This is a genomic window from Martelella endophytica (assembly GCF_000960975.1).
GTDB lineage: Bacteria > Pseudomonadota > Alphaproteobacteria > Rhizobiales > Rhizobiaceae > Martelella > Martelella endophytica.
Window position 1 is genome coordinate 2,233,480 of sequence record NZ_CP010803.1, and the last position, 453,636, is coordinate 2,687,115.

Below are 453,636 nucleotides of genomic sequence, written 5' to 3' on the forward strand. Positions count from 1 at the left end.
GCGGGATCGCGGCGATCGCGTCGCAGCCGGCAATCATGCCGTCTTCCGCCCTCAGCATCCAGCTCGCCATCATCACCGCGAGATGGGTATTGTCCCGGTATTTCAGCGCGTGGACGAGATTGCGTACGGTGCCGTTGAAATAGGCGGCCGAGCGCAGCCGGTCAAAGTCTGGGGGATGGGCGATCGCCTCGGCACTCATGATACCATCGCCGAGATCGTGAGAAAATGGCGTGCCGAGCACGGCGCAGAACGGGCGTTCGATGAAGCGGATGTCGCTCCAGCAGGCGGTGCAGAGCGCGTTGTGGCTGCCGGTCGTGCGGCCGCAGGCGGCGCAGATCGGCGGAAAAAGCAGTTCGCCGGCAAAGGTGAGGGCCCCGCGGGCAAGGGCCGCAGGCCGGGCAAGCCTTGAATGCGCCGGGCCGGTGTCTTCCATGTCCTTGACACTAACCTCTTGCCGGGTGCATTTCACCTGCGAAAAATGCGGGTGGCGCGGGCGCGCAAACAAGGAAAGGCGAAACCGATGGAACAGGTTTTCGATACCGGGCTTGTCGAGCGCAACCGGCTGAAGGCGCTTGCCGGCGCCCGGCCCGGCGTGGATTTCCTGCTGAAGCTCGCGGCCGAGGAGATGGCCGACCGGCTCGCCGTGGTCGAGCGCGAATTCCCGCAGGCGGTCGAGCTCTATGGCGCAACCGGCGTGGTGGCGGACTCGGTCATGGCGACCGGCAAGGTCGGCGCAATGTTGCGCGTCGACACCGATGCCGCCTTTGCCCGTAACGGCGAGGCGTTTGAACAGGCGCCATTTGAATTCCCCGACCTTGAAGCGCAATCCGCCAATCTGGTACTTGCGCCGCTCTCCGCGCATCTGACCAACGACACGCCGGGATTTTTCATCCAGGCGCGCCGGGCGCTGAAGCCGGATGGGCTGTTTCTGGCCGCGATCCCCGGCAGCGGCACGCTCGGCGAACTGCGCGAATGTCTGCTTGCTGCCGAAGCCGAAATCTATGGCGGCGCCAGCCCGCGTGTCATTCCCTTCGCCGATGTCCGCGATATTGGCGGGCTCTTGCAGCGGGCAGGCTTTGCGCTACCGGTGGTCGACCAGGAAAACTACACCGTGCGCTACGACACGCTGTTTAACCTGATGGCCGACCTCAAGGCGATGGGCATGGCCAACCCGCTCGCCGACCGACCGAAGCGGCCGGTGAGCCGCGCTTTCTTCCTGCGTGCCGCCGAACTCTACGCCGAGCGCTTCAGCGATCCCGACGGCCGCATCCGCGCCACCTTCTCGATCATCCACGTCTCCGGCTGGGCGCCCCATGAGAGCCAGCAGCAACCGCTGAAGCCCGGCTCCGCCAAGGCGCGGCTCGCCGATGCGCTGAATACGGAAGAGATCAAGCTGAAGCGGTGAGGGTAATGCTGGTGTGCCTTGCGGCTTTGGTGAAGGGGGCAACGGACACGCGCCGATTACGGCCCAGCCGGGCCGGTCGTCTGAACTGGACTCACAGCACAGCCCCCAAAACATCTCGCCCCGGAGGGGAGAGATGCCCCGAAAGGGGCAGTGAGGGTCGAGTCTTTGCACGCGAACGCCCTCACGGATCGAAATGCTGCATCACCCTCACTGTCGCTTTCGCGACATCTCTCCCGCAGGCGGGAGAGAGGAACCCGAGCAAGCGGAAAGGCTCTTATGCAATTCTCTGCTCAAGGGGATGGTTACGGGCTAGAAGCCTTTGTGGCGCAGAAGCTGACAGCATTTTGGCGCCTCACGCTCGGTCGCCTCACTCAGCCCATTCGCCGCCGCGCATCACCGGGGTGGCGTTGCCTGCGGCATCAAGGCCGTCGATGTCGATCTTGTCGGAGCCGATCATCCAGTCGATGTGGATCAACGAGGAATTGCCGCCCTTGGCCGCGATTTCGTCGGGTGTCAGTTTGTCGCCGTCGATGAAGCACTTCGAATAGCACTGGCCGAGTGCGATGTGGCAGGAAGCGTTTTCATCAAAGAGGGTGTTGTAGAACAGGATGCCGCTTGCCGAGATCGGCGAGGAATGCGGCACCAGCGCCACTTCGCCGAGCCGGCGGGCGCCCTCGTCGGTATCAAGCACGCGGTTCAGCACATCCTCACCCTTTGACGCATTGGCCCTGACGATCCGGCCCTCGCTGAATTCGACGCGGATATCGTCGATGAGCGTACCCTGATGCGACAGCGGCTTGGTGGAGGAGACGTGACCCTCGACGCGCAGCCGATGCGGTGTCGTGAAGACTTCCTCGGTCGGGATGTTCGGATTGCAGACGATGCCGTTCTTCGCCTTCGAGGCGCCGCCGCTCCATTCGTGGTCGTCGGCAAGTCCGATGGTGAGGTCGGTGCCGGGGCCGGTGTAACGCAGGGCCGAGAAGCGCTTCTCGTTCAGCCAGGTATAGCGGGCGCGCAGATTGGCATTGTGCTCCTGCCATGCGGCGATGGGGTCGGTCTCGTCGACGCGGGAGGCGGCGAAGATGGCCTTGGCGAGCTTCGCGACCGCCATCGCGTCCGGATCGTCCGGAAAAACAGTCTTCGCCCAGGCCAGCGAGGGGTAGGAAACGATGTTCCAGTTGATGTCGAAACCGGCGATCTTTTCCAGTGCCGGCTTGTAGGCCGTGGAATTGGCGCGATTGGCGCGGGCAACCTTGTTCGGGTCCTGCGCCGACAGCAGCATCGGGTTGTCGCCGGCAATCGCAAGGCGTGCGGCACCCTGTTCATAGGCCTTGCCCATCCCCTCGTAGAGCCAGCCGGCGGCCTTGTCGAAGCTTGCCTCAGAGCCGTTCTCGAAACGCTCCAGCGTGGTTTCCGGGTCGGAATAGATCGTGGTGACAATGCCGGCGCCGGCGCGGTAGGCATGGCGGGCAATCAGGCGGGCCAGCGGCTGCGCCTCGATCGGCGCGGTCATGACGAGATCCTGCCCGTCTGCAAGGTTGAGCCCGACGCGAACGGCGACCTCCGCCAGTTTCTCGAGCTTTTCCATGTCGATGGGGTGGGGAAGCCGGGGTTGAGCGTTCATGGGCGCCTCGCTAGCTGATTGGTGTGTCGTGACACTATCTAGTTTGTTTTCTGGCGAAATTGAAGCGCCCCGGCCTTCCCGAACCCCTCTAGTATGAAAATACGCAGTTCAGGTCGCGCATGATCGCTGCATTCTCTGCAAGCTTGTCGTTCCAGAAGCGCTGCTTTTCCTTGGCGTCTTCCATATCACGCTTGATCTTCATGCTGTCGCCATCAATGGCCCGTAGTTTCTCCTCAGCGCGCGTCAGCGCGATTTCCAAGCCTATTTCTGCGATGCCGGCTCCACCTCGAACGATCGGATTTGGAGCCTGTCCGGCTGCCGTCGCGGCCGCTTGTGCTGCCTGCAATTTATAGACCTCGTTCTGGGTTCTGGCGCTTTCGGCCTTGGCTTGTTCGAAGCGTTGAGCGGCGAGGTGTAAGCATCTGCTGCCTTTTTGATTTCATCGTTGATCCTTACCTCCGTTTGCCACCGTTGACGGCACAGGGCGGGATCTTTTTCCGGTTCACGCATGTTGATTGCTCCGTTAGGTTGTAAAAACCTATCGTGGAGCCTATTACTGGTGCGGGGATTTACGGGGAGAAGACCGATGCGTTCTTTGCAAGCCGCTTGTCTGTTTCTGTTCGCGGCATCTTTGCCGGCACAGGCAACAGGAAATTGGTCTTTCGCGGACCACCCTCACCCGGATTTTACCAATGAATACAGCGCGGAAGAGGATGCTGTGATCGCTGACTTTGAGGCGATGGGGGCGGGATTCGACGATTGCCCAGCCCAAATCGTTTTTGAGTACCTGATCTACAACCGGCGCTATCCCGAATTCGCTTTCACCCACGACTTCAACGAAGGACTGGAAGCCTGGAAGCTGCATGTCCTCAAGACCGACCGCGCATCATCGTCTTTCTGCATCGTCCTCGAGGTCACCGAAGAACTCCGCGAACTCTATTCCTACGATTTTGCAACACCGACCGAAGGTCTGTTCTGCGGCAAACCTGGCCGGCCGCCCCGCAACGCGGCCGAAGACCGGATCATGGCGCTTCTCGACAGGCTCGTCAGCTATGCCTCAACCGACAACTCCTTCGCCCTTCCTGCTTTGAGCGAGGTCGAAGGATGGTCCGATATCCGGCTTAATCCGGATATCCGCTACTATGTCGAAGCCCGGGATGCGCGCCGCTACGGCAATGAGCCGGCGCCGATCCTGCGTGATACCGTAATCGCCCTACAGGGTAAGGAGCGGCTCGCCTTCGTGGAAGACGCCATTGCCCGAAACGATCTTGCCGGCGTGATCGCAACCAGCCCGGATTGTTCGGCCTTCACGCCGGAGGCGCGCGCCGCCAAGCGCGAGGCGGCGCGCGGCGAACCGATCTGAGGTTTACGCGATTACGCTTGCCGTTGCCGCGCCAAGCGCTTTCACCGCATCCGCCGGCGCAAGCTTGACCTGCAAACCGCGCTGGCCGCCGTTCATGATCACATAGGGCTCGGCAAGCGCCTTTTCCTCGAAGACAACGGGCACGCGCTTGCGCTGGCCGAAGGGCGAGATGCCGCCGACATGATAGCCGGAAAGCCGCTCGGCGGCGGGAACATCGAGCATATGGGCATGCTTGCCGTGAACGGCGGCGGCCAGTTTCTTCATCGACACTTCGGCATTCGACGGCACGACGGCGCAGACCGGCTTGCCATCGACCTCGGCCATCAGCGTCTTCAGCACGCGGTCGGCCGGCTCGCCGATCGCCGCGGCTGCCTGCAGGCCGACCTTGAAGGCATTGGGGTCGTAGTCATATTGCTGGATGGTGTAGGCAATGCCGGCCTTGTCGAGAAAGCGGGTCGCCTGCGTGGTCTTTGCCATCGTCTCAGTCCTCGCCGAAAATCTCGGCATAGACCTCCGGCTTGAAGCCGATGAAGACGGCTTCGTCCTTCTCCAGCACCGGACGCTTGATCATCGATGGCTGATCCAGCATCAGGGCGATCGCCTTCTCGCGGTCGAGCCCGTCCTTGGTGGCATCGGGCAGTTTGCGGAAGGTCATGCCGGCGCGGTTCAGCACCTTTTCCCAGCCGGCCTCGTCGCACCAGCGTTCAAGGTGCGCCTTGTCGATCCCCGCCTTCTTGTAGTCGTGGAAGTCATAGGCGATCGAATGGCCATCGAGCCAGGTCCAGGCCTTCTTCATCGTGTCGCAGTTCTTGATCCCGTAAAGCGTAACCGGCATGGCATGTCTCCTGTTCGACACTCGCTTTAGCAAGGTGGCGGGCATGAGAAAAGCCCGGCGACAGGGCCGGGCTTTTCTTGGGATGCGAGCAGTGGTCAGCCCTGGTCGGGCAGGGCCCAGGCGATCACGTCGTCCCCGACCTTGGTCTTCATGAAGTGGTGGCCACCGGGGGCGAGCACCACGAACTGCCGGCCATTCTCCTCGTAGGTCATCGGATTGGCCTGGCCACCGGCAGGAAGGTCGGTTTCCCAGACCACCTTGCCGGTCTTCAGGTCGATGGCGCGGAACTTGTTGTCCGTGGTGGCAGCGATGAAGATCAGGCCGCCCGCGGTGACCAGCGGTCCGCCATTGTTCGGCGTGCCGATGGTGAGTGGCAGATGCGTCGGGATGCCGAACGGGCCGTTGTTGACGGCGCTGCCGAAGGGCTCGTCCCAGAGTGTCTTGCCGGTGTCGAGGTCGATGGCGCGGATATGGCCATAGGGCGGCGCCGAGCACAGCATTCCGGTCGGCATCTGCCAGCCGGCATTGACATTGATGGCATAGGGGGAGCCGGTCTGCGGATCGCCCTTGCCTTCGGCGCTCTTGCGTTCGCCACCCTCGTTGATCGGCTTCAGGCCCATTTCATCGGCCTTTTCGCGCGGGATCAACTGGTTGAAGTTCGGCATGTCGTTGTAATTGGCAACGAGAATGCGATCCTTCGGATCGATGGCGACGCTGCCCCAGTCCGAACCGCCATTATAGCCGGGATATTCGATATAGGGCTTGTCGGCTGTCGGCGCCGTGTACTCGCCATCGTAATGCGCACGACGGAACTGGATCCGGCACCATAACTGGTCGATCGGGCTCATTCCCCACATGTCGCGCGCCGTCAGCTTCGGTTGGTCGAGATGGGCATAGCCGGAATAGGGCTGGGTCTTGGCCAGATTGTCCGGCTCGACGCCGCCCGAAGGCACCGGGCGCTCTTCCACGGGAAACAGCGACTCGCCGGTCTTGCGGTTCAGCACGTAGATCTGGCCCTGCTTGCTCGGCAGCACCAGCGCCGGGACGGTGCCATTGTCGGTTTTCATGTCGACCAGAGAAACCTGTGAACCGAGGTCATAATCCCAGAGGTCGTAATGCACGGTCTGGAAATGCCAGCCGGGCTTGCCGGTGGTCACATCGATGGCAACCAGCGAAGAATTGTACTCGTTCTCGTAGGGCTTTCGGTTGCCGCCGTAATAATCGACGGAGGAGTTACCGAGCGGCAGATAGACATAACCGAGCTCGGGGTCGGCGGTGGCGGCGGTCCACATATTGGGCGTGCCGCGCGTATAGGTCTCGCCGTCCGTTGGAGCGCCGGTGCGATCCGGTGCGCCCATATCCCAGGCCCAGGCGAGCTTGCCGTTTTCGGCGCTGTAGCCGCGGATGACGCCGGAGGGCGCATTCTCGGCCTGACCATCCTTCACCTGCGCGCCAACGACGATGACGCCGCGCACGATGGTCGGCGGCGCGGTGATCGCGTACCAGCCGGGAACGGTCTTGCCGAGGCCCTTTTCCAGGTAGACCATGCCCTTGTCGCCGAAATCCTCGCACAGGCGACCGTGTTCGGCGTCGATGGCAATCAACCGGGCATCGAGCGTGCCGATGATGATGCGTTCGGCGCAGGGCGCGTCGGCCGACATTGTCGGCACCTGGTAATAGGCGACGCCGCGGCAAGTCGCGCCGTAGGGAACGGCGTCGTCCGGCACCTTCGGGTCATAGCGCCACTCTTCCTTGCCGGTGCCGGCATCGAGCGAGATCAACTCATCCTTGGCCGAACAGACATAGACGTGGCTGCCAACCTTCAGCGGCGTGTTTTCCGGCGAATAGGAGCCCTTGGCGTCCTTGTCGGGCATATCGCCGGTGTGGAAGTGCCAGACCTCCTTCAGGTTCTTGACGTTGTCGACATTGATCTGGTCGAGCGGCGAATAGCGGGTCGCATCGCGTGAACCACCATAATACGGCCAATCCGCGCCGCTCCGGCGAACGTTGACGCCTTCGGCGGAGGTGCTCACCATCGTGCCGGTACCCTTGACCGCAGACTTGTCAGGGGAGGCGACCGCGGTGTCACCGGTTGCCGCGTGCGCCATGCCCTGCATCAGGAACAGCGCCAGTCCGGCCATCGCGAAGGCGCCGACGAGCGACATGGCCGGCGTCATTTCACTGTGGGGTTCGGGCGTACGGCTCAACGCCGGCAGCGTGAACAGGCTGCCGATCAGCAGCACGGTCGGTGCGACGACGCGGGGAACGAGGTCCCATCCCGAAAACCCGACCTCCCAGAAAGCCCAGACGAGGGTGAGGGCCCAGGTGGCGAGATAGACATAGAAGCCCTTCATCCTGATCTGCCAGAAGCCGAAGCCGCTGTAGAGGAGGGCGATGCCGGCGACGGCGTAATACCATGAGCCGCCAAGCGCGATCAGCCAGACTCCGCCGGCTGTCAGGACGATACCGATAAGAATGAGGATCAGGGCGAAGATGCGGCTCCACCACCCGGCTGCTCCGAGTGAAGTCGTCCGCCGTGCCCTTCCGGGTTGATCTGTCATGACGGTCTCCGATCAAATTCGTGTTACCTGATGGAACAACGAGACCGCCGGAACCATTGTTCCGGCGGCCTTCAGTCATGACAAATTATTAATCTTGCCGGGCGCGGTGCCCTATTCGTTGATCAGCCTCTTCAGCAGCTCGACCTCCTGCGAAAGCTTCTGGTCCTTCTCGAGAAGGTCCTCGATCTTTCGCACGGCATGCAGCACGGTCGTGTGGTCGCGGCCGCCGAACCGGCGCCCGATCTCGGGGAAGGAGCGCGGCGTCATCGTCTTGGCGAGGAACATCGCGATCTGGCGCGGCTTGACGATCACCCGGGTCCGCCGGTTGGAGACGAGCTCCTGCCGGGTCACGCAATAATGGCGCGCGACAACGCGTTGGATATCCTCGATGCGCACCCGCTTGGGTTCGCCGGTGCCGACGAGATGCACGAGAAGTTCGTCGACGCGGTCGATCGACAGGTCCGGCTCGAAGGAGCGGCGGAAGAGGAGCTGGTTGAAGGCGCCCTCGAGCTCGCGCCCGCTCGCCGTCACCTTGCGGGCGACATGTTCAAGCACGGGCGCCGGAATGTCGATGGACGGGTCTTCCTGCTGGGCAAGCCACAGGCGGCGCTTCAGCATTTCAAGCCGCATCGCATAGTCCGGTCCCTCGATTTCCAGCGACACGCCACCGGTCAGGCGCGAGCGCACGCGCGGATCGAGCGATTCCAGCTCCCAAGGCGCCCGGTCGGCTGCGACCACGACCTGCTTGGCGCTGTCGAGCAGCGTGTTGAGGAGGTGGCAGAATTCGTGCTGGATCATCTTGCCCTGCAGGAACTGCATGTCGTCGATGACCAGAAGGTCGATATTGCGCAGCGAGTCCTTCAGCGTCAGGGCGTCATTGTCGCGGATCGCGGTCGCAAACTTCCACATGAAGTATTCGGCCGTCAGATAGACCACGCGCGGCTTGTCCGGAGCGACGAGCGCCGCATTGGCGATCGCCTGCAAAAGGTGGGTCTTGCCGAGGCCGACCGATGAATGAATGAACAGCGGATTGAAGCGAACGGCGGCCGAGCCCGATTCCGCGATCGTGCGGGCAGCGGCCAGTGCCACACGGTTCGACGAGCCCTCGACGAAGCTGTCAAAGGTGAAGAAGGGATCAAGCGGCGAGCCGAAAACGGTGGCCGCGGTCGAGGAGGCGGGGCGCACGGCTTCTGGTTCGGGCATCAGCGGCTGGTTGGCGGCGCTGCGCGCCATCGGCCGGGTCGGCGCAGGCTGCGCGGCAATCACGGGCTTTTCCTGCTCGGGCGCTGGCTGCGGGCGCGGAGCGCGGGTCGCGGAGCGGACCAGGATCTCGATCTTCAGCACCTGCGGCCGCTCGCCCTGCACCAGCTCGGTCATCAGCGCCAGATAGTGGTTGTTGATCCAGGACTTCAGGAAAGCCGTCGGGACCGAGAAGCGCATCACGCTCTTGTCCGCCGAATGCAGCTTCAGCCGCCCGAACCAGCTCGCATAGACATCGCCGCCGACATGGGCCTTGAGAGCGATGCAGAAGCGTTCGAAAAACAGATCATCAGAGGTATCGTTCACGACGGCCGGCGCCCCTGCATGGACTTCCCCCCTTGCTTCAGCGTCATCTGCCTTCTCGCCGATACGCGAAGCCACCACTCTCATTTTCATCTTGCCGCCTTTCAACAGTCATCACCCTGGCGCAAGCCTTCTTGCCGGCTTGCTGCCTGATTTCGCCCGTGCCGGTCATTGCCGGCTTTTTATTGTGAATTGTCCGGAACGTCGCCGGATTGGTGGGAGCCCTGGCAATCGAACCTCGTATTCGATCGCGTCATTCAGGACTTCAAAAACATTCAATCGCGCCTTGTCGAAACCCTCCCCTTCAAGTCCAAAAAAAGCGCGCAACAATACAGAACCGGATTCGTACTAAATCCGGTGCGCAACCAAAGATTGTCGGAAAAACGACGTCATGCGACATCGCTTTTGGCGAAGGAAGGACAGCAAGTTCGTGGGTGAACCCGCCCCTCCCGGAAAATCCGGAAGCTCAATCCGTCCGCCGTTGTGGGAGCATTTAGGCAAGTTCGGTCATCAATTTCAACAAGGAATTTTCGCCAAATCCCAGCCTCCGGCATTGACTCTGCGGGGGGCGTCAGGGCCCGATGACGGAGGCAAAAAGAATCGCTTTTGAATCAATTAGATTCAGCAGCCGTTTTTAAAGTCGCGCCGAATCGTCACCGAAAAAATAAATTCGCTTGACTCGTTTTTTGGCCCTTCGGAAGCGATCAGATTTCGTCCATGTCGCAAGCTTCTCTTGTAAGCCCTTGAATTGGAGAGAAAAAATCCGTCATTTTTGTGACACAAGAGTGCAACGAAGTCGTCACAATCAGCAAGTGTATGAAGCCAAATAAAAAACCCGGCTCGGGGCCGGGTCTTTTAATCACATGATTTTGATCGGGCTTCAGGCCGACAGCGTCTTCACACGCTGTGCCAGACGCGAAACCTTGCGCGAGGCGGTATTGCGGTGAACCACGCCCTTGCTGGCAGCGCGAGCCAGTTCCGGTTCTGCGACCTTCAGAGCGGCCTTGGCCTGCTCGAGATCACCGGCGGCGAGCGCCTCTTCTACCTTACGGACGTAACCGCGAACGCGCGAACGGCGCGACTTGTTGATGGCGGTACGGCGGGCCATCTTGCGCGTCGCCTTTTTCGCCGAAGTTGTATTGGCCATATAAGTCTCTCTTCGAGTTCTGTCGCGAGCTCCGGCATGTTCGGCGTACCGAATGTTCGAACGCTTATCTGCCAGGAGCAATTGATGAAGCTTCAGTCAGCTTTCAAATACTGTGGGCGGGCATATAAAGGCAAAAGCGGCTTCCGTCAATGTGCATTCCGGCGTTTTTACCCCGAAAAGGCCGGAGTGCGGGGCAAGCGCCGCGACAAACCGTCCACGCCGCCGCTTGCGGCCGTCTTGCCATTGTCATTGTCCGAAACCACCCTAAACTCTCGGCGTACCCGGCCCCACTTGCAATAAACAGGAAACCCCATGCGTGTCACAGTCTTTTCCGCCAAGCCCTATGACGAGGAATTCCTGAAATCGGCCAATGAGGGCCGGCACGACCTGGTCTTCACCGAGGCCGCGCTGCATGCGCCGACCGCGCGGCTCGCCGCCGGTTCCAAAGCCGTCTGTGCCTTCGTCAACGACGATCTCGGTGCCTCGACGCTGTCAGTGCTGCACGAGGCGGGCGTGAAGCTGGTGGCGCTGCGCTGCGCCGGCTTCAACCGGCTCGATCTGTCAGCCGCCGACCGCCTTGCGATTGCCACGGCCCGCGTGCCGTCCTATTCGCCCTATGCCATCGCCGAGCACACGCTGGCGCTGGTAATGACGCTGAACCGCAAGATCCACCGCGCCTATAACCGGGTGCGCGAGGGCAATTTCGCGCTCAATGGGCTGCTCGGTTTCGATCTCCACGGCAAGACCGTCGGTGTGGTCGGTACCGGCGGGATCGGCCGCAACGTGATGCGGGCCTTTGCCGGCTTCGGCTGCGAGCTTCTCGCATTCGATCCGTATCCGAACGACGAGGCGATCGCGCTCGGAGCCCGCTATGTCGACAAGGCCGAGCTGCTCGACAAGGCGGAGATCATTTCGCTGCACTGCCCGCTGACACCGGAAACGCGGCATTTCATAGACGAGGAGGCGATTGCCGCGATGAAGAATTGCCGCATGCTGGTGAACACCAGCCGTGGCGGCGTCATCGACACGCTGGCCGTGATCGAGGGACTGAAGTCCGGCAAGATCGGCGCTCTGGCGCTCGACGTCTATGAGGAAGAAGAGGATCTGTTCTTCCGCGACCTCTCCTCAACGGTGATCCGCGACGACATCTTCGCCCGGCTGCTGACCTTCCCCAACGTGCTGATCACCGGCCACCAGGGCTTCTTCACCCAGGAGGCGCTGTTCAACATCGCCAAGACCACGATCGGCAACATCACCGCCTTCGAGGACAAGGGAGAGGCTCTGTTCCCGATCGACCGGCGATAGACCCTATTCGAAGACAATCCGCGGGAAATAGAAGGACACGACCCAGTTGGGGGCGTCGACGATTTCGCTGATCTTCAGGTCACCGCAGACCGAGCAGAGCATGTAGGCATCCTCGGCGTTGAGATTGCGCGTGCGGGCGAGGAGATCGATCATGTGGGAGACCGCGTCTCGAGCGGCCTGCATCAGATCCGGGCCGATGCCGGTGGTCACATCGTAGCCGGCGCTGTCCAGATGCCGCGAGATTGGACCGGGCGTGATGAAATGCGGGGTCCTGGGGGCGGCATCCTTGATCACCTCGACGGTGAGCGACACGTCCATCGCGGTTTCGATCGCTGTTCCGCAGACCTCGCCATCGCCTTGCGCGGCGTGGCAGTCGCCGACCGAAAGCAGCGCGCCCTCGACCTCGACCGGAAGATAGAGCACCGTTCCGGCAGCGATGTCGCGGATATCCATGTTGCCGCCGATCCGGCGCGGCGGGATGACGGAGTGGTTGCCGGGCTCCATCGGTGCCACGCCGATGGTGCCGATGAAGGGCCGCAGCGGCACGCGTGCGAGCGAATTGAAGACCGCAGGCGTCGCCACATCGGTCTCGTAATTCCAGAGCTTCAGCTTCGGCATGACGAACTGGTCGGAAAGCAGGCCGAAACCGGGGATGATCGCCGTCCAGCCGAAACCCGACGGTGCAAATTCATTGACCGTGACCTTCAGCGCATCGCCCGGCATCGCGCCCTCGACGAAGAGCGGTCCGGTCAGCGGATTGGCATCGGCAGGATCGGACGTCGTGACATCGTGGCTGGTGCTGGCATGGTGATAGTGGCCATTGCCGGCATCGCGACAGCAGAAGGTGACAGTGTCGCCGGAGCTGGCGCGCAGGACGGGACGGAGCGCCCGGTTCCAGCCGAGATGGCCGTCATGGGCGTGGATCGTGTGTGCATGCGGGAGCTTCATTCCCGTCCTCTCCCTTTCGCAACCTGTTCGCGCCCCTCAGTCGGCGCCGCGGTTGAGCCGTGCCCGCGCCAGCATGTAGGCTTCCGCCTCGATCATGTGCTCGGTCATGATGTCGCGCGCCCGGGTCCGGTCGCGCGCGCCAATCGCCTTGATGAGTTCGATTTGATAGAAAACGCCGCTTTCGCGCAAGCCCGGATTGCGGGTCTGGTAAATGGCGCGGCACTCGGCGAGGTCGCGCAGCAGATTGAGCAGCAGGCCGCAGGTGAAGCCGAGGACCGGGTTGGTCGCATGCCGGGCGAGCTCGGCGTGGAAATCGAGCTCGGCGAGGCGCTGGACATATTCCTCCTCCGTGGTCTCGGGCTTCTTCTGGTAGAGGCGGATGGTTTCCTGCAGGCCCTGCAAAGCGTCGAACGGCAGGTCGCGGGCGGCATCGGCGGCAAGCTCCGGCTCCAGCTTTTTGCGCAGGGCATAGATATTCGCAATGGATGGCGGCTCCTGCAGAAACAGGTTGGTGACCATCTGGATAGCCTCGGAGGGCTTGACAGAGCGCACGAAAACACCGCCACCGGGGCCGGTCTTGCTGGCGATCATGCCTTGGAATTCAAGGATCTTCAGCGCCTCGCGCACCGTACCCCGCGAGGCGCCAAGCGACGCCGGATCGAGCCATTCGGACGGAATCCGGTCGCCCGGATGCATGTTCGCCTCGATCATACGCTCACGCAGCGTGTCGGCGATGATGTCCGGCCGTTTGCGTTTCCTCTCCGAAAAGGGCGGGCCAAAGGCCTGCCGGCTTTCAATACTGGTCATGATGCTGTGTCGGGCTCCACCGGATGATAACATGCGGCCCTGTGACCGCCGTCCCCGTCCAGTGGTGGCACGGCGGACTGGCAGACATCAGTGCCGCGCGGACAGCGGGCGAAGAAGGCGCAGCCTTTCGGTGGATTGTAAGGATCGGGCAATTCGGCCTCGCGGTCTCCGCCGGACACGGCCTTGCGGCCCGGCGCCGGCGCGGATTTCAGCAGCAGATGTGTATAGGGGTGACGCGCGGCGGTAAAGACGGCATCGCGGCTGCCGAGTTCGACGATCCGCCCGAAATACATCACCGCCACCCGGTCGGAGATCGTCTCCACCACGGAGAGGTCGTGGCTGATGAACAGATAAGTGAGGCCGAAACGGCTCTTCAGGTCGTCGAGGATGTTCAGCACCTGCGCCTGCACCGAGACATCGAGCGCCGAAACCGGCTCATCGAGCACGATCACCTCCGGGTTGGCGGCGAGCGCGCGGGCGATGCCGATGCGCTGCGCCTGGCCGCCGGAGAATTCATGCGGATAGCGCTCGAGGAATTCCGGCGCCAGATGCACCGCATGCATCAGTTCCTCCAGTCGCTTTTCCCGCTCGGCCTTTTTCATGCCGAGCAGGTGGATCAGCGGCGCTTCGAGAATGGTGCGGATCTTCTTGCGCGGATTGAGCGAGGAGACCGGATCCTGGAAGACATACTGCACCTGCCGCGCCAGTTCGCGCGGGTTCTTCCGGGCCTCTTCGGCAAGGTCGCGCCCTTCGAAGGTGATGCTGCCGCCCGTCGGCCGGTCGAGCCCGGAGAGAAGTCTTGCAAGTGTCGACTTGCCGCAGCCCGACTCGCCGACAATCCCGAGGGTCTCGCCCTTCTTTACATTGATGGTGACGTCCTGAACGGCGTGAACAGCGGGGAGCGCCTTGCCGAACAAGGTCTTGCCGCCGCCGAAGATCCGTTCGGCGCTCTTGATTTCGATAAGCTCAGACATCGGCGTTCTCCCGGTTCAGCGGATGCAGGCAGCGCACGCCGCGTTCCTCGCCAAGCGGCGTCATCGGGATCTCGCCGTGGCGACAGTCCTCCTGCACATAGGGACAGCGGTCGGCGAATGCGCAGCCATCCGGCAGTGCGTTGACGACCGGCGGACGACCCTCGATGGCATCGAGCCGGCGTTCCGGCTCGCCCAGGACCGGCACGCAGTCGATCAGCTTCGACGTATAGGGATGGGCCGGGTTGTCGAGGATTTCGGCAGTGGTACCGGTCTCGACGATACGCCCCGCATACATCACGGCCACCCGGTCGCAGATCGCGGAGACGACGCCGAAATCATGGGTGATGAACAGGATGGCCGTCTGGCGCTCACGGCGGAGATTGGCCATCAGTTCGAGGATCTGCGCCTGCACGGTCACGTCGAGTGCCGTGGTCGGCTCGTCGGCGATGATCAGCCTGGCGTCGTTGGCAAGCGCCATGGCAATCGAGATGCGTTGCCGCATGCCGCCGGACAGTTCGTGCGGATAGGAATTCAGCCGCCCTTCGGCATTCGGAATGCGGACCGACTGCAACAGGTCGGCTGCTTTCTTGCGGGCCTCGCTGCCGGAAAGCGGCTGGTGTGCCTGGATCGCCTCGATGAGCTGGTCGCCGACGGTAAACAGCGGATGCAGAGTCGACAGCGGGTCCTGAAACACATGGCTGACGGCGCCGCCGCGCAGCTGGCGAATGCGTTCGTCGCTTGCGGCAAACAGGTCCTCGCCGGAAAACCAGGCGGCGCCGCCGGCAATGCGGCCGGGCGGCGTCGGCACGAGGCCCATCAGCGACATGGCGGTCACCGACTTGCCCGAGCCCGATTCGCCCACAAGGCCGAGGCATTCGCCTTCGCGCAGGTGAAGATCGACACCGCCGACGGCCTTGTAGATGCTGCCGCCAACATGGAATTCGGTGCGCATCTGCTGCACATCGAGAACAGCACCGTCGCGCGGCTTTTCCGCCGGCGCCTTGTCGCGCTTGACGGCTGTGCGGGCGCCGGGACGGGCGAGCGCCCCGGATTTCAGCCGCGGATCGAGCACGTCGCGGATCCCGTCGCCGAGGAGATTGATGCTCATCACCAGCGCGAAGATCATCAGGCCGGGCACCATGGAAACGAAGGCATCGGTGAACAGCACCTTGCGGCCATCGCCGAGCATCGAGCCGAGGTCCGCCTGCGGCGGCTGGGCGCCGAGGCCGAGGAAGGAGAGGCCGGCGGTCTCAAGGATCATCCAGCCGATCGTGGTCGACATGGTGATGATGATCACCGGCAGCACATTGGGCAGAACCTCGCCGAAGAGGATGGCGGGATGCGATTTGCCCGAGAGTCGTGCGGCATCCACGAACTCACGTCGTGAAAGTCCGAGCGTCATGCCACGGATGTTACGGGCGAAGAACGGGATGTTGACGACGGCGATGGCGTAAAGCGCGTTCAGCAGGCCTGGGCCGAGGACGGCGACGATCGCGAGCGCCAGCAGGATATACGGGAAGGCCATGACCATATCGATGCCGCGCATCAGAATATTGTCGGTGCGCCCGCCCGCATAGCCGGCGACAAGGCCGATCAGCGAGCCGAAGAAGGCGGCGATCAGCGTCGCCGAGATGCCGACGGCAAGACTGACCCGCGTGCCCCAGATCAGCCGCGAAAGCAGGTCGCGGCCAAGGGCGTCGGTGCCCAGCAGATGGCCTTCCGAGAAGGGCGGTGTCAGCCGGACGGACGGATCGGTTACATTCGGTGGCTGCAGCGGCAGGATGGGGGCGGCAAGCGCGACGATGACGATCAGGGCAAAGACGATGAGGCCCGCTGTCGCAAGCGTATTGTTGAGCAGAAGCCGGATCGCGCTCGGGCGGCCGCTTTTCTTCTTCTTTGCCGGTGTGGAAATCGCAGCATCGGTCATCAGCGCAACCTCGGATCAAGTATGGTCTGAACGACATCGGCGGCGAGGTTGAACAGCACATAGGCTGCCGCCACAACCAGAACGCCGCCCTGGACGGTGAGCAGGTCGCGGGTGGAGATCGCGGTTACCAGCATCGAGCCGATACCCGGCCACTGGAACACGGTCTCGATATAGACCGCGCCGCCGAGCACGAAGCCGGCCTGAATGCCGAGCACGGGAATGACGGAAACGAGCGCCGCCTTGAACGCATGGCGCATGATCACGCGCCGCTCCTTCAGTCCCTTGGCGCGGGCGGTGCGGATGTAATCCTGTCTGAGCACTTCCAGCATTGCCGTGCGCGTCAGCCGGGCGATCACGCCGGTGGCGACGACGGCAAGGGTGAAGGCGGGCAATATCAGATGTTTCAGAAGATCGAGCGGGCCGCCGCCGCCATAGATGGCGAACATCCCCGATGCCGGGAACCAGTGCAGCTTGACGGCGAACACCAGAATGAGCAGCAGGCCGAGCCAGAACGAAGGCACCGAGATGCCGATCAGCACGAACAGCGTCACCAGCTTGTCGGTGAGGCCGTATTGCCGCACCGCCGAGACGATGCCGGCAATCAGGCCGAGGATGGAACAGAGCACCATCGAAGTGCCGGCCAGGATCAGCGTATTGCCGAAGCGCTCCGAGATGATGTCGATTACCGGTCGGTTCTGGGTATAGGAGCGGCCGAAATCGCCGTGGAGAATGTTGCCGAGCCAGATGAAATATTGCTGCACCAGCGGCTTGTCGAGCCCGAGCGCCCTGTTGATGCGTTCGACGTTTTCCGGCGTCGCATAGGAGCCGAGAATGGCCGTTGCCGGATCGCCCGGGATCATCGCCATGATGGCGAAGACGATGATGGTCAGGCCAAACAGCACCGGAATGACGGTCAGAAGCCGCCGGAGGATATAATGTGCCATGGCGTATTCTCCGTGGTGGCCATGAATCCTGGAGGCGATGCGGCCCCGCTACTGGACCCACCCCGCCCTCTGTCGTCACCCTCGGGCTTGTCCCGAGGGTCTAAGCACGTATCAGCCCGACCGGCGTTTCGGGTCAGAAAAGGTCAGAAAGAAGTCTCTTGCCAACTGACCAGGGACTCCGCTCGCATGGAGAGGGGATTAGATCCTCGGGACAAGCCCGAGGATGACGCCCGTTCAGAGGACAGGTTTGCGCCCGAACATTGGACAGGTTTGTCGCCAATCCGGGCGCTTGGGCACCCGCTCGTCAGTTCGGCTTCGAAACCTTCTGCAGCTGCAGGAAGAACGAGGGCTGCAGCTTGAAGTTTTCGACGGTCGCCTTGGTCACGGCGTTCTGCTTCCAGTTGGCGACGAAGACCCACGGGGCATCGTCGTGGACGATATCCTGCATCTGCTTGTAGAGATCCGCGCGCTTGTCCTGATCGGTGGCGGTGCGGGCTTCCTCAAGCAGCTTGTCGACCTCCGGATTGGAATAGTAGCCGGAGTTGAAACCGCCCTTGTCGGGGAAGGCCTCGGTCCTCAGCGTCAGGAAGGGCAGGGTGTCCGGGTCGTTGGTCATCCAGGCCATTTCGGCCATGTCGGCATTGCCTTCGAGACCGGGGTTCACCTTGCCGAGGAAGGTGTTCCATTCATAGGTCTCGATCTTGACCGGAATGCCGACGGCTTCGAGATCAGCCTGGATCTGGGTGGCCATCGCCTGCGGCTCCAGCATGCCCGAGCCACCCTCGGTGACGTAGAAGGTCAGGTCCGAACCGTCATAGCCGGCTTCCTCGAGCAGCGACTTCGCCTTTTCGGGATCGTAGGGGTAGGGCGACAGGCTGTCGTCATAGGCCCAGGCGAAGGCCGGAGCGATCGGGCCGGCGGCAACGCTTGCCGTGCCCTGCAGGATGTCGTCGACGATCGCCTTCTTGTTGATCGCGTAATTGACTGCCTGACGCACCTTCTTGTCCTGGAACGGGCCGTCCTTGAGGTTCAGGATCAGGAACCAGACATGCGGACCTGCCTGTTCATAGACGGTGTAATTCGGGTCGTCGGAAAACTGCGACAGCGAATCCGGCGGCACCTCGACCATGACGTCGAGTCCGCCCGACATCATCTCGGCAACGCGGGTGTTGGCATCGGTGACCGGGCGGAAGACCACGGCCTCAAGCGGCGGCGCGCCATCCCAGTAGTCTTCGTTCTTCGAGACCACGACCTTGGCGTTCGGATCCCATTCCTCGAACTTGAAGGCACCGGTGCCCGACGGATGGCGGCCATAGTCCTTGCCGTATTCCTTCACCGCTTCCGGCGAGACGATCAGGCCGGTCGGGTAGGCGAGGTTCGACAGGAACGGCGCGTAGGCTTCCGAAAGCGTGAACTTCACCGTCAGGTCGTCAACGACCTCGACATTGTCGATGGCGGAGAAGTTGAAGGAGAGCGGGAACGGGCCGGTATCGTGGAACGGATGGTTCTCGTCGAGCATGCGATCGAAGTTGAACTTCACCGCCTCGGCGTTGAAAGGCGAGCCGTCATGGAACTTGACGCCGTCTCTGAGGTTAAAGGTGTAGGTCTTGCCGTCGTCCGAAATCGTCCAGTCGGTGGCAAGCGCCGGCTCGACCTCAAGCGTCCCGTCCTTGTAGCGCACCAGGCCGTCATACATGTTGACCAGGATACGGAAGTCGTTGACGGCGGTGTCGGTCGCGGGATCGAGCGATTTGGGCTCGGCGATCTGGCCGACGATCAGCACATTCGGCGGCGTCTGTGCCACGGCCGCGCCGGAAAAGGCGAGCGAAACAGCGGCAAACGCAGCTGCGAGAAGGCGTTTCATCAATCGGTTCTCCTCTGTTGTTGTTCCCTCAATTAATTATGAATATTTTTTAATATTCAAGCATTGATTATGATAAATTGTTTGAGTTCGGTTGTATAAGTCAACTTATGATGCAATTTCAGACTGTTGTGTCATTGGATGACAATGCTGGCATGGACTTGCTGCGCTGAATTAGTTTTTCCTCATAGGTTGTATTGCCTTAAAATTGCCTCTTAACGAGCATTTCTGCTGCTGGCCAAGGGTGGGCTGACGCCCGCCCGCACATCTGAAAGAGAAGGCGTTTGAAATGAGCAATATCGATATGAGCCGGCGCAGGATCATGATTGGTGGCGCCATGGCGGGGGCTCTGGCCGCGCTTGTCCCAGCGGCAGCGATGGCTTCCGCTCCGAAGGAGAACTATGCCGAAAGAACCCTGACGATCGGTCTCTTTTCCGGCGATATCAGTGCGCTTGCCGCCATCAAGGCGGCCCATCCCGTGGTGCAGCGATTTGCAAAACTTGAGCATGACGAGGCAAGCGCCGTTGGCGGCCTGCTGCTCGGCGCCGGCGCCGCGACACCGCAGCGGCCGCGCGACTTCGCCGACACGGTCGCGAAGCTGAAACAGATGGACCGGGGAACCGCCTTCGATCTGCTCTACGTCGATACCGAGATCGAGGGCCACAAGGCACTGCTCGGCATCCAGGCGGGTCAGGTCAAGGTTGGCGGCAGCGGCCTTGATGTCACCGTCGCCACCATCCTCGTGCCCTTTATCGAAAGCCACCTCGACATGCTGCACGCGGTGCGCACGGATCTCTCCGCCTGACTGAGCTGTAGCGACATCATCCCCTCGGGAAGAGGAGCGGCCTCATCCGCTGCGGTTCGGGATCTGGTACCGGACTGCGGCGGGTGAGGTCGAATTTTATCATCATAATTTGTTATTTAGCGAAAATTATCATAATAAATATCCCCTCATCCATCATTGGAAAGGGGAGACATGGCGACCGCACCGACAATCAATTCCGGACGGCTGAGGCAGCTTCTCGACGGCATCAATCGCTTCGGCGCCAGCGCTGGAGGCTTCAATCGTCCCGGTTTTTCTGATGCCGACATGGCCGTGCGCGATTTCTTTGCCGCGGAGATGGAGCGGGATGGCCTGGTCGTCTTTCGCGATGGAGCGAACTCGGTGTTCGGCCGTTTCGGTCCCGCGGACGGCCCCTGCATCATGGCTGGTTCCCATCTCGATACCGTCGTTGATGGCGGCGCTTTTGACGGCGCGCTCGGCGTTGCCGTCGCGCTCGAATGCGTGCGGGCGATGAAGGAGGTCGGTATCGTGCCGGCCACGCCGATCGAGGTTGCCGCAACCAGTGAGGAGGAGGGCCGTTTCGGCGGCATGCTCGGCTCGCAGGCGATGGCCGGGCTGGTGACGCGGGAATGGCTTGATACGGCGGTTGATGCCGATGGTTTGCGGCTCACGGATGCGATGGCGGGGCAGGGGCTGAACCCTGAGTCGGTTCTCACCTCGGTGCGCCCGAGGGGAAGCGTCAAAAGTTTCCTTGAACTGCATATCGAGCAGGGACCGGTGCTCGAGCGTGAAGGCATTGCCATCGGCCTGCCGACAGGTGCCACGGGCATCATCAATCTGCAGGTCACCCTCTCAGGCGTTGCCAACCATTCCGGCACAACGCCGATGGAAATGCGCGCCGATGCCTTTGCTGGGCTTGCCGAAATCGCCGTCAACATTCCGGCGCTGATCGAGGAGGCGGGTTCGGGCCGTATCACCATCGGCAAGGTCGAGCTTCAGCCGAACCATCCCCACACAGTGCCGGGGGAAGCGGTCTTCTCCGTGATCATCCGCGATGGTGATGAGGCTGTAATGGATACCCTCAACCGGCGCTTCGCCGAAGTCGCGGCCGTGGTCGCCAAGCGCCACAGGCTTGGCCTCTCCATCGAGCAGATGAGCGTCATCCCGCCCGTCGGCTTTGATCCGGGCCTTGTCGCGCTGCTGGAAGAGGAGGCGGCGCGGTTTGAACTGCCGGCGATGCGGATGATTTCCGGCGCCGGCCATGATGCCCAGACGATGATGTCGCTCTGCCCCTCGGCGATGATCTTCGTGCCGAGCCGCGATGGCATATCGCATGCGCCACAGGAGTTTTCGGAGTGGTCGGATATCGAAAAGGGCGCCGAGCTGATGCTTGCGGCGCTCGTCAGGCTTTCGGCTCAGCCGACAATATAGAGCTGGGTCGCGGCGAAAAGCACGGCCGCGATCGCGGCGAGAATGACGGCAGCGATCAGCGCAAGTTCGGCACTTGCTGTATTCGTCTGTGCTTTCCGGCTGGTTCTTTCTGGCATGACCGTCCTGACTGCATTCATGACTGCCACCATGGTGGATTTACCTTCCCGGTCTCTTAAGAAACATGGTTATCATTCTCTAAACACTTGAAACTTCGGAAGTGTTCCCGGCGTTTGCCAAGTGGGGTTCGCCGCGATAGAAGAAACGACCCGCGGCTAGAGCGCCGTGCATCCGTTCGGATGCACAAAGGACGCTCTAACCTATTGAATCTACGCATCGTGCTTTCCGAAAATCGATTCCGATTTTCGGGCCGATGCTGTAGACCAACGAAAGAGCGCCCAGATGGCCCGTGCCTTCCTTTATGTTCTTGATTCCTTCGGCATTGGCGGCGCGCCCGATGCCCGCGAATATGGCGATCTCGGCGCCGATACGCTCGGCCACATCGCCGAGTTCTGCGCCGCCGGCCTCGGCGATCGCGCCGGTCTGAGGGAAGGCCCGCTGGAATTGCCGAACATGGCATCGCTCGGCCTGCTGGAAGCGGCGAAGCTTGCCTCGGGCGCCTATCCGGCCGGCATGGAGCAGCCGGCGAGGATCTTCGGCCGCCACGGTGCGGCCACCGAGGTCTCGCGCGGCAAGGATACCCCCTCCGGCCACTGGGAAATCGCCGGCACGCCGGTGATGTTCGACTGGGGCTATTTTCCCGACGATGAGGTCTGCTTCCCGCAGCAACTGCTCGACACCATCTACTGGGAGGCCGATATCGCCGGCAGTCTCGGCAATTGCCACGCCTCCGGCACGGAGGTCATCAAGCGTTTCGGTCAGGAGCATATCTGGACCGGCAAGCCGATCTTCTACACCTCGGCCGACAGCGTCTTCCAGATTGCCGCCCATGAGTACCACTTCGGTCTCGACCGGCTGATGGCGCTTTGCGAGACGGTGCGCAAGCTGACCTATGACTATAATATCGGCCGCGTCATCGCCCGGCCCTTCGTCGGCGAAACCGAGGAGAGCTTCGAGCGCACGGGCAATCGCCGCGATATCTCCATCGAGCCGCCCGAAGCGACGCTGCTCGACCGGGTGGCAGCGGCAGGGCGCACGGTTCATGCCGTCGGAAAGATCTCCGATATCTTCGCGGGCAAGGGTGTGACGCGACACGTCAAGGCGAACGGCAACAAGGCGCTTGTCGATGCCAGCCTGAAGGCCATGGAGGTCGCCGAGGATGGCGATCTCGTCTTCACCAACCTTGTCGATTTCGACATGGTCTATGGTCATCGTCGCGATGTGCCGGGCTATGCGGCGGCGCTTGAAGCCTTCGACCGGCGCATCGGCGATATCGTCATGCGCATGCAGCCCGGCGACATCACCGTGCTAACCGCCGACCACGGCTGCGACCCGACCTGGCGCGGCACGGACCACACCCGCGAACGGGTTCCGGTGATCGCCTTCGGGCCCGGCATCAAACCCGGCTCCGTCGGTATCCGCGACACCTATGCCGATATCGGCGAGACGATTGCAGCCCATCTCGGCCTGGCACCCGGCGAGCACGGGAGGTCATTCCTGTGAAAAAGGCCGAACTCCACTGCCATCTCGAAGGCGCGACGCCGCCTGCGCTCGCCGCCAGGCTCGCCGACAAATACGGTATAGACCTGTCGCGCTATCTGGCCGACGGGCGCTATCTCTGGACCGATTTCTCGAGCTTCATCGATTGCTATGCCGCTGTCGCCGCGACCTTCCGTTCCGAGGAGGATTTCGCCGATCTCGCGGAAACCTATCTGACGGAACTGGCGGAAGCCGACACGATCTACAGCGAGCTTTTCATCTCGCCCGAGCAGGGCCTTGCCGCCGGTCTTTCCAGAGATGCCTACATGCGCGCGGTTTCCGAAGGCATCGAGCGGGCGAAGGCGAAGACCGGCATTGAATGCCGGATGGTGATGATCGGCGAGCGCCACATGGGGCCGGAGCAGGTGGAAGGCGCCGCGCGCTATGCCGTCGAAGGCCGGTTCCCGCTTCTGACGGGCTTCAACATGGCCGGCGACGAGCGCATGGGGCGTGTCGCCGATTACGCCCGCGCCTTCGATATCGCCCGTGAGGGCGGGCTGAAGCTCACGATCCATGCCGGCGAGGTCTGCGGACCGTTTTCGGTGCGCGATGCGCTGGATCTGGTGAAGCCGGACCGCATCGGCCATGGCGTGCGCGCCATCGAGGAGCCGGCACTGGTCGAGCGTCTGGCGGAGGAAGGTGTGGTGCTGGAGGTCTGCCCCGGTTCCAATGTTGCCCTTTCCGTCTTTGCCGACTTCGACAGCCATCCGTTGCGACGACTTTATGATGCGGGCGTCGGGGTGACGCTCAATTCCGACGATCCGCCTTTCTTTCACACCTCGCTTGCCCGCGAATATGCCATCGCCGCCGAGATGGGGTTTTCCGAAGCGGAAATTGCCGGAATGACGCGAACGGCGATCGAGGCGGCCTTTGTCGATGAGGCGACCCGCGCCCGGCTTCTGGCCCGGCTTTCGGATTGAAGTTGGTGGAAAAGCGCTGATGCGGCGCCTTGGCCGTCGGCAATGCTTGCCGTCGACCGCCGTTTTGCGCCATAAGCGGGAAACACTCGAAAAGACGGGACAGAAATCATGGACGGCGTCACGGTCATCTCTCACCCCCTGGTCCAGCACAAGCTGACGAAGATGCGGCAGAAGGATACCTCGACGGCGGGGTTCCGGCGGCTCCTGCGCGAAATCTCGACGCTGCTTTGCTACGAGGTCACGCGCGATCTTGAACTGACGATGGAAACCATCGAAACGCCGCTCACCGAAATGCAGGCGCCGGTCCTGGAAGGCAAGAAGCTGGTCTTTGCCTCGATCCTGCGCGCCGGCAACGGTCTCCTGGAGGGGATGCTCGATCTCGTGCCCTCGGCTCGCGTCTCCCATATCGGCGTCTACCGCGATCACGAAACGCTGGAAGCGATCGAATATTTCTTCAAGGCGCCGGAAGATATTGCCGAGCGTCTCGTCATCGTCGTCGATCCGATGCTCGCCACCGGCAATTCGTCGATCGCGGCCATCGATCGGCTGAAGGAACGCGGCGTCAAGAACATCCGCTTCCTCTGCCTGCTGGCAGCGCCGGAAGGCATCAAGCACTTCAGCGAAACCCACCCGGACGTGCCGATCTTCACCGCCTCGATCGACAGCCACCTGAACGAGCAGGGCTATATCGTCCCCGGTCTCGGCGATGCTGGCGACCGCATGTACGGAACTAAGTAAACCTTCCCGCGAAGGCGGAGCGTTCAGGCTGCAGGCAGACCACGAACACAAAAAAAGGCCGGCCCGGTAAATCCGGACCGGCCTTTTTCATTCTTTCGGCGTCTACTGCTTCTGCTGCAGCTGCTCGTTGACTGCGTCGTACTGCGCCTTCAGGTCTTCGTCATTGATGACGACGGTGTCGTCATCGCGCAGGCCCGACAGGATCTCGTTGTACTTTTCGGTCGCAAGCGCCTGCTGGAGCTGCGGCTTGACCTGATCGAAGGCAACCGGCGGCTTTTCGCGGACGTCCTCGACTTCGATGACATGGAAGCCGAACTGGGTCTGTACCGGCGTTTCGGTGTGTTCGCCGGGCTTCAGCGCGAAGGCGGCTTCTTCGAATTCAGGCACCATCTGGCCCTTGGAGAAATAGCCGAGGTCGCCGCCATTCGGGCCGGACGGGCCGGTCGAATGTTCCTTGGCGAGGTCTTCGAAGCTGGCGCCGTCATCAAGCTGCTTGATGATGTCCTTGGCTTCGTCTTCGGTCTTAACCAGAATGTGACGGGCGTGGACTTCTTCCTGCTTCGGCGCCTTGGCGACTTCCTCGTCGTAGCGGGCCTTCAGCATGTCGTCGGTGATCTGGTCATCGATGATCGAGGCCAGATATTCATTATAGAGTTCCTGCTGACGGAGGTCTTCCATGCGCGCCTTGAACGCGTCGGTCTGGTCGATGCCTTCCTTTTCGGCGGCGTCGGTGACGACCTTCATGTCGATCAGGCTCGAAAGGGCGACGCCGCGGAGCTGCTCGTCGGTCATCTGGCCGAACTGGCCCTTGAAGCGATCGAAGGTCTGCTGCAGTTCGGACTGGTGGATGGGCTCGCCACCCACCGTCGCGACCACCGGATCGTCGGTTGCTGCGTCCTGGGCGAAAGCCGGCGCGGCGAAACCAACCGCTGTTGCGAGCAGCGCGGCGGCTGCGAAATGTCTTTTCTGCATGAAATCACCTTTTGAATTGCGGGCGAATGCCTCCTGCTTCGCCCTGTCCGCCGAAAGCGGGAACACAGGAATGTGGCCATTGTGGAGCGGCCTTTGACGTTGACATCCCTTGACCCCCCTCTTATCTGTCTGCCTAGCCCGCGTCCAGAGAAGTTCCGGGCGACAGTAAGGTAAGACCCGCCTGCCGGAAAGCGGCAGGCCTGTCGCCGCGCAGAAGATGAACGATGAAAACTTTCGGAAAGAGCAATTGAAATGGTCTCACTCGGTGGCGTAGCCCGCAAATTGTTCGGTTCGGCCAATGACCGCCGGATCCGCTCCTACAAGCCGCGTGTGGCCGCGATCAATGCCCTCGAGGAGGAGATTTCAGCCCTTTCCAACGATGCGCTGAAGGCAAAAACCGACGAATTCAAGCAGCAGATTGCCGACGGCAAGACCCTCGACGATATCCTGATCGAAGCCTTCGCCGTGGTGCGCGAGGCTTCCAAGCGCGTTCTCGGCCTCAGGCCCTTCGATGTCCAGCTCATCGGCGGCATGATCCTGCACGAAAATGCCATTGCCGAGATGAAGACCGGTGAAGGTAAGACGCTTGTATCGACGCTTCCCGTCTATCTGAATGCGCTCGCCGGCAAGGGTGTCCACGTCGTTACCGTTAACGACTATCTGGCCCGCCGCGACAGCGAGACCATGGGCCGGCTTCATGCCTTCCTCGGCCTGACCACCGGCGTCATCCATCACGGTCTCGACGACCAGCAGCGCAAGGCTGCCTATGCATGCGACATCACCTACGCGACCAATAACGAACTCGGCTTCGACTATCTGCGCGACAACATGAAGATGCAGCGCTCCGAGATGGTCCAGCGCGGCCACAACTATGCGATCGTCGACGAGGTCGACTCGATCCTGGTTGACGAAGCGCGCACGCCGCTGATCATCTCCGGCCCGCTCGACGACCGCTCCGATCTCTATGTCGCGATCGACAAGGTCATCCCGATGCTGGAGGAGAGCGATTACGAGATCGACGAGAAGCAGCGCTCCGCCAACTTCTCCGAAGACGGCATGGAGAAGCTCGAAAAGCTTCTGACCGAGATGGGCCTGATGAAGGGCGCCTCGCTCTACGACATCGAGAATGTCGCGATCGTCCACCACCTCAACAATGCGCTGAAGGCGCACAAGCTGTTTTCGCGTGACAAGGACTACATCGTCCGCGACGACGAGGTCGTGATCATCGACGAATTCACCGGCCGCATGATGCCGGGCCGGCGTTATTCCGAAGGCCAGCACCAGGCGCTGGAAGCCAAGGAAAACGTCAAGATCCAGCCGGAAAACCAGACGCTCGCCTCGATCACCTTCCAGAACTATTTCCGCATGTACGACAAGCTCGCCGGCATGACCGGCACGGCGGCGACGGAAGCGGAAGAATTCGGCAACATCTACGGCCTCGACGTCGTTGAAGTGCCGACCAACCTGCCGATTGCGCGTCTCGACGAAGACGACGAAGTCTATCTGACGGTTCAGGAAAAATACCAGGCGATCGTCTCCGAGATCAAGGAAGCCAAGGAAAAGGGCCAGCCGGTTCTCGTCGGCACCACCTCGATCGAAAAGTCCGAGCTTCTGGCCGCCGCCCTTCGCCGCGACGGCATTTCCGATTTCAGCGTGCTGAACGCCCGCTACCACGAGCAGGAAGCCTTCATCATTTCGCAGGCCGGTGTGCCGGGCGCGCTGACGATCGCCACCAACATGGCCGGTCGCGGTACCGACATCCAGCTCGGCGGCAACCTCGAAATGCGTATCGAAGCCGAACTTGGTGGCACCGAACCCGGCATCGACATCGTCACCAACGAGCAGGGCCAGAAGGTCGAGGTCGAGCGCAAGTTCACGCCGGCCGGTCCTGAGCGTGAGGAAAAGGAAAAGGCGATCCGCGCCGATGTTGCCCGGCTGAAGGAGCAGGCGCTTGCCGCCGGCGGTCTTTACGTGATCGCCACCGAGCGCCACGAAAGCCGCCGCATCGACAACCAGTTACGCGGCCGTTCCGGTCGTCAGGGTGACCCTGGTCGCTCGAAATTCTATCTGTCGCTGCAGGACGACCTGATGCGCATCTTCGGTTCCGACCGGATGGAAAGCATGCTGACCAAGCTTGGCCTGAAGGAAGGCGAGGCGATTGTCCATCCCTGGATCAACAAGGCTCTGGAGCGCGCGCAGAAGAAGGTCGAAGCCCGCAACTTCGACATCCGCAAGAACCTTCTGAAGTACGACGACGTGCTGAACGACCAGCGCAAGGTCGTCTTCGACCAGCGCAAGGAACTGATGGATTCGGAGGACATCTCCGACATCGTCGTCGACATGCGCCACGAAGTCATCGAAAACGCCGTCAAGCGCCGAATCCCCGAACGGGCCTATGCCGAACAGTGGGATGTTGCCGGCCTGAAGGAAGACTGTGTCCGCCTGCTCAACCTTGATCTGCCGATAGAGGAATGGGCGCAGGAGGATGGCATCGCCGAGCCGGAGATCGAGCAGCGCATCATCGACGCAGCCGAGAAGGCCGCTGCTGTCCGGGCCGAGCAGGCAGCGCAGTTCGGTCCCGACGTGCAGAAATATGTCGAGCGGCAGGTGACCATGCAGGCGCTCGACCATCTCTGGCGCGAGCATATCGTCAACCTCGATCATCTGCGCTCGGTCATCGGCTTCCGCGGCTATGCTCAGCGCGATCCGTTGCAGGAATACAAGGCCGAGGCCTTCGAACTGTTCCAGGCGCTGCTGACCAATATGCGCGAAGTCGCGGTTTCGCAGATTTCGCGCGTCCAGCTCGTGCGCCAGGCACCGCCGCCGGAAGCCGAGCCGGCCGTCGATCCGGCGCAGATGCGTGCAAGCCACATCGATCCGGATACTGGTAATGACGAGATGGCTGAGGCCGATGCGGTTGGCGAGACCGACGTGATGCCGGCGGAATGGGCCAATACCGGTCGCAACGATCCTTGCCCGTGCGGCTCCGGCAAGAAGTTCAAGCATTGCCACGGCCGGCTGCTCGCCTGAGCAGCCGTCTTGGTGCTTGAAAGCGGCGGCCATCCGGGTTACAAAGCGAGCATGATGAACACGATGAACAACATTGCTAACTGGTGGTGGGCTCGCTAATAGGCGGCCACGATCACGCATGTTCATCTGAACTGACGAAGCCGCCCCACGATCGAGGCGGCTTTTTTGCTTCTTGCCGCCTTGTGCGGGGTGAAATTTGGCGGCGCCTGCGACGGCGCCAAGCAAGGTGGAGCACGGGACTATGAGCCTTCAGGAACGGCCGGATGGCGGTGAGAGCTATCAGACCAAAGGTGGCGTGAACATCACCCGCACGCGGCGCGAAGTCGGTTACGACGATGCGATTTCGAGCTATATCGAGCGGCTCGACGAGCGGCGCGGTGCGGTTTTCTCTTCGAATTACGAATATCCGGGGCGCTACACCCGCTGGGATACGGCGATCATCGATCCGCCGGCTGCCATCTCCTGCAATGGCCGCGCCGTGTGGCTCGAAGCCTTCAATGGCCGCGGCGAAGCGCTGCTGACACTCATCCTGCCGGTGCTGGAAAACCTCGATGCCGTCACGGTCACCGGCAAGACCAACCGGCGCATCGACCTCACCGTTGCCGCGCCTGACCGCCAGTTTACCGAGGAAGAGCGGTCCAAGGCGCCGACGGTCTTCACCGTGCTGCGCGCGATTGTCGACCTGTTCTATTCCGACGAGGATGCGAGCCTCGGCTTCTATGGCGCCTTCGGCTACGATCTCGCCTTCCAGTTCGATGCCGTCGACCTGAAGTTGGTTCGCCCGGACGATCAGCGCGACATGGTGCTGTTCATCCCAGACGAGGTGCTGATGGTCGACAACCACGCCGCCAAGGCCTGGATCGATCGCTATGATTTCGAAAAGGACGGTGTCACGACCGAGGGCAAGGCCGGCGATATCGCCTCCGAGCCTTTCGCGCCCTCCGATCGCGTGCCGCCGAAGAGCGATCATCGCCCCGGCGAATATGCCGAACTCGTGGTCAAGGCCAAGGAAAGCTTCGTGCGCGGCGACCTGTTCGAGGTCGTTCCCGGCCAGAAGTTCATGGAGCGCTGCGCCAGCAAGCCGTCGGCGATCTCCAAGCGGCTGAAGGCCACCAACCCGTCGCCTTATTCCTTCTTCATCAATCTCGGCAATCAGGAATATCTGATCGGCGCGTCGCCGGAAATGTTCGTCCGGGTCACCGGACGTCGTGTCGAGACCTGCCCGATTTCCGGCACGATCAAACGTGGCGAGGATCCGATAGCCGACAGCCAGCAGATCCTCAAACTCCTGAATTCGCAGAAGGACGAATCAGAGCTTACCATGTGCTCCGACGTCGATCGCAACGACAAGAGCCGGGTCTGCGAGCCGGGCTCGGTCAAGGTCATCGGCCGTCGCCAGATCGAGATGTATTCGCGTCTGATCCACACTGTGGACCATATCGAGGGCCGGCTGCGTCGCGGCATGGATGCCTTTGACGCCTTCCTCAGCCATGCCTGGGCGGTGACGGTCACCGGTGCGCCGAAGCTCTGGGCGATGCGCTTCATCGAGCGCCACGAGAAGAGCCCGCGCGCCTGGTATGGTGGTGCCATCGGCATGGTCGGTTTCAACGGCGACATGAACACGGGCCTGACGCTCCGGACCATCCGGGTCAAGGACGGTATCGCCGAGGTCCGTGCCGGCGCGACCCTGCTCTATGATTCCGTGCCCGAAGACGAAGAGGCGGAGACCGAATTGAAAGCTTCAGCCATGCTCGCCGCCATCCGCGAGGCGGAGGCCGCCAAACTTGCGCCTGCAACCCGTTCGGTCTCGAAAGCCGGGGCAGGGCTCAAGATCCTGCTGGTCGATCACGAGGACAGTTTCGTCCACACGCTCGCCAACTACTTCCGCCAGACCGGCGCCGAAGTGGCAACGGTGCGCTCGCCGGTGGCCGACGAGACCTTTGATCGCGTCAATCCGGATCTGGTCGTGCTGTCGCCCGGACCGGGCAGCCCGAAGGATTTCGACTGCAAGACAACGATCAAGAAGGCGCGCAGTCGCAACCTGCCGATCTTCGGCGTCTGCCTCGGCCTGCAGGCGCTTGCGGAAGCCTATGGCGGCACGCTGCGCCAGCTCGCCGTGCCGATGCACGGCAAGCCGTCGCGCATCCGCATCCTCGAGCATGGCCGCATGTTCGACGGGCTGCCGGGCGAGATCACCGTCGGCCGCTATCACTCGATCTTCGCCGATGCCGTACAGCTTCCCGCCGAGTTCGCGATTTCGGCGGAAACCGATGATGGCATCGTCATGGGCATCGAGCATCAGAGCGAGCCGGTGGCAGCGGTCCAGTTCCACCCCGAATCGATCATGACGCTCGGCGGCGATGCCGGCATGCGGATCATCGAGAATGTTGTGGGCAAGCTTGTTGGCCGCGCCGACGAAGCGCCCGTCGGGCGAAAGGCCGCAGGCTGACGCCAGCGACGCTGTCTTGCCATTGTCGTGGCGATCGACTAGCAAGCGCTCAAGCCGAACGGGCAGACAGATCAGAACAGGCGGGCCTCGCGCCCGCGCGCAGTGCCGTGACGGGGGGCGTATATGAGTGGTGGGCAGAAAAAAAGCGGTGGCCTTCAGCCCCGCCAATTGGCACTCGCCACGATTCCGCTTTCCGTCCTGGTGCTCGCGATAAAGCTCGGCGCCTGGCGCCTCACGGGCTCTGTCGCGTTGCTTTCAGACGCGCTCGAATCAATCGTCAATGTCGTCGCCTCCATCGCCGCCTATGTCGCCATCGTCTATGCGGCGAAGCCTGCGGACCACGATCACCAGTTCGGTCATCACAAGGCCGAGTATATCTCCGCGGTGATCGAGGGGGTCGCGATCGTCGTTGCGGCGCTGTTGATCTTCAAGGAAGCGGCGGTGGAGCTGTTCCATCCGTCGATGCCAGACGACATCTATCTCGGTCTGGGCGTCAACATCGTCGCAAGCGTCATCAACGGCATATGGGCCTATGTGCTGATCCGGGCCGGCCGGTCGCTCCGGTCTCCGGCGCTGGTGGCCGATGGCCTGCATATCCGAACGGATGTCGTGACCTCTGTCGGCGTCGTGATCGGCCTCGGCGTCGCGCTTGCGACCGGCTACGCCATCTTCGACCCGCTGATCGCGCTTCTCGTTGCCGCCCACATTCTCTACGCTGGCTATCGGCTGATCGTCGAATCGGTCGGCGGGCTGATGGATGTGGCGCTGACCCAGGAGGAGGAGGACGCCATCCGCACGGCGATCCTCGAAAATGCCGATGGCTCCTCCGGCGTTCACGATCTGCGCACGCGCCGCGCCGGCTCGGCGGCCTTCATCGATTTTCACCTGGTGGTCAGCGAGGCCATGCCGGTGGGCGAAGCGCACGACATCTGCGATCGACTCGAGGCTGCGATCAAGAAGGCCATTCCCGGCGCATCGCTGGCCATCCATGTCGAGCCCGAAGGCGTCAAGGCGCACGGCGTCCGGGTTCGCATCCACTAGAACTTCGAAGGTGATCCATGGTCAAGACAGATGTTTCAGGGCTCTCCCAGCTCGGGCATGCCGTCGACGCTCCGTCCTCTCCTGAAGAGGCGGTGATGGAAAAGGTTCCGTTTTCGCAAGCGGGGACGGATTTCGTCGTGCGTTTCACCGCGCCGGAATTCACCTCGCTCTGCCCGATGACCGGCCAGCCGGATTTCGCCCATATCGTGATCGACTACATTCCCGGCGAATGGCTGGTTGAATCGAAATCGCTGAAGCTCTTCCTGCATTCCTTCCGCAATCACGGCGCCTTCCACGAGGATTGCTCGATCTACATCGCCAAGCGTATCGTGGAGCTGACCGAGCCGAAATGGCTGAGGATCGGTGCCTACTGGTATCCGCGCGGGGGAATTCCGATCGACGTGTTCTGGCAGACCGGCGCGCCGCCGGAAGGCGTGTGGCTGCCCGACCAGGGTGTGGCCCCCTATCGCGGGCGCGGATAAACAAAAAGGCGGCACCTTGCGGGGCCGCCTTTTTGCGTTGGATGGGACGGCGCTCTTAGCCGGCCATCATGGCGATGCCGGCAAGGGCGGTCAGGCCGCCGAGGATGCGCGACAACGTCATGCCGCCAAAGCGGTTGAGGCCAATGCCGAGGCCGACGCCGGCGGCATGCAGAAGCGCTGTTCCGGCCATGAAGCCGAGGCCGAAGGTAAGAGCGCCCGCGCCGCCAAGCTCGGTGCCGTGCGCATAGCCATGGAAGAGGGCAAACACCGCGACGACAGCTGCAGAAACCGTGGCGGGAACCCTTACCGCAAGGGCCACCAGCAGGCCGAGGCCGACGACGGAGGCGAGGATGGCAGGCTCGACAAAAGGCAGGGACATGCCCGACAGCGCCAGCGCGAAGCCGATCCCCATGGTGATGACGAAGGAAGCCGGCACGATCAGCATCGCACGGCCGCCGATCATCGCAGCCCAGATGCCGACGGCAACCATTGCCAGGATATGGTCCGCACCGAACAGAGGGTGCGAAAGCCCGGCCATGAATGAGCCATGCTCGGCCGGATTGAGATGGGCGAAGGCCGGTGCGGCGGCGGCAAGGAGAATGCCAGCGGAAAGGATGGCAGGCCGGGCGGTGCGTGCGAACATTGTTCCCTCGTTCGTGTCAATGAAATCAAGGTGTTCAGACTATCGCCCCGCCGGCGCTCCTGTCCATGGGGAATTTCGCGTAGCCAGCGACGCTGCCCGCTGAAAAGCCGCCCGGCGTTGGTCCGGGCGGCTTCGTACATGGAGGTTGCCGTTTACTTCAAAACCCGCGGCTCGGCTTTCGTCTCGCCACCCGACTGACGTTCGAACATCCAGCCCGGATATTCGCGTGGCAGGGCGGAGACGGCGTTGAGGCGCTCCATCTCCTCGGCGGTGAACTCCACCGCCGTCGAGGCGATGTTGTCGTGGAGCTGCTCGACCCGCTTGGCGCCGACGATGACGCTGGTGACGACGGGCTGGTAGAGCAGCCAGGCAAGCGCGATCTGGGCGACAGAAACACCCTTGGCATTCGCGATCTCGCGCATCACGTCGATGACGGCAAAGCCGCGATCCTTGTCGACGGGCGGAAAGTCGAAATTGACGCGGCGACCGTTGTCGTCCGACTGGCTGTCGCGGTCATATTTGCCCGACAGGAAGCCGCCGGCCAGCGGCGACCAGACCATCAGCCCGACGCCCTCCGATTTCAGCATCGGCACGATCTCGCGCTCGAGGTCGCGGCCGGCAATGGTGTAATAGGCCTGCAGCGACTGGAACGAGGCAAGGCCCTTGCGTTCGGAAATACCGAGCGCCTTGGCGATCTGCCATGCCGCCCAGTTGGAGACGCCGACATAGCGGACGTGGCCATGGCGGACGAGGGTGTCGAGGGCTTCCAGCGTCTCTTCGATCGGCGTCTGGTTGTCGAAGCCGTGAAGCTGGTAGAGGTCGATATGGTCGGTCTGCAGCCGGGTGAGGCTCTTCTTGACCTGTTCCATGATGTGATAACGCGACGAACCGCGCGCATTCGGCCCGTCACCGACGCCGCCGAAGACCTTGGTGGCGATGACGATTTCGTCGCGGGGAACGTTGAGGTTCTTCAGCGCCTGGCCGGTGATTTCCTCCGACAGGCCGTCTGAATAGACATTGGCGGTGTCGATGAAATTGATGCCGGCATCGAGCGCGGAAGAGACGAGTTCATCGGAGGCTTTCTGGTCGAGTTCGCCGATGGCGGTCCAGAAGCCTTTGCCGCCGAAGGTCATGGTGCCGAGGCAGAGTTCAGAGACCTTGAGGCCGGAATTTCCAAGTCGATTGTAACGCAAGGGATGTTCCTTTCGCGTCTGCAGAATGCCGCAAATGAAGATGCGGATGCTCGTCATGCGGCAAAATGGATCAATGATGATTGGATTATAAATACTGGTTGGGTGTCCGATACCGAACACCACTTTTACGTGGGGTGTCGCGGGCACGCTTTCAAGAGTGGGCGCCGAATATGCGCTTCATCGCGGCCTTTGCAGTTCGGGACATTGTATTGCCGGTTCATTGGCATTAAGTCGGGAGGGAAGAACCCTGATTCCGGAGTTGCAGATGAACGACGAAGAAGACGACAAGAAGACCGAACTGCCCTTGGGCAAGGAAGCTGAAGCCAATCTGTTCAAGTCGCGGTCGATCTTCATCTACGGGCCGATCACCCAGGACCTGGCGCAGCGGGTGTGCTCGCAGCTCGTCGCGATGGCGGCGGTTTCCGATGAGGATATCCGCGTTTACGTCAACTCGCCGGGCGGGCACGTCGAATCCGGCGATTCCATCCATGACATGATCAAGTTCATCAAGCCGAAGGTGATCATCATCGGCTCCGGCTGGGTCGCCTCTGCCGGCGCGCTGATCTATGTGGCGGTTCCGAAGGAACAGCGCATCTGCCTGCCGAACACGCGCTTCCTGCTGCACCAGCCCTCCGGCGGCACCCGCGGCATGGCATCGGATATCGAGATCCAGGCCCGCGAGATCATCAAGATGAACCAGCGCCTGATCAAGATCTTCTCCGAGGCCACAGGCCAGCCGGAAGACAAGATCGCCAAGGATATCGATCGCGATTACTGGCTTTCCGCACAGGAGGCCATCGACTACGGCCTCGTTTCGCGGATCGTCACCAGCCAGGCTGACATCTGAGCGCATCTGACGTAACAAGGACGCCGGGCCAACTGCCCGGCGTTTTTGTTTTGACGGAGGGGATATGCTGAGGGCGTTTTCGGCACAGAGCCTGTTCATGGGTCTGCTGGTGGCCTTTGTCGGCTTTGCCAGCTCGTTTTCGGTCGTGCTGCAGGGACTTGAGGGCGTCGGCGCCAGTCATGCGCAGTCGGCATCGGGCCTGATGGCGCTTTCGATCGTCATGGGCCTTTCCGGCATCGCGATCTCCGCCGTGACCCGCATGCCGGTTTCCATCGCTTGGTCGACGCCAGGTGCGGCGCTCTTGGCGACGGCCGGTCCGCTTGGCGGCGGCTTTGCCGAAGCGGTCGGTGCCTTCATCCTCGCCAATGTGCTGATCGTGCTGGCTGGCATGCTGCGCCCGGTCGGGCGTGCCATCTCAGCCATTCCCTCACCGCTGGCGAACGCCATGCTCGCCGGCGTGCTGATCGGTCTCTGCTTCGCCCCGGTCGAGGCCGTGGCCTTCAACCCGCTGCTCGGCCTGCCGATCGTGCTGGCCTGGCTCGTTGTCGGTGCCTTCAACCGCTTGCTGGCTGTGCCGGCGGCACTCCTGGCCTTTCTCATCGTGCTGTTTTTCGGTGTCGATATCCCACCGGATGCCTGGCAGGGGCTTGGCGCGAGCGCTGTGCCGCGGCTGATCTGGGTGACGCCCGAGTTCAGCCTGCAGGCGGCGATCTCGATCGCGCTGCCGCTCTTCATCGTCACCATGGCCTCGCAGAACATTCCCGGCGTCGCGATCCTCAACATCAATGACTACCGGCCTTCCGCCGGTCGGATGTTCACGGTCACCGGCCTGTTCTCGCTTGCAGCCGCGCCCTTCGGCGGACACGGCGTCAATCTCGCCGCCATTACCGCTGCGATGTGCGCCGGGCCGGATGCGCATCCCGACCCGAAGCGGCGCTATTGGGCGGCAATCGTCGCCGGTGTGTTCTACATCGTCTTCGGGCTGCTGAGCGGCCTTATCGTGCTGCTCGTGTCGCTGGCACCGCCGGTGCTGATCGAGGCGGTGGCGGGGCTGGCGCTGATCGGGGCCTTTTCGGGCGCCGCCCTTGCCGCCTTCAAGGATGCGGATGCGCGCGAGGCCTCTGCGGCGACCTTCCTCGTTGCAGCCTCCGGCGTCGGCTTCTTCGGCATCTCCGGTGCCTTCTGGGGGCTTGCGACCGGACTGGCGATCTACGGCCTGAAGCGCGCCGTCGACGCCCGCCGCGCGAAGGCGCCATGAGGGGCGGATGTTTTCCGATTGCAATTTTCCGGGCAAGCGGCTATCAAACCGCCATGACCACGATTGCTGCACAGAACCCGGTTTCGATTTCGCGCGCTCCCGCGCCAGCCGTTCTGCGCGCCTCGCTCCTTCTTCTCGGCCTTATCCGCGGTTGCCGGGTCCTGTAAGGAGCGCCCGGCGGCCGGAAAGCCGCTCGGCACCAAGCGCTCCTTCATCCCACATATCGACGAAAACATGAGGACGGCAACGCCCGGATTGCGCTTTGAGAGCGACCGGCAGCCGAGGACAAGATGGACGTGAGAAACACCACCCCGAAGGGCATGCCGGCAGCGGCGAACAAGTATCAGCCCTATTCGCAGATCAACCTGACCGACCGGCAGTGGCCGTCGAAACGCATCGAGAAGGCACCGATCTGGTGTTCTGTCGATCTGCGCGATGGCAATCAGGCGCTGGTCGATCCGATGGGGCAGGACCGCAAGGCCCGCATGTTCCAGCTGCTGCTGGACATGGGCTTCAAGGAAATCGAGATCGGCTTTCCGTCGGCCTCGCAGACCGATTTCGACTTTGCCCGCTGGTGCGTCGAAAACGATCAGGTTGGCGACGATGTTTCCCTGCAGGTGCTGGTGCAGTGCCGGCCGGAACTGATCACCCGCACCTTTCAGTCGCTGGAAGGCGCGCGCCGCCCGATCGTGCATTTCTACAATTCCACCAGCGAACTGCAGCGTCGTGTCGTGTTCGGCAAGGACGTTGCCGGCATCAAGCAGATCGCCGTCGACGCGGCGAAGATGATCACCGACATGGCCGCCAAGGCCGGCGGCGGCTATCGCTTCGAATACTCGCCGGAGAGCTTTACCGGCACGGAGCTGGACGTGGCGCTCGAAGTCTGCAACGCCGTCATCGAAGAGGTGAAGCCGACCGCCGATAACAAGCTGATCATCAACCTGCCGTCGACCGTCGAGATGTCGACGCCGAACATCTATGCCGACCAGATCGAGTGGATGTGCCGCAATCTCGACAATCGCGAGAACCTGATCATCTCCGTCCATCCGCACAATGACCGTGGTACGGGCATCGCAGCGGCCGAACTCGGCGTCATGGCGGGCGCTGACCGCGTCGAAGGCACGCTGTTCGGCAATGGCGAGCGCACCGGCAATGTCGATATTGTCACGCTGGCGCTGAACATGTTCACGCAAGGGGTCGATCCGGAGCTGGATTGCTCCGACATCGAGCGCATGAAGGCCGTCTACGAATATTCGAACCAGATGGTGATCCCTGAACGTCATCCTTACGTCGGCGAACTGGTCTACACGGCGTTCTCCGGCTCCCACCAGGATGCGATCAACAAGGGCATGAAGGCGATCCGGATGGCCAACAAGCCGATCTGGGAAGTGCCCTATCTGCCGATCGATCCGCAGGATGTCGGGCGCACCTACGAGGCGATCATCCGCATCAACTCGCAGTCCGGCAAGGGCGGCATCGCCTATATCCTGCAGAGCGACCACGGCATCCATATGCCGCGCGGCCTGCAGGTCGCCTTCCGCGAACTGATCCAGAAGATCACCGACGAGGAGGGCCGCGAACTGCCTTCCAAACGGATCTACGACACCTTCATGGAGCATTATGTCGACCAGCCCGATGGCCGCATCAAGTTCATCGACCACCACACCTATCCGCAGGGGGAGGCTAAGGGCGTGCGCGTCGTCACCGCCGAGATCACGGACAGGGGCGAGAAAAAGCGGATCGACGCCAAGGGCAATGGCCCGGTCGACGGCTTCATCAACGCGCTGTCGGCCTATCTCGGCACCAAGCTCTCGGTTGCCGATTATTCCGAGCATTCGCTGAACCAGGGCTCGGATGCCAAGGCGATTGCCTATGTCGAGGTCGAGTATGATGGCGGCAGGATGTTCGGCGTCGGCATCAACACCAATATCGTCGCGGCATCCCTCGAGGCCATCGTCTCGGCCGCAAACCTGGTGCTGGCGGCGAAGGCGGGCTGAGGTCGTCAGTTCTGCATCATGTCGAAGCCGGGAGCGATGCGCTTCCGGCTTTTTTGCAGGGCCTAGAGTTTCAGATAGGCAGCCTGAGCGAGCTCCGGCATGTCGGCCTCGGAAGAGGGGCCGACGAGGGCGAACAGCGCGCGCTCACCCTGCCACCACGCGACAGTGAGGTTGTCGCGGATCGTTTCCTGGACTTCGCTCAACTGATGCTCTTCGGACACCGGCCGGGCCAGGATGAACACCGAAAGCAGGTCGCCGGAGGTGTTGCGATAGAAGAGTTCGACGCCAGGCAGGCGGTTGATGGCGACGATACGCGCGCCCTCGAAGATCTGGGTGGTACCCTCGAAGGATGGGACGGTCATTTCGAGGCCTGTCATGCGGCGCACAAGCTCCGCCACGGCGCCCTCGTCCTCGGGGCCGACATCGGTCATCGGCTGGAAGCTTTTGCCAAAGATCCGGTAATTGGAACAGATGTCGTCAATCCAGTCGTCGTTCTGGTCGACGCTAAGGGCGAGCGTGTTGAGCCCGCCCGGATCGCCGCTGCGCGAGAAGCTCATGCCGGCGGCGACGCCAATGCCGAGCAGGGTCAAACCAAGCAGGAACGGCAGCAGCGGCCGCCGGCGCAGTGAGGACAACCAGCCCGTCTTTCTGTTCTTGCTCTTGACCGCGATATCCATCTTGATCCTGAAAGGCATCCAATTCCGGCGGGATCGTTCCACGCCTGTGATCGCCTGGCGTCCCGCATTCCTGATGTGGCATGCCCCGTCGATCTGAAAGCCTGTCCGAATTCCGGGCCGGCAGGGATACCGCGCGCGATATTGCCTTCTCGAACCCTCGGAAACAAGGGGGCACAAGAACAGTTGCCCGGCTTTCAGCGTTTTATGCGCCTGGTTTTCCCGAAGGCTGCCCGTTGCTAGGTTTCCGTCAACTCTGGAACCGCTATCGCCAAAAAATGTGACCGATTGTTGCAAAATGTTGCGGCATGACTTGCGAAGAGGAACAGACCGAGGAAGAATGTGCGCCGGGGATTTAAAATGACCTGTTTTAGGTTTATAGGCGTGGGGGCTTAATCAGTTGAATGATCGTCTGCAAAATACGGGAACGTCATGACCGAGACCCTGCAAGGTGCCGCGGCGACAAGACAGGCTATCATCGATACCGCGCTCCGCCTGTTTGGCGAATACGGTTACAATGCTGTTTCGACCCGCAAGATCGCTGAACATGCGAATGCCAATATCGGCAGCATCGCCTATCACTTCGGTGGCAAGCCCGGACTGCTGCGCGCCTGCGCGCTCTATGTCATCGAGGCGGCGGAGGAAAGCCTCGGCAAGGGGATTCTCGATGCCATTCCTGACGACATGTTGCCCGAGGAGGCCCGCACCGACCTCATCCACACCGTGCTGTTGATGGTGACGCCCATCACCGGGCGCGACGACGCCGAGGCGATCTCGACCTTCATGATGCGGCATCTTGCTCAGCCGAGCGATGCCTTTGACCTGATCTATGATCAGTATCTGGCGCCGCTGCACAAGCACCTGCAGCAATTGCTGGCGCGAGCCGCCCATCGCGATCCGGAAAGCGAAGAGACGCGGGTGCTGACCTTCACGCTGCTCGGCCAGTCGATGTATTTCCGGCTGTGTCGCCATATCGTCCGGCGGTCGATGCATTGGGAGAGCTTCGGGCCGGCCGAGTGCTCGCAGGTGCGCGCCGCGCTGGAAATCAGCATCAATTCGCTGATCGATGCCTATGCGCTGGAGCCGGCAGCGTAGGAAAAGCGGAATTCGCTTTCCGGCTCGATGGCGCCGCTTTCGGCGCTGAGCGCATGGCGCCGGCAGTGCATTTCCCACTGACCGGGCTTGCCGGATACCGAAATCATGTTGAAGGCCGATGGCGGCTTCTTGCCGCCGGTGCCCTGGCCTGCCGCGGCAATGCCGATGACCGGTGTCTTGCCCTGCGGCGTCTCGATGAAATTCACCGTGTTGAGATGGGTGTGGCCGTGCAGGACGAGCTCGCAGCCGCCGGTAGAGATTGCCGCGCGGAAGCGGCGAATGCCGATCAGCCGCTTGTGGCGTGCGGCGGCATTTCTGACCGGCGGATGGTGGATCATCACGATGCGGAACAGCCCTTCTTCGCCGGCCTGTTTCAGGAGCTCGGCCGTTTTGCGCGCCTGCTTCCGCTCGAAGGTGCCGATGGCAAGAAATGGCGGGGAGGGCACAGCCGAAGAGCAGCCGATGATTGCGACCGGGCCGCGCCGGCGCAAATAGGGGAAGGCGATCGGCGCTTCGTCTTGCCCGGCGGCATCGTCGCCCAGCATGTAGTCATGCCAGGCCCGACAGACGCGGGCGTAGGCACCGCCGACATAGGCGTCATGATTGCCGGGAATGAGGGAAACCTCATGCGCCGGCCCCACGCTCTTCAGCCATTCCCCGGCGTTCTCGATCTCGGTCTTGGTCGCCAGGTTGACGAGGTCACCGGTGATCGCGAGGTGGTCGGGCGCCTCATCGGCAAGCGCCAGCAGCAGGTTCTCAAGCGTGTCCTTGCCGAGCTGCTTCTTGCGATTGCGTTGCCAGTTGAAGAAGCCGGTAATGCGCTTGGAGAAGAGCTCGCGTGGCGAGAGCTGCGGCAGTGGTCCGAGGTGAACGTCTGAAATATGCGCCAGTGTGAACATGAGCCACTCATAAACGGGCCGGCTTTCGGCCGCAAGCGACGTTTGTCCGTCGCCGCGGCCGAAGCGCGTTCAGATGCTCTCGCGCCCGTGGGGGGCGTCAAGATCGAGAAGCGGTCCCTTGGGCACGATGCCGGTCGGGTTGATGGTCTTGTGAGAGCTGTAATAATGGCGCTTGATGTGGTCGATATTGACCGTCTCGCTGACGCCCGGAACCTGGTACAGGTCGCGCAGATAACCCGAGAGATTGGGATAGTCGGCGATGCGGCGCAGATTGCACTTGAAGTGGCCGACATAGACCGGGTCGAAGCGCACCAATGTGGTGAAGAGCCGCCAGTCGGCTTCCGTCAGTTGGTCACCCATCAGGTAACGATTGCCCGCCAGCCGGTCTTCCAGCATATCGAGCGTCCCGAAGAGCTTGGTCACATGCTCCTCATAGGCGGCCTGCGTGGTCGCGAAGCCGGCCTTGTAGACGCCGTTGTTGACGTTGCTGTAAACGGTGGCGTTGATCTCGTCGATGCCTGCTCTCAGTGTCTCGGGATAGAAGTCCAGCGTATTGCCGGTGATCCCGTCGAAGGCGCTGTTGAACATGCGGATGATTTCGGCGGATTCGTTCGAAACGATCGTCTTCTGCTTCTTGTCCCAGAGCACCGGAACGGTCACGCGGCCGGTGTAATCGGGGTCCGCCTTCAGATAGACCTGCCAAAGGTAATCGGCGCCGTTGATCGGGTCGTTGGTGCCGCCGTCGCGGTTCTTGAATTCCCAGCCGTTTTCCAGCATCAGCGGGTCGACGATCGAAAGGCCGATCACGTCCTCAAGCCCCTTGAGCTTGCGGAAGATCAGCGTCCGGTGTGCCCAGGGGCAGGCCAGCGCGACATAGAGGTGGTAGCGGTCCTTCTCGGCGGCAAAGCCGCCTTCGCCGGTGGGGCCGGCACTGCCGTCAGCGGTCACCCAGTTCCTGAACTGCGAGCTTTCGCGTTTGAAGTGTCCGCCTGATTTCTTGGTGTCGTACCAGACGTCTTTCCAGACGCCGTCCACAAGCATGCCCATGGAACGCTCCTTTCAACTCCGTGTTTTCCCGTAAATACGGCGCTGGTCTGCTTTTGCCAGACCTCATTTGCTTGACAGTGTGTTGCGGATGCGCCGAAAGCTGCGCCTTTGTGGTGCTATCGTGCTGGACGGGCAGGATTTTTCCTGCTAGTGGCGATCGGGCATTGAAAACTGGAATTTGTCATGCGGGACCTGCGACGACGCTGAAGATCATCAAACCCGGAAGGATCACCCTCCGGCTGCTTTGTTTTCCTGCGTTTTCGATACAGGCATAAGACCATGACATCCGAACTGTGCTACTGCCCCGAGGCCCCCTCCCACGACAGCGAGATTGAGGACATCAACGCCGAGGCCTTCGGTCCCGGACGTTTTGCGCGTACGGCAAGCCGCATCCGCGAGCAGGGGCCGCACGACATGAACCTCTCCTTCGTCTGTCTGGATGCCGACCAGGTGATCGCTTCAGTGCGGATGACGCCGGTCTTTGCCGGCAAGGCGGAAGGCCACATGCTCGGCCCTCTGGCGGTGCGGCCTTCCTTCAAGAACCGGGGCATCGGCCGGCAACTGGTGCGCATCGCCGTCGACGCCGCGGAAAAGGCGGGCTCGGAGGTTGTGGTGCTTGTCGGCGACGCGCCCTATTACGGCCCTCTCGGTTTCAGGCCCATCATCCCGCCGACCCTTGAACTGCCGGGCCCGGTCGATCCGCGCCGGCTGCTCGCCGTGCCGCTCGTCGAAGGCGTCGAGGCAAATATGGTCGGCATGATGCGGTTCCGGGACTGTTTTTGAGCCATTCAGCGCGGCAAGCCGGTTTCTCTTCTGCCGGGAACCGCTTTAGCTCCGCCCTTCGCGCCACCAGGTGGCCGAAATCAGCGCCAGCAGAGCCGCAAGGCCGACGAGGCCGTTGAACAACGGCAGCGAGCGGATGCTTTCGAGCCTGGTGTCCGAGGTGGCGACGATCGGCATAGCCGCGCCGCCGCTGCGGCGCTGGGCTTCATCGATCACGCGGATCTGCGGTAGCCCGCCGCCTGCGACCCGGGCCACCACGCCGTCGGTTTCTTCGGCTAGCGGAGCCAGGGTTTCGGTCGTCGAGATCATCGCGCGGAATTCCGGAGCGTTCGGGTCGCCGATATTGACGAGGCGGCGCAGGTCGCCGTTCTCGACCGTGAACAGACCCATTTCGTCAACCGGCACTTCGGCGCGGAACAGTCCGGGCTCGACCTCCTGCAGCGTGACGCTGCGGCTTTTGCCGGACGGGAAGAGAACGGTTGCGGGGGTGGGGGCGTCCGCCATGGTCTGTCGGGTGATTTCCAGCGTTTCGCCGTCGGCCCGTGCCGTCAGCGCCTCTTCTTCCAGCGCCGGCTCCTTCATCAGCCAGTGGGCGATGCGGCGATAGAGCGGCACATAGGGACCGCCGCCTTCGAAGCCGCGAGCCCAGAGCCAGCCCTGGTCAGAGAGAAACTCCGCGACCCGCCCTTCGCCTTCACGCGAAAGCACCAGAAGCGGCGCGCCGTCCGCCGTCATCACGGTCTCGCCATTGGTGCTGCCGACGGGGATGGACCGGAACCAGCGGCCCCAGGCCGGCGGTGTCTGTCCGCCGCCCGGCAGATCGCGGGTGACGGGATGCTTTTCGCCTGTCTCTGATATCTCAGGATAGAAAGCGCCCTCGGCAAGGTCACCGGTCGGAATAGCGGGCAGCACGGCCGAGAGCGGCGTATCCGCGATCGATTCGGCACTGGCGATCTCCGGACCGGCCGCGACCAGAAGCGCGCCGCCATTCCTCACATATTGCGCGATGTTGTCGTAGTAGAGCAGCGGCAGCACGCCGCGGTTCTGGTAACGGTCGAAGATGATGAGGTCGAAGTCCTTGATCTTGTCGACGAACAGTTCGCGGGTTGGAAAGGCGATCAGCGAGAGTTCGTTGATCGGCGTGCCGTCCTGCTTTTCCGGCGGTCGCAGGATGGTGAAGTGCACAAGGTCCACCGAGGCGTCGGATTTCAGCAGGTTGCGCCAGGTCCGCTCGCCATTGTGCGGCGAACCCGAGACCAGCAGCACCCGCAGGTTCTCGCGGATGCCCTCGATCTCCTGTACGGCGCGGTTGTTCACCGTGGTCAGTTCGCCGTCGACCGGCGGCACGGAGAGTTCGATGATGTTCTCCCCACCGTTCGGGATATCGAAGACGTAGCGGGTCGGAAGACCGGGCTCGACCCGCATCTCGGCGACGACGGAGCCGTTCAGCCGCGCGGTGACCGTCACCGGCTGGTCGCTCGCCGGCATGTCGGCGCCCTCGTTGATGACGGTGAACTCGACGGGAAGGCTCTCGCCGACGAGGCCGAAACGCGGCGCCTCGTCGATCTCGATCCGGCGGTCATATTCATCGGGATCGCCGGTGATGAGGGCGTTGACGGGCACATTCGCCGGCAGGCCGGAGGCATCGTCCGGAATATCGTGGATCTCGCCATCGGTGATCAGGAAGGCAGCGCCAAGCCGGCTCGGCGGAACGTCGCGCACAGCCTCCGTCAAGGCAGCGAAGGCTCGGGTTTCGGCACTGCCGTTCTCGTTCGATGTCGTGATGTCGACCACGCGCGGCTCGATGCCCGGTTCCTCTGAAAGCCTGTCGGTCAGCGCAGCGAGCGCCGCATCGGTCTGGCCCTCGCGGTCGCCGGTGCGCTGGCTCTGGCTGCGGTCGACGATGATCGGAACAACCGTCGAAAGCGCCGAACGCTCCTCGCGGCTGACCGTCGGGTTGGCGATGGCGGCGACCAGAAGCAGGCCGGCAGCGGCGCGAAGCGTCGTCGCCCGCATCCGCGTCGCATAACCGAGGATCGCCGCCACGACGACGGCGGCGAGCGCGGCATAGACGAGAAAGTACGGCAGCAGCGGTGCGAAGGTCAGTTCCATTACTGGCCGAGCCTTTCCAGCAATGCCGGGATATGCACCTGGTCGGCCTTGTAGTTACCGGTGAGCATGTACATCACGATGTTGACGCCGGTGCGATAGGCAAGCTGGCGCTGGCGCTGGTTCTCCGGCACGGTCGGCAGCATCGGCGTGCTGTCCGGGTTGATCGCCCAGGCGCCGGCGAAGTCGTTGCCGGTGATCAGGATCGGCGAAACGCCGTCGCCGCCGCTGGTGATCGCGTCACCCGCCGCATCGCCCCGCGCCTCGACCCAGAGCGGCGAGCCATCATAGCGGCCGGGAAAATCGGAAAGCAGGTAGAACGACCGCGTCAGCACATGGCCCTCCGGCACCGGCTCGAGCGGCGGCACGTCTATCGTGTCGAGGATGGCGCGCAGGCGCTCGGTATTCGCGCTGACGGCGCCCTGGCCGAGCGGCGAATACTGGTCGCGGGTGTCGAACAGCACGGTGCCGCCATTGCGCATATAGGCCTCGATATTGGCAATCGCCGTTTCCGACGGCATCGGCGCCGAGGCCGAGATCGGCCAGTAGACCAGCGGATAGAAGGCAAGCTCGTCATTGGCTGGATCGACACCGATCGGATCGCCGGGTTCGAGTGCCGTGCGATAGGAGATGAAATCTGAAAGCCCCTTCAGCCCGCGTTCCGAAATCCGGTCGACATCTGCCTCGCCGGTGACGACATAGGCGAGATGGGTCTCGTAGAGCAGTTCGGTGATCTCGGCATCGGTCATGGCCGCCCGCGCCTCGCCGGGCATCGTTCCAAGCGGCAGGGCGAGTGCTGCGGCGAGAATGAAGGGCACGGCCACCCGGCGGGGTTGCAGGCGCGTAAAGGCCCCGTTGATCGCCAGAATGATGATCCCGTCGATGAGCAGCAGCACCAGTGCCGCTGCCAGCAGGAATGGCTTCAGGCTGAAGGGCTTCTCCCCGCCCACAGGCAGTGACCGGGCCGAAAGCGCGCTGGCGTCGAGCGCTGCGAGGGTATCGCCCGGACGAAACAGATTGAGCGCGACGAAGCCATCGGCCGAGCCGTAGAGGCCGGGCGGATTCTCGTGCGTGGCAGCGGGGTGGTCTCCCGATGCAAGCGGCTTTGCCCCTGCGGTCTCACCGGTGAGAACGCCATTGGCGGTGAGCAGCCGGTAGGGTGGCAGCAGCGAGCCCGCGCCATCGCCTCCGTCCACCGCGCTCGCCCGCGACAGGTTGACGACCCGGCGCAGCATCTCGACGAAATAGCCCGAGATCGGCAGGTTCGACCAGTCGGGGTCGGCTGAGGTGTGGAACAGAACGATGCGGCCTTCGCCGAGCGTGCCTTCCGTGACCAGCGGCGTGCCGTCGGCAAGGCTTGCCCAGGTATGGTCGGCCAGTGTCGGTGCGGGCTCGGCCAGCACCTGCCGGGTCACGGTGATATCGTCGGGAACGGGCAGGCCGTAGAACGGACTGTCGGGCGTGAACGGGGCCAGGGGCTGCGGCTCGCTCCAGCTCATCGCGCCACCGAAGGCACGGGCGCCGGAACGCAGCCGGACCGGCAGCAGGCTGTCCTCGCCATCGGCGGCGGCAAGCCGGGGGCCGGCGAAACGGATGAGCGTGCCGCCATCCTCGACGAAGGTCTGCAGCGCGGCATGCGCCTCGTCCGGGAGCGTTCCGACATCGCTCAGGATCACGACGGAGGGCTTCTGCTCCAGGACCGCTGCGATTTCCTCAGGGATTGTCGCGGCGTTGCTGGCGGTGAGGTCGGCGTAGGGCGCGAGTGCCTGTCTCAGGTAATAGTCGCCATTCAGCAGCGGCTGGGCGTCGTTGCCGGCATCTCCCGCGACGAGAGCGACCCGGCGCCGGCGAAAGGCGTCGTCGACGAGATGGACGGCGCCAGCATTGGCCTCGCCATCGATCGCAAGCCGGGCGAAATCGTTACGCACCTCGAAGGGGGCGCGGAGTTCCGCGGCGGCAGCGTCGCTTCCGGCGGCGAAGATGAGCGGTGTCGTGGCGATCAGGCGCCCCTCCATGTCGTAGGCGTCAATGGTCAGCGTCTGTTCCGCCGTGCTCGATGCGCGCGTCGCCGATATCCGGGTGGCATCCGCATCGTTTTCCGCGCCGGTCAGGGCGGCCGGCCGGTCGTCGGCAGCACTCAGCAGAGCGACATCGCGGGCGCCCGAGGTTCCGAGCAGGTCGAATGCCGCCTCGTCGTCCGGCCCGGCGAGATCATCGGTGATGTAGGCAAGCGTGCCGGGCGCATTATCGGCAAAGCCCTGCGAAAGCGCCTCCGCGGCCGCCAGCCGGTCGGGCTTCAGCGGAAGGGGCGTGGCGGCGGCAAGCTGCTCGGCTGCCTCGCTCGCCGAAAGCGGCGTCGCGTCATTGGTGGCGTCAGCCGTGAAGGCGAGCATCACCGGCAGGTCGGCGCGGCCGGCGGCATCGATCAGCGCTTCGGCGGCGCGGGTGCGTTCGTCCCAGTCCTCGGCGCTTGCCCAGCCATTGTCGATGAGAAGCGCCAGTGGACCATCGGTGGAGATCGTCGTGCGCTCCGGGTTCAGCACCGGATTGGCAATCGCGAGGATGACCAGGGCGGCGAGCGTCATTCGGAGCAGCGTCAGCCACCACGGGCTGCGCGCCGGCGTCTCGTCGCGCCGGGCAAGCCGGAGCAGGATCGCAAGCGGCGGAAAGACCTCGCGCTTCGGCCGTGGCGGAGTCAGTTTCAGAAGCCACCAGATTGCCGGCAGGGCGACGAGGGCGGCGAGCACCCAGGGGCTGAGGAAGGCGAAGGCGCCGATCATGCGCGTCCTCCCGCATCACCGGAAAGCCGCATGTGGATGGCGGTCAGCGCCTCCGACGCAGGTCTGTCGGTATGGTGGGTAAAGAAGGTCCAGCCCGAGGTGCGGGCGCGTTCGGCAAGGATCCGCCGCCGCTCGGCATATTGCGAAAGGTAGGCTTCCTTCAGGCTCTCGGCCCGGCCAAGCGTGAGCTCCTGTCCGGTTTCGGGGTCAAAAAAGGCTGTGCGGCCGCTATAGGGAAAGCTTTCCTCGGCAGGGTCGGCGATCTCGACGAGGTGAGCGCGCAGACCGCGTTCGGCAAGCGGTGCCAGCCGTTCGAAGATCGCGTCCGGCGCATCGAGGAAGTCGCCCATGACGATGAGCTCGGACGGGCCGCGCATCATCCGCGTTTCCGGCAGCGGTGCTTCGGTGACGCCCGCCAGCGCATGGGCGAGCCTCTCGGCACCATTGCGGTTCGACACCGGCTCCATCAGGCCCGGAAAGCCGACGCGCTCGCCGGAGCGTAGCAGCGTCTCGGCCAGTGCGAGCGTCAGCACCAGCGCCCGCTGTTCCTTTGAAACCGGCGCGAGCTCGGAGCGGAAATGCATCGAAGGCGTCAGGTCGGCAAACAGCCACACGGTGTGGGCAGCTTCCCACTCCATGTCGCGGACATAGGTATGGTCGTCGCGGGCCGAACGGCGCCAGTCGATGCGCAGCATGGATTCGCCCTGGGCATAGGGCCGGAACTGCCAGAAATTCTCACCCGGCCCGCGCCGACGCCTGCCGTGCCAGCCGGCAATCACCGTGTTGGCGATGCGCCGTGCCTCGATCAGGCAATCGGGCAGCAGGGCGGCGCGCCGCTTGGCTTCGGTGAGCGCCGAAGTCCGGGCGGTTGGCGGTGTACTCTGACCAATGGAAGCCAATGGCGATCCTGCCCCTCGGCTATCAGTTGAAATCGCGGGCGGCGATGGAGGCGATGACGTCGCTGACCGTCATGCCCTCGGCGCGGGCGGCGAACGTCAGCGCCATGCGATGCTGCAGAACCGGGTTTGCCAGCGCCCGGATGTCGTCGACGGAGGGCGCGAGCCGTCCCTCGTAGAGCGCGCGGGCGCGGGCCGTCAGCATCAGGGCCTGGCCGGCGCGCGGACCGGGGCCCCAGGCGACATTGCGGTCTGTGTCCTCATGTCCTTCGCCGGGGCGGGCGGCGCGCACCAGATCGAGGATGGCTTCCAGCACGGTCTCGCTGACCGGCATCTTCCGGATGAGCTGCTGGATTTCCATCAGCCGTTCGGCGGTGATGACCGGGCTCGCGTGCTCTTCGGCGGCGCCCGTCGTCTCCAGAAGGATGCGGCGTTCGGCGGCCTTGTCGGGATAACCCACATTGACCTGCAGCAGGAAGCGGTCGAGCTGGGCTTCTGGAAGCGGATAGGTGCCCTCCTGTTCCAGCGGGTTCTGGGTTGCGAGCACATGGAAGGGGCGCGGCAGTTCGTAGTGCTGGCCGGCAATGGTGACCGCATATTCCTGCATCGATTGCAGCAGCGCCGACTGCGTGCGCGGCGAGGCGCGGTTGATCTCGTCGGCCATCAGAAGCTGGGCGAAGACCGGGCCCTTGATGAAGCGGAACGAGCGGCGGCCCGCCTCGCTTTCCTCCAGAACTTCGGAGCCCAGAATGTCGGAGGGCATCAGATCCGGCGTGAACTGGATGCGATTGGCATCAAGCCCGAGCACGGTGCCGAGCGTGGTGACAAGCTTGGTCTTCGCCAGGCCCGGCACACCGACCAGCAGCGCGTGGCCGCCGGAGAGGATGGCGAGCAGCACATTCTCGACGACGCTCTCCTGGCCATAGATGACCTTGGAGACTTCCTCGCGCACCCGGCCGATATCCTCGAGCGCCTTTTCGGCCTCGGCGACGATATCTGTGGCGGTGTTTGGCTCCATCAGACCCATTCGACTGTCTCCACGGCTTTGGAAAGTGATGCTGTGAAAAGGATAATCACCTGCTGGCGGCTGACAAGCCGCTTTCAAATGACTATTTCGAGAGCAATGGATAATCGACCGGAAACTGGGACGGAAAAATGACGGATGCCGGGAAAATGGCAACGACGGACGCGGCAGGACTGGCCGCCGCCATCGCGCGCCAATTCGACGGCGGCGATGCCGGCGCCCGCGGGCCAGCGCCGGTGGAACGCTGGAATCCGCCGTTTTGCGGGGATATCGACATGGAAATCCGCCGCGACGGATCGTGGTTTTATGGCGGCACGCCGATCGGCAGGCCGGCGCTGGTGCGGCTGTTCTCGACCGTGCTGCGCCGCGACGAAGACGGCCGCACCTATCTCGTCACACCGGTGGAAAAGGTCGGTATCCGGGTCGAGGATGCGCCGTTTCTGGCTGTCGGCATGGAAAAGAGTGGCCCTGAAGAGGCGCCGGTCATCACCGTGCGCACGAATCTCGGCGATGTGGCGACCATCGATTCCAGTCATCTGCTGCGATTCGATACCGATGATGGGCTGAAGCCCTATGTGCTGATCCGCGGCCGGCTGGAGGCACTGTTTTCCCGTGCGCTCACCTATGATCTGATGGCGCTCGGCGAGACGGCGGAGATTGCCGGCGAGGACATGTTCGTCATCCGCTCTTCCGGCGAAACCTTCCCGGTCATGCCGATGGCGAAGCTGGAGGCGTTGTCTTGAACGCGCCGCTTTCACCTTATGCCGCCGGCGCCTTCCGTGACCGCGCGCTCAGTCAGCGCGGCCGGCCGGAGGCGGAAGCCTGGCGCGACCATGGCGATCATGCGCTGAACCCGGACCTTTTCGCCTATTATGAAGATCTCGACATGCGGGCGGCGGCGGTGCTGGTGCCGGTGGTCGACTATGGCAGCGAGGCACGGGTGATCTTCACCCGGCGTGCGACAAAGCTCCGCAAGCATTCGGGGCAGATCGCCTTTCCGGGTGGTTCCATCGACCCCGATGACCGCTCGCCCGAAGATGCCGCGTTGCGCGAGAGCGAGGAAGAGATCGGCCTCGACCGTGGCTTTGTCGAACCGGTGGCGCGGCTGCCGGTCTATCTCGCCGGCACGGGGTTTCGCATCACCCCGGTGCTTTCGGTGGTGCGCCCCGGCTTTTCGCTGACGCTCAATGCCGACGAGGTCGATGTCGCCTTCGAAGTGCCGCTGGCTTACCTCATGAACCCGAACAATCACGTGCGCAAAAGCGCCATGCTCGGCGAGAGGCTCAGGAACTACTACGAAATTAACTATGGCGAATACCGGATCTGGGGGATTACCGCCGGCATCGTCAGAACGATATACGAAAGGCTTTACGCGTGAAGACGGTTGCGGAACAGGATTGGTTCAAGGACGCCCGGCTCGCCAAGGTTCTGGCTGTCCTCAACGGCGATGGCGGCGAGACGCGCGTGGTCGGCGGCGCCGTGCGCAATTCCCTGATGGGCATGGCCGTCGGCGATATCGACATGGCCTCGACCCTCCTGCCGGAGGCTGTTTCCGCGCGGGCCAAGGCCGCCGGCATGAAGCCGGTTCCGACCGGCATCGAGCACGGTACGGTGACGGTCGTCTGCGATGGCAAGCCGTTCGAGGTGACGACGCTTCGGGCCGATGTCGAGACCTTCGGCCGACATGCGACGGTGCGTTTCGGCACGGACTGGGCGGAAGACGCCGCCCGGCGCGACCTTACGATCAACGCACTCTATGCCGATGCCGAGGGCAATGTCATCGACCTTGTCGACGGGCTGCCGGATGTCGAGACCAAGACCGTGCGCTTCATCGGCGAGGCCGAGACCCGCATTGCGGAAGACTATCTCCGCATTCTCCGTTTCTTCCGCTTCTTCGCCTGGTATGGCAGCGGACGGCCGGATGCGGCAGGATTGAAGGCGGCAACACGGCTGCGCGACGGGCTGAAGACGCTTTCCGCCGAACGCGTCTGGAGCGAACTCAAGAAGCTGCTGTCGGCCCCCGATCCGTCGCGGGCGCTGCTCTGGATGCGCCAGACCGGGATCTTGACCATCATCGTCCCGGAAACGGAAAAATGGGGCATCGATGCCGCTCCGGGCCTGATCGACGCCGAAAGGGCGCTTGGCTGGCCGGCCGATCCGATGCTGCGGCTTGCCGCGATCGTGCCGCCGGACGAAAGGCGGCTTTCGGAGCTCGCACGCCGCCTGAAACTTTCCAATGCCGAACGCGACCAGATGCTGGCCTTTGCTGCAGCGCCGGCCATTCCGGCGAGCGGCCGGGCGCTGTCGCGCCTTCTCTATCGTCACGGACGGACGGGCCTTTCGATGCGGTTGAAACTGGCGCTTGCGACCGCTCGCGCCAAGGCATCCGCAGGCGATCTCGAAGCAGCGGCCGAGGCCGGGCGGCTCTCCAAACTCGTGGCTCTCGCGGAAGACTGGACAAGGCCCGAAATGCCCCTCGGCGGCGGCGACATCGTCGCTTCTGGCGTGCCCGCTGGTCCGGAGGTCGGAACGTTGCTGGCAGCACTGGAAGACTGGTGGATCGCCGGCGATTTCGCGGCAGATCGCGCCGCGCTCGAAGCAAGGCTTGCTGCGATCAGGGCGGACAGGTGAGGCAGATATGAAAATGCCCGGACATGGTCCGGGCACTGCTTGGCTTTCAAGATCGACTTAACGATCATGGGCGGCGTCAGACGTTTTCCTCGTCCTTGACGCGTTCCTTGATGTTGTCGACCATGTTTTCCCGAATGATGGTCTCGCCATGGGCGGTACGCATATGCTCCACCGCGCGGCGGACGACTTCCGCCTGGTCTTCGGCACGGGCATGCCAGGTGCATCCGGGAACGAGTGTGCCGCAATCAAAACGTTTCATGGTTTCCTCCTTTGTTGTCGTCGTTCCCTGTAAAACGCCTGGTACCGCGATTTGTTCGCGCAAAAGGCTTGGGAACGGATTTTGCGGAGGCCGCCGGAGGGGGAATGCTAGGCCGGCGGCATCCGCTTCATGCCGGGCTCATGCGCACCGATTTCAGTGCTGAGCCCAGGCCTCGAAAACCGCCGAAGATTCGCATGGGCGGCCATGCTGGCTTGCCATGTGGGCGGCATAATCGCTGTCATCGGTCACCGCGACCTTCTGCGGTCTCGGTTTCTGCTGTTTTGCCGATTCAGCTTTGTGTTCGGTAGTCTTGATCTTGTCTGCCATGGTCCTGCTCCTCCCGAGCAAGTTTGCGTTACAAGTCTACATTCCGACATGGTCAGTAGACCCCTTTCCTGCAAGGCGAACAAGGCATTTCTTTGATAAAAAATTAACTGTAACGATGTAGTTTAAGGCCATCTTGCGACAGGCGGCATCGAGGACAGGATTGCCTCTATATTTCCGCCGGTCTTGAGCCCGAAAACAGTGCCGCGGTCATACAGCAGATTGAATTCGACATAGCGGCCGCGACGCACCAATTGCTCGTCGCGTTCTTCCGAAGACCACTCGTGATTGAAGTTGCTGCGCACCAGCCGCGGGTAGATCAGGTTGAAGGCGCGACCGACATCCTGAACGAAGGCGAAGTCCGCGTCCGGCCCGCCCTTTTCGTCCGGCGAATGCTGCCAGTCGAAGAAGATGCCACCAATGCCGCGCGCCTCCTTGCGGTGCGGCAGGTAGAAATATTCGTCGCACCACTTTTTCAGCTTCTGATAGTCGACGACGGCCTGATGGCGGTTGCAGGCGATTTCCATGGCGCGGTGGAACAGGATCGTGTCCGGGTCCTCCTGCCGGCGCCTGCGGTTCAGAACCGGCGTCAGATCGGCGCCGCCGCCGAACCACCAGCTCTTGGTGACGATCATGCGGGTGTTCATGTGCACGGCCGGCACGTTCGGGTTCACCGGATGGGCAATCAGGGAAATACCGCTCGCCCAGTAGCGTGTGCCGGTTTCGGTCCCGGGCATCGACTTCGCGAATTCCTCGGAGAACTCGCCCTCGACCGTCGATGTGTGCACGCCGACCTTTTCGAAGACGCGGCCGTGCATCACCGACATGCGTCCGCCGCCTTCGCCATTCTCGCGGCTCCAGTCCTTTGCCTCGAACCGGCCGGGTTCGAGATCGCTGAGCGGGCCGGTCAGTTCCTTCTCCAGCGTTTCGAAGCCGCTGCAGATCGTGTCGCGCAGGCTTTCGAACCAGGCGCGCGCGGCGCTCTTGCGGGCCTCGATATCGTCGGGAAGCCCTTCGGGCAATTGCGGCCGTTCCATTGTCGCTCCGTAAGCAGTTTCTTTTTGGCGCCAGCGGTTCTGCCGCGAAGCACCTGATTTGACTCGCAAACCTTGAAGGGGAATCTTATCTTCTTTGGAAACTGAAGGATAGCGCAATGGCCAATGTTCCAAAGCCACCTTCGATGGAAGGGCTGAAGCGGCGCATCAGGAACCATCGCCTGGAACAAGCGCGCGGTGACGGTTTCGTGCGCGAACGCTTTTGTCTGACGCGTGAGGATGCTAGGGCCAAGGCGCGCGAATGGTTCGACAGCTATCCGAAGGCGGCCTACTGGACCGAGGTGGAGAGCTGGCGGGTTGTCGATGACGGCCGGATCGAATTCACCATGCGCAGGCTGTCCACCGCCGACTGAGCCTATTCGAGGCCGGTAAAACCGCCGGTCTGGCGCAGCGCCTCGCCGGCGATCATCCCCACAGAAATTGCAAGGTTCAGCGAGCGCGTTTCCGGCCGCATCGGAATGCGGACGCGGTGGTTCGCCGTCTCGTGGACGTGATCCGGCACGCCGGCGCTTTCGCGGCCGAACAACAGGACATCGTTTTCGGCGAAGGCAAAGCCTGTATAGGCGACACTGGCCTTGGTCGAGGCGAGCACCAGACGCCGTCCGCTGTCCGCCCGCCAGCGCTCGAAGGCTTCCCAGTCGACATGGCGGGTCATGGTGGTCTTGGCGATATAGTCCATGCCGGCGCGTCGGAGATTGCTGTCCGACAGCGCAAAGCCTGCCGGCTCGATGATGTCGACGGAAAGGCCGAGGCAGGCGGCGAGCCGGAGGATGGTTCCGGTATTGCCGGCAATGTCGGGCTGGTAAAGGGCGATGCGGAGGTTCATCCGGCTTCCTTAACGGGTGCACGGCAGCGCCTCAAGTCAAAGCACACCCAGAAGCCTCCACCACAGGAAATCGAGCGGCAGCAGCACGAGGAAGGTGATGACGGTCAGCGGTACGGTGATTTTCAGCAGTGCCGAGACGGGCTGCCGCGCCACCTGCATGCCCACCATCAGCGGCGCCGACTGGTAGGGGAAGAACACGGTCGAGAAGCCGATCACCTGCGTCATCAGCACGGCGAACAGGCTGAGGCCGGTGAGGTCGGAAAGTTCGCCCGCCATCGGCGTCAGCACCGCCGGCACGCCGGGCAGGGTGGTGAAGATGCCGGTGATGAAGGCCATGGCCGACAGCGACACGAAATTGAGGAAATCGGCACCAGGGCTGAGCGGCAGGATATGCTCCATGCCGTGGGCGATGACCGCACCAAGGCCGGTGGCATTGACGAGCGCGCCGACGGCGAGGATGCCGGCCATGAACAGCAGCACGCCGAAATTCACCGTCTTGTCGAATTCGGCCTGTCCGACCGGGCCGATACCCGGCCAGATCAGCGCGATCGAGGCGCAGATGCCGACCCAGGCCGGATTGACGCCGTGAAACGTATCCGTCATCCAGAAACCGAGCGTGATGACCAACACGGCGATCACATACCATTGCCGCCAGCCGAGTCGCGGCGTCGTTTCATCCGTTCCGTCGCTTTCCGCAGGGCGCGGTGCATCGGGAAACAGCCACACAATCAGCGCGACCATGATGATGCTCTTGAGCAGGCCCAGGATCGGGAAATGCAGCAGTGTGTATTCCGCGTAGGTCAGGTCGAAATTGTAGATGGTCTGGGCGGCGCCGGTCAGCACGAGGTTCGGCACGTTCGAGGGCAGGATGGTGAAGCCCGGGACGTGGCAGGCGAGTGTTGTGGCGATCGCAACGGCGGTCCGTCCCTTCGTGCCTTCGCCGTAGCCGATCCGGTCTGCGAGCGCCATGGCAAGCGGCGACAGCAGGAAGAACCGGCCGAGAGATGACGGCATCACGAAGGTCAGGACCATGGCAATGGCGAACAGGCCGGAGATGACGAGGGCGTGGCTGTGCGCAATGTGGATACCGAGGCCGGCGAGGCGGGTGCTGAGACCCGATCCGCGCACCGCTGCCGCAATCACGAAGCCCGAAAACACCAGCCACATCGCCGAGGAATAAAAGCCCGAAAACACCACCATCGGCGGCGCCAGCTTCAGCACCAGCGTCACCGCCATGAAGATCAGGCTGGCGAGATAGGCGGGCACGAGGCCGGTCGCCCAGAGGCTGAGCGTGACGAGCACGATGCCGAGGGTCCGCGCCTGCTCGGGCGTCATCACAGACTGGGGAATGACGGCGAGCGCCACAGCGACGACGACGAGGACAGCGACAAGCAGTTTTTTGAAGGACATGCAGGATACGTTCGGTTGTTTCTGGCTGAAATACATCCTAAGGGAGGATTCGTCGATACGGAATTGCTACATCATGTCAAACGATATCGTTTTTCTGTCACAAGTGCCGGATGACGAGGGGCCGGGGTCCGTTCTCGATCCGACCCGTCCTTTGACAGTGCGTGCGCAAAGCTGGCGGGCAGGTGACAAGGCCCGGCCAGCCCACAGCCATCCCCGCGGCCAGCTTCTCTGGCCCGTATCGGGCATCCTGCTGGTGCGCTCGGGCGAGAGCCGCTGGCTGGTGCCGCCGAGCCACGCCGTCTGGATTCCCGGCGATATCGTCCACGAGGTGCTGATCGAGACGGACGTGACCGCAAGCTTCATCTATGTCGATCCGTCCGTCCCGCAGGTGAGGGGCGCAGGTTGCGAAGTGCTGCACATGACGCCGCTGATGCGCCAGCTCATCCTGCGCTTCCGGGCGCTTGCGGATGACGGCATTGCAGACGATCGCCTGCAGCGTCTCGCCTTCGTCATCATCGATGAACTGTCGACCCTGCCGACGGCACCCCTCAGCCTGCCGGCCGGCGAGGATGCGCGGCTGAAGCGGGTGACGGCGCTGCTTCTGGCCCGGCCGGAAGACCGCTCGGGGCTTGAGGCGCTGGCGCGGTTTGCCGGCGCTGGCCCGCGCACGCTGGAGCGTCTGTTCCTGCGCGAGACCGGCCTCAGCTTTTCCGAATGGCGCAACCGGCTGCGGTTGATGGAGGCGGTCAATCACCTGAGCCGCGGCAAGAGCAGCGCCGAAATTGCCGGCCTGCTGGGCTACAGCAGCCCGAGCGCTTTCGTCGCCGCCTTCCGCCGCTCATTGGGCATGCCGCCGCAATCTTATCTGCGTGACGGTGTCAGCGCGGTGGACCGCCCGAACGACGATTGAGATAGGTGGCAAGCCAGACGATCTCGGCCTCGACCTCGCCGAACCTGTCATCCTTTTCGCGGCCCTCGGGTTTTGGCGCCGCTCCGCCATTCCTGACAAAGTCGGAAATGGCTGCGACCGCGGCGATCGCACGGTTGGCGCGCGCCTCGTTGGGCGGCGGATCGCCCAGGCGGCGACCCTCGGCATAGGCGGCAGTGGACCCGCAAAGCCGTTCGGCGCTGGCGACGGCCGGGAACCAGGATGCCGCCTCGCGACCCGCCGGCGGCGGCTCGGCGATCAGGCGCTCGAGCGTTGTCCTTAGGTCCGACAGCGACCGGAACGCGGCGAACTCGCGCTCGGCAAGGTTCTTCCGCAGTGGTATCAGCGCTTCCTTGTCGGTGGGCAGGGGTGCCGTCGCCGCCCGTAGGAACGTCGCCACATGTTCGAGCGCTGCCGTAAAGGCGGTGGTGATGCCGGCTTCCTGCGATCGTGGCCAGATCAGATAGCCGAAGACGAGCGCGATGCCGGAACCGAGCAGGGTGTCGTAAAGCCGCTGCAGGCCATAATCAGAGACCGCGCCCGGCGCCACGAGATCGATCATCAGCAGGATCACCGGCGTCAGCAGGGTCACCATTGCCGCATAGCTGCGCAGGCCAAGGAAGGGCAGGGTGGCGGCCAGCGCCATGATGATCGGAATGTAGGCGATCCCCTTCGGCACCACCGCGGCAATGGCGATCGCGACCAGCACGCCGGCAACCGTTCCGATGCTGCGATGGATCGCGCGCAGGAACACCGAGCCGAAATCCGGTTTCAGCACCAGCGCCACCGTCAGGGGCAGCCAGTAATTGTGATCGCCGGTGACCCACTGTGTCACCGCCACGCCGATGCCGACGCTGAGCGACAGCCTGAGCGCGGCAATGATGACCGCACGGCCAAGCGTCAGCCTGCGCGCGAGGTGGGTGAAGAGACCGGCAGAGAAGATGCCTTGGCCCTCGGGTGGCTCCGCCGTCGCCGTTGCGGCGGGCGCCGTTCTCCAGAGCGTCGCGACGAGACGTTCGGTGAGGTAGAGTGCTTCGCCCTCGGCGCCCTCAGGCGCGGGCGGCGGCGGGGCATGCCTCTGATAGGCATCGGCGATGGTATCGAGCCGGGCGGCTGCCGCCTCCAGCGCTTCGCCACGCCGCGAGATCAGCGTCACTTGCAGCTGGTTGATGAGCGAGAGCGCCTCGGCGCTGCGCTGCGTGGCGCGGGTGCGGGCGCGCCCGTGGCTGCGCTTCTCGATCAGGGCGGCATAGGCGCCCTTGGTCGCGTCGGTCACCTTGCGGCGAGCGACGATCATCAACGCCCGGGTTTCCGGCGTCACGTCGCGGCCGACGGCGTCGGAGGCGCGGGCGAGTTCGGCAAGCCCGGTGATGAGATCGGCGATCATGCGCCGCTCCGGCCTGTCCTTGTCGAAGAGCGCGCCGACGCCGAGCATGACGGCGACGAAGCCGGCGCCGATCAGAACATTGGTGAACACCAGCCAGACGGGCAGCCCGTGAGGCGCGTGGCTGGTGACGATCGCCAGCACCAGCATGTGCATGGCGCCGAGCGAGAAGGCGGCGCCATAGCCGGAAATGAGCCCCGAGACCAGCGCCACCGCCATCAGCATGGCGAGCGTCGCGACACCGTGGCCACCCACGAGCGGGCCGATGAGCGTGCCGGTCGCGCCAATGGTGGCGGAGATGGCAAGCTGGCGAAAGCGTTCCGGATAGGGATCGAGGCGCACGGACACGGCAGATAGGAACGCGCCAAGCGCAACGAACAGCATCGCGTCCTTGTGTCCCGTCATCTCGCCGATGAGAAGCGGCAGGCCGGTGCCGAGCGAGAGGCGGATCGCGTGCCGCCACGGCCTGTAGGGCGAGGCCTTGAGCAGCGCCAGATTGTGAAACCACCGGGTTGCCGGATTCATGCCGTCTCCACCTTGTCGCGCTTTTCTGCCACGCCTGACGTGCGCCTTTTACCCGTTCCCGCGGGGGCTCGGCAAGCCGGGGTCGCGATAGTGGCGCGGCGGCAACAGTTCGGGCCAAACGCAATGAACCGCAATTCACTACTGGTCAAACACGCGTGGTGCGGGTATAAGGGCCGCGTTTCTCTAGCCGGCGAAAGGAGCATGCATGATGGATATCACTGACATTGTAATGCTCTGCGCAGCACCAGCCCAGGCAACCCGCCCGGCCGCGCCTCGCCTCGTGTGACCATTCACACGAATTCTCTGTTTTCCTCTTAGTCAAATTGTACTGCGGCAGACTTATGCCGCCCTCAGTCCCTGATTTCAGGTCGCGCCGGGATACGTGCCGATCTGGCATCGTCGTCACAAGACGGGGACGGTCTGGAGCCTGATCATGTTTAGCTGGTTTGAAAACCGCGTGAATCCCTATCCCCGTGAGGAGCCGACCACGCCGCCCAAGGGGTTGTTGCCGTTCCTGTGGCACTACTCGAAGCCGGCAGCACCGTGGCTGGTGCTGATGTCGCTGGTTGCGGGAACGATCGCGTTTGCGGAAGTCTACCTGTTCCAGTTCCTCGGCGATATCGTCAACTGGCTGTCCACGGCCGACCGCGAGACCTTTCTTGCCGATGAAGGCTGGCACCTTGCGCTCATGGGCGGACTGGTGCTGGTCGGTCTGCCGCTGCTCACGACCTTCGGCTCGCTGCTGATCCATCAGGTGCTGCTTGGCAACCTGCCGATGATCGGTCGCTGGCAGATGCACCGTTATGTGCTGCGCCACTCGATGACCTTCTTCGCCAACGAGTTCGCGGGCCGCGTGTCGCAGAAGGTGATGCAGACGTCGCTTGCCGTGCGCGAAACGGTGATGAAGACGCTCGACATGTTCGTCTATGTGGCGACCTATTTCGCCTCGATGATCTTCATCGTCGCCGCGGCCGACTGGCGGCTGGTGATTCCACTGATCGTCTGGCTCGTGGTCTATGGTGCGCTGCTTTGGTACTTCATCCCGCGTCTGAGGAAAATTTCGGCCGATCAGGCCGATGCCCGTTCGCTGATGACCGGGCGCGTGGTCGACAGCTACACCAATATCGGCACGGTGAAGCTGTTCTCGCACGCGGGCCGTGAGGAGCAGTTCTCGAAAGAGGGCATGGACGGGTTCCTGCATACGGTCTACCGGCAGATGCGCCGGGTGACCGAGTTCCAGATCCTGGTCTACCTCAACAACGCCATCGCTCTCTTTTCCGTTGGCGCGCTGGCGATCCATTTCTGGTTGCTGGATTCGATCAGCGTCGGAACGATCGCGCTGACCCTCGGCCTCGTCATGCGGATCGGCGGCATGTCGCAGTGGATCATGTGGGAAGTGACGGCGCTGTTCGAAAACATCGGCACGGTCTATGACGGCATGGCGATGATGGCACGCAAGCACGACCTGGTCGACGCGGAGGACGCGAAGGCGCTGACCGTGACCAGGGGCGAGATCGTTTATGACGACATCTCGTTCCACTACGGCAAGAAGGACGGCATCATCGAGCACCTGTCGCTCACGATCAAGCCCGGCGAGAAGGTCGGCCTTGTCGGACGCTCGGGTGCCGGCAAGACCACGATGATGAACCTGCTGCTGCGCTTCTTCGATCTGGAGAGCGGCCGTATTCTCATCGACGGACAGGATGTGTCGAAGGTCACGCAGGACAGCCTGCGCGAAAACATCGGCGTGGTGACGCAGGATACCTCCCTGTTGCACCGCTCGATCCGCGACAACATTGCCTATAGCCGCCCGGAAGCGACCGACGAGGAGGTGATTTCGGCCGCCAAGCGCGCCAATGCCTGGGAGTTCATCCAGGGGCTTTCCGACATGCAGGGGCGTACTGGCCTTGAGGCTCATGTCGGCGAGCGTGGGGTGAAGCTCTCCGGCGGTCAGCGCCAGCGCATCGCGATCGCCCGTGTGTTCCTGAAGGACGCGCCGATCCTGGTGCTGGACGAGGCGACCTCGGCGCTCGATTCCGAAGTCGAGGCGGCCATTCAGGAAAGCCTGTTCGGCCTGATGGAAGGCAAGACGGTGATCGCGATCGCCCACCGCCTTTCGACGCTGACCGAGATGGACCGGCTCGTCGTCCTCGACAAGGGCGAGATCGTCGAGGTGGGAACTCATTCGGAGCTCGCCAGTGGCGAGGGCATCTATGCCGATCTCTGGCGCCGCCAGTCCGGCGGTTTCCTCGCGGATGATCATACGGCAGCCGGCGAGGCCGCCGAGTAAGACGTTAAGCTGACCGGGCCCGCTTTTTGCGGGCCCGGTTCAGTTTGCTGACAAACGTCTCCCCATTCCGGGTCATCCTCGGGCTTGACCCGAGGATCCAGGCCGCCCGGCAAAGGTTCTTTATATATCTTTGCAAATTCGGAGACTTCAATCGCCTGGATGCTCGGATCGAGTCCGAGCATGACACAAGAACAAAAGGCGATGACACATGATGGTCAAAGCTTGCTGCTCGGTCAGCAGTCTGTAGCGGGCCCGTTTGATGCGGGCCCGGTTTTTGCGACCGTTTCCGCCATAGCCAGAAAACAGCCGCTGTCCATCTATTTGACAAGGGCACATTCCTGCTAGCCGCGAATCCCTGTATGGCTCCTCCATGATCTTTCGCTCGATTGCCCGCATCTTCGAAAACTGGATCGATCCGCTTGCCGATCGCGCGCCGGAACAGCCGCCGCGCTCGCTCATGGCGTTCTGCTGGTTTTACCTCAGGCAGGCAAAGCTACCCTTCTTTGCCATGCTCGTGCTCGGTGGTGGCGGCGCGCTCATGGAGACGGCGTCGTTCTGGTTCATGGGCGTGCTGATCGATATTCTCGACGCCACCCCGCGCGAGGCCGGTTGGTCGGGCTTGATCGCAAGCCATGGAAGCGTGCTCCTCGCCATGGCCTTCGTCATGGTCGTCGTACGCGTTTTGCTGCTTTCGCTGTCCATGCTGGTCGAAGAGCAGACGATCACGCCCGGCTTCACCAATCTGGTCCGCTGGCAGTCCTATCGCTATGTCGCGCGCCAATCGCTGAATTTCTTCCAGAACGATTTCGCTGGCCGTATCGTCACCAAGGTGAGTGCGGCGGGACAGTCGATCGGCGATCTGATGTCTTCGCTACTGCAAGTCGTCTGGTTCATGGCGATCTACGCGATCTCGACCATGGCGCTGGTGGCCGCGCTCGACTGGCGGCTTGCGGCGATGATCGCGCTCTGGATCGCGATCTTTCTGCTGCTGGCACGCTATTTCGTGCCGCGCATCCGCGAGAACGCCCGCGAACTGGCCGAGGCCAATTCGATGATGTCCGGCCGCATGGTCGATTCCTTTTCCAACATCCTCACGCTCAAGCTCTTCGGCAATGACGTGGGCAATGACGGCTACATGCGCCAGGGCTTCGAGCGGCTGATCGAGCGCGTGCAGCGCTTCACCCGGCTGATCACCGGCGTGCGCGCGGCGCTCAACCTGCTTTCGGGCGTGATGATCACGGCGATCGCGGCCGTGTCGATCGACCTCTGGTTTTCGAGCAACATTTCTTCCGGCGATGTCGCGTTCACCCTCGGGTTGGCGCTTCGGCTTTCGATGATGCTCGGCCGGTTGATGATGCAGCTGAACGGCATCATGCGCGCGATCGGCACAATCCAGAACTCGGCCGAACTGATCGCCGAGCCCATCGGCCTCGTCGACAAGCCGGATGCGACAGAGCTTGCGATCCGCCGCCCCGAGGTTCGCTTCGAGCATGTCGATTTCGGTTACGAGGGCGGCGGGCCGGTAATTCGTGATCTCTCGCTTGTCATCGGCGCCGGCGAAAAGGTCGGCATTGTCGGCCGCTCGGGCGCCGGCAAGTCGACGCTCGTCAATCTGCTGCTGCGGTTTTACGATGTCAGCGACGGCCGGATCCTGATCGACGGCCAGAACATCGCCGATGTCACCCAGGAAAGCCTCAGGGCGCAGATCGGCATGGTAACGCAGGATACCGGCCTGCTGCACCGCGCCATTCGTGACAATATCCGTTTCGGCAAGGAGGGCGCCGGCGACGACATGCTCTGGGAAGCCGTCGAGCGCGCCGAGGCCGATAGCTTTATTGCCGATCTCTCCGACATGCGCGGCCGCAAGGGGCTTGATGCCCATGTCGGCGAGCGCGGCGTGAAGCTTTCCGGCGGCCAGCGCCAGCGCATCGCGATCTCGCGGGTGATGCTGAAGGACGCGCCGATCCTGGTGCTGGACGAAGCGACTTCGGCGCTGGATTCGGAAGTCGAAGCGGCAATCCAGGCCAACCTGATGAAGTTGATGGAGGGCAAGACCGTGCTCGCCATTGCCCATCGCCTCTCCACCATCGCCGCCCTCGACCGGCTGATCGTCATGGACAAGGGCCGCATCGTCGAGTCGGGCACGCATCAGGAACTGCTGGAGCAGGGCGGTATCTATGCCGCACTCTGGGCCCGCCAGTCCGGCGGTTTCCTGCCGGTGGATGGCGCTGAAACCGAGGCCTAACGGGCCGTCTCTCTCAGGGAAATATCGGCGATCAGGCCGAAGTGATTGGACCCGAGCGCATCCGGCATCCGCTTCAGGCTGTCGATATGCGCCGGCGCGCGCACCAGGATATGGTCGATGGGCAGGCCGATCGCGGGTATATTGACCGGCCATGTGCGCGGTTCGTGGGCATGGGCCCTGAGGCCCGAGGCTTTCATGAAGGCGATGATATCCGGCGACAGCAGAGACGAATTGAAATCGCCGCCGAGTACGACCGGTCCCTCGATCCGCCGCAACCTTCGTTGCGCGACCCTGAGTTCATCCTGCTGGATCGCGTCGAAGAAGGGTTTGGTGAAGTGGGCGGCGACGAGATTGACCTGTCTGCCGTCAAGCTCGATCGAGGCCCTGATGAAGCGCTCTGAGCGGAGAGATCCCATTGACAGGAGCTTGCCGTCCTCCAGGGGATGGCGCGACAGCATCATCAGGTCGCATCTCGTCGTCATCTCGCCGCAGCCAATGCGATAGGGATAGACCTTCTCAAGCTCGGGCAGATGCGCCCGGAGCGGTCCCGATTCCAGCGCATAGATCACATCCGCCTTTTCGGCGATCAGCCATGCGGCGATATCGCCGCCGCGATCATTGTCGCCGAGCATGTTGAACTCGATAAGCCTGAAGGAGGCACCGGGCGTGCCTGCTGCAGCGCGCTGGACCACGGTTTCATGCAGATATCCGACATAGAGCAGCAGCGCTGCGGCAATGAACAGGGGAGGGGCATGCCAGGCGGTCCTGCCGATGCAGATAAAAGCCAGGGAAAACAGAAATGCCGCGATCGCGATGTGCAATCGCATGCCGCCGATGAAGGCGGAAAACCAGTCTCGCGAAAGCGAAGGCAGCAGGCAAAGCAAAATGGCAAGAATGGCAAAGGTACCGGCGATGGTCTTCACATGGCTCACAATAGAATTCCGGAAATGAAAATTGTTAAAAGGCAATAGCCGGCGTCAGGCTAGCACTCGCCGCAATCCCCAGCAACGGGATCGGCCAATGCTGCACTGCCGCAAGCGATCTACTGTGGCTGAAATTTCTCAGACACTGGACATCGTAAGTGATCGCGCATAAAACTTGGCGATCATAAGACGCTGTCATGGTACTTTCGCGACGAGAGGCGAGGGAGGTAGGGTATCGGCGGCAGCGGCATCAGCTGATGGAGGGATAGCGGTGCAAGACGAGACTGTTTCGACGGACCATTCCGGCGAACCGACCCGGCGTGATTTTCTGTATCTGTCAACCGGCATGGCGGCCGCCGTGGGAGCGGCAGCAGTGGCTTGGCCGTTCATTGACCAGATGCGGCCGGATGCCTCGACGCTGGCGCTTTCGACCGTCGAAGTCGACGTCTCGAGCCTCGAGCCGGGCATGTCGCTGACCGTCAAGTGGCGCGGCAAGCCCGTGTTCATCCGCAACCGCACCGAGGCGGAGATCGATGAGGCGAAGGAAGTGCCGCTCTCCGATCTCAAGGATCCGATCGCCCGCAATGAGAATCTCCCGGCCGACGCCCAGGCGACCGACGTTGATCGCTCGGCAGGCGAGGCCAAGGAGAACTGGATCGTGATGATCGGCTCCTGCACTCATCTCGGTTGCATTCCGCTCGGCCAGTCCGGCGATTTCGGCGGATGGTTCTGTCCCTGTCATGGCTCGCACTACGATACGGCGGGCCGTATCCGCAAAGGCCCTGCGCCGCAGAACCTTGCCATTCCGCTATACGCATTTACGTCCGACACTGTGATCAGGATCGGTTGAGGGGGAGAGACTGAATCATGAGTGGACACTCGACTTATGAGCCGAGCAATGGCGTGTCGAAATGGGTGGATGCGCGCCTGCCCTTGCCGCGGATGCTCTACGACAGCTTCGTTTCCTATCCGGTGCCGCGCAATCTGAATTATGCCTACACCTTCGGCGCCATGCTTTCGGTAATGTTGCTGGTGCAGATCGCGACGGGCGTCGTGCTGGCCATGCACTACACGGCCTCGACCGGGGCAGCCTTTCTGTCGGTCGAGAAGATCATGCGCGACGTCAATCATGGCTGGCTGCTGCGCTACATGCATGCCAACGGCGCCTCGTTCTTCTTCATCGCCGTCTATCTGCACATCGCCCGAGGCCTTTACTACGGCTCCTACAAGGCGCCGCGCGAGATCCTCTGGATGCTTGGCGTTGTGATCTATCTCCTGATGATGGCAACCGGCTTCATGGGCTATGTGCTGCCCTGGGGGCAGATGTCGTTCTGGGGCGCCACCGTCATCACCGGCTTCTTCACGGCATTCCCGCTAATCGGCGACTGGGTGCAGCAGCTCCTCCTTGGCGGCTTTGCCGTCGGCGAGCCGACGCTGCAGCGCTTCTTCGCGTTGCACTATCTGTTGCCCTTCATGATTGCCGGCGTGGTGATCCTGCATATCTGGGCGCTGCACGTGACCGGGCAGACCAATCCGACCGGTGTCGAGGTCAAGCAGAAGAGCGACACCGTCGCCTTCACGCCCTATGCGACCATCAAGGATGCGCTCGGCGTTACCGTCTTCCTCATCGTCTATGCCTGGTTCATCTTCTACCTGCCGAACTATCTCGGCCATCCGGACAACTACATCCCGGCTGATTCGATGAAGACGCCGTCGCACATCGTTCCGGAATGGTACTACCTGCCGTTCTACGCGATGCTGCGCGCCATCACCTTCAACATCGGCCCGATCGACTCCAAGCTCGGTGGCGTGCTGGTGATGTTCGGCTCGATCCTGATCCTGTTCTTCCTGCCCTGGCTCGATACGTCGAAGGTCCGCTCCGCCGTTTATCGGCCGTGGTACAAGATGTTCTTCTGGCTGTTCGTGGCCAACGCCCTGATGCTCGGCTGGCTGGGATCGCAGCCGGCGGAAGGCGTGTTCGTTGTGCTGTCGCAGCTCGGAACGCTATATTATTTCGGATTTTTCCTCGTCATCATGCCCGTCCTTGGGCTCATCGAAAAACCGCTGCGGATACCGAATTCGATAACCGAAGCGGTGCTCGAGAAAGAGGCCGCCCGGCGTCAGCCGGCCGCGGCCGGCGAATGACGGCGGGCGAGGAGGGGAAATTCTCATGAAAAAACTTATCGCACATCTCCTGTTCGCGGCACTTCTGTTGCCGGCCGGCGCGGCCCTGGCGGCGGATGAAGAAGCCCACGAGGGCGGCACGCCGCACTATCCGATCGAGCACCCGCACCACACCGACTGGAGCTTTCACGGGCCGTTCGGCACCTATGATCGCGGCCAGCTCCAGCGCGGGCTGAAGGTCTACAAGGAAGTCTGTTCCGCCTGTCACTCGCTGGACCTGGTCGCCTTCCGCACGCTGACCGATCTTGGCTATTCGGAAGACCAGGTGAAGACGCTCGCCGCCGAATACGATATCGAGGCCGGGCCGGATAATGACGGCAACATGTACGACCGGCCGGGCATCCCGTCGGACTATTTCCCGGCGCCGTTTGCCAATGCCGAACAGGCGGCAGCATCCAATAACGGTGCGGCGCCGCCGGACCTGTCGCTGATGGCCAAGGCACGCGGCATCACCCGCGGCTTCCCCTACTTCATCTTCGACATGTTCACCCAGTATCAGGAGGGTGGGCCGGATTATATCCACTCGCTGCTGACGGGCTATCAGGAACCGCCGGAAGGCGTCGAAATCCCGACGGGTACGCACTACAATCCGTATTTCGCCAATGCCGCCTCGTTGGCAATGGCGCCGCCGCTGTCGGATGGCATTGTTTCCTATGATGACGGTGCGCCTGAGACCGTCGACCAGTACGCGACCGATGTTGCGGCCTTCCTGATGTGGACGGCAGAGCCGAAGCTCGAGGACCGCAAGCAGACCGGACTTGTCGTCATGGTTTTCCTGGTGGTGCTGACGGTGCTTGTCTATCTGACGAAAAAATCACTGTACGCGCGCAAGCACGATTGATTTTTCGAACGTGACGTTGAACAAAGGGGCGGCTCCGGCCGCCCTTTTGATGTCTTGATGAATTTGCCGCCCCGGTGGGGCTGCCGAAATGAGGATGCTAGAAGATGACGACAGACCTTGTCGCTGCCATTCGTTCGATACCGGATTACCCGAAGCCTGGCATCATCTTTCGTGACATCACCACGCTGCTTGGCGATGCGCGCGCCTTCCGCCGCGCCGTTGATGAGCTCGTCCAGCCCTATGTCGGCATGAAGATCGACAAGATCGCCGGTATCGAGGCGCGCGGCTTCATTCTCGGTGGCGCGCTGGCACACCAGCTTTCCGCCGGTTTCGTGCCGATCCGCAAGAAGGGCAAGCTGCCGAACAAGACCGTTTCAATGGCCTATCAGCTCGAATACGGCGAAGACACGATGGAGATGCATGTCGATGCGATCAAGCCCGGCGAGAAGGTCATCCTCGTCGACGACCTGATCGCTACCGGTGGCACCGCCGAGGGCGCCGTCAAGCTTCTGCGCCAGATGGGTGCCGAGATCGTCTCCGCCTGCTTCATCATCGACCTCAAGGACCTGCCCGGCCGCAAGAAGCTCGAAGCCATGGACGTCGAGGTGCGCTCGCTGGTCGAATTCGAGGGCCACTGAGCATTTCAGGCCGCAAGCGCCTTTTCTATGTCGTCGGTGATTTCCTCGGGCTTGGTGGTCGGCGCGAAGCGTGCCACGGGTTCGCCATCGCGCCCGATCAGGAACTTGGTGAAGTTCCACTTGATGATGCCGGAACCGAGGATACCGGCCTTTTCCTTCTTCAGATATCTGAACAGCGGGTGCGCATGCTCGCCGTTGACGTCGATTTTCGAGAACATTGGAAAGTCGACGTCGAACTGCGTCTTGCAGAAAGTGGCAATCTCCGCTTCGGCCCCCGGCTCCTGCCCGCCGAACTGGTTGCAGGGAAAGCCGAGCACGACAAACCCCTTGTCGCGATAGCGCCGATAAAGCGCTTCCAGCCCTTCATATTGCGGCGTGAACCCGCAACCGCTCGCCGTGTTGACGATGAGCAGCACTTGGCCGCGATACCTGTCGAGGCTGATCTCCTCGCCGGTGATACCTCTGACTGAGAACTGGTAGATGGTCATGTCATTCCTCACATTGCCTCGTGGCCGGACTGTGTGCCGAGAAAGGGTGCCATTCAAGCAAAACTTGAAAATTGTACACTATTCGTGTATACATAACCTTCAAGCTGCAGGGGAGAGCGGTTTGGAATTTCAGTGGGACGAAGTCAAACGACAGCGGATTCTCGCAGAACGCGGGGTCGATATCCTCTACGCCGCTCTGATCTTCGAAGGGGTAGTGCTGACGCGCGAAGATGACCGTCGGGACTATGGCGAGCGGCGGGAGATTTCACTCGGCATGGTCGACGACGAGTGTTTCGTCGTTGTCCACACCGACCGGGGCGGCATACGCCGATTGATTACAGCCTGGAAAGGAGGCCGTGATGAGCGAAGGATCTACGAAGCACGGGTCGCTGGCGCAGCTCAGAAAGATGAAGGATGACGGTAAGCTTGTCGACGGTCGCGACGCCGCGGCCGGAGAGAGCCTCGGTCCGGCATTCTGGGCAAAGGCCGAACTCAAGCCGCCGGCACCAAAGCGTTCGGTTCACCTGAAGCTCGACCCGGAGGTGTTCGAATTCTTCTATGAACAGGCGCAGGGCAAAGGCCATCTGACGCAGATGCAGGCGGTGCTGAAAGCCTATGCGGATGCCCATCGGCGCTGAGGCCGGTGGGCATCCTCCCGATCACGTATTGAACCGGAAATGGATCACGTCGCCGTCGGCGACGACATATTCCTTGCCTTCGTCGCGGGCCTTGCCCGCTTCCTTGGCTCCGGTCTCGCCCTTGAAAGCGATGAAGTCGTCATAGGCGATGGTGTGGGCGCGGATGAAACCGCGTTCGAAATCGGTATGGATCACGCCGGCGGCCTGCGGTGCCTTGGTGCCGCGGCGGATGGTCCATGCGCGGGTTTCCTTCGGACCGACCGTGAAATAGGTGATCAGGTCGAGCAGCTTGTAGCCGGCGCGGATCAGGCGGTCGAGGCCGGGCTCCTCGAGGCCCATTTCGGAGAGGAACATTTCAGCCTCTTCGGCCTCGAGCTGGGCGACCTCGGCTTCAATCGCGGCCGAGATGATGACGGTTTCGGCGGATTGCTGGGCAGCCATTTCGGCAACGGCCTTGGTGTGGGCATTGCCCTCTGCGGCATCGCTTTCGGCGACATTGCAGACATAGAGAACCGGTTTCGAGGTCAGCAGGTTGAGGCCCTTCAGGATCTTCTGCTCTTCGACGTCGAGCGTGGCATTCAGCCCACGCACCGGCTTGCCGTCCTGCAGTAGCGCGAGCGAGGCTTCCATCACGGGGAGCATCGCAAGCGATTCCTTGTCCTTGCCGGTGGCACGCTTGCGCGTCTGGTCGACGCGGCGTTCGAGGCTTTCGAGGTCGGCGAGCATCAGCTCGGTCTCGATCGTCTCGGCATCGGCAACCGGGTTGATGCGGCCCTCGACATGGGTGATGTCGTCGTCCTCGAAGCAGCGCAGCACATGCACCACGGCGTCGACCTCGCGGATGTTGGCGAGGAACTGGTTGCCGAGGCCTTCGCCCTTCGAAGCGCCGCGCACGAGGCCGGCGATGTCGACGAAGGAGATGCGGGTCGGGATGATTTCCTTCGAGCCGGCGATCGCGGCGAGTGCATCCATGCGCGCATCGGGAACGGCGACCTCGCCGGTATTGGGCTCGATCGTGCAGAAGGGATAATTTGCGGCCTGCGCTGCGGCGGTCTTGGTCAGCGCGTTGAAAAGGGTCGACTTGCCGACGTTGGGCAGGCCGACAATTCCGCATTTGAAGCCCATGGGGATATCCTGCGTTTTTAAATGGCGTTACTGGCCGTTGGCTATGGGCGATGTAGGTGGCCCGGGTCAAGGCTTGATCGCCGAAACCGCGCTTTTCTGGCTTCTGCACTTGCGAAAGCGGGACCTGAGAGGCTAGAATGCCGCCATTGCTGAATGTCAATTTACGGCATGGTGGCGGGCCACGGTGATGGCCGCAATTCTCTTCAATCTTACGGGAAAGCGAGCGGGTCGGTCATGAGCGACACGGGCTCCGATACAAGGCGCAAGACCAAAACGCGGGTGAAGGTCGAAAAGCCGCGCCTCTACAAGGTCATTCTGGTCAATGACGACTACACGCCGCGCGAATTCGTGCTGATGGTGCTGCAGGCGGTTTTCCGCATGGGCGAGGATGCCGGTTACAAGGTGATGATCACCGCCCATCAGAAGGGCACCTGTCTCGTCGCGGTCTATAGCCGCGATATCGCCGAGACCAAGGCGAAGGAGGCGGTCGATCTTGCCAAGCAGGCTGGCTTCCCGCTGATGTTCACCACAGAACCCGAGGAATAAGCGCGCGCTTCCTTAATCCTTCTTCTGGCCGAACATCTTCTTCAGCATGTCGGCCATCGGCCCGCTCTCGGGCATCTTCTTCTGGCCGCGGTCGCGCGCCTTGTGGATATGGGACTTGGCCTTGGGCGCCGGTTTGGCCGCTGGGGCAGGCTGAGGCGCAGAGCCACCGCCCGTTGAAAGCGCAAGCTTGTTCATCAGCTGCGAATCCTCGCCGCGCACCAGCAGCGCTGCGTTTTCTGCAAGCGCCGCAAGCATCGGCTCCAGCCATTCCGCATCCACCTTGGCGAAATCGCCGAGCACGTGGCTGTGGACCCGTTCCTTGGTGCCGGGGTGGCCAATGCCGAGGCGCAGGCGCCGGTAGTCCTTGCCGCAATGGGCGTCGATCGACTTGATGCCATTGTGGCCGCCGGAGCCGCCGCCGGTCTTGATCCGCGCCTTGCCGGGCATGAGGTCGAGCTCGTCGTAGATGACCACCAGATCATCGGTGGAGAGCTTGTAGAAACGCATCGCCTCGCCAACGCTTTCGCCTGAAAGGTTCATGAAGGTCTGCGGTTTGATCAGCAGCACCTTTTCCCCGGCGAGGCTGCCTTCGGCGATCAGCCCCTTGAATTTGGCAGACCAGGATGAAAACCCGTTGCGCTCGGCAATCGCGTCGACGGCCATGAAGCCGATATTGTGGCGGTTGCCGCTGTACTGGCTGCCGGGATTGCCGAGGCCGGCGATGATCATCATGACGCTTAGTCCTTCGTGGAAGTTCGGCCCTGTTCCAGCGCTTTGGGCTCCACCTGTCAATAGGGCGCCTGATGCGCCGCGGCAAGGCACGTCAGCGTTCGAAGTCGAGGCCTTCGACGATGTCGGGCGCATTGATGAGGGCGCCGGCGGCTAGGTCGCGGAGCGCGCAGGTCGCGTCGGCGAGCGCGAGCGGGCGCCCGAAGAGGTAGCCCTGGCCCTTGTCCGCACCGATGGCGCGCACCTGCCGGGCCTGCTCGATTGCCTCGACGCCCTCGGCAATCATCTCGCAGTCCATGTTCTTTGAAATCGCGGCAATGCCTTCAATCAGCCGGCGGGCGCGGTTTGCGACGGTCGGATCGCAATCGGTCAGGCCCTTGGTGAAGCTCTGGTCGATCTTGATCTTGTCGACCTGAAAGCGGGCGAGATAGGAAAGCGACGAGAAGCCGGTTCCGAAGTCGTCGAGCGCGACCTGACAGCCGATCTGTCGCAGTTTCGCCAGGCTTTCGCGGATATCCGGCGTATCCTCAAGAAATACGGCCTCGGTGATCTCGATGACGAGGCGGGCCGGGGCGACACCATGCTTTGCCAGCTTTTCCGCTATGAAGTCGATCATTGCGGGTGTCATCTGCACCGGCGAGAGGTTGACGGCGATTTCGAAGTTGGATTCGGGCGCTTCCGCATCGAGTGCATTCAGCCCTTGCAGCACCTTGACGAAGAATTGCCGGCCTATGCTTGTGAGAAGCCCGGTCTCCTCCGCCACCGGGATGAAGGCGTCCGGGGTCACCAGCCCCTTGTCGGGATGGCGCAGCCGCATCAGGCTTTCGAAACCCGAGATCGCGCCGGTTTTCAGGCAGACGATCGGCTGGAAAAACGGTTCGAACCAGCCGTTTTCCAGTCCGCGCATGATATCGGCTTCCGTCTCTGCGCGCATGCGTGTGTGCGCCAGCATTTCCTGACGGAAATACTGCGTACCGTTGCGGCCCATGCGCTTCTGGCGCGACATCGCGATATTGGCAAATCGCACCAGTTCCTCAGGCCCTACCGCATCGTTCGGATAGGCGGCGATGCCGATGCTGACCGTGGTGGCGACGGTGACGCCGTTGACGAAGAAGTTCAGTTCCGAGGTGGCATGCAGCCTCTCGGCCAGACTGCGGACAAGCCGGTCATCGCCGTCATCGAGGACGACGAAGGCGAATTCGTCGCCGCCGAGCCTTGCCGCCAGGGCAACACTATCAAGCGTCGACCGCAGTCGTCGCACGAAAGCCCTGAGCAGTTCGTCGCCGGCGCTGTGGCCATGGTTGTCGTTGACGGCCTCGAAACGGTCGATATCGACGACGAGACAGGTGATGCGCATGTCGGGCGGAGCATTGTCGATAAGCCGCTCCAGCGCCTTCTCGAAACCGACACGGTTCAAGAGACCTGTCAGATAGTCGGAGATCGCCGGTGCATTGGTCTTGGTCTCCAGATCGATGAGCTCGGAAATGTCCTTCATCACGGCAAGCGTCGCGGTGCCGCCATTGGGAAGGGGGACCGGCGCTGCCGAAAACCATATATCGGCGAAGTGGCCGTCGGCTCTCGCCATTTGCAAGACCCAGTTCTGTGGCAGACGATCCTGCTGCATGCGCCTGAGCCTGTCCTCGAAGGCCGACCGGTCACTTTCCTGCAGGAAACGGGAGAACGGCTTGCCGATGACCCTGCCGCGGCCATAGCCGCCATATTTCAGCCAGCCATCGCTGACGTCGATGATCTTGCCGACTTCGGTCATCAGCCAGGCCATTTCGGTAACGCTATCCAGCGGGCCGCCCGAAGGCTCTCCGGCGGGAACAGGCAAGCCAAGGGGCATGACAACGCCGCGGCGTCGAAAGGCGGCACGCTTGCGTTTATCCCGTGCCTTTCGCCGCGCTCTCAGCCGCGCCCGACGCTGGCTCACGCTTGGCGCGGACGGCTGATAGCGCCCGACGCCCTTGCGGGTGCCGGCGATCACGATCATCAATGTGAAGAGGATGGTCAGATTGCCCGGGTCCAGCAATATGGGCGTCGGCGGCGTCTGGAAGTAGAGCGTCAGCCTGCCGATTTCGGCAAGGCCGGTCTCGGCACCGGAGACGATCGGCTTGGTGACTGATTTCAATGCGCTTTCGGTGCCGCCCGCTGGCTCCGAAACAGCAACGCGGCTGCGTCCGTCCCTGTCATCGATCTCAAGGCGGGCGACATTGGGATCACCGGCAATGGCGCGCGCAATGGCAAGAATCGTCTTGTCATCGCCAGTGGCCAGCGCCGTCGAAATGGCCGGCGCGCCGAATTCCGCAAGCAGCGCGATGTGCCGTTCCAATCGTCCGGTGGCACGAATTTCCGCTGTGACGAAGTCATAGCTTGCGATCAGCACGAGGGCGACGCTCAGCCCGGCAAGGCATATCAGAGCAGGAATCGTCTTGAGGCCGCCTCGCATTCTGTCCATGCGTTCAGGTTATCCCGGCATTCGAAAGGGCGAAAATAGGCATCTATTAATTAGTAAACTCTAATGTAAGTGGGTTCTTTCTAAAAGGATGCAGCTTTTTCGCGGATCGCGCAATAGCATTCATGACAAGTGGAGAGCGGTCAAGCGCTGGCGGACAGTGCTTTTTTCAGGTCGCGTTCCACCGGATCGGACTGCGGAATGCGCCGGCTGCCTGGCATTCATGGTGAGAGCAGCCACAAAAAAACCGCCGGCGCAGAACGCCGGCGGCCGAATTTCCGTAGATCGGAAAATCTTATTCTTCGGTTTCGCCTTCGGCTTCTTCGACGGTTTCTTCCGTCTCTTCGGCATCGGACTTCAGGCCAGCAGGAGCGGCGATCGTCGCGATGGTGAAGTCGCGGTCGGTGATGACCGGCGTGACGTTTTCCGGCAGCTTGACAGCCGAGATGTGGAGCGAGTCGCCGAGGTTGGCCGAAATCAGGTCAACGGTGATGCTCTCCGGGATCGCATTGGCCGGGCAATGGAACTCGACTTCATGGCGCACGATGTTGAGGACGCCGCCGCGCTTGATGCCGGGGCACTTGTCTTCATTGGCGAAGTGAACCGGAATGGCAACCGTGACGGTGCTCTTCTCGGAAATCCGCAGGAAGTCGACGTGCATGACGAAATCACGGACCGGATCGAGCTGGTAGTCCTTCGGCAGGACCATGTACTTGTCCTTGCCGACCTCGACGGTGAACGTCGTCGTCATGAAGCCACCACCGAAGATGCGCTTGGTGATTTCATTGCGATCGATAGCGATCGAAACCGGGGCTTCTTTGTTGCCGTAAATGACGGCGGGAATCTTGCCGGTGCGGCGCAGTTCTCGGGCGGACCCCTTACCGACCCGTTCGCGCGCTTCGGCCGTGAGCGTGCTCTGATTCTTGCTCATGGCATATCCTTTCAGGTGTTGTGGAGTGTTCCTGCGGGCACATCGAGCGCCGTTCGGAACGGGAGAACGCATTCTCCCATCCGCGCTGCCTCCAAGGGTGTCTGCACGGACTGGGTGCCTATAGAGTAGACCGGCAAAAAACGCAAGCAAAAGCCCGCGAATGCACGCATCACACTTCACTTTTCCGGCTTTTGCTTTATGGAAGCGTCGGCTGTTTGCTTGCGAGGATGCTCATAAGAAGGCACCATATCGCATCCCTTAGCTGTCGGAGCCCGTTTTTTTTGAACAACCTCGTCACGTGTCTTGCGGTCGAACATTCCCATAGCGCCATAGCCGCCGCACTCTTCGTTTCCCTGATCGGCGGCGCGCTGACCATCAGCCTGACGACGCGCGTGCGTCAGGCGCCGCGTAGCCAGTCATGGCTCTGGCTCTTGCTGGCCGGGCTCGTCGGCGGCATGACGGCATGGTGCACGCATTTCATCGCGATGCTCGGCTATGATGTCGGCCTGCCGCACAATTACGATCCGCTGCTGACCTTTCTCTCGCTGGGTTCGGTGATCGTCACGACGACGGTCGGTATCTTCATCATCGGCAATGCAGGTCGCTCGCTTCTGGTGGAAGCGGGTGGCGCTGTGGTCAGCCTCGGCGTGGTGCTGATGCATTTCATCGGCATGTCGGGTTACGACGTGCCTGGCTATCTGGTGTGGTCGACGCCCTATATCATCGCCTGCCTGATCTCCGGAATGGTGTTCGGCATGCTCGCCTTTTCCACCCTGGTCCGGATGCGGTTTCGCTATCACGGCCTGGCAGCGGCGCTGCTGCTGACCGTTTCGATCGTCTGCGTCCATTTCGTCTCGATCGCCGGACTCACCTTCGTGCCGGATGGTTCGATCATCCTGCCGAACAGCGGTCTGCAGACGCAGACCATGGTGTTCTTCACCATCCAGGGCTCGGGCATGGTGGTGGTGCTCGGTCTGTCGCTGCTGCTGCTCGACATCAAGAACCGCGAAAACGTCCGTTCCGAAGTGCGTCGCGCCAGCGTCCATGATGCGCTCACCGGTCTGCCGAACCGCACGGCGATGGGTGAAGAGCTGGCACGCCTCATCAGCGAGAAGGGCGCTGGCGGGATACAGTTCGCACTGGCTTTTCTCGATGTCCGCGGTTTCAAGGGGTTGAACGATGTCCGCGGCCATGCCGCTGGTGACTTCGTGCTGTCGTCGGTGGCGGCGCGCCTGCGTGGCTCGCTTCCGGCTGGTGTGTTCGCGGCGCGGACCGGAAACGACGAATTCGCGATCCTGATCCCGGACCTCCAGCATCGCGGCGATGTCCAGCGGCTGCTGCGCCGCGTGATCCAGGAGGTTGCCCGGCCGGCGAGCTGGAGCGGGCAGCAGTTCGTGGTGCGCCTCGATGCGGGAATTGCCGTTTTCCCCGATGACGGTCAGGTGAGCGACGAACTGGTAGCCCGAGCAGACGCCGCGCTGCTGCGCGCCAAGCGAACACGTGACGTCACCTTCTATGACGCCGGCGTCGATCACGGCGAAAGACGGCTCAATGCGCTTGCGCTTGACCTCAGGCGCGCCTTCGAGGACGGCGAGTTTCAGCTCTACTATCAGCAGCAGCACCTGACCGGTGACCGATCCATCTTCGGCTTCGAGGTTCTGCTGCGGTGGTTCCACAGGGATTACGGTTTCATTCCGCCGGACGAGTTCATCCCACTTGCCGAACGCACCGGCTTCATCCACGTCCTTGGCGAATGGGTGCTCCGGCAGGCCGCGGCCGACGCCGTGACCTGGAAGAACCCCTTCCAGGTCGGCGTCAACGTCGCGCCCGAGCAGCTCGCCGACCCGAATCTGGCGCAGATCGTCGGCGCCGTGCTCAAGGAGACCGGATTGCCGCCAGAGCGGCTTGAGCTCGAAATCACCGAAAGCGGCATCGTCGATGACTTCCATAGGGCCCTTGCTTCCATCGAAGCCGTCAAGGCGCTCGGGGTGAAAGTGGCGATGGATGATTTCGGCACAGGTTATTCGTCGCTGACGACGCTACAGCAGTTTCCGTTCGACAAGATCAAGATCGACCGAAGCTTTGTCGCCGGTCTGCCGCATGACGAACTATCGGCGGCCATATGCCGCTCGACCGTGATCATCAGCAAGAGCCTCGGCATCCGCGTGCTGGCGGAAGGGGTCGAAACCGAGGAACAGCTTGCCTTCCTGCAGCGCGAGGGATGCCCGCGCGCGCAAGGCTACTATTTCGGGCGCCCGAAACCGCGCTCCGAAATCGAGGACCTGGTGAACGGTTAGCCGGCGGCGCACGCTGGCGCAAAAGCTGGAAAAAAAGTGGCGTCGGATCAGTCGAAGAGGCTCGAAACCGAGCTTTCGTGGCTGGTGCGGTTGATGGCCTCACCGATCAGCGGCGCGGTGGAGATCACCCGGATGTTCGGCGCGGTCACCATATCGCTGCGCGGCTGGATCGAGTCGGTGATCACCAGTTCCTGAAGCTTGGAATTGGTGATGCGTTCCACCGCATTGCCCGAAAGCACACCGTGGGTAATGTAGGCGGTGACATTGATGGCGCCGTTGTTCAGAAGTGCTTCGGCGGCGTTGCAGAGCGTACCGCCGGAATCGATGATGTCATCAATCAGGATGCATTCCTTGCCCTCGACGTCACCGATGATGTTCATCACTTCGGACTCGCCCGGACGCTCGCGACGCTTGTCGACGATGGCGAGCAGACAGTCGAGGCGCTTGGCCAGAGCGCGGGCGCGCACGACGCCGCCGACGTCAGGTGAAACGACCATGACGTTTTCAAGGTTGCGGCGCGCCTTGACGTCGCGTGCAAGGACCGGTGCCGCAAACAGGTTGTCGGTCGGAATATCGAAAAAGCCCTGGATCTGGCCGGCATGCAGGTCGAGGGTCAGAACCCTGTCTGCGCCAGCGCGGGTGATCAGGTTGGCAACGAGCTTTGCCGAGATCGGTGTGCGGCCCGAGGCGCGCCGATCCTGCCGGGCGTAGCCGAAATAGGGAAGAACCGCCGTGATGCGCCTTGCCGACGAGCGCCGGAAGGCGTCGATCATGATCAGCAGTTCCATCAGGTGGTCGTTGGTCGGATAGGACGTCGACTGGACGACGAAGATATCTTCGCCGCGGACGTTTTCCTGGATCTCAACGAAGATTTCCTGGTCGGCGAACCGCCGGACACTGGCCTTGCCCATCGGGACGTTGAGGTAGTTGCAAATCGCTTCGGCAAGTTGACGATTGGAATTGCCTGCGAAAACTTTCATGTGATGTCGCCCGTTCGCTCGCTCTGCCCGCCTTTTAATACCCCTGCCGGTGAATGCAAGGCGGTAATTGTTGACGAAGGCACGTTTTATCGGGGTTTTACACGGAGTTTTCAGGCGCGCAAACCAGTCGGCCGCACGCCGAGCCGGTTTTCACTGCGACAATACCCGCTTTCGCACGAAAAGCTTCCTTCGCTTCCCGGACGCATCCGGTGCTCATCCCTGACTGTCGAGCCAGGCGAGCAACTCGCCGACGGTTTTCTGTCCGATCGATGCCATCATCTCGTCGGTAACGCCGGCCCACGGGTCGGCTCCGGTGAAGCCGCCACTGGCTGCGGCCTCGTTGCCCTGGATACGATGCAGCCGGGTGCCATCGGTTCCGAGCACATCCCAGACATAGACCACCGAGACGACGCCATCCTGGTTGACGGCCGAGAAATAGCCCTTGAGGCTGATTTCGGCGCTGTCGTTATCCATCGGCATGATGGTGAGGCCGGCGGCACGGGCGGTATCGCCGAGCCGGGTGGAGAGCGCTTCGAGTTTGTCGGACGGGGCGCCGATGATCGGCAGAAAGCGGATCGTATCGGCACTCGCCAGGGATTGCGCAGTTGTCTGTGTAGCCGGCGCACTCGCAGGTGCGGTGGTGGTCGCTGCAGGCGCCACGGCGGCGGGGGCGGCGACGGCGGCAGGTGGCGCGGCGACGGCGGCAGCCGGCGGTTGCTGAACGGCCACCGGCCGCGACTGCGCAGGCATGCTGGCGGCCTGGGCGCCGAAGGTGCTCGGGGCCCGTCCCGTTCCCGGTGTATCGTCGTAGACGGTTGTCGCGGGCGCCGTCGCCGCCGATGGCGTCGGCGCGCTATATGTCGGCGCAGTGCCGTAGGTGGCGGGTGCCGATTGCGGCGGGGCGAGCGCCTGTCGCGAGACGCTTGCCTGCGGGGCTGCCGCGATCGGTTCGGCGGGCTGAAGCGTGGCGCCCTGCGTGCCGATGCTCTCTGGCGGCGTCGCGCTGCTGTCCACCGTCAGCACATCGCTGGTCGTGCAGCCCGAAACGAGGGTCGCACAGAGGATGATGGCCGTAACCCGTCGCACGTCGTTTCGCCCTTTGCTTTGAAATCGTTCGCGATTTTCGGAGCGCCGGGATGGCTTGTCAATCGACGGGCACGATCATCGTTTATTTTGTGTAAAGGTCGAGCCCGAGCCGCGAGAGCGGTCGTGGTTCGTCCTCGCCGGTCAGGTAGGTCCGGCCGAGAGTCATCGCCGTGCCGCTGTCGGAATCCATGATGATGATGTGCACGAACAGCGACATCGATGGCAGGATCGGGTTCTGATTGCCCGCATGGAACATCTGGTGTTCCATCCACGAGGGCGCAAACCGGGCGCCGAGCGAATAGCCGCACGCATTCAGCCGGTGACGCGACAGGCCGCGCGCATCCATGATCTCGGCATGCTTGTCGAACACCTCGCCGAAGGTGTGGCCGGGTCGCAGCAGTTCCTCGATCGCCTGGAGTGCTGCGCGGGCGGCGCCGTGGAGCGCAACATGCCGGTCGGTCGGCTCGCCGATAACGACCGTGCGCATGGCCGCAGCGTGATAACGAGCCCAGACTCCGGCCCATTCGAGGGTGAGCTGGTCATTGTCATCAAGCCGCCGACGCCCGGATTTGGAACGGCAGAGCAGGGCGCTTTCGCCCGAACCGATGATGAATTCGTTGGCCGGATAATCGCCGCCGCCGGAAAGCACGGCGCCCTGCATGGCCGCAAGGATCTCGGCCTCGTCGCCGCCCGGCACGATCAGCGGCAACGCGGCATCGAAGGCGTCGTCGCAGAGTTCGGAAGCGCGTTCGATGTAGCGGATTTCGGCAGGGCTCTTGATCAGGCGAAGATTGGAAACGAGGTAGGACGCATCCTCGAGCTGGCCGAAGGTCTGCAGCTGGCTGTCGAGCAGATGCGCCGCGCGGCCGGTCATGCCGTGGGTGTCGTATTCGACACCGATGCGGCAGCCGAGCAGATCAAGATCCGCCAGCATCTCCTTCAGGTCTCGGCTGGGGTCGGTCTGGCCGCGGTCGACCCAGATGCGGATGTCGCTGATATTGGAGGTCTGGCGGGCCTGGCGCACATCCGCCGAGCGCGTCAGAAGCGTCATCTTGCCGTCTGCCGTGACGGCGAGGCACTGGAAGAAGACAAAGCCGAACGTGTCGTAACCCGTCAGCCAATAGAGGCTTTCCTGCGCGAACAGCAGGAGCGCATCGAGCTTTTTCTCGGCCATTGCCGCCTTCAGCCGTTCCAGCCGTGCTGCATATTCTTCGCTATCAAAGGCAAGTGCCATAGTCGTCTCCCCTGGCGCAGATGCGCCCTACAATGCGATGGCCGAGAGCTGGCGTCCATAATCCTTCTCGCCGTGATGGGTGGTGCGGCGATAGGAAAACAATCCGTCCTCGTCCTCATAGGTGCAGTGATCGATGATGTCGTGCGCGATGCCGGCGCGCTCAAGCCTGAGGCCGATGAAAGCAGGCAGGTCGAACATCGCGTGGCCGTCCGCCGAGGACGGTGTGAAGAAGCGTGCGAAGGCCTGGTCCGTTTCGACGAAACGGTCGACGAATTCCGGCCCGACCTCATAGGCCCGGCGGCTGATGGTGGGGCCAAGGCAGGCCACGATCGACTGGCGTTCCGCGCCGACCGCGATCATCGCCTCCGCTGTCGCCTCGAGGATGCCGCTGAAGGCGCCGCGCCAGCCGGCATGGGCGGCGCCGATGACGCCGTTCTTCGGATCGGCGAACAGAACCGGGCCGCAATCGGCCGTCAGGATGCCGAGCACGAGACCGGGCGTGCGCGTCACCATGCCGTCTGCCTCAGGCCTCTTTCCGGCAAATGGGGCATCGATGCGGATCGCTTCGGCGGAGTGGCACTGGTGCAGGCTCGCAAGCCGCTCCGCGCCATGGCCGAACCAGCGTGCAACCCGCGCCCGGTTTTCCGCCACATCCTCCGGCCGGTCAGCGGAGCCGGCGCCGCAATTGAGGCTTTCGTAGATGCCGGTGGAGACACCGCCGCGGCGGGTGAAGAAGCCGTGGCGAATGCCGGCCGGGGCGAGCCGTTCGGTCATGAACACGCTCGTCATCGGGGCGATCGCGCCGCTTTCCGCCATCTCGAATCTGTCGTCTAGCATCGGTGTTTCCGTCATTGATTGCAGGAATGGTGGAGCGCGGGAGCCGGTCTTGTCAATCCGGCCGGGTCAGGGGGCTGCTGCTTCCGGCTGCTCGAAGGGAATAAGCGCAAGCTTTCGGCTTGAGACCGCGAGCACCTTGAAAAGGTCGCCCATCTCGCCTTCGCCGTTTCCCGCGAGCCTGCGGGCGGCCGTGACGATAGAGGCTTGCGTGGCGGCATCCTTGCCGCGTCCAAGCGCCGAGGCGCGGGGCCCGAGGCCGAGGTCGGCGAGAAACGCGCCCTGCGGCATCATCGGGTGGACATGCAGCCCTTCCGCGCGGCCAATCGCCGCAAGGGCGGCAAAATCGACATGGCTGGTGAGGTCGGCCTCGCCGGGGTGGTCCAGCACCGGATCGAAGGAATGATCGCGCACGGCTTGCAGCGTGTCGCCGAACCCGCTCTCAAGATGGCCGTAATCGATGATCAGGGCGGTGCCGCCACCGGCCCTCAGCCGGGCGCAAAGCTCGGCCATCAGCGCTTCGCGAGCCGGCGCCGTCTCGAAGATCGCCCCTTCGGGCGCCGTGCCGTCGGGCAGGGCCTTGGGGTCAAGCCGGGCCGGGGCCGTCGAAAAGGTGAAGTTGCCGTTGTCGTCGAGCGTCACCACTCGCTCGAAGAAGCCGCCTCCCGCTTTGACGAACTGGCGCGTCGGGATGGCGTCGAACAGTTCGTTGGCGACGAACAGGCAGAGACCCTCGGGCGCCTCGCCAAGGGCGTCGATCCAGCTGAGCCTTTCGGCATGGCGCTTCAGGGTTTCAGCCTGTCGCGCGCGCAGTGTCGGGCTCGTCTCCAGCAGGCGGACGGAAAGGGTGGCATAAAGCGGCGGCGCCAGCGTCTCGATCACCTTCAGGATATCGGCCATCATCGTGCCGCGTCCCGGGCCGCCTTCGATCAGCACCGTGTTTGCCGGGGCGCCATGAGCCTGCCAGGCCTGCACGAGGAAGATGCCGACGAGTTCGCCGAAAAGCTGGGAGATCTCCGGCGCGGTGGTGAAATCGCCCCCGCGTCCCAGCGGGTCGCGGGTTCGATAATAGCCGTATTCTGGGTCGGCAAGGCAGAGCTGGAAGTAGGTCGAGACCGGCATCGGCCCGTCCGCCGCGATCAGGCGGCGGATTTTTGCGGCGAGCGGCGTGGTCACGGCGCCTCCCGGCGCGCCATGCGGCCGGAGTTCCAGATGCCCCAAAGGCCGATCGCAAGCATCGGCAGCGACAGCAGCATGCCCATGGTCAGCCAGCCGCCAAGGAGATAGCCGAGTTGTGGATCCGGCTCGCGGAAGAATTCGACGAAGATGCGCGAAAGGGCGTAAAGGCAGACGAACAGGCTGGCGGTGAAACCGCGGCGCTTCAGCGTGCCGAAGACGAAGACGCAGACGAACAGGATGACGAGGGTCAGGATGCCCTCGAGCCCGGCTTCGTAAAGCTGGCTCGGATGGCGCGGCAGGTCGCCGGCGCCGGGAAACACCATGGCCCATGGCACGTCCGATGTCCGGCCCCAGAGCTCGCCGTTGATGAAGTTGGCGATCCGGCCGAAGAACAGGCCGATCGGCGTCACGGTGGCGATCAGGTCGAACAGCGACCAGACGCGAATGCCGTTCCTTCGGGAAAACAGCAGCATCACCACGATCATGCCGATGAGGCCGCCATGGAAGGACATGCCGCCATCCCAGATCTTGAAGATCGAGAGCGGGTTGGCGAACAGCATGTCGGAGGCATAGAACAGCATGTAGCCGAGCCGGCCGCCGATGACGATGCCGAGCACCGACCAGGTGATGAAGTCATCGAGCTTCGCCGTGGTCATCGGTGCCGTATTCGCCGGCCAGAGGCTTTCCCGCTTCAGGAGAAGCCGCGCATAGAGCCAGCCGAGCAGGATGCCGGCGACATAGGCAAGCCCATACCAGTGAACCTGAAGCGGGCCGAGCCGGAAGGCGATCGGATCGATGGCCGGGTAGGTCATCGAGGCAAGAACGATATTGTCTGGCAGCAAGGGGCGGTTTCCTCTATGGTCGGCGCGAAGATGGCGGCTTAAACCTGTCCGGTCAAGCCGCCTGAGCTCGGCTATGGTCTTGCCTTTCGATGCCAGCATGACTACGTCAAAGGCAAGCACTGGACGCCCTCATACCGGCCGTAGAAGGAGACATCGACCATGAGTTCCGGCACCACGCGTATCCTCGACGATCTCGCCAAGCTGATGACCGACGCCGCCGGCTCGATGCAGAGTGCCGGCAAGGACCTGGAGACGGCCGTCAAGGCGCAGGTCGAGCGCTGGCTGAACAGCATGGATGTGGTCAAGCGCGAGGAGTTCGACGCCGTTCGCGATATGGCGATCAAGGCGCGCGACGAAAACGATGCCCTGCGGGCCCGGATCGATGCGCTTGAGGCCAAACTCGGGGGCAAGACCGGCGAATAGCCGATCCTTTCAAGCGGCGAGACTTGCGAAGCGGACCCCACAGGCGGTCCGCTTTTTTGTTGGCCGGATGAGGGCGCTGTCATCCTGGGTGGCGCTCAGGCCATGACTTGCAAGCGAGTGCCCCGGTTTTTCCATCTATCACCAAAAAAAATCCGGCCTGTGGACATGGTTAAAAAATTCAATCCGCAGAGTCGTTTAGGGCACCGGTCTGAATCATTTTAGGAGCGCGAAATCTAGTGCGCGACGGAAACGGGCCGGGGAGGGGCTGGTGTTCGCTCCGGCGCATTATACACTGATTTTAATAGATGATTCGAAATGGTGACTGGCCGGCGCCTCCCGTTTCGACGGGCCCGGCGGGAGTGCGGGCGGCTGGTGTCGGCTGAAGAAGGTGGTTTATGAGCCTCATCGAGTGGGAAGCTGAACGGCTGAGCAATCCGGTGGACATGATTGAGTTCGTGGCCGCCACGAACGACTGGACGTTCGAGCGTTCCGGGGAGGACGAGATCGCGATGACGGTCGGTGGCCGCTGGGCCGATTACCACGTCTCGTTTTCATGGATGAGCCATCATGAGGCGCTGCATCTCGCCTGCGCCTTCGATCTGCGCGTGCCGGAGCACAAGGCCAACGAGATCGTTCGGCTGCTGTCCAAGGTCAACGGCCAGGTGCTGATGGGGCATTTCGATTTCTGGCCGCAGGAAAACGTCATCGTCTATCGTCATTCGCTGCTGCTTGCCGGCGGTGCCGAGCCGACCAATCAGCAGGTCGAGGGCACGCTTTCCAACGGGCTCGATGCGTGCGAAAATTATTTCCAGGCTTTCCAGTTCGTCGTCTGGTCCGGCATGACGGCAGATGATGCGATGAAGGCCGTTCTGTTCGAAACGGTCGGGGAGGCGTGACATGCCGGATATCAGCGGGCCGGATATCAGCGGGTCAGGCCTCGGCGGGATAGACGGGCTCGTTCTCGTCGGCGCCGGCAATATGGGCGGGGCAATGCTCGCCGGCTGGATCTCCGGCGGGTTGAAGCGCGACGACGTGACCGTTATCGATCCCAATCCCTCCAATCGGGTGAAGAGCCTGCTCGACAGTTCGGGCATCCGCCACGCCGTGGCGCCGCCGGATAACGTCAAGGCCAGGATCCTCATCCTCGCGGTCAAGCCGCAGGTCATGTATGCCGTGCTCGACACGCTGGCGCCGATTATCGACGAGAACACGCTGGTAATCTCGGTTGCGGCCGGAAAGACGCTGTCCTATTTCGAGGAACGGCTCGGGCCGCTCGCCATGGTCCGCACCATCCCCAATACACCGGCCATGGTCGGCCGCGGCGTCATCGGCGCCTTCGCCAATGGCCGCGTCAGCGAGGACGCGCGCACCAAGGCCGACGCGTTGCTTTCCGCTGTCGGACAAGTTGAGTGGGTCGAGAAGGAAGCCGATATCGATGCCGTGACCGCGATCTCCGGCAGCGGCCCGGCCTATGCCTTCTATCTCGTCGAATGCATGGCGGAGGCGGGGCGCAAGCTCGGTCTCGATGCCGATCTTGCCATGCGGCTTGCGCGCGGGACCGTCATCGGCGCCGGCGCGCTTCTCGACAAAACCGGTGACGATGCGCCATCGCTGCGCAAGAACGTGACCTCTCCCGGCGGTACGACCGCTGCTGCCCTCGAACATCTGATGGCCGAAGACGGGCTGCAGCCGGTCTTCGACCGTGCCCTGGAGGCGGCCTGCAAGCGTTCGCAGGAACTTGCCGGCTGACCGCCTGAAATGATATGTCCCGATGAAGCACGTCGTCTGACACGCCGGAAGCATTCGGCGTCGCAGGCCAAAAAAGGCAGGGTCATATGGTCGGGGATGAAATCAATTTCGACGATTTTCTGAAGGTCGATATCCGGGTCGGAACTGTCGTCGAGGCAGAACCTTTTCCCGAAGCGCGCAAGCCGGCCATCAAGATGGTCATCGACTTCGGTCCCGAGATCGGCCTGAAGAAATCCTCCGCCCAGATCACCGTCCACTATACACCGGAAACATTGCTCGGCCGCCAGGTGATGGCGGTGGTGAATTTCCCGCCGCGGCAGATCGGGCCCGTTCGCTCGGAGGTGCTGACGCTCGGCTTTGCCGATGCCGACGGCGCGATCGTGCTCGCTTCGCTCGACCGCAAGGTGCCGGACGGCGAACGGCTGCAGTAGTCACTCAGCAGGGAATCTTGATCGTCGCCCTGAGGCCACCGAGCGGGCTTTCGGAAAGTTCGACGTTGCCGCCATGCGAGCGCGCGATATCGCGCGCGATGGCGAGCCCCAGGCCGGTGCCGGACGAATCGAGATTGCGGGCGTTATCGAGCCGCAGGAACGGCTTGAACACGTCCTCCCGCAGTTCCGGCGCGATCCCCGGGCCATCGTCGTCAAAGGTGACCGTCAGCCATTTCTCGCCGTGGTTGGCGCGGATTTCGAGCCGTTCGGCATGGCGTTTGGCATTCGAGGCGAGATTGGCGACGAGGCGGCCAAAGGCGTTTGGTCGCACGGTGACGGCATCGCGGCCGGTGACCGTGTAGGTCAGCGTCTTGCCGCTCAGCTCGAAATCGTCCTGCTGGCGGCGGAACAGTGCGGCGAGGCTCGCCGTCCCGGTCGTTTCCTCGGCATCGCCGCGGGCGAAATCGATATAGCCCTGCAGCATCTTCTGCATCTCCTCGACATCCTCATTAAGCGCATCCGTTTCCGGACCGTCACCGATCAGGGCGAGTTGCAGCTTGAAGCGGGTGAGGATGGTGCGCAGGTCGTGGCTGACACCGTTCAGCATGGTGGTGCGCTGCTCGATCTGGCGCTCGATACGCTCGCGCATCAGAATGAAGGCAAGGCCGGCGCGCCGGACCTCGCTTGCGCCGCGCGGCGAGAACGGCTCGGCCGAGCGCTGGCCCTTGCCAAAGTCCTCCGCCGCCTGGGTGAGCCTGAGAATCGGCCGGATCTGGCCGCGCAGGAACAGTGTGGCGATGCCGATCAGCACCAGCGACGTGCCGACCATCCAGAGAATGAAGATATGGGTGTTCGACGCATAGGTCATCGAGCGCCTCGCATAGATGCGCAGAACGCCGTCGTCGAGCTTGATGCGGATTTCGACGAAACGCGAGTCGCCCAGCGTGTCGATCCAGAAGGGGCGACCGATCTTTTGCGAGATCTGCTCGGCGAGCACCTGGTCGAGCAGGCCGAAGAACGGCTTCGGCAGCGGTGGCGGCAACTGGCCGCCGGGCTCGATCGAAGCGCGCAGGCCCATGTCGCGCGCCGCAATCCTGAGGATGTCGCGCTGGTAGCGGTCGTCTGTCGCGTCCAGCAGGTCGATGACGGCGGTGATGTCGCCGGTGACGGCATCGGCCAGCCTGCGTGTCACCATCTGCCAGTGCCGTTCCATGAACACGGTCGCAACGACGGCCTGCAGCAGCAGCATCGGCACGATGATGATCAGTAGTGATCGCGCGAACAGGCCGCGCGGCAGGCGGTGATGCGTCCAGCGGGCGATGTTCTTGTAGACGAAGAGGGTGTGACTGATGCCGGGCAGGCGCGCCACGATCCGCATCGTGCGCCGAAAGCTGCGGCAGCTGCGCCGGACCACTCTTGCCGTATCTCGCTTCAGTGTCTTCAGCACTCTAGTCTCGCGTCAGCCGGTAGCCGATGCCGCGCACGGTCTGCAGGTAGATCGGATTGGCGGGGTCGGTCTCGATCTTGCGGCGGAGCCTGTTGATCTGCACGTCGATGGTGCGCTCGTTGATGTCGGCGGCGTTGGAAACGAGGTCGTAGCGCGCCACCGTCTCGCCGGCGTTTTCGGCAAGCATCGTCATGATGTCCTGTTCGCGCTCCGTCAGGCGGATTGCGGTCGCGCCGCGCTTCAGCTCCTTGCGCGCAAGCGAGAAGGTGTAGGGTCCGAACATCACCTGCTCGATGGCCGGCGTCTTCGGCTGCTGGGCACGGCGCAGGATGTTGGAGATGCGCAACAGCAACTCGCGCGGCTCGAAGGGCTTGGCGAGATAGTCGTCGGCGCCGGCCTCAAGGCCAAGAATGCGCGATTCGGCCTCCGCCTTCGCCGTCAGCAGCAGCACGGGTACGGGGCGGATGTCGGCGAGGCTGCGGGTCAGTTCGATCCCGTCCTCGCCCGGCATCATCACGTCGAGCACCAGGAGGTCGAAGTCGAGGCCTTCCAGCTTACGCCGGGCCTCGGCCGCATCGCCGGCGGTCGAGACACGATAGCCGTGCTCGCCGAGGTAGCGCTTCAGCAGGGTGCGGATGCGGGTATCATCGTCGACGATCAGCAGATGGGGGGCGTCGTCGCCGGGGCGTTCGCTCATTGCATGCTCCATCATCCGTCGTGCGGTCGCGTCGCCGAGAGCGCACCCTTCATCGCTTCCGGGTCGCCGTCGCACATCTCGGTCAGGAATGTCTTCACCGTGGCACGCTCATCCGCGGAAAGATGATCGAATGCCTTGCTGATGCGGCAAAGCTGCGGCGAAATCAGCTCCTGACGCAGGGTTTCGCCCTTTTGCGTGAGGAAAAGCCGCCGCTGGCGCCGGTCCTCGGGGCCGGCGGCCTGGCGAACATAGCCGCCATCGATGAGCTGCTTCAGGACGCGGGCGAGCGACTGCTTGGTGATCCTGAGCGTATCCAGCAGGTCGGCGACGCTCATCCCCGGGCGGCTGCCGACGAAATGGACGACGCGGTGATGGGCGCGGCCGAAACCGATCTTGTCGAGAATGGCGTCCGGATCCGCAATGAAATCGCGATAGGCGAAGAACAGCAATTCGACAATCTCAAATCCCTCCACCGCCTCCCTGGGCAGGGGCGTGGAAAAAAAGTCGGTCCTCAGTGCCTCGTTCTTGGCCACCGTCATGGTTCCTTTGCCGCCCATCCGTCGCTGTCCTGCCGTCTCGCCTCGACCCGAATGCGTCTCCGCCACGCGATAGGATTTGAAACGGGGTCATGTCTGCCATAGGTTTAAGGTCAAACATCTAGAAATGGAAGTCGTTCGGACAGCGGGCTCTCCTGCGGCGGACGCAATCAAGGAGTGATTTGCACAACATGGGACAGCTTCAGGCCGGGATTATCCCCGTCACGCCGCTACAGCAGAACTGCACGGTGATGTTCGATCTCGAGATCCGGCGCGGCGTGGTGGTCGATCCTGGCGGCGATGCCGACGTCATCATCCAGACGATCGAGGAGAACGGCATCACGCTCGAGGCAATCTGGCTGACCCATGGCCATCTCGACCATGCTGGCGGGGCGATGGAGCTGAAGGAACGGCTGAACATCGACATTCTCGGCCCGCACGAGGACGACCGGTTCATTCTGGACAGCATCGAAGACAGCGCCGAGCGGTTCGGCATGGCGGGAATGGTGCGCAACTGCACGCCCGACCGTTTCCTGACCGAAGGCGAGACGCTGAGCTTCGGTGATCATCACTTCGACGTCTTCCATTGCCCTGGCCACTCGCCGGGCCACGTCATATTCTTCAATCGCCTGCAGAAGTTCGCCCATGTCGGCGACGTGCTCTTCCACGGGTCGGTCGGGCGCACCGATCTGCCGGGCGGCGACCACGACACTCTGATGGCCTCCATCCACGACAAGCTCTTCCCGCTCGGTGACGATGTCGGCTTCATCTGCGGGCATGGTCCGGGCGGCCGAATCGGCGAGGAGCGCCGCACCAATCCGTTTCTGAGAGGACTTTAGGACGGAATCTGGTGGTTGAGTCCTGAAGCCGTGACGATTCGGGAGAGAGGGGCGGTGCGCCCGACACTTCCTCTCAAATGACGAATGCCAGAACGGCAGCGTCCGGGCGAAAGGGTCTCTGCGGCAAGTGATCTTCTTCCAATGGTTAAATCAGTAGAGGTGAGGACACGTTTTCCGGGTTGTTTTCTGCCTATAAAATAGGCGATAGCGGCGCTAGATCAAATTAAAGGCAAAATTGTCGGCAAATTTCGCTCTCCGCATGGCAGCCATGCACAAAGATGCATTGTCTTCTGCCTAATCAAAGAGCATATCGCACGCAGCTGATGCAGTTGGTGCCCAACTTCTCCCTGGTGCACCGCAACAGCTGTTCCCCTCTGGAGGTTTTGAGAAGCCTTCTAACTCAAAAGGGCCCCGTTTCACGGTGGCCCTCTTTTTTTGCCCGCAAATATCTGTTGTTTTTTTTCGCAGCCGGCGATGAAAACTATTGCAATGCGCACAAAAAAGAACCATATCGTAATCAGCTGATGCGTTGGGCAGTGATTCTTCACTGCTGCAGCAGCTGTTCCCCTCTGGAGGTTTTACCTTCACACCTATAAAGGGCCCCTTTTGGAGGCCCTTCTTTTTTTGCCTGTCGTCAAATGGGCACTGCGGCAATTTTCTTGTCCTGGCCGTATACCTTTTCTTCTCTTTTTGCGTTCATCTCTCATAGTCGCGGAATCGCGCCGTTTCGGTGGGACTTTCGATGCCGCCGGCCTGCGCGCAAATTGCGCCTCGGGTTACCTTGAGCTAGTAAGGGACGAACGCGGTCTTTTCAGGACCGCCACGGGAAAGAATTATGGCCAATCTCTTCGACCCCATTACCATTGGCGACGTCACGCTCGAAAACCGCATTGTCATGGGCCCCCTGATGCGCAATCGCACGCCGGATGCCGTGCCGAATGCTCTCAACGTCGAATATTACCGGCAGCGGGCGACGGCGGGGTTGATCATTTCCGAGGCGACGGCGATCACCGAGCAGGGGCAGGGTTATTCGCATACCCCGGGCATCTATAACGATGCCTGCGTCGAGGGCTGGCGTCAGGTGACGACCGCCGTGCACGAGGCGGGCGGCAAGATCTTCTGCCAGCTGCTGCATGTCGGCCGCATTTCGCACAAGTCGCTGCAGCCCTTCGGCGACCCGCCCGTTGCCCCCTCCGCCATTCAGGCCAAGGCCAAGACCTTCGTCATCTATCCCGATGGCACGAGCGATTTCATCGAGACCTCGATGCCGCGGGCGCTGAAGCCATTCGAGATTTCCGGGATCATCGACGATTTCCGCCGCGCCGCGTCGCGCGCCATGGATGCCGGATTCGACGGCGTCGAAATTCATGCGGCCAATGGCTATCTCATCGACCAGTTCATGCGCTCCGGCCCGAACCAGCGCACCGACCTTTACGGCGGTCCACTTGAAAACCGGGCGCGCTTCATGTTCGACATCGTCGGCTCGATCTCGCGCGAGATCGGCCCCGGCCGCACCGCGATCCGACTGTCGCCGGTGGCGCCGTCCAACGATATCCAGGGCGACAAGCCACAGGCGCTGTTCAACTATGTCGCCAGCCAGCTTTCCGCCTACGATCTCGCCTATGTGCACGTCATCGAGGGCGCGACCGGCGGCGAACGCAATTACGTGCAGGGTCCCGTACCGTTCGATTACGAGCAGATGCGCGAGACCTATTATCGCACCGATGGCACCGGCGCGTGGATGGTGAACAACGGCTACGATCGGCAACTGGCGATTGACGCGCTCGAAAAGGAACGTGCTGACCTGATCTGCTTCGGCCGTTCCTTCATCGCCAACCCCGATCTCGTGCGGCGCCTGCGGATCAATGCGGAACTCAATCCTGTCGACCAGCGGACCCTGTTCGGTGGCGGGGCGGAGGGGTATGTCGACTACCCCGTGCTCGGCGGCTGACGGCGCGATTTCAGATGCTTAAATTTCTCAAGGGTGAACTCCTGCTGATCCAGGCCGCGGTGGTCGGGCTCGTAGCGTGGCAGCTTGAGCACGGCCTGCTCGAAGGCAGCCAGCTTGTCGCCAACATCGCAGCCGCCGCACTGGTCATCTCGATCGCCTGCGCTTCGATGCGGGTCGCCCATCATGCCGAAGTGCTGGCCGCCAAGGCCGGCGACCCCTATGGCACAATGATCCTGACACTGTCGGCAGTCGCCGTCGAAGTGCTCATACTGGTCATCATGATGACCGGGGCCGAGCAGCCGACGCTGGTGCGCGACACTATCTATTCGGCCGTGATGCTCGACATCAACGGCATTCTCGGCATTGCCGCGCTGATCGGCGGGCTGAAGCACGGCGAGCAGCCCTATAATGACGATTCCGGTCGAACCTATTCGGTGATGATCCTGACGGCCATGGGCATTTCCATGGTGGTACCGGATTTCGTCCCGGAGGCGAGCTGGCACTACTATTCGGGCTTCACCATCATCGCCATGCTGGCGCTTTATGCGCTGTTCCTGCGTATGCAGGTGGGCCAGCACAGCTATTTCTTCGCCTATCGCTATCCGAACCGGAAAAAGTCGGAAGTGCCGGCTGAAGCCCATGGCGAGGACGAGGAGGAGGGCTCGGTTGCCGTCTCGATCGTTGTCATCCTCGTCGGCGTTGTGCTGATCGGCCTGCTCGCCGAGTTCATGTCGGCCTTCCTCAACCACGGCCTTGAAGGCTCGGGCGCACCGCCGGCGCTCACCGCCATCCTGGTTGCCGCCATTGCCGCTGGCCCGGAAATCCTTACCGCCATGCGTGCCGCGCTGAAGAACCGGATGCAGGCTGTCGTCAACATCGCGCTCGGCGCGTCGCTTTCGACCGTGATCCTGACCGTGCCGGTGGTCGAGGCGATCGCGCTGTTTTCCGGTCAGCCCTTCACCATGGCGATGACGCCGGTGCAGATCACCATGGTGACGATCACGCTGATCGCCGCCGCCATCAACGTCAATGACGGCGAGACCAACGCGATCGAGGGCATGACCCACTTCGTCCTGTTCGCGACCTTCATCATGCTTTCTGTGCTGGGATTGTGAGGCGCCGGGCCTAGGTCGGACGGGGCGCCTCGAGATTATGGCGCTGTATCACTGAAGCGCGTTTTGCATGAACTGCTCGACGATATTGGACATGTCGAACGAGGCGCCGCCCTGGACAGGCGGATATTCCGCAAGCGTTGCCAGATGCTCTTGCATCAGGGCGTTCATCGGCTGCACCAGCCACGACACTTTCTGCATAAGATGGCCGTAGGAATCCGTCGAATCATAGCTCTCGAAGGGATCCATTCTCAGGTTGAAGACCATCGGCGCCGTTCTCGGAACGAGGTTGTCGTAATAGTCCTCCTTGGTGGAAAAATGGAATTTCCAGGGCCCCATCCGCACGGCCGTCAACTTGCTTTCATAGTAATGGAAGATGTGGTCGCGCGCCGAGAACTCGCTCTCTCCCGTCCAGTAGGGGACGTTGTTGAGCCCGTCGATATATTGCTGCTTTTCTTCCATCACCAGCGCTTGGACATCCTCAACACCGGCGGCTGCCGCGAGCGACGTGAACATGTCCTGATGCGCCTGAATGCCGTTCAGCACCTTGCCTTCCTCGACGACGCCCGGCCAGCGCAACATTGAAAGCACGCGCACGCCGCCTTCATAGGTGGTCATCTTCTCGCCCCGGAATGGCGTCGTTCCGCCATGCGGCCAGGCGGAATGTTCGGGACCGTTGTCCGTCGAGTACCAGACGATGGTGTTTTCGGCGAGGCCCTGTTCATCCAGCCAGTCGAGGATCACGCCGACATCGTGGTCGGCTGAAGCATGCCCGATCCGTGCATGTCGGCCTCCGATGTGTAGGCTTCGGCGGCATAGCGCCAATCCTCGTTGAGGCGGGTATAGAGATGCATGCGGCTCGGATTGACCCAGACGAAAAAGGGTTCGTTGGCCTCGGCTGCTGCCCCCATGAACTCGATTGCGCGCGGGACGATCTCGGCGCCGTCGAAATTCTTCATCCGCTCCTGGGTCAGAGGGCCAGTGTCCTCGATCGTTTGCATGCCGACTTTGCCGAAACGCGGATCCTCGGACGGATCATCAACGGTCGTAGCCTTGGTGTGAAGCACGCCGCGGGTACCGAATTTCGCTTCGTAGTCCTCGAGACTGCCGGAGAAGGCCTTCCCGAAGCGCTGATAGTCGCGTTGTTCGGCCTCTTCCTGCGTGTTCAGGTGATAGAGATTGCCAAAGAACTCGTCGAAGCCGTGAACGGTGGGCAGGTGCTCGTTGCGGTCACCAAGGTGGTTCTTGCCGAACTGTGCTGTCCGGTAACCCGCTTCCTTCATCACCTCGGCAAGGCTCGGCGATGCCGCCTGCAGTCCAAGCGCCGAACCGGGCTGGCCGACGGTCGTCATGCCCGAGCGTATCGGATACTGGCCTGTGATGAAGGCGGCGCGACCTGCCGTGCAACTCGGCTGGGCGTAGTGGTCAGTGAAGCGCACACCTTCCTTGCCGATACGGTCGATGTTCGGGGTCAGGTACCCCATGGTGCCCATGCCGTAGGCCGACACGTTCTGCCAACCTATATCGTCCCCCCAGATCACCAGAATATTCGGCCGCGGCTTCGCGCCCATAGTCTGTGCTCTTGCGTTCCGTGGAGCGTTTGTGACCGAAATTGCAGAAAGCGCGCCCAGCACGCTCGAACTCAGAAGAAGATTTCGCCGTGTTAATCCCCTCGGTGCGGCGGGGGTCCCCCCATCCTCACGATTCATCTCGTCACTCATGTCCGTCTCCCTGAATTTGCCCCGTTAATTCGGAAGAGGGTCGATCGGATACCTTTTCAAAACATACATACTAAGCAGCAAGTTTTCTTCTAAACTGCGTTTAAGTTCCGGTGTGAGTTTTGTTCTGTAAAAAAAAAGGAGAATCCGCACCAATTCCTCTTCACACTCAAGTTAACATTTTATTAACCTTTGAAACAGCCCGAAAATCAGAGGCGCCGCCGCCATCCGTCTCGTCTATATCCAGCGAAGGATCATTCACGGCTCGGGGCAGCCGGATGGGGAATGTGCCGCACGTTTTGAACATCCGGTAGCGTGACACCGATCTCGGCCATGGCGGTGCGGATCGCGGCGTCGATCGGTGTGCGCGGCTCTTCGCCGAGGAAGGCGGCGAGCCTGTCGTTATGCATGTGCAGCGGCACGCGCCAGAGATAGCGGACTTCGAGGAGTTCGCGCATCAGCGTCATGAACGGCGCCAGCAGCGGCACGATGAACCAGGGGAAGGGGCGGATTTTCAGGTTGGGATTGCCGGCGACCCGGCGGATCGCCTCGGCCATCTGCATCCCGTCCTCATCGTAGAAGCCCTCGAAATGGAAGCGTGCGAAGGTCGGCAGCTCATCGGCCCGTTCGTTGAGCCGTGCGAAGGTCTCGGCAAGATCCGGCAGGTATGCCCACTGGTGGCCGACACCGGGCGTGGCTGGGCGGATGATGGCGCGAAGCGGCTGGCCGGGCTTCACCACCTGTCCGAACCAGCTGTTGCCAGCTGCCGCGCCGCCGAAGAAATCGCCGGCACGCACCATGATGACCTGGATGCCTTCCCAGGCGGCCTCGCGCAGCCGTTCTTCCATTGCAACACGGATCCGGCCCTTGCGGGTGGTGGCGTTCTGCGGGCTGTCCTCGCTCGGCTCCGGCAGCACGTCGCGACCGAAATTGTAGATCGTCGCCGGAAACAGGATGCGGGCATTGCGTTGTTTGGCGGCGGCGATCGTGTTTTCCAGCATCGGCATCGCCAGCGTCTTCCAGTTCCTGTAGCCGGGCGGATTGACGCCATGAAAAATGAGGCTCGCGTCGGCAGAGGCGGCGATGATGTCTTCGCGGTTCATCGCATCGCCCTTCACCCATTCAAATTGCGGCGTCTCGCGGGCGTGGGGCGCGGGATTGCGATGCATCGCCCTGACGCGATAGCCGCGGGCATGAAGCGCGCTGGCAACAGCGCCACCGATGCCGCCGGTGGCGCCAAGGACGAGTGCGATGGGTTTATCGATGCGGGTCAGGTCTGGCATGACTGTCTCCTTGCGACGGATTTGCTGCACGCAAGATGGGGGAGACGGTTAATAAACGGAATTGTATAAATCTGTATCTCAGCTATACATAAATTATGCTTCAACCGAACGCGAACTGGGATCTCTACCGCACATTGCTCGCCGTGATCGACACTGGCTCGCTGTCAGCGGCCGCGCGCCAGCTGGGGCTGACGCAGCCGACCGTCGGGCGGCATATCGAGGCGCTTGAAGCGAGCGCCGGGCGCCAGCTCTTCACGCGTTCTCAACGTGGCCTGGAGCCGACGGACACCGCGGTCGCGATGAAGCCGCTTGCTGCGGCCATGGCGGCCACCGCCGACGCATTGCGGCGTACGGCATCGGGAACCGGGGACAGCGTGTCCGGCTCGGTGCGCATCAGCGCCAGCGATGTCATCGCCATCGAAGTGCTGCCCTCCATCCTGGCGCCGTTGATGGCTGAGCATCCGCGCCTCGAGATCGAGATATCGGTCTCCGACCAGGTCGAGGATCTCCTGCATCGCAAGGCCGACCTTGCGGTGCGCATGGTCGAGCCGGTGCAGGACGCGCTGATTGCGCGGTCTGTCGGCCAGATCGCCATTGGCTGCTTTGCAAGGCGGGACGTCATCGAGCGCCACGGCACGCCGCAGTCGCTCGGCGACCTTGCGGGCTTCCCCACCATTGGCTTCGACAATCCGCTGGCCTATGTGCGCGAGACGCTGAAGGCGTTTCCTGATGTGCCTCTGCCCCGTTTCAACTTGCGTTCCGACAGCAATCTTGCCCAGCTTGCCGGCATTCGTGCCGGCTGCGGCTTCGGCCTCTGCCAACTGGCGCTCGGTCGGCGGGACGCGAACCTGGTGGAGGTGCTCGCCGGCCAGATCCCCTTCAGCCTGCCGACCTGGGTCGCGATGCATGAGGACCTGCGTCACTCGCCGCGCTGCCGGGTCGTCTTCGACGCTTTGGTCGGCGGCATGAAGCGCTATTGCAGCGGTGATCAATCGCCGTCCGAAGGCAGGTAGCGCTCGACGATCAGGTGCCACTGTTGCGTCTGCAGCGTATCGAGAATGGCGATGTTGATGCGGTCGCGGTCGGGGCTGTCCTGGGGCATGATCAGGCCGTAGCTCTGCTGCGAGAACTGCAGATTTGTAAGATAGAGGTCGCGATAGCGCCGCAGCGCCCATTGCAGCGCCGCCCGATCATAAACGAAGGCGTCGATCTCGCGGCGCTCCAGCGCGGTCAGGCCATCGGCGATGGTGTCGTAGTGTGTGGCCGGAATGTTGAGCACCTTCAGTTCCGTCGCGGCAGATGACTGGCCGATGGTACCGACGTCGAGGCCCGACAGGTCGCCGATGCTGTCGATGAAATTGGTATTCAGCGAGGAAGTGAGCCCGGCGGCGAGCTGGGCCGTGGTAATGCTCGCCAGGATCAGGGCGGATATCATCCAGCCCATGGCGAGCAGACGGCCGATGAAGGTCACCGGCGACTTGTCGCCGTAGCCGACCGTGGTCATCGTCACCGCCGCCCACCAGAAGCCTGAAAACAGGCCCCGCGCGGGCCGCGGCTCGAACTGTTCGGGATTGGCGCGGCGCTCGACGAACCAGACCAGCGCGCCGATGACGAAGACCGGACCGGTAAGCAGGCCGAGCATGTAGAGGAAGGCTGGCGAGGCAAGGATGCGGAAGATGAATTGCGGCCCGAGCCTGTCGACCAGCCTCAAGGCCACGCCGATATCGCCGCTGTAATAGGGCAGTGAGAAATCGATGATCGCTTCGTCGGCGGCGTTGATCGGCACGGCGCCGATCGCGGCGTCGAGCGTGCCATCCCGGACAGCGCCGACCATCGCCTCGGGCGCGGTTTCCACCATATGGTAGCCGATCCCCAGATTGTCGGTCATAGATTTCATCAGATCGATGCCGAGCCCGTACCAGCTGCCGTCCTGGTCCTGCATCATGAATGGCGGAACGGGGTTGACGCCGATCGCCCAATCCTCGTCGTTCTGCTGGGCATGCGAAACGGAGGGTGGGCAAAGGCCGGACAAAAGCGCGGCGACAAAAAGCCCGATCAGCCACAGCAATGGGCCGGAGCGTTGGAAATTCGACTTCATCAGGGCGTCCAAGCGTTACAACCTGTCGTCTATAGCCCCTTTGCCGCGGGCTGTTAAGCGCGAGCCGGTTGCTCGACAAAAAAAGCGCGCCATGATGGCGCGCCTCTTATGCAGCAGTGCCTGTCGTGCTCAGCGGCAGGCGGCGCAGAAGCGCTGAATGCGGTTGCAGGCCTCTTCCAGCTGCTCTTCCGACGTCGCGTAGGAAATCCGGAAGTTCGGGCCAAGGCCGAAGGCCGAGCCGTGGACGACGGCAACGCCTTCCGATTCCAGGAGCTCGGTGACGAAATCCTCGTCGGTCTCCATCACCTTGCCGGTGGGCGCAGTCTTGCCCATCAGGCCGGCGCAGGACGGATAGACGTAGAACGCGCCTTCCGGCGTCGGGCAATCAAGGCCGGTGGCCTGGTTCAGCATCGAAACCACAAGGTCGCGGCGCTTTTCGAAAGCCTTCTTGCGCTCCGGAATGAAATCCTGCGTGCCGTTCAGCGCCTCGACCGAGGCCCACTGCGCGATCGAGCAGGCGCCCGAGGTCTGCTGGCTCTGGATGGTCGTCATCGCGGTGATCAGCTCGGCTGGGCCGGCGGCATAGCCGATACGCCAGCCGGTCATCGCATACGCCTTCGAAACGCCGTTCATCGTCAGCGTGCGGTTGTAGAGGCCGGGCTCGACTTCGACCGGGGTGACAAACTTGAAGTCACCATAGGTCAGGTGCTCGTACATGTCGTCGGTGAGCACCCAGACATTCTCGTGCTTCATCAGCACGTCGGTGAGCGCCTTCAGCTCGTCATGCGAATAGGCTGCGCCCGACGGGTTCGAGGGCGAGTTGAAGATGAACCACTTGGTCTTCGGCGTGATCGCCTTTTCGAGGTCCTCCGGCTGGAGCTTGAAGTTATGCTCCTGGCTGGCGGATACGAAAACCGGCGTGCCGCCGCACAGCGACACCATTTCCGGATAGGACACCCAGTAGGGTGCCGGGATCACGACTTCGTCGCCGGGGTTCAGCGTCGCCATGAAGGCGTTGAACAGGATCTGCTTGCCGCCGGTGCCGACGATCGTCTGAGAAGCCTTGTAGTCGAGGTTGTTCTCGCGCTTGAACTTGGCGGCAATCGCCTCGCGCAGCGGCTGGATGCCGGGAACCGGCGTGTACTTGGTCTCGCCGCGATTGATCGCCTCGATCGCCGCCGCCTTGATATTGTCCGGCGTGTCGAAATCGGGCTCGCCTGCGCCAAGGCTGATGACATCACGGCCTTTCGCTTTCAGATCGCGCGCTTTCTGTGCCACCGCGATGGTGGCCGAGGGCTTTACACGAGAAAGGGCGTCAGCAAGGAGTGCCATGATGTAGGTCCTGATAGCTTGATTGATCGATGAAAGGGCGGCCATCGCCTTTTCAACTGCATGGTCTAAGCGCAATTCGCCCATCGTTTCAAGCGCTATCGTCACCGCAGGGGCAATTCCGGCGCGCAGGGATCGCAAACCATCCGGCGACCCGTCGGAACCCGTGACAATGGCAACTATCTGTGATTGCATCGTTACAGGATGCAATTGTCACTTTGTCGCCCCAAAAAGGGTCTGTTTCGACCGCCTTCGGTCCGAATGACGTCGCAATTTGATGGCCTTATCGAGATCAGCAGAGAAAGAACTGCAGAAGGAATGGCCAGATGAAGACAATCAAGCAGATGTTGGCAGGGTTTTTGAAGCCTTCCCTGAAGCGCTGGGCGGCTGCGGGCATGGTTGTGTTTCTGCCGGGCGCCGCATCGGCGCAGCAGATCATCCCCGCCATTCCCACCGGCGGGCCGGACAGCTCGGTCCTGATCTTCGGCGACTATCTGCGGCTTCCCGTTACCGCACCGTCATCGCAGACGCTGCAGGGCATCTTCACCGAGGCGCTCTCGCGCGATTTGCTGATCGGGCTGATGCTGGCAATCTGCGTCGCCATGGTGATCGGCGCCTCCTATCTCTGGCGCGAGAATGTCGACCACCTGCGCGCCGACGCCGAGCGCCAGAAGCAGCGCGAGACGCTCGATCTGCTGTAAGTCTTGAGAAGCCCGGATTTCCCGGGCCTTGCCGCGGCAAGATCGGCCCAACGCGGGCCGCATCGACCCTTAACCTGCTCGGCCGAAGGAGGCGCGTGTGGGATCAATCATCGTCGTTGCCTTCCTCTGCCTTAATCCGGATTTCCGAGCGCCAGCTGATCGGCCAGTGCTCCGCGCCGACATCGGTCCCGTCGCAGGCATTCTTCGCGCGTTCATGCGTCAGGACCAGGGGGTTGCCGGACAACTGGCTTTCGATCTTCCAGTAGTGCGCCAGCCCGCAGTCGCCGAGACCCCTGCCGAGAAAGACTGAGGTTAGCTTGAGGTTCTTGAGATCGAAGTTGACGTTGTAGACCGTGTCGAGAACGGTGATGCCGGCATCGCTGACATTCGGAAACTCGGCGCGGTGGAAATCCTCGTCCTTGCCGACATACATCTGATAGGGCTGGTTATAGGCCCCGCTCGGCCCGCAGGGCAGCAGCACCATCGTTCCCCAATTCCCCTTGAATGCGAAGGCATCGGATTGCTGCAGGTGCTGCTCGTCGGTATAGCAGGCGCTGTTCTTGTCGGAGAGATTGCGCAGGATCGAATCCGGAAGCTGGTCGTAGCGGCTGATCGCCCAGACGGCGGGATCGGCCGGCGGTTCCACCAGGCCGGTCTCCACCAGGGCATCGGTATGCCCGTCGCGGCTCTGCAGCGTGTCGACGAAGCGGGCGCTGGTTGCAAGTCCGGTGAGCGCGATGTCAGCCGAGAACGCGCCGAGGCCGCCGGAATAGCTGATCGTTGCGGAATGGCCATCGCTCATCCGGCGAAACAGTACCATCAGTGTGTCGGGATCGCTGATGCCGAAGGCGCCGAGGGCGTCATCCTCGGCCAGCCCGGCGATGCCGGTCGAGAAGGCTTCGACGCCGTCGACAACGATCCGGTACTGACCCTTGGGGTCGCCTTTCTGGAAGAAGCCCGGCGGAAACGGCAGGCTCAGCGTCAGCGGGGCGTTGGGGGCGGAGGTGCGGTGCCACTGGATTGCCGCGAGTTCGGAGCCGTTTGCGCCGCCGCCGGCGGACGGAGTGAGGGAGATGGTGCAGCCATAGGCATTGTTGCAGCTCACCGCCCAGCCTTCGATCTGGCGGTATTCGAAGGCTGACGCCGCTGGAACGGCGCCCCCCATGAAAAGGGCGACCGTCGCCATGAACCGAAATGGCTGCCGCATGATTGTCTCCCGGCCTGTTTTACCGAAGCGCGCAACCACCGCGCGCCGCCGATTGCGGGGTGGTTCCGCCCGGTCCTACACCAGCTTGCCGGAGTAAGGCTAGGGGCGGCGGCATCGGCGCGGGCTATAACCACAGTTTCGCACCGCCCCTCGGTCAAAACATATCGACAAGTGGTATCAGTATATCCGATCCCGCTCTTCTTGGAAGGCGGGGCGATAATCGCTGGCCGCGATAGAAACAAAGGCGGCTTGCATCAATCATGAAAGCACCACGAAAGTTTCGCTTGCCAAACCACCACAAACACCGCATTCTGTCCGTGTTCGGGCATTTTGCGAGCACGGGAAGACCATATAATCTCCATGCGCGACGGGAACGCTAATTTTCCGGGCGGTTTGAATGATCTGGCCTGCGTGCGCACCCAGGCGAACCGCGTTAATAAAGGTACCTTTCCTCCAAATTCGAGAAACGCCTGCACTGCCTCTCCGGGGCACTCACGCATTGGAATATCCGCCTTCACTGGAAAAGAGGCGGTGAGCAAAGGACCTTGAAGCATGGCCGAGACTGGCACAGTAAAATTTTTCAACACTGACAAGGGGTATGGCTTCATCAAGCCAGACAATGGCGGCGCGGACATTTTCGTCCATATTTCCGCCGTTCAGTCCTCCGGCCTGACCGGGCTGACGGAGAACCAGAAAGTCAGCTTTGATACGGAGCCGGACCGCCGCGGCAAAGGCCCCAAGGCGGTCAACCTCCAGGTCACGGACTAAAAGTCCCGCGCCCATCGGGCGCTGGCGCCGGGCGCCTTGAATATGCGCATCGCTTCCGAGAGGAGGCGGGGCTCTCAAGGCTAGCGGCGCGGCAAGGTCTCTTTCAAGAGAGGCTGCGCTTTCGTCACCGTTACCAGCCGCGCGCGCTCGCCTGTCTCAGCGCGCGGCTGACGACCTTTCCTTGGCATGAAAGCATGTCTGGTGCGCCCATGCGCAGGATGAGCGGCACTCTGTCCCCGAGTGCTGGACGCGTTTTCTTTAAGCATTCCGCGCCCGCGCGAAGACGCGCGTTTCCTCAGAAGCTCCAGTTGCGCGATTTCGCGACGATGAAGTCGCGGAAGACCTTCAGCTTTGCCGAGTTCTTCATCTCGTCCGGATAGCAGAAATAGGTGTCGAAGGTCGGCACGTCGGCGTGGGTGACGAGCTGCAGCAGGCCCGGATCGCGCCCGACGATATAATCCGGCAGGATGGCGATGCCGATGCCGAGAAGGGCGGCGCGCTTGATCGAGGTCAGCGAGTTGATCTGCAGGTGGGCTGGACGCGGATTGTCCGGCGAGCGGCCGGCGATCTCGAGCCAGTTCACGTCGAGCAGATAGTTCGGCGCTGGTTCACCGAACGAGATGATCCGGTGGTTGTCGAGATCCTCGATCGACTGCGGCTCGCCATGGCGGTTGATATAGGACGGCGAGGCGTAGACATGCATGTGCACGGTGAACAGCTTGCGCTGGATCAGGTCCGGCTGCTGCGGCTGGCGCAGGCGGATGGCGCAATCGGCATGGCGCATGTTCACATCCAGCTCCTCGTTGTCGAGGATGAGCTGGATCTGCATGTCTGGATAAAGCTGCAGGAATTCCTGCACCTTGTCTGTCAGCCAGCCCTGTCCAAGGCCGACCGTGGTGGTGACGCGCAGCTTGCCGGAGGGCTTTTCCTTGGTTTCCGTCAGCCGGGTGCGCACGCCCTCGAGCTTCAGCAGCACGTCGTGCGCCGTCCGGTAGAGCAGTTCGCCCTGCTCGGTGAGGATCAGGCCGCGGGCGTGGCGGTGAAACAGCTTGACGCCGACATCCTGTTCCAGCGCCGAGACCTGGCGACTGATGGCGGACTGGGAGAGGTGGAGCTTGTCGGCCGCGTGGGTGAACGAGCCCGCCTCCGCTGCGGCATGGAATATCCGCAGCTTGTCCCAGTCCAGAGGCATGCTCGTACTTTTCATTGTCCCTACTCCGCGGCGGCCAGCGTACCAGTCTTTTGCCCGGTGATATAGCGTTCCGCTTCAAGTGCCGCCATGCAGCCCATCCCGGCTGCCGTCACGGCTTGTCTGTAATTGTCATCTGTCACATCGCCGGCGCCGAAGACGCCGTCAATGCTGGTTTTCGTCGTGCCCGGCTCGGTCCAGAGATAGCCGTTCGGCTTCAGCCGCAGCTGGTCGCGGATGAGGTCGACCTGCGGCGTGTGGCCGATGGCGATGAACACGCCGTCGGCGTCGACCGTCTGCGTTTCGCCGGTCTTCACATTCTTCAGGCGCACGCCGGTCACAGACGGAGGAAGCGGCGGCACGGCACTGGTGCCTACTATTTCCTCAACAGCGTGATTCCAAATGACTTTGACATTTTCGAGGGCGAAAAGCCGTTCCTGCAGAATTCTTTCGGCGCGGAAGGAGTCGCGCCGATGCACGATCGTCACGCTCTTGGCGATGTTGGCGAGGTAGAGGGCTTCCTCGACGGCCGAATTGCCGCCGCCCACCACGACCACGTCCCTGTTGCGATAGAAGAAACCATCGCAGGTGGCGCATGCGGAAACGCCGCCGCCGTTGAAGGCCTGTTCGCTGTCGAGCCCGAGCCACTTCGCCTTGGCGCCGGTGGCGAGAATCACCGTGTCGGCGGTCCAGACCTCGCCCGAATCAGTGGTCGCGACAAAGGGTCGCGCGGAGAGATCGAGCCTGGTGACGAGGTCGTTGACGATTTCGGTACCGACATTTTCAGCCTGAGCAAGCATCTGCTCCATCAGCCACGGTCCCTGGATAGGATCGGCGAAGCCCGGATAGTTCTCGACATCCGTCGTGATGGTCAGCTGGCCGCCCTGTTCCAGGCCGGCGATCAGCACCGGTTTCATCATCGCCCGCGCCGCATAGATTGCGGCGGTGTAGCCGGCCGGGCCGGACCCGATGATGAGCACCTGCGTGTGGTGGTCTGCCATGTCTAATCCTTCTGGCCGGCGCAGCGCCGACCGCATTCATCTGTCTGGCCCCCATTTATGGACGGAAGCACGTGTGTTTCAAGGCCATTGCGCCTCATACCAACAGGGCAGTTTGATACTGTTGAAAGAATCCTGCGGACTGTTGTAATAATATTGCGCGCGACGCGGTTCGCGCGGGCACGATCAGGAGACATGAATGCGCGCCGATCTCGATTCCGTCGATATCAAGATTTTGCGGGAACTGCAGCGTGATGGCCGCATGACCAATGTCGAGCTTGCAGAGCGCGTCGGCATTTCCGCGCCACCTTGCCTGCGCCGGGTGCGCCGGCTGGAAGAGGCCGGGATCATCGAGGGCTATAACGCAATGTTGAACGCGCCGAAGCTCGGTTATGACCTCGTCGCCTTCTGCATGGTCGGCCTCAAGCATCAGTCGGAGACCGAACTGAAGGCTTTTTCGAAAGCGACGGAAGACTGGCCGATGGTGCGTCAGGCCTGGATGACCTCCGGCGAGACCGATTTCCTGCTGCATTGCGTTTGCGAAAACCTGATGCAGTTCCAGGATTTCGTCATCGAGGTGCTGACCACGAACACCCATGTCCATACAGTGCGCACCATGCTCACCATCCGGCAGGTGAAAAAGGCGGGACTGGTGTCTCTCTGAAATGGGTCAGTCGCGTTTCATCAGTCGCTGATAGGCCGCGTATTCCTTTTCCAGCATCGTTTCGACGGTGAAGTTTTCGAGCACGTGCCGTCGGGCGGCGGCGCCGATTTCGGCAAGCGCAACAGGCTCGGCGAGCGCCCTGTCGATGGCATCCGCCATCGCCTGCGGATCTGCAGGAGGCACCAGAAAGCCGGTCTTGCCGTCGATGACCGTCTCCAGGCTGCCACCATGGGCGGTCGCGACCACCGGCGTGCCCATCACCTGCGCCTCGATCGCGACCCGGCCGAAGGCCTCAGGGCGCACCGAGGAAGAGATGGCGAGGTCGGCCGCGGCCATCACCGCCGGGATGTCACGGCGGCTGCCGGTGATCCTCACGCGGTCGCCAAGGCCCTTATCGGCGATCTGCGTCTGCAGGGCGGCGATCACCGTGTCATTGCCGCTGCCGACGATCGCGAGGTGGAAGTCGCGGTTCTTCGCCAGCGCCATGGCCTCGATCAGATAGCGGTGACCCTTCCACTCGGTGATCCGTCCGACAATGGCGACGAGCGGACTGCCGCCAAGCTCCGCCCGGGTCGCATCGAGCGTGGCCGGCGCGATCAGCTGCGGGTTGAAGAGATTGGTATCGACGCCGCGCGGCGCGACGATGATGCGATCGTCCTCGACACCATAGACGGAGATGATGTGATCGCGGATGAAGGCGGAGTTGGCGACGATGATCGGCGCCTTCACCATCACGCCGTTATAGGCGCGCTTGAAGCGATTGCCGTGGCCATAGACGCCATGGAAGGTCGTCAGAAAGCGCGGATGGCAGCGTGCCCGCATGCAGGCGAGATATCCCGCCCAGGCTGGCGCGCGGCTTCGGGCATGGACGATGTCGATCTGGTGGTCGTCTATCAGACGTGCGAGCTTCACGGCGTTGGCGAGGATCGATGCCGGCGATTTGGCACCGACCTTCATCTCGATATGATGTGTTCCGGTTCCGATGAGGGCATCGACCAGCGGCCCTCCGGCGCTCACGACCCAGTTTTCGACGCCCTTGGCGGCCAGATACTCGGCCATTTCGAGCGTGCCGCGTTCAACGCCGCCATCGCCCATGGCGGGCAGCAATTGCATGATGCGTGCGGTCTTCATGGCCTTCTCCGGCTTGGTTTCGGGCGATCGGTAGCAAGCAGTTGTGCACCGCGCAAGCATAGCGAAGGCGAAATGGGTTCGAAAGCACCTTGCGCTCTTCTGCCGATCGGCTATGAACGGCCGGCAGTCGAATTCGCCGATGGGAGCCGAAGTTTGCAGACGGTCGTATGCATGAAGTGGGGCACGCGCTATCCGGCGGACTATGTCAATCGGCTCTGGTCGTCCATTCAGCGGAACACAGAGCGTCCGACGCGTCTCGTCTGCTTCACGGATGATCCGAACGGTGTCGATCCGGCCGTCGTCACGCATCCCCTGCCGGAGATCCGGATTCTCCCCGAACTCTCCTGGTTGCCCTGGCGCAAGCTGTCGCTGTGGCAGGCGCCGCTCGCCGATCTTTCCGGCGACGTTTTGTTCCTCGATCTCGATGTCGTCATCACCGGCAACATCGATGTGATGTTCGACTACGAGCCCGGAAAATACTGCGCCTGCGAAAACTGGACGCAGCCCGGCCAGGGGATCGGCAACACCTCGGTCTTCCGCTGGCATGTCGGCCGCAACACCCACATCTTTTCCGATTTCGAGGAGAATGGCGAGGCCATTCGGAAGAAATACGGGATCGAGCAGGTCTATATCTCGCGTGAGATCGACGAGATGGTGTACTGGCCGCGGGAATGGTGCCTGAGCTTCAAGCATTCGCTGATGCCGATCTGGCCGCTGAATTTCTTCAAGGTGCCGAAGCTGCCAGCTGATACCCGCGTCGTCGCCTTCACCGGCAAGCCCGATCCGGACGAGGCGGCGGTCGGAGAGTGGCCGGTCGATATTTTCTGGAAGAAACTCTACAAGTTCGTCCTGCCGACGCCGTGGATCGCCGAAAACTGGCGCTGAGCGCCTCAGTCTGCTGACCGATCCTTTCTACGGGCGTCCCTCGGGGCGCTAGAGTTCGGTCTTTTCGTCGGCGGGCGGCCGTTCCAGGCGGTTGTGATGGAACAGGCCGGGATAGATCATGCCCATCGCGAAGCGGTTGCCGCGCCACCAGTGGCGGTTGGCGGGGCAGTTCACCGGGTGTTCGAGATCGGGCATGCCGTTGACGCGCTTCGTCCCAGGGTTCTTCCGGGCAAAAGCCACCAGCTCGCCGAGAAAGAAGGATTTGGTCGTCAGAAACGGCCTGTTGGACCAGTTCAGGCAATCCGAATGGGTGCAGTAGAGGCGGTCGGCGAGCTTTTCGATTTGCGCATTGCCGTTTGCAGCGATCTCCGGAAAGGCGAGCGCCTCGTTCATGCGGGCGAGCGCCGGGCCTGGCCGCATCCGGCCAATAAGTGTCGGCCGCAGCGGTAGTCCGGCCTTCCAGTAGCGGCGGAAGCGGGAGGAGGGGGGCGTCAGGCGTTCCTGGAGCTGGAAGGCCGCGATCGCGTGCCTGTCCATCTGCCGCACGGCTTCCGCGAGCAGCAGAGGCGCGTCCGGGTCCTGCGTCAGCATGTTGTCGCCTTCGACCACCATGATGTGCTCGGCTGTCGGTACCTCGCCGCAGCGGGCCAGACCTTCCTGGATGCCGAGATTTTCCGTCGTCGCGACCGGCTCGAAGCCGAATCCGGTCGCGATGCGCATCTCGTCCGGGGCGCCTTCCTGGCAGATCACATAGCGTTCGCTGAACAGGTGCGCGATCGGCGTGAGCGCCGCGAGCGTGTTCTCAAGCGTCTTCGGCGCTTTCCATGTCAGCACCGAAAGCGACAGCGGCGGCAATGGGGCCGCCGATGCGTCGGCGGCTTGGTCTTGAAAGGTCATCGCGTCATGCCGGTTGCGGCGGGCTGCCCTAGCGCCAGTTGATTTCGAGGATTTCGTAGGCGCGGGCGCCGCCGGGCGCGTTCACCTCGATGCCATCGCCGACTTCCTTGCCGATCAGCGCGCGGGCGATGGGCGAGGAGATCGAGATCTTGCCAGCCTTAACATCGGCCTCGAGATCGCCGACGATCTGGTAGGTCTTCTCTTCTTCCGTATCCTCGTCGACGAGCTTGACGGTCGCGCCGAACTTGATCTTCGGGCCCTTCATCTGTGCCGGGTCGACGATCTCGGCGCGTGTGGTCACGTCTTCCAGTTCGCCGATGCGGCCCTCGTTATAGCTCTGGGCTTCCTTGGCGGCGTGGTATTCTGCGTTTTCGGAAAGATCACCGTGGGCGCGCGCTTCGGCGATCGCCTGGATGATGCGCGGACGCTCCTCCTGCTGGCGCCAGCGCAGTTCCTCCCGGAGCTGGTCGGCGCCGGTCTTCGTCATCGGTACTTTTTCGACCATATTCTATTCCTCTGGTCCTTCCGGGCACGGCAAACCCGACCCGCCCTCGAGCGAGCCTTCGGATGCGCCGTGCACCCTCAAATTCTTCTGTGCGGAGCAACCGAAGCCTGCAGATAGGAACCCGGCTCCGGTTTTGCCACACAAAAAGAAACAGGTTCCGAAGCGTGACCCCGGAACCAGTTTCATACGACTGATGCTTTTATAGCAGAACAGGCGCGCCGATTTCCAGACAAATCGACCGGCGGCCTTTTGCCACGGCGTTAGCCGTGGGCGCCGTGATCGTGGTCGTGATGGCCGGCGTGCTCGTGGTCGCCTTGATGTCCGCCACCTTTCAGCGCCTTCCAGAAAAGCCATGCGGCCGGAACGGCAAACACCAGGTTCAGCCAGAAGGTATAGTCGAGACTGAACTGGGTGAGATCGCGCTGGATGTCGGGTGCCTCCTCGGGAATGAGGGAGAGCGCCGAGAACAGAAGCTCCATGATGATCCCCGAGATCACCATGGTGACGAACAGCACGCCGCCAATATACGCTGCAAGCTTCCAGCCGAAATAGCGGCGATAGGCATCAAGCAGCGGCAGGATGATCAGGTCGGCATAAAGGAAGGCCAGCACGCCGCCGAACGAAGCGCCGCTCGAAAACAGGACGGCCGCGAGTGGCACGTTGCCGATCGAGCAGACGAAGGTGAAGATTGCGATGATCGGGCCGATGACCGCGTTCAGCGGCACGCGCAGCCACGCCGGCGCATCGACGAGGAAAAGCGCCTGCCAGACCGCGTCGGGCACGAACACCGAGAGAATGCCGCCGATCAGAAACCCGGCGAGCAGGTCCTTCCAAAGCATCGACCACTCCATGACGAAATTCTGGGCGATACGGCCCGGAGCGGCCGGATCCTTCAGTCGATCGCGCCAGGTATCGCCCTCAAGCGGCATGCTGTGATGCTGGTGGCCACCGCCTTCTTCCTCGTGCGTGCGCGCCTCTTCGGCGATCTTCTTCGGATAGGTAAGCTTGACGACGAGGCTCATGATCGCAATCAGCACCAGTCCGCCGATCCATTCCGCAGCCATGAACTGCCAGCCGAGGATGAGCAGCAGGATGATGCCGAGTTCGATGACGAGATTGGTGGAGGCAAACAGGAAGGCAAGCGAGGTGACCAGCGCTGCACCCTTCTTGAACAGGGTGCGCATGATCGCGGCTGAGGCATAGGAGCAGGAGGAACTGGCCGCACCGGCCGCCGAGGCAAAGGCAATTTCCTTCGCCGTGCCCTTTCCGAGCCGGGCGGAAATGCTGTCGGCGGAAACCAGAGCCTGCAGGACGGCCGAAATGGAGAAGCCGAGCACGAGCGTCCAGCCGGTTTTCCAGGCCATGCCGAAGGCCATCAGCAGCGCCTGGCCGATATCGGAAAGAAAAGTCTGCATGGTGTCCCCTTTCTTCGGGCGAACGTCCGCCGCCGGGTTTGGTTCCACGATGCCGGCTTTTCAGTGGATGTCGGCCACCACACGCGGCATTGTTGCTGCAAAGATGCGGCGGGCTGTCAGTGCAAGCATGAGCAGGCTTACCGCAGCGACGACGGCACAGATTGTAAAACTCGCGCAAAAAGCATCGCGGGCCTGTGCGAGCCAGGCGGGTGTGCCGCCCAGCATGGATGCGCTGTCGACGGCGCCGGCCAGTGTTTGTCGGGTCGCTTCGGCCATCGCAGGCGGCAGGTCCGAGAGGTCGACGGGGCGCATCGCCAGACGGTAGACGACCGTGGCAAGACTGCCAAGCACGGCAATGCCGAGCGCGCCGCCGAACTCGGCGCAGGTTTCCGACATCGCCGAGGCGACGCCGGCGCGCTCCGGTGGTGCCGAGCCGACGATCAGCGCCGTTGTGGTCAGCACCACCGGCACGAAGCCGAGGCCGAGCACTGCGGTTGCGAGCAGCATGCCGGCGAGGCTCTGGTAATGGGCGGCCGCCGCCATCGACAGCGCGCCGACGGCATTGATCGAGAGGCCGCCGAGCACCGTAGTCACCGGGCCGAACCGGTCCGTGACCCGCCAGGCCTGCAGCGACATCACCGCGAAGAAGACGCCCGGCAACGCCGCCCAGAGCGCGGCATCAAGGGGCGAGAGACCGAGCACGAGCTGGAAGAACTGTGTCTGGAACAAAAACAGGGCAAACAGGAAGAACAGTGCTGCCATGTTGACCAGCATGGAGACGGTAAAGGCCGGGCGGCGGAACAGCGCGAGGTCGACAAGGGGATGATGGAGCCGGCCCTGGCGGCGGACGAACAGCATGCCGAAGACGATGCCGATCGCGATCGGTGCGAGGTGCAGCGGTTCGAACCCATAGGCCGCCAGATGCTTGAACCCGTAGATGATCGGCAGAACGGTTGCGAGCGATAGCACCACGCTCGGCAGATCGATCGGGTCGCTGTCGCCGGAACGGTATTCGGGGAGCAGAAACGGGGCGCTGGCCAGGAGGGCCAGCATGACTGGGATATTGATCAGGAAAACCGAGCCCCAGTGGAAGAAATGCAGCAGCACCCCGCCTGTCACCGGGCCGACCACGCCGCCGACGGCGAAGGCCGTGCCCCAGACGCCGATCGCCCGGTTGCGCTCGTTTTCGTCGCGGAACATGTTCATGATCAGCGACAGCGTCGACGGTGCGACGGTCGCGCCTGCAATGCCGAGAAGGGCGCGGGCGAGAACCAGCATGCCGGCGCTCGGCGCCAGCGCCGCAAACAGCGAGGCGAGCGCAAAGGCGGCGCTGCCGATGAGCAGCACCCTGCGCCGGCCATAACGGTCGCCAAGACTGCCCATGGTGATCAGCAGGCCGGCGACCATGAAGCCATAGATATCGTTCATCCCCAGAAGCTCGGTCGCCGACGGTTCCAGCTCGCGCACGATCGATGGAATGGCGAGGAACATCACCGAGAGGTCCATGGAATAGACCAGACAGGCGACAGACAGGACCACAAGGCCGATCCATTCGCGGCGGGTTGCCCGTGCGGGCGCGGCGTCAGTCATGCGGTCTTCTCCGGAAGGTGGCCCGTTGAGGCAGAAAACGGAATTTGCGCCGGGGTGGTCCCCGGCGCAACCTGCGTTTCATCAATTTTTTCGAAGGGGTGTTGGTTCAGGGCGTGTTCGAAACGAGGCAGAAAAACGCGCCCTGCGGATCGAGGCACTGCGCGACCACGGCGCCACCGGGGACATCCATCGGTCCGTTGAGCAGTTGCCCGCCGCCCGCCTTGACGCGCTCGATTGCGGCGTTGAGGCCATCGACAGCGATATAGTAGCCCCAGGCCGACATCGGCATTTCGTCCGGCTTCTTCATGATGCCGCCCATATCGTCTTCGCCAAGGCCGAAAAGGTGGTATTTGCCCATCGGTCCCATGTCCATCGCCGCGCTTTCCTTCCAGCCGAACACCTTTTCGTAAAAGGCGACCGCGGCCGGGGCGTCCGTGGCATAAAGCTCGCGCCAGGCAAAGGTGCCGGGTGAGCCCGCGGGCGGTGCCTCCGGCATGCCGCCTTCCGGCGGGATCGGGTTCATCAGGCAGATCACCGCCCCTTGCGGGTCGGCCACGACGGCGAAGCGGCCGACCGACGGAATGTCCATCGGCGGCACATTGATGCTGCCGCCCTCGGCGACGAACTCGGCGGCCTTGGCATCGACCTCCTCGGCATAGACATAGCCGGACCAGTTCGGCGGAACCTTGCGCGCCAGCATGTCCTCGTTGAGTGCCATCATGCCAGCGGCGTAAGTGTCGTATCCGGAAACGGAGAAAAGCGTGTAGCTGACATCGGCCACGCCGCTGTCCTTCGCCTCCCAGCCGATGACGCTCTTGTAGAAGGTTTCGGCAGCAGCCGTGTCAGGTGTCAGAAGTTCATACCAGATGAAGTCGCTGCTCATGTCGTTCTCCTCGTTGATGGCAAATGCAACGCCTGTCGTTATTTAAGTTGATATCAACCTAAGTGACGATCGTCAATCCTCATCACGTCCATTGTAGACCGGATTGATGACAGCATTTCGTTGCCACGATCGTCGTTGCCAGCGTCGAGGCTTGCGGCTATTCTCGTTCCGTGACCTGCCGCTGCGATGGCGTCGTCAGCATTGGGGAGGCCGCAATCACCATGATGATGGTCCTGCACGCCCGGACGTTTGAGCGCTTCTGACGAAGCGTTTCGAACCGGGCAGGGGTAATCCGTCCGGTTCAGCGGATGAGGATTGACCCATGAACGGACTGGCCACGCGCCCCGAGAATTTCGTCTGCGAGAACGGCACAAAGGCGCCGCTGCCCTTCAGCCAGGCGGAGTATGACCGCCGACTTGCGCACTTGCGCGCGCGGATGGAGGCGCGCGGCATCACCGCCGTGCTGCTCACCTCCATGCACAACATCGCCTATTATTCTGGCTTTCTCCATTGCTCTTTCGGCCGCCCGTTCGGCTGCGTGGTGACGGCAACGCGCTGCACTACGATCTCGGCCAATATCGATGCCGGCCAGCCGTGGCGTCGCAGCCATGGCGACAACATCATTTATACCGACTGGAAGCGCGACAATTTCTGGCGCACGGCGGCCGGACTTCTTGCGGGCCATGCCCGGATCGGGATCGAGGGCGATCAGATGACGCTTGCCGCCCGTGCCGCGCTTGAAACCGCAGTCGGCGCCCGCGAAGTCATCGACCTTGCGCCGGATGTGATGACGCTGCGGATGGTGAAGTCGGCGGAGGAAATCGCACTGATCCGCGCGGGCGCGCGGGTCGCCGATATCGGCGGCGCGGCGATCCGGGAGGTGATCGGCGAAGGCATGCGCGAGATCGATGTGGCGATGGCCGGGCGCGATGCGATGGAGCTTGCCATCGCAGAGACCTTTCCGCACGCCGAATACCGCGACACCTGGGTCTGGTTCCAGTCGGGGCTTAATACCGACGGAGCGCATAATCCGGTAACGGCGCGGCGGCTCGCGAAGGGCGATATCCTCAGCCTCAACACCTTCCCGATGATTTCCGGCTATTACACGGCGCTGGAGCGAACGCTGTTTCTCGGCGCGCCGGATGCCGCTTCACTGAAGCTTTGGGAAACGAATGTCGCCGCTCATGAACTCGGCATTTCGCTGATCCGCCCCGGCATCTCGTGTGCCGCGATCTGCGAGGAGGTGAACCGTTTCTTCGCCGATGCCGGCGTGCTGCAATACCGCTCCTTCGGCTACGGCCATTCCTTCGGCATCCTCAGCCATTATTACGGCCGCGAGGCCGGGCTGGAGCTGCGCGAGGATATCGAGACCGTGCTCGAGCCCGGCATGGTGATTTCCATGGAGCCGATGCTGTTCGTGCCGGAGGGCACCCCCGGCGCCGGCGGTTACCGCGAGCACGACATTCTGGTCGTGGGCGAAGACGGCGCCGAAGACATCACCGGCTTTCCCTATGGACCGGCGCACAACATCATTGCTGGCTAGAGCAAACGCACCGATTTAGCCGTGCAGGCGGCTGGCATAGGCATCGAGCTTTGCCAGCGTCTGCCGGCCGCCTTCGACGGCGCCGAACTCGACGGTCGCATCGCGAGCTTCAACAGTCTCGAAGATCAGGATCAGCGAAACGCGGGTCTTTCCGCCTTCGTCCTCGAGCAGGATCATGCCGCGGAAATGGGCGGGCTCGCCGAGTTCGGCGCCGTGGTCGTAGGCAATGCGGGCCGGAGGGGTGATCTCCGTATAACGGATCCAGTTGGGCCAGTGCTTTCCGTCGGGGCCGTGCATCGTGTAGTGCCACAGCCCGCCGACTGAAAAGTCCATGGCATGGGTCTCGTTGACGAACCCCTCCGGCCCCCACCACTGGTCGAGGTGTTTTTCATCGGAAAGCGCTTTGAACACCAGTTCGCGCGGGGCGTTCATTACACGCTCCAGACGGATGATTCTTGCGGGATCGAGGTCTGCGGTCATCGGTCTTCTCCTTCAAGAAACTGTTCAAGACGTTCGAGATTCTGGTCGTTGGCGGCCTTGAGGAAGCGGGCCATCGCCTGGTTTTCCTCGGTCGGCTCGAATTCCATGATCCAGACAATGCGGCTTCCCCCTGCATGGTCCTCGAACCGCATCTCCAGCACGAAATCATGCACCGGCAGATGATGGCGGGTGCGGATAAGCTGCCCTTCTTCAATCTCCAGAAACGTCCAGTGATTGTCGAATGCGTTGCCGTCCGAGGTGGTCATGACGATCCGCCAATGGCCGCCCGGGCGGAAATCGAAGGCGGTGATCTCGTTTTCGAAACCGTGCGGCCCCCACCAGAGGGCAAGTTTTGAGGGATCGGAGGCTGCGGCGAACAGCGTGGCGCGGTCCTGCGGAAAGCTTCTTTCGTTCTCGATCTTGAGGCTTGCGTTCTTCTCGCTCATGGCTTTTCCTCCTTTTGAATTTTAGCAAGATGGGCTTCCAGCCGGTCGAGCCGCCGCTCCCAGAGTGCCCGGTAGTCTGAAAGCCAGCCATCGACCGCCTTCAGAGTTTCGGGCTCTATCCGGCAGGGGCGGGTCTGCGCCGCACGCCCGCGGGAGATCAGTCCGGCGCGCTCCAGCACCTTAAGGTGCTTGGACACCGCCGGCAGCGACATGTTGAATGGCTCGGCCAGTTCGTTGACCGTTGCCTCGCCCACCGACAGCCGGGCAAGGATCGCGCGTCGGGTCGGATCGGCGAGGGCAGCGAGTGTCTGGCTCAGTGGATCGGACATTCGGTATTTATCCCATCGGTTAATTAACCTAATGGGTAAATAAGGAAGATAAACCTTTGCGTCAAGCCCAAAGAAAAGGGCAGGCGCTGGGCCTGCCCTTGGTTCGTCGATAAATCTGTCCTCACACTCCGCGTCATCCTCGGGCTCGACCCGAGGATCCAGGCCGTTCAGCAGAGTCTTTGTTATAAAACTTGCAAATTCAGTGACTTAATCCGCCTGGATGCTCGGATCAAGTCCGAGCATGACACAAGAACGAAGAGCCGATGACACACGAAGGTCAAAGCCTGGCGCTTTGTCAGCAGTTGAAGGCGGGGTCTGGCCCGCCTTGTTGCCTTTCCCTGTCCGGCTGGTTTACGCGTAGCTCTGCAGCGGCCGCACTTCGAGCTGGCCCTCGCGCAGGGCCTTGATCGCCTGTGCGGCGGCCATGGCGCCGGCCATGGTGGTGTAATAGGGCACCTTCTGGGTCAGCGCGGCGCGACGGAGAGACTTCGAATCCGAGATCGTCTTGTCGTTGCTGGTGGTGTTGAACACCAGCTGGACCTGACGGTTGCGGATTGCGTCCTCGATATGCGGACGGCCCTCGCGCACCTTGTTGATCTTGGTCGCGGCGATGCCGTTCTCTTCCAGGAAGTCGCGGGTGCCGCCGGTCGCCATGACGGTGAAGCCCTGTTCGACCAGAAGCTTGACGGCGGGGAGCACGCGCTCCTTGTCTTCCGGCTTGACCGAAACGAACACGCAACCCTCGCGCGGCAGGTCGACGCTGGCGCCGAGCTGCGACTTGGCAAACGCAATGGCAAAATCCGTGTCGAGGCCGATCACTTCGCCGGTCGAGCGCATTTCCGGCCCGAGCAGCGTATCGACGCCGGGGAAGCGAGCGAACGGGAAGACGGCTTCCTTCACCGCGATATGGTTCAGCTTGCGCGGGTTCGGCCGCTCGCCATAGGAGTCGATCACGTCGAACAGCTTCTCGCCGGCCATCACGCGGGCGGCGATCTTGGCGATCGGTGCGCCGATGGTCTTGGCCACGAAGGGCACAGTACGGGATGCGCGCGGGTTCACTTCGAGGATATAGACGGTGCCGTCCTTGATCGCGAACTGCACGTTCATCAGGCCCTTGACGTTGAGCGCCAACGCCAGCGCGCGGGACTGTTCTTCCAGTTCATCCAGCGTTTCCGGCGAAAGCGAGTGCGGCGGAAGCGAGCAGGCGCTGTCGCCCGAGTGGATGCCGGCCTCCTCGATATGCTCCATGATGCCGGCGATGAATACGTCCGTGCCATCGCAAAGGCAGTCGACGTCGACCTCGGTCGCATTCGTCAGGTAGCTGTCGAACAGAAGCGGGTTCTTGCCGAGCATGGTGTTGATCTGCCCGGTCTTGTCGTTCGGATAGCGCTGCTTGATGTCCTCGGTGACGAGTTCCGGCACGACTTCCAGCAGATAATGCGAAAGCCCGGCATCGTTGTGAACGATCTCCATGGCGCGGCCGCCGAGAACGTAGGACGGGCGCACGACCAGCGGGAAACCGATCTCGCCAGCCACCAGACGGGCCTGCTCGACCGAATAGGCGATGCCGTTGTTTGGCTGGTTGAGGTCGAGCTTGACCAGCAGCTTCTGGAACCGGTCGCGGTCTTCGGCAAGGTCGATCATGTCGGGCGCGGTGCCGAGGATCGGGATGCCGTTCTTTTCCAGCGCTTCGGCGAGCTTCAGCGGCGTCTGGCCGCCGAACTGGACGATGACGCCGACAAGCGTGCCCTTTTCCTGTTCCGCGCGCATGATCTCGATCACGTCTTCCGCCGTCAGCGGCTCGAAATAGAGCCGGTCGGAGGTGTCGTAGTCGGTCGAGACCGTTTCCGGGTTGCAGTTGACCATGATCGACTCGTAACCCGCATCCTTCAGCGCAAAGGCGGCATGGCAGCAGCAATAGTCGAACTCGATGCCCTGGCCGATACGGTTCGGACCGCCGCCGAGGATAACAACCTTCTTGGCATCCGAAATGCCGGCCTCGGAGCGCGTCGCGCCATCAAACGGCGTTTCGTAGGTCGAGTACATGTAGGCGGTCGGCGAGGCGAATTCTGCAGCACAGGTGTCGATGCGCTTGTAGACCGGGCGCACGCCGAGCTTGTTGCGAAGCTGGGCGACTTCCTTCGGGCGGCCATGGGTGAGGCTTGCCAGACGCTGGTCGGAAAAGCCCATGGCCTTCAGCATGCGCAGGTTTTCGGCATCTTCCGGAAGGCCGTGTTCACGCACGCGCTCTTCCATGTCTACGATGGCCTTCAGCTGTTCCAGGAACCACGGATCAATCTTGGAATGCTCGTGAACCTCTTCCAGCGAAACGCCGAGACGCATCGCCTGGGCGACCATGCGCAGGCGGTCCGGCGTGCCGGTGCCGATGGCGGCACGAATGGCATTGCTAGGCTCGCCGTTCTCGATGCCCGGAATTTCGATCTCGTCGAGGCCGGTCAACCCGCGTTCCAGACCGCGCAGCGCCTTCTGCAGCGATTCCGGGAAGGTGCGGCCGATGGCCATGACTTCACCAACGGATTTCATCGCCGTCGTCAGCGTGTTTTCGGCACCTGGGAATTTCTCGAAGGCAAAGCGCGGGATCTTGGTGACGACATAGTCGATCGAGGGTTCGAACGAGGCGGGCGTCGCGCCGCCGGTAATGTCGTTTTCGAGTTCGTCGAGCGTGTAGCCGATGGCGAGCTTGGCGGCGACCTTGGCGATCGGGAAGCCGGTCGCCTTCGATGCCAGCGCCGAGGAGCGCGAGACGCGCGGGTTCATCTCGATGACGACAAGGCGGCCGTCGGCCGGGTTGACGGCGAACTGCACGTTCGAGCCGCCGGTCTCCACACCGATCTCGCGCAGAACCGCCAGCGAGGCGTTGCGCATGATCTGGTATTCCTTGTCGGTCAAGGTGAGGGCAGGGGCGACGGTGATCGAATCGCCGGTGTGCACGCCCATCGGATCAATGTTCTCGATCGAGCAGATGATGATGCAGTTGTCCGCCTTGTCGCGGACCACTTCCATCTCGTATTCCTTCCAGCCGAGCACGGATTCCTCGATCAGCACCTCGGTGGTCGGCGAGGCATCAAGCCCGCGCTCGACGATCTCGAAGAATTCGGAGCGGTTATAGGCAATGCCGCCGCCCGTGCCGCCGAGGGTGAAGGACGGGCGGATGATCGCCGGCAGGCCGATCGTGTCGAGCGCCTGCGCGGCAATTGCCATGGCATGCGACATGTAGCGCTGCTTGCGGTCGGTATTGCCGAGGTTCCACTGGTTTTCGAGCTCGTCCAGCGCCTTGTCGAGCGCATCGCCGGAAAGCGTCTTCTTCAGCTCGGCGCGCTTGGCCTCATGCTCCTGGCGATGCTGATCCTTGATCTCGGTGGCATTTGCCAGCATCGAACGCGGCGTTTCGAGCCCGATCTTTGCCATGGCCTCGCGGAACAGGGCGCGGTCTTCCGCCTTGTCGATCGCATCGGGCTTGGCGCCGATCATCTCGACATTGTAGCGCTCCAGCACGCCCATGCGGCGCAGCGACAGCGCGGTGTTGAGCGCGGTCTGTCCGCCCATGGTCGGCAGCAGCGCGTCGGGGCGTTCCTTGGCGATGATCTTGGCGACGACTTCCGGGGTGATCGGCTCGACGTAGGTGGCGTCGGCCAGTTCCGGGTCGGTCATGATCGTGGCCGGGTTGGAGTTCACCAGAATGACCCGGTAACCTTCTTCCCTCAGTGCCTTGCAGGCCTGTGCGCCGGAATAGTCGAACTCGCATGCCTGGCCGATGACGATCGGCCCCGCGCCGATGATGAGGATGGACTTGAGGTCTTGGCGCTTGGGCATGGTGGCTTCCGTCGTTCTTGTTCTGCGTCAAAAACCGGCGCGGTGGGGACCGGGCCGGGTGCGGGACGTCAAAAGGTTAGGCTAGGAGGGCCTTATAGGGAAAATGGCACAGGAACGGAACCCCGAAAATGCACCACGATTTTGCCTCTCACAGAAGAATTTCCGGCAAAAATCGGGCAGCGGGTGAACCTTTTCGCGATTCGTAACGTTTACAGACCAAACAGAGGAGTTAACAATGTTTGAATATCTGCCTCTTATCGCGTTTCAGATCGTTTTCGCCGCTGCGGGTCTCGCCATTCTCTATCGCATGATCGGCGGCAAGCTGTTCGCATCGACCGAGCCGTCCAGCGAGACGCTGCGTCGTGAAATGTTTCGCCGTTCGGCTCAGAACAGCAATCACGGTTCGTCGCAGGCGGCCTGATTTCGCCGGACCGGCGCGTCAACCGCCGCTGGTCAGCCTTTCCGCATCCGCGCCAGACAGCGCGGAGCGGTGATACTCAAAAGTCCCGTGTGTCATGATTTCCTCAGCGGCCTGTTTCAGGGCCCCAAGGGCGGCGCGGGCAAGTGAGCCGCCGGTGCTGATGCGCGTGACGCCGCATTCAGCCAGCTCCGCAACCGAGAAGCTTGGTTCCTTCAGTCCCGATAGCACGTTGACGGGCTTTCCGACTGACATGCAGACCTTCTCGATCGCCTTCAGATCAGGCAGGCCCGGCGCATACAGCACGTCCGCGCCAGCCGCCTCGAAGGCCTGCAGGCGCCGGATCGTGTCATCAAGATCGGGCTTGCCCCAGAGGAAATTTTCGCAACGTGCCGTCAGCATGAAAGGCCGATCCGCCTTGGCCGCTGCTGCGGCGCGCACTCGCTCCACCGCCAGTTCAAAAGCGTAGATCGGGTTTGCGGGGTTGCCCGTTGCATCCTCGATAGATCCCCCGACAAGACCTGTATCGGCCGCTAGCCGGATCGTCTCGGCGCAGTCTTCCGGGGCATCGCCAAAGCCGTTCTCAAGGTCTGCCGAAACCGGCAGGTCCGTTGCGTTAACGATCGAGCGCGCATTCTCGAGGATTTCCGCGCGCGACAATGCCGCCGCCGAATCGCGTGTTCCCAATGCAAATGCAAGTCCGGCGCTCGTTGTTGCCAGCGCCTCGAAGCCGAGGGCGGCAAGCAGTCTTGCCGTTCCGGCGTCCCATGGGTTCGGCATGACGAAGGGTCGATTGCCAGCGTGCAGGGCTTTGAACGTCTCGAATTTCTCTGTCGTGGTCCGCATCTATCCCCTCCGCAAAGCGTGTTCTCGACCCAGCATATGCGGCAGACGAAGCCCGGTAAACGGTTCGGGCGATAGGCAGATTGAACAATCGCGGCTCCCCGGCGTTGGCCTTCAAAACCGGAGTAAAAGATGAACCTTGAGAATCTCGGCCTGGTCTGGCTCATCGCGTTGTTTGCGTTATCGGGCGCCGTTATCCTCGCCTGTGGTGTCAGGATTACCGGTGTCGCCGATCGCATTGCCGACCGGACCGGTTTGGGCGAAGCGCTGATCGGTGGCCTGCTGCTCGGCGCCGCCACGTCGCTGTCGGGGACGGTGGTTTCGGTCACGACGGCGCTTGAGGGGCGGGCATCGTTGAGCTTTTCCAATGCTGTCGGCGGTATCGCGGCGCAAACGGCCTTTCTGGCGCTCGCCGACACGATCTACCGCCGCGTCAATCTCGAACATGCGGCGGCCGATCTCTCCAACCTGTTCCAGGGTGCCCTGCTCATCCTGCTTTTGAGCCTGCCGCTGCTCGGCTTCGTCGGGCCGGATTATGCGCTCTACGGGGTCAGCCCGGTCTCGATCGCGCTCTTCTGCGTCTATATCGCCGGTGTCGTTGCCTCGAAACGGGTCAAGGACGAGCCGATGTGGCTGCCGGTGGGGACGCACGAGACCCGGCTCGATGCGCCCGAGGAGGATGTTCAGGATGCCCGCGGCAATCTGCGGATTTTCCTCGTCTTCGGCGGTCTGATGGTGCTGATGGGCCTGTCCGGCTACGTGATCTCGCAGATTGCCGGCGTGGCGACAGACCGCTACGGGCTGTCGGCCTCGGTGGTGGGGGCGTTGATGACGGCCGTCGTCACCTCGCTGCCGGAACTGGTCACCACCCTTGCCGCCGTCCGGCGCGGTGCGCTGCAGCTCGCCGTTGGCGGCATCATCGGCGGCAATACCTTCGACACGCTGTTCCTGACGCTTTCGGATGTCGCCTATCGCGACGGTTCGCTCTACCACGCCATCACCAAGGACGATCTGCTCTGGTTGGCCGTCGGGCTCTGCGTCACGGCGGTGCTGCTGCTGGGGCTGATCGTGCGGCAGAAATCGGGACCGGGGCGGATCGGCTTCGAAAGCGCCGCCATTCTGGCGCTCTATGCCGGTGCGGTGGGCATTTCGGCATTTTAGCGGTTTGCGGATAAGGTTTTCCTTGAAAACGCGGTCGATCCCGCCCATCTTCGCGTCGAACCATATGGTTCGATAGCTGGAGTGCCCGATGCTGATTGTCCATTACCTCGAAGATTCCCGTGCCCACCGCATCCTCTGGCTTCTGGAGGAGCTCGGCGTCGATTACGAGGTCCGCCGCTACAAGCGCGGCCCGGACATGAGCGCTCCCGCAAGCCTGAAAGAGGTCCATCCGCTCGGCAAGTCGCCGGTGATCGAGGACAACGGGCGGGTTGTTGCCGAAAGCGGAGCCATCTTCGAATATCTCATTGATCGCTATGGCGCGATGAGCGGCCTGCGCCCGGAACCCGGCACGGAGGAGGCGCTGCGCTATCGCTACTGGCTGCATTATGCGGAAGGCTCCGCCATGCCGCTGCTGGTGACGAAGCTGATCTTCCAGAAGGTACCCGAGCAATCGCCGCGTCTCCTGAGGCCGATCATGAGGGCGATCTCGAAGGGCGTCACCGGCCGCCTCACCGATCCCCAGCTCAAGGATCACGGCAACTTCTGGAACGCCGAGCTTTCGCGCGACGGCTGGTTTGCCGGCAAGAACTTTACAGCGGCGGACATCATGATGAGCTTTCCGATCGAGACCGGCATGGAACGGATCGGCTTCGACGAACGGCCGCTTGCCCTTCTGGACTATCTCGTCCGGATCCACGCCCGTCCAGCCTACAGGCACGCGCTCCAGCGCGGCGGCGCCTATCGCTATGGCGGCAATCCGTTGTCGTGATCACGCTAGTGTAAAATACTTAAGGGTGACCTAGCCGACATCACGCATCATCTTTTTTCTCGATTTTCTCGGGACCATAATCGCCATTCGGTTCGAGGAAAAAGCAGATCACAGGGTTCCTTTCCATACGGGAATGCATGGAAGAACCTTTTGAGTTTCTGTACATGAAGCCGCAACTGGATGCGAAAAATAATATAAAAATAGTGCTTAAGGATCCGTATATTGTCAATGTTCCAAATATAAAACTCGTAATGTAGTTATGATATGCGATTGGCAATTTTGTCATAATATAAACGATTGAAAAGCTTGCTATCACTGTTAGTGATACAAGCTTTTTGTTTCGTAGAAATTTTAGGAGCATTTTATGTGATCCGCTGAAATATGCGTCTTGCCGTATGACGTATTGTGATGATTTGCCGCGGTGCCAACCGCTACAGAGCTAATCTGATTGCTCGTTTGGGTGCTTTTGCTGGCGGCCCGGCTCCCCCCGTCATTTACTCTGAGGTTCTTGTTCTTGCCAATGCGCCATCTGGTGTCAATGGCACAAGCGCTTGCGCGTGATCGTCCGCAGTCGTCCGTTTGCTATCCGTTGTGCGCTCATCACACTGGCAAATGCCCAAAAAACAGGCTACAGGAACCTGCCGCCGCGGCCCCGCTATTGTCTGGCTTCGGCGTGTCAGCTTCTGGTGAAAATCATGTCTGTCACAATGCCAACTGCGCAAGCAGCCGGTCATTCGTGGTCCTCCCATATCAGGGAGACGCTCCTTCTCGGAATTCCGCTCATCGGCGCACAGCTTGCCCAGCAGGGCATCAATGCCACGGATATCGTCATCCTCGGCCAGTTGAGCGCCGTCGATCTCGCGGCGGCCGTGCTCGCGACGCAGTATTTCTTCACGATCTTCATCTTCGGCTCCGGTCTTGCGATTGCCGTCATGCCGATGGTTGCGGATGCCTATGGGCGCGGCGACGAGGTGGCCGTACGCCGGTCGATGCGGATGGGCATGTGGGCCTCGCTGATCTATGGCGTTCTTGTGCTGCCGCTGTTCATCTGGTCTGAGACGATCCTGCTGGCCATGGGGCAGGAGGTGGATGTCGCCGAACACGCGGCGCACTATCTCCACATCGTCGGCTTCGCCATGTTTCCGGCGCAGCTCTTCTTCGTGCTCAGATCGCTCGTCAGCGCCACCGGCCGGGCGGGCATCGTTCTCTGGGCAACAGTGGCCATGCTGGCGTTGAATGCCGTACTGGCCTATGTGCTGGTGCTCGGTCATCTCGGCCTGCCGCAGCTCGGCATTCGCGGCGCGGCCATTGCCGCGCTCGCCATCCAGTGCACCGGCTTCCTCATCCTTGCCGTCTATATCGAGCGCGATGCGGAGCTTTGCCGCTACCGGCTCTTTACTCGCTTCTGGCGGCCGGACTGGCCGGCACTCCGGGAGGTCGTCGCGCTCGGCTTGCCGATCGGCGTCTCGGTGCTTGCGGAAGTGTCGATGTTTACCGTTTCGTCGGTGCTGATGGGCCAGTTCGGCGCCGTGCCGCTCGCCGCCCACGGCATTGCCATCCAGCTGAGCTCGATCACCTTCATGGTGCCGCTCGGACTGTCGCAGGCCGGCACGGTCCGGGTTGGCCGGTTTCACGGTGCGGGCGACCGGGTCAACCTCAAGCGCGCCTCCATCGTGGTGATGATCGTCGCCTTCCTGTTCGCGCTTGCGAGCGGGCTGAGCTTTGCCCTGTTCCCGATGGCGCTCGCGAGCCTGTTCATCGATACCGGCCTGCCGGAAGCGCCGGCCGTGCTCGCCTATGCCATGCCGCTGATGCTGGTTGCTGCGCTGTTCCAGTTGATGGATGGCGGGCAGGTGACGCTGAACGGGCTTTTGCGAGGGCTGAAGGACGCGCGCATCCCCATGGTCCTGGTGCTGATCGCCTACTGGGTCGTCGGCCTGCCGCTCGCCTGGCTGCTTGCCTTTCCGCTTGGGCTGGAAGGCATCGGCATATGGATCGGCTTCCTGCTCGGCCTCGGATCGGCAGCCGTGATGCTGGGCTTCCGACTGGCGCATTTGCTGCGTGCGGAACACGCGGCCGGCTGATAAGGTTAGCTGACGCAATCGGGTGGAGGGGACCTTGCGCAATGACATCATCTTTGGCGCGGTGTTGCCTTACATCGCCTTTCTCGCCGCGCGCCATTTCGGCCTGTCGAACGTTCATGCGCTGGCGATCGGCTCGCTGTTTCCGATCACCACAATCGCGGTTACCTATGCCGCGAGCCGGCGGCTCGCCGCCGTCAGCATCATCACGCTGACGGCGACGCTCGCATCGCTCGCCGCCAGCCTCTGGTTCAACAGCACGTACCTGGCGCTGTTGAAGAACTCGCTGATTACCGGCTGCGTCGGGCTGATCTTTCTCGCCTCGCTGCTCGCTCCGCGCCCGCTGGTCTTCTTCCTGGCCTCGGAAGGCGGAACCGGGAAGCGGGCGGAACATGAGGGGTTCTGGCAGAACCGGCCGGGCTATCGCCGCACGATCCGCGAGATGACGCTTATCTGGGCGGTCGTGCTGATCGCGGAGGCCGCCACGCGGGCGGTGCTGATCCCGCTTCTGCCCATCGACATATTCCTCGTCGTCAGCGAGGTCATGTGGATCGTCGTCTTCGCCGGCATGATCGCCTGGAGCATCCGCTACGGCAAGCGCCGCTCGCAAGCACTGGATGCGGTGAATTCGCAATAAAAAAAGGGCGCCGCAGCGGGCGCCCTTTTCTATTCTTGTATGCCCTCAGGCTCAGGCGCGCTCTTCCAGCAGCGCCTCGCCCTTCTTCTCGCGCACGAGATTGATGAAGCGGCGGAAGAGATAGTGGCTGTCCTGCGGGCCGGGCGAGGCTTCCGGGTGGTGCTGCACCGAGAACACCGGCTTGCCGGCCAGCGAAATGCCGCAGTTCGAACCGTCGAACAGCGAGACATGGGTTTCGGTGACACCCTCCGGCAGAGAGGCCGAATCGACCGCGAAGCCGTGGTTCATCGAGACGATCTCGACCTTGCCGGTCGTATAGTCCTTCACCGGATGGTTGGCGCCGTGGTGGCCCTGATGCATCTTCACGGTCTTGCCGCCGAGGGCAAGTGCCAGCATCTGGTGACCAAGGCAGATGCCGAAGACCGGCAGGCCACTGTCGATCAGCGCGCGGATCACTGGAACCGCATATTCGCCGGTCGCAGCCGGGTCGCCCGGGCCGTTCGACAGGAACACGCCATCGGGCGAGAGCGCCAGAATGTCTTCGGCCGACGTCTTCGCCGGCACCACCGTCACCTTGCAGGAAAGGCCGGTGAACAGGCGCAGGATGTTGCGCTTCACGCCGTAGTCGATGCAGACGACATGATATTTCTGGTCGGCTTCGGCGAGCGTCTCGTAGCCCTCGTTCCAGACCCAGGGCTTTTCGTCCCACTTCGACGACTGGCCGGAGGTCGCCTCGACGGCGAGATCGAGCCCTTCAAGTCCGCCCCAGGCCTTGGCTTTCGCCTTCAGGGCTTCGAGATCGAAATTGCCGGAAGGCTCGTGGGCGATGACGGCATTCGGCGCGCCATGTTCGCGGATCCAGGCGGTGAGCGCGCGGGTATCGATGCCGGAGAGGCCGATGATGCCGCGCGACTTCAGCCAGGCGTCAAGGTTCTCGCGCGAGCGGTAGTTCGACGGGTTGGTGATCTCGGCCTTGAAGATCGTGCCGACAGCGCCGCGGCGGGCGGCGGGCGTCAGGTCCTCGATATCCTCGCCATTGGCACCGATATTGCCGATATGGGGAAAGGTGAAGGTGACGATCTGGCCGAGATAGGACGGATCTGTCAGGATTTCCTGATAGCCGGTCAGTGCCGTATTGAAGCAGACTTCGGCCTGCACGTCGCCGGTGGCGCCAATGCCCTTGCCGAAGATTGCCGTGCCGTCGGCGAGTACCAGTACCGCCGTCGGCTTTTCGTTCGTCCATGGGGTGGTCATCATTATCCCTTGTTCTTTTCGCCGGTTTGACACCGATTGAACGCCGCAGCGCGAAATCTTATATAGTGGGCAACTCGAACGGGTTCCAACTTCCGGGAAAGCTAAGTTCGGGCAGGCCATTTTTGTGCGCGGTCGCGGGAAAATAGTGAAACGCGGCTTGCGGGTCAATTGCACTTGACGCACAGTTATGGCATCTGCTGAAAAATATACCGAACCCGTTTTTTGAATTGATTGCTGTCCCGGTATTCGGTAAACGCCGCGGCCGTCCGCTATTGGAGCGGCAGCTCTGACATAACGGCGTTGCCAGGAGTAGGTTTATATGTTGCGCGACAAGCTCGCACTCGCACTCAAGGATGCTTCCAAATCGGAAGAACCTGTTCGTTTTTGCACGCTCCGGCTGGTGCAGGCGGCCATCAAGGACCGCGATATCGCCCACCGCGCAAGCGGCAAGGACCCTGTCAGTGACGATGACATTACCGGAATCCTGATCAAGATGGTCAAGCAGCGCAAGGAATCCTCGCGCCTCTATGACGAGAAAGGCCGTCCGGACCTCGCCGCCCAGGAACGCCAGGAAATCGCGGTGATCCGCGAATTCCTCCCCGCCCAGCTCACCGAAGACAAGATTCGTGAGGCCTGTGCCTCCGTTGTCGAGGAAACCGGCGCGCAGGGCCTGCGTGACGTCGGCAGGTGTATCGAGAAGCTGAAGGACCGCTATTCCGGCCAGATGGATTTCTCGAAGGCTTCGGGTGTCGTCAAGGACATGCTGAAGTAGCTGAATTCAATCTCTCCCCTTGAGGGAGAGAGGTCGCAAAAGCGACAAAGAGGGGGGAACCCTTCCAACGCGCTCAGAGCGCGCGTTTTGCGGCGCACCCTTCTGCCACTGTCGGCGCATATCGCCTCCAAATGGGACTCGATTGGAGGTTCGCCGGCTCTTACCCGTGTGGATATCTGGGAAAAGCAGAAATCCGCGCCGCTTTTCGCACAACACGTCCTATAGTGCCACTTCTGGCCAGATGAGGCATCCATGCGTTTCCCGCCGTCCTTTCTCGATGAAATTCGCGATCGCGTGCCGATCTCGAACGTCATCGCCCAGCGGGTGACGTGGGATCGCAAGAAGACCAATGTCGGGCGCGGCGATTTCTGGGCTTGCTGCCCGTTTCATGGCGAGAAGACCCCGAGCTTTCACTGCGAGGACCGCAAAGGCCGCTATCACTGCTTCGGCTGCGGCGTCACCGGCGATCATTTCCGCTTCCTCACCGATCTGGAAGGGATGAGCTTCCCCGAGGCCGTGGAGCGCATTGCCGACATGGCCGGCGTGCCGATGCCCGCGCGCGATCCGGAAGCCGAACGGCGCGAAGAGAAGCGGCGCACGCTGACCGATGTCATGGAACTCGCGGCCGCATTCTTCCAGGACCAGCTCCAGACCAGCGCCGGCGCGAAGGCGCGCGCTTACCTGCGCGAGCGCGGCCTCTCGGCACGCACCATCGACACGTTCCGTCTCGGTTTTGCGCCGGATAGCCGCAACGCGCTGAAGGAATATCTTGCCGGAAAGGGCGTCGACAAGCAGGAGATGGAAGCCTGCGGCCTGCTCGTCCACGGTCCGGATATTCCGGTCTCCTATGACCGCTTCCGCGACCGCATCATGTTTCCGATCCTCTCCTCCCGCGATGCCGTGATTGCCTTCGGTGGGCGGGCGATGCGGCCGGATGCGATGGCGAAATACCTGAACTCCAACGAGACCGAGCTTTTCCACAAGAGCAACGTCCTGTTCAATTTCACCCGCGCCCGGCGATCGCTCTCCGGTGCCGGCGGCGCCTCCACCGTGATTGCCGTCGAAGGCTATATGGACGTCATCGCCCTCCACCAGGCGGGCGTCGAAAATGCCGTCGCCCCGCTCGGCACGGCGCTGACCGAAAATCAGCTCCAGCTGCTCTGGCGGATGGTGGACGAGCCGGTCCTGTGTTTTGACGGCGATGGTGCCGGCCAGCGCGCTGCAGCGCGGGCGGCAGGTGTCGCCATGCCGCTGCTGAAGCCGGGAAAATCGCTGAAATTTGCCTATATGCCGGATGGCAAGGACCCTGACGATCTCGTGCGGGAAGGCGGGCGGCAGGCCTTTGACGAGGTGCTGCGGCAGGCCCGTCCGCTCGCCGATACCGTGTTCGAACGGGAGATGGGCGACGGCGACAACGCGACGCCGGAGCATCGTGCGGCGATCGAGGCGCGCGTCAACGCGCTGGTTCAGACGATCGCTGACGAAAGCGTGCGCCGCCACTATCAGCAGGAATTCCGCAACCGGCTGTTCCAGCGGTTCCGCGGTGGCGGCAGACCCCGCGGCGAGCGTGGGAATTTTTCCGGCAGGCAGGGGCGAGGCGGCGGTTTCCAGCCGGCCCAGCCCGTCTTCACCGCGTCCGAGCGCCTGTCGCGGGCCCTTTCGGGAACGGTGGCGGGGGCAGGGGGACGACCGAGCTTTCGCGAATGCCTCATCGCCGTCTGCCTGATCAGCCAGCCGGCCCTGGTGCGAGAGGATTTCGATTCGATAGCGGCACTCGCCTTCGGCAATGTCGAATTGCGGGCCTTCTGGCCAAGCTTCCTTGCTCTAGCCTCACAGCCCGGCATCGACCGGGAGAAAATGCGCCACAGGCTCGCCGAGGCGGGCTTCGGTGATCTGGTCGCAAGGCTCCACGCGCAGGTGAACCGCAATCTGGGCTGGATCGCCGGGCCGGATGCAGCGCTTGAGGATGTACGCGAAGTTTATGGCCAGGCGCTGTCGCTCCACAATCGGGTCCGTTCGCTCGAGCAGCAGCGTGTCGAGCTCGAACGCGAGATCGCGGAAGCGACGGAGGCCGGCAATCTCGAAGCTTATGAGGAACTGATGGCGGCGATGGTCTCGGTGCAGAACGAGATCAGCCGGATCGCCAACCAGGAAGCGGAAATCGATGGTTTCGGACTGATGTCCGGACGGGGCGGCCGCGCCGGCATGGGTTAGGCCCGAAGGAGGGAATCAGTGACCAGCCACTTGTTTTTGTCTCTCATCGTTCTAAATAGGAGTCTCGCGGGTCGGGAAAGAAGCTGCATCGGCCCGGACAGCGTCACAAGTGTCGACAAAGGCGGATTTTCGGGATGAAAACGCTGAAACCGCGAATTCGTGCTTGACCTGTGGCGAAAATCTGGGAATCACCAGTGCGGATGGCAAAGCGCAGCACAATTTCATGAACGGGACAATGTTCACCTGGAGTTCAGGCTCCACAGGGTGAGTTTTGTCCTGTTCATGTTTGAGTTTATTCAGGCCGGCCAGAGGGTCCTACAAAGGGCTTCTTAAACATTTGCCGGTAAGCCGCCCCCATCAATGCGGCAGAAGCGTCAGGGAAGCGAAATCTATGGCAACGAAAGTCAAGGAAAACGAAGAAGCCGAAACCGAACGCGAAGGCGGACACGACGGCCCTCTTCTGGACCTTTCGGACGATGCCGTCAAGAAAATGATCAAGGCCGCCAAGAAGCGCGGCTACGTGACCATGGACGAGCTGAATTCCGTGCTCCCGTCCTCGGAGGTGACCTCCGAGCAGATCGAGGACACGATGGCCATGCTTTCAGACATGGGCATCAACGTCATCGAGGACGAGGACGAGGTCGACCACGATAACGACAGCGATAACAGCGCCGACGACAGTTCGGACGACAATGACGGCGAAAGCGACAGCACCGAAGTCGCCACCACGACCGGCACGGCTGTTGCTGCCACCAAGAAGAAAGAACCGACCGACCGGACCGACGATCCCGTGCGCATGTATCTGCGCGAGATGGGGTCCGTCGAGCTGCTGTCGCGCGAAGGTGAAATCGCGATCGCGAAGCGGATCGAATCCGGCCGCGAAACGATGATTGCCGGGCTCTGCGAGAGCCCGCTGACCTTCCAGGCGCTGATCATCTGGCGCGACGAGCTGAACGAAGGCACCACGCTTCTGCGCGAGATCATCGATCTCGAGACCACCTATTCCGGTCCCGAGGCGAAGGCCGCACCGCAGTTCCAGAGCCCGGAAAAGATCGAGGCCGATCGCAAGAAGGCCGAAGAGAAGGAGCAGGCCCGACGCAAGCGCTCCAGCGACGACGTCACCGATGTCGGCGGCGAGGGCGTGCAGCCGGAAGAGGACGAGGAGGACGAAGACGAGTCCAACCTGTCGCTCGCCGCGATGGAGGCCGAGCTGCGTCCGCAGGTCATGGACACGCTCGACACCATTGCCGAGACCTATGTGAAACTCCGCAAGCTGCAGGATCAGCAGGTGGAGGCCCGGCTCGCGGCCACCGGGACGCTGACGAATGCCCAGGAGCGGCGCTACAAGGAGCTCAAGGAAGGGCTGATCACGGCTGTGAAGTCGCTGTCGCTCAACCAGAACCGCATCGACCTTCTGGTCGAGCAGCTCTACGACATCAACAAGCGTCTCGTTGAAAACGAGGGCAAGTTGCTGCGCATGGCCGTCAACCGCGGCGTCAAGCGCGACGACTTCCTCGAGCACTATCACGGCGCCGAGCTTGATCCGAACTGGATGAAGTCGATCGGCAATCTTTCCGCCAAGGGCTGGAAGGAATTTGCGAGCCGCGACGGCGCCGACATCAAGGCGCTTCGCACCGAGATCCAGAGCCTTGCGACCGAAACCGGCATTTCGATTGCCGAGTTCCGTCGCATCGTGCACATGGTCAAGAAGGGTGAGCGCGAAGCGCGTATCGCCAAGAAGGAGATGGTGGAAGCCAACCTCCGTCTGGTGATCTCGATCGCGAAGAAATACACCAATCGTGGCCTGCAGTTCCTCGACCTCATTCAGGAAGGCAATATCGGCCTGATGAAGGCGGTCGACAAGTTCGAGTATCGCCGCGGCTACAAGTTCTCGACCTATGCGACATGGTGGATCCGGCAGGCAATCACCCGTTCGATTGCCGACCAGGCCCGCACGATCCGTATTCCGGTGCACATGATCGAGACGATCAACAAGATCGTCCGTACATCGCGCCAGATGCTGCACGAGATCGGCCGCGAGCCGACGCCTGAGGAGCTTTCCGAAAAGCTCAACATGCCGCTCGAAAAGGTCCGCAAGGTGCTGAAGATCGCCAAGGAGCCGATCTCGCTCGAAACCCCTGTGGGTGACGAGGAAGATTCGCATCTCGGCGACTTCATCGAGGACAAGAACGCGCTGCTGCCGATCGATGCCGCGATCCAGGCCAACCTGCGGGAAACCACCACCCGTGTTCTCGCCTCGCTGACGCCGCGTGAGGAACGCGTGCTGCGCATGCGCTTCGGCATCGGCATGAACACCGACCATACGCTCGAAGAGGTCGGTCAGCAGTTCTCGGTCACCCGCGAACGTATCCGCCAGATCGAGGCCAAGGCGCTCCGCAAGCTGAAGCACCCGAGCCGGTCAAGGAAGCTCAGGAGCTTCCTGGATAGCTGAGGCGGATTTCAGAGACAGATAGATAAAAACCCGGTCGAAAGGCCGGGTTTTTCGTATTCGGGTTGGTTGTCAGCGTTTGAGCTCACTTGTGTGGAACGGAGCGCCACCGCCTTCAATCTCTCCCCTTGAGGGCGAGATGTCGCGAAAGCGACAGAGAGGGGTGCCCCCTGTCCGATCAGCTCAGAATTTGCGATTTGCGCTGTACCCCTCTCTGCCCCTGTCGGGGCATCTCCCCCTCAAGGGGGGAGATTGAATGGGGGCTTTGCGGCTCAGCCGGCAATCATCCGCGCGTCTTCGTCCATGGAGACCCCTTCCGCAAACACAGCTGTGCCGCCTTCCATCCGTACGTCCCCCGCCGTAAGCCGCTTCAGCGCCTGCGGGTAGAGCTGGTGTTCCACGGTCAGGATGCGGGCGGCGAGCGTCGCGGCGTCGTCACCCGGCAACACCGGCACGGCGGCCTGGGCGATGATCGGGCCTTCGTCCATGCCTTCGGTGACGAAATGCACGGTGCAGCCGGCGATGCGCATGCCGGCGTCGATGGCGCGCTGATGGGTGTCGAGGCCGGGGAAGAGCGGCAGCAGCGAGGGGTGGATGTTGATGATCCGGCCGTGATAGGCGCGGATGAAATCGGCCGAAAGCAGGCGCATGAAGCCGGCGAGGCAGAGGTAGTCCGGGCGCAATTCGGCAAGCGCGTCGAGGATCGCCACCTCGTGCGCGGCCTTGGAGGCGTAGTCCTTGCGGGGCAGCGCATAGGCCGGAATGCCGAGCGCGCTCGCCTTTTGGAGACCCCCTGCATCAGGCTTGTCGGAGATCACGGCGACGATCTTGGCCGGAAAGTCCTCGCTGGCGGCAGCCTCGGCGAGTTTCACCATGTTCGAGCCGCTCCCGGAGATGAGGACGGCGACGCGCTTCTTCGTCACAGGCTGATCATCCCGTTGTAGACTGTGCCGGCCATGCCGTCCTCTCGGGCGACGATGCGGCCAAGCGCGAAGGCGGTCTCGCCTTCACGGGCAAGAACGCCGAGAACCTCTTCCAGCCTGTCTGCCGGGCAGACGCCGATCATGCCGACGCCGCAATTGAAGGTGCGCATCATCTCGGCGGGTGCGACGCCGCCGGCGCGGGCAAGCCAGGAGAAGACGGGCGGCACGGTGATCGTCTCAAGGTCGATCTCGGCGGAAAGATGCTTCGGCAGCACACGCGGAATGTTCTCGGGAAAGCCGCCGCCGGTAATGTGGGCGAGCGCCTTGACCGCGCCGGTCTCGCGGATCGCGGCGAGCAGCGGCTTCACATAGATGCGGGTCGGCTCCAGCAGCGCTTCGCCGAGCGTCTTGCCCGGGGCGAAGGGCGCAGCCGCCTGCCAGCCGAGCCCGGCAAGTTCGGCGACGCGGCGCACCAGCGAGAAACCGTTGGAATGGACGCCGGAGGAGGCAAGGCCGAAAATCACGTCGCCCTCGGCGAGGTCTTCGGCGGGCAGCAGCTGGCCGCGTTCGGCAGCACCCACGGCAAAGCCCGCAAGGTCGTAGTCGCCCTTCGAATACATGCCCGGCATCTCGGCGGTCTCGCCGCCGATCAGCGCGCAGCCGGCCTGGCGGCAGCCCTCGGCGATGCCCTCGACGATGGTGGCACCCTCGTCGGGATCGAGCGCGCCGGTGGCGAAATAATCGAGAAAGAACAACGGCTCGGCGCCCTGGACGACGAGGTCGTTGACGCACATGGCGACGAGGTCGATACCGACCGTGTCGTGCTTGCCGGCCTCGATCGCGATCTTCAGCTTGGTGCCGACGCCGTCATTGGCGGCGACGAGAACCGGATCGGTGAAGCCCGCAGCCTTCAGGTCGAAGAGGCCGCCAAATCCGCCAAGCTCGCTGTCGGCGCCGGGGCGGCGGGTCGACTTCACGGCCGGCTTGATTTTTTCGACCAGCAGGTTGCCCGCATCGATGTCGACGCCGGCATCGCGATAGGACAATCCGTTTCTCTTCGTCTCGTTCACGGGCCTGTTCCTCATGAATAAAGTCAAGCGTCGGCATTGCATGGGTTTTGGCGCGATGCAAGGGCGAAGGCCCTTTGGCCCGGCAATATCGACAACAAGCGCTGCGGCGCAAAACGGCGAGCTTGCTGCCAGTGGAAAACGGGGAGGGCGGCATGGCGCCGGTTCTTCGCACTTGACGGGTCCCGCCATATGCCCAACAAACGGGTGAAGGCGGGCCGGAGCTTGGCCATTGACGGGAGACAAGGAACATGGCGGCACGCATCAGCCACGCGAGGCTCAGGAAGCAGGCCATTTTCTGGCTGCTTTTCATCCTGTTCGTCGCACTCTTCCTCTATGTCTTCCGGTCGATCCTGCTGCCCTTTGTCGCCGGCATGGCGCTCGCCTACTTTCTCGACCCGGTCGCCGACCGGCTGGAAAAGTTCGGCTTCAACCGGCTGTGGGCAACGACCACGATCATGCTCGTCTTCCTTCTGGCGGTGATCGCCGTTCTGCTGCTGATCATCCCGCTGCTGGTATCGCAGGCCTATGAGGTCGCCCAGCAATTTCCGACCTACATGACCCAGCTCGAGCACTATATCCAGTCGACCCAGCTTTCCAAGCTCGTCGACTGGGGCAACAGCCAGCTCACCGACCTGAGCGAAAACATCGGCAAGATGCTTTCGAGCGGCGCCTCGATCGCGGGCACGCTGTTCGGCAGCATCTGGAGCTCGTCGATGGCTGTCGTCAACGTCGTCTCCTTTGTCGTACTGGCGCCGGTGATCGCCTTCTATCTCCTGCTCGACTGGGACAGGATGATCACCAAGGTCGACCAGTGGGTGCCGCGTGCTCAGGTGGATGATGTTCGCTACCTGGCCCGCGAGATCAACCACGTGATCTCCGGCTTCGTGCGCGGCCAGGGCTCGCTCTGCCTCATCCTCGGCATTTATTATGCGGTGACGCTCAGCCTGGCCGGGCTGAATTTCGGTGCCCTCATCGGCCTCTTCGCCGGCTTCGTCTCCTTCATTCCCTATCTCGGCTCGACCTCCGGCCTGCTGCTTTCCATGGGCGTGGCGATGTTCCAGTTCTGGCCGGACTACTGGATGATCGCGCTGGTCTTCGGCATCTACCTGTTCGGCCAGTTCCTCGAGGGCAACGTGCTGCAGCCGAAGCTTGTCGGTGGCAGTGTCCGGCTGCATCCGGTGTGGCTGATGTTTGCCCTGTTTGCCTTCGGCGTGCTGTTCGGCTTCGTCGGGCTGCTGGTTGCCGTGCCGGTTTCGGCGGCGGTGGGCGTGCTGGTGCGCTTCGCCATCGACCGCTACCTGACGAGCGATCTCTACTGGGATGGCACAGAAGAACACGTCGAGGAACAGACCCGGCTTGCGGAGAAACTCGATTGACGGGCCAGGCGCTGACAAGGAAGCAGGGCGAACAACTGCCATTGGAGCTTGCCTATGGCGAGGCGACTGGCCGTGAAGACCTGCTTGTCTCCCCCGCGATCCTGCCGGCCGTCGACCTTATCGACCGCTGGCCGGACTGGCGCGCGCCGGTCGTGGTGCTTGTCGGTCCGCCGGGCTCGGGCAAAAGCCACCTCGGCAATGTCTGGCGGGCGGCGAGCGGGGCGCGGGACTTCACTACCGATATTCGGGCCGGTCGGGGCGCCGAGCCGGAAGGCCGCGTCTTCCTGTTCGAGGACGCTGATCGCCATCCCTTCGACGAGACCGAGCTCTTCCACCTGATCAACGCCGTGCGCCAGCATCGGGGTAGCCTGCTGATCACGGCGCGTTCGCTGCCGGCGCTCTGGCATGTCGCATTGCCGGACCTGCGCTCCCGCCTTGCCGCCGCAACGGTTGTCGAGATCGGTGCGCCGGATGACCTGCTGCTCCGCCAGATCATCGTGAAGCTTTTCTCCGACCGCCAGCTCGAGGTTGATGAGCGCGTGGTGAATTACATCATCACCCGCATGGATCGTTCGCTCGATGCCGCCGGCGGCATCGTTGATGCCATGGACAAGCGCGCCCTTGCGCGCGGACGGCGGATCACCCGCGCCCTTGCGGCCGAGGTGCTCGCGGAGCGCGAGGCCGGTTGAACCGGCGTGTAATCAAAGTCCCGCCTGCATCACTTGAAAGCGGCCTCGATCTGCGCGATTCTTCGTGCAATGTCATAGTTTCGTTGCCAAACTGGGATAGTCGGACGGAGGGTCTCCGGCTGATGTCGGAGAACGTGCAACAGGTCGCGAGAGGGAAAGACTGCTTATGGAAAATCTGTCTTCGGATGCACTGTCGATGAGCGAGCCTGCCGGAGAGGACGACATCATCAACAGTCCGCAGCGGTTCATCAACCGCGAGTTTTCCTGGCTGCAGTTCAATCGTCGGGTGCTGGAGGAGACCCTCAATCCGGTGCATCCGCTTCTGGAGCGTGTTCGCTTCCTGTCGATTTCGGCGGCGAATCTCGACGAGTTCTTCATGGTGCGCGTTGCCGGTCTCGAGGGCCAGGTGCGCCAGGGCGTCAGCATGCTTTCCGCCGATGGCAAGACGCCCGCCGAGCAGCTTTCCGAAATCCTGCGCGAAATCGACAACCTGCAGATGGAGCAGCAGGCGGCACTTGCCGTGCTGCAGCAGTATCTCGCAAACGAAGGCATCCTGATCGTCCGCCCCTCGGTCATCACCGACGAGGATCGCGCCTGGCTCACCCATGAGTTCGAGCAGGGCATTTTCCCGGTGCTGACGCCGTTGTCGATCGACCCGGCGCATCCCTTTCCCTTTATTCCCAATCTCGGCTTCTCCATGGGCCTGCAGCTTGTCAGCCGCCATGGCCGCGAGCCGATGAATGCGCTTTTGCGCATGCCGCCCTCGCTCAACCGTTTCGTCCGCATGCCGGATGCCGAAGGCACGATCCGCTACATGACGATGGAAGACGTGATCGGCATGTTCATCCACCGTCTCTATCCGGGCTATGAAGTTCAGGGATACGGTACCTTCCGCCTCATCCGCGACAGCGATATCGAGCTCGAGGAAGAAGCCGAGGATCTGGTGCGCTACTTCGAAAGCGCGCTGAAGCGCCGCCGCCGTGGCTCGGTGATCCGGATCGAGACCGACAGCGAAATGCCGGCCTCGCTGCGCCATTTCGTCATCCGCGAGCTTGGCGTTCCGGAAGACCGGGTGGCTGTTCTGCCGGGCCTGCTCGCTCTCAATACGCTTTCGGAAATCACCAAGGCGCCGCGGCCGGATCTGCTGTTCCGCTCCTTCAACCCGCGCTTTCCCGAGCGCGTGCGCGAGCATGTTGGCGACAGTTTTGCCGCGATCCGCGAGAAGGATTTCGTGGTCCACCATCCTTACGAATCCTTCGATGTCGTCGTCCAGTTCCTGATCCAGGCGGCGCGCGACCCGAATGTGCTGGCGATCAAGCAGACGCTCTACCGCACCTCCAACGACAGCCCGATCGTGCGCGCTTTGATCGATGCGGCCGAGTCCGGCAAGTCGGTGACGGCGCTGGTGGAGCTGAAGGCGCGGTTCGACGAGGAAGCCAATATCCGCTGGGCGCGCGACCTCGAGCGCGCCGGCGTGCAGGTTGTCTTCGGCTTCATCGAACTCAAGACCCACTCGAAGCTTTCCATGGTGGTGCGTCGCGAGGACGGCAATCTCAGGACCTACTGCCATATCGGCACGGGCAATTATCACCCGATCACCGCCAAGATCTATACCGACCTTTCCTATTTCACCTGCGATCCGAAGATCGGCCATGACGTGGCGGAAGTGTTCAACTTCATCACCGGCTATGGCGAGCTCGAGGAGAACATGCGCCTCGCCGTCTCGCCGAAGACCATGCGTCCGCGCATCCTCCAGCATATCGAGGAGGAGATCGAGCATGTGCGGAACGGTCTGCCCGGCGCGATCTGGATGAAGATGAATTCGCTGGTCGATCCGAAGATCATCGATGCGCTTTATCGCGCCAGCCGCGAGGGCGTGCAGATCGAACTCGTCGTGCGCGGCATCTGCTGCCTGCGCCCGCAGGTGCCGGGGCTTTCGGAAAACATCCGGGTGAAGTCGATCGTCGGGCGGTTCCTGGAACACTCCCGCATCTACTGCTTCGGCAACGGTCACGGCCTGCCTTCGGAGAACGCGCATGTCTATCTCGGCTCTGCCGACCTGATGCCGCGCAACCTCGACCGACGCGTCGAAACCATCGTGCCGTTGACCAATCCGACTGTGCACGAGCAGGTTCTTTCCCAGATCATGCTGGGCAATATCATTGACAACCAGCAGAGCTACGAGATACTGCCCGACGGAACCTCGCGCCGGGTGGAGCCGCGCGAGGGCGAGGAACCGTTCAACGCGCAGGAGTATTTCATGACCAATCCGAGCCTTTCCGGCCGCGGTGAAGCCCTGAAGTCAAGTGCGCCGAAGCTCATCGCCGGCCTGCTTTCGGGTCGCAATAAATAAGCCGGGAATACATGGTCGAATCAGAAGCGCAGGGGCGTCTTCCGGGAATTTCCCCTGTCTCCGTGGTCGATATCGGGTCGAACTCGGTTCGTATCGTCATCTATGAGGGCCTGTCGCGTGCGCCGACCGTGCTCTTCAACGAAAAGGTCCTCTGCGGGCTGGGACGCGGCATTGCTGCGACCGGCAAGATGAACGAGGAGGGCGTGGAGCGTGCGCTTCAGGCGCTGAAGCGCTTCAAGGCGCTCTCCGTTCAGGCTCGCGCCGGCACGATGCACGTGCTGGCGACGGCTGCCGCCCGCGAAGCCGCCAATGGCCCCGCCTTCATCGATGCGGCGACCGAAATCCTCGGAACCGAGGTGCGGGTTTTGACCGGCAAGGAAGAGGCCCGCTATTCCGCCTATGGCGTCATCAGCGGCTTCTTCGAGCCGGATGGCATTGCCGGCGACCTTGGCGGCGGTTCGCTCGAACTCATCGACATCAAGGACAAGACCTATGGCGACGGCATCACGCTGCCGCTCGGCGGTATCCGCCTGTCGGAACTCTCCGAAGGCTCGCTCGCCAAGGCCCGCAATTTCGTCAAGAAGCAGGTCAAGAAGGTCGCCTTTCTCGAAAAGGGCAGGGACCGGACCTTCTATGCGGTCGGCGGCACGTGGCGAAACATCGCCCGCCTGCACATGGAGTTCAACAACTATCCGCTGACCATGATGCAGGGCTACGAGATCGGCTTTCAGGACATGATGGCCTTTCTCGACAAGATCGGCGAGGACGAGGAACAGAAGGACCCGGCCTGGCAGGCGATCTCCAAGAACCGCCGCATGCTTCTCCCCTATGGCGCGATCGCCATGCGCGAGGTGTTGAGCATCATGCAGCCGAAGTCGATCTGCTTTTCGGCGCAGGGCGTGCGCGAGGGCTTGCTCTATTCGCTGCTCTCGACGGAAGACCAGCAGCAGGATGCGCTGCTCGTCGCCTCGCAGCAACTCGCCATTCTCAGGGCCCGTTCGCCCAAGCATGCAAACGAGATTGCCAATTGGACCGGGCTGATGATGCGCCGTTTCGGCGTGGAGGAAACCCCGGAAGAGGCGCGCTACCGACAGGCCGCCTGCCTTCTGGCCGATATCAGCTGGCGGGCGCATCCCGATTTCCGCGGCTCGCAGTCGCTGAACGTCATCGCCCATTCGTCGCTGATCGGCATCACCCATCCGGGTCGCGTCTTTATCGCGCTCTCCAACTATTATCGTTTCGAGGGACTTCGCGACGACCACCATACCGACGGCCTTGGCTCGATCGCCACGCCGGAGGTTCTGGAACGGGCCAAGCTGCTCGGCGGCCTGTTGCGGGTCGCCTACCTGTTCTCGGCTTCGATGCCCGGCGTCGTCGGTGCGCTCGATTTCCTGCCGAGCCAGGAGAAGGGCGTCGACCTGGAGCTCGTCGTGCCGGAAATGTATGGCGACTTCATCGGCGAGCGGGTCGAGGGGCGTCTGGATCAGCTTGCCAAGCTGACCGGCAAGACGCTGGCGATCGCGCGGGTCTGACCGCGGAAAGCCTCAGGCAAGCGCGGCAAAAAGGCCGTCGGCGTCATCGGTGGTGATCTGGTCGGCGGAAAGCGTCAAGAGCCGCTCGGCCCAGCCGACGGCTTTTGGACTGCTGTCCCTCAGGGTCCATACGTCGACCGTCTTGCCCGCCTTGTGGAAGGCGCCGATCATGTCACAGCCGGAATCGGCTGCCGTCAGCACGATGGCAATGTGCAGGTAGAACATGCTGGCCCAGGGCGCGATCTTCAGCGCCCGGGCGGTGAAGCTCTCGAAATCGCCGCTTTCCATCGCCGTTTCCATTGCGCCGTCAAGACAGGGATCGTAGCCGACCGCAAGGTCCGGCACGAGCCGCGCCAGATGGCGCACGGCCTTGGCATCGCCGCCCGACAGGATCATGTGCCGGGAGACCGGTGCGATGGTTTCGGCAAAAAGCGTCGCCGTGTTCGGATGGAAGGCGGCGAGCTCGTCCTTGAAGTCGAGCTGCAGCAGCGCACCTGCGGCGGGCTCCGTGTCGGCGACGATGCGCGCGAGGTCTTCAAGAAGCATCACCGGCTCGCCGCTGTCATTGCCGTGGACATCCAGCAGGCAGGCCCTTTTCAAGGCGTCGGCCATCGCCTCGGCCACCGGTCCGCTGCCGGTCGTCGACTGCTCCAGCAATTCATCATGCAGCACGGCGAGATTGCCGTCGCCGGTGATCTGAAGGTCGATCTCGATGCTGGCGCCAGCGGCCATGCCCTCGGCAATCCGTCGCGCCGTAAACGGCGTATCGCCCGGATGGCGCTTGCCGCGATGCCATTTGAGCAGCGTGCGGTGACCGTTTCGGACGATGGCGACGGGCGGTGTCATGGGTCAGTTCTCGCGTGTGGCGACGAAGAGGGCGGCTTCGACGAGGATTTCGGCCTTGTCGCCGAAAGGGGAAAGCAGGGCTTCAGCCTCGGCCACGAGCTGGCCAAGCCGGGCCTCGGCCCATTGCGGACCGTGCAGTGACACCAGCGTACCCTTGCCGCGCCCGACATCCTTGCCGGTGGCCTTGCCCATGGTGGCGGCATCGGCAGTGAGGTCGAGCAGGTCGTCTGCGAGCTGGAAGGCAAGGCCGACGACGGTGCCGAACTGCGAAAGCCGGGCGCGGTTGTCGTCGCTGGCGCCGGAAATGATGGCGCCGGCCTCCGCCGCAAAGCGGATCAGCGCTCCGGTCTTCATCGCCTGCAGTGTAACGATACCCGCTTCGTTCGGCGCAATCTTCTCCGCCTGCAGGTCGAGTGCCTGGCCGCCCGCCATGCCGCCGATACCGGCTGCCCGCGACAGCGCCGAGATCAGCATCAGTCGCGCCTTCGCGTCGAGTTCGGTGGCATCGTCGGCGATGATGTCGAAGGCGAGCGTCAGCAGGCTGTCGCCGGCGAGAATGGCGCTCGCCTCGTCATAGGCCTTGTGCACGGTCGGCCGGCCGCGACGCAGGTCGTCGTCGTCCATGGCCGGCAGGTCGTCGTGGACAAGCGAATAGCAGTGGATGCATTCGAGCGCGGCGGCGACGCGCAGCGCCGCATCTTCGGGGCCCGCAAAAAGCCGGGTGCTTTCGAGAACCAGGAAAGGGCGGAAGCGCTTGCCGCCGTTCAGCACGCCATGGCGCATGGCCGAAAGCAGGGTTTCCGGCCGTTCGCATTCGCCTGCAAGCGGTTCGGGGCCGAGCAGGCCATCGAGGCAGGCTTCGGTCAAGGCGCGGGCATGGGAGAGGCGGTCGGCAAAGGATTGGGCGGTCATGCGCTTCTCTTGGCATGCCGGCCGGCAGCATTCAAGCGGCTTCAAGCGACGTTCCGGCAATTGTCGTGTCCGGCTTTCCAAGCTGTTGCTTTTCGGGCTATGGAGGATGTGGTTTCAAGAAGGGCGCGTGCCGTATGGCCGACGACGAGACGCTGGATTTCGATGAGGACGCGGAGCCAAGGCGAGGCCTGTTCCGGCGGATTGTCCGCTATGGCCTGATCGTCATCGCCGCTTTCGTGCTGCTGCCCTACCTGCTGCTGCCACTCTATCGGCCTTCCTTCGTTCATCCGGTCTCGACGCTGATGCTGGGCAAGCTTTTCAGTGGCTACGACCGGCAGTGGGTGGCCTTCGATGACATTGCGCCGGTGCTGGTCCAGTCGGTGATGATGTCGGAGGACGGTCAGTTCTGCAATCACCACGGCGTCGACTGGCGCGAATATCAGGCCGTCATCCAGGATGCGCTTGCCGGCGAAAAGGCGCGCGGCGCGAGCACCATTCCGATGCAGACGGTGAAGAACCTCTATCTCTGGGGCGACCGCTCCTATATCCGCAAGTTCCTGGAATTGCCGCTGGCAATCGCCGCCGATGTCGTCTGGCCGAAAAAGCGGACGATGGAGATTTATCTCAACATCGCGCAGTGGGGGCCGGAAACCTTCGGCATCGAGGCGGCGGCTCGGGAGCAGTTCGGCGTTTCGGCGTCAGAGCTTTCCAGGCGGCAGGCAGCGCTCCTGGCGGTGTCGCTGCCAAATCCGGAAGGGCGGCAGGCCGCAGCGCCGAGCGCCCACATGAACCAGTTGGCCGATCGCGTCGAGCGGCTCGCCGCGCGTTCGGGCTCCTACATCACCTGCCTTTATGACTGACATTCGCCGATTTCATTGGCCGGGCAGGCGGCGTTGCGCTTAACTGCGCCTGCTTTCAACCGCGAGGGACAAGAGGCATGAGCGATCTGACGCTTTATATCGGTAACAAGAACTACTCCTCCTGGTCGTTCCGGCCCTGGCTGGCGATGGAGGCGACCGGCATTCCCTTCAAGGAAGTGCTGATTCCCTTCGATATGCCGGCCGGCAATCCGCGCTTTCGCGAACTCTCGCCTGCCGGCATGGTGCCGGTGCTGCATCACGGCCTGTTCCGGGTGTGGGAATCACTTGCAATCATCGAATATGTCGCCGAGCTTTATCCGGAAGCAGGCCTGTGGCCGGCGGATCGCGCCGAGCGGGCGAGCGCCCGCGTGGCCGCCGCCGAGATGCATGCCGGCTTCACGGCGCTGCGCAACGCCTGCCCGATGAACTTTCGCCGCGATCCGGCCCCGCTTGCGGTCAGCGATGCAGTGAAGGCCAATGTCCGGCGGATCGAATCGCTCTGGCGGGACGCGCTGGAAGCCTCCGGAGGCCCTTTCCTGTTCGGCTCTTTCACGGCTGCCGATGCGATGTACGCGCCGGTCGTCAACCGGTTCGAGATCTACGAACTGGTGGACAATCCGGTGACCCTTGCCTACATGAAGGCGATGAAGGGTCTACCGGCCTTCCAGCGCTGGCGGGATGGCGCCCTTGCAGAAAGCTGGGTGGTGCCCGAAGACGAGGTCTGAGCTTCTTTCCACCGGCCACTAAAAATTTGGCCGGGGGACTGGTCAAATGGCTGCAGGACCTGTATAAGCGCGCCAAATTTCAAGAATTGGAAGACGGGTCCGCGGTGGTTTCTTCCGCCGGCGACTGGGTCTTGCCCTAAGTGGAGTAGTCCGATGGCTGTACCGAAAAGAAAAACGACCCCGTCCAAGCGCGGTATGCGCCGCTCTGCCGATGCCCTGAAGGCTCCGGCTTATGTCGAGGACAAGAATTCCGGCGAACTGCGCCGTCCGCACCACATCGACCTGAAGACCGGCATGTACCGTGGTCGTCAGGTTCTGACGCCGAAGGAAAACGCCTGAGGCCGATGACAACGCATGATGCGTTGGTGTGACTGACAGGAAGCCGTCCTTCGAGGCGGCTTTTTTGTTGCCCGCACGACGGCAGAAGAGGGAGTGCCTGCGATGGAAGATCTTTCCCGTTTCACGCCGCGGCTGAGACCGCAGCCGGTGCATCAGCGCGGCATCAGCGTCACGGTGGAGCCCTACGACGTCCATGATCACGGGGCGGGCCTCTGGCAGGCGCTCGGGAGGGAGCCGGCGGCCGTCAACGCGCTGTTGCAGTATTTCCCCAATCAGGACTTCACCGGGCGCCGCGATTTCGATGCCTGGCTCGATGAGCAAAATGCCTCAGGCCAGTATGTGACGCGCGTCTTCCGCAGGGCGGGCGGCGGCGAAATCGTCGGCATGGCGAGCTATATGCGCATCGACGAGAGGAACGGCGTGATCGAGGTCGGGGCGGTCGCCCACGGTCCGGCGATGCAGCGCTCGGTGATGGCGACAGAGGTCCATTACCTGATGGCCAGGCACGCCTTTGATGACCTGCATTATCGCCGCTACGAGTGGAAGTGCCATAACGAGAATGCGAAGAGCAAGGCTTCAGCCGCCCGTCTCGGCTTCACCTTCGAAGGCGTTTTCCGCAAGCATATGGTCGCCAAGGGCCGCAACCGCGACACCGCCTGGTTCTCGATGATCGATGAGGAATGGCCGGTGATCCGCGCCGCCTTCGAGGCCTGGCTGTCGCCGGAGAACTTCGATGGCGAGGGCCGGCAGCGCCGCGAGCTTGCCGAAATCCGCGCGGAGCTTGCCCAATGAGCAGCAATCGTTCAGCCGCCATCGCCGCCGCCATCATTCTCCTCTGCCTGCTGGCCGGCGGTTATTATCTCCCCGAGGCCGTCAATTACGTGGCGCAGTTCTCGCGCTGGCTGGCGCTCGCGATCGGCGTTGCCTTCGTGCTTGCCGTGTTCGTGGTGCTGTGGCTCCGCGCCCGCTACCAGCGACGCCATGAGGATGACTGAGCCTCAAAGCCCAAGCGTCTGCCACAGCCGATCGACCTTCTCCGTCACCTCGGGTGACATCTTCAGCACCGCGCCCCATTCGCGCTCCGTTTCCGGGCCGAGCTTTGTCGTCGCATCGAGGCCGAGCTTGCCGCCGAGGCCTGCTTTCGGAGAGGCGAAGTCGAGGTAGTCGATTGGGGTGTTGTCGATGACGAGCGTGTCGCGGGCGGCATCGAAGCGGGTCGAAAGCGCCCACATCACATCCTCCCAATTGCGCACATCGATATCCGGGTCGACGACGATGATCAGCTTGGTCATCGAGAATTGCGGTAGCATCGACCACAGCCCCATCATTACCCGGCGCGCCTGTCCCGGATAGCGCTTGTCGATCGAGACAACGATGGCGCGGTAGGAGCAGGCTTCCGGCGGCAGGTGGATATCGGCGATTTCCGGAAACTGCTGTTTGACCAGCGGCACGAACAGCGCGTTCATTGCCTCGCCGAGCACCGAGGGTTCGTCCGGTGGACGGCCGGTATAGGTGGAAAGATAGACCGGGTTTTTCCGCGTCGTGATCGCCGAAAGCGTCATCACCGGGAAGCGTTCGATGGCGTTGAAGTAACCGGTGTGGTCGCCATAGGGGCCTTCATCGGCTTCTTCCGTCACCGAGACCGTGCCTTCGAGGACGATTTCGGCGGTCGCGGGAACTGGCAGCGGCTGGGTCAGCGCGTGGGCGATGCGCTCGCGCTGGCCCTTCAGCACTCCGGCGAAGGCGAGCTCGCTCATGCCTTCCGGCAGCGGCATCACAGCCGACAGGATCGTTGCCGGGTCGGAGCCGATCGCGACCGTGACCGGCATATCCTTTCCGTGGCGCTGCCATGAACGGAAATGCGCCGCCCCGCCGCGCTGCGACAGCCAGCGCATGATCAGGCGATCCTTTCCCAGCACCTGCATGCGGTAGACGCCGACATTGATATCGTCCGGATTGTCGTGGTGACGGGTGATGACCAGCGGCCAGGTGACGAGCGGGGCCGGTTCACCCGGCCAGCACCATTGTATCGGCAGGCGGGCGAGATCGATCTCCGCCCCCTTCCACACGATCGCCTGGCAGGGCGCCCGGCCGCTCTCCTTCGTGCCGAGCGACAGCGCCGAGCGCAGCAGCGTCAGGCTGCCCATCGCCTCCCTGAGGCTCGCAGGCGGTTGCGGGGAGCGCAATGCACCCAGTAGGTCGGCGAGCTTGCCGATCTCGCCGCTGGCGAGCCCGAAGCCCCATTCGATCCGTTCGCGGGTACCGAAGAGATTGGCGACGAGCGGGATCGGGCTTGTCCGGCCATCCGCATCGACAGGGTGCTCAAATAGGAGGGCAGGCCCGCTCTGTTCCAGCACCCGGCGGTGGATTTCGGTGATTTCGTGCCTCAGCGAGACGGGTGCCGATATCCGCTTCAGCCGACCCCGCTTTTCGAGCGTTGCGAGAAAATCCTGAAGGCCGTCGAAGCGGCGCGGGGGCTGATTTTTTTCCATGAAATTTTCATGGCGGTCCGAAAAGCGCCGGTCTTTGCGCTAGCTCAAATCGAAGCGGTGCGCATGTCGATAGGTTCGGCGCATGAAATCTAGCGAAAGGCAAAAACGATGAGACTCCCGCCCGCGCTTGCCATACCTTTCGACCTCGTGCCGATTGCCCTTGCGGAGCGCACCGCCAACCTTCTCCTGCAAAAGCTGATGCGCAAGCATCCGGCCCTGTTCGAGCGGCTCGGCGAGCACAAGTCCAAGCACTATGCCTTCCGTCCCGTCGATCTGCCCTTCGTGTTCCTGATCGCACCGGCGGAGGAAGAGGTTACGGTGCTGCGCAGCGACTGCTCCGTCGAGGCGGATGCGACCGTGGAGGGGCCGTTCTTCATCCTGCTGGCGCTGATGGAGGGCCGGCTTGACGGCGATGCCCTGTTCTTCTCGCGCGATCTCGCCGTCAGCGGCGACATGGAGGCGATGCTGGCGCTTCGCAATGCGCTTGACGATTGCGACATCGATCTGCCGAGCGACCTCTCCTCGCTCGCCGGCCCGTTCGCGCCGATGGTGGCGCACACGGCGGCGCGTATCCGCGGCAAGGTGCTGTTCGAGGAGCCGCGTGCATGGAACTGATCTGCCCGGCAGGTACACCCTCCGCCTTCCGCGCTGCCGTCGAGGCGGGAGCAGACGCCGTCTATTGCGGGTTTTCGGATGAAACCAATGCTCGCAATTTCCCCGGGCTCAATTTTTCCCGCGACGAGCTGCGCGACGCGATCGACCATGCCCACAAGCACGGCACGAAGGTGCTGGTCGCGCTCAACACCTTCATGCGCGCCGGCGACGAGGCGATCTGGTACAAGGGGGCGGAGGATGCCTCGCGGCTCGGCGCAGATGCGCTGATCCTTGCCGATTTCGGGCTGATGGCGCATGTGGCGAAGAACCTGCCCGAGCAGCGCCTGCACGTCTCCGTTCAGGCCTCCGCATCCAATCCCGATGCGATCAATTTCCTGGTCGAGGCCTTCAATGCCAAGCGCGTAGTGCTGCCGCGCACGCTGACGATCGCCGACATTGCGCGCATCGGCAAGGCGGTGAAATGCGAGATCGAGGTCTTCGTCTTCGGCGGTCTTTGCGTGATGGCGGAGGGGCGGTGCTCGCTCTCCTCCTATGCCACCGGCAAGTCTCCGAACATGAACGGCGTCTGCTCGCCGGCAAGCCATGTGCGCTATCGCCGCGAGGGACGCGAGATGATTTCGGAGCTCGGGGGTTACACCATCAATCGCTTCGGCGACGGCGAGGCCGCAGGGTATCCGACGCTCTGCAAGGGCCGGTTCAACATCGGCGACGCTGCGGGCTATGCCTTCGAAGACCCGGTTTCGCTCGATGTGATGAGCGAGATCGATGCACTGCGGGCGGCCGGTGTCTCGGCGCTGAAGATCGAGGGACGCCAGCGCGGCAAGGCCTATGTCGCCGAGGTGGTGTCGACGCTGAAGAAGGCACTCGATGCGCCGCCCGACGTGCGCACCGGGCTGCTCTCGCGGCTCGCCGGGCTGTCGGAGGGGCAGAAGACCACCTCCGGCGCTTATGACAAGAAGTGGCGGTAGAGGGAGGCCAGAACATGCAAACCGAACTCACGCTCGGACCGGTCTATTATCTCTGGGAGGGCGACAAGTGGCGCGATTTCTACTATCGCATCGCCGACGAGGCGCCGGTTTCCCGCGTCGTCGTTGGCGAGACGATCTGTTCCAAGCGCCAGCATCTGATCGACCCGCACATGGAAGATGTCGTCGCCCGGCTTCAGGCGGCCGGCAAGGAGGTGGTCGTTTCCAGCTACGCGCTGGTGACCCTGCCGCGCGAGACGAAGACGCTGAAGGCGCTTGCGGACGATTCCGACAAACTGATCGAGGTCAACGACCTTTCCGCCTTCATGTATCTGAAGAGCCGACCGCATACGGTCGGGCCGCTGGTCAATGTCTACAACGCCCCGACGGCCCGTTTGCTGCAGGCGCGCGGTGCGACGACGCTATGCCTGCCGCCGGAACTGCCGCTGTCCTCGATCGAGGCGATTGCGGCCGCGGGCCCAGGGGTGGAACTCGAGGTCTTCGCCTTCGGGCGGCTGCCGCTGGCGATCTCCGCGCGGTGTGCGCATGCGCGCTCGAAGGGCAAGATCAAGGACAACTGCCAGTTCATCTGCGGCAAGGATCCGGACGGGCTGACGGTCAACACGCTCGCTCGCCAGCCGTTCCTGTCGCTGAACGGGGTTCAGACCATGTCCTACACCTGCCAGTCTTTGCTCGCCGAGCTGCCGCAACTGATGGCGGCCGGAATCGGGCGCTTCCGCCTGTCGCCGCAGGACTGCGACATGGTGGCGGTGGCGGAAGTCTTCCGGAATGTGCTGGATGGGCGGGCTGATGCCGACGAGGGCATGGCGCGGCTCGCCGCGGTCTATCCCGGCGTGCCGCTTTCCAACGGCTTCCTCTACGGGCGGGAAGGGGCCGCGCTGGTGCGTCAGCCGGCCTGACGCGTCAGGTGAGGCCTCAGGCGGCCATCGAGGCGGCAAACAGCGTCAGGCCCATCAGCATGACGCAGAAGGCGGCGGCGATCTCGATCGAGCGGCCTATGGTGTTGGCACGCGACCTGCCACCGCCGGAAAGCCGGACCGCAAGTCCCTTGGCGGTGACCGCGATGGTCGCCAGCACCGAAACCGTGATGGCGGTGCCGATGGCCATGGCGAAGACCGAGGCGATGCCGCCGAGGATCAGACCGTTCAGAAGTGCGAAGGTCAGCACGATCAGCGCGCCCGAGCAGGGGCGCATGCCGATCGCGAGGATGGCGGAACCGGCGCCTTTCCAGTCGAAGCGCTGGCCGCCAAGGGCTGACGGATCGGGCATGTGGGCGTGGCCGCAGCCGCAATCCGGCCCGTGGACATGATGGTCTTCGTGGCCGTGATGATGCTCGTGATGATCATTATGGCTGTGATGATGCGCGTGGTGCTCGTCGTCATGGCTATGCGCAAGCGCCGGACCGCCCGCGAGCGCCGGCCTCGGCCCCAGAAACAGGCCACGAGTCTTGCTCAGGAACAGCCAGGCGCCGAAGGCTGCGATCAGAAGAAAGCTTGCCTGCTCCATGTAGAGCGTCGCGTCCCGCATCGATACGGCGGTGCCGCGCAGGAAGAGATAGGCTGTGCCCACGAGAAGGACAGCGGAGACGCCCTGCGCGATCGAGGCCAGAAGCGAGATCAGCACGCCGCGCTTCAGTTCCGTCTCATTGGCAATCAGATAGGAAGAGATGACGGCCTTGCCGTGGCCGGGGCCGGCGGCATGAAAGACGCCATAGGCGAAGGAGAGGCCGACCAGGCCGAGCACCTTCATCGGATCATCCTTCATCGCCTTCAGGGCGGCTGTCAGCGCATGGTAGAACTGCTGCTGGTAGCGGTTGATCGCAAGGAGAACATGCTGGAGCGGGCCGAAGGAGGACGAGAAGGACGGCTCTGCGGTGCCGATGCCGAGCGGCGAGGTTTGGGCGCGCGCGCTGGTGACCACGATCAGGAGCGTCATCAGCGTTAGCAAAATGGCGGTCGGGCGGGTCAGTCGCATGTTACATCCAGTTTCGTCGCGAAGAGCTTGCTCATGTCTGTCGGGTCGTTGAAGAAGGCCGCCGTCAGCGCATCCTTGTTCTGCGAGATCACCTCGTCCGGATTCGGTCGCAGCACGAGCGTCTGACAGGCTTCGAAGGCCTTGCCGATGGTGACGAGATCGGTGTCCTGATGGAAGTCGATCGCCGTGTACATGGTCGAATCGTAGACACCGAAGGTCAAGTGGCCCTTGAGCTTGATCGGCTTCTCGGGCTTGGCTTCGAAGAAGAGCAGAAGCTGGCCGTCGCGCATATCGGCATGAATCACATCGGGCCGGGCGAGCTTGATGTCTTCGCCGTTGTCGGTGATCTGGGTGTAGAAGTCGTATTCCTCGAGCGAATCGCGCACCGTATCGCCGATGTCCGTCAGCTCTTCGCCGGTCAGCTGATTGTCCATGTTGGCATCGTAATCGAGGATGACCGAGGACGAGAAGAACTCGTCGAAACGCCAGACATTATGAAGCGCGGTGATGTTGCCGTCGTCATCGGCAACGACCTCCAGCCGGGCATCGACGAAGACATGCGGATGCGCGCTTGCGCTGCCGGCGCCAAGGGCACCGAAAAGCAAGGATGCCGCCGCTATTGTTCGTCTCATCTGAAGCCTCGGTTCGGGACATGCGCGTCAGAGGCTTGATGGGTCACAATTGAGTCGGAAACAAGAAGTCTGAGGCAAATTCTTGCCTCAGATGGTGGATATCCGGTTGGCGGAACCTCAAACGATGCGCCAGCCCTTCTCGTCGAAGCGGTGGACCTTGTCCGGCTTGGGGCGCACCACGATCTCCGTGCCGGGCGAAAACTCGATGTCGCCGTCGGTGCGGATGTTGAGGCGGCCGGCCTCCTCGGTCTCGACGCTCATGAAGGTGTCGCTGCCGAGATATTCGGCCGACACGACCTTGCCCTTCCAGCCTGCTCCATCTGTCGCGACATCGAGATGTTCGGGCCGGACGCCGATCTCGGCGGCGTCGTAGGCGCGGGCGGCAGCGCCGGAGATGATGTTCATCTGCGGTGAGCCGATAAAGGTGGCGACGAACAGGTTGACGGGATGCCGGTATAGCTCCAGCGGCGGGCCGACCTGTTCGATGCGCCCGCCGTTCAGCACCACCACCTTGTCGGCCATGGTCATCGCTTCGGTCTGGTCGTGGGTGACGTAGATCGTGGTGGTACCAAGCCGCTGCTGCAGTTCGCGGATTTCCGAGCGCATCTGCACCCGAAGCTTGGCGTCGAGGTTCGACAGAGGCTCGTCGAACAGGAACACCTTCGGCGCACGCACGATCGAGCGGCCCATGGCGACGCGCTGGCGCTGGCCGCCGGAAAGGGCCGCGGGCTTGCGGTCGAGCAGTGGTTCGAGATTAAGGATCGCCGCGGCCTTTCCGACGCGCTCCTTGATCTCCGCCTTGTCGTGGCCATTGAGCTTCAGCGAGAAGCCCATATTGGTGGCCACGTCCATATGCGGATAGAGCGCGTAATCCTGAAACACCATGGCGATGTCGCGATCGCGCGGGGCGAGATCGTTGACCACCGTGCCGTCGATCGAGACCTCGCCGGCGGAGATGCCCTCCAGCCCGGCAATCATCCGGAGCATCGTGGATTTGCCGCAACCCGAAGGTCCGATCAGGATGACGAATTCGCCGTCATCGATATCGAACGAGGTGCCGTGGATAACCTCTAAAGAGCCGAAACTCTTATGTAAATCGGCAACTTCTACCCTTGCCATGCTTCCTCCCAGATTGTCGCTTGACACAAAACAAAGGTGACTTAATCTAACTCATGACGGATTTCAGACCGTTTGCCAACCCGGCACCTGAAATCCGCCGGAGGAAATTTTGGGAGGAATTTCATATGAAACGCAGCACCCGTCTGGGGCTTCTTGTCGTGTCCACAGTTCTCGCTGGCGCGCCGCTGGCGCATGCCGCCGGCGAAATCATCACCGGTGATACGGTCGGCCCTGCCGATGCGGAGAATACGCTGATCTTCCGCATGACCGGAGATGGGCCTCGCAACAATGATCCTAATGTGGCTGCCGGCTATGGCGATCTGTTTCGGGCCTATGTGGAAAACCATCCGGGCTGGAAGGTCGAGCTGCAGATGATGTCCGGCGACATCAACCAGGAGCAGGCGCGCATCCTCGAACAGGCCCAGTCCGGCAACGCACCCGATTGCGCGGCTGTCGACAGCTTCGTGCTGGCGCAGTTCATGGGCGCGGGTGTGCTGCAGTCGTTCTCGCCGTATTTCAGCGAAGAGGAAATTGGTCAGCTCTTCCCGTTCGTCCGCGAGGGCATTACCGGCGACGATGGTGATATCTACGCCTGGTGGTGGTCGACCGACCTTCGGGTTCTTTACCGCGACAAGTCGGTGATCGCCGATGCGCCGGAAACCTGGGAGGCGACGAAGGCCGCGGCCATCGCGTCCACCGACGAAGGCAAGGAAGGCCTCCTGTTCAACGGTTCGCGCTATGAAGGCACGACCTTTGACTGGCTTGCCAATTTCTGGGGGCAGGGCGGCAGCCTCGTCGATGACAGCGGAAAGCCGATCTTCGCCGAGGGCGAGAACCGGCAGAAGTTCATCGATGCGGTCAACTACTATCGTGATCTCGTCGAAAGCGGCGCCGCACCGAAGCGTGTGGCGAGCATCGGCAATTACGACGACTTCAACGCCGCAGCCGCGGCCGGAACGACGGCGCTCTTCGTTGGCGGCAACTGGCAGCTGAAGCAGCTCAAGGACACGCTGGACGAGGAGACGTTTGAAAACTGGACCTTCTCGGCACTGCCCGGCCCGACGGCCGACCAGCGCTCGACAGGTACCGGCGGCTGGACCGTAGCGGCCCTCAGCGATGACCCGGCCAAGATCGAGATGTGCGCCGATCTCGCCCGCGAGATCTACATGGGGCCGGCGAACGAGTTGCAGGAGCAGCTTCCGACCCGTGCCGACCTCTATTCAAAATACGAGGTCTTCGGCTCGCCGGCCAACAAGGCCTTCGCCGAGGCTCTGAAGACGGGCCATGCCCGCCCGGGCGTTCCGGTCTATCCGGAAATCTCGAACCAGATCCAGATCATGTTCGGCAAGGTGCTGACCGGATCGCAGGAAACCGAAGCAGCCGTTGACGAAGCCTTCCAGGCCTCGATGGACGCCTACAACCGGCTTTGAGCCAGCGGCGCGGCGTCCAGGCGCCGCGCCCGCCACGTCTTTGAAGCCGCGCGGGGAGACCTGCGCGGCGTTTCTGGATCGGCGCCGGGCGGATGCCCGCGCCGCAGGAATGAGGAACGGCTCATGACCGATTTACCCTCGACGCCGGGGGCTGCAGCGAAGATCAGGCCGACGGCCAGAGGCGGGCGCCACACCATGGTTGCGCCCTGGCTGATGCCGCTAATCTTCATTCTCGGCGCCTTCTATCTCTATCCGGTGATGGAGGTCTTCCGCCTTGCCTTCACCAATGCGACGCTGCTGAAGGTCGGCGACAGCTACGGGCTCTCGACCTTCATCGACACGCTCGGCCGTCCGGAACTGCTGCAGATCCTGTTTGTCACCTTCGTCTTCACCGGCGCAAGCGTTGTCGGTCAGCAAATCCTAGGGCTCGCGGTCGCCCTCGTCGTCGTGCGCGGTGAACAGCGCCGACTGATCGGCACGACCATCCTGAGGACCACGGCGCTGGTTGCCTGGGTGGTGCCCGGCATTGCCGGTGGCATCATCTGGAAGATGCTGTTCAACGAGGCGCCCTTCGGCGGCCTCAACAGCCTGCTGCGGCTGTTCAGCATGGGTCCGGTGCAGTGGCTATCCGATCCGCATATCGCGATCTGGTCGGCGGTGCTTTCCAATGTCTGGCGCGGCACGGCGTTTTCGATGGTGGTGATGTATGCCGCGCTGAAGGCGATCAATCCGGTACTCTACGAGGCTTCGGCCATCGACGGCGCCCGCTCGTGGCAGCGCTTCTTCTACGTCACCCTGCCGCAGCTTCGCGCCGCGATCCTGATCAACATGATCCTGATCACCATCCAGACGCTCAACACCTTTGACGCGATCATCTCGCTGACCGGCGGCGGGCCGGGACGGGCGACGGAAGTACTGTCGCTCTACACCTTCAACGTCATCTTCCGGAACTATGATCTGTCGGTCGGCGCGGTGCTGTCGATCATCATGCTGGTGATCTCGCTCGGCCTTGCGATCATCTATGCGCGCTTCCTGCCGAAAGGAGAGGGACGATGAGAGCCTCGACCCAGAACCGCATCGGCGATGCCTTCAGCTACCTGTTCATGATCGTTGCCTTCGTCTTCTTCGCGTGGCCGCTGGTGTGGCTTCTGTCGCTGGCGCTCAGAACCCGCAAGGAGATCTATCTCGGCGTCAGCCGGCTTATTCCGCATGATCCGACGCTGGACAATTTCATGGCGATCCTGTCTTCGCCAAAATTCGCGCTCTATCTCTGGAACGCGCTGAAGCTTTCGACCATGAGCGGCATCGTCTGCCTGATCGTGGCGCTGCCGGCGGCCTATGCCTTCTCGCGCCTGCCGATGAAGGGCAAGGGACCATGGCTGATGGGCATTCTTGCCTTCCAGATGATCTCGCCGCTGGTGATCATGATCCCGCTCTACCGCTACATGGCCTCGCTCAACCTGCTGGACAATCAGCCGGCGGCGACGCTCGTCTATACAGCGCTGGTGGTGCCGATGGTGACATGGATCCTGAAGGGTTTCATGGACGGCATTCCGAAAAGTCTCGACGAGGCGGCGCTGATTGATGGTGCCACCCATTTCGGCGTGTTCTTCCGCGTCATCCTGCCGCTGTCGAAGCCGGGCATCGCGTCTGCCTTCATCATCGCGGTGATCACCGGATGGTCTCAGTTCCTGGTGCCCTTCCTGCTGTTCACCAAGGAATCGCTCACCCCCATTGCCGTCGGCATCTTCCAGTATGCCGGCACGCAAAATGATTCCTCCATGCAGGTGCTCGCGGCCGCCTGCCTGGTGTCCGTCGCGCCCGCGATCATCGCCTTCCTGCTTCTGCAGCGCCTCATTCTCAGCGCCATGACGGCTGGTGCCGTCAAGGGCTGACCAACTCAACGGAAACATATCAATGCCTCTCACCCATGCCCAGCGCCTCGACCGCCTGACGGTCAGGCTTCAGGAACTCGAATTCTGGCGCGCGCGCGACCGCCGCGACATTACCGGCTGGACCTTCGAGGGCCAGCCGATTGCCCTCGGCGAAGGCTGGCCGCGTGTCGACGGTCCGGTTCATTTCGCCGCGCATGCGGATATCCCCGCGGACTGGGACCTTGAGGACACCCGCGCCTATATCGATCTCGGTGGCGAAAGCCTGGTGACCTTCACCGCCGCTGACGGCGCCGCCAAGAGCCACGGCAACGATCCGTATCACCGCGAATTCTCCGTCTTTGCCCGCAGCTTCGATATTGCGTCGGAAAGCGTGCCGCGCGCCCCGTTCGGCGTGCCGGTCAAGGAACCGCGGCTGGAGCGGACGGAAATCTTCTGGCTCGACCGGCCGGTGGATGATCTCTGGCTTCTGCTGCGCCAGATCGACGAGACGGTCCGCACCATCATCGACCACGAGGCCGTGCCGCACCTTCTCGCGCTTTCCGAAGAGGCCTTCTCCCGGCTCGACTGGCCGTCGGAGACACAGAACTATATCGCCCGTATTTCGCCTTGGACCCAGCAGCAGAAGATCTGGAAACTGCCGGAGATGAAGGAACACCCCGCCGGGCTTTCCGATGCCGAGCGACAGAGCGTGGCGGATACCTATGACTGGCTGATGGGCGAACTGAAGGCGCTGCGCGAGCGCTTCCCGCCGCAGGGCAAGGTTTCGCTCACCGGCCACGCCCATATCGACCTTGCCTGGCTCTGGCCCTATGCCGAGACCCGCCGCAAGAACCGGCGGAGTTTCCATACGACGCTCCGGCTGATGGAGAAATTCCCGGACTTCCGCTTCAACCAGACCACGGCGCATTACTATCAGCAGCTCGAAAAGGACGACTCCGAACTGCTCGCCGATATTGTCTCCAAGGTGAAGAGCGGCCAGTGGGATGTGCTCGGCGGCATGTGGGTCGAGCCCGACACCAACATGCCGACCGGTGAGTCGCTCGCTCGCCAGATCCTCTACGGCCAGCGCTATTTCGAGCGCGTCTTCGGCTTTCGCCACGATGTCTGCTGGCTGCCGGACTGCTTCGGCTTCTCGCCAGCCCTGCCACAGCTTCTGAAGCAGGGCGGCATGGATAACTTCCTGACCATCAAGGTCAACTGGTCGGAGACCAACCGCTTCCCCACCGACCTGTTCTGGTGGGAGGGGCTCGACGGATCGCGCGTGCTGACCCACACCTTCGACAACCCGGTCGAGGGCTATAACGGCGTCGTCCGCCCGGATTCGGTGATCAACACCTGGCGCAACTACCGCCAGAAGGACACACACGACACGACACTGCTGAGCGTCGGTTACGGCGATGGCGGTGGCGGTGTGACGGCGGAGATGATCCGCCGCGAACAACAGCTACAGGTTTTCCCGGTTCTGCCGGAAACGAAGTGGGAGCTTGTCACCGACTTCTTCGCCCGCGTCCACGAGACGGTGCCGGCGAAATCGCTCAATGTCTGGCGCGGCGAGATCTATCTCGAACTTCATCGCGGTACGCTTACCAGCCAGAGCATCGTCAAGCGTCTGCACCGGCGCGCCGAGCGCGATCTCATCACCGCCGAGACTCTGGAAAGCCTCGATTATCTCACCGGCGGCGACTATCCGGTGTCGCTGGAGGAAAACTGGCAGGTGGTGCTGAAGAACGAGTTCCACGACATCCTGCCAGGTTCCAGCATCAAGGAAGTCTACGAGGATGCCGCGGAAGAACTCACCGGTGTCATCGATGCGGCAAGGTCACGGCGCGAGGCAAGGCTCAAGGCGATTGCGGCCCGGCTGCCGGATGGCGGCGAGGGCGTGCTGCTGGCCGTCAATCCTTCATTGTCACCGATGCCGCTGCGCTTTGCTGGCGAGAGCGGTTGGATCTCATCGGGCAGCGTGCTGCCGCCGCTCTCGGTGAATGTCCTGTCGGAGGCCGATCTTGCGCCTGCCGGAGCGGTTTCTGCCGACCCGCGTCACCTCGAAAACGACATCCTGAAGGTCACCTTCGGCGATGACGGCAATATCGCAAGCCTGGTCCACAAGCCTTCCGGTCGCGAGACGCTTGCCGGCCCCGGCAACCGGCTGATCGCCTATCCGATGGACAAGCCGCGAAGCTGGGACGCCTGGGATATCGAGGCAGACTACGACGCCAAGTCCGAGCCGCTCGACACTCCGGACGAGATCGCGCTGGTCGAGACTGGTCCACACCGGGCGGCGATCCGGATTACCCGTACATGGCGGCATTCGCGTATCGTCCAGACGCTGTCGCTATCGGCAGGCAGCCCTCGTCTCGATATCCACACCGAGGTCGACTGGCATGACCGGCGGGCGCTGCTGCGCACCGAGACACCGCTTGCCATCCACCACGGCAAGGCAATTGGCGAATGCGCTTTCGGCGTTATCGAACGGGCGACGCACGCCAACACGACATGGCAGCAGACTGCCTTCGAGTTCGCCGCGCATCGCTTCGTCGATCTCGCCGAAAACGGCTTCGGCTTCGCGCTGCTGAACGATGCCAAATATGGCTACAGCGCCCGCGGCAATGTCCTTGGCCTGTCGCTGCTGCGCTCCCCGATCTATCCCGATCCGCTCGCCGACGAGGGCCATCAGGCCTTCACCTATGCGCTGATGCCGCACGAGGGCAACTGGCACGAGGCCGGCGTTCTGACCGAGGCCGAACTCCTCAATCAGCCGCCGCTGACGCTTGCGGTCTCCGGCAAGGTGGCTGGCGTCCAGATCCCGCTCAAGGTTTCCGGTGTTCCGGCAGCGCTCGGCGGCCTGAAGCTGAAGGAGGATAGCAGCAGCGATCTCGTTCTGCGCGTCTACGAACCCGCCGGTCGTCGCGGCCCGATCGGCGTCGAGACGCCGCAAGGCTTTGCGCTTTCCGATGCGGTGACCCTGATGGAAGAACCCTCAGGAGCCGCCGCCGACCAGCTGATGCCTTTCGAGGTGAAAAGCTGGGTTATCGGGAAGGGCTGAAATACGGTCTGGAAACAATCTCCCCCTCAAAGGGGGGGATTGTGGCAGTCAGGCCCTGGTGCTTCAGCGCCGGCCTTGCAACGCACGGCTCCTCGTCGGAAAATCGAGTTCATTGACGGGGAGAATCGCGATGAAACTGACGGGGGCCAATGGCGGGCAGGCGGCGCAGCGCAATCGCGCGATGATCCTCGCTGCCATCCATCGCGACGGCCCGGTCTCGCGCAGCGAACTTGCCGAAAAATCGCGGCTGACCAAGCAAGCCGTCACCCGCATCGTCGAGCGGCTGATCGATGACGGGCTGATCATGGAGGCGCGGCGGCGGCACGGGTTGCGCGGACAGCCGGCGATCGAGCTCGAGATCAATCCGGACGGGCTCTCGTCGATCGGCGTTCATATCGACCGCTCGCATCTCACCATCCTGGCCGTCAACGGAACCGGCCAGGTGCTGGCCCGGGAGCATCACGAAGAACCTTTCATGATGCCGGACATGGCGATGAAATACCTGAAGGAGACGTTTCGCGACTTCCTTCGGCGCGGGGCCATCAACAAGGAGCGCCTCGCCGGCATCGGCATCGCCATTCCCGACTGGCTGGGCGAGATCGGCGTGATCGGCATCCCGGAAGCCTATGGCGCCTGGACGCGCTTCGACATGCGGGCCGCAATCGCGGATTTCGCCGACGATCCCGTTTATATCGACAATGATGCGAATGCCGCCGCGCTCGGCGAGGTCGAATATGGCCTTGGCACCGAGATGCGGACCTTCTTCTATATTCTGGTCAACGCCTGCCTTGGCGGCGCGCTCGTCATCGATGGACGTCTGCACAAGGGGGCGAGCGGGCTCGGCGGCGAGATCGGGTGGGTACCGCTCGCGCTGGAAGACGGTTCCGCCGAGACCCGGCCGATCGGCGACATGTTCTCGCTGATCATCCTGCAGGATATCCTGGCGCGCGAGGGGATCGCCATCGAAAAGCCAGCCGACCTGCTGATGCTCGACGAACGCGGCAAGCAGATCGTCAGCGCCTGGCTCGCGCGGTTTGCGGTCAAGCTGGCCGAGGCCATCATCAATGTCGGCATGATCGTCGATCCGGACGGCGTCGTCATCGGCGGAAGGCTGCCGGCGCGGCTGATCGATGAACTGCTGCTCTATGTGCACGACGAGATCACTAAACGCGGCGTCACCGCGCCGTCGCTGCATCGGGCCGCCGGCTCGGCGGATGCGGTGGCGCGCGGCGCTGCCGCAATGCCGCTCGCCCATGCGATGTCGCTGCCGTCTGCCGAAAGCGCCCAGCGCGTGCGGATGCCGCTCACCAACGCCCTGCGGCGCGCACCGGCCTGAGGCGGGTCAGCCGTTGATCACGGCCTCCACTGCCGCCCGCGGACCCTTTTTGGCAATCGCGCGATAGGCTTCGACGATTGTCGAGCGGAAGCCTGGCTCGCGGCGCAGGTCCTCTTCGAAGACGGCGTCGTTGTTCAGGATCACGTCGACCAGCGCGTCGCCGTCGTAGTTTTTTGCCTTCGCGATCAGGTCGTCACTCAGCGGATCTGTCAGCTTGCCGCCTTCGTCCGCCGTCACCTTGACGAAACGGATCCAGCCGGCAACGGCCAGCGCGAGCAACGGCCAGGGCGTGTTGCTCTGCAGGTGCCAGGCGATGCCGTGCAGCAGGCGTTGGGGCAGTTTCTGACTGGTGTCCCAGGCGATCTGGGCGGTGCGGTGCTTCAGCTTCGGATTGGCGAAGCGGGTGATCAGCTCGTCGGCATAGGCCTCGAGGTCGACACCCTCGATCGGCGGCAGGGTGGGGCGCTGTTCGTCGAGCATGATCTTGCGTGCGGCCTTGCGGAACACCGGATCGGCCATGCAGGCGGCGACTGTTTCGAGACCGGAAAGGCTGCCGAGCATCGCCAGGAATGTGTGTGCGCCGTTGAGCATGCGAAGCTTCATCATCTCGAACGGGCGGACATCGTCGGTCAATGTCGCGCCGCCTTCGGCAAAGGGCGGCCGGTCGGTGGCAAAGTCGTCCTCGATCACCCACTGGCGGAAAGGCTCGCAGACAATGCCGTTCTCATCCTCACGGCCGTTGATCTTCATCAGCAGGTCGCGGCCATAATCATCGAGCGCCGGCACGACGCGGTCGACCATGGTGGAAGGGAAGCTGACATTGGCATCGATCCAGTCGGCAAGGCCGGTATCGCGCTTGTGCGCAAGGCCGAGGACGACGGCGCGCACCAGCTTGCCGTTATCGGGCTGATTGTCACAGGAGAGAACGGTAAGTCCCGGCAATCCGGCTTCGCGCCTCAGCCGCAGACCCTCGACGATCACGCCGATCGCGGTTGTGGGATTTTCCGGCGTCTTGAGATCGGCGATGATACCCTTGTTGTCTGGGTCGAGATGGCCGTTGCGGCTGCAATAGCCCTTCTCGGTGATCGTCAGGCTGATGACCGCCATCGGCTCGGCCGCGATAATGCCGAGCAGCGTGTCCATGCCGTCACGCTTCGGGTGACAGGTGCCGATGACGACGCCGATTTCGCGTGCCGTGACGGTGTCCGCGTCGATCTCGGCGACGGTATAGGTGTTGCCGGCCTCATCAAGGGCGGTCAGCTCCTCGACGCCGGAGTTGAGGCGGCAGGCGATCACGCCCCAGTCTCCGCCGACCTTGTTCATGCCTTCCTGCAGATAGATCATCTGATGGGCGCGGGCAAAGCCACCGAAACCGATATGGAGAATGCGCGGCTTCAGCACGCCTACATCGAATTGAGGGCTTTCCCTCAGAACAGTCTCTTCCATATCGGTATCCTCTCACTCCGGAATGCACGCTGAGCATATCGTTGCCCGACGCGACGTTCGTCAAGGCTTGATTGTGATAAAAGAGCGTGCGGTCCGCCGATGCCAAAGGAACTTTCGCCCCGGCATGGCGTTGTTGGCGGGTGCTTTTCACATTGGAGTTTCAACATGTCCGGACGGGTGCTTCTGCAGTTTTTTCATTGGTACTATCCGGACGGAGGCAAGCTTTGGGATGAAGTGGCGGAAAAGGCCGAGAGCCTTGCCACGATCGGTGTCACAGACGTCTGGCTGCCGCCGGCCTACAAGGGCTCTTCCGGCGGCTATTCCGTCGGCTACGACACCTACGACCTGTTTGACCTTGGCGAATTCGACCAGAAGGGCACGGTTGCCACCAAATACGGCGATCGTGGCGCTCTGGAGAATGCCTGCCGCACGCTTGCCGATCATGGCATCGGCGCTATTCACGACGTTGTCTTGAACCACAAGATGGGCGCCGACGAAAAGGAGCGGGTGAAGGTCCGCCGCGCCAATCCCGAAAACCGCACCGAGATCGAGGACGAAGCCTTCGAGGCGGAAGCCTATACCCGCTTCACCTTTCCGGGACGGCAGGGCAAGTACTCGAAATTCATCTGGACGCAGAAGTGCTTCACCGGCATCGACTATCTCGAGAACCCGAACGAGACCGGCGTCTTCCGCCTCGTCAACGAATATGGCGAGGGCGAGTGGAACGACGAGGTCGACCAGGAACTCGGCAATTACGATTATCTGATCGGCGCCGATATCGAATTCCGCAACCGCGCCGTCTACGAGGAGCTGAAATACTGGGGGCGGTGGTTTTCCGAACAGGTCGCCGTCGGCGGCTTTCGCCTCGACGCCGCCAAGCACATCCCGGCCTGGTTCTTCCGCGACTGGATCGGGCACATGCGCGAAGCCGTCAGGGAAGACCTCTTCGTCGTCGCCGAATACTGGCACCCGGATATCGGCGCGCTTGAGGCCTATCTCGATCTGGTCGATGGCCAGCTGACGCTCTTCGATGTCGGCCTGCATCACAATTTCCATGATGCCTCGAAGGCCGGCGGCGATTACGACATGCGAACCATCTTCGACGGCGCCTTTGTCACGGCGAAGCCGGAGCATGCGGTGACGCTGGTGGAAAATCATGACACCCAGCCGCTGCAATCGCTGGAGGCGGCCGTCGAGCCCTGGTTCAAGCCGCTTGCCTATGCACTGATCCTGATGCGCGAGCAGGGCATTCCAAGTGTGTTTTATGCTGACCTTTACGGCGTCGAATATCGCGATAGCGGCGATGACGGCAACGAGCATGACATCGTCATGCCAAAGATCGAATGTCTGCCGAAGCTGATCGAGGCGCGCAGGCGCTTCGCCAATGGCGCCCAGACCGACATTTTCGACGATCCGCACTGCCTGGCGATCGTCCGGCAGGGCACGGCGGATGCCGCCGGTTCCGTCACCGTGCTGACCAATGGCGACGAGGCTTCAAAGGAAATCGAGCTCGGCGAGGCTCATGCCGGCGCGACCTTCCGCGATTTCCTCGGCCACCGCGAGGACACGGTAACCGCCGACGAGAACGGCAAGGCGACCTTCCCGGTGAATGCCGGCAGCGTCAGCGTCTGGGTGCGTGAGGACAGCCTCTGAGCGAGGGCTCAGTCGAGCCGTCCCGTCTGGCCGCGATCGCGCAGATAATGGTCGGCAACGGTGCAGGCCACCATCGCCTCGCCGATCGGTACGGCGCGGATGCCGACGCAGGGGTCGTGGCGGCCCTTGGTCCTCAGCTCCACTTCCTTGCCGTCCTGGTCGATCGACTGACGCGGCGTCAGGATCGATGAGGTCGGCTTGATGGCGAAGCGGGCGACGATCGGCTCGCCGGTCGATATCCCGCCGAGAATGCCGCCGGCGTGGTTTGAGAGAAAGCGAGGGCGGCCGTCATTGCCGATGCGCATCTCGTCGGCGTTCTCCTCACCGGTCAGCTCTGCCGAATTGAAGCCTTCGCCGATCTCGACACCCTTGACGGCGTTGATCGACATCAGGCCCGCCGCGATGTCCTGATCGAGCTTGGCATAGATCGGTGCGCCAAGGCCGGCGGGCACGCCCTCGGCTACCACCTCGACCACGGCGCCGACGGAGGAGCCAGCCTTGCGGATGCCGTCGAGATATTCTTCCCAGACCGGCACCATTTCCGGATCCGGGCAGAAGAACGGGTTGTTGTTGACCTCGTCCCAGTTCCAGTTGTCGCGGTTGATCTTGTGCTTGCCGATCTGGGTCAGCGCACCGCGATAGGTGACACCGGGCAGCACCTTGCGGGCAAGAGCACCGGCGGCAACGCGGGCCGCCGTCTCGCGAGCCGACGAGCGGCCGCCGCCGCGATAGTCGCGCAACCCGTATTTGACGTCGTAGGTATAATCGGCATGGCCGGGGCGATACTGCCGGGCGATTTCGCCGTAATCCTTGGAGCGCTGGTCGGTATTCTCGATCATCATCGAGATCGGCGTGCCGGTGGTGATGAAGGTGACGCCATCTTCCTGCGGCAGCACGCCGGAGAGCACCTTCACCTCATCGGCCTCGCGCCGCTGGGTGACGAAGCGCGACTGGCCGGGCTTGCGACGGTCGAGATAGGTCTGGATGTCGGCAAGCGTGAAGGCGATGCCGGGCGGGCAGCCATCGATGACGCAGCCAAGCGCCGGCCCGTGGCTTTCGCCCCAGGTGGTGACGCGGAACATGTGTCCGAATGTATTGTGCGACATATGAAACCTCCGACAACCCGCCAATTCCTGCGCCACGGCTCTATAGCAATTGACGGATGAGGAAAAGTCTCGGGCCTAAACAATCCAGCCGATCGTGCCCTCTGTTGGATCAAGCCGCAGGATATTGTCCTGCGGGATCGGCCGTTCGGCTGCTTCCTCCGGCGAAACGTCGCCGACGATGCGAAAAAGCGAACGGATGACGCCGCCGTGGCAGACGCAGACTGTAGGGCCGACGACGTCCTTCAGCCAGGCGCCGATGCGCCAGGAGAGGATCTCGTAGCTTTCGGCGTCGTCGCCGGGCGGCACAAAGGCCCATTTGTCCTTTTCGCGCTCTTCCAGGAGCTCCGGGCTGAAGCGGCCGACTTCATCCAGCGTGCGGCCTTCCCAGTCGCCGAACGAAAGCTCCCTCAGCCGGTCATCGGTGCGGTAGAGTTCGGGCGTCAGGCCCATGGCGGCGCGCGCCCGTTCCATGGTTTCGCGCGTGCGCGACAGCGGGCTTGCGACGAAATCGAAGGCGCGGGCCTCCTGGCCCAGAAATTCGGAAAGCGCCGCTCCGTTTGCGGCGGCCTGGCCGCGTCCCTTTTCGTTCAGCGGAATGTCCTTCTGGCCCTGCAGCCGTCGGGCGGCGTTCCAGTCGGTCTCACCGTGCCGGATGACGTATATCAGCAATGTTTCGGTCCCGTTTTCGGCCGGGTGTCGGCCCAATCAATTTTCGTTACAGCGTGATGCCAAAATTCAAAGCGATTTGAGGTTTTTGCACATGTTTTGCGGAGGAATGGCCGGCGGAATGCCGTCCTGAAGCCTTGAAAGCCTAGCGCCGGAAGAGCCGGCGCGCAAAACAAAAAGGCGCGGGATGATCACCGCGCCTTCCATTCTCAGTCCTTGACGACGACCGAAATGTCCGGTGCGTCGACCGCTTTCATGCCGACCACATGATAACCCGAGTCGGCGTGGAGCACTTCGCCGGTGACCGAGGTCGAAAGGTCGGAGAGCAGGAAGAGGGCGGTGTTGCCGACCTCGTCGATGGTGACGTTGCGCTTCAGCGGCGAGTTGTATTCGTTCCACTTCAGAATGTAGCGGAAGTCGCCGATTGCCGAGCCTGCAAGCGTCTTGATCGGGCCGGCGGAGAGGCCGTTGACGCGGATGCCGCGACCGCCGAGGTCAACGGCCATGTAGCGCACGCTGGCTTCCAGAGCTGCCTTGGCAACGCCCATGACGTTATAATGCGGCATGACCTTTTCGGCGCCGTAATAGGTGAGAGTCACCATGGAGCCGCCGTCATTCATCATTTGTTCCGCGCGTTTTGCAATCGCGGTGAACGAGTAAACCGAGATATCCATCGACTTGGCGAAGTTCTCGCGCGAGGTGTCGAGATAACGGCCGGTGAGCTCGTCCTTGTCGGAAAACGCGATGGCGTGGACGACGAAATCGATCGAGCCCCAGACTTCTTCGAGGCGGGCGAAAACGGCATCGATGGTTGCGGGATCGGTGACATCACAGTGACCGGCCATGACGGCGTCCAGTTCCTGGGCGAGCGGTTCGACGCGCTTCTTCAGGTTGTCGCCCTGCCATGTCAGTGCGATTTCGGCCCCGGCTTCATGACACGCTTTGGCAATGCCCCATGCGATCGAACGGTTATTGGCGACACCAAGAATAATGCCGCGTTTGCCTTTCATGAGGCCGTTTGCTTCAGCCATGTGCGATGCTCCTTGCAACTCTCTTCTTTTCTGCCTATGGCATAGGCAGCAATGCGGTTCAAGCTGAGCGAACCGCGGAGCAAACGCTTTAGCTTCCGAAAAGGTTATTGCCAAGCCCTCGACTTTTGCGTTCAGTCATGTCGCGATGGCGATTGGCATCGTAGAAGGAAGCGGCCGGTGATCATCCCCGGCGCGCGAAAGTCAAAATACCGGGAGTGAACCCATGGCTGAGGCAGTTGTCGGCAAGGCCGATTTCACCGCTGAAAACGATCCCTTCGAACTGTTTGGACGATGGCTGAAGGAAGCCCAGGCGAGCGAGCCGAACGATCCGAACGCCACCGCCGTCGCCACGGTCGACGATGACGGGCTCCCTAATGTGCGCATGGTGCTGATGAAGGAATACGATCCTCGCGGCTTCGTGTTCTACACCAATTTCGAAAGCCAGAAGGGCCGGGAACTGCTCGGCCAACCGAAGGCCGCGATGTGCTTCCACTGGAAGTCCCTGCGCCGCCAGATCCGCATTCGCGGTCCGGTCGAGGTGGTCAGCGACGAGGAGGCGGATACCTATTTCCATTCGCGCCCGCGCGGCAGCCGTATCGGTGCCTGGGCCTCGAAGCAGTCGCGGCCGCTCGAAAGCCGTTTTGCGCTGGAAAAGGCCGTTGCCCAGCACACTGCCAAATATGGCGTCGGCGAGGTGCCGCGCCCGGATTACTGGTCGGGCTTCCGGCTGAAGCCGGTTTCAATCGAGTTCTGGCGCGATGGCAAGTTCCGCCTGCATGACCGCATCGAGTTCCGCCGCGCCGGAACCGAAGGCGGCTGGCAGAAGGTCAGGATGTATCCGTAAGGGAGATCGCAATGAGCGAGATCGAGGAACGCGAACAGAAGGTGGCGGACGAGCAGTCCCGCCTGGTCTTTTCCCGCTTCGATGAGGAAGATGCATGGGACCTCGGCCAGCGTCTGGTCGCGCGCGCGCTGGCGCATGGTGCGCCCGTCGTCATCAATATCCGCACGCCGAACCGCACACTGTTCCATTCGGCGCTGCCAGGCTCCGCGCCCGACAACGACGTTTGGGCGCGTCGCAAATCGAACGTCGTCTTCCATTTCCACCGCTCGTCCTATGCCGTCGAACTGGAGCACCGCCGCAAGGGCCGAACCATCGGCCCCGAACTCGGCCTTGATCTCAAAGACTATGCCGACCACGGCGGCAGCTTCCCGGTTCGCATCAAGGATGTCGGCGTGGTGGCCGCGATCACTGTGTCGGGCCTCGCCAGCGCAGACGATCACGGGCTGATTGTTGCGGTGCTGGAATCCTATCTCGATCCATAACGCGGGCCGTGAGACATTTTGCCACCCAGGGGCGTAACGGCATTTTCTTCGGCTGAGGATTGTGCTAAAGCCACGCCACGGTCTGCAGTTCACCGAGGCGTCGCTGTCCCCTTTGGGGTGCTAAACCTGCCAGTTTGATGTCGACACCTGACCAGATCACCGTGCCGCCTCGCAAGTCAGCGACCAGCGATGAAACAATGAGCGGCATGTTCGGGATCCAGTCATGTCGAAAGAAAAAATCCCTCTTCTTGCGGATGATTTGTCCGCTTTCACCCGTGCGCTTTCGCATCAGCTCGGCGATAGCGAAGGCACCCCCTCGCACCTCTCGCTGATGAATATGCTCGCCCGTTCGGGCGGTTTCCGCAATTTTCAGCATCTGCGCGCTGCCCATGCGGCCGAGAAGCGGCTGGCGCGGCCGGAACAGCCGGTGGTCGCGGATTTTCGCCTGGTGGAGCGAGCGCTGCAGCAGTTTGATCACCGTGGAAAGCTGAAACAGTGGCCATCGCGACGGACAGTGCAGAGCCTCAGTCTCTGGGCTTTCTGGGCGCTGATGCCGGCCTCTGCGGACCTTTCCGAACCGTCGGTGAACGCGCTGTTGAACGCCTACCACCTGTTCGGCGATGCAGCGCAATTGCGACGCAGCATGGTGGAGCACGGGCTGGTGACGCGCAAACGGGATTGCTCGTCCTACCGGCGTGTGGAGCAGAGGCTGACGGCCGAAGCCGCAATCCTCATCGCACGCCTGAAAGCGCGCCGGACCGCAGCCTGACGGCTTGCGCCTCACAGTGAAAGAGATATCAATGACGTCCGCCCGTTCATGCGCGACCGCGTCGGCCGAAGGCGCGCGCGTCAAAATCATGCATACCCCAACCGGGACAATAGAAGTCGCCTTTGCAGGCAAAGCCGAGGGAAGGCCCGTGCTTGCCCTTCACGGCGGCATGGGAGGCTGGGATCAGTCGCTGATCCTGGCTCGGGCGGCGTTCGGCGAGGAGAGCGACCTCCACCGCTCGCCGTCTCGCGCCCGGGGCATCTCGGCACGCCGCTTGGTGTGGCTGTAATCCCCGGCGCTCAGGCCGAGCTCTATGCCGCGCTTCTGGATGTGCTCGATATCGGTCAGGTGACGGTGATTGCCGTATCGGCCGGCGGTCCGGCCGCGCTGGCCTTTGCTCTCAGATATCCGGAAAGGGTTTCGGCGCTCATCCTGGTGTCGTGCTGCACCGGTACGCTCACGCCGCCGCGGGCCGTTACCGCCATGCTGCCGTTGATGCGGCTTGCGGCGCGATCGTCCTTGCTGATGGGTGTGCTCACGCGCGGGCTTGGTGACCCCGATCAGGCCGCCCGCCGCTCGATCCGCGATCGCGAGGTTCTCGCCCGGACGCTTGCCGATCCAGAGGCGGCGGGGCTGATGGCTGCTCTCAACAGGAGCGTTGTCGACCGGATGGCGGAAAGGCTGCCGGGCACGATTGCCGATACGCGCCTTTTCGCCAGCCAGGCGCCGATTGCGGTTGGAGCATTGAAGGTGCCGATGCTGGTCATCCACGGAACCGCCGACAGGATCGTGCCATTCGAGCATGGGAAGCGGGTCGCCGATGAGGCGCCCAGAGGCGAGTTGATGGCGATTGCCGGCGGCGAGCATGTGTCGCTTTTCACGGCACTTCATCAGGTGAGGAGCCGGATCGCGACCTTCCTAGCCGCAACGGGCAATTCGGCCTCAGGCTGACGGTGCGGGCGTGGTTTTGCGGCCCGACGGGCAGGGCTTCTGCATCAGGATCAGGGGGTGGGGCAGGCCGTTGTCGTCTGTTTCGCGGCGGCGCACGCCGCAAAAGCCGTGGCGGCGATAAAAGGCAACGGCGCGGTGATTGGCGGCATAAACCTCTAGCGCCAGATGGCCCTTGAGTTCAAAGGCGTGACGCAAGAGTTCGCCGCCGATCCCCATGCCCTGGGCCTCCGGCGCTACGAACAACCCGCCGATAAACTGATCCATCAGGCCGATGAAGCCGACAGGGAGGTCATCCGCGATTGCCACCCAGGTCTCGGTCTCGGCTAGGTATTTTTCGGCCACCAGCTTCTGCTGGGTAAGCAGCAGGCTTTCCGGCAGAAAGGTGTGTGAGATCAGCGAGGCTTCGAGCCAGAGGGCCGAAAGCCTTTGATTGTCGCGGCTTTCATAGGGCCGGATCGCGACGGTGCTTGTCTGCTGAGCGGGAATGCGGGCAACGCTGTACATGGCCCGCATTGAGCCTGAAAGCCGTAAAAGAATCGTTTAGGCGTGCGCGGAAAGGAAGCTGGCTCACGCCTGCGTCCCGCCGACAGTGATCTGGTCGAGCCTCAGATGCGGCTGGCCGACGCCGACCGGGACCCACTGGCCGGCCTTGCCGCAATTGCCGATGCCGTTGTCGAGCGCGAGGTCGTTGCCGACCATCGAAACCCGCTTCATCGCCTCGGGGCCGTTGCCGATGATCGTGGCGCCCTTGATCGGCGCGCCGATCCTGCCGTTCTCGATCAGATAGGCCTCGGTGCAGTCGAACACGAACTGGCCGGAGGTGATGTCCACCTGTCCGCCGCCGAAGGTGACGGCGTAGATGCCCTTCTTCACGGAGCCGATGATCTCTTCCTTGGTCTTGTCGCCCGCCAGCATGTAGGTATTGGTCATGCGCGGCATCGGCAGGTCGGAATAGGACTGGCGGCGACCGTTGCCGGTCGGCGCCACGCCCATCAGCCGGGCGTTAAGCCGGTCCTGCATGTAGCCCGTAAGACGGCCGTTTTCGATCAGCACATTATAGGCGGACGGCGTGCCCTCGTCGTCGATCGAGATCGAGCCGCGACGATTGGAGATGGTGCCGTCATCAACGACGGTGACGCCGGGGGCGGCGACCATTTCGCCGACAAGGCCTGAGAATGCCGAAAGGTGCTTGCGGTTGAAATCGCCCTCAAGCCCGTGGCCGACGGCCTCGTGCAGCATCACGCCCGGCCAGCCATTGCCGAGCACCACATCCATGGTACCCGCCGGCGCATCGATCGCCTCGAGATTGACGAAGGCCTTGCGCAGCGCTTCTTCCGCGCCCGACTGCCAGTCCTGGCGGGCGAAGAGGTCCTCGAAGCTCACACGCCCGCCAATTCCGAAGGAACCGGTCTCCTGCCGATCACCGTCGCCGACGATGACCGAGATATTGAGCCGTGTCATCGGTCGTACATCGCCGACCCGGTAGCCATCGGCGCGCAGGATCTCGATGGTCTGGTGGCTGGCGGCAAGCGATGCCGAGACCTGGCGCACGCGCGGATCGCGTTCGCGCAGATAGGCGTCGATCTCGCCGAGCAGCTTCACCTTTTCCTCGAACGAAGGCGCTCCTATCGGGTTTGCGTCGGAATAGAGCTTGGTGTTGGTGCCGCGCGGTGGCTCGGCATAGGTGCCGTCATAGCCCGCGGTCACGGCCTTTGCCGTCTGCGACGCGCGCTTCAGGGCGGCAATCGAAAGTTCGCCCGCATGGGCAAAGCCGCTCGCCTCGCCGGCGACGGCGCGCAGGCCGAAGCCGTGGCCGGTGTTGAACGATCCGCTTTTCAGTCGCCCGTCATCGAAGGACAGCGATTCGTTTTCCGCGTATTCGACATAGAGTTCGCCGTCGTCGGCATCATGAAGCGTATCCTCGACGATGCGGCGGATGGTGCTCTCATCGGCGTCGAAATGGCTGAGAAGGTCGCGGTCGGTCATGGTCATGTCCGTCTTCTTGTCTGTCGTTCAGTTCGTTATGGAGCCCATATAGGAACTGCGGCCGGCCGATATCAGGGCAGGGCATCGTAGCCTTCGCCTAAGCCGTCGAGGTCGACGGGAATGCCGATCGTGTTCTGATCGACCGAGAAATTGAGCGTGAATACCGCTTCCTTGCCGGCGCGGAAGATTTTCATCAGGTCGTCGTCGATATCGACCTCGACATAGCAGCCGTCGAAATAGCAGCGCGAATAATAGGCCTTGCCGATGTTGACGCCATCGACGAACAGACCCATGCCTTCCGGCAGGAACACCCCGAGCGGGGCAAGGATGCGCAATAGCTTCGACTGCCGGTCGGCGGTTTTCAGTACCGCGATCGAAAGGCCGATTTCCGGGCGGTCGTCGGCGATCACGTTCTGCATCAGGGCGCACTGATCACCATTGGCGCCGGGCGGCTGATCGCAGACCATAGACCAGGCGCCGTGGTTTTCGCGCACCATCGATGTGTCGTCATCGGGGCCTTCCGGAAGCGGAACGCTCTCGATGCCGGATGGCGGAGCGGCTTCGCCGGCATTGCCGGTGTCGGGGGCGGCGTTTTCGGCCGGGGCCGTGCTTGCCGCGGGAGCATCTTCGCCGGGCGCCCTTTCCGGCAGCGGCGGCGTTGCCGGCGTCGACTGCGCGTAAGCGGGCATTGAGGCCGCGAGCGGCAGCGTGGTGCAGGCGAAGAGCGCCAGCAGGACGCAGGCGGTGCTTTTCTTGGTCAGGGCGCTCGCCGGCAATGAAAACATCAGACTCACCTCGTCCCGTTCGTGGAAAACATCAATACTCGATGGGTTTCTTGCCCCCTTCGCCGACAAATTTCAATGTCTTCCAAGTGGTTTGGCGCGAATTGGCGCTTCCGCGTACGGCTTTGGCCGGTGCACGCGCCGAGGTGGAGCAAGATGATTTGACGCTTCAAATCGGCAAATGCTATGGCATAATTGTGACTGAGGGGGAAAACGGGTATAGCATGCCATTCACGCCGGTTCGGGAGTAAGCCTGCGTAAACAATTGCTATCATAGCCGCCGCGTATGGGGCGGGCCGATGTTAGCCTTCTAGCACCAGGGATATGGACCCGGTTTGACCTCGGTCAACGAAGGAGGGAGAGTTCAACGTGATGAGCAAGTCGAGAGCAGGTTTGGCTGCGCTATTCTGTCTGTTCGGCAGCGGCGCCGCATTGGCCGCGCAGCCGCAGCCGTGGGAAACCGGCATGCAGCCGGCGTCCTCGCCGATCATGCACCAGATCCGCTGGTTCGAAGCCTATACGCTTTGGTTCGTCGTGCCGGTCGTTCTGCTGGTTCTGGCGCTGCTCATCACCGTGATGGTGCGCTTCAGGGCCTCGAAGAACCCGGTCGCCTCGCGCACCAGCCACAACACCGTCATCGAGGTCATCTGGACCGTCGCGCCGGTGCTGATTCTGCTGTTCCTCGCCGTGCCGTCGTTCAACCTCCTGACCGACCAGCTCACCATTCCCGACGAGCCTGACCTGACGGTGAAGGCGACGGCGACGCAGTGGCTGTGGAGCTACGACTATCCCGATATCGAGGACGGCGCGATTTCCTATTCGTCCTATATGCTGACAGATGACCAGCGCGCCGAATACGGCAAGGAAGACAAGGCCGCCTATCCGCGCCTGCTCGCCGTTGACAATGAACTTGTGGTGCCGGTCGGCAAGACTGTTCGTGTCCTGGTCACCGCCGCTCCCACCGATGTCATCCATTCCTTCGCTATGCCGTCCTTCGGCATCAAGGTCGATGCCGTGCCGGGCCGCCTGAACGAGACCTGGTTCAAGGCCGATGCGGAGGGCATCTATTATGGCCAGTGCTCCGAGCTCTGCGGCAAGGACCACGCCTTCATGCCGATCGCCATTCGCGTCGTCTCCGAAGACCAGTTCGCCACCTGGCAGCAGGCCGCAACCAGCGATGTCGAGGCCGCCAACAAGGCACTGATGGCTTCCATCGACAATAGCGAGCAGTCCGTCATGCTCGCAGACAACAATTAAGGGCAGGGAGACGATCATGGCCGAAGCAGGCATCCACTCCGCCGACCACGAACACAAGCCCGGCTTCTTTGCCCGCTGGTTCTTGTCGACCAACCACAAGGATATCGGCACGCTCTATCTGATCTTCGCGATCTGTGCCGGCATCATCGGCGGCGCGCTTTCCGTCGCCATGCGCATGGAGCTGCAGGAACCCGGCATCCAGATCTTCAACGGTCTCGCTGCCATGGTCTACGGCAATTCCGGCGCCGCGGCCGTCGATCAGGGCAAGCACCTCTACAACGTCTTCACCACGGCACACGGCCTGATCATGATCTTCTTCATGGTGATGCCGGCGATGATCGGCGGTTTTGCCAACTGGATGGTGCCGATTATGATCGGCGCGCCGGACATGGCATTCCCGCGACTGAACAACATCTCCTTCTGGCTTCTGGTGCCGGCCTTCCTGCTCCTGATCCTGTCGATGTTCGTCGAGGGGCCGGCAGGCTCCAATGGCGTCGGCGGCGGCTGGACGATGTATCCGCCGTTCTCGACCTCCGGCCAGCCCGGACCTGCGGTTGACCTTGCGATCTTTGCGCTGCACGTCGCCGGTATCTCCTCGATCCTTGGCGCCATCAACTTCATCACCACGATCCTGAACATGCGCGCGCCGGGTATGACGCTGCACAAGATGCCGCTGTTTGCATGGGCGGTGCTGGTCACGGCCTTTCTGCTGCTGCTTTCGCTGCCGGTTTTGGCGGGCGGCATCACCATGCTCTTGACCGACCGCAATTTCGGCACGACCTTCTTCGCACCCGACGGCGGCGGCGATCCGATCCTGTTCCAGCACCTGTTCTGGTTCTTCGGCCATCCGGAAGTCTACATCCTGATCCTGCCGGGCTTCGGCATCGTCAGCCACATCATCTCGACCTTTTCGAACAAGCCGGTCTTCGGCTATCTCGGCATGGCTTACGCCATGGTCGCGATCGGCGCCGTCGGCTTCATCGTCTGGGCGCACCACATGTACACGGTCGGTCTGTCGCTCGACACGCAGCGCTATTTCGTCTTCGCCACCATGGTGATCGCTGTGCCGACGGGCGTGAAGATCTTCTCCTGGATCGCGACGATGTGGGGCGGCTCGATCTCGTTCCGCGCGCCGATGGTCTGGGCGATCGGCTTCATCTTCCTCTTCACCGTCGGCGGCGTCACCGGCGTGCAGCTTGCCAATGCCGGCCTCGACCGGTCGCTGCATGACACCTATTACGTCGTCGCGCACTTCCACTACGTGCTGTCGCTCGGTGCGGTGTTCGCGATCTTCGCCGGCTGGTACTACTGGTTCCCGAAGATCACCGGCTACATGTACAACGAGAAGGTCGCGATCCTGCATTTCTGGGTGATGTTCGTGGGTGTGAACCTGGTGTTCTTCCCGCAGCACTTCCTCGGCCTTTCGGGCATGCCGCGTCGCTATATCGATTATCCCGATGCCTTTGCCGGATGGAACGCAGTTTCGTCGTATGGCTCCTATATTTCGGCCGTCGGGGTTCTCATTTTCCTCTTCGGGATTTATGAGGCCTTTGCGAAGAAGCGGGTCGCCGGCGACAATCCCTGGGGTCCCGGTGCAACGACGCTCGAATGGCAGCTCTCCTCGCCGCCGCCCTACCATCAGTGGTCGGAGCTGCCGCGGGTCCGCTGAGGAAACGTTTGATCCGCGCGCCAAAAGCCGGCGCGCGGTCCTATTTTGAAGATGGCAGTTGAAACATGGCAATAGTGGAAAATGAAACCGGCTTTGCCGAGGCCGATATCGCTCTTTCGGAGGCGACGGCGCGCGACTATTTCGCGCTGTTGAAACCGCGGGTGATGTCGCTGGTGGTGTTCACCGCCTTTGCCGGCCTGTTTCTGGCGCCGCAGCCGATCAATCCGGTGATGGGCGCGATTGCGATCCTCTGCATTGCCGTCGGCGCAGGCGCCGCCGGCGCGCTCAACATGTGGTACGACGCCGATATCGATGCTGTGATGAGCCGCACGGCCAGGCGCCCAATCCCGGCGGGCCGGGTCAGCCGCGAGGAGGCGCTGGCCTTCGGCATCGCGCTTTCCTGCTTTTCGGTCGCCACCCTCGGCCTTGCGGTGAACTGGTTTGCCGCCGGCCTGCTGGCCTTCACGATCTTCTACTATGCCGTATTCTACACGATGTGGCTGAAGCGGGCGACGCCGCAGAACATCGTCATCGGCGGCGCTGCCGGCGCTTTCCCGCCCATGGTCGGCTGGGCCGCGGTGACGGGCGGTATCTCGCTCGACAGCGTCATCCTGTTTTCGATCACATTCCTGTGGACCCCGCCGCATTTCTGGGCGCTGGCGCTCTTCAAGATGCGCGACTATCAGGATGTCGGCATTCCGATGATGCCGAATGTCGTTGGCGAAAAGTCCACCAAGATCCAGATGTTCGTCTATGCGGTGCTGACTGCGATTGCGGGCGTGGCACCGGCACTGACCGGTCTTGCCGGCCCGGTCTACGCTGTCTTCGCCGGCGCGATGGGCGCCTATTTCGTCTATGCCTCGATCCGCGTCTGGCGTATGCCGGAAGGGGATCAGAAGATGATCCCGGCCAAGAAGATGTTCGGTTTCTCGATCTTCTATCTCGCGGCGATCTTCGCCGGCCTGATCGCCGACCATGCCTTTGCGCTGGTATGGGGGGGCTGATGATCGACACGGTCAAGCTGACGGAAAACCAGAAGAAGGCGCGACGGGGACGCAACATCGCGCTCGGCGTGGTTCTCGCCGGCCTCGTGGTACTGTTCTACGTCATCACCATGATCAAGATCGGCGCCAACTGAGGGGGACGGGCGATGAGGGAGGAGACCGCAAAGCCACGCAATAACGGCGCCGTCGTGCTGATGTGCCTTGCCTTCGTCTTCGGCATGGGCGCGATGAGCTTTGCCGCCGTGCCGCTCTATCGTATCTTCTGTCAGGTCACCGGCTATAACGGCACGGCCCAGCGTGTCGACCAGTATTCGAATGTCATCCTCGACCGCCGCGTGAAGGTCACCTTCGACGCCAACGTCGCGCCCGGCTTCGACTGGAGCTTCACGCCGTTGCAGAAGTCGGTCTCGCCGCGCATCGGCGAGACGGTGCAGGTGATGTTCGAGGCGAAGAACAAGAGCAGTGAGCCGCTGCGCGGTCAGGCGATCTTCAACGTCACGCCGCTGCAGGCCGGGGCCTATTTCAACAAGGTCGAGTGTTTCTGCTTCACCGAGACGGTGCTTCAGCCGGGCGAAACGCTGGAAATGCCGGTTGTCTTCTACGTCGATCCGGAATTTGCCGAGGCGGAAGAGACGCGCGACATCAACGTATTGACACTGTCCTATACGTTTTTCGAACATACCAAGCCGGTCGCCGGGAAGACGACGGCTTCGGATAAAAGCAACTCCTGAGCCGGATGCAGCGCGGCGCGCTGGCAGGCGACGGGAACGGGGATTGATTATCGCGGCAATATCGGCCCAAATGTCGCGAGGGAGAGAGGAACGGGGATCCTAAATGGCAGACGCGCACCACAAGAATCACGACTACCATATCATCGACCCGAGCCCCTGGCCGCTGGTCGCCTCCATCGGCGTCTTTGTCATGGCCTTCGGTGGCGTCGGCTATATGCGCTATCTGAGCGGCGGATCGCTGAAGATGCTGGGGATCGAGTTCGCCCAGCCCTGGCTGTTCTTCATCGGCCTGCTGGTGGTTGCCTATGTCCTGTTCGGCTGGTGGTCGGATACGATCAAGGAAGGGCAGGAGGGCCACCACACGCCGGTCGTGTCGCTGCATCTACGCTACGGCATGATCATGTTCATCGCCTCGGAGGTGATGTTCTTCGTGGCCTGGTTCTGGGCCTTCTTCGACGCCAGCCTGTTTACCGGCGAGGCGATCCAGGCGGCGCGCCTCGAGGCTACGGGCGGCACCTGGCCGCCGACGGGCATCGAGGTCATCGATCCCTGGCATTTCCCGCTCTACAACACCGTCATCCTGCTCCTGTCCGGCACGACGCTGACATGGGCACACCACGCGCTGATCAACGGCGACCGCAAGGGCCTGCTGCAGGGTCTGACGCTGACAGTTGTCCTCGGCCTGCTGTTCACCAGCGTGCAGGCCTATGAATATTTCGAGGCACCGTTTGCCTTCCGGGATTCGATCTTCGGCGCCACCTTCTTCATGGCCACCGGCTTCCACGGTTTCCATGTGATCGTCGGCACGGTGTTCCTGATTGTCTGCCTGATCCGCGCGGCGCGCGGGCAGTTCACACCGGAGCGGCATTTCGGCCTCGAAGCTGCCGCATGGTACTGGCACTTCGTCGACGTGGTCTGGCTGTTCCTGTTCTTCTCGATCTATATCTGGGGCGGGTGGGGAGCGCCGCTCGGCGAGACCGGCCACTGAGTTTCAACCGACGCCCGGCCGCCCGCGTGGCGGCCGGCGACGTTTTACCGGAGTGAAGACCATCACCATCCATGAAGACAATACCGGAAGCGGAGGCCGCTACCACACCACCGTCGAAGGCCATGAGGCCGAGATGACCTATTCGCGCGCTTCCGACCATCTGATCATCATCGACCATACAAGCGTTCCGGATGCGCTGCGTGGCAAGGGCGTCGGCCAGGCGCTGGCGGAACACGCCGTCAGCGAAGCCCGCGCCGGCGGCTGGAAGATCATCCCGCTCTGCCCGTTCTTCAAGGCGATGAGTGTGCGCCACGAAGAGTGGCAGGACGTCATCAAGTAAAGGGCCCATCGCCCACGGCAGTTTCATGTCCGACCAAGACAAAAGACCCCAGTCGGCCAATCCCGTGACATCGGGCCTGCTCGGCGCATGCCCGCGCTGCGGCAAGGGCCGCCTGTTTACCGGCTTCCTGACGCTACGTCCGAAATGCGACCATTGCGGCCTGAACTACGACTTTGCCGACTCCGGCGACGGGCCGGCCGTCTTCGTCATGCTGGCGGTCGGATTCCTTGTCATCGCGCTGGTGCTGTGGAGCGAGGTCACCTATTCGCCGCCGCTGTGGGTGCATGCCGTGATCTGGGTGCCGGTGGCCATCATCCTGTCGCTTGCGGCACTGCGCGCCTTCAAGGGCGTGTTGATCGCGCTCCAGTACCGTCACGGCGCCGCAGAGGGCGTTATCGACCGGGGCGAGGATGGCTAGGCCACTCTCACCGCTGCGCCTTGCAGGCCTCGTCGTCGCGGCCGTCGCCTTCGTGTGCCTGATCCTGCTCGGTAACTGGCAGGTGCGCCGCCTGCACTGGAAGGAAGGCCTCCTCGCCTCCGTCGATGAACGGCTTACCGAGGCGCCGCTGCCGCTGGCCGATATCGCCGCCATGGCGGCCGCCGGCGAGGATATCGAATACCGCCCGGTGACGGCCGAGGGCACCTTCGAGCATGATCGCGAGCGCCATTTCTTCGCCACCTATAACGGCCAGTCCGGCTATTACGTCTACACACCGCTCCGTCTTGATGACGGCCAGGCCGTGTTCGTCAATCGCGGCTTCGTGCCCTTCGACGCCAAGGAGGCGGCGACGCGGGCTGAAGGGCAGGTGAAAGGCGAGGTCACGGTTACCGGCCTTGCCCGCAGCCGACTCGACGGCAAGCCATCCTTCATGGTGCCCGAGAACGACCTTCCGAAGAACATCTTCTACTGGAAGGACCTCGATGCGATGGCGGCCTCGACAGGGCTTGAGCGGACAGCGGTGCTGCCGTTCTTCATAGACGCCAACGACGCGCCGAACCCCGGCGGCCTGCCCGTCGGCGGGGTCACGCGGATTTCCTTTCCGAACGATCACCTCCAATACGCACTCACCTGGTACGGGCTTGCCGCAGTGCTTGCCATCGGTGTCGGCGTCCTCGTCTTTCGACGGTATCGTGGCCATGATTGACCTGCTCGCGCCGAACCTCAGGATCGTCTTCTGCGGCACGGCGAAAGGCATCATCTCGGCCCGCACCGGCTCGTTCTATGCCAACCCGTCGAACCGCTTTTACCGCACGCTCCACGATACCGGCCTCACCGACCGGCAGGTCGACCCGAAGGCTTTCGGTGACCTGCTCGGCTTCGGCATCGGGCTCACCGATCTCAACCAGCGCGAAAGCGGCATGGACAAGGTACTTTCGGCAGAGCATTTCGACATCGAAGCCTTCCGTCAAAAGATGGTCGCATTCCGGCCGGGCGTCATCGCCTTCACCAGCCTCAATGCCGCCCGCATCTATTTCGGCGACCGGAAAATCGCGGCCGGACTGCAGTCGAAAAAGCTGGAAAACATTCCTATATTCGCCCTGCCATCGACATCGGGGGCAAATGGCCATTGGACAAAAGACCGTCACCATTGGTATCAGTTGGCCGAAACTCTCAGAACCGCGCCGGAATGACCGGCCGACCGGAAACGGGAAGAATGACCAATAGTCCACTGACAATCCTTCTGTGCGGGCCGCGTGGCTTCTGCGCCGGCGTCGACCGCGCCATCCAGATCGTCGTGCTGGCGCTGAAGCGCTATGGCGCGCCCGTCTATGTGCGCCACGAGATCGTTCACAACCGCTATGTCGTCGAGGGGCTTGAGGCCAAGGGAGCGATCTTCGTCGAGGAACTCGATGAAATCCCCGTGGAGCATCGCCAGCAGCCGGTGGTATTCTCGGCGCATGGCGTGCCGAAATCCGTGCCCGCCGATGCCGAGACCCGCAATCTCTTCTATCTCGACGCGACCTGCCCGCTGGTCTCCAAGGTCCACAAGCAGGCGATGCGCCACGAGCGGCTCGGCCGCCATGTCGTGCTCATCGGCCATGCCGGCCACCCGGAAGTCATCGGCACGATGGGCCAGCTTCCCGAGGGCGCCGTGTCGCTGATCGAAACCGTCGAGGATGCCGAGCGCTACGAGCCCGCCGATCCCGACAACCTCGGCTTCGTCACCCAGACCACGCTTTCGGTACAGGATACCGCGGCCGTCATCGCCAAGCTCCAGGAGCGGTTTCCGAACCTGACGGCGCCGTCGGCCGATTCGATCTGCTACGCGACGACCAACCGGCAGGAAGCCGTCTCGGCCGCCGCGCCCGGCTGCGACCTCTTCATCATCGTCGGTGCGCCGAACTCCTCGAATTCCCGCCGGCTTGTCGAGGTTGCCAAGCGTGCCGGCGCGAAGGATGCGATCCTCGTCCAGCGCGCGGCCGAGCTCGATTTCGATGCCATCGGCGAGATCCGCACGCTCGGCCTTTCGGCCGGTGCCTCGGCGCCCGAAGTCGTCGTCAACGAGATCATCGAGGCCTTCCGCGCCCGCTTCGATGCCACGGTCGAGCTTGCCGAAACCGCGATCGAGAACGAGCACTTCCTCGTCAACCGCCAGCTTCGCGACGTCGAGCTGACCGTCGACGACATGGCCTTCGTCAACGGCAGGTAGGGAATACGCATTTGGCCGTTTATACCGATATCAACGAGGATGACCTCAAGGCATTCCTCAAGGCGTATGACGCCGGCTCGCTGCTTTCTTATCGCGGCATTGCCGAGGGCGTCGAGAATTCCAACTTCCTCATGCACACGGATCGCTTCCCGCTAATCCTGACGCTTTACGAGAAGCGCGTGGATGAGAACGACCTGCCGTTCTATCTCGGCCTGATGCAGCATCTCGCCGACCGGGGCCTCTCCTGCCCATTGCCCTTGCCGCGCAATGACGGCGCGCTTTATGGCCGGCTCTGCGGCCGCCCGGCGGCGCTGATTTCGTTCCTCGAAGGCATGTGGCTCCGCAAGCCGGCGCCGCAGCATTGCCGCGAGCTGGGCGCAGCCCTTGCCCGCATGCATCTCGCCGGCCAGGATTTTTCGCTGAGGCGGGAGAATGCGCTGTCGCTGAGGGGCTGGGTCGATCTCTGGGACAAGTCGGCCACCCGCGCGGACGAGGTCCAGATCGGGCTTGAAAGCGAGATCACCGAGGAGCTGGCGCTTCTCGAGGACCGCTGGCCGGTCGACCTGCCGGAAGGTGTCATTCATGCCGATCTATTCCCCGACAACGTCTTCTTCATCGGCGAAAAGCTGTCGGGCATCATCGACTTCTATTTCGCCTGCAACGATTTCCTCGCCTATGACCTCGCCATCTGCCTGAACGCCTGGTGCTTCGAGAAGGATGGCGCCTTCAACGTCACCAAGGCGCGGGCGCTGCTCGATGGCTACGAGAGCGTCCGTTCGCTGAGTGATACCGAGATCGAGGCGCTGCCGCTGCTCGCGCGCGGCTCGGCGTTGCGCTTCTTCCTGACGCGGCTCTACGACTGGCTGATGACGCCTGCCGGCGCGCTGGTGGTGAAGAAGGATCCGCTTGAATATCTGCGCTATCTGCGCTTCCACCGTTCGGTGAGGAGCGCTGGCGAATACGGTCTGGAACGGGCATGAAGACAGTCGAGATTTTTACCGATGGCGCCTGTTCGGGCAATCCCGGACCCGGCGGCTGGGGCGCGGTGCTGCGCTATGGCGACAAGGAGCGCGAGCTCTCCGGCGGCGAGGCGATGACCACCAACAACCGTATGGAGCTGATGGCCGCGATCGAATCGTTGAAGGCGCTGAAGGAACCCTGCACCGTCGAGCTTTACACCGACAGCGTCTATCTGAAGGATGGCATCGGCAAGTGGATCTTCGGCTGGAAGAAGAACGGCTGGAAGACCGCCGACAAGAAGCCGGTCAAGAATGTCGAGCTCTGGCAGGCGCTCGAGACGGAGCGCAATCGCCACAAGGTGACGCTGCACTGGGTGAAGGGCCATGCCGGCCATGACGAGAATGAACGCGCCGACGAACTGGCGCGCATGGGAATGGAGCCTTATAAAAAGAAGCGCTCCTGAGCGCCGGTGTTTTGAAATATCAATAAGCGGTTCCGGGCGGGTGTGCTGCCACGGGGCGGCAAAGGGAGACCATCCATGATCTTTCATTGTGTATTTGTGCGTTTCCGGGCCGATGTTCCGGCCACCGAAAAGCAGGCCATCTATGACGGCATCGCGGCGCTGAAGAACGTCATCGATGGCATCATCGAGGTGAAATCCGGCGCCAATGTTTCGCCGGAAGGCCTCGATAGCGGCTATTCCGACGGCTTCATCGTTACCTTCGAGAATGCCGCCGCTCGCGACGTTTACCTCGAGCACCCCGACCACAAGGCCGTCGGCGAGCGCCTTGTCGCCGCCGCCGCCGGTGGCATTTCCGGGCTTTTGGTGTTTGATATGCGGGGGTGAAGCCCCTTCTTCCCGCGCAATGTTTTCGCTTTGTTCACTTTTCTCTGGAAGGCTTGTGCCGACACGGATAGGGTGAACGCATGGAAAAGACGATTCGCATTCTCGGCATCGATCCGGGGCTGAGGCGCACCGGCTGGGGCGTGATCGAGACGCTTGGCAACTCGCTGAAGTTCATCGATTCCGGCACGGTGACGTCCGATGGCGACATGGATCTGGCTTCGCGACTCAGGCAGCTTCATGACGGGCTGTCGGAGGTGGTGCACGGCTATCGTCCGGATGAGGCGGCCGTCGAGCAGACCTTCGTCAACAAGGATGCCGTCGCGACGCTGAAGCTCGGACAGGCGCGTGGCATCGCCCTGTTGGTGCCATCGCTCGCCGGTCTCCGGGTTGCCGAATATGCGCCGAACGCGGTCAAGAAGGCCGTGATCGGCGTCGGCCATGGCGACAAGGAGCAGATCCACATGATGCTCAAGGTCCTGATGCCGCGGGTGAAATTCAAGGGCAGCGATGCTGCCGATGCGCTGGCGATCGCCATCTGCCACGCGCACAATCGCGGCGGCAACCGGATGCTGCAGGCGGCAATGGCGGGCTGACCGCGATGAGGGACCAACAATGATTGGCAAGCTCAAGGGCGTGATTGACGAGATCGGCGACGACCATGTGCTCGTCGATGTGCACGGCGTCTGCTACGTCGCCTTCTGTTCGGCGCGTACACTGTCACGCATCGGTTCGCCCGGAGAGGCGGTGACGCTGGTCATCGAGACCTTCGTGCGCGAGGATCAGCTCAAGCTTTACGGCTTTATCAGCGCAGAGGAGCGCGGCTGGTTTAACCTGCTGCAGAGCGTGCAGGGCGTCGGCACCCGCGTGGCGTTGGCCATTCTGTCGACGCTGACTGCCGGCGAGATCGCCAATGCCATCGCGCTCGGCGACAAGACCGCCGTTTCCCGCGCGCCGGGTGTCGGCCCGAAGGTGGCGACCCGCATCGTCACCGAGCTCAAGAACAAGGTGCCGGCCGGTCTTTCGATGGGCGACAATGAGGCGATTTCATTCCGCCGCGATGTCGGCGAAGGCGCGGCACCCGCCGCCGTTTCCGATGCCATCTCGGCGCTTTCCAATCTCGGCTATTCCCGCGACCAGGCCGCCGGCGCTGTCGCTGCGGCGCTGAAGGCGGCGGGCGAGGGGGCGGAAAGTGCGGTTTTGATCCGGCTGGGGCTGAAGGAATTGGCGAATTGACGCGGTTTCATTATTGTTGCCCTCGATGAGCCTGAACAGAGAAAAGCTTGAACGTTCATGAATGACGAAAGCCGCCTGATATCGCCCGACAAGCGCGGCGAGGACCTTGACGCGGCCCTCAGGCCGCAGACGCTTGACGATTTTACCGGTCAGGCGGAAGCGCGCGCGAACCTGAAGGTGTTCATCGAGGCGGCCAAGCGCCGTGGTGAGGCGCTGGACCATGTGCTGTTCGTTGGTCCGCCGGGGCTGGGCAAGACCACGCTGGCGCAGATCATGGCCAAGGAACTCGGCGTCAATTTCCGCTCCACCTCCGGACCCGTGATCGCCAAGGCCGGTGACCTGGCGGCGCTTTTGACCAATCTCGAAGAACGCGACGTGCTGTTCATCGATGAAATTCATCGGCTGAGTCCTGCAGTCGAGGAAATCCTTTATCCGGCGATGGAAGATTTTCAGCTCGACCTGATCATCGGCGAGGGGCCTGCGGCGCGGTCGGTGAAGATCGATCTGTCGAAATTCACTCTGGTCGCCGCGACCACGCGTCTTGGCCTGCTGACGACACCGCTGCGCGATCGTTTCGGCATTCCCGTGCGGCTCAATTTCTACACGGTCGAGGAACTGGAAGGCATCATTCGTCGCGGCGCGCGGCTGATGGGGCTTACCATGAGCGATGACGGCGCCCGCGAGATTGCCCGCCGGGCCCGCGGGACGCCGCGCATTGCCGGCAGACTTCTGCGCCGCGTGCGCGATTTTGCGGAAGTGGCCGATGCCGGTGAAGTCTCGCGCGCAATCGCCGACGAGGCTCTGACACGGCTTGAGGTCGACCATATGGGCCTCGACCAGCTCGACCGGCGCTACCTCAACATGATCTGCCAGCATTTCGGTGGCGGTCCGGTGGGCATCGAGACGATTGCGGCGGGACTCTCCGAACCGCGCGATGCGATCGAGGACATCATCGAGCCCTACATGATCCAGCAGGGCCTGATCCAGCGCACGCCGCGCGGGCGAGTGATGACCGCAACTGCCTGGAAACACCTCGGCCTCAATCCCCCGAAGGAAATCGACCAGTTCCGGCTGTTCGACGAGGGCGAGTGAGGGCCTGGAACCGGCCGGGCGTCATGCCGTAGGTTTTCTTGAAGTGCCGCGACATGTGGCTCTGGTCGGAAAAGCCGGCGGTCATGGCCGCAGCGGCGAGTGTTTCCCCGTTGGCGATCATCGCCTTTGCCCGCGCCAGCCTGCGCTGGACGAGATAGCGATGCGGGCTGGTGCCATAAAGCGCGCGAAACTGGCGTGCGAGGGTGAACCGGTCGATGCCGGCGATGGTCTCCAGCTGTTCGGAGTTGATCGTCTCTTCGACGGAGTCTTCCAGGAAATCGCGGCAGCGGCCGAGTGCCCTTCGGTCGAATGATTTTCTGGCGAGGCCCTGAGCGTCGCCGAGGCGGACGAGGTGCTGGGCAATCTCGGCGATCAGACCGTCGCGCTTCAATTCCCCCATTTCTCCGTCAAGTTCATCGAGAGCTTCAGCGAGGCTCGCGCGCAATGGCCTGTCGTCGGCCACCGGGTCACGCACGAAGGGCAGGGCGCGTGCGAGGCCTTCGGTCGCGGCCATGATCTTTTCCGGCGGCAGGTAGATCATCCGGTAGGTGAGGCCGTCCTCGCCGCCGGCACCACCGTCATGCAGCTCATCCGGGTGCAGGATGATCAGCCGACCCGGCGTCGAAAAGCGCGACGCGCCGCGATAGGAGAAGGTCTGGATGCCCGCCATGGTCAGCCCCAGCGCATAGGTGTCGTGCCGATGCGGTGAAAAGCCGTTGCCGGAGAACCGCGCTTCCAGCCGTTCGATGCCGTCTTCGGCGGGCGCGGCAATGATGGCGTCCCGCTTGCACGAACGTTCAAGATCGCCGCCCTCGGCTCTCGCTAGGATGGCGGCCGACCGTTCAAATCCCTTTCCGGAGTTCGCATTCATGTTCGACACCAAATTCGTCATCGTCGTGCGCGAGGACCTTGCGCAGTGGCAGAAGCTCAACGTCACCGCCTTTCTCGCGACCGGTGTCGCAAGCGCCGAGGACGGGCTGATGGGGGAAGAATACAGGGATGGCGCCGGCAATGTCTATCACCCGCTCTGCGCCCAGCCGATCATCGTCCTCGGCGCCGATGGCGACACTCTGAAGAAGGTTCAGACCCGCGCGCTCGAACGCGGCGTGCCGGCCTCGCTCTACATTGAGGAGATGTTCTCGACGGGGCACGATGCCGCCAACCGGGCTGTCTTCGCCGAATTTTCGCCGGAGGATGCCAGGGTCGTCGGCATTGCCTTCCGGGCGGAGAAGAAGATCGCCGACAAGATTTCGAAGGGCGCGAAGATGCATCCGTGAAGAACGCCCGGCGGCACTGGCTGCCGGGCGCCCGGGCTTACTGCGCGTTCAGGAAGTCGGCGACTTCGAGGATCACGAATTCGTTGTCGTCCGCAGCATCGACCTTGCGGCCGGCGGAAAAGGGCAGGTTGTTGTCATTGCCGACGATGATGTGGGTCGGATCGACCACGTCGACGTTCTCGATGGTGACGAAGGGCATGGTGTAGACACCGTCCTTGCCGCCCTGGCGGGCGACGCCATCCGGATCGGCAATCGCCATCAGGTCGATATAGCCGATCTTGCGGGCCGCGCCGTTGACGTTGTCGTCGTTCATCTCGATCTTGTAGATGCGCTTCAGCGTGGCGGGCTTTTCGAAGCAGCCGGTGGCAGTGTCGGAGGCGCAGGCCATCGATGGGTCGCCTTCGCCGCCGTCGCGCTCGATGACGAGGCCGGTGGTGGCATCAACCATGTTGAAATCGCCGATATTGGTGCCGCCATCGGCGAAGGGGTAGAGCCAGTAGCGCCCGGTCCATTCCTGGGCGGCGGTATCGAATTCGAGCACGCGCAGTGCCTGCTTGCCATCCACCGTTTCGGGCTTGCCGTCTGTCACGATCGGCTTTTCCAGCATGGCATAGAGATGCCCGCCGTCCGGAGAGATCGCCATGCCTTCGAAACCGCCGGAGCGCGGCAGGTTGTAGGCGGGGAGTTCGGCGCCGGGATTCGGCATCGAAAGGGCGACGTTGTCGGGCGACATCACCGGCTTGCCATCGGCAAGCGTGGCGAACACGGCCTGCAGCGCGCCATCGGCATCAAACTTCAGCAGGTAGGGGCCGAGTTCGTCGCCGATCCAGAAGCCGTCTTCAACCGGCTGGATCGACTCGATGTCGAAATCCGCGCCGGTCAGGTAGCGGCTGTCTGAGCCTTCCATCACGATCGGGAACGGGGCGACCATGTCGGGGTCGGAGAGGAAGATGGTAGTCTTGCGGTCAACCGTGCCGGTGTCCCAGTCAAAGGCGATGTGGTGGATCATCAGCGCGGCGTCAGAGGAGTTGGCCTTGGCGCCGAAGCCGTTGTCGGAGAGCGACCAGAAGCTGCCATCGTCCATGGCCTTGATGCCGGAAAACCCCTGCACGGGCTGACCGTCGAACGGGGTCGAGAGACCGGTTTCGCGCTTGGCCGACATGCCGGGCACGCTGCCGATTTCGGTGACGCGCGGCTGGCCGAGCTTCAGGAACTTCGCGGAGGTCTGGAGATAGGCCGGCGCATCGGCCGGAGCGGCGATGATGGTGTTTGCCGGCAGAATCGCATGGGAGGAAAGCGTCGCCGGAAACTGGGTGTCGTCGGCGAGTGCCGTACCGGCGAGGAGGGCTGCACCAGCGGCGAGGAGGAGGGTCTTCATGAAATATCCCCGATGTGTTGAAAACAGATCGGGGATATGCGCGTCTCATGTCGCCTGTTTCACGAAGCGATGAAGCTTTCGTGTCAGACCGAAATCATCTCGACCTTGCGCTCGACGAAGCGCAGGGCAACCTCGCCGTTGAGCAGCTGCAGCGCCGGCTCGCCATAGAGCTTGCGGCGCCAGCCGCGCATGGCTTCGACATCGGCGTTCTCGCCATCGGAGGCGATCTTGTCGAGGTCTTCCGAAGAGGCGATGACGCGGGCAGCAACCTGGTTCTGCTCGGCGACGATCTTGAGCAGCACCTTCAGCAGTTCTGATGCCGCGGCGGCGCCCTCGGGCAGCTGCGGCTGTCTCGGCAGACGCGGCAGATCGGCCTTCGGGATGGCAAGCGCCATCTTCACCGCCTCCATCAGCCCGGCGGCAGATTGCGACCGCTCCCAGCCCTTGGGGATCATGCGCAGCTTTGCTAACGCCTCCGGCTCGGTCGGATGCTGCTGCGCAATCTCGTAGATCGCGTCATCTTTCAGCACCCGACGGCGCGGGACGTCGCGATCGCGCGCCTCGTTCTCGCGCCATTCGGCAACCTTCTGCATCACGGCGAAGTCGAGCGGTTTCTTGATCCGGAGCTTCAGCCGCGTCCAGGCCTTTTCCGGCGGCAGGTCATAGGTCTCCGGCGTCTCCAGGATCGCCATCTCCTCTTCCACCCAGTCGGTGCGGCCCTCGCGCTCAAGCTCCTCTTTCAGCTTCAGGTAGACGTCGCGTAGATGGGTGACGTCGGCCAGCGCATAGGAAAGCTGTTTGTCGTCGAGCGGGCGGGCGCGCCAGTCGGTAAAGCGTGAGGATTTGTCGATATGCGCGCCGGTCAGGCGCGAGACGAGCTGGTCATAGGAGATGCTGTCGCCAAAGCCGCAGACCATCGCGGCAACCTGCGTGTCGAACAGCGGCGCCGGCAGCATATTGCCGAGGTGATAGACAATCTCCAGATCCTGCCGGGCGGCGTGAAACACCTTCACCACGGACGGATCGGCCATCAGCGCGAAAAACGGCTTCAGATCAAGGCCCTTGGCCAGCGGGTCTACCAGCACTTCGAGATCGGGACTTGCCATCTGGATCAGGCAAAGCTCCGGCCAGAACGTGCTTTCGCGAATGAATTCGGTGTCGACGGTGACAAAATCGGATTTGGCGAGCTTGACGCAAGCCTCTTCGAGAGCGGCAGTGGTTTCAATCATCTTCAAAAAATCATCTTCCGGTTCTGTCACCTTTCCTTCGCCTTTGCGGCGGTGATGTCAAGGTCGGGGCTGCGTCGAAACACCTCTCTGACGCTGGCCGCGTGTTGCAAAACGTGGGCGCGGCGGCTGTTTTGATCTGCAGGAAGGGGCTTTTCCTTGACAAACGGGCACCGCCATGCGTTTTTCCGCCGAAATTCATGAGAAGGGTCGTGCGCCTCGTCACGCCCTGAAACCCGTTACGGATTAAGTCCATGCACCGCTATCGCAGCCACACCTGCGCCGCCCTCAACAAAACCGCTGTCGGTGATACCGTCCGCCTTTCCGGCTGGGTCCACCGCGTGCGCGACCATGGCGGCCTTCTCTTCATCGATTTGCGCGACCATTACGGCATGACCCAGGTCGTCGTAGACCCGGATTCGCCGGCGTTCTCGATCGCGGAGAAAGTGCGCGGCGAGTGGGTGATTCGCGTTGACGGCAAGGTCCGCGCCCGCTCGGAAGACACCGTCAACAAGAACATGGCGACCGGCGAGATCGAACTCTATGCCGAGGAAATCGAAGTTCTGGCCGCGGCCAAGGAACTGCCGGTTCCGGTGTTCGGCGAGCCCGACTATCCGGAAGACGTCCGCCTCAAGTATCGCTTCCTCGATCTGCGTCGCGAGACGTTGCACGCCAACATCGTCAAGCGCACCAAGATCGTCGCTTCGATGCGTTCGGCCATGGCCGATGCCGGTTTCGGCGAATATTCGACGCCGATCCTGACGGCGTCGTCGCCGGAAGGTGCGCGTGACTTCCTGGTGCCGAGCCGTATCCATCAGGGCAAGTTCTACGCCCTGCCGCAGGCGCCGCAGCAGTACAAGCAGCTTCTGATGGTCGCCGGTTTCGACCGCTATTTCCAGATCGCCCCGTGCTTCCGCGATGAAGACCCGCGTGCCGACCGTCTGCCGGGCGAATTCTATCAGCTCGACGTCGAGATGAGCTTCGTCACCCAGGAAGATGTCTGGGAAACGATGGAACCGGTGATGACCGGCGTCTTCGAGAAGTTCGCCGATGGCAAGCCGGTCACCAAGAAGTGGCCGCGTATTCCCTACGATGAGGCGATCCGCAAATATGGGTCGGACAAGCCGGATCTCAGGAACCCGATCGTCATGGAAGCCGTCACCGAGCACTTTGCCGGCTCCGGCTTCAAGGTGTTCGCCGGCATGATCGAGAAGAACCCCAAGGTCGAAGTCTGGGCGATCCCGGCCAAGACTGGTGGCTCCCGTGCCTTCTGCGACCGGATGAACGCCTGGGCGCAGTCGCAGGGACAGCCGGGCCTCGGTTACATCTTCTGGCGCAAGGAAGGCGAAACTGTCGATGGCGCCGGTCCGCTGGCCAAGAACATCGGCCCCGAGCGCACCGAAGCGATCCGCACGCAGCTTGGCCTGGAAGAGGGCGATGCCTGCTTCTTCGTCGCGGGCGAACCTTCGAAGTTCTACAAGTTCGCAGGCGAAGCGCGTACACGCGCAGGCGACGAGCTGGGGCTGACCGACAAGGATCGTTTCGAGCTTTGCTGGATCGTCGACTTCCCGTTCTACGAATGGCTGGAAGACGAGAAGAAGGTCGATTTCTCGCACAATCCTTTCTCGATGCCGCAGGGTGGCCTCGAGGCGCTGGAGAACCAGGATCCGCTGACGATCAAGGCCTACCAGTATGACGCCGTCTGCAACGGCTACGAGATTGCCTCGGGCTCGATCCGTAACCAGCTGCCGGAAGTCATGGTCAAGGCATTCGAGATCACCGGCAAGAGCGCTGCGGACGTCGAGGAACAGTTCGGCGGCCTCTACCGTGCCTTCCAGTACGGCGCTCCGCCGCATGGTGGCTGCGCCTTCGGCATCGACCGTATCGTGATGCTGCTCGCCGGTGCCAAGACCGTGCGCGAGGTGGCGCTGTTCCCGATGAACCAGCAGGCGCAGGATCTGCTGATGGGCGCCCCCTCTGAGGCCCAGCCGACGCAACTGCGCGAACTCGGCCTGCGGCTGATGCCGCAGAAGAAGGACTGAGGTTTCTCCTCGCTCAATGATGATTTGAAGACGGCGGCCTCCCTCAGGCCGCCGTTTTGCTGAGCGCCTCGATGTCGCGTCTGGGCGGCGCGCCGAACATGCGGGCGTATTCGCGGCTGAACTGCGAGGCGCTTTCGTAGCCGACGCGGAAGGCCGCGCTTTCGGCATTGGCGAGACCGCTGAGCATCAGGGTTCGGGCTTCAAGAAGCCGCGTCTGTTTCTGATATTGCAGCGGCGTCATGCCGGTGACCGCCTTGAACTGGCGGTGGAAGGCCGAAGGGCTGAGACGCGCGATGTCCGCCAGTTCCTCCACCCGCACCGTTTCCGCAAAACGTTCCCTGAGTGCATGGACCGCGTGGATCACGTTCGGCGCATGGCTGGAGCCGAGCATGACCCGGGCAATCTCGCCGCCTTCCGGACCGGAAAGCAGCCAGTAGCAGATCTCCCGCATGATGCCAGGAAAGAGCACGGCGGCCGCATCCGGCGTATCGATCAGGTCCAGCGAGCGGGCGACGCCGGCAAGGAGTGGCGGGCCGCAGTCGATCACCCGGCTGCCCCGGCGACGCCGGCCTTCGAGTTCGGGCGGCTTGTCCATGCCCTGCAGCACAGCCCGCACGGCCTCGGGGTCAAGTTCGAATATAAAGGCGAGGTAGGGACTGTCCAGGCTCGCGCCGACGACCTGGCTACTGCCGGGCATTTCCACCGAGGTCACCAGCGCCTGACCGGCATGATAGTCGAGCCGCCGACCGCCGAACATCGTCCACTTCGCGCCCTGCAGGACAAGGCATAACGCGGGACGATGGATGGTCATCGAAGCGTGGTGGCGCGCCTCGATGCGCAGCAGGTGCATGCCGCCGAGTGGCGGTGAATAGAGTCCGTTTGTGCTTCTTTCGCGGGTCAATTGATCGACCCGCTCCGCCAGTGCTGCAAGCATGCTCCGCTCCTATGTTGTCGCTCAGAGATAGGTATCAGGCAGGAATAGGCAAGAACGCGTGGCGATCCGACATTCGGAAAACCGCCGCGCCGGCCTATTTTCCGGGCTCCCGATTGCAAAGGAGCAGAACATGACGACTGGAACAAGAATCGCGATCGTCACCGGCGGCAGCCGCGGGCTGGGCCGCAGCACTGTGCTGAACCTCGCGCGCCGCGGTGTCGCATCGATCTTCACCTATCATTCGAACCGGGAAGAGGCCGACAAGGTTGTGGCCCTTGCCAAAGCAGAAGGCGCCGAGGCGATCGCGCTTCAGCTCGATACGGCGGATGCTTCGGCTTTTGCGGCATTCGCGGAAAGCCTGAAACAGGCGCTGACGACGCTTGGCGCCGAGCGTTTTGACTATCTCGTCAACAATGCCGGCACCTCGCACCATAATGCTATTGCCACGACCACGGCGGAGGAGCTGGACGGGCTCTACAACGTCCATTTCAAGGGCGTCTTCCTGTTGACCCAGACGCTGCTGCCGCTGATGAACGATGGTGGCCGCATCGTCAATATTTCCTCGGGTCTCACCCGCTTCTCCGCCCCCGGAAGTGCTGCCTACGCCTCCATGAAGGGGGCGATCGAGGTGCTGACACGCTATCTCGCAAGGGAACTCGGCGAGCGCGGCATTGCCGCCAACACCGTTGCCCCCGGCGCGATCGCCACGGATTTCAGCGGCGGAATGGTGCGCGACAATCCGGAGGTCAACAGGATGGTGGCCAGCAACACCGCACTTGGCCGCGCCGGTGAGCCGGAGGATATCGGACCCATGATCGCGGCGCTGCTTTCGCCCGAAAACCGCTGGGTCAACGGCCAGCGTATCGAGGTCTCCGGCGGTATGCTGCTCTGATCATCACACCGATACCGGGTATCTGGTATCGGCTTGCGGCCGGCTCTGCTTCGGCAGGGTGGCGTGAAACGTCGGCAGCAGAACAAGGTTGCGCTTTGCTTCCAGACGTTGGAAGAGCATGGTCAGCCTGAGACAAGCTGCCGACGAAGAGCCCCATGAAAGACCCCGAACGCTTCATCCTTGAGAACACCGAAGTTCTTGCGCCGCCGCATGTGCCCGAAATCAGGCTCCGGCTTGCCAGCGAGGTGCACGATCTGTGGCAGAAGACCGAGGACGAGCTTGAGCAGGTCGGCCTGCCGCCGCCGTTCTGGGCCTTTGCCTGGGCGGGCGGGCAGGGGTTGGCGCGCTATGTTCTCGATCAGCCGGAATGCGTGGCGGGGCGTCGGGTGGTGGACTTTGCCAGTGGCTCGGGTCTTGTCGCCATTGCCGCGGCGAAGGCTGGCGCGGGCTCGGTGCTTGCCGCCGATATCGATGCCTTCGCCGCTATCGCGATTCGACTCAATGCCGACCTCAATGCGGTTTCGCTTTCCCTGACCCGCGCGAACCTGATGGGCGAATTGCCGGACTGCGACGTGCTGCTGGCGGGGGATGTTTTCTATGATCGTGAATGGGCCGCCGACCTGGTGCCGTGGTTCGAGCGGCTCTGCCGGCAAGGCGTGACCGTTCTCGTCGGCGATCCGGGCCGAGCCTATTGCCCGCGAGAGCGGCTTCAGCAACTTGCCGAATATCAGGTTCCGGTGACGCGCGTTCTGGAGGACAGCGAGGTCAAGCGAACCACGGTCTGGCGCTTCTGCATCTGATTCCAAAGCCTTAAACATGAGCGGCGCAATCATGTTAAGCGATTGAAATTCAACGAATCGGATGGACTTCTTGACTAAAGCATGCAATTTTCCGGCCGCAAGGAACGGTCTTTAATTCTTGCCGTGCGTGTCAAACCGATTAAATCGGCACGCGCGGAGCGAATGGGCTTGTCGCAGCCGGATGCGGTGGCTAAACCACCGGTGAACATCGGCGTTACCCGGTGCCGGCCCCGGCACCACGGCAAGCCGCAAGGATAAAATGCCGCGCCTTATGAACACCCGCGAGGTTTTGATGGCCAATCCCACCAGTAGCCGGCCCCTTTCGCCGCATCTCCAAGTCTATAAATTCATTCCCACCATGGCGATGTCGATCATCCACCGCATCACCGGTGCGGCGATGTATTTCGGCACCATCCTGATTGCGGCCTGGCTGATATCCGCAGCCATGGGCGAGGGAGCCTTTGATTGCGTCAACTGGTTCTTCGGCTCCTGGCTCGGACTTCTGATCCTGTTTGGCTACACCTGGGCGCTGGTGCATCACCTTGTCGGTGGCCTGCGCCATTTCGTCTGGGATTTCGGCCATGGCCTCGGCAAGGAATTCACCACCAAGGTCGCAATCGCCCTGCCGTTCGTTTCGGTCGCACTTACCGTGCTGATCTGGATCGTCGGCCTGGTTGCCTGGTAGGAGGAAAAGCACATGGATATGCGCACCCCGCTCAAGAAGGTTCGTGGTCTTGGCGCCTCCCGGGGAGGCACCGAGCATTTCTGGGTTCAGCGGATGACGGCTGTGGCCCTCGTGCCGCTCACCATCTTCTTCGTCATCTTCATCATCGCCAATGCAGGCAAATCCTATGAAGATGTGACCGCCGCGCTCGCCAACCCCTTCGCCGCCGTGCTGATCGGGCTGATGGTGATTGCCGGCCTGTTCCACATGCGCATCGGCATGCAGGAAATCATCGACGACTATATTCATAATGAGCTGTTGAAGCTTTGCGCTTTGATGGCCAACACTTTTTTTTCGATCCTCATGGGCGCGCTCTGTCTCTTCGCCCTGGTGAAGATCGCGTTCGTGGGGTAATTCCAGATGGCAGCTTCCAATCCTCAGTCGAGCGGCTCCGGCAAGGCCTATGAATATGTCGATCACGCCTATGACGTGATCGTCGTTGGCGCCGGTGGCGCGGGCCTGCGTGCCACGCTCGGCATGGCCGAGCAGGGCTTCAAGACCGCCTGCATCACCAAGGTTTTCCCGACCCGCTCGCACACCGTTGCCGCCCAGGGCGGCATTGCCGCTTCGCTGCAGAACATGACGCCCGACTCGTGGCAGTGGCACCTCTACGACACCGTCAAGGGCTCCGACTGGCTCGGCGATGTCGATGCCATGCAGTATCTCGTCATGGAAGCCCCGCAGGCCGTCTACGAACTCGAGCACTACGGCGTGCCGTTCTCGCGGAACGAAGAGGGCAAGATCTATCAGCGCCCCTTCGGCGGCCACATGCAGAACTTCGGCGAAGGCCCGCCGGTGCAGCGCACCTGCGCGGCTGCAGACCGTACCGGCCACGCCATCCTGCACACGCTTTACGGCCAGTCGCTGCGCAACAATGCCGAATTCTTCATCGAATACTTCGCCATCGACCTGATCATGGACGATGACGGCCGCTGCACCGGCGTCGTCGCCTGGAACCTCGATGACGGCACGATCCATCGCTTCTCCGCCAAGATGGTGGTGCTGGCGACCGGCGGCTACGGCCGCGCCTATTTCTCGGCGACCTCGGCCCATACCTGCACAGGCGATGGCGCCGGCATGATTGCCCGCGCCGGCCTGCCGCTGCAGGACATGGAATTCGTCCAGTTCCACCCGACCGGTATCTACGGCGCAGGCTGCCTGATTACCGAAGGTGCGCGCGGCGAAGGCGGTTACCTGACCAACTCCGAGGGCGAGCGCTTCATGGAGCGCTATGCGCCATCGGCCAAGGACCTTGCCTCGCGTGACGTGGTCTCGCGCTGCATGACGATGGAAATCCGTGAGGGCCGCGGCGTCGGCAAGAACAAGGATCACATCTTCCTGCACCTCGATCACCTCGATCCGGCGATCCTGCACGAGCGCCTTCCCGGCATTTCCGAAAGCGCCAAGATCTTCGCCGGCGTCGATGTGACCCGCGAGCCGATCCCGGTCCTGCCGACGGTTCACTACAATATGGGCGGCATTCCGACCAATTACTGGGGCGAAGTGCTGAACGCCGACAGCGAGAACCCGGAGCGTGTCGCGCCCGGCCTGATGGCCGTCGGCGAGGCCGGTTGCGCCTCGGTCCACGGTGCCAACCGTCTCGGCTCCAACTCGCTGATCGACCTCGTCGTCTTCGGCCGTGCCGCTGCGATCCGCGCCGGCCAGGTGATTGACCGCGAGAGCTCTATCCCGGCGCTCAACACCGCCGCCTGCGACAAGATCATGGAACGCTTCGACCGCATCCGCTTTGCTGACGGCGCCAAGCCGACAGCAGTGCTGCGCGACAAGATGCAGCGCGCCATGCAGGAAGAGGCCGCCGTGTTCCGCACCCAGGAAACGCTGGAAGAGGGCTGCCGCCGGATTTCGGAAGTCTGGCAGGAACTGCCGGACGTCAAGGTTACCGACCGCTCGATGATCTGGAACTCCGACCTCGTCGAGACACTGGAACTGCACAACCTGATGGCCTGCGCCATCACCACCGTCTATGGTGCCGAAGCCCGCAAGGAAAGCCGTGGCGCGCATGCCCGCGAGGACTATGCCGACGGCCCGTTTGCAGGCCGCGACGACGAAAACTGGCGCAAGCACACGCTTGCCTGGGTGAACGAGACCGGCGACGTCAAGCTCGACTACCGCCCGGTTCATCAGGACCTCATCGCCGAAGGCATCGACATCAAGAAGATCGCCCCCAAGGCGCGCGTCTACTGATCGAGAGGAAAAGGAAATGGTTGAATTCACGCTTCCCAAGAACTCGAAGATCAAGACCGGCAAGACTTGGCCGAAGCCGGAAGGCGCATCCAATCTTCGCGAGTTCAAGATCTATCGCTGGAACCCGGATACTGGCGAGAACCCCTCGATCGATACCTATTTCATCGACCTCGATGATTGCGGGCCGATGGTTCTCGATGCGCTCCTGTACATCAAGAACAACATCGATCCGACGCTGACGCTCAGGCGTTCCTGTCGCGAAGGCATTTGCGGTTCGTGCGCGATGAACATCGACGGCACCAACACGCTCGCCTGCACCAAGGGCATGGACGACATCAAGGGCTCGGTGAAGATCTATCCGCTGCCGCATATGCCGGTGGTGAAGGATCTGGTGCCGGACCTCAACAACTTTTACGCCCAGCACCGCTCCATCGAGCCCTGGCTGAAGACCGTCTCGCCGCCGCCGGCGAAGGAATGGAAGCAGAGCCATGAGGATCGCGTGAAGCTCGACGGACTTTACGAGTGCATCCTGTGCGCCTGCTGCTCGACCTCCTGTCCGTCCTATTGGTGGAACGGCGACCGCTATCTCGGCCCGGCGGTTCTGCTGCAGGCCTATCGTTGGCTGATCGACAGCCGCGACGAAGCGACCGGCGAACGGCTCGACAATCTGGAGGATCCCTTCCGGCTCTATCGTTGCCACACGATCATGAACTGCACGCAGGCCTGTCCGAAGGGTCTGAACCCGGCCAAGGCGATCGCTGGCATCAAGAAGATGATGGTCGAGCGCGCGGTTTGAGCAATCTCGCGGACGTTTGATATGGGCCCCCTTGTCGCGCCGGACTTCGGCACGATATGATTGGTTGTCTCCTCTTGTGGGAGACAATCGGGGTGAAACGAACGATGTCGCCGCCACAAAGGGCGGTCGGCGCGGTCCAAGGATGAGCAGGAGCAACGGGCATATGGTTCACAAGGTATTGGTCGTCGCGGCGGTATCCGCGCTGGTAGCGCTCGCGGGATGTCAGCGGACGTCCTATTACAACAGTCAGCCGCAAGCCATGCCGCAGCCGCAGCCCTTGACCCCGGCACCAGCTGGCCAGGTGCAGAGCTCCAGCCTGCCGCCGCCCGGTGGTGCCACCTCCGGAACCTATAATTCCGGCACCTATCAGCCGGGCCCGGTCTACGACAACACCCAGACGGCCAACAACCAGAGCCAGTTCCCGGCAGCTCCCGCGGCGCCGGAAACGCCCGGTGGCGTCGGCGATGTCTCAGCGCCTGCCGGCGCCATGGCGATTTCCAGTTCGGCCCTCGTCGGAAGCTGGAAGGTCACCGAAAACGGTGTGCAGTGCGACATGTTCCTGACGCTGACCAATCTCGGCGAAGGCCTGCGCGGCGGCACGCGCGGGTGCACCGGCGGCCTGTCGCAGATGAAGTCCTGGGGCATCAATGGCGACCAGGTCGTGCTCAACGATGCCAATGGCTATGCCATCGCCCGTCTCTACAAGACCAGCGAAAACCGCATCGAAGGCCCGAGCAGCTCGGGTGGCCAAGTGGTGCTGAGCCGCTGAGCGCGGACGAAAGGCCCCGGAAGGGGCCTTTTTTATGCCGTTGATTTCACCGCACCCTGCCGCTAAGGAGCGGCGTGTCGGCTTTGGGGAGGCTGGCGCAATTCAGATTGATGACCGGGACCCTTTATGGCCGCAACGACCGATACCGTCACCGACCGCCTCAAGGCGCTCACCGAAGCGGGAAGCCTGAAGGCTGACGCCGCGCAGCTTGAAGTTGCGGCCGAACTGGACGCGGTTCTGGCCGGCCTTTCCAAAGCGCCTGCGGCGCCCAAGAAGGGCGGCAAGCTTTCGAAGCTCTTCAGCCGTTCGCGCAAACCCGACGGTCCCCTCACCAAGGGGCTCTACATCTACGGCAGCGTCGGTCGCGGCAAGACGATGCTGATGGACATGTTCTTCGAACTCGCTCCCATCGAGGACAAGCGCCGCGCGCATTTTCATGCCTTCATGGGCGATGTGCAGGACCGTCTCAATGCCTACCGCAAGAAGCTCAAGAATGGCGAGGTCAAGGACGGCGATCCGGTGGGACCGGTGGCCGACAGCATCATCGCCGAAAATCGCCTGCTCTGCTTCGATGAGTTCACGGTCACCGATATTGCCGATGCGATGATCCTGTCGCGGCTGTTTTCGGCCCTGTTCGACCGAGGCTGTGTGCTCGTCGCCACCTCCAATGTCGCGCCCGACGATCTCTACAAGGATGGTCTCAACCGCGGCCTGTTCCTGCCCTTCATCGATGTCCTGAAAAAGCATGTCACGGTAACGACACTCGATTCCGATACGGATTATCGTATGGAGAAGTTCGAGGGGCGGCCGGTCTATCTGACGCCGCTCACCGAGGAGACGCGGCGGCAGATGCAGGAAGGCTGGCTCACGCTGACGGGCGGTGATGGAGGGAGTGCCGAGGAGATCGAGATGCGCGGGCGCACGATACATGTGCCGGAGGCCTCGGGTTCCTGCGCTCGCTTCAGCTTTGCCGACCTTTGCACCAGGCCCCTGGGTGCCGCAGATTATCGGGCCATTGCCGAGCGCTTCGCCACGGTGTTCATCGAGGACGTGCCGGTGTTAAGCGCCGACCGGCGCAACGAGATCAAGCGGTTCATCATCCTGATCGACACTTTCTACGACATGACGATCCGTACGGTGATTTCGGCGGAGGCCCTGCCGGAGGAGCTCCTGACGGAACGCAAGGGCCGGGAAGGCTTCGAATTCGACCGCACCGCTTCACGACTTTTTGAGATGCGCAGCACCGATTATCTCGCAGCGCACAAGAAGAAATGGGCGGAAAAAGGGCGGGCGGCTTGAGTTATTTGACCTAAACGTCAATAAAAATGCATATAACCGATTGAAAATATTGACGCCAGAAAAATCGGTTGAAAATCAGAGCTTACGGCGTTATCGAAACTTCGACACTGGTGGACCCGGGAGGACCCTGGGCGATCACCCCGGAATGACTTTTCAGAGGATACATTCATGGCGCGCAATAAAATCGCATTGATCGGTTCAGGCATGATCGGAGGAACGCTCGCGCATCTCGCCGGGCTGAAGGAACTGGGCGACGTCGTCCTGTTCGACATCGCGGACGGCCTGCCGCAGGGCAAGGCGCTGGACATCGCCGAGTCGTCCCCGGTTGACGGTTTCGACGCGAAGCTCTCCGGCGCTTCCGATTATTCCGCCATTGAAGGCGCTGATGTCTGCATCGTCACCGCCGGCGTGCCGCGCAAGCCCGGCATGAGCCGCGACGACCTGCTCGGCATCAACCTGAAGGTCATGGAAGCCGTCGGCGAAGGCATCAAGAAGTATGCTCCGAACGCCTTCGTCATCTGCATCACCAACCCGCTCGACGCGATGGTCTGGGCCCTGCAGAAGTTCTCCGGCCTTCCGGCCAACAAGGTCGTCGGCATGGCCGGCGTGCTCGACTCGGCCCGCTTCCGCTACTTCCTTGCCGAAGAATTCAACGTCTCGGTTGAAGACGTCACCGCATTCGTTCTCGGCGGCCACGGCGACACCATGGTTCCCGTCGCCCAGTATTCGACGGTTGCCGGCATCCCGCTGCCCGATCTGGTTAAGATGGGCTGGACCACCCAGGAAAAGCTCGATGCCATCATCACCCGTACGCGCGGCGGTGGCGGCGAGATCGTTGCCCTGCTGAAGAACGGCTCGGCCTACTACGCACCGGCCGCTTCGGCCATCGCCATGGCCGAAAGCTACCTCAAGGACAAGAAGCGCGTCCTGCCGGCCGCTGCCCAGCTCACCGGCCAGTACGGCGTTGACGGCATGTATGTCGGCGTTCCGATCGTCATCGGCGAAGGCGGTGTCGAGCGCGTTGTCGAGATCGAACTCAAGGGCGAGGACAAGGCCGGCTTCGATAAGTCGGTTGAGGCGGTCAAGGGCCTCTGCGACGCCTGCAAGGAAATCGCGCCCGCTTTGAAATAAGTCGCTTTCGCGAAAAAGGACGGATACCGAATGAACATTCATGAATATCAGGCCAAGGCTCTTTTGAAGAGCTACGGCGCGCCGGTTGCTGACGGTGTGGCCATCCTGAAGAAGGACGAGGTCGAGGCTGCCGTCGGCAAGCTTCCGGGCCCGCTTTATGTGGTCAAGAGCCAGATCCACGCCGGCGGCCGCGGCAAGGGCAAGTTCAAGGAACTCGGCCCCGACGCCAAGGGCGGCGTTCGCCTTGCCAAGTCGCTCGACGAGGTCAAGGCCTTCGTCGACGAGATGCTCGGCAACACGCTGGTGACCAAGCAGACCGGCCCGGCCGGCAAGCAGGTCAACCGCCTCTACATCGAAGATGGCGCCGACATCGACCGCGAACTCTACTGCTCGCTGCTGGTCGACCGTGCTGTCGGCCAGGTGGCCTTCGTGGTTTCCACCGAAGGCGGCATGGATATCGAGACCGTTGCCGAGGAAACCCCGGAGAAGATCGTCACCGTCGCGATCGACCCGGAAACGGGCGTCACGGCCTCCGACGTCAAGGCTCTTGCCGAAGCTCTGAAGCTTGAAGGCGATGCCGCCAAGGACGCCGAGCGCCTGTTCCCGATCCTCTACAAGGCCTTCGTCGAGAAGGACATGAGCCTGCTCGAGATCAACCCGCTGATCGTCATGGAAAATGGCCATCTGCGCGTTCTCGACGCCAAGGTTTCCTTCGACGGCAATGCGCTGTTCCGTCACGACGATGTCCGCGCGTTGCGCGACACGACGGAAGAGGACGAGAAGGAAATCGAGGCCTCCAAGTATGACCTCGCTTATGTTGCCCTCGACGGCAATATCGGCTGCATGGTCAACGGCGCCGGTCTCGCCATGGCGACCATGGACATCATCAAGCTCTACGGCGCAGAGCCGGCGAACTTCCTCGATGTCGGTGGCGGCGCCTCCAAGGAAAAGGTCACGGCGGCCTTCAAGATCATCACCGCCGATCCGGCCGTCAAAGGCATTCTCGTCAACATCTTCGGCGGCATCATGCGCTGCGACGTCATCGCCGAAGGCGTGATCGCGGCTGTCAAGGAAGTTGGCCTCAAGGTGCCGCTCGTTGTTCGCCTGGAAGGCACCAATGTCGAGCTCGGCAAGAAGATCATCAACGAGAGCGGTCTGAACGTCATCTCCGCCGACGATCTCGACGATGCGGCCCAGAAAATCGTTGCGGCCGTTAAGGAGGCCTGAGTATCCATGTCCATTCTGGTCAATAAAGACACCAAGGTTCTGGTTCAGGGCCTCACCGGCAAGACCGGTACCTTCCACACCGAGCAGGCGCTTGCCTATTACGGCACCAAGATGGTTGGCGGTATCCACCCGAAGAAGGGCGGAACCGAATGGTCTTCCGGTGTCGACGGCACCAACCTGCCGATCTTCACCTCGGTTGCCGAGGGCAAGGACAAGACCGGCGCCAACGCTTCGGTCATCTACGTTCCGCCGGCAGGCGCGGGCGCCGCGATCCTGGAAGCGATCGAAGCCGAAATTCCGCTGATCATCTGCATCACGGAAGGCATTCCGGTTGCCGACATGGTCAAGGTCAAGGCCCGTCTCGACAAGTCGAAGTCGCGCCTCATCGGCCCGAACTGCCCGGGCGTCCTGACGCCGGAAGAATGCAAGATCGGCATCATGCCGGGCTCGATCTTCTCCAAGGGTTCCGTCGGCGTCCTGTCGCGCTCCGGCACGCTCACCTACGAAGCTGTGTTCCAGACCACCAATGAGGGCCTCGGCCAGTCGACGGCCGTCGGCATCGGTGGCGACCCGGTCAAGGGCACCGAGTTCATCGACATGCTGGAAATGTTCCTCACAGACGATGCGACCGAGTCGATCATCATGATCGGTGAGATCGGCGGCTCGGCCGAGGAAGAGGCTGCCCAGTTCCTGAAGGACGAGGCGAAGAAGGGCCGCAAGAAGCCGATGGTTGGCTTCATTGCCGGTCGTACCGCACCTCCCGGCCGCACCATGGGCCACGCCGGCGCAGTTATCTCCGGTGGTAAGGGTGGCGCAGAAGACAAGATCGAGGCGATGGAATCGGCCGGCATCAAGGTGTCGCCGTCTCCGGCCCGTCTCGGCAAGACGCTGGTTGAAGTCCTGAAGGGCTGACCCAGCTTATTGAGATATCGTGGCGGCCTCCGGGCCGCCACGAAAATACCGTTTTCATCGTCATTTGACGACGGCGGTTTTCATCGTTTCAAAGCGGGAGGCGGGCGAATTCGTCCGCGCGGTGCATATGTCAAGGCAAGAAGCCAACGAACAATTTCTCCTGACCTCGTTTCTCGATGGCGCGAACGCGACCTATATCGAGCAGCTTTACGCGGCCTATGAGGACGATCCGAATTCGGTTTCGGAGGAATGGCGCGACTTCTTCAAGGCGCTCGGTGACGACCCCGATGCCGTGCGCAAATCGGCGGAAGGCGCTTCCTGGAAAAAGGAAAACTGGCCGCAGAAGCCGTCGGACGAGCTGACCGCAGCGCTTGACGGCAACTGGGGCGATGTCGAGAAGGTCGTCGAAAAGAAGCTCGTTGCCAAGGCAGCGGCCGAAGGCACGGCACTTTCCGGTGAAGACGTGCTCCGCGCCACACGCGATTCCGTCCGCGCCCTGATGATGATCCGTGCCTTCCGTATGCGCGGCCATCTGCACGCCAAGCTTGATCCGCTCGGCCTCGCCGGCATGGCGGATAACGACTACAACGAGCTTTCGCCGCAGGCCTATGGCTTCACGGACGCCGACTACAGCCGTCCGATCTTCATCGACAACGTTCTGGGTCTGGAATTCGCCACGATCCCGGAAATGCTCGATATCCTGACCCGCACCTATTGCTCGACGCTCGGCGTCGAGTTCATGCATATCTCCAATCCGGAAGAGAAGTCCTGGATCCAGGAGCGCATCGAAGGCCCGGAAAAGAGCATCTCGTTCACCGAGAACGGCAAGAAGGCCATCCTGCAGAAGCTGGTCGAGGCCGAAGGCTTCGAGAAGTTTCTCGACACCAAGTACAAGGGCACCAAGCGCTTCGGTCTCGATGGCGGTGAATCGCTGATCCCTGCCATGGAGCAGATCATCAAGCGCGGCGGCGCGCTCGGCCTCAAGGAAGTCGTGCTCGGCATGCCGCACCGCGGTCGCCTCAACGTGCTGTCGCAGGTCATGGCCAAGCCCCACCGCGCGATCTTCCACGAATTCAAGGGCGGCTCGTTCAAGCCCGATGACGTCGAGGGTTCCGGCGACGTGAAGTACCATCTCGGTGCCTCTTCCGACCGTGAGTTCGACGGTAACAAGGTTCATCTGTCGCTGACGGCCAATCCGTCGCATCTGGAAATCGTCGACCCGGTCGTCATGGGCAAGGCGCGCGCCAAGCAGGACATCATCGCCACCCGCCGCGAAGGCGAGATCGTGCCGCTCGACGAGCGCGCCAAGGTCATGCCGCTGCTGCTGCACGGCGATGCGGCCTTTGCCGGCCAGGGTGTTGTTGCCGAGGTGCTCGGCCTGTCCGGCCTGCGCGGCCACCGCGTTGCCGGCACTGTGCATTTCATCGTCAACAACCAGATCGGCTTCACCACCAATCCGGCCTTCTCGCGTTCCTCGCCCTATCCTTCGGATGTGGCGAAGATGATCGAGGCGCCGATCTTCCACGTCAACGGCGACGATCCGGAAGCCGTCACCTATGCGGCCAAGGTCGCGACCGAATTTCGCCAGAAGTTCCACAAGCCTGTCGTCATCGACATGTTCTGCTATCGCCGCTTCGGCCATAACGAAGGCGATGAGCCTTCCTTCACCCAGCCGAAGATGTACAAGGCGATCCGTGGCCACCAGACGGTGACCCAGCTTTATGCCGACCGTCTGATCAAGGAAGGCCTGATCACCAAGGACGAGTTCGACAAGATGACCGCCGACTGGCGCGCATTCCTCGACCAGGAATTCGAGGCCGGCTCGTCCTACAAGCCGAACAAGGCAGACTGGCTGGACGGCGAATGGTCTGGTCTGAGAACCGCCGACAATGCCGATGAGCAGCGTCGCGGCAAGACCGCCGTGCCGATGAAGACGCTGAAGGAAATTGGCAAGAAGCTGACCGAGGTTCCGGAAGGCTTCCAGGTACACCGGACCATCCAGCGCTTCCTCGACAACCGGACCCAGATGCTGGAAACCGGCGAGGGGATCGACTGGGCGATGGCCGAGGCGCTGGCCTTCGGTTCGCTGGTCCATGAGGGCTTCAAGGTTCGGCTTTCCGGTCAGGACGTCGAGCGCGGCACCTTCTCGCAGCGCCATTCGGTGCTCTACGACCAGGAGACCGAAGACCGCTATATTCCGCTGCAGAACATCCGTTCGGGGCAGGGGCGCTACGAGGTCATCAACTCGATGCTTTCGGAGGAGGCCGTGCTCGGCTTCGAATATGGCTATTCGCTGGCCCGTCCGAATGCACTGACGCTCTGGGAAGCCCAGTTCGGCGACTTTGCCAACGGCGCACAGGTCGTCTTCGACCAGTTCATCTCCTCTGGCGAGCGCAAGTGGCTTCGCATGTCCGGCCTCGTCTGCCTGCTGCCGCATGGCTATGAGGGCCAGGGACCGGAGCACTCCTCCGCCCGTCTGGAGCGCTGGCTGCAGATGTGCGCCGAGGACAACATGCAGGTCGCGAACTGCACGACGCCGGCGAACTACTTCCACATCCTGCGCCGTCAGCTGAAGCGCGACTTCCGCAAGCCGCTGATCCTGATGACGCCGAAGTCGCTGCTGCGCCACAAGCGCGCCCAGTCGACGCTGTCGGAGATGGCCGGCGAAACCGCCTTCCACCGCCTGCTGTGGGATGATGCGGTCGAACACGATACGCCGATCAAACTCGTCAAGGACGCCAAGATCCGTCGCGTCGTGCTCTGCACCGGCAAGGTCTATTACGACCTGTTCGAGGAGCGCGAGAAGCGCGGCATCAACGATGTCTACCTGCTGCGTGTCGAACAGCTCTATCCGTTCCCGGCCAAGGCGCTGATCAACATGCTGTCTCGCTTCAAGGGCGCGGAGATGGTCTGGTGCCAGGAAGAGCCGAAGAACATGGGCGCCTGGTCGTTCATCGAGCCCTACCTCGAATGGGTGCTGACCCATATCGATGCCAAGCACAGCCGCGTGCGCTATGCCGGACGTCCGGCAGCGGCCTCGACGGCGACGGGCCTGATGTCGCGCCACCAGGCGCAGCTCGCGGCCTTCCTTGAAGATGCGCTCGGGGAATAACGGGTTCAGCACAGGCCGTGTTCGGCCTGTGCATAACGCCGCAAGGCGAAGCAAACATCCATCAAGATCGGGACTTTAAAAATGGCCACTGAAATCCGCGTTCCTACTCTCGGCGAGTCCGTCACCGAAGCGACCGTCGGCACCTGGTACAAGAAGGTTGGCGACGCGATCGCCGCCGATGAACCCATCGTCGAGCTGGAAACCGACAAGGTGACCATCGAGGTCCCCGCGCCGGCCGCCGGCACGCTCTCCGAAATCATCGCCGCCGAAGGCGAGACGGTGGAACTGAACGCGCTTCTCGGCCAGATTTCCGAGGGTGCAGCCGCACCGGCCGAGAAGAAGGAAGCGGCTCCGGCCGAAGCCAAGGAAGAGGCCCCCAAGGCCGAAGCTCCGAAGGCCGAGGCAAAGCCCGAAGGCTCCGACATGCCGGCCGCTCCGGCCGCCGCCAAGATGATGGCCGAGAAGAACATCTCTGCCGATCAGGTCGAAGGCTCTGGAAAGCGTGGCCAGGTTCTGAAGGGCGATGTCATCGCCGCAGTCAACAAGGGCACCTCCGCTCCGGCAGCCCCCGCCGCCAAGGCGCCGGCCCGTGCGCCGTCGACCGTCGAGGACGCCGGCCGCGAAGAGCGCGTCAAGATGACCCGCCTGCGCCAGACCATTGCCAAGCGCCTGAAGGACGCCCAGAACACCGCCGCCATGCTCACCACCTATAACGAGGTGGACATGAGCGCGGTCATGGACCTGCGCAACCGCTACAAGGACCTGTTCCTGAAGAAGCATGACGTCAAGCTCGGCTTCATGGGCTTCTTCACCAAGGCTGTCTGTCATGCCCTGAAGGAACTTCCGGCGGTCAACGCCGAGATCGATGGCACCGACATCATCTACAAGAACTTCTGCCACATCGGCGTGGCCGTTGGCACCGACAAGGGCCTCGTCGTTCCGGTCGTGCGTGATGCCGACCAGATGACGATTGCCGAAATCGAAGCCGAGATCGCCCGCCTCGCGAAGGCCGCGCGCAACGGCCAGCTGTCGATGGCCGATATGCAGGGCGGTACCTTCACCATCACCAATGGTGGCGTCTACGGCTCGCTGATGTCCTCGCCGATCCTGAACGCGCCGCAGTCCGGCATTCTCGGCATGCACAAGATCCAGGAACGTCCGATGGCAATCGGCGGCCAGGTCGTCATCCGCCCGATGATGTATCTGGCGCTCTCCTACGATCACCGCATGGTTGACGGTCAGGAAGCCGTGACCTTCCTGGTCCGCGTCAAGGAGACGCTGGAAGATCCGGAACGTCTCGTTCTCGATCTCTGATCTCAAACCCGCGGGGGCCGGAAACATGAGCATCGAATTTCTGATTACGGCGCTGATTGTTGTTCTGGCTCCCGGCACGGGCGTGGTCTACACGCTCGCGACCGGCCTGTCGCAGGGCCGTCTTGCGAGCGTCGCCGCCGCCTTTGGCTGCACGCTCGGCATCATTCCGGCGATTCTCGCCTCGGTCTTCGGGCTCGCCGCGCTGTTTCATACCAGCGCGCTCCTGTTCCAGACGGTCAAGTTCGCCGGTGTCGCCTATCTGCTTTATCTGGCCTGGCAGACGCTGCGCGACCGCGGCACGATGCGTGTTTCCGGTGAGGGCGCGCCACGGCGCAGTCTTTTCGCCATCGCCCGCAACGGCTTTCTGATCAACATTCTGAACCCCAAGCTTTCGGTGTTTTTCCTCGCCTTCCTGCCGCAGTTCGTCTCGCCCACGGCCGCAGCGCCGGTGCTCCAGATGCTGATGCTGTCGGCGGTGTTCATGGCGATGACCTTTGCCGTGTTCGTGCTCTACGGCCAATTCTCCGGCCTGATGCGCGACCGGGTGCTCTCGAGCGTGCGGGCCATGGCCTGGATGCGCCGAAGCGTGGCGGCCGCTTTCGCGGGGTTTGGACTGAAGCTGGCGCTGACGCGGCAATAGCCGCCGCCGGTGCCCATGAAATTGCATTGAGCGCCATCCCCTTTCGACTGTTGAGCGAAACGGAGCGTGGCCAAACGGAAAAGGAAATTCCATGGCGTATGATCTCATCGTAATCGGTTCCGGCCCCGGCGGCTATGTCTGTGCGGTCAAGGCCTCGCAGCTCGGCATGAAGGTCGCCGTCGTCGAAAAGCGCGCTACCTATGGCGGCACCTGCCTGAACGTTGGCTGCATTCCGTCCAAGGCGCTGCTGCATGCTTCGGAATATTTCGCCCACGCGTCCCACGGCATGGAAAGCCTCGGCATCAAGCTTGCCGGCGTCGAACTCGACCATGACAAGCTGATGGGCCACAAGGATTCGGTGGTGAAGTCGAACGTCGAAGGCGTTGCCTTCCTGTTCAAGAAGAACAAGATCGACGGCATCCAGGGCACCGGCAAGATCGTCTCTGCCGGCAAGGTTCAGGTCACCAAGGAAGACGGTTCGACGGAAGAGCTCGAAGCCAAGAACATCGTCATCGCCACCGGCTCCGATGTCGCCGGCATTCCGGGTGTCGATGTCGCGATCGATGAAGAGACCATCGTGTCTTCCACCGGTGCGATTGCGCTGAAGACGGTTCCGGAAAAGCTGGTCGTCGTCGGCGGCGGCGTCATCGGGCTCGAGCTCGGCTCGGTCTGGTCGCGTCTCGGCGCAAAGGTCACGGTCGTCGAATTCCTCGACAAGATCCTCGGTCCGATGGATGGCGAGGTTTCCAAGCAGTTCCAGAAGATGCTGGCCAAGCAGGGCCTCGAATTCAAGCTGTCGGCCAAGGTCACGGCTGTCGAGAAGGGCAAGAAGGGCGCCAAGGTGACCTTCGAACCGGTCAAGGGCGGCGACGCCGAGACCATCGATGCCGACATCGTGCTGATCTCGACGGGCCGCAAGCCATACACCGAAGGCCTCGGCCTTGAGGAAGCGGGCGTCAAGCTCGACGAGCGCGGCCGGGTCGAAATCGATGGTCACTTCAAGACCAATGTCGACGGCATCTATGCGATCGGCGATGTGGTCAAGGGCCCGATGCTGGCGCACAAGGCGGAAGACGAGGGCGTCGCACTCGCCGAAATTCTCGCCGGTCAGGCCGGCCATGTGAACTATGACGTCATCCCGAGCGTCGTCTACACGCAGCCGGAAGTCGCCTCCGTCGGCAAGACTGAGGAGGAGCTGAAGAAGGACGGCGTCGCCTACAATGTCGGCAAGTTCCCGTTCATGGCCAACGGTCGGGCGCGGGCCATGGAAACCACCGACGGGTTCGTCAAGGTGCTGGCCGACAAGGAGACCGACCGCGTGCTCGGCGTCCATATCGTCGGCTTCGGCGCCGGTGAAATGATCCACGAGGCGGCGGTACTGATGGAATTCGGCGGTTCCTCGGAAGACCTCGGCCGCACCTGCCATGCGCACCCCACCATGTCGGAAGCCGTGAAGGAGGCCGCCATGGGTGCCTTCTTCAAACCGATCCATATGTGAGGCCGGTGGCGGCGGATGCCGCCGCACATGAAATCTCTGTCATCTATGAACGTGCGGCTTGCTTTGCAGGCCGCACTTTCATTTTATGGATTCGTCCTCGTAAGTCTTTGATTAAAGGGGTAAATCCTGTGCATCAGACTCCAGTTTCGTTTTCTGTTCCGCAGCGCATCCTGCATTGGGCGGTAGCCCTGCTGGTTTTCTTCAACCTCCTCTTTCCGGACGGCATGGGGCGCTGGGCCCATCTGTTCTTTAGCGGTGAGCCCGTGCCCGCCGACGTCGTGGCTTCCGCCAATATCCACGCCTATGTGGGCATCGCAGTGCTGGTGCTGGCGCTGATTCGTCTGGCCCTTCGGCTGATTCAGGGCGTTCCGGCCGATCCCGAGGATGAGCCGGCCATCTTCCGGTTGCTTTCCAAAGTTGCTCACTGGACCTTCTATCTGCTGTTTATCGCGATGCCCCTGGCCGGCATGGCGGGCTATTATCTCGGCAGCGGCGCGGCGGCCGAAATCCACGGCGGGCCGATGAAGGTCCTGATGTGGGCCCTGATCGTCGCCCATGTCGGCGCGGTTGCCGTTCACCAGTTCTATTGGAAAACCGGCATTCTGAAACGAATGACGACAGGCTGATCACTGCGGGAAATCCGTTTTCAGATCTCGCTAAGGCGCAATGGACAGATTCAAGGCGCTGGAGTGACCTTGCGTGTCCGAAAGGACGCGCGGCGCTCTAATGGCAATGAACCTTGCCGACACGGTTATCCATGTGACAACACTGGCCCTGCGGCGAGCTTTTGCGACACCCGCCACCGTGGGCGTAGCTGGCCGTCGTTGTGGCTATGATCAGTAAAGCCGAGAGAAGTATTCTTTTATGCATGGTGAAATGCCCCCTGTTTGACGGGGTATATTTTCTTTTCTAATTTAGAGAAGTCATCGTAGACTTTTGTCTACGTCTTTAATTTCGGATGTCGCTGGGAACACATGCCGCGCGCTGCCGTCCGCTCCTTCTTGAAATTGATTAAAAATACGTAATGTATTGAAAAATAGATACAATTCACGAACGGTTGATTTGGTGTTGGGCGCTCTGATCGCTAAGTAAAAGGATACAAGAAGGTGGAAAGCCTCTTTGGAGTGAAACAACCTGGAGTGAAGACAATGAAGAAAGTGATCGCAATTGCGGCCGTTACCCTTTTGGCCGGAACCGGTGCGGTATTCGCCGCGCAGCCGATGATGAACCACTACGCGCCCTACATTTCCCAGAGCGACAAGGCGCTGGCGGCCAATTACGAGCCGGGCAGCGTCTATTCGGTGACCCAGAACGACAATCTTGGCCGTACGCTGGTCAAGACCATCAAGGTCCAGCAGGACGGCACGCCGAAGCTCATCGATTTCCAGTATACGAATTTCAACTGATCGCCCGACCCAAGCAAACCGATCGAACCCCGCGCCACCGGTCGCGGGGTTCTTCGTATTTCAGGCGCGGGGATGGGCTTTGTCGTAGATTTCGAGAAGCCGCGTAGTGTCGACCCCGGTATAGACCTGGGTTGTCGAAAGGCTCGCATGGCCAAGCAGTTCCTGGATCGTGCGAAGGTCGCCGCCGGCTGCCAGAAGATGGGTGGCGAAGGAATGCCTGAGCGCATGCGGCGTCGCCTTCTCCGAAAGCCCTAGCGCACCGCGCAAAGCCTGCATTTCCCTCTGGATGATCGCTGGCTGCAGCTTCTTGCCCCTCAGCCCCCTGAAGAGCGGCGCGTCGGCGTCGATCTGGTAGGGGCAAAGCTTTTCATAGTTCCTGACGGCATCAAGAGCGGCGGCGAGTAGCGGCACGATGCGGGTCTTGCCGCCCTTGCCGGTGATGCGCAACCGGTCGGGGGATCCTGCAAAATCGCCCGGCGTCAGCGCCAGCGCTTCCGAGATGCGCAGGCCGCAGCCATAGAGCAGCGCAAAGACCGCGGCATTTCGCGCGGCGATCCAGGGTTCTTCGGCAAGCTGCGCCTCCTGTCCTGCAAGCGCGACCGCATCCTTGGCCGCAAGAGGTTTCGGCAGCGATTTCGGCTGTTTCGGCGCGCGCATGGCGGTGATGCCGGCGGCATTGGCAAGGCCGCGCCGCTCCAGCCAGCGCAGGAAAGAGCGAATGCCGGCAAGATCGCGCCCGAGCGTGCGGGCTTCGACGCCTTCGCGCCGGCGAAAGGCGAGGTAGGCACGGATATCGGCGGGACGTAGTGTCGCAATATCGGAAAGCCTGACAGGACGGGCAACATGGCGGCAGAGAAAGGTCAGGAACTGGCGCGTGTCGCGCTCATAGGCCTCGGTGGTGTTCTCCGAAAGTCGCCGCTCGCCGGCAAGCTGCCCGAGCCAGTCCTGACGCAACCGCAGGACCTCGTCTTCGGCGGGGACGAGTATGTTTTCCATGGTGCAACCTGTTGCCTCTCTCTTGTCGCCGGCTCAAATTGCATTAAATTGCGTTAGAAAAACGCTAATGGTTCAAGGGAGGTGTCATTGTCTTATAATGTAGAATTGCGATATATGGCCCTCAGCAATAGCAGGACCTTTTATGGCGCGTCGTGATTCTCCCTCCGCCCTGGCGCATTTCGCTGAGACAGTGGCACTCTTTTCCCAGGGCCGCCCTGGCCATATCGTGGACACGCTCATCGCCGAGCGCGGTGAGAAGATCGTTCACAATCCGCTCTGGCCGGTGATGCGACCCTTCCTCCATCTGCTGCTTGGCTACGGCAAGGCGATGGAATTTGCCAACGACGTCCAGTCGATTTCCGGTTACCAGGTTTTCGAATATCTTTCCGCGAAGCTCGGGCTCGATATTCACTCGAGCGGGCTTGATCGCGTGCCCGAAAAGGGCGGCTTCATGATGGTCTCGAACCATCCGACCGGCATTGCCGATGGCGTCGCCGTGTTCGATCTGCTCAAGGCGCGCCGCCCCGACATGATGTTCTTCGCCAATCGTGATGCCGTGCGCGTCAATCCGCGGCTGGTGGAGATGATCATTCCGGTCGAATGGCGCGAGGAGTTCAAGAGCAAGCTGAAGGCGCGGGAAACGCTGCAGGTCACCAATGCCTCCATCCGCGAGGAAAAGGCGATCGTGCTGTTCCCGTCCGGCCGCATCGCCTATTGGGACGAAGGGCGGCTGAACGAGCGCCCGTGGAAGACTTCGGCCATCGGCTTTGCCCGCAAATATGATCTGCCGATCCTGCCGGTGCACCTGAAGGCCCGGAATTCCGGGCTGTTCTACTGGTTCGCCAAATGGTCGACGGAACTGCGCGACATGACCGTTTTCCACGAACTTCTGAACAAGACCGGCGATCGCTTCGATTTCACCATCGGCCATATGATTCCGCCCGACGCCCTGGAAGGCGATCCCGCCGAGGTGACAGCGGCGCTTGAAAGGCACACGGTTCACACCCTGGCGCAGGATCGCGACGCTGTCTTCAGCCTCGAAAAGGCCAAGTGATCGGGAGCGCCGCGCCGCACCCGTCTGACCGCTGATCAATCCGCCGCTTCACATTCGCGCCGGTCGGGGGCAAGCTGACCAGCCATGATTTCAGATTCGCTCGATCTTTTCGGAAAGCCGCCCAATCTGGTGAGCGCCGTCCCGGTGATGGTGCCGCTGCCGGTGGACGGGCCTTATTCCTATGCCGTTCCGGAAGGCATGGTGGTGATGCCGGGTTCGGTCGTGCAGGTGCCGGTCGGGCCGCGCAAGGTGATCGGCATTGTCTGGGATGAGGCCGCCGATCTCGTCGATCCCAAGAAACTGAGACCCATCGAACATGTATTCGACTGCCCGCCAGTGAGCGACGGCATGCGCCGCTTCGTCGACTGGGTCGCCTCCTATACCCTGACGCCGCCCGGTCTCGTTGCCCGCATGGCGGTGCGCGCGCCGGCCGCGCTCGAGCCGGAGCCGATGGTCGAGGGCGTGCGGCTGACCGGCGTTCAGCCGGAGCGGATGACGCCGGCGCGCAGCCGCGTGCTGGAGCTGGCGGAAGAGGTTCCGGTCTGGACCCGCCTTGGCCTTGCCCATGCGGCGGGCGTCAGCACCAGCGTCGTCGACACGATGATGAAGCATGGCGTGTTCGAAACCATCTTCCTGCCGCCACCGCCAGCCGTCGGCCTGCCCGAACCCGACCACGCGCCGCCGGACCTCTCGCCCGATCAGCAGGTCTCGGCCGACAAGCTGGTGGATGCGGTCAGGGCAGGGGGCTTTTCGGTGACGCTGATCGACGGCGTTACCGGCTCCGGCAAGACCGAGGTCTATTTCGAGGCGATCGCCGAGACGCTCCGCCAGGGGCGGCAGGTGCTGATTCTGCTGCCGGAAATCGCGCTCACGTCGGCCTTCCTCGGTCGATTCGAAAGCCGCTTTGGGGCCAAGCCCGGCGAATGGCATTCGGATCTTGCCCCGCGCATGCGCGAAAAGGTCTGGCGCCAGACTTCGGAGGGAACGGTCAAGGTCGTCGCCGGTGCGCGTTCGGCCCTGTTCCTGCCGTTTGACGACCTCGGCCTCATCATCGTCGACGAGGAACACGATACTGCCTACAAACAGGAAGACCGGGTGTTCTACAACGCTCGCGATATGGCTGTGGTGCGCGCCCGAATCGGCGGTTTTTCGGCAGTGCTCGCCTCCGCCACGCCCTCCGTCGAAAGCCAGGTCAACGCCCTTTCGGGGCGCTACGACCGGCTGCATCTGCCCGGTCGATTCGCCGAAGCCGCCCTTCCGGACCTCACGACAGTCGACATGCGCCGCCATCCGCCGGCGCGTGGCGGCTTCCTGTCGCCGGTGCTCATCGACGCGGTCGAGCGTTCGGTGAAGCGCGGCGAGCAGGCGCTCCTGTTCCTGAACCGGCGTGGCTATGCGCCGCTGACGCTCTGCCGGGTCTGCGGCCATCGCTTCCAGTGCCCCAATTGCTCAAGCTGGCTGGTCGAGCATCGCTTCCGCGGCCAGCTGATGTGCCACCACTGCGGCCATGCCGAGCCCGTGCCGGAAGCCTGCCCGGAATGCGGCACGCTCGATCATCTCGTCGCCTGCGGGCCAGGCGTGGAGCGCATTGCCGAAGAGGTCGAGAAGCATTTTCCCGAACGTCGCACCATCATTCTGTCCTCGGACATGGCCGGTGGCGTCAAACGGCTGAGGCTGGAACTGGAGGCGGTGGCGAATGGCGAGGCCGATATCGTGATCGGCACCCAGCTCGTCGCCAAGGGCCATAATTTTCCGTTGATGACGACGGTGGGTGTTGTCGACGCCGATATCGGGCTTGCCAATGGCGATCCGCGTGCGGCCGAGCGCACCTTCCAGCTGCTGTCGCAGGTGACCGGCCGCGCCGGGCGCACGGGGCTTGCGAGCCGTGGGCTGATCCAGACCTATCAGCCGATGCATCCGGTGATGCAGGCGATCGTTTCCGGCGATGCCGAGGCTTTCTACGAACGCGAGATCGGCGAGCGCGAAAAGAGTGGCCTGCCGCCCTTCGGCCGGCTCGCCGCCGTCATCGTCTCGGCCGAAACCCGCGCCGAGGCGGAGGTCCATGCGCGCGGCTTGCGGGCATCGGCGCCTCATGGGCGAACGATCTCCGTACTCGGCCCGGCAGAGGCGCCGCTGGCGCTGGTGCGCGGACGCTACCGGTTCCGTCTTCTGGTGCATGGTCGCAGGACTGACGATATTCAGGCCTATCTTCGGGCCATGCTCGAAAACGGACCGAAACAACGCGGTTCGGTGCGGGTTCAGCTTGACATCGACCCGCAAAGCTTCCTCTAAATGAAGTGAGGCGGAAAATGGCATGACAATGAGGAGATCCCGATGAGTTTTTATTGGCCGGAGAGTTTCGTAGGCCAGATCGCGCTGTTCATGGCAGTGGTGATCCTGATCTGGGGGCTGATCGTCGCGCTGGCGCCGTTGCGGCTGCTTGGCATTGCCGGCTTTACCGGTCTCAGGGAAGAAGGCTCGGCGAGTATCCACATTCGTTCGCTGATCGGCGGCACCTACGCCGCGATCTCGCTGATGGCGCTCCTGTTCGACCAGCCGATGATCTACCGCACATTTGGCCTGGCGCTGATTTTCGGTTTCCTGACGCGTCTTCTGTGGATGGCGACGCTGAAGAGCCGATCGGTGATGGGAGGAATCTTCCTCGTGTGCCAAGCAGTTGCGGGCGTATTCATGCTGCTATACGGACTGGGTTGGGCTTGACGCGAAATACAGCGAAAACTGGTTTCTTTCAGGGTTTTGCAGCTTTGACGCGGGAAAGGACCGGCAATGTTTCAAACCGGCTTTGATCGTGTTGCGGAGAGCTTATAGCTGTGCTAGACGAACCCCGACTATCGAGAGGGCAAGCGGAATAATTTGCTGTTTCGCGGGGATATTGTGAGGATTTGAGGGCCTTGCGGCATGTCGTTGGAGGCATCGCAGGGATCGTTTTAAGGGGAATATGTGCCTGTGGCAGACCTGTCCCATTCTGTGTCGAACGTTGCTCAGCGTTATGCGTTGTCGCTGTTCGAACTTGCAAAGGAAGACAACAGCATTGATGCTGTCGGCAAGGATCTCGATCGTATCGATGCCCTGCTGAAAGAAAGCGACGATTTCCGGCGGCTTGTCATGAGCCCGGTCTTCAGCGCCGACGAGCAGCTCAAGGCCGTGACCGCCATTCTGGCGAAGGCAAAGATCGGTGGCTATGCCGCGAACTTCGTCAAACTCGTTGCCAAGAATCGACGTTTGTTCGTTCTGCCCGGCATGATTTCTGCGTTCCGTCAGGAAGTGGCCGCGAATCGTGGCGAAATCACGGCAGAAGTGGCTGTGGCGCATAAACTTTCCGCCGAGCAACAACAGGAACTGAGAGAAGCGCTGAAGGGTGCGACGGGCAAGGATGTCGTTCTCGACATCACCGAAGACGCCTCGCTTCTTGGTGGCATGATCGTCAAGGTCGGCTCGCGCCAGATCGACACATCGCTGCGCACCAAACTCTCCAAACTTAAGCTTTCACTGAAAGAGGTTGGCTGATGGATATCCGGGCCGCGGAAATTTCCGCAATTCTGAAAGAGCAGATCAAAAATTTCGGCGAAGAGGCTGAGGTCTCGGAAGTCGGCCAGGTGCTTTCGGTCGGTGACGGCATTGCGCGCGTCTATGGCCTCGACAATGTTCAGGCCGGCGAAATGGTCGAGTTTTCGGCTGGCGTTCGCGGCATGGCGCTGAACCTCGAAGCCGATAATGTCGGTGTGGTTATCTTCGGTTCGGACCGCGAGATCAAGGAAGGCGACGTCGTCAAGCGGACCGGCGCCATCGTTGATGTGCCGGTTGGTCCCGCCCTTCTCGGTCGCGTCGTCGACGCGCTCGGCAATCCGATCGACGGCAAGGGCCCGATCGCTTCGGAAGAGCGCGCTGTTGTTGACGTCAAGGCGCCGGGCATTATTCCGCGCAAGTCGGTTCACGAGCCGATGTCGACGGGCCTCAAGGCCATTGACGCTCTGATCCCGGTTGGCCGCGGCCAGCGCGAGCTCGTCATTGGCGACCGCCAGACCGGCAAGACCGCCATCATTCTCGACACCTTCCTGAACCAGAAGCCGATCCACGACAACGGCCCGGACACGGAAAAGCTCTATTGCGTCTATGTCGCTGTCGGTCAGAAGCGTTCGACGGTTGCCCAGTTCGTGAAGACGCTGGAAGAGCGCGGCGCGCTGCAGTATTCGATCGTCATCGCGGCCACGGCCTCCGATCCGGCGCCGATGCAGTACATCGCTCCGTTCGCCGGTTGCGCAATGGGCGAATATTTCCGCGACAACGGCATGCATGCCCTGATCGCTTATGACGACCTTTCCAAGCAGGCCGTTGCCTATCGTCAGATGTCGCTGCTGCTGCGCCGCCCGCCAGGCCGCGAAGCCTATCCGGGCGACGTTTTCTACCTGCATTCGCGTCTTCTCGAGCGCGCCGCCAAGCTCTCCGACGAGCGCGGCGCCGGTTCGCTGACGGCTCTGCCGGTCATCGAAACGCAGGGTAACGACGTTTCGGCGTTCATTCCGACCAACGTGATCTCGATCACCGACGGCCAGATCTTCCTTGAAACCGACCTGTTCTACCAGGGCGTCCGTCCGGCCGTTAACGTCGGTCTGTCGGTGTCTCGCGTTGGTTCGTCGGCGCAGATCAAGGCGATGAAGCAGGTTGCCGGTTCGATCAAGGGCGAGCTCGCCCAGTATCGTGAAATGGCCGCCTTCGCACAGTTCGGTTCCGACCTTGACGCTGCAACCCAGCGCCTTCTGAACCGTGGTGCCCGTCTGACCGAACTCCTGAAGCAGCCGCAGTTCTCGCCGCTGAAGACGGAAGAGCAGGTCGCGGTCATCTTCGCCGGCGTTAACGGCTATCTCGACAAGCTCCCGGTCGCCAAGGTCAGCGCGTTTGAAAAGGGCCTTCTGTCCTACCTGCGCGGTGAAGCGAGCGACGTTCTTGAAGGCATCCGCACCGAGAAGGCACTGAGCGACGACCTGAAGGGCAAGCTCAAGGCTGCAATCGACGCGTTCTCCAAGAACTTTTCGTAAAACGGGTTATTCAGCGAGGAACCTGAAGCCATGGCTTCTTTGAAGGACCTGAAGCTTCGCATCGCATCGGTCAAGGCGACGCAGAAGATCACCAAGGCGATGCAGATGGTCGCCGCGGCGAAGCTTCGTCGCGCCCAGGAGGCCGCGGAAAACGCGCGGCCTTACTCCGAGCGTATGGGAACCGTGATGGCCGACCTGACGGCGGCCGTTGGCGAAGGCGAGGAAGTGCCGGCCCTGATGAAGGGAAACGGCAAGGACGACGTTCATCTTCTCCTGGTCTGCACCGCAGAACGTGGACTTTGCGGCGGCTTCAACGCGCAGATCGCGCGTCATGCCCGTCTTTTGGCCCGTGACCTGATCGCGAAGGGCAAGACCGTCAAGATCTTCTGCGTTGGCCGCAAGGGCTATGACGCTCTGCGTCGCGAATTCGCCGACATCATCGTCGAACGCAAGGACCTGCGCGACGTGCGCAAGATCGGCTTCGAGAATGCCGAGGACATCGGCAACCGCCTCATCGAGATGTTCGAGGCTGGTGAATTCGACGTCTGCAACCTGATCTACTCGGAGTTCAAGTCGGTCATCTCGCAGGTTCCGACCACGCTTCAGCTCATCCCGGCCGCACCGCCGGCCGAGGCTGAGGAACGCGAGAGTGCCTCGCTCTATGAATACGAGCCGGACGCCGAGACGATCCTCGAGGAAATCGTGCCGCTCAACATCCGTGTGCAGATCTTCCGGGCGCTGCTCGAGAATGTCGCCGGCGAGATGGGCGCGAAGATGACCGCTATGGACAATGCAACGCGCAATGCCGGTGAGATGATCGACAAGCTGACGCTGACCTACAACCGTAGGCGTCAGGAGAAGATCACCACGGAACTGATCGAAATTATTGCGGGCGCGGAAGCGCTCTAAAGCTGGAAAGAGGGTTTTAACATGGCTGAGGCCTCTATCGGTAAGGTGACGCAGATTATCGGCGCCGTCGTTGACGTCGCTTTCACCGGCGACCTGCCCCCCATCATGAACGCGCTTGAAACCGACAACCACGGCAACCGGCTTGTTCTCGAAGTCGCCCAGCATCTCGGCGAGAACGAAGTTCGCACGATCGCCATGGACGCGACCGAAGGTCTGATCCGTGGTCAGGAAGTCAAGAATACGGGCGCTCCCATTCAGGTGCCGGTCGGCGAAGAAACGCTCGGCCGCATCATGAACGTCATCGGCGAGCCCGTCGATGAAGTCGGTCCGATCAAGACCAAGGAAAAGCGCGCCATCCACCAGGAAGCACCGCCCTATGTCGACCAGTCGACCGAAGCGGAAATCCTGATCACCGGCATCAAGGTCGTCGACCTTCTTGCGCCTTACGCCAAGGGCGGCAAGATCGGCCTGTTCGGCGGCGCCGGCGTTGGCAAGACGGTTCTCATTCAGGAACTGATCAACAACATCGCCAAGGCGCACGGCGGCTATTCCGTGTTCGCTGGTGTTGGCGAGCGGACCCGTGAAGGCAACGACCTTTACCACGAAATGATCGAATCCAACGTGAACGTTGATCCGTCGAAGAACAACGGTTCGGCCGAGGGTTCGAAGTGCGCACTGGTCTACGGCCAGATGAACGAGCCTCCGGGCGCACGTGCACGCGTCGCGCTCTCGGGCTTGACGATTGCCGAGTCGTTCCGCGACCAGGGTCAGGACGTTCTGTTCTTCGTCGACAACATCTTCCGCTTCACCCAGGCAGGCTCGGAAATCTCGGCCCTGCTCGGCCGTATCCCTTCGGCCGTGGGCTATCAGCCGACGCTGTCGACCGACATGGGTGCCCTGCAGGAGCGCATCACCACCACGACCAAGGGTTCGATCACCTCGGTTCAGGCCATTTACGTGCCTGCCGACGACCTGACCGACCCGGCGCCGGCAACCTCGTTTGCCCACCTTGACGCTACGACGACGCTGTCGCGCTCGATCGCGGAAAAGGGCATCTACCCGGCCGTTGACCCGCTCGACTCGACCTCGCGCATGCTTGACCCGATGATTGTCGGCGAAGAGCACTACGCGGTTGCCCGTGCGGTTCAGTCGACCCTGCAGCGCTACAAGTCGCTTCAGGACATCATCGCCATTCTCGGCATGGACGAGCTTTCCGAAGAGGACAAGCTGACGGTTGCCCGCGCCCGCAAGATCGAGCGCTTCCTGTCGCAGCCGTTCCACGTTGCCGAAGTGTTCACCGGTTCGCCGGGCATCCTGGTCTCGCTGGAAGACACGATCCGCTCGTTCAAGGGTCTCGTCGAAGGCGAATACGACCACCTGCCGGAAGCGGCCTTCTACATGGTCGGCACCATTGACGACGCTGTTGCCAAGGCCAAGAAGCTCGCCGAAGCTGCCTAACGGTTGCTTTCAGACGGCGGCCGCCGAGCCGCCGTCATCCGGTGAAATGAATTTTGACGAGGAACGTCATGGCTGACACAATGATTTTCGAGCTGGTGACCCCGGAGAAGCTTCTCGCTTCGGCGGAGACGGATGCGGTGGTGATCCCGGCAAGCGAAGGCGAAATGACGGTGATGCCGAACCATGCGCCGACCATGACGATCGTTCGTCCGGGCATGGTGAAGTTCAAGAACCATGACGGCAAGGAATTCCAGTTCCTGGTGTTCCACGGCTTCGCCGATATCCAGGGCACGTCCTGCACGCTGCTCGCCGAGACGGCCGTACCGATCGGCGAGGCGAGCGACGCCATCGAGCACCGCATCAAACAGCTCCGCAAGGAGCTGAACGACGCTAGCCATCACGAGCACAAGAGCGCCATCGAGCAGATGCTCAACGAGCTCACGCATCTCAATCAGACGGTTCTGCCCGCCTGATCGGATTTGCCGGATGATTTCCAGAAAGCCGCAGCCATGTGCTGCGGTTTTTTTGTGCTGAAATCCGTCGGTCAGAGAACCAGTTTGTATTTCTGTGCGTAAACAGTCATAGATAAAGTGATACCGCCCGGGGGGCGACGATAGGCGCGTGTCCAGAGCAATTGCTATGGATTGATGGATGGGCATGGCAAATTTACGCAGCAAGTTCTCCCGCGATGCGGTCATCGTATCGTTGGCGACGATTGGCGTTGCAGCGATACTGATCCGCATTGACGCGTTCGAGATGCTGGCCAGATTTTCACGAAATCATGAAGACTGGGAAGTCGATGAGCTGTTCACTGTTTTGATGGTGATGAGCATCGGGCTTGGTTTCCTGCTGTTTCGACGTTCGCGCGAGCTGAACCGGGAGATAGCGAGGCGCCGTGAGGCGGAGCGGCTGGCCCAGGCGCTGGCGCGTCAGGATGCGCTGACGGGCATTCCCAACCGGCGCTCCTTCGAGGAGGAGTGCGACCGCCGGCTTTCGCGTGCGCGGCGTGATACCGACGCGTTTGCGCTTTTCTTCATCGACTTCGACCGCTTCAAGCAGATCAACGATAACCTGGGTCACGAGGCTGGCGATCGCCTTCTGCAGGCGTTGGTGGAGCGGCTCAAGAAGAACCTTCGACCCGAGGATTTCCTCGGCCGTCTCGGCGGTGACGAGTTCGCGATGATTGTCGCAGGTGCGTCGGACGAACGGACGTTGGCCGGCATAGCGGAACGGTTGATTGCGGCAGCGGCCGAGCCCGTCTCCGTCATGGGCCGCGCCATCAGTATGTCGATCAGTATCGGTATCGCGGTCTGTCCGCGTGATGGAAACTCCCGCGAAACGCTGCTGAAAAAGGCCGATACGGCAATGTATCGTGCCAAGGAAAACGGCCGACATCGGCTTGTCTTCTTCGATGCGGAAACGGAGGGGAGGGGCGCAGACGATCAGCTTCTCGAACTGGAGCTCGACAGCGCGCTCAAATCCGGAGCCGTCATCCCGTTCTACCAGCCCATCCGGGAGTTCCCCAGCGGCAAGATCATTTGCGTCGAAGTGCTGGCGCGTTGGCGCCATCCGACGCTTGGGCTCCTGAGCGCCGGCGATTTCGTTCCGCTCGCGGAGGCCGCCGGCTATATTCCGGCGCTGTTCACGGCCATGCTTGAAAAAGCCTGTGCGGATGCCGTGGCCTGGCCCGCCGATGTCAGGCTCGCCATCAACGTGATGCCGCAGCAGCTTTGCGACCGGAACTTCGCGGCAAATCTGCTGAAGGTTCTGCGGCGTCACCGGTTCTCGCCCGATCGGCTGGAGATCGAGGTGACCGAAGATGCGCTCGTGACCGACGTTGCCCTTTCGCGAAAAACGCTCGAGAGGCTCAAGAGCCACGGTATGACCGTGGCGCTCGATGACTTCGGGACCGGCTATTCCAGCCTCAAGCAGCTGCGCGAGCTGCCGTTCGACCGGGTGAAGATCGATCGAAGCTTCGTTGCCGGCATCGGTGTCGACCCGCAAAACGAGGAGATCGTGTCCTCGACGATCAGGCTCTGTCACGCCCTCGGCCTGCGCACGGTCGCGGAAGGTGTCGAGGATCAGGTGCAGGCAGACTGGATCATCAGCCACGGTGTCGATGCGGCGCAGGGGTACTATTACGCCCGCCCGCTGCCGGCCGAAGAACTGAACCGGTTTTTCGCCGGCGCGTGAGGCGTCAGTCGCCGATGGTGATGACGCCGCAATCGCCGGTCTCGGAGGCGAAGGCAAGGCGCTTGCCGGTCTCGTCCCAGCCGAGCGCGCTGATCGCGCCCTTACCGGGGCGGCGCAGCAGCGCCTCCTTGCTGTCTGAAAGCCGCACCGCCATGACCATGCCATCGATGAAGCCGATGGCGAGGACTTCTTCCGCCGGATGGAAGGCGACCTGCGTGACCATGATGTTGGCGCGGGTGCCAAGCTCGAGCGGCGCCCTGCCCATCGGGCCATCCTTGCCGGAAAACGGCCAGACGATCGCCGCCGGCGCGCCGGAGGTGGCGAGCCATTTGCCCTTCGGCGACCATGACCAGGATTTCACCTTGGCCGGATAGCCGCTCATGCGCATGTGCCGCGCATCGGCATTCATCTTGCCGTCAAGCTTCCAGCCATGAAGCGCGTTCTCCTGCATCGACGTCACCAGGAACCGACCGTCGGGGGAGAAGGTGATGCCGATATGGGCGCCCTTCCACTCGAGTTTGGTGGCGGGCGCCGTGCCGGTTACCCAATGCAGCGAGGCGCCGTTATAGCGGGCTGCGGCGATCCGCAGACCTTTCGGCGCGAAGGCGACGCCCTCGACGCTGCGCTCCTCGCGGAAGAGATGCGTCGTGCCGCTTTCGATGACACGCGTTTCGCGCCCGACGGCATAGGCGACCGCCCCATGCGGGCCGCCGGCGACCACGGAAATCCACTTGCGGGGCTCGCTTGCAAGTTCCTCAACCGTGCCGTCCTTGCCGATGCGCAGCACCCGGCCATCCTCGCCGCCGGTGATCAGCGAGGCGCTGAAGGGATCGCGCACGCAGGTCAGCAGCCCATCATGCGCTTCGATCGCCTTTTTGGCTCCGTCGAGGCGGTGGATGGTGCCGGAAGCCCCGGCAAAGAATGGGACGCCGCCCAGAAACGAGGCGGCGATTACGTGGTCGTCGATGTCGAAAGGGGCGACGCTCGGCATTACGACTGCACCTCGCAGGCGCGGAAGCTTTTCGCCAGCTTCTCCTCGTCGAGTTCGCGGCCGATGAAGACCAGCCGGCTTTCATGCCGCTCGCCTTCCTTCCAGGCGCGCTGATGGTCGCCCTCGATGATCATGTGGACGCCCTGGACGACGTAGCGCTCCGGATCGTTCTTGAACGCCAGAATGCCCTTCAGCCGCAGAATGTTAGGTCCCTGGTTCTGGGTGACCGACTGGATCCAAGGGAAGAAGCGGTTGGGATCGAGCTCGCCGCCCCTCAGCGAAACCGATGTCACCGTCACATCGTGATGGTCGGAGAGACCGTGGTGGTGGTGATCGTGGCCGTCATGATCATGATGGTGGTGGTGATGATGATCGTGATCGCAATCCGGGCCGCATTCGTGGTCATGGTCGTGCTCGTCATGATCCAGGAAGTGGGGATCGTCTTCCAGCACGTGCTGCAGGTCGAAGGCGTTCTGGTTCAGGATCTGCGAAAGCTCGATGCCCGAACGCTCGGTGCGATGGATGCGGGCAGCGGGATTGATCGCGCGCACCAGACGCTCGACCTCGGCCAGTTCCTCGGCGCTGACGAGGTCGGTCTTGTTGAGAAGCACGATATCGGCGAAGGCGATCTGGTCTTCGGCCTCGCGGCTGTCCTTCAGGCGCAGCGGCAGGTGTTTGGCATCAACGAGCGTGACGACGGCGTCAAGCGCGGTCTTGGAGCGGACATCGTCATCCATGAAGAAGGTCTGGGCGACCGGCACGGGATCGGCAAGGCCGGTGGTCTCGATGATGACGCCGTCGAAGCGGCGCGGGCGGCGCATCAGGCCTTCCACAACGCGGATCAGGTCGCCGCGCACCGTGCAGCAGACGCAGCCATTGTTCATCTCGTAGATCTCTTCGTCGGATTCGACGATCAAGTCGTTGTCGATGCCGATCTCGCCGAATTCATTAACGATGACGGCATATTGCTTGCCGTGATTTTCGGAAAGAATGCGGTTCAGGAGCGTGGTCTTCCCGGAGCCCAGATAGCCGGTCAGCACGGTCACCGGAATGGGCTTCAGTTCTTGTGTCTCGGTCATGACAAATCCTCGGACATTGCCGGCGAGGGCCGGAAATGCGTTGAAAAGGTTGTTGAGCCGGGGCGGCAGCCTGCACAGGCGTCGCCACAGGCGAGGGGTTGACCGAATATATAAGGACCACGGCGGATCGGCACAAGCGCGGCGTCGGGTCGCCCACACCGATCGTGGTGGTGCGCTATTGCGGGGGAGAATTAAATGGATTTAGCCTTTTATGTTGAAAATGCGGGTATTTCTGCTTTAAAAATTTAAATCGATAAAGATCGGCAAAAGACTGAAGGACCGGGAGAACGATGCGTGGCCCAGAAGGTCAAACTTTCGACAATCGCTGAATCGCTGGGTATCTCCACGGCAACGGTATCACTGGCGCTGCGCGACAGCCCGCTGGTTGCCGCCGCGACCCGCGAGCGCATCAAGGAACAGGCCCGGGCACTCGGCTATATCTACAATCGCCGCGCCGCCAGCCTCAGGACCTCGCGCTCGGGTATTCTCGGCGTCGTCGTTCACGACATCATGAACCCGTTCTACGGTGAAATCCTGAAGGCGATCGAAAGCGAGCTCGATCGCAACCGCCACACCTTCATCCTCTCCAACCATTACGATTCGGTCGAAAAGCAGCGCAATTTCATCGAGACCCTGCTGCAGCTCGGTGGCGATGGCGTGATCATGTCGCCGGCCATCGGCACGCCGCCGGAGGATGTGATGCTGGCGGAGGAAAACGGCATGCCGGCGATCTTCATCGCCCGCACCATGGAGGAGCTGGACCTGCCGACCTATCGCGGCGATGACAGCTACGGCATCGCGCTTGCGACCAACCACCTCATCGGTCTCGGCCATCGCTGCATCGCGATGATCGGCGGTACCGATCAGACGTCCACCGGCCGCGACCGCTATGCGGGCTATGCCAACGCGCTGAAGAAGGCGGGTATCTCGGTCGATCCGGGTCTCAGGCTCCCCGGTCCGCGCACAAAGCAGGGCGGGTTCGAGGCGGCGGTGCACTTCCTGTCCCTGCCGCAGAAGCCGACGGCCGCCGTCTGCTGGAACGACCTCGTCGCCATCGGCCTGATGAACGGCATCTCGCGTGCCGGGCTGACGCCGGGCGTCGATATTTCCGTCACCGGCTATGACGATCTCGAGGAAGCCTCGATTGCGACGCCGTCGCTCACCACGGTGTGGAACGGCCAGGCCGAGGTCGGCCGGCTCGCCGCCCGCGCGCTTCTCGACAAGCTCGCCGGTTCCAGTGCCCCGAACGGCATGCACCTCATCAAGCCGGAAATGCGCATCCGCCAATCCACCGGCCCTTATCGCGAAACCGCTGAGAACCATCTCGCGGTCTAGCGGTTATCATTTCAAGCCATGTTTTACAGAAATTCCTTTCGGGAGGCCCCATGTCCAGAAACACCGTCATGCTGTCGCAAAACCTCAATCCGTTCGTGGAAAAGGTGCTGAAGGACGAGTTCAATCTTATCACCATGCCGGAGGAGGGGCCTCAGGCTCTGGGCGCGGAAAAGGCGGCGGAGATCCGTGCCGTCGTCGCCTTTGGCGGCTTTTCGGCGGCGCAGATGGATGCCCTGCCCAACCTCGAGATCATCTCCTGCCCCGGCGTCGGCTATGACGGTATCGACACGGCCCATGCCGCCGATCGCGGCATCGTGGTGACCCATACGCCGAATGTGCTGAACGACGAGGTGGCCGATACCGCCATCGCGCTGCTGCTCAACACCGTCCGCCGGTTCTATTCCGCCGAGAAATGGGTCCGTGACGGCCGCTGGGAAAAGGAAGGCGGCTTTCCGCTGTCGCCGCTCACCGTCAAGGGCCGCAAGGTCGGGCTCTACGGTCTCGGCCGCATCGGGCTGGAAATCGCGGCGCGGCTGGAGCCGTTCAAGGTCGAGATCGCCTATCATACGCGCTCGCCGAAAAAGGGCGTCACCTATGCCTACCACCCGACGCTCGCCTCGCTTGCCGAAGCAGTCGATACGCTGATCTGCATCGTTCCGAAGACGGACGAGACCCACAAGACGGTCGATGCCGCCGTGCTGAAGGCACTGGGGCCGGAAGGCGTGCTGATCAATGTCGGCCGCGGCTGGACGGTGAACGAGGACGATCTGATCGCCGCGCTCGAGGCAGGAACGCTTGGTGGCGCCGGCCTCGACGTGTTCTACGACGAGCCAAAGGTTCCTTCCCGGCTTCTCGATTTCGACAATGTCAGCGTGCTGCCGCACGTCGCCTCCGCCTCGGTGCCGACGCGTGAAGCGATGGCCGCGCTCGTCGGCGACAATTTGAAGGGCTGGTTTGCCGAAAAGCGGCCGGTGACCCCGGTTCCGGAAACCCCGGTTCCGCCGAAAGCGTAAGGTCGAAGATCAGGGCCGCTCTTTTCTGGCGGCGATGATCTTTTGCATGAGAGCGATGAACTGCGCGCTCTCCTGGTCCGAAAGGGCGAGGAGAGCGTCTTCGTTCTCGGCCGTGGCGGCGGCGATCGCGGGGTCGCGCAGAGCGCGCGCCCGGTCCGTCAGCTTGATGCGCTGAACGCGGCCGTCATCGCGGTCCTTCTCGCGCCGGATCAAGCCGTCGCGCTCCATGCGCGAAAGGGTGTTGGCCATCGTTGCCTGCTCGATATCGAGCCGCTCCACCAATTGCTTTTGCGTCAGCCCGTCATTTTCCCAAAGTTCGAGGAGGGCGGGGAAAGTGCCGGTCGTCAGCCCGAGCGGTCTGATGCGGCCTGCCAGCCCGCGCTCAAGGAGCCGCGCCAGATGGTTGGTAAGATAGCCCGCCGATTGGTCTTTCGAAAAGATCATGCGCTCCATTAACATTTGCATAGCAAGCTATGCAATGATATATAGCAAGCTATATAATATGGAGGCGGCACATGCTGAAGATACTTCATGCCGTTGCCGGCGCCCTTGCCTTGGCTGTCGTCACCAGCTTCTGGCTGACCACGGTGCTGACCGAGACCTTCGCCAGCGCCGGTCTGATCACACTGGTCAAGACGTCGATACCCTGGGGCTTTCTGCTGCTCGTGCCGCTTGTCGGGCTTGCCGGCTTTTCCGGCTTCCGGTTGGCGCGCCCGATGCGCGGACGGCTGATAGCGGCAAAGCGCCGGCGCATGCCGATCATCGCCATCAACGGCGTTGTTGTTCTGATACCCGCGGCGCTGTTTCTGTCGGCGAAGGCACAGGCCAGCGCGTTTGATGCGAGCTTTTATGCCGTACAGGCAATCGAACTCATCTTCGGAGCCGTCAACATCACGCTATTGGCGATGAACATGCGAGACGGGTTGCGCATGAAGGGCCGGCGCCGCTGAAAAGCGACGTGCTATCAGGCCTCAGCCCTTTTGCGCGGCCTGATATTCCCTGACGGCAGCGCCGAAGGCCTCGAAGATCTTTCGCGACGGCGTGTCGGATTTGGCCCAGTACTCCGGGTGCCACTGCACGCCGACGGCGAAGCTTTTCGCACCGATCACCGAGACGGCCTCGACCGTGCCATCCGGAGCGACAGCTTCGACGGCCAGGCTCGGGGCGAGGTCGCTGATCGCCTGACGATGGAGGGAATTGACCTTTATATTGCCGGCGCCGATGACGCCCGCCAGGCAGGAGCCCTCGGCGATGCGCACGCTCTGGCGGATGACGAACTTTTCGTCGCGATTGCCGTCATCGGGTTCGCGGTGATCCATGCGACCATCGACCTCGTGCACCTCGCTGACAAGCGTGCCGCCGAGCGCGACGTTGAGCTCCTGGATCCCCCGGCAGATGGCCAGGAGCGGCAGGCCACGCTCCACCGCGCCGCGGATCAGCGGCAGCGTGTTGGCGTCGCGACCGGGATCGAACGGGCCGTCCTTGTCCTCGGCAGTCTTGCCGTAAAGTGCAGGCGCGACATTGCTGATGGCGCCGGTCACCAGCAGGCCGTCGACACGGTCGAGAATGGCATCGATGTCGTTGCCTTCCGGAAAGGCGGGGATGATGAAACTCATCACGCCGGCTACATCGAGCGCTGCACCGACATACTGCTGCTGTGCGGCATGCCAGACGATTTCACCGAAGGTCTTGGTATCTGCGGGAACGGCAACGACGGGTTTGCTCATGGCGCTGTTTCTCGAAATAGGAAGCGATTTTGCAGCGAGTGATGTCGCCTCGCGCTGTTCGTGTCAATCGCAAGCGCACTCGCCGCGATGCGAAATTTCTATGAATCCATAAGCGGCGGATATCGCGCACCTTATACCTTGGTTGAATGTGGGCCCGTTTACGTCCAGAAAACCGCTATTGCAGGGCTTTCGGAGTTGAAAGCTTGCTTTCAAAGTGTTCTTCTCGCCCTGCGTCCGTTCGAGGAGGAAAAGTGCGGGCGCAGGTCAAATCGGGAGGATAATATGGACCGTCGTTCCTTTATGAAACGGATCGGTGCGGGTGGTGTTGGCGCCGCCGCAGCGACCGCGCTCGCAGCGCCTGCCATCGCGCAGGAAAATCCGAAAATCACCTGGCGCATGACGTCGTCATTTCCGAAGTCGCTCGACACGATTTACGGTGGGGCGGAAGATGTCGCCAATCATGTCAAGGCTGCGACCGGCGGCAATTTCGATATCCAGTGCTATGCCGCTGGCGAAATCGTTCCCGGCCTGCAGGCTCTCGATGCCGTTCAGTCCGGGACTGTGGAAGCGGCGCACACCTGCTCCTACTATTTCTGGGGCAAGGATCCGACCTTCGCGATCGGCACGGCCATTCCCTTCGGGCTCAATGCGCGCCTGATGAATGCCTGGCTCTATGAGGGCAACGGCAACGCGCTGCTGAACGAATTCTTCGCTGGCTATGGCGTCTATGGCCTTGCTGCGGGCAATACCGGCGTGCAGATGGGCGGCTGGTTCTCCAAGGAGGTTAATACGGTCGACGATCTGAAGGGCCTGAAAATGCGCATCGCCGGTCTGGCGGGCCGCGTCATGGAAAAGGTCGGCGTCGTGCCGCAGCAGCTTGCCGGCGGCGATATCTACCCGGCGCTGGAGAAGGGCACGATCGATGCCGCTGAATTCGTCGGTCCTTACGACGACCAGAAGCTCGGCTTCTACAAGGTGGCGAAGTTCTACTACTATCCGGGCTGGTGGGAAGGTGGGCCGACGATCCACGCCTTCTTCAACAAGGAGAAGTATGACGCCCTGCCGGCGAACTATCAGGCCGCACTCGATGACGCCTGCGCCTTTGCCAACACCAACATGATGGCGAAGTACGACGTGAAGAACCCGGTGGCGATCCGCGAACTCATCGCCGATGGCGCTCAGCTCAAGGGTTTCAGCACCGAAATCATGCAGGCCTGCTTCAATGCTGCCATGGAAGTCTATGCCGAGCTCGGTGCCGACAATGCGATGTTCAAGAAGATCTACAACGATCAGACCAACTACAAGAACGACGCCTATGGCTGGCTGAAGACATCCGAGTTCCGCTATGACCAGTTCATGATGGCGCTGCAGAACAACGGCATGATCAAGCCGCTCGCCTGAGGCGAAAGCCTCCGGTGGCATGGCGTGATGCACCTTTCGATCTTCCCCCTCAAGGGGGGAGATCGAGTGGGGGATATGCGGATACGCGGACAAACGAAAACCCCGGAAGCTCAGGCTTCCGGGGTTTTCGTGTTGATCAGTTGAAGTTCAGCGTTGGCGGGTCGTCGAGGTTGAAGCTGTCCGAGCCGCTGTCGGAGCCGGGGAGCGCGAAGGGATCATCGCCGCCGCCGTCATTGCCGAAGCTGTCGAGGCTGAACGGATCATCGCTGTCGCCGCCGAAGGCCGGCATTTCGATCGTTACCGAATCCGGATCGACCCTGACCACCTCGTCCTTGTAGTGGGTGACGAGCTTGGGGAAGGCGATGACGGCGACAATCACCAGCATCTGGATCAGGATGAAGGGAACGATGCCCTTATAGATGTCGAGGGTCCTGACCCCGCGCATGACGTTTCCGGTACCCTTGTCGACCCAGTCTCCCGCAGGCGTTACCGAGCGCAGGTAGAACAGCGAGAAGCCGAAGGGTGGTGTCAGGAACGATGTCTGCAGGTTGAGGCCAAGAATGATGCCGAACCATATAAGGTCGATACCCAGCGCCTGCGCGGGCATCACCAAAAGCGGCACCATGATGAAGGCAATCTCGAAGAAATCGAGGAAGCAGCCAAGAATGAAGATGATGATGGTGACGACGATCAGGAAGCCGTATTCCCCGCCCGGCAGGCTGGTGAGCAGGTCCTCGATCCAGACATTGCCGTTGATGCCGTAGAAGGTGAGGCTGAAGACGCGTGCGCCCATCAGGATCATCATCACGAAGGCGGAAAGCTTGGTGGTCGCGTCGAGCGCGTTCTTCAGCGAGCGGAAGTCGAGGCGTCCCTTGGCAAGGGCCAGCAGCAGCGCGCCGGCGGCCCCCATCGCGCCGCCTTCCGTCGGCGTGGCGATGCCGAGGAAGATGGTGCCCAGCACCAGGAAGATCAGCGCCAGCGGCGGCACCAGCACGATGATGACCTGCTGCGACAGGCGCGACAGCAGGTTCATGTTGAAGCGATCATTGGCGATCGCGACAAGATAGACGACCATGACGCCGAAGAACAGCGCGGCGACGAGCCGCCACGCGTCCGCAAGGCCGGTGAAGAGCACGTGGTAGCCAAGGAAATAGAGGCCGAAAGCGACCGCGATCATCGCGATGAGCGAGATGACGCCGCTGCCGAGCGTGCGTGCCTCGACCGGCATGGCCGGTGCCGCCTTCGGCCGGATCAGCGTCGTGATGAAGACGTAGAGGCAGTAGGCGGCGATCACCAGCAGCGAGGGATAGAGCGCGCCGACATACATGTCGCCGACGGACCGGCCGAGCTGGTCGGCCATGACGATCAGCACCAGCGAGGGCGGCACGATCTGGGCCAGCGTGCCGGAGGCCGCGATCGTGCCGGTCGAGAACGACCGGTCATAGCCGTAGCGCAGCATCACCGGCAGCGAGATCAGACCCATGGCCATGACCGAGGCCGCGACGACACCCGTGGTGGCGCCGAGCAGCGCGCCGACGAGCACCACCGCATAGGCAACGCCGCCGCGCACCGGGCCGAACAACTGGCCGATGGTATCGAGCAGGTCCTCGGCCATGCGCGAGCGCTCGAGGATGATGCCCATGAAGGTGAAGAACGGCACGGCAAGCAGCGTCTCGTTCGACATGATGCCGCCGAAGAAACGGTCGGGATGCGACTGCAGCAGCGGCCAGAACAGGTGGATTTCCGGCGAGATCGACGAGAATTCGACGCCGAGCACGAAGAAGGCGAGGCCGCCTGCCGCGAGCGTGAAGGCGACCGGATAGCCAAGAAGGAGAAGCGCCATCACGGTGACGAACATGATGGGCGCGAGGTTATGGGCAATGAGGTCAATCATTGGGATTTTCCTCTGTCATCATGTGCGCGGCATTGCCGGAGTCCTGATAGAGCGCGTCGTCCTCGGCGATATGGCCGGAGATGACGCCGGCGCGCTTGATGATCTCGGAGAAGGCCTGCAGCAGAAGCAGGATGAAACCGATCAGGATGAAGGATTTGGCCGGCCACAGGATCAGGCCGCCGGCATTGGTCGAGTGCTCGCCGGAAAAGAACGACCGCCAGAACCACGGCCAGCAGAGATAGACCATCATGCCGGCAAACGGCACGAGGAAGATCGTGTGCAGCACGAGATCGATCCAGTCGCGGGTGCGCTTCGACCATGACGACGACAGGATGTCGATGCGGATATGCTCGTTCTTCAGCAGTGCATAGGCGGCAGCCAGCATGAACACGGCGCCATAGAGATACCATTGCAGTTCGAGCATGGCATTCGAGGAAAGCGCAAACAGCTTGCGACTGATCGCATTGCCGGCGCTGACGAGGACGGCCACCAGAAGCAGCCAGGACACCGAGTGTCCGATGAATTCGTTCAGCCTGTCTATTGTACGGCTTATTATTATAAGTGGTTTCATTGGGGCCTCCAAAACCGTCCGAACTCCTTAATGGAAGTTGTCAAGGCCGCGCAACATGCCTTTGGTACAATACGGACGGAAACGGACCCGAAATTGGAATTTTGCAACACATCTGGCGGCCCCGCGCGACTGAAAGTTGCGAGAGAACCGTCTAGTCGCGATTGAGGAAGGCCAGCAGGTCGGTGACGACGTCCTCGGCGTCACCGTTCCATTTCCCGCCGCGTGCCAGATGGCCGTTGATCACCTGCGTGGCGGCGCCGTTCGCGGTTGCCAGGATAAGCCGGGCGAGGCGTTCGGGCTCACCGGGCGGCAGTTCGCCACGGGCCTGTGCCGCGACGACGGCAGAGAGAAAGGCCTGCTGAGCCTCCGTCCCGGATGTCAGGGCATGTTTTACCGCCGCGGGCCAGGGGCCATATGTCAGGCTGAACCGTTCCGGCCATGCGATCGCCCGGCGCAGGTGCTCGCGCAAGGCGTCAATGAGCGTCATGTTTCCATCGACAACCGCCTGCCAGTTTTGTCGGGAGACAACGAGCTCACGCTCGGCGATGCCGGCGAGCAGCATGTCCTTGTCCTTGAAATGGCGGTAAGGGGCGTTGTGTGAGAGCCCAACGCGACCGGCGACTTCACGAAGCGTCACAGCTGAGGGGCCGCCCTCGTCGAGGAGGGCGGCGGCGGCCTCGACCAGCCGGGTACGGGTATCCGTCATAAAAACCTCATTCCAGCGCTTCGGACGGATGTTGACAATGTCAACATCCGTTACCATGTTGACGTCGTCAACATCGGAGAATTCCATAATGACTTATAACCATCCTCCCAAACTGGAAACCACCTATAACCGGCTTCGGGGCAAAGCGGTGCTTGTTACCGGCGCCACCAGCGGCATCGGCGAGGCCGCCGTGCGGCTCTTTGCTGCAGAGGGCGCGCAAGTGGTTGCCGCGGCCCGACGAACGGACAGGCTGAACGGACTTGCCGAGGAACTTCGCGGCAAAGGGTTCGCGGTCGAGGCCGTTTCCTGCGATGTCGGCGACGAGGCATCGGTCAAACACGCCGTCGATGCCGTGCGGCGAACCTATGGTCGCATCGATCTCGCATTCAACAATGCCGGCGTCGGCGGCGCGGGGCGCCTGCACGAGACCAATGCTGAGGACTTCGACCGCATCATCGCGATCAATCTGCGTGGCGTGTTTCTGTCAATGAAATACGAGATCGCGGCAATGCTGGAGCAGGGGAGCGGCGGTTCGATCGTCAACACTTCTTCCATTGGCGGCCTGATCGGCGTTTCGTCGCTTGCTGCCTATAGCGCCAGCAAATGGGGTGTCGCCGGGCTGACGAAGTCAGCGGCTGTCGCTTATGGTCGCCAGGGCATTCGCGTCAACGCCATTGCGCCGGGCGCAACCCGTTCGGAGATGTTCGATGGCTGGATGCCGACTGAGGAAGCCCGGGAGCAAATTGCGGCAACCTCGCCCATGAACTACATTGCCGATCCCGACGACATGGCGCGGGTGGCGCTCTATCTGCTCTCCGATGAGGCCCGCTGGACCACCGGCGCCATCCTTCCCGCCGAAGGCGGCAGCAGCGCCGGCGTCTAGCCATCAGGCAGGCTGCGGCATTGCGGTGTCGCGGCTTGCCTTCGAGCGGAAGGTCATGGCCATCAGCGTCGCGCCGATACCCATGCCCCAGGCGCCGACATACATCCAAGTGTAGGTGGCGAAGGTATCGTAGATGAGGCCGCCGGCGAGCGGGCCGAGCGCCATGCCGAGACCGCCGGCAAGGCCGGTGCCGCCGATGACGGTTCCCATCATCCGTTGCGGGAAATTTTCGCGGGCAAGCACGGCATAGAGCGGCATCACGCCTGCATAGATGAAGCCGAAGATGGCCGCGACGGTGTAGAAGCCCGCCAGTTCCCGCACGAAGGCATAGGCAAGCGCGCCGAAGGCCTGCGCCAGAAGCCCGGCGACAAGCACGCGCTTGGCGCCCAGCCGGTCTCCGAGGATGCCGAATGCGACGCGGCCGCCGAGGCCCGCGAGGCCTTCGATGGAATAGATCGAGACCGCGGCCATCAGCGGTATGCCGCAGGTGACGGCATAGCTCACCGTGTGGAAGATCGGCCCGGCATGGGTGGCACAGCAGAAGAAGTTGGTGAGGCAGAGCACGATGAACTGCGGCGAGCGGATGGCATCGCCGACCGTGATCTCCGGCTCGGCAACGCCGGGGGCTGGTGCCACGGCCGCCGGCGGACGGCGGATGAGGAGGGCGGCCGGCAGCATCAGCACGGCGACGAGGACGGCGATAACCTGCATAGAGGTGCGCCAGTCATGGCCCTCGACCAGCCAGGCCGCAAACGGCGACATCGTCATCGGCGCGACGCCGAAGCCGACGGAGACCAGCGAGACGGCGAGCGAGCGGTGGGTATCGAACCAGCCGACGATGGACGACATCATCGGCGCCATCAGCGCCGCGATCGCAAGGCCTGACATCAGGCCGAAGGTGGCCTGAAACAGGGGCAGGCTGGTGCTGACGCTTCCGAGCAGCAGCGCGACAACCATCAGCGCGCTTCCCGCAACCACGATCGGGCGCGGGCCGAACCGGTCGGAAAGGGAGCCCATGATCATGCTGGCCAGCGCCGAGGTGATGAAGCCGATCGTCATCGCCGCCGAAATGCCCGTGGTGGACCAGCCGGTATCGGCCGACATCGGCCGGAGAAAGACGGGTAGCGAGAAGACCGCGCCGATGGCAAGACAGCCGATGACGGCGCCGGCAGCGACCATGACCCAGCGGTAGCGCGTCTGATGCATCTGAGACTTCCCTCCAGAGATCGGCAGGCGAAAGTTTTGAGCCCTGCGATTATGTACGTTGATATCAACCTAAATAATGACTGTCAATCGTCCGATGGGGCGTGGGCGCTTTCGCTGAGAGCGTTGTTGAAAGTGCAAAACAAGGTATGGTAATCGAAGGACAAGGGAGCGCGCCGGCAGGTGATGTCGGGCGCAGGTGGCTCTTCAGCCGCGAAGGAGGGAAATCCATGCAGAATGCCGAAACGTCCAAGCCTGTAGACGAGGCCGACTTTTCCGAACACGCCAAGACCTACAATTTCTTTGTGGCCGGCACGAAATACGGCACGCTGCATGTCATTGCGCTGATGGTTGCCATGGCAGCCGGTCTTGTCGGTCCTTTCGGATTTTTCGGCGCCTTGATCATCTTCATTCTCATCAACGCGATCGGCATCTATATTCTGCGCTGAACGCTCATCCGAGGGTTTGTCTTTGCTGCGGAACGTAGGGCGCGCCGTGCCGACCGGCGCGCGCTGGCCGATCTTCGGACGTTTCGTCCTGTCTTTGGGAGTATGTCTTGAGCAAGAAGCTTTTTGTGCCGAGGGAGACGGCCTTCGCGGAAACCCGCGTCGCCGCGTCCCCCGACACCGTGAAAAAACTGAAGGCCCTCGGTTTCGATGTCGTCATCGAAAGCGGCGCCGGCCTCGCCTCGCGCATTGACGACGAGGCCTACCGCGCCGCCGGGGCGGAGATCGCGGGAGCCGAAGCGGCCGCGGATGCGGATATCGTCTTCAAGGTGCGCCGACCGGAGGAGGGCGAGTTCTCGGCCTACAAGAGCGGCGCCGTCGTGATTGCGATGATGGACCCTTACGGCAACGAGGCGGCCCTTTCCGCCATGGCCGGACGCGGGGTCTCTGCCTTCGCCATGGAGCTGATGCCGCGTATCACCCGCGCGCAGTCGATGGACGTGTTGTCCTCGCAGGCGAACCTTGCCGGTTATCAGGCCGTCATCGAAGCGGCCGCCGTGTTCGACCGGGCGATGCCGATGATGATGACCGCGGCGGGCACCGTCCCGGCAGCGCGCGTCTTCGTCATGGGCGCCGGCGTTGCCGGTCTGCAGGCGATCGCGACCGCCCGCCGTCTCGGCGCCGTGGTCTCCGCGACAGATGTGCGCCCGGCGGCCAAGGAACAGGTCGCCTCGCTCGGCGCCAAGTTCATCGCCGTCGAGGACGACGAATTCAAGGCGGCCGAAACCGCCGGCGGCTATGCCAAGGAAATGTCGGCCGAATATCAGGCAAAACAGGCGGAGCTTGTGGCTTCCCACATCGCCAAGCAGGACATCGTCATCACCACGGCGCTCATTCCGGGGCGCCCTGCGCCGCGGCTCGTCAGCCGCGCCATGCTGTCGGCCATGAAGCTCGGTTCCGTCGCCGTCGACCTTGCCGTCGAGCGTGGCGGCAACATCGAAGGCGCTGAGGCGGGCAATGTCGCCGAAGTCGAGGGCGTGCGCGTCGTCGGTTTCGCCAACCTGCCCGGTCGGATCGCGGCCAGCGCTTCGGCGCTCTATGCTAAGAACCTGCTGACCTTCTTCGAGACGCTGGTCGACAAGGAAGCCGGTGGCGTGAAGATCAATCGGGACGACGAACTGGTCGCAGCGACGCTGCTGACCCATGAGGGCGCGGTCGTCCATCCGAAATTCGGCGGCGCCACCGCCGGGGGAGAGGCGTAATGTCCGTATCCGACATCAATCAATCCATCGACAGCGCGATGAGTTCGCTGGAGCAGGCGAAAACGGCGCTCGGCAATCTCGAGGACGGGTCGCTGGCAGCGCTTGCCCATGGGGTAACTGGTGGGGCGATCGATCCCTTCGTCTTCCAGCTCGCGATCTTCGTGCTCGCCGTCTTCGTCGGCTATTATGTCGTCTGGTCGGTGACGCCGGCGCTGCACACGCCGCTGATGGCCGTGACCAACGCCATCTCCTCCGTCATCGTCGTCGGCGCGCTGCTCGCGGTCGCGCTTTCGGCGAGCGGCATTGCCACCGGCATGGGCTTCATTGCGCTCATCCTCGTGTCGATCAACATCTTCGGCGGCTTTCTTGTCACCCAGCGCATGCTGGCGATGTACAAGAAGAAGGAAAAGTGAGGCCCTAAGACAATGTCTGTCAACATCGCAGCCTTGCTGTTTCTCGTCTCGGCGGTGCTCTTCATTCTGGCACTGCGCGGCCTTTCGCATCCCTCCACCAGCCGGCGCGGCAATCTTTACGGCATGATCGGCATGGGCATTGCCATCGGCACGACCCTGCTGCTTGCCAAGCCCAGCTTCGCCTCGCTCGTCTATATCATCCTGGCACTCGCCATCGGCGGCGGCATTGGCGCCTATATTGCCCGCCACATCGCCATGACGGCGATGCCGCAGCTGGTCGCCGGCTTCCACTCGCTGGTCGGTCTTGCGGCTGTGCTGGTCGCTGGCGCGGCGCTCTATTCGCCCGAAAGCTTCAATATCGGCACGCCGGATGACATTCACCTGCGCGCCCTGATCGAGCTATCGATCGGTGCCGCGATCGGTGCGATCACCTTCACCGGCTCGATCATCGCCTTCCTGAAGCTCGACGGTCGCATGTCCGGCAAGCCGATCATGCTGCCGGGCCGCCATGCCATCAATCTGGCGCTGCTGGCGGCGCTGGTGTTCTTCGTGATCTCGCTTTCGGCAACGGCCAATCCGATCCATTTCTGGCTGATCGTCATCCTGGCGCTGGTGCTCGGCGTGCTGATTATCGTGCCGATCGGTGGCGCCGACATGCCGGTCGTCGTGTCGATGCTGAACTCCTATTCGGGCTGGGCTGCCGCCGGCATCGGTTTCACCCTCGGCAACATGGCGCTGATCGTCACCGGTGCGCTGGTCGGCTCCTCCGGTGCGATCCTGTCCTACATCATGTGCAAGGGCATGAACCGCTCCTTCATCTCCGTCATCCTCGGTGGCTTCGGTGGCGAGACGTCTTCTGGCGGTGGTGCCGGTGCAGTCGACCGCAACGTCAAGACCGGTTCTGCCGACGATGCGGCCTTCCTGATGGAGAACGCCTCCAAGGTCATCATCGTGCCGGGCTACGGCATGGCGGTGGCGCAGGCCCAACATGCGCTGCGCGAACTCGCCGACAAGCTGAAGGAAAAGGGCGTCGAGGTGAAATACGCCATCCACCCCGTTGCCGGCCGCATGCCCGGGCACATGAACGTGCTGCTCGCCGAGGCCAATGTGCCTTATGACGAGGTTTTCGAACTCGAGGATATCAATTCCGAGTTCGCCCAGGCCGATGTCGCCTATGTCATCGGCGCCAATGACGTCACCAACCCGGCGGCGCGCGACGACAAGACCTCGCCGATTTACGGCATGCCGATCCTCGACGTCGACAAGGCGAAGACCTGCCTGTTCGTCAAGCGCTCGCTCGGCTCCGGCTATGCCGGCATCGACAACGAGCTGTTCTACAAGGATGGCACGATGATGCTGCTCGGCGACGCCAAGAAGATGACCGAGGACATCGTCAAGGCGATCGAATAGGAAGAGCTAAGCCTTTGAGTTCACTAGGGCCCCGACGGTTTTGTCCGCCGGGGCTTTTTGTTTCAGGGTGTTTTGGCGGAACCACCGGCTGCCACCGCACGTTGTTTCAAAAGCAAAACAAGCGAGGAAATAACGTGGTGAACCTGCGTGGTGTCGTTGCAATACCGGCGTTTTCGGCGCTGGCCCTGACGTTGATGAGTTTCGATATTCCCGAGACCCCTCCTGTTCCAGAACCCCGCCCGGATGAAACGGTGACGGCCGGTGCCAATCCGGAAGCTTCGGATCCAGAAGCGCCGGCCAAGACGGAGGATGGCGCCGAGGCTGCATCGGAGAACGCGGAAGATGCCGTCCCGGAAGAGCCGCCGGTTCCCGAAGAGCGTGCCGACAATCCGCCGCCCCCGCCACCGCCGGAACCGAAGCCGGTTGCCGAGGAGACCGGCGCATTTGCCCGCTGCACGGCCGCTCTGACGGCCCTTGGTGCGGATTATGAAGTGCTCGAAACCATCGACGATCCCGGTTCCTGCGGAATCGACAAGCCGCTGAAGGTGAGCGTGGTGCTTGAGGGCGTGAAGCTCGTGCCGGAGGGGACGATGCGTTGCGAGACCGCGCTTGCGATCGCGAACTGGGCGAAGACCTATGTGGAACCGACGGCGACGATCGCGCTCGACAAGGATGCGAAGCTGACGGAGATCCACCAGGCCTCGACCTATGTCTGCCGCACCCGCAACAGCGTCGCCGATGCCAAGATTTCGGAACATGCCAAGGGCAATGCCGTCGACGTGCGCAGCCTGACCTTTTCGGACGGCACGACGGTCGACATGGAGCCGCGCCGCAAGGATGGAACGGCGACGGGCGCTTTCCAGCGCACCGTGAGTGCGGCGGCGTGCCTCTACTTCAATACGGTGCTTTCGCCCGGCAGCGACGCCACCCATCAGGACCACATGCATCTCGACGTGATCACCCGCAAGAGCGGCTATCGCTATTGCCGATAGGCGTCTTCAGCCTTCCAGCCAGGCGATCGCTTGCTCGTCCTGGCCGCTTGCGAATATCTTCACCTCGGCGTGCGACAGCATGGCAAACATCTGTACCGCCTGTGCAAAGCCGTAGTTTGCCGTGACCAGGGCAATGCGCTGCAGGTTCAACGGTTCGCTGCGGCGGAAATGCTGACCGCCGACAGCCGAACCGCCGTCGACCCCGAGGAAATCACTCGCTGTTATGAGAAGCAATCTGATCGGTCCGACCACATTGCGGGCTTCGAGCGCCGGCATCAGTACACCCTGAAAGTCTTCCGCGGTCATTGCTCCGTGAATGGCGAAGCCTGTGATGTCTTCCGAGAGATCCTCGATCTTGGTCAGCACGCGCTTGTCTCCTGCCTTTTGTTTTTCATCAATTCGACGATAGACGAAATCGAAGCCTTTCGCGATAGGTGGCGGGCCCTCAAAAAAACATGAGTGAGTTTGTCACCTTTATACTTTACCTTTTTTGTCATGTTTTATATGGTCGCCTCATCCTTCAAATCGGACGAGGTTACGATGGCGAAGAAGAACAAGCGCAAGGCAGCCGCGAGGCAGGGCAGCCAGACCGAAGAGGTGACCCGCGTCGCCGCAGCTCCGGTGGGGCTTTCCGGCCGCAGCTTTCTCTATGTCGGCGGGCGCGACTGCCAGGTCGCGCATCTGAGAGCGATTGCCGACAGCTATGGCGCCGAACTCATCCACCATGACGGTGGCCTGCGTGAGGCGGTGTCGCGCATCGACAGGGTTCTGCCTTCTGTCGACTGCGTTTTCTGTCCGATTGATTGCATCAGTCATGATGCCTGTGTGCGGGTGAAATCGGGCTGCAAGAAGTTCAAGAAGGCCTTCGTGCCGCTCCGCAACGGCTCCAAGTCTTCGCTCGAGCGTGCTTTGCAGACGATGAGCGAGCGCGACAATTGACCACCTGCGATATTGACGGCGTGCGCCTGATCGGGCTGCATCGCACCGATGCCGATGGCGGCCTCCTGTGCCGCTACGCGCCGATGCGCGCCGGCGCGGTGGTTCTTGCCTTTCCTCCGCGCCGCCGCACTTCTCCGAGCGCCCGGAAGGCCGCAATCATTGATCTCGACCTCCGGCGTCGCCATGTTCACAATCATCCGACGGAGGTGCCGAAATGTATATCGCGATGAACCGCTTCAAGGTTGCAACAGGATCGGAAGAGGCATTCGAAGCTATCTGGAAAGGGCGGGATTCGCGGCTTTCCGAACTTGCCGGCTTCATCTCCTTCCAGCTTCTGAAGGGTAAGAGCTTTACCGACGAGGGGTACACGCTCTATGCCTCGCACACGATGTGGGAGAGCGAGGAGGCCTTTACCGCCTGGACCCGTTCGGAACAGTTCCGCGATGCCCACAGGAATGCCGGCGAACGCAAGGCCGAGTATCTCGGACCGCCGGTGTTCGAAGGCTTCAATACTGTAGAGGGGGCGTGATGAGCGATCCCTCGGAGATCGCCGTCCTTCCCGTCCTGCCATCGCTCGATCTGGCCGAGACCAAGGCGTTCTACACCGAAAAGCTCGGGTTTTCGGAGGTTGTGCATGAGGATGATGGCTATCTCATCCTCCGCCGCCCCGGGCTGGAGCTGCATTTCTGGCTGACCGACGACCGTTCGCTGAGCGAACGCACGTCGGTCTATATCCGCGGTGGCGGCATTGATGCGCTTCATGCCGAATATGCGCCGCGCGGCATCCTGCACCCGCAGGGCTTTGCCGAACGATCCTGGGGCATGAAGGAATTCTACGTTTCCGATCCGCACGGCAATCTGCTGCGCTTCGGCCGCATTCCGGGCGATGACAATGCCTGATCAGTCCTGACGGGCGGGAAGCAACGCCGCGAGTGCGGCCAGCAGCCAGCCGACGATAACGGCTGTGCCGCCGACAGGGGCGGCCATGCGGAACAGGCTGTTACCGAGATAGGTCACTGCGGCAAGGTCGCCGGCAAAGAGCAATGTGCCAAGCGCCATGACGAGGCCGGCGCCAAGCGCGACGGGCGTCGCACGGGCGAGCAGGGAAAGTCCCAGAAGTGCGGGGCCGTTTGCAAGGCAGATCAGCGCTGCCGACTGCAGCACGGCGTTGCCGCCATGATAGGACGCCGCGGCCAGCATGACGCCGGCAGCTCCTGTGATGCCACCGAGAAAAAGAAGGATGCGGGTCGAAAACGACATGGCTCAGGCCCTGTTCTGCATGTGGTAAGCGAGTTTTTCGATTGGCGGCATGATCACAGCCCGGAGCCGGATGTCCGGCACGGTCTCCTCCAGCGCCCGGCGGAAGCAGAGCAGCCACTCGTCGCGTTCCTCGGGTCCGATCGGCGCCGGCATGTGCCGCATCCTGAGGCGCGGATGGCCGTGCTTTTCGATGTAGACGGGCGGGCCGCCGAGATAGCCGGTCAGATAATCGCGGAACTTGGCCTCGGAACCTGCAAGGCTTGCCGGGTGGATCGCGCGGCAATGGCGGGCTTCCGGCAGGGTGTCCATCAGCTCGTAGAACCGCCGCGACAGCCTTTCGACCGAGTCCGCCCCGCCAATGGCCTCAAAGAGGCTGATCTCTTCTGCCTGTTCCATATCCAAGGCTTCTACAACTGATTCAGGCCGCGACACAATGGAGCGTCACGCCTTTTTCAAGAAGCGGCCGGCGCTGGTCTTCGGCAAGCTCGGCGCCGGTGAAGACAGCGGAGAAGGTTTCAAGCCCGGTCAGGAAATGCAGGCCGGGGCGGCCAAACTTGGTGTGGTCGGCGAGCAGCACCCGACGCTCGGCGCCTGCCACCACCAGCCGCTTGGTCTGGACGACTTCGGGGTCCTGGTGGAAGGCCGCGCCCTCATAGATTGCCGAGGCGGAGATGAAGCCGATATCGGCGCGCAGCCCGCGCAGCGCATCCTCCGTCAGCAGGCCGAAGAAGCCGTTGAACTTGCGGCTGTACTGGCCGCCAAGCGCCAGCAGTTCGATGCCGTTGACGCCGGCGAGCTCGGAAATGACGCTCAGATTGTTGGAAATCACGGTCAGGGGCAGGCGCTCGGCAAGGTGCGCTGTCAGGTTCGCCGCCGTCGACGAATCATCGATCATCAGCGTCATGCCGGGTTCGATCATCCGCGCGGCATCGGCGGCGATACGTGCCTTTTCCGCGGCCGCCATCTTCTGGCGGTAGCGGAAATCGGCCTGGAACATGGTGGACGACTGCACCGAAGCGCCACCGCGCACCTTGCGCAGCTCACCGGCGGCCTCCAGCTCGTCGAGATCGCGGTGGACCGTCATCTTGGAGACGCCGAAACGACCGGAAAGCTCCTCCACGCTCGCTGCGCCCTTCTCCATCAGTAGCGCCATGATCGCCACCCTCCGCTGGTCTGCTTTCACCGACTTCTCCTCCGTTTCGATGCAAGATCACAACCGAACTTCGATATATATCACATTTTATATCGATTAAAGTAACATATATTATGTTATTTATAAAACCGCATTGTGATTTTATAATTCCGGTCTATTTTACAAGCCAAGGAACTGACGTTCCGCAATCATTCCGTCGTCATTTCCCTCTAATGAGGGACATATGGATTTTAAAAGGAGCTTCCCATGGCCCGGGTCACGATGAGGCAATTGCTCGATCACGCCGCCGAATTCGGCTACGGCGTTCCCGCGTTCAACATCAATAATATGGAGCAGGGGCTTGCGATCATGGAGGCGGCGAAGAAGACGGCGTCGCCGGTGATCATCCAGGCAAGCCGCGGCGCGCGCTCCTACGCCAACGACCTGATCCTGTCGAAGCTGATCGAAGGGCTCGTCGAGCTCTATCCGGATATCCCGGTGGTCATGCACCAGGATCACGGCAACAGCGAAGCGACCTGCATGACCGCGATCCAGTACGGCTTCACCTCGGTGATGATGGACGGCTCGCTGGAAGCCGATGGCAAGACACCGGCGTCCTATGAATATAACGCCGGCATTACCAAGCGGGTCTGCGACTTTGCCCACTGGGCCGGCGCCTCGGTCGAAGGCGAGATCGGCGTGCTTGGCTCACTGGAAACCGGCGAAGGCGAGAAGGAAGATGGCCACGGGTTCGAGGGCAAGCTCGAGCGCGACCAGCTGCTCACCGATCCGGACCAGGCGGTACAGTTCGTCAAGGATACCGGCGTCGATGCGCTCGCCGTCGCCATGGGTACCAGCCACGGTGCCTACAAGTTCACGCGCAAGCCGGACGGCGAAGTGCTGGCGATGAGCCTGATCGAGGAAATCCATCGCCGCTTGCCGAACACCCACCTCGTCATGCACGGCTCGTCCTCCGTACCGCAGGATCTGCAGGAGATCATCAACGCCTATGGCGGCGAGATGAAGCCGACCTGGGGCGTGCCGGTGGAAGAGATCCAGCGCGGCATCAAGCACGGTGTGCGCAAGGTCAACATCGACACCGACAACCGCATGGCGATGACCGGTGCGATCCGCAAGGTGTTTGCCGAAAAACCCTCCGAATTCGACCCGCGCAAATATCTGAAGCCGGCAATGGAAGCGATGACCAAGCTCTGCATCGAACGCTTCGAAGCCTTCGGCACCGCCGGTCACGCCGACAAGATCAAGCCGATCCCGATGTCGGACATGGCCAAGCGCTACGCCGACGGCTCACTGGCGCCGAAGATCGGCTGACGAACCCGGCGGGGTCATGCCCGCCGGTCCATCGACCGCGACACCATGAGGACCGGAACCAGCCCGGCGGCGATGATGATGATCGCCGGGACGGAGGCGCTTTCGACCTGCGCGCGCGAGGCATCCTCGTAGACGAGGGTGGCAAGCGTGTTGAAGTTGAACGGGCGGAGCAGAATGGTGGCCGACAGTTCCTTCAGCGTCTCGATGAACACTAGAAGTGCGGCGGTGGCGAGCGCCGGCTGCATGTTGGGCAGCAGCACGGAAAACAGCGCCCGGCCCGGCGTGCGGCCAAGCGTACGCGCCGCATTATCGAGGTTGGGCGAGAGCTTGGCAAAGCCTGAATCGATATTTCCTTCGGCCATTGCGAGGAAGCGGACGGTGCAGGCATAGACGATGGCGAAGCCGCTGCCGGTGAGGACCAGCCCGGTCGAGATGCCGAAGGTCGCCCGCATCAGCCCGTCGAAGCCGTTGTCGAGGGCAGCAAGCGGGATCAGCACGCCGATCGCAAGCACCGTTCCGGGAACGCCGTAGCCGAGCGTGGCAAGCCGGGCGAGGCCGCGGCTGGCGCGGGTCCCGCGGCTGCGCACGGCAAAGGCGAGCGCAAGGCCGAACCCGATCGCACAGAGGGCGGCAAGGGCTGCAACGGTGATGCTCGTCATCAGAGCACCCAGCAGCCGCTCGGAGAAAAAATCGTCAAGCCGCTTCAGCGCGAACTCGAACAGCACGCCGGCGGGTATGACGAAGCCAACCAGCACCGGCAGGATGCAGGCGAGGGTGGCGGCGGCACCCCGCGCGCCGGCAAGCCTCTGGCGCACTGCCCTGCGTGCCTCGCCCGCCGTTCCGGCGGTCGCGTAGCGCTGGTTGCGGCGCGCGAGCCTCTCGGTCGCAATCAGGGCGAGGACGAAGATCAGCATGATCGCCGAAAGCTGTGCGGCGCCAGCGAGATCGCCCCGGTTCAGCCAGGTCTCGTAGATCGAGAAGGTCAGCGTGTTGACGCCGAGATACTGAACGGCACCGATATCGTTCAGGCTCTCCATCATCACCAGCGTCAGTCCGACGACGATCGCCGGCCGGGCCATCGGCAGCTGCACCGCGCGTAACACCCTGAAGCGCGATGCCCCGAGTGTGCGCGCCACATCGGCCGCATTGCGGCCCTGCATCGCGAATACGGAGCGGGCCGTCAGGTAGACATAAGGATAAAGCACGCTCGCCATCACCAGCACCACGCCGCCGAGCGAGCGGATATCGGGGAAAGCATATTCGCGGGCGCTGGTATAACCGAAGAGGCTCCGATAGAGCGTCTGAACCGGACCGGTAAAATCGAAAAACTCGCCGAAGGCGTAGGCGGAGAGGTAGATCGGCATGGCAAGCGGAAGCACCAGCGCCGCCGAGAGCAGGCGCCGGAAGGGAAACTCGTAGGTGGCCACGAGATAGGCCGTGGTCACGCCGACGATGGCGGTGACGAGCGCGTTTGCGAGCAGCAGCCAGAATGTGCGGGCAGCCGCCCCCGGCAGCACCGTCGCCGCAAGATGGCTGATCGCGGCAAAATCCGACGACGCGGCCAGGAACACGATGGCCGCGATCGGCAGCAGCATCAGCGCGGCAATCAGCGCTGCCATCACGGGCGGACGGTTGCTACGAGCGGCGGCGATGCGTTCGGTCAGTGTCACGGTGGCAGCGGTCTGAAACGGGATGATCGGAGCCCGGTTTTATGGCCGGGCGCGGTACCGTGCAATATCCGCTGCTCAATAGTGCAGCGAGCGCACCTCTTTCGACGGCAGAAAGACTTCCACCAGCATGCCCTCATTGGGCACCGCATGCACCAGGAAGCGGGCGCCGAGGCCCTCGGCGAGCCTTCGGGCGCGGGCGAGGCGCGGATTTTCGCCGTTGCTTTCGCCATCGGCGGTCGGGGAGCGCCGGCGGCTCGGGGCGATGCCGTTGTCGCGGAAGCGAAGCGCGGTCTCGCCGCTTGCGGCGATCGCCGTCGACACCACCACCTGTCCGCCTGCTGGCGTGAAGTGGATCGCCTCCTGCAGCAGTTCGAGCGCGATCTGCTTCAGCGTTTCGGTGTCGCTCGGGGTCTCCGCGAGGCTCGGTGAAAGCGCTGCCCGGATGATGATGCGTCGGGCATTGGCCCGCGGCTGGACGACACTGACGGCCTCGGCGATCGCATCGTTCACCAGGGCTGCCGCATGAACGGGTGCGGCTTCCTGGGGCGGCGGACGACGTTCGGCGACGGGCGCGGGCTTCTGCGGCTGCCAGTCGCGCTCCGGTTCGCCGAGCAGCCTGCCGACGACGACACGGGCGTGACGGCTCTTCTCGCCGATTTCGCGGGCGATGGCGTGGTAGCGTTGGTCGCCGACAGGCCCGAACGCCTCCTCGTCCATCGTTTCCGAGAGCGAGATGATGGCTTCGAGCGGCTGGCGTAGTTCGTGGCGAAGCGCGGTGCGGTAGCGGTTGCGCTCTTCCTCCGCATCCCGCGCCTCGCGGCGGGCGGCGCGCAGGTCGTCCTCGCGCTGCTTGGAACCGGTGATGTCGCGCAGGATGGCGCAGGCGCCGCGCGGCAGCCGGCCGAGCGTCATGAACAGGGGAATGAGGCCGCCGGAGGACTCGCGGCCGATGACCTCCATGCCTTCATGCATCAGGTCTCCGGCGCGGCCGTTCAGCAGCCGGTCGAGATGGTTTTCGACAGCGTTGCGGCTTTCCTCGGCGAAGAGGCTGGCAAACGCCGTGCCGGTGACGTTCTCGCTCTCGACGCCGAAAAGGGCCCCGGCCGCGGTGGAAAGCGTGCGGATATTGCCTGCCGTATCGATGGTGACGATACCGTCCGTCGCGGTCTCGAGAATGGCGCCAAGCTCGTCGACCTCCTCGGTATCCGGCGCGGGGCGCGAAGGCATGATGGCGGTTTCCGGCCGCAGCGTCAGCGCAAGCGCCCGCTGGCCTTGCCAGTCGACGGCCTGCAGGTGCAGCGAAACGGCGAGCCGAGTGCCGTCGGCGGTGATCAGGAACAGCCGGTCGTCGCGGCCGCGTTCGACCAGCGCATCCGTGCCGCCGGCGGCGATGACGGCATCGAGCGAGCCATATCCCGAAAGCATGAAAAAGGCCGGGTTTGCATGCCGCACGACAGCGCCGGACTGGATCAGCATCGCATCCGTCTCGGTGTCGACATGGGCCGCATCAAGGCCGGGTGGGCTGGCGGCTGCCTCCGATGGCGCTGCCACGCGCCGACGGATGACGGGGGCGTCCTCCGTCGCGTCGATGTCGTTGCCGGCGTCGATGGCCCGTAGGCGGGAGGCGATCTCATCGAGCGCATGACGTTCGTTCTCGGTCAGGCCGGGCGCCGGCTCCGCCTTCGGCTGCGGGGCGACGGGGGCAGGGCGCTGCCTTTCCTCGCCGCGCCGGACCAGGCCGAAGCCGCGGAAGCCGTCGAAGTGGCGCTCGCGCGTGAAGGTCGGCAACGCCGCGAGATCGACCGGAACGACGGTGTCGGTGCCGGAGACTGGCCAGTCGACCGTGCGGCCCGACCATGTGCCGGTTTCATCCATCAGCCGCGCAATGGCGGCGGCTCCTATCACACCGGGATCGCGCTCTAGCTCTTCGAAGTGGCGGCCGATGATATCGGCCATCTCCGCGCCGACGGCTTCGGCAAGCTCGCCCGAAACCTCGCTGATCCGCCCGTCGCCATCGGTGCGCCAGACAAAGCGCAGCGGTCGCTCGGTCGCGGGATCTTCCGCTTCCGGACGGTGCGCGGGCTCACCCGGAACCTTGCGGATCACCGGGTTCGTCGGGGCGGGCTCTTCCTCTTCGGCGCGCAGCAGGACGCCGAGGCTTTCGTCGATGGCGGCAATCGCATCGCGGGCAGAACGCTGGCCCGCCGGCTCGGCCGCCTCTTCCGTCGAGAGTGCCGCAGCCTGGCTTGCGATTTCATCAGCAAGTTCGGCCGAGACGACAAGCAGGAACAGGTCCGATGACAGCCGCCCGAGCGCCAGCGGCCAGATGCCGTTTTCGGTGGTGACCAGCCGTTCGACATAGGTGTCGGCCCCGGCGGCAAGGTCGCCGAAGGCGTCCCTGAGGAGATCCGCATCAATGCCGGTGCCTTCAAAGCCCGGTGATTGGGCCCGCATTGCGCCATCGGAACCGATGACGGCGAGATGTGCCTCCTCCGGTGCAAAGCCTGCAACCAGCGACTGGATTGCGCTCTCCTGTGGCAGCGGCCCTTCAAGCAGGGCATAACGCTCGCCACCAAGCACGAAAAGGCTCGCCGTCACGTCCATGGCGATGCGCCTGAAGCCGCGGGCCACATGGATCGAAAAGGTCCTGATGTCGCCCGGCTCCTGCAGGCCGGCACTGGCCACGATGAACTGGCGGAACACCACCTGCTCCTGCGACGGGCCGTCATCCACGAGTGCCGCGACCGTCCCCCGTCCGAAGAACCGCGCCCCCGCGGCATTGGCGAAGGCGATCGCGCCGGACTGCGCATGGATGGCGACCAGCGGCCGGGCGGACACGAATCGGCCGCGCAGCGCCGGATGCGTTGCGAAGGCGATGAAAGGCGGTGCTATCGTGCTCATGGCTTTGACCCGGTTGCTTCGTCGAGTGCCTTGTGGGCGCAGGTTTAACGCTTTCTTAATAATAATAAGCGCGATTGTGGTCCAGTATGGGCGAAAGCCTTTCGTTTTGAAGGGTTAACGGTGGCAAGGGCGGTAACGACCACCCGCCGGGCGTCCGGATTTTGACGATAAGGCGAGATGGGGCTTGCAAAATCATCTCAAGCCTTTTATGTCAGCCCGCGATGCAAGACGCATCGACTTTGTGCGGTTGTAGCTCAGTTGGTTAGAGCGCAGGTTTGTGGCACCTGAGGTCGGTGGTTCAACTCCACCCAACCGTACCATTTCCCTTCCAGCAAATTGCTTTGTGGAACGAGAGATGGCGTCAATCGTCGTCGTGCCGTTTCTGCTGTCCGCTCGCCTAGAGCCCTTCAGGCTTAAATGGAAGCGTTCTGCGGCAAGGAATTTGCGCCAGGACCAAGGCTTTGGCGCAGGGCATAGCCGTAGCTATGTCCAAGCCGAAGACCGCCGGTAATGGCGCAAATTCATGCCGCCCTTCGGGTTTGCCGAAACCGGCCCTCCACTTTGTCGAAACCCTTCGCCATAGCTATGGCTATGCCGCGCGGGCTTCTTCGCGTGGAATGACCGGTTTGGGCAAACAGGACGGATTCCATTTAAGCCTGAAGGGCTCTAGCCCGAGATAGACCGTCCCCGCCGGGTAGCCTATCCGCCTCGGCGTGCGGGTGGCGAGCAGGAAGCCGAGCGTCATCGGGCCGACGCGCCCGATGAACATCACCGCCATGATGACGGCCCTGCCGGCGCTGTCGAAGTCGCCCGTAATGCCGCGGGACATGCCGACCGTTGCGAAGGCCGAGACCGTCTCGAAGGCGATCGCGAGGAAATCGCCCTCGTGCAGCAGCAGCATGACGAATATGGCGCAGATGATGACGAGGATGCTGACGGTCGCAAGCGCGAGCACCTTCATCACCTGTTCCGCCCCGAGCTCGCGTCCGAAAACATGGATATTGGTCCGGCGCTTGAAGAAGGTGAACGTCGCGAGCATCAGCACGATGAAGGTCGTGACCTTGATGCCGCCGCCGGTTGACGTGCTGCCCGCGCCAACGAACATCAGCGTCATGAACATCAGCGATGTGCTGTCGGAAAGGTTGCCGATCTCGACGGTGTTGAAGCCGGCGGTGCGGGTGGTCGCGGCCTGAAACCAGCTCGCCCACAGCCGATCGGACCACGAAAGCGCGCCGAGTGTGCCCGGATTGCTCCACTCCATCATCCCGAATGAAACGGTCGACCACACCAGCAGCGCCACCGTGCCGGTCAGCATCAATTTGGTGTGCAGCGAGAAGCGCCGCCATTCGCGTGTCCGCCAGACATCGGAGGCGACCGTGAAGCCGAGCCCGCCCAGAATGAAAAGCGCCGGAATGGTGAGATTGATGATCGGATTGCCGACCCAATGGCTGAGACTGTCCGGGAAGAGCGCGAAGCCGGCATTGTTGAACGCCGAGACCGCGTGGAAGAGGGCTTGCCAGAGGCCCGCCCGCCAGCCCGCCTCGGGGACGAAAACCAGTGCCAGCAGCGCCGCGCCGATCAGTTCGCACAGGAGCACGACCTTGAGGATCATTCTCGTCAATGCCAGCAGATCGGTGGCGGATGTCTGGTTCAGGTCTTCCTTCAGGTACAGGCGATGGGTGAAGCCGACCGGCAGGCCGAACATCGAGAGAATCAGGACAGCAAAGGTCATCAGCCCCAGACCGCCGATCTGAATAAGCAGCAACAGAACAGCCTGGCCGAAGATGGTGAAGTGGCTGCCGGTATCCACCACGGCAAGTCCGGTAACGGTCACCGCCGAGGTTGCCGTAAACGCGGCATCGGACCAGGTGATCGGACTGGTGGTGGCAAGCGGCAGCTTCAGCGCGATCGTGCCAAGGACGATAAAGCCCGCATAGATGAAGATCAGGACGAGCGGCGGGGCCAGATGCGGGGTCTGGCGTTTCGAATAGATGCGTGCCATGCCTCAGTTCCCGTCGCGCAGATCGTCTCCGAAATGCCGCAGGTCCGCTCGCTTGCCGAGAAGCAGAAGCTTGTCGTCCTTCCTGAGGGTCAGGTCACCCTCGTCGCAGGAGAGGTACTGATTGTCTCGCATCGCGCCAAGCGCCCGGACGCTATACTTCTCGAACACTGCCGCCTTGCCCACCATCTTGCCGTCGAGTTCGTCCGGCACCTTGAAGTCGACCACGTGGTAGCCGTTTCCAAGGCTGACATAATCGCGCACCAGCGGATTGTGCAGCATCTGCGCGATGTGCTGTCCGATTTCCTGCTCGGGCAGGATCACCCGGTCGGCGCCGAGCTTGGTCAGGATGCGGTGGTGGGTCCGGTTCAGAGCCTTCACCCAGATCGTTTCGACGCCCAGCATCTTGACGTTCATGGTGCACAGCACGTTCGCCTCAAGGTCTTCGCCGATCGCCACAATGGCGACGTCGTAGCCGCTGACACCCGCTTCCTTGAGCGCGAGTTCGTCCTTTCCGTCCGCAATCACGGCCTCCGTCAGCGTTTCAGCCAGCCGCGTGACATTCCGCCCCTCGATGTCGATGCCCAGCACCGGATTGCCGAAGCGGGCGAGTTCGCTTGCCACGGTGCTGCCAAAGGTCCCAAGACCGATCACGGCGAAGCTGCGGGTTTTCATGTTTGCGGCCTTCCGGTTGTTTCAGGGGCCGCAGAAAGCGCCATCTCGACCACGAATGCAAGTCCTGCCGCGGCGCATGCCTGCTGCCGGCCGGCCCGGACGGGACGGCTGAAAGCAAGCGCAACAGCGTCTTGGCCACGGCTTATGACTGCGGCGTATAGCCATCCGGGAACTGCATCAGCCGGTCGCAGGTGCCGTCATTGCCATAGAGCTTCTGGTCGCCTTCGGCCTGCTGGCGGGCGTGGAGGCGGGCGGCGTTGATATCGGCATCGGTGGCGCCCATCTGGCGTGCCTTGGCATAGGTGGCGTCGGCGGCGTCTTGCAGGCGGCGCGTGGCGCGCAGCCCGCCGTCCGACTGGCAGATTTCTGCGCCCAGTTCCGCGCTTGCTGCCTGGTCGAGCATGGTCTGCATCGGGCTTGCCGGCTCAGGCGTCGACTGGCAACCGGCAAGGGCGATGAGCGCGGCTAGCGGCAGGGCGAGGCGGAACGGGACGGTCATGGGCTTCCTCCTTGAAGCGCCCGCCGCGTCAGGGCGGGGCGTTGCCGCGACTATCCGACACTCGCGAGAAAGTGGCAAGGGCAGACGGGGAGGCGGTTACGGTCCGTCGTTGAAACGTACCTTGTCCACAAGCTCGCTCGCTTGCCTGCGCTGTGCGGCGATTTCCGACAGTGGCAGCGGATCGGGATGGATCTCGCCAAAGGACTTGACGATGTCGGAGGCCTCGGCGCCCGGCATCACCGGATATTCGAACACCTGTTCGGCGTAGATTTCCTGTGCCTCGGGCGAGGCGAGGAATTCCATCAGCTTCAGCGCGTTTTCCGGATGCGGCGCGTTCTTCGCCATCGCCATGCCGGAGACGTTCACATGGGTGCCGCGGTCATCCGCATTGGGAAACAGGATATCGATCGCCGCTGCCCATTCTTGCTGTTCCGGCTCTTTTTCGTCCGTCATCATCAGGCCGACATAATAGGTGTTGCCCAGCGCGATGTCGCATTCGCCGGACATGATCGCCTTCGCCTGGCTGCGGTCGTTGCCGTTGGGCCGGGTCGCGAGATTGGCCTTCAGCCCTTCAAGCCAGGTTTCGGTATAGTCGAGCCCGTGATGGGCGATCATCGAGGCGATCAGCGCGATATTGTAGGGATGCTGGCCGTCGCGGATGCAGATCGCGCCCTTCCATTTCGGGTCGGCCAGTTCCTCATAGGTGATCGGAACGACGCCGATGCGGTCCTTCGAGGCATAGACGACCCGGCCGCGCTTCGTCAGCGCGAACCACTCGCCGTTGGGATCGCGGTATTGCGCGGGGATGTCGTCTTCGATGAGCGCGCTCGAAACCGGTTGGGTGATCCCCGCTTCCTTGGCATCGGTCAGCCGGCCGATATCGACGGTCAGGATGACGTCTACGGGCGAGTTGACGCCCTCGGCCTTCACGCGCTCGGTCAGGCCGGTGTCGAGGAACAGGACATTGGTGTTGATCCCGGTCTCTTCCTCGAAAGCCTCGAGCAGAGGGGCGATCAGCTCCGGCTGGCGATAGGAATAAATGTTGACGTCCTCGCGTGCCTTCGCCGGAAAAGCCGCTGCGGCGACCATGAAAAACGGGACGAAAGCCTTGAGCGCACGCATCATTTCCTCCATATCTGTTTTAACTTGACTATCCTATTCAGGTAACCAGACTGCTGAGTCAACCGCGTGGCCCGCAAGACCTGAGTAAAATATTCTTCTTTTTGGAATTGTTCAAAAGAGAGAACCGCGCTATAAACATGGAAACGTTCTAAAGAGGAGTCCGGTATGCGCCTGACGAAGCAGACAAATTACGCTGTACGGATGCTGATGTACTGCGCGGCCAATGATGGCAAGCTGAGCCGGATCCCGGAAATCGCGAAGGCCTACGGCGTTTCGGAGCTTTTCCTTTTCAAGATCATCCAGCCGCTGCACAAGGCCGGCATCATGGAAACGGTGCGGGGCCGCAATGGCGGCGTCCGTCTCGGCCGTCCGGCAAACGAGATCACGCTCTTCGACGTGGTGCGCGTGACCGAGGAAAACTTCTCGATGGCCGAGTGTTTCGACGATGATGGCGACACCGATTGCCCGCTGGTCGACAGCTGCGGCTTCAACGGCGCGCTGCGCGAGGCGCTGAACGCCTTCTTCTCGGTGCTCGCCAAATACACGATCGCCGACCTCGTCCGTCGCCGCAATGACATCTTCAAGCTGCTGAACCTCGATGAGGACAAGCGGGTGGAGACCTCGGCAGCCTGACGCCGGCGCCTCACCATCGATACAGAAACGCCGCCTCAAGGGGCGGCGTTTTTGATTCGTCACTGCGGTTGCGCTCGGCCGCGACGGGGCCTGACGTTTCAGGGCACAATGTTTTCCAGATCGGCTAACAGGGGCGTGTGGCTGGGGCGCCAGCCGAGCCCCTGCTGCGTATGCGCGCTGGAGGCCGGCTGATCGGCCGCGAAGATCGATGCGAGCGGGCCGTAGGTTTCGGCCGGTACCGGTTGGACCGGAAGCGCGAGCCGCCGGCCGATCACCGCCGCGATGTCCCGCATGCTGTCGCCCTCGGTGCCGACGGCGTGCCAGGCGGTGCCGGCTTCCGCCTTTTCCAGCGCCAGCCGAAACAGGCGGGCGGCATCACGCGCGTGAACCGATGGCCAGCGCTGTTCGCCGCCTCCGAGGTAGCCGGATACGCCGGATTGCCGTGCGATATGGGCCAAAAGGCCGGCAAAGCCGCCATTGCCGTTGTTGTGCACGGTGCGGGGCAGGCGGACGGCTGAAACGCGAACGCCGCGGCTGGAAAGCGCAAGCGTCGCCATCACCGATCGGGCGCGACCGCCGACCGGCCCGTCCGTCGGGATCGGATCGGCTTCGGTCGCCGGGCGGCCAGGCGCTTGCGGCGTGCCGGAACAGGTGACGAGCGGCTTGCCGCTATCAATCAGGGCTTCACCAAGTGCGGCAAGCGCTGCGCCTTCTTCTGCGATCGAGCGCGACAGCGCCTCGGCCGAACTGAAATCATTGGAAAAGGCGAGATGGATCACGCCATCGGCGCTGGCCGCGGCCTGGCTGAGGACGTCGATATCCGTCAACGAACCCCGCAACGGTTCGGCGCCGGCATCGCTTGCCGCCTGCGCGGAGGCTTCCGAGCGGGTCAGTGCGACGACGGTGTGGCCATTGCCCAGCAATTCTGCAACAACGGCAAAGCCGATGAGCCCTGTGCCACCTGTGATAAAGACACGCATTCTGTCAATCCTTTTAATGTCAGTAACTGACATATAGGTTTAGTGACAGTGACTGACAATAGCTACGCGAGACCTCTATGCCCAGAAACCCGGACGATGCCCGAAAGCGCTTGCAACAGGCGGCCCTGGAGCTGTTCGTCGAACATGGCTATGAGGCAACGACCGCGGCCGAAATCGCCGCGCGCGCCGGCGTGACCGAACGCACCTTTTTCCGTCATTTCCCGGATAAGCGGGAGGTGCTGTTTCAGGGGCAAGAGATCCTCGCAAGGGCCCTTGAGGCGGCGATTGCGGAGGCGCCGCCGGAACTTCCGCCGCTGCAGATCCTAGAGCGGGCCTTCCGGTCCGTCATCGGCCTTCTGGAGGCGAACCGGCCGTTCTCGGAGCCGCGGGCCAGGATCATCGCCGCGACGCCGGCGCTGCAGGAGCGCGAGACCGCCAAGGTGATGATGCTCTCCCGGCAGGTCGCAGCGGCGCTCGAACGGCGCGGCGTCCCCGCCGCACGCGCCGCGCTTGCCGCCCAGGCCGGCCTTGCCGTGTTCGGCCAAGCCATCACCGCCTGGTTCGCCGACCCGTCTCACGGGCTTGCGGCCGAGATTGATCTTGCTTTCGCTGAACTGAAGGCGCTCTCGGCTCCCCAAGAGGATGGCCGCTAGCCCTCGCACGCCGTCGAAACGCGGAACAGCACGCCGCCACGGACCGCAAGCGGGCTTCATAGGATGGAATTATCAGAGAAAATGGCGCGCCCGACAGGATTCGAACCTGTGACCTTTGGAATCGGAATCCAACACTCTATCCAGCTGAGCTACGGGCGCCCGAAGCGGGCGATGCCGCTTGTCGGCACTCTTTAGCGCAGCTTGATGCCGGCATCAACGCCAAAAAAACGCGGGCAGTGGAAATCGCCGGTATCTCTTTTTCGTAAGCGGCAATCCGAGGTGTTTGGGGCGCGCGCGGAAGTTTATTAGACTAAAGTCTAGCATCGTCGCGATTTCAGCTTTGATCGCGTCTGTAACAAGGCCCGGATTTCATAGGCTTACGTTGAGCGACCGATCAAACATAGCAGAATTGGTATATCTTCTTCAGCCTAATCGATTTGACACTGCTGTTTCTTTCGTACCACTTTCCCGGCTGTGACCAGCGTCGCCGGCTTTTCCGTTGATGAAAGCGACCGGCCGTCCAGGGAGGATTTCGCCGCAATGCGGGTGGCTGCTCGGTCGAAGCGATAGTCGCGAATTGGGAGAGAGATATGAAACTGGTAATTTCTGCAGTCGCCGTTGCGGCGATGGCGGTGGCGTCGTTTGCCGTGCCGTCCTTCGCACAGGACAAGGGCACGATCGGCATCGCGATGCCGACGAAATCGTCCGCACGCTGGATTTCGGACGGCGAATCGATGGTCGAACAGTTCGAGGCCGCCGGCTACGACACTGACCTTCAATACGCCGAGGACAACATTCCCAACCAGCTGTCCCAGATCGAGAACATGATCACCAAGGGCGTCGATGCGCTGGTGATCGCCTCGATCGACGGCACGACCTTGTCGAACGCGCTTGAAAACGCCGCGGCGTCGGGCATTCCGGTCATCGCCTATGACCGCCTGATCCGCGAAAGCCCGAATGTCGACTACTACGCGACCTTCGACAATTTCCAGGTCGGCGTGCAGCAGGGCGAAAGCCTGATCAAGGGCCTCAAGGAACGCTTCCCTGACGAGGATGTCTGGAATGTCGAGCTTTTCGGCGGTTCGCCGGACGACAACAACGCCTATTATTTCTATGACGGCGCGATGTCGGTGATCCAGCCGCTCATCGACGAAGGCAAGATCGTCATCCCGTCTGGCCAGATGGGCATGAACCAGGTCGGCACGCTGCGCTGGGATGGCGCGGAGGCCCAGGCCCGCATGGATAACCTGCTGTCGGCCAACTACACCGACAACACCATCCACGGCGTGCTTTCGCCCTATGACGGCCTCTCGATCGGCATCCTGTCGTCGCTGAAGGGCGTCGGTTACGGCTCGGGCGATCAGCTGATGCCGATCGTGACCGGCCAGGACGCCGAACTGCCCTCGATCAAGTCGATTGTTGCAGGCGAGCAGTACTCGACCGTGTTCAAGGATACCCGCGAGCTTGCCCGTGTCACCGTCGGCATGGTTGACGCCCTGCTGCAGGGCGGCGAGCCGGAAATCAATGACACGACGACGTATGACAACGGCGTCAAGGTCGTGCCGTCCTACCTGCTGGCCCCCGTCTCGGTCGATGCCAGCAACTGGGAAGAAATCCTGGTCGACAAGAGCCACTACTACACGCTCGAACAGGTCAAGTAAGGCCCACGAACTCATGGGAAACGGGCGGTTCGCTGCCCGTTTCCTGCCCTGATCAGCGCCCGTTTCACCGGGCGTCCAACGCTGAAAATCTCGCGGTTGCAACATGTCGGGTTACGGTGGGAGACCTCAAAAGTGACTACTTATGTGGCGCGTTTGGCGAAGTTTGACGAAAATCATCTCCGCGCCTTTTCGCGACGCAAAACACCTGGCGAATGACAACGGAATTGATTTGACATACGTGCCTCACAATGTATCGTCACGCCGACCTCCCCCGGGGAATCTGGAGCGTGGCGGGGGCAGGATAGGAGCGGAATGCTCCGCATGAACTGGTTGCAGGCGCTCCGGCCTGCGATCGAAAACGGGACCGGGTTGCAACAAACCTGGCCTTCAATTGGGAGAGAGAGATGAAAAAGGTTATCTCTATTCTGGCTGCGGCAACCGTTGCTGCGGCGGCTTTGAGTGTACCGGCATTTGCCGCCGACAAGGGTTATGTCGGCATTGCCATGCCCACCAAGGGCCTGGATCGCTGGAACAAGGACGGCGCGTCCATGGTGCAGCAGTTCGAGGCAGCCGGTTACAAGACCGACCTGCAGTACGCTGAAAACGAAATTCCCCAGCAGCTCTCGCAGATCGAGAACATGATCACCAAGGGCGTCACTGTCCTCGTGGTCGCTGCCATTGACGGCGGTTCGCTGACCGGCCCGCTGGCCGATGCGGCTGCTGCCGGCATCCCGGTCATCGCCTATGACCGCCTGATCCTCAACACGCCGAATGTCGACTACTATGCGACCTTCGACAACTACAAGGTCGGTGTCATCCAGGGCAACAGCCTGGTCGAGGGCCTGAAGGCCCGCTTCCCCGACACCAAGCCTTGGAACGTCGAGCTCTTCGGCGGTTCGCCGGACGACAACAACGCCTACTTCTTCTACAACGGCGCCATGTCCGTCATCCAGCCGCTGATCGATTCGGGTGACATCGTCATTCCGTCGGGCCAGATGGGCATGGACAAGATCGGCACGCTGAACTGGTCGAACGCCGCCGCTCAGGCGCGCATGGATAACCTGCTGTCGGCCTACTACACCGACAAGACGCTGAACGGCGTCTACGCCTCCAACGACGACCTCGCCATGGGTGCGATCTCCTCGCTGAAGAGCATCGGTTACGGCTCGGGCGATATGGCCATGCCGATCATCACCGGTCAGGACTGCAACCTGCCGAACGTGAAGGCGATCATCGACGGTCAGCAGTATTCGTCGATCTTCAAGGACACCCGCAAGCTCGCCGAAGTCACGGTGAAGATGGTCGAAGCCATCGGTGACGGTTCCGAGCCGGAAATCAACGACACCAGCACCTACAACAATGGTGACAAGGTCGTGCCCTCCTATCTGCTCGAACCGGTCGCGGTTAACAAGGACAACTGGCAGCAGATCCTTGTCGACGACAGCGGCTACTACACGATGCAGCAGATCCAGAACTAAGACCCGTAGGGCATTGCGTAAGCCCGCCGCCGGCAGATTGTCGGCGGCGGAGCAGGACGCCGGCCGGGTGAGGGTGTCATGACAACATTGCTCGAAATGCGAAAGATCACGAAGACGTTTCCGGGTGTCCGGGCGTTGAGTGATGTCGACCTCGCCGTCGAGGAAGGTGAAATACACGCACTTGTGGGAGAAAACGGCGCCGGAAAATCGACGCTGATGAAAGTTCTCTCGGGCGTGTATCCGCACGGAACCTATGAAGGCGAAATCTACTACGATGGAGAACTGGCCACGTTCTCCGGGATCTCCGACAGCGAAAAGAAGGGCGTCATCATTATCCATCAGGAACTGGCGCTGGTTCCGCAACTGTCGATCGCCGAGAATATCTTTCTTGGCAATGAAGTGGCAAAAGGCGGGGTCATCGACTGGCCCGAATGCTATAACCGCACCGAAAAGCTTCTCCGCAAGGTCGGCCTCAAGGATCCGCCGGCAACGCTGGTCGAGAAAATCGGCGTCGGCAAGCAGCAACTCGTCGAAATCGCCAAGGCACTCTCCAAGGACGTGCGGCTCCTGATCCTTGACGAGCCGACGGCCGCACTTTCGGAAGCCGACAGCGCCAAGCTTCTGAGCCTGCTTCTTGAACTGAAAGGGCAGGGGATCACATCGATCCTGATTTCCCACAAGCTGAACGAGGTCGAGAAGGTCGCCGACACCATCACCGTCCTGCGTGACGGCTCCTCCGTTGCCGGCATCGATTGCAAGGCCGAGGAAGTCAGCGAGGCCAAGATCATCCAGGCGATGGTCGGCCGCACCATGGAAAACCGCTATCCCGAGCGTGAGCATACGATCGGCGACGTGCTGATGGAGGTCAAGGACTGGACGGTCTGGCATCCCGAGCAGGTCGACCGCAAGGTCATCAAGGGCGCCAACTTCAACGTCCGCGCTGGCGAGATCGTCGGGATTGCGGGCCTGATGGGCTCCGGCCGAACCGAACTGGCGATGAGCATCTTCGGCCACAGCTATGGCCGCAATATCTCCGGCGAGGTCTATCTCGGCGGCGAGAAGGCGGACGTCTCCACCGTGCCGAAGGCGATCTTCTCCGGCCTTGCCTACGTGACCGAGGACCGCAAGGGCCTTGGCCTTATCCTGGACGAGCCGATCACCAAGAACATCACGCTCTCCAACCTCCCGGGCGTTTCCAAATACGGCGTGCTGAACACGGCGGAGGAAACCAAGACTTCGGAATATTACCGCAAGGCGATGAACATCCGCACGCCGACGGTCGCCCAGAAGGTGGTGAACCTTTCCGGCGGCAATCAGCAGAAGGTGGTGTTGTCCAAGTGGCTGTTCACCCAGCCGGACGTCCTCATTCTGGATGAGCCGACCCGCGGTATCGATGTCGGTGCCAAATACGAGATCTACACACTGATGAACCAGCTCGCCAATGACGGGCACGGCGTGGTGATGATCTCGTCGGAAATGCCGGAACTGCTCGGCATGTGCGACCGCATCTACATCATGAACGAGGGGGCATTGGTGGGCGAGCTGAGCGCCGCGGAGGCGAGCCAGGAACGCATCATGTCCTTCATTGTCAGAAAATAGAAAGAGATGACGATGAGTACACAACAGGAATCCGCAGGCGAGAGCAAGACCTCGATCCGCTCCTACCTGACCCTCAGAATGCGCGATTACGGCATCTTGCTCGCCCTGATCGTCATTATCGCATTCTTCCAGATCGTCACCGATGGCGTGCTTCTGCGCCCCGTCAACATCACCAACCTGTTCCTGCAGAACAGCTACGTCATCATCATGGCACTCGGCATGCTGATGATCATCGTTGCGGGGCATATCGACCTGTCCGTCGGCTCGATCGTCGGCTTCATCGGCGCGCTCGCGGCGGTGATGATCGTGCACTGGCAACTGCCGGTGCTGATTGCCATCCCGGCCTGCATCATCGCCGGCATGCTAATCGGCGCCTGGCAGGGCTATTGGGTCGCCTATTGGCGCATCCCGTCCTTTATCGTGACGCTCGCGGGCATGCTGATTTTCCGCGGCCTGTCGCTCTGGCTTCTGAACGGCCAGTCGGTCGGTCCGTTCCCGGGCGGCTTCCAGCTACTGTCGACCGGCTTCGTGCCGGATATCTTCGGCGTCGGCCGGCCCAACATGACGGCGCTTGCCGCCGGCGTCATCGCCGCCGCCGCGATCGTCTACCTCGCCTTCCGCGCCCGTTCGCGCAACAAGGCCTATGGTATCGAGGACGAGCCGTTCTCCTTCTTCATCGGCCGCAACGTCATCGTCGCCGGTGTGCTGGTGTTCGTCTCATGGAAGCTGGCATCGTTCCGCGGCCTGCCGAACGTGCTGATCTCGATGGCGATCCTGACCGTGATCTACACCTTCATCACCGAAAGCACGACCTTCGGTCGCCGCGTCTATGCGATCGGCGGCAACGAGAAGGCGGCGCAGCTCTCCGGCATCAATACTCGCCGGCTGAACTTCATCGTCTTCGTCAACATGGGCATGCTGGCGGCCCTGGCCGGCCTGGTGTTTGCAGCCCGCCTCAACATCGCGACCCCGAAGGCCGGTAACGGCTTCGAGCTCGATGTCATCGCGGCCGTGTTCATCGGCGGCGCATCGATGTCCGGTGGCGTCGGCAAGATCGTCGGTGCGGTTGTCGGTGCCTTCATCATGGGCATCATGAACAACGGCATGTCGATTATGGGTATCGGCATCGACTACCAGCAGGTCATCAAGGGTCTGGTTCTGCTCGCAGCCGTCGTCTTCGACGTCTACAACAAGAACAAGGCCTGACGGTTCTGATAGAAGCAATGACGAGGGCAGTGCGGTCCGCCGCGCTGCCCTTTTCCGTTGTCCGGAAACGAAAAAGTCCCGGCACGCTTTCGCATGCCGGGACCGCGCACCCTCCGCCACTTCCGGCGTTTGCGGACCGGTTCAGGCGGTTGGACATTGGTAATAACGCGCGAAAGGTCGAATCGGACCAGACATTGCCGGAATTTAACCTTTCGACGTTTCCCCGACTTGATCCAGATGATTTCATCGGCCGGCAAAATCGGGTAAGGCGGGGCGAAACAGGTTCCGGAGGTTCTGAATGGCCAGTCTCACGCTCAGCGGTATCGTCAAGTCCTACGGCACGCGCCAGGTCATCCACGGTATCGACCTTGCGATTGCCGATGGCGAATTCGTGGTGGTCGTCGGCCCGTCCGGTTGCGGCAAGTCGACGCTGCTGAGGATGATCTGCGGGCTGGAAGCGATCACTGGGGGCGAGCTCCAGGTCGATGACAAGCTCGCCAACAAGCTCGAGCCGCGACAGCGTAACATTGCCATGGTGCTGCAGGACTTCGCGCTCTATCCGCATATGAGCGTGCGCAAGAACATGGGGTTTGCCCTCAGGATGGCCGGGATGAGCCGGGCGGAACGCGACGCAGCAGTCGAGCGCGCCGCTGAAATGCTCGGTTTGACGGACGAGTTGGAGCGCTATCCGACCGAGCTTTCCGGGGGCCAGAAACAGCGCGTTGCCATGGGGCGGGCGCTGGTGCGTGATCCGGCCGCCTTCCTGTTCGATGAGCCGCTTTCCAATCTCGATGCCAAGCTGAGGGCGCAGATGCGCGCCGAGATCAAGGCGCTGCACCGACGGCTTGGCAGCACCATGGTCTACGTCACCCACGACCAGATGGAAGCGATGACAATGGGCGAGCGCATCGTGCTGATGCGCGCCGGCCGCATCGAGCAGGCCGGAACGCCGCTCCAGCTCTACGACCGGCCGGAGAATGTCTTCGTCGCCGGTTTCATCGGGGCGCCGGGGATGAACCTGATCGAGGGCGTGGTCGCCAACGAGGCGGCCGGGCCGGTGCTGAAAACGGCCGCCGGCATCAGCTATCCGCTGCCCAGGGAGCCGGCGCTCGAAGACGGCAAGGCCATCACTCTCGGTGTGCGGCCGGAACATGTGGCCTTTGCCGAAGACGGCGCCGAGGCGCGCATCGAATTCACCGAAACCACCGGTTCCGAAACCCATGCGACGATGACGGCGGGCGATGACCAGATCCTGCTTTTGACACCGGAACGCGTCCCCTTCGATCGGCATGAGCCGGTGAAGATCACCTTCGATCTGACCCGCCTGCATCTCTTCGACACCGAAACGGGCGCGCGGCTCAACTGAATGGGGCCGTGGTCGATGGTCGGACAATGACGGACGACGCGATTTTCGACAGACTTTCCCGCTCGCCGTTTCGCAGTCGTTTCCGACTATCGGCGAAGGACCGGGCCTATGCGCGCGACAAGGGCAGGGCCGTCATCAATGCCCATGCGGAGGATTTCATCCGCAAGCGGCTGGCGCCGGCGCTGCCGGAAAAGGACGGCCGGCAGACGCCTATGCGCGGTCACCCGGTCTTCGTCGCCCAACACGCCACCGCGACCTGCTGCCGCGGCTGCCTGCTGAAATGGCATGGCATCGGCACGGGCAGAGCGCTGTCGGATGGCGAGATCGCGCATGTGGTCTCGCTCATCGACCGCTGGATTTCCGGGGAGATGCAGAAAGGCTAGCGCTATGCGTCTCGCTGTGTTGACAAACCATTACCCCACTCTGCGTCATCCTCGGGCTTGACCCGAGGATCCAGGCCTCTTGGACGGGCGTTTGCCCAAGGGGCTGGGCGAAACGGATGCTCGGACCAAGTCCGCGCGTGATGCCAAAGGGAAGGCTGACTGTGGCAAAAAGCTCGGCGCGTTTGCCGGTGTCATATGTCTTCAATGCGGAAACGCTAGCGCTCCGATCTTCGCGTTACTGCGTGCGCGGCGGGGTGTCTTCGCCGGGAAGCTCCGGCGGCTCTGCTGGCTCGGAAGGCGTTGCCGGCACCGGCGCCGCAGGCGGGGCCGTGCGGCGCAAACGCCGTTCCTGCAGCCCCTTGCCGCAGATTGCCGCCATCGCGCCAAGGCCGATCAGCACCACCGCCATATTGGCGATCCAGCCGAAGAACGGCAGGTAATGCAGCAGCGACATCAGCACGAGGCCGGCCGCAGTCGCCAGCAGCATGTTGAGGAGCGAGGCGCGCATCGGCCGGATCTTCGTGACCACCCACCAGGACAGCGCGAAGACGGCGAGCAGATAGGCGAGCGTCCAGGCGATCACGGTCGCCAGTACGACGAAGGGGATCAGCGGGATGGCGACCAGCGTCAGAAGCGCTACGGGAACAGCGCCGATCAGCATCGACAGGGCGAGGAAACCATAGCCGAGCGAAGCCAGCGGTCGCGTCATGAGCCGGGCCCGCATGGCTTCCACGCGCGTCGGGGTGAAGGTCAGGAAGAAGGCCGCGAGGGCCAGCATGAAGACCAGAGTAGTGATGTAGCCGGTCACCTTGACGGTGTCCGAACTCACCAGCGCCTCATCCTCATCCGTCGTCTCGGTGACGCTCGGGGTGAGCTTGTGGAAGGTTACCTTCTCAGGAGAGATGACGCTCTCCGGAATATCGATTTCCTCCGGCGCGCTATAGGTCAGCGTACCGCCGATCGTGGCATCGGGGCCGAAGCTGATTTCGTCGCCGGCGAACATCGCGTCGCCGGAAATGGGCGCATTCAGCGTCAGGTTGCCCGCGGCGGCGAGCAGACTTCCGGTGATCGGGGCGTCGACCTCGACGGTGCCACCGAAGAGGCGGGCATTGCCGCCGATGGAGGCGCTTTCGCCGATCTCGATATTGGCGCCGGCAATGCTGACATCTCCGGCGACGGCGCCATCGACGTCAACGGAAAAGCCAGCGGCGTACAGGTCGCCGCTAACCGGCCCGTCGGCCCGCACCCTTGCGCCGGCCAGATGCGCATTGCGGGTCACCGCGCCATCGAGCGTGACGCTGAAGCCTGAAAGAAAGGCGCTGCGCGGGCTGTCCTGCCTCAGTGACGGCGTGGCACCGCTGGCATAGGTGTCGCCTCCGAAGACGAATGTGTCGTCGTCGGCGAGCGCCGCCGGTGCTGCAAAGAGCAGTGCCGCCAGCAACATGCGTGAAAATCGCGTGAACATGGTCCCGTCCTTTCGGCTTACGCCCCCGATGCTGAAAAAGCGGATTGTAGGAATAGTATCACCCGGCGGCGATCATCCGTAAAGTCTGTCTTGTGTGGCAGCGTCCGGCAGAGCCGGGCGGCATTCGCTGATTGCATCGGCGAGTTCGGCCATGTCATCGGCGCGCGGGCTGGAGCGCCGCCAGACGAGACCGATCGTGCGCGCGGGCACCGGCTCTTCGAAGGGCAGGATGGTGAGTGCCGTGCGGGCCGTCTCCGCCGCAATCGCCATTTCCGGTATAAGTGTCATGCCCATGTCGTTTGCGACCATCTGCAGCAGCGTCGTCATCGAGGTTGCACCGACATTCACGACGGTGCGTTTTGGTGCGCGCTGGCAGAGCGCCAGCGCCTGGTCGCGCAGGCAATGGCCTTCCTCCAGCAGCAGCAGCCGCTCGGCGGCGATCGAAGCGGTGGTCAGCGGCGAGGCAAGCAGGGTTCGATCGTTGCGGGCGACCGCTATGAAGAAACGGTCCTCGAACAATAAGGCCGTCGAAAGCCCGTCGCGCTCGATCGGCAGTGCCGCGATCACCGCGTCGAGCGTGCCGTCCTCGAGATCGTCGAGAAGATGGTCGGTCACCGCCTCCTTCAGCGCTACTTCCGCCGCCGGAAACCGGGTGTTGAGATAAGGCACCAGCTTCGGGATCAGATAGGGCGCCACCGTCGGAATGAGGCCGATCGAAAGCGGTCCGGAAAGCGGGCCGCCCGCCGGCCTTGCCGCACGTTCCAGCTCCGCCATTGCGCCCAGCACGTTGGCCGCATGGGCGAGCACCCGTTCGCCGGCTCGCGTCAGCAGAACCTTGCGGCGGGCGCGCTCGATCAGCTGTGTGCCGAGGCTCGCCTCCATCTCCATGATCTGCGCCGACAATGCCGGCTGGCTGATGTGGACGGCCGCTGCCGCGCGGCCGAAATGGCGTTCGCGCGCCAGCGCCTCGAAATATCGCAATTGCCGAAGTGTTATCATGATAGGTAAATCTTATCGTAATTACAGGAAATCACAATTGGAAATTATGGGAGCCGCGTGGGATAGTTTGGAAGATTTCCAAGGAGGAAGCCATGAGCGACAAACCGACCCTGACGACAACTGCCGGCGCACCGCTGCCGGACAACCAGAACTCGATCACCGCCGGCCCGCGCGGCGGCGTGATGATCCAGGATTACCAGCTGATCGAGAAGCTGGCCCACCAGAACCGCGAACGCATTCCGGAACGCGTGGTCCATGCCAAGGGCTGGGGTGCGTTCGGCACGCTGAAGATCACCGGTGATATTTCGAAATACACGAAGGCCAAGTGTCTCCAGCCGGGCGCGGAAACGCCGATGCTCGCCCGCTTCTCCACTGTTGCCGGCGAACTGGGCGCGGCCGACGCCGAGCGCGACGTGCGCGGCTTTGCGCTGAAATTCTACACCGAGGACGGCAACTGGGACCTGGTCGGCAACAACACGCCGGTGTTCTTCGTCCGCGACCCCTACAAGTTCCCGGATTTCATCCACACGCAGAAGCGCCATCCGCGCACCAACCTGCGCTCGCCGAAGGCGATGTGGGATTTCTGGTCGCTGTCGCCGGAAAGCCTGCACCAGGTGACGATCCTGATGTCCGACCGCGGCATTCCGGTCGATCCGACCTTCATGAACGGCTACGGCTCGCACACCTATTCGTTCTGGAACGACGCAGGCGAGCGCTTCTGGGTCAAGTTCCACTTCAAGACTGAGCAGGGTCACAAGCACTACGTCAACGAAGAGGCCGAAAAGCTGATCGGCAAGAGCCGCGAGACCTATCAGGAAGCGCTGTTCGACAAGGTGGAGACCGGCCAGTATCCGCGCTGGAAGGTACAGGTTCAGATCATGCCGGAAAGCGATACCGGCAAGACGCCATATAACCCCTTCGACCTCACCAAGGTCTGGCCGCACAGTGACTATCCGCCGATCGATATCGGTGTGATGGAACTGAACCGCAATGCCGACAATTACTTCGCCGAAATCGAGCAGGCGGCGTTCTCGCCCTCCAACATCGTGCCCGGCATCTCGCATTCGCCGGACAAGATGTTGCAGGCCCGCATCTTCTCCTATGCCGATGCCCACCGCTACCGTCTCGGCACGCATTACGAGGCGTTGCCGGTCAACGCGCCGAAGTGCCCGGTCCATCACTACCACAAGGATGGGCAGATGAACTTCTTCGGCCAGAAGACCGGTGCGACGGACGCCTATTACGAGCCCAACAGCATGGGCGGCGCGGTCGAGGACAAGTCGGCAATGGAGCCGCCGCTCAATATCGAAGGTGCGATGGCGCGCTACAATCACCGCGAGGGCAATGATGACTTCTCGCAGCCGCGCGCATTGTTTGAACTCTTCGATGACGGCCAGAAGTCCCGCCTGTTCGACAACATTGCTGCCGCCATGGGCGGCGTGCCTGGCGAGATCATCGAGCGCCAGCTCGCGCTGTTCAAGCAGGTTCACCCGGACTACGAAGCCGGCGTTCGCGCGGCATTGAAGGAAGCGCATGGCTATGAGGCCAATGCGATCTCGACGCCGGGAACGCAGTCAGCGGCTGAATAGGATTTGGTTTTAAAGCTTTCCGAGGCCGGCGCCCATCGCGCCGGCCTTTTTCATGCGTTCTGCGCACCCTTCGCGCGCAGGGCCGCGCGCGGTGAGCAGCCCTTGATGCGCTTGAAGGCGGCGCCGAAGGCGCTTTGCGAGCCGTAGCCGAGCAGGCCGGCAACCTCCGAGACGCTTCTGCCGCGGTGGATGAGGTCTTCGGCGATCTGCATGCGCCATCGCAGGACATAATCCATCGGCGAGCGGCCGACGGCCTCGCGGAAATCCTCCGAGAACACCGTGCGCGACATGCCGGCGATGGTTGCCAGCGCGGCGACGGTCCAGTTCTTTTCGGGGTTTGCGTGAATGGCGTCGAGTGCGGCGCCGAGACGCGGATCCGTCAGAGCACCGATCCAGTCGCTCGCCCGTCCGTCGCGTCCGGATACGTCCTCCCGCGCGGAGATGGCCCGCAGCATCTGGACCAGCAGCATATCGGCAAGGTGGCGGCGCATCATCCCCGAGCCGATATCGTTGCGGGCAAACTCGCTCTCGAGGATCTGCAGCGTCCGGCTGAGGACAGGGGCCGACGGCGCATCGGCGGGAATGACCATCAGCCGCGGCAGGGCCTCGCTGAGGAGATGCGCATGGAGCGGGCTGACGCGATATGCCCCGCCGATCATCACCACGTCGTCGCCGCCGCAACGGCCGGTATCCGACCGCGACCAGTCGATGACGCTGGTGCCATCTTCGGGAGCAAGCGCGGGGTCACTTGCCAGCACGTAGGGCGGATAGTGGGACAGCAGGAAGACATCTCCGGCGCCGAGGCGCACCGGCGGTTCGCTCTCATGCAGCATGAAGCATTCGCCGCGGAGAACGGCCGCGAACTTGATTGCATATTTCTCGGGAAACCTGAGCGACCAGTCGCCAGCGGCTTCAAACCGTGTGCAGCGGGCGGTGCGCAGATCGAGAAGATTGAAGAGAGTGCTGAGTGTATCTGACATTTCCCGGACGAACGCTATAGTTTTGCGGATGCATCAATATAGATCGAACGGACAATCTGGCGCTATCTCCTTTTCAGAAAAAGGAGATTCCACATGGAAAACGTAAAGGACAAGGTCATCGCGATCACCGGTGCCAGCAGCGGCATCGGCCGGGCCACGGCCCTGTTGCTTGCCGGGGCGGGCGCACGGCTCGTTCTCGGCGCCCGCCGCCTCGAGCGGCTGCAGGTGCTTGCCGACGAGATCGCGGCGGCCGGTGGAACCGCCATCGTCTGCAGGGCAGATGTCGCCGACAAGGCCTCGGTGCAAGGGCTTGTCGACTGTGCGATCAAGACGTTCGGGCGCCTGGATGTTCTTGTCAGCAATGCCGGTATCGGCCCGATTTCCAACCTCGACGATTTGCGGGTCGACGATTGGGAGGCGATGGTGGACGTGAACTTCAAGGGCGTGCTTTTCGGTATCGCGGCATCGCTTCCGGTGTTTCGCCGTCAGGCCAGCGGCCATTTCGTTACCGTCATATCGACGGCGGGGCTCAGGATCGTCCCGAAGCAATCGGTCTATGCAGCCACGAAGAATGCGGTTCGGACCCTGCATGAGGGGCTCAGGCAGGAGGCCGGGCCCAATCTCCGGGTCACCGGCATCTCGCCCGGCTATGTGCGTACCGAATTCGGCGATTCCATACCCGACGAGAAGCTGAGATCGCAGTTGGCAAGCGGCATGAGTATCGCCATCGCGCCCGAGGCCGTTGCCCGGTCGATCCTGTTCGCCATCGCCCAGCCGGCGGATGTCGATGTCGGCGATATCGTCATCCGTCCGACGGCGCAGGGCTGAGGCGGAATCATTCCGCTGCTGCGAGCGCGCGGGCGAAATGGGCGGGGGCGACGCCGGTATGGCGGGTAAAGGCGAGGCTGAAGGCGCTGGAGGAGCCGTAGCCGACGCGTGCGGCAATATCGGCCACAGAATGCCCGCCGTTTTTCAGCATGTCGCGTGCGATCATCATCCGCCAGGTGAAAAGATAGGCCATCGGCGATACGCCGAGGGTACGGCTGAAGCGCGCGAAGAAGGACGAGCGCGAAAGGGCTGCAAGGTCGGCAAGCTCGTCCACGCTCCAGGTGCGGGCGGGATCGCGGTGCATGGCCCGGATCGCCTCGGCAAGGCGCGGGTCGCCAAGGCCGCGCAGCAGGCCGGGCGCGGCATCGGAGGCCGCGGTGGACCGAAGGGCCTCGATCAGCAGCACTTCCAGCAGCCGTTCGAGCACCACGTCGCGTGCCGGGCGCTTCGAAAGCGTTTCATCGCGCACCAGCTTGGCAAGTGCGACGAGCCGGTTGTCGCGGCGCACGACGACGACTTCCGGCAGAAGCGAAACCAGCAGCGCTGCGTCCGGCGAGCCGAATTCGCAATGGCCGACGAGATACTGGCTGTCCGGCGGCCCGTCCTGGCGGCCGACGCGCAAGGCGCCGTTGCCAAGATGAACGGGCGCGCTCAGTTCGCCCGGAGTAGGCGCTTCACCGGCGCTTGTGCTCGTGAAACCGAATGAGGATGGCACCAGTATGAAGTCGCCTTGCTCCAGCTCGATCGCCTTTCGCCCGTCCGCCTGAAAGCGGATCGCGCCCTCCAGGATCAGGCTGTAGAAGACCTGCCCCGATTGCTCCCGCCGGATACGCCACGGACCGGCCCCGGTGACCCATTTGGAAAAGGGGGCCCGCGGCTGCAGGAATGAAACGATATCGGCAAGGGGATCGGTCAAAACCGGACTTTCGATGATGTGAACGCGATGCTCCATTATGGTGCGTCCGGATGCGGCTGTCTATATTGGCAGTGTCGGCGCGGCCTTCCGGCCCGCCGTTGTCAAATCCATCCATTCGGTTCACTGCCCGCCGGCAGCCGACGCATCCGCGCCTGCCGTGCCGCGCAAAGGAGTTTTCATGCAAACCGTTCTCATCACCGGCTGTTCATCGGGCTTCGGGCTTGAAACAGCAAAAACCTTTCTGAGCCGCGGATTCAAGGTTATCGCCACGATGCGCAAGCCGGATGCGAGCCTGCTGCCCGCCTCCGACAATCTGGTCCTGCTGCCTCTGGACGTCGCCGATCCGCAAAGCATCGCCAATGTGGTCGAGGCTGCCGGCCCGGTCGACATCCTTGTCAACAATGCCGGCATCGGCTGGCTCAACGCGCTCGAAGGCTCGCCGGTCGCGGTCATCCACAAGGTGTTCGAAACCAATACGCTCGGTGTGATTGCGTTGACGCAGGCCTTTCTGCCTCAGTTTCGCGCCCGGCGCTCCGGCATGATCATCAACGTCACCTCGACGGTCACGGTCCGTCCGCTGCACCTGCTGTCGGTCTACACGGCCAGCAAGGCTGCGGTGAATGCCTTCAGCGAATGCCTGGCACTCGAACTCGCGCCGTTCAACGTTGGCGTTCGTATCGTTCTTCCCGGGCGTGCACCCGCTACGGATTTCGGCAAGAACGCCGCAGGGCTCGTGCCGGATGGGATGAACGTCCCGGAAGCCTACAAGGAGATCGCCGATGGCGTCTTCAAGCAATGGGCCGAAGAGCCAGCGGATATGGTGACGCATCCGCAAGACGTCGCCGAAGCGGTGTTGCGGGCCGCCACGGATCCGTCGACGCCGATGCGTCTACCCGCCGGCGCCGATGCCGAGGCGAGCATGGCATCGCTTGGGGGCGAGGCGCCGCTCGCCTGACGGCTGGCCTACCAGCTTGCCAGCGACTGGTTGCCGCGGCCGCGAACCTGGCGGGCGACGTGTCGTCCCTCCTCGTCCTGCAGCGGAGGCAGTTCCACGCTCGAAATATTGTCGAGCGAGGCGATGATGTGGTTGGAAAGCGCCGTGGTCAGCGAGGCCGGTGCGCCCGGGCGGCGCATCAGGCCGATCTGAACCGGCGGCAAGGGCGGAAAGCCATCGGCCTGGGTCAGCACCCGCATGCCGGTTCTGAGTGCGGATTCCGGCAGGATCGAGACGGCCATGCCGGCAAGCACCGCCGAGGCGACGACGGTCGCCGACCAGCTGGTGAACAGGATGCGGTACTCGCGGCCGACGCCCTCCAGCGCGCCGATGGCAAGCTGGCGCCAGCGGCAGTCATGCCGACCGACGGCGAGCTGTACCGGCCTGGCGCCGGGCAGCGCGTGGTTGGCGGATGCCACCCAGCAGAGCGGCTCGGAGCGCACCACCTCAGAATCGCGCGTGCGAGGATTGTGCGTCACCAGCGCCATGTCGAGTTCGCCGCGCTTGATGCGGTCGGCCAGGTCGTTGGAATCCTCGCAGACGATATAGAGCTCGACATTCGGATGCGACTTGGCGAAGCGGCCGATGATGTCCGGCATGTAGCGATCGGCATAGTCGTCGGGCGTGCCGATGCGGAGCGAACCTTCCAGCCGGTTGTCATCGAAGGCCGCGATGGCTTCGTTGTTGAGCCGGATGATGCGGCGGGCGTAATTCAGAAGCTTGTCGCCCTCGTCGGTCAGGCGAACACCGCGGCCATCCTTGGTAAATAGCTGTTTTCCCACGCGTTCTTCAAGCCGGCGCATCTGCATAGAGACGGCCGACTGGGTCTTGAACACCTGCTCGGCCGCGCGGGTGAACGAGCCGTTGTCGACGATCGCGACGAAGGTCTGAAGCTGGTCGATATCCAAAGGCGCTGCCATGACACGATCTCATAACGATTGTTGATACTTGATATTAGAAACATTCGTTGGACTGATCAATGGCAGAATACCATATTGTCAAGCATGGAAAACAGCAAAGCACTAAGTCCGGCTGAAACGACACCCTCAGGAAACGGGTGGTTGCAGCACGGACTTTCCGCTCAGATGGGTTCCTGACCGGCGCAGGCAAGCGAGGGACGCTTGTGGCCTGCATCCGGTCGTCGGAAGTGCAAGCCGCAGCGAGAGGGCCAATATCGGAGCCCGGGCGGCCGCCAGAAGGAGGCGAACATGTCCATGATCGAACGGGTTTCGGGAACCCGGACGGCAACGTCCAGCTCCCAGACGATGAGCGAAACCTTGCGCGCGGCTGCGGCCGCGACGGCCCGCTTCATCCGGAACCGCCTTGCGATCAAGCAGATGGTGCATCTTGACGATGCCTTGCTGAAAGACATTGGCCTGACGCGTGGCGAGGTTGAGAACGCCTATATGAAGCCCGTGACGAATGATCCGATGGCTGAACTGCGGCGTGCCGCCAGCGATCGCGCAGCGCGGATGTCGCTTTGAAATTTGCCCGCGGCCGAGCGCTGCGGGCCAAAGGCTTGGCGTGAATTCAACGGCCGCAAGTCCCAACGGCGGCCAGCGAGAAGCGTCATTTTCCCCGCAGGGTGGTTCAGCCTTCACTCTGCATTTTGCCCGGAAGCAGTTTCTGTTTCCGGGTTTTTTTGTGCCGTCCCGCCTTGCCTGAGCGCCAGCCACTGCAGCAGGATCACGGTCTTTGGCGTCGCGGATGGCACCGGTCTCGATCCTTGCCAGCGCTTCGGGCGCAAGCTACGTCCTGGCCTCGCCGGAGAAGATCGGTGCGGTCTCGTCCTTCGTCATCGCCGGGCTGGGGGATATCGACGGGGTGATCGCCACCGCAGGCGCCGAAGGGCCCATGCTGGAGCGGATTGCCGCTGCAGGCCCCTCGATCATTGAAGCCGGTTGAGCCCCGCTATTCCTGTCGGGATGAGACGTTAGTACTGGAATTCCGAAAACAGGGGATCGACGGAGCCGTTCCAGCGGCCGTTGTAGAGGGCCAGCAGGTCCTCGGCGAATGTCGCCTTCTTGGCGATGATTTCGTCGAGCGTCATCAGGAAGACGCTTTCGTCCTGGCCACTGTTGTTGAGATTTTTGCGGGACTTGAGGCCATCACGGGCGATCGCGATCACGTCGCGGCCGACCTCGAGTAGGCTGCGTCCCTCGACTTCGGCAGAAAGCGCCTTTGCCGGAACCTCGTTACGCAGGCGATGCACGTCCTCGGCACTCCAGCCGGCGACAAGCTGTTCTGCCGCATCCATGGCGCCCTTGTCATAGAGCAGGCCGACCCAGAAGGAGGGGAGAGCGCAGATCCGCCGCCACGTGCCGCCATCCGCACCGCGCATTTCCAGGAAGCGCTTCAGCCGGACGTCGGGGAAGAGGGTGGAGAGGTGATTGGTCCAGTCGCCGCGCGTCGGTTGCCAGGCCTCGATCTCGCCCTTTAGGGCGCCGTCCATGAACTGGCGGAAGGTGATGTGGGTGCAATCATGGTAGCGCCCGTCGCGCACCACGAAATACATCGGCACGTCGAGCGCCCAGTCGACATAGCGTTCGAAGCCGAAATCCGGCTCGAAGGCGAAGTCGAGAATGCCGGCGCGGTTGTTGTCAGTGTCGCGCCAGATATCGCCGCGCCAGGACAAGAGCCCGTTCGGCTTGCCCTCGGTAAAGGGCGAGGAGGCGAACAGCGCTGTCGCAAGCGGCTGCAGCTTCTGCGACAGCGCCATCTTGCGGCGCATGTCGGCTTCCGACGAAAAGTCGATGTTCACCTGGATCGTGCAGGTGCGGTACATCATGTCGAGGCCCTTGGTGCCGACCTTCGGCATATAGTTCGTCATGATGTCGTAGCGCGATTTGGGCATGCGCGGGGTTTCGGCCAGCGTCCATTTCGGGCTACCGCCAATGCCGAGAAAGCCGATGCCCATCGGCTCGGCAACACCACGCAGCACCGCGAGGTGCCGGTTCGATTCGCGACAGGTCTCGTGCAGGGTCTCAAGCGGCGCGCCGGAAAGCTCGAACTGGCCGCCGGGCTCGAGCGAAATCGCGCCCATTCCGGAGGGCTCGGCTAGGCCGATGATATTGCCGCCATCCATGATGGCGTCCCAGCCGAGCTTTTCCTGCATGCCTTTCAGCAAGGCAGAGATCGACTGTTCTCCGTCATAGGGAACCGGGCGGTTGCCGTCGCGGAAGAACGGGAACTTCTCATGCTCGGTGCCGATGCGGAAATCGGCTTCCGGCTTGCAGCCGGCTTCGAGGTAGGAGACGAGTTCCGCCTTGCCGGAAATCGGCGTTTCGTCGGAGGTGTCGCGGGCCATGGGAAGTTCCTCGCAAGATGGATGACCGGTCGGGGCCGGGCTTTTGTCCGCTCATGGCCCGGATTTCCGGGCCGATCAAGTCAATTTCTTTGATTGTCTGATAAACGTTTGGAGGGCCGTCCGGCTCCCGGCGGATTATCGCCAGTCGCCGATCGCCGCCTGGATCACGGCAAGGGCCGCGACCGCCGCAGTGTCGGCGCGCAGGATGCGGGGGCCGAGCGGGATCGCGGTAACGAAGTCGCGGCTGCGCAGAAGGCTCCGCTCCTCATCCGAAAACCCGCCCTCAGGGCCGACAATCAGCGCCAGGCTCGCCTCGCCGACACCCTTCAGCGCATCGAGCGGGTTCTGCGTTTCCTCGGCCTCGTCGCAGAAGATCAGCCTGCGGCCGTCCGGCCAGGCCTCGATGATATCGGCAAGTTTGGCCGGCTCGCGGAGTTCGGGGATCGCAAGCACGCCGCACTGTTCGGCGGCCTCGATGATATTGGCGGCAAGCCGGTCGGACTTGCCGGGCTTGCCCTGCACATGCTGGGTCATCACCGGCTGGATGATGCCGGCGCCCATTTCCACGGCCTTCTGCACCATATAGTCCATCCGCCCGACCTTCAGCGGTGCGAAGAGATAGTGCAGGTCGGCCGGCGGCGTCTGCGGCCGCGTCTGTTCGACGGCCTCGAGCACGATCTTCTTGCGGGTCGGATAGGTGAGGCGGGCGCGCCACTCGCCGTCACGGCCGTTGAACAGCAGAAGCTCGGTGTTCTCTTCGGCGCGCAGCACGTGGGCGAGATAGTGAAACTGGTCCTTGTCCGCCTCGACCGATACCCCTTCGGCAAGGTCGGCGGCGATGAACAGGCGTTGCAGGCGATAATTGGCGCGCATGGGCGGCTCCGGCGATTCGGGCTCTGTTGGACGCGAACCTAAACCAGTTCCGGTGCCGACGGCAAAGGGGAGGTCAGTTGGCGAACTTGGCGGCGAAATCGAGAAGCAGCGTCTTCAGTCCCGGCTCCTCGACCATTTCGGCCGCCAGTTCGAGCGAGGTCCAGTGACGTTCGCGCTCGGAGGACTCCGGAAACTTCGTTTTCATCTTGCGTACGGAGAGCGGATAGAGCGCGACCTCGCACGGGATCGATCTGCCATCGTCGAGGCGCTTGAGATAGGAGAAGCTGCCGAGCGGGGCGTCGGCGATCTTGCCCTTGATGCCGGCCTCCTCGAAGGCCTCCTGTTCTGCAACCTGATGGGGGGCCTTGTTGGCCATCGGCCAGCCCTTGGGCGTCACCCAGCGGCCCGTGTCGCGACTGGTGATCAGCAGCACCTCGACCGACTTCGTCTTCTTGTCCTGTCTGTAGCACAACGCCGCATATTGCTGGCGGGCGGCGATTTCCTCGCCGTTTTCTGCCGCCAGCTTGTCCTTAGAGGGCATGACTTTCCTTTCGCATGCACGCGGTTGCAAACCCTGCTTCGCCACCCATAAACGATAAAACTAGCATCGCGGATTCGTTTCTCGCGTGAAGCTTTTATGAATTTTCACTTGAACATTTAAGGGTGTTCGAATCGCTGCGGCGAGCGCTTTCAGCCTGCCGAATCGAAAGTCATTGTGCAACCGATGTTGTGTGTTCCGGCGCGCTTCGCGCGGAACTTTTGACGCGCGTCCCCCGTTTCCGTGCAAAGAAAGTTACCAAGGAAACACCATGCTTTACTGGATTCTCGTCCTGTTGATCATCGCCGGCGTCGCGAGCCTGCTCGGCTTCCGGGGCGTTGCCGGGCTTTCTGCCGGCATTGCGCGCATCCTCATCTTCATCGTTCTGGTCGTGCTGCTGATCTCGCTTCTGACCGGTCTTCTTGTCGTCGCCTGACCGGCTCAGGCGTCCCAATACGGACTTGGACCATAGAGGCGAGCCAGGAAATCGATGAAGAGCCGCACCTTGGCGGGCAGGAAGTTGCGGCTCGGATAGACGGCAAAAAGCCCGACCTCGGCGGCGCTCTCATAGTCCGGCAGAACCTGTACCAGCTTGCCCGCAGATAGCTCCGGGCCGATATCCCAAGTGGATCGCAGTGCGATCCCCATGCCGGAAAGCACCGTCTCGCGAATGACTTCGCTGGAATTCGTGACCAGGCGGCCTTCCGGCTTGATGCTGATCGGCCCGGTCGGTCCCTCAAGGCGCCAGTGCTCGTCATTGTGGGCGGGCAGGCAGACATGGTGTTCGAGATCTAAAAGCGTTTCCGGCGTGCCGTGATCGGCAAGGTAGCCTGGCGTGGCGCAGAGGATGCGCCGGACGCGGGCGAGGCGCCGCGCCACCAGTGACGAATCGTGAAGGTCGCCGATGCGGATCGCGACATCGTAGCCATCGCCCACGACATCGACGAAGGCATCGGTCAAAAGCAGTTCCAGCTCCAGATCCGGATGGGCGTTCATGAAGCGGGCGAGGTGCGGCGCGATGTGGAGCCGGCCGAAAGAGGTCGGCGCCGAAACCTTCAGCCGTCCCCTGACCGCCGAGGCCCGTCCTTCGACAAAGGCTTGCGCCTCCTCGAAGCCCGCAAGAACCGGGCTGAGGCGTTCGTAATAGCCCCTCCCGATTTCCGTCAGCGAAATCTGGCGCGTTGTTCGCTGGAACAGACGCGTGCCGAGCTGCTCCTCCAACCGCTTGATGCTTTTCGACACGACCGCCGGGGAAAGCCGCAATTGTCGCGCGGCCTCGGTCATGCTGCCCGTTGCGGCGACGCGCGCGAACACTTCCATATCGCTTAGGTTTTTAATAATCGTCATGATTATCGCCCTTCCGGCATAAGTGTTAGCATTTGTCATGCCTTGGCGCCAATGGTAGAAGGCGAGACTATTCGAGCATGACGAGGCGGAGGAGACGCCGTGACGGGCGCGATAGCCTTCAAGACGCCGAAGCCTGAAATCCTGGCGCGGCGCGACACCATCATTTCCGATCTTGGCGGATTGCTGCCGACGGACTGTCTCATTCACGAGGCGCGCGAGCTGGTGCCGTTCGAGACCGATGCCTTTCTTGCCTATACCCGTGTGCCGCTTGCCGTCTGCCTGCCGGAAACGACGGAGCAGGTGGCGCGGGTGCTTGCCTATTGCCATGAGAACGGCATTCCGGTCGTGCCGCGCGGGGCCGGCACCTCGCTTTCCGGTGGCGCGATCGGCCAGGAGGACGCAATCATCCTCGGCCTGTCGCGGATGAACCGGATTCTCGATATCGACCTGCCGAACCGCGCCGCCGTGGTCCAGGCGGGCGTTACCAATATCGCCATATCCGAAGCGGTGAAGCCCGAAGGCTTTTTCTACGCACCGGATCCGAGTTCGCAGCTCGCCTGCACCATCGGCGGCAATATCGGCATGAATTCCGGTGGCGCGCATTGCCTGAAATACGGCGTCACCACCAACAATCTCATGGGCGTGAAGCTGGTGCTCACCGATGGCACGGTGATCGAACTTGGCGGCAAGGCGCTCGATGCCGCCGGCCTCGATCTTCTGGCGCTTGTCTGCGGCTCCGAAGGCCAGTTCGGCATCATCACCGAAGCGACAGTACGGCTACTGGCGAGCCCCGAAGGGGCGCGGCCGGTGCTGTTCGGCTTCCCGACCTCGGAAAGCGCCGGCGCCTGCGTCACCGACATCATCGCCGCCGGCATCATTCCGGTCGCGATCGAGTTCATGGACAAGCCGGCGATCGAAATCTGCGAGGCCTTTGCCAAGGCCGGTTATCCGCTCGATGCCGGCGCGCTTTTGATCATCGAGGTCGAAGGCTCCGAGGACGAGATGGAGGCGATGCTCGCCCGCATCATCGCGATTGCCGAGACCCATGGCGTGATGGCGATCCGCCGCTGCCAGTCGGCAACGGAGGCCGCGCTCATCTGGAAGGGGCGCAAATCCGCCTTTGGCGCCACCGGCCGCATCGCAGACTATATCTGCATGGATGGCACGGTGCCGCTCAGCCAGCTCTCCCACGTTCTGAAGAAGACCAGCGAGATCACTGACCGCTACGGTCTGCGTGTGGCCAATGTCTTTCATGCCGGCGACGGCAACATGCATCCGCTGATCCTCTATAATATCAACGACCCGGAGGATGCCGCCCGCGCCGAAGAGGCGGGCGCGGAGATCCTCAAGCTCTGCGTCGATGCCGGGGGCTGTCTCACCGGCGAGCACGGCGTCGGCATCGAGAAGCGCGACCTGATGCGCCACCAGTATGGCGAGGCGGATCTGCGTCAGCAGATGGCCGTGCGCGCCGCCTTCGATGCCGAATGGATGCTCAATCCGTCCAAGGTGTTTCCGCTGGAGGGCCGCGATGACTGAGCTTCTGACACCGGCAAGCGAGGCCGAGGCTGCCGATATCATCGCGGGCCACGCGGCCTCGGGCACGCCGCTTGCGCTCTGTGGCGGCAATACCCGCACCGGCTTCGGCAATCCAGTCGCCGCCGCTGCGCGGCTTTCGTCTTCCGCGCTTTCCGGCATCGTCGCCTATCAGCCGGGGGAAATGGTGATGACCGCGAAGGCCGGCACACCGCTTGCCGAAATCGAGGCGGCGCTCGCGGAAAACGGCCAGTTCCTCGCCTTCGAGCCGATGGACCATCGCGGCATCATGGGAACAGAGGGCACACCGACCATTGGCGGTGTGTTCGCCGCCAATGTCTCCGGCCCGCGCCGCTTCGCGCTCGCAGGCGCTGCCCGCGACCACCTGCTCGGCAGCCGCTTCGTCAATGGCCGCGGCGAGGTGATCCGTGCCGGCGGCCGGGTGATGAAGAACGTCACCGGCCTTGATCTGTCGCGACTGATGGCAGGATCGCATGGCACCCTCGGCTTCCTCACCGAAGTCACCTTCAAGGTGCTGCCGGCGCCGAAGGCCGCTGCCACGCTCATCGTTTCCGATCTGACGGAAGAGGACGCGGTGAAGCTGATGGCCGCCGCCATGGCTCTGCCGCTTGAGGTCTCCGGTGCCGCCCATCTGCCCTATAGCGTCCGCGCTGCCTTTCTCGGCGGCGCGCTTGCCGGCGACGCCGCCACCTGTTTCCGTCTCGAGGGGCTTGCGGAATCGGTCTCGGCGCGGCTTGAGAAGCTTTCGGCCTATGCCGGGCCGTTCGGCCCGCTGACGCGGCTCGGCGATGATGAGACGAAAGTGCTCTGGCGCGAAATCCGCGATGTCGCGCCCTATCGCGACGGCACGCTCCGCCCACTCTGGCGGGTGAGCGCGACGCCATCGGAGGCCGCGCATATCGTCGGCGCGATGCGGCTTGAGGCGGCCGTGGATGCCTTTTACGACTGGCAGGGTGGCCTCATCTGGATGCGGATGGATGGCGCGCCCGAGGCGGAGAGCCTGCGGGAAAAGCTCATGAAACACGGCGGTGGCCATGCGACGCTGATGCGGGCTGCCCCCGAAGTGCGGGCGCTGGTTCCCGCCTTCGAGCCGGAAGATCCGGCGGTGGCAGCTCTTTCCGCCCGCATCCGGCAGAAACTCGATCCCGCCGGCATATTCAGCCCCGGCAAGATGCAAAGACAGGAGAATGCAGCATGAGCGAGCCGACGCGGAAGAGCCGCTTTGGCGAAGGTTGGATGGATCCGACCCGAAACAACATCATCCTGATCTACATCCTGTTTCTTATCGGCGGTTTCATTCTCGTCACCTGCGTCATTGCCGCCCTTTCGGCGATGACCAACCAGGAAAAGGCGGAAGGCTGGCTGAAGACCCACTACACCTGGGCGATCCGTACATTCTGGGTCGCAGTGGTGATTGCGGCTGCCGCCTACGCTTCCTCCTTCGTCGTCTCCGGCTATTACGGCTACACCGTCTATGTCGCCTGGCTGTTCCTGCGCGCTGGCATCGGCCTTGTCACGGTCAAGCAGTCGAAGCCGATGGCGCGGCCGACAAGCCTTTTCGTGTGAGCCAAGCCGATGCAGACCAGTTTTTCCCCCGAACAGCTTGCCGATCCCAAGGTCGCGGAAGCCGAGTCGATCCTGCGCAAATGCGTGCATTGCGGCTTCTGCACCGCCACCTGTCCGACCTACGTGACGCTCGGCAACGAGCTCGACAGTCCGCGCGGGCGCATCTATCTCATCAAGGATATGCTGGAGAATGGCCGGCCGGCGGATCGTGAGACCGTCACCCATATCGACCGATGTCTTTCCTGTCTTTCCTGCGTGACCACCTGTCCCTCGGGCGTCGATTACATGCATCTGGTCGATCATGCCCGTGTCCATATCGAGAAGACCTACAAGCGCCCTTTCCTCAATCGGTTCACCCGCGCGGTGCTGGCGGCAGTGCTGCCTTATCCGGCACGGTTCCGGACTGCGCTCACGCTTGCCCGTTTCGGCCGGCCGTTTGCCGGGCTCATCGGTGGTGTCGCGGCCCTGAAGCCGTTTTCGGCGATGCTGAAACTCGCACCCGCGCGGCTGCCATCGTCGTCGCCGGTGTCGCGTCCTGCCACCCACGGCGCCTCCGGCGCGCGGCGTGCCCGTGTGGCACTGCTAACCGGTTGCGCCCAGTCGGTGCTCGATCCCGCAATCAACGAGGCCACGGTGCGGCTTCTGACCCGGCTCGGGGTCGAGGTTGTCGTGCCGAAGGGCGAGGGTTGCTGTGGTTCCCTCGTCCACCACATGGGCCGGGAAGCGCAGGCGCTCGACGAGGCGCGGCGCAATGTCGATGTCTGGACACGGGAGCTGGAGGAGGGCGGTCTCGACGCCGTCATCATCACCGCATCCGGCTGCGGCACGACGATCAAGGACTACGGCCACATGCTGGCGCTCGATCCCGATTATGCCGAAAAGGCCGCACGGGTTTCGGCGCTTGCGAAGGACGTGACCGAATATCTGGCGACGCTCGATCTTGCCGATCAGCCGCGCAAGGGCGTGACCGTGGCCTATCACTCCGCCTGCTCGATGCAGCACGGACAGCAGATCAAGGCGCAGCCGAAACTGTTGCTGGAGGCGGCGGGCTTTGCCGTCCGCGAGCCTGCCGAGGGGCATCTTTGTTGCGGTTCGGCCGGCACCTACAACATCATGCAGCCGGAGATTTCGGCGAAGCTCAAGGCGCGCAAGGTCAAGAACATCGAGGCGCTGAAGCCCGACATCATCGCCACCGGCAATATCGGCTGCATCACCCAGATCGCGACCGGCACCCAAACGCCGATCCTCCACACGGTGGAGCTGTTGGACTGGGCCTATGGCGGCCCGAAGCCGTTGAAGCTGAAGGATGTCGCGGCCTGAGTGGCCGGGGAGGCGAGACCTCAGAACTTGAAGCTGACGCCGAGGTTGATCGCGTTGGTGAGGATATTGGTCTGCAGGCTGTCGCCGCTGTCGATATCGACATCGATCCAGGAATAGTTCGCCTTGTATTCGACGAACAGGTCCCAGTGCTTGGCGATCTCGTAGGCGACGCCGGCCTGGGCCTGGAGGCTTGCGCCGCCGAACTGGTATTCGTAGGTGCGCCCGCTCGGCCGCGTCACCTCGACATGCGGCACGTTGATGCCGGCGCCGACGCCAACATAGGGCTTCCAGCGGCTCTCGCCGAGCGGGAAACGGTAAAGCGCGTTCAGCGTCAGGATGTTGAGCCCATCGGTGAATTCGAAATGGCTCCAGCCGGTCTGAGCTCGGGTATCGTCGTCGGAATAGACCTTGTTGTGGGCATAATCGAGCGCGATGCCGAGATCGGGCATGCCGAATTGATCGAGCCACCATGTGCCGCGCACGCCGAAATAGGGCGGCGCTTCGAAGGATTTGCCTTCCCAGCCGGCATGGACGACCTTTGTACCGTTGACGTCCACATCGGAATGCGGCGCGCTTTGATAACCGCTATAAAGGGAGAGCGCCATCTCTGCCGAAGCTGTTGCGGGAATGCCGGCGAAGAGCGCGACGATGGGGAGAGCATAGGAAAGACGCATGCCGTTTCACCGAATCGAGGACGTTGAATCTTGTCAGAAAGTAGGCAGGCTGTCTGATCGATGCCAGTCGGAAATTTACCATATCCGACATTTTGTCAGTTGATTAAACGATGACGGTGGCCAAAGGGCAACAGTCGTCGTCGGGGTGCTTGCAAAATGCCAGGTTTTGGAGAAGTTCTGTCGGCGAGCGGTTACGCCGTCGGCAACAATCGAAGGGATGAACCATGGACGAGGGACTGATTGCCGGTGATGACGGGCGGATGCGGTGTTTCTGGCACGGCAACCTTCCGGATTATCTGCGCTATCACGACGAGGAATGGGGTCGGCCGGTCACCAGCGACTTTCGCCTTTTCGAGAAGCTCTGCCTCGAAGGCTTTCAGTCGGGCCTGTCGTGGTTGACGATCCTGCGCAAGCGGGAAAATTTCCGCGCCGCCTTCGATGGCTTCGATTACCATAAGGTCGCGACCTATACCGGGGCCGATGTCGAGCGCCTGCTCGGCAATGCCGGCATCATCCGCCACCGCGGCAAGATCGAGGCGTCGATCAACAATGCCGGCCGCGCCATCGAGATGGAGCGCGAGTTCGGCTCGCTTGCGGCGTATTTCTGGGGGCATGAGCCAAGACCAGACGAGCGACCGTCGGTCCTGACGCTTGAGGCACTGCGTACCAACACGACGACCCCGGTCTCTGTCAGGATTTCGAAGGATTTGAAGAAACGGGGCTGGAAGTTCGTCGGCCCCACCACCGTCTATGCCTTCATGCAGGCCATGGGGCTCGTCAACGACCACATCGAAGGCTGCTGCTGCCGGGACGAGGTGGAAAGGCTGAGGGCGGAACTCGTCCGCCCTGTCGCGAAAGCCTGAAGATCAGGCGATCTGCAGCAGATAGATCAGGCTGAAGGCAATGGCCGTCAGCACGCCGATCGACAGCACCGCGGTTGCGATCACCCGGCCGCCGGCATGGCCTAGCGAGCGGATATCGACGGAGAGACCGAGGGCGGCCATGGCGATCACCGTCAGCGCGTTCGAGGTGTGGGCGAGTGGGCTGACGAAATCGTCCGGGATCAGGTTTGCCGAGCGCAGCGCCATCATGATGGCAAAGCCGATGATGAACCAGGGCGCGATATGCTTCAGCCTGACCTTGGCGCCACCCTTCGAAGAGGCGGCCGCACGGCCGGCCATGCCGAGGGTGAAGAGGACCGGGCCGAGCATCATCACGCGGATGAGCTTGACCAGCGTGCCGGTCTGCACCGCGATCGTGCCGGCCGGCTGGGCGGCGGCGAGTACCTGCGGCACGGCATAGACCGTCAGCCCCGACAGCACACCATATTGTGGCGCCGTCATGCCGAAGCCGATCAGCGCCAGCGGCAGGGCCAGCACCATGATGACGCCGAGGACTGCGGTGAACGCGATTGCGGCGGCGACATCCTCGGCTTCCGCGTCGATCACGGGAGCGGCGGCGGCGATCGCCGAATTGCCGCAGATCGAATTGCCGCAGGCGACCAGCGTTGCAAGCTTGTGATGCAGGCCAAGGCCGCGGCCGATGGCATAGCTGATCATGATGGCAAGCGCGACCGTGGCAACGATGCCGATGACTAGCGCCGGCCCTGCGGCCTTCAGCGCCTGAACGCTGATCGAGGCGCCGAGCAGCACGATCGCGACTTCGAGGATGAACTTTTCCGAGAACCGAATGCCGTGGTGAAACACCGCCGGCAGGCTGATGACCGAACGGATGGCCGTTCCGAGCAGGATCGCCAGCACCAGGTTTTCGATGAACTTGTGGCCGGTGAGATGCACTTCCAGCGCTTCCAGGCCGAAGGCGGCGGCGGAAACGAGGCCAGCGAGCAGCAGCCCGGGCACGAGGCGAGTGAGAGTTTGCATCAAGCTCGCGTCATCTTCCGACGCCGCGTGTGAAACGATCTGCATGATATTGCCTTCCGGCATGACGATCCGCATGCGAAGCCAACGCGCGAACCTGTCACTTCGATGTTTGGTGTGGCGTCTGCAGTCGCGGTGAATGCGGCCTCGAACGTCTTGGGATGTGCCGAGTTTCTCATTCCGAAACGTGGACTTCCATCGAATAATAATTTACGTTTCATTCGATTAACGCGAACATTTTCTCCATGATGACCCTTGAGCAGTTGACGATTTTCGTCGAGGTGGCCGAACGCGAACATCTGACCCGCGCGGCCGAGGCGCTGAACCTGACGCCGTCCGCCGTCTCCAGCGCCATCCGCAAGCTTGAGGATTTTTACCGGGTAACGCTGTTCGACCGGGTGGGGCGCGGCATCGTGCTGACGGCGGAGGGGAAGGCTTTCCTGGACGAGGCGCGGGCGACGCTTTCCCGCATCCGTTCGGCCGAACGCGTGCTCGCCGAACTCGGCGGGCTGGAGCGCGGCGCGCTCTCGGTATTCGCCAGCCAGACGATCGGAAGCTACTGGCTGCCGAAGGTGCTGATGCGTTTTCATGCCCGCTATCCCGGCATCAAACTCAAGCTTTCGATCGGCAACACCACCACGGTTGCCGATGCCGTGGCCCATGGCGAAGCGGAACTCGGCTATATCGAGGGGACGCTCGACAATCCGCTGTTGAGAAAGCGGCACCTGACCGACGATGCGCTGATGGTGGTCGTCAGTCCGGAACATCCGCTGGCCGATGGCCGGCCGGTGACGCCGGGCGAGCTTGCGCGACAGGCAGGCTTCGTGCTGCGCGAGGAGGGGTCCGGCACGCGCTTCGAATTCGAAAATGCCATGGCCGATTTCGGCATTGCGCCGGCCGATCTGAATGTGGTGATGGTGCTGCCCTCGAACGAGGCGGTGCTGTCCGCCGTCCGTTCCGGCCAGGCGGCAACGGCGATTTCCGGCGCAGTGGCCGAACCGTGGCTCGCCTCGGGCGGCCTTAAGCGGGTGAACTTCGACCTGCCGTCACGCGCCTTCCAGCTCTTGAGCCATAAGGAGCGGCACCTGAGCAAGGCCGCCGAGGCGCTCGTGGCCTTTTCGCTGGAAGGATGAGCCTCAGTCGATGCTCATCGCCAGCACGCGCGAGATTTCCGTGAGCGAACGGCCCGACTGCCCCCGCCAGGTGTTGAAGGCGTTTTGAACCGCTGTCATGGCCGATTTCGAGGAGGGGGCCTTGTCGACGATGCCCTCCGCGATCAGCCGGTTGGTGACGCTTGATGACAGCACGAAACTGTCGACGCCGGCAAAGCGGAGAAAATACTGCCCGGTATTGCCGCCGAGCCGGGTGGCCCGCTTCTTCAGCGCTTCAAGCAGTCCGGCATAGTCCTCCACAGGCCAGTCGGCGAAAAAGGCGCCGGCCGAACCGTGCTCCTCCGCGAGGCTGGCAATGAAGCGGGCGTTTTCCTGCACGGCGCGGATTTTCTGGCCGTGGCGGACGATGCGGGTATCGGAGACCAGGCGCTCGAAATCCTCGTCATGCAGCATCAGGCAATGGCCGATATCGAAGCTCTCGAACGCCGCTTCGAAACCCGGCCACATTGCCTCGACGACCTTCCAGTTGAAACCGGCATTGAAGATGCACTTGGTCATCAGGGCGAGATAGCGATCATCCGGCCGGTTGCGGATTTCATCTGCCGGGGCAGGGCGTTGCAGCGCTGCCTCCACCGCTTCCGCGCTACCTTTGCGCGCCACGGCGATGTCATAAATTTCGTCGAAGGACCGCATCAGTTGTCTCCAGCCCGGTTTTTCTCGCCGGCAGAATAGTGAATTTCGGCAATTGCGAAAGGCGGTCGTAGGCGATTGGCCTTGCGGCGGATGGTTTGCTGCAAAGCCTTGCCGCACGGGCGCTCATCTTCTAAGACTGCCGCCAGATTTTTCCGAGTTTTTTTGAAGATGACGGGCGTAACTCCGATGAGCGATAACAAGAAGAAGAAACCGCAGAAACTGAAGGCGCGTCTGCCGCGCGGCTTTGTCGACCGTTCCGCCGCCGATATCCGCGCGACCGAGGAGATGGTGGCGAAGATCAAGGCGGTCTACGAGAATTACGGCTTCGATCCTGTCGAAACGCCGCTGTTCGAATATACCGATGCGCTGGGCAAATTCCTGCCCGATCAGGACCGGCCGAACGAGGGCGTGTTTTCGCTCACCGATGACGACGACCAGTGGATGTCGCTCCGCTACGATCTGACGGCCCCGCTCGCCCGTCATGTCGCCGAAAACTTCAACGACATCCAGCTGCCCTACCGCACCTATCGCGCCGGCTACGTGTTCCGCAACGAAAAGCCGGGCCCGGGCCGCTTCCGCCAGTTCATGCAGTTCGACGCCGACGTCGTCGGCGCGCCGGGCGTCCAGACGGATGCCGAAATGTGCATGATGATGGCCGACACGATGGAAGCGCTCGGCATTCCGCGCGGCGATTATGTGATCCGGGTGAACAATCGCAAGGTGCTGGACGGTGTGCTCGAGGCGATCGGCCTTGGCGGCGAGGAGAATGCGGCGCAGCGGCTGACTGTGCTCAGGGCGATCGACAAGCTGGACAAGTTTGGGTCTGAGGGTGTGAAGCTGTTGTTGGGTGAGGGTCGGAAGGATGAAAGCGGCGACTTTACCAAGGGTGCCGGGTTGAACCAAGATCAGATCTATACCGTTCTGATGGGGGTCGGCGTTGTCGAAGACACGACAGACACTTATCCTGCTTCACAGACCTATGCGGACGGTATCGGCGAGCTAATGACGATCGAAACGATCGCGCGTTCCTGCGGATACAACGAGGACCGCATCAAAATCGACCCCTCCGTTGTCCGCGGTCTCGAATACTACACCGGCCCCGTCTACGAAGCCGAACTCACATTCGACGTCACCAACGAAAAGGGTGAAAAGGTCGTGTTCGGCTCGGTCGGCGGCGGCGGGCGGTATGATGGGCTGGTGTCGCGGTTCATGGGCCAGCCGGTTCCGGCGACGGGCTTTTCCATTGGCGTGTCGCGGCTGATGACGGCGCTGAAGAATCTCGGCAAGCTCGGCGCTTCCGAGGTCACCGAACCGGTACTCGTCACCGTCATGGACGGCGATGCCGAGGCCATGGGCCGCTATCAGAAGATGACGCAGGAACTGCGCAAGGCCGGCATTCGTGCCGAAATGTATCAGGGCAACTGGAAGAAATTCGGCAACCAGCTCAAATATGCCGATCGCCGCGGCTGCCCCATCGCCATCATCCAGGGCGGCGACGAACGCGCCGCGGGCGTCGTCCAGATCAAGGATCTGATCGAGGGCAAGCGGCTATCCGGCGAGATCGAGGACAACGCCGAATGGCGCGAGGCCCGTGTGGCGCAGGAAACCGTGCCGGAAGCGGAACTGGTCGAAAAGGTCCGCGCCATGCTGGAAGCGCAGGCCGAAGACCGGCGTCGGTAAGTCTGGCGACAGGGCCGCCCATGCCCCCAATCTCTCCCCTTGAGGGAGAGATGTCGCGAACGCGACAGAGAGGGGTGAACCTTCTCCGCCAACTCAGGACATGCGGTTTGCGCTGCACCCCTCTCTGCCCCTGTCGGGGCATCTCCCCCTCAAGGGGGGAGATTGTTTGGTGGAGCTGTTTGGTCCCTCGAAAAGCGGGTTGTCTGCCATCAGGCTATGCTTCATCCTCTTTTCCGGAGGCCATCATGCTCAAATCCATCCATCATATCCAGCTTGCCATGCCGAAAGGCGGCGAGGATGCGGCGCGGGCGTTTTATGCCGGGGTGCTCGGACTCGCCGAGGTGGAGAAGCCTGACAATCTGAAAGCGCGGGGCGGGTGCTGGTTCGAAGCCGGCGAGCTGCGCGTCCATTTCGGTGTCGAGCCGGATTTCAGGCCTGCCCGCAAGGCGCATCCGGCGTTTCTGGTGGACGATGTCGCGGCCGTTGCAGCGGCGGTGGAACAGGCCGGTTACGAGGTCAAGGCGGACGAGCCGCTTGATGGGTTTCTGCGCAGCTATATCCATGATCCCTTCGGCAACCGCATCGAACTGATGCAGGTTTTGGGCTGAAGCCTGCCGCAATCGTTGACTTTTGCCGCAAAGGATGGTCATCGGATGCGGCAAACAGTAGAGACCACCCATGCCGTCCACAAAAGAGCCGGATTGCGCCGGCGCCATCCTTGAGGCCTTTGCGGCACGCGATACGGTTCTGACCGATACGCCGGTGATCCAGCCTGCCGCACCGTTCCTCGATATGACCGGCGAGGCACTGCGCCGCCGCATTTTCATGACCGAGAGCGAGACCGGCGAGAGCCTGTGTCTGCGCCCGGAATTCACCATTCCCGTCTGTCGCCACCATATCGCCGAAAACGCCGGCACGCCGCAGCGCTATGCCTATTGCGGCATGGTGTTTCGCCAGGCGCGTGATGATGGCGCTGCGGAGTTCTTCCAGGCCGGCATCGAGGATCTGGGCGCGGTTGACTTCGCCGCCGCCGATGCCCGCGCGATTGCCGATGCCGCAAGCATACTCGTCGAATGCCTGCCGGATACCGAATTCGCCGTGACGCTCGGCGATCAGTCGATCTTCGAGGCCGTGGTCGGTGCGCTCGGCCTGCCGGGCGGCTGGCAGAAGCGGCTGATCCAGGCCTTCGGCAATCACGCGCGGCTTTCCGCGCTTATGGAGACGCTGGCCCGACCGCAGCCCGTCGCCGGGCTTGACCGCCGCGTTGCCGCCTATCTCGCCGATGGTGATGAGGCCGGTCTCGTCGGCCATATCGCCGCGACGATGGATGCCACCGGCTATTCCACCAATGCCAGCCGCAGCCCCGACGAAATCGCCCGCCGGCTGAAGGAGAAGCTCGCGCTCTCCGTCACCAGCCTCGATGCCGATGCGCTTTCCGCGCTGCGTGCCTTTCTGGCGCTGGAGGTGCCGCTGTCCGAAGCGCGCGACGCGCTGGGCGCCTTCGCCGAAAAATTCGAACTCGACATTGCCGGCGCGATCGCCGTGTTTGCCCGCCGCATTGAAGCGCTTGAGGCAACGGGCACGGATATCGCGGCCATCACCTATCGCGCCGCCTTCGGCCGTCCGCTTGACTATTACACCGGCCTCGTCTTCGAGATCGCCGAAAAGGGGCCGCGGGCCGCGCTTCTTGCCGGCGGCGGGCGTTACGACCGGCTGCTGACGCTGCTGGGCGCCGAAGGCCACATCCCCGCCGTCGGATTCTCGCTCTGGCTCGACCGGATCGAACGCGCCGGAGAAACCCCATGACTGTCACCATTGCTCTACCCTCCAAGGGCCGCATCAAGGAAGGTGCGGAGGCCGCGCTCGCCAGGGCCGGCCTGAAGGTCGTCACCAATGGTAACGACCGCTCCTATCGCGGCCATGTCGAAGGCCGCGAGGATATCGAGGTTGCCTTCCTTTCAGCGTCGGAGATTTCGCGCGAGGTCGGCCGCGGCGCCGTCGATTTCGGCGTCACCGGCGAGGACGTGGTGCGCGAGAACGTGGCCAATGCCGACGCCCGGGTCGAATTCATCAGCCGCCTCGGCTTCGGCCAGGCCGATGTCGTCGTTGCCGTGCCGGAGATCTGGCTCGATGTCGACACCATGGCCGATCTCAACGACGTCGCCTCAGAATTCCGCAGCCGTCATGGCCGCCGGCTGGCGATCGCGACCAAATTCTGGCGGCTGACGCAGCAGTTCTTCACCGCAAAGCACGGCATCCAGCTCTATCGCATCGTCGAAAGCCTGGGCGCCACAGAGGGCGCGCCGATGGCCGGGCAGGCCGATATCATCGTCGATATCACCTCCACCGGCTCGACGCTGAAGGCCAACCACCTGAAGATCCTTTCCGACGGTGTGATTCTCAAGTCGGAAGCCTGCTTCGTCCGGGCGCGCAAAGCCGAGCACGAGAGCGATCCGGTGACGGCGGAAATCATCGCGGCGATGCGCGGCTGAGACCCGGTAACAGATTCTTGTCTCGAAAACGCAGGTTTTCAGTGCAGAAAGGTGACGATTAAGCGGAATCGTCATCTTTTTTGTCGGCGAGACACTTTTTAGCCACAAAAAAGGCAAGTGTGATCTTGCGGAAAGCTCTTCCGCATCACATCTGGCCCCTATCTTTTCAACTCGCATTTCAGCAGGAGCGTCAATGTCCCGCCTGTCCGATTTTCCGATTACTCAGCGCTGGCCAGCGAAGAATCCCGACGTCATCCAGCTCTATTCACTGCCGACGCCGAACGGTGTGAAGGTTTCGATCGCCCTTGAAGAGCTCGGTCTACCCTATGAGGCTCACCTCGTAGCCTTTGCGCGTGACGAGCAGATGACGCCCGAGTTCCTGTCGCTCAATCCGAACAACAAGATCCCGGCGATCATCGATCCGGACGGCCCCGACAACGCTCCGATCGGGCTGTTTGAGAGTGGCGCCATCCTGCTCTATCTCGCCGAAAAGGCGGGTAAGCTCATCCCGAACGATCCGGTCGGCCGCTACGAGACCATCCAGTGGGTGATGTTCCAGATGGGCGGCATCGGGCCGATGTTCGGCCAGTTCGGGCATTTCTACAAGTTTGCGGCCGACAAGGTTGCCAACAATCCCTATCCGGTCGAGCGCTACACCAACGAAAGCCGTCGTCTCCTCGGTGTGCTCGAGGGACGGCTGCGCGACCGCAAGTTCATCATGGGCGACGAGCCGGGCGATTACAGCATCGCCGATATCGCGATCTTCCCCTGGGTGCGCGGCCTCAGCGTGCATTATGATGCGGCTGAAACCCTACGCCTCACCGATTTCCCGTGTGTTTCCGCCTGGGTCGAGCGCTGCTCGGATCGGCCTGCGAGCGTCAAGGGCTTCACGGTCCCGGCGACGGCATAGGACTTCGCAAAGATTCCAAGGAAGGCGCGGTTCAACAGACCGCGCCTTTTTCTTTTGCGTGCCCTGCTCTTCATGAGGGAACAGCCTCGTCCGTCCAAGCGTTTCTGGCTGGTCGTGGAGATTGCGACCCCTGCAAAACGAGGAGAGACCCCAATGGCCAAGCAGAAAACGCTGGACGACCTATTTCTGGATACACTGAAAGACATCTATTTCGCCGAACGCCAGATCTTGAAGGCGCTGCCGAAGATGGCGCGGGCGGCACAGTCGGAGGATCTCGCCGTCGCCTTCCGCAACCACAAGGAAGAGACGGAAGGGCAGATCGAGCGGCTGCAGGAAGTGTTCGAGCTTCTGGGCAAGTCCGCCCGCGGCAAGACGTGCGAGGCCATCCAGGGCATCATCGCGGAAGGCGAGGAGATCATCGAGGAGTTTGATGGCACGCCTGCACTCGATGCCGGGCTGATCTCTTCCGCCCAGGCCGTCGAGCACTACGAGATGGCCCGTTACGGAACGCTGCTTGCGTGGGCGAAGCTGATGAAGCGCGATGCCATCGCGAAGCTTCTGGAGGAGACCTACGAACAGGAATCGAACGCTGACCTCGAGCTTTCCAAGCTCGCCGAAAAGGCGATCAACCTGGAGGCGCAGGCTGCCTGAAAAGATATGCGGCGGACCGGTGGCAGGAAAGGCGGCTTCGGCCGCCTTTCTCATGTCGTTTTGCGATAAATCTAGAAGCGGAAGCCGATACCGGCCATCACATGGGCCTGGCTCAGTTTCGAATCCGGCAGGCCGGCAAGGCCGGTCGCCTCGCTGATGAGATCGGTGGTTCCGTAGTCGGCGTAGGTCGCCTGCAGGCGGGCGAAGACGTGCTCGTTGACCGCGTAGTCGATACCGGCGCCGATCGTCCAGCCATTCATCACCTCGTCATAGGATCGGCCGGTGAGCGAGAATGTGCCGTGAATATTGGTCGCGGCATAGCCTCCGGTCGCATAGACGAGCGCCTTCCTGAAGGCATAGCCGAGCCGTCCCCCGATGGTTGCCTGCCACTCGGTTTCAAACGTCACCGTCTGGCCGTTGAGGAAGGGATAGACGGAAACGACGGTGTAGTCGTGTTCGTTCCAGTCGTAGCCGTAGGAGCCCTCAAGGCCGACGACAAGATTGTTGTCGAACTGGTAGTCGTAGCCGCCGAAAATGGCCGCGCCACCACCGCTTGCGACTTCCCCCGAAGTCTTGTCGAAAAGCGTCTCCGGAATGTCGCCGGCCGTCCAGCCATAGCCGCCTTCGAAACCGATATAGGCCCCGGTCCACGTCAACGCTGGCTGCGGCAACGGCGGCGTCACAACAGGCGCCTGCGCGGTCAGATCGGCCGCGCAGGCTGCGGAGGCGAGCCCGGCTGCAATGCCGACCGCCGCAAAAACTGATTTCATCTCACATCCCCTGAATTGAGCTCACAAAAAGAGCAGGTCAATTCTGGTAAATCGACAAGAAAGCGTTCTCTGCTGCAGCCTTCCCCTTCCGCGCCAAGGGCGAAGTGGCAAAAATATCACCTTTATGCCGCCTTGACGCGTGTCAATTAGACGACGCAACCCACCGACGTGTTTGGTTGTCAGGTGGAGACTGGAGCTTTCGGGCGGTCGACGACCCATGACTAGCCGTAATTTAGATGTCATAAAAATAATTTGTATAAAATCTATTTTTATGAAATGAGAGCGACATGACAGATCCTGCTATTTCTTCTCGCTTTCAATTCGGCGCTCAGTTTGTACAGCTCGCACGGCACTGGCGACAGGCCATCAACGATGAGCTCGCTGCAATCGGCTTCTCCGATGCAACCTGGACTCCGCTCTTCTATCTCTGGCGTTTCGGCGACGATGTCAGCCAGAAGGAACTGGCAGGCCGGGCGGGGCTCGATACGTCGAGCATCGTCCGGCTGCTGGACCTGCTTGAAGCCGACGGTCAGATCGTGCGTGTGGCCGATACGCGTGACCGCCGTGCCAAACGCATCCGCCTGACGGACAAGGGACGGACCTCGGTGGAGACGATACGGCGTGTTCTGCACGCTGCGGAAGGGGAGCTTCTGAGCGACCTTTCGGAGGATGAGATCAGAGCCGTGCTCGCGGCCTTTGCGAAGATCGATGCGAAACTGAAGAAATGACGACAAAAACATTGAAACCGAGTGCCCGGTTCGCAAGCTGGGGCGAGCGTATCGGGCTGGACCGCGCGCGCTCCATCTTTGCGCTTCGCACTGCCATTGGTGCCTGTCTGGCGGTCCTCATTGCCTGGCTCATGGGCCTTGATCACCCGCAATGGGCCGGCATGACGGTCTGGGCTGCATCGCAGCCGACACGCGGCCAGCTGCTGGAAAAGGGGTTTTTCCGCATCGCGGGCACCATCGCCGGCGCTGTGGCCGGCATGGTGCTGATGATGACTTCAGGGGGCAACCCCTATGTGATTGCCGCCGGCCTTGCCGTTTGGGTTGGCCTTTGTGCCGCGATCGGAAACCTGCAGCGTGGCTATGTCTCCTACGGAACGATCGTCGCCGGCTATTCCGCCGCTATGGTGGTTCTGCTGGACAGTTCGCATCCCGATCATGTCGTCGGGCTTGGTCTCGACCGTATGGCGACGATCCTGACGGGCGTTATCGTGTCGATCGTCGTCAGCTGGCTTCTCGCATCGGCTGGCGACGAGAGCGAGGTGACCCAGGGCGTTCGGCTTCTGACGGGGCGAGTTCTTCAGGAGGTGGCCAACACGCTGCGCGGCGAGCGCTCCGCAAGCGGGCACTCCAGGGCGCGGCTTCTTTCTGAAATCGCCGAGCTTGATGACAAGCTTGATCCCCACGGCGCGGGCTCGCTCAAATCCAGACGCTTCGTCAAGTCGGCACGAGGGGTTCTCCTGGCCGAACTGGCGGCGATCCTGTGGCTCACCGACGGGCCGGTCCGCTCCTGGCCGCCGGAGGTTGCGGATGCGCTGGAAAAGGCTGCGCAGGCGGCGAATGCAAACGCGCCGCATCGGGAAATGCTGATGCATCTCGATCATGCCGTCGACGTCTGCTCGGCGTCAGCCGACCCCGGTATGCCGGCGCCGCTCGAGCATATTCTGGGCGACCTTCGGGCTGCATTGCGGCGCTATCTGCCGGGCCAGGACGAGGGCAGGGGCTTTGCCCGAACGGGCGTTCCGGTGATGCTTCATCATGATTTTGTCGGCGCGCGCCAGGCCGGAATCCGGGCCTTCACGGCGCTGCTTGCCATCGGAATTCTGTGGGCGGTTACCGGCATTTCCAGCGGCCCCTACATGCTGCTTGGTCTTTCGATCATGGTGTCGATGTTCTCGACTTTCGAGAACCCCGCAAGCTTCATGCCCTTCGTATTCGTCGGGCAGGCATCCGGCGCGGCGGTGGCGGTCATTTGCCGCTGGGTTTTCTGGCCGCATGCGACGAGCGAATTGCAACTGATCCTGATGCTGTTTCCGTTCATCCTTGTCGGTGCTTTCCTCATGGGGCACAGGCGCACAGTCAAGTTCGCCTTTGACTACAACATGGTCCTTCTGCTGCTGTCGTCACCCGCATTGCCTTTGACCGGTACGCTCGAAATGTCGGTTGTCGGGGCAATCTCTGTGGCGGCGGCGCCGGTTCTTGCGCTCCTCATGTACCGCCTGATCTATCCGACAGACGCGGCACGGCGAGCCGAGATGCTTGAAAGGGCCATTGTCGGAATGCTGCGGGAAATGGCGGCAAGTCCTGGCGCCGGTCAGAACGTCGAGGTCATCCGCGCGCGCCTCTACTATCGCATACTGAGGCTTGTTCGCTGGCATGAAAAGCGTGGCAATAGCATCGAACAGATCGCCCGTGTCGGGATTGCGGTCATAAACCTTGCCGACGTCATCCATGATCTGCAGGTCATGCGCGCCGGAGATCTTCCTTCGCGTCAGAGGCGGGCGGCAGAGGCCGTACTTCGTTCAGTCGCAACGATCGACGCACAGCCGCGCCGCGCCGCCGCTATTTTCGGTCTGGCGTCCTCCCGGCTCAGCGAAACCGCTGGCCGCAATGGCGGTAGACTGCTGTCGGTTGGCCAGGAAATCGCAGCCAACGCGGCCTTCTTTGCCCGCGCTGTCTGATCGTTGCAAAGCGAAGCAAAAAGGGGCGGTCCGAAGACCGCCCCTTTCGTAATTCCGGATGGACCGTGGGGTCACTCCGCAATCAGGCTTTCGCCTGATTACATCATGCCGCCGGTTCGGCGCGCTTGCGACGCCGAACCGGAAGGAATGGCGCGCTTGCCGCGCCAAACCATTGGACATGATGGGCGTGCTATTCTGTAATCAGGCTTTCGCCTGATTACATCATGCCGCCCATGCCGCCCATTCCACCCATGCCGCCCATGTCGGGCATGCCGCCAGCCGATTCCTTCTTAGGAGCTTCGGCAATCATGGCTTCGGTGGTGATCAGCAGCGAGGCAACCGAAGCTGCGTCCTGCAGAGCGGTGCGGACAACCTTGACCGGGTCGACGATGCCCATGGCGATCATGTCGCCATATTCACCGGTCTGAGCGTTCCAGCCGTAGTTGAAGTCGCTCTTTTCGAGGATCTTGCCAACAACGATCGAAGCTTCGTCGCCGGTGTTCGTGACGATCTGGCGGGCCGGAGCCTGCAGAGCGCGACGGACGATGGCGATGCCGGCATCCTGGTCGGCGTTTTCGCCCTTGACCGTAACACCAGCGGAGGCACGCAGAAGGGCAACACCGCCACCGGGGACGATACCTTCCTGAACGGCCGCGCGGGTCGCGTTCAGGGCGTCATCGACGCGGTCCTTCTTTTCCTTCACTTCGACTTCCGTGGAACCGCCAACGCGGATCACGGCAACGCCGCCGGCGAGCTTGGCAAGACGTTCCTGCAGCTTCTCGCGGTCGTAGTCGGAGGTGGTTTCTTCGATCTGAGCCTTGATCTGGGCAACACGTGCCTCGATGTCGGCCTTCTGGCCGGCGCCGTCGACGATCGTGGTGTTTTCCTTGGTGATCGAGACCTTCTTGGCCGTGCCGAGCATGTCGAGCGTGACATTTTCGAGCTTGATGCCGAGATCTTCGGAGATGACAGTGCCGCCCGTCAGGATGGCGATGTCTTCCAGCATGGCCTTGCGGCGATCGCCGAAGCCCGGAGCCTTGACGGCAGCAATCTTCAGGCCGCCACGCAGCTTGTTGACGACGAGCGTAGCAAGGGCTTCGCCTTCGACGTCTTCAGCAATGATGATGAGCGGCTTGTTGGACTGAACGACAGCTTCCAGAACCGGCAGCATGGCCTGAAGGTTGGAGAGCTTCTTTTCGTGCAGCAGGATGTAGGCGTCTTCCAGATCGGCAACCATCTTCTCGGAGTTGGTGACGAAATAGGGCGACAGGTAGCCGCGGTCGAACTGCATGCCTTCAACGACTTCCAGTTCGGTTTCAGCGGTCTTGGCTTCTTCAACCGTGATCACGCCTTCATTGCCGACCTTCTGCATGGCTTCGGCAATGTCTTCACCGATCTGCTTTTCGCCGTTGGCGGAGATGGTGCCAACCTGGGCAACTTCAGCAGAGGTGTTGATCTTCTTTGCCTTGGCAACGAGTTCCTTGGCAACTTCGGCGACAGCGAGGTCGATACCGCGCTTGACGTCCATCGGGTTCATGCCGGCAGCAACGGCCTTCGAACCTTCCTTGACGATGGCCTGAGCCAGAACCGTCGCGGTGGTGGTGCCGTCACCGGCCGTGTCGTTGGTCTTCGAAGCAACTTCGCGGACCATCTGGGCGCCCATGTTTTCGAACTTGTCTTCGAGTTCGATTTCCTTGGCGACCGAAACACCGTCCTTGGTGATGCGCGGAGCGCCGAAGGACTTTTCGATAACAACGTTACGACCCTTGGGGCCGAGGGTGACCTTCACGGCATTGGCGAGGATGTCGACGCCGTCGAGCATCTTTTCGCGCGCGGTGCGGCCGAATTTGACTTCTTTAGCAGCCATTTGAAAACTCCTGGTTTCTCAAACGTGGATGGGCATCAGCCCGGCTAAATGCTTCAGGAAGCGTCGATTAGGCGACGATACCCATGATGTCGGCTTCCTTCATGATCAGAAGGTCTTCGCCGTCGAGCTTGACTTCAGTGCCCGACCACTTGCCGAACAGGACGCGGTCGCCGACCTTGACGTCGAGCGCGACAACCTTGCCGCTTTCGTCACGGGCGCCGGAACCGACGGCGACGATTTCGCCTTCCTGCGGCTTTTCCTTGGCGGTGTCGGGGATGATGATACCACCCTTGGTCTTGGCTTCAGACTCGACGCGACGAACGACGACGCGGTCGTGCAGGGGGCGGAAAGAAATGCTTGCCATTGTCTATTCCCTCGATCAAATGACATGTCGCGGGCACCTGAGGCGCCAACGCGGATGAGTGTTAGCACTCTCCGTTGGCGAGTGCTAATGGCGGAGATTTAGGTGGGGGGCATGGCGCTGTCAAGGCGCAGCAGAGGCTATTTTATCTCAAAATTTTGCGGCCAAGGTTGGGCAAAGGTCGCTCTCCTGTCTGCTGTCGGCTTCCGCCAAGAGCGCTCTTATAGCGATAACAATGGCTCGCGTCGAATCCGGCCCGTCATGCAGCCTTCACAATGATCGCGTTTTCTCCGGAACGCGGAGGTCCTACGTGAAAGCACACAGCAACATAAGCGCGGTCAGTTTTGTGGCTTCAGCGAATTTTCCCGGAGTGAGGGAGTACATCCCTTGAGCGATCCTCGACCCAGCTTTTCCGAATTGTTGTCGACCTTCTTGAGGATCGGCCTGCTCTCCTTCGGCGGTCCGGCGGGACAGATCGCACTGATGCACCGGATCGTCGTCGAGGAAAAGCGGTGGATCAGGGAAGAGCGGTATCTGCATGCGCTGAACTACTGCATGCTGCTGCCGGGACCGGAAGCGCAGCAGCTTGCCACCTATATCGGCTGGCTGCTCCATGGCGTGCGCGGCGGGATTGCGGCAGGGCTCCTGTTCGTCGCACCGGGGCTTGCCCTCATCATCGGGCTCGCGGCGGCCTATGCCACCTTTGCCGATGCAAGCTGGCTTGAGGCGATCTTCACCGGGTTGAAGGCGGCCGTTCTGGCGATCGTGCTGCAGGCGCTGGTGCGGATGGGCGCAAAGTCGCTGAAAGGACCGCTGTCGCTTGCGTTTGCGGCGACAGCCTTTGTTGCCCTGTTCATCTTCGGTCTAGCCTTTCCGCTGGTCATCCTGCTCGCCGGCATTGCGGGTTCGCTTCTCCTGCGCGCTGCACCGGCAGCGGAGACCGAGCCGGAGCGCCATCACCGCCGCAAGGGGCTGAGAGCTGTCGTCGCCGTTTTCGTCTGGGGCGCAATCTGGCTCGCGCCGCTCGGCCTGATGCGGGCCATCGGCGGCGAGAATACCTTCACCGACGTGTTTTCGTTTTTCGTCCGCGTGGCGCTGTTTTCCTTCGGCGGTGCCTATGCCGTGTTGTCCTATGTTGCTCAGCAGGCGGTGACGACATGGCACTGGGTGACGCCGGCCCAGATGCTCGATGGGCTAGCGCTGGCGGAAACGACGCCGGGACCGCTTGTTCTGACCCTTTCCTTCGTCGGCTTTCTTGCGGGGCACGGCGCGCCTGCGGCGGGCGGGCCGCTGCTCTCCGGCATCATTGCCGCGCTCCTGACGGCGTGGGCGATCTTCGTGCCAAGCTTCGTCTTCATCTTCGCCGGCGCTCCGTTCATCGAGGATCTGCGCCGCAATCCCCGGCTTGCCGGCGCGCTCGCCGGCATCGGGGCCGCGACCGTCGGCGTCATTGCCAACCTTTCGGTCTGGTTCGCACTGCACGTCCTCTTCGGATCGGTCGGGCGCCAGGATTTCTTCGCCCTGCGACCCTTCCTCGATGCCGGCCTGCCATGGCCGGAGTGGCCGAGCCTAGATCTGCCGTCTCTGGTCCTCGCTGTGGCTGCCGGGATCGCCATCTTCAGATTTCGCGTCGGCGTGGTCGCACTTCTCGTTGCCGCCGGCCTTGCGGGGCTTGCCATCGGGCGATGGTTATGACCTTTAGGGCTCGCAGCCTCCCAAGCGCCCGAAACAAGGAAATACCATGGTCGACCGCATTCCCGCCCTCAGCCGCCTCCATGAACACTACGATGTGATGCTCAGCGATGTCTGGGGCGTTCTCCATAACGGGGTCGCTGCCTATCCGACGCCGAAGGAGGCGCTGAAGACGGCGCGCGCGGCCGGGGTGAAGGTCATCCTGCTCACCAATTCGCCGCGGCTCGGCCCCGCTGTCGCCGAACAGCTTGCCGCGCTCGGGGTGACGGATGAGAGCTACGACGCGATCGTCACCTCCGGAGACGTCACGCGCAAGCTCGTCATCGAAGGGCCGCGCAGCCTTTTTCACATCGGCCCACCGCGCGACACCTCGCTCACGGATGGTACCGAGGTCGCGCTGGTCGACGAGGCGACGGCCGAAGGCATTCTCTGTACCGGCCTTTTCGATGACGAGAGCGAGACCGCGGAAGACTACCGCGACATGCTGGAGCGCTTTGTCGCGCGCGGCGTGCCACTGATCTGCGCCAATCCCGACCTCGTCGTCTCGCGCGGTGACCGGCTGGTGCCCTGCGCGGGCGCCCTAGCGGCTCTTTATGAAGAGCTCGGCGGTGAGACCCTGATTGCCGGCAAACCGCATACGCCGATCTATGAGGCAGCGCTGGCCAAGGCCCGTGGCCTTCTCGGCGATGTCGAGAAAACCCGCGTGCTCGCGATCGGCGACGGCATGCCGACGGATGTGCGCGGTGCCATGGATTATGGCCTTGATCTCCTTTATATCGCTGAAGGCATCCATGCGGCGGATTACACCGTCAACGGTATCGTTGACGAAGCGTCTCTGCTGCGGTTCTTGACGGAAAAGGGCGCGAGCCCGAAATACTGGATGCCAGAGCTGGCCTGACCGGCCGGCACCATCCGGAAGAGAAGCATGACGGTATTCCATCGCAATGAATTTCGTGAACCGCTGCCCGCGGAACTGAAGGGCGGGGTCGTCGCCATCGGCAATTTCGACGGCGTCCATCGCGGCCACCAGGCGGTGCTGGGCCGCGCCCTGGCGCTTGCCGAGGAGCGCGGCGTGCCGGCGCTGGTGTTGACCTTCGAGCCGCATCCGCGCTCGGTGTTCAATCCGCAGGCGCCGGTCTTCCGTCTGACGCCGGCGCCGATGAAGGCGCGGCTGTTCGAGGCGATGGGCTATCACGCCGTCATCGAATATCCCTTCGACCGCACCTTCTCGCAGCGTTCCCCGGAAGAGTTCGTCACCACCGTGCTGATGGACTGGCTGGGCGTCAGCGAGGTCGTGACCGGTTTCGATTTCCACTTTGGCCGCAATCGCGAAGGCGGGCCGGCCTATCTGATGAATGCCGGCAAGCGCCACGGCTTCGGCGTGACGCTGATGGATGCCTTCCGCGACGAGGGCGCCGAAGTGGTCTCCTCAAGCCGGATCCGCGATTTTCTGACGCGCGGCGAGGTGGTCGCGGCCTCCGGCCTGCTCGGTTATCGCTACACGGTGATGGGCGAGGTGATCCACGGCGAGAAGCTCGGCCGAACGCTCGGCTTCCCGACCGCCAACATGGCCTTCGATCCGGATGCCAAGCTCTGCCCTGGTATCTATGCCGTGCGCTATCGCCGCCCCTGCGGCACGCTGCATGACGGTGTGGCAAGCTTCGGCCGGCGCCCGACCGTGGTCGAGGACGGACGGCCGTTGCTCGAGACCTATATCTTTGATTTCAAGGGCGATCTCTATGGCGAGACCGGTGCGGTCTCGCTGTTCGGCAGGCTGCGGGACGAACTGAAGTTCGATGGCCTCGAAGCGCTCGTCGCCCAGATGCACCGCGATGCCGATCAGGCAAGGGCCCTGCTGTCCTCCGTCCGTCCGTTTTCGGAACTCGACGCGAAGATCGCCTTCTAGGCCCCTATCGCAAGCACGCGAAAGCCGGGGCACTTGATGCGCCCCGGCCTGTTTGTCCCAAACTCCGCTCAGCGGTTGCGGCGCAGGATGCGCTGGGTCGTGTCGTTGGCGTTGCTGACGGCCTCTTCCGGCGACATGTCGGTCTGCCACATCGGCGAAAGCTCGGCGGCGATGTCGAGATAGATGCCGCGCTCGTTCTTGACCGGCGGGAGCCGGTGGGCTGCGTCTGCCGTGCCTGCGTAGCCGGCGCGGTAGGGAAGCGCCTGGAACTCTTCGCTGTCGATGACCGACTGGCGGACCGGCAGGTGGCCGGTGCGGGCCCACTGGTAGTCGTTCTCGTTCAGGAAGGCGAGGAAGGCGATGGCGGCCTCACGCTCTTCCGGCGTGCGGGTATCGTCCTTCGGAATGATCCAGGTGTGCGAGTTCGAGAACACCGCCGGCTTGTCGAAAAAGGTCGGCAGGTCGTAGACGGCGTAGTCGGTCAGCCCGGCGCCGTTTTCGGCCTGGGTGGCGTAGCTGTTGACGACCCAGGTGCCGTTGATGAACATGCCCGCATCGCCATTCAGGAAGGCCTGCTCGGCGCCATTGTAGTCGAGGCCGGGATCAAGCAGGTCGTTGTCGAACATCGCCTTGATGAATTCCGCGGCCTTGAGGCCCTCGGGCGAGTCCACGGTCGCGGTCTTGCCGTCCTCACTGATCAGGTCGCCGCCCTGCTGCCAGACGAGGCTCATGAACAGGCGCATGGACGAGACGTCGGTCGACTGGCTTTCCATCGCGAGATAATACTTGCCGGTCTTCTCCTTGAAGGTCTTGCCCATCGAGATCAGTTCGTCGAGCGAGGTCGGCAATTTGGCGGTACCGTCCTCGTTGACGAGGCCAGCTTCTTCCATCAGTCCGAGATTCACATGCATCAGAACGGCATGGATATCGAACGGCAGGGCATAGATCTCGCCGTCACTGGTGACGTTCTTGCGGGCCTGCTCGACCCAGTCATCCGGATCGACGCCGGCGGCGACAAGCTCCTCGCCAATCGGGGTGACGAGGTCGCGATCGGTGTAGTTGATCAGGTCGGATGCGTGCATGACGGCGACGTCCGGGATGTCGCCCGTCGAATAGGACGACGTCAGCTGGGTGTAGTAGGCACCCCAATCGACCGTCTGCGTGTTGACGTGGGCGCCGATCGTGTTTTCAGCATTGAACTGGTTGGTGAGCGCGGTGATGATCCCGCATTCGCCATAGGCGTCGGCAGGATCGGTGACATCGCCGAACTCGGCCTGGCAATCGCCGAAGAAGCGGACGAACTTGATGTCGGTTGCCGACGCGAACGATGTGCTGACCAGCAGCGCCGCCGCCGTCAGTGCCATTCTCTTCCCTAGGTTAGTCATTGGCATCTCCTCCATTTGTGATGCATATGCGACCGGAAACGGCCGTTACTTCCCGGCGCTCATGGCGACCCCCGCCACGATGTAGCGCTGGAAAATGATAAACAGCAGAACAATGGGGGCGGATGCGAAGACGGCAGACGCCATCAGCGTTCCGATCCCCTCCGACTGTGCGAAATTGCCCTGGATCGACGCCAGACCGACGGTGACGGTGTACATGTCCTTGTTGGTCGCCGAGACCAGCGGCCAGAGGTAGTCGTTCCAGGCATGCAGGAATGTGAACAGACCGAGCGTGGTCAACGCCGGCAGCGACAGCGGCAGCATGATCTTCGTGAAGATCGTGAAGTGGCTGGCGTGGTCGAGCCGGGCCGCCTCTTCGAGCTCGGACGGCACAGCGCGGAAGAACTGCGTCATCAGGAACACGCCGATCGGTGTCGCGATGCGCGGGATCACCAGCGCGGTGTAGCTGTTGTGCATGTTCCAGTCAGCGAACATGGTGTGGAGCGGAATGAAGATCACCTGCTCCGGCACCATCAGGCCGGCAATGACCATGACGAAGATCGCCGGTTTGAACGGAAACCGCAGCCGCGCGAAGGCGTAACCCGCCATTGAGGAGATCACCAGCACCAGCACCGTCATCGTTGTGGCGACGATGGCCGAATTCATCAGCCAGCGCGGCACGGTCGCGATGCGGATGACGTTGATGAAGTTCTCGAGCGTGAACGGGTAGGGCAGGAAGCCCGCCGTCGAGCGCATCAGCACCTCATTCGGCTTGAACGACATCACCAGCACCCACAGCATCGGGATCATCCACAGGATGGCGAAGGCGATGGTGGCGATGAGGATGAGCTTGTCCGCCGGGCGCCGGGTCAGGCGCCGCATCAGGGTCGTGTCAGTCATTGGTATCTCCCCTGCCGCCGATCCAGAGCTGCAGCATCGAGAAGAACAGCATGATGACGAACAGCGCGAGCGCGATGGTCGTTGCGTAGCCGATCTGCCAGTCGCGGAAGCCGGTATTGTAGATGTACATGACGATGGTTTCGGTGGTGTGGGCCGGGCCGCCATTGGTCATCAGCTGTGCCTGGCCGAAGATCTGGAATTGCAGCACGATCTGCAGCACCAGCACGAGCAGCATGGTGCGGCGGATGCCGGGAATGGTGATCGCGGTGAACTTGCGCCAGCGGCTCGCATAATCGAGCTCCGCCGCCTCGTAGAGTTCACTGGGGATCTGGCCGAGGGCGGCGATGAAGAGCGCCATCGGCAGGCCGATACCCCACCACAATGTTGCGATGACCAGTGCCGGCATCGCCCAGGTGAGGCTGCCGAGAATGTTGATGGGTTCAAGGCCGAACGCCTCGAAAACCGGTGTCACGAGGCCGCGATCCGGCGAAAGCACCATGCCCCAGACCAGGGTGACGACCGTTACGGAGAACACCGAGGACGAAAAGAACACCGGCCGCAAGATCGTACGGATACGATCCTGCCCGCGCAGTGCCAGCGCCAGGACAAGCGACAGGGCGGTCATTGCCGGCACGGCCATGATCACGAAGCGGAAGGTGTTGCCGGTGGCTCGCCAGAATTCGCGGTCGTACCAGAGGTCTTCATAGTTGAAGAAACCGATCCACTCGCGATAGCCGCCGGCGAGTTCCCAGTCGTGAAACGAGATGTAGATGCCCTTGAACAACGGAAAGATCAGGAACACCGCATAGAGCGCCATGAACGGCCCGAGAAAGATGAGGGCCGGCACGATATCGCTCTTGCGGCGCCTGTGCGGCGTCTTGGGCACGGCGACGGCCTGGGACGCCGCGACCTGCCCTGTGTCGATCGTGGTCATGCCGCGCTCTCCTGTTCGGGAAGGGCTGCAGTCACGGCATTGCCATCGGCGTTGAAGACATGGACGGTGCCCTCGGGCATGAACTTTACCGTCTCACCGATGCCGGGGACGGTTCGGGTGCGGCTTTCCGCGACGATCTGGGCGCCGTCACCGGTGGTGGCATAGACAAGCACGATGTTGCCAAGCTGCTCGATCAGCGAAACCTTCGCGGAAATCGGGCCATCCGCAGCAACGAGCAGATGCTCCGGGCGAATGCCAAGCGTTACACCGTCACCGGCCGCAAGCGCGCCGCTTGCGGTCCGCGCCTGCAGCCGGTCGCCGGCATGGGTGGCGACGGTGATCGTGTCGCCATTGGCAGTTTCGACGCGGCCCTCGAAGAAATTCATCTTCGGCGCGCCGATGAAGCCGGCGACGAAGAGGTTGGCCGGCGTGTCGTAGAGTTCCAGCGGTGCACCGATCTGCTCGATGCGCCCCGCGCGTAGCACGACGATCCGGTCGGCCATGGTCAACGCTTCGGTCTGGTCGTGCGTCACATAGATCATCGTGGCGCCGAGGCGGGCGTGAAGCTGGGAGAGCTCAGTGCGCATCTGCACACGAAGGGCGGCGTCAAGGTTGGAGAGCGGCTCGTCGAACAGGAAGACGTCCGGTTCGCGCACGATGGCGCGGCCGATGGCAACGCGCTGGCGCTGGCCGCCGGAAAGCTGTTTCGGCTTGCGCTCCAGATATTCGGTGAGCTGCAACGTCGAAGCGGCGGCCTCGACCGCGCTTGCAACCTCGGCCTTGGGAAAGCCCATGTTCTTCAGCCCGAAGCCCATGTTTTCGCGCACCGTCATATGCGGATAGAGCGCATAGTTCTGGAACACCATCGCCACGCCACGATCACGCGCTGCGACATCGTTGACCACACGGCCGCCGATCGAAAGGTCCCCGCCGGTGATATCCTCCAGGCCGGCAATCATCCTCAGAAGCGTCGACTTGCCGCAGCCCGACGGGCCGACAAAGACGACGAATTCACCCGGCTCGATATCGAGTGTCGCACCGAAAATCACCTCGATGGCGCCATAGGACTTTCGCAGCCCCTTCAGGCTCACTCCGCTCATGAAATCTCCTCCCATTTGCCGCCGTTTCGCGGCGTGTTCATCGCTTCCGGGGTTATTCCCCTGCCTTCAGTGCGGGGCCGACGGGAACGGCGGGCCCGAACTCCGCGGTTTCGGAGCGCAGGATGCAGCGGTCGTCGTCGGTCCAGTGTTTTTCGTAGTAGCTCGAGGCCCGGAAACCGTCCTTGATGCGATCCATTTCCGCCGCCATCCAGCTTTCAAGCCGCTGGCGTACAGCTTTGTAGGCGCGGTTGTCGGCAACATTCTGCAACTGCCATGGATCGGCCTCGCGGTCGAACAGCAGCGTGGCGCCATCGACCCGGTAGCGGGCAAGCGTGTAGCGGGCGTCGCGGGCGGCGCGCCATTCATGGCCATCTTCCCATGCTGCCGTCGCTCCGCAGCCCATCAGCAGCGAGACCTCCGGTCCACCAGGCGCGCCCTTGACCTCTGCCGCAAGATTGTTGCCCTCGACATCATCGGGGTAGGCAATGCCGGCCAGGCCGCAAAGCGTCGGCAGCACGTCGACCGTACCGATCGCGGCGTCGCTTGCTCCGCCTGCCGGCGTTCTGCCCGGCCAGCGGATGAAGAATGGCACGCTCGCCGCCTCCTCGTAGAAGATCAGCTTGGCCCGCCGGCCATGAGCACCGAACATCTCGCCATGATCGGCGGTGAAGACGACAATGGTGTCGTCTGCGATGCCCGCCGCCTCGATTGCCGCCATCAGCCGGCCGAATTCGGCATCCAGCGAGGCGACCTGGGCGTGATAACCGCGTCGCCAGCTTTCGAGTTCTGCACGCTCGTCGGGGCTTAGCCGCGCCCATTCATCGGCATAGGGATCGTTCTCGTCCTGATAGTTCGGCGGGTTCGGGAAGCGCTCGTGTTCGAACAGGCGCCAGTACTGCTCCGGCACGTTGTCTGGACCCCAGGGGTCATGAGGCGGGCCGTAGGAGAGCACCATGGCGAAGGGCGACGCGCCGTCGCTCATCCGCCTGATCGTGTCGATCGCAAGGTCGGTCTGCGCAGTCGCCTCGTAGACGCCATCGGGATAGAAGATCTTCTCCGGGGTTTCCTCGTGGTAATAGGCGGCCGGGCTGAAATTGTCGTGATGGAAATTGTAGGCCTTCCACTCACCGTCAAAACCCAGCCGGTGCGGTCCGCGCGGCACAAAGGAATTCTTCGGGTCGAAGTGATTGCCGAGCTGGTTGGCGAAGAGATGCCACTTGCCGATATAGCTCGTCTCGTAGCCGGCGCCGGTCAGAAGATGGCCAAGACAGGTCTGGTTCGGGTTCATCCGCAGTTCATTGATGACCATGCCATGCGAGGTGGTGTGCTTGCCGGTCATCAACGAGGCGCGATAGGCGGTGCAGACCGGCGTGTTGGAGACGAACTGGCGCATCTCCATCGCTTCAGTGGCGAACCGGTCGATATTCGGTGTGGCGGCATTAGCCATGCCGGTGCAGCCAAGCGCGTCGCGCCGGAGCTGGTCGGCAAATACATAGATGATATTGGGGCGCCGGGCCGCCTTTTCGGACTGCACTTTGAATTCCTCCCAGAACTTGCAACGATGCAAATTTGCAACGTGGCAAATAACGTGACACAAGTTTTTCAACGTTGCAAGAGGAGATTTCGGGTGTCATAAGCGAGCGTGTCCGAAGCGATCGGTGACGGCATTACGGGCTTGTGGCGGCTGCCGCTTGATAAGTTGGGCAGCACGGACGACAATTATGCTCCCGATGGGAGAGGCGGTCCGCGTGGCAACGCGTGCCGGCAACGAGGGAGGCCAGGGTGGAATCATCCGGTCCGACACTGAAGGACATTGCTCGTGCCGCAGGCGTCTCGCCGCGCACGGTGTCGAACGTCGTCAACGGCTATGTCCATGTCTCTGAGGGGGTGCGCAAGCGGGTGATGGCCGAATGCGAGCGGCTCGGCTATCGCCCCAACCGCGCTGCCCGGCAGCTCCGCACCGGCCGCAGCGACATGATCGCGCTGATCGTCCCGGATATCCGTCAGCCTTATTTTGCGGCACTTGCCGGCGCCGTCATCGAGGCGGCGCATGCGCGCGATGTCGGCGTCTTCATCGAATCGACCGGTGGCTCGCTGAAGGGCGAGAGGGCGGCCGTCGAGCGTGTTCTGACGCTCGGCCACTTCGATGGCCTGCTGATGACGCTGAACCAGCTTGCCCCGACGGAGGCGGCCGCCATGGCCAAGGTTTCCTGCGTGTTCATGGGGCCGACGGCGGTGCCGGACAACCTCGTGCATATCGGCATCGACAATGTCGAGGCGGCGCGGCTTGCGACTGGACATCTGCTCGACCAGGGCTGTCGCCATGTTGCCGCCGTGGGCGTGACCATTCTGCAGACCGGTGCCTCCGAAAGCCGTCTGAAGGGGTTCCTCGCCGCCCACCGCGAGCGCGGACTTGAGCCCGGTCCGCAGATTTCCGTCGAACAATTCTCCCGCGAGGCAGGCGTCGAGGCGACGCGCGCGCTTGTCTCCGGCGCCGAGCGCCCGGACGGCATCTTCGCCTTCTCCGATCTCCTGGCGCTGGGGGCGCTGCATGCGATCCGCGAGGCGGGGCTCGATTGTCCACGCGACATCGCCGTCATCGGCTACGACAACATCGAGGAGGGCCGCTTCGCCATCCCGCCGCTGTCGACCATCGGCGCCGACCTCAACGAACTGGCCGAGGAATCGCTTGCGGCGATTTCAGCGAAGACGCCGGAAAGCCGTGCCCTGGCTATGCGCATCGTGGCACGGGGCTCGACCGCGCGCGGCTGAGTGTCGACTTGCCCTTGCGCCGATTTGCGCTAGGTTCGGGCCAAGGCGTTTTCGCGCCGCATCCAGGGGAGGGGCCCAGCATGGCCCCATTGCTTGAAAGGGGCCGATAATGATTCCCGTCCACGATATCGAGGGCATGAAAGTGCTCGTCACCGGTGCAAGTTCCGGCATAGGCGCCGCCGCTGCCCGTGCGCTTGCCGCCTCCGGCGCCGAAGTTGCCATTCACTACAACAGCCGCCGCGCGCCGGCGGAAGCACTCGCTGCGGAACTCAAGGATGCGGGGCGTACGGTCCATCTGGTGTCGGGCGATGTCAGCAGCGCCGAAGGGGCGAAGTCGGTGGTCGATGCGGCGCTTTCGGCCATGGGCGGGCTCGATTGCCTGATCAACAATGCCGGCGCGATCGAACGCACGCCGGTCTATGCCACGGATGACGACGTCTTTGACCGCGTCTTCGACCTCAATACCCGCTCGATCCTCAGGCTGGTGCGCCATGCCCATCCGGCGTTGAAGGCGAGCGAACGCGCTTCCGTCATCAATCTCGGCTCGATTGCCGGGCGCAATGGCGGTGCACCAGGCTCCGGCATCTATGCCGCCGCCAAGGCCGCCGTGCATTCGCTGACCCGCTCTTTGGCAAAGGAACTGGCGGCCGACGGCATCCGCGTCAACGCGCTCGCCCCGGGCGTCATCACCACGCCGTTTCATGACGACACGCCGAAGGCCAATCTTGAATCTGCCCTCGCATCGATCCCGCTCGGCCGCCTCGGCACGGCGGATGAATGCGCCTGGAGCTTCGTCTTCTTCGCCTCGCCGACCATGTCCGGCTACATCACCGGCCAGATCCTCGACATCAATGGCGGCCAATTCATGCCGTGAACGGCACCTTTCGGCGTGGGAGCGAACTAATCTCTCCCCTTGAGGGAGAGATGCCCCGACAGGGGCAGAGAGGGGTGAACCCTCTCGGCGAATTCGGAGTATGCGGCTTTTGCCCCCTCTGTCGCTTTCGCGACATCTCCCCCTCAGAGGGGGAGATCGTTTTCTGACAAGACTTGCTGTTACGCCGCGCGCTTCACCACTCGGGCCCATTCCGGGATCCAGTCGTGGTGGGCGGCGAGCAGGTCGCTGACCAGCGACCAGATCTGGTCGAGATCAAGCTCGGCTGCCGTATGCGGATCCATCATTGCGGCGTGATAGAGGTGCTCAGGGTTCTCGTTGACGAGGGCGGCCACCGTCAGTTCCTGCACGTTGATATTAGTCCGCATCAGCGCGGTAAGCTGCGGCGGCAAGGCGCCGACATGGGTCGGCTGGATGCCGGAATGGTCGACGAGGCAGGGAACCTCCGCGGCGCAGTTTTCCGGCAGCGAGGTGATGCAGCCATTGTTGCGGACGTTGCCGTAGATCACCGAGGGCTCGCCGGTCCAAACCGAATTCATGATCGCCGAGGCGTATTCCTTGCTGGGTTTCACCTCGATCGTCTCGGCATTGCGGAATTCCTCGGCTTGCGACTGCCAGCGCGCGACCTGCTCGACGCAGCGCTTCGGATATTCGTCAAGCGGAATGCCGTATTTCTCGATCAGGTCCTCGCGCCCCTCCTTGATGAAATAGGGCGTGTATTCCGAAAAATGCTCCGAACTCTCGGTAACGAAATAGCCGAGACGAGTCAGCATTTCGTAACGCACCTTGTTGGGGCAACGCGGGTTCCAGGTGCTCGGCTTCGGGAAGCGTCCTTCGCGATAGCCCTGCAGCAGGGCCGGGTAGAGATCGCGGTAGCTGCCATCCGGCTGGCGGTGCTCGAAGGCGAGGTAGAAGGCCATGTGGTTGATGCCGGCCGCGCGGTAACGGATCTCGCCGATCGGGATGTCGAGGTCGCGGGCCAGTTCCTCAGCCGTGCCCTGCACCGAATGGCAGAGGCCGACCTGCTGGATATCCGGGAATTTTTCGGCAATCGCCCAGGTGTTGATCGCCATCGGGTTCACATATTGCAGGAGGATCGCGTTCGGGCAGACCTGCATCATGTCGGCGCAGATCGACCAGAGATGCGGCACGGTGCGCAGCCCGCGCATGATGCCGCCGACGCCGAGCGTATCGGCGATCGTCTGCCGCAGGCCGTACTTCTTCGGGATCTCGAAATCGGTGACGGTTGCCGGTTCATAGCCACCGATCTGGAAGGCGACGACAACAAAATCGGCGCCGTCGAGGGCTTCGCGCTGGCTCGAATGGGTGGTGATCTTCGACTTGGAGCCCAGCGTCTTGGCGAGCTTGCTGGCGACGATTTCGCTTTCGGAAAGCCGCTGCGGGTTGATGTCCATCAGTGCAATGGATGCATCCTTCAGCGCCGGGCGCTGCAGCACGTCGCCGATGATGTTCTTCATGAACACCGTCGAACCGGCGCCGATGAAGGTGATTTTGGGCTGTGTTTTCATGAATGTTCCTCCGGGCCTTCGTGAACCAGGGCCCTTGTCCCTGAACGGGGTAAGATCGAATGCTGTTGTTGAGGGCGAAGACTTTGCCTTCAGCCGGATTGCGCCTGCTGTCTGACTTGTCTTTCCCTGCCTCGGCACGCATTATGCCGCAGCCTGAGCGCCATGACAGAGAGGGATTGTGCTTTCATGGGTAATTTTGTGCTCGACGAACTGCGCCGCAAGGCGCCGGTTGGACGGCTGATTTCGCTGCCGCGCGGCCACCAGGACCTGCACGCCATGCCGGTGAGCGCCGGTTATGAAATCCGGACAAAGCCGGATTATGACTGGGACGGCCGCAAGCGCGGCCAGAGTCCGTTTTCGGTGATCCAGTACACGATCGCCGGCGAGGGCAATCTCCGGTTCGAAAACCGCAGGTTCCGGGTAAAGCCCGGTGAAACGATGCTGACGCTCATTCCCCACAATCATCGTTACTGGCTGGAGGAGGGCGGTCACTGGGAGTTTTTCTGGATCTCGCTCAACGGCGAGGAGGCGATGCGCATCCAGCGCGCCGTGCTGGCGACGACCGGGCCGGTGCTGTCGCTGCGGGAGAAGACCGTCGAGCAGCTAGCCGGCTGCGTCAACCGGCTGCTTTCGGAGGACACCGACACGCCGGCGCGGGCATCGGCGGTGGCTTACGAGGTGACGATGCTGCTTTATGACGACGTGTTTGGCGCCCATGCCGCCCCGCCGCTCGAAAGCCGGGCGATGCGCCGCGTCATCCGCTTCATCGACGCCAATCTGGATGCACCCTTGCCGGTGGAGCGGTTGGCCGAGGTCTCGGGTTTTAGCCGCTCGCATTTTTCCCGCATCTTTGCCGAAACGGAGGGCATGCCGCCCGCCGAATATGTGCTGCTGCGGCGGCTGAAGCTTTCGACCCGGCTGCTTACGAGCGGCGAGCACACGGTGAAGGAAGTGGCCGGCATGACCGGCTTTTCGGATCCCAACTATTTCGCCAAGGTGTTCCGTCGCTACTTCCGCGTCAGCCCCACCGACTTCCGCCGCATCGGGCTTGCGGCCAGTATCATCTCGCTGAACGCCGAAACGCCGGACGCGGCGCCCGGCGTTCACAAGGAGGCGGTGGATTACGACGAGGGCTAGCCCTCGGCGGCCTCGCTCTTTGACAAACCTTTCCTCTCACTCGGCGTCATCCTCGGGCTTGACCCGAGGATCTATCCACATCTCCGCATGATTGGCGGTTGCGGCCAGTCTTGACCATCGTGGTCTTAAAGTCGCTCGCGCTTCTCGCGACACACGTGATTGGATCCTCGGGTCAAGCCCGAGGATGACGCCTGTAGAGGGGTGAGGCTTGCAGTCAGTACGGCGCTAACCCTCTGCCGCCTGCTTCTTCGCGATCCAGTCGTGGTCAGGGTGGTTCTTGAAGCGCCATTTGCGCATCGGGCCGGCCATGACGTTGAGATAATACATCTCGTAGCCATAGGGTGCGCCGCAGGGATGATGGCCCTTCGGCACCAGCACGACATCGCCGCTGGAGACAGCCATGGTTTCATCGAGTTCGCCGTCCTCGGTGAAGACGCGCTGGAAGCCAAAGCCCTGGGCGGGGTTCAGGCGGTGATAATAGGTCTCCTCCAGATAGGTCATCTCCGGAAAATTGTCCTCGTCATGGCGGTGCGGCGGGTAGGACGACCAGTTGCCGGCCGGGGTGAACACTTCCGTCACCAGCAGGCTGTCGGCAATGTCCTTGTCTTCCATCGCGATCGGATGGATGAACCGGGTATTGGCGCCCTTGCCGCGCTCCTCGAAGCCGATATCGCCGATCACCTGCGCCTTGTGGCCGCCCTTGCCGGGGGCGGAGCAGATGGCGAGGGTGCAGTCCGTTTCGGCCGTCGCCGTCCATTCGCTGCCATCGGGCAGGTAGACGCAGGCGGGCTTCTTCCGTTCGAACACGTTCATGCGCTCGCCGAGCAGGCCGAAATCCTGTCCGTTTCCAGAAATCGTGGCCTTGCCTTCGACCAGCACAAGGATGACTTCGCGGTCGCCGGTCTTTTCCGACGCCGTTTCGCCGGGTTTCAGATGATAGAGCGAAAAGCCGACATAGCCCCAGCCGGCGCTTTCCGGCGTAATGTCGTGCACCTTGCCGCTCGTGCCCTTGGGCTTCACCAGAAGCTTGTTCATGGTTCCTCCTTGTCGTTACTCGAAAAATAGGTGCGGTCGGCCGACACGAAGAACACCCAGGCCATATAGAGCCCGATGATGGCGACGGCGATTGCCCAGTAGAGCGAGCCCATGGTGAGCTCGACCACGGCCCAGGCGAAGCAGACCGCAATCAGCACTAGCCGCACCCAAAGCGGCTTCAGCATCGGATGCTTCAGGTCGAACATGCGACGCCAGTCGGGGGTATCGGCCACGGGTTTATCCTCCTCAAGCATTTCGCAGTCAGGTGAGGATCACCTGACGTCCGCGAAAATGCGGCAAAACGAATAGATAGCGCATTGCCGCAAAAAGCGGCGATGCTCTATCTGAGACCGGCCTCCGCAGCCATCGCCTTCAGCGCCTTCAGCCCCATGGACTGATAGGTGAAGGGATTGCGCACCGCAGGGTCCTGCTCCGCCTCGATAACGACCCAACCGGAATAGCCGTGTTCGGCGGCGCATTTCAAGACCGGCGGAAAATCGACCATGCCTTCCGGATCGCCCGGCACGGTGAAGACGCCGCGGCGCACGCCCTCGAGGAAGCTCAGCCGCTCGGTCTCGACCTGATGCCTAATGTCGCCACGCACATTCTTGGCGTGGATGTGGGCGACGCGATCCATGTAGCGCCGGGCGATCAGTGTGGCGTCCGCACCGCCGAAGGTGGCGTGGCCGGTGTCGAGCAGCAGCCATGTGTTTGGCCCGGCGACCGCCATCAGGTGGTCAATGTCCGCGCCGCTCTGCACGATGGTGCCCATATGGTGGTGATAGGCGAGGCGGATGCCGTCCTTAGCGCAATAGGCGGCGATTGCCTCGAGCTTTTCTCCGAAGGCCGGCCAGTCGGCATCGGCCATCAGCGGCCGGTCGGCAAGGGCCGCGTCATCATCACCGTGAATGGCGTTGGAGGTTTCGCAGACGATGCAGACATCGCATCCGAGCGCCTTCAGCAGGTCAAGATGCGGGCGGATCGCCTTTTTCTCATCCTCGACGGACTGCGTGAGGAGATTGAGCGAGTGCCAGCCGGAGACGAATCGCAGCCCATAGGGTGCGAGCGTCGCTTTAAGGGCGTCCGGCTCGGTCGGGAATTTGTGGCCCTTCTCTATGCCGTCGAAACCGATTTTTGCCGTTTCGGAAAGGCAGGTTTCGAGCGGGATGTCGGCGCCGAGCGTGCGGTCGTCGTCGTTCGACCAGGCGATGGGGTTGGTTCCAAAAAGTACCATGGCTATGTTTCCGGATAAGGGGTTCAGTCTGCCGTCCGCTGTCTGCGGCGGTCTTCCTCGTAGGCCTTGCGGGCGGCATTCACCTCGGCCCGCGTCGAGACTTCGGGCACCGCGACATCCCACCAGTGGCCACCGGCCTCGGTGGAAGGCAGGGGGTCGGTATCGATGACGATGGCGTGGCTTTTTTCGCTGTTCTTCGCCCGCGCGAGCGCTTCCTCAAGCGCTGAGATGCTGTCGACCTTTTCCGAGGTCGCGCCAAGGGCGGCCGCATGGGCGGCGAAATCGATATCGGAGGCGACCTGGTGGCGGGCGGTGTCGAGCAGGTTGTTGAAGCTCTTGCCGCCGGTTGCCATCTGCAGCCGGTTGATACAGCCGAAGCCGCGATTGTCGAGCAGCACGACGGTGATCTTCAGGCCGAGCATGACGGAGGTCGCAAGCTCGGAGTTCGCCATCATATAGGAGCCGTCGCCGATCATCACGATCACGTCGCGCTCCGGCTCCGCCATCTTGACGCCGAGGCCGGCGGCGATTTCGTAGCCCATGCAGGAATAGCCGTATTCCATGTGGTAACCGCCGGGCCGCGAGGCGAGCCAGAGCTTGTGGAGCTCGCCCGGAAGCCCGCCTGCGGCGCAGACGACGACGCTGTCCTTCGTCGACTGGCGCTGAACGGCGCCGATCACCTGCGCGTCGGTCGGCAGCGCATTGCCGCCGGGATCGGCCGTCGCGGCATTGGCGGCGGCCATCCAGTCCTCCTTGAGCGACGGGGAGGGCGGGGTGAAGCGGGTGTCGCCGAGGGCATCGGAAAGCCGCTCAAGCGCGATCCTGGCATCGGCGACCAGCGACAGCGCATTGTGCTTCACCGCGTCGTAGCTGCTGGTGTTGATCGCGAGGATTTTCCGGGCGGGGTTCTTGAACAGCGCCCAGGAGCCGGTGGTGAAATCCTGAAAGCGGGTGCCAACGCCGATGACGAGGTCGGCATCCTCGGCAACGGCATTCGAAGCGGAGGTGCCGGTGACGCCGATGGAGCCGAGGTTCAGCGGGTGGTCGTGGGCAAGCGCCGACTTGCCGGCCTGCGTTTCGGTGACGGGGATGTCATGCGCTTCGGCAAAGGCCTTCAGTGTCTCGCAGGCGCCGGAATAATGTACGCCGCCGCCGGCGATGATCACCGGCCGCCGTGCCGCCTTGATCGCGGCCACGGCCTCCTCGAACTGCACCTGATCCGGCTGCGGCCGGCGACGGCGCCACGTCTTCGGCGCGAAGAAGCTCTCGGGATAGTCATAGGCTTCCGCCTGCACATCCTGGCAGAAGGCAAGCGTTGCTGGCCCGCAGCGTTCCGGATCGGTCAGCGTGGCGATGGCGCGGGGCAGGGCGGAGAGAAGCTGTTCCGGGCGAGTGATGCGGTCGAAATAGCGGCTGACGGGGCGGAAGCAGTCATTGGCCGAGACGGTGCCGTCGTCGAAATCCTCGACCTGCTGCAGCACCGGATCGGGCGCGCGGTTGGCGAAGACATCGCCGGGGATCAGCAGCACCGGCAGGCGGTTGACGTGGGCGAGTGCCGCAGCCGTCACCATGTTGGTGGCGCCGGGGCCGATGGACGTGGTGACCGCCATGAACTGACGCCGGCCCTTGGCCTTGGCAAACGCGATCGCTGCATGCGCCATGGTCTGTTCGTTATGGCCGCGCCATGTCGGCAGCGCATCGCCGGCACCCGCCAGCGCCTCGCCGATGCCGGCGACATTGCCGTGACCAAAGATCGCCCAGCAACCGGGGATGAGCTGTTCGCCCTCCTCGTTTTTCTGGGCGGCGAGATAGCGCACCAGCGCCTGCGCTGCGGTAAGACGGATCGTGCTCATCGGTATGCTTCTTTCAGCTTGGGGGCGCCCTCGCGGGCTTCATTCCAGATGCCGCAGAGGCGGCTGTAATTGTCGCGCATCATCGCGACAGCCTCATCGTCGGAGATGCCGCCGGCAAGCCACTGGCGCGCGGCCTCGCCAAAGATCGTGCGGCCGACCGCAAAGCCCTTGACCAGCGGGAAGCCGGCGGCCTCGCGGAAGCTCGCGGCAAGTTCGTCTTCCGGCGCGTCGAGGCCGAGAATGACGATGCCGCGGGTGTGCGGATCGTGCTGCTCGATTGCCGCCGTGACATTGGCCCATGCCTCTGCTGTCTTCAGCGGCTCGAGCTTCCACCAGTCGGGATGGATGCCGATCTCGTAGATCCGCTCGACCACACGGGCGGCGGTGTTGTCATCCGTCGGGCCGGCCTTGGAGGGGATGATTTCCAGCAGGAACTCCAGCCTGTTGCGGCGGGCGGCGGCAAACAGACGGGAAAGCGTTTCCTCCTGCTCGGCCTTCAGAGCTTCGTCGTCATCCGGGTGATAGAAGCAGAGCACCTTGACGACATGCTCCGCCGGCCATTCCGAAAGCCCGCCGAAATCGGGGCCGAGTTCGGGTTCCAGCGTCAGCGGGCGCGAACCCGGCCATTCGGTCGGCCGGCCGATCCAGAGCCCGGTGCCAGCGGCCTGATGCAGGGCGTGCTTGCCGAGCCGGTTGTCGCAGAGGATGCCATAGCCCGGTCTACCGTCCGCGACGGTGAGCGCCGCCTTCAGGCAGAGCGATTTGAACGCGCCGATACGCTCGGCATCAACACCCTCCGCCTCGGCCATCTCCTCGAGTTGAATGCGGTGGTCGAAGGCGAAGACGCGCATTTCCGGCCAGTCGCCATCGCGGTTGGTCGACCAGTGGATTTGTTCCAATGCCGCATCCTTGCGCAGCGCCGGCGTCGAGGAACCGTTCTTCAGGAAATATTCCAGCTCGGTAAGGCTCGGATAGGCCGGGGTGCAGCCATGGCGGGAGACGGCGAAAGCGCCGCAGGCGTTCGCGTAGGTCAGCGTCTTTTCCCAGCCGGCATCGGTCATCCAGCCCTTCAGCAGGCCGGCCATGAAGCCATCGCCCGCGCCGAGCACGTTGAACACCTCGATCCGGAAGCTGCGGCCGGCAATGCCGTCATCGAGGCTTGCGGGGATATCACCCTCATAGGCGCTGGCGCCGAGCGCGCCGCGCTTCAGTACCAGCGTGGCAGCGGATATGGCGCGGACGTTCCTCAGCGCCTGCAGCGTGTCCGTCGTGCCGCCGGCGATGTGGAATTCCTCCTCGGTGCCGACGATCAGGTCGAACAGGGAAAGCGTCGATTGCAGCTTGGCGGTCACCTTGTCGGAGGCGATGAACCGGTTCTCGCCGTCGCCATGGCCGGAAAGCCCCCAGAGGTTCGGGCGGTAGTCGATGTCGAGCGCGGTGCGGGCGCCGTTTTCGCGCGCAAGCTCCAGGGCCTTGAGCACCGCAGCCTCAGTCTTGGGATTGCTGAGATGCGTGCCTGTGGCGACCACCGAGCGGCTGCGGGCGATGAGCGCCGGATCGATATCATCTTCGCTCAGCGCCATGTCGGCGCAGTTCTCGCGATAGAAGATCAGCGGGAACTGCTCCTCGTCGCGGATGCCGAGGATAACAAGCGCCGTCAGTCGCTCCGGGTCGGTGGCAACGCCTGCCACGTCGACGCCTTCGCGGGTCAGCTGCTCGCGGATGAAGCGGCCCATATGCTCGTCACCAACGCGGGTGATGACGCCGGATTTCAGTCCGAGACGGGCGGCGCCCGCGGCCATGTTGGTCGGCGAGCCGCCGATATATTTTTCGAAGGAGCGCATGTCTTCCAGTCTCCCACCAACCTGCGCGCCGTAAAGGTCGACCGACGAGCGGCCGATGGTGAGGCAGTCCAGCATTTCCATTGTCTATACAGTCCCTCCGAGTGAGGATTCGAGTTCAGCCATGTCACGGCCGCCGGCCATCATGTCCTGCAGTTCCTCAGCACCGATCTCGCCGCGCTTTGCCGTGCCGAGCGTGTGGCCGTGGTTGATGACGGTAAAACGATCGCCGACGGCGAGCGCGTGGCGGACATTGTGGGTGATGAAGATGACGCCGACGCCGGCCTTGCGGACCCGGTCGATGGTCGACAGCACGTTAGCTGTCTGGCGGACGCCGAGCGCGGAGGTTGGCTCGTCGAGGATCAGCACGCGGGCGCCGAAATAGACCGCGCGGGCGATCGCTACCGTCTGCCGCTCCCCGCCCGAAAGCGTGCCGACGGCCTGGTCGGCCGAGCGCAGCATGATGCCCATCTTCGCCATTTCCTCCACGGTGATGGCGCCGGCCCGCTTGTGGTCGAAGACCTTGATCGGGCCGAAGCGCTTCTCCGGCTCGCGGCCCATCCAGAAATTGCGGGTCACCGACATCAGCGGGATCATCGCCAGATCCTGATAGACGGTGGCGATGCCCGCCGCCATGGCGTCTCGCGGGTCGTTGAACACCTTCTCCTCGCCATCGACGAGGATGCGGCCGTAACTCGGCTTGTGGACCCCGGACATGGTCTTGATGAAGGTCGACTTGCCCGCGCCGTTGTCGCCGAGCAGGCAGTGGCATTCGCCGGCCATGACCGACAGCGAGACGCCGGCAAGGGCAATGACGGGGCCGAAGTGTTTCTCGATATCGACGAGTTCGATCAGGGGCGTACTCATCTCATCGCTCCCCCGTGATGCGGCGGCGGATATAGGTGTTGAGGATCACCGCCAGGAGCAGGATGACGCCGAGGAAGACCCGAAACAGCGAACTCTCGACGCCGGCAAAGAACAGGCCCTGCTGGACCACGCCGAAGATCAGGGCGCCAAGAGCGGCGCCGATCACGGAGCCGTAGCCGCCAGTCAGAAGGGCGCCGCCGATGACCACCGAAATGATCGCCTCGAACTCCTTCAAAAGGCCGCGGTCGGCCGCCGCCGAGCCGAATTCCATCACCTGGCAGGTGGCGAAAACGGTGGCGCAGAAGGCTGTCAGCATGAACATCAGGATCTTCACCCGGTTCACCGGCACGCCGACATAGCGCGCCGCCTGCGCATCCCCGCCGGCGGCAAAGATCCAGTTGCCGAACTTGGTGCGCACCAGAATGAAGTGGCCGACGATGATCAGCGCCAGCGCCCAGACCATCAGCATCGGGATCCCTTCGACCACCGGCTGGCCGGCGCGGGGGCCGGCGACGAACTGGCCGATGAGGCCCTTGTCCGCAAGCCACGAGAACAGTCCGGTCAGCACATGGCCGCCGAAGAGCGCGGCCAGCCAGTCACCCTCGGAGGCTTCCTTGACGCCGCCGATGATGGTCTTCGAGGTGGTGGCGATGGCGATGTAGATCGTCAGTCCCCTGAGAATGAACAGGAAGGCGAGCGTGACGATGAAAGAGGGCAGGCCGGTGCGGATCACCAGATAGCCGTTGAGCCCGCCGATGGCGACGGCGAGCGCGAAGGCCGCAATGATCGCGATCCAGGTCGGAACGCCAAGCTGCACCGTCAACAGCGCGATGATGATGCCGGAAAAACCGATCATCGAGCCGATCGACAGATCGAATTCGCCTGCGATCATCAGGAGGCAGGCGCCGACGGCGATGATCGCGAACTGGGCCGAGACCGTTCCCCAATTGATGAAACCTTCGGCGGAGAACATGCCGCTATTACCGGCGATCATGGCGAAGAAGACGAAGACGAGGATGGTGCCGCAGATGCTGCCGGTTTCCGGGCGCACCAGCGCCTTGCGCCATGCCGGCACGGGGCGCATGCGCTCTTCCTCGATGAGCTGTTCTATCGGTTTGTGAGTCTGGGCTTGGGACATGTGGTCTCACCCGTGGTTTGTGGCGGGCGCAGGGACACCGGCGCAGCCATATGGGGCGCGCTCAGGTCATCCGGTGCGTGTTGTCGGAAGAAACGCCGCGCCGTCGAAGACGCGGCGTTTCCGGTTGTCAGCGGTACTGGCCGGCGTATTTCTCGACCAGTTCGATATTGTCCTTGGTGGTGAAGCCCGGACCCGAATTGATCGAGTTGGAAGGCATCACCCCATAGCGGGCGTAGTTGGTCAGCAGCACCACCGGCAGATAGCCCTGCAGATAGGGCTGCTGGTCGATGGCGAAGTTGATCGTCCCGGCCTTGATCGCATCGGCGATCGCGGTCGAAAGATCGAAGGTGCCGAAATAGATCTGACCGGACTTGCCCATCTCGTCGAGTGCTGCGAGCGTCGGCTCGGCCGAGTTCGGGCCGAGCGTCAGGATCGCGCCGGTATCCGGGTGGGCGTTCAGATAGGCCTGCACCTTCGACTTGACTTCCGACGGGTCCATGCCGCTGTCGATCATCTGGTCGCCGAGTTCGACGCCGAGACCATCGGCAAAGCCCTGGCAGCGTTCCACCGAGGCCGGGTTGGTGATGTAGTGATTGACGCAGACGAAGCTTGTCGCGCCGGACTCCTTCTTGGCGCGCTCGCCCGCCAGCTTGCCGGCGGTATATTCCGGCTGGCCGACATGCATCATCGCGCCGAGCTTCTTCGACTGTTCTTCCGTGCCCGAATTGATGGTGATCACCGGAATGCCCTTGGCGACGGCGTCCGAAACCGGGCCGGAGAGCACGTCGAAATCGGCGATGGTGACGATGATGCCGTCCGGGTTCGAGGCGGTCGCCTGCTGGACGATGCGGGCCATGTCGGCGAGGTCGCCGGTCGGCGGGTTGCGATATTCGACTTCCACATCCATCTGCTCGCCCGCCACCTTGATGGCGTTCTTGATGGTGTTCCACCAGCTGTCGCTGTCCGGTGCGTGGGAAATCAGTACGAAACGTTCGCCTTCCGCCTGGGCGGCTGCGGGCAGCATGGCGCCAAATGCCATGGCTGTCGCCGCGAATGCCAAAAGATATTTCTTCATGTGGTCCTCCCGTTCAGGGCTGTCGCAGCTCCTCAGATGCGAGAGCCCTCTCCCAATACGGCCAGCCTCCCCGCCGACCGCTCCAAAGGAATTTATATTCCAAAATTTCTCATTTCAATATTTTTTTTCCATTTTGAGGCTTTCACGTGCCGAGCCGACCGCGACTGCCAGCGCGATGGCGAGTGAAAGGCTGGCCGACAGTGCACGGAAGGCACCGACATCGAGTTCGGCCACATAAAGCGGGATGGCGCCGAGCCGCGTCAGCGGGCTTGTGATAAAGTCGGTGATGGCGACCAGCTTCGCGCCCTGGGCGGCGCCGACATCGGCAAGCGTGATCGTCTTTTCGCTGTAGGGCGCGAAGGTGACGGCGATGACGGCGTCTTCCGGGCCGATGGTGTGGGTGAGGCTGACATCGGCAAGGCCGCTGTGGAGGACGGCCGGAATGTCCATCTTCTCGAAGGCGTAGGCGAGGTAGGAGGTCACCGGAAAGGCACGGCGGAAGCCGGCGAGATGGATGGTGCGTGCCCCGGCCAGCGTCTTGACGGCCTCCTCGAGCGAGGCGGCGTCCACCGAAGTCAGCAGGTTTTCGAGCGAAGTCCGACCGACATCGACGAATTCGGCAAGAAGGGCGGCCGGCGAGCCGCTGCCATGGTCCTTCAGCGTCTGGATGCGGGTGCCGTAATCCGGCCATTTGCGCGAATAGTCGGTGCGGAACAGCTTCTGCATCTCCGAGAATCCGGAAAAGCCGAGTTCCTGACAGAAGCGCATGAAGGCGGACGGCTGCACGCCGGCATCGGCGGAGAGCTCCGCTACCGTCGACACTGCCACCCGGTCCGGATTGGCCGCAATGAAATCGCCGCACTGCTTCAGCCGTTTCGGCAGGTCCGGAAGGCGTGCGCCGAGGCGCTCGAAGAAGTCGTCGATCGTTTCGGGCGCGGCGTTCTGCGGCATTTTCGTTTCGGTATCCTTTAGCGCATATTCCAATATTGACGGTTTTAGAATTTTTATTCTATCGTGGCAAGCAATCGATTTCCGGAGGAGTACCCATGACAATTCAGATCGCGCTTCTCGGCGCGGGCCGTATCGGCAAGGTCCATGCACGCGCAATTGCGGCCACGCCCGGCGTGGCGCTTGCCGCCGTCGCCGACGCCATGCCCGAAGCGGCAGAGGCCATTTCCGCAGCATATGGCGCACCGGCGCTGAGCATCGATCAGATCGAGGCGGATGATTCGATCGCTGCCGTAATTATCTGCACGCCGACACCCACGCATGCCGACCTTATCGAGCGTTTTGTGAAGGCGAAGAAAGCGGTGTTCTGCGAAAAGCCGATCGACCTTTCGGTTGAGCGCGTGCGCGCCTGCCTCGATGTCGTGCGGGCTGAAAACGGCACGCTGATGCTTGGCTTCAACCGCCGTTTCGATCCGCATTTCCGCGCCGTGCGCAAGGCGATCGACGATGGCGCGATCGGCGATGTCGAGATGGTGCAGATCGTCTCGCGCGATCCCGCTCCGCCGCCGCCGGCCTATGTCATGGCTTCCGGCGGCATCTTCCGCGACATGACCATCCACGATTTCGACATGGCCCGCTTCCTGCTTGGCGAGGAGATCGACAGCGTGATGGCGAGTGCTTCGAGCCTTGTCGATCCCGAGATCGGCAAGGCGGGGGATTATGATAGCGCCTCGATCATCCTGACCACGGCATCCGGCCGGCAGTGCTCTATCTCGAATTCGCGCCGCGCCACCTTCGGCTATGATCAGCGCATCGAGGTTTTGGGTTCGCTCGGCTCCGTTGCCGCCGAAAACCAGCGGCCGGTCTCCATCGAGATCGCCAATGCAAAAGGCTTCCAGCGCCCGCCGCTCTACGACTTCTTCATGACCCGCTATGTCGAAGCTTATGCCGCCGAAATAGCGGCCTTTGCCGCAGCGCTTCAGGATGGCGTTCCGGCGTCGCCCGGTGGTGATGACGGGCTGAAGGCGCTGGTGATCGCCGAGGCAGCGCTGAAATCGGTCCGCGAAGGTCGCCGTGTCGCGATCTCGGAAATCTGAAGATCGTGGGGGAAAGCATGACGCAGTCACTCGGCTATGGCCTGATCGGCACGGGCTTCATGGGCAAGTGCCACGCATTGGCCTATCGTTCGGCAACGGCGGTGTTCGGCGATGTCGCCGCACCACGAATGGAGATTCTATGCGATACGCCGGAAGAGAAGGCCGGACGCTTCGCGACGCAGTTCGGCTTTCAGCGTGCGACATCTGACTGGCGGGCGGTGATCGACGATCCCGCCGTCGATATCGTTTCCATCACCACGCCGAACGGCATGCACAAGGAGATGGCGCTGGCGGCCCTTGCCGCCGGCAAGCACGTGCATCTTGAAAAGCCGATGGCGCTGACGCTCCAAGACGCGCGGGAGATGGCCGAAGCCGCAGCACGCGCGCCCGGCCGCACTATGGTCGGCTACAACTACCTCCATAATCCGGCGATTGCCCATGCGCGAAAGCTGATAGAGGAAGGTGCCATCGGCCGGCCGATCCATTTCCGCGGGCTGGTTGACGAGGACTACCAGGCCGATCCGGACCTGCCCTGGACCTGGCGCGCACGCCGTGCGGATGCCGGTCTTGGCGCGCTTGGCGATCTCGGCTGCCATCTCGTCAGCCTCGCCGTCTTGCTGCTGGGCCCGGTCGCGAGCGTCATCGCCGAAATGCAGACCGTGCATGAGACCCGCAAGCTCGCCGACAGCGACGAACGCCGGCCGGTCGAAAACGAGGATGTCGCCTCCGCGCTGCTGACGTTCGAAAGTGGCGTCAACGGCCTGTTTTCCTGCTCGCGCAGCGCCTGGGGTCGCAAGAGCCGGATCGGGCTCGAAATTCATGGCACCAAAGGCATGATCACCTACGAACAGGAGCGCATGAACGAGCTCCGGCTTTATCGCAATGACGGAACGGGCGCGACGCAGGGGTTCACGACCATTCTGACCGGACCGGCGCATCCGCCTTATGGCGAATTCGTGCCGGCGCCCGGTCATCAGCTCGGTTTCAACGACCTGAAGGTGATCGAGGTGCGGTCGTTCCTGAAGGCGATCGCGGACGGGACGCTGACTTTCCCGTCCTTTGCCGATGCCTTCCACTACGAAGCCGTCATCCACGCCATTGCCCAGGCTGCGGAAAGCGGGGCGCGCGTTCGCCCGGAGGCGGCCTGATTGCCTCCATTTGCGCATCGTCATGACATGTGTTCATTCCGGGTTTAGATGGGGTGCGCTACAAGGTCACATTTGCTTGAAAGCTGAGCCCGGTGCTTGTGCGGGCCGGCTGGCAAGGCTACTGAAATGCCCAACGGAAGAACCAAACGAGAGACGCGACATGCCTGATATCACCAAACGCACCCTCCTGCGCGGCCTTGCCATTGGCGGAGCGGGCGCTGCCACGCTTTCCTTCGTTCCCGCGCATGCGCAGGAGCTGCCCAAGAGCCAGGGCAATATCGACATGGAAGAGGCGCTGAAGCCGGGGCCGCTTCCCGAGATCGCACTTGGCGACGAAAACGCGCCGGTCAAGATCATCGAATATTTGTCGCTTACCTGCCCGCATTGCGCCCGTTTCCAGGAAGACACTTTCCCGGCGATCAAGGAAAACTTCATCGACACCGGCAAGGTCTATTACATCTTCCGCGAGTTCCCGTTCGATCCGCGCGCCATGGCCGCCGTTATGCTGGCCCGCTGCGCCCCGGGCGACAACTATGTTCCGTTTGTCGACATGATGCTCCAGCAGCAGCGCACTTGGGCAACGGCCGAGGATGGCAGCGCCGCAATGCTTCAGATGGCGAAACTGGCCGGTTTTACACAGGAAAGCTTCCAGGCTTGCTTGACGGACCAGAAACTGCTCGATGAGATAAATGCGGTCAGGGAACGGGCGACGGACGATTTCGGGGTGAATGCCACGCCGACCTTCCTGATCAACGGAAAGAAGTATTCGGGGGAAATGTCGGTTGACATCATGTCGGCCCTCATCAACAGCATGCTTTGAGTGCATCACCGCTGATGCTGTGGCGCGCGCCTTCCTTGGCGCGCGCTTTTTTGTGACGGGTTCTCCCCTCCCGGGCGCCGGCTCATGAAGTTCACCGGGCTGCGTCTTGTCGGTTTCAAATCCTTCGTCGATGCGAGCGAGTTCGTCATCGCGCCGGGGCTGACGGGTGTCGTCGGCCCGAATGGCTGCGGCAAGTCCAATCTCGTCGAGGCACTTCGATGGGTGATGGGCGAGAATTCCTACAAGAACATGCGCGCCTCCGGCATGGATGACGTGATCTTCTCCGGCTCGGGTAACCGACCGGCGCGCAATTCCGCCGAAGTCGGCCTCGCGATCGACAATTCCGACCGCACGGCGCCTGCCGCCTTCAACGACAGCGATGAAATCCAAGTGTCGCGCAGGATCATGCGCGAGCAGGGCTCGCTCTACCGCATCAACGGCAAGGAGGCGCGCGCCAAGGACGTGCAGCTCCTGTTCGCCGATGCCTCGACCGGCGCACGCTCGCCCTCGATGGTCGGGCAGGGGCGGATCGGCGAGCTGATCCAGGCAAAGCCGCAGGCCCGTCGCCAGCTTCTCGAAGAGGCCGCCGGCATTTCCGGGCTCTATTCGCGCCGGCACGAGGCCGAACTCCGGCTGCGCGGTGCCGAAACCAATCTGGAGCGGCTGGAAGACGTCACCGCGCAGCTTTCGACGCAGATCGAGAGCCTGAAGCGCCAGACCCGGCAGGCGATCCGCTTCAAGTCGCTTTCCGCCGAAATCCGCGCCCATGACGCGATCCTGCTGCATTTGCGCTGGGTTGATGCCAAGGCGGCGGAGGGCGAGGCGGAGAGTGTTCTCAACCAGTTGACCTCCGAGGTCGCCGGTCGCGCCAACCAGCAGATGGAGGCGGCCAAGGCGCAGGCGATCGCCGGGCTGAAGATGCCCGAGCTGCGCGATGAGGAGGTCGCCGCCGCCGCCCTGCTGCAGCGCCTGCAGATCGCCCGCCGCCAGCTTGAGGATGATGCCGAACGGCTGCTGCGCCGCCGCGACGAGCTTTCCCGGCGGCTGTTGCAGCTTGCCGAGGACATCCGCCGCGAAGAGGCGATGGTGGCTGACAACAGCGCCATTCTCGAGCGCCTTGCCGCCGAGGAAGCAGAGCTTTCCGAGCTCATCGGCTTTTCCGGCGAGGAACTGGCTGAAGCTGAAGCGCGACGTGAAGAGGCCGCCGCGCGGCTTGGCGAGAGCGAGCGGGTGTTTGCCGCGCTGACGTCTGAACGTGCCGAAGCCGCGGCCCTCAGGGTCCAACTTGACCGCGCCATCGAGGATCTGGCTTCACGCAGTGTTCGGCTTTCGCATCAGGTATCGGAGGCCGATGCAGAGCTTGCCGATCTTGCGTCGCGCATGGCAGCCCTTCCCGATCCTGCCGAACGGCAGGAGGCGCTGGAGGCGGCAAGCATGGCCGAGGAAGAGGCAATCGGCGCGCAGGAACAGGCGGAGGCCGCCGTGGACGCGGCGCGTCGCGACGAAGCGATGACGCGCCAGCCGGTGGAGGCGGCGAAAGCCAAGCTGTCGGAAATCGAGACCGAGGCGCGCACGATCGAACGCATGCTGGCGGCCAGTGCCGCTGCCGGCGATTTCACCCCGCTCGCCGATCTTCTGAGCATCGAACAGGGATACGAGACGGCCCTCGGCGCCGTGCTCGGTGACGATCTCGAAACCCCGCTTGACCCTTCCGCTCCCGCCCACTGGCATGGCAATGGCGATGGCACAGGCGACCCGTCGCTGCCGGATGGCATCCCGCCGCTGGCGGAGATCGTCGAGGCACCGGCTGAGGTGATGCGGCGTTTGCGTCAGGTCGGGCTTGTCGCAGGCGAAACTGCGGAAGCGGCCATGGCTTCGCTGAAGCCCGGGCAGGAACTGGTGACGAAGGCAGGCGCCGTCTATCGCTGGGACGGACTGGTGAAGGGAGCGGATGCGCCAAGTGCCGCGGCGCTCCGGCTCTCCCAGAAGAACCGGCTTGCGACACTGGAAAACGAACGCCGCGAGGCAGAGGTGGCGCTGGAAGATGCCCGGCTTGTGCAGGAGCAGGCAGGCGTAGCGGTCCGCGATGCCGAGATGGCACTTTCGGCCGCGCGCGAAGGTGTGCGTATGGCAGGGCGCAAGGTGGCCGAAGCGCGCACGGCACTGGCTGAGGCAGAGCGCGCTTCCGGCGAACTCGTGCGTCGCCGCGACGTGGTCACGGAAGCGCGCAGCCAGCTCGTGGCTCAGCTGGAGGATATCGCCGTGCGCACCGAGGAAGCGGAAGCACAGCGCGCCGAGGCCCCTGATTTTTCTCTGCTGGAGCAGCAGCTCGATACGCAGGAGGCGGAAGTCGCGCGCTATCGGGGTGAATTGGCCGAGGCCCGCGCTCGCCATGATGGCCTGATGCGCGAGAACGATTCACGCCGCCGCCGGATCACGGCCATCGGTCAGGAACGGGCGAGTTGGGAAAACCGCGCCAAAAGCGCCGCCGCCCAGATCGAGACATTGAGGACGCGTGAACTGGAAGCACGTGACGAGCTGGAGACGCTGGAAGAGGCGCCCGAGGCGCTCGACGAAAAACGCCGGCAGATGGCGCGTGAGATCGAAAAGGCCGAAGAGGCCCGCAAGGCCGCGACCGACCGGCTTGCCGAAGCGGAGAACGCCCAGCGCGCCGCCGACAAGGTTGCTGCCGAGGCGCTTGCCAGTCTTGCCGAGGTGCGCGAAAAACGCGGGCGCGCCGAAGAGCGGTTGGTATCCGCGCGCGAGCGCCGCGAGTCTTCCGAGACGCGCATCCGCGAGGTGCTGGAAGTGGCTCCGCACGAGGCCTTCCGGCTGACCGGTCTTGCGCCCGACGCCGATCTGCCGGAGCCCATATCGGTGGAACGGGCGCTGGAGCGGCTGAAGATCGAGCGTGAACGGCTTGGTGCCGTCAACCTGCGCGCCGAGGAGGAGCAGGCTGAGCTTTCCGGCCAGCTCGAACTCATCGTCCGCGAACGCGACGACATTATCGATGCCATCCGCAAGCTGCGCGGTGCGATCCAGAGCCTGAACCGCGAGGGGCGGGAGCGGCTGCTGGCCGCCTTCGATGCAGTGAACGAGCAGTTCCAGCGGCTCTTCGTCCATCTCTTCGGCGGTGGCATGGCCGAGCTGCAGCTCGTCGAATCCGAGGATCCGCTCGAAGCCGGTCTCGAGATCCTCGCCCGCCCGCCGGGCAAGAAGCCGCAGACGATGACGCTGCTTTCCGGCGGCGAGCAGGCGCTGACCGCGATGGCGCTGATCTTCGCTGTCTTCCTGACCAACCCGGCGCCGATCTGCGTACTCGACGAGGTCGATGCGCCGCTCGATGATCACAACGTCGAACGCTACTGCAATCTTCTGGAAGAGATGGCGGCGACCACCGAAACCCGCTTCCTGATCATCACCCACAATCCCATCACTATGGCGCGGATGGATCGTCTTTTCGGCGTGACCATGGCCGAACAGGGCGTTTCCCAGCTGGTCTCCGTCGATCTGCAGACCGCGGAACAGCTGGTCGAGCAGGTCTGAGCGTCGAAAGAACCGATAGCAGGTGTCTTGCCGGGCAGGGGGCTCTAGTCACACACTCTCTCAGAGGGAGAGTTCGTGTGGGAAAGGGGACAGTCCGAAGTGGATCGGGTTTCGGTTCCCATTCGGGACAGCGCCCCCGGTTTCATAAACCGATCGCCTTGGCTCAGGGCAAGGGGCGCCAGAACGGGGTGCGGGCGAGCTTTTCGGCTTCGGTGCGGGTCAGGCCGAAATCCTGCAGCATTTCCGGTGTCAGGTCCGGCAGATCGCGGCGCATCCTGCGGCGTTCGATATAGCGATGGGCCCAGAGTTTCATCAGGGCGAGGCCGGTCGCGGTCTGGTCACGACGCGCCTCCATCCTGTTCAGGAACTCCGTTCGTGCGATTTTCTCAACTTTGCGTGCGGCTTGATAATCCATTTCTTCTTTCCTCTCTATGCCCATTGATATAGGCTCTCCGGGGCAACAAGAAAATTGAGTAATCGTCACCCAATTTGTGAGAGAAATTCACAACGCATGGCCAATCTTCCGCCGCTCTCCAGTCTGCTCGCCTTCGAGGCCGTCTATCGCACCGGCTCGGTGACCGATGCGGCGCGCATGCTGGGCCGCACCCATGGCGCGGTGTCGAAGCAGTTGAAGCAGCTGCACGAGCATTCGGGTGTCGATCTTTTTGAAAAGCATGGTTCCGGCCTTATGCTGACGGATCACGGTCGTGCCTTCGCCAGGACGGTGGCGGCGGCGCTCGACGACATTCGCGGCGGCTATGACACGCTCGTCGCCTCCTGCTGCAGGCAACCCGTAAAGCTGCTCGCAAGTGCCACCTTCGCCCGGACCTGGCTGATACCGGTGCTGTCGCGGTTCAGTACGGCCTTCTCCGATATCGAGATCGCGCTGCAGCTCGTCGGCCCCGGTGGCAGCCGCGATTATGAAGGCGTTTCCGATCTCAGCTTTTCCTACAACCGACTCTTGAGCCCCGAAATGCTTGATGGCGCCGTATCGCTCGGGGATATCGCGATGGGCCCCGTGCTTGCGCCGGATTATCCGCATCGTCTGGAGGCGGGGACGCTTTCCTTCGCAACACGGATCGACCGGCGGCGGACGGAGACCATGTGGCAGACCTGGTCGCAGCTTTCGGGCATTGCAGTGAAGACGCAAAAGGAGCTGGTGTTCGACCACACCTATCTCGGCTTTCAGGCGGCACGGACCGGCATGGGCGCGGTAATGGCGCCATCCTTTCTCGTCCGCAGCATGCTGGAAAGCGGCGAGTTGATTGCGCCGGCCGGCTTCGTCACCTTCGAAGATGGCTTCATCGTTAGGCCGACCTGGCCTAGGGACCGCGCACCCAATCCGGATGCGCTGACGCTTCTCGACTGGCTGAAGGACAATGCGCGGCTCGAGGCGTAAAGAGCGCCCGCCGACAAGGGGCGGGCGCCTTGTTCTTACTGTGCGGGCGTCCAGGGATCGAGCGCGTCGATCTTGTCCTGGCGGCGCTGGTCGGTCGACTTGCCGTAATCGCCGCCGAAGGCCGCCGATTCCCATGAGCCGTATTCCGGGTTGGGGAACATGATCCAGTCATGACCCCAGTGATCGGCGGTCTCGTCGAAGACCGCGTCGCGATCGGCAATCGAACCATCGGCCTTGTCGGTGAAGTCGCCGAGGTTGTCGCCCATCAGCAGCAGCACGCGATAGTCCTTGGCGACATAGTCGATGCGGCTTTCCTTGGCCGAGGTCCATTCTTCCTTGTCACCGCGCAAAAGCACGGTATCGACATTGCCGCCCATCGGGAAACCGAGGGCTTCAAGATTGCTGACCGTGCCGTCCTTCTCGATTGCCTTGCGGTTGGAGACGTAGAAGATCTTGACGCCCTTGCTGTCGGCATAGTTCAGGAAATCGAGCGCACCGGGAACCGCCGTCGAGGTCTCGCTGTTGACGTAGTCGGTCCATTCCTTCGAGCTGTAATCGGTGCCGCGCGTGACCAGAGAAGCTTCGTAATTGCCGTTGTCGAGCATGGTCTCGTCGAGGTCGGTGATGATCGCGACCGGAAGGTCGGCATAGCCTTCCGGCTGCTTGTCGGAAACCGCCGTCCAGTCCGCGTCGGCAAGCGCCGCATCGAGTTGCAGCTTCGCAAGCGTGAAGAGCTGGGAAACGGTCGCCTTGTATTCGACCGAGGTTTCCATCCAGAGCGTTGCATTCAGCAGGTCGTTCTGAGGAACGGTGGCGTCCTGGGCCATGGCCGGGCCGGCAAGGCAGGCTGCGGTCAACGACAGGGTCAGGGCGGACATTGTGGAGAGGCGGACAATGGGCGAGGGCATGCGGGCTCCTTCATGCGGAATACCGGCGCTGTGCGTGCGGCTTTGCTCCGGCTGTTGGCGGAATATTGCAATTTTGTGACAACGGTTGTGACACGTCAACAGCGCAATGGCGCCGCCTCTGACATGTCACCCAAGTCCTTCCGTATTGGGAGCATCCGCGCTGAGCTGAAGGCCGAAGTGTGGGATGCGGCAAAAATTCGCGTCAAACCAATTCTCATTTTCCCGCCAATGCAATAACGTCCGGAAAAGACAGCGAAAGCGATACACAAACCTCAGGTGATTTGCCGGGTTTGCGGGAACCGGACGGGACGATGACGAACTGGGTATATGGCTTCGGATTTGACGCGACGGAGGGCCACGACATCGATCGGGACCGGCTGGGCGGCAAGGGCGCGAGCCTCGCCGAGATGGCCCGCATGGGGCTCCCCGTGCCGCCGGGCATCACCATCATCGCCGATGTCTGCCGCTATTTCTACGACAACGACAAGCGCTTTCCGGAGGGGTTGAAGGAGGCGGTCGAGGCGGGGCTGCGACAGGTGGAGGCGGCGACCGGCCGGCATTTCGGCGAGCGCAAAAAGCCACTCCTGCTCTCGGTGCGTTCCGGCTCGCGTGTCTCGATGCCCGGCATGATGGACACGGTGCTGAATCTCGGGCTCAACGACGAGACCGTGCGGGCGCTGGCGGAAGATACCGGCGACGAGCGTTTCGCCTATGACAGCTATCGCCGCTTCATCCAGATGTATGCCGATGTCGTGCTGGGGCTTGACGCGGAACTGTTCGAGGAACTGCTGGAAGAGCGGCTTTCCGAGCTCGGCCATCATCAGGATACCCGCCTTTCCGCCGCCGAGCTCAAGGATATCGTTACGCACTACAAGGATTTCCTCGAGGAGGAGCTCGGCGAGAGCTTTCCGCAGGACCCGTACGAACAGCTCTGGGGCGCGATCTCGGCGGTCTTTTCAAGCTGGACCAGCGCGCGTGCGACCACCTTCCGGGCGCTGCACGCAATCCCCTTCGAATGGGGCACCGCGGTCAATATCCAGGCCATGGTGTTCGGCAATCTCGGCAATGATTCCGCCACCGGCGTCGCCTTTACCCGCAATCCGTCGACGGGAGAGAAAGCGCTCTACGGCGAGTTCCTGGTCAATGCCCAGGGCGAGGATGTGGTGGCCGGCATCCGCACGCCGCAGAGCGTGACTGAAGCCGGGCGCATTGCTTCCGGCAGCGACCGGCCGTCGCTGGAAAAACTGATGCCCGAAGCCTTCGATGCGCTGGTCAAGGTCTCCGCCCGGCTGGAGCGCCATTATGGCGACGTGCAGGACATGGAGTTTACCATCGAGCGCGGCCGGCTTTTCATGCTGCAGACCCGCGCAGGCAAGCGCTCGGCGGGGGCGGCGATGAAGATCGCGATGGACATGGCCGATGAGGGGCTGATCAGCCGCTCCGAGGCCATCATCCGCGTCGATCCCGCAACCCTCGACCAGATGCTGCATCCGACGATTTCGCCCGACTACAAAGGCACGCAGATCGGCTCCGGCCTGCCGGCGTCCCCGGGTGCGGTGACCGGCGAGATCGTGTTTTCGGCCGAGGAGGCGATCAGCGCCCATGCCGAGGGCCGCAAGGTCATTCTGGTGCGCACCGAAACGAGCCCGGAGGATATCCACGGCATGACGGCTGCCGTTGGCGTGCTGACCACGCGCGGCGGCATGACCAGCCACGCCGCTGTCGTCGCTCGTGGCATGGGGGTCCCTTGCGTGACGGGTGCCGGCAACATGCGCGTCGACCGGTTTGCCAATATTCTCCATGGCATCGGCGGTGCGATGATGCATCCCGGCGATCGCATCACCATCGATGGTTCGACCGGCCGCATCCTCAAGGGCGCCGCACCGACCCAGAAGCCGGCGCTTTCCGAGGATTTCCAGCGTCTGATGGGCTGGGCCGACGATGTCCGCCGCATGAGGGTGCGCACCAATGCCGATACCCCCGGTGACGCGCGCGCCGCCCGCGATTTCGGCGCGGAGGGAATCGGGCTTTGCCGCACCGAGCACATGTTCTTCGATGGCGGCCGCATCCACACCATGCGCCGGATGATCCTTGCCGAAACCGAAGAGGGCCGTCGCGAGGCTTTGGACCAGCTGCTGCCGATGCAGCGCGCCGACTTCGAGGAATTGTTCGCCATCATGCACGGCCTGCCGGTGACGATCCGTCTGCTCGACCCGCCGCTGCACGAATTCCTGCCGAAGACGGCGGGCGAGGTCGAGGACGTGGCCCAGGGACTTGGGATGGATACCGACGCGCTTCGCCACCGGCTGGACGCGCTCTATGAATTCAACCCGATGCTTGGCCATCGCGGCTGTCGGCTGGCGATCTCCTATCCGGAAATCGCCGAGATGCAGGCCCGTGCGATCTTCGAGGCGGCCGTGGCCGCGGCGCGGATGACGGGGGAACCGGTGGTGCCGGAGATCCTGGTGCCGCTTGTCAGCCTGCGCGCCGAGCTCGATTACGTGAAAGCGCGCATCGAAGCGGTGGCGCGCGCGGTGATGGACGAGAGCGGCATGGAACTCGATTATCTCGTCGGCTCCATGATCGAGCTGCCGCGCGCTGCACTGCGCGCCCACGAGATCGCCGAGACGGCCGCCTTTTTCTCGCTTGGCACCAACGACCTGACGCAGACGACCTTCGGCCTCTCGCGCGACGATGCGCCGGGTTTTCTCGGCAATTACCAGAAGAAGGGCATCATCGAGCGCGATCCCTTCATCTCGCTCGATTTCGATGGCGTCGGCGAACTCCTGAAGCTCGCCGCCGAGCGCGGGCGGACGACGAAGCCGGATCTTCCGATCGGCATCTGCGGGGAGCATGGCGGCGACCCGGTGTCGATCAATTTCTGCGAGGGGCTGGGGCTCGACTACGTTTCCTGCTCGCCCTTCCGCGTGCCGACCGCCCGTCTGGCCGCCGCTCAGGCGACCATCCGCCACACGACGGAAAGCTGATACCGATCAGGTCCGCGGCAGCCGGTAGTGCCCCTTGAGCAGCGCTGGCCCGTCGGTCTCCACCTTGCCGCGCTCGACGAGATCCTCGATATGGGCGAGCACGGAGAGGGCCGCGGCCCCGTGCAGGGTTTCGCTGGTGGTGCGGTAGATGACCTTCACCATGGCCTCGATGGTCTCGTCGCCGGCGGCGAGGCGCGCGAGGATCGCCCGCTCGCGCATGCGCCGGTGCGAACGGATGCCGCGCACGAAGCCGTGGGCGCCGGTCACCGGTCCGCCATGGCCTGGCAGGTAGATCGTCTCCGGCCGCTGCAGCAGCTTCTCGAGCGAAGCCATGTAGTCGCGCATCGAACCATCCGGCGGCGAGACGATGGTGGTCGACCAGCCCATCACATGGTCGCCGGAAAGCAGATAGGGCGTGCCGGCAAGCGCGAAGGCGAGGTGGTTGGCCGTATGTCCCGGCGTGTGCACCGCTTCGAGCACCCGCTCGCCCGCCGCCAGACGGTCACCGTCGGCGAGTATGATATCGGGCGTCAGCGCCATGTCGCCGCTTTCGGCAAATGGATTGGTTTCGCCCGCGTGCAGCGGCCGTGCGGGCTGGTGCGGACCGAAGCCGGCGATCGGCGCGCCTGTCTCGGCCTTCAGCCGATGCGCCAGCGGCGTGTGGTCGAGGTGGGTGTGGGTGATGGCGATAGCCGCGACGCGCCGCCCGTCGATGGCCTTGAGCCAATGGTCGAGATGGCCGGGCAGATCCGGCCCCGGATCGACGATGACGAGATCCCGTTCGCCGAGGAGATAGCCATTGGTGCCCGCGAATGTGAAGGGCGAGGGGTTTTCGGCCGTCAGCCGGTATAGCCCGTCGGTGATCCTCACCGGCGTCCCGTAAGAGGGGTCGAAGTCCCTGTCGAAGTCCGGCTCCGCCATATCCGCTCGCTGTCATCAGGTTGACGCCTTATCGCCTGCGGGCTTGTGGATGCGCAAGAGCCCGGTCGCGAAAAACCCTGACATGTCTTCCAATTAGACATTGTCGCTCCCCTTCGGCTTTGCTATGAGGCTTCCGATCCGCGATCCGGCATCATGGGGTGTAGCCAAGCGGTAAGGCACCGGTTTTTGGTACCGGTATGCGCTGGTTCGAATCCAGCCACCCCAGCCAAATCTATCTTCAAGTCATTGAAATAAGACGCAGTTTTATCTGTTTCCCTGCGAATTCACACCGCAGTGTCACACATGACTGTATCGCAAACGGCATCAGGCTGCTTCAGATGAGGTTGAAGCCCATGCCGATGATCGCCCATGTTTTCCGCCGAGGTGCCGTTTACACCTGGCGCCGCCGTGTTCCCGTTCGCTCTGGAAATACAACCAAAGCTAGTTATATTCAGGTAAGCCTGCACACACACGACCCCGCCAAGGCTCGCGTGATCGGTGCAGCCCTGCATGCGACAAGCGAGAGAGCGTTCGAATTGATGGCAGCTTCACGATTAACCGCCGAGCAGGCAAGGGCATGGCTCGAGCACGTCGTAAAATCAGAACTTGATGCGATCGACAATCGCCGCCTTGCGGAACATGACGATATCTCGGGAGGCGGCTACGAGGACAACCGCCTTCTTGATGAATTGGCCGGGCATTGTTTTCGCCTTCTGGCTCGGCAGGGAAAGAGCGCAGCATTTGATCCGTCGAAAGACAAGGCGCTGGCGGCGCGTGGCTTTTCCGAGGAGGAGATCGTACGCGGCGGTTATCTGCTGGATATCTACAAGCGGGATTTCTGGTCTGATGCGCGACATGGCAAGACCGTGCGCGAAGCCGGTCGTGTGCTTGGTCAGAATGAAATATCGTCTCTGGTTTACATGGAGCTCAGACGGATACAGATGGAAGGAAGATCAGTTGCCCTTTCCGCTTCGCTGAACCCGGATGATGACCGCTTGGGCGACGCCATTGCGGCCGCGAGCAGGGTGATCGAAGCGCGGGAAAGCGCTCGCCGCAATATTTTTGCCGACGGCACGGCAGCTGCCCCGCAAGGACAGGATGCCGCGCTCGGTGGCGCAACGCCCGAGCCCGAAGCCATATCCGTCAAGCAGGTCGAACCGCTCGTTTTCCAGGGGAGCAGCTATTCGGACGATATCACTGATGTCATTTGCCGTCTGAAAGCGATCAAGAAGCGCGAGGGAGCCGACGAGAAGGCGCTGCGGCAGTTCAATCAGGTATTCGGTGTTTTTCGGGAAATCATCGGCGTCCAGAAGATTCAGGAACTGCGGCAGCATCATTTCGCTCGCTACGTGGACACGCTGGGCGAATTGCCCACGACCTATCGGAAGAGCCCGCGCGATAGGGACCGTCCATTGATTGAAATTCTCGAGGAAGCGCGAGATCTGCCTGATGACAAGAAGGGTATGTCGGCCTCAACGCTCAACCGAAACCTGACGTTTCTCGGTATGCTTTTGCAGAAGGCGAGATCGGAGGGCCATGACGTTGATCCGAAAATCGACCTGAAAGGCCTGAAGCCGCGAAAGACGGTCAAGGCGCGCGATGAAAAACGCGTTTACACCAGAAGAGGTCCAGAAAATTTTTCAGCATCCCATGTGGACTGGTTGCGCCGGCAAACATCGACGTCGTGAACCCGGCTCTCAAGTTATCATGGACGGCCGATACTGGGTTCCATTGATAGCGGCATTGACAGGCGCGAGGCGAGAAGAAATTGCGGGTATTAAGGCTGCTGAAATCATTCAGGTTGACGGCACCTGGTGCTTCGATATCAAGCCTAACGCAAACCGTCGCCTCAAGAACCGCCAGTCGGAGAGGCGTGTTCCGATTCACGCGCAGCTTCTTGACCTGGGCTTGATCAAGTATGTGAGAAGCATGGCCCGTCGCGGCGCGACGGTCGATCTGTTTCCTGACCTGAAACCGAGCAAAGCAACAGGAAATTTCGGAGACCAAGCCTACCCGGCTTTCGCAAACGCGATGAATGACCAAATCTCCGATGTAGATAAAAAATCCCTACATTCTTTCCGGCATTATATCATCGATGTGATCAACAATACCTCGGTCAAAAGTGAGTATCGCAACGACCTCCTTGGTCATCTCGGTGAGAGTATTGGCTCCAGCAGATATGGCAGCGGCACCAGCATCGCCAACCTTCGTGCAACCATCGATCTCTTGCCGCGTATTGCTGCCCTGGAACCGTTTTGTCAGACGTTCGAGGCTGGTTCGCAATCGTGATTGGTAAACGGCTTTCGATGTTTCGGTGAGCCGATCGGGCGTAGCGTCGGCGCAGTCACGAACAATTTGCCCCGATGGATGAAAGGCGGATTTTGTTACCACCGCATCCGTAACGAACTGACGTCGGTGGCTAAAGCGCCGGTCTGATTGGATCAGATCGGCGCTTTAGCTATTTGTTTTAGCCGCATAATCTTATCGATCCTCGCTTTGCTCCGGTCGGATTATGCTCGAGGCGACTCTTCTTTCCGTTTTGTTTTTTCACAAAAATCGAGCACTTTTGATTCATTCAATGCTCCTCGCACGCCGGGGGTAAAATTCCCTGTGAACCGGAAAGTGAAGGATAAGATCATGGCTGGACGCCCAAGGAAAGCTGAAGCGGAAAAGAGCAAAAAGAGGGAAGTGTGGATTACAGATTGTCGTTGGGAGGAGATCCGTAAGGAGGCAAAGGCTGCCGGAATGACGATCTCAGCCTATCTCCGCCAGAGGCGTAGTGACCGCCCGATCAGCGCCAGGCAGGGATTGCTGATTATCGAGACCTTGCAAGGTATCCGGGATCGGCAGGACCATCTGGTCGATGTGATTGACAGGAACGGCGGGAATGCTGAAGTGCTCCAGGCGCTTCTCCGACTTGAGCGTGCCTATGATCGTGTCGTTGACGGCTTGGTGTTCCGATGATCCTGGGATGGTCGCCGCATAGCGGAGCGGATCTGCGGACCAACCTGATGGCAGCGATCCGGTATCTGATCGCGCAGCGCGTCACCAAGGACATGAACGGGCAGCGCCTTTCTGTTCTCCGCGACCCTGCGCCGGAAGTCCTGATCAGTGACCCGCGGCTCGTGCTGGCTGCGATGCAGCTTTTGGAGACCAAGCATCGCTATTCGGTCGCGACCCTGTCCTTTGATCGCAGCGATATTGATGTCGTCGCATTCAATGCCGGTGATGCCGCCTCGCGAATGCAGGTTGGCCAGACATTGAACCTCTTCTTCCATGTGGCCTATGCCGGGCTGCCGCAGAGGGCCTGCCTTCATTCGCTTGTCGGCACGCACACTCATACCGGCCGACTGGAGGTGAACATCATGCTGCCGCGGGCGGTTTTGAAAGCAGATGGTAGCCCGCGCGCCTATAACGCCAATCCGCCCGGAAAAGTCAGCCGCAGCCTTTGGGATTCCTTTCGTGATACGGTCAATGGCCGTTTCGGGTGGGCAGATCCTCTTTCACCGCTGCGAAAGCGCGATTTCGCAATGACCGACAGGCTGTGATTAGGCGTGGAATAAGGACCCCGTTAGAGGGGTGATCGGCTTCCAAAAGGGACCCCTTCTGGCACAGGGGTTACAACAGCCTCCGGTTTATCTCGGAGGCTTTTTATTTGGATGCTTGTTGTGGAAACAATTGCGAAGATACGCCGGCTTGCCCTGACGCAAGGCATGCCGATCAAAGCGATCTGCCGGGAATTGGGCATTTCGCGTAAAGTGGTACGGAAGGTTCTGCGCGGTGGTGAGACAGCGTTCTCCTATGAGCGCACGACGCAGCCTCGCCCGAAGCTTGGACCGTGGCAGGACCAGCTCGATGGAATACTGCTCGCCAATGATGCCAAGCCGTCGCGCGAACGGCTGACGCTCATCCGGATATATGAAGATCTGCGCGATCAAGGTTACGAAGGCGGCTACGATGCCGTCCGGCGTTATGCCCGCAAATGGTCTAAGGAGCGCGGTTCTGTTTCGACAGAAGCCTATGTGCCGCTCTATTACGCACCCGGTGAGGCCTACCAGTTCGACTGGAGCCACGAGATTGTCGTGCTGAACGGCGTGACGACAACCATCAAGGTGGCGCATGTCCGGCTCTGCCACAGCCGGATGATGTATGTAAGGGCCTATCCGCGAGAGACACAGGAGATGGTCTTCGACGCCCATGACCGGGCATTCGCCTTCTTCGGCGGGGCTTGTACGCGCGGGATCTATGACAACATGAAGACCGCGGTGGAGACGGTCTTTGTCGGCAAGGAAAGGCAATACAACCGCCGTTTGTCTCACAGATGTGCAGTCATTTCCTTGTCGAGCCAGTGGCCTGTACGCCGGCGTCCGGCTGGGAGAAGGGACAGGTCGAGAACCAGGTTAACCTGGTCAGGGAGCGCTTCTTCACACCAAGACTACGCTTCAAGTCCTATGGGGAGCTGAACGGGTGGCTGCTGGACAAATGCATCAATTACGCCCGTGCCCACAAACATGTCGATCAGCCACAGCGCACGGTCTGGGACGTCTTCGAGGAAGAGCGATCCAATCTGATCGGATACCCGGGCAAGTTCGATGGCTTCCRTGCTGTTCAGGCCGCGATCGGCAAGACTTGCCTCGTCCGCTTCGACAACAACAAGTATTCCGTACTGTCGACCGCTGTGGGCCGTCCGGCCGAGATCCACGCATACGCTGAGCACATCGTCATTCGCCAGGATGGCGTCGAGATCGGTCAGCATGAGCGCTGCTTCGGCCGCGGCGAGACGATCTATAATCCCTGGCATTATGTACCGGTCCTGACCCGCAAGCCGGGAGCACTCAGAAACGGCGCGCCCTTCCATGACTGGGTTCTGCCGGCTGCCATGGAGAAGGTGCGCCGTCGGCTAAAGGCCATGGCTGACGGTGATCGTCAGATGGTGTCGATCCTGGAATGTGTAGGGCTGGACGGACTTCCCGCTGTCGAGGCGGCCTGCCAGGAAGCGCTCGATCAAGGCGTGTTCTCGGCCGCCATCATCATCAATATCCTGGCTCGCAATCGTGATCCGCAGCCACCCGCCATTCTCTCCATTCCCGACGCCCTTCGTCTGACCCATGAGCCTCTGGCAGATTGCGCACGTTACGATAGCCTCCGGAGGGCAAGCTGATATGGAACGATCCCAAATCCTCGACATGATGGGTGCGCTGAAGCTGTTCGGTATGCGTGGCGCCTACGACGAGATCATGGCCTCCGGTATCAAGCGGCAGCATGAGCCGCCGCGCATCGTGGGTAACCTGCTGCAGTCTGAGATCGCCGAGAAGCAGGCGCGCTCCATCAAATACCAGCTCACCGTCGCCAAGTTGCCGCTGGCTAAGGACATTGATGACTTCGACTTCTCGGATACGCCGGTCAACGAAGGATTGGTCCGCCAGCTCGCCACAGGCGACTTCCTCTCTCCGCAACATAACCTGGTTCTGGTCGGCGGAACGGGAACAGGAAAGTCGCATTTGTCGATCGCACTTGCCCGCGCCCTGATCCGCAACGGGGCAAGAGGACGGTTCTTCAATGTTGTCGACCTCGTCAATCAGCTCGAGACAGAAGCACGAAATGGCAAACAAGGGCGGCTCGCCGACTTCATCACCAGACTCGACTTCGTTATCATGGATGAACTGGGGTATCTTCCGTTTGCCCAGGCTGGTGGCCAGCTTCTCTTCCATCTGGTCAGCAGGCTCTACGAGCGCACATCAATCATCGTCACCACCAATCTTGCATTCGGCGAGTGGCCAGCCGTGTTTGGCGACGCAAAGATGACCGCTGCGCTCCTCGACCGGCTCACGCACCACTGCGAGATCATCGAAACCGGAAACGAATCCTGGCGCTTCAGAAACCGTTCTCAAAGCTAAAGCCGAAGAAGCCAAACAACCCGCGCCCGCAAGCCTCTACGCTAAATTGATGGCTCCGGGCCTGCGCGCGCTGATCGCCGAGTGCAACCCAAGGGAGGGGTTCCTTTTGGACGCCTAAATGGGGTCCCATTACAACGCTGATTGACATCCGTCGCGACGTCGTTGACAGTCCAGCTCAGCTCCGCCTGGGCGTCGAGATAGAAGCCGGCGGCGCCGAACCAGGTCAGCGTGCCGGCAAAACGGTAGTCATCGGGGTAGATCTTGCTGATGCCGTGCGGTGGGAAAAGCCTGGCATCGCCTGGTTGATAGCGGGTACTGAAGCTGCCGATCAGGATCCCGGCGTCACTGTCGAAGAAAATACCATCGAGCCCCGCGTTCAGATTGGCGGGTGTCATGTTCTGCCTGCCATCGCTGCCAGGGCGAACGGGATTGTCGATCGGCTTTCCGGTTCGCACCCAGGCAGCACTCGGCGCAGGCCAGGTCGAGATGGCCTCTCCGTCCTCGTACCGGTTGCCGGAGCGCTGCTTGAGAGACGGCGGCGCTGGCATGTCGAACAGATCATAGGTGTCCTGTTGCGGAACATAGGCGCTTGTTCCATCGGCCGCGCCATCCTTTTCGGCATCATCACCGCCGACAGGCCACTGGCGGCTCGCATGGGATGTCGCGTGCGGCGTGCCTTGATCCGGTATGGCCGGTGGCGACCGCACCATGCCAGCGTCGGCGGCCCGCGCGGACGGGGCACACGACAGCGCGTTCAGGGCCGAAGCCAGGATCAGGGCATAAGCTCGGGACTGGATATGATGAATGCAATTGTCGTGGTCACCGGCGCTTCTTCTGCGTGACGGGGGCATCTGCGATAACCTTCAGTTTAGGTTACCCGCCAGACAATCGGTTATCTGATTATATATTTCAATATAACTAGTATTATTTTAATAATATTCCAAATTTCGTAATTATATTACAGGTTTATTTACTATATAACATGGCTATTCTTTTGTTTGGGGCCGTGGCGAGTGTGGCGATCGCTGGCCGCCAAGTGATTGCCCGACGGGTGGTATCCCGGGAGCAAGGGGGGCGTGCGATCACGTCTTCTTGCTGTCGCGCTGGTATTACGCTGCGCTAAATTGTGATACGTTAGGTTCGGTCGCGCCAGCAACGAGCAAAGAAAATTGAACACAAACCTGACAGACCAACAACGCGAGCATCGACGCCTTGCCGCGCTTGAAAGGCTGGAGGTGGTCGACACCGAGCCGGAAGCGGAATTCGATTCGCTCGCCAGGGCTGCCGCGCTTGTCTGCGGCACACCGATCTCTCTGATTTCGCTGATCGAAAAGGACCGGCAATGGTTCAAGGCCAATGTCGGCCTGGGAGACCTGCAGGAAACCGAAAGGCGCCTGTCGTTTTGCACCCACGTGATCGAGGGCAACGACATTATGGAGGTGAACGACGCCACCAAGGACAGGCGCTTTTCGAATAATCCGTTCGTCACCGGCGACGCCAACATTCGCTTTTACGCCGGTGTTCCGTTGACGCTTTCGGGCGGAGAGAATGTCGGTTCGCTCTGCGTCATCGATCATCAGGTGCGGCATCTTTCAGACGATCAGAGGGAAATCCTCTGGAACCTCGCGCAGGCTGCGGTCAGGGCACTTGAGGTTCGCAGGGCGGCCCTGCACGAGAGGGAGCTGCTTTCGCTCGCCGCCCAGTCGCATTCCATTCTCCAGCATAGCGAAGACGCCATTCTGACGATGGATATGGACGGGGTGATCACCCAGTGGAACAGCGCTGCCGAGCGCATGTTCGGTTATTCGGCCGGGGAAGCGAAGGGTGCTTCCGTCGGCATCATCCTCACCGAGGATCAGCGCGCGCGCGCTCAGTCGCCCGTCGCGAGGCTGGATACTCCCGGCAAGGCCCGCACCTTCCGCACCGAACGACAGCACAAGGATGGCGGGCGCATCCCGGTCTCCGTTTCGATCGGCCCGGTGGTATCGAAAGACGGCCATATCGAAGGAGCCACCGAGACCATTCGCGATATCTCGGACATTCTCGAGGCTCAGAAGGAGCTTGAGGAAACCGAGCGCCGGCTTGGACAGATCATAGAGGGCACCCGTGCCGGGACGTGGGAATGGAATGTCGCCTCCGGGCAAAACAGGGTGAATTCCCGGTGGGCCCGCATGCTGGGCTATTCCCTGGCGGAACTCGAACCGGTGACGATCGCGACCTTCACCGCTCTTGCCCATCCCGATGACTGGATCGAAGCCGACAGGCGGCTCAAGGCGCATTTCAGCGGCGCCACGGATTTTTACGAGACCGAAATCCGGATGCGACACAAGGACGGCCACTGGGTCTGGGTCGAAAGTCGTGGTCGGGTTCTGACACGCGATGCGGATGGCGCGCCCGAGTGGATGTTCGGCACGCATCAGGACATTTCCGAGAAGAAAGAGGAAGAGGAACAGCTTCGCCAGAGCCAGGCATTCCTGGACAGGACCGGGCAGATTGCCGGCGTGGGCGGCTGGGAGCTCGACCTGGTCGAGGGCACCGTTCACTGGTCCGATGAAACCTGCCGCATTCATGGCCTGGAGCCCGGTTTCCGGCCGAGCCTTGAGGAGGCCATCGGTTTCTACACCCCGCAGTCGCAGCCGGTCGTCCAGGCGGCTGTCGAGGAGTGCATTGCGACTGGCAAGGGCTTTGATCTCGAATTGCAGCTTGTCACCGCCAAAGGGGCGCTGATCTGGATCCGTGCATTCGGATCGGCGCAGTTCGAAGACGGCCGGGCGGTGCGGCTCATCGGGGCCTTTCAGAACATCGACGAGAAGGTCGCCCAGCGGACCGCGATTGAGGCGATCAACAACCGCTTCACGATTGCCACCGAAAACGGCCGTATCGGTGTCTGGGATGCCGACCTGACGACCGGAAAGACTATCTATTCAGACATCTGGTGCGCGCTTCTCGGCTACACGCCCGAGGAACTGTCCGATGATGGCGACCGGTGGCAGGACTTTCTTCATCCCGACGATCGCGCGCGCGCGCTGAAGGCCGATGCCGCGCATATCCGCGGCGAGGAACCGTTCTTCGAGGAACAGTTCCGCATGCGTCACAAGGATGGACGCTGGATCTGGATTCTCGACCGCGGCGAGGTGGTGGCGCGGGATGAGGAAGGCCGGCCTTTGCGTATGATCGGCACCCACACCGACATCACCCGCCAGAAACGCGAGGAGGAGGAACGTCTGCTGATGGGCCAGCGTATGGCGATTGCCGCCGATAATGGTGGCATCGGCATATGGGAGGTCGAGCTTGAAGGCGAAGTGGTGCGCTGGGATGCGTGGATGTATCGCCTGTACGGTCTGTCTGAAGACACCGACAGGCCGCTGCGGGAGCTCTGGCGCGAATATACCCATCCAGACGACATCGAACGCGTCGCCGCCGCCGTCTGGCGCGCCGTCGATGGAACCGAGCCCATGGAAGAAGAGTACCGGATCATCTGGTCGGATGGGTCCATCCATCATCTGCACGTCTCGGCCCGCCTTGTTCACGGCACGGACGGGGGATCGCCACGGCTCGTCGGTGCCGCCTGGGATGTCACGGATGAGCGAGAGATGGCGCTTGCGCTCGCCGAGCAGCACGAGTTGATGCAGGTGACCCTGACATCCATTGGCGACGCGGTGATCACCACGGATGCCGGCGGCCGTGTGCGCTGGCTGAACCCGATTGCCGAACAGATGACCGGCTGGGCCGCAGAAGATGCCGAGGGGCGGCCATCGGATGAGGTCTTTCACATCATCCATGAAGAGACCCGCGAACGGGCGCTCGATCCCATCAGCACCTGTCTTGAGCTCAAGCAGATCGTCGGCTTGCCGGAAGATACGGTTCTGATCTCGCAGAGCGGCACGGAGTTCGCGATCGAGGATTCCTGCGCGCCGATCAGGGGCGGCGACGGGACCGTGCTCGGCGCCGTTCTCGTCTTCCACGATGTCAGCGAACAGAGGCGGCTTTCGCGCGAAATGTCCTATCGGGCGAGCCACGACCAGTTGACGGGGCTGATCAACCGCTCCGAATTCGAACGGCGCCTGCATAAGCTCTTCGAGCGCGCCCATGCCCGCGGACCGGAATCGGTGCTTCTCTACATCGATCTCGACCGGTTCAAGATCGTCAACGACAGCTGCGGCCATTCCGTCGGCGACGAGCTGCTGCGAAAGGTCAGCCAGATCATGCTGGGCATTGTCCGTTCCACCGACACGCTGGCGCGGCTCGGCGGCGACGAGTTTGCGGTGATCGTTGAAAACTGCACATCGGAAATCGCCCTTCACATCGCCCAGACGATTTGCGACGAGGTCGGCGGTTTCCGGCTCGTCCACGACGGTCGTCAGTACAGTATCGGCGCCAGCGTCGGCCTTGTCGGCATCAACGGATCGGCGCCGAGCGTCGCCTCCGTGCTGCAGGCCGCGGACGCTGCCTGTTATGCGGCCAAGGAAGAGGGCCGCAACCGGGTCCACGTCTGGAAGGAAAAGGACGAGGCCATCCAGGCAAGGCTCGGCGAAACCGGCTGGGTTTCGCGCATCGAGCAGGCGCTGCGCGAGGACGGTTTTGTCCTCTATGCCCAGAAGATCGTTCCCTTCTCGGGGGAAACCGAAAGGACGCATGTCGAGCTTCTGTTGCGCATGCTCGGTGCAGACGGTGGGATCATCGGACCGGACGCCTTCCTGCCGGCAGCCGAGCGCTTCAATCTCGCGCCGCGCATCGACCGCTGGGTCTTTTCCCGCGCCCTTGCCTGGATGCGGAAGGCCGGCGCCGGGGAGGGGGACATCGTTTCCGTCAACCTTTCCGGCCAGTCGATCGGCGATCGCGCCTTCCACAAGTTTGCCCTCGGGCTCATCGACACTGTCGGGGCAGGTATGGAGAAAAGCCTGTGCATCGAGATCACCGAAACCGCCGTGATCTCGAACATGGCCGAAGCCATGGATTTCATCGGCGCAATGCGGTCGCGGGGCGTGTTGATCGCGCTCGATGATTTCGGCGCCGGTGCCTCGTCCTTCAGCTATCTCAAACGCTTCTCCATCGATTTCCTGAAGATCGACGGTCAGTTCTCGCAGGGGCTTATAGCAAGCCACCCGGTCGATGAAGCGACGATCCGTTGCTTCGTCGAAATGGCGCGGGTGCTGCAGATCAGGACCGTTGCCGAGTGCGTTTCCGACGAGTGCATCGCCGGACGGCTGAGCGAAATGGGCGTCGATCTGGCGCAGGGCTACGCCTTTCACCTCCCGGAGCCCGCCGGCAACATATCTTTTGGCGACTGATCCGGCGTCTTGCTTGGCGCGCCGTTTTTCAGGAACCAGATCGCCCCTCTTGGAATTTTGCAACAGGTACGCCCATGCGGGCTTGCACCTTTTTCGGAGGCAGGGTCTATTTCAGGCCCGCCGTCCTCCGGCGCCGATCGTCGGCGCTGGCTTTGACGGACGGCAGCCGACCTTTTGAAACCATATGGCGCATATGCGCATCGGAAGTTTGAACCATGGCTATCTCAGAAAAACTCCTGTCGCGACTGAAAGACCCCTCCCTTGTCACCGAGAAGGCGCTGATCGCCGGCGAATGGGTTGGCGCGAGCGCGGGGAGCGCCACCTTCGAGGTCACCAATCCTGCGAATGGCGACGTGATTGCGACGCTGCCCGACCTGGGCCGCGCCGAGACCGCCCGTGCGATTGACGCTGCCTATACCGCGCAGAAGACATGGGCCGCGAAGACGGGTAAGGAGCGCGCTGCGATCCTGCGCCGCCTCTATGACCTGATGGTCAAGAACGCCGATGACCTTGCCGCCATCCTGACGATGGAAATGGGCAAGCCGCTGGCCGAAGCCAAGGGTGAAATCCTCTATGGTGCCTCCTATGTCGAATGGTTCGGCGAGGAGGCGAAACGCATCTATGGCGATACAATCCCCGGTCACCAGGCCGACAAGCGGATCATCGTCATCAAGCAGCCGGTCGGTGTCGTCGGCGCGATCACGCCCTGGAACTTCCCCAACGCCATGCTTGCCCGCAAGTTCGCGCCCGCGATCGCTGCCGGCTGCGCGATGATCTCGAAGCCTGCCTCCGAAACGCCGCTCTCCGCCCTGGCTCTGGCACTGCTTGCGGAGCGCGCCGGCCTTCCGGCGGGCGTCTTCAGCGTCGTCACATCGTCCGATTCCGCCTCGATCGGCAAGGAGTTCACCGAAAACGACAAGGTCCGAAAACTCACCTTCACCGGCTCGACCAATGTCGGCAGGATCCTGATGCGTCAGGGCGCCGACCAGATCATGAAGCTCGGGCTGGAACTCGGTGGCAATGCGCCGTTCATTGTCTTTGATGATGCCGATCTCGATGCGGCGGTCGAAGGGGCGATGGTCTCGAAATATCGCAACAACGGCCAGACCTGTGTCTGCGCCAACCGGCTCTATGTCCAGGCCGGCGTCTATGACGAATTCGCGCGCAAGCTCTCCGAAAAGGTTGCCGAACTCAAGGTCGGCGACGGCTTCGAGGAGGGCGTCAAAGCCGGCCCGCTGATCACCGAAAAGGCGCTCGAAAAGGTCGAGGAGCACATCGCCGACGCCGTTTCCTCGGGTGCGAGGATATTGCTCGGCGGCAAGCCGGACGAGAAGGGTGGCCTATTCTTCCAGCCGACCGTGCTGACCGGCGTGACCAGCGAGATGAAGGTCGCCCGCGAGGAGACCTTCGGACCGGTCGCGCCGCTGTTCCGTTTCGAGACGGAAGAAGACGTGATCGCGATGGCCAACAACACCGAATTCGGGCTCGCCTCCTATTTCTATGCCAAGGACATGTCGAAGGTGTTCCGGGTTGCCGAAGCGCTGGAATACGGCATGGTCGGCATCAATACCGGCCTGATTTCGACCGAGGTCGCGCCCTTCGGCGGCATCAAGCAGTCTGGCCAGGGGCGCGAGGGCTCCAAATACGGCATCGAAGACTATCTGGAGATCAAATATCTCTGCCTGAGTGTCTAGGCTGCTGGCGAAAGCCTGGAGGGTTTGAGGGGCACCCGCGTTAAGCGGGCGCACTTTCCGTCTATCCCGCCGGGTGCCAGCCGCGTTCGGTGAGCGGCTGGTCGGGCGCTTCGATGGTGATGAAGCTTGCGAGTTCCGGGCCGAAGGTCGGCAGCGCCATCGGGCAGCGCACGCCGGGAAGCACGCGCACGTCGAAGAGTTCCTTGATACCGCCTTCGAGCCGCAGCCATTCGACGATGTCTCCATTGGCCGTGTTGATGATCTGCAGGCCGCACCAGGCATCCGCACGCCGCTTTTCCAGTTCGTCCTGCAGGTTGAGGCCCGAAAACACACCCTCGCGGCGGGCAAGCGACAGGCCGACGAAGGCATGGCCGTCGTGGAAGGAGAGGCCGCGCAGGAAGCCCGGGCAGAAGGCCACCTGTTCGCGCTGCTTGCTCTGAAGATCCAGCCGGGTGAGATAACCGTTGCCCGAATCGAGGAACCACAGCGCGCCTTTGTAGAGCCGCGGCGAATGCGGCATCGACAGGCCCTCGGCGACGATTTCATCGGTCTCGATATCGACGATGACGCCGCCGTCGCGGCGCTCGTTGCGCCAGCCATCGACGATGTCGGTGGTGGAAACCGAGGTGACGAAGCGGGGCACGCCGTTTTCCATGGCAAGCCCGTTAAGGTGGCAGCGATCCTCCGGCGCCAGCTTGGAAATATAGGGCGGCCGCCAGACCGGCTTGAAGGAATGGGCGATGCTGTCGGTCGCAAGACAGGAATATTTGGTGTTGACGAAGAGCAGCCTGCCGGCCGTATCGACGCCCAGTTCGTGGACATCGAGATCCGACACCGTCTGTCCCCGGCGCGGAACGTAGAGCTTGTCGAAGCTCTCATTGGCCCGTTCATTGGGCCCGAGCACGTTTTCGAAGCGCCATATCTGGGCGAGGCCTGCCAGCAGCAGCCGCTGGGCGTCGCCGATCAGGCCCATGGCGCGCACGAAGTTGCGCTGGTGGATCGAGAGCGCGCCGTTCGGCAGCACGCCGACCAGGAAAAGCTGTCCGGTCTGGTAGGAGGTGAAGGCGAGCGAGCAGCCATGCATGGCGAGCCATTGCGGAAAGCCGCGCGAGCAGGTGATGCTGGTCTGCAGGACGGCCGGATCGACGGTGGCGCCGGGGATATCCGCAGTGGCCTGCTGGTCCGCCGTCGGGGTGTCGGCCGCGCCGGTTGCGTCGCTCTGGCCTTCGGTCATGTCAATCACTCTTCATCGGTATCGGGTTTGCGGCTGCTCAAGAACCGCTAACGCATTCGGCGGAAACGGTCTGCCTTCGTCTGGTAGAACACCAGAAAAGGTCTGTCATCTTTTCTGGACGCGAGGACGGACAACAAGTCCGATCAGGGAGGGGCTGGTCGACCGTCCGCTTCGGCCGACCAAGCGATAAAATTCCGGCATGGCGTGGGGCTGCCTTTCGACGCCTCCTTTCTCACTGCTTTCGTTATGCTGGCCTGCGGCGACGGAGGAAATCAATGAAAAGCCCGAATATTGTGCTGATCACAACCGATCAGCAGCACTTCAACGCGCTCGGCGTGAAGGATCCCAAGCTCAAGACCCCCAATCTCGATCGCCTCTGCGGCGAGGGCACGCGCTTCGAGCGGGCCTATTGCCCGTCTCCGGTCTGCACGCCGTCGCGGGCGAGCATCATCACCGGCCAGTATCCCTCCCATCACGGCGCCTGGACCATCGGGGTCAAGCTGCCGGAGGACGTGCCGACGCTGGGCGCACATCTGATGGCGGCCGGCTATTCCACCGCGCTTGTCGGCAAGGCACATTTTCAGCCGCTTTCGACGGCCGACGGCTCGCAATCGCTCGAATGCCAGCCGGTGCTGCGCGATCTCGATTTCTGGCGCGGCTTCAACCGCGTCTGGTACGGTTTCGAGCATCTGGAGCTTGCTCGCAATCATGCCGATGAAAGCCATGTGGGCCAGCATTATGCGATCTGGATGGAGGAGAAGGGGCTTCCCGACTGGCGCGACTATTTCCAGCCGCTGCCGGGCGACGCCGCCGCCAAGGCGCCGAAGGTTGGCCCGAAGGGCGGCTACACCCGCGCCGAGCGCCACTGGAAGCTTCCCGCCGATCTGCATTACACCACGTGGACGGGCGAGCGCAGCGCTGCCTATCTGAAGGCGCATGCCGGTGACGAGAAGCCGTTCTTTCTGTGGGCAAGCTTCCACGATCCGCATCCGCCCTACACCGTCAGCGAGCCCTGGGCCTCGATGTACGATCCTGACGCCATGGATGTCGATCAGGTGACACCGGGCGAGCACGACAGAAACCCGCCGCACTTCGCCATGACCCAGCAGGAAAATCCGGATTTTTCGGCCTGGCACCTGCCCTATCAGGCGCATGGCTGCGAGAGCCATGTCTATCCGGTCGATGAACTGAAGAAGGACAAGGCGACCTATTTCGGCATGATGAGCTTCCTTGATGCCGAGATCGGCCGCATTCTCGATACGCTGGACGAACTGGGGCTCACGGAAAACACGCTTCTGGTGTTCACCACCGATCACGGTCATTTCCTCGGCCAGCACGGTCTCGTCGCCAAGGGACCCTTCCACTACGAGGACATGCTGCGCATCCCGATGATCGTCCGCATGCCGGGCAAGGTGCCGGCGGGCGTCGTTTCTGAAGATATCCAGAGCCTTGTCGATCTGGCGCCGACTTTTCTCGATGCGGCGGGGCTGGCCGTTCCGGGAGAAATGCAGGGCGTTTCGCAATGGGACAATTGGCAGGGCGGTGAGGCCGCGCGCGACTTCGCCATCTGCGAAAACCGTCACAATCCGGTGATGCCGCATGCCGAGACCTATATCGAGAAGGATGCCAAGGTCACCGTCTATCGCCAGGGCGATTTCGGCGAGCTCTTCGATCTCGTCAACGATCCGGGCGAGATCAACAATCTCTGGAACGAGCCCGAGGCGGCCACGTTGAAGACCCGTATGCTGCTTGCCATGGTGCAGGGCGTAATGAAATCCGAACCGACGCGCATGCCCCGCATCGCCGGGGCGTGAGGGCGGCCGACAACACCTCAAGGATTTTCCATATCCTCGAAATACGCTGCACACAGTCGCATCAGTTCCTGAAGCGGCGGATAGTGGCTGATTGCCTTGCGATAGGTGGCGCCGGTATCGGAGTTGCGCCGGCCGAGTTCGATATCGACCGTCAGGATCGGCCGGCCGGGAATGCCGAGCGCGGCAGCATCCGGCAGGATGCAGAGGTAATCGCCGTCCTGAAGCAGCCTGAAGATGGCCAGAAGCGAGCTTGAACGCACCCTGATCTGCGGCAGCCGTCCGGTCCGTTCCATCACCGCATGCAGCGTTTCGGCCTCGTAGACCGGGTCGGCGGAGTAGATGATCCAGGGGTAGCGGTGAACCGCCTCATAGTCGTCCGCCGCGCAGTTGTGGATCGGATGCCCGGCGCGTGCAACCAGCCTGTCGCAGATGCGGCTGAAGGCTTGCGCGGCAAGGTTCGGATGGTCTCTTTCGGGCGCATAAAGCCCACCGAAGGAGACATCGATATGTCCGTCGATCAGCGCCTGCGTCGAGCCAGCCGTGCTCGGCGCCATTTCCACGGTCAGGTTGGGAAAGCGTTCGTGCAGCTTCGACGTCACTGAGGGCAGCACGACCGATGACCAGAGCGGTCCGGCGTGGATGCGCAACTGCCCTTCGGCGCCCGGATCGCTGCCTGCAAGCTCCGCCTCCGCCAACTCCCAGTCGCGCGACAGCCGGGCGATCGTCGACAGCATCTTCTCGCCGAAAGGGGTCGGGCGCACACCACGGGCGTGGCGCTCCAGAAGCTGCCGGTCGTAGAAGTCCTCGAGCTGGGCAAGGGAGCGCGACAGCGCCGGCTGGGTGACATTCAGTATTTCGGAAGCCTTGCGCACACTGCCCGCCTCGGCAATGGCACGGAAGCGGAAAAGCAGGCTCATTCGGTCCAGCATAGGTATCAAATTCCATTATCGCTCCTGCGAAGAATGGCATTTGTTTTCGATAACTTCAATTGCTATCCCCATCGAGTGGGGTGCCAGCGGCAAGGGAGATCGCGGCATCCGGAGGAAATCGTGACATGGAATGCTGGCTGCGCCCGGTGATGTCTTGCGGGGTATCATTTTCCGCTTTCGTCGCCAAAATGACAAAAGCCCATTCCTGATCAAACACGGTTCGCACGATAAATTGATGGAGATCGGGCTGCGATGTCGCAGCCGCCACAGGGAGGAAACATGACCCGGAAAATTGTCACCTCGGTCAGCCGCCGCCATTTTCTGGCGGGCGCGTCTGCTCTAGCCGCCTTCGCGGTCACAGGCGCCGGCCGCGCCTTTGCGCAGCAATTCGATATTCCCGCACCGATCGGCGATTTCAGCGCCGATGGCCCATTCCGCTGGCTCGACAGCGGCGACCAGAAGGCGACCTTCTACAAGGCGTTCTTCCCCGAATATGCCAAGGCGCGCGATATCGAAGTCGTCTATGACGGCCTGCCCTGGAACGAGATCAACCAGGTCCTGCCGCTTGGTATCCGTAACGGCAATGCGCAGGATGTGTTCAACCTGCCGCTCAACATGCCGCCGGCCTATGCCGTCAACGAAGGCTGGGTGCAGCCCTACGACGACCTGATTCCGGATATCGAAACCTGGAAGAAGGGCTTCCCGGATGGCGCTTTCCTCGAGGGTCTCAACGTCTTCGACGGCAAGACCTATGGCTTGCCCTATACTTCGGCTCGCGTCACTTCGGCGATGACGCTCTACAACAAGAAATACCTCAACGATGCCGGTTTCGATCCGGAAGCGACGCCACTGACCTGGGATACGTTCCGCGAGGCCGCCAACAAGGTGACCGAGATGAACGCCGGCCGGGCCTTCGGCTTCATCCTCGGCGGCAACCAGGTCAATCGCTGGTGGGACATCACCCGCACGCTGGCCCAGTCGAACGGCCTTGCCTGCGGTGATACCTCCATCGGCAACGGCATGGATTTCCGCACCGGCGAAATCGTCTTCGATGCGGATGAGATCGTCGGCGCGATCGAACTCCTTCTGGCGATGAAGGCCGATGGCTCGATCTTCCCCGGCGTCATGAGCCTCAACGCGCCGCAGGCGCGTGCGATGACGCCACAGGGCGCGGCTGGCATCATTCTGCAGGGACCGTGGAACATTCCGCAATGGGAGCGCGAAAGCCCGAACTTCGACTTCGGCGTTGCTCCGCCGCCCGGCTCCGGCAGCCCGCTGTTCGTCGGATCGCTGGCATCGACGTCGAACACGATGTTCATCTATTCGAAATCGAAGAACGCTTCCGTTGCTGCGGACATGTTCCATTACCTCGGGACCGAGGAAGGGCAGATCGCCTGGGGCAATGTCGTTGGCGCATCCGACCCGCCGATCTTCCCGGCGGCGGTCGAGCAGTCCACCATGTCGGATCGTTCGAAGAAGGCGCTGCAGATGTTCCAGAACGGCATCCGCATCGCGCCGAATCCTTTCGCGCGCAATCCGGAGCTGGCGGCCGTCGCCAGCATCTATCAGGAGCCGACCCCGAACGCGCCGCAGACCATCCAGGGCCTGTTCACCGGGCAGACCACGGATATCAAGGGTGAGCTGACCAAGCTGGTCTCCGCCACCAACAAGGCGCTCGATGCGGCGTTCGAGACCGCCAAGAGCAATGGTGCAAATGTCAGCCGCGACGATCTGGTGTTCCCGAACTGGGATCCGTCCAAGGATTATGTCGCCGCCGACTACGAGCAGCTCTGATAACCCTCTATCTTGTGCCGGGCGGGTCTAGCGCCGCCCGGCATCGACCACAAAAGCCATAAAATGGGTCTGCCCAAAGGGTGGGCCTGCTTTGAAAAAAGAGTGCTTCAATGGCCGACACCAACCTGTCAGGAAGTCCGTCGCAGCGCCTTGGTGCGCGCATATGGGCGAGCCGAACCGACTATCTTTTCCTTGTTCCCGGCATGCTGATTTTCGGGGCGTTCATTCTCTACCCGATCTTCGCCTCCGAATATTTTTCGCTGCTCAACTGGTCTGGTTTCGACGCGAACGCGAAATTCGTCGGTCTCGCGAACTATGCCGAGCTTTTGCAGGACAGTTTCTTCTGGAACGCCTTCAAGCGCTCCTTCATCTTCACGCTCAGCACTGTGCCGGCGCAGATGTTCGTGTCGCTGATCTTCGCGATCATCCTCAACAACAAGCTCCTGAAGCTCTCCGCGCTGTTCCGCACGCTGATCTTCCTGCCGGTCGTCACCCCGGTTGCCGTCATCGGCATCGTGATGACGATCATGCTGTCGCCGTTCAACGGGCCGATCAACATGGGCCTGCTCGACCTCAGGCTGCTCGCCCGTCCGCTTGATTTCCTCGGCGATCCCAAGCTGGTGCTGTGGACGCTCGCCGCGATCTACGTCTGGAAGTGGGTTGGCGTCACCATGGTCTACTGGCTTGCAGCACTGCAGACCGTGCCCGCCGAGCTCTACGAAGCCTGCAAGCTTGACGGCGTCAAGGGCTGGCAGGTGACGCTCTACGTGGTGATGCCGATGATCATGCCGTTCGCGATCGTCATCGCGCTCATCTCGGCCATCAGCGCGCTCAATGTCTTTCCGCTGATCCAGTCGATGACCCAGGGTGGGCCCTATTTCGCCTCGGAAGTGATGGAGGTCTACATCTTCCGCTATGCCTTCGCCACCGCCGGCGCCATACCGCGGCTTGGCTATGCCAGTGCCGCCGGCGTGTTCTTCGGCCTTTCCATCATGGGCCTGACACTGTTGCAGATCTTCGCCGTACGCCATCTGCGCAACCGGGAGCGTACCAATGCCGCGTGATGAAAGCGCCGCTATCCGGCAGCCGATGATATCGCCCCGCGCCCGCCGCATCGTCATCTCGATCATTCTGGCCGCGATCTGCTGCTTCTGGATCTATCCGCTGTTGTGGATGGTCTCGGCCTCGCTCAAGGACAATGCCGCGATCTTCGCCAATGAGGGGCTGATCCCGAGCAAGCCGACGATCGCGAATTATCTCAGGGCGTGGAAGGAAGCGCATATCGGCGCCTACTTCTTCAACACCGTCTTCGTTACCGTCGGTTCGGTGGTCATCGTGACGATCTCGTCGTCGATGATGGGCTATGTGCTCGGGCGACGACGTTTCGTCGGACGCCGGCTGGTGTTCGCGCTGATCGCCTTCACCATCTTCGTGCCGCAGGGCTACACCATCATCCCGGTGTTCGATCTTCTGACCCGGCTTGGCATCGGTCAGTCGCTCTGGGGCGTGATGCTTGCCACCTGCGGCGGTTCATTCGTCATCTTCGTGCTGCTGTTCGCCGGCTATTTCAGCCAGATCCCGAACGAGCTCGAAGAGGCTGCCAAGATGGATGGCGTCAGCTTCATCAAGACCTTCTGGTACGTGATGCTGCCGCTTTCCAAGCCGATCGTCGTGACCGTGATCGTCATGCAGACGCTCTATGCCTGGAACGACTTCCTGCTGCCATTGGTGGTCACCCTTGCCAATCCCGCTATCCGCACGCTCTCGGTCGGTGTCTATGCCTTCCGTGGCGAGAACTTCATCGACTGGGGCGGCATGACGGCGGCCTCGACCATCTCCATCCTTCCGGTGGTGATCCTGTTCCTGTTCCTGCAGCGCTACTTCATCGACGGCCTCGCCGGCGCGGTGAAGGGCTGAGCGCGCTCAATTCGGAGACCAAGCATGACTGGCGTCAGTCTCAAGAATATCAAGAAAGCCTATGGCAGCGTCGAAGTCATCCACGGCGTCGACATCGAAATCGAAAAGGGCGAGTTCGTCGTCTTCGTCGGCCCGTCCGGCTGCGGCAAGTCGACCCTTCTCCGGATGATCGCAGGCCTGGAGGAAATCTCCGGCGGCGACCTCCATATCCACGGCCAGCGGGTCAACAATGTCGATCCGTCGAACCGCGGCGTCGCCATGGTGTTCCAGACCTATGCGCTCTATCCGCACATGACGGTCGACCAGAACATGGGCTTCGGCCTCAGGATGAACGGCACACCCAAGGCCGAAGTCGCCAAACGCGTGAACGAGGCGGCGCGGATCCTGCAGATCGAGGAGCTGCTCGACCGCAAGCCGAAACAGCTTTCCGGCGGCCAGCGCCAGCGCGTCGCCATCGGCCGTGCCATCGTGCGCCATCCGCAGGTCTTCCTGTTCGATGAACCGCTTTCGAACCTCGACGCCGAGCTGCGCGTGGCGACGAGGCTGGAGATTGCCAAGCTGCACCAGCAACTCGCCGGCTCGACGATGATCTACGTGACCCACGACCAGGTCGAGGCGATGACGCTTGCCGACAAGATCGTGGTGCTGCGCAAGGGCCGAGTCGAGCAGATCGGCGCTCCGATGGAGCTCTATGAGAACCCGCAGAACCTTTTCGTTGCCGGCTTCATCGGCTCGCCGAAGATGAACTTTCTCGACCTTGAGGCGGGGGGCGGAGGTGCCTTCCGCCTCAAGGACGGCAGCGCCGTGGCTCTTTCCGGAGCCAATGCCTCCCAGGCGGCCGTGCTGGGCGTCCGGGCCGACCAGATCAGATTGGTCGCGCCCGGCGCCGGCAATTTCGACGGCACGGTGAGCGTCGTCGAGCGTCTCGGCGATGCCGAATTCGTCTATATCCGCACCGCCTGGGATCAGGAGCTGGTGGTGCGCGTCGATGGCGGCAGCAATACGCCGGAGGGCGCGACGATCGGCCTCGCCCTTTCCGGGAAGACCCATGTGTTCGACGGTGATGGCAAGGCGCTCAGCGGCCTCGCACCCATTCCCGCCTGATCCACCGAGACAGAAAGCGTTTCCATGAGACCCAACATCATCTTCATCATGTCAGACGACCACGCCGCGCGCGCCATCTCTGCCTATGGCGGCGGCCTCAACAATACGCCCAATCTCGACCGTCTGGCGAATGAGGGCATGCGCATGGATCGCTGCTACGTCACCAATTCGATCTGCACGCCGAGCCGGGCCGCGATCGTCACGGGCACCTACAATCACGTCAACCAGGTCACCACGCTCGACACCCACATCGACAACCGCCTGCCCAACGTCGCCAAGCATCTGCGCCAGGGCGGCTACCAGACGGCGATCTTCGGCAAGTGGCATCTGGGCGAGGGCAGGGCGCACGAGCCGACCGGTTTTGACCAATGGGCCGTCATACCGGGGCAGGGCGTCTATTACGACCCGATCTTCATCGATCGCGACGGCCCCAAGGTGCATCCGGGCTATGTCACCGACATCACCACCGATATGAGCATCGACTTCATCAAGGCGCGCGACAAGGACCGGCCGTTCTTTCTGATGTGCCACCACAAGGCGCCCCACCGGCACTTCGTCTGCGATCACAAGCACGAGACGATGTATGAGGACGACCTGCCGCTGCCGGAGAGCTTTTCGGACGACTACGCCAACCGCGCGGCCGCCGCAAAGGAAGCGAAGATGCGGGTCAAGTCCGACATGACCTACGAGGATCTTGGGCTGGTCCAGCCGGAGGGCGGTTCGGAGGTCGGCGAACTGATGTTCCCGCATCCGAACATTCACGTCCGCAAGGTGCCGGAGCTGAAGGAGGGGGAAACCATCACCCTCATCGATGTTCGCACCGGCGAGAAATACACCTTCACCGATCCGGCCAAACTCGCCGAGTTCAAGTACCAGCGCTACATGAAGCGCTACCTGCGCACGGTTCAGTCGATCGACGACAATGTCGGCCGTCTTCTCGATTATCTCGATGAGGAAGGGCTCGCCGACAACACCATCGTCATCTACACCTCCGACCAGGGTTTCTTCCTCGGCGAGCATGGCTGGTTCGACAAGCGCTTCATGTACGAGGAATCGCTGCAGATGCCCTTCCTGGTGCGTTATCCGGACGGTATCAAACCCGGCAGCATCACCAGGGACATTGCCACCAATGTCGACTTCGCCCCGACCTTCCTTGACTATGCGGGCCTCACCGTCCCGAGCTACATGCAGGGCACCAGCATGCGCCCGGTGTTCGACGGCAGCGCCGGCGATGACTGGCAGGATGTCGCCTATCACCGCTACTGGATGCACAAGGACGTCATCCACAACGCCTTCGCCCACTACGGCATCCGCACCGAGCGCTACAAGCTGATCTACTGGTATAACGACCCGCTCGACCAGATCGGCGCGACGGCAGGCGATGAGCCGCCGGAATGGGAACTGTTCGATTGCGAGGCCGACCCCTTCGAACTGCACAACCGCGCCGGCGACCCGGAATATGCAGCCGTCTTCCGCGACATGCTGGCCAGGCTCGACGCCAAGATGGCGGAGATCGGCGATGTTCCGGAGCATGTTTCGAGCGAGGTCCTGGCGGGGCTGGCTGCCTGAAGGATTATCCGCAAAGCCCCCAACCGATCTCCCCCCCTTGAGGGGTTGCTAACCGCAAATGGCCTTACGGCTTGCTCCAGATACTCTCTCCCGCCTGCGGGAGAGATGCCCCGAAAGGGGCAGTGAGGGTGAAGCAGGGTTGCCGTTCGTGAGGGCGTTTGCGTGGATAAGCTTCCCCCCTCACTGTCGCTGTCGCGACATCTCTCCCCTCCGGGGCGAGAAGAGGCGCGGGCTTTGCGGAAAAGCCAGATGCTTCTCGGCAAGAGGCGTGTTGTTTCGGTACACCGGCTTTTGCTTACTTCCCGACATCCCGCCTGAGCGCTTCGACTTCGGCTTCGGTCAGCGCCCTGACCGCACCCTTGCCGAGGTCGCCGAGTTCGAGTGAGCCGAACCGCACCCGCACCAGCCGCAGGCAGGCCGTGTCGAGTGCTGCCAGCATGCGGCGGATCTGGCGGTTGCGGCCCTCGGTGAGCACGATTTCGATCCAGGAATTGCGCTCGCCGGCGCGCAGCAGACTGACGGATTTCGCCGACAGGAACTCGCCCTCATCCTCGACGCCGGCGATCAGTGCCCCGATCAGCGCATCGTCGGCGATGCGGTCGATCTGCACGTGGTAGGTCTTTGCCACGTGGGTTTCGGGGTCCAGCAGCGCCTGGGCGAACTCGGTGTCATTGGTGAAGACCAGCAGCCCTTCGCTTGCCATATCGAGGCGACCGACAGGGGAGATGTGAACATCTGAAAAACCGCCGAGGCAATCGAACACCGTCGGCCGGCCTTCGGGGTCCTGCCGCGTGGTGACGACCCCGCGCGGCTTGTTCAGCATCAGGTGAACACGATCGGTTGCGGCAACAGGCTTGCCGTCGACGGCAAGCCGCGCGGCCGCAAGGTCGAGCCAGGCGGTCGGGTCGGTCACCGTCCGGCCGTCGAGCGAGACCCGGCCGGCGCGAACCAGCGCCTCGGCTTCGGTGCGCGAGCAATAGCCAAGCTTGGAGAGCGCGCGTGCGATCATCACGCGCTTGCCACCCTCGGTCCGGGCCTTGCGGATATTGCCTCGCTTCATGCGCCGCCTCTCACCGCCGGGCGCGACAAAAGGATTCCGTTTGTCCCGCCGATGCGTTATTCGGTTTCTGCTCCGGCCATAACCGACCATAGCTGAGTTTGGAAGCGAAACGATGCCGATTGATGATGATGTGACCCGCGAACTGGTGACGCTGCGCGACTACTGGCGCTACGCGATCTCGCGCTTCAATGCCGCCGATCTTGCCTATGGCCACGGCACCTCGACGGCGGGCGACGATGCCGCCTTCCTGCTGCTCGATTCGCTGGAGCTTCCGATCGATGTGCTCGACCCGTTTCTGGATGCCAGACTCCTGCCCGCCGAGCGGCGGCTATTGGCTGAACGCATCGAGGACCGCGTGACGACGCGCAGGCCCTCGTCCTACATCACCGGCCGCGCCTATATCCAGGGCGTGCGCTTCTTCGTCGACGAGCGGGTGATCGTGCCGCGCTCGCATATCGGGGAGCTCCTGTTTTCGGAATATCTGGAGCAGGAAGGCTCGTCCTTCCTGCCGGATCCGATGAGTGTCGAGACGGCTGCCGATATCTGCACCGGCTCCGGCTGTCTGGCCATCCTTGCCGCGAAGTTCCTGCCGAACGCCACCGTCGACGCCGTCGATCTGTCCGAGGACGCGCTCGAGGTTGCCAGGCGCAATGTCACCGAGCACGAGGTGGAGGAGCAGGTCAACCTGATTGCGGGCGATCTGTTCGCGCCGCTTGCAGGTCGGCGCTACGATCTGATCATCACCAATCCCCCCTATGTCGACCACGATGCCATGGACGGCTATCCCGCCGAATACCAGGCCGAGCCGGCGATGGCGCATGACGGCGGTGTCGACGGGCTCGATCTGGTCCGGACCATCCTCAGGACGGCGTCTGATCATCTCAATCCCGGCGGCGGGCTGCTCTGCGAGATCGGCTCCGGCCGCGAAATCCTCGAAGAGGAGTTTCCGGCCCTCGACTTCGTCTGGATCGAGACCGAGAACTCGCAGGATGCCGTGTTCTGGATTTCCGCCGAGGACCTTGCCGCGGCCTGAGGGCCGATAAATCCACGCTTGATTTAATTCACATTTGCCGGGACACTCGCCCGGCCTTTCAGCACCACGAGGATTGACGATGGACCGTGCCCACGACCCGAGCCAGCTCGAGATGGTTGTTCTCATGTCGCCTGATATGGCGAACTTTTCAGGAAAGGTGCACGGCGGTGCGCTTCTGAACCTGCTGGACCGCGTCGCCTTTTCCTGCGCATCGCGCTATTCGCAGGATTACGTCGTGACGCTCTCGGTCGATCAGGTCACATTCCGCGAACCGATCGATGTCGGCGAGCTCGTCACCTTCCGCGCTTCGGTGAACTATACCGGTCGCACTTCGATGGAAGTCGGTATCCGGGTCGAGGCTGAAAATGTCCGCACCGGCCAGCGCCGCCACACCAATTCCTGCTATTTCACCATGGTCGCCGTCGACGAGAACGGCAAGCCGACCCCGGTCCCGAAGCTCGACATTTCCTCACCCGATAAGGCGCGCCGCTTCAAGGAGGCCCAGATGCGCCACACGCTGCGGCGTGAATATGAGGCCCGGTTCAAGGAGTTGAAGGCTGACGGCGGGAACTGAGAGCTCGCGCCTCACCCGGTGTGAGGCGGCGGCAGAGCTGCCTACTCGTCGCTCATCTTCAGCGCGGCGATGAAGGCTTCCTGCGGGATTTCGACCTTGCCGAACTGGCGCATGCGCTTCTTGCCGGCCTTCTGCTTTTCCAGAAGCTTGCGCTTGCGGGTGGCGTCGCCGCCGTAGCATTTCGCGGTCACATCCTTCCTGAGCGCCGAGATCGTCTCGCGCGCGATCACGGTGCCGCCGATGGCGGCCTGGATCGGGATCTTGAACATGTGCTTCGGGATCAATTCCTTCAGCTTCTCGCACATGTCGCGGCCGCGCTTCTCGGCGGCGGTGCGGTGGACGAGCATGGAGAGCGCATCGACAGGCTCGCCGTTCACGAGGATCGACATCTTCACCAGATTGCCGGCGCGATAGTCGGCGAGGTGATAGTCGAACGAGGCGTAGCCCTTGGAGATCGACTTCAGCCGGTCATAGAAATCGAACACGACTTCGTTCAGCGGCAGGTCGTAGGAGAGCATCGCCCGGTTGCCGACATAGGTGAGGTCGGTCTGGATGCCGCGGCGGTCCTGGCAGAGTTTCAAGATCGATCCGAGATGCTCGTCCGGCGTCAGGATCGAGGCCTTGATCCACGGTTCGCGGATTTCGGCGATCTTGACGACCTCGGGCATATCTGCGGGATTGTGCAGCTCGATCTCGCTGCCGTCCGTCATGGTCAGTTCATAGACCACCGACGGCGCGGTCGCGATCAGATCGAGATCGAATTCGCGCTCCAGACGCTCCTGGATGATTTCGAGGTGCAAGAGGCCAAGGAAGCCGCAGCGGAAACCGAAGCCGAGGGCGGCCGAGCTTTCCATCTCGAAGGAGAAAGAAGCATCGTTTAGGCGCAGCTTGCCGACGGCGGCGCGCAGATCCTCGAAGTCGTTGGCATCGACCGGGAACAGGCCGCAGAACACCACAGGCTGCGCCGGCTTGAAGCCCGGCAGCATCTTCTCGGTCGGGCGCTTGTCCTCGGTGATGGTATCGCCGACGCGGGTATCGGCCACTTCCTTGATGGAGGCGGTGATGACGCCGATCTCGCCCGGACCGAGCTCATCGACGACCAGCATCTTCGGGGTCAGAACGCCGACGCGGTCGACCGGATACTTGGCGTCGGTACCCATCATGCGGATGGTCTGGCCTTTCTTCAGCACGCCGTCGATGACGCGCACGAGAACCATGACGCCGAGATAGGTGTCGTACCAGCTATCGACCAGAAGCGCCTTCAGCGGAGCCTCCGCGCCCTTTTCCGTCTTCGGCGGCGGCAGGCGCTTGACGATCGCTTCCAGCACGTCGGGGATGCCGAGGCCGGTCTTGGCCGAAATCATCACGGCGTCTGAGGCATCGATGCCGATCACGTCCTCGATCTGCTCCTTCACCCGCTCAGGTTCGGCGGCGGGCAGGTCGATCTTGTTGAGAACGGTCACCAGTTCATGATCGTTGTCGATCGCCTGATAGACGTTGGCGAGTGTCTGCGCCTCGACGCCCTGCGATGCGTCGACGACGAGCAGCGAGCCTTCGCAGGCCGACAGCGAGCGCGAGACCTCGTAGGCAAAGTCGACATGGCCGGGAGTGTCGATCAGGTTCAGCACATATGTTTCGCCATTGTTGGCCTTGTAGTGCAGACGCACGGTCTGGGCCTTGATGGTGATGCCGCGCTCGCGCTCGATATCCATGTTGTCAAGGACCTGCGCCGACATTTCGCGCTCGGCAAGGCCGCCGCAGGCCTGGATCAGCCGGTCGGCAAGCGTCGACTTGCCGTGGTCGATATGGGCCACGATGGAAAAGTTGCGGATATGGTCGAGTGGAACGCGATCGTCATTTGTGCTCATGCGCGCGCATATAGCAGCGCGCGCGGTATCTTCAAAGCGAAATTGCGGGCCGAACCGCGAGATCGGCCCCCAAGCGCCTTGCGTCAGGCCGACTGGCGGTCGGTACTCACTTCACTCCTGCCATAGACTTCGACGCGGTTGCGGCCGTACTGCTTGGCATCGTAGACGGCGAGGTCAGCCTCCTTGAGCACGGCCTCGAAATCGGTGTTGCCGTCATGCGACGTCGAGATGCCGGCGCTGATGGTCAACTGGATGCGGTGTCCGTGATGTATGAAGACCGTTTCTTCAACTTTCGCGCGGATGGTCTCCGCGATCGTCATCGTCGCCTGCCAGGTCGAGGCCGGCAAGACTGCGGCGATCTCCTCGCCGCCATAGCGCACGACGAGATCGGCCTTGCGCACATGGGTGACGATGACCCGCGACACCTCCTCCAGCACCATGTCGCCGATCTGGTGTCCGAAACGATCATTGACCGATTTGAAGTGATCGATGTCGAACATGATCACCGAAAAGTCGATGCGGTCGCTTTCCGCTCGTCCTCGGATCTTTCCGCTGAAACGCTCCAGTGCGCGCCGATTGGCAAGCCGCGTCAGAGGATCAATCTCGGCGGCGGTCTGCAGCAGGATGAGGTTGTTGCGGTATTTCAGTTCCAACGAGAGGACTATGCCGAGAAGAACAATGCCGAGGAAATCCATTCCGACCAGATAGGGGGCGGCAGAAAGCAGGACTTTCATGGCGAGGTCCGGCGGCAGCAAGGCGAGCGCCAGCAGATGGATCGTGCTTGCAAAGCCCAGAATGCTGAAGCTGACGAGATCGCGTCGCTGCGTGAATATCCGGGCATGGACAATGCCGACGAGGCCGACGATCAGAATGCCGGCAATTCCGGCATAGGCTCCGACGCCACCGAGGAATGCGCGCACTGCGGCCGCCATCGACATCGCAACGATTGCAGCGACCGGGCCACCGAAAGGTGCGGCAAGCGCCACCATCACGGCGCGGGAATCGATCAGGATGCCGGGTGCCAGCTCGCTCGGATGTACCATGCCAGCAATCGCCCCAACCCCGAAGACGATGCCGAGCCAGAACGGGCTCGGGCGGCTTGTCCCAGAAAGGCGCAGGACGACTGTGAAGACGATGACGATGATCGAGATCAGCCCGAGGCCCGAAAGCATGCTTTCAACGATTTGACGCGCAGTTTCCATGATATTCCCTGATCGGCTGAGTTGCCGCCGTTCCATCCATTGGGCCGGAAACTAGCATTGGTGTCCGGCAAGCGGGCGTATCCGAAAGGATAGGGATGAGGGCATTGGCGTAATCGGTTCAGCCGATTGCGGGCTGTGGACGGGAAGGCGGAGAAGGCTTGACTCTCTTATAATAGAAAGGAATGATCTGATAATGGATGAAGCCGCCGTTGATCTTTCCATCGCCGAAAACCTGAAGCGCTTGCGTGCCGCAAGAGGTCTGACCCTTGAGGGGCTTTCGGAGCGTTCAGGCGTCAGCCGGGCGATGATTTCGCGCATCGAGCGGGCCGAGGCATCGCCGACGGCTTTGCTGCTGGCCAGGCTCTGTGCGGCGCTGGGCACCTCGCTTTCGGCCTTCTTCGCCGATGCCGACAAGCCCGTCGATCCGCTCTCGCGGTACGCGGACCAGCCGATATGGCGCGACCCGGAGACCGGCTATATCCGCCGGGCGGTCTCGCCACAGGGCATCGGCCCGGATGTCGATATCGTCGCCGTGACCTTTCCCGCCGGCGCCCGCATTGCCTTTCCGCCGGAGCCGGCTGCTGCCGGAGCCAGCCAGTATCTCTGGCTGATCGAGGGAGAGATCGAAGTCACGATAGAGGATCAAGACTACCGCCTGGGCTCCGGTGACTGCCTTTTCATGGAAATCGCCCTGCCGCACGTTTTCTCCAATTCCACCAACGAGGACGCCCGATATGCGATGGTTATCCATCGCGGCGGGCGCTGATCGAAAGGAAGACCCGCATGACTGAAATCCGCCTGCTCGATGCGGATGCGCTTGAAGCCGCACTGCCGGCAATGGTCGCGCTCCTGGAAGACAGTCTCGATGACAACGCCTCGATGGGCTTCATGGCGCCCTTCGATGGGCCTTCCGTGCGGAAATTCTGGCAGCAGACGGCCGCGGGCATCCGCTCCGGCAGCCACATCCTGTTTATCGCCGAAGAGGCTGGCGAGATCGTCGGCACGGTGCAGGTGGGCTTTGCGCAGAAGGCCAACCAGCCGCATCGCGCCGACCTGATGAAACTGATCGTCCTGCGGTCTGCGCGCGGCAGGGGGATCGCCAGACGTCTGATGGAAGCAGCCGAGGCCGAGAGCCTGCGCCAGGGTCGCTGGCTGCTGGTGCTCGATACGGCGACCGGATCGCCTGCAGAAGCGATCTATCCGCGGCTCGGCTGGAACCGGGTCGGCGAAATCCCGCTTTACGCATTGAATCCAGACGGCTCATATTGCGGATCGACCTATTTCTACAAGAAGCTGGTCGCCTGAAGGTTAGCCGGTGCCACCGCAACCGGCACAGGCCGGGTTGCGGGAAAACACCGCTATCCGCTTGTTTTTACGCAATTCCAGGAATGAAACCGGTATTCACCCTGCCTTCAAACGCGCTAGAACAGTGACCATGCCGCCGGTTCCGGCGGGAGAAAGCGAGAAAGGCGAGGGCAATGCGGGTCATCTATTCCGAAGATCACAAGTTCCGGGATGCGAAAACCGAACTTCACGGCGGCGAACTGGTCAGGCCGTTCGAAGGACCATTCCGGGCGGAGTGGATATTGGCCGCGCTGAAGGAAAAGGAGTTTTCCGAGATCGTGGCGCCCGAAGCGCACGATCTTTCGGTGCCGCTCAAGCTGCATGATGCCGGCTATCTCGAATTTCTGGAAACGGTCTGGGAACGCTGGATCGCCGCCGGCTTCACCTCCGAGGCGATCCCGATTTCCCTGCCGGTGCGGCGCTCCTACAAGGCCCGCCCGCCGCGCAACATCGACGGGCTTCTCGGCTATTATGCCAACTCGGTGGAGACCTCTATCACGGAGGGCACCTACAGGGCCGCGATTGCCGCCAAGGACTGCGCTCTCTCCGGTGCCGATCATCTCGCCGCCGGCAACCGGTTCGCCTTCTCGCTCTGCCGGCCGCCGGGGCATCATGCGGGTATTGATCTCTTCGGTGGCTACTGCTTCCTAAACAATGCCGCGATCGCCGCCCAGCGCCTGCTGGACAAGGGGGCGGGAAAGGTCGCCATTCTCGATGTCGACTTCCACCATGGCAACGGCACGCAGGATGTCACCTATGAGCGGGATGACATCTTTTTCGCCTCGCTGCATGGAGATCCGGACGATGCCTTTCCCTATTTCTGGGGGCATGCCGAGGAGACCGGGCGGGGCAGGGGCGAAGGCTTCAATGCCAATTTCCCGATGCCGGCCGGAACGGCCTGGCCAGCCTATCGCGAGGCGCTTGCGGCGGCCCTCGGGCGCATCGCCGATTTCGGGGCCGAGGCGTTGATCGTTTCGCTCGGCGTCGATACCTTCGAGAAGGACCCGATCTCCTTCTTCAGGCTGAAAACGCCCGACTATCTGGAAATGGGCAGGATGCTCGCCGCCACAGGATTGCCGGCTCTGACGGTTATGGAAGGCGGCTACGGCGTGCCGGAAATCGGGTACAATGTCGCCAATGTGCTGATCGGCATCGAGGCCGAGTAGAACCGCCTCCAGGTTGCAGGTATCTCGATATACCCGTTCATCTTCGGTTCAGCCGCCAGAGCGTAGTTAATGGCACAAAGGGGCGGGGTCCGTCCCGATCGGAGATAGAGAGATGATCAAGGCAGCAGGCAAAGTTCTGACCGCGGTGTTTGCCGCGGGCTTCATTGCTTCGGCGGTCGTTCCGGCGCAGGCCATGCCGGTTGGCGGCTTTCACGGCGGACATGGTCCGGGCGGTTTCGTACATCAGGTGGGCGGCCCCGGTGGTGGTGGCCATCACGGCGGTGGCGGCCATCATGGTGGTGGTGGCGGTCATCATGGCGGTGGCGGACATCACGGTGGCCCTCCGCCGCACGGCTATCACGGCGGCTACGGGCCGCCGCCGCGCGGTCCCTGGCGCGGCCCGCCTCCCAGTCCCTGGCGGGGTCCGCCGCCCGGACCGTATTTCGGCCCCGCTTATGGGCCCGGCTGGTATGGCGGCTGGGGTGGTCCCGGTCCGATCATCACCTTCGGCGCCGGGGCGCTGATTGGCGGTGGCATCGCTGCAGCGACTCAGAACAACAATACGGTGGTGGTGCCGAGCACCGGCATCAACCCGAAGCATTATCAGTGGTGTGAGGATCGCTATAAGTCCTACCGCGCTTCGGATAATACCTTCCAGCCCTATAACGGGCCCCGTCAGCAGTGTTACTCGCCCTACTACTGAGCGAGAAAGGGATGCGTTGACCGCATCGATATCAATTGCTTGCATGAGAAATATAGAGGCCGCCTCCCTGCGAGGCGGCTTTTTTGCACCCGAAAGGCCGATTCAAACGTTAACCAATCACTAAAACAGTCGTTAATCCTGAGTTCAGGTAGAAAGTTTTAGCTTCAGGCTGTCAACAACGCCAGGGAGCCCAGACGGGTTTCGGCGAAGAAGCAGAAACAGGAGACAGAGATGTTCAACACGGCAAAGAAAATGGCGGCCACCGCGATTGCGTCCGCGCTTGTGGCGGCGAGTGTTCTGCCTGCAGAAGCCATGCCGATCGTCAAGGCACCGGCTGGCGACAGCAGCAATGTCCAGACCGTCCAGTATCACGGTGGACCGAACTACCGTCGCTACGATGGCCGCGGCCATGGCAAACGTTACAATAACGGCTACAACAACCACTATCACGGCCATCGCCCGCCTCCGGGCCCGCCGCCGCGTCGCGATTACGGCTGGGACGGCGACAACTGGGTGCCGCTCGCCATTCTCGGTGCTGGCGCGCTGATCATCGGTGGTGCGGTTGCCGCCGGCAATAACGCTCCGCGTCAGCGTGTTAGTGGCCTCAATCCGAAGCACTACGCATGGTGCGAGCAGCGTTATCGCTCCTATCGTCCTTCGGACAACAGCTTCCAGCCCTATCACGGGCCGCGCGAACAGTGCCTTTCGCCCTACTATTGATCGGCACGGATAATCGCATCAAGAACCCCGGTGGCTTGGCCATCGGGGTTTTTCGCGTTCAGGGCTTCGTCAGGAAGGCAACCGCCTCGACATGGGCACTCCAGAAGAACTGGTCGATCGGCGTGACGCCCTCGATGCGGTAGCCACCCTCCGTCAGAATGGCGAGATCGCGGGCAAGCGTTGCCGGATTGCAGGAAACCGCGACGACGCGCGGCACCTTGGCCTGGGCCAGTTCGGCCGCCTGCTCCTTCGCGCCGGCGCGCGGCGGATCGAAGACGAGGCCATCATAAGGGGCAAGCTCGCGCGGCATCAGCGGCCGGCGGAAGAGATCGCGCCGCTCGGTCGTGACCGGCTTCAGGCCCTGCCGGTTGCGCACCGCCAGATCGAGTGCGGCAAGCGCCGGGCCGTCGAATTCCACCGCATGCACCTGCGATTTCGCCGCAAGCCGCAGCGCGAAGGTGCCGAAGCCGCTGAACAGGTCCGCGACCCGTTTGGCGCCCTTGAGGTGAGAGGTGACGAGTTTGGCCATCGCCGACTCGGCTTCCTGGGTTGCCTGGGCGAAGCCCGCCGGCGGCGGCTCGACCTTGGTGCCGGCGATATTGAGCGCTGGCTTGACCGGCTCGACGACGATCTCGTCACCGATCGCAAGCCGGGCGATGCCCTTGACCGTCATCACCGCCCGCACCGCGGCCTGGCGACGTTTTTCCGAAGGGGCCTTGAGGCCGGAAAAGGAGATGTCGAGACCCGTCTCGGTCTCCAGCACGGCGATGTGGAAAGGCTCGCTGTCGCTTGCCAGGATGCCTGCCAGAAGTTTGACCGCCGGCAGCCGTGCGAAAAGCGACGGCGCCAGCACCGGACATTCCTCGATCGCGACGATGTGGTGGCTTTCCGGGCTCGAAAATCCGAGCAGGATGCCCTGTTCTGTGCGCCGGGCCGAAAAGCGCGCACGCCGGCGTTCGCCGGGGCCAGACGTCACGAGCGGTGCCACCGGCGGCGTCAGGCCATGGGCGGCGAGCGCATCGACCACGACCTGCCGCTTGAAGGTGCTGTAGGCCTCAGCTTCCAGGTGCTGCAGCGTGCAGCCGCCGCAGGTGCCATTTTTGCCGTCGGGGCCGAAATGGCGACAGGCGGGCGCGATCCGTTCGGGCGCCGGCTCCAGCAGCGACAGCATCACCGCCCGGGACTTCTCCCGCGCCACCGTCACTCGTTCGCCGGGAAGCGTGAAGGGGACGAAAACCGGTGCGGCGCCGGTCTCGGCAACGCCGTCGCCTTCCTTGCCGAGCCTGTCAATGGTGAGCGTTTCCGCGGCCATGGGGATTTATTCCTGTTCTTTGGCTCGCCCGGGCTTGCGGCCGGCGAGCAGATATTCGCGGTTGCCATCGCCGCCTTCGATGGGCGAGGCGGTGATGCCGAGGCTCTCCCAGCCCTGATCCGACACAAGCCACTGTTCGAGCTCGCGCGCGATGACCGGGCCGAGATTTGCGTCCCGCAGCAGCCCCTTCTTGCCGATATTCTCGCGGCCCGCCTCGAATTGCGGCTTGACCAGAAGCACGCAGGTGGCACCCGGCTCGGCGAGCGAAAGTGACGGGGGAAGCGCCAGCTTCAGCGATATGAAGGACACATCCGAAACGACGAAGCCGATTTCGGCATCGCCGATATCGTCGCGCGTCAGGTTGCGAGCGTTGAGGCCCTCGATATTGGTGACGCGCGCGTCATCGGCAATGCGCGCCGCCATCTGTCCGTGGCCGACGTCGATCGCCGTGACATGCCCGGCGCCTCGCTCCAGCAGCACCTCGGTGAAGCCGCCGGTGGAGGCGCCGATATCGAGCGCGTTCAAACCTTGTGGCGACAGCCCGAAATGATCGAGCGCTGACACAAGTTTCAATGCAGCGCGCGAAACATAGGCGCCGGCAGGGTCATCGACCGCGATGTCCGCGTCCGGTCTGACTGTGGTACCCGCTTTGCGAACGACGCGGCCATCGACCGTCACCGTTCCACGCTCGATCGCGTCGCGCGCCCGCGAACGGGTATCGAAACGGTTGAGGCTGACGAGAAGCTGGTCGAGGCGCATCGGGTTCATCGGCGTTCCATGCCGGTTTTCCGGTGCCGAGGCAAGCCTTAGCCGATTGTGCCGGTCGAGATGCCGCTGTGGCCCAGCGCCCGGAACACGGTGTTGACGATGCCGTCGCGGTCGAGGCCGGCCTTCTTGTACATCACTTCGGGCTTGGCCTGTTCCATCCAGACATCGGGCAGCACCATCTGGCGCACCCGAAGCCCGCTGTCGAGCAGGCCCTCATTGGCGAGGAATTGCACCACATGGGCGCCGAAACCACCGGCGGAGCCTTCCTCGATGGTGACGAGAACCTCGTGATGGGCGGCAAGCTGGCGGATCAGGTCGTGGTCCAGCGGCTTGGCGAAGCGGGCATCGGCAACCGTCGTCGAAAGTCCCGCGGCCGAAAGCACGGTCGCGGCCTCGCGACATTCTGCAAGCCGGGTGCCAAACGACAGCAGCGCCACCTTGGAGCCCTCGGCAACAATCCGGCCCTTGCCGATTTCGAGGATTTCGCCGCGGGCGGGAAGCTCGATGCCGACGCCCTCGCCGCGCGGGTAACGGAACGAAATCGGACCATCGTCATAGGCGGCAGCGGTGCGCACCATGTGCATCAGCTCCGCCTCGTCGGCAGCGGCCATCACCACGAAACCCGGTAGGGTCGAAAGATAGGTGGTGTCGAACGAGCCGGCATGGGTCGGCCCGTCGGCACCGACGAAACCGGCGCGATCGATCGGAAAACGGACGGGCAGGCCCTGGATGGCCACATCGTGGACGACCTGGTCGTAGCCCCGCTGCAGGAAGGTGGAGTAAAGCGCGCAGAAGGGCTTCATGCCTTCGGTGGCAAGGCCGGCCGCGAAGGTCACGGCGTGCTGCTCGGCAATGCCGACATCGAAGCAGCGCTTCGGAAAGATGTCCTCGAACTTGTCGAGACCGGTGCCGGCCGGCATCGCCGCCGTGACCGCGACGATCTTGTCGTCGTGGCGAGCTTCCTCGATCAGTCCCTTGGCAAACACCGACGTGTAGCTCGGCGCGTTCGGCTTGGCTTTTGCCTGGTGGCCGGTAACGACATCGAAGCGGCTGACGGCGTGGCACTTGTCTGCTGCGGCCTCCGCCGGAGCATAGCCCTTGCCCTTCTGGGTCACGACGTGGATCAGCACCGGGCCTCGGGCATTGTCGCGGGCGTTGCGAAGCACCGGCAGGAGATGATCGAAGGAATGGCCGTCGATCGGGCCGATATGATAGAAGCCGAGCTCCTCGAACAATGTGCCGCCGGTGACGAAACCGCGCACATGGCCGACGGCGCGCGAGATCGCGCGGTCGATGGAGCGGCCGAGATAGGACGTCAGACGCCGCGAGAAATCGCGTACCTCGAGATAGGTCCGGCCCGAGGCGAGACGGGCGAGATAGGCGCTGAGCGCGCCGGTCGGGCGCGCGATCGACATGTCGTTGTCGTTGAGGATGACGATCTGGCGGGCGCCGATGGCGCCGGCATTGTTCAGCGCCTCGAAGGCCATGCCGGCCGACATCGCGCCGTCGCCGATCACCGAGATGATGTTGCGCGGCGTGCCGGAAAGCTCGGAAGCGACCGCCATGCCGAGACCCGCGGAGATCGAAGTGGAAGAGTGCCCGGCGCCGAAGGGATCATATTCGCTCTCGGCGCGGCGGGTGAAGCCGGAGAGGCCGTTTTCCTGGCGCAGCGTCGTCATCCGCTCGCGCCGGCCCGTCAGGATCTTGTGGGGGTAGCACTGGTGCCCGACGTCGAAGATCAGTCGGTCGTCCGGGGTGTTGAAAACCTTGTGGATCGCGATCGTCAACTCGACCACGCCAAGCCCTGCGCCAAGATGGCCGCCGGTGCGCGAGACCGCCTCGATCATCTCCGCGCGCACCTCATCGGCAAGCTGCGGCAGGTCGCGGTCCGGCACGTCCCGGAGGTCGGACGGCGCGGCGATACGATCGAGAATGGAGGTTTTGGACGGTAGCGTCACTTCTTATGCCTCATGCGCAGCTATGCGCCGGTTCTGTTGGTTCAACCGTTTTAGCCAATATCAGCGTTCGGGCAAAGGAACAAATTCTTCCTCGTCGCCCGGGACGACACCGAAACGGCCACGGCGCCAGTCTTCCTTGGCCTCCTCGATCCGCTCCTTCGAGGAGGAAACGAAATTCCACCAGATATGGCGCGGCTTGTCGAGGGCGGCGCCGCCGAAGAGCATGATGCGACACCCTGTCGGTCCGGCGCCCTCGATGACGATCGGGTCCTTCGGCGAGAGGACAAGCAACTGCTCCTGACCGAAACGGTCACCGGCCACCGTCAGTTCCCCTTCCAGCACATAAATCGCGCGCTCCTCGTGTTCGGCGGGGAACTGGAAACGAGCGCCGGGGCGCAGAGCAATGTCGACGAACAGCGTGTCGGTAAAGGTCTTCACGTCGGCCTTCAGGCCGCAGAAATTGCCGAGCACGACGCGGCCGGCAACGCCGTTGTCAGAAATCGTCGGCAGGGCGTTCTTCTCGGTGTGGCCGAAGGCAGGGTCGGTTTCCTCGTCGCTTTCCGGCAGCGCCAGCCACGTCTGAACCCCGGAAAGCGCGTGCGGACGCAGGCGCAGATCCTCCGGCGTGCGCTCGGAATGAACGATGCCGCGGCCCGCCGTCATCAGGTTGACGTCGCCTGGGCGGATCACGGTGTGATTGCCGAGCGTGTCGCGGTGGCCGATCTCGCCCTCGGTCAGATAGGTGACGGTCGAGAGCCCGATATGGGGATGCGGCTTGACGTCGAGCGCCTCGCCATGGCCACCGAAGCGCGCCGGTCCCATCCGGTCGAAGAAGATGAACGGCCCGACAAGCCGGCGCTTGATCGTCGGCAGCGCCCGGCGCACCTCGAAGCCACCGATGTCGCTTGTGCGCGGCACGATGATCTGACTGACGGCGTCGCAGGAAGCGGCATCGCCGAATTCAGGATCTTTTCCCGGAAAGAATGACATCTTTGACGTTCCCGGCGCCGCTTTGGCGCGAAAGAGATAAGGCTCAGCCCTGGTCGAGCGGCTCTGTGCCGGCCGGCCTGCCCTCACGGTCGAGGCGGATTTTCTCGACACGGGCCTCGGCTGCGTTCAGCAGTTTTTCGCAATGCTTCTTCAGTTCCTCGCCGCGGGCGTAGATCGCGATCGATTCGTCTAGCGCCACGTCGCCGCGTTCCAGCCGGGCGACGATGCGTTCGAGTTCGTCGACGGCGCGCTCGAAGGAGAGCCCGGAAACCGGGGGCAGGGGGGCTTGTTCGCTCATGTCAGTCCTCGTCGGCGCATTTCGATTGCCGCCTTGCGTGCGGCTTTTCCGGCAAGGTAATAGCTCGGGCGGCGATTGCAAGCGATGAACCGCACGGCTGGCGAAGCCGCCAACCCGGCTGCGGCGTTCACCATGGGCGAATATCGCCATGGCATTCAGGCTGGAAAGGTTCTATAGAACCCGAAAGGGCCGCTCTCCCGGCGGCCTCAAGCGTATGCGTTCGCTCAGCGGCAAGCGAGAGAGTTAAGGTGTTGGCCGATGGATGAAAGGCAACCGGACCGAACGGAAATCCGGGTTCCCTACCGCGATATCGACATGCATGGCCGCATGCACACCGCTGCCTATATCGAGCATGCGGAAGAGGCGCTGGCGCGCTTCTGGCGGTTCCGGCCCGAAGTCCGCAATGAACCGGCCTATGTCGTGCGCAAGGTCGGCTGCACCTTCTATCGAGGCCTGCGCAACGGCGAAGTGGCGCTCCTGACCGTGCGGGCCGCCAAGATCGGTGGCAAGTCCGTCGGCTTCAACGTCGCGGTCCAGACGGGCAACGAGATCGCCGCCGAGGTCGAACTTCTGTGGACGGCCGTCCACGCCGAAAGCGGCGAGCCGGCCCCGCTGCCGGAGGCGACGCGGGACTGGCTTTATTCCTACCTCAGCTAGAGCGTTTCCAGGAAACGCGCAAAAACAAAGAGATAGAGCGCTTTCGCGATTCGAATAAAAGCGGGAGCGATCTAGAGATCGGCGCTGCTGCCGGCCTTTTTCGGTAGCAGCGGATAGCCAAGCATGACGGCGCGCGCTGCAAGTGCTGCAAGCCCGGCCTTGATCAGGTCACCGGGCAGGAAGCCGATGCTGGCCGCCGTTGCTCCCGAAATACCCATGCCGACACCGAAGGCGAGCCAGGCGATGCCGAGGAAATATTCGACGACGATGCCGCCGGCGATCGCGGCGATGAAGAAGCCGACCGTCTGCCGCAGCGGGCTCTGGTTTTCCGCAGCCTGCTCGGCGAAGGCGCCGCAGACGTAGGCGGCGGGCAGGAAGCCGATCAGGAAGCCGGCCGTCGGGCTGACGAAGGTCGCAAGGCCACCGCGGCCGCCCGAGAGCACCGGAAGGCCAATCGCAACCAGCACGAACAGCAACAGCACGGCGAGCGCCCCGCGCTTGCGGCCGAGAACCAGTCCGGCCAGCATGACGCCGAGCGTCTGCGCGGTGATGGGCACGGGCGAGAAGGCTAGCGGGATCGGCGGCAGGATGCCGAGCGCCACGATGATGGCCGTGAACAACGACACGAGAACGAGGTCGCGAGAGGTCATTTTCTGTTCCTTTTCTCTGCGGTGCCGCGAATGCCGCGGGCATCGATGGCATCGGCGATACTGTCCGCATCCTTCAGCGTCAAGATGATCAGCGGCACGATGGCGCGGGTCGGGCGAAAGCGGATGCCCCGCGCCTGGTGCGCATCGCGGATGGCTCCATACCGCGCGAGGATATCCGGGACGAAGCGGATGACAAGCCCCACGGCAAGCCCGATATCGGCCGCCCGCACGAGGCCTGCCTTTTCCAGAGGCCTTGCGGCACTGGTGACGGTGTCGATGAAAGCGGGCACGGGGGTCGACGCGGTGATGGCGGCCGCCAGCAGCATCAGCGCCGTCAGCCTGATAACGGAGAGTGCGGTCAGCTGCCATGGGTTGAACAGCAGGCCGAAGCCGCCGACGAGCAGAATGGCGAAGGCAATCGGCAAAAGCCGCGCGAGCGCCTGCTTCGGCCGCATGGGAAGGGTGAAATAGACGATTGCGGCGACGGCCAGGAAACCGCCGGTGACGGCCAGGCTGGCGCTGAAGAAGATCGCGATGCTGAAGGCGAGAAGCACGGACAACTTTACCCCCGCGGGCAGGCGGTGGAGCAGGCTGTTTCCCTCGACATAAAGCGACTGCATCAGCGGTTCATGGCCTCGTATTCGCCGATCACCGCGTCGGCCGGCCCATCCGCGATCAGCCGCGCCTCATGAAACAGCAGCACGCGTTCGAACCGGGAAAGCGTCGCAAGGTCGTGCGAGATCGCGATCACGTCTTCGGAAAGCGCGTCGATCGTCTCGGCCACCCGACGGCGGTTCTTCAGGTCGAGCTGGTTGGTCGGCTCGTCGAGGATGACGAGCGAGGGGCGTGTCGCCAGCACCGCGGCAAGCGCTGCGAGCTGCAGTTCGCCGCCGGAGAGTTCATGCGAACGGCGCTTGCCGAGATGAGAGATGCCAAGCCGGGAGAGCGCCTCTTCCGCACGCACCGGAATGTCGGCCTTTGCCACGCCGCGCGCCTTCAGCCCAAGCGCGATATCATCTTCGACGATCGGCAGGATGATCTGGTTCTGCGGCGCCTGGAACACATAGCCGGTGTCGGCCAGAACGCCGTCGGCATCGTCGACCGTATCGCGGCCGTTGACGCGGACCCGCCCCACGCTTGGCTTCGTCAGCCCGTTGATCAGCCGAGCGAAGGTGGTCTTGCCCGAGCCGTTCAGGCCGATGACGCCGATGCGGCGACCGGTGAGCGTCAGGCTCAGCCTGTGGAGCGCCGTGCGCCCGTCATAGGCAACACCGGCCTGGTCGAATTCGATATGCAAGGGCTTGGGTTCCGTCTCGTCGTTCGCCTCGGTTTCCTTATAGGCATGTCTTTCGCCGGCGCAAAGCTTTCGATGTTCTTATTTTGTCCGAATCGCTCTAGGCTCCGCCCATGACCAGAACGATTTCCAACAGCGATGCACGGCGCGTGTTCATGGCGCGGCAGGGGCTTTCCGGAGCGCCCGGACGAGCGATGGACCAGGCGGCGCTTCTGGCGCTGATCGAGCAGATCGGCTTCGTGCAGGTCGATTCGATCCGCACCGTTGAACGCGCCCATGACATGATCCTCTATTCGCGCAACCAGACTTTTCGCCGCGAGCATCTGCAGGCGCTGCTGGAAAGCGATCGGATGCTGTTCGAGCACTGGACCCACGACGCCTCGTTCATTCCCGTCCGCTTCTATCCCTACTGGAAACACCGTTTCGCCCGCGAGGAGGCGAAGATCCGCAAGCGCTGGAGCAATTGGCAGGGGGAGGGCTACGAACGCGAGTTCGAACAGACCTACGCCGCGGTGAAGGCCAACGGGCCAGTGTTTGCCCGTGACCTGAAAGCGGAGGACCATGTCTCCGGCGGCTGGTGGAACTGGCATCCGGGCAAGACCGCGCTGGAATATCACTGGCGCACCGGCCGCTTCTCGATCTGCCACCGGGTCAATTTCCAGAAAGCCTACGATCTCTCCGAGCGGGTCATCCCCGACGCCTTCCGTCTGCCGGAGGTGCCGCATGATGAATTCGTGGACTGGGCCTGCCGGGCCGCGCTCGAACGGCTCGGCTTTGCCACATCCGGCGAGATTGCCGCCTTCTTCGCGCTGGTGACGCCGCAGGAGGCGAAGGACTGGGTAGACGAAAACCGCGATATCCTGACCGAGATCGCGATCGAGACGGTGGAGGCCGGTCGCCCGAGGCGCGCCTTTGTCTTGACCGATGAACTCGAGACGCTCACCGACGTACCGACGCCGCCCTCGCGCATCCGGGTGCTGAGCCCGTTCGATCCGCTGTTGCGCGACCGGGCGCGGGCGGAGCGGCTGTTCGGCTTCTTCTATCGCATCGAGATCTTCGTGCCGGAGCCGAAACGCCAGTACGGCTATTACGTCTTCCCGCTGATGGAAGGCGACCGGATGATCGGCCGCATCGACATGAAGGCAGACCGCAAGCGCTCGACGCTCGATGTCAGGAAGCTGTGGCTGGAGCCGGGCGTGCGCGCTTCGGCAGGGCGCTTCGAAAAGCTCGATGCCGAACTGACGCGCCTCGCGCGATTCACCGGTGTCGAGCGGGTGGAGTATCTGCAGGGCTGGCGCGACGCCTGAGGGAAACCTGCTAGAGAAGCTTGAATTCCAGCATGATCGTGTCCTGCAGCGGCGAGGCGTTGTCGTCGGAGACAAGGATCAGATGCAGCGAGCCGTCGGCCATCGGCAGCAGCGCCATCCCTTCCATATTGTCGATATGGTGCTGGCCGCCGTTCGCCTGCATGATCACCGGACCATCAACGACAGCACCGGCTCGGATCGCATCGCCGTCGATCAGGCGGATGCGCATGGCGACACCGGCAAGCAGAGAGAACCGTCGTTCCAGGATGAGAAGATTGCCATCCGGCAGATAGGCGGCATCGGTGACATCGAACCCCTGCCGCTTGACCACCTTGAAGATGCCCTTGCCGCGGCCCTCGACGATCGCGGCAAAGAGATTGCCGTCCGTGTCGATGCTCTGCTCGGCGATCACCACGGTGCGGCCGTCGGCATTCGTCGCCAGCGCTTCAAACGAGCCGTTGCGCCTCAGCTCGTAGATCGGGATCAGGAAATCGGGACCGGGTTTGGCGGTCGCGGTATCGTGGCCCTTCAGCGGATAGCTGTCGATGCGATGTTTGCCCTCGAAGCCGACGAGCAGTCTGTTGCCGGCGATGGTGAGGCTTTCGGCATCCATGCCGCTCTTGCCGGCGTGCACGCCTTTGGCGTTCTTCATCGCCGTGACGTCAACGTCGGTGAGGCCGGAGAGCCGTCGGTTGGCATCACGGGTGATCGAGCCATCGATCCAGTAGCCGTCATCGGCGACTGCGATGAAGCTGCGGTTATCGGGCAGGAAACGGATTGCCGATATCGAATGCAGGCCGGACAGCGTCATCCCGCCGAGATATTCGAGCTGACCGAAGCGAATCTCGTTGGTGACCGTGCCGAAATGCTCGATCGGCGTCGCCGAAACGGCAACTTCAGATGCCGTGGCCGGCGCCGAAAACAGCGCCAGCGCAAGAAGCCATGCTGCGCGCTTCATCGTGCGCGGCGTCGGGCCGGGCCGCCGGCGGCCTGTTCCTCGAACAGGGCGGCGAGCTGGTCGGTCATCGCGCCCGCCAGCTCATCGGCGTCGACGATGGTGACGGCGCGGCGATAGTAGCGGGTGACATCGTGGCCGATGCCGATCGCAAGCAGTTCCACCGGCGACTTCGTCTCGATCTGTTCGATGACGGCGCGGAGATGCCGTTCAAGGAAATTGCCCGGATTGACGGACAACGTCGAATCGTCGACCGGCGCGCCGTCCGAGATCATCATCAGGATGCGGCGCTGCTCGGGCCGGGCCATCAACCGGTCATGCGCCCAGATCAGCGCTTCGCCGTCGATGTTTTCCTTCAGCAACCCTTCGCGCATCATCAGACCGAGATTGGCGCGCGAGCGCCGCCACGGTTGGTCTGCGGACTTGTAGACGATGTGGCGCAGGTCGTTGAGGCGCCCCGGCGTTGCCGGCTTGCCATCCTCCAGCCACTTCTCGCGCGACTGTCCGCCCTTCCAGGCCTTGGTGGTGAAGCCGAGGATCTCGACCTTCACGCCGCAGCGCTCCAGCGTGCGCGCCAGAATGTCGCCGCAGGTGGCGGCCACCGTGATCGGGCGGCCGCGCATCGAGCCGGAATTGTCGATCAGCAGCGACACCACGGTGTCGCGGAACTGGGTGTCACGCTCCATCTTGAAAGAGAGCGGCTGCATCGGGTCGATGACCATGCGCACCAGGCGCGCGGTATCGAGATAGCCTTCCTCGAGGTCGAAATCCCAGGAGCGGTTCTGTTTGGCCATCAGCCGCCGCTGCATCCGGTTGGCAAGCCGGCCGACGGCACCCTGAAGGTGAGCGAGCTGCTTGTCGAGATGGGCGCGGAGCCGCGCCAGCTCCTCGGCATCGCAAAGCTCCTCGGCGGTCACTTCCTCATCGAACTCGTCGCAATAGACGCGGTAGTCGACCTTCTCGTTGAAGTCGTCGAAGGGCGTGTTCGGACGCTTCGTCTCGCCGGCAACTTCCGAGTCGGGATCGGTGTCTTCGTCCATCTCGGTATCGGCGACTTCGGCGCCGTCGAGCTCGCCCTGATCCATCTCCTCGTCGGCGTTGTCGCTGTCTTCGGCAGGCGCGGAGTCGTCTCCGGCCTCTTCTTCCATTTGCTCGTCGTTCTGCCGCTCGGAGCGGGGTTGATCCTCGTCGGAGACTGTGTCCTCGTCTTCCTCGCTGTCCATGTTGTCGTCGAGATAGTCGTCCGCCATCTCCATCGATGACAGCATCGAGCGGACAACACGAGCAAAGGCGTTCTGGTCCTCCAGCGCGTCGCCGAGCTTGTCGAGGTCGACGCCAGCCTTTTCCTCGATGAAATCGCGCCAATAGTCGAGCACGTGGCCGGCCGATTCCGGCGGCTTTTCGCCTGTCAGCTTCTCGCGGACCAGCATGGCGACGGCCTCGGAGACGGGCGCGTCCTCCTTGCGGTCGATCGCGGAAAAATTGGCCTTGTCGTATTTCTCGGCATGCATGGCGGCAAGGTTTTTCGCCATGCCGGGCATGCGCTTGGCGCCGATGGAATCGACGCGCGCCTGTTCGACCGCGTCGAAGATCGCCTGCGCATCATTGCCGCCGGGCGACATCTGTGCATGCGTCACCGGATTGTGACAAGACATCCTGAGCGCCATGGAATCGCCAAGCCCGCGGACAACGGCGAGTTCGCTCGCGGTCGGGCGCTTGGAAAATTCCGGCAGCCGGATCTGGTTGCCGCTCATCCCCGGACGATCGCGCGAGAACACGACCTCCGCCTCCCGCTCGCCCGAGACCGCGCGCACACAGCCCGAGACGGCGCGGTGCAACGGCTCCAGATCGACGGGAGCGTAGGGGTTCGATTTGTGATTGTCGCCGGGACCGGCCATGGGTCTTTCCTCAGGCGCTGATGACGACGTTTGCGGCGCTTTCCTTCAGTTCCTCGCCGAAGGCGCGCTGATACTGCTCGGCCACCAGCGTACGCTCGAGTTCGTCGCACTTGTTGAGGAAGGTGACGCGGAAGGCAAAGCCGATATCGCCGAAGATTTCCGCATTTTCCGCCCAGTTGATGACGGTACGGGGGCTCATGACGGTCGAAAGGTCGCCATTGACGAAGGCCGAACGGGTGAGGTCGGCGACGCGCACCATGTTGGACACGGTCTCGCGGCCCTCGGCCGTCGCGGCAAAGCTCTTCACCTTGGCGAGGATGATGTTCACCTCCTGCTCGTGCGGCAGGTAGTTCAGCGTGGTGACGATCGACCAGCGGTCCATCTGTGCCTGGTTGATCTGCTGCGTGCCGTGGTAGAGGCCGGTCGTGTCGCCGAGGCCGACGGTGTTGGCGGTCGCAAACAGGCGGAAGGCCGGGTGGGGGCTGATGACGCGGCTCTGGTCGAGCAGGGTCAGCCGGCCCGACGATTCCAGCACGCGCTGGATAACGAACATGACGTCCGGGCGGCCGGCATCGTATTCGTCGAAGACGAGGGCGACGTTGTGCTGGTAGGCCCAGGGCAGGATGCCGTCCTTGAACTCGGTGACCTGCAGGCCATCCTTGACGACGATCGCATCCTTGCCGACGAGGTCAATACGGCTGACATGGCTGTCGAGATTGACGCGCACGCACGGCCAGTTGAGACGCGCTGCGACCTGCTCGATATGGGTGGACTTACCCGTGCCGTGATAGCCGGAGATCATCACGCGACGGTTGTGAGCGAAACCGGCGAGAATGGCGAGCGTGGTGTCGCGATCGAACAGGTAGTCGGTATCGATGTCCGGCACGTAAGGATCGTCGGCCGAATAGGCGGGAACCTTCAGGTCGATATCGATGCCGAATGTCTCGCGAACTGAAACGGTGGTGTCCGGTCCGTTGGAATAATCCAGTTCAATCTTGCTCATCATGTCTCCAGCGCGGCGTCTCGGGCAAACCGCTTGAAATGCTTGTCTCTGCTTATGATTGTTGTCTGAGAAACGGTCCTAGCAGAATCCGGACTGCTTTAACAATTGGTACGCCTGCACGACGGCGCGAAAAATCTCTTCAGAACCGCGATCGCCGCCATTGGTGTCCGGGTGGTGCTTCTTCACAAGGGCCTTGTACTGCTTCTTGATGTCATCCGAGGTTGCGGACGCTGTCAGTCCCAGTGTGTCGAACGCCCTTGCCTCCAGCGTCTTCAGCTTGCGTTCGCGCTTCGGACGTTGCGGCCGGGCGCCTTCGCCGTCATTGACGAAACCGAAGGGGTCGCGCATGCGCGAAAATGACGCGGCATTTCCGGCCTTCTTGGAGCCGTTCAGCGGCGCGCGTCGGGTATCGCCGTTGACGCCCACGGTCCAGGTCGGGCGGTGGCCGGTCAGCGCTTCCTTCTGGTAGCGCGCGATCTCGCTGTCGGAGAGACCATCGAAATAATTGTAGCCCTTGTTGTATTCCTTCACGTGCTCAAAGCAGAAAAGGAAAAACTGGCCCTCGGCGTTGCGACCGACCGGCGCGCGATGCTTGCCGGGCTTGTTGCAGCCGTCCCATTGGCAGACCGGGTTCGCAGCTTCCTGCTCCGCCCGCGTCGTGGTCGGGCGTTTGCGTTTGGTGCGCAGGCGGTCGAAATATTTGGAGTCAAGATTCATAGCGCTTGATTATGGCCTTCTGAAACCGTCACAACAAGAATTGACAACGGGTTTTGTTACTGGCTTCCTGACCGGTTAACGCGCCCGGGCGCCAAGAAGGAGCAGAAAATGACAATGGCAGCTCGAATTGAAGACAGGCTGAGGAGCCTGTTCAACCCCGAGCGACTGGAGCTTAAGGACGAAAGCGGGCAGCACGCCGGCCATTACGATGACCCCGACGCACCCGAGATCACCCATTTAAGGATTCGGATCGTCTCCGGCAAGTTCGAAGGGCTGAATCGCCTAGCCCGACATCGTGCCGTCAATGAGGCACTCGGCCCGGAATTCTCCGAAGGCCTGCACGCGCTCGCGATCGAGGCGGCCGCTCCGGGCGAGAAGACGCGGTGGTGATGCCGGCGGCGGCAGTGGATTTTTGCGCTTGATACGACCACAAACCTTGCAGCCTTCTATCTCCCTCCTTGAGGGGGAGATCGTTTCCGGAGAGGCCGTTTAACGCGCGACTTCAGAGGCTTTTCCCCGACGATACTCACTCCGCCGGCGGCGTTGCCGTGGCGGCGGCTGCGCCGCCGAGGGGGCGGATGCGCAGGCGGGTGATGCGGTTCTTTTCCCGTTTCATCACCGTGAAGCGCTTGCCGTAGAAGGTGAATGACTGGCGTTCCTCGGGGATCGTCTGGCTTTCGTGGATGACGAGGCCGGCAATGGTCGTCGCTTCCTCGTCCGGCAGGTTCCAGTCAAGCGCGCGGTTGAGGTCGCGGATCGGAACCGTGCCGTCGACGACGATCGAGCCGTCGGCCTCCTGCATGACGCCGGAGATTTCGAGGTCGTGCTCGTCGGCGATATCGCCGACGATCTCCTCGAGAATGTCCTCCAGCGTCACGATGCCCTGCACCTCGCCATATTCGTCAACGACGACGGCGATATGCACCTTGCGGCGAAGAAAGGCGTTGAGCTGATCCTTGAGGTTGGTGCTGTCCGGCACGAACCACGGCTTCTGCGCCACCTTGACGATGTCGATGGTCGAAGGGGCGGCGTGCGGCTCGGCCAGCGCGCGCGACAGGTCCTTGGAGTGCACGACGCCGATGATGTTGTCGATCGAGCCGCGCCAGACCGGCAGGCGCGTGTAGGGGCTTTCAAGCACGGTCTTGACGGCGATCTCGGGTGGGTCGTCGGCATTGACCGCGCGCATGGCGGTGCGGTGGATCATCACATCAGAGACTTCGAGCTCGCCGAGATCGAGAACGCCGCCAAGGCGGTCGCGGTCGGCCTTGATCACCGAGCCTTCCTTGTGCAGCAGGTCCACGGCGCCACGCAACTCGTCATGGGCCGACAGCATCGAGGTGCCCTTGGTGAGGGTGACGCCAAACAGGCCGAGGATCAGCCGGACGATCATGTTCACCAGGCTCGAGAGCGGGCCGATGATCATGAACACGATCCTGACGGCCGGCGCGACGGTGAGCGCGAACCGGTCGGTGGCCGAGATCGCCCAGCTCTTCGGCAGAACTTCCGCGAAGATCACCAGCAGCGCCGTCATGATCAGCGTCGCATAGGCCACGCCGCTATCGCCGAAGATGCTGAGGAACAGCGTCGTCGTCAGCGACGAGGCGAGGATGTTGACGAGGTTGTTGCCGATCAGCAGCGCGCCGATCAGGCGGTCGCGATGGCTGATCATCACATTGACGAACCCGGCGCGCCGGTCGCCCTGCTGTTCCAGCGTGTGCATGCGCGCGCGCGAGACCGCCGTCAGAGCGGTCTCCGAACCGGAGAAGAAGGCAGATACCAGGATCAGCGCGGCGATGATCGCAAGCGTCCCCCAGTATTCGGATAGAAAGTGCGAAATATCGCTGATCGTCATTGCGGATGTTTTTCCGTGAGAAAACTCAACACTTCGGAGGGCGGTACATCATCGGCGATGAAGGCCTCGCCGATGCCGCGGGTGAGAATGAAGGTGAGCTTGCCGCCCTTCACCTTTTTGTCCTGACCGATTGCATCCATCAATATATCGGGCGGCGGGAGCTTCCCGTCAATATCGTGCATGGAGGTTGGCAGGCCCGCGGCCTTCAGGTGTGCCGCGACGCGCTTTGCATCATCGGGGCTCGCAAGGTTCATCCGCGCGGAAAACTCGTGCGCGAGCACCATGCCGATCGCCACGCCCTCGCCATGGACGAGACGGGCGCTGTCGTAGTTGGTCGCGCGCTCCAGCGCGTGGCCGAAAGTGTGGCCGAGGTTGAGCAGCGCCCTCGCGCCGGTCTCGCGCTCGTCCGCCGCGACAACCGCGGCCTTGGCCTGACAGCTGCGGGCGATCGCCTCGGTGCGCTCGATGCCGCCGGAGAACACGTCGGCCCGGTGCTTTTCCAGCCAGTGGAAGAAGTCGGGCTGGTCGATCAGGCCGTACTTGACCACTTCGGCATAGCCGGCGGCAAATTCGCGTGGGCTCAGCGTGTCGAGCGTCGCGGTGTCGGCGATGACGAGGTCGGGCTGGTGGAAGGCGCCGACGAGGTTCTTGCCCTGGCGGGCATTGATGCCGGTCTTGCCGCCGACCGAACTGTCGACCTGCGCCAGAAGCGAAGTCGGCACCTGGATGAAGCGCACGCCGCGGCGAACGATGGCGGCGGCAAAGCCGGTGAGATCGCCAATCACGCCGCCGCCGAGCGCGATCACCGCGTCGGAGCGCTCGATGCGGGCGTCGAGAATAAAGTCGGTGACGGCCGTCAGGTTGTCGAAGCTCTTGGTCTTTTCACCCGCGGCCAGCGTCATGGCAAAGGTCTCGATGCCGTCCGTCTGCAGGCTTTCGGTCAGCGCGTCGAGATAGAGCGGCGCGACGTTCGCGTCGGTGACGATCGCGACCTTGCGGGCGGAAAGCCGCGCCAGCATCTCGCCGCCGGCATGGGCAATGAGATCGCGGCCGATGAGGATGTCATAGCTGCGGCTTCCCAGATCGACGCGGACGATGCGTTTGTCGGCGACCATATCAGGCATCTGAATTCGTTCCTTCATTCTCGGCGAGGCCGGCAAGCGCCTTCAGCACGTCGCGCATTACCGTTTCCTTGCGGACATTGCGCGACCAGACGGTGAGCTCCGCCTCGGCATAGACCGGATAGCGCTTGTCCATCAGTTCCTTCAGCGTCTGCTTCGGATTTTCGGTCTTGAGAAGCGGCCGCGTCTGGCGGCGCTTGACCCGATCCCACAGCGTTTCGAGATCGGCCTTCAGCCACATCGAGAGACCCGAGCGGGCAATCAGCTCGCGGTTGACCGGATTGATGAAGGCGCCGCCACCGGTGGAGACCACGGCCGGACCTTCCGCCAGGATACGCTCGAAGACGCGGGTTTCGAGCGCCCGGAACTCGGGTTCGCCATAGCGGGTGAAGAGTTCCGATACCGTCATCCGCGCGGCCGTCTCGATTTCCTGGTCCGTGTCGATATAGGGAAGGTTAAGCGTGTTGGCGACAAGCTTGCCGATCGCAGTCTTGCCGGCGCCCATGAGACCGACCAGAATCAGGTTGCGGCCCGCGAGGCCGGCAAGTGCCTTTTGACGGAGCCCTGGTTTACCCGAATCTTGTTTTGCGTTCATAGTGCGCCCAATCTGTTCCCGCCACGTATCGGCAAATGTCCATTGGGCGTCAAGACGAGGCGGCGAGAATCGCGGGCTTTCCGGAGGGAAACGGCATTGGCAGAGACGCTTGACCTGTCGGGCGCGCATATCGAGGCATTTCTGGAAATGCTGAGCGCCGAGCGCGGTGCCGCCGGCAATACGCTTGAAGCCTATGAGCGCGACCTCGATGATTTCCGCGAATTTCTCGGCCCCCGCAAGGTGACGGCCGATGCGGCGGCGAGCGCCGATATCTCCGCCTATCTCGGCGACCTCGCGCGCCGCGGCTTTGCCGCCACCTCGCAGGCGCGGCGGCTTTCGGCGCTGCGCCAGTTCTACCGCTTTCTCTATGCGGAGGGTCTCCGCCAGGATGATCCGACCGGTGTCATTGATGGCCCGAAAAAGGCGATGCCGCTGCCGAAGACGCTCTCCGTCGCCGAGGTCGACCGTTTGCTGCGCCAGGCGGAGACGGAAGCCGCCGAGCCCGGCCCCGGCCGGTTTGAACGGTTGCGCATGGCCGCCCTCCTCGAAACGCTTTATGCGAGCGGCATGCGGGTTTCCGAATTGGTGACGCTTCCCGCCTCGGTGCTGAAGCGGAAGGAGCGCTTCCTCACCATTCGTGGCAAGGGCAACAAGGAGCGGGCAGTGCCGCTGTCGCGCCGTGCCATTGCCGCGCTCGAAGCCTTCGATATCGAACGACGGGCGGTCGGTGAGGATGAGGAAAATCCGTACCTGTTTGCCTCCAGAGGGGTTGCCGGCCACCTTTCCCGCCAGGTCTTCGCCCGCGACCTGAAGGGCCTTGCCGCGCGGGCCGGTCTCAAGGCTTCGGCAATCTCGCCGCACGTGCTGCGTCACGCTTTCGCAAGCCATCTGCTGCAGAACGGAGCGGATCTGCGCGCCGTCCAGGAATTGCTCGGTCATGCAGACATATCCACAACGCAGATTTACACGCATGTCCTTGAAGAACGGCTGCGCGAACTCGTGGAAATGCATCACCCCCTTGCAAAAGATGTGAAAAAACGGGATTAAGCGGCACAATATCGTATGGAAGAGCCTCAGGGGACGCGCCCCGGGCATGTCGGACAAACCACGGAAAGTTCGAAAATGTACAGCTATCTCGATTTCGAAAGGCCGATTTCCGATCTTGAAGCCAAGATTATCGAGCTCAAGAAACTCGCTTCCGAAGACGAGAGTATCGACACCACCGAAGAGATTGCCCGGCTGGAGACCCGCGTCAGCGAGGCGATGACCGAGATCTACCAGAAGCTCAATCCGTGGCAGAAGGCGCAGGTCGCCCGCCACCCCCAGCGTCCGCATTTCGTCGATTATGCCAAGCGCCTTTTCACCGATCTCACCACGCTCGCCGGCGACCGGAATTTCGGTGAGGATGCCGCGATCCAGGCCGGCTTTGCCCGGTTCCGCGGCCGCCCCGTCGCCTTCATCGGCGAGGAAAAAGGCCATGACACCAAGAGCCGTCTCAAGCACAATTTCGGCATGCCGCGTCCAGAGGGTTACCGCAAGGCAATCCGCGTCATGGAGCTGGCCGACCGCTTCAACCTGCCGGTCATCTCGCTGATCGATACGCAGGGCGCTTATCCGGGTGTCGGTGCCGAAGAGCGCGGGCAGGCCGAGGCGATCGCGCGTTCGACGCAGATGTGTCTCAGGCTCGGCGTGCCGATGGTCGCGCTGGTCATCGGCGAGGGCATGTCCGGCGGCGCCATCGCGATCGCGGCCGCAAGCCGCGTCTATATGCTCGAACACGCCATTTATTCGGTGATCTCGCCGGAAGGGGCCGCCTCGATCCTGTGGCGCGATTCGACCCGCGCCAAGGAAGCGGCAACCAACATGCGCATTACCGCCCAGGACCTGAAGGGCTTTGGTGTCGTCGATGAAATCATTCCCGAGCCCGTCGGTGGTGCGCACCGCGCGCCGGATACGGTCATCGACGCCTCCGGCGATCAGATCGCCGAAGCGCTCGCCGGTTTCGACGGAATGTCGGCCGAGGAGATCAGGAACGAGCGTCGTCAGAAATTTCTTGCGATCGGCCGTAACCTCTGACGCGTGGAGCCTGTGCGCATTTCCTCGGGCGCGGTTGCAGACCGGACAAGAAAGAGTTAACGGTTTCTTGACGGTTATTGTTCCAGTATAGTCGCGAAGGCGCCGTGCCGGAAGCAGGGCGCCGCGAGGGAAAATCCGGCAGGTTCGATCCATGCGTTTGCGAATGATAGCCCCGATTGTATTCGCCGGTCTGGCGTTGACGGGGTGCAACAGCTTCTTTGACAGCACCGATTTTGCCACCGTGCAGGACAAGATGAACTATGCCCTGCCGTCGCCGGTCGTCGCCCGCATGACCGCGAAGAACATGGACAAGTACGCCCCGATTACAATCCGGATCTTCAAGGAGGAGGGTATCCTCGAAATCTGGAAGCAGAAGCGCGACGGTACCTACGGCGAGCTGGAATCCTACGAAATCTGCGCCTGGTCCGGCTCGCTGGGGCCGAAGAAGAAAGAGGGCGACCGACAGGCGCCCGAGGGCTTCTATCCGCTGTCGCAGGGCCTGCTGAACCCCTATTCGCAGTATTTCCTGGCGATCAACACGGGGTATCCGAACCGTTACGACCGCGCCAACCAGTTCACCGGCTCGGATCTGATGATCCACGGTGCCTGCTCCTCGCGCGGCTGCTATTCGATGACCGACGAGCAGATCCTGGAAATCTTCGCCTTCGCCCGTGACGCCTTCAAGGGCGGCCAGCAGTCGATCATGCTGCAGGCCTATCCGTTCCGCATGACCGCCGAGAACATGGCCCGCCATCGCTATAACGACAACTATCCGTTCTGGCAGATGCTGAAGGAAGGCTACGACTATTTCGACGTCACCCATGTGGTGCCCGATGTCGACGTTTGCGGCGGTCGCTACGTCTTCAACAAGGACCCGGTCAACGGCGCTGCGATCGCTTCCGATCAGTCCTGCCCGGTGATGACATCGAATGTGCCGGCGAGCCAGGTGGCGCTGCTGACCGAGTACAAGTCCAAATACATGACCGACTTTGACAAGGCGCTGTCCAAGGACGATGGCCGTGTCTGGATCGATCCGACCGAAGCCGAGCGCAAGGCGCTGGTCGCCGACACCCGGCCGGACCCGATGGATGCGCTCTACCAGCCGACGGGACCGTCGCTTGAAGCCGGCCGCTTCGTTTCGCTCGAGCAATACCGCATCGCCAAGTATGGTGCGGTGGACGTGCCCGACACGATCGACACCGCGACCCAGACCGCAGCCATTCCGCCGGCGTCCGACGCGGGAGCGGCCGTTGCCTCGGCGGCTCAGCCGGTGCCGGCACCTGCCGATCTGCCTGTCGCCGTTGCGGATGTTCCGATCCCCGAGCGCAGCCCGATCACGGCCTATGCCGAACCCGAACCGGTGAAGGAAAGCAAGCCGTTCTGGAAATTCTGGTGACGCAGGCCACGCGCCGCTACGACCTCAGGGGACTGAAATGTCCTTTGCCGGCGCTGAAGACCGGCCGGCGCCTCGCCGGGCTGAAGCCGGGTGACGTTCTCGAGGTCGAAACCACCGATCCGCTCGCCATTATCGACATTCCCCACCTTTGCCAGCAGCAGGGCCATGTCCTGCTGGCTTCGGAAGAAACGGCAACCGGTCACCGGTTCACGATCGAGCGCGGCGCGGTATTAACGTCTGAAGCCGAAGGCTGAGAGCGGGTTTTCCTCCAGCGCCGCGCGGTCGGGCCTGTCGATGCCGGGCCGGCCCGTGAAGGCGGCAAAGAGCTCGCTCACCGGCGCTTCAGGCAGGTCGCGGGTGATGACGACGATCCGTGTCAGTCCCTCGCTTCCCGGTGGCCAGGCCTCAAGCCTCGACGGCGGATAGACCATGTCGCGCACGCCATGGACGACCAGCGGCCGGGCCATGCCCTCAACCGCGACGACGCCTTTCAGCCGCAACAGCCGGTCACCATGATTTGCGGCCAGCCGATGCTGGAAGGCTTCGATAGCGCCCGGTGCAAGCGGACGGTCGGCGGCAAGGGCAAAAGCGCGGATATGCTCGTCATGGCGATTGACGTCATGGTGATGGTGATGATGGGCGGGCTCTGCCGAAAGCCAGTCGCCGACAGCATCCGGCTTGCGCGCAAGATCGAACAGGCCGGCAGCCAGCAGGCCCGGCCGCACGGCTTCGCCATCCGCCACATCGACGATCTTTGCCATCGGGTTCAGCGCCGTCAGCCTGTCCTGCAGCGCGTTTGTCTGTTCTGCCGATGCGATATCGGTTTTGGTCAGCACGATGCGATCGGCCACGGCGGCCTGGCGCACAGCCTCGATATGGCCGTCGAGCGTTGCGAGGCCGGCGAGCGCATCGACGAGCGTCACCACACCATCGATCCGGAAGCTTGCGGCAATGGCCGGATGCGCCATCACCGCCTGCAGGACCGGCACGGGGTCGGCAAGGCCGGTGGTCTCGATGATCACCCGGCCGACCGGCCTGACCCTTTCGGTCTGCACCGCGTCCAGAAGGTTGGCGAGCGTGTCGATCAGTTCACCGCGCACCGAGCAGCACAGGCAGCCGTTCGAGAGCTCGATGATGCCGTCGCCGGCGCTTTCGACGAGAAGATGGTCGATGCCGATCTCGCCGAACTCATTGATGATCACCGCCGCATCCGACAGTGCCGGGTCACGCAAGAGCCTGTTGATGAGTGTGGACTTGCCGGCGCCGAGAAAGCCGGTGACGATCGATACGGGAATGGGGTGGGGTAACTGATACATGCATTTGAACCTGTCACTGCACCGGCCGCGCATAGGGCAGCGGCACGATGGTGAGACTGTCGAGTGTGCTGGAGGCCATTTCCGTGTCGTTCGGCAGGCGGAAGGCGTCGACCGTGGCAAAGTCATCCGGAATCGGCTTCAGATAGGGCGAGTTGAGCACATAGTCGCCGTCCTCGTCGATCAGGCCCGCCTTGGCTTCCATTGCAGCCTGCGAACAGGTTGAGGAGGTGATGTCGGCGACAGCGGCGTCCACCGGTTCCGTCGGCAGATAGCCGGAGATCAGCGGCCCGTTGCGTTCGGTCGTGGTGAGGCCGGCCTGCAGCAGCTTGGCGGAAAGCTCCGCGCGCTCGGGAATGGTCATGGTTCCGAGCGCCACGACGACCACGGCTTTGCCATCGCGGGTCGCCGTGGAGACCTGGTTGTAGCCGGAGGCGCAGACATAGCCGGTCTTCATGCCCGTCGCGCCATCGAAGTTGCCGATCAGCAGGTTGGTGTTGCGGTAGCGGCCGCTGTTGCTGGCGATGCCCGGGATCTTGAAATAATAGAGATATTCCGGAAAGTCCCGTTCGATCGCAAGCGCCAGGACCGCCATGTCGCGGGCGGTCGTATATTGGCCGGGCTGCGGATTGCTCATCGAGGACATGCCGTTTGCATTGACGAAATGGGTGTCGGCCATGCCGAGCTTCGCCGCTGTCGCATTCATGCGCTGGATGAAGACATCACGGCCGCCAGGAGAGCTTTCGGCCAGAGCGCGTGCAGCGTCATTGGCGGAATGGACGAGCATCATCTTCAAGGCGGAGTCGAGTGTGACGCGCGCGCCCGGCGCGAAATACATTTTCGTGGCAGGCTCGTTGGCGGCGGCGGCCGAAAAAGTGACGACCGAATTCTTGTCGAGAAGCCCGGCCTTGATGTCGGAAAAGGCAAGATAGGCGCTCATCAGCTTGGTGAGAGACGCCGGGTACCAGCGCCGGAAGGGCTCTTCGGCAAACAGCACGCGATCGGTATTCGCGTCGACGACGATATAGGGATTGGCCGCGGCCTTTCCCGCAAAGCCGGACGCGAGCGCGGCCGCAAGCGCGAGAGCCGCCATGGTGAACGCTCTTCTCCGGTTGCCCGCTATCGAGGTATGCTGAAACACGAATCTGTCTCCACTTGCCTGCCGTCCGTTATCCATATACCCCTTGTGCAACAGGACCGGTTCGCTCCGGCCCGCCGCTCCCTAATAGGGTTCTAGCGCGTTTTACATGGAATTCTAAAAAAATGCAGGGGTATGCTTAATGCCATTGTTGAACTCTGCCGTGAAGCTCCAGGAGGAGGCTCGAGACTGGCGGCGGCACCTTCACCAATATCCGGAGCTGCTTTATGACGTCGACGGCACGGCGGCCTTCATAGCAGAGAAATTGCGGTCATTTGGTGTCGATGAGGTCGTCGAGGGGATTGGTCGTACAGGCGTTGTCGGACTGATCCGCGGCCGCGGCGAGGGCGGCCGGGTGATCGGACTGCGCGCCGACATGGATGCGCTTCCGCTGGTCGAGAAGAGCGGCAAGGCATGGGCGTCGACGGTCAATGGCCGGATGCATGCCTGCGGCCATGACGGCCACATGGCGATGCTGCTCGGCGCTGCAAAGCACCTTGCCGAGACCCGCAACTTCAAGGGCGCCGTCGCCCTGATCTTCCAGCCCGCCGAAGAGGGCGGCGCCGGCGGCAAGGCGATGATCGACGACGGTCTGATGGAGCGTTTTGCCATCGACGAGATCTATGGCATGCACAATTTTCCGGGCCGTCCGGTCGGCACATTCGCGATCCGTCCGGGCCCGATCATGGCCGCGACCGACGAATTCCGCATCATTGTCAGGGGCCAGGGCGGCCACGCGGCCCAACCGGACAAGACCATCGATCCGCTGCTGATCGGCAGCCAGATCGTCCAGGCGCTGCAGGTGATCGTCTCGCGCAACATCGGCCCGGTGACGCCGCTGGTCGTCTCCGTCACGGAATTTCACGCCGGCTTTGCCCACAACATCATCCCCGACGACGCCGAGCTCGGCGGCACGGTGCGTTCCTTCACGCCCGAAAGCCGCGACCTTGCCGAGGCACGGATCGGTGCGATCGCAACCGGCATTGCAGCCGCCCATGGCGCAGAGGCCGAGCTTCGCTATCACCGCAACTATCCGCCGACCGTCAATCACCCGGACGAGACGCTTCATGCTGCTGCGGCCGCCATCGATGTTGCCGGCGAGGCATCGGTCGATACCGATTTTGCCCCGTGGACGGCCGCCGAGGATTTTTCCTACATGCTGGAGGCCCGTCCCGGCGCCTTCATCATGCTCGGAAACGGCGATACCGCGGGCCTGCACAATCCCGCCTACGATTTCGACGACGAGGCGCTGCCCTACGGCATATCCTACTGGGTGCGCCTCGCGGAAAGCCGGCTCTCCGCCTGAAAAACACCGGAACAGCCCACCCAAATCAGGGCTTTCCTTCTCGCCGTCTCTTTTGTATTGAGGGGCGAGTGGTCCCGTAGCTCAGCAGGATAGAGCATCAGATTCCTAATCTGAGGGTCACGCGTTCGAATCGCGTCGGGATCACCATTTTTTCTTATTGGTTTCAAATGTTTACGAGTTTCATATTTCTCGCGCCTTTTCCGAGAAATTTCCGGGTAAGCGCAGGGTAAGCAGCAGGATCGATTTCAAGACGGTTCCGCGACGGCTCGTGTCGCCAAAACTCAAAACCCTTTTGATTCTATAAAATTGGCGCTGTCATCGCCGTCATCACTGTCATTCCATAATCTATTCAATAGGTTGACCGTGACAGCCTCGCTCAGATCTCCGTCATGCGCCTGTCATCCACCCGGCGGCGGCTTGCGAGGCTGTCTAGTCTGCGGCTTTTCTCTCACGTACGACACAACGCTGCCGGGCCAGTGTGGTGCTGATCCGGTCACCCGTGGTGCAGGCATAACGTGTGGAGAGAGCTGGAGTTTAGCCGAAACGGCCCCGAGCGTTGAGACTTTAGGCTTTGTATCCGTTCTCAGGCTAGCCCGACCGCGCGGTGCCAAATACCCGCATGGCAGAGTGACACAGGAAGGACCCACGCCTCTTCTGACAGCCGCAGTCTGGTGCGGACGATCAAAACAAAGGGGCGCGGGGGAAGGGCGCCTGCGGGCGGCTTTGACCGAAGTAGCAAAGCTGGCTTCAGGCTCCGGTCTCTTCTTTTTGGTGCGCAGACGAAAGTGGCCGGATGATGATCATGCGGCCTTCTGCCGTCCGGCTGTCAGTGACGGCATAGCCTTCGCTCCGGAGCAGCGGCGCTGACCGACGGACGAGCGTGCCGAGCGTTGCCGCTGTCGACGGCCATACCCGCATGCTCTTGATCGCCGGCGCTGCATGCTCGTTGAGAACTTCCAGGAGATGCGTGGCTGTCCCGCTGAAGCCGGTCGCACGATGCCGCTTGATGATGCGGATCAGCTCGCTGCCGAAGGGATCGTTCTCAAGCGCGACCTTGGCGGCATCGGTCCTGCTAAGACGATAGGCTTCGAGGAACTGGCCTGGCTCCCAGCCAAAAGCCGGAGAGCAGGCTTCGATCCATTCGGCGAAGTCCGCCATGCGTGGCGGGTTTGCGAGCTTGACCGATGCCCGGCGACTCAGTCCCTCCGAGACGGCATCGAGCAGCGCCCCCAAGAGGTATGGTCGCATCCGCTCCAGCTCTTCTTTCAGATGCCGTTCTGTCTGGCGTTCTTCTTCCGGGATGCGCGGCAGATGGATTGCAATGGCACGGTCAGAAAGGTCTGCCCGTCCTGTCAGGTCCGGGATACCGTTCAGGATGACCGGGCGCTGCGCTTCAAGCACGATCTGCTCGTTGTCGGTATGCAGCGCACGGGTCGCAAAGCCACCACCTGTCGAAAGCCTGCAGAGCGAATCCGAGAACCAGTTGGCGACGCTCGACATGTTGTCGAAGGCAAGTACATGGCCGTTCTTGGCGGCAATGACCAGATCCCGTTCATCCTTCGATACCGTGCGCTTCTTGCCGATCTCGGCATCGATCAGGTTGGCAAGCAGGTCGGTGACCGAACTCTTGCCGCTGCCCTGCTCGCCGCTGACGCAGAGAAGCGGGTAGGGCCCTTCCGGGCGAAGCGCTGCAACCAGCCAGGCGGTGACCAGCATCAGATCCTGCTCGCTACCGACATTGATAAACGGCTTCAGGTCTCTGTAGCCGGCGCCCCTCTGTGGTTCGGGCAGCGCACGCGCGGAAGCCGAGCGCAGGAACTTCACATGCGGAAATTGGCCGACCGTCCAGCGCCCCTTCGTGACCCGTACTGCCCGCCAGTCCTGATCGCAGAGATCGAGGAAGTAATCTCCATCATGGGAACCGACACGCCTGAAGGTCGGGTAGCATGCTCCGCTCTGAGCTTTTGCCTCCATGATCCTGATCGTGTCATCAAGCGCCGAGCTTCCAAGGGCTTCGCCGGTCTTCTCGTAGTAGACGCCGGCCACATAGGATTTGAAGAAGCGATGCCTGACAGGCCAGTGCTCGAAGTGATCGCCGGTAGGGTAAGTCACGTGACTTTCGCGATCCGGATCATGCCAGAACTCGATCTCGTCCGGCAGGAAATCAAAGGCAGAGGGCTTCTTCTTACGTTGCTTCTTTGGTTCAGCCGCGCCCTCCGCTTCACCATCGTCAGCATCGCTGACAGTGGCCGACACGCCCGCTTCGTCGGACGCCGGAATCAGCGCCTGCAACTGAGCATCCGTCCAGCCTTCTGCGAAAGCATCGGCGGCATCAAAGCCAGCAGGTAATCCCTGCGGCAGACGCATGACCGCAACTGACGCGACCCCTGCCTGTGCCAGGCATTCCGCAACGGCCTCTGCATAGGCTGCACCTGGTTCATCTGCATCGGGCCAGATGATGACACGACGGCCGGAGAGCGGAGACCAGTCGGCCTTGCGGGCACTCTTCGAGCCATTCGGCGATGTCGTGACGACGAAGCCGGGAAGCATTGCCGCTGCCGCATCTGCGGCCTTCTCACCCTCGGTGACGATGACAGCGACATCCGGGTCCGCCTCAAGCCTGTCGAGTCCGTAGAGCGGCCGCGGTTCGGGAAGGCCCTTCCAGCGCCAGCCGTTGCCGCCGGTCTGCTCGTCTCTACCATAGCTTAACGGCAGGAACTGCTTTCCCTCGTTCGTATCGAAACGGCAGGCGATGAACAGCAGCTTTCCAGAATCGTCCCGGTAGGACCAGCGCTGCGACGGTGTGCCGAGCCGTGAGTGCCGGACCGGCGGCGGTTCTGCATTCTCCGGAACCGGAGCGACTGCCGTCCAGCCAGAGGCGGGGGTAGTAACTGCCGAATTAGCGTTATGCTCAACGGGCGCGAAGGGATCATTTCTCATAGAGCGATACCTCCAGAGCTTCGGCAAGCCGACGTGCGGCTTCGCCCTGGTCGTCATTGGTGAACAGATAGGCTGCAAGCGAGATCAGATCGCGCCCGCGGTCACCGGTGGCAAAATCGGCCCAGCGCCCTGAGAGGACGTTGACGCGGAAACTGCCCGGCTTGCGATCGGCCCGCCTCGGATTACGTGCCGTCCATTCATGCCCAAGCCGCCGGCCGTCCGGCAGCCAGCGGGATAGAAGAAGCGGCGCATTTGACAGCGCCGCACGGTTGATATGATCGAAAGCGATTTTCCTCATGGCCGTTAACCCCTCTGGCTTGTCGAGGTGAGGGTGTTGGCGCTGAGCCAGGCCGTGATGTCACGGCGCTTGTAGCGCACCGACTTGCCGATCTTGACGAAGGGAGGGCCACCGCCACGCAGGCGCCAGGCCTGAAGAGTGCGGGCTGAAACGGACAGCAGTTCGCACGTCAGCGTTTCCGTCATCAGGAAGTCGGGATCGAGGGAGAGGGGGGATTGCTGCATCTTGCGGCTCCTTGTGATTGGGAGCCGCCAAAATGACGATGGAGCCGAATTTAATCCGCCAGCCAATTGCCGTTCAGTTTTCCGGATTGGCTGCTAAAGTTTAGCCGGACTGACAAGGCCTAAAGTCGTTCACCGGTATTGCGTGAACAGCTGCCCTTCGACATGGGCGCAAAGCGCTACAAAGGCATCATGCAAACCGCGTCCCGCAAATGGGATGTCCTCCGGAACACGGACCTCCCAGCTGGCAAAGTTGGTTGCCACCGTGTTCGCTCGGTTACGGACATCGGTACCGGGCTCTTCATTCCAGAACACGCTCTCGCAGCTATCGAGGAAATCCATGAAGGTGTTGTTGCTCTGTGTCTGTCAATGCCGCGTGAAATTTCCCCAGAAGTGCCGAAGTAAAATTCCCCAGTTATGCCGCTGTCGACGACATGGCTTGAGGATTTTTCGGGGGTCGGCCTCGCGGCTTTTGAGGTGGTGTGAATGCGGGCGGCGCGATCAGCGCTTTCGAGCGGACATGTTCCGGCATGAGTTCAGCGTGCTGCCGCAGCCGGTAGCTGGAGCCTTCGATCTGTATGACGACGGCATGATGGAGCAATCTGTCGAGCAGTGCCGTTGCGACGACGGGATCGCCGAAGACATCGCCCCATTCTGCAAAGCCGCGGTTTGACGTCAGGATCATGGCGCCGCGTTCATAGCGGGCGTTGACAAGCTGGAAGAACAGATTGCCGCCGCCCTGGACGACCGGCAGATAGCCGATCTCGTCGACGATGAGCAGGCTCGGCCTGCAGAAGAAGCGAATGCGCTCCTGCAGCCTGCCTTCCCGTTCAGATTTGGCAAGCGAAGCGATCAGGTCTGCGAGTGTGGTAAAGTAAACGCTCTTTCCGGCCTTCACGGCTTCGACGCCGAGCGCTGTGGCGAGATGGCTCTTGCCCGTTCCCGGAGGGCCGAGGAAATGCACCGCTTCGTGACGGTCGACGAAGCCGAGCTGGGCCAGGGTCAGAATGCGATCGCGGTCGAGTGAAGGCTGGAATGTGAAATCGAAGCCGGCGAGCGTCTTGATGGTTGCAAGTCTGCCCATGCGCAGAGCCGTCTTGATGCGGCTGTTCTCGCGCAGCGTCAGTTCCTCCGACAAGAGGATATCGATGGCCTCAAGTGCCGACAGCTCGCCGTGTTCGAGGCGACGCACGACATGGTCGAGCGCTTCCAGTGCGCGCGGCATCTTCAGTCCGACGAGATCATGACGGATACGGTCGATCATCGACGGAACAGGATCGAGGGTCGCGCTCATGGCCGGTTCTCCTGTGCCAGCACCTTGCCAACGGCATCATAGAAGGCGAGCGACCGCTGGAGCACGATGTCGCCGGCGGGTTTGACAATATGGGATTCCTGCCGTGCCCCCGGCCGGAGTTGCGGGTGAATGGATCGCCGATGATCCGGATGAACCCGGCGCTGCTTACGGCCCTCCAAGACGGGATGAGCTGCGATCAGGGTGCCGTTCTCGAAGATCCGGACCTCGTCGGCGAACGAATGGACCTCAACCGTCCGACTGCGCGTGGCATCAGGGACGCTATAGGCATTGCCACCAACGCTGACCATGCCTTCCCGCGACACGCGGCGCTCAAGCTTGAGAACGGATTTGAACGGTGCCAGCGGTAACGGCCGCAGGTGCGGCCGCTCTTCGGCAAAGGCTTCGTTGACGACGCGAAGGGTCGTGGCATGCTTTCTCGGATTGGCAACAGTGTCCAGCCAGTGCCGCAACTGGGCATTCAGGTCATCGAGATTGCGAAACGAGCGGGCCAGGAAGAAGTCCTCTCGGATATAACGGAACGGCCGCTCGACCTTGCCCTTCGTCTTGGCACGATAAGGTTTGCATGCCTTGGGATGGAAACCGTAGTGGCGTGCCAGATCGATGAGCGCACGATTGTAGATGATGCCCTCCGTCTGCCCTTCGCCGATAACGGCAGTCTTCATCCGATCATAAAGCACCTCCCTTGGAGCGCCGCCAAGGGCTTCGAACGCAGCGATATGGCAGCGCAGGACGGTCGGCAGGTTCTGATGCATGACGAAGCGCGCCCAGATGAGGCGGCTATGCCCCAGCACCATCGAGAACAGCCACACAATCCTCGGCGTCATTGGTTCGTCGGTGAATATGACATGAAATTGGGCGAAATCGACCTGGGCCTGCTCGCCGGGCGGCGTCTCAAAGCGCACTTCGAAACCCTGGCTGGCCGGAGGCCGCGCATCGCGAAGAAAATCCGTCACGGCGGTGTAGCCGCCCTTATAGCCTCGCTCGCGCAGTTCTCGAAATAACCGGCTCCCGGTCAGGCCGGGGTAGGCCTTCACGCGCTCCCGCAGATAAGAAGCAAACGGATCGATCACCGTTGCCCGAGGCTTTCTGGGGCCATAGGCTGGAGCCTCAAGGCCGCGCTCTATGTATTTGCGCACCGTCTTGCGGTCGATGCCCGTTTCTCTGGAAATGGCCGACACCGTCAGCCCCTGTTGATGCAGATCCAGTATCATAATTGTCTCCCTCAGCTTGATCACCAAAATCCCCCTTCCGACCATCGGAAGAAGTATCGGCGATGACGCGCCGCCGGTCTTCCGGGGCTCGCCCCGGAAGACCGGCGGCAGCAGCGCATGGGGAAGATTCAAACGGCACTATTGGGGAGTATTGCTCCGGCGATGACAGTGTCGGCGCTGCTCCGGTGATGAAGAGCCAGAGCAGGCCAACTACATGCATAAAGTAGAGCCGGTCAAATCGAGCCGGGGCACCTGCCGGGTTCCGGGTCTCAAACTTCAGCCGTTCGCTCTCTTCCTCCAGCGCGCGACACCACTCTGCGATATGACCGATCTGGCGTGGGTCCATCAACTCATGCAGCCTGTAGCTCGGTTTGATCCGCCAGAGATGTTCGTCCGCCGGCTCTCGGTGGCGTTTGGCGAGGCTTTCGTCCTCAATCAGATGGATGGGAAACGTCTTCTCAGGGATGTCCACCAAGTGCAGTTCTTCGAGAGTAACCTGCAGATCGAACAGCTTGCTCTGGATGTCGGATGTCAGCTTCTCCACCTCGGCGAACTGGGCTGAAAGGCCGCGGTTCGCGCTGGCTCCATCACGGATGCGCTCGACATTCTCAAACGCTGCAAAGAGCGCGCCCCGGCAGAACCAGTATGTGCATTCTCCGTACCCGCTGATGGCATTGCGGTGACCGGCGGCATCCATCAGCTGCGAGATTACCCGCTCATAGCCAAAGGGTTCACGCGGGCGTATGTTCTTGTCCCAGGCGGGCGGCAGGTATTCCAGTGTCACATCACGACGAAAGCCGCCGAACAGGCGTGTGCTGAGCGCCAGCAGGCGCCGAGCGCGGTCCAGTCGCGCGTAATCCTCCGCAGTGTCGGCCGTATCCTCAAGTGACTGCAATGTCGATGCGGCGTATTTCTCGTCGGCAGCCACGAGGGCTGCCCATTCTGAGCTGTTCTGCTTCGGGTGAGATTGGTTGCGCACTATGTTACCAGTGTTCGTAGGATGAGGGACGTCGCTCAGCTGTTTCGGATTGATCTCAAGTTCTAAGCACGAATGACGCCGTTTTTAAAACAGGCATGATCAATACGCGAACAGTCGTCCTACCAGAAAGCTTGAGATGCCCCGTTCATTTCCACAAGGTCTTCGCGATAAGTCCGGAATGGGGCCGGTAGCCGACAGGCAGATTCTTGCAACGAAGCGGGGAAAGCAGACATTCGAGTCCAAAAGGAACGTCACTTCCGGCCCTAACCGGTCTCTTGTATCGGGCTAAGCAGGTGACCGCTATCGGAACAAAGAATATTGGTCGATCCGAATCACAGCTGTGTGCTCTTGATAAGCCCTTGCTCTTGGGCACTAGTAATAACGGATGGGGCATATCCCTGGGTAACGATGTACAGGCTCTGCGAAGCTCGGCTACATGCCAAGTAGACGGATATCATTTCTCGAAGCTTAGCAAACTGGGACTCTGGTTGCGAGATACCAATGGCTGCTACGATTACCTGATCAAATTGCGTCCCGCCAATATACTCCCACGGAGAGACCACAACCGTCCTCCTAACGTAAGCTAGCTTCTCGACGTCATCAAAACTTTTGAGTTGAGTGCAATGAATCCCGTTCATTTTTAAAGCATCCGAAATGCTGCCTTCATCCTCCCCAACTGTGATAACGCAAGTTGTAATATTGGAAGACGATGAGTCTGCAATATTAGAAGTAATAGCAATTACCGTTTCCACAGGATCTTCGCCGAGGTCACATATATAATGAACGGGGCGAATAATATCGTCATCGGAACTGTTCTCTATTCTTAACGGCAGAGCATTCAACGGAAACTGCCGATAAATAAAGGAGATAAAATCGAAAATACCCTTCTTAAAACGATGCAATGTTTCAAGATAAACAGGTTTATTCGGTGTTGTTGAATGTCTTGCGTTCAAAGAGGAGAATACGCCCTGCGAGGGGTCTTCTGCCGAGATAAATGGAACGCCAGTCTTAGTTCGCCCAAGGAGTTCCAAGCACGCTCTTTCTTGTGGATCAAATAACTGCAGTTCGTCCACCAAAATAAAGTCATACCCTTCGGTCTCGCGCCTCATTCTCCAAGAGAAGGTTTCCAGAATTCGTATCGAATCCAGAATAAACTGGTCTGTGGTGATCGATGCTCTATCGACAAGGTCGCGCAAGAAAGCACGGTACGCTGCAATTACGAGGCCGCGATCCTGAATGGAATTGAATGGGGGCATCCAGTCTTCGCGTTGCGCTCTTAGATAAAGCCTTGTGGCTTCTACATCATCGGGTGCGACACCGGACGCTGACAAGACTCCCGTAATCTCCTCATACAGATTTATGACCAGTTCCCGGCGCGGTTTGGTGCCTGCGTCACTTCGCAAGCCTTCCGTAACCCACGTGGACAGCCCGCTTGGTGAAAAATCTGTCAAGGATGAGACCACATCGGAAATGATCTCTATTGTCCTGTTTCGGCCGTCAGACGAGTCGTCACCTATTACTTCGATCTTGCTGCTTCCAACATGCCCGGCATGAACTTCAAGAAGAGACATCAACGGAAAAACAGTAATTCGCTCGGGCGCAACACCAGAATTGAGCGAGCGAAGCACTCCATCAATTCTTTCGGACATTGCCCAGCTATGTGTCGCGATGAGAACTCTTTCCTCTCCTCTTATTATTGCTTCATCACGAGATATCTGGAGCGCCCTTAGGCACAAGGTCAAAGTCTTTCCAGAGCCAGCTGGCCCTACGATCCTAATGGATGTTCGTAAATCTTCTTTCAGAACATTCGCTTGGTCTTCAGTGAGGTAGTACGACCAGTCCTCAAAGGTACGACCTTGTACTACTGAGGCGCTACCGATTGCAGGCAATTCGACATGTCTTGCCAAAGCATCATCTTCTGTGAGCTCTGGACGCACACTCTTTATCTCGGTATCAAAAAAAATCTGAAAATACTTTGAAAAATCTTCGGGCCAACTGGGAGGTCTATAGTCCTGAAGACTGGTTTCAATAGAGGCATCAGTAAGCGCTTCGAAACGGATGCATTTCCGTTCACCATCAATCTCCGAAATCCATCTGTAGCTTGACGCCTCTCGAGGGCAGGCAAAAAAAGCTAGGAGGTTTTTATAGTGATACTCTGACCAAGCTCTTGGCAAATGGATAGGTGGCGACCTTAAGCCAGTTACAACACGGGCGATGCGACGATATATATCCTGCAATGATGCGCTAGTCAGCGCCAACCTTTCAAGCTCGCCAATGTTTATCAAGGCGCTATATGTTGGCTCCTTCTCGGTCGCCAGACGGAATCCGACGATTTGATCTGTCAGTGCGATCCTATGAATTGACCCTTCCTCATTTGGAAAAGCTGTAGCATCTGAAAACCCCTCACCCATCAGAGCGGCATCCAGTGCCCTTGAGGAAATCAGTATATACTTAGGCATCACCAAATGTCTCCATGACGGACTTTTTAAGGTCGAGTGGCACATCTGGAAGACCTATATCGGAGAAGACTTGTGCCATTATCTGCGTCAACCTATATCTAAATGGTGATGAGAGACGAGCTATTCGTTCTCCGCGGCGCGCCGAAGTATCAGAGGTTTTAAGCGCGATGCTACTTGCTGGGGCCTGCCAAACATGACGTACCCACGCAATTCTGGCATCAACCCCGAGGACTTGGGCGTCTGGCAAGATCATCAGATCGCCTCGTTTCGCTATTTGATCGGCAAGTGAACTGGCCTTTTTGGCGTGAAGCTTAACCCTTTTCAGGAGGTCTTTATAACCTTCGATACTGACTTCCCTTAAATCATCAGAGATGATTTCGGCCATCAATAGGGCTATCGGATCACTTTTCGCGTCACTAGACAGTGCTTCTATCAGCAGTTCCACTTGGACCAGATGATCCAATTTTTCGTCAATTTTATATTCTTTGAGAGCAAATTTGACGATATGATCTATTTTGCTGTTACAGTCATCCGGGAGAAGGTATCGCTCAAGAATTGTCTTTTCGCTGACGACAGGCACTAGCGTGACTAGGTTTGCGTGCTTTTTTTGTTCCAAATCGCAATCCGCAGTAACAACAATAGCGCAGCGTTTGGTCTCATCCTCGTAATCGGAAAAAACTATGAGATCACCTTGTCTCAGGCAAGGTTTTACAGCGCTGATTTTCTCAAGGGTCCATCCGAATATATCGTCTTCCACGGCACTCAATCTTTCACCAACCCGATTTATGGCGCTCATCCGACAAGGGACAATACCGAAAGGCCTTTTAGGGACGCTAGTGCAACTATCGGACTACGGCAAGGGTGAACTATCTAGTCCATGACTGACCGCTTCTCCAGTTGATCAATTGATTGGGGCGGCACGCCCTCCAAAACGCGGGGAATGCAGCGAAGTTGACCCACGAAAGGGGGGGAGGTCGGACCGAAGAGCGGCCTCTCGGCGCCAGCGAGCGGTCTGGCTTGAGAAATTTTACCTGTAACCCACTTCCCTCGTTTAAAAGTGGGAGGCGACGATCTGGGTATTTCATACCTTGAGGCTTCGCGCAGCGAACGTCCACTCCCCGCCCTTTCTGGACGTGTGCGTGTGGTTAGCGAATGGCTGTTTTCAGGAACCAGGCTTAAGTTGTAGAACTTCCGACTTGGGGGCGCCTTCCGGACCGGCAAAAAGGGGCCGTGAGTCGACTGACTGCTATTTGAAAATTCGCCGTGAAAGCGGACGTTCAAACACACGCCTTTCGCTCCTCCGCGCGAAGCACAGTTCAGATGTCCGGGCGAAGCCGGCAATTTTGTCGTGAAGAATTCTGGCAGAAATCGATAAAGGCCCGCAGAGGGGCCGAGGTGGAACGGCTCGGATAATACAGGCGCGGCCCGTCCTGTTCCGTCCAGTGGTCCGGGAGAACCGGAACGAGTGTTCCGCCGGCGAAGTCGCTTTCAAGCCAGCTTCGGAACGCGCCGATAATGCCCAATCCGTTTCGGGCAAATGTGAGGCCTGTATTCAAGGCATTTACGCTCAATGTGAGCCGTGTAACGGCCTCCACGTCGATCGTCTGGTCGCCGTCCTTCAACACCCAAGGCAGAAGCCGCCCGCTCAGCAGGCGATAACGGATCGCATCGTGGCGCAGGAGATCGGCGGGCGTTCGCGGATGCTCGCGTTCGGCGAGATAGCCGGGCGATGCAGCAAGCGCGACCTGCTGGACCCGGGGGCCGATCCGAATGGAGATCATGTCCTTTTCCAGATGGGCGCCATAGCGGATGCCCGCATCACAGCCGGCTGCGATGATATCCACGAGGCCGTTTTCCACGACGAGTTCAACCTCCACTGCCGGATGACGATGCTGAAAATCGCTGAGCAGTGGCGGCAGGATATCAGGCATCACCGCGCCCGGTACATTGAGCTTCAATCGTCCCCGCACGAGGCCTTTGGAACTTGCCGTTTCCATCACAGCCGCATTCACCTCACACAGGAGTGGCGCAACGCGCTCGGCCAGCAACTGCCCCTGCTCCGTCGCCCTCACGCTGCGCGTCGTACGCAGAAGAAGCGGCACGCCAAGCTTTTCCTCGATCCTCGAAATGGTCGTGCTGACCTTTGACGGAGCAACACCGAGGCGACCGGCCGCGGCACGGAACCCGCCTTCGGTGAGGACCGTCAGAAAGACCTGCAGGTCGTCAGGGGAAACATTGTTCTTCATGGAGAACAGTCTATTCCAAAAATAACGGATTATCAAAGCAAGTTAAAACAGTCAGTTTGTCTCCCGAAGATGAAAGCGGCGGTCTCGTCCGCCCGGAAATCAAGTGCAGGAGAAACGGAATGCTGATCATCACCGGCGCCTCGGGCCAACTCGGTCGCAAGGTTGTGAATAGTCTTCTTCATCACGTGCCCGCTGAAAGGATAGGCATCAGCGTCCGCGATCCCGAAACGGTCTCGGACCTGAAGGCGGCCGGCGTTCGTGTGCGCCAGGGCGATTACGATGACGCTGACAGCCTTCGGTTTGCCTGGCAGGGCGCCGAACGTCTGCTGCTTGTCTCCTCGAATGCGGCCGCAACGGGCGGGGATCCGTTGAAGCAGCACGCGACGGCGATTGCTGTGGCGCGCGAACTCCGCGTCGAACGTGTCCTCTACACGAGCCAGGTGGCGAGCTCCCCGACCTCTCAGTTTCCTCCCGGCAGGACCCATGCCGCCACCGAGAAGATGCTGGCGGACTCGCAGCTTCGCTGGACCGCGCTTCGTCACGGCTTCTATGCTGCAAGTGCTCTTGCAATGAATGCGCGTGCCTTTGAAACGGGCGAATTGATCGCGCCGGAGGACGGCAAGGTCGCCTGGACGACCCATGACGATCTGGCCGCCGCCGACGCTGCGCTCTTGGCGGGAGACGCCGTTATCGACGGGCCAACCCCGCCTCTGACCGGAAGCCAGGCCCTGGATCTCGCGGATCTTGCCGCACTTGCGGGCGAAATTTTGGGGCGTCCCGTCGGGCGCGTTCTCGCGAGCGAGGAAGAAACGGAGGCGAAATTGCGGAGTGTCGGTCTTCCGCCGGGCGCCATCGCCGTCGCGATGGGCTATTATCGTGCTGCACGCGCGGGAGAATTCGCCGCGGTTGATGGCACCCTGGCCGAAATTCTTGGCCGACCACCGGTGACGATGGACACGTTCCTGAGAGCAAATCTTCGTTGATCATTTGTCAGACAAGGCGAGCCCGTACCTGGATGCGTGTCCCCGCGATGCAGACCCGCTCTGTTACGTTCGTATGCCCTTCTTCGCTGCTGAAACTTACGGCACAGCTCGGCGCTTCCTCGTTTCGGCGCGTTGCGAGAATACCAACCCCCAAAGGATAGCGCGAAAACTTCGGGCTACGCCGCTCTGTCGTGAATGGTGAGCACTGCGTCCGCAAATGCTTCGGGGGTCTCGAACGGGAAGGCATGGCCGCATGCATAGACCCTGTGCTCATGGTAGCTGGCGAACATGTTCGCGTGATCTGCAGTCCCACCCGGTTTCAAGGGGTCCTGGGTTCCATCCAGCGTCACTGCCGGAACGACAATTTTCGGGCTATTGGACAGCTTTCGTTCGAGAGCGGCGAGCGCAGGATCGCCTTCCTCAAGTCCGAAATCGAACCGATAGGAATGCGTAACCACATCGACGAAATCGGGGTTTTCGAAGGCGGCGGCGGACCGCAGAAAGGTGTTGTCGTCAAAAGACCAGTTCGGCGACCATTGTGACCACAGAATCCGGCACAACTCATGCCGATTCTCACGCAGGCATTCCCTGCCTCTCTCGCTTTGAAACAGGTGCTGGTACCACATCGCCTGTTCGAGCGAGGGCGAAAACGCATGGCGCTGACGCTCGACATCGATGATGTCGTATCCTGCATAGGAGACCAGGCCCTCCACCCGCTCCGGCCAGAGCGCAGAGGCAACGCAAGAAGCAAGGCCACCCCAGTCGAAGCCTGCGAGGATTGCTGTTTCGAGCCCGAGCGCGTCCATAAGCCCGATGACGTCGGCGCCAAGCGCTGCCTGCTGTCCGCTACGCATGGTCTGTTTCGACAGGAAGCGGGTCAGACCGAAGCCGCGCAGATAAGGAACGATCACTTTCGCGCCCGCGGCAGCCAGGACCGGGGCGACCTCCGCGTAGGCGTGAACGTCATAGGGAAAACCATGGGACAGCACCACGGGCCAGCCATCGTCAGGTCCGCTCTGGCAGTAGGCGATTTCCAGAATATCGGTTTTGGCGGTCTTCAGGAGACCGAGTTGGCCCGTCATTGATTGTCTCCTCGTGGTCGTTTTATCCGCATACCGATCGAGAATATGGAACCTGCATGTCCGAGCAAGCGCCAAATCCCGAATTCGGTCGCATTTTCCCTGTGCGGCAATCGAAATACTTGCGCCTTGACACTTGCGGGAGCGAGCAGAACTCGCCCTTTATTGTCCTTCATTCACCGGATATCGGACGTCAGCCATCAAGATTAGGTCGCGAACCATAAGTCGTCCGAAATGGGGACGTACCGACCAGCGGAAACGGGAGCGGGAGGGAACTGGCGACTTTCTTCTTGTTTGAACATGTAGCGAAACGGCCGTCCATATACGAAGAGGTAATCGATGAAGTCGGGTGCGATATCCGCGAGCGCGTCGATCACGTCCTGACTGGCCTCGCAGACTGACTGGCCTCGCAGACGAGGCGACCGAGCATCCGCCTGCCGCGTTCGAATCTGGTTTCTTCCGTCATGGTAGGTTTACTTTATCGAAGAGGACGAGAGGCGCCCCCTGTTGGGGCGCAGCCTGGTTTTCACCGACGCCTGAGAATCATGCCTGCGTGGTACAGGACACCGCCGACGAAATCTCCGTCGGCCGAAAAACCGGTGTCGTCGCGATAGTCGATGTGGTTTCCGGTGATCACGTAGCTTCCCTCATAGGCGCGTTCTCGCGTGCCGCGCGCTTCAACGTAGCGACCGCCGGGGAGAAGCTCGTGCCGGATATGGCCATCGTCCGTCACCCAGAGACCGGTAAAATCGTTTCCGCTGCTCATTCGTCCGCTCCACGCTGTCCGAGGGCGTCGGCGATCTCTTCCGGATCGACCGGCCCGGCGTAGTTCAACTCGTGTCGGATCTTCCAGCCATTATCGGTGCAGGCCCAGCCCAGTTGCGAGCGACCATCAAAGGCGATCACCTCACCATCAGCCCTTTCGATCCGCCCGACGAAACCCAGCGTGGTCGAGGCGACAGTCTGGCCGACGATCGCGTCGTTGGCGATGGTCAGCCCGTGCCTTACTGTTATCGCCGCGTTTTGCAGCTCCTCCCAGTTCGCTCCATAGACGGCTGCGTCGCGGAATAGCTGGGTCTTGCCCGGGGCGAAATTGTCGTAGAACACGCCCTCGACGTTGTTGAGGTCATAGTAGCGGTCCATCTTTTCAGCAAAGACGAAGTCGGGGTCGCTTTTCCGGCGTTCCCATCCGTCCATGATCCAATCGGCATGCAGTTCGGCCGGGGCGTCCGGGCCTGCCTGCGGGCAGGTTTGTGCCGCCGCGAGGGCAGGGACGGCCAGCAGGGAGAACGCTGCGAGTGCGAGAGTTTTCATGTCTCATTTTCCTTTCTTCAGTCCACAACGCTGTGATGCAGTTGCCGAGAGGGAAGATGGACCCTGGCTTTTGGATAGTGTAGGCGTCTTGTAATGGACAGTTTGTAAAGTTGGAGTAACCAATGCCAATGGACCTCAATCTGCTTTCGATGTTTCTCGCCGTCGCGGAAACGCAGAATTTCCGTGAAGCCTCCGATCGCCTCGGCGTGACGCGATCGGCTGTGAGCCAGGGCATGGGGCGGCTTGAAGCGTTCTTCGGCGTCCAGCTTGCAACCCGAACGACTCGCGCCGTGTCGTTGACGGAGGCCGGAGAGCAACTCCGCAGGACACTGTCGCAGCCGATGGGAGACATTCGTGAGGCGCTGGAACGCATCCCGGGCAGCGATATCCCGCGAGGGCACCTCAAGGTCGCAGTCACGTCGATCGCAGAGCGGTTCCTTTCCGGTCCATTCGTTGCGTCCTTTGCTGAGGCCTATCCCGAGGTGACGCTCGATGTCACTGTGACCGACGACGAGTTCGACATCGTCGCCAGAGGCTTTGATGCGGGCGTAAGGCTTGGAGAGGTCATCGCGCAGGACATGATCGCGGTCGCACTGACGGACGCGCAACGCGAGGCGGTCGTCGCTTCCCCCGCCTATATCGCAGTTCACGGAACACCGGAGACGCCGGAAGACCTTCTGAAACACCGATGCATCGGTTGGCGACCGACCCACCGGACCGCACCCTATCGCTGGGAGTTCGAAAAGGAGGGCAAAGCCTTCGATATCGCCGTGAAGCCGCAGATCACCTCGAACGACCTCAACGTCATGCTGCGGGCCGCTCTTGCTGGAGCCGGCTTCACCTTTGCGACGGAGGAAACCTTCCAGCCTCATATCGAGCGCGGCGAACTGGTCTGCGTATTGCAGGACTACCTTCCCTCTTTTCCTGGGTTTTATCTCTATTTCCCGCAGAGAACGGACATGTCCCCGAAGCTGCGCGCGTTGGCCGACCATGTCCGCATGGCTCGGCGCAATACATCGCGCTGAGCCTGACCTTCTAGCCGCTTGCCAGTTCACGCGCCTCGGCCTCCTCCAAAGGTCACGTTGCTCAAGAGTTGATAGCGCTTCTTCCCGAAGCTCTTCGATTTTAGCCGTGCAGCGTCTATTGTCTGCTTCGTCCGGTCTCTGGCGGCGATCTGGCCCTAATGCGGCAAATCGACGATCTGCATCTCAACTACCCGTTTGCCGGAAGCCGGATGTTGCAACGGCTCGCGAGGGGAGAAGAGCTGGAGACTAAGCAGCTGCACGTTGCTCAGCAACGGGCTCATTGCGGGAGTTCGTCGCGCTCAGAATGTGTGTCGGCAATTGGGGGTACGACCTCAGTTCCTCGAACGGCCGAGATGGGGCGCCTTCCGGACCGAAAGAAAATGGGCGCGGAAGAATCCAGCAGATATTCGCGCCGAATATCCAATAGCGACGTCCTGCGACCCTATAGGCATCAGTTTTGCAGAAATGACATTCAACTGTCACTCGACTGTTAAGTGCCTACCTTAGCTAAGCGTCATCCACAACCAAACGTTGGCTGACAAATGACAATTTTCGCGATCAAACGGAATATCTTACGTGCTGGCGCGGCGTTGCTTCTCGCGGCAACATCGTCGCTCGCCCTGGCGCAAGAGCGCCCTGATCTGGTGGTCGGCGTTGCCGATCTGCCGGCGACGCTCGAGCCCGGCAAGGAGCTTTCCAATGTCGGGACGCGCGTCAATTACAGCGTCTTCGACACCCTGGTCCGCCGCGACTTCCTGTCGAGCGAAGACGGTGGTGGCTCGGGTCTGGTACCGGGCCTCGCCAGCGAATGGCACCGCGTCGATGATCTCACCTTGGAGGTCAAGCTGCGGGACGGTGTAACATTCCATAATGGTGCGCCGCTGACGGCCGAAGACGTCGTCTTCACCTTCTCGCCCGAGCGCCTTTCCGGCGAGAATGCTATTCTTCCCGAAGGTCCAGCTTACTTCTCCGTTCTGTCCGAAGTCAAGGCTGTCAACAACCTGACCGTGCAGTTCGTTACCAAGAAACCCGACCCGCTGCTCGAGCACCGTATTTCGTCCTGGGCCTCCTGGATCGTCAATAAGAAGGACTGGGAAGCCAAGGCGGCCGAAAATGGCGGCATTCCGATGTTCCCGGTTGGCACCGGCCCGTTCATGCTCGATGAGTACAAGGCCGACGAGTCGATCCGCCTTGTTGCCTTCGACGATTATTTCGGTGGCAAGCCCACCGCCGCCTCCGTCACCTTCCGCGAAATCCCTGAGCCTTCGACCCGCGTCGCCGGTCTCGTATCGGGCGAGTTCGACATCATCACCAATGTCGCCCCGGACCAGATTCCGCAGATCAACAGCTATGACGACATCGAGACCCGTTCGGTCGTGCTCGCCAATTCGCATGTCCTCGCCTACGGCACGCAGGACCCGGTGATCAAGGACGCCCGCGTTCGTCAGGCGATGAACCTCGCCATCGACCGCCAGCTTCTGAATGAAGCGCTGTGGGGTGGCCAGGCCGTGGTGCCCAATGGCCACCAGTATCCCGAGTTCGGTGACATGTACAATCCCGACCACAAGGGGCTCGAATACGATCCCGAGCGCGCCAGGGAGTTGCTTGCCGAGGCCGGCTATGATGGCGGGCTGATCAAGTACACAACCCGACCGAACTACTATCTCAACGCCTTGCCGGCCGCTCAGGCCATCATCGAGATGTGGAAGGCCGTCGGCCTCAACGTCGAACTCAACGTGGTCGAAAGCTATTCCGGCCTCGACCTCGCCAATCTGCAGGTTCGCACCTGGTCGAACTCCACCCGCTACCCCGATCCGGTCGGCGGGCTGTGGAATCTCTGGGGGCCGTTTGGTGGTCCGCAGCGCGGCGCCGGCAACTGGTCGGGCACCGAGAACCTCGAGCGCTTCAACGAACTTGGCCGCATCATCGAGAGCAATGTGGATCTCGAAACCCGCCGGCCCGCCGCGTTCGAAATGGTGGAAATCTGGGAGAAGGACGCCCCCGGCACCATCCTCTACCAGCCGCTCGAGACCTATGGCGTCTCCAAGGACATCAACTGGAAGCCCTACACCTTCTATTACATGGACCTGCGGCCCTATAACCTCAGCTTCAACGACTGATGAGCGCGACAGAAAATCACACGGGAGGCGGCAATCGTGCCGCCTCCTCTCCACATGCCGGTCAGGCCATGGCCGCACCAGTGCTCGATGTCACGGGCCTCAGCGTTCACGCCGGACGCAATGCCCTCGTCGAGGATGTGAGCCTCAGCGTCCGTCCGGGCGAAACGCTCTGCCTCGTGGGCGAGAGCGGCTGCGGCAAGAGCCTGACCTGCATGTCGATGCTCGGCCTCCTCGATGCCGGCCTCACGGTCGGCGGCTCCATCCGGCTTTTCGGAGCCGAGATCGTCGGCGTCTCCGAAAGCGTGCTTAATGGCCTGCGCGGCAGCGATGTTGCCATGATCTTCCAGAATCCCATGGTTTCGCTCAACCCGGTAAAGCGGGTCGGCGCTCAGATCTCAGAAGCCATTATCGAGCATACCGATCTTCGCGGCGGCGCCGTGGACAGAAGGGTCGCGGAATTGCTCGATCAGGTCGGCATTCCCAATGTCCCCCGCAACCGGAACTGCTATCCGTATCAACTCTCCGGCGGCATGTGCCAACGGGTAATGATCGCCATGGCGCTCGCCTGCCGACCCAGACTGCTCATCGCCGACGAGCCGACGACGGCACTTGATGTGACCATCCAGGCTCAGATCCTGCGGCTGCTGCGCGATATCCAGGCCGAACTCGGCCTCGGCGTCGTGTTCGTCACGCACGATCTCGGCGTGGTCGCCGAAATCGCCGACACTGTTTCGGTGATGTATGCCGGGCGTGTGGTGGAGTCGGCGCCGGTCGATATGCTCTTCGAAGATCCACGCCATCCCTATACCCGCGCCCTGATGGCGAGCCGCATCGGCTTCGGCCGCATGCCCGGCACGGCGCTTGACGCAATCGGCGGCACGGTTCCCGCACCGTCGGCGCGGCCAAAAGGCTGCAATTTCGCGCCGCGCTGCCACAGGGCCGGCGCGCGGTGCGCGCAGGACCCGCGATTGCTAAGGGACGGGCAGCGCAGCGTTGCCTGTCACTTTCCCGAAACCGGCAGCGAGGCCATGGCATGAGCGTACACCCCGGCAAAGGCGTCGTCGCCACCAGTCTGGTCCAGACCTACGCTACGGGTCGCAAGCTGTGGGGCAGGGCGGAGGGCTTCCGCGCGGTAAACGGCGTAAGCCTCACCATCGCCGAGGGGGAAACTCTCGGCATCGTCGGCGAGAGCGGCTCGGGCAAATCGACGCTCGGACGCATGATTGCCGGCATCGAGGCGCCAACCGGCGGCAGTGTCACCTTCTGGGGCGAGCACTATGCCAGGGTCGGCACGCCGCAATGGCGCAGCCAGCGCCGCCAGGTTCAAGTCGTGTTTCAGAACCCGGCCGCCGTGGTCGATCCGCGCTGGACGATCCATGCCCAGGTGCGTGAAGCCCTCACCACACATGAGCGGCTCGCTTCCTCGGAGGCCGATGACCGCGCTCAGGCCATGCTGGTCATGGTCGGGCTTGGCACCATGGGCAGGCGTCTGCCACACCAGCTATCGGGCGGACAGTTACAGCGCGCCGTCATCGCCCGCGCGCTCGTGCTTCATCCGCGCCTCGTTGTCTGCGACGAGGCGGTGAGCGCACTCGATGTGTCGGTCCAGGCCCAGATCATCAATCTGCTGCTCGAACTGCGGGAAAGACTCAACCTGTCCCTGATGTTCATTTCACACGATCTGTCCGTCGTCCGTCACATCAGCCATCGCGTCGGCGTCATGCACAACGGCGAACTGCTAGAGATCGGCGACAGCGCTGCCCTGTTCGACAATCCGCGGCATGCCTATACCCGCCGCCTTCTCTCAGCCATTCCGGCCGACACTCCGCGAAAGCGCAAGCAGCGCGACGCCGCTGCCGTCCGTTTCGTCACAACCCCGCCAAAAACTCCGATCCAGCCATGAAAATCATCGCTCACCGCGGCGACAGCGCCAGCCATCCCGAAAATACGCCCCGGAGCTGGGCTGCCGCCTATGCCAACGGCGCCTACGCCATCGAGGCCGATATCCGCATGTCGAAGGACGGTTCGTGTATTTGCGCCCACGACCCCGATCTGGCGCGTCTGTTCGGTCGACCGGAGCGCCCCGAAAACCTGACACGGGATGTGTTGCTCGCCCTCGAAAGCGAAACCGGCGCCCGGATTGCGACCCTCGAAGAGGTCCTGTGCCATGCCGCTGAGGGCAGGGCGGTGCTCCTGGATATCAAGGATGAAAGCCTGCCGGCACTCGTCGCGATCGGCAACGCGATCGTGGCGACCGTTCCGCCGGCGGCGCGCCGCCGCATCGTCGCCGGCTGCCACACGCTTGAAGCCGTGACCTTCTTCTCGGGCGGTGGAGAGGTCGAAATCCTCGGCTTCATTCCCGATGGAGAGAAGGGCGAAGCCTTCAATGCCGCCGGCGCCGGCATCATCCGTCTGTGGGAGCGCGATGTGACCGCTGCACGGGTGTCCCGGCTTCAGGCCCTCGGTGCCGAGGTATGGGCGACGGCCGGCGGCGTGGGCACGATCCACGATACCGGCGACACAGCCGCCGACAATCTTTCCGCCATGGCCGCCGCCGGTATCGATGGCGTTCTCGTCAACGATGTGGCCATGACCAAAATCATTCTGGAGACCCTGCGATGAGATCCGGTTCCACCTTGCTTGTGACCTTTGACGGGCTTCGCCGCGACCGGGTGTCAGACGAGTTCATGCCCAACCTTCGCCGCTTCATGGACGAGGGCAGCGATTTCGTGAATTCCCGCTCGATCTTTCCGAGCGAGACCCGGGTGGCCGTAACCTCGACCATGACCGGCTCGCCGCCCGGCGCCCACGGCGTGGTCGCCAACCAATTCGTCCATTCCGTTCGCCCGAGCGGCCTGTTCCGCACCTCTGAATGGGAAGATCTGGAACTGGCGGCACAGGCGGGCCAGCTCCTGGACCGCGCCACCATGGGCGAGCGCATGGCAGTTGCCGGCAAGACTATGGCCGTGATCAGCACCGCTACCAAGGGCGCCTCGCGGATGATGAATTCGAGCGCCCACAGCCTCGGCCAGCCAGTGTTTTCGGTGCATGGTCTGCCGGTGTCATCCACCGAAGTGCACGACCTTGTCATCGCCCGGCTGGGGGAAATCCCGGCGGCGGCCGCGCCCAACAGTGAGCGGATCACCTATGCGGCCACGGTGATGATGGACGTGATCTATCCCACTTACGCCCCTGACTTCTGTATTTTCTGGATGAACGAGCCGGACACGAGTTCGCACAAGTTCGGCGTTCTCGGCCGTGAGACGGAAGCGGCCATGCGCATGGCCGATGACAATTTCGGCCAAATCCTGGAATGGTGGTGCTCTGGAAACGGGCCGGAAAACATCGTCGTCATGTCCGATCACGGGCAGATCAAAGGTCATGCCCAGCTCGCAACACTCGATATCGTTCCGGTCGAGTTCGGTCGCGCCTCGATCGGTTCGTTCAGCGGCATCTATCTCGAAGACGCCTCCGACAAGAACAAGGCGAAGGTCGTCGACTGGTTGGTGCGGCAGGATTTCTGCGGCCTGGTCTTCGCCAACGGAATTGACGGCGCGCCAATCGCCGGAGCCTTACCGTGGTCGAGCGTGCGCAACGACCATGCCCGCGGCGCCGATGTCGGCTTCACGCTGATCGCGACCGATTCCTCCACGCATTACGGGCCGGACATCGATTCCTGCCTCTTTGCAGCCTGGATTACGCCCGGCGGCGGTATGCATGGCGGGCTTAACCGCGGCGAACTCTCAACGGTGCTGGCCGCGCAAGGGCCTGCATATCGCAAGGCCTTCCGCTCCGAAACACCCTGCTGGCTCCCGGATATCATTCCCACCGTCCTGACCACGATGGGACTTGAAACCGATGGCACCGAAGGCCGTCCGCTGGTCGAGGCCCTCGTCGGCGACGATCCACGCTTCGGCGTCGCGCCCGCTGTCGAGACGCGCACGCTGAGCGCCAGCCTGAACGGCCATGAACAGCATTTGCGGCAGTGGGTCATCGAAGGCCGCACGATCGTCGATTGCGGCTGGAGCGCGGGCACAGGAGCCTGGAACAAGTGAACATCCAGTTCTATCTCACCAAACTTCTGCGCGGCCTGATGACGCTGCTTCTCGCTGTCACTTTCGTCTTCGTTGTTCTGCGCGCTTCGGGAGATCCGGCCGAGATGATGCTCTCGGACGAGGCATCGCCGCAGGCGATCGAGGCCTTTCGCGAGCGCTGGGGGCTCGATCGTTCCTATCTGGCACAATATGGCACCTATCTCGCGGCCGTGGTGCGGGGTGATTTCGGCGACAGTTTCCGTGATGGCCGCCCGGCGTTGCAGGTCGTGGTCGAGCGCATTCCCGCCACCCTGCAACTCGGCATCACCGCTCTTCTCATCACCCTGATCATCGGCATTCCCGCCGGCATTCTGGCGGCGCTCCATCGCGGCAAACTGGTCGATCATGCTGCCATGAGCTTCACCATTTTCGGCCAGAGCGTGCCGAATTTCTTCCTTGGGATCGTCCTCATCCTCGTCTTCTCGATGACGCTGCGCTGGTTGCCGAGTTCGGGCACCGGAACCCTCTGGCATCTGATCATGCCGGCTCTGACGCTTGCCACCGCGACGGCCGCGACCGTCGCCCGCTTCACCCGCTCGTCCATGCTCGACGTACTGCACCAGCCCTATATGCGCACGGCGAGAGCCAAAGGCATTCCCCATGACCGGCGGGTTCTGCGCCATGCCCTGCCGAATGCGGCCATCCCGGTGATCACGGTTGTGGGCATGCGCATAGGCGGGCTGATCGGCGGCGCCGTGACCATCGAGACCGTCTTTGCCTGGCCCGGCGTCGGCATGTTGCTGGTCAATGCCGTCAACCAGCGCGATCTCGCCGTGGTGCAGGCCGTGGTCCTGCTCATCGCCTTCACCATGGTCACGGTCAATCTCATCGTCGATTTCACCTATGGCTGGCTTGACCCGCGCGTCGAGGTTCACAACACCAGGAAAGCCACGGCATGAGCAGCATCGAAATTTCCCGACAAATGCCGGCGCTCAGGCGCCATGGCTTTCTCACCCGCATCTGGAAACGGCGGCCGTCGCTGATCATCGGCCTGTGCATCGGCTGGCTGGCGCTGGTCATAGTCGCTGCGCTGTTCGCACCGGCTCTCGCCCCGTTCGACTATGCCGAGCAGAGCCTCCTCAGCCGGCTGAAGCCGCCGGCCATCCTTGGCGGACCGGAACAATACATCCTCGGCAGCGACAATCTCGGTCGCGATGTCTTCAGCCGCTTGCTCTACGCGATGCGCACCAGCATACTCATCGCCATCATGGCCACTGTGATCGGCGCGACCGTCGGCACGGCGCTTGGCATCGTCGCTGCGCATTTCCGCGGCTTCGTCGACGACGTCATCATGATGATGGTGGATTTCCAGGCTTCAGTGCCCTTTCTCATTGTCGCGCTGGCGGTGCTCGCCTTCTTCGGCAATAATTTCGTCCTGCTGATCGTCCTCATCGGGTTGTTCGGTTGGGACGGATATGCGCGCATCGCGCGCGGTCTGGTACTCTCCACCAATGGTCAGGGCTATGCCTTTGCCATCCGTACGCTCGGTGTGCATCCGGCGCGTGTCTATATCCGCCATGTCCTGCCCAACATGCTGGGCGTCATCATGGTGCAGATCACGCTCAATTTTCCCGAAATCATCCTGCTCGAAACCTCGCTGTCCTTTCTCGGTCTCGGCGTGCAGCCGCCGGGCACCAGCCTCGGCCTGATGCTGGGCGAGGGCCGCAACTACCTGACAACGGCCTGGTGGATGGGCATTCCCGCCGGCATGGTGATCTTCCTCACCACGCTCGCCATCAGCCTTGTCGGCGACTGGCTGCGCGATCTTCTGGACCCCAATCTCGGAGCAAAAGGCGAATGAACGCGCTGCGTCTCGGCTCGATCGAGGAACTCGGTTTCTCGTCCGTCCTGTCCGACCTCGACGGCATCGTCTACCGCGGCGAGGACGCCGTGCCTGGCGCCGTTGCCCGTTTCAATCGCTGGGAGCGCGCGGGCATACCGTATTGCTTCGTCACCAACAACGCCGAAAAGGCGCCCGACGCTTTCGCCGAGAAGATCCGCAGTCTCGGGATCGCATGTCAGGCCGGGCAGGTCGTCACCTCCGGCGACATTACGCTCGATCATGTACGCAAACATTATACGGTCGGCTCGGGTCTCTACGTCATCGGCACGACGGCTTTCAAGGACAGGGTCGTTTCGGCCGGTTATGAACTGGTCGAGACCGCCGCCGCCGCCGTTCTCGTGGCACTCGATCGCAGCTTCAACTATGCGATGATGAAGACGGCGCTCGACAATGTGCTCGGCGGCGCCCGCCTTATCGGCACCAATCCCGACCTCATCCGCCCGCTTGCCGATGGCTTTGAACCCGGCGCGGGCGCGATTGCCCAGTCCATCGCTGTCGCGTCCGGCGCCACCCCGATCTTCATGGGCAAACCGGACCCGACGATCATGCTGACGGCTCTCGCCCGCATTGGCGCCGCCGCAGAGGAGGCCATCATGATCGGTGACAAGCTCGATACCGACATTCTCGCAGGCCAGGCGGCCGGCGTGAGAGCGGTTTTCGTGGAAACCGGCGTGCCCCTCGACAGCCGCAGCGACGTCACACCGGACTACATTCTAGCCTCGCTCTGAGGCTCCGGCGGGGCAGCGATGGTCGCGAAGTTCATGTATGAATGTTATTATTTCTCGGGAATGAGCCTCCTATTCCCCCGTTTGGGACCAGAGGTTCGGGAGTTCGAATCTCTTCACTCCGACCATTTGAATGCGCTGAAATCGCTAGAGATAATGGTTTAATGGGGGGCGGCCAACTTTCCGTTACAAAACTATGTAACAAAATGTAAGTTGGGAAAATCTTCAAAGCACCGCTATCTTCTCATTTGCGACGGCGCTATTTCGCCCGGCTCGTGATCCCGAAGCCTCTTCGGACTTGCCTCGAAAATCAGACGCTTCAAACGCTCTTGGGGATCGGACAGAGCGCTTCCGCCGCCTCGGCAACACCACGGTCGACCTGTTTGGCCGGCTAACGCCGAGAGTCGTACCGCTCGCCGTGATAGGCAGGGCATGAGCCCTGACTGTTAAAGATGATCCATCAGTACCTCAGCACGATGGCAGCGTATCAGCGGGACGGGTGCTCTGAATAAGACTGTCGAGCGCGCGTCGGTTCGGGGGCCGTTCTTTGTCGCCAGGGCAGGTGGCGTGCGATGCGCGGATCCGACCCACGGCCCTTTGCTCTGCGTGTCTTTGGCACCGCGCGGGCACTGGAGGCTTATCCGTTGCTTGCCTAGCCGGAGGCTATTGGCGGTGGATTTGCTAAATGGCTAGGATGGGGCCGTGAACAGACTGTCCGGTGTTGGAGGGCCGAATGGCGATAGCGGACATCCAGCATCTGGCGATGTGGTTCGAATTTGACCCAAAGCGGACTTTGGGTCGAACTCGGACCTTAAATCGATGCCTTGCCAATCGAAGCGCCGCCATCGACATGCAGCACCTGTCCGGTCATGAAGGCGGCATCGTCCGAGAGCAGGAAGGCGATCGCTGCGGCGATCTCCTCCGGCCGGCCGAAACGGTGCATCGGAATGCCTGCGAGATAACGGGCCTCACCTTCGCTGCCAGGTGCATTGTTGGCCCGGAACAGCTCCGTCTCTGTTGGGCCAGGCGCAACCGCATTGACCGTGATGCCGCCGGCCGCCAGTTCAAGCGCCCAGCTGCGCGTAAAGCTTTCAAGGCCGGCCTTGGCCGCCGCATAGCTCGTGCGCTCGATACTGCCGAGCACCGTAAGGCTGGAAATATTGACGATCCTGCCCCATCCGCGCGCCGTCATTCCGACGAGAGCCGCCTGCGCCGCGACGAGCGCCGGATGCAGGTTGACCCGCAACACCTCGTCGAGCGTATCGATGGCAATGCTCCCCAGCGGCGCGGCACGTACGAGGCCGACATTGTTAACGATGCCGTCGACGTCGCTGTCGCGCACGATGTCAGCAAGCCTGTCCAGCGCGTCGTGGTTGCCGAGATCCAGCAGATGCAGGCTGCCGGGAAAGTCCTCGACGGCATGGCGGGCAATGCCGATCACCGCGTTGCCCTCCGCTGAAAGCCGGTTCGCGAGCGCCAGCCCGATGCCCTTGCTGGCACCCGTAATCAGAAATGTCTTCTTCATCACATATTCTTTTGGCCCCGCTTCGGCGGGAAGCGGGGCCTTGTCTCCATTGGTTTCGATGGGGATTGGATCAGCCGGCGGCAAGGCTTGCCGCGTGGCGCAACGCCGGCAGCATGTCTTCCGGCTCAGGACGACGCGTGTAGTCCGCATTCACCTCGGCATAGAGGATCCCCCCAACCTGTCCGACGACGTAGCGGGCCGGCATCGGCAGGGTCCAGCTCGGATCACCGTTGAAGGCGGGCAGGTCGTTCTTCAGCGACTTGTAGAGGTCGATCAGATAGTCCTGCATCTCGAAACGCAGGCCGAAGGCGGCTGCGACATCGTTGTGCGGGTCGGACAATATCGGGAAGGTCAGGATGTTCTGGCGAACCGACTTGCGGCTGTTGACGGGGTTCTGCGGCGAGATGGCGACGAGTTTCGCGCCGAGTGCCTCGAACTGCGGCAGGACTTCCTGCAGGGCCTGAAGTTCCATGTTGCAATAGGGGCACCAGACGCCCCGATAGAAACTGATGACCAGCGGACCGTGAGCCAGAAGATCGGCGGATGAGACCTGATTTCCGTCCGGATCCGACAGTGTGAACTCAGGCAGCTTGTCGCCGGCCTTCAGGGCCTTCTGGGCCGCGCCCGAAGCGATCAGCTCGGCAGTGGCGCGGTGCATCGTCTCTATCACCGAATAGGGGGCGTTATAGGGCGGCTTCCCGGCTTCGAAATCGGCCTTGAAGGCGTCGAGCTTGGATTGCAGCGACATGGCGATTGTCCTTTGATTGGAATGGAATCTGGAGCCCGGGGCGTGCCGGACTTCAGGAACTGGCTCAGGTCCGGCGATAAGCGGGGGAGTGATCAGTCGTTGGCAGCCATGGAGCGGGCCACTTCGGCAGCGCTGATGCCTTCGAGGGCGAGGCCGTAGCCGGCGCCTTCGTCGATGATCCGGCGCAGCTTCTGGGTCAGCGCGATGCGGGTGTAGCTCAAGGTCAGCGGCGGCAGAGCTGCAATGCCCTCAGCAATCTCGTGTGCACGGGCAAGCAGGGTGTCGGCCGGCACAATCTCGTTCACGACGCCCCAGTCCTTTGCGGTCCCCGCATCGAGCACGTGGCGGGTGAGGATGAAGTAGCGACCGCGGATGCTGCCGATCACTTCCGGCCAGAGCAGGTTGACGCCATCGCCGGGCACGATGCCGAAATCGAAATGCGGCTTGTCTTGGAAAACCGTCTCGGGCGTGGCGAGGATGATGTCGGTCAACAGCGCATATTCCGAGTGAAGCAGCACCGGTCCGTTCAGCGCGGCGATCATCGGGACCTCGATGTCGAGGATGTTCATCAGGACCTTGCGGCCTTCGCGAAAAATCTTGTCGTAGCCGCGCGGCGAGAAGAAATCGAAGCCTTCGGGGCTGATCTCGTCCATGAACGCATCTCCCGTGCCGGTCAGGATGACGACGCGGTTTTCGGTGTCGGCGCCGACCTGGTGGAAGAGCTCGACGAACTGCTCATGGGCATGGCCGTTGAAGACGAGCTTGCCGCCACCGGTATGCAGTGCGACCTCGAGGACGCCGCTCGGAGTGCGGGTCAGGCGGGCGTTGGGGAAGGAATTCTTGTAGGTTTCGAACTTGGACATGGTGGTTCTCCTGTGTGTCTGAGTGGAATTCGTGGATGGAAGGATCAGGCGGCTGGCACGATGGTTTCGACGCGGGCGATGGCCTGCTGAACGGCCGGGCGCGCGGCCACGGTCTCGAACCAACGGGAAAGGTTGGGGCGACCATCAAGGGTCAGGCCGGGGAAGGCGATGCGCCCAATCCAGCCGAAATGGGCGATGTCGGCGATCGTGAATTCCTCGCCGGCTACGAAAGACTGCGAGGCGAGCTTCGTATCAAGCAAGCCAAGGAGCCGTTCGCCTTCGGTCTTGAACCGCGACTCGGCGATCGGCTGCGGTTCCGGCGACGAGCGTTTGAAGAAGCCGGCGTTTCCGAAAGCCGGGCTCAGGCCGGAGGCATGGAAGAAAAGCTGTTCGAAGACGCGGGCATGGGTGATGCCATCTTTTGGCAGAAGCTTGCCGGTTTTCTCGGCGAGGTGGACGAGGATGGCGGCGCTCTCGGCCAGCACAAAGCCGTCATCGATCAGGACCGGCACCTTGCCGTTCGGATTGAGCGCAAGAAAGGCTTCGGACTTCTGCTCGCCCTTGCGGACGTTGACCGGCTTCAATTCGTAGGGCAGCCGCATCTCTTCGAGGGCGATCAGTACTTTGACGCTGTTCGGGGTGGCAAAGGCGTGGACTTCGATCATCGTTTGTCTCCATCGGGTAGTGTTCCGTTGAAGACAGTTATGACCATTCCTCGAGCCTTGCGGCAGGCAGCTCGGCGCGATAGTGGTTATTCCCAAGGAGAATAGATGATGGACAGACTTCAGGCGATGACCGCGTTCGTGCGGGTGGTGGAGACGGGGTCGTTCTCGCAGGCCGCGCGGCAGATTGGCGTTGGGCAGCCGGCGATCTCGAAGACGATTGCGCAGCTCGAAGACCGTCTTCAGGTGCGTCTGCTTATCCGATCCACCCATGGCCTATCTCCGACCGATGCGGGGGTTCGCTTTTACGAGCGAGCAAAGACCGCGATCCATGAGGCGGACGAGGCCGAGCTGGAGGCGAAGGGTGCCGGTGCGGGCTTGTCTGGCCGCCTCCGTGTCAGTGCGGCAACGACATTCGCGAGGCTGATGATCGTGCCGAGCCTGCCGGATTTCCTCGCCACCAATCCTGACCTTGAGGTCGACATCGTTCTCGACGACCGGGTGATCGACCTCGTCTCCGAAGGCATCGACATCGCACTGCGTATGGGCGAGCTCTCCGACAGTGCCGCGGTCGCCCGCAAGATCGCAACCGGCTGCCGGTCCGTGGTCGCGACACCCGCCTATCTCAATCAGTATGGCATCCCGCAGGTTCCTGCCGACATCGCCACGCATCAGGCCGTCGTCTACACCCAACTCGGCAATAGTTGGATATTCCGCAGAGATGGCACCGAGGCCTCGGTCGCCGTGTCGGGACGTGTGCGCTTCACCGCCGCCGAGGGCATCCGCGCCGCCGTCAAGGCCGATATGGGACTGGCAGTAACATCGGACTGGATGTTCTGGCCGGAGCTTCAGAACGGGGAAGTTCTCCGCGTGCTAAAGGATTGGACGCTTCCGGACATCGACCTTTGGGCGGTCTATCCAACGGGGCGGCTGGCCAGCGCCAAGGCACGGGCATTCGCCGATTTCGTGGAGACGATCGTCGGCTGACGCAATGGCTCCTCTTGGCGCGAAAAAGCCGTGCGTCAGCAATCTGAACACAGTAGAAGCCCTTTAGGGTATGGCCCCGCCGAAACGGAACCGCACATTTCTAGATCTCGGTGTGCTCTGCCAACTCGAGGGCATCTTCGATGTCCACACCGAGGTATCGGACCGTGTTTTCGATCTTGCTATGACCAAGCAGAATCTGGATTGCACGGAGGTTAGCGGTTGCCTTGTAGATCATCGCCGCCTTGGTCCGGCGGAGTGAATGAGTACCGTAGTCTTCCCGCCGTAAGCCGATTGCTGTTACCCATTCATCAACCAATCGTGCATATTGCCGGGTGCTCAAGTGACCGGCAGGATCGACCCGACTGGGGAAAGCGTAGTCGTCAACAGTTCCACCTCTTCGCTCCAGCCAGGCGAGCAAGCTCGCTCTCACGTCCGCTGTAATCTCAAACTGAACCGGGCGACCCGTTTTCTGCTGGACTACTATGGCGCGAGCCCGGACTGACGGCCCCGAGACCAGCGTTCCGATCTTGATCTTGACGAGATCACAGCCCCGAAGCTTGCTGTCTATGGCCAGATCAAACAGGGCGCGATCACGCATTCGCCCTTCGCGATCGAGAAAGAAGCGGATCGCCCAGATCTGGCGCTGCTTCAGGGGTTTCTTAACACCGACCATTCGTCCGGCGTTCCATGCAGGCCTGCCGCAAGCGGCAGGATCATACTGTGCTATTCCCATGTTGATACTCCTTCGGCCACTATTGACCGCCAGGAGGATAGGCGAACATGGTAAACCTAACAGGCCGCGAAGAGACTTGCTGCGATTGGACGATGAGGGCCGACTAGCTGACGTTTCGCATGTTGGTCTTTGCAAGAGAAGTCGACGTGATACTGGTCGGCAAAGATCTGTTGGAGTTAGCTCTGAAAGCTACTGCTTCGTCCACAAATAGCCTTGAAAGAGCCCTCAGAGGACAGAGGCCGTTTCCTCAGGGTGCTCGGATTGTAACGCATATCCCGCGAACGACCTTCGATCTGTGGTATATCTGGCGGCTTCGACAGCCACCTTTTCCAGGAGATCGGCGCGCGAAACAGCGGACTTTTCTTCAGTGGCCGCAGTAAGACGGTCGGAGAAGCCGCTGTGTCCGGCGTTCTTCAAAACGCTATCTGCACGTCATACTGGACACGTCATGCCAGCTTGGCCCGCTTGGCGATGAGAGCGGCGGTCGCCGTCTTCCGGTCTTTCAGTTCTTTTGCAAGGCGGGCTTCACGAAGCCGCCGGGTCTTTTCTTCGCGGGCCAGAGCGAGGAAATCGAGCTCCTCGACGGCAGCATTGCGCGCAAGGAATTGCGATTGGGCATTGGCGAAAGCGATCTCCGCCTTCTGGCGAGATTTGCTGTGTGTCTGTGACATGATCTTTCCCGAATTGGACGCCGCGCGGTAACGCGGCAACAAAAAAAAGGCCAGGCGATCAGCCTGACTTTGCTGGTATCGTGCTCTCGACAGTGCCAGCACATCCGTGGTCAACGGAGAGCGGATACAAGCTGCTTCACGCAGCCTGGAGGTTGCAGGCCGACATCTTGCCCGACTTGCTGTCACGCTCGAGATCGTAGCCGACCTTCTGGCCTTCCAGGAGCTCGCGCATTCCGGAGCGCTCTACAGCAGAGATGTGGACAAATGCATCTGTGCCGCCATTGTCAGGTTGAATAAAGCCGAAGCCCTTGGTCGAGTTGAACCATTTGACTGTGCCCGTGGACATGATGAACCCTTTCATAGCAATAGAAGACCACAACGCCCGAAGTGCTGCGGATGATAATAGCGATTTTTGAAAGAAAAGGTTCGTTCAGGGAGCGCTGTCAAACGCACAGTTGCCAAAGCTTAACGAGCAAATATCGACTTTTGATATATGGATTCTTTCCATCAGATTGTCAACTATTGGTTATATGACTTCGAAAAGAATCGACAACTGGTTGTAAAGCTGGAAATCGCTTTTTGCAGTCGCGACATCATGTGCTTAAGCGCGCCTGCCGGAATGAAACCAATCGGTTGGTCCTTTCATCCCACAGCACAAACCTGACACAGCGCAGGCTCTCCAAGAGCGTAATCCGTCCCGTGTCGCGCAGTTCCGGGTAATCGCGGAGCACTTCCGGCAAGCGGTAGAACGGCACCTTGGCCGCAAGGTGGTGAACGTGATGGATACCGATATTGCCGGTGATCCAGCGCAGCGGAAACGGGAGGTCGTAATGCGAGCTGCCGTTGAGCGCCGCATTCTGGAAATCCCAGTTGCGGCTGTCAGACCAGTGGGTTTCCTCAAACTGATGCTGGATATAGAACAGCCATACTCCGGCTGTCGCGGCCATCAGCGTGATCGGCAGTTGCACCATCAAAAACGCAACCGGACCTATGAGCCACATCAGCAGGGCAACGGGAATGGCGGCGCCTATCGTGGTGGCGATGGTCGATGTCCATGGCTCCAGACCTGCCCGCATCAGGCCGAGTGGCAAACGATACTGGCAGATAAACAGCCAGGCGGGACCAAACCCGAACATCACGACTGGATGGCGATAAAGACGATAACGCAGCCGTCCCCAGGAGGACCGGGTACGATATTCCCGGACCGTCAGCATATCGACATCGCCGATGCCGCGCTTGTCGAGATTGCCGGTCGTCGCATGATGAACCGCGTGGGTCCGGCGCCAGTAATCATAGGGCGTCAGGGTGAAAACGCCGATGACGCGACCGGTCCAGTCGTTGGCGCGCCGGCGGGCGAAGAGCGCGCCATGGCCGCAATCATGCTGCAGGACAAACAGGCGAACAAGGAAACCGGCCGCGGGAACCGTCAGCAACAGCGCCCACCAATGGCCGTTCAGGACAGCCAGGGCGACCACAACCCACAAAGCCACGAAAGGTAAGGCCGTGACGGCGATCTCGATCGTGCTGCGGAGAGGGCTGGCCTGCCGGTAGAGCGCAAGCGCTGCGATCCAGGAACGGTGGTTCCGTTCGATTTCGGCCTTCGCGGTATTGCTTTTCAAGGATTCTCCTGGCTCCGGTCCACGCTTGACCGGGACGCGCGATCATTGGTCTCGAAAGTCTCGCCCCAACCTTCGTAAGGGCGCTCAAAGCAAGAAAGGCCGAGCGCATTGCTCGGCCGATCCATCCGTCTTCATATTCCGTGCCAGTACATCCGTGGTCACGGAAGCAAAGACAATCCTTATGCAGCGCGCAGGTTTTCCGCAGCGCTTTTGCCGGACCTGTCGTCCGCAACGACGTCAAAGGTCAGCTTCTGGCCTTCGGCGATGGTGCTCATTCCGGAGCGTTCAACAGCGGAAATATGGACGAATACATCCGAGCCGCCGCCTTCGACCTCGATGAAGCCAAAACCCTTGGTGGTGTTGAAAAATTTCACTGTGCCAGTGCTCATGACGATTTCCTTTCAATCAATCAGAGAGAATGCCCGGCGGGCACTGAGGGCCGCGACCGAACGACAAAGTCGATGTTGATGGGAAAATCACCAGAGCGCGATGCGCAAAATAAAGTTCGTCAAACAAGATCGATGAGCGTCATATGCGCTTCTTTCGTGTTTAAATCAAGGCCTGATTTTAGTTTTATTAAAGAAAAAGCGAAAATGAAAAATATAATTATTATAAAAATATTTCCGTTATGACCTATTATTCAATCGGAATCGTAGATATATGTAGTTTTGCGGTCCGCTAAATCCGACCTCTTAAAAAATCGCCTGTAAAAAATGCTCTTCAGGATTTCGCTCACATTGTGAAGCGATGATAGCGCATGCGCGCAACAGGGAGCGTCTTTGTCAGGCCCTCGACGCCAACAGAGCGCGTCCATTTACGCTAAAGCGGCCGGGGAGCGCTGCCGCCGATCACACCAGACAATTGATCCCAAATCGGAAGGAATCGGCATCATGGCAGCAGAAAACAATGGAGCATCATCCATCGGAGAACGGTGGAAAGCCTATCACCCGGCAAAATCGACACTCGTGTGGGCCTGTATCGTCACCGCCATCGTCACGATCGTCGTCGGCTTCACCTGGGGCGGATGGGTGACAGGCGGCACGTCAAGAACACTCGCTGCGGAAGCCGGGGACCTCTCCCGCGATGAGTTGGCGACGGTTATTTGCGTCCAGAGGTTCAAATCGGCGCCTGATTCAGCACAGCAGTTGAGCGAGTTGAAGGCCATCGACAGTTCCTACAAGCAGCGTCAATTCATTGAAGCTGGCGGCTGGGCAACGATGCCGGGAGACGACAACGCAAGTCGCGGCGCCGCCACGGCATGCGCCAGCGCGCTCGTTGGATGAAAAATCACAGAGAATGAAATGCCGATGAGGCAGCCGGCAACGGCTTTCTCATCGTGCGCGATGCCCAGATTTACGAGCGGCAAGCAAGAGGCGCCACCGCAACAAAGTGCGCCGGACACATGGAGTCTCCAGATGGCCAAAGGTCAGAAGCGAAGCAATCGCGAAATCAGAAAGCCCAAGAAGGAAAAAAGCACGACATCCGTCGAAGCGCCACCGCTCGGTTCACTGGTCAGAAATGCCGGGAACAGCAATGTGGCGCGTGGCAAGCCGAAAGGCTGAACCGCACGCAGGCTGCCGGTGAATGCACTACCGCGATCCGGGCCGAACCATCTTCTGCCAAGCTTCTTTGCCGGCGATCGTGTCTGGTCTGATCGCGTGTTTTTAACAGTGGCATTTCGCGCCACCTTCTCAAGGATGTATTCAGCCATGGCACTCGATTTTCCCAATCAAAGCCGCAGTTACGACAAAAACGGCGGACGTGTCCGCTTTACCGGGCATGACGGCATGTTCGAAGTGATGTTTTTCATCAGGGCCGATGCGCTGAGTGATCCGGCCGAAGGCGAGGCGAGTTTTCTCGCTGCATTCGATGCAGCCCGCGAGACGATCTACGACGCCGCTCGCAAGATTTACCTGAAGGGCCGCAAGGCAGTCTATGTCCTGACGGCGGCCGATTTCACCTGATCCGCCAGAGGCTCCGCCGCCCGAACTTCACGTCCCATAACTTCACATCAAGGGGCGAAGCAACCCGACACTGCGTCATGAACGTCATGAAGGTCCGAGCGGCGCAAACGAGCCGCTACCGCTCTTGCAGAATAGCGGAAACCCATACCCATCATCCAAACCCCATGTCTGGGTTTTCAGACACACAGCCGTTGCGCCGAGACTTGCGTCCCGGTGGAAAGGCAAAACTTGAAAATCGAATTCCTCCATAACCGAACAGTGTCCCCTCTTTGGAATGACCGGTCACCGGTCAGACAGGAACTGTTCAGCACCGAACGGCTGGAACAGCATGCGATCAGCCTTGCAGCGGCGCAACCCGTGTCCGGCAAGGCTCCGGCGGTGATATCCCTGCACAAAAGACTGGGCGACAATGCCGTCGTTCTTCTGTCTGCCTACCGAGCCGGCATCAATGAACTGAAGAACGGCCGGGAAGTGGTGCCGGCGGCGGAATGGCTGCTCGACAATTATCATCTGGTCGAAAAGCATATTCAGGAAATCAGGAACGACCTGCCGCCCGGCTATTATCGCCAGTTGCCCAAGCTTTCGGATGGGCCCTTTGCCGGTTATCCGCGTGTCTTCGAATTGGCCTGGGCCTTCGTTGCCCATACCGACAGCCTTTTTGATCGCGACAAGCTCGAGCGGTTTCTGATGGCCTATCAGCAGGTCCAGCCGCTGACGATCGGCGAGTTGTGGGCCGTTGCGATCACGCTCAGGATCGTTCTCATCGAAAACCTGCGGCGGCTGGCCGATCAGATTACGGTGGCGCGCGCCGCCCGGCTCGACGCTACGAATCTGGCCATCAAAATTCTTTCAGCCGACGACGGCGAGACGGCTCTTCAGGACGATATCGTCTCACGTTCCAAAGAACCGCTGTCGGAACTCTTTGCCGGACATCTGGCGCGGCAACTTAGAAACCGGGATCCCGAGACCACGCCCGCGCTCGGATGGCTGGAGAAACGGCTTGCGCTGCAGGGATGCACCATCGAAGATGTCGTGCAGCATTCCCAGCAAAGACAAGGCGCCTCGAATGTCACTGTGCGCAACATCGTCACCAGCCTCAGGCTGATTTCCGATATCGACTGGGCGGACGTGTTCGAAAGCGTAAGTCCCGTTGACGTGCGGATGCGCGCTGCGAGCGCTTTTGCGGACATGGACTTCCCGACGCGCGACCTCTATCGCAAGGCGATCGAACAGCTTGCGCGCGGCTCGTCATGGACGGAGCTGGAGGTCGCCGATCAGGCGCTTGAGGCAGCGCGAAAACCGGCATTCGACGAGGATGACCCGACCAATGCCGCGCGGGTCGCCGATCCGGGCTATCACCTCATCGCCGAGGGTCGGCCAGCCCTGGAGCGGGTGATCGGGTTTCAGCCGCCTGTGCGCCTCCGGCTCGGACGCCTCAATATCCGATTAGGCATTGGTGGTTATATCGCGTCGATCCTGCTTGTTACGACACTGCTGATGGCCCTGTCGCTGTTGCTGTTGTTGCAAACTGGCCTGACGGCCGTCTGGCTTGCGCTGTTTGCGATTCTGGCACTGCTGCCGACAAGCGAAGTCGCGACAGCCATCGTCAACCGGACAATGAGCTGGTGTTTCGGCGCCGTCATTCTGCCCGGCCTCTCTCTCAGGCACGGTGTCCCGCCGTCGTTGCGCACGCTCGTCGCCGTTCCCACGCTTCTGACGAATGAAGCGGATATTCTGGAGCAGGTCGAGCGCCTTGAGGTCCATCACCTTTCCGGCGCGGGTGGCGACATCGTCTTCGCGCTTGTCACGGATGGAACCGATGCCGATCAGGAAGAGATTGAAGCGGACGGCCCTTTACTGGCCGTTGCCGCTGCCGCGATCGCGCGGCTGAACGAACGCCACGGGATCGTGAATGGCGGCAATCGCTTCCTGCTTTTGCACCGCCGCCGTCTGTTCAACCCTCTCGAAAACCGCTGGATGGGGTGGGAGCGCAAGCGCGGCAAGCTGCACGAGCTCAATCGCTTGCTGCGCGGCGCCGATGACACCAGCTTTGCTCCGATTGCAGGCGTTCCGCCCGAGGTTCCGGCGGACGTGCGTTATGTGATCACGCTCGATGCAGATACGCGCTTGCCGCGCGATGCGGCACACCGCCTGATCGGCAAGATGGCACATCCGCTTAACCGTCCGCGTTTCAGTTCGGCGGACCAACGGATTGTCGATGGTTATGCCATTCTCCAGCCGCGTGTGACGCCCTCGCTACCGGTGGGCCATGAGGGCTCCCTCTATCAGCAAGTCTTTTCCGCGCCAGGCGGCATCGACCCCTATGCCGCCGCCGCCTCGAATGTCTACCAGGATCTTTTCGGCATTGGCGGTTATACCGGCAAGGGCATCTACGACATCGACTCTTTTGAACAGGCACTTGGCGAGCGTGTGCCGGAGAACACGATGCTCAGCCACGATCTTTTCGAGGGTTCATTTGCCCGGGCGGCCCTGGCCTCCGACGTCGAACTCATCGAGGAATTTCCGGCCCGCTACGACGTCGACGCCAAGCGACAGCATCGCTGGACGCGGGGCGACTGGCAGCTTCTGCCCTGGCTGACCGGACAATACAGGGACGATGGCGTCCTGCCTGCAGTCAATCGTGGCATGATGGTCGACAATCTGAGGCGCTCCCTCATCGCTCCGTTCACGCTTCTGGCCCTTGGCCTTGCCTGGACGATGCCGTTTTCCGCCGCACTGGTGGCGATCGCGCTGGTCTTCGCCACTCTGGCAATCACAGCCTTTCTTCCGGTTTTATTCACCGCCATGCCGCACAGCACCGGCATTCATCTGCGCAGTCACCTGAGCACGCTGGGCGCGGATCTTCGCCTTGCTGCCTTGCGAACCGGTCTCGACCTTGCCTTTCTTCCCGACAGGGCATGGCGGATGACGGACGCGATCGTAACGACGATGAACCGGCTCTATCGCACTCGACGCCATTTCCTGGAATGGACAACAGCCGCCCAGTCGCAGGGCAGCCCGCGCCTCGACCTAACCGGTTTCTACCGCCGCATGGCGCCCGGCACGCTGATCGCCCTTGCCATCGCCGGGACTGCCTGCCTGCTGTCGCCGTCATCATGGCCGCTCATTCTTCCCTTTGCCCTTTTGTGGCTGGCGGGGCCCGCCATTGCCCTTTGGACGAGCCGCCCGCCTGCAGAAAAGGTGGGGGGCGCGACATCCGATGCTGACGCAATCGCACTGCGTCTGATCGCCCGCCGGACATGGCGCTTCTTTGAGACCTTCGTAACGCCTGAAAGCAACATGTTGCCGCCGGACAATTTTCAGGAGGATCCGAAGCCCGTCATCGCCCGGCGCACCTCGCCCACCAATATCGGGCTTTATCTTCTCTCTACCGTCGCGGCCCGCGATTTCGGCTGGAACGGCAAGGTCGAGACCGCCGACAGGCTTGAGGCCACGCTGAAAACGATGCAGGCATTGGCCAAGCACAACGGCCATCTCTTCAACTGGTATGCGACCGATGACATGCGCGTGCTCGATCCCGCTTACGTCTCCTCGGTCGACAGTGGCAACCTCGCGGGCCATCTGCTTGCTCTTGCCAATGCCTGTGAATCCTGGGTCGCAGCGCCTTCGGCTTCAAATATACGGACAGGGCTGACCGACAGTCTGACGCTGGCCCGGCAGGCGCTCGACGCGACCTCCGGAAAGGGCAGACACGCTGATGAACGGCTGACCGGCCTGCTCGACGATATCGAACTCAGGCTGAACGGATCAGAGTCCTTTGAAACGTTAGGCCCCATTCTGGCCCGCCTTGGCGACAAGGCCGTCGCCGTGGCACGGGAGACCATTCCCAAAACCAGCGAGGATGCTTCCGACGATCTCATTTTCTGGCTTGGCAGCCTGAACAGACGGCTGGTCGAGGATCGGCGCGATTGCCTGGCTGACAGGAGTCTGGATATCCGACTATCGGCGATTGCGACCGAAGCGCGGGCGATGGCAATGGCGATGGATTTCGCCTTCCTGCTTGATCCCGAACGCAAGCTCCTTTCGATCGGCTATTCTCTGCCGGACGAAAGTCTTGACGAGAACTGTTATGACCTTCTGGCTTCCGAAGCCCGACTGGCGAGCCTGTTCGCAATCGCCAAGGGCGACGTTGAAACCCGGCACTGGTTTCTGCTGGGACGCTCCGCAACGCCGGTCGGACGGACCTCGGCACTGATCTCATGGTCAGGCTCGATGTTCGAATATCTGATGCCCTCTCTGGTCATGCGCGCATCGGAAACCAGCCTGCTTGCCCAGACCAACCGGCTTGTGGTCCGGCGCCAGCAAGCATATGCCGTCAAGCTTGGCACGCCATGGGGCATTTCCGAATCCGCCTACAATGCCCGTGATACGGAACTGACCTACCAGTATTCCAATTTCGGCGTTCCCGGCCTCGGGCTGAAGCGCGGCCTTTCCGAAAATGCCGTCATAGCGCCCTATGCAACCGGTCTTGCCACCATGGTCGATCCAAAGGCCGCGTGCGCGAACTTTGCCCGGCTGGCCGCCCTAGGCGCGCTCGGTCGCTATGGCTTTTACGAAGCGCTGGATTTCACGCCTGCGAGGCTGCCGGAGAATGACAAGGTCGCAATCGTGCGCACAAGCATGGCCCACCATCAGGGCATGACGATTGTGGCCATCGCCAACACGCTTGATGACGGGATCATGCGCGCCTATTTCCATCGCGAACCGATCATTCAGGCTTGTGAACTGCTGTTGCAGGAACGCATACCCCGCACGGTGATCAACGGGCGTCAAAAGATCGAAGACGCTCCCGTCTCGCCCGTCAAATCTTCACTAGGTCCCGATACATCACGGCGACTTTCCGGGGTCGTGACCGGCCCTCCGGCAACCCATCTGCTTTCAAACGGCCGCTATGCGGTGATGCTGACGGATAAAGGCTCCGGCTACAGCCGCTGGCATGACCTTGCCATCACGCGCTGGCATGAGGACGTCACCTGCGATGATGACGGCTCGCCGATCTTTTTGCGCGATGTCGATGATGGCGCAGTCTGGTCCGCAGGCGCCCGGCCTCTCGGCGGGGAAGACGAAAGCGGCCATGTCGTTTTCGACGAAGACAAGGCCCGTTTCGTCTCCGTTCACGATACGCTGACCACGACAATGGAGGTGCTGGTTTCGGGCGAGGACGACTGTGAGGTCCGGCGCGTCTCCATCTCCAACACCGGCAGGCGCGCACGCGAAATCGAAATCACATCCTGTGCCGAACTGGTTCTCGCGCCGGCTTCGGCCGATACCGCCCACCCGGCGTTTTCGAAGATGTTCGTCCAAACGGAATATGCCGCTGAATATGGCGCGCTGATCGCAACCCGCCGCCCGCGCACGCCGGATGAACCCCGCATATGGGCCGCCCATTTTGCCGTGGTCGAAGGCCAACCCGCCGCCGACCCGCAATACGAGACCGACCGGGCCCGTTTCATCGGTCGCGGCAATACGGTCGCCACCGCGACATCCATGGCGGGCGACACGCCGCTTTCGAATACGGTCGGCACAGTGCTCGATCCGGTTTTCGCGATCCGGCAGCGCTTGAAGGTCGCTGCCGGAAAGTCCGCCCGCATCGCCTACTGGACCGTCGTCGCGTCTTCGCGTGCCGAACTCATCGACCTGATCGACAGGCATCTTGATCGCAGCGCCTTCGAACGCGCCCGGACGCTCGCCTGGACCCAGGCCCAGGTTCAGCTTCGCCATCTCGATGTCAAATCGGGTGAAGTCGCGGATTTTCAGCGATTGGCCGCCCCGATCATCTACGCGGATCTGCGCTATCGGGCATCGGCAACCGAAATTGCGCGCGGCGCCGGATCCCAGTCCGATCTCTGGCATCTCGGTATTTCCGGTGATTTGCCGATCGTGCTACTCAGCATAGACGACGCGCAGGACATGGCGCAGGTCCATCAATTGCTGCGGGCGCACGAATACTGGCGGATGAAGAGCCTTGCGGTCGATCTCGTCATCGTCAACGCCCGTGCCTCGTCCTACACACAGGACCTGCAGATCGCCATCGAGACCGCGCATCGCAGCAGCCAGTCGCGGCCACGCCCCGGTATCGAACTGGCACAGGGCTCGGTCTTCGTTCTCCGGGCGGACCTGATGAGCGCAGAGGCGCTCGCGCAGCTTCATTCGGTCGCCCGTGTCAGGCTGAATGCCCGGTGCGGCCCGATTGCACAGCAATATCCACAATTGCCGTCTCCGCCTGCCATGCCAGTAAAACCGGCATGGCCGAAGCGCGCCTCAAGGAAAGACATTGCGCCCTATCAGCGCCCGGCACTCGAGTTCTTCAACGGATTTGGCGGCTTTGACAAGGATGGCAGGGAGTATGTGACCATTCTCGAAGCGGATGCGGTCACCCCTGCGCCCTGGATCAATGTGATCGCCAATTCCCGTTTCGGTTTTCAGGTTTCTGCGGAAGGCAACGGCTACACGTGGGCTGAAAACAGCCGCGAAAACCAGCTGACAGCTTGGTCGAATGACCCGGTCACCGATCCGGCCGGCGAAGCGTTTTATATCCGCGATGAAGAAACGGGCGAACTTTTCTGCCCGACGGCGCAGCCTATCCGGCGCGAAGGGGCCTATATCGCCCGCCACGGCTTCGGCTATAGCCGGTTCGAACATGAGCAAGACGGAATTTCGGCTGATCTTCTCCAATACGTACCGCTCGCCGACCCGATCAAGATTTCACGCCTGACGCTCCGCAACACGTCCGGTCGGCCGCGGCGTCTGACGGTCACAAGTTACGCCGAACTCGTTCTTGGCGGCTCGCGCGGTGCTACGGCGCCGTTCGTCATCACAGACATCGATGTAAAGACCGGAGCCCTGTTTGCGCGAAATCCGTGGAGCGCCGGCTTTCCCGGTCGCGTCGCTTTTGCCGACCTTGGCGGCGAACAGACGGCCTGGACGGCGGACAGGAGCGAATTCCTCGGCCGTCACGGCAATGCCTCCGGGCCGCGCGCCCTTGGTCGTGACCAGCCGCTTTCAGGCGCCACAGGCGCTGGCCTTGATCCCTGTGCCGCCCTGCAGCGGACGATCGTGATCAGCCCCGGCGAAACGATGGAGATCACTTCGTTTCTGGGTGAATGCACCTCTGTGGACGAGGCGCGCAGCTTGATTGCGTGCTACCGCGAGGCCGATCTCGACGCGGTCCTGCAGGCGGTCACCGATCACTGGAGCGATCTTTTGCAGACCGTTCAGGTGAAAACGCCGGACCGGGCGATGGATATCATGTTGAACGGCTGGCTGCTCTACCAGACGGTTGCCTGCCGCGTCACCGCCCGCTCCGCCTTCTACCAGGCAAGCGGCGCCTATGGTTTCCGCGACCAACTTCAGGATGGCATGGCGCTGACCTTTGCCCGACCGGAGGAGACCCGGCATCACCTCCTGCGCGCCGCCTCCCGGCAGTTTATCGAGGGCGACGTCCAGCATTGGTGGCTGCCCCAGTCCGGCCAGGGCGTCAGAACCCGCATCTCCGACGACCGGGTCTGGCTCGCCTACGCGGCCGCGACCTATGTGAAAACCACCGGCGATGACGCCGTGCTCGATGTACCCGTGCCCTTCCTCGAAGGCCCGCTGCTCGAACCCGGACAGCACGATGCGTTTTTCCATCCGACTGTCGCAGTCGAAGAGGCTGCGCTTTTCGAACACATGGCGCGCGGTCTTGACCAGTCCATTGAACTGACCGGAGGGCATGGCCTGCCGCTGATGGGCACCGGCGACTGGAATGACGGCATGAACCGGGTCGGCGAAGGCGGCAGGGGCGAGAGCGTTTGGCTCGGCTGGCTGCTGCTGGCGGCAATCGATCTTTGCGCCCCTCTTGCCGACCGGCGCGATCCGCAGCGCGCCGGCCGCTGGCGCGCCCATGCCGAAACGCTGCGCGCAGCCATCGAAACCCATGCCTGGGACGGCGAATGGTATGGCCGGGCAACCTTCGACGACGGCACATGGCTTGGCACAAGCGACAATCCGAAGTGCCGTATTGACTCGATTGCACAGTCCTGGGCCGTCCTGTCGGGCGCCGGGGATCCGGCCCGCGCCGCGACCGCGCTTTCTTCGCTCGAACGGCACCTCATCCGGCCCGATGAAGGCCTGGCACTGCTGTTCACCCCGCCCTTCGACGACGGCGCGCGCGATCCGGGCTATATCAAGGGCTACCCGCCGGGCCTGCGCGAAAATGGCGGACAATACAGCCATGCGGCCATGTGGGCGATCATGGCGTTTGCCAAGTCGGGAAACGGCGACAAGGCGCAGGCGCTCTTTTCGCTGCTGAACCCCGTCAATCATGCCCTCACCGCCGCCGACGCGGAGCGCTACAAGGTCGAGCCCTATGTCGTCGCCGCCGATGTCTATTCCGTCGCGCCGCATGTCGGGCGTGGCGGCTGGACATGGTATACCGGCTCCGGTGGCTGGATGTACCGCTCGGGCATCGAAGGCATTCTCGGCATTCGCCGCGAAGGCGCCTTCCTGCTGGTCACCCCTTCCCTCCCGGCGGAATGGCCGGGCTTCGAAGCTGTTGTGACGGTTGGCAAGACCCGCTTCGATATCCGCGTTGATAATGGCCGCCGACCGGGCGCGGACGCATGGTCGGCCATGCTGGATGGCGATGCGTTGACGCTGTTCGAAAACATCGCACGGGTGCCGATCGACGGCGGCAAGCATACATTGCTTTTGAACTGATGCCGTTGGGGGCGTGGATGACGCGCCGCCGGTTCAGACTTCCTCGGTGACGACATCGAACTGCCGGAGAATGGCCGGGCCGAAGGCCGTCGACATCGCCACATCGGTTGCATCGCGGCCTCTCGCCATCAGGATGCGGCCGATGCGTGGGCTGTTGTGCCGCGCATCGACCGTGTACCAGCGACCGCCGAGATAGACTTCCATCCAGGCGCTGAAATCCATCGGGTTCGGGTCCATCGGTACGCCGATATCGCCGAGATAGCCTGTGCAATAACGCGCCGGGATATTGAGGCACCGGCAGAGCGTGATGGCGAGATGGGCATAGTCGCGACAAACCCCGACGCCATCTGTGAAGCCGCCAAAGGCAGTCCTGAACGGGTCGGCCTTCATATAATCGAATGCGATCCGCTGATGGGTGAAATCCAGGATCGCCTGCACGCGCGGCCAGCCAAGCGGCGTATTGGCAAAGTAGCTCCAGGCAAAATCGGCAAGACGGTCGGTGTCGCAGTAGCGGCTGCCGAGCAGATAGACCAGCACGTCATCCGGCAGATCGTTGATCTGGTGCTGAATGGCGCCATGGGGAACAGGATCGGGTAGGCCGTCGTCATGGATCTCAAACGCGGTGGAAATCGTGGTCCTGCCCGGGGGCGCGACGATGCGGTTGCAGGCATTGCCGAAAACGTCGGGATAGGCCGATACGTCGATCGGACGATCGAAGGACAGGACCTGCGCCGTCAGGAGATCCGCCCAGCGGGACGGGAAGACGTTGAGGGTCAGCAGCATCGGCGTCGGATGTTCACAGTCATAGCCGATATGGAAGCCAGCGCGTATCTTCATGTCTTACCTGTCCCTTGCTTTGATTGATTGATCGATCACGTCTCCAGAGGTAACGCGGCATAACGCCGTTCCGTCCGTCGAACGGCAGAATAAATCGGCCTTACTCCGCAATGTCCTCGTCGGAACGTTGGCGCGTCGGCTCTGCAAGCCGCCACGGTGGCGTGGTCAGATTGCCGCGCTTATGTCGTCCGGCTGCGTCGTGACGTTAACCTGCACTTCCATGCCGTCGAAATCGAGCGCCCCGCCATCATAGCAGCCTGACAGGGGAACCGCCTGGCTCGGGTCCCGGGCGATGCCGACGCGAATGAGATCGCGATTGCCGACAATGCCGTTGGTCGGATCGAACTCCACCCATCCTGCACCCGGCAGATAGACCTGGCACCAGGCATGCGTCGAGCCGCCGCCCAGCGTCACGGACCCATCGCGGTCCGGCACATAGATATAGCCGGTAACAAAGCCGGCCGCGAGCCCGAGCGAGCGGGCCGCCTCCATCATCAAAAGCGCGAAGTCGCGGCAGGTGCCGCTGCGAAGCAGGAGCGTTTCGCAGGGCGTCTGGGTGCCGTACTGGCTGCGCCGGACATAGCTGAAACTTTCCCTGATCCCGTTGCACAGCGTCATCAGCACATGGCCGGTGCGCGCCGTATTGCCATAGGGCACGAAGCGTTTCGCCCACCGGCCGACTTCATCGCCGGGATCGGGGTAGTGCCGCGCAATGGTCTTCTCGAGATCGATTGCTTCTTCCGGATCATAGGAAAACGGGAAGCCGGATGCTCTCTGGTCCATCTCCAGATCGAGCGGGATGTGCGCCGTATGATCAACCTCGATCGTGGTTTCAAACCGCAGTTCCGGGGCGGTTACATCGACATCGACAAGCGCGATGCAGTTGCCGAAGACATCGTGAATCCAGCGAATGCGTGCCTCTCGCGGAAAAACCTTCAGCGCGCAATTCAGAAGCGTCTGGTCGAAGCTGTCACGGGGGCGGAACATCAGCCGGTGGCGCCCGAAACCGACCGGTCGCCGATAACGATAGACGGTGAGATGGCGCACCGAAAAGATCGTCATTCAACACCTGCACAGTCACGCGGACAGTGCCGGGATAGCCCCTTGAGATCGAATGCTTCCATCACTTTTCGCTGCGCACTAGCGGATAATCCGGCGCGTCGTACAGCATACGGATCTGTCTGTCGTCGTAGCGGTTTTCATCAATCTCCAGCACCGATCCCCGAAGCTTGCAGCCTTCTCTCTCTTCCACGGCAAAACGCACCGCGTCAGCGGCAGTATCAAACCGTTTGTAGCGAGGGCCGCGGCTTCCCTTGGCCTTGCGACCGGGATAGAGGGCTGCTTCGACCTGATAGTCGAATTCGTTCATCTGTTCATTCCTGTTGGAGAAAAGCCTTATGGCAAGCCGCGAGACAAGTTTTCGTCTCATACCGCTTCTTTTACACCTTACACGACAAATCCCACCTGCGTAAGCTATCGGCTCGATGCCTGGCGCAGTTAGCCAGAGGAAACCGAAGGCATCATGGAATTTCGCAAGACTGACATGCCTCAACGCCTTTGACCTCTGGACGGCAGTTGGGGTGCCTGTCGATGGGCATTCTGAAATGCCAATCATGCATTTCACATTGAATGTCGGAAATCCATCTGTAGGACGTATCCGTTGGCAATATCGAAGGGCAATCTTTGGACGGGTGAATAACATCCAGGTCGACACGCTCCCCACTCAGTCAGTTGGTTGTCCAAATCGGGCCCGGGCGAGATGCCGGCTTCGTCCTCTGTTCGATTTCGCTGGATGCATTCATTAGCCCGGCGTTCCAAGGGGCGCAGACCCGGCAAACTATTGCTATCCAGAGCGCGCACATGCTGTTGTTCGGCGGCTCACAAAGGTGGTGACCATGACCCCGAATACCGATAGCAACGCCAAATCCCCGATGCCGACATACATCCGGCGCTTGCCTCCGCCCTCGCGGCGAAAGGCTACAGCGCGCTGACGCCGGTCCAAATGGCGATGACGAATGAAGATCACGTTGACGCCGATCTGCTGGTGCGGCGCGACGAACGCGAACACGCCATCATCAATACGCTGCTCGATTCCGACAGTTCAAGCGCCCTGGTGTTCTGCCACACACGCGAAGCCGTTCGCTATCTGACGGCGCGCCTTTCAAATCGCGGCTTCGCGGTGGTTTCGCTTTCGGGCGAGATGGCAAAGTCGGAGCGGTCGAATGCGCTGCAATCCATGCGCGACGGGCGCTCGCATGTCTGCGTGGCGACCGATGTGGCTGCGCGCGGCATCGACCTTCCGAACCTCGACCTCGTGATCCACGCCGACGTGCCGAGCAACCCGGAAACGCTGCTGCATCGCTCCGGCCGGACCGGTCGCGCCGGTCGAAAGGGCGTCTGCGTGCTCATCGTCCCGGAAAACAGGCGCGGTGCTGCCCAGCGCGTGCTTTCATTGGCGAAGTTGACGGCGCCCGTCCGTGCAGCACCCGGCATTGCCGACATCGAGGCGCGCTACCGCCGGCGGATCATCGATGCCGCCGTCTCTTCCGCGCCGCCCGACGGAGCGGAAGCGGAGATCATCGCCGAATTGCTGGAGCGTGCGGGGCCCGAGCGCATCGCAGAGCGGCGTTCCTCCGCCTGCAACGGGCTGCTCACCCCGTTCCCGAGGAACTGTGGCCGCTTCCCGCCGAAACGCTCAAGGCGAAGACTTCCGCTCGCGCCCGCCGGTCTGAAGACAAACACATGTCAGCACGCGAGCCGCGCAACACGGACTTGCAGGATGGCGTATGGTTCACCATCTCGCTCGGGCGCAAACAGCGTGCCGACCCGAAATTCCTGCTGCCCATGATCTGCAATGCCGGCGGTGTGACCAAACGCGATGTCGGCAGGATCAAGATCGATGACACCGAAACCCGTTTCGAAATTTCCGCCGACAAGGCTGCCGATTACTCGGAACTGATCAGGCAGCCCGGCAGCCTCGAGAAAGGCATCAGGATCGCGCCGGCCGGCAAGATGCCCGAAAAGCCGAGACAAGCGAAACCGAAGTTCAAGCAGGACGGCAAGCCGGCCCGCAAACACCAGCCTCCGTCGGCCGACCGCGGCAAAGCGGCGAAACACAAGGCCCGCAAACCGAAGCGCCACGCCTGATCGGCGCCTTCTGCCGTGCGCCGCCTTAATGACTGCTTTCGGGAACCACGCGCGCCCCAAGCCAACGTCCAAAATGGCGACGCATAGTCGCTGACGGCCCAGAACAGACGTCCGTACCAGGCGCTGCGGATGACCGGCCGCCGCTCTAAACTGCCCTTTCCCTCGATGTTTCCAGCCCGCGTTTCTGACGTTCTATGAACGCAAGAGACTTGCGGTTTCCGTCTGCAGGAATTCCACGAAAGCCCGTACGCGCGCGGGAATGAAATGCGCAGAGGGATAGACCGCGTGGACTTCCAGTGGAGCATATTCATAGTCAGGGAGAACACGTTGCAAGCGCCCATCTTCCAACTCCCTGCTGATCAATGGCATTTGCGCCGCGCCTAAACCAAGCCCCGCCACCAGCGCCCTCGTCAGCACGTAGGCATTATTGGCTTTAAAGACGGTTCTTACAGGGCATTCCTCAGGGCCAGCCGGGCCGATCAAGGGCATGCGTCTCCGTTAGGGGAAGCGTTGAAGCGCACTTGAACATGCTGTTTCAGATCCACGATGCTCTCCGGCATCCCATTTGCCGCCAGATAAGCGGGAGAGGCCACCAGAATTCGACGCACCTCACCCAGGCGCCGCGCGACAAGAGTCGAAGAAGGCAAGGTCCCGAGGCGGATCGCGATATCGACGGCTTCAGCGGTGAGGTCTGCAATACGGTCGTCCAGCACCAGGTCCAGTTCCAGATCCGGGTGGAGCTGGTGAAACCTGACCGCAGCATTCGCGATATGGCTCTGCCCCAGCCCGATGGGCGCATGCACCCGGAGCGGCCCCCTGAATGCAGCCTTGCCATCGGACGCCACCTCGGTCGCTTCATGAACCGCATCCAGGATGCCTAGGGATCGTCTGCGAAACTCCTCTCCGGCATCGGTCAGTGTCAATCGCCGGGTCGTTCGCTGGATCAGTCGGGTGCTGAGATGCCGCTCCAGCGCTGCAATCTGCTGGCTGACCGCCGACTGGGACAGGCCCAGGTCCCGTCCCGCAGCCGTAAGGCTGCCGGTATTCGAGACGCGAAGGAAGATCGTCATTGCGCGCAGCATGTCCATCGAAATTCATTCGCTCAGATAATGGATCTTAGAAGATTTGGCCAACTTCTCGCATCATGACTTATGTGTGAAACCTTGTCCATCGCAATGCAAAATGGAGAAGAACAATGGGAACCGCACCAAGAGTGGCGCTTGTGGTCGGGGCAAACGGCGTGATCGGCGGCAACCTGATCGACTATCTGTCGACGCTGGATGACTGGCAGATCATCGGGCTGTCTCGTCGCGGCGGACAGTCCACCGAACGCATCCGCTACATCAGCGTCGATCTGTTGGATGCACAGGACACCAGCGCAAAGCTCTCGGGGCTCACCGAGGTCACGCATATCTTCTACGCAGCCTATCAGGATCGCCCGAGTTGGGCTGAACTGGTGCCCCCCAACCTCGCCATGCTGAGCAATGTGGTCGACGCAATCGAGCCGGTGGCACCGCGGCTGGAGCATGTCAGCCTGATGCAGGGATACAAGGTCTACGGGGCGCATCTCGGCCCGTTCAAGACACCGGCACGAGAGGACGACCCCGACCATATGCCGCCGGAGTTTAACATCGACCAGCAGGCCTTTCTCCAGCGTCGTCAGGCCGGCAATGACTGGTCATGGTCGGCACTGCGTCCCTCGGTCGTGATCGGCTTCGGCCTGGGAAATCCAATGAACCTCGCCATCGCAATCGCTGTCTACGCCTCGATGTCCAAGGAACTCGGGCTGCCCTTGCGGTTTCCGGGTAAGCCGGGTGCCTATGACAGCCTGCTGGAGATGACGGATGCCGCGCTCCTGGCCCATGCGACAGTCTGGGCCGCGACCACACCAGCCTGTGCCAACCAGGCGTTCAACATCACAAACGGCGACATGTTTCGCTGGTCCGAGATGTGGCCAAAAATCGCAAGATACTTCGACCTGGAGGTTGCGCCGCCTCTGCCCATGTCCCTGTCCACGATCATGGCAGACAAGGGTCCGCTCTGGGAGAACCTGGTATCCCGTTATGACTTGGCTGTTTCCTCCTACGAGCAGGTCTCTTCATGGGAGTTTGCAGATGGGGTGTTCGGCTGGAACTACGACTTCTTTTCTGACGGCTCGAAAGCAAGACGCTACGGCTTCCACGAATTCGTCTACACTGAAGCGATGTTTCTTTCGGTCTTCGACACGCTTCGAACGCGCGGGATAATACCGACCGCAAGTTAGCGATTACAGCGATCTGGCTGGGCAAACACGATCAAGGAGGGGCTGGATGGTATGCGGTCAGAAAACCAATATGGGGCCAAGGCACCACGCGGATAGGGAGGGGACTGTCCTCGGGGCATGCCTACTCCCTGCGCTTAGCTGCCGTTTATTTCGACTGCCGCGAAGAAACGCTCCCCGCCCTTTTTTAGACGTTCGCACGTTGCGCAACGAATGGCAGCTTTCAGGATAAGGTCGAGAGAGATCTAGTGGCCGAAATGGGGCGCAAAGCGGACAGCGTGCTCCGCTGAGAGGCGGAGCATGTCTCATCAACATGATCTGCTTTCTCCTGACTCGTGCTCACGGCAATACCTGCAGGACGTCCATCAACCTTTTACTCATCAACCTTTTACTATTGTATTTTTGCCGACAACCCTTGCGCCACGTGTGTCGAAATCCGATCTTGGATTTCTCTGATCGGATTATCGTCACGTGCGACATAGCGTCCGGTAACAGCAATTGTTTTGTGCCCAAGTAGATCGCGGATCTGAAAAGCATTCGCTCCGCTTGAGCCCGCCATGGTTCCGACCATGTGTCGGAGGTCGTGTATTCTCAGATCTTCAAGGCCTGCTCTCTTCCGCAACTTGCGCCAGGCGCGTTCGGCATTGGATTTATCAAAAGGTGTTGTGCCCGACCCGGAGGTGAAGACAAACTCGCTGCCCGGAACCCTTTCCATGGAGGCTAAAAGATCAAGGGCGATTGTCGAGGTGACATGAGATCGTGCGCCTGCCTTAGCGTCTTTCAGATTGAGAACGCCGCGTTCGAAGTCGATTTCGGCCCAAGTCAACGAGAGCAGTTCTGAAAGGCGGCAGCCGGTAAGCGCGAGCAGGCGAAAGAAGTTGATCAAACCGGCCGAGACCGAGCCGTCTAGTTCGGCCGCACGAAACACCACCCCAATCTTTTCTAAGTCGGCATCGGGGATAGGTCGGTTGCGGATGTTTTCCTTGTAGCGTTGCAACTTGTTGACTGGGTTCGTGCCATCGTTTCGATATCCCCAGACCTCCGCAAGGTTGAAAGCTTTTGATATCACGGAAAGGACAAAGTTGGCCTGCCGGGGTGTTTCCCGCATGTTCCTGTGCAATTTGGCGATGTCCTGCCGCGTGACCTCTTTGACCTTAAGTTTGCCAAGGGCTGGACGGATGCGACGATCTACCAGGCGTTTTACCTCTGCCTGGGTCGTAGGCTTGTTATGAACCTCGACGTGGCTCGTAACGTATTCAGTCATGAGGTCGTCGACGGTCGGCTCGGCTTTCCATGCAGCGCGAGCCGCTACCGGGTCGCCTCCTTTCGATACCTCGTGGCGGACTTCGGCCGCGAGCTTCCGCGCTTGATCAGGGGTGATTTCACCATGTCGTCCAAGTGTCTTGCGTTTTGATCGACCGCCCGCATTGCGGTATTGTACAATGTAGCTCTTAACACCTGTTGGCTTGATGCGGATGCCGAAGCCCCGCAGCTCGTCATCCCACACGACCTGTTCTTTATCGGTTGCTTTCAGTGTGTCGACGACACGCTTCGTCAGTTTGACCATTGTGGTTCCTGTCGAGGGCTGCGACGGCATGACGGCCTCTGACACCGACTGCATTCTCTCTAGCTATTTGAATTCAAAGTCTAATGACGGCGATGACAGCCGTGACAGCGACTGTCTTTCATTTCTGCGAGGTGGCTGCATTAACTTGTCTGAAACAGGCGTGGCGCAAAATCTGTTTCTTATTCGGGTAAGCGCCAGGTAAGCATGAGGTAAGCAGAGTGGGTAGAACTGTAGCGCGTTTCATCGTATTCAATGTTAAAATTAATGGCGTTAAATCAATGATATAACGTACTCAATCGTAGATCAAGGTATTAGTGAGTATGCGGATATAACAGATTCCTAATCTGAGGGTCACGCGTTCGAATCGCGTCGGGATCACCAAAGATTTCAATCAGATAGTCTATCATGCGTTCCTACACGTTCCCGACGGCGTTCCTACACGTCTGTTTTCTGTGTGTTCATGGCCTTTCTGCGGGCGATTCGAAGCTCGGCGACATGGCGTGTTTTCTCCAGTGTCGTGCGATTGTAGCGCGTCGTCGTTTGGATGTTTTTATGGTTTGCGTGGTGGCGCAGATGTTCGATATCGGCACCTGCATCCGAGCCTTCCGTCACGCCACCGGCTCGACTATCCCTGTTCCAGACATCTTTCGGAACGCCTGCTTCAGTCGCGACCTCACGCCAGATTTTGTAGAAATAACGATAGCGATACGGAAGGCCGGTCGTTTCGGATTTTACCACCGGCCCGACTCTCTGGTCCTGGGGCACCATATCCAGTAGCTTTTGGAGCATTGGGTATGCGTGTGTGTCATGCTCTGCCGTCTGCCCAGTTTTGCTCGTTGGCTTTGATAACACGCCATCTGCGCCAATATGCGACCACAATAGCCCGTCGACCCAACGCTGGCCACGATCAACAATACCGCCGGTCTCTGGATCTTTGGTTCTCTCCCAACGACCAATGACATCTATCTGTCTCAAAGTCAGGTCGAACTGGAGTGCCTGGGCGATGGCGATCGACAATAGCCCTTTTTCGATGGCTCTTTCGCAAATTGTCTGGGCTTGGTCGTAGGTAACTGACTTGGTGCGTGCCGCTGGCGCGGTAAATTCCATGCCGGAAAGGATCGTTGCGAGACGAAAGCATTCAGCGATATTCATAACCACGCCGAACTTGATTACTATCCGGAGCAGTTGCATAGCCTTATAGGCGCGCCGTTGACGTTCTGGTTTGCCCCCGCTCGCAGGCAGTTTAAAATTGTTGTACCACCGGACGAAGTCGAGCCCAGTCAGCTTTCCCAGACGGCGAGCTCCGACCGATTTTTCCAATAGCCCGAGGCTCTCGTCATACATTGCGCGCGTATTCGCTTTAACATGATTGTAAGGGCTCTCTGGTGTTGTCTGATAAAGGCGGATCAACGATCTCAAAGTACCGTCGTATCGTTTGTTCTGCCCTCTGTCTTGTTGCGACAGCCACTCTTTCAATTCTGCAGTGAGGACACGGCAACGATGCCTGATTTCATTGTCATCGCCGTGCACGCGAACGGTTTTGATCGGATAACCTGCAGTGTCGCGGGAAACCGCTGACGCAACCCAATAATACGCGACCGTGCCATTTGTCCTGCGCCTTGCTTTCAGGCCGGGTGCTTTCAATTCCATGTTTCTTCTCCATCTAGGCCGGGATTGGCCTGCACTGCAGATTCGACCAATCCATAGCGACGATCAAGAAATGCTTCGCATGCCGGCCAGTAGCGGCGGTTAAAGAAGAGCGGATCTGGTGTTGGAAAACCTGACTTTGTGAGCGCGGGAAGTGCGGACTTCAGCTGATTGTCAATCAGCGTTGTAATGGGACCCCATTTAGGCGTCCAAAAGGAACCCCTCCCTTGGGTTGCACTCGGCGATCAGCGCGCGCAGGCCCGGAGCCATCAATTTAGCGTAGAGGCTTGCGGGCGCGGGTTGTTTGGCTTCTTCGGCTTTAGCTTTGAGAACGGTTTCTGAAGCGCCAGGATTCGTTTCCGGTTTCGATGATCTCGCAGTGGTGCGTGAGCCGGTCGAGGAGCGCAGCGGTCATCTTTGCGTCGCCAAACACGGCCGAAGCAGCGCTCATGCTGACCGATCTCGACGCCATCCTGGCGAATGACGATGTGCTCAGCGTATGCGTGGATCTCGGCCGGACGGCCCACAGCGGTCGACAGTACGGAATACTTGTTGTTGTCGAAGCGGACGAGGCAAGTCTTGCCGATCGCGGCCTGAACAGCATGGAAGCCATCGAACTTGCCCGGGTATCCGATCAGATTGGATCGCTCTTCCTCGAAGACGTCCCAGACCGTGCGCTGTGGCTGATCGACATGTTTGTGGGCACGGGCGTAATTGATGCATTTGTCCAGCAGCCACCCGTTCAGCTCCCCATAGGACTTGAAGCGTAGTCTTGGTGTGAAGAAGCGCTCCCTGACCAGGTTAACCTGGTTCTCGACCTGTCCCTTCTCCCAGCCGGACGCCGGCGTACAGGCCACTGGCTCGACAAGGAAATGACTGCACATCTGTGAGACAAACGGCGGTTGTATTGCCTTTCCTTGCCGACAAAGACCGTCTCCACCGCGGTCTTCATGTTGTCATAGATCCCGCGCGTACAAGCCCCGCCGAAGAAGGCGAATGCCCGGTCATGGGCGTCGAAGACCATCTCCTGTGTCTCTCGCGGATAGGCCCTTACATACATCATCCGGCTGTGGCAGAGCCGGACATGCGCCACCTTGATGGTTGTCGTCACGCCGTTCAGCACGACAATCTCGTGGCTCCAGTCGAACTGGTAGGCCTCACCGGGTGCGTAATAGAGCGGCACATAGGCTTCTGTCGAAACAGAACCGCGCTCCTTAGACCATTTGCGGGCATAACGCCGGACGGCATCGTAGCCGCCTTCGTAACCTTGATCGCGCAGATCTTCATATATCCGGATGAGCGTCAGCCGTTCGCGCGACGGCTTGGCATCATTGGCGAGCAGTATTCCATCGAGCTGGTCCTGCCACGGTCCAAGCTTCGGGCGAGGCTGCGTCGTGCGCTCATAGGAGAACGCTGTCTCACCACCGCGCAGAACCTTCCGTACCACTTTACGCGAAATGCCCAATTCCCGGCAGATCGCTTTGATCGGCATGCCTTGCGTCAGGGCAAGCCGGCGTATCTTCGCAATTGTTTCCACAACAAGCATCCAAATAAAAAGCCTCCGAGATAAACCGGAGGCTGTTGTAACCCCTGTGCCAGAAGGGGTCCCTTTTGGAAGCCGATCACCCCTCTAACGGGGTCCTTATTCCACGCCTAATCACACGCCAAATACGCATTGAGCAGCTACCTCCCAGCGATGGTTTCGCCGCGTGCCCGCGCCTCTACACTGCGTGTGCTGCCTATGGTCGACCTGACGGTTGCATCGCAGCAGCAGCTCTATCCGACCTTTGCGACGCTCGGGCGGTTGAGCCTGCTGGAATATGCTCCGCAGAAGCAGTCGGGGATCGCGCCAGCCTTTTCAATCTGACGGTATACTGAAATAGCTTTCCGGTTCAGGCCAGGAAGAGCGTTCGGTCGCGCATCAATGAAATCCATCCATGGGCGAGATTAACTGACCCACGGTTATCACGCTGTCGACTCTGCCTTACGTGAAATGCAGCCAGGACCGCAGGCAAAGCACTCGCTTCTCCCCGCTCCGGTTCTGATATGTAACAGACACGCTCCGTCCAGTTCGATTTTGAAGATGAAGAAGCCTGAAACGGAGGCGAATAAAATGATCCAGGAAGAAACCTACACCCTTCCGAATGGCGTGAAGCTTCCGAAGCTCGCGCTCAGCACCTGGATGATTGATGATGGGGCTGTCGGTGCGGCGATAAAGGCTGCCGTCGAGATTGGCTATTGCCATATCGACACGGCGCAGGCCTATGCCAACGAACGCGGCGTCGGCTAGGCCGTCCGCAATTCCGGCGTTGCACGCGACGATCTGTTCGTGACGTCCAAGCTTGATGCGTCCCACAAGAACTACGCCGATGCGAAAGCAGCCATCGATACCTCGCTGAAAACACTCGGCCTTGATCAAATCGACCTGATGCTAATTCACAGCCCGCAGCCCTGGGAAGACTTCGCCGGTGAAACCCGGTTCTTTGAAGGGAACCTTGAGGCCTGGCGCGCGCTGGGAGAAGCCTATAATGCCGGAAAGCTCCGCGCGATCGGCATTTCCAACTTCGAGAAGCAGGACCTCGACAACCTGCTCGACAATGTTTCGGTCAAGCCGATGATCCACCAGCTACTTGCTCACATCAGCAACACGCCCTTCGATCTGATCGTTTATACCAAAAGCAAGGGTCTGCTGGCGGAAGCCCATTCGCCTGTCGCCCATGGCAAGATTCTCGACAACAAGAAGATCGTCGAGATGGCCGTCAGGTATGATGTCAGCGTGCCGCAGCTTTGCATCCGCTATTGCCTCGAGCTTGACCTTCGGCCGCTGCCGAAGACGGCGAATCCGGAGCACATGCGCACCAATGCGGCAGACGATTTCGAGATTTCTGCCGCCGACATGGAAACGCTGAAGAACATCGAGCGCATCAAGGATTATGGAGATCCGAGCATGTTCCCCGTTTACGGCGGCAAGATGTAGTCTTCGACACGAGATCAGGTGCGCCAGCTGCGGATCGTGCGGGCACGGTCCGCAGTCGTGTTCTAGACGACCCTGCGGAAGGGCGTCGGATATCTGCCAAACGCTCGGAACGAAACAGAAAGGATAGCTTCAGTGCCACATATCACTGTCAAGATCTGGCCCGGGAAGGCTGAAAAGGAAAAGCAAGCCCTGGCTGAGGCCGTTACCCAGGATGTCATGAAGCACCTGGGTGCCAGCGCGGATTCGATCTCCGTTGCCATAGAGGAAATCGAATCCAGCAAGTGGGAAGACACCGTCTATGTGCCCGAGATCGCGCCTGCCATGGACAAGCTCTATAAGAAGCCCGGCTACAAGATGTAGCAAAGCAAAGCCGGGGGATGAGGTCCATCTCCCGGCCTTTTCATGCACGGCTGAGAAAGGCGTTTAGCGCTTTCTTTCAAGTCGTCTCTTACTTCGGAAAATCCGCGCTGAGCGTGACGTCTTTCCACTGCTCGAAATTCTGCCGTAGTTCGTCCAGTCGCTCCATCGCCCGATTATACGCCTGGGCGCTCAAAAGCAGGCGCAGCGGCGGGTTTTCGGTCTCATAGGCTTTGATAACGGCCGCGGCCGCGCGAACGGGGTCACCATCCTGTTGTCCAGATCCTGCCTTGAGCCCCTTGCGGTAAGCGCCTGCGGTTTCGGCATAGTCTTCGATCTCGATGGATGACTCGATAACAGATCGACCGGCCCAGTCGGTCCTGAAGCCGCCCGGCTCCACAATGGTAACATTGATGCCAAGCGGACGTGCTTCCTTGGCGAGTGCTTCGGAAAGCGCCTCAACGGCAAACTTCGAGGCGTTGTAATAGCCAAGCGCCGGATAGGCGATCAGACCGCCGATCGACGAGAAATTGAAGATATGGCCCTTTCGACAGGCCCGCATTCCGGGCAGAACCTTAAGTGTCACCGTGTTCAGGCCAAAGACATTGGTCTCGAACTGACGGCGAATCTCGGCATCTTCGCCTTCCTCGATACCGGAGAAATAGCCATAGCCGGCATTGTTGACGAGAACGTCGACTCGGCTAAAACGCGCCTCGGCTTCTGCGACCGCTTTTTCGATCTCGGAAGGAACTGTGACGTCGAGCTTCAGCGGCAAGGCGCGGTCTTCGTTTCCAGTAACCAGATCTTCAAGACTTGCGACATTGCGGGCGGTCATTGCGATGCGCCAGCCCTTGCAAAGAACCTGTTTGGCAATTTCTCGACCGAAACCGGTGGAACATCCCGTTACGAACCATACTGGTGTGTCCTCGGCCATACTAATACCTTTCACATGATGTTGTTTTCAGCAACGCTGGCCACCACTCACCCCAAAGAGGCAAGGCCACGGGCTGCTCGTCGCGTCAGCGATCTATCCTGAAATGGATATTCGGCGGGGCATCTTCATGACCGTGTAGCGACAGACACTTATGTACTGTTGTCGTAAATCTTATGGACGTCTGACCTTGCAGACCTCCAAGCCGTTCGCCGCTATTGTTTATGAAAAAGTCAGCCGAGAGGTTTGGTTTGCAGCCATTCGAGTGTTTCCCGCAGCGTGGTCGGGATGTCCCGCATGGTCACACCAAGGCTATCGCGACGCGTGAAATCAAAACCGTTCGGGGTCTCCGGTTCGCCCTCCAGTGGTGCCGGCAAGGCGGAGGTTGGCACATGCCTGGCGATCCCGGCGTAAATGTCGCGCCAGGGCCATAGACGGCGAAATAGCGCCCTGATGCGCTGCTGTTTTCGTGCCGGCTAGAAACAGCGCGCCGACAGGTCGGCCTGCTTCAGGGCATAGAGCGGGCGCTCGCCTTCATAAAGGCGGTTGGCAATCACGGACCGTTTGTGCCCGGTATCAGCGATGTGCGGAAGCATCGTCTTCTTCTTGTTGTTTTGTTGGGCAGATAGCCCCGGCACGGCATGCGCCGGGGCGGGTTCATCTGAATCAGCCAAAGGCCTTGGCGAAAAAATCATTCAGCTTGGCGAAGGGAACCTTGTCGGTCTTGTCGTAAAGATCGACATGGTTGGCGCCCGGAACGACATAGGCTTCCTTCGGCTCGGAAGCGGCCTTGAAGACGTCTTCACTGAAATAGCGCGAATGAGCGTCATCGCCGAAAACCAGAAGGATCGGCCGGCCATCGAGCCACGAAAGATTGTCGAGCAGGGCAAAATTCATCCAGGTCGGCGCGCTGGTGATGGTGAACTGCGTGATCGAGTTCGGATGATAGCCGCGCGGCGTGGAATAGAATTCGCCGAATTCGATCCCGATAGGGTTGGTGTTTTCATCAAAGCCGATCGGTGCGCCACGATCCGTCAGGCCGGGACGACCGGTTTCAAAGTCGGCATAGCGCTGCTCGGCAACGAAATCGAGGAAACCGGCGCGGTCGGCGTCGCTCATGCTGTCGCCGAAGCCCATCTTGTGCATGCGCGAGATGTCGTACATGGAAACGGTGGCAACGGCCTTGATGCGACGGTCGATCTGCGCCGCAGACAGCGCGAAGCTGCCCGAGCCGCAAATGCCGATCGCACCGATCTTGGCGCGCTCGACGTAAGGCCGGGTCCCGATGAAGTCAACGGCGGCCATGAAATCTTCAACGAAGACATCCGGCGAAGACAGATGACGCGGCGAACCTTCCGAATAGCCATTATAGGCCGGATCGAAGGTCAGCACGACATAGCCATGCTGTGCCAGTTCGTTGGCGTAAATTCCGGGACCCTGTTCCTTGACACCGCCGTAGGGCGCACCGACGACGAGCGCGGGATAAGAGCCGTTTTCATTGAAATCGGCTGGCCGATAGAGGTCGGCCGAGACCTCGATACCATATCGGGTCTTGTAGGATACAGGCGTACGGGTGACCTTTTCGGATAGGTCGAAAATGTAGTTGTCCTTGGCAGTCATGGTATTTCCCTGGCAAAAATCGTTTTAGCACCTGCCCGGGTTAACGGGCAGGTGGTGGAAGGGTGGAGCACTTCGCGCTCCGCCGAAAATTGTTCTGAAGTAGGTTGCCTTATTCCGGCTGAACGGTCGGGCGGAAGAGAATCTCGCTCACGTCGACATTGGCCGGCTGCGAAATGGCGAAGGCAACCATATCGGCCATGGTGCTGGCCGGAACGCCGATCTTCGATACGACATCGCGGACAGCGTCACCGAGGCCTTCTTCGGAGATATGGCTGGTCAGTTCGGTGTTGACAGCGCCGGGCGAGATGATGGTGACGCGAACATTGTAGTCCTTCACTTCCTGGCGCAGTCCTTCCGAGAGTGAGCGCACCGCATGCTTTGTCGCGCAGTAGACCGCACCGGTGGCGACGGTCTTATGACCGTAAACCGAAGAGACGTTGATCACGTGGCCAGATTTCTGCGCCTTGAAGATCGGCAGCACGGCGGCGATCCCGTAAAGCGTGCCCTTCATGTTCACGTCGATCATCTGGTTCCACTCGTCGATCTTGAGGCTGTCAAGCGGCGACAGGGGCATCAGTCCAGCATTGTTGAAGACCACATCGACACCGCCGAAGGCGTCCTGTGCGGCTTTGACCAGCGCCTGAACGTCTTCCAGTTTGGTGACGTCGGTCGCAACAGCGATGGCTTCGCCACCAGCGGCCTTGATATCGTTGACGAGCGCCTCCAGCCGGTCGGCCCGGCGCGCTCCAAGCGCCACCTTGGCGCCCTTTGCAGCCAGATCGCGTGCGGTGGCTTCACCCATGCCGCTGGATGCGCCTGTAATGATGACAATTTTGCCTTTGATGTTATCGGTCATGTCTTTCTCCTTGGGGTTCAGGCAAGTACGAATGCTCGCCAATGCTTTCAGCAATGGCGCATATGCTTTGCCGCTTCCTGTTCGTATCAGTCTGCACGCTCGAGACGTGCCGTGACATTGCCGCCAACGGTTAACGCATCGATCGGACCATCAAATTCGCCAAGCCGGATCAGGCCGCGCGATGCGGAAAACGGCTTGGTAAAAATCGCCAGATTTGACCACGGCGAATATTGGGTTATGTCGCCGGTCTTCGGCTTGTAGCTCGCCGGAGCGCCGGTGGTATCAAGCTTGCGGCCGAGGTCAGCCACCATTTCATTGCCGGCATATTCCGACAGTGTCAGTTCCAGTGGCAGCATCGAAGCGAAATCGCGCGCGGCAGGCGAATTGTCCAGGCTTGCTGACAGCGTGGTATCGCCGACGATGACGTTTATCCTGATCATGGTGTTGCCTTCCCCGGTCTTGCGCGAAACGCTCGTTTCATCAGCAGCCAATGGAGAATGCACGAGCACCGCCCATATCGCGGCAGCGGTCAAAACGCCTTTTATGCCCAACATTTCCGCCTCCTGATGATGTGCGAAATTTAAGGCTCGCACGGTTCAACAACAATAGCGCCTGATTTACTGCCACTCATGAATGAAAATCATCAATTCTGCGCGACTGGTTCATAAGGCATCACGCGCTTGTTATCGCCCGTGAATGTCACTCACATCCGTCTCGAAGCGCTGAATAGTCCGAGATTAAAGGGTTTCGGCGTTTCATGAATCTGCGGCATGATAGAGTTGAGCATCCGAAGCATAATCCTTCGAACCCGGGTCGCCATGTTCAAAGCGGATTGGAATTCCAGTCCTCAAGGATGTGCCATCAGGCCGCCTCAGTCCTCACGAACAGGAGACGACCAAAATGAAACGAACGATACTCACACTCGCCGCCCTTCTCGCCGCCCCGGCAGCCTTCGCCCAATCGATGGAAATCAGCCGTCATGCCGACCGTCCCGGTCAGGTTGGAAGCGCCGAGGTCTTTACCGGTACCTCGTATGTGGCACCTGTCTTTCCGCCGGAAATGGGCGATGTCAGCGCCGGTGAAGTGACCTTCCTTCCCGGTGCACGCTCCGCATGGCATACGCATCCGGCAGGCCAGATGCTTGTGGTAACGTCCGGCACGGGATGGGTCCAGGAACGCGGACAGGAAAAGCAGATCATGAGCGCCGGTGACGTGGTCTGGTGCCCGCCGGATGTGGAGCACTGGCACGGCGCGACCGATGCGACTTCGGTAACCCATTATGCCATTCAGCAGGCAGTCGATGGTTCCGCCGTTGTCTGGGGCGAGCATGTGACGGATGAAGAATATGACGGGTAAGTTACCTGTTGTAGTGCGCGGCCTGCTCATGGCCGCGCTTCTTCCCGCGACCGTCTTCGCTTCGGAACCGGTGCTTGATGGCCTCGACTACCCCTGGGATGTCGAAGCGCATGGGGAGGTGCTTTACATTACGGAAAAGGCCGGCACGATCGGTATTCTTCAGGATGGCACTTTCAGCCGTTTACCGGTCACGACGAGCGAACCCATCCTGAATGATCGTGGTGGTGGCCTTTTGGGGCTGGCCCTTCATCCGGATTTCAGTGCTACCGGCCGCGTCGTGCTTTACCAGCATTATGGCACGGCGGATAACCGCATGAACCGCGTGATTGAGGCGCGGCTTGATGGCGACCGCTTGCACGAAACCCGGGTGCTGATCGATGGTATTCCGGGACATCCGCTTTATAACGGCGGTCGTGTCGCCTTCGGTCCCGACGGCATGCTCTATATCACGACGGGCTGGACCGAAAACCATCAGCGTCCCCAGGATATGCAAAGCCTGGCTGGCAAGATATTGCGGATCGCCCCGGACGGCGCAATCCCCAACGACAATCCGTTTCCCGGTTCTCCAATCTATTCGCTGGGTCACCGCAACCCGCAAGGGCTTGCATGGGACAGTGACGGACAGCTCTTTGCTGCTGAGCATGGTCAGTCGGGCCACGATGAAATCAACCGGATTGTTCCGGGCGGCAATTACGGCTGGCCTCTGATTGAAGGCGACGAAACGGAAGAGGGCATGCTTGCTCCCTTCGTTCATTCCGGAAACGGAACCTGGGCGCCATCCGGCCTTGTATGGGACGGAAACCGATTACTGGTTGCTGGTCTTCAGGCGCAGTCGGTCTTGTCGGTGGACGGCGATGGCACTGTCGAAGAGGCTTTTCCGGTGAACGAGCGTATGCGCGACATTACTGTCACCGGTGACGGCATTTTTGCGATTACGACCAACCGGTCGCCGAGAAGAGACGGCGTGTCCGATGACAGGCTCATCCGACTGACCGACTAAGCTCTCTTACCGCAAGCCGACCTAAAAAGCCCGGGCTCGCTCGAAGGGCTCAGGCTAAGTTTTGGTGGCAATCCGAGACGATGCACAGCAACCTGAAGCTTCATGAGCAGGACTCATGTCTGCTAGAAACTGCGTCTGGCTACCAAGTCCGACACAAAGCGTTTATCCAGCCGCTCTTCAACAAATGGTGATCCGAAACCGGGCATTGAGGAGCTGAAAGATATGAGCCGCCCATACATCATCTGCCATATGGTCATGTCACTTGACGGACGGCTGCTGCCGGAACGCTGGCCGGTTTCCTCTGAAAGCCTGATGGAAATATACGAAAGCGTCGCTGCCCGGTTGGGTGCGGATGGCTGGATTATTGGTCGCAACACCATGCAGCATTTTCTGAAATCCGGTGCTCCGCGATCCGGCCGCAGGGTTCAGGGGCGCTATGACCGCCTTGGAGAAAAAGGCGATGGGCAGCTTGCCATCTGCTTTGACAGGGAAGGGCGCCTTCGTCCCGAAACCGGCGACGTTGACGGCGATCATCTCGTCGTCGTCGTGTCTGAAGCCGTCACCGAGGCTTGCGTGGAGGAATTGAATGGAGTGGGGGCTTCGGTGTTTTTCTGCGACGACTCTCATGATGCGATCGCCGACGTGCTTGCGCGCATTGCTGCCGCGTTTGGCATTAGGCGTTTGCTGCTCGAAGGCGGCGGCATCATCAATGGCGGCCTTCTGAGCGCGGGCGTGATTGATGAAGCAAGTACGATAATCTCGCCGGTTATTGATGGCAAAAGCGGCATACCTTCAATTTACGATCGGCATGACGACGCATCTGCAAAGCGGCTGGATCTTATCTCGACGGAAAGTCTGGCGGACGGCTATGTCTGGCTTCGACATCAGGTCAGAAGCGATGGGGCGGCCGCACGGAACGTCTCAGAGACTTCCTCCGATCGACAGCGATCACGTGTGCTCGTCTAGGGCAAGGCCCAGAATTAATGAATCTCATTCACAGACGCATGCCGCTTCCGTGCATAGACTTTTCGCCCTGGCGGCACGATTTTAGCTGCACACAAGATGCCGGGCTAGATCCCAGAGCAGGCTGATCACTTCATACAAGATTGAAAAGAAGGGCTTGCCGAGCGCAAGCGTTAGCTGTTTTGACCAATTCTTCTACGTCCTCAGCGTCAGCGCCGGGCATGTCACCCGCGATGACGCTGCTATTCGCCGTTGCAGGCGGCATCGCAGTCGGCAATCTCTATTGGGCTCAACCCCTTCTGGCCGACATTGCCGAGAAAACCGGTGTCGCGACTGGCACGGCCAGCCTGCTGGTGACCGTTACACAGATTGGCTATGCGCTTGGCATTCTGCTTTTCGTTCCGCTCGGCGACGTCCTGAACCGGCGACGCGTGATCCCTGTCGCGATGGCTCTATCGGCGATTGCGCTTGCAGCCGCCGCATTTGCGCCTGGCTTCGCGCCTCTTGCCGTCGCGTTGGCCGCCGTGGGATTACTGACGACCGGTGGGCAGATGTTGCCGCCGCTGGCGGGTGCTCTGGCGACACCGGATCAGCGCGGACGTGTGCTGGGAACTGTGGCATCCGGCATGCTGACGGGCATTCTCGTATCACGAACTGTCGCGGGCTTTCTCGCCGAGGCGTTCGGCTGGCGGGCAGTGTTTGCCATCGCTGCCTTTGCGACCCTGCTGATGGCGGCGCTCCTGGCGCGCCTCGTACCCCATCTGGAAAGTCAGACGCAGATATCCTATCCCAAGCTTCTCGCGTCCGTCTTCACGGCAATCCGCGACTACGCCGTGGTCCGCACGACACTGGTCATGGGGGCCTGCACGTTCGGTGTGTTCTCGCTGTTCTGGACCGGCCTGACATTTCTGCTGACGGATGAACCCTACAATTACT

Annotated in this window: 422 protein-coding genes, 5 tRNA genes and 7 pseudogenes (2 of these 434 cut by a window edge); 236 read left to right on the forward strand and 198 right to left on the reverse strand. The window is 62.0% G+C overall.

Annotated features, from left to right (window positions below):
• A protein-coding gene (locus TM49_RS10100; RefSeq protein WP_045680990.1) for a ComF family protein crosses the window boundary here: on the reverse strand, positions 1-433 show its 5' portion. Its footprint begins 347 nt before the window's first position; the window shows 433 of its 780 coding nt (coding positions 1-433); it begins with the start codon at positions 431-433; its stop codon lies off the left edge, out of view.
• Positions 434-520: 87 nt separating this feature from the next.
• On the opposite strand from TM49_RS10100, the gene TM49_RS10105 reads away from it, so the two are divergent.
• Positions 521-1,405 carry a methyltransferase domain-containing protein gene (locus TM49_RS10105; RefSeq protein ID WP_045685097.1) on the forward strand — a complete coding sequence of 295 codons (885 nt, stop codon included), beginning with the start codon at positions 521-523 and terminating at the stop codon, positions 1,403-1,405.
• A 367-nt stretch (positions 1,406-1,772) separates the two neighbouring features.
• Here the strand turns inward: TM49_RS10105 and TM49_RS10110 are convergent, their stop codons facing one another.
• Positions 1,773-3,029, reverse strand: coding sequence for an aminopeptidase (locus TM49_RS10110; protein ID WP_045680992.1), 1,257 nt, complete (start codon positions 3,027-3,029; stop codon positions 1,773-1,775).
• A gap of 88 nt (positions 3,030-3,117) precedes the next feature.
• Positions 3,118-3,375, reverse strand: a complete 258-nt coding sequence (locus TM49_RS23430) for a hypothetical protein (RefSeq protein ID WP_144409533.1) — start codon at positions 3,373-3,375, stop codon at positions 3,118-3,120.
• A gap of 372 nt (positions 3,376-3,747) precedes the next feature.
• Between TM49_RS23430 and TM49_RS10115 the strand changes: the two genes are divergently transcribed.
• Complete coding sequence (locus tag TM49_RS10115; RefSeq protein WP_045680994.1) at positions 3,748-4,392, forward strand: hypothetical protein; 645 nt, start codon at positions 3,748-3,750, stop codon at positions 4,390-4,392.
• Between the two features lie 3 nt (positions 4,393-4,395).
• On the opposite strand, the gene ybaK is transcribed toward TM49_RS10115, so the two are convergent.
• From ybaK to rpsT, 5 genes are all read right to left on the reverse strand, one after another.
• Positions 4,396-4,869, reverse strand: a complete 474-nt coding sequence (gene ybaK / locus TM49_RS10120) for a Cys-tRNA(Pro) deacylase (RefSeq protein ID WP_045680995.1) — start codon at positions 4,867-4,869, stop codon at positions 4,396-4,398.
• A gap of 4 nt (positions 4,870-4,873) precedes the next feature.
• Positions 4,874-5,227, reverse strand: a complete 354-nt coding sequence (locus TM49_RS10125) for an ArsC family reductase (RefSeq protein ID WP_045680997.1) — start codon at positions 5,225-5,227, stop codon at positions 4,874-4,876.
• 95 nt (positions 5,228-5,322) lie between these two features.
• Positions 5,323-7,788, reverse strand: coding sequence for a membrane-bound PQQ-dependent dehydrogenase, glucose/quinate/shikimate family (locus TM49_RS10130; RefSeq protein WP_045680999.1), 2,466 nt, complete (start codon positions 7,786-7,788; stop codon positions 5,323-5,325).
• Between the two features lie 111 nt (positions 7,789-7,899).
• Complete coding sequence (gene dnaA / locus TM49_RS10135; protein ID WP_045685099.1) at positions 7,900-9,444, reverse strand: chromosomal replication initiator protein DnaA; 1,545 nt, start codon at positions 9,442-9,444, stop codon at positions 7,900-7,902.
• Between the two features lie 787 nt (positions 9,445-10,231).
• Positions 10,232-10,498, reverse strand: coding sequence for a 30S ribosomal protein S20 (gene rpsT, locus TM49_RS10140; protein ID WP_045681001.1), 267 nt, complete (start codon positions 10,496-10,498; stop codon positions 10,232-10,234).
• Between the two features lie 312 nt (positions 10,499-10,810).
• On the opposite strand from rpsT, the gene TM49_RS10145 reads away from it, so the two are divergent.
• Positions 10,811-11,803, forward strand: coding sequence for a 2-hydroxyacid dehydrogenase (locus TM49_RS10145; RefSeq protein ID WP_045681003.1), 993 nt, complete (start codon positions 10,811-10,813; stop codon positions 11,801-11,803).
• A 3-nt stretch (positions 11,804-11,806) separates the two neighbouring features.
• Here the strand turns inward: TM49_RS10145 and TM49_RS10150 are convergent, their stop codons facing one another.
• The 6 genes from TM49_RS10150 to TM49_RS10175 all read right to left on the reverse strand — a co-directional run bounded on the left by TM49_RS10150 (position 11,807) and on the right by TM49_RS10175 (position 19,267).
• Positions 11,807-12,751 carry an acetamidase/formamidase family protein gene (locus tag TM49_RS10150; protein WP_045681005.1) on the reverse strand — a complete coding sequence of 315 codons (945 nt, stop codon included), beginning with the start codon at positions 12,749-12,751 and terminating at the stop codon, positions 11,807-11,809.
• 36 nt (positions 12,752-12,787) lie between these two features.
• The gene (locus TM49_RS10155; RefSeq protein WP_045681007.1) at positions 12,788-13,558 is read right to left on the reverse strand and encodes a FadR/GntR family transcriptional regulator; all 771 of its coding nucleotides are present in this window, start codon (positions 13,556-13,558) and stop codon (positions 12,788-12,790) included.
• On the reverse strand, positions 13,555-14,532 hold the full coding sequence (locus TM49_RS10160) for an ABC transporter ATP-binding protein (RefSeq protein WP_045681008.1): 978 nt from the start codon (positions 14,530-14,532) through the stop codon (positions 13,555-13,557). Before TM49_RS10160 ends, TM49_RS10155 begins: the two co-directional genes overlap by 4 nt.
• On the reverse strand, positions 14,525-16,459 hold the full coding sequence (locus TM49_RS10165; protein WP_045681010.1) for a dipeptide/oligopeptide/nickel ABC transporter permease/ATP-binding protein: 1,935 nt from the start codon (positions 16,457-16,459) through the stop codon (positions 14,525-14,527). The genes TM49_RS10160 and TM49_RS10165 overlap by 8 nt, the downstream gene beginning before the upstream one ends.
• The gene (locus TM49_RS10170; protein ID WP_045681012.1) at positions 16,459-17,403 is read right to left on the reverse strand and encodes an ABC transporter permease; all 945 of its coding nucleotides are present in this window, start codon (positions 17,401-17,403) and stop codon (positions 16,459-16,461) included. The genes TM49_RS10165 and TM49_RS10170 overlap by 1 nt, the downstream gene beginning before the upstream one ends.
• 304 nt (positions 17,404-17,707) lie before the next feature.
• Positions 17,708-19,267 (reverse strand): ABC transporter substrate-binding protein, encoded by a 1,560-nt coding sequence (locus TM49_RS10175; RefSeq protein WP_045681014.1) that lies wholly within the window; start codon positions 19,265-19,267, stop codon positions 17,708-17,710.
• A 286-nt stretch (positions 19,268-19,553) separates the two neighbouring features.
• On the opposite strand from TM49_RS10175, the gene TM49_RS10180 reads away from it, so the two are divergent.
• Together TM49_RS10180 and TM49_RS10185 are read left to right on the forward strand one after the other, a co-directional pair.
• Positions 19,554-20,069, forward strand: coding sequence for a DUF305 domain-containing protein (locus TM49_RS10180; protein WP_045681016.1), 516 nt, complete (start codon positions 19,554-19,556; stop codon positions 20,067-20,069).
• 171 nt (positions 20,070-20,240) lie between these two features.
• Positions 20,241-21,479: a Zn-dependent hydrolase gene (locus TM49_RS10185; protein ID WP_045681018.1), complete on the forward strand. Its 1,239-nt coding sequence runs from the start codon at positions 20,241-20,243 to the stop codon at positions 21,477-21,479.
• On the opposite strand, the gene TM49_RS23965 is transcribed toward TM49_RS10185, so the two are convergent.
• Positions 21,464-21,595: a hypothetical protein gene (locus TM49_RS23965; protein ID WP_280136247.1), complete on the reverse strand. Its 132-nt coding sequence runs from the start codon at positions 21,593-21,595 to the stop codon at positions 21,464-21,466. The genes TM49_RS10185 and TM49_RS23965 overlap by 16 nt on opposite strands.
• A gap of 283 nt (positions 21,596-21,878) precedes the next feature.
• Here TM49_RS23965 and TM49_RS10190 point away from each other — a divergent pair, with 283 nt between their 5' ends.
• The 3 genes from TM49_RS10190 to upp all read left to right on the forward strand — a co-directional run bounded on the left by TM49_RS10190 (position 21,879) and on the right by upp (position 24,793).
• Complete coding sequence (locus TM49_RS10190; RefSeq protein ID WP_045681021.1) at positions 21,879-23,099, forward strand: phosphopentomutase; 1,221 nt, start codon at positions 21,879-21,881, stop codon at positions 23,097-23,099.
• Complete coding sequence (locus tag TM49_RS10195; protein WP_045681023.1) at positions 23,096-24,055, forward strand: adenosine deaminase; 960 nt, start codon at positions 23,096-23,098, stop codon at positions 24,053-24,055. Before TM49_RS10190 ends, TM49_RS10195 begins: the two co-directional genes overlap by 4 nt.
• A 108-nt stretch (positions 24,056-24,163) precedes the next feature.
• Positions 24,164-24,793, forward strand: a complete 630-nt coding sequence (gene upp, locus TM49_RS10200; protein WP_045681025.1) for a uracil phosphoribosyltransferase — start codon at positions 24,164-24,166, stop codon at positions 24,791-24,793.
• Between the two features lie 102 nt (positions 24,794-24,895).
• Here the strand turns inward: upp and TM49_RS10205 are convergent, their stop codons facing one another.
• Positions 24,896-25,765 carry a peptidylprolyl isomerase gene (locus TM49_RS10205; RefSeq protein ID WP_045685100.1) on the reverse strand — a complete coding sequence of 290 codons (870 nt, stop codon included), beginning with the start codon at positions 25,763-25,765 and terminating at the stop codon, positions 24,896-24,898.
• 252 nt (positions 25,766-26,017) lie between these two features.
• On the opposite strand from TM49_RS10205, the gene secA reads away from it, so the two are divergent.
• From secA to queF, 4 genes are all read left to right on the forward strand, one after another.
• Complete coding sequence (secA, locus tag TM49_RS10210; protein WP_045681028.1) at positions 26,018-28,795, forward strand: preprotein translocase subunit SecA; 2,778 nt, start codon at positions 26,018-26,020, stop codon at positions 28,793-28,795.
• A 241-nt stretch (positions 28,796-29,036) separates the two neighbouring features.
• Positions 29,037-31,244, forward strand: a complete 2,208-nt coding sequence (locus TM49_RS10215) for an anthranilate synthase (protein ID WP_045681030.1) — start codon at positions 29,037-29,039, stop codon at positions 31,242-31,244.
• Between the two features lie 123 nt (positions 31,245-31,367).
• Positions 31,368-32,285: a cation diffusion facilitator family transporter gene (locus TM49_RS10220; RefSeq protein ID WP_045681032.1), complete on the forward strand. Its 918-nt coding sequence runs from the start codon at positions 31,368-31,370 to the stop codon at positions 32,283-32,285.
• A gap of 17 nt (positions 32,286-32,302) precedes the next feature.
• Positions 32,303-32,767 carry a preQ(1) synthase gene (gene queF / locus TM49_RS10225; protein WP_045681034.1) on the forward strand — a complete coding sequence of 155 codons (465 nt, stop codon included), beginning with the start codon at positions 32,303-32,305 and terminating at the stop codon, positions 32,765-32,767.
• A gap of 55 nt (positions 32,768-32,822) precedes the next feature.
• Here queF and TM49_RS10230 read toward each other — a convergent pair whose 3' ends face one another.
• Both TM49_RS10230 and TM49_RS10235 read right to left on the reverse strand, forming a co-directional pair.
• Positions 32,823-33,410, reverse strand: a complete 588-nt coding sequence (locus TM49_RS10230; protein ID WP_082074699.1) for a HupE/UreJ family protein — start codon at positions 33,408-33,410, stop codon at positions 32,823-32,825.
• Positions 33,411-33,562: 152 nt separating this feature from the next.
• Positions 33,563-34,603: an aldo/keto reductase gene (locus TM49_RS10235; protein WP_045685102.1), complete on the reverse strand. Its 1,041-nt coding sequence runs from the start codon at positions 34,601-34,603 to the stop codon at positions 33,563-33,565.
• A gap of 265 nt (positions 34,604-34,868) precedes the next feature.
• On the opposite strand from TM49_RS10235, the gene TM49_RS10240 reads away from it, so the two are divergent.
• The 3 genes from TM49_RS10240 (at position 34,869) to leuA (ending at position 38,705) form a co-directional block, all read left to right on the forward strand.
• A complete protein-coding gene (locus TM49_RS10240; protein WP_045681036.1) occupies positions 34,869-35,450 on the forward strand; it encodes an ATP-dependent Clp protease proteolytic subunit in 582 nt (193 codons plus the stop codon).
• 64 nt (positions 35,451-35,514) lie between these two features.
• Positions 35,515-36,708: a benzoate/H(+) symporter BenE family transporter gene (locus tag TM49_RS10245; RefSeq protein ID WP_045681038.1), complete on the forward strand. Its 1,194-nt coding sequence runs from the start codon at positions 35,515-35,517 to the stop codon at positions 36,706-36,708.
• A gap of 290 nt (positions 36,709-36,998) precedes the next feature.
• Positions 36,999-38,705 carry a 2-isopropylmalate synthase gene (gene leuA, locus TM49_RS10250; RefSeq protein WP_045681041.1) on the forward strand — a complete coding sequence of 569 codons (1,707 nt, stop codon included), beginning with the start codon at positions 36,999-37,001 and terminating at the stop codon, positions 38,703-38,705.
• A 62-nt stretch (positions 38,706-38,767) separates the two neighbouring features.
• On the opposite strand, the gene TM49_RS10255 is transcribed toward leuA, so the two are convergent.
• Positions 38,768-39,400, reverse strand: a complete 633-nt coding sequence (locus TM49_RS10255; protein WP_045681044.1) for a hypothetical protein — start codon at positions 39,398-39,400, stop codon at positions 38,768-38,770.
• Between the two features lie 411 nt (positions 39,401-39,811).
• Here TM49_RS10255 and TM49_RS10260 point away from each other — a divergent pair, with 411 nt between their 5' ends.
• Positions 39,812-40,474, forward strand: a complete 663-nt coding sequence (locus TM49_RS10260) for a CerR family C-terminal domain-containing protein (RefSeq protein WP_045681046.1) — start codon at positions 39,812-39,814, stop codon at positions 40,472-40,474.
• On the opposite strand, the gene TM49_RS10265 is transcribed toward TM49_RS10260, so the two are convergent.
• Together TM49_RS10265 and TM49_RS10270 are read right to left on the reverse strand one after the other, a co-directional pair.
• Complete coding sequence (locus tag TM49_RS10265; RefSeq protein WP_045681048.1) at positions 40,450-41,373, reverse strand: metallophosphoesterase family protein; 924 nt, start codon at positions 41,371-41,373, stop codon at positions 40,450-40,452. The two genes, TM49_RS10260 and TM49_RS10265, sit on opposite strands and share 25 nt — an antisense overlap.
• A 69-nt stretch (positions 41,374-41,442) precedes the next feature.
• Positions 41,443-42,420 (reverse strand): glutathione S-transferase family protein, encoded by a 978-nt coding sequence (locus tag TM49_RS10270; RefSeq protein ID WP_045681050.1) that lies wholly within the window; start codon positions 42,418-42,420, stop codon positions 41,443-41,445.
• Positions 42,421-42,699: 279 nt separating this feature from the next.
• On the opposite strand from TM49_RS10270, the gene TM49_RS10275 reads away from it, so the two are divergent.
• The gene (locus TM49_RS10275) at positions 42,700-43,203 is read left to right on the forward strand and encodes a GNAT family N-acetyltransferase (protein WP_045681052.1); all 504 of its coding nucleotides are present in this window, start codon (positions 42,700-42,702) and stop codon (positions 43,201-43,203) included.
• 45 nt (positions 43,204-43,248) lie between these two features.
• Here TM49_RS10275 and TM49_RS10280 read toward each other — a convergent pair whose 3' ends face one another.
• The 4 genes from TM49_RS10280 to TM49_RS10295 are packed head-to-tail and all read right to left on the reverse strand — an operon-like array spanning position 43,249 to position 50,015.
• Positions 43,249-45,315 (reverse strand): membrane protein, encoded by a 2,067-nt coding sequence (locus TM49_RS10280; protein ID WP_045681054.1) that lies wholly within the window; start codon positions 45,313-45,315, stop codon positions 43,249-43,251.
• Complete coding sequence (locus tag TM49_RS10285) at positions 45,315-48,092, reverse strand: DUF4159 domain-containing protein (RefSeq protein WP_045681056.1); 2,778 nt, start codon at positions 48,090-48,092, stop codon at positions 45,315-45,317. The genes TM49_RS10280 and TM49_RS10285 overlap by 1 nt, the downstream gene beginning before the upstream one ends.
• On the reverse strand, positions 48,089-48,991 hold the full coding sequence (locus tag TM49_RS10290) for a DUF58 domain-containing protein (RefSeq protein WP_045681058.1): 903 nt from the start codon (positions 48,989-48,991) through the stop codon (positions 48,089-48,091). The genes TM49_RS10285 and TM49_RS10290 overlap by 4 nt, the downstream gene beginning before the upstream one ends.
• Before the next feature lie 22 nt (positions 48,992-49,013).
• A complete protein-coding gene (locus TM49_RS10295) occupies positions 49,014-50,015 on the reverse strand; it encodes an AAA family ATPase (RefSeq protein WP_045681059.1) in 1,002 nt (333 codons plus the stop codon).
• 128 nt (positions 50,016-50,143) lie between these two features.
• Here TM49_RS10295 and TM49_RS10300 point away from each other — a divergent pair, with 128 nt between their 5' ends.
• Genes TM49_RS10300 through TM49_RS10310 form a run of 3 tightly spaced genes read left to right on the forward strand, consistent with a single transcriptional unit; the run spans position 50,144 to position 52,643 of the window.
• The gene (locus TM49_RS10300; RefSeq protein WP_045681062.1) at positions 50,144-50,755 is read left to right on the forward strand and encodes a DUF1285 domain-containing protein; all 612 of its coding nucleotides are present in this window, start codon (positions 50,144-50,146) and stop codon (positions 50,753-50,755) included.
• Positions 50,752-51,390: an NUDIX hydrolase gene (locus TM49_RS10305; RefSeq protein WP_045681064.1), complete on the forward strand. Its 639-nt coding sequence runs from the start codon at positions 50,752-50,754 to the stop codon at positions 51,388-51,390. Before TM49_RS10300 ends, TM49_RS10305 begins: the two co-directional genes overlap by 4 nt.
• Positions 51,387-52,643 (forward strand): CCA tRNA nucleotidyltransferase, encoded by a 1,257-nt coding sequence (locus tag TM49_RS10310; RefSeq protein ID WP_045681066.1) that lies wholly within the window; start codon positions 51,387-51,389, stop codon positions 52,641-52,643. Before TM49_RS10305 ends, TM49_RS10310 begins: the two co-directional genes overlap by 4 nt.
• 76 nt (positions 52,644-52,719) lie before the next feature.
• Here TM49_RS10310 and TM49_RS10315 read toward each other — a convergent pair whose 3' ends face one another.
• The 3 genes from TM49_RS10315 to hemF form a co-directional block, all read right to left on the reverse strand.
• Positions 52,720-52,902: a DUF1059 domain-containing protein gene (locus TM49_RS10315; protein WP_045681067.1), complete on the reverse strand. Its 183-nt coding sequence runs from the start codon at positions 52,900-52,902 to the stop codon at positions 52,720-52,722.
• Positions 52,903-53,055: 153 nt separating this feature from the next.
• A complete protein-coding gene (locus tag TM49_RS23640; RefSeq protein ID WP_158498623.1) occupies positions 53,056-53,229 on the reverse strand; it encodes a hypothetical protein in 174 nt (57 codons plus the stop codon).
• Between the two features lie 122 nt (positions 53,230-53,351).
• Complete coding sequence (gene hemF / locus TM49_RS10320) at positions 53,352-54,263, reverse strand: oxygen-dependent coproporphyrinogen oxidase (protein ID WP_045681068.1); 912 nt, start codon at positions 54,261-54,263, stop codon at positions 53,352-53,354.
• A 116-nt stretch (positions 54,264-54,379) separates the two neighbouring features.
• On the opposite strand from hemF, the gene TM49_RS10325 reads away from it, so the two are divergent.
• Positions 54,380-54,634, forward strand: coding sequence for a hypothetical protein (locus TM49_RS10325; protein WP_045681069.1), 255 nt, complete (start codon positions 54,380-54,382; stop codon positions 54,632-54,634).
• A 2-nt stretch (positions 54,635-54,636) separates the two neighbouring features.
• Here TM49_RS10325 and TM49_RS10330 read toward each other — a convergent pair whose 3' ends face one another.
• Together TM49_RS10330 and TM49_RS10335 are read right to left on the reverse strand one after the other, a co-directional pair.
• Positions 54,637-55,107: a tRNA (cytidine(34)-2'-O)-methyltransferase gene (locus tag TM49_RS10330; RefSeq protein ID WP_045681070.1), complete on the reverse strand. Its 471-nt coding sequence runs from the start codon at positions 55,105-55,107 to the stop codon at positions 54,637-54,639.
• Positions 55,108-55,143: 36 nt separating this feature from the next.
• Positions 55,144-56,517, reverse strand: a complete 1,374-nt coding sequence (locus TM49_RS10335) for an SLC13 family permease (RefSeq protein ID WP_045681071.1) — start codon at positions 56,515-56,517, stop codon at positions 55,144-55,146.
• Positions 56,518-56,590: 73 nt separating this feature from the next.
• Between TM49_RS10335 and TM49_RS10340 the strand changes: the two genes are divergently transcribed.
• A complete protein-coding gene (locus TM49_RS10340) occupies positions 56,591-57,427 on the forward strand; it encodes an AraC family transcriptional regulator (protein WP_045681072.1) in 837 nt (278 codons plus the stop codon).
• On the opposite strand, the gene TM49_RS10345 is transcribed toward TM49_RS10340, so the two are convergent.
• Positions 57,396-59,354 carry an FUSC family protein gene (locus tag TM49_RS10345; protein ID WP_045681073.1) on the reverse strand — a complete coding sequence of 653 codons (1,959 nt, stop codon included), beginning with the start codon at positions 59,352-59,354 and terminating at the stop codon, positions 57,396-57,398. The genes TM49_RS10340 and TM49_RS10345 overlap by 32 nt on opposite strands.
• 433 nt (positions 59,355-59,787) lie before the next feature.
• Between TM49_RS10345 and TM49_RS10350 the strand changes: the two genes are divergently transcribed.
• The gene (locus TM49_RS10350; RefSeq protein ID WP_045685103.1) at positions 59,788-61,644 is read left to right on the forward strand and encodes an ABC transporter ATP-binding protein; all 1,857 of its coding nucleotides are present in this window, start codon (positions 59,788-59,790) and stop codon (positions 61,642-61,644) included.
• Positions 61,645-62,014: 370 nt separating this feature from the next.
• The gene (locus tag TM49_RS10355) at positions 62,015-63,889 is read left to right on the forward strand and encodes an ABC transporter ATP-binding protein (RefSeq protein ID WP_045681074.1); all 1,875 of its coding nucleotides are present in this window, start codon (positions 62,015-62,017) and stop codon (positions 63,887-63,889) included.
• Here the strand turns inward: TM49_RS10355 and TM49_RS10360 are convergent.
• On the reverse strand, positions 63,886-64,821 hold the full coding sequence (locus tag TM49_RS10360; protein WP_052699801.1) for an endonuclease/exonuclease/phosphatase family protein: 936 nt from the start codon (positions 64,819-64,821) through the stop codon (positions 63,886-63,888). The two genes, TM49_RS10355 and TM49_RS10360, sit on opposite strands and share 4 nt — an antisense overlap.
• A 262-nt stretch (positions 64,822-65,083) precedes the next feature.
• On the opposite strand from TM49_RS10360, the gene petA reads away from it, so the two are divergent.
• The 4 genes from petA (at position 65,084) to TM49_RS10380 (ending at position 68,475) form a co-directional block, all read left to right on the forward strand.
• Positions 65,084-65,662, forward strand: coding sequence for a ubiquinol-cytochrome c reductase iron-sulfur subunit (petA, locus tag TM49_RS10365; protein WP_045681076.1), 579 nt, complete (start codon positions 65,084-65,086; stop codon positions 65,660-65,662).
• 14 nt (positions 65,663-65,676) lie between these two features.
• Positions 65,677-66,957 carry a cytochrome b gene (locus tag TM49_RS10370; RefSeq protein ID WP_144409535.1) on the forward strand — a complete coding sequence of 427 codons (1,281 nt, stop codon included), beginning with the start codon at positions 65,677-65,679 and terminating at the stop codon, positions 66,955-66,957.
• Positions 66,958-66,982: 25 nt separating this feature from the next.
• Positions 66,983-67,837: a cytochrome c1 gene (locus TM49_RS10375; RefSeq protein WP_045681080.1), complete on the forward strand. Its 855-nt coding sequence runs from the start codon at positions 66,983-66,985 to the stop codon at positions 67,835-67,837.
• A gap of 104 nt (positions 67,838-67,941) precedes the next feature.
• Positions 67,942-68,475, forward strand: coding sequence for an adenine phosphoribosyltransferase (locus tag TM49_RS10380; RefSeq protein ID WP_045681082.1), 534 nt, complete (start codon positions 67,942-67,944; stop codon positions 68,473-68,475).
• A 5-nt stretch (positions 68,476-68,480) separates the two neighbouring features.
• Here TM49_RS10380 and TM49_RS10385 read toward each other — a convergent pair whose 3' ends face one another.
• On the reverse strand, positions 68,481-68,963 hold the full coding sequence (locus TM49_RS10385) for a glutathione peroxidase (RefSeq protein ID WP_045681084.1): 483 nt from the start codon (positions 68,961-68,963) through the stop codon (positions 68,481-68,483).
• Here TM49_RS10385 and TM49_RS10390 point away from each other — a divergent pair.
• Both TM49_RS10390 and TM49_RS10395 read left to right on the forward strand, forming a co-directional pair.
• Positions 68,962-69,381, forward strand: coding sequence for a BrnT family toxin (locus tag TM49_RS10390; RefSeq protein WP_144409679.1), 420 nt, complete (start codon positions 68,962-68,964; stop codon positions 69,379-69,381). The two genes, TM49_RS10385 and TM49_RS10390, sit on opposite strands and share 2 nt — an antisense overlap.
• Entirely contained in the window at positions 69,323-69,601 is a 279-nt protein-coding gene (locus tag TM49_RS10395; protein ID WP_082074700.1) for a BrnA antitoxin family protein, read from the forward strand. Before TM49_RS10390 ends, TM49_RS10395 begins: the two co-directional genes overlap by 59 nt.
• Before the next feature lie 21 nt (positions 69,602-69,622).
• On the opposite strand, the gene ychF is transcribed toward TM49_RS10395, so the two are convergent.
• Complete coding sequence (gene ychF / locus TM49_RS10400; protein ID WP_045681088.1) at positions 69,623-70,726, reverse strand: redox-regulated ATPase YchF; 1,104 nt, start codon at positions 70,724-70,726, stop codon at positions 69,623-69,625.
• 234 nt (positions 70,727-70,960) lie between these two features.
• Here ychF and clpS point away from each other — a divergent pair, with 234 nt between their 5' ends.
• Positions 70,961-71,272 (forward strand): ATP-dependent Clp protease adapter ClpS, encoded by a 312-nt coding sequence (gene clpS, locus TM49_RS10405; RefSeq protein ID WP_045681090.1) that lies wholly within the window; start codon positions 70,961-70,963, stop codon positions 71,270-71,272.
• 12 nt (positions 71,273-71,284) lie between these two features.
• On the opposite strand, the gene pth is transcribed toward clpS, so the two are convergent.
• The 3 genes from pth to TM49_RS10420 all read right to left on the reverse strand — a co-directional run bounded on the left by pth (position 71,285) and on the right by TM49_RS10420 (position 75,387).
• Entirely contained in the window at positions 71,285-72,004 is a 720-nt protein-coding gene (gene pth, locus TM49_RS10410; RefSeq protein ID WP_045681092.1) for an aminoacyl-tRNA hydrolase, read from the reverse strand.
• Between the two features lie 91 nt (positions 72,005-72,095).
• Positions 72,096-74,459 carry a putative bifunctional diguanylate cyclase/phosphodiesterase gene (locus tag TM49_RS10415; RefSeq protein WP_082074701.1) on the reverse strand — a complete coding sequence of 788 codons (2,364 nt, stop codon included), beginning with the start codon at positions 74,457-74,459 and terminating at the stop codon, positions 72,096-72,098.
• A gap of 292 nt (positions 74,460-74,751) precedes the next feature.
• Positions 74,752-75,387, reverse strand: a complete 636-nt coding sequence (locus TM49_RS10420; RefSeq protein WP_045681094.1) for a 50S ribosomal protein L25/general stress protein Ctc — start codon at positions 75,385-75,387, stop codon at positions 74,752-74,754.
• Between the two features lie 281 nt (positions 75,388-75,668).
• On the opposite strand from TM49_RS10420, the gene TM49_RS10425 reads away from it, so the two are divergent.
• A complete protein-coding gene (locus tag TM49_RS10425; RefSeq protein WP_045681095.1) occupies positions 75,669-77,684 on the forward strand; it encodes a putative bifunctional diguanylate cyclase/phosphodiesterase in 2,016 nt (671 codons plus the stop codon).
• A 47-nt stretch (positions 77,685-77,731) separates the two neighbouring features.
• Here TM49_RS10425 and TM49_RS10430 read toward each other — a convergent pair whose 3' ends face one another.
• From TM49_RS10430 to lgt, 6 genes are all read right to left on the reverse strand, one after another.
• Positions 77,732-78,664: a ribose-phosphate pyrophosphokinase gene (locus tag TM49_RS10430; protein WP_045681096.1), complete on the reverse strand. Its 933-nt coding sequence runs from the start codon at positions 78,662-78,664 to the stop codon at positions 77,732-77,734.
• A gap of 213 nt (positions 78,665-78,877) precedes the next feature.
• Complete coding sequence (locus tag TM49_RS10435; protein ID WP_052699804.1) at positions 78,878-79,750, reverse strand: hypothetical protein; 873 nt, start codon at positions 79,748-79,750, stop codon at positions 78,878-78,880.
• Positions 79,751-79,832: 82 nt separating this feature from the next.
• Positions 79,833-80,984 carry a M24 family metallopeptidase gene (locus TM49_RS10440; RefSeq protein ID WP_045681097.1) on the reverse strand — a complete coding sequence of 384 codons (1,152 nt, stop codon included), beginning with the start codon at positions 80,982-80,984 and terminating at the stop codon, positions 79,833-79,835.
• 27 nt (positions 80,985-81,011) lie between these two features.
• Entirely contained in the window at positions 81,012-81,800 is a 789-nt protein-coding gene (gene pgeF, locus TM49_RS10445; RefSeq protein ID WP_045685108.1) for a peptidoglycan editing factor PgeF, read from the reverse strand.
• An 87-nt stretch (positions 81,801-81,887) separates the two neighbouring features.
• Positions 81,888-82,994 carry a class I SAM-dependent methyltransferase gene (locus tag TM49_RS10450; RefSeq protein ID WP_045685109.1) on the reverse strand — a complete coding sequence of 369 codons (1,107 nt, stop codon included), beginning with the start codon at positions 82,992-82,994 and terminating at the stop codon, positions 81,888-81,890.
• Positions 82,991-83,809, reverse strand: a complete 819-nt coding sequence (gene lgt / locus TM49_RS10455) for a prolipoprotein diacylglyceryl transferase (RefSeq protein WP_045685110.1) — start codon at positions 83,807-83,809, stop codon at positions 82,991-82,993. Before lgt ends, TM49_RS10450 begins: the two co-directional genes overlap by 4 nt.
• A gap of 189 nt (positions 83,810-83,998) precedes the next feature.
• Here lgt and TM49_RS10460 point away from each other — a divergent pair, with 189 nt between their 5' ends.
• From TM49_RS10460 to TM49_RS10475, 4 genes are all read left to right on the forward strand, one after another.
• The gene (locus TM49_RS10460) at positions 83,999-84,262 is read left to right on the forward strand and encodes an accessory factor UbiK family protein (protein ID WP_045681099.1); all 264 of its coding nucleotides are present in this window, start codon (positions 83,999-84,001) and stop codon (positions 84,260-84,262) included.
• A 395-nt stretch (positions 84,263-84,657) separates the two neighbouring features.
• The gene (locus TM49_RS10465) at positions 84,658-85,158 is read left to right on the forward strand and encodes a type III secretion system chaperone family protein (RefSeq protein WP_045681101.1); all 501 of its coding nucleotides are present in this window, start codon (positions 84,658-84,660) and stop codon (positions 85,156-85,158) included.
• 1 nt (position 85,159) lies between these two features.
• Positions 85,160-86,011 (forward strand): pyrroline-5-carboxylate reductase, encoded by an 852-nt coding sequence (gene proC, locus TM49_RS10470; protein WP_045681104.1) that lies wholly within the window; start codon positions 85,160-85,162, stop codon positions 86,009-86,011.
• Between the two features lie 86 nt (positions 86,012-86,097).
• The gene (locus TM49_RS10475; protein WP_045681106.1) at positions 86,098-86,442 is read left to right on the forward strand and encodes a tRNA-binding protein; all 345 of its coding nucleotides are present in this window, start codon (positions 86,098-86,100) and stop codon (positions 86,440-86,442) included.
• Between the two features lie 4 nt (positions 86,443-86,446).
• On the opposite strand, the gene TM49_RS10480 is transcribed toward TM49_RS10475, so the two are convergent.
• From TM49_RS10480 to TM49_RS10490, 3 genes are all read right to left on the reverse strand, one after another.
• Complete coding sequence (locus TM49_RS10480; RefSeq protein WP_045681108.1) at positions 86,447-87,820, reverse strand: ATP-binding protein; 1,374 nt, start codon at positions 87,818-87,820, stop codon at positions 86,447-86,449.
• 70 nt (positions 87,821-87,890) lie between these two features.
• Positions 87,891-88,598: a response regulator gene (locus TM49_RS10485; RefSeq protein ID WP_045681110.1), complete on the reverse strand. Its 708-nt coding sequence runs from the start codon at positions 88,596-88,598 to the stop codon at positions 87,891-87,893.
• Complete coding sequence (locus TM49_RS10490) at positions 88,598-89,143, reverse strand: MarR family winged helix-turn-helix transcriptional regulator (protein ID WP_244464843.1); 546 nt, start codon at positions 89,141-89,143, stop codon at positions 88,598-88,600. The genes TM49_RS10485 and TM49_RS10490 overlap by 1 nt, the downstream gene beginning before the upstream one ends.
• Positions 89,144-89,313: 170 nt before the next feature.
• Between TM49_RS10490 and TM49_RS10495 the strand changes: the two genes are divergently transcribed.
• From TM49_RS10495 to TM49_RS10505, 3 genes are all read left to right on the forward strand, one after another.
• Positions 89,314-89,961, forward strand: coding sequence for an MBL fold metallo-hydrolase (locus TM49_RS10495; protein ID WP_045681111.1), 648 nt, complete (start codon positions 89,314-89,316; stop codon positions 89,959-89,961).
• Between the two features lie 835 nt (positions 89,962-90,796).
• Positions 90,797-91,912, forward strand: a complete 1,116-nt coding sequence (locus TM49_RS10500; RefSeq protein WP_045681113.1) for an alkene reductase — start codon at positions 90,797-90,799, stop codon at positions 91,910-91,912.
• A 14-nt stretch (positions 91,913-91,926) separates the two neighbouring features.
• Positions 91,927-93,027, forward strand: a complete 1,101-nt coding sequence (locus tag TM49_RS10505) for a calcium:cation antiporter (protein ID WP_045681116.1) — start codon at positions 91,927-91,929, stop codon at positions 93,025-93,027.
• Between the two features lie 48 nt (positions 93,028-93,075).
• On the opposite strand, the gene TM49_RS23970 is transcribed toward TM49_RS10505, so the two are convergent.
• The 3 genes from TM49_RS23970 to TM49_RS10515 form a co-directional block, all read right to left on the reverse strand.
• Positions 93,076-93,768 (reverse strand): sulfatase-like hydrolase/transferase, encoded by a 693-nt coding sequence (locus TM49_RS23970; protein WP_201777040.1) that lies wholly within the window; start codon positions 93,766-93,768, stop codon positions 93,076-93,078.
• Complete coding sequence (locus tag TM49_RS23795; protein ID WP_201777041.1) at positions 93,765-94,595, reverse strand: sulfatase-like hydrolase/transferase; 831 nt, start codon at positions 94,593-94,595, stop codon at positions 93,765-93,767. Before TM49_RS23795 ends, TM49_RS23970 begins: the two co-directional genes overlap by 4 nt.
• Before the next feature lie 401 nt (positions 94,596-94,996).
• Positions 94,997-96,025: an NAD(P)H-binding protein gene (locus TM49_RS10515; RefSeq protein ID WP_045681118.1), complete on the reverse strand. Its 1,029-nt coding sequence runs from the start codon at positions 96,023-96,025 to the stop codon at positions 94,997-94,999.
• A gap of 95 nt (positions 96,026-96,120) precedes the next feature.
• On the opposite strand from TM49_RS10515, the gene TM49_RS10520 reads away from it, so the two are divergent.
• Positions 96,121-97,038, forward strand: coding sequence for a LysR family transcriptional regulator (locus tag TM49_RS10520; RefSeq protein WP_045681120.1), 918 nt, complete (start codon positions 96,121-96,123; stop codon positions 97,036-97,038).
• On the opposite strand, the gene TM49_RS10525 is transcribed toward TM49_RS10520, so the two are convergent.
• Together TM49_RS10525 and TM49_RS10530 are read right to left on the reverse strand one after the other, a co-directional pair.
• Complete coding sequence (locus tag TM49_RS10525) at positions 97,014-98,123, reverse strand: transporter substrate-binding domain-containing protein (RefSeq protein WP_082074703.1); 1,110 nt, start codon at positions 98,121-98,123, stop codon at positions 97,014-97,016. The two genes, TM49_RS10520 and TM49_RS10525, sit on opposite strands and share 25 nt — an antisense overlap.
• Before the next feature lie 129 nt (positions 98,124-98,252).
• Positions 98,253-99,455 (reverse strand): pyridoxal phosphate-dependent aminotransferase, encoded by a 1,203-nt coding sequence (locus tag TM49_RS10530; RefSeq protein WP_045685112.1) that lies wholly within the window; start codon positions 99,453-99,455, stop codon positions 98,253-98,255.
• A gap of 323 nt (positions 99,456-99,778) precedes the next feature.
• Here TM49_RS10530 and TM49_RS22635 point away from each other — a divergent pair, with 323 nt between their 5' ends.
• Positions 99,779-100,153, forward strand: coding sequence for a hypothetical protein (locus tag TM49_RS22635; protein ID WP_052699805.1), 375 nt, complete (start codon positions 99,779-99,781; stop codon positions 100,151-100,153).
• A 103-nt stretch (positions 100,154-100,256) separates the two neighbouring features.
• Here TM49_RS22635 and TM49_RS10540 read toward each other — a convergent pair whose 3' ends face one another.
• The gene (locus tag TM49_RS10540; protein ID WP_082074704.1) at positions 100,257-101,360 is read right to left on the reverse strand and encodes a DUF1176 domain-containing protein; all 1,104 of its coding nucleotides are present in this window, start codon (positions 101,358-101,360) and stop codon (positions 100,257-100,259) included.
• 552 nt (positions 101,361-101,912) lie between these two features.
• Between TM49_RS10540 and TM49_RS10545 the strand changes: the two genes are divergently transcribed.
• Positions 101,913-102,128 (forward strand): cold-shock protein, encoded by a 216-nt coding sequence (locus tag TM49_RS10545; RefSeq protein WP_045681128.1) that lies wholly within the window; start codon positions 101,913-101,915, stop codon positions 102,126-102,128.
• A gap of 295 nt (positions 102,129-102,423) precedes the next feature.
• On the opposite strand, the gene TM49_RS10550 is transcribed toward TM49_RS10545, so the two are convergent.
• Both TM49_RS10550 and trxB read right to left on the reverse strand, forming a co-directional pair.
• Positions 102,424-103,320 carry a LysR family transcriptional regulator VtlR gene (locus TM49_RS10550; protein WP_045681130.1) on the reverse strand — a complete coding sequence of 299 codons (897 nt, stop codon included), beginning with the start codon at positions 103,318-103,320 and terminating at the stop codon, positions 102,424-102,426.
• Positions 103,321-103,340: 20 nt separating this feature from the next.
• Complete coding sequence (gene trxB / locus TM49_RS10555) at positions 103,341-104,318, reverse strand: thioredoxin-disulfide reductase (RefSeq protein WP_045681131.1); 978 nt, start codon at positions 104,316-104,318, stop codon at positions 103,341-103,343.
• Between the two features lie 196 nt (positions 104,319-104,514).
• Here trxB and TM49_RS10560 point away from each other — a divergent pair, with 196 nt between their 5' ends.
• Positions 104,515-104,979 (forward strand): Lrp/AsnC family transcriptional regulator, encoded by a 465-nt coding sequence (locus TM49_RS10560; RefSeq protein ID WP_045681134.1) that lies wholly within the window; start codon positions 104,515-104,517, stop codon positions 104,977-104,979.
• 6 nt (positions 104,980-104,985) lie between these two features.
• On the opposite strand, the gene TM49_RS10565 is transcribed toward TM49_RS10560, so the two are convergent.
• Entirely contained in the window at positions 104,986-106,110 is a 1,125-nt protein-coding gene (locus TM49_RS10565) for a glycosyltransferase family 4 protein (RefSeq protein ID WP_045685113.1), read from the reverse strand.
• A 153-nt stretch (positions 106,111-106,263) separates the two neighbouring features.
• Between TM49_RS10565 and TM49_RS10570 the strand changes: the two genes are divergently transcribed.
• On the forward strand, positions 106,264-106,995 hold the full coding sequence (locus TM49_RS10570) for a hypothetical protein (protein ID WP_244464844.1): 732 nt from the start codon (positions 106,264-106,266) through the stop codon (positions 106,993-106,995).
• Positions 106,996-107,043: 48 nt separating this feature from the next.
• Here TM49_RS10570 and TM49_RS10575 read toward each other — a convergent pair whose 3' ends face one another.
• The 5 genes from TM49_RS10575 to TM49_RS10595 form a co-directional block, all read right to left on the reverse strand.
• Positions 107,044-107,892 carry a hypothetical protein gene (locus TM49_RS10575; protein ID WP_144409537.1) on the reverse strand — a complete coding sequence of 283 codons (849 nt, stop codon included), beginning with the start codon at positions 107,890-107,892 and terminating at the stop codon, positions 107,044-107,046.
• 28 nt (positions 107,893-107,920) lie between these two features.
• The gene (greA, locus tag TM49_RS10580) at positions 107,921-108,397 is read right to left on the reverse strand and encodes a transcription elongation factor GreA (protein WP_045681138.1); all 477 of its coding nucleotides are present in this window, start codon (positions 108,395-108,397) and stop codon (positions 107,921-107,923) included.
• Positions 108,398-108,657: 260 nt separating this feature from the next.
• Complete coding sequence (locus tag TM49_RS10585; protein ID WP_045681139.1) at positions 108,658-109,812, reverse strand: permease; 1,155 nt, start codon at positions 109,810-109,812, stop codon at positions 108,658-108,660.
• Positions 109,813-109,872: 60 nt separating this feature from the next.
• Complete coding sequence (locus TM49_RS10590; RefSeq protein WP_045681140.1) at positions 109,873-111,402, reverse strand: MFS transporter; 1,530 nt, start codon at positions 111,400-111,402, stop codon at positions 109,873-109,875.
• Between the two features lie 106 nt (positions 111,403-111,508).
• Complete coding sequence (locus TM49_RS10595; protein WP_045681141.1) at positions 111,509-112,285, reverse strand: VOC family protein; 777 nt, start codon at positions 112,283-112,285, stop codon at positions 111,509-111,511.
• 322 nt (positions 112,286-112,607) lie between these two features.
• Between TM49_RS10595 and TM49_RS10600 the strand changes: the two genes are divergently transcribed.
• Positions 112,608-113,828, forward strand: coding sequence for an aminopeptidase P family protein (locus TM49_RS10600; RefSeq protein ID WP_045681143.1), 1,221 nt, complete (start codon positions 112,608-112,610; stop codon positions 113,826-113,828).
• A gap of 15 nt (positions 113,829-113,843) precedes the next feature.
• Here TM49_RS10600 and TM49_RS10605 read toward each other — a convergent pair whose 3' ends face one another.
• The 4 genes from TM49_RS10605 to carB form a co-directional block, all read right to left on the reverse strand.
• Positions 113,844-114,308: an SRPBCC family protein gene (locus tag TM49_RS10605; RefSeq protein WP_045681144.1), complete on the reverse strand. Its 465-nt coding sequence runs from the start codon at positions 114,306-114,308 to the stop codon at positions 113,844-113,846.
• The gene (locus TM49_RS10610) at positions 114,305-114,754 is read right to left on the reverse strand and encodes an SRPBCC domain-containing protein (RefSeq protein ID WP_045681146.1); all 450 of its coding nucleotides are present in this window, start codon (positions 114,752-114,754) and stop codon (positions 114,305-114,307) included. Before TM49_RS10610 ends, TM49_RS10605 begins: the two co-directional genes overlap by 4 nt.
• Entirely contained in the window at positions 114,751-115,083 is a 333-nt protein-coding gene (locus TM49_RS10615; protein WP_045681148.1) for an ArsR/SmtB family transcription factor, read from the reverse strand. Before TM49_RS10615 ends, TM49_RS10610 begins: the two co-directional genes overlap by 4 nt.
• Positions 115,084-115,434: 351 nt before the next feature.
• Positions 115,435-118,917: a carbamoyl-phosphate synthase large subunit gene (gene carB, locus TM49_RS10620; RefSeq protein WP_045681150.1), complete on the reverse strand. Its 3,483-nt coding sequence runs from the start codon at positions 118,915-118,917 to the stop codon at positions 115,435-115,437.
• 235 nt (positions 118,918-119,152) lie between these two features.
• Between carB and TM49_RS10625 the strand changes: the two genes are divergently transcribed.
• Entirely contained in the window at positions 119,153-119,338 is a 186-nt protein-coding gene (locus TM49_RS10625) for a hypothetical protein (protein ID WP_045681151.1), read from the forward strand.
• 18 nt (positions 119,339-119,356) lie between these two features.
• Here the strand turns inward: TM49_RS10625 and TM49_RS10630 are convergent, their stop codons facing one another.
• Complete coding sequence (locus tag TM49_RS10630) at positions 119,357-120,181, reverse strand: isocitrate lyase/PEP mutase family protein (RefSeq protein WP_045681152.1); 825 nt, start codon at positions 120,179-120,181, stop codon at positions 119,357-119,359.
• 129 nt (positions 120,182-120,310) lie between these two features.
• On the opposite strand from TM49_RS10630, the gene TM49_RS10635 reads away from it, so the two are divergent.
• The 4 genes from TM49_RS10635 to TM49_RS10650 all read left to right on the forward strand — a co-directional run bounded on the left by TM49_RS10635 (position 120,311) and on the right by TM49_RS10650 (position 124,826).
• Positions 120,311-121,339, forward strand: a complete 1,029-nt coding sequence (locus TM49_RS10635) for a sodium:calcium antiporter (RefSeq protein WP_045681153.1) — start codon at positions 120,311-120,313, stop codon at positions 121,337-121,339.
• An 88-nt stretch (positions 121,340-121,427) separates the two neighbouring features.
• Entirely contained in the window at positions 121,428-122,108 is a 681-nt protein-coding gene (locus tag TM49_RS10640; RefSeq protein WP_045681154.1) for a glutathione S-transferase, read from the forward strand.
• A gap of 695 nt (positions 122,109-122,803) precedes the next feature.
• Entirely contained in the window at positions 122,804-124,192 is a 1,389-nt protein-coding gene (locus TM49_RS10645) for an MATE family efflux transporter (protein ID WP_045681155.1), read from the forward strand.
• A gap of 34 nt (positions 124,193-124,226) precedes the next feature.
• Entirely contained in the window at positions 124,227-124,826 is a 600-nt protein-coding gene (locus TM49_RS10650) for a VC0807 family protein (protein WP_052699807.1), read from the forward strand.
• 51 nt (positions 124,827-124,877) lie between these two features.
• Here the strand turns inward: TM49_RS10650 and carA are convergent, their stop codons facing one another.
• A complete protein-coding gene (carA, locus tag TM49_RS10655) occupies positions 124,878-126,086 on the reverse strand; it encodes a glutamine-hydrolyzing carbamoyl-phosphate synthase small subunit (RefSeq protein WP_162484899.1) in 1,209 nt (402 codons plus the stop codon).
• Between the two features lie 313 nt (positions 126,087-126,399).
• Between carA and TM49_RS10660 the strand changes: the two genes are divergently transcribed.
• From TM49_RS10660 to rpoD, 3 genes are all read left to right on the forward strand, one after another.
• Positions 126,400-126,852 carry a GatB/YqeY domain-containing protein gene (locus tag TM49_RS10660; RefSeq protein ID WP_045681157.1) on the forward strand — a complete coding sequence of 151 codons (453 nt, stop codon included), beginning with the start codon at positions 126,400-126,402 and terminating at the stop codon, positions 126,850-126,852.
• A gap of 252 nt (positions 126,853-127,104) precedes the next feature.
• Positions 127,105-129,066, forward strand: a complete 1,962-nt coding sequence (gene dnaG / locus TM49_RS10665) for a DNA primase (RefSeq protein WP_045681158.1) — start codon at positions 127,105-127,107, stop codon at positions 129,064-129,066.
• A 391-nt stretch (positions 129,067-129,457) separates the two neighbouring features.
• Positions 129,458-131,518, forward strand: coding sequence for an RNA polymerase sigma factor RpoD (gene rpoD, locus TM49_RS10670; protein WP_045681159.1), 2,061 nt, complete (start codon positions 129,458-129,460; stop codon positions 131,516-131,518).
• A 269-nt stretch (positions 131,519-131,787) separates the two neighbouring features.
• Here rpoD and purN read toward each other — a convergent pair whose 3' ends face one another.
• Positions 131,788-132,438 (reverse strand): phosphoribosylglycinamide formyltransferase, encoded by a 651-nt coding sequence (gene purN, locus TM49_RS10675; protein ID WP_280136248.1) that lies wholly within the window; start codon positions 132,436-132,438, stop codon positions 131,788-131,790.
• On the reverse strand, positions 132,435-133,508 hold the full coding sequence (purM, locus tag TM49_RS10680; protein ID WP_045685117.1) for a phosphoribosylformylglycinamidine cyclo-ligase: 1,074 nt from the start codon (positions 133,506-133,508) through the stop codon (positions 132,435-132,437). The genes purN and purM overlap by 4 nt, the downstream gene beginning before the upstream one ends.
• A gap of 248 nt (positions 133,509-133,756) precedes the next feature.
• Here purM and TM49_RS10685 point away from each other — a divergent pair, with 248 nt between their 5' ends.
• The 4 genes from TM49_RS10685 (at position 133,757) to ppx (ending at position 139,458) form a co-directional block, all read left to right on the forward strand.
• Entirely contained in the window at positions 133,757-134,884 is a 1,128-nt protein-coding gene (locus TM49_RS10685) for an AI-2E family transporter (protein WP_045681161.1), read from the forward strand.
• The gene (hdaA, locus tag TM49_RS10690; protein WP_045681163.1) at positions 134,881-135,573 is read left to right on the forward strand and encodes a DnaA regulatory inactivator HdaA; all 693 of its coding nucleotides are present in this window, start codon (positions 134,881-134,883) and stop codon (positions 135,571-135,573) included. Before TM49_RS10685 ends, hdaA begins: the two co-directional genes overlap by 4 nt.
• Before the next feature lie 196 nt (positions 135,574-135,769).
• A complete protein-coding gene (locus tag TM49_RS10695) occupies positions 135,770-137,926 on the forward strand; it encodes an RNA degradosome polyphosphate kinase (RefSeq protein ID WP_425283289.1) in 2,157 nt (718 codons plus the stop codon).
• 11 nt (positions 137,927-137,937) lie between these two features.
• Positions 137,938-139,458: an exopolyphosphatase gene (gene ppx / locus TM49_RS10700; RefSeq protein ID WP_045681166.1), complete on the forward strand. Its 1,521-nt coding sequence runs from the start codon at positions 137,938-137,940 to the stop codon at positions 139,456-139,458.
• 12 nt (positions 139,459-139,470) lie between these two features.
• Here the strand turns inward: ppx and TM49_RS10705 are convergent, their stop codons facing one another.
• Both TM49_RS10705 and TM49_RS10710 read right to left on the reverse strand, forming a co-directional pair.
• Positions 139,471-140,304 carry a glycerophosphodiester phosphodiesterase gene (locus tag TM49_RS10705; protein ID WP_045681168.1) on the reverse strand — a complete coding sequence of 278 codons (834 nt, stop codon included), beginning with the start codon at positions 140,302-140,304 and terminating at the stop codon, positions 139,471-139,473.
• A 3-nt stretch (positions 140,305-140,307) separates the two neighbouring features.
• Positions 140,308-141,216: a polyprenyl synthetase family protein gene (locus tag TM49_RS10710; protein WP_082074705.1), complete on the reverse strand. Its 909-nt coding sequence runs from the start codon at positions 141,214-141,216 to the stop codon at positions 140,308-140,310.
• A 134-nt stretch (positions 141,217-141,350) separates the two neighbouring features.
• On the opposite strand from TM49_RS10710, the gene TM49_RS10715 reads away from it, so the two are divergent.
• From TM49_RS10715 to TM49_RS10735, 5 genes are all read left to right on the forward strand, one after another.
• Positions 141,351-142,076 carry a biosynthetic peptidoglycan transglycosylase gene (locus TM49_RS10715; protein ID WP_045681171.1) on the forward strand — a complete coding sequence of 242 codons (726 nt, stop codon included), beginning with the start codon at positions 141,351-141,353 and terminating at the stop codon, positions 142,074-142,076.
• 77 nt (positions 142,077-142,153) lie between these two features.
• Positions 142,154-142,801: a glutathione S-transferase family protein gene (locus tag TM49_RS10720; RefSeq protein ID WP_045681172.1), complete on the forward strand. Its 648-nt coding sequence runs from the start codon at positions 142,154-142,156 to the stop codon at positions 142,799-142,801.
• Positions 142,802-142,954: 153 nt separating this feature from the next.
• The gene (gene rpmF, locus TM49_RS10725; RefSeq protein WP_045681174.1) at positions 142,955-143,140 is read left to right on the forward strand and encodes a 50S ribosomal protein L32; all 186 of its coding nucleotides are present in this window, start codon (positions 142,955-142,957) and stop codon (positions 143,138-143,140) included.
• 102 nt (positions 143,141-143,242) lie between these two features.
• Positions 143,243-143,932, forward strand: a complete 690-nt coding sequence (locus TM49_RS10730; RefSeq protein WP_045685120.1) for a GNAT family N-acetyltransferase — start codon at positions 143,243-143,245, stop codon at positions 143,930-143,932.
• On the forward strand, positions 143,929-144,135 hold the full coding sequence (locus tag TM49_RS10735; protein WP_045681176.1) for a hypothetical protein: 207 nt from the start codon (positions 143,929-143,931) through the stop codon (positions 144,133-144,135). The genes TM49_RS10730 and TM49_RS10735 overlap by 4 nt, the downstream gene beginning before the upstream one ends.
• Before the next feature lie 3 nt (positions 144,136-144,138).
• Here TM49_RS10735 and TM49_RS10740 read toward each other — a convergent pair whose 3' ends face one another.
• Positions 144,139-145,632, reverse strand: coding sequence for a UbiD family decarboxylase (locus tag TM49_RS10740; RefSeq protein WP_045681177.1), 1,494 nt, complete (start codon positions 145,630-145,632; stop codon positions 144,139-144,141).
• Positions 145,633-145,740: 108 nt separating this feature from the next.
• Between TM49_RS10740 and ubiT the strand changes: the two genes are divergently transcribed.
• Genes ubiT through ubiV form a run of 3 tightly spaced genes read left to right on the forward strand, consistent with a single transcriptional unit; the run spans position 145,741 to position 148,132 of the window.
• Positions 145,741-146,247, forward strand: coding sequence for a ubiquinone anaerobic biosynthesis accessory factor UbiT (ubiT, locus tag TM49_RS10745; RefSeq protein ID WP_045681179.1), 507 nt, complete (start codon positions 145,741-145,743; stop codon positions 146,245-146,247).
• Positions 146,238-147,215: a ubiquinone anaerobic biosynthesis protein UbiU gene (ubiU, locus tag TM49_RS10750; protein WP_045681181.1), complete on the forward strand. Its 978-nt coding sequence runs from the start codon at positions 146,238-146,240 to the stop codon at positions 147,213-147,215. Before ubiT ends, ubiU begins: the two co-directional genes overlap by 10 nt.
• A gap of 14 nt (positions 147,216-147,229) precedes the next feature.
• Complete coding sequence (gene ubiV, locus TM49_RS10755) at positions 147,230-148,132, forward strand: ubiquinone anaerobic biosynthesis protein UbiV (protein ID WP_045681183.1); 903 nt, start codon at positions 147,230-147,232, stop codon at positions 148,130-148,132.
• Positions 148,133-148,148: 16 nt separating this feature from the next.
• Here the strand turns inward: ubiV and TM49_RS10760 are convergent, their stop codons facing one another.
• The 3 genes from TM49_RS10760 to TM49_RS10770 all read right to left on the reverse strand — a co-directional run bounded on the left by TM49_RS10760 (position 148,149) and on the right by TM49_RS10770 (position 150,958).
• Positions 148,149-149,207 (reverse strand): nickel/cobalt transporter, encoded by a 1,059-nt coding sequence (locus TM49_RS10760; protein WP_045681185.1) that lies wholly within the window; start codon positions 149,205-149,207, stop codon positions 148,149-148,151.
• Positions 149,198-149,839, reverse strand: a complete 642-nt coding sequence (locus tag TM49_RS10765) for a DUF1007 family protein (protein WP_045681187.1) — start codon at positions 149,837-149,839, stop codon at positions 149,198-149,200. The genes TM49_RS10760 and TM49_RS10765 overlap by 10 nt, the downstream gene beginning before the upstream one ends.
• A 117-nt stretch (positions 149,840-149,956) precedes the next feature.
• Positions 149,957-150,958, reverse strand: a complete 1,002-nt coding sequence (locus TM49_RS10770) for an ABC transporter ATP-binding protein (protein WP_045681188.1) — start codon at positions 150,956-150,958, stop codon at positions 149,957-149,959.
• A 125-nt stretch (positions 150,959-151,083) separates the two neighbouring features.
• Here TM49_RS10770 and TM49_RS10775 point away from each other — a divergent pair, with 125 nt between their 5' ends.
• The 5 genes from TM49_RS10775 (at position 151,084) to TM49_RS10795 (ending at position 158,662) form a co-directional block, all read left to right on the forward strand.
• Entirely contained in the window at positions 151,084-152,388 is a 1,305-nt protein-coding gene (locus TM49_RS10775; protein WP_045681189.1) for an extracellular solute-binding protein, read from the forward strand.
• Positions 152,389-152,583: 195 nt separating this feature from the next.
• Entirely contained in the window at positions 152,584-153,444 is an 861-nt protein-coding gene (locus TM49_RS10780) for a carbohydrate ABC transporter permease (protein WP_052699808.1), read from the forward strand.
• On the forward strand, positions 153,441-154,283 hold the full coding sequence (locus tag TM49_RS10785; RefSeq protein ID WP_045681191.1) for a carbohydrate ABC transporter permease: 843 nt from the start codon (positions 153,441-153,443) through the stop codon (positions 154,281-154,283). Before TM49_RS10780 ends, TM49_RS10785 begins: the two co-directional genes overlap by 4 nt.
• Before the next feature lie 22 nt (positions 154,284-154,305).
• Positions 154,306-157,326: an alpha-mannosidase gene (locus tag TM49_RS10790; protein WP_045681193.1), complete on the forward strand. Its 3,021-nt coding sequence runs from the start codon at positions 154,306-154,308 to the stop codon at positions 157,324-157,326.
• Positions 157,327-157,456: 130 nt separating this feature from the next.
• Positions 157,457-158,662, forward strand: a complete 1,206-nt coding sequence (locus TM49_RS10795) for an ROK family transcriptional regulator (protein ID WP_045681195.1) — start codon at positions 157,457-157,459, stop codon at positions 158,660-158,662.
• Between the two features lie 6 nt (positions 158,663-158,668).
• Here the strand turns inward: TM49_RS10795 and TM49_RS10800 are convergent, their stop codons facing one another.
• Positions 158,669-160,108, reverse strand: coding sequence for a mannitol dehydrogenase family protein (locus TM49_RS10800; protein ID WP_045681198.1), 1,440 nt, complete (start codon positions 160,106-160,108; stop codon positions 158,669-158,671).
• A gap of 165 nt (positions 160,109-160,273) precedes the next feature.
• Here TM49_RS10800 and amyA point away from each other — a divergent pair, with 165 nt between their 5' ends.
• Positions 160,274-161,761 carry an alpha-amylase gene (gene amyA / locus TM49_RS10805; RefSeq protein WP_045681200.1) on the forward strand — a complete coding sequence of 496 codons (1,488 nt, stop codon included), beginning with the start codon at positions 160,274-160,276 and terminating at the stop codon, positions 161,759-161,761.
• Between the two features lie 8 nt (positions 161,762-161,769).
• On the opposite strand, the gene aroC is transcribed toward amyA, so the two are convergent.
• The 3 genes from aroC to fabI form a co-directional block, all read right to left on the reverse strand.
• Positions 161,770-162,867, reverse strand: coding sequence for a chorismate synthase (gene aroC / locus TM49_RS10810; protein WP_045681202.1), 1,098 nt, complete (start codon positions 162,865-162,867; stop codon positions 161,770-161,772).
• Between the two features lie 75 nt (positions 162,868-162,942).
• Complete coding sequence (locus TM49_RS10815; RefSeq protein WP_045685122.1) at positions 162,943-163,536, reverse strand: histidine phosphatase family protein; 594 nt, start codon at positions 163,534-163,536, stop codon at positions 162,943-162,945.
• 206 nt (positions 163,537-163,742) lie between these two features.
• Positions 163,743-164,564, reverse strand: a complete 822-nt coding sequence (fabI, locus tag TM49_RS10820; RefSeq protein WP_045681204.1) for an enoyl-ACP reductase FabI — start codon at positions 164,562-164,564, stop codon at positions 163,743-163,745.
• 223 nt (positions 164,565-164,787) lie between these two features.
• On the opposite strand from fabI, the gene pdxH reads away from it, so the two are divergent.
• The 5 genes from pdxH (at position 164,788) to TM49_RS10840 (ending at position 167,610) form a co-directional block, all read left to right on the forward strand.
• Positions 164,788-165,408: a pyridoxamine 5'-phosphate oxidase gene (pdxH, locus tag TM49_RS10825; RefSeq protein WP_045681206.1), complete on the forward strand. Its 621-nt coding sequence runs from the start codon at positions 164,788-164,790 to the stop codon at positions 165,406-165,408.
• An 11-nt stretch (positions 165,409-165,419) separates the two neighbouring features.
• On the forward strand, positions 165,420-165,890 hold the full coding sequence (locus tag TM49_RS10830; RefSeq protein ID WP_045681208.1) for a heme-degrading domain-containing protein: 471 nt from the start codon (positions 165,420-165,422) through the stop codon (positions 165,888-165,890).
• Positions 165,891-166,113: 223 nt separating this feature from the next.
• Entirely contained in the window at positions 166,114-166,659 is a 546-nt protein-coding gene (locus tag TM49_RS10835) for a DUF2087 domain-containing protein (RefSeq protein WP_045681210.1), read from the forward strand.
• A 31-nt stretch (positions 166,660-166,690) separates the two neighbouring features.
• Positions 166,691-166,948, forward strand: coding sequence for a hypothetical protein (locus TM49_RS23895; RefSeq protein WP_052699809.1), 258 nt, complete (start codon positions 166,691-166,693; stop codon positions 166,946-166,948).
• On the forward strand, positions 166,939-167,610 hold the full coding sequence (locus TM49_RS10840; protein WP_052699810.1) for an alpha/beta fold hydrolase: 672 nt from the start codon (positions 166,939-166,941) through the stop codon (positions 167,608-167,610). Before TM49_RS23895 ends, TM49_RS10840 begins: the two co-directional genes overlap by 10 nt.
• Here TM49_RS10840 and TM49_RS10845 read toward each other — a convergent pair.
• The 3 genes from TM49_RS10845 to TM49_RS10855 form a co-directional block, all read right to left on the reverse strand.
• Positions 167,602-168,114: a GNAT family N-acetyltransferase gene (locus TM49_RS10845; protein ID WP_045681212.1), complete on the reverse strand. Its 513-nt coding sequence runs from the start codon at positions 168,112-168,114 to the stop codon at positions 167,602-167,604. The genes TM49_RS10840 and TM49_RS10845 overlap by 9 nt on opposite strands.
• A gap of 63 nt (positions 168,115-168,177) precedes the next feature.
• On the reverse strand, positions 168,178-169,596 hold the full coding sequence (gene tldD / locus TM49_RS10850) for a metalloprotease TldD (protein ID WP_045681214.1): 1,419 nt from the start codon (positions 169,594-169,596) through the stop codon (positions 168,178-168,180).
• A gap of 71 nt (positions 169,597-169,667) precedes the next feature.
• Positions 169,668-170,381 (reverse strand): invasion associated locus B family protein, encoded by a 714-nt coding sequence (locus TM49_RS10855; protein WP_082074706.1) that lies wholly within the window; start codon positions 170,379-170,381, stop codon positions 169,668-169,670.
• 366 nt (positions 170,382-170,747) lie between these two features.
• On the opposite strand from TM49_RS10855, the gene coxB reads away from it, so the two are divergent.
• From coxB to ruvB, 17 genes are all read left to right on the forward strand, one after another.
• Positions 170,748-171,635 carry a cytochrome c oxidase subunit II gene (gene coxB / locus TM49_RS10865; RefSeq protein WP_045681218.1) on the forward strand — a complete coding sequence of 296 codons (888 nt, stop codon included), beginning with the start codon at positions 170,748-170,750 and terminating at the stop codon, positions 171,633-171,635.
• A 16-nt stretch (positions 171,636-171,651) separates the two neighbouring features.
• Positions 171,652-173,304, forward strand: coding sequence for a cytochrome c oxidase subunit I (ctaD, locus tag TM49_RS10870; RefSeq protein ID WP_045681219.1), 1,653 nt, complete (start codon positions 171,652-171,654; stop codon positions 173,302-173,304).
• 65 nt (positions 173,305-173,369) lie between these two features.
• Positions 173,370-174,308 (forward strand): heme o synthase, encoded by a 939-nt coding sequence (locus tag TM49_RS10875; protein WP_045681221.1) that lies wholly within the window; start codon positions 173,370-173,372, stop codon positions 174,306-174,308.
• On the forward strand, positions 174,308-174,442 hold the full coding sequence (locus TM49_RS23975; protein WP_045681223.1) for a hypothetical protein: 135 nt from the start codon (positions 174,308-174,310) through the stop codon (positions 174,440-174,442). Before TM49_RS10875 ends, TM49_RS23975 begins: the two co-directional genes overlap by 1 nt.
• 12 nt (positions 174,443-174,454) lie before the next feature.
• Positions 174,455-175,039 (forward strand): cytochrome c oxidase assembly protein, encoded by a 585-nt coding sequence (locus tag TM49_RS10885; RefSeq protein ID WP_045681224.1) that lies wholly within the window; start codon positions 174,455-174,457, stop codon positions 175,037-175,039.
• A 103-nt stretch (positions 175,040-175,142) separates the two neighbouring features.
• The gene (locus TM49_RS10890) at positions 175,143-176,027 is read left to right on the forward strand and encodes a cytochrome c oxidase subunit 3 (protein ID WP_045681226.1); all 885 of its coding nucleotides are present in this window, start codon (positions 175,143-175,145) and stop codon (positions 176,025-176,027) included.
• A gap of 52 nt (positions 176,028-176,079) precedes the next feature.
• Positions 176,080-176,367 (forward strand): GNAT family N-acetyltransferase, encoded by a 288-nt coding sequence (locus TM49_RS10895; RefSeq protein WP_425283243.1) that lies wholly within the window; start codon positions 176,080-176,082, stop codon positions 176,365-176,367.
• Positions 176,368-176,392: 25 nt separating this feature from the next.
• A complete protein-coding gene (locus TM49_RS10900; protein ID WP_045681228.1) occupies positions 176,393-176,785 on the forward strand; it encodes a DUF983 domain-containing protein in 393 nt (130 codons plus the stop codon).
• Entirely contained in the window at positions 176,778-177,512 is a 735-nt protein-coding gene (locus TM49_RS10905; protein WP_045681230.1) for an SURF1 family protein, read from the forward strand. Before TM49_RS10900 ends, TM49_RS10905 begins: the two co-directional genes overlap by 8 nt.
• A complete protein-coding gene (locus tag TM49_RS10910) occupies positions 177,505-177,999 on the forward strand; it encodes a mismatch-specific DNA-glycosylase (protein ID WP_045681232.1) in 495 nt (164 codons plus the stop codon). The genes TM49_RS10905 and TM49_RS10910 overlap by 8 nt, the downstream gene beginning before the upstream one ends.
• Positions 178,000-178,022: 23 nt before the next feature.
• Positions 178,023-179,018: a 4-hydroxy-3-methylbut-2-enyl diphosphate reductase gene (gene ispH, locus TM49_RS10915; RefSeq protein WP_045685126.1), complete on the forward strand. Its 996-nt coding sequence runs from the start codon at positions 178,023-178,025 to the stop codon at positions 179,016-179,018.
• A gap of 11 nt (positions 179,019-179,029) precedes the next feature.
• A complete protein-coding gene (locus TM49_RS10920; protein WP_045681233.1) occupies positions 179,030-179,998 on the forward strand; it encodes a homoserine kinase in 969 nt (322 codons plus the stop codon).
• Positions 179,995-180,441, forward strand: a complete 447-nt coding sequence (rnhA, locus tag TM49_RS10925; protein WP_045681235.1) for a ribonuclease HI — start codon at positions 179,995-179,997, stop codon at positions 180,439-180,441. The genes TM49_RS10920 and rnhA overlap by 4 nt, the downstream gene beginning before the upstream one ends.
• 75 nt (positions 180,442-180,516) lie before the next feature.
• On the forward strand, positions 180,517-180,825 hold the full coding sequence (locus TM49_RS10930) for a Dabb family protein (protein WP_045681237.1): 309 nt from the start codon (positions 180,517-180,519) through the stop codon (positions 180,823-180,825).
• Between the two features lie 80 nt (positions 180,826-180,905).
• Positions 180,906-181,418 carry a crossover junction endodeoxyribonuclease RuvC gene (gene ruvC / locus TM49_RS10935; RefSeq protein ID WP_045681240.1) on the forward strand — a complete coding sequence of 171 codons (513 nt, stop codon included), beginning with the start codon at positions 180,906-180,908 and terminating at the stop codon, positions 181,416-181,418.
• Positions 181,419-181,437: 19 nt separating this feature from the next.
• Complete coding sequence (gene ruvA / locus TM49_RS10940) at positions 181,438-182,058, forward strand: Holliday junction branch migration protein RuvA (RefSeq protein ID WP_045681241.1); 621 nt, start codon at positions 181,438-181,440, stop codon at positions 182,056-182,058.
• Positions 182,059-182,115: 57 nt separating this feature from the next.
• Complete coding sequence (gene ruvB / locus TM49_RS10945) at positions 182,116-183,150, forward strand: Holliday junction branch migration DNA helicase RuvB (protein ID WP_045681243.1); 1,035 nt, start codon at positions 182,116-182,118, stop codon at positions 183,148-183,150.
• Here ruvB and TM49_RS10950 read toward each other — a convergent pair.
• The gene (locus TM49_RS10950; protein ID WP_082074707.1) at positions 183,098-184,021 is read right to left on the reverse strand and encodes an AraC family transcriptional regulator; all 924 of its coding nucleotides are present in this window, start codon (positions 184,019-184,021) and stop codon (positions 183,098-183,100) included. The two genes, ruvB and TM49_RS10950, sit on opposite strands and share 53 nt — an antisense overlap.
• Here TM49_RS10950 and TM49_RS10955 point away from each other — a divergent pair.
• Positions 184,020-184,427, forward strand: a complete 408-nt coding sequence (locus TM49_RS10955) for a DUF2000 family protein (RefSeq protein ID WP_045681245.1) — start codon at positions 184,020-184,022, stop codon at positions 184,425-184,427. The genes TM49_RS10950 and TM49_RS10955 overlap by 2 nt on opposite strands.
• Positions 184,428-184,464: 37 nt before the next feature.
• On the opposite strand, the gene TM49_RS10960 is transcribed toward TM49_RS10955, so the two are convergent.
• Together TM49_RS10960 and rnd are read right to left on the reverse strand one after the other, a co-directional pair.
• A complete protein-coding gene (locus TM49_RS10960) occupies positions 184,465-185,805 on the reverse strand; it encodes an esterase-like activity of phytase family protein (RefSeq protein ID WP_045681247.1) in 1,341 nt (446 codons plus the stop codon).
• Between the two features lie 83 nt (positions 185,806-185,888).
• On the reverse strand, positions 185,889-187,034 hold the full coding sequence (rnd, locus tag TM49_RS10965; RefSeq protein WP_045685128.1) for a ribonuclease D: 1,146 nt from the start codon (positions 187,032-187,034) through the stop codon (positions 185,889-185,891).
• A 251-nt stretch (positions 187,035-187,285) separates the two neighbouring features.
• On the opposite strand from rnd, the gene aspS reads away from it, so the two are divergent.
• Entirely contained in the window at positions 187,286-189,073 is a 1,788-nt protein-coding gene (gene aspS, locus TM49_RS10970; protein ID WP_045681249.1) for an aspartate--tRNA ligase, read from the forward strand.
• Positions 189,074-189,116: 43 nt separating this feature from the next.
• On the opposite strand, the gene TM49_RS10975 is transcribed toward aspS, so the two are convergent.
• A complete protein-coding gene (locus TM49_RS10975) occupies positions 189,117-190,007 on the reverse strand; it encodes an AraC family transcriptional regulator (RefSeq protein ID WP_045681251.1) in 891 nt (296 codons plus the stop codon).
• Positions 190,008-190,137: 130 nt separating this feature from the next.
• Between TM49_RS10975 and TM49_RS10980 the strand changes: the two genes are divergently transcribed.
• The 17 genes from TM49_RS10980 to TM49_RS11060 all read left to right on the forward strand — a co-directional run bounded on the left by TM49_RS10980 (position 190,138) and on the right by TM49_RS11060 (position 208,732).
• Positions 190,138-190,899, forward strand: coding sequence for an SDR family NAD(P)-dependent oxidoreductase (locus TM49_RS10980; protein WP_045685129.1), 762 nt, complete (start codon positions 190,138-190,140; stop codon positions 190,897-190,899).
• Positions 190,900-191,054: 155 nt separating this feature from the next.
• Positions 191,055-191,699, forward strand: coding sequence for a class I SAM-dependent methyltransferase (locus TM49_RS10985; protein ID WP_045681252.1), 645 nt, complete (start codon positions 191,055-191,057; stop codon positions 191,697-191,699).
• Positions 191,700-191,991: 292 nt separating this feature from the next.
• The gene (gene sdhC, locus TM49_RS10990) at positions 191,992-192,384 is read left to right on the forward strand and encodes a succinate dehydrogenase, cytochrome b556 subunit (protein ID WP_045685130.1); all 393 of its coding nucleotides are present in this window, start codon (positions 191,992-191,994) and stop codon (positions 192,382-192,384) included.
• Between the two features lie 12 nt (positions 192,385-192,396).
• On the forward strand, positions 192,397-192,777 hold the full coding sequence (gene sdhD, locus TM49_RS10995) for a succinate dehydrogenase, hydrophobic membrane anchor protein (RefSeq protein WP_045681255.1): 381 nt from the start codon (positions 192,397-192,399) through the stop codon (positions 192,775-192,777).
• A gap of 6 nt (positions 192,778-192,783) precedes the next feature.
• Positions 192,784-194,628, forward strand: coding sequence for a succinate dehydrogenase flavoprotein subunit (gene sdhA / locus TM49_RS11000; RefSeq protein WP_045681256.1), 1,845 nt, complete (start codon positions 192,784-192,786; stop codon positions 194,626-194,628).
• Positions 194,629-194,644: 16 nt separating this feature from the next.
• The gene (locus TM49_RS11005; protein WP_045681257.1) at positions 194,645-195,424 is read left to right on the forward strand and encodes a succinate dehydrogenase iron-sulfur subunit; all 780 of its coding nucleotides are present in this window, start codon (positions 194,645-194,647) and stop codon (positions 195,422-195,424) included.
• A gap of 163 nt (positions 195,425-195,587) precedes the next feature.
• Complete coding sequence (locus TM49_RS11010; RefSeq protein ID WP_045681259.1) at positions 195,588-196,193, forward strand: AprI/Inh family metalloprotease inhibitor; 606 nt, start codon at positions 195,588-195,590, stop codon at positions 196,191-196,193.
• 126 nt (positions 196,194-196,319) lie between these two features.
• On the forward strand, positions 196,320-197,492 hold the full coding sequence (zapE, locus tag TM49_RS11015; protein ID WP_045681261.1) for a cell division protein ZapE: 1,173 nt from the start codon (positions 196,320-196,322) through the stop codon (positions 197,490-197,492).
• A gap of 168 nt (positions 197,493-197,660) precedes the next feature.
• Positions 197,661-198,623, forward strand: a complete 963-nt coding sequence (mdh, locus tag TM49_RS11020; RefSeq protein ID WP_045681263.1) for a malate dehydrogenase — start codon at positions 197,661-197,663, stop codon at positions 198,621-198,623.
• A gap of 30 nt (positions 198,624-198,653) precedes the next feature.
• Positions 198,654-199,850: an ADP-forming succinate--CoA ligase subunit beta gene (gene sucC, locus TM49_RS11025; protein WP_045681265.1), complete on the forward strand. Its 1,197-nt coding sequence runs from the start codon at positions 198,654-198,656 to the stop codon at positions 199,848-199,850.
• 6 nt (positions 199,851-199,856) lie between these two features.
• Entirely contained in the window at positions 199,857-200,762 is a 906-nt protein-coding gene (sucD, locus tag TM49_RS11030) for a succinate--CoA ligase subunit alpha (protein WP_045681267.1), read from the forward strand.
• A 127-nt stretch (positions 200,763-200,889) separates the two neighbouring features.
• Positions 200,890-203,874 carry a 2-oxoglutarate dehydrogenase E1 component gene (locus TM49_RS11035; protein WP_045685132.1) on the forward strand — a complete coding sequence of 995 codons (2,985 nt, stop codon included), beginning with the start codon at positions 200,890-200,892 and terminating at the stop codon, positions 203,872-203,874.
• An 81-nt stretch (positions 203,875-203,955) separates the two neighbouring features.
• Complete coding sequence (gene odhB / locus TM49_RS11040) at positions 203,956-205,188, forward strand: 2-oxoglutarate dehydrogenase complex dihydrolipoyllysine-residue succinyltransferase (protein ID WP_045681270.1); 1,233 nt, start codon at positions 203,956-203,958, stop codon at positions 205,186-205,188.
• Positions 205,189-205,213: 25 nt separating this feature from the next.
• Positions 205,214-205,828 carry a LysE family translocator gene (locus TM49_RS11045; protein ID WP_045681273.1) on the forward strand — a complete coding sequence of 205 codons (615 nt, stop codon included), beginning with the start codon at positions 205,214-205,216 and terminating at the stop codon, positions 205,826-205,828.
• A 91-nt stretch (positions 205,829-205,919) separates the two neighbouring features.
• Complete coding sequence (lpdA, locus tag TM49_RS11050) at positions 205,920-207,326, forward strand: dihydrolipoyl dehydrogenase (protein ID WP_045681274.1); 1,407 nt, start codon at positions 205,920-205,922, stop codon at positions 207,324-207,326.
• Positions 207,327-207,454: 128 nt separating this feature from the next.
• Complete coding sequence (locus TM49_RS11055) at positions 207,455-207,952, forward strand: cytochrome b (RefSeq protein WP_045681277.1); 498 nt, start codon at positions 207,455-207,457, stop codon at positions 207,950-207,952.
• Between the two features lie 522 nt (positions 207,953-208,474).
• Positions 208,475-208,732 (forward strand): hypothetical protein, encoded by a 258-nt coding sequence (locus TM49_RS11060; RefSeq protein ID WP_045681280.1) that lies wholly within the window; start codon positions 208,475-208,477, stop codon positions 208,730-208,732.
• A 60-nt stretch (positions 208,733-208,792) separates the two neighbouring features.
• Here TM49_RS11060 and TM49_RS11065 read toward each other — a convergent pair whose 3' ends face one another.
• Positions 208,793-209,728: a tyrosine recombinase XerC gene (locus tag TM49_RS11065; protein WP_045681281.1), complete on the reverse strand. Its 936-nt coding sequence runs from the start codon at positions 209,726-209,728 to the stop codon at positions 208,793-208,795.
• 142 nt (positions 209,729-209,870) lie between these two features.
• Here TM49_RS11065 and TM49_RS11070 point away from each other — a divergent pair, with 142 nt between their 5' ends.
• The 9 genes from TM49_RS11070 to TM49_RS11110 all read left to right on the forward strand — a co-directional run bounded on the left by TM49_RS11070 (position 209,871) and on the right by TM49_RS11110 (position 220,399).
• Positions 209,871-210,782 carry a GNAT family N-acetyltransferase gene (locus TM49_RS11070; protein ID WP_045681283.1) on the forward strand — a complete coding sequence of 304 codons (912 nt, stop codon included), beginning with the start codon at positions 209,871-209,873 and terminating at the stop codon, positions 210,780-210,782.
• A gap of 84 nt (positions 210,783-210,866) precedes the next feature.
• Entirely contained in the window at positions 210,867-213,074 is a 2,208-nt protein-coding gene (locus TM49_RS11075; RefSeq protein WP_045681284.1) for a primosomal protein N', read from the forward strand.
• Positions 213,075-213,116: 42 nt separating this feature from the next.
• Positions 213,117-213,503: a hypothetical protein gene (locus tag TM49_RS11080; RefSeq protein ID WP_045681286.1), complete on the forward strand. Its 387-nt coding sequence runs from the start codon at positions 213,117-213,119 to the stop codon at positions 213,501-213,503.
• A gap of 240 nt (positions 213,504-213,743) precedes the next feature.
• Entirely contained in the window at positions 213,744-214,310 is a 567-nt protein-coding gene (locus TM49_RS11085) for a F0F1 ATP synthase subunit delta (protein WP_045681288.1), read from the forward strand.
• Positions 214,310-215,839: a F0F1 ATP synthase subunit alpha gene (atpA, locus tag TM49_RS11090; protein ID WP_045681290.1), complete on the forward strand. Its 1,530-nt coding sequence runs from the start codon at positions 214,310-214,312 to the stop codon at positions 215,837-215,839. Before TM49_RS11085 ends, atpA begins: the two co-directional genes overlap by 1 nt.
• A 30-nt stretch (positions 215,840-215,869) precedes the next feature.
• Positions 215,870-216,748, forward strand: coding sequence for a F0F1 ATP synthase subunit gamma (locus tag TM49_RS11095; protein ID WP_045681292.1), 879 nt, complete (start codon positions 215,870-215,872; stop codon positions 216,746-216,748).
• Positions 216,749-216,769: 21 nt separating this feature from the next.
• Positions 216,770-218,206 carry a F0F1 ATP synthase subunit beta gene (gene atpD, locus TM49_RS11100; RefSeq protein WP_045681294.1) on the forward strand — a complete coding sequence of 479 codons (1,437 nt, stop codon included), beginning with the start codon at positions 216,770-216,772 and terminating at the stop codon, positions 218,204-218,206.
• A 68-nt stretch (positions 218,207-218,274) separates the two neighbouring features.
• Positions 218,275-218,679 carry a F0F1 ATP synthase subunit epsilon gene (locus tag TM49_RS11105; protein ID WP_045681295.1) on the forward strand — a complete coding sequence of 135 codons (405 nt, stop codon included), beginning with the start codon at positions 218,275-218,277 and terminating at the stop codon, positions 218,677-218,679.
• A gap of 184 nt (positions 218,680-218,863) precedes the next feature.
• A complete protein-coding gene (locus tag TM49_RS11110) occupies positions 218,864-220,399 on the forward strand; it encodes a putative bifunctional diguanylate cyclase/phosphodiesterase (protein WP_158498624.1) in 1,536 nt (511 codons plus the stop codon).
• A 4-nt stretch (positions 220,400-220,403) separates the two neighbouring features.
• Here TM49_RS11110 and TM49_RS11115 read toward each other — a convergent pair whose 3' ends face one another.
• Complete coding sequence (locus TM49_RS11115; protein WP_045681296.1) at positions 220,404-221,390, reverse strand: WD40 repeat domain-containing protein; 987 nt, start codon at positions 221,388-221,390, stop codon at positions 220,404-220,406.
• Positions 221,390-222,469: a CobW family GTP-binding protein gene (locus TM49_RS11120; protein WP_045681298.1), complete on the reverse strand. Its 1,080-nt coding sequence runs from the start codon at positions 222,467-222,469 to the stop codon at positions 221,390-221,392. Before TM49_RS11120 ends, TM49_RS11115 begins: the two co-directional genes overlap by 1 nt.
• Positions 222,470-222,763: 294 nt before the next feature.
• Here TM49_RS11120 and TM49_RS11125 point away from each other — a divergent pair, with 294 nt between their 5' ends.
• Positions 222,764-223,804, forward strand: a complete 1,041-nt coding sequence (locus TM49_RS11125) for a LacI family DNA-binding transcriptional regulator (protein ID WP_045681300.1) — start codon at positions 222,764-222,766, stop codon at positions 223,802-223,804.
• 50 nt (positions 223,805-223,854) lie between these two features.
• Positions 223,855-224,817, forward strand: a complete 963-nt coding sequence (locus tag TM49_RS11130; protein WP_045681302.1) for a 2-hydroxyacid dehydrogenase — start codon at positions 223,855-223,857, stop codon at positions 224,815-224,817.
• A gap of 9 nt (positions 224,818-224,826) precedes the next feature.
• On the opposite strand, the gene TM49_RS11135 is transcribed toward TM49_RS11130, so the two are convergent.
• Positions 224,827-225,261 (reverse strand): MarR family winged helix-turn-helix transcriptional regulator, encoded by a 435-nt coding sequence (locus TM49_RS11135; RefSeq protein WP_045685134.1) that lies wholly within the window; start codon positions 225,259-225,261, stop codon positions 224,827-224,829.
• 71 nt (positions 225,262-225,332) lie between these two features.
• Here TM49_RS11135 and TM49_RS11140 point away from each other — a divergent pair, with 71 nt between their 5' ends.
• A complete protein-coding gene (locus TM49_RS11140) occupies positions 225,333-225,767 on the forward strand; it encodes a hypothetical protein (RefSeq protein ID WP_045681305.1) in 435 nt (144 codons plus the stop codon).
• Positions 225,768-225,788: 21 nt separating this feature from the next.
• Here TM49_RS11140 and TM49_RS11145 read toward each other — a convergent pair whose 3' ends face one another.
• The gene (locus TM49_RS11145) at positions 225,789-226,544 is read right to left on the reverse strand and encodes a gamma-glutamyl-gamma-aminobutyrate hydrolase family protein (RefSeq protein WP_045681307.1); all 756 of its coding nucleotides are present in this window, start codon (positions 226,542-226,544) and stop codon (positions 225,789-225,791) included.
• Between the two features lie 282 nt (positions 226,545-226,826).
• On the opposite strand from TM49_RS11145, the gene TM49_RS11150 reads away from it, so the two are divergent.
• Entirely contained in the window at positions 226,827-227,945 is a 1,119-nt protein-coding gene (locus tag TM49_RS11150) for a TRAP transporter substrate-binding protein (protein ID WP_045681309.1), read from the forward strand.
• A gap of 136 nt (positions 227,946-228,081) precedes the next feature.
• Here TM49_RS11150 and TM49_RS11155 read toward each other — a convergent pair whose 3' ends face one another.
• The 3 genes from TM49_RS11155 to TM49_RS11165 form a co-directional block, all read right to left on the reverse strand.
• Complete coding sequence (locus TM49_RS11155; RefSeq protein WP_045681310.1) at positions 228,082-229,839, reverse strand: TRAP transporter large permease; 1,758 nt, start codon at positions 229,837-229,839, stop codon at positions 228,082-228,084.
• Entirely contained in the window at positions 229,832-230,410 is a 579-nt protein-coding gene (locus TM49_RS11160; protein ID WP_045681312.1) for a TRAP transporter small permease subunit, read from the reverse strand. Before TM49_RS11160 ends, TM49_RS11155 begins: the two co-directional genes overlap by 8 nt.
• Before the next feature lie 151 nt (positions 230,411-230,561).
• Positions 230,562-231,203, reverse strand: coding sequence for a TetR/AcrR family transcriptional regulator (locus tag TM49_RS11165; protein WP_052699814.1), 642 nt, complete (start codon positions 231,201-231,203; stop codon positions 230,562-230,564).
• Between the two features lies 1 nt (position 231,204).
• On the opposite strand from TM49_RS11165, the gene TM49_RS11170 reads away from it, so the two are divergent.
• Positions 231,205-231,999 (forward strand): SDR family NAD(P)-dependent oxidoreductase, encoded by a 795-nt coding sequence (locus TM49_RS11170; protein ID WP_045681313.1) that lies wholly within the window; start codon positions 231,205-231,207, stop codon positions 231,997-231,999.
• 3 nt (positions 232,000-232,002) lie between these two features.
• Here the strand turns inward: TM49_RS11170 and TM49_RS11175 are convergent, their stop codons facing one another.
• Positions 232,003-233,205 (reverse strand): MFS transporter, encoded by a 1,203-nt coding sequence (locus tag TM49_RS11175; protein ID WP_045681314.1) that lies wholly within the window; start codon positions 233,203-233,205, stop codon positions 232,003-232,005.
• A gap of 227 nt (positions 233,206-233,432) precedes the next feature.
• Here TM49_RS11175 and TM49_RS11180 point away from each other — a divergent pair, with 227 nt between their 5' ends.
• The 5 genes from TM49_RS11180 (at position 233,433) to TM49_RS11200 (ending at position 237,725) form a co-directional block, all read left to right on the forward strand.
• A complete protein-coding gene (locus TM49_RS11180) occupies positions 233,433-233,651 on the forward strand; it encodes an aa3-type cytochrome c oxidase subunit IV (RefSeq protein ID WP_045681315.1) in 219 nt (72 codons plus the stop codon).
• A gap of 107 nt (positions 233,652-233,758) precedes the next feature.
• Positions 233,759-234,910: a Re/Si-specific NAD(P)(+) transhydrogenase subunit alpha gene (locus tag TM49_RS11185; protein ID WP_045681316.1), complete on the forward strand. Its 1,152-nt coding sequence runs from the start codon at positions 233,759-233,761 to the stop codon at positions 234,908-234,910.
• Positions 234,910-235,323: a proton-translocating transhydrogenase family protein gene (locus tag TM49_RS11190; protein ID WP_045681317.1), complete on the forward strand. Its 414-nt coding sequence runs from the start codon at positions 234,910-234,912 to the stop codon at positions 235,321-235,323. The genes TM49_RS11185 and TM49_RS11190 overlap by 1 nt, the downstream gene beginning before the upstream one ends.
• 12 nt (positions 235,324-235,335) lie before the next feature.
• Positions 235,336-236,733: an NAD(P)(+) transhydrogenase (Re/Si-specific) subunit beta gene (locus tag TM49_RS11195; RefSeq protein WP_045681318.1), complete on the forward strand. Its 1,398-nt coding sequence runs from the start codon at positions 235,336-235,338 to the stop codon at positions 236,731-236,733.
• Positions 236,734-236,867: 134 nt separating this feature from the next.
• The gene (locus TM49_RS11200) at positions 236,868-237,725 is read left to right on the forward strand and encodes an extensin-like domain-containing protein (protein WP_244464706.1); all 858 of its coding nucleotides are present in this window, start codon (positions 236,868-236,870) and stop codon (positions 237,723-237,725) included.
• Between the two features lie 6 nt (positions 237,726-237,731).
• Here TM49_RS11200 and TM49_RS11205 read toward each other — a convergent pair whose 3' ends face one another.
• Positions 237,732-238,091 carry a SpoIIAA family protein gene (locus tag TM49_RS11205; RefSeq protein WP_045681320.1) on the reverse strand — a complete coding sequence of 120 codons (360 nt, stop codon included), beginning with the start codon at positions 238,089-238,091 and terminating at the stop codon, positions 237,732-237,734.
• Positions 238,092-238,352: 261 nt separating this feature from the next.
• On the opposite strand from TM49_RS11205, the pseudogene TM49_RS11210 reads away from it, so the two are divergent.
• The 4 genes and pseudogenes from TM49_RS11210 to TM49_RS11225 all read left to right on the forward strand — a co-directional run.
• A pseudogene (locus TM49_RS11210) lies at positions 238,353-238,664 on the forward strand (DUF2325 domain-containing protein); the annotation flags it as partial.
• Complete coding sequence (locus TM49_RS11215) at positions 238,661-238,894, forward strand: hypothetical protein (protein WP_045681321.1); 234 nt, start codon at positions 238,661-238,663, stop codon at positions 238,892-238,894. The pseudogene TM49_RS11210 and the gene TM49_RS11215, both read left to right, overlap by 4 nt.
• Positions 238,879-239,193, forward strand: a complete 315-nt coding sequence (gene hmuQ / locus TM49_RS11220) for a heme-degrading protein HmuQ (protein WP_045681322.1) — start codon at positions 238,879-238,881, stop codon at positions 239,191-239,193. Before TM49_RS11215 ends, hmuQ begins: the two co-directional genes overlap by 16 nt.
• Entirely contained in the window at positions 239,193-239,564 is a 372-nt protein-coding gene (locus tag TM49_RS11225) for a bleomycin resistance protein (RefSeq protein WP_045681324.1), read from the forward strand. Before hmuQ ends, TM49_RS11225 begins: the two co-directional genes overlap by 1 nt.
• On the opposite strand, the gene TM49_RS11230 is transcribed toward TM49_RS11225, so the two are convergent.
• From TM49_RS11230 to TM49_RS11240, 3 genes are read right to left on the reverse strand one after another with little or no spacing between them, the layout of a single operon-like run.
• Complete coding sequence (locus TM49_RS11230) at positions 239,565-239,924, reverse strand: DUF423 domain-containing protein (protein ID WP_045681326.1); 360 nt, start codon at positions 239,922-239,924, stop codon at positions 239,565-239,567.
• Positions 239,925-239,927: 3 nt separating this feature from the next.
• Complete coding sequence (locus tag TM49_RS11235; protein ID WP_045681328.1) at positions 239,928-240,320, reverse strand: group II truncated hemoglobin; 393 nt, start codon at positions 240,318-240,320, stop codon at positions 239,928-239,930.
• Positions 240,321-240,342: 22 nt separating this feature from the next.
• Complete coding sequence (locus tag TM49_RS11240; RefSeq protein WP_045681329.1) at positions 240,343-241,107, reverse strand: DeoR/GlpR family DNA-binding transcription regulator; 765 nt, start codon at positions 241,105-241,107, stop codon at positions 240,343-240,345.
• A gap of 216 nt (positions 241,108-241,323) precedes the next feature.
• Here TM49_RS11240 and fba point away from each other — a divergent pair, with 216 nt between their 5' ends.
• On the forward strand, positions 241,324-242,388 hold the full coding sequence (fba, locus tag TM49_RS11245) for a class II fructose-bisphosphate aldolase (RefSeq protein WP_045681330.1): 1,065 nt from the start codon (positions 241,324-241,326) through the stop codon (positions 242,386-242,388).
• Between the two features lie 14 nt (positions 242,389-242,402).
• On the opposite strand, the gene TM49_RS11250 is transcribed toward fba, so the two are convergent.
• Both TM49_RS11250 and TM49_RS11255 read right to left on the reverse strand, forming a co-directional pair.
• Positions 242,403-244,007, reverse strand: a complete 1,605-nt coding sequence (locus TM49_RS11250) for an ABC transporter permease (RefSeq protein ID WP_082074901.1) — start codon at positions 244,005-244,007, stop codon at positions 242,403-242,405.
• Between the two features lie 126 nt (positions 244,008-244,133).
• Positions 244,134-246,959 (reverse strand): PAS domain S-box protein, encoded by a 2,826-nt coding sequence (locus TM49_RS11255; protein ID WP_045681333.1) that lies wholly within the window; start codon positions 246,957-246,959, stop codon positions 244,134-244,136.
• A gap of 243 nt (positions 246,960-247,202) precedes the next feature.
• Here TM49_RS11255 and TM49_RS11260 point away from each other — a divergent pair.
• Positions 247,203-247,279: transfer RNA gene (locus tag TM49_RS11260), tRNA-His, on the forward strand.
• Positions 247,280-247,548: 269 nt separating this feature from the next.
• On the opposite strand, the gene TM49_RS11265 is transcribed toward TM49_RS11260, so the two are convergent.
• The 4 genes from TM49_RS11265 to TM49_RS11280 all read right to left on the reverse strand — a co-directional run bounded on the left by TM49_RS11265 (position 247,549) and on the right by TM49_RS11280 (position 251,254).
• On the reverse strand, positions 247,549-248,961 hold the full coding sequence (locus TM49_RS11265; RefSeq protein ID WP_082074709.1) for a TrkH family potassium uptake protein: 1,413 nt from the start codon (positions 248,959-248,961) through the stop codon (positions 247,549-247,551).
• A gap of 3 nt (positions 248,962-248,964) precedes the next feature.
• The gene (locus TM49_RS11270) at positions 248,965-249,633 is read right to left on the reverse strand and encodes a potassium channel family protein (protein WP_045681334.1); all 669 of its coding nucleotides are present in this window, start codon (positions 249,631-249,633) and stop codon (positions 248,965-248,967) included.
• Between the two features lie 142 nt (positions 249,634-249,775).
• Positions 249,776-250,132, reverse strand: a complete 357-nt coding sequence (locus TM49_RS11275) for a hypothetical protein (protein WP_052699815.1) — start codon at positions 250,130-250,132, stop codon at positions 249,776-249,778.
• A 96-nt stretch (positions 250,133-250,228) separates the two neighbouring features.
• Positions 250,229-251,254, reverse strand: a complete 1,026-nt coding sequence (locus TM49_RS11280) for a Fe(3+) ABC transporter substrate-binding protein (RefSeq protein WP_045685140.1) — start codon at positions 251,252-251,254, stop codon at positions 250,229-250,231.
• Between the two features lie 165 nt (positions 251,255-251,419).
• Here TM49_RS11280 and rirA point away from each other — a divergent pair, with 165 nt between their 5' ends.
• Positions 251,420-251,887 carry an iron-responsive transcriptional regulator RirA gene (gene rirA, locus TM49_RS11285; protein ID WP_045681336.1) on the forward strand — a complete coding sequence of 156 codons (468 nt, stop codon included), beginning with the start codon at positions 251,420-251,422 and terminating at the stop codon, positions 251,885-251,887.
• Positions 251,888-251,985: 98 nt separating this feature from the next.
• Here the strand turns inward: rirA and TM49_RS11290 are convergent, their stop codons facing one another.
• Positions 251,986-252,867, reverse strand: coding sequence for an SDR family oxidoreductase (locus TM49_RS11290; RefSeq protein WP_045681338.1), 882 nt, complete (start codon positions 252,865-252,867; stop codon positions 251,986-251,988).
• A 77-nt stretch (positions 252,868-252,944) separates the two neighbouring features.
• On the opposite strand from TM49_RS11290, the gene TM49_RS11295 reads away from it, so the two are divergent.
• A complete protein-coding gene (locus TM49_RS11295; protein WP_045681340.1) occupies positions 252,945-253,520 on the forward strand; it encodes a TetR/AcrR family transcriptional regulator in 576 nt (191 codons plus the stop codon).
• An 82-nt stretch (positions 253,521-253,602) separates the two neighbouring features.
• On the opposite strand, the gene TM49_RS11300 is transcribed toward TM49_RS11295, so the two are convergent.
• A tRNA-Arg gene (locus TM49_RS11300) sits at positions 253,603-253,679 on the reverse strand.
• A 431-nt stretch (positions 253,680-254,110) separates the two neighbouring features.
• On the opposite strand from TM49_RS11300, the gene chvE (TM49_RS11305) reads away from it, so the two are divergent.
• From chvE (TM49_RS11305) to TM49_RS11330, 6 genes are all read left to right on the forward strand, one after another.
• Positions 254,111-255,181, forward strand: a complete 1,071-nt coding sequence (gene chvE / locus TM49_RS11305; protein WP_045681341.1) for a multiple monosaccharide ABC transporter substrate-binding protein — start codon at positions 254,111-254,113, stop codon at positions 255,179-255,181.
• Positions 255,182-255,585: 404 nt separating this feature from the next.
• On the forward strand, positions 255,586-256,659 hold the full coding sequence (gene chvE / locus TM49_RS11310) for a multiple monosaccharide ABC transporter substrate-binding protein (RefSeq protein WP_045681343.1): 1,074 nt from the start codon (positions 255,586-255,588) through the stop codon (positions 256,657-256,659).
• Positions 256,660-256,737: 78 nt separating this feature from the next.
• Complete coding sequence (gene mmsA, locus TM49_RS11315) at positions 256,738-258,258, forward strand: multiple monosaccharide ABC transporter ATP-binding protein (RefSeq protein ID WP_045681345.1); 1,521 nt, start codon at positions 256,738-256,740, stop codon at positions 258,256-258,258.
• A 6-nt stretch (positions 258,259-258,264) separates the two neighbouring features.
• Complete coding sequence (gene mmsB / locus TM49_RS11320; RefSeq protein WP_425283244.1) at positions 258,265-259,464, forward strand: multiple monosaccharide ABC transporter permease; 1,200 nt, start codon at positions 258,265-258,267, stop codon at positions 259,462-259,464.
• 298 nt (positions 259,465-259,762) lie between these two features.
• Positions 259,763-260,830, forward strand: a complete 1,068-nt coding sequence (locus TM49_RS11325) for an ABC transporter ATP-binding protein (protein WP_045681347.1) — start codon at positions 259,763-259,765, stop codon at positions 260,828-260,830.
• Between the two features lie 26 nt (positions 260,831-260,856).
• Positions 260,857-261,213 (forward strand): DUF4186 domain-containing protein, encoded by a 357-nt coding sequence (locus TM49_RS11330; protein WP_045681349.1) that lies wholly within the window; start codon positions 260,857-260,859, stop codon positions 261,211-261,213.
• A 235-nt stretch (positions 261,214-261,448) separates the two neighbouring features.
• Here the strand turns inward: TM49_RS11330 and TM49_RS11335 are convergent, their stop codons facing one another.
• Positions 261,449-262,678, reverse strand: coding sequence for a DUF8173 domain-containing protein (locus TM49_RS11335; RefSeq protein ID WP_144409539.1), 1,230 nt, complete (start codon positions 262,676-262,678; stop codon positions 261,449-261,451).
• 72 nt (positions 262,679-262,750) lie between these two features.
• Positions 262,751-263,677, reverse strand: coding sequence for a LysR substrate-binding domain-containing protein (locus tag TM49_RS11340; protein ID WP_045681352.1), 927 nt, complete (start codon positions 263,675-263,677; stop codon positions 262,751-262,753).
• 92 nt (positions 263,678-263,769) lie between these two features.
• Between TM49_RS11340 and katA the strand changes: the two genes are divergently transcribed.
• Entirely contained in the window at positions 263,770-265,266 is a 1,497-nt protein-coding gene (katA, locus tag TM49_RS11345; protein WP_045681354.1) for a catalase KatA, read from the forward strand.
• A gap of 50 nt (positions 265,267-265,316) precedes the next feature.
• Here katA and TM49_RS11350 read toward each other — a convergent pair whose 3' ends face one another.
• Complete coding sequence (locus TM49_RS11350; RefSeq protein ID WP_045681356.1) at positions 265,317-266,246, reverse strand: AraC family transcriptional regulator; 930 nt, start codon at positions 266,244-266,246, stop codon at positions 265,317-265,319.
• A gap of 93 nt (positions 266,247-266,339) precedes the next feature.
• Here TM49_RS11350 and TM49_RS11355 point away from each other — a divergent pair, with 93 nt between their 5' ends.
• Positions 266,340-267,074 carry an SDR family oxidoreductase gene (locus tag TM49_RS11355; RefSeq protein ID WP_045681358.1) on the forward strand — a complete coding sequence of 245 codons (735 nt, stop codon included), beginning with the start codon at positions 266,340-266,342 and terminating at the stop codon, positions 267,072-267,074.
• Between the two features lie 7 nt (positions 267,075-267,081).
• Here TM49_RS11355 and TM49_RS11360 read toward each other — a convergent pair whose 3' ends face one another.
• Positions 267,082-268,026, reverse strand: a complete 945-nt coding sequence (locus tag TM49_RS11360; RefSeq protein WP_244464707.1) for an AraC family transcriptional regulator — start codon at positions 268,024-268,026, stop codon at positions 267,082-267,084.
• Positions 268,027-268,168: 142 nt separating this feature from the next.
• On the opposite strand from TM49_RS11360, the gene TM49_RS11365 reads away from it, so the two are divergent.
• A complete protein-coding gene (locus TM49_RS11365; RefSeq protein ID WP_045685144.1) occupies positions 268,169-268,945 on the forward strand; it encodes an SDR family oxidoreductase in 777 nt (258 codons plus the stop codon).
• Between the two features lie 8 nt (positions 268,946-268,953).
• Here the strand turns inward: TM49_RS11365 and TM49_RS11370 are convergent, their stop codons facing one another.
• Complete coding sequence (locus TM49_RS11370; protein ID WP_045681360.1) at positions 268,954-269,904, reverse strand: LysR substrate-binding domain-containing protein; 951 nt, start codon at positions 269,902-269,904, stop codon at positions 268,954-268,956.
• Between the two features lie 288 nt (positions 269,905-270,192).
• On the opposite strand from TM49_RS11370, the gene TM49_RS11375 reads away from it, so the two are divergent.
• Positions 270,193-270,468: a DUF1127 domain-containing protein gene (locus TM49_RS11375; protein ID WP_045681361.1), complete on the forward strand. Its 276-nt coding sequence runs from the start codon at positions 270,193-270,195 to the stop codon at positions 270,466-270,468.
• Between the two features lie 223 nt (positions 270,469-270,691).
• Positions 270,692-270,889 carry a DeoR/GlpR family DNA-binding transcription regulator gene (locus tag TM49_RS11380; RefSeq protein WP_045681363.1) on the forward strand — a complete coding sequence of 66 codons (198 nt, stop codon included), beginning with the start codon at positions 270,692-270,694 and terminating at the stop codon, positions 270,887-270,889.
• Between the two features lie 28 nt (positions 270,890-270,917).
• Here TM49_RS11380 and TM49_RS11385 read toward each other — a convergent pair whose 3' ends face one another.
• From TM49_RS11385 to TM49_RS11395, 3 genes are all read right to left on the reverse strand, one after another.
• Positions 270,918-272,291, reverse strand: a complete 1,374-nt coding sequence (locus tag TM49_RS11385; RefSeq protein WP_045681366.1) for a glutamate--cysteine ligase — start codon at positions 272,289-272,291, stop codon at positions 270,918-270,920.
• A gap of 135 nt (positions 272,292-272,426) precedes the next feature.
• Positions 272,427-273,164 carry a 16S rRNA (uracil(1498)-N(3))-methyltransferase gene (locus tag TM49_RS11390; protein WP_045681368.1) on the reverse strand — a complete coding sequence of 246 codons (738 nt, stop codon included), beginning with the start codon at positions 273,162-273,164 and terminating at the stop codon, positions 272,427-272,429.
• Positions 273,165-273,237: 73 nt separating this feature from the next.
• The gene (locus tag TM49_RS11395; protein ID WP_045681370.1) at positions 273,238-273,705 is read right to left on the reverse strand and encodes an NUDIX hydrolase; all 468 of its coding nucleotides are present in this window, start codon (positions 273,703-273,705) and stop codon (positions 273,238-273,240) included.
• Positions 273,706-273,973: 268 nt separating this feature from the next.
• On the opposite strand from TM49_RS11395, the gene TM49_RS23030 reads away from it, so the two are divergent.
• Positions 273,974-274,138: a DUF1328 domain-containing protein gene (locus TM49_RS23030; RefSeq protein WP_045681372.1), complete on the forward strand. Its 165-nt coding sequence runs from the start codon at positions 273,974-273,976 to the stop codon at positions 274,136-274,138.
• Between the two features lie 5 nt (positions 274,139-274,143).
• Here TM49_RS23030 and TM49_RS11405 read toward each other — a convergent pair whose 3' ends face one another.
• On the reverse strand, positions 274,144-275,040 hold the full coding sequence (locus TM49_RS11405; protein WP_045685145.1) for a LysR family transcriptional regulator: 897 nt from the start codon (positions 275,038-275,040) through the stop codon (positions 274,144-274,146).
• 108 nt (positions 275,041-275,148) lie between these two features.
• On the opposite strand from TM49_RS11405, the gene TM49_RS11410 reads away from it, so the two are divergent.
• From TM49_RS11410 to glcF, 4 genes are read left to right on the forward strand one after another with little or no spacing between them, the layout of a single operon-like run.
• Positions 275,149-276,585 (forward strand): FAD-binding oxidoreductase, encoded by a 1,437-nt coding sequence (locus tag TM49_RS11410; protein WP_045681373.1) that lies wholly within the window; start codon positions 275,149-275,151, stop codon positions 276,583-276,585.
• Positions 276,578-277,801: an FAD-binding protein gene (locus TM49_RS11415; protein ID WP_045681375.1), complete on the forward strand. Its 1,224-nt coding sequence runs from the start codon at positions 276,578-276,580 to the stop codon at positions 277,799-277,801. The genes TM49_RS11410 and TM49_RS11415 overlap by 8 nt, the downstream gene beginning before the upstream one ends.
• Positions 277,798-278,169: a hypothetical protein gene (locus tag TM49_RS11420; protein WP_045681376.1), complete on the forward strand. Its 372-nt coding sequence runs from the start codon at positions 277,798-277,800 to the stop codon at positions 278,167-278,169. The genes TM49_RS11415 and TM49_RS11420 overlap by 4 nt, the downstream gene beginning before the upstream one ends.
• Before the next feature lie 9 nt (positions 278,170-278,178).
• Entirely contained in the window at positions 278,179-279,489 is a 1,311-nt protein-coding gene (gene glcF, locus TM49_RS11425; RefSeq protein WP_045681378.1) for a glycolate oxidase subunit GlcF, read from the forward strand.
• A gap of 20 nt (positions 279,490-279,509) precedes the next feature.
• Here glcF and TM49_RS11430 read toward each other — a convergent pair whose 3' ends face one another.
• Positions 279,510-280,163 (reverse strand): outer membrane protein, encoded by a 654-nt coding sequence (locus tag TM49_RS11430; RefSeq protein ID WP_045681379.1) that lies wholly within the window; start codon positions 280,161-280,163, stop codon positions 279,510-279,512.
• Between the two features lie 224 nt (positions 280,164-280,387).
• Between TM49_RS11430 and TM49_RS11435 the strand changes: the two genes are divergently transcribed.
• On the forward strand, positions 280,388-281,026 hold the full coding sequence (locus TM49_RS11435; RefSeq protein ID WP_045681381.1) for a DNA-3-methyladenine glycosylase I: 639 nt from the start codon (positions 280,388-280,390) through the stop codon (positions 281,024-281,026).
• A 3-nt stretch (positions 281,027-281,029) separates the two neighbouring features.
• Here the strand turns inward: TM49_RS11435 and TM49_RS11440 are convergent, their stop codons facing one another.
• Positions 281,030-282,088 (reverse strand): YeiH family protein, encoded by a 1,059-nt coding sequence (locus TM49_RS11440; protein ID WP_045685147.1) that lies wholly within the window; start codon positions 282,086-282,088, stop codon positions 281,030-281,032.
• A 200-nt stretch (positions 282,089-282,288) separates the two neighbouring features.
• Here TM49_RS11440 and TM49_RS11445 point away from each other — a divergent pair, with 200 nt between their 5' ends.
• Positions 282,289-283,173 (forward strand): LysR substrate-binding domain-containing protein, encoded by an 885-nt coding sequence (locus TM49_RS11445; protein WP_045685148.1) that lies wholly within the window; start codon positions 282,289-282,291, stop codon positions 283,171-283,173.
• A 3-nt stretch (positions 283,174-283,176) separates the two neighbouring features.
• On the opposite strand, the gene TM49_RS11450 is transcribed toward TM49_RS11445, so the two are convergent.
• Positions 283,177-283,845 (reverse strand): DNA-3-methyladenine glycosylase I, encoded by a 669-nt coding sequence (locus TM49_RS11450; protein WP_045681383.1) that lies wholly within the window; start codon positions 283,843-283,845, stop codon positions 283,177-283,179.
• A gap of 186 nt (positions 283,846-284,031) precedes the next feature.
• On the opposite strand from TM49_RS11450, the gene hisS reads away from it, so the two are divergent.
• The 6 genes from hisS to TM49_RS11480 all read left to right on the forward strand — a co-directional run bounded on the left by hisS (position 284,032) and on the right by TM49_RS11480 (position 289,578).
• A complete protein-coding gene (gene hisS / locus TM49_RS11455) occupies positions 284,032-285,525 on the forward strand; it encodes a histidine--tRNA ligase (protein ID WP_045681384.1) in 1,494 nt (497 codons plus the stop codon).
• A 245-nt stretch (positions 285,526-285,770) separates the two neighbouring features.
• Complete coding sequence (locus tag TM49_RS11460) at positions 285,771-286,133, forward strand: VOC family protein (protein WP_179945006.1); 363 nt, start codon at positions 285,771-285,773, stop codon at positions 286,131-286,133.
• Between the two features lie 70 nt (positions 286,134-286,203).
• Entirely contained in the window at positions 286,204-287,331 is a 1,128-nt protein-coding gene (locus TM49_RS11465) for an ATP phosphoribosyltransferase regulatory subunit (RefSeq protein WP_045681386.1), read from the forward strand.
• Positions 287,328-288,017: an ATP phosphoribosyltransferase gene (hisG, locus tag TM49_RS11470; protein WP_045681389.1), complete on the forward strand. Its 690-nt coding sequence runs from the start codon at positions 287,328-287,330 to the stop codon at positions 288,015-288,017. Before TM49_RS11465 ends, hisG begins: the two co-directional genes overlap by 4 nt.
• Positions 288,018-288,210: 193 nt before the next feature.
• Positions 288,211-288,927, forward strand: coding sequence for a glutathione S-transferase N-terminal domain-containing protein (locus TM49_RS11475; protein ID WP_045681390.1), 717 nt, complete (start codon positions 288,211-288,213; stop codon positions 288,925-288,927).
• A 153-nt stretch (positions 288,928-289,080) separates the two neighbouring features.
• Positions 289,081-289,578 carry a YciE/YciF ferroxidase family protein gene (locus TM49_RS11480; protein WP_045681391.1) on the forward strand — a complete coding sequence of 166 codons (498 nt, stop codon included), beginning with the start codon at positions 289,081-289,083 and terminating at the stop codon, positions 289,576-289,578.
• A gap of 71 nt (positions 289,579-289,649) precedes the next feature.
• Here the strand turns inward: TM49_RS11480 and TM49_RS11485 are convergent, their stop codons facing one another.
• Entirely contained in the window at positions 289,650-290,348 is a 699-nt protein-coding gene (locus tag TM49_RS11485) for an outer membrane protein (protein WP_052699816.1), read from the reverse strand.
• 287 nt (positions 290,349-290,635) lie between these two features.
• Between TM49_RS11485 and TM49_RS11490 the strand changes: the two genes are divergently transcribed.
• Both TM49_RS11490 and TM49_RS11495 read left to right on the forward strand, forming a co-directional pair.
• Entirely contained in the window at positions 290,636-291,076 is a 441-nt protein-coding gene (locus TM49_RS11490; protein WP_045681393.1) for a MarR family winged helix-turn-helix transcriptional regulator, read from the forward strand.
• Positions 291,073-293,034: an FUSC family protein gene (locus tag TM49_RS11495; protein ID WP_045681394.1), complete on the forward strand. Its 1,962-nt coding sequence runs from the start codon at positions 291,073-291,075 to the stop codon at positions 293,032-293,034. The genes TM49_RS11490 and TM49_RS11495 overlap by 4 nt, the downstream gene beginning before the upstream one ends.
• A gap of 217 nt (positions 293,035-293,251) precedes the next feature.
• Here the strand turns inward: TM49_RS11495 and groL are convergent, their stop codons facing one another.
• Together groL and groES are read right to left on the reverse strand one after the other, a co-directional pair.
• On the reverse strand, positions 293,252-294,901 hold the full coding sequence (gene groL, locus TM49_RS11500) for a chaperonin GroEL (protein WP_045681396.1): 1,650 nt from the start codon (positions 294,899-294,901) through the stop codon (positions 293,252-293,254).
• A 67-nt stretch (positions 294,902-294,968) separates the two neighbouring features.
• The gene (groES, locus tag TM49_RS11505) at positions 294,969-295,265 is read right to left on the reverse strand and encodes a co-chaperone GroES (protein ID WP_045681398.1); all 297 of its coding nucleotides are present in this window, start codon (positions 295,263-295,265) and stop codon (positions 294,969-294,971) included.
• A 384-nt stretch (positions 295,266-295,649) separates the two neighbouring features.
• On the opposite strand from groES, the gene chrA reads away from it, so the two are divergent.
• The 3 genes from chrA to TM49_RS11520 are packed head-to-tail and all read left to right on the forward strand — an operon-like array spanning position 295,650 to position 298,860.
• Positions 295,650-296,957, forward strand: a complete 1,308-nt coding sequence (gene chrA, locus TM49_RS11510; RefSeq protein WP_045681400.1) for a chromate efflux transporter — start codon at positions 295,650-295,652, stop codon at positions 296,955-296,957.
• Between the two features lie 46 nt (positions 296,958-297,003).
• A complete protein-coding gene (locus TM49_RS11515; protein WP_045681402.1) occupies positions 297,004-297,852 on the forward strand; it encodes a TIGR01459 family HAD-type hydrolase in 849 nt (282 codons plus the stop codon).
• 27 nt (positions 297,853-297,879) lie between these two features.
• Complete coding sequence (locus TM49_RS11520) at positions 297,880-298,860, forward strand: bifunctional riboflavin kinase/FAD synthetase (RefSeq protein WP_045681404.1); 981 nt, start codon at positions 297,880-297,882, stop codon at positions 298,858-298,860.
• A gap of 68 nt (positions 298,861-298,928) precedes the next feature.
• Here the strand turns inward: TM49_RS11520 and TM49_RS11525 are convergent, their stop codons facing one another.
• The 5 genes from TM49_RS11525 to TM49_RS11545 are packed head-to-tail and all read right to left on the reverse strand — an operon-like array spanning position 298,929 to position 304,710.
• Positions 298,929-300,245 (reverse strand): extracellular solute-binding protein, encoded by a 1,317-nt coding sequence (locus TM49_RS11525; RefSeq protein ID WP_158498625.1) that lies wholly within the window; start codon positions 300,243-300,245, stop codon positions 298,929-298,931.
• Positions 300,246-300,290: 45 nt separating this feature from the next.
• Positions 300,291-301,142 carry a carbohydrate ABC transporter permease gene (locus tag TM49_RS11530; protein WP_045681406.1) on the reverse strand — a complete coding sequence of 284 codons (852 nt, stop codon included), beginning with the start codon at positions 301,140-301,142 and terminating at the stop codon, positions 300,291-300,293.
• Positions 301,135-302,076 carry a carbohydrate ABC transporter permease gene (locus TM49_RS11535; protein WP_082074711.1) on the reverse strand — a complete coding sequence of 314 codons (942 nt, stop codon included), beginning with the start codon at positions 302,074-302,076 and terminating at the stop codon, positions 301,135-301,137. Before TM49_RS11535 ends, TM49_RS11530 begins: the two co-directional genes overlap by 8 nt.
• The gene (locus tag TM49_RS11540; protein WP_045681407.1) at positions 302,073-303,176 is read right to left on the reverse strand and encodes an ABC transporter ATP-binding protein; all 1,104 of its coding nucleotides are present in this window, start codon (positions 303,174-303,176) and stop codon (positions 302,073-302,075) included. The genes TM49_RS11535 and TM49_RS11540 overlap by 4 nt, the downstream gene beginning before the upstream one ends.
• A gap of 52 nt (positions 303,177-303,228) precedes the next feature.
• On the reverse strand, positions 303,229-304,710 hold the full coding sequence (locus tag TM49_RS11545; RefSeq protein WP_052700027.1) for a sulfatase family protein: 1,482 nt from the start codon (positions 304,708-304,710) through the stop codon (positions 303,229-303,231).
• Positions 304,711-304,958: 248 nt separating this feature from the next.
• Here TM49_RS11545 and TM49_RS11550 point away from each other — a divergent pair, with 248 nt between their 5' ends.
• Both TM49_RS11550 and TM49_RS11555 read left to right on the forward strand, forming a co-directional pair.
• On the forward strand, positions 304,959-305,948 hold the full coding sequence (locus tag TM49_RS11550; protein ID WP_045685153.1) for a LacI family DNA-binding transcriptional regulator: 990 nt from the start codon (positions 304,959-304,961) through the stop codon (positions 305,946-305,948).
• A gap of 109 nt (positions 305,949-306,057) precedes the next feature.
• The gene (locus TM49_RS11555) at positions 306,058-306,822 is read left to right on the forward strand and encodes an SDR family NAD(P)-dependent oxidoreductase (protein ID WP_045681411.1); all 765 of its coding nucleotides are present in this window, start codon (positions 306,058-306,060) and stop codon (positions 306,820-306,822) included.
• 179 nt (positions 306,823-307,001) lie between these two features.
• On the opposite strand, the gene melA is transcribed toward TM49_RS11555, so the two are convergent.
• Entirely contained in the window at positions 307,002-308,369 is a 1,368-nt protein-coding gene (gene melA, locus TM49_RS11560; RefSeq protein ID WP_045681412.1) for an alpha-glucosidase/alpha-galactosidase, read from the reverse strand.
• Between the two features lie 186 nt (positions 308,370-308,555).
• Between melA and TM49_RS11565 the strand changes: the two genes are divergently transcribed.
• Positions 308,556-309,506, forward strand: coding sequence for an AraC family transcriptional regulator (locus tag TM49_RS11565; RefSeq protein ID WP_045681414.1), 951 nt, complete (start codon positions 308,556-308,558; stop codon positions 309,504-309,506).
• A 225-nt stretch (positions 309,507-309,731) separates the two neighbouring features.
• Here the strand turns inward: TM49_RS11565 and iolB are convergent, their stop codons facing one another.
• The 9 genes from iolB to TM49_RS11610 form a co-directional block, all read right to left on the reverse strand.
• Positions 309,732-310,541: a 5-deoxy-glucuronate isomerase gene (gene iolB / locus TM49_RS11570; RefSeq protein ID WP_045681415.1), complete on the reverse strand. Its 810-nt coding sequence runs from the start codon at positions 310,539-310,541 to the stop codon at positions 309,732-309,734.
• A complete protein-coding gene (locus tag TM49_RS11575) occupies positions 310,538-310,774 on the reverse strand; it encodes a DUF3329 domain-containing protein (RefSeq protein ID WP_244464708.1) in 237 nt (78 codons plus the stop codon). The genes iolB and TM49_RS11575 overlap by 4 nt, the downstream gene beginning before the upstream one ends.
• Positions 310,775-310,881: 107 nt before the next feature.
• Positions 310,882-311,775, reverse strand: a complete 894-nt coding sequence (gene iolE / locus TM49_RS11580) for a myo-inosose-2 dehydratase (RefSeq protein ID WP_045681416.1) — start codon at positions 311,773-311,775, stop codon at positions 310,882-310,884.
• A 23-nt stretch (positions 311,776-311,798) separates the two neighbouring features.
• Positions 311,799-313,628 (reverse strand): 3D-(3,5/4)-trihydroxycyclohexane-1,2-dione acylhydrolase (decyclizing), encoded by a 1,830-nt coding sequence (gene iolD, locus TM49_RS11585; protein WP_045681417.1) that lies wholly within the window; start codon positions 313,626-313,628, stop codon positions 311,799-311,801.
• On the reverse strand, positions 313,625-315,553 hold the full coding sequence (locus TM49_RS11590; RefSeq protein WP_045681419.1) for a bifunctional 5-dehydro-2-deoxygluconokinase/5-dehydro-2-deoxyphosphogluconate aldolase: 1,929 nt from the start codon (positions 315,551-315,553) through the stop codon (positions 313,625-313,627). Before TM49_RS11590 ends, iolD begins: the two co-directional genes overlap by 4 nt.
• 3 nt (positions 315,554-315,556) lie before the next feature.
• Positions 315,557-316,336: an ATP-binding cassette domain-containing protein gene (locus TM49_RS11595; protein ID WP_045681421.1), complete on the reverse strand. Its 780-nt coding sequence runs from the start codon at positions 316,334-316,336 to the stop codon at positions 315,557-315,559.
• 1 nt (position 316,337) lies between these two features.
• On the reverse strand, positions 316,338-317,420 hold the full coding sequence (locus tag TM49_RS11600; protein WP_425283290.1) for an ABC transporter permease: 1,083 nt from the start codon (positions 317,418-317,420) through the stop codon (positions 316,338-316,340).
• A 181-nt stretch (positions 317,421-317,601) separates the two neighbouring features.
• Positions 317,602-318,549 (reverse strand): sugar ABC transporter substrate-binding protein, encoded by a 948-nt coding sequence (locus TM49_RS11605; protein WP_045681423.1) that lies wholly within the window; start codon positions 318,547-318,549, stop codon positions 317,602-317,604.
• A gap of 114 nt (positions 318,550-318,663) precedes the next feature.
• The gene (locus TM49_RS11610; RefSeq protein WP_052700029.1) at positions 318,664-319,500 is read right to left on the reverse strand and encodes a MurR/RpiR family transcriptional regulator; all 837 of its coding nucleotides are present in this window, start codon (positions 319,498-319,500) and stop codon (positions 318,664-318,666) included.
• 95 nt (positions 319,501-319,595) lie between these two features.
• Here TM49_RS11610 and iolG point away from each other — a divergent pair, with 95 nt between their 5' ends.
• The 4 genes from iolG (at position 319,596) to TM49_RS11630 (ending at position 326,108) form a co-directional block, all read left to right on the forward strand.
• On the forward strand, positions 319,596-320,594 hold the full coding sequence (gene iolG / locus TM49_RS11615; protein WP_045681424.1) for an inositol 2-dehydrogenase: 999 nt from the start codon (positions 319,596-319,598) through the stop codon (positions 320,592-320,594).
• Between the two features lie 17 nt (positions 320,595-320,611).
• Positions 320,612-321,742: a Gfo/Idh/MocA family protein gene (locus TM49_RS11620; RefSeq protein ID WP_045681427.1), complete on the forward strand. Its 1,131-nt coding sequence runs from the start codon at positions 320,612-320,614 to the stop codon at positions 321,740-321,742.
• Positions 321,743-321,902: 160 nt separating this feature from the next.
• Positions 321,903-322,562, forward strand: coding sequence for a DsbA family protein (locus TM49_RS11625; protein WP_045681429.1), 660 nt, complete (start codon positions 321,903-321,905; stop codon positions 322,560-322,562).
• Positions 322,563-322,646: 84 nt separating this feature from the next.
• Entirely contained in the window at positions 322,647-326,108 is a 3,462-nt protein-coding gene (locus TM49_RS11630; RefSeq protein WP_045681431.1) for a chromosome segregation SMC family protein, read from the forward strand.
• Between the two features lie 163 nt (positions 326,109-326,271).
• Here the strand turns inward: TM49_RS11630 and TM49_RS11635 are convergent, their stop codons facing one another.
• A complete protein-coding gene (locus TM49_RS11635; RefSeq protein WP_244464709.1) occupies positions 326,272-326,523 on the reverse strand; it encodes a YjiS-like domain-containing protein in 252 nt (83 codons plus the stop codon).
• A gap of 96 nt (positions 326,524-326,619) precedes the next feature.
• On the opposite strand from TM49_RS11635, the gene TM49_RS11640 reads away from it, so the two are divergent.
• Entirely contained in the window at positions 326,620-327,507 is an 888-nt protein-coding gene (locus tag TM49_RS11640) for a LysR family transcriptional regulator (RefSeq protein ID WP_052699817.1), read from the forward strand.
• 35 nt (positions 327,508-327,542) lie between these two features.
• Here TM49_RS11640 and TM49_RS11645 read toward each other — a convergent pair whose 3' ends face one another.
• Complete coding sequence (locus TM49_RS11645; protein ID WP_201777000.1) at positions 327,543-328,415, reverse strand: 5'-nucleotidase, lipoprotein e(P4) family; 873 nt, start codon at positions 328,413-328,415, stop codon at positions 327,543-327,545.
• A gap of 12 nt (positions 328,416-328,427) precedes the next feature.
• Here TM49_RS11645 and TM49_RS23645 point away from each other — a divergent pair, with 12 nt between their 5' ends.
• Entirely contained in the window at positions 328,428-328,652 is a 225-nt protein-coding gene (locus TM49_RS23645; protein ID WP_158498626.1) for a hypothetical protein, read from the forward strand.
• 74 nt (positions 328,653-328,726) lie between these two features.
• Positions 328,727-331,402 (forward strand): pyruvate, phosphate dikinase, encoded by a 2,676-nt coding sequence (ppdK, locus tag TM49_RS11650; RefSeq protein WP_045681434.1) that lies wholly within the window; start codon positions 328,727-328,729, stop codon positions 331,400-331,402.
• A gap of 6 nt (positions 331,403-331,408) precedes the next feature.
• On the opposite strand, the gene TM49_RS11655 is transcribed toward ppdK, so the two are convergent.
• Positions 331,409-332,323: an MBL fold metallo-hydrolase gene (locus TM49_RS11655; protein ID WP_045681436.1), complete on the reverse strand. Its 915-nt coding sequence runs from the start codon at positions 332,321-332,323 to the stop codon at positions 331,409-331,411.
• Positions 332,324-332,477: 154 nt separating this feature from the next.
• Here TM49_RS11655 and TM49_RS11660 point away from each other — a divergent pair.
• The 7 genes and pseudogenes from TM49_RS11660 to istB (TM49_RS11690) all read left to right on the forward strand — a co-directional run bounded on the left by TM49_RS11660 (position 332,478) and on the right by istB (TM49_RS11690) (position 338,220).
• Positions 332,478-332,552, forward strand: a tRNA-Gln gene (locus TM49_RS11660).
• A gap of 124 nt (positions 332,553-332,676) precedes the next feature.
• On the forward strand, positions 332,677-334,011 hold the full coding sequence (locus tag TM49_RS11665) for a DUF6538 domain-containing protein (RefSeq protein ID WP_144409542.1): 1,335 nt from the start codon (positions 332,677-332,679) through the stop codon (positions 334,009-334,011).
• A 19-nt stretch (positions 334,012-334,030) separates the two neighbouring features.
• Entirely contained in the window at positions 334,031-334,612 is a 582-nt protein-coding gene (locus TM49_RS11670; RefSeq protein ID WP_045681440.1) for a site-specific integrase, read from the forward strand.
• A 147-nt stretch (positions 334,613-334,759) separates the two neighbouring features.
• Positions 334,760-335,287, forward strand: coding sequence for a plasmid mobilization protein (locus TM49_RS11675; RefSeq protein WP_144409543.1), 528 nt, complete (start codon positions 334,760-334,762; stop codon positions 335,285-335,287).
• Positions 335,288-335,334: 47 nt separating this feature from the next.
• A complete protein-coding gene (locus TM49_RS11680; protein WP_144409544.1) occupies positions 335,335-335,871 on the forward strand; it encodes a hypothetical protein in 537 nt (178 codons plus the stop codon).
• 111 nt (positions 335,872-335,982) lie between these two features.
• Positions 335,983-337,589 (forward strand): annotated as a pseudogene (gene istA / locus TM49_RS11685) (IS21 family transposase).
• Positions 337,486-338,220, forward strand: coding sequence for an IS21-like element helper ATPase IstB (gene istB / locus TM49_RS11690; protein WP_045681447.1), 735 nt, complete (start codon positions 337,486-337,488; stop codon positions 338,218-338,220). The pseudogene istA (TM49_RS11685) and the gene istB (TM49_RS11690) overlap by 104 nt, the downstream one beginning before the upstream one ends.
• 41 nt (positions 338,221-338,261) lie before the next feature.
• Here the strand turns inward: istB (TM49_RS11690) and TM49_RS11695 are convergent, their stop codons facing one another.
• The gene (locus TM49_RS11695; RefSeq protein WP_144409545.1) at positions 338,262-339,071 is read right to left on the reverse strand and encodes an autotransporter outer membrane beta-barrel domain-containing protein; all 810 of its coding nucleotides are present in this window, start codon (positions 339,069-339,071) and stop codon (positions 338,262-338,264) included.
• Between the two features lie 318 nt (positions 339,072-339,389).
• Here TM49_RS11695 and TM49_RS22645 point away from each other — a divergent pair, with 318 nt between their 5' ends.
• Positions 339,390-343,511, forward strand: a complete 4,122-nt coding sequence (locus TM49_RS22645; protein WP_052699818.1) for a PAS domain-containing protein — start codon at positions 339,390-339,392, stop codon at positions 343,509-343,511.
• A 215-nt stretch (positions 343,512-343,726) separates the two neighbouring features.
• Positions 343,727-345,205 carry an NAD-dependent succinate-semialdehyde dehydrogenase gene (locus tag TM49_RS11705; protein WP_045681450.1) on the forward strand — a complete coding sequence of 493 codons (1,479 nt, stop codon included), beginning with the start codon at positions 343,727-343,729 and terminating at the stop codon, positions 345,203-345,205.
• 61 nt (positions 345,206-345,266) lie between these two features.
• Here TM49_RS11705 and TM49_RS11710 read toward each other — a convergent pair whose 3' ends face one another.
• Positions 345,267-346,439: a TIGR03032 family protein gene (locus TM49_RS11710; RefSeq protein WP_045681451.1), complete on the reverse strand. Its 1,173-nt coding sequence runs from the start codon at positions 346,437-346,439 to the stop codon at positions 345,267-345,269.
• A 275-nt stretch (positions 346,440-346,714) separates the two neighbouring features.
• On the opposite strand from TM49_RS11710, the gene TM49_RS11715 reads away from it, so the two are divergent.
• Positions 346,715-348,253: a sulfatase family protein gene (locus tag TM49_RS11715; protein WP_045681452.1), complete on the forward strand. Its 1,539-nt coding sequence runs from the start codon at positions 346,715-346,717 to the stop codon at positions 348,251-348,253.
• A gap of 17 nt (positions 348,254-348,270) precedes the next feature.
• Here TM49_RS11715 and TM49_RS11720 read toward each other — a convergent pair whose 3' ends face one another.
• On the reverse strand, positions 348,271-349,182 hold the full coding sequence (locus TM49_RS11720) for a LysR family transcriptional regulator (RefSeq protein WP_045681453.1): 912 nt from the start codon (positions 349,180-349,182) through the stop codon (positions 348,271-348,273).
• A 279-nt stretch (positions 349,183-349,461) separates the two neighbouring features.
• Between TM49_RS11720 and TM49_RS11725 the strand changes: the two genes are divergently transcribed.
• The 5 genes from TM49_RS11725 to TM49_RS11745 all read left to right on the forward strand — a co-directional run bounded on the left by TM49_RS11725 (position 349,462) and on the right by TM49_RS11745 (position 355,566).
• Positions 349,462-350,976, forward strand: coding sequence for an ABC transporter substrate-binding protein (locus TM49_RS11725; protein ID WP_045685161.1), 1,515 nt, complete (start codon positions 349,462-349,464; stop codon positions 350,974-350,976).
• A gap of 110 nt (positions 350,977-351,086) precedes the next feature.
• Positions 351,087-352,040, forward strand: a complete 954-nt coding sequence (locus tag TM49_RS11730; RefSeq protein ID WP_045681454.1) for a carbohydrate ABC transporter permease — start codon at positions 351,087-351,089, stop codon at positions 352,038-352,040.
• Complete coding sequence (locus TM49_RS11735) at positions 352,030-352,893, forward strand: carbohydrate ABC transporter permease (RefSeq protein ID WP_052699820.1); 864 nt, start codon at positions 352,030-352,032, stop codon at positions 352,891-352,893. Before TM49_RS11730 ends, TM49_RS11735 begins: the two co-directional genes overlap by 11 nt.
• A gap of 24 nt (positions 352,894-352,917) precedes the next feature.
• Positions 352,918-353,997 (forward strand): ABC transporter ATP-binding protein, encoded by a 1,080-nt coding sequence (locus TM49_RS11740; RefSeq protein ID WP_045681455.1) that lies wholly within the window; start codon positions 352,918-352,920, stop codon positions 353,995-353,997.
• A 24-nt stretch (positions 353,998-354,021) separates the two neighbouring features.
• Positions 354,022-355,566, forward strand: coding sequence for a sulfatase family protein (locus TM49_RS11745; protein WP_045681456.1), 1,545 nt, complete (start codon positions 354,022-354,024; stop codon positions 355,564-355,566).
• Between the two features lie 295 nt (positions 355,567-355,861).
• On the opposite strand, the gene TM49_RS11750 is transcribed toward TM49_RS11745, so the two are convergent.
• Positions 355,862-356,626, reverse strand: a complete 765-nt coding sequence (locus TM49_RS11750) for a pseudouridine synthase (RefSeq protein ID WP_045681457.1) — start codon at positions 356,624-356,626, stop codon at positions 355,862-355,864.
• Positions 356,627-356,738: 112 nt separating this feature from the next.
• On the opposite strand from TM49_RS11750, the gene prmB reads away from it, so the two are divergent.
• The gene (prmB, locus tag TM49_RS11755; RefSeq protein ID WP_045681458.1) at positions 356,739-357,659 is read left to right on the forward strand and encodes a 50S ribosomal protein L3 N(5)-glutamine methyltransferase; all 921 of its coding nucleotides are present in this window, start codon (positions 356,739-356,741) and stop codon (positions 357,657-357,659) included.
• 79 nt (positions 357,660-357,738) lie between these two features.
• A complete protein-coding gene (locus tag TM49_RS11760; protein ID WP_045681459.1) occupies positions 357,739-358,233 on the forward strand; it encodes an acyl-CoA thioesterase in 495 nt (164 codons plus the stop codon).
• A 41-nt stretch (positions 358,234-358,274) separates the two neighbouring features.
• Here the strand turns inward: TM49_RS11760 and lepA are convergent, their stop codons facing one another.
• A complete protein-coding gene (gene lepA / locus TM49_RS11765; RefSeq protein WP_045681460.1) occupies positions 358,275-360,101 on the reverse strand; it encodes a translation elongation factor 4 in 1,827 nt (608 codons plus the stop codon).
• Positions 360,102-360,184: 83 nt separating this feature from the next.
• On the reverse strand, positions 360,185-361,303 hold the full coding sequence (locus tag TM49_RS22650) for a diguanylate cyclase (protein WP_052699821.1): 1,119 nt from the start codon (positions 361,301-361,303) through the stop codon (positions 360,185-360,187).
• A 193-nt stretch (positions 361,304-361,496) separates the two neighbouring features.
• On the opposite strand from TM49_RS22650, the gene TM49_RS11775 reads away from it, so the two are divergent.
• The 5 genes from TM49_RS11775 (at position 361,497) to TM49_RS11795 (ending at position 365,236) form a co-directional block, all read left to right on the forward strand.
• Positions 361,497-362,069: a helix-turn-helix domain-containing protein gene (locus tag TM49_RS11775; RefSeq protein ID WP_045681461.1), complete on the forward strand. Its 573-nt coding sequence runs from the start codon at positions 361,497-361,499 to the stop codon at positions 362,067-362,069.
• A 17-nt stretch (positions 362,070-362,086) separates the two neighbouring features.
• On the forward strand, positions 362,087-362,608 hold the full coding sequence (locus TM49_RS11780; RefSeq protein ID WP_045681463.1) for a GNAT family N-acetyltransferase: 522 nt from the start codon (positions 362,087-362,089) through the stop codon (positions 362,606-362,608).
• A gap of 173 nt (positions 362,609-362,781) precedes the next feature.
• On the forward strand, positions 362,782-363,813 hold the full coding sequence (locus tag TM49_RS11785) for a histone deacetylase family protein (RefSeq protein WP_045681466.1): 1,032 nt from the start codon (positions 362,782-362,784) through the stop codon (positions 363,811-363,813).
• 112 nt (positions 363,814-363,925) lie between these two features.
• Entirely contained in the window at positions 363,926-364,516 is a 591-nt protein-coding gene (locus TM49_RS11790) for a BA14K family protein (protein ID WP_052699822.1), read from the forward strand.
• Between the two features lie 231 nt (positions 364,517-364,747).
• Positions 364,748-365,236, forward strand: coding sequence for a BA14K family protein (locus TM49_RS11795; RefSeq protein WP_052699823.1), 489 nt, complete (start codon positions 364,748-364,750; stop codon positions 365,234-365,236).
• A 58-nt stretch (positions 365,237-365,294) separates the two neighbouring features.
• Here TM49_RS11795 and TM49_RS11800 read toward each other — a convergent pair whose 3' ends face one another.
• From TM49_RS11800 to TM49_RS11820, 5 genes are read right to left on the reverse strand one after another with little or no spacing between them, the layout of a single operon-like run.
• Positions 365,295-366,548, reverse strand: coding sequence for a class I SAM-dependent RNA methyltransferase (locus tag TM49_RS11800; RefSeq protein ID WP_045681468.1), 1,254 nt, complete (start codon positions 366,546-366,548; stop codon positions 365,295-365,297).
• Between the two features lie 6 nt (positions 366,549-366,554).
• Entirely contained in the window at positions 366,555-367,307 is a 753-nt protein-coding gene (locus TM49_RS11805) for a TlyA family RNA methyltransferase (protein ID WP_082074903.1), read from the reverse strand.
• Positions 367,308-367,354: 47 nt separating this feature from the next.
• Complete coding sequence (gene dxs / locus TM49_RS11810; protein WP_045681471.1) at positions 367,355-369,274, reverse strand: 1-deoxy-D-xylulose-5-phosphate synthase; 1,920 nt, start codon at positions 369,272-369,274, stop codon at positions 367,355-367,357.
• 60 nt (positions 369,275-369,334) lie between these two features.
• Positions 369,335-370,264 (reverse strand): pirin family protein, encoded by a 930-nt coding sequence (locus TM49_RS11815; protein WP_045681472.1) that lies wholly within the window; start codon positions 370,262-370,264, stop codon positions 369,335-369,337.
• 43 nt (positions 370,265-370,307) lie between these two features.
• Positions 370,308-370,562, reverse strand: coding sequence for an exodeoxyribonuclease VII small subunit (locus tag TM49_RS11820; protein ID WP_045681474.1), 255 nt, complete (start codon positions 370,560-370,562; stop codon positions 370,308-370,310).
• A gap of 258 nt (positions 370,563-370,820) precedes the next feature.
• Here TM49_RS11820 and TM49_RS11825 point away from each other — a divergent pair, with 258 nt between their 5' ends.
• The gene (locus TM49_RS11825) at positions 370,821-371,219 is read left to right on the forward strand and encodes an acyl-CoA thioesterase (protein WP_045681476.1); all 399 of its coding nucleotides are present in this window, start codon (positions 370,821-370,823) and stop codon (positions 371,217-371,219) included.
• Positions 371,220-371,290: 71 nt separating this feature from the next.
• Here TM49_RS11825 and TM49_RS11830 read toward each other — a convergent pair whose 3' ends face one another.
• Genes TM49_RS11830 through TM49_RS11840 form a run of 3 tightly spaced genes read right to left on the reverse strand, consistent with a single transcriptional unit; the run spans position 371,291 to position 373,166 of the window.
• The gene (locus TM49_RS11830; RefSeq protein WP_045681478.1) at positions 371,291-371,869 is read right to left on the reverse strand and encodes a biotin transporter BioY; all 579 of its coding nucleotides are present in this window, start codon (positions 371,867-371,869) and stop codon (positions 371,291-371,293) included.
• A complete protein-coding gene (locus tag TM49_RS11835; protein WP_045681480.1) occupies positions 371,866-372,489 on the reverse strand; it encodes an energy-coupling factor transporter transmembrane component T family protein in 624 nt (207 codons plus the stop codon). Before TM49_RS11835 ends, TM49_RS11830 begins: the two co-directional genes overlap by 4 nt.
• On the reverse strand, positions 372,489-373,166 hold the full coding sequence (locus TM49_RS11840; protein WP_045681482.1) for an energy-coupling factor ABC transporter ATP-binding protein: 678 nt from the start codon (positions 373,164-373,166) through the stop codon (positions 372,489-372,491). The genes TM49_RS11835 and TM49_RS11840 overlap by 1 nt, the downstream gene beginning before the upstream one ends.
• 110 nt (positions 373,167-373,276) lie before the next feature.
• Between TM49_RS11840 and TM49_RS11845 the strand changes: the two genes are divergently transcribed.
• Positions 373,277-374,470, forward strand: coding sequence for a winged helix-turn-helix domain-containing protein (locus TM49_RS11845; protein ID WP_045681484.1), 1,194 nt, complete (start codon positions 373,277-373,279; stop codon positions 374,468-374,470).
• A 10-nt stretch (positions 374,471-374,480) separates the two neighbouring features.
• Here TM49_RS11845 and TM49_RS11850 read toward each other — a convergent pair whose 3' ends face one another.
• The 4 genes from TM49_RS11850 to TM49_RS23730 form a co-directional block, all read right to left on the reverse strand.
• On the reverse strand, positions 374,481-375,428 hold the full coding sequence (locus tag TM49_RS11850) for an esterase-like activity of phytase family protein (RefSeq protein ID WP_045681486.1): 948 nt from the start codon (positions 375,426-375,428) through the stop codon (positions 374,481-374,483).
• Complete coding sequence (gene cobT / locus TM49_RS11855) at positions 375,425-377,323, reverse strand: cobaltochelatase subunit CobT (protein ID WP_045681487.1); 1,899 nt, start codon at positions 377,321-377,323, stop codon at positions 375,425-375,427. Before cobT ends, TM49_RS11850 begins: the two co-directional genes overlap by 4 nt.
• Positions 377,324-377,333: 10 nt before the next feature.
• Positions 377,334-378,326, reverse strand: coding sequence for a cobaltochelatase subunit CobS (gene cobS, locus TM49_RS11860; protein WP_045685169.1), 993 nt, complete (start codon positions 378,324-378,326; stop codon positions 377,334-377,336).
• A gap of 78 nt (positions 378,327-378,404) precedes the next feature.
• Positions 378,405-379,043 (reverse strand): J domain-containing protein, encoded by a 639-nt coding sequence (locus tag TM49_RS23730; protein WP_045681489.1) that lies wholly within the window; start codon positions 379,041-379,043, stop codon positions 378,405-378,407.
• Positions 379,044-379,151: 108 nt separating this feature from the next.
• Between TM49_RS23730 and TM49_RS11870 the strand changes: the two genes are divergently transcribed.
• Positions 379,152-379,433: a BolA family protein gene (locus TM49_RS11870; RefSeq protein WP_045681491.1), complete on the forward strand. Its 282-nt coding sequence runs from the start codon at positions 379,152-379,154 to the stop codon at positions 379,431-379,433.
• Positions 379,434-379,569: 136 nt separating this feature from the next.
• Here the strand turns inward: TM49_RS11870 and TM49_RS11875 are convergent, their stop codons facing one another.
• Genes TM49_RS11875 through TM49_RS11885 form a run of 3 tightly spaced genes read right to left on the reverse strand, consistent with a single transcriptional unit; the run spans position 379,570 to position 382,611 of the window.
• Positions 379,570-380,895, reverse strand: a complete 1,326-nt coding sequence (locus TM49_RS11875) for an HlyC/CorC family transporter (RefSeq protein ID WP_045681493.1) — start codon at positions 380,893-380,895, stop codon at positions 379,570-379,572.
• Positions 380,892-382,019: a 3-dehydroquinate synthase gene (gene aroB, locus TM49_RS11880; protein WP_045681495.1), complete on the reverse strand. Its 1,128-nt coding sequence runs from the start codon at positions 382,017-382,019 to the stop codon at positions 380,892-380,894. Before aroB ends, TM49_RS11875 begins: the two co-directional genes overlap by 4 nt.
• The gene (locus tag TM49_RS11885; protein ID WP_045681498.1) at positions 382,012-382,611 is read right to left on the reverse strand and encodes a shikimate kinase; all 600 of its coding nucleotides are present in this window, start codon (positions 382,609-382,611) and stop codon (positions 382,012-382,014) included. Before TM49_RS11885 ends, aroB begins: the two co-directional genes overlap by 8 nt.
• A 96-nt stretch (positions 382,612-382,707) precedes the next feature.
• Between TM49_RS11885 and xerD the strand changes: the two genes are divergently transcribed.
• The 4 genes from xerD to TM49_RS11905 all read left to right on the forward strand — a co-directional run bounded on the left by xerD (position 382,708) and on the right by TM49_RS11905 (position 386,337).
• Positions 382,708-383,658 carry a site-specific tyrosine recombinase XerD gene (gene xerD, locus TM49_RS11890; RefSeq protein WP_280136239.1) on the forward strand — a complete coding sequence of 317 codons (951 nt, stop codon included), beginning with the start codon at positions 382,708-382,710 and terminating at the stop codon, positions 383,656-383,658.
• Between the two features lie 75 nt (positions 383,659-383,733).
• The gene (locus TM49_RS11895; RefSeq protein ID WP_045681500.1) at positions 383,734-384,687 is read left to right on the forward strand and encodes an acetyl-CoA carboxylase carboxyltransferase subunit alpha; all 954 of its coding nucleotides are present in this window, start codon (positions 383,734-383,736) and stop codon (positions 384,685-384,687) included.
• Positions 384,688-384,838: 151 nt separating this feature from the next.
• The gene (locus TM49_RS11900; RefSeq protein ID WP_045681502.1) at positions 384,839-386,083 is read left to right on the forward strand and encodes a L,D-transpeptidase family protein; all 1,245 of its coding nucleotides are present in this window, start codon (positions 384,839-384,841) and stop codon (positions 386,081-386,083) included.
• Positions 386,080-386,337: a sulfurtransferase TusA family protein gene (locus TM49_RS11905; protein ID WP_082074715.1), complete on the forward strand. Its 258-nt coding sequence runs from the start codon at positions 386,080-386,082 to the stop codon at positions 386,335-386,337. The genes TM49_RS11900 and TM49_RS11905 overlap by 4 nt, the downstream gene beginning before the upstream one ends.
• Here the strand turns inward: TM49_RS11905 and TM49_RS11910 are convergent.
• Together TM49_RS11910 and TM49_RS11915 are read right to left on the reverse strand one after the other, a co-directional pair.
• Entirely contained in the window at positions 386,314-387,399 is a 1,086-nt protein-coding gene (locus TM49_RS11910; RefSeq protein ID WP_045681506.1) for a CobW family GTP-binding protein, read from the reverse strand. The genes TM49_RS11905 and TM49_RS11910 overlap by 24 nt on opposite strands.
• Positions 387,400-387,412: 13 nt before the next feature.
• Positions 387,413-388,489 carry a D-alanyl-D-alanine carboxypeptidase family protein gene (locus tag TM49_RS11915; protein ID WP_045681508.1) on the reverse strand — a complete coding sequence of 359 codons (1,077 nt, stop codon included), beginning with the start codon at positions 388,487-388,489 and terminating at the stop codon, positions 387,413-387,415.
• Between the two features lie 187 nt (positions 388,490-388,676).
• Here TM49_RS11915 and TM49_RS11920 point away from each other — a divergent pair, with 187 nt between their 5' ends.
• Both TM49_RS11920 and TM49_RS11925 read left to right on the forward strand, forming a co-directional pair.
• On the forward strand, positions 388,677-389,840 hold the full coding sequence (locus tag TM49_RS11920) for a M20 aminoacylase family protein (RefSeq protein ID WP_045681510.1): 1,164 nt from the start codon (positions 388,677-388,679) through the stop codon (positions 389,838-389,840).
• Positions 389,841-389,910: 70 nt separating this feature from the next.
• A tRNA-Arg gene (locus TM49_RS11925) sits at positions 389,911-389,987 on the forward strand.
• Between the two features lie 600 nt (positions 389,988-390,587).
• On the opposite strand, the gene TM49_RS11930 is transcribed toward TM49_RS11925, so the two are convergent.
• From TM49_RS11930 to TM49_RS11980, 10 genes are all read right to left on the reverse strand, one after another.
• Complete coding sequence (locus TM49_RS11930) at positions 390,588-392,837, reverse strand: ATP-binding protein (protein ID WP_144409547.1); 2,250 nt, start codon at positions 392,835-392,837, stop codon at positions 390,588-390,590.
• Positions 392,770-393,078, reverse strand: coding sequence for a hypothetical protein (locus TM49_RS11935; protein ID WP_045681514.1), 309 nt, complete (start codon positions 393,076-393,078; stop codon positions 392,770-392,772). Before TM49_RS11935 ends, TM49_RS11930 begins: the two co-directional genes overlap by 68 nt.
• A 5-nt stretch (positions 393,079-393,083) precedes the next feature.
• Positions 393,084-393,302, reverse strand: a complete 219-nt coding sequence (locus TM49_RS11940; protein ID WP_024707818.1) for a helix-turn-helix transcriptional regulator — start codon at positions 393,300-393,302, stop codon at positions 393,084-393,086.
• A gap of 129 nt (positions 393,303-393,431) precedes the next feature.
• Positions 393,432-393,641, reverse strand: a complete 210-nt coding sequence (locus TM49_RS11945; RefSeq protein WP_045681516.1) for a hypothetical protein — start codon at positions 393,639-393,641, stop codon at positions 393,432-393,434.
• 73 nt (positions 393,642-393,714) lie between these two features.
• Entirely contained in the window at positions 393,715-394,593 is an 879-nt protein-coding gene (istB, locus tag TM49_RS11950) for an IS21-like element ISRel3 family helper ATPase IstB (protein ID WP_045680329.1), read from the reverse strand.
• Positions 394,590-395,825, reverse strand: coding sequence for an IS21 family transposase (gene istA, locus TM49_RS11955; RefSeq protein WP_244464710.1), 1,236 nt, complete (start codon positions 395,823-395,825; stop codon positions 394,590-394,592). Before istA (TM49_RS11955) ends, istB (TM49_RS11950) begins: the two co-directional genes overlap by 4 nt.
• Positions 395,722-396,753: a hypothetical protein gene (locus TM49_RS23900; protein WP_244464711.1), complete on the reverse strand. Its 1,032-nt coding sequence runs from the start codon at positions 396,751-396,753 to the stop codon at positions 395,722-395,724. The genes istA (TM49_RS11955) and TM49_RS23900 overlap by 104 nt, the downstream gene beginning before the upstream one ends.
• A 383-nt stretch (positions 396,754-397,136) precedes the next feature.
• Entirely contained in the window at positions 397,137-399,263 is a 2,127-nt protein-coding gene (locus TM49_RS23445; RefSeq protein ID WP_158498627.1) for a UvrD-helicase domain-containing protein, read from the reverse strand.
• Positions 399,256-400,020, reverse strand: coding sequence for a hypothetical protein (locus TM49_RS11975; RefSeq protein ID WP_144409549.1), 765 nt, complete (start codon positions 400,018-400,020; stop codon positions 399,256-399,258). Before TM49_RS11975 ends, TM49_RS23445 begins: the two co-directional genes overlap by 8 nt.
• Positions 400,021-400,579: 559 nt before the next feature.
• A complete protein-coding gene (locus tag TM49_RS11980; protein WP_045681525.1) occupies positions 400,580-401,509 on the reverse strand; it encodes a LysR family transcriptional regulator in 930 nt (309 codons plus the stop codon).
• Between the two features lie 119 nt (positions 401,510-401,628).
• Between TM49_RS11980 and TM49_RS11985 the strand changes: the two genes are divergently transcribed.
• Positions 401,629-402,492, forward strand: a complete 864-nt coding sequence (locus TM49_RS11985) for an NAD(P)H-binding protein (RefSeq protein WP_045681527.1) — start codon at positions 401,629-401,631, stop codon at positions 402,490-402,492.
• Between the two features lie 176 nt (positions 402,493-402,668).
• Here the strand turns inward: TM49_RS11985 and TM49_RS11990 are convergent, their stop codons facing one another.
• The 3 genes and pseudogenes from TM49_RS11990 to TM49_RS12000 form a co-directional block, all read right to left on the reverse strand.
• Positions 402,669-403,574, reverse strand: coding sequence for an alpha/beta fold hydrolase (locus tag TM49_RS11990; RefSeq protein ID WP_045681529.1), 906 nt, complete (start codon positions 403,572-403,574; stop codon positions 402,669-402,671).
• A 523-nt stretch (positions 403,575-404,097) separates the two neighbouring features.
• Positions 404,098-404,316: pseudogene (locus tag TM49_RS11995) on the reverse strand (Atu4866 domain-containing protein); the annotation flags it as partial.
• Positions 404,317-404,333: 17 nt separating this feature from the next.
• Positions 404,334-404,885 carry a hypothetical protein gene (locus TM49_RS12000; RefSeq protein ID WP_045681533.1) on the reverse strand — a complete coding sequence of 184 codons (552 nt, stop codon included), beginning with the start codon at positions 404,883-404,885 and terminating at the stop codon, positions 404,334-404,336.
• Positions 404,886-405,007: 122 nt separating this feature from the next.
• On the opposite strand from TM49_RS12000, the gene TM49_RS12005 reads away from it, so the two are divergent.
• From TM49_RS12005 to TM49_RS12045, 10 genes and pseudogenes are all read left to right on the forward strand, one after another.
• Positions 405,008-405,910 (forward strand): LysR family transcriptional regulator, encoded by a 903-nt coding sequence (locus tag TM49_RS12005; RefSeq protein WP_045681535.1) that lies wholly within the window; start codon positions 405,008-405,010, stop codon positions 405,908-405,910.
• A 110-nt stretch (positions 405,911-406,020) separates the two neighbouring features.
• Positions 406,021-406,176, forward strand: a pseudogene (locus TM49_RS23450) (IS3 family transposase); the annotation flags it as partial.
• A gap of 324 nt (positions 406,177-406,500) precedes the next feature.
• Positions 406,501-408,030 (forward strand): ABC transporter substrate-binding protein, encoded by a 1,530-nt coding sequence (locus TM49_RS12010; protein WP_244464712.1) that lies wholly within the window; start codon positions 406,501-406,503, stop codon positions 408,028-408,030.
• Positions 408,030-409,067 carry an ABC transporter ATP-binding protein gene (locus TM49_RS12015; RefSeq protein ID WP_082074717.1) on the forward strand — a complete coding sequence of 346 codons (1,038 nt, stop codon included), beginning with the start codon at positions 408,030-408,032 and terminating at the stop codon, positions 409,065-409,067. The genes TM49_RS12010 and TM49_RS12015 overlap by 1 nt, the downstream gene beginning before the upstream one ends.
• A complete protein-coding gene (locus TM49_RS12020; protein WP_052699824.1) occupies positions 409,064-409,933 on the forward strand; it encodes an ATP-binding cassette domain-containing protein in 870 nt (289 codons plus the stop codon). Before TM49_RS12015 ends, TM49_RS12020 begins: the two co-directional genes overlap by 4 nt.
• The gene (locus tag TM49_RS22655) at positions 409,930-410,652 is read left to right on the forward strand and encodes a glycerophosphodiester phosphodiesterase (RefSeq protein ID WP_052699825.1); all 723 of its coding nucleotides are present in this window, start codon (positions 409,930-409,932) and stop codon (positions 410,650-410,652) included. Before TM49_RS12020 ends, TM49_RS22655 begins: the two co-directional genes overlap by 4 nt.
• On the forward strand, positions 410,649-412,085 hold the full coding sequence (locus tag TM49_RS12030; protein ID WP_045681541.1) for an alkaline phosphatase family protein: 1,437 nt from the start codon (positions 410,649-410,651) through the stop codon (positions 412,083-412,085). The genes TM49_RS22655 and TM49_RS12030 overlap by 4 nt, the downstream gene beginning before the upstream one ends.
• On the forward strand, positions 412,082-413,023 hold the full coding sequence (locus TM49_RS12035) for an ABC transporter permease (RefSeq protein WP_045681544.1): 942 nt from the start codon (positions 412,082-412,084) through the stop codon (positions 413,021-413,023). Before TM49_RS12030 ends, TM49_RS12035 begins: the two co-directional genes overlap by 4 nt.
• The gene (locus TM49_RS12040; RefSeq protein ID WP_082074719.1) at positions 413,020-413,925 is read left to right on the forward strand and encodes an ABC transporter permease; all 906 of its coding nucleotides are present in this window, start codon (positions 413,020-413,022) and stop codon (positions 413,923-413,925) included. Before TM49_RS12035 ends, TM49_RS12040 begins: the two co-directional genes overlap by 4 nt.
• On the forward strand, positions 413,922-414,695 hold the full coding sequence (locus tag TM49_RS12045; RefSeq protein WP_045681546.1) for an HAD-IIA family hydrolase: 774 nt from the start codon (positions 413,922-413,924) through the stop codon (positions 414,693-414,695). Before TM49_RS12040 ends, TM49_RS12045 begins: the two co-directional genes overlap by 4 nt.
• Before the next feature lie 808 nt (positions 414,696-415,503).
• Here the strand turns inward: TM49_RS12045 and TM49_RS12050 are convergent.
• The 4 genes from TM49_RS12050 to TM49_RS12065 all read right to left on the reverse strand — a co-directional run bounded on the left by TM49_RS12050 (position 415,504) and on the right by TM49_RS12065 (position 418,493).
• On the reverse strand, positions 415,504-416,217 hold the full coding sequence (locus TM49_RS12050; RefSeq protein WP_082074904.1) for an SDR family oxidoreductase: 714 nt from the start codon (positions 416,215-416,217) through the stop codon (positions 415,504-415,506).
• Between the two features lie 70 nt (positions 416,218-416,287).
• Positions 416,288-416,965 carry a peroxiredoxin-like family protein gene (locus TM49_RS12055; RefSeq protein WP_045681548.1) on the reverse strand — a complete coding sequence of 226 codons (678 nt, stop codon included), beginning with the start codon at positions 416,963-416,965 and terminating at the stop codon, positions 416,288-416,290.
• A 92-nt stretch (positions 416,966-417,057) separates the two neighbouring features.
• Positions 417,058-417,828, reverse strand: a complete 771-nt coding sequence (locus tag TM49_RS12060; RefSeq protein WP_045681550.1) for an enoyl-CoA hydratase/isomerase family protein — start codon at positions 417,826-417,828, stop codon at positions 417,058-417,060.
• A gap of 44 nt (positions 417,829-417,872) precedes the next feature.
• On the reverse strand, positions 417,873-418,493 hold the full coding sequence (locus tag TM49_RS12065; RefSeq protein ID WP_045681552.1) for a glutathione S-transferase family protein: 621 nt from the start codon (positions 418,491-418,493) through the stop codon (positions 417,873-417,875).
• 108 nt (positions 418,494-418,601) lie between these two features.
• Here TM49_RS12065 and TM49_RS12070 point away from each other — a divergent pair, with 108 nt between their 5' ends.
• On the forward strand, positions 418,602-419,477 hold the full coding sequence (locus tag TM49_RS12070) for a LysR family transcriptional regulator (protein ID WP_045685176.1): 876 nt from the start codon (positions 418,602-418,604) through the stop codon (positions 419,475-419,477).
• Positions 419,478-419,577: 100 nt separating this feature from the next.
• Here the strand turns inward: TM49_RS12070 and TM49_RS12075 are convergent, their stop codons facing one another.
• From TM49_RS12075 to TM49_RS12095, 5 genes are all read right to left on the reverse strand, one after another.
• Positions 419,578-420,210: a tyrosine-type recombinase/integrase gene (locus tag TM49_RS12075; protein ID WP_045681554.1), complete on the reverse strand. Its 633-nt coding sequence runs from the start codon at positions 420,208-420,210 to the stop codon at positions 419,578-419,580.
• A 446-nt stretch (positions 420,211-420,656) separates the two neighbouring features.
• Positions 420,657-420,881, reverse strand: a complete 225-nt coding sequence (locus TM49_RS12080) for a hypothetical protein (protein WP_045681556.1) — start codon at positions 420,879-420,881, stop codon at positions 420,657-420,659.
• A gap of 136 nt (positions 420,882-421,017) precedes the next feature.
• Complete coding sequence (locus TM49_RS12085) at positions 421,018-421,227, reverse strand: cold-shock protein (protein WP_045685177.1); 210 nt, start codon at positions 421,225-421,227, stop codon at positions 421,018-421,020.
• Positions 421,228-421,474: 247 nt separating this feature from the next.
• Positions 421,475-422,500 carry a fatty acid desaturase gene (locus tag TM49_RS12090; RefSeq protein WP_045681558.1) on the reverse strand — a complete coding sequence of 342 codons (1,026 nt, stop codon included), beginning with the start codon at positions 422,498-422,500 and terminating at the stop codon, positions 421,475-421,477.
• A 179-nt stretch (positions 422,501-422,679) separates the two neighbouring features.
• Positions 422,680-422,889 (reverse strand): cold-shock protein, encoded by a 210-nt coding sequence (locus TM49_RS12095; RefSeq protein WP_045681560.1) that lies wholly within the window; start codon positions 422,887-422,889, stop codon positions 422,680-422,682.
• A gap of 501 nt (positions 422,890-423,390) precedes the next feature.
• Here TM49_RS12095 and TM49_RS12100 point away from each other — a divergent pair.
• Positions 423,391-423,783 carry a hypothetical protein gene (locus TM49_RS12100; RefSeq protein WP_045681561.1) on the forward strand — a complete coding sequence of 131 codons (393 nt, stop codon included), beginning with the start codon at positions 423,391-423,393 and terminating at the stop codon, positions 423,781-423,783.
• A 143-nt stretch (positions 423,784-423,926) separates the two neighbouring features.
• Here the strand turns inward: TM49_RS12100 and TM49_RS23650 are convergent, their stop codons facing one another.
• A complete protein-coding gene (locus TM49_RS23650) occupies positions 423,927-424,211 on the reverse strand; it encodes a hypothetical protein (protein WP_158498628.1) in 285 nt (94 codons plus the stop codon).
• On the opposite strand from TM49_RS23650, the gene TM49_RS12105 reads away from it, so the two are divergent.
• Positions 424,210-424,464: a DUF1488 family protein gene (locus TM49_RS12105; protein WP_045685178.1), complete on the forward strand. Its 255-nt coding sequence runs from the start codon at positions 424,210-424,212 to the stop codon at positions 424,462-424,464. The genes TM49_RS23650 and TM49_RS12105 overlap by 2 nt on opposite strands.
• Positions 424,465-424,692: 228 nt before the next feature.
• The gene (locus TM49_RS12110) at positions 424,693-433,182 is read left to right on the forward strand and encodes a glycoside hydrolase family 94 protein (RefSeq protein ID WP_045681563.1); all 8,490 of its coding nucleotides are present in this window, start codon (positions 424,693-424,695) and stop codon (positions 433,180-433,182) included.
• A gap of 33 nt (positions 433,183-433,215) precedes the next feature.
• Here the strand turns inward: TM49_RS12110 and TM49_RS12115 are convergent, their stop codons facing one another.
• The 3 genes from TM49_RS12115 to TM49_RS12125 form a co-directional block, all read right to left on the reverse strand.
• Entirely contained in the window at positions 433,216-434,019 is an 804-nt protein-coding gene (locus TM49_RS12115) for a transglutaminase-like domain-containing protein (RefSeq protein ID WP_045681565.1), read from the reverse strand.
• A 165-nt stretch (positions 434,020-434,184) separates the two neighbouring features.
• Positions 434,185-435,081 carry a transglutaminase family protein gene (locus TM49_RS12120; protein ID WP_045681567.1) on the reverse strand — a complete coding sequence of 299 codons (897 nt, stop codon included), beginning with the start codon at positions 435,079-435,081 and terminating at the stop codon, positions 434,185-434,187.
• A gap of 61 nt (positions 435,082-435,142) precedes the next feature.
• Positions 435,143-435,388 (reverse strand): hypothetical protein, encoded by a 246-nt coding sequence (locus TM49_RS12125; protein WP_045685179.1) that lies wholly within the window; start codon positions 435,386-435,388, stop codon positions 435,143-435,145.
• Positions 435,389-436,021: 633 nt separating this feature from the next.
• Here TM49_RS12125 and TM49_RS12130 point away from each other — a divergent pair.
• Both TM49_RS12130 and TM49_RS23905 read left to right on the forward strand, forming a co-directional pair.
• The gene (locus TM49_RS12130; RefSeq protein ID WP_244464714.1) at positions 436,022-436,867 is read left to right on the forward strand and encodes a helicase-related protein; all 846 of its coding nucleotides are present in this window, start codon (positions 436,022-436,024) and stop codon (positions 436,865-436,867) included.
• On the forward strand, positions 436,864-437,166 hold the full coding sequence (locus tag TM49_RS23905) for a DbpA RNA binding domain-containing protein (RefSeq protein ID WP_244464715.1): 303 nt from the start codon (positions 436,864-436,866) through the stop codon (positions 437,164-437,166). The genes TM49_RS12130 and TM49_RS23905 overlap by 4 nt, the downstream gene beginning before the upstream one ends.
• A 192-nt stretch (positions 437,167-437,358) precedes the next feature.
• Here the strand turns inward: TM49_RS23905 and TM49_RS23980 are convergent, their stop codons facing one another.
• Both TM49_RS23980 and TM49_RS23985 read right to left on the reverse strand, forming a co-directional pair.
• Entirely contained in the window at positions 437,359-437,655 is a 297-nt protein-coding gene (locus TM49_RS23980) for a LysR substrate-binding domain-containing protein (RefSeq protein ID WP_082074720.1), read from the reverse strand.
• Positions 437,646-438,254: a LysR family transcriptional regulator gene (locus TM49_RS23985; protein WP_052699826.1), complete on the reverse strand. Its 609-nt coding sequence runs from the start codon at positions 438,252-438,254 to the stop codon at positions 437,646-437,648. Before TM49_RS23985 ends, TM49_RS23980 begins: the two co-directional genes overlap by 10 nt.
• 107 nt (positions 438,255-438,361) lie before the next feature.
• Between TM49_RS23985 and TM49_RS12140 the strand changes: the two genes are divergently transcribed.
• The gene (locus TM49_RS12140) at positions 438,362-439,429 is read left to right on the forward strand and encodes an SDR family oxidoreductase (RefSeq protein ID WP_045681568.1); all 1,068 of its coding nucleotides are present in this window, start codon (positions 438,362-438,364) and stop codon (positions 439,427-439,429) included.
• 388 nt (positions 439,430-439,817) lie between these two features.
• Here TM49_RS12140 and TM49_RS12145 read toward each other — a convergent pair whose 3' ends face one another.
• Complete coding sequence (locus tag TM49_RS12145) at positions 439,818-440,993, reverse strand: tyrosine-type recombinase/integrase (RefSeq protein ID WP_045685181.1); 1,176 nt, start codon at positions 440,991-440,993, stop codon at positions 439,818-439,820.
• 298 nt (positions 440,994-441,291) lie between these two features.
• On the opposite strand from TM49_RS12145, the gene TM49_RS23565 reads away from it, so the two are divergent.
• Positions 441,292-441,374: transfer RNA gene (locus TM49_RS23565), tRNA-Arg, on the forward strand.
• A 54-nt stretch (positions 441,375-441,428) separates the two neighbouring features.
• Here the strand turns inward: TM49_RS23565 and TM49_RS12150 are convergent.
• The 3 genes and pseudogenes from TM49_RS12150 to istA (TM49_RS12155) form a co-directional block, all read right to left on the reverse strand.
• Positions 441,429-442,643 (reverse strand): site-specific integrase, encoded by a 1,215-nt coding sequence (locus TM49_RS12150; RefSeq protein WP_045681569.1) that lies wholly within the window; start codon positions 442,641-442,643, stop codon positions 441,429-441,431.
• 316 nt (positions 442,644-442,959) lie between these two features.
• A pseudogene (locus tag TM49_RS23050) lies at positions 442,960-443,079 on the reverse strand (ATP-binding protein); the annotation flags it as partial.
• A pseudogene (gene istA, locus TM49_RS12155) lies at positions 443,072-444,186 on the reverse strand (IS21 family transposase); the annotation flags it as partial. The pseudogenes TM49_RS23050 and istA (TM49_RS12155), both read right to left, overlap by 8 nt.
• A 129-nt stretch (positions 444,187-444,315) precedes the next feature.
• On the opposite strand from istA (TM49_RS12155), the gene TM49_RS23455 reads away from it, so the two are divergent.
• The 4 genes and pseudogenes from TM49_RS23455 (at position 444,316) to pptA (ending at position 445,977) form a co-directional block, all read left to right on the forward strand.
• On the forward strand, positions 444,316-444,507 hold the full coding sequence (locus tag TM49_RS23455; protein ID WP_144409550.1) for a hypothetical protein: 192 nt from the start codon (positions 444,316-444,318) through the stop codon (positions 444,505-444,507).
• A 246-nt stretch (positions 444,508-444,753) separates the two neighbouring features.
• On the forward strand, positions 444,754-444,930 hold the full coding sequence (locus TM49_RS23915) for a hypothetical protein (RefSeq protein WP_244464716.1): 177 nt from the start codon (positions 444,754-444,756) through the stop codon (positions 444,928-444,930).
• A 24-nt stretch (positions 444,931-444,954) separates the two neighbouring features.
• Positions 444,955-445,617: pseudogene (locus TM49_RS12160) on the forward strand (aldo/keto reductase); the annotation flags it as partial.
• A 132-nt stretch (positions 445,618-445,749) separates the two neighbouring features.
• Complete coding sequence (gene pptA / locus TM49_RS12165; protein WP_045681570.1) at positions 445,750-445,977, forward strand: tautomerase PptA; 228 nt, start codon at positions 445,750-445,752, stop codon at positions 445,975-445,977.
• Positions 445,978-446,065: 88 nt separating this feature from the next.
• Here pptA and TM49_RS12170 read toward each other — a convergent pair whose 3' ends face one another.
• The 4 genes from TM49_RS12170 to TM49_RS12190 all read right to left on the reverse strand — a co-directional run bounded on the left by TM49_RS12170 (position 446,066) and on the right by TM49_RS12190 (position 449,821).
• Positions 446,066-446,908: an oxidoreductase gene (locus TM49_RS12170; protein ID WP_045681571.1), complete on the reverse strand. Its 843-nt coding sequence runs from the start codon at positions 446,906-446,908 to the stop codon at positions 446,066-446,068.
• 663 nt (positions 446,909-447,571) lie between these two features.
• Complete coding sequence (locus TM49_RS12180; protein ID WP_045681575.1) at positions 447,572-448,525, reverse strand: alpha/beta hydrolase; 954 nt, start codon at positions 448,523-448,525, stop codon at positions 447,572-447,574.
• 109 nt (positions 448,526-448,634) lie between these two features.
• Positions 448,635-449,381, reverse strand: coding sequence for an SDR family oxidoreductase (locus TM49_RS12185; protein WP_045681577.1), 747 nt, complete (start codon positions 449,379-449,381; stop codon positions 448,635-448,637).
• A gap of 86 nt (positions 449,382-449,467) precedes the next feature.
• A complete protein-coding gene (locus TM49_RS12190; protein WP_052700031.1) occupies positions 449,468-449,821 on the reverse strand; it encodes a cyclophilin-like fold protein in 354 nt (117 codons plus the stop codon).
• 460 nt (positions 449,822-450,281) lie between these two features.
• Here TM49_RS12190 and TM49_RS12195 point away from each other — a divergent pair, with 460 nt between their 5' ends.
• From TM49_RS12195 to TM49_RS12210, 4 genes are all read left to right on the forward strand, one after another.
• The gene (locus TM49_RS12195) at positions 450,282-450,737 is read left to right on the forward strand and encodes a (R)-mandelonitrile lyase (RefSeq protein ID WP_045685183.1); all 456 of its coding nucleotides are present in this window, start codon (positions 450,282-450,284) and stop codon (positions 450,735-450,737) included.
• Entirely contained in the window at positions 450,718-451,737 is a 1,020-nt protein-coding gene (locus TM49_RS12200; protein WP_082074721.1) for a PQQ-dependent sugar dehydrogenase, read from the forward strand. The genes TM49_RS12195 and TM49_RS12200 overlap by 20 nt, the downstream gene beginning before the upstream one ends.
• Positions 451,738-451,959: 222 nt before the next feature.
• Positions 451,960-452,703 (forward strand): dihydrofolate reductase family protein, encoded by a 744-nt coding sequence (locus tag TM49_RS12205; protein ID WP_045681579.1) that lies wholly within the window; start codon positions 451,960-451,962, stop codon positions 452,701-452,703.
• Between the two features lie 218 nt (positions 452,704-452,921).
• A protein-coding gene (locus tag TM49_RS12210) for an MFS transporter (protein ID WP_045681581.1) crosses the window boundary here: on the forward strand, positions 452,922-453,636 show its 5' portion. It continues 455 nt past the right edge of the window; the window shows 715 of its 1,170 coding nt (coding positions 1-715); its start codon is at positions 452,922-452,924; its stop codon lies beyond the right edge, outside the window.

Excerpts from the sequence above, each read along its gene's own strand:
- TM49_RS10105 (WP_045685097.1), top strand. The coding sequence starts at position 521 with ATGGAACAGGTTTTCGATACCGGGCTTGTCGAGCGCAACCGGCTGAAG.
- TM49_RS10110 (WP_045680992.1), bottom strand. The coding sequence starts at position 3,029 with ATGAACGCTCAACCCCGGCTTCCCCACCCCATCGACATGGAAAAGCTC.
- ybaK (WP_045680995.1), bottom strand. The coding sequence starts at position 4,869 with ATGGCAAAGACCACGCAGGCGACCCGCTTTCTCGACAAGGCCGGCATT.
- TM49_RS10125 (WP_045680997.1), bottom strand. The coding sequence starts at position 5,227 with ATGCCGGTTACGCTTTACGGGATCAAGAACTGCGACACGATGAAGAAG.
- TM49_RS10130 (WP_045680999.1), bottom strand. The coding sequence starts at position 7,788 with ATGACAGATCAACCCGGAAGGGCACGGCGGACGACTTCACTCGGAGCA.
- dnaA (WP_045685099.1), bottom strand. The coding sequence starts at position 9,444 with ATGAAAATGAGAGTGGTGGCTTCGCGTATCGGCGAGAAGGCAGATGAC.
- rpsT (WP_045681001.1), bottom strand. The coding sequence starts at position 10,498 with ATGGCCAATACAACTTCGGCGAAAAAGGCGACGCGCAAGATGGCCCGC.
- TM49_RS10145 (WP_045681003.1), top strand. The coding sequence starts at position 10,811 with ATGCGTGTCACAGTCTTTTCCGCCAAGCCCTATGACGAGGAATTCCTG.
- TM49_RS10150 (WP_045681005.1), bottom strand. The coding sequence starts at position 12,751 with ATGAAGCTCCCGCATGCACACACGATCCACGCCCATGACGGCCATCTC.
- TM49_RS10155 (WP_045681007.1), bottom strand. The coding sequence starts at position 13,558 with ATGACCAGTATTGAAAGCCGGCAGGCCTTTGGCCCGCCCTTTTCGGAG.
- TM49_RS10160 (WP_045681008.1), bottom strand. The coding sequence starts at position 14,532 with ATGTCTGAGCTTATCGAAATCAAGAGCGCCGAACGGATCTTCGGCGGC.
- TM49_RS10165 (WP_045681010.1), bottom strand. The coding sequence starts at position 16,459 with ATGACCGATGCTGCGATTTCCACACCGGCAAAGAAGAAGAAAAGCGGC.
- TM49_RS10170 (WP_045681012.1), bottom strand. The coding sequence starts at position 17,403 with ATGGCACATTATATCCTCCGGCGGCTTCTGACCGTCATTCCGGTGCTG.
- TM49_RS10175 (WP_045681014.1), bottom strand. The coding sequence starts at position 19,267 with ATGAAACGCCTTCTCGCAGCTGCGTTTGCCGCTGTTTCGCTCGCCTTT.
- TM49_RS10180 (WP_045681016.1), top strand. The coding sequence starts at position 19,554 with ATGAGCAATATCGATATGAGCCGGCGCAGGATCATGATTGGTGGCGCC.
- TM49_RS10185 (WP_045681018.1), top strand. The coding sequence starts at position 20,241 with ATGGCGACCGCACCGACAATCAATTCCGGACGGCTGAGGCAGCTTCTC.
- TM49_RS23965 (WP_280136247.1), bottom strand. The coding sequence starts at position 21,595 with ATGCCAGAAAGAACCAGCCGGAAAGCACAGACGAATACAGCAAGTGCC.
- TM49_RS10190 (WP_045681021.1), top strand. The coding sequence starts at position 21,879 with ATGGCCCGTGCCTTCCTTTATGTTCTTGATTCCTTCGGCATTGGCGGC.
- upp (WP_045681025.1), top strand. The coding sequence starts at position 24,164 with ATGGACGGCGTCACGGTCATCTCTCACCCCCTGGTCCAGCACAAGCTG.
- TM49_RS10205 (WP_045685100.1), bottom strand. The coding sequence starts at position 25,765 with ATGCAGAAAAGACATTTCGCAGCCGCCGCGCTGCTCGCAACAGCGGTT.
- secA (WP_045681028.1), top strand. The coding sequence starts at position 26,018 with ATGGTCTCACTCGGTGGCGTAGCCCGCAAATTGTTCGGTTCGGCCAAT.
- TM49_RS10215 (WP_045681030.1), top strand. The coding sequence starts at position 29,037 with ATGAGCCTTCAGGAACGGCCGGATGGCGGTGAGAGCTATCAGACCAAA.
- TM49_RS10220 (WP_045681032.1), top strand. The coding sequence starts at position 31,368 with ATGAGTGGTGGGCAGAAAAAAAGCGGTGGCCTTCAGCCCCGCCAATTG.
- queF (WP_045681034.1), top strand. The coding sequence starts at position 32,303 with ATGGTCAAGACAGATGTTTCAGGGCTCTCCCAGCTCGGGCATGCCGTC.
- TM49_RS10230 (WP_082074699.1), bottom strand. The coding sequence starts at position 33,410 with ATGTTCGCACGCACCGCCCGGCCTGCCATCCTTTCCGCTGGCATTCTC.
- TM49_RS10240 (WP_045681036.1), top strand. The coding sequence starts at position 34,869 with ATGAACGACGAAGAAGACGACAAGAAGACCGAACTGCCCTTGGGCAAG.
- TM49_RS10245 (WP_045681038.1), top strand. The coding sequence starts at position 35,515 with ATGCTGAGGGCGTTTTCGGCACAGAGCCTGTTCATGGGTCTGCTGGTG.
- leuA (WP_045681041.1), top strand. The coding sequence starts at position 36,999 with ATGGACGTGAGAAACACCACCCCGAAGGGCATGCCGGCAGCGGCGAAC.
- TM49_RS10255 (WP_045681044.1), bottom strand. The coding sequence starts at position 39,400 with ATGCCTTTCAGGATCAAGATGGATATCGCGGTCAAGAGCAAGAACAGA.
- TM49_RS10260 (WP_045681046.1), top strand. The coding sequence starts at position 39,812 with ATGACCGAGACCCTGCAAGGTGCCGCGGCGACAAGACAGGCTATCATC.
- TM49_RS10265 (WP_045681048.1), bottom strand. The coding sequence starts at position 41,373 with ATGTTCACACTGGCGCATATTTCAGACGTTCACCTCGGACCACTGCCG.
- TM49_RS10270 (WP_045681050.1), bottom strand. The coding sequence starts at position 42,420 with ATGGGCATGCTTGTGGACGGCGTCTGGAAAGACGTCTGGTACGACACC.
- TM49_RS10275 (WP_045681052.1), top strand. The coding sequence starts at position 42,700 with ATGACATCCGAACTGTGCTACTGCCCCGAGGCCCCCTCCCACGACAGC.
- TM49_RS10280 (WP_045681054.1), bottom strand. The coding sequence starts at position 45,315 with ATGGAACTGACCTTCGCACCGCTGCTGCCGTACTTTCTCGTCTATGCC.
- TM49_RS10285 (WP_045681056.1), bottom strand. The coding sequence starts at position 48,092 with ATGATCGGCGCCTTCGCCTTCCTCAGCCCCTGGGTGCTCGCCGCCCTC.
- TM49_RS10295 (WP_045681059.1), bottom strand. The coding sequence starts at position 50,015 with ATGGGTCTGATGGAGCCAAACACCGCCACAGATATCGTCGCCGAGGCC.
- TM49_RS10300 (WP_045681062.1), top strand. The coding sequence starts at position 50,144 with ATGACGGATGCCGGGAAAATGGCAACGACGGACGCGGCAGGACTGGCC.
- TM49_RS10315 (WP_045681067.1), bottom strand. The coding sequence starts at position 52,902 with ATGAAACGTTTTGATTGCGGCACACTCGTTCCCGGATGCACCTGGCAT.
- TM49_RS23640 (WP_158498623.1), bottom strand. The coding sequence starts at position 53,229 with ATGGCAGACAAGATCAAGACTACCGAACACAAAGCTGAATCGGCAAAA.
- hemF (WP_045681068.1), bottom strand. The coding sequence starts at position 54,263 with ATGGAACGGCCGCAATTGCCCGAAGGGCTTCCCGACGATATCGAGGCC.
- TM49_RS10325 (WP_045681069.1), top strand. The coding sequence starts at position 54,380 with ATGGCCAATGTTCCAAAGCCACCTTCGATGGAAGGGCTGAAGCGGCGC.
- TM49_RS10330 (WP_045681070.1), bottom strand. The coding sequence starts at position 55,107 with ATGAACCTCCGCATCGCCCTTTACCAGCCCGACATTGCCGGCAATACC.
- TM49_RS10335 (WP_045681071.1), bottom strand. The coding sequence starts at position 56,517 with ATGTCCTTCAAAAAACTGCTTGTCGCTGTCCTCGTCGTCGTCGCTGTG.
- TM49_RS10340 (WP_045681072.1), top strand. The coding sequence starts at position 56,591 with ATGTCAAACGATATCGTTTTTCTGTCACAAGTGCCGGATGACGAGGGG.
- TM49_RS10345 (WP_045681073.1), bottom strand. The coding sequence starts at position 59,354 with ATGAATCCGGCAACCCGGTGGTTTCACAATCTGGCGCTGCTCAAGGCC.
- TM49_RS10350 (WP_045685103.1), top strand. The coding sequence starts at position 59,788 with ATGTTTAGCTGGTTTGAAAACCGCGTGAATCCCTATCCCCGTGAGGAG.
- TM49_RS10355 (WP_045681074.1), top strand. The coding sequence starts at position 62,015 with ATGATCTTTCGCTCGATTGCCCGCATCTTCGAAAACTGGATCGATCCG.
- TM49_RS10375 (WP_045681080.1), top strand. The coding sequence starts at position 66,983 with ATGAAAAAACTTATCGCACATCTCCTGTTCGCGGCACTTCTGTTGCCG.
- TM49_RS10380 (WP_045681082.1), top strand. The coding sequence starts at position 67,942 with ATGACGACAGACCTTGTCGCTGCCATTCGTTCGATACCGGATTACCCG.
- TM49_RS10390 (WP_144409679.1), top strand. The coding sequence starts at position 68,962 with ATGTCATTCCTCACATTGCCTCGTGGCCGGACTGTGTGCCGAGAAAGG.
- TM49_RS10385 (WP_045681084.1), bottom strand. The coding sequence starts at position 68,963 with ATGACCATCTACCAGTTCTCAGTCAGAGGTATCACCGGCGAGGAGATC.
- TM49_RS10395 (WP_082074700.1), top strand. The coding sequence starts at position 69,323 with ATGAGCGAAGGATCTACGAAGCACGGGTCGCTGGCGCAGCTCAGAAAG.
- ychF (WP_045681088.1), bottom strand. The coding sequence starts at position 70,726 with ATGGGCTTCAAATGCGGAATTGTCGGCCTGCCCAACGTCGGCAAGTCG.
- clpS (WP_045681090.1), top strand. The coding sequence starts at position 70,961 with ATGAGCGACACGGGCTCCGATACAAGGCGCAAGACCAAAACGCGGGTG.
- pth (WP_045681092.1), bottom strand. The coding sequence starts at position 72,004 with ATGATGATCATCGCCGGCCTCGGCAATCCCGGCAGCCAGTACAGCGGC.
- TM49_RS10415 (WP_082074701.1), bottom strand. The coding sequence starts at position 74,459 with ATGGACAGAATGCGAGGCGGCCTCAAGACGATTCCTGCTCTGATATGC.
- TM49_RS10420 (WP_045681094.1), bottom strand. The coding sequence starts at position 75,387 with ATGAGCAAGAATCAGAGCACGCTCACGGCCGAAGCGCGCGAACGGGTC.
- TM49_RS10430 (WP_045681096.1), bottom strand. The coding sequence starts at position 78,664 with ATGAAAGTTTTCGCAGGCAATTCCAATCGTCAACTTGCCGAAGCGATT.
- TM49_RS10440 (WP_045681097.1), bottom strand. The coding sequence starts at position 80,984 with ATGGCACTTGCCTTTGATAGCGAAGAATATGCAGCACGGCTGGAACGG.
- pgeF (WP_045685108.1), bottom strand. The coding sequence starts at position 81,800 with ATGGCGGAAAGCGGCGCGATCGCCCCGATGACGAGCGTGTTCATGACC.
- lgt (WP_045685110.1), bottom strand. The coding sequence starts at position 83,809 with ATGACCTACCCGGCCATCGATCCGATCGCCTTCCGGCTCGGCCCGCTT.
- TM49_RS10460 (WP_045681099.1), top strand. The coding sequence starts at position 83,999 with ATGAGTTCCGGCACCACGCGTATCCTCGACGATCTCGCCAAGCTGATG.
- TM49_RS10465 (WP_045681101.1), top strand. The coding sequence starts at position 84,658 with ATGAGCCTCATCGAGTGGGAAGCTGAACGGCTGAGCAATCCGGTGGAC.
- proC (WP_045681104.1), top strand. The coding sequence starts at position 85,160 with ATGCCGGATATCAGCGGGCCGGATATCAGCGGGTCAGGCCTCGGCGGG.
- TM49_RS10475 (WP_045681106.1), top strand. The coding sequence starts at position 86,098 with ATGGTCGGGGATGAAATCAATTTCGACGATTTTCTGAAGGTCGATATC.
- TM49_RS10480 (WP_045681108.1), bottom strand. The coding sequence starts at position 87,820 with ATGCGGATCGTGGCGCGCCTGCCCGGCATCAGTCACACCCTCTTCGTC.
- TM49_RS10485 (WP_045681110.1), bottom strand. The coding sequence starts at position 88,598 with ATGGAGCATGCAATGAGCGAACGCCCCGGCGACGACGCCCCCCATCTG.
- TM49_RS10490 (WP_244464843.1), bottom strand. The coding sequence starts at position 89,143 with ATGGGCGGCAAAGGAACCATGACGGTGGCCAAGAACGAGGCACTGAGG.
- TM49_RS10495 (WP_045681111.1), top strand. The coding sequence starts at position 89,314 with ATGGGACAGCTTCAGGCCGGGATTATCCCCGTCACGCCGCTACAGCAG.
- TM49_RS10500 (WP_045681113.1), top strand. The coding sequence starts at position 90,797 with ATGGCCAATCTCTTCGACCCCATTACCATTGGCGACGTCACGCTCGAA.
- TM49_RS10505 (WP_045681116.1), top strand. The coding sequence starts at position 91,927 with ATGCTTAAATTTCTCAAGGGTGAACTCCTGCTGATCCAGGCCGCGGTG.
- TM49_RS23795 (WP_201777041.1), bottom strand. The coding sequence starts at position 94,595 with ATGGGCGCGAAGCCGCGGCCGAATATTCTGGTGATCTGGGGGGACGAT.
- TM49_RS10515 (WP_045681118.1), bottom strand. The coding sequence starts at position 96,025 with ATGCCAGACCTGACCCGCATCGATAAACCCATCGCACTCGTCCTTGGC.
- TM49_RS10520 (WP_045681120.1), top strand. The coding sequence starts at position 96,121 with ATGCTTCAACCGAACGCGAACTGGGATCTCTACCGCACATTGCTCGCC.
- TM49_RS10525 (WP_082074703.1), bottom strand. The coding sequence starts at position 98,123 with ATGAAGTCGAATTTCCAACGCTCCGGCCCATTGCTGTGGCTGATCGGG.
- TM49_RS10530 (WP_045685112.1), bottom strand. The coding sequence starts at position 99,455 with ATGGCACTCCTTGCTGACGCCCTTTCTCGTGTAAAGCCCTCGGCCACC.
- TM49_RS22635 (WP_052699805.1), top strand. The coding sequence starts at position 99,779 with ATGAAGACAATCAAGCAGATGTTGGCAGGGTTTTTGAAGCCTTCCCTG.
- TM49_RS10540 (WP_082074704.1), bottom strand. The coding sequence starts at position 101,360 with ATGCGGCAGCCATTTCGGTTCATGGCGACGGTCGCCCTTTTCATGGGG.
- TM49_RS10545 (WP_045681128.1), top strand. The coding sequence starts at position 101,913 with ATGGCCGAGACTGGCACAGTAAAATTTTTCAACACTGACAAGGGGTAT.
- TM49_RS10550 (WP_045681130.1), bottom strand. The coding sequence starts at position 103,320 with ATGCCTCTGGACTGGGACAAGCTGCGGATATTCCATGCCGCAGCGGAG.
- trxB (WP_045681131.1), bottom strand. The coding sequence starts at position 104,318 with ATGGCAGACCACCACACGCAGGTGCTCATCATCGGGTCCGGCCCGGCC.
- TM49_RS10560 (WP_045681134.1), top strand. The coding sequence starts at position 104,515 with ATGCGCGCCGATCTCGATTCCGTCGATATCAAGATTTTGCGGGAACTG.
- TM49_RS10565 (WP_045685113.1), bottom strand. The coding sequence starts at position 106,110 with ATGAAGACCGCACGCATCATGCAATTGCTGCCCGCCATGGGCGATGGC.
- TM49_RS10575 (WP_144409537.1), bottom strand. The coding sequence starts at position 107,892 with ATGACCTTTCAAGACCAAGCCGCCGACGCATCGGCGGCCCCATTGCCG.
- greA (WP_045681138.1), bottom strand. The coding sequence starts at position 108,397 with ATGGTCGAAAAAGTACCGATGACGAAGACCGGCGCCGACCAGCTCCGG.
- TM49_RS10585 (WP_045681139.1), bottom strand. The coding sequence starts at position 109,812 with ATGCAGACTTTTCTTTCCGATATCGGCCAGGCGCTGCTGATGGCCTTC.
- TM49_RS10590 (WP_045681140.1), bottom strand. The coding sequence starts at position 111,402 with ATGACTGACGCCGCGCCCGCACGGGCAACCCGCCGCGAATGGATCGGC.
- TM49_RS10595 (WP_045681141.1), bottom strand. The coding sequence starts at position 112,285 with ATGAGCAGCGACTTCATCTGGTATGAACTTCTGACACCTGACACGGCT.
- TM49_RS10600 (WP_045681143.1), top strand. The coding sequence starts at position 112,608 with ATGAACGGACTGGCCACGCGCCCCGAGAATTTCGTCTGCGAGAACGGC.
- TM49_RS10605 (WP_045681144.1), bottom strand. The coding sequence starts at position 114,308 with ATGACCGCAGACCTCGATCCCGCAAGAATCATCCGTCTGGAGCGTGTA.
- TM49_RS10610 (WP_045681146.1), bottom strand. The coding sequence starts at position 114,754 with ATGAGCGAGAAGAACGCAAGCCTCAAGATCGAGAACGAAAGAAGCTTT.
- TM49_RS10615 (WP_045681148.1), bottom strand. The coding sequence starts at position 115,083 with ATGTCCGATCCACTGAGCCAGACACTCGCTGCCCTCGCCGATCCGACC.
- carB (WP_045681150.1), bottom strand. The coding sequence starts at position 118,917 with ATGCCCAAGCGCCAAGACCTCAAGTCCATCCTCATCATCGGCGCGGGG.
- TM49_RS10625 (WP_045681151.1), top strand. The coding sequence starts at position 119,153 with ATGTTTGAATATCTGCCTCTTATCGCGTTTCAGATCGTTTTCGCCGCT.
- TM49_RS10630 (WP_045681152.1), bottom strand. The coding sequence starts at position 120,181 with ATGCGGACCACGACAGAGAAATTCGAGACGTTCAAAGCCCTGCACGCT.
- TM49_RS10635 (WP_045681153.1), top strand. The coding sequence starts at position 120,311 with ATGAACCTTGAGAATCTCGGCCTGGTCTGGCTCATCGCGTTGTTTGCG.
- TM49_RS10640 (WP_045681154.1), top strand. The coding sequence starts at position 121,428 with ATGCTGATTGTCCATTACCTCGAAGATTCCCGTGCCCACCGCATCCTC.
- TM49_RS10645 (WP_045681155.1), top strand. The coding sequence starts at position 122,804 with ATGTCTGTCACAATGCCAACTGCGCAAGCAGCCGGTCATTCGTGGTCC.
- TM49_RS10660 (WP_045681157.1), top strand. The coding sequence starts at position 126,400 with ATGTTGCGCGACAAGCTCGCACTCGCACTCAAGGATGCTTCCAAATCG.
- dnaG (WP_045681158.1), top strand. The coding sequence starts at position 127,105 with ATGCGTTTCCCGCCGTCCTTTCTCGATGAAATTCGCGATCGCGTGCCG.
- rpoD (WP_045681159.1), top strand. The coding sequence starts at position 129,458 with ATGGCAACGAAAGTCAAGGAAAACGAAGAAGCCGAAACCGAACGCGAA.
- TM49_RS10685 (WP_045681161.1), top strand. The coding sequence starts at position 133,757 with ATGGCGGCACGCATCAGCCACGCGAGGCTCAGGAAGCAGGCCATTTTC.
- TM49_RS10695 (WP_425283289.1), top strand. The coding sequence starts at position 135,770 with ATGAGCGAGCCTGCCGGAGAGGACGACATCATCAACAGTCCGCAGCGG.
- ppx (WP_045681166.1), top strand. The coding sequence starts at position 137,938 with ATGGTCGAATCAGAAGCGCAGGGGCGTCTTCCGGGAATTTCCCCTGTC.
- TM49_RS10705 (WP_045681168.1), bottom strand. The coding sequence starts at position 140,304 with ATGACACCGCCCGTCGCCATCGTCCGAAACGGTCACCGCACGCTGCTC.
- TM49_RS10710 (WP_082074705.1), bottom strand. The coding sequence starts at position 141,216 with ATGACCGCCCAATCCTTTGCCGACCGCCTCTCCCATGCCCGCGCCTTG.
- TM49_RS10715 (WP_045681171.1), top strand. The coding sequence starts at position 141,351 with ATGGCCGACGACGAGACGCTGGATTTCGATGAGGACGCGGAGCCAAGG.
- TM49_RS10720 (WP_045681172.1), top strand. The coding sequence starts at position 142,154 with ATGAGCGATCTGACGCTTTATATCGGTAACAAGAACTACTCCTCCTGG.
- rpmF (WP_045681174.1), top strand. The coding sequence starts at position 142,955 with ATGGCTGTACCGAAAAGAAAAACGACCCCGTCCAAGCGCGGTATGCGC.
- TM49_RS10730 (WP_045685120.1), top strand. The coding sequence starts at position 143,243 with ATGGAAGATCTTTCCCGTTTCACGCCGCGGCTGAGACCGCAGCCGGTG.
- TM49_RS10735 (WP_045681176.1), top strand. The coding sequence starts at position 143,929 with ATGAGCAGCAATCGTTCAGCCGCCATCGCCGCCGCCATCATTCTCCTC.
- TM49_RS10740 (WP_045681177.1), bottom strand. The coding sequence starts at position 145,632 with ATGGAAAAAAATCAGCCCCCGCGCCGCTTCGACGGCCTTCAGGATTTT.
- ubiT (WP_045681179.1), top strand. The coding sequence starts at position 145,741 with ATGAGACTCCCGCCCGCGCTTGCCATACCTTTCGACCTCGTGCCGATT.
- ubiU (WP_045681181.1), top strand. The coding sequence starts at position 146,238 with ATGGAACTGATCTGCCCGGCAGGTACACCCTCCGCCTTCCGCGCTGCC.
- ubiV (WP_045681183.1), top strand. The coding sequence starts at position 147,230 with ATGCAAACCGAACTCACGCTCGGACCGGTCTATTATCTCTGGGAGGGC.
- TM49_RS10760 (WP_045681185.1), bottom strand. The coding sequence starts at position 149,207 with ATGCGACTGACCCGCCCGACCGCCATTTTGCTAACGCTGATGACGCTC.
- TM49_RS10765 (WP_045681187.1), bottom strand. The coding sequence starts at position 149,839 with ATGAGACGAACAATAGCGGCGGCATCCTTGCTTTTCGGTGCCCTTGGC.
- TM49_RS10770 (WP_045681188.1), bottom strand. The coding sequence starts at position 150,958 with ATGGCAAGGGTAGAAGTTGCCGATTTACATAAGAGTTTCGGCTCTTTA.
- TM49_RS10775 (WP_045681189.1), top strand. The coding sequence starts at position 151,084 with ATGAAACGCAGCACCCGTCTGGGGCTTCTTGTCGTGTCCACAGTTCTC.
- TM49_RS10780 (WP_052699808.1), top strand. The coding sequence starts at position 152,584 with ATGGTTGCGCCCTGGCTGATGCCGCTAATCTTCATTCTCGGCGCCTTC.
- TM49_RS10785 (WP_045681191.1), top strand. The coding sequence starts at position 153,441 with ATGAGAGCCTCGACCCAGAACCGCATCGGCGATGCCTTCAGCTACCTG.
- TM49_RS10790 (WP_045681193.1), top strand. The coding sequence starts at position 154,306 with ATGCCTCTCACCCATGCCCAGCGCCTCGACCGCCTGACGGTCAGGCTT.
- TM49_RS10795 (WP_045681195.1), top strand. The coding sequence starts at position 157,457 with ATGAAACTGACGGGGGCCAATGGCGGGCAGGCGGCGCAGCGCAATCGC.
- TM49_RS10800 (WP_045681198.1), bottom strand. The coding sequence starts at position 160,108 with ATGGAAGAGACTGTTCTGAGGGAAAGCCCTCAATTCGATGTAGGCGTG.
- amyA (WP_045681200.1), top strand. The coding sequence starts at position 160,274 with ATGTCCGGACGGGTGCTTCTGCAGTTTTTTCATTGGTACTATCCGGAC.
- aroC (WP_045681202.1), bottom strand. The coding sequence starts at position 162,867 with ATGTCGCACAATACATTCGGACACATGTTCCGCGTCACCACCTGGGGC.
- fabI (WP_045681204.1), bottom strand. The coding sequence starts at position 164,564 with ATGGCTGAAGCAAACGGCCTCATGAAAGGCAAACGCGGCATTATTCTT.
- pdxH (WP_045681206.1), top strand. The coding sequence starts at position 164,788 with ATGGCTGAGGCAGTTGTCGGCAAGGCCGATTTCACCGCTGAAAACGAT.
- TM49_RS10830 (WP_045681208.1), top strand. The coding sequence starts at position 165,420 with ATGAGCGAGATCGAGGAACGCGAACAGAAGGTGGCGGACGAGCAGTCC.
- TM49_RS10835 (WP_045681210.1), top strand. The coding sequence starts at position 166,114 with ATGTCGAAAGAAAAAATCCCTCTTCTTGCGGATGATTTGTCCGCTTTC.
- TM49_RS23895 (WP_052699809.1), top strand. The coding sequence starts at position 166,691 with ATGACGTCCGCCCGTTCATGCGCGACCGCGTCGGCCGAAGGCGCGCGC.
- TM49_RS10845 (WP_045681212.1), bottom strand. The coding sequence starts at position 168,114 with ATGTACAGCGTTGCCCGCATTCCCGCTCAGCAGACAAGCACCGTCGCG.
- tldD (WP_045681214.1), bottom strand. The coding sequence starts at position 169,596 with ATGACCGACCGCGACCTTCTCAGCCATTTCGACGCCGATGAGAGCACC.
- TM49_RS10855 (WP_082074706.1), bottom strand. The coding sequence starts at position 170,381 with ATGTTTTCATTGCCGGCGAGCGCCCTGACCAAGAAAAGCACCGCCTGC.
- ctaD (WP_045681219.1), top strand. The coding sequence starts at position 171,652 with ATGGCCGAAGCAGGCATCCACTCCGCCGACCACGAACACAAGCCCGGC.
- TM49_RS10875 (WP_045681221.1), top strand. The coding sequence starts at position 173,370 with ATGGCAATAGTGGAAAATGAAACCGGCTTTGCCGAGGCCGATATCGCT.
- TM49_RS23975 (WP_045681223.1), top strand. The coding sequence starts at position 174,308 with ATGATCGACACGGTCAAGCTGACGGAAAACCAGAAGAAGGCGCGACGG.
- TM49_RS10885 (WP_045681224.1), top strand. The coding sequence starts at position 174,455 with ATGAGGGAGGAGACCGCAAAGCCACGCAATAACGGCGCCGTCGTGCTG.
- TM49_RS10890 (WP_045681226.1), top strand. The coding sequence starts at position 175,143 with ATGGCAGACGCGCACCACAAGAATCACGACTACCATATCATCGACCCG.
- TM49_RS10900 (WP_045681228.1), top strand. The coding sequence starts at position 176,393 with ATGTCCGACCAAGACAAAAGACCCCAGTCGGCCAATCCCGTGACATCG.
- TM49_RS10905 (WP_045681230.1), top strand. The coding sequence starts at position 176,778 with ATGGCTAGGCCACTCTCACCGCTGCGCCTTGCAGGCCTCGTCGTCGCG.
- TM49_RS10910 (WP_045681232.1), top strand. The coding sequence starts at position 177,505 with ATGATTGACCTGCTCGCGCCGAACCTCAGGATCGTCTTCTGCGGCACG.
- ispH (WP_045685126.1), top strand. The coding sequence starts at position 178,023 with ATGACCAATAGTCCACTGACAATCCTTCTGTGCGGGCCGCGTGGCTTC.
- rnhA (WP_045681235.1), top strand. The coding sequence starts at position 179,995 with ATGAAGACAGTCGAGATTTTTACCGATGGCGCCTGTTCGGGCAATCCC.
- TM49_RS10930 (WP_045681237.1), top strand. The coding sequence starts at position 180,517 with ATGATCTTTCATTGTGTATTTGTGCGTTTCCGGGCCGATGTTCCGGCC.
- ruvC (WP_045681240.1), top strand. The coding sequence starts at position 180,906 with ATGGAAAAGACGATTCGCATTCTCGGCATCGATCCGGGGCTGAGGCGC.
- ruvA (WP_045681241.1), top strand. The coding sequence starts at position 181,438 with ATGATTGGCAAGCTCAAGGGCGTGATTGACGAGATCGGCGACGACCAT.
- ruvB (WP_045681243.1), top strand. The coding sequence starts at position 182,116 with ATGAATGACGAAAGCCGCCTGATATCGCCCGACAAGCGCGGCGAGGAC.
- TM49_RS10955 (WP_045681245.1), top strand. The coding sequence starts at position 184,020 with ATGTTCGACACCAAATTCGTCATCGTCGTGCGCGAGGACCTTGCGCAG.
- TM49_RS10950 (WP_082074707.1), bottom strand. The coding sequence starts at position 184,021 with ATGAATGCGAACTCCGGAAAGGGATTTGAACGGTCGGCCGCCATCCTA.
- TM49_RS10960 (WP_045681247.1), bottom strand. The coding sequence starts at position 185,805 with ATGAAGACCCTCCTCCTCGCCGCTGGTGCAGCCCTCCTCGCCGGTACG.
- rnd (WP_045685128.1), bottom strand. The coding sequence starts at position 187,034 with ATGATTGAAACCACTGCCGCTCTCGAAGAGGCTTGCGTCAAGCTCGCC.
- aspS (WP_045681249.1), top strand. The coding sequence starts at position 187,286 with ATGCACCGCTATCGCAGCCACACCTGCGCCGCCCTCAACAAAACCGCT.
- TM49_RS10975 (WP_045681251.1), bottom strand. The coding sequence starts at position 190,007 with ATGCTTGCAGCACTGGCGGAGCGGGTCGATCAATTGACCCGCGAAAGA.
- TM49_RS10980 (WP_045685129.1), top strand. The coding sequence starts at position 190,138 with ATGACGACTGGAACAAGAATCGCGATCGTCACCGGCGGCAGCCGCGGG.
- TM49_RS10985 (WP_045681252.1), top strand. The coding sequence starts at position 191,055 with ATGAAAGACCCCGAACGCTTCATCCTTGAGAACACCGAAGTTCTTGCG.
- sdhC (WP_045685130.1), top strand. The coding sequence starts at position 191,992 with ATGGCCAATCCCACCAGTAGCCGGCCCCTTTCGCCGCATCTCCAAGTC.
- sdhD (WP_045681255.1), top strand. The coding sequence starts at position 192,397 with ATGGATATGCGCACCCCGCTCAAGAAGGTTCGTGGTCTTGGCGCCTCC.
- sdhA (WP_045681256.1), top strand. The coding sequence starts at position 192,784 with ATGGCAGCTTCCAATCCTCAGTCGAGCGGCTCCGGCAAGGCCTATGAA.
- TM49_RS11005 (WP_045681257.1), top strand. The coding sequence starts at position 194,645 with ATGGTTGAATTCACGCTTCCCAAGAACTCGAAGATCAAGACCGGCAAG.
- TM49_RS11010 (WP_045681259.1), top strand. The coding sequence starts at position 195,588 with ATGGTTCACAAGGTATTGGTCGTCGCGGCGGTATCCGCGCTGGTAGCG.
- zapE (WP_045681261.1), top strand. The coding sequence starts at position 196,320 with ATGGCCGCAACGACCGATACCGTCACCGACCGCCTCAAGGCGCTCACC.
- mdh (WP_045681263.1), top strand. The coding sequence starts at position 197,661 with ATGGCGCGCAATAAAATCGCATTGATCGGTTCAGGCATGATCGGAGGA.
- sucC (WP_045681265.1), top strand. The coding sequence starts at position 198,654 with ATGAACATTCATGAATATCAGGCCAAGGCTCTTTTGAAGAGCTACGGC.
- sucD (WP_045681267.1), top strand. The coding sequence starts at position 199,857 with ATGTCCATTCTGGTCAATAAAGACACCAAGGTTCTGGTTCAGGGCCTC.
- TM49_RS11035 (WP_045685132.1), top strand. The coding sequence starts at position 200,890 with ATGTCAAGGCAAGAAGCCAACGAACAATTTCTCCTGACCTCGTTTCTC.
- odhB (WP_045681270.1), top strand. The coding sequence starts at position 203,956 with ATGGCCACTGAAATCCGCGTTCCTACTCTCGGCGAGTCCGTCACCGAA.
- TM49_RS11045 (WP_045681273.1), top strand. The coding sequence starts at position 205,214 with ATGAGCATCGAATTTCTGATTACGGCGCTGATTGTTGTTCTGGCTCCC.
- lpdA (WP_045681274.1), top strand. The coding sequence starts at position 205,920 with ATGGCGTATGATCTCATCGTAATCGGTTCCGGCCCCGGCGGCTATGTC.
- TM49_RS11060 (WP_045681280.1), top strand. The coding sequence starts at position 208,475 with ATGAAGAAAGTGATCGCAATTGCGGCCGTTACCCTTTTGGCCGGAACC.
- TM49_RS11065 (WP_045681281.1), bottom strand. The coding sequence starts at position 209,728 with ATGGAAAACATACTCGTCCCCGCCGAAGACGAGGTCCTGCGGTTGCGT.
- TM49_RS11070 (WP_045681283.1), top strand. The coding sequence starts at position 209,871 with ATGGCGCGTCGTGATTCTCCCTCCGCCCTGGCGCATTTCGCTGAGACA.
- TM49_RS11075 (WP_045681284.1), top strand. The coding sequence starts at position 210,867 with ATGATTTCAGATTCGCTCGATCTTTTCGGAAAGCCGCCCAATCTGGTG.
- TM49_RS11080 (WP_045681286.1), top strand. The coding sequence starts at position 213,117 with ATGAGTTTTTATTGGCCGGAGAGTTTCGTAGGCCAGATCGCGCTGTTC.
- atpA (WP_045681290.1), top strand. The coding sequence starts at position 214,310 with ATGGATATCCGGGCCGCGGAAATTTCCGCAATTCTGAAAGAGCAGATC.
- TM49_RS11095 (WP_045681292.1), top strand. The coding sequence starts at position 215,870 with ATGGCTTCTTTGAAGGACCTGAAGCTTCGCATCGCATCGGTCAAGGCG.
- atpD (WP_045681294.1), top strand. The coding sequence starts at position 216,770 with ATGGCTGAGGCCTCTATCGGTAAGGTGACGCAGATTATCGGCGCCGTC.
- TM49_RS11105 (WP_045681295.1), top strand. The coding sequence starts at position 218,275 with ATGGCTGACACAATGATTTTCGAGCTGGTGACCCCGGAGAAGCTTCTC.
- TM49_RS11110 (WP_158498624.1), top strand. The coding sequence starts at position 218,864 with ATGGCAAATTTACGCAGCAAGTTCTCCCGCGATGCGGTCATCGTATCG.
- TM49_RS11115 (WP_045681296.1), bottom strand. The coding sequence starts at position 221,390 with ATGCCGAGCGTCGCCCCTTTCGACATCGACGACCACGTAATCGCCGCC.
- TM49_RS11120 (WP_045681298.1), bottom strand. The coding sequence starts at position 222,469 with ATGACCGAGACACAAGAACTGAAGCCCATTCCGGTGACCGTGCTGACC.
- TM49_RS11130 (WP_045681302.1), top strand. The coding sequence starts at position 223,855 with ATGTCCAGAAACACCGTCATGCTGTCGCAAAACCTCAATCCGTTCGTG.
- TM49_RS11135 (WP_045685134.1), bottom strand. The coding sequence starts at position 225,261 with ATGATCTTTTCGAAAGACCAATCGGCGGGCTATCTTACCAACCATCTG.
- TM49_RS11140 (WP_045681305.1), top strand. The coding sequence starts at position 225,333 with ATGCTGAAGATACTTCATGCCGTTGCCGGCGCCCTTGCCTTGGCTGTC.
- TM49_RS11145 (WP_045681307.1), bottom strand. The coding sequence starts at position 226,544 with ATGAGCAAACCCGTCGTTGCCGTTCCCGCAGATACCAAGACCTTCGGT.
- TM49_RS11150 (WP_045681309.1), top strand. The coding sequence starts at position 226,827 with ATGGACCGTCGTTCCTTTATGAAACGGATCGGTGCGGGTGGTGTTGGC.
- TM49_RS11155 (WP_045681310.1), bottom strand. The coding sequence starts at position 229,839 with ATGATTGACCTCATTGCCCATAACCTCGCGCCCATCATGTTCGTCACC.
- TM49_RS11160 (WP_045681312.1), bottom strand. The coding sequence starts at position 230,410 with ATGAAACCACTTATAATAATAAGCCGTACAATAGACAGGCTGAACGAA.
- TM49_RS11165 (WP_052699814.1), bottom strand. The coding sequence starts at position 231,203 with ATGGAATTCTCCGATGTTGACGACGTCAACATGGTAACGGATGTTGAC.
- TM49_RS11170 (WP_045681313.1), top strand. The coding sequence starts at position 231,205 with ATGACTTATAACCATCCTCCCAAACTGGAAACCACCTATAACCGGCTT.
- TM49_RS11175 (WP_045681314.1), bottom strand. The coding sequence starts at position 233,205 with ATGCATCAGACGCGCTACCGCTGGGTCATGGTCGCTGCCGGCGCCGTC.
- TM49_RS11180 (WP_045681315.1), top strand. The coding sequence starts at position 233,433 with ATGCAGAATGCCGAAACGTCCAAGCCTGTAGACGAGGCCGACTTTTCC.
- TM49_RS11190 (WP_045681317.1), top strand. The coding sequence starts at position 234,910 with ATGTCCGTATCCGACATCAATCAATCCATCGACAGCGCGATGAGTTCG.
- TM49_RS11195 (WP_045681318.1), top strand. The coding sequence starts at position 235,336 with ATGTCTGTCAACATCGCAGCCTTGCTGTTTCTCGTCTCGGCGGTGCTC.
- hmuQ (WP_045681322.1), top strand. The coding sequence starts at position 238,879 with ATGTATATCGCGATGAACCGCTTCAAGGTTGCAACAGGATCGGAAGAG.
- TM49_RS11225 (WP_045681324.1), top strand. The coding sequence starts at position 239,193 with ATGAGCGATCCCTCGGAGATCGCCGTCCTTCCCGTCCTGCCATCGCTC.
- TM49_RS11230 (WP_045681326.1), bottom strand. The coding sequence starts at position 239,924 with ATGTCGTTTTCGACCCGCATCCTTCTTTTTCTCGGTGGCATCACAGGA.
- TM49_RS11235 (WP_045681328.1), bottom strand. The coding sequence starts at position 240,320 with ATGGAACAGGCAGAAGAGATCAGCCTCTTTGAGGCCATTGGCGGGGCG.
- fba (WP_045681330.1), top strand. The coding sequence starts at position 241,324 with ATGGCCCGGGTCACGATGAGGCAATTGCTCGATCACGCCGCCGAATTC.
- TM49_RS11250 (WP_082074901.1), bottom strand. The coding sequence starts at position 244,007 with ATGGCAGCGCTGATTGCCGCGCTGATGCTGCTGCCGATCGCGGCCATC.
- TM49_RS11255 (WP_045681333.1), bottom strand. The coding sequence starts at position 246,959 with ATGAGCACGATAGCACCGCCTTTCATCGCCTTCGCAACGCATCCGGCG.
- TM49_RS11265 (WP_082074709.1), bottom strand. The coding sequence starts at position 248,961 with ATGGCACGCATCTATTCGAAACGCCAGACCCCGCATCTGGCCCCGCCG.
- TM49_RS11270 (WP_045681334.1), bottom strand. The coding sequence starts at position 249,633 with ATGAAAACCCGCAGCTTCGCCGTGATCGGTCTTGGGACCTTTGGCAGC.
- TM49_RS11275 (WP_052699815.1), bottom strand. The coding sequence starts at position 250,132 with ATGACCGTCCCGTTCCGCCTCGCCCTGCCGCTAGCCGCGCTCATCGCC.
- TM49_RS11280 (WP_045685140.1), bottom strand. The coding sequence starts at position 251,254 with ATGCGTGCGCTCAAGGCTTTCGTCCCGTTTTTCATGGTCGCCGCAGCG.
- rirA (WP_045681336.1), top strand. The coding sequence starts at position 251,420 with ATGCGCCTGACGAAGCAGACAAATTACGCTGTACGGATGCTGATGTAC.
- TM49_RS11290 (WP_045681338.1), bottom strand. The coding sequence starts at position 252,867 with ATGCGTGTCTTTATCACAGGTGGCACAGGGCTCATCGGCTTTGCCGTT.
- TM49_RS11295 (WP_045681340.1), top strand. The coding sequence starts at position 252,945 with ATGCCCAGAAACCCGGACGATGCCCGAAAGCGCTTGCAACAGGCGGCC.
- chvE (WP_045681341.1), top strand. The coding sequence starts at position 254,111 with ATGAAACTGGTAATTTCTGCAGTCGCCGTTGCGGCGATGGCGGTGGCG.
- chvE (WP_045681343.1), top strand. The coding sequence starts at position 255,586 with ATGAAAAAGGTTATCTCTATTCTGGCTGCGGCAACCGTTGCTGCGGCG.
- mmsA (WP_045681345.1), top strand. The coding sequence starts at position 256,738 with ATGACAACATTGCTCGAAATGCGAAAGATCACGAAGACGTTTCCGGGT.
- mmsB (WP_425283244.1), top strand. The coding sequence starts at position 258,265 with ATGACGATGAGTACACAACAGGAATCCGCAGGCGAGAGCAAGACCTCG.
- TM49_RS11325 (WP_045681347.1), top strand. The coding sequence starts at position 259,763 with ATGGCCAGTCTCACGCTCAGCGGTATCGTCAAGTCCTACGGCACGCGC.
- TM49_RS11330 (WP_045681349.1), top strand. The coding sequence starts at position 260,857 with ATGACGGACGACGCGATTTTCGACAGACTTTCCCGCTCGCCGTTTCGC.
- TM49_RS11335 (WP_144409539.1), bottom strand. The coding sequence starts at position 262,678 with ATGTTCACGCGATTTTCACGCATGTTGCTGGCGGCACTGCTCTTTGCA.
- TM49_RS11340 (WP_045681352.1), bottom strand. The coding sequence starts at position 263,677 with ATGATAACACTTCGGCAATTGCGATATTTCGAGGCGCTGGCGCGCGAA.
- katA (WP_045681354.1), top strand. The coding sequence starts at position 263,770 with ATGAGCGACAAACCGACCCTGACGACAACTGCCGGCGCACCGCTGCCG.
- TM49_RS11350 (WP_045681356.1), bottom strand. The coding sequence starts at position 266,246 with ATGTCAGATACACTCAGCACTCTCTTCAATCTTCTCGATCTGCGCACC.
- TM49_RS11355 (WP_045681358.1), top strand. The coding sequence starts at position 266,340 with ATGGAAAACGTAAAGGACAAGGTCATCGCGATCACCGGTGCCAGCAGC.
- TM49_RS11360 (WP_244464707.1), bottom strand. The coding sequence starts at position 268,026 with ATGGAGCATCGCGTTCACATCATCGAAAGTCCGGTTTTGACCGATCCC.
- TM49_RS11365 (WP_045685144.1), top strand. The coding sequence starts at position 268,169 with ATGCAAACCGTTCTCATCACCGGCTGTTCATCGGGCTTCGGGCTTGAA.
- TM49_RS11370 (WP_045681360.1), bottom strand. The coding sequence starts at position 269,904 with ATGGCAGCGCCTTTGGATATCGACCAGCTTCAGACCTTCGTCGCGATC.
- TM49_RS11375 (WP_045681361.1), top strand. The coding sequence starts at position 270,193 with ATGTCCATGATCGAACGGGTTTCGGGAACCCGGACGGCAACGTCCAGC.
- TM49_RS11380 (WP_045681363.1), top strand. The coding sequence starts at position 270,692 with ATGGCACCGGTCTCGATCCTTGCCAGCGCTTCGGGCGCAAGCTACGTC.
- TM49_RS11385 (WP_045681366.1), bottom strand. The coding sequence starts at position 272,291 with ATGGCCCGCGACACCTCCGACGAAACGCCGATTTCCGGCAAGGCGGAA.
- TM49_RS11390 (WP_045681368.1), bottom strand. The coding sequence starts at position 273,164 with ATGCGCGCCAATTATCGCCTGCAACGCCTGTTCATCGCCGCCGACCTT.
- TM49_RS11395 (WP_045681370.1), bottom strand. The coding sequence starts at position 273,705 with ATGCCCTCTAAGGACAAGCTGGCGGCAGAAAACGGCGAGGAAATCGCC.
- TM49_RS23030 (WP_045681372.1), top strand. The coding sequence starts at position 273,974 with ATGCTTTACTGGATTCTCGTCCTGTTGATCATCGCCGGCGTCGCGAGC.
- TM49_RS11415 (WP_045681375.1), top strand. The coding sequence starts at position 276,578 with ATGACTGAGCTTCTGACACCGGCAAGCGAGGCCGAGGCTGCCGATATC.
- TM49_RS11420 (WP_045681376.1), top strand. The coding sequence starts at position 277,798 with ATGAGCGAGCCGACGCGGAAGAGCCGCTTTGGCGAAGGTTGGATGGAT.
- glcF (WP_045681378.1), top strand. The coding sequence starts at position 278,179 with ATGCAGACCAGTTTTTCCCCCGAACAGCTTGCCGATCCCAAGGTCGCG.
- TM49_RS11430 (WP_045681379.1), bottom strand. The coding sequence starts at position 280,163 with ATGCGTCTTTCCTATGCTCTCCCCATCGTCGCGCTCTTCGCCGGCATT.
- TM49_RS11435 (WP_045681381.1), top strand. The coding sequence starts at position 280,388 with ATGGACGAGGGACTGATTGCCGGTGATGACGGGCGGATGCGGTGTTTC.
- TM49_RS11440 (WP_045685147.1), bottom strand. The coding sequence starts at position 282,088 with ATGCAGATCGTTTCACACGCGGCGTCGGAAGATGACGCGAGCTTGATG.
- TM49_RS11445 (WP_045685148.1), top strand. The coding sequence starts at position 282,289 with ATGACCCTTGAGCAGTTGACGATTTTCGTCGAGGTGGCCGAACGCGAA.
- TM49_RS11450 (WP_045681383.1), bottom strand. The coding sequence starts at position 283,845 with ATGCGGTCCTTCGACGAAATTTATGACATCGCCGTGGCGCGCAAAGGT.
- hisS (WP_045681384.1), top strand. The coding sequence starts at position 284,032 with ATGAGCGATAACAAGAAGAAGAAACCGCAGAAACTGAAGGCGCGTCTG.
- TM49_RS11460 (WP_179945006.1), top strand. The coding sequence starts at position 285,771 with ATGCTCAAATCCATCCATCATATCCAGCTTGCCATGCCGAAAGGCGGC.
- TM49_RS11465 (WP_045681386.1), top strand. The coding sequence starts at position 286,204 with ATGCCGTCCACAAAAGAGCCGGATTGCGCCGGCGCCATCCTTGAGGCC.
- hisG (WP_045681389.1), top strand. The coding sequence starts at position 287,328 with ATGACTGTCACCATTGCTCTACCCTCCAAGGGCCGCATCAAGGAAGGT.
- TM49_RS11475 (WP_045681390.1), top strand. The coding sequence starts at position 288,211 with ATGTCCCGCCTGTCCGATTTTCCGATTACTCAGCGCTGGCCAGCGAAG.
- TM49_RS11480 (WP_045681391.1), top strand. The coding sequence starts at position 289,081 with ATGGCCAAGCAGAAAACGCTGGACGACCTATTTCTGGATACACTGAAA.
- TM49_RS11485 (WP_052699816.1), bottom strand. The coding sequence starts at position 290,348 with ATGAAATCAGTTTTTGCGGCGGTCGGCATTGCAGCCGGGCTCGCCTCC.
- TM49_RS11490 (WP_045681393.1), top strand. The coding sequence starts at position 290,636 with ATGACAGATCCTGCTATTTCTTCTCGCTTTCAATTCGGCGCTCAGTTT.
- TM49_RS11495 (WP_045681394.1), top strand. The coding sequence starts at position 291,073 with ATGACGACAAAAACATTGAAACCGAGTGCCCGGTTCGCAAGCTGGGGC.
- groL (WP_045681396.1), bottom strand. The coding sequence starts at position 294,901 with ATGGCTGCTAAAGAAGTCAAATTCGGCCGCACCGCGCGCGAAAAGATG.
- groES (WP_045681398.1), bottom strand. The coding sequence starts at position 295,265 with ATGGCAAGCATTTCTTTCCGCCCCCTGCACGACCGCGTCGTCGTTCGT.
- TM49_RS11515 (WP_045681402.1), top strand. The coding sequence starts at position 297,004 with ATGGTCGACCGCATTCCCGCCCTCAGCCGCCTCCATGAACACTACGAT.
- TM49_RS11520 (WP_045681404.1), top strand. The coding sequence starts at position 297,880 with ATGACGGTATTCCATCGCAATGAATTTCGTGAACCGCTGCCCGCGGAA.
- TM49_RS11525 (WP_158498625.1), bottom strand. The coding sequence starts at position 300,245 with ATGACTAACCTAGGGAAGAGAATGGCACTGACGGCGGCGGCGCTGCTG.
- TM49_RS11530 (WP_045681406.1), bottom strand. The coding sequence starts at position 301,142 with ATGACTGACACGACCCTGATGCGGCGCCTGACCCGGCGCCCGGCGGAC.
- TM49_RS11535 (WP_082074711.1), bottom strand. The coding sequence starts at position 302,076 with ATGACCACGATCGACACAGGGCAGGTCGCGGCGTCCCAGGCCGTCGCC.
- TM49_RS11540 (WP_045681407.1), bottom strand. The coding sequence starts at position 303,176 with ATGAGCGGAGTGAGCCTGAAGGGGCTGCGAAAGTCCTATGGCGCCATC.
- TM49_RS11555 (WP_045681411.1), top strand. The coding sequence starts at position 306,058 with ATGATTCCCGTCCACGATATCGAGGGCATGAAAGTGCTCGTCACCGGT.
- melA (WP_045681412.1), bottom strand. The coding sequence starts at position 308,369 with ATGAAAACACAGCCCAAAATCACCTTCATCGGCGCCGGTTCGACGGTG.
- TM49_RS11565 (WP_045681414.1), top strand. The coding sequence starts at position 308,556 with ATGGGTAATTTTGTGCTCGACGAACTGCGCCGCAAGGCGCCGGTTGGA.
- iolB (WP_045681415.1), bottom strand. The coding sequence starts at position 310,541 with ATGAACAAGCTTCTGGTGAAGCCCAAGGGCACGAGCGGCAAGGTGCAC.
- iolE (WP_045681416.1), bottom strand. The coding sequence starts at position 311,775 with ATGGTACTTTTTGGAACCAACCCCATCGCCTGGTCGAACGACGACGAC.
- iolD (WP_045681417.1), bottom strand. The coding sequence starts at position 313,628 with ATGAGCACGATCCGTCTTACCGCAGCGCAGGCGCTGGTGCGCTATCTC.
- TM49_RS11590 (WP_045681419.1), bottom strand. The coding sequence starts at position 315,553 with ATGGAAATGCTGGACTGCCTCACCATCGGCCGCTCGTCGGTCGACCTT.
- TM49_RS11595 (WP_045681421.1), bottom strand. The coding sequence starts at position 316,336 with ATGAGTACGCCCCTGATCGAACTCGTCGATATCGAGAAACACTTCGGC.
- TM49_RS11600 (WP_425283290.1), bottom strand. The coding sequence starts at position 317,420 with ATGCGCCCCGTGCCGGCATGGCGCAAGGCGCTGGTGCGCCCGGAAACC.
- TM49_RS11605 (WP_045681423.1), bottom strand. The coding sequence starts at position 318,549 with ATGAAGAAATATCTTTTGGCATTCGCGGCGACAGCCATGGCATTTGGC.
- TM49_RS11610 (WP_052700029.1), bottom strand. The coding sequence starts at position 319,500 with ATGCCGCAGAACGCCGCGCCCGAAACGATCGACGACTTCTTCGAGCGC.
- iolG (WP_045681424.1), top strand. The coding sequence starts at position 319,596 with ATGACAATTCAGATCGCGCTTCTCGGCGCGGGCCGTATCGGCAAGGTC.
- TM49_RS11620 (WP_045681427.1), top strand. The coding sequence starts at position 320,612 with ATGACGCAGTCACTCGGCTATGGCCTGATCGGCACGGGCTTCATGGGC.
- TM49_RS11625 (WP_045681429.1), top strand. The coding sequence starts at position 321,903 with ATGCCTGATATCACCAAACGCACCCTCCTGCGCGGCCTTGCCATTGGC.
- TM49_RS11630 (WP_045681431.1), top strand. The coding sequence starts at position 322,647 with ATGAAGTTCACCGGGCTGCGTCTTGTCGGTTTCAAATCCTTCGTCGAT.
- TM49_RS11635 (WP_244464709.1), bottom strand. The coding sequence starts at position 326,523 with ATGGATTATCAAGCCGCACGCAAAGTTGAGAAAATCGCACGAACGGAG.
- TM49_RS11640 (WP_052699817.1), top strand. The coding sequence starts at position 326,620 with ATGGCCAATCTTCCGCCGCTCTCCAGTCTGCTCGCCTTCGAGGCCGTC.
- TM49_RS11645 (WP_201777000.1), bottom strand. The coding sequence starts at position 328,415 with ATGCCCTCGCCCATTGTCCGCCTCTCCACAATGTCCGCCCTGACCCTG.
- TM49_RS23645 (WP_158498626.1), top strand. The coding sequence starts at position 328,428 with ATGCGGAATACCGGCGCTGTGCGTGCGGCTTTGCTCCGGCTGTTGGCG.
- ppdK (WP_045681434.1), top strand. The coding sequence starts at position 328,727 with ATGACGAACTGGGTATATGGCTTCGGATTTGACGCGACGGAGGGCCAC.
- TM49_RS11655 (WP_045681436.1), bottom strand. The coding sequence starts at position 332,323 with ATGGCGGAGCCGGACTTCGACAGGGACTTCGACCCCTCTTACGGGACG.
- TM49_RS11665 (WP_144409542.1), top strand. The coding sequence starts at position 332,677 with ATGCCGATGATCGCCCATGTTTTCCGCCGAGGTGCCGTTTACACCTGG.
- TM49_RS11670 (WP_045681440.1), top strand. The coding sequence starts at position 334,031 with ATGGACGGCCGATACTGGGTTCCATTGATAGCGGCATTGACAGGCGCG.
- TM49_RS11680 (WP_144409544.1), top strand. The coding sequence starts at position 335,335 with ATGGCAGCGATCCGGTATCTGATCGCGCAGCGCGTCACCAAGGACATG.
- istB (WP_045681447.1), top strand. The coding sequence starts at position 337,486 with ATGGAACGATCCCAAATCCTCGACATGATGGGTGCGCTGAAGCTGTTC.
- TM49_RS11695 (WP_144409545.1), bottom strand. The coding sequence starts at position 339,071 with ATGCCCCCGTCACGCAGAAGAAGCGCCGGTGACCACGACAATTGCATT.
- TM49_RS11705 (WP_045681450.1), top strand. The coding sequence starts at position 343,727 with ATGGCTATCTCAGAAAAACTCCTGTCGCGACTGAAAGACCCCTCCCTT.
- TM49_RS11710 (WP_045681451.1), bottom strand. The coding sequence starts at position 346,439 with ATGACCGAAGGCCAGAGCGACGCAACCGGCGCGGCCGACACCCCGACG.
- TM49_RS11715 (WP_045681452.1), top strand. The coding sequence starts at position 346,715 with ATGAAAAGCCCGAATATTGTGCTGATCACAACCGATCAGCAGCACTTC.
- TM49_RS11720 (WP_045681453.1), bottom strand. The coding sequence starts at position 349,182 with ATGCTGGACCGAATGAGCCTGCTTTTCCGCTTCCGTGCCATTGCCGAG.
- TM49_RS11725 (WP_045685161.1), top strand. The coding sequence starts at position 349,462 with ATGACCCGGAAAATTGTCACCTCGGTCAGCCGCCGCCATTTTCTGGCG.
- TM49_RS11730 (WP_045681454.1), top strand. The coding sequence starts at position 351,087 with ATGGCCGACACCAACCTGTCAGGAAGTCCGTCGCAGCGCCTTGGTGCG.
- TM49_RS11735 (WP_052699820.1), top strand. The coding sequence starts at position 352,030 with ATGCCGCGTGATGAAAGCGCCGCTATCCGGCAGCCGATGATATCGCCC.
- TM49_RS11740 (WP_045681455.1), top strand. The coding sequence starts at position 352,918 with ATGACTGGCGTCAGTCTCAAGAATATCAAGAAAGCCTATGGCAGCGTC.
- TM49_RS11745 (WP_045681456.1), top strand. The coding sequence starts at position 354,022 with ATGAGACCCAACATCATCTTCATCATGTCAGACGACCACGCCGCGCGC.
- TM49_RS11750 (WP_045681457.1), bottom strand. The coding sequence starts at position 356,626 with ATGAAGCGAGGCAATATCCGCAAGGCCCGGACCGAGGGTGGCAAGCGC.
- prmB (WP_045681458.1), top strand. The coding sequence starts at position 356,739 with ATGCCGATTGATGATGATGTGACCCGCGAACTGGTGACGCTGCGCGAC.
- TM49_RS11760 (WP_045681459.1), top strand. The coding sequence starts at position 357,739 with ATGGACCGTGCCCACGACCCGAGCCAGCTCGAGATGGTTGTTCTCATG.
- lepA (WP_045681460.1), bottom strand. The coding sequence starts at position 360,101 with ATGAGCACAAATGACGATCGCGTTCCACTCGACCATATCCGCAACTTT.
- TM49_RS22650 (WP_052699821.1), bottom strand. The coding sequence starts at position 361,303 with ATGGAAACTGCGCGTCAAATCGTTGAAAGCATGCTTTCGGGCCTCGGG.
- TM49_RS11775 (WP_045681461.1), top strand. The coding sequence starts at position 361,497 with ATGGATGAAGCCGCCGTTGATCTTTCCATCGCCGAAAACCTGAAGCGC.
- TM49_RS11780 (WP_045681463.1), top strand. The coding sequence starts at position 362,087 with ATGACTGAAATCCGCCTGCTCGATGCGGATGCGCTTGAAGCCGCACTG.
- TM49_RS11785 (WP_045681466.1), top strand. The coding sequence starts at position 362,782 with ATGCGGGTCATCTATTCCGAAGATCACAAGTTCCGGGATGCGAAAACC.
- TM49_RS11790 (WP_052699822.1), top strand. The coding sequence starts at position 363,926 with ATGATCAAGGCAGCAGGCAAAGTTCTGACCGCGGTGTTTGCCGCGGGC.
- TM49_RS11795 (WP_052699823.1), top strand. The coding sequence starts at position 364,748 with ATGTTCAACACGGCAAAGAAAATGGCGGCCACCGCGATTGCGTCCGCG.
- TM49_RS11800 (WP_045681468.1), bottom strand. The coding sequence starts at position 366,548 with ATGGCCGCGGAAACGCTCACCATTGACAGGCTCGGCAAGGAAGGCGAC.
- TM49_RS11805 (WP_082074903.1), bottom strand. The coding sequence starts at position 367,307 with ATGCGCCTCGACCAGCTTCTCGTCAGCCTCAACCGTTTCGATACCCGT.
- TM49_RS11815 (WP_045681472.1), bottom strand. The coding sequence starts at position 370,264 with ATGTCATTCTTTCCGGGAAAAGATCCTGAATTCGGCGATGCCGCTTCC.
- TM49_RS11820 (WP_045681474.1), bottom strand. The coding sequence starts at position 370,562 with ATGAGCGAACAAGCCCCCCTGCCCCCGGTTTCCGGGCTCTCCTTCGAG.
- TM49_RS11825 (WP_045681476.1), top strand. The coding sequence starts at position 370,821 with ATGGATGAAAGGCAACCGGACCGAACGGAAATCCGGGTTCCCTACCGC.
- TM49_RS11830 (WP_045681478.1), bottom strand. The coding sequence starts at position 371,869 with ATGACCTCTCGCGACCTCGTTCTCGTGTCGTTGTTCACGGCCATCATC.
- TM49_RS11835 (WP_045681480.1), bottom strand. The coding sequence starts at position 372,489 with ATGCAGTCGCTTTATGTCGAGGGAAACAGCCTGCTCCACCGCCTGCCC.
- TM49_RS11845 (WP_045681484.1), top strand. The coding sequence starts at position 373,277 with ATGACCAGAACGATTTCCAACAGCGATGCACGGCGCGTGTTCATGGCG.
- TM49_RS11850 (WP_045681486.1), bottom strand. The coding sequence starts at position 375,428 with ATGAAGCGCGCAGCATGGCTTCTTGCGCTGGCGCTGTTTTCGGCGCCG.
- cobT (WP_045681487.1), bottom strand. The coding sequence starts at position 377,323 with ATGGCCGGTCCCGGCGACAATCACAAATCGAACCCCTACGCTCCCGTC.
- cobS (WP_045685169.1), bottom strand. The coding sequence starts at position 378,326 with ATGAGCAAGATTGAACTGGATTATTCCAACGGACCGGACACCACCGTT.
- TM49_RS23730 (WP_045681489.1), bottom strand. The coding sequence starts at position 379,043 with ATGAATCTTGACTCCAAATATTTCGACCGCCTGCGCACCAAACGCAAA.
- TM49_RS11870 (WP_045681491.1), top strand. The coding sequence starts at position 379,152 with ATGACAATGGCAGCTCGAATTGAAGACAGGCTGAGGAGCCTGTTCAAC.
- TM49_RS11875 (WP_045681493.1), bottom strand. The coding sequence starts at position 380,895 with ATGACGATCAGCGATATTTCGCACTTTCTATCCGAATACTGGGGGACG.
- aroB (WP_045681495.1), bottom strand. The coding sequence starts at position 382,019 with ATGCCTGATATGGTCGCCGACAAACGCATCGTCCGCGTCGATCTGGGA.
- TM49_RS11885 (WP_045681498.1), bottom strand. The coding sequence starts at position 382,611 with ATGAACGCAAAACAAGATTCGGGTAAACCAGGGCTCCGTCAAAAGGCA.
- TM49_RS11895 (WP_045681500.1), top strand. The coding sequence starts at position 383,734 with ATGTACAGCTATCTCGATTTCGAAAGGCCGATTTCCGATCTTGAAGCC.
- TM49_RS11900 (WP_045681502.1), top strand. The coding sequence starts at position 384,839 with ATGCGTTTGCGAATGATAGCCCCGATTGTATTCGCCGGTCTGGCGTTG.
- TM49_RS11910 (WP_045681506.1), bottom strand. The coding sequence starts at position 387,399 with ATGTATCAGTTACCCCACCCCATTCCCGTATCGATCGTCACCGGCTTT.
- TM49_RS11915 (WP_045681508.1), bottom strand. The coding sequence starts at position 388,489 with ATGGCGGCTCTCGCGCTTGCGGCCGCGCTCGCGTCCGGCTTTGCGGGA.
- TM49_RS11920 (WP_045681510.1), top strand. The coding sequence starts at position 388,677 with ATGCCATTGTTGAACTCTGCCGTGAAGCTCCAGGAGGAGGCTCGAGAC.
- TM49_RS11930 (WP_144409547.1), bottom strand. The coding sequence starts at position 392,837 with ATGACGACCAGGGCGAAGCCGCACGTCGGCTTGCCGAAGCTCTGGAGG.
- TM49_RS11935 (WP_045681514.1), bottom strand. The coding sequence starts at position 393,078 with ATGAGGAAAATCGCTTTCGATCATATCAACCGTGCGGCGCTGTCAAAT.
- TM49_RS11940 (WP_024707818.1), bottom strand. The coding sequence starts at position 393,302 with ATGCAGCAATCCCCCCTCTCCCTCGATCCCGACTTCCTGATGACGGAA.
- TM49_RS11945 (WP_045681516.1), bottom strand. The coding sequence starts at position 393,641 with ATGGATTTCCTCGATAGCTGCGAGAGCGTGTTCTGGAATGAAGAGCCC.
- istB (WP_045680329.1), bottom strand. The coding sequence starts at position 394,593 with ATGAGCGCGACCCTCGATCCTGTTCCGTCGATGATCGACCGTATCCGT.
- istA (WP_244464710.1), bottom strand. The coding sequence starts at position 395,825 with ATGATACTGGATCTGCATCAACAGGGGCTGACGGTGTCGGCCATTTCC.
- TM49_RS23445 (WP_158498627.1), bottom strand. The coding sequence starts at position 399,263 with ATGCCTAAGTATATACTGATTTCCTCAAGGGCACTGGATGCCGCTCTG.
- TM49_RS11980 (WP_045681525.1), bottom strand. The coding sequence starts at position 401,509 with ATGAAGAACAATGTTTCCCCTGACGACCTGCAGGTCTTTCTGACGGTC.
- TM49_RS11985 (WP_045681527.1), top strand. The coding sequence starts at position 401,629 with ATGCTGATCATCACCGGCGCCTCGGGCCAACTCGGTCGCAAGGTTGTG.
- TM49_RS11990 (WP_045681529.1), bottom strand. The coding sequence starts at position 403,574 with ATGACGGGCCAACTCGGTCTCCTGAAGACCGCCAAAACCGATATTCTG.
- TM49_RS12000 (WP_045681533.1), bottom strand. The coding sequence starts at position 404,885 with ATGAAAACTCTCGCACTCGCAGCGTTCTCCCTGCTGGCCGTCCCTGCC.
- TM49_RS12005 (WP_045681535.1), top strand. The coding sequence starts at position 405,008 with ATGCCAATGGACCTCAATCTGCTTTCGATGTTTCTCGCCGTCGCGGAA.
- TM49_RS12015 (WP_082074717.1), top strand. The coding sequence starts at position 408,030 with ATGAGCGCGACAGAAAATCACACGGGAGGCGGCAATCGTGCCGCCTCC.
- TM49_RS12020 (WP_052699824.1), top strand. The coding sequence starts at position 409,064 with ATGAGCGTACACCCCGGCAAAGGCGTCGTCGCCACCAGTCTGGTCCAG.
- TM49_RS22655 (WP_052699825.1), top strand. The coding sequence starts at position 409,930 with ATGAAAATCATCGCTCACCGCGGCGACAGCGCCAGCCATCCCGAAAAT.
- TM49_RS12030 (WP_045681541.1), top strand. The coding sequence starts at position 410,649 with ATGAGATCCGGTTCCACCTTGCTTGTGACCTTTGACGGGCTTCGCCGC.
- TM49_RS12040 (WP_082074719.1), top strand. The coding sequence starts at position 413,020 with ATGAGCAGCATCGAAATTTCCCGACAAATGCCGGCGCTCAGGCGCCAT.
- TM49_RS12045 (WP_045681546.1), top strand. The coding sequence starts at position 413,922 with ATGAACGCGCTGCGTCTCGGCTCGATCGAGGAACTCGGTTTCTCGTCC.
- TM49_RS12050 (WP_082074904.1), bottom strand. The coding sequence starts at position 416,217 with ATGAAGAAGACATTTCTGATTACGGGTGCCAGCAAGGGCATCGGGCTG.
- TM49_RS12055 (WP_045681548.1), bottom strand. The coding sequence starts at position 416,965 with ATGTCGCTGCAATCCAAGCTCGACGCCTTCAAGGCCGATTTCGAAGCC.
- TM49_RS12060 (WP_045681550.1), bottom strand. The coding sequence starts at position 417,828 with ATGTCCAAGTTCGAAACCTACAAGAATTCCTTCCCCAACGCCCGCCTG.
- TM49_RS12065 (WP_045681552.1), bottom strand. The coding sequence starts at position 418,493 with ATGATCGAAGTCCACGCCTTTGCCACCCCGAACAGCGTCAAAGTACTG.
- TM49_RS12070 (WP_045685176.1), top strand. The coding sequence starts at position 418,602 with ATGGACAGACTTCAGGCGATGACCGCGTTCGTGCGGGTGGTGGAGACG.
- TM49_RS12075 (WP_045681554.1), bottom strand. The coding sequence starts at position 420,210 with ATGGGAATAGCACAGTATGATCCTGCCGCTTGCGGCAGGCCTGCATGG.
- TM49_RS12080 (WP_045681556.1), bottom strand. The coding sequence starts at position 420,881 with ATGTCACAGACACACAGCAAATCTCGCCAGAAGGCGGAGATCGCTTTC.
- TM49_RS12085 (WP_045685177.1), bottom strand. The coding sequence starts at position 421,227 with ATGTCCACGGGCACAGTCAAATGGTTCAACTCGACCAAGGGCTTCGGC.
- TM49_RS12095 (WP_045681560.1), bottom strand. The coding sequence starts at position 422,889 with ATGAGCACTGGCACAGTGAAATTTTTCAACACCACCAAGGGTTTTGGC.
- TM49_RS12100 (WP_045681561.1), top strand. The coding sequence starts at position 423,391 with ATGGCAGCAGAAAACAATGGAGCATCATCCATCGGAGAACGGTGGAAA.
- TM49_RS12105 (WP_045685178.1), top strand. The coding sequence starts at position 424,210 with ATGGCACTCGATTTTCCCAATCAAAGCCGCAGTTACGACAAAAACGGC.
- TM49_RS23650 (WP_158498628.1), bottom strand. The coding sequence starts at position 424,211 with ATGGCTGAATACATCCTTGAGAAGGTGGCGCGAAATGCCACTGTTAAA.
- TM49_RS12115 (WP_045681565.1), bottom strand. The coding sequence starts at position 434,019 with ATGAAGATACGCGCTGGCTTCCATATCGGCTATGACTGTGAACATCCG.
- TM49_RS12120 (WP_045681567.1), bottom strand. The coding sequence starts at position 435,081 with ATGACGATCTTTTCGGTGCGCCATCTCACCGTCTATCGTTATCGGCGA.
- TM49_RS12125 (WP_045685179.1), bottom strand. The coding sequence starts at position 435,388 with ATGAACGAATTCGACTATCAGGTCGAAGCAGCCCTCTATCCCGGTCGC.
- TM49_RS12130 (WP_244464714.1), top strand. The coding sequence starts at position 436,022 with ATGGCGATGACGAATGAAGATCACGTTGACGCCGATCTGCTGGTGCGG.
- TM49_RS23905 (WP_244464715.1), top strand. The coding sequence starts at position 436,864 with ATGATCTGCAATGCCGGCGGTGTGACCAAACGCGATGTCGGCAGGATC.
- TM49_RS23980 (WP_082074720.1), bottom strand. The coding sequence starts at position 437,655 with ATGCCCTTGATCGGCCCGGCTGGCCCTGAGGAATGCCCTGTAAGAACC.
- TM49_RS23985 (WP_052699826.1), bottom strand. The coding sequence starts at position 438,254 with ATGGACATGCTGCGCGCAATGACGATCTTCCTTCGCGTCTCGAATACC.
- TM49_RS12140 (WP_045681568.1), top strand. The coding sequence starts at position 438,362 with ATGGGAACCGCACCAAGAGTGGCGCTTGTGGTCGGGGCAAACGGCGTG.
- TM49_RS12145 (WP_045685181.1), bottom strand. The coding sequence starts at position 440,993 with ATGGTCAAACTGACGAAGCGTGTCGTCGACACACTGAAAGCAACCGAT.
- TM49_RS12150 (WP_045681569.1), bottom strand. The coding sequence starts at position 442,643 with ATGGAATTGAAAGCACCCGGCCTGAAAGCAAGGCGCAGGACAAATGGC.
- TM49_RS23915 (WP_244464716.1), top strand. The coding sequence starts at position 444,754 with ATGATCCAGGAAGAAACCTACACCCTTCCGAATGGCGTGAAGCTTCCG.
- TM49_RS12170 (WP_045681571.1), bottom strand. The coding sequence starts at position 446,908 with ATGGCCGAGGACACACCAGTATGGTTCGTAACGGGATGTTCCACCGGT.
- TM49_RS12180 (WP_045681575.1), bottom strand. The coding sequence starts at position 448,525 with ATGACTGCCAAGGACAACTACATTTTCGACCTATCCGAAAAGGTCACC.
- TM49_RS12185 (WP_045681577.1), bottom strand. The coding sequence starts at position 449,381 with ATGACCGATAACATCAAAGGCAAAATTGTCATCATTACAGGCGCATCC.
- TM49_RS12190 (WP_052700031.1), bottom strand. The coding sequence starts at position 449,821 with ATGATCAGGATAAACGTCATCGTCGGCGATACCACGCTGTCAGCAAGC.
- TM49_RS12195 (WP_045685183.1), top strand. The coding sequence starts at position 450,282 with ATGAAACGAACGATACTCACACTCGCCGCCCTTCTCGCCGCCCCGGCA.
- TM49_RS12200 (WP_082074721.1), top strand. The coding sequence starts at position 450,718 with ATGAAGAATATGACGGGTAAGTTACCTGTTGTAGTGCGCGGCCTGCTC.
- TM49_RS12205 (WP_045681579.1), top strand. The coding sequence starts at position 451,960 with ATGAGCCGCCCATACATCATCTGCCATATGGTCATGTCACTTGACGGA.